This is a genomic window from Ochrobactrum quorumnocens, from assembly GCF_002278035.1.
GTDB classification, from domain to species: Bacteria; Pseudomonadota; Alphaproteobacteria; order Rhizobiales; family Rhizobiaceae; genus Brucella; species Brucella quorumnocens.
This window is the reverse complement of the sequence record NZ_CP022604.1, coordinates 346,030-804,354: the sequence shown is the minus strand read 5'-3', so window position 1 is coordinate 804,354 and position 458,325 is coordinate 346,030. Positions and strand designations below refer to the sequence as shown.

Genomic DNA, 458,325 nt, shown 5'->3' with positions numbered 1-458,325 from the left:
CGGAGCGCTACGATCCAGAGCAGGTATTCTACATTCGTGGCTTACCAACCGATGCCGATGGCAAGACCCATCAGATGATGCAGTTAGCCGATGGCGACGGCTTTGCGATCTCCTATCCGGATGAGGCTTTCCCAAAAACTGTGCGGTGGATTCTCGTCAACGGTGATGCGCAGGTTGCAGCCTTTGCCCTGCCATCCACTTGCGAGCCGGAAGGCTATCTCGCCGAAAAAGCCAAGAACAATGTGCGGATACTGGCGTCGGGTGAACGCGCCATCTTCCCCGTGCGCGTTGGCTATCTCGATCAGCCTGCCGCTGAACAGTTTGAAGCCAAGATCAGGGCACTCTGAAATTTCAAAGGAACTTCTCATGACCAGAAAGATCGGAGTGGTCGGCTCCAACATGGTGGATCTCATCACCTACGTGAACCGTATGCCCGGCCCCGGCGAAACACTTGAAGCACCGACTTTCGAGATTGGTTGCGGCGGCAAGGGGGCAAATCAGGCTGTTGCAGCTGCACGTCTCGGTGCCGACGTGATGATGGTAACGCGCGTTGGTGACGACGTCTTTGCCGATAACACGATCCGCAATCTCAACAGCTTTGGCGTCGATACGCGACACGTTCTCAAAGTATCGGGCAAGTCGAGCGGTGTAGCCCCCATCTTCGTCGAACCTTCAGGCGAAAACTCGATCCTGATCGTCAAAGGTGCAAATGCAGACCTCTTGCCCGCCGAAGTCGACAAGGCTGCCGATGATCTGAAGGAATGCGGCCTGATCCTCATGCAGATGGAAGTGCCGGTCGAGACCGTCTACCACACAATCGCTTTTGCGGCTGAAAATGGCATAGAAACCATATTGAACCCCGCGCCTGCGGCGGCAGATCTTGATCCGGAACGCATCCGGCAAGTGACCTTCCTCGTGCCCAACGAGAGCGAGCTTGCTCTTTTGTCTGGCCTTCCGACCAGCACGGATGATGAGATTGTCGTTGCCGCTCGCTCGCTGATTGCGCATGGCATCCGCACGGTCATCGTGACGCTGGGCGGACGTGGCGCACGCATGATTACCGCAACTGAAATCGTCAATATCCCGCCGGTCAAAGTCACACCGAAAGACACGACAGGCGCAGGCGATGCATTTATCGGCTCGTTTGCCCACTTTTATGCAGAGAGGGGCGATGTGGAAGCAGCGCTTCGCAAAGCCTCCCTTTATGCCGCTCATTCCATCACCCGACCCGGCACGCAAAAGGCTTATGCCAGTGCCGATGAATTTGAAACGTTCTGCCGTGAACACGCGCCTTTGATCGAACGCGCCTAAGTGCTCTTGAACGTCAACAAACCTCACAGACGGACAATACAATGACCGAAGCCCTTCCCCGCAATAATGGCACACCGCTCAAGCCTGAATGGTTTGAAGATGTTGTCGTGAACCGCAGTGCCTCGGAACGTCGTGCTGCAACGCTGCCTGCACGTCGTTCGATCAAGAAAGAATATCAGGCAGCATGGCTCATCCGTGCAATCCAGTGCATCGACCTGACCACACTTGCTGGTGACGACACTGCCGGGCGTGTGCGCAGACTTTGCGCTAAAGCGCGCCGTCCTGTGCGTGATGATATTCTGGAAGCCCTCGGCCTTCTCGATGCAGGCATAACCACCGGCGCAGTCTGTGTTTATCCGACCATGGTATCCCATGCAGTCAAAGCACTGGAAGGCTCCGGCATTCCCGTAGCCTCTGTGGCAACAGGTTTTCCGGCAGGCCTGACACCTTTGCCATTGCGCCTTGCAGAAATCACCTATGCGGTTGAGCAGGGTGCCCACGAAATCGACATCGTCATTACCCGCGAGCATGTGCTGACACAAAACTGGTCCGCGCTTTATGACGAAATTGCCGCCATGCGCGAAGCCTGTGGCGAGGCGCATATGAAGGCCATTCTCGCAACCGGTGATCTCAACACGCTAACCAATGTTTATCGCGCCTCAATGGTGGCGATGCAGGCGGGTTCTGATTTCATCAAGACCTCGACCGGCAAGGAAGATGTCAACGCGACGCTGCCCGTCAGCCTGACGATGGTACGGGCGCTGCGCGATTATGGCGAATTGTCCGGCCAGATCGTCGGCTTCAAGCCAGCCGGTGGCCTCAAGACCGCCAAGGACGCTCTCGCGTGGCTCACGCTCATGAAAGAAGAACTCGGTAATCGTTGGCTCGAACCAGATCTCTTCCGCTTAGGCGCCTCATCCATGCTTGGCGATATCGAACGGCAATTAGAGCACTTCGTGACCGGACGCTATTCGAGCGCCAATCGTCACGCTGCTGCGTAAGGAAAATTTGAAATGCGACCCATCAAGGACATTCTGAAGACCATGGAATATGGACCTTCCCCCGAAGCAAACGGTGATGTGAAGCAGTGGCTGGAGCAGCATGGCCATTCTTTCGGCCATTATATCAACGGCACTTTCATCAAACCGGAAGGCCGTAAAACCATTGCCGTGGCTAACCCTGCTAATGGTGACAAGCTTGCCGAGATCACGCTTGGAACGCAGGAAGACGTTGATCAGGCGGTGAAAGCCGCGCGTGGTGCATTTGGCAAATGGTCGAAACTATCGGGCCATGAACGTGCTAAATACCTTTATGCAATTGCCCGCCATATCCAGAAGCGTGAACGCTTCCTCTCGGTTCTGGAAACTATGGATAATGGCAAACCTCTGCGTGAAACCCGCGACATCGATATTCCGCTGGCAGTTCGTCATTTCTACCATCATGCCGGTTGGGCGGAGATGGTTGAAGATGAGTTCAAGGGCTTTTCGCCGGTTGGCGTTTGTGGTCAGGTGATCCCTTGGAACTTCCCATTGTTGATGCTGGCGTGGAAGATCGCGCCGGCCTTGGCTGCGGGAAATACAGTTGTCTTGAAGCCTGCTGATCTCACACCACTGACCGCTATTGCCTTTGCAGAAATCTGCCACGAAGTTGGCCTGCCTGCCGGTGTAGTCAATATCGTACAGGGCGATGGCACAACTGGTGCGAGCGTCTGCGGTCATGACGGCGTCGACAAGGTTGCTTTTACCGGATCAACGCAAGTGGGTCGTATCATCCGCGAGCAAATTGCAGGTTCCGGCAAGAAGCTCTCTCTTGAACTTGGTGGCAAGTCGCCCTTCATCGTATTTGAAGATGCTGATCTCGATGCCGCTGTTGAAGGTGTCGTCGACGCCATCTGGTTTAACCAGGGCGAAGTCTGCTGCGCGGGTTCACGTCTTCTGGTGCAGGAAGGCATTGCAGATCGGTTCTATGCCAAGCTGAAAAAGCGGCTTGAAAGCCTGCGCGTCGGCGATCCGCTCGACAAATCCACCGATGTTGGTGCCATTGTCTCGCCTGCACAGGTGAAACGCATATCCGATCTGATCCAGAAAGGTATCGATGAAGGCGGACAACTCTGGCAGACGCCAAATCCACTGCCTGCCAAGGGCAATTACATTGCGCCCGGTTTTTTCACTGAGGTCGATCAGGCGGCAACGGTCTGCCAGGTGGAAATCTTCGGACCAATCGCCGCCGCCACAACATTCCGTACGCCGGATGAGGCTGTGGCACTCGCCAACAATACGCGTTACGGTCTTGCCGCATCCATTTGGTCAGAGAACATCAATGTTGCGCTTGACCTCGCAGCCCGCGTGAAAGCCGGTGTTGTCTGGATCAATTGCACCAATATGCTTGATGCGGGTGCAGGCTTTGGCGGCTATCGCGAAAGCGGCTACGGCCGCGAGGGTGCACGCGAAGGCTTGTATGAATATCTTTCAGCCGATTGGGAAAAAACCCTCGACGCTCCCAAGGCTAACGAAAACTTCGTACCTTCTGCCTCACCATCCGGCGACGACAAGATCGTCATCGATGGCATCGATCGCACGATGAAGAACTATATTGGCGGCAAGCAGGCTCGTCCTGATGGTGGTTATAGCTATTCGGTTACAGGCAAAGGCGGCGCAGTTATCGGTCAGGCTGGCATTGGCAACCGCAAAGATATCCGCAATGCGGTTGAAGCTGCGGCTAAAGCATCAAGCTGGGGCAGCGCCACCGCCCATAACCGGGCACAGGTGCTTTATTATCTGGGTGAAAACCTCGATGCACGCCGCGACGAATTTGTGGCTCACCTCGTTGAGAGCACTGGTGTCAGCGAAAAGAAAGCTACCGAAGAAGTCGAAGCATCACTGCGCCGCATTTTCTATTATGCTGCACAGGCAGACAAGTTCGACGGCGCGGTGCATTCGACCAAGTCGCGCCATGTGACGCTTGCCATGAACGAGCCATGGGGTGTGATGGGCATTGTCTGCCCGGATGAAGCTCCGCTTTTGTCGCTGGTCTCGCTTGTGCTGCCTGCAATTGCGATGGGCAATCGCGCAATTGTCGTGCCATCAAGCCGTCATCCGCTGATTGCTGGCGATTTCTATCAGGTGCTCGACACATCGGATGTGCCGGGTGGTGTAATCAACATTGTCACCGGCGAACGTGATGTCTTGGCCAAGACATTGGCTGAACATGATGAAGTGGCAGCCCTTTGGTACTTCAGTTCTAAGGAAGGCAGCGCGATGGTTGAAAAGGCTTCTGCCGGAAATCTCAAGGCCACATGGGTCACCAATGGCCGCTTACCCAACTGGCTCAACAATGCCGAAGCGCAGGGGCGCGATTACTTGCGCAGGGCTGTTCAGGTCAAAAATATCTGGGTGCCATACGGCGCATAAGAAAAAGGCCCGGTCATAGCGACCGGGCCTTTTAGCTTCCAACAATAACGACGCCGGCTTTAAAGCCGGATCACATATTCCTTGCGCGTGGTTTCGATCGCTTCCCAGGTGCCCTTGAAGCCGGGGCGAATTACAAAGCTATCGCCCGCTTTAAGCGTGCGCGCTTCACCACCCTCTTCCGTCAAGACCGAATGACCAGCGAGAATGTGACAAAACTCCCATTCGTCATATTCAACACGCCATTTTCCCGGCGAGCTTTCCCATATGCCTGCGAAGAGCTTGCCATCGGCAGTCTCTTCGAGGTTCCATGTGCGGGAGCGCGGATCACCCGACAGGACACGCTCTGGTAAAGGTGCGCCCTCCTCCGGCTCAACGTCAGTCAGTTCGAAATCAACAAGCAGGCTCATAACATCAGACCTTGGCAAGCGCCTGTTCGATATCAGCTATAATATCATCAGCATTTTCGATGCCGATGGACAGACGAACGACATCCGGGCCTGCACCCGCCGCAACCTTCTGCTCATCGGTCAGCTGACGATGCGTCGTCGATGCGGGGTGAATAACCAGCGAACGGGTATCGCCAATATTGGCCAACAGCGAGAACAGTTCGAGGCTATCGACAAACTTGACGCCCGCTTCATAGCCGCTTTTCAAGCCAAAGGTGAAAACAGAGCCTGCGCCCTTCGGCGAGTATTTCTGCTGAAGCGCATGATACTGGTCATGAGGAAGCCCGGCATAATTCACCCAGGATACTTTCTCATGTCCATGCAGCCATGAAGCGACCTTCAATGCGTTGTCCACATGGCGCTGCATACGCAGTGGCAGCGTTTCAACGCCTGTCAGAATCTGGAACGCATTGAATGGCGAAATGGCTGGGCCGAAATCGCGCAGGCCAAGCACGCGCGCAGCAATGGCAAAAGAAATGTTGCCGAATGTCTTGTGCAGTTCGAGACCGGCATAGTCTGGACGCGGTTCGGTCAGAAGCGGATAGTTTCCGGACTTGGCCCAATCGAATGTTCCAGCATCTATCAGAATACCACCCATCGAATTGCCATGCCCGCCGATGAATTTGGTCAGCGAATGCACAACAATATCCGCACCGTGCTCAATCGGACGTACGAGATAAGGCGATGCCAGCGTATTATCGACGATCAGCGGCAGACCGTATTTGTGAGCGATTTCGGCAATCGCCTCTATATCAACAACGATACCGCCCGGATTGGCAAAGCTCTCAATGAAGATTGCGCGTGTGCGATCATCAATCTGCTTAGCGAACTCCGCAGGATTGGTTGCATCCGCCCAACGAACCTGCCAACCGAAGGATTTGAAAGACTGGCCAAACTGGTTGATCGAACCGCCATAAAGCTGGCGTGCAGCAACAAAATTATCGCCCGGCTGCAGCAGCGCATGGAATACCAACAGCTGAGCGGCATGTCCCGAAGCGGTGGCAACTGCAGCCGTGCCTCCTTCGAGAGCAGCAATGCGCTCCTCTAAAACAGCGGTAGTCGGGTTGGTGATGCGCGTATAAATGTTGCCAAAAGCCTGCAAGCCAAACAGCGAGGCAGCGTGATCGGCATCATCGAACACGAAAGACGTTGTCTGATAGATCGGCGTCGCACGTGCACCCGTCGTCGGATCGGGTTTTGCGCCCGCATGGACTGCTAGTGTTTCGATGCCGGGTGAGCGTTTAGACATAAGTTCCTCCTGACAGTCTATGCCAATTAATTCGAGTGGACGTTAGGCTGTGCCACAAAGAAAGCAAAGGAGGAATTTGCGCCAAGCGATACAATTAAAGAAAATAATTCCGTGACTTACGATCGGCCAATCAGCCGCGGGTATTCGATAGCTGGGCAGCGATCCATTATCACTTTCAAACCAGCATCTGCAGCCTTCTTTGCTGCTTCTTCATGCACCACATCGAGCTGTGTCCAAAGAACCGCTGGCCGCTGCTTCATAGCGAGAATTTCATCTACAATGCCCGGAAGCGAATAAGATGCTCGGAAAACATCCACCATATCGATCAGCTCATCAATATCGGCGAGATTGGCCACTACTTGCTGTCCGTGGATACTTTTTCCCACCTGCCCCGGATTAACGGGAATGACATGGTATCCCCGATCAAGCAGAAACTTCATGACGCCGTTGCTTGGGCGCTCAGCTTTGGGCGACGCACCAAGCAACGCAATCGTTTTGACAGACTGAAGAATTTCGCGAATTTGATTGTCTGAAGGTGTCTGCATTTGGTTCCTCCTCCGCAAATTTCGACTTTATTGGTGGCATATCGCAACACATGCTTGCAAGATCGGCCTTACTCCCGTTAGTTCTTAAAGATAGGGAGAGGAAATGAATATCAACACTGCACACCATACGGCCTTGAGCCCAGTCATGAATATTGACGATTTACGCCTCTTCATGAAGCGCGAGTTTCCGCAACTTGACGACAGTTTTGAGATTGTCTCTATCGAGGACGGCGTCGCGACAATGCATCTTCGCGCCGATGCTCAGCACTTGCGACCCGGCGGCACTGTTTCGGGTCCTTCTCTTTTCGCACTTGCAGACGTGGCAGCTTATGCAGCAATTCTTGGTCATATAGGACCAGTCGCGCTTGCTGTGACTACAAATCTCAATATCAATTTCCTGCGCAAAGCCACGCCGGGGACGGTGAAGGCGTTGGCAAGGATTCTCAAGCTCGGAAAGCGTTTGGCCGTACTGGATATAAGTCTGACCAGTGATGAGCGAAACGAGCTGATCGCCCACGCAACAGCGACTTATTCCATTCCACCGCGTTAAAAAATACGGTATTATAATACCTCATTCATAAGTGATTGTTTTTATTGTATTTTTAAATAACAGTCGTAAAAACAGCGCTTGACGACCTTCTCGAGTTTGTGTATCGACCCGCCTAGTGCGTTAGGAAGCTCGCTTTCAAACGTCCTTAAGGTTGGCCGTCATTACAATTGGCGTGACTAACACAAGCAACAAGAAAAGCCTGGATCGTAAGATCTGGGATTAAGTCAAGGAAGACTTCAATGGCAACTTTTTCTCAGAAGCCAGCCGAAGTGGTGAAGAAGTGGATTCTGATCGACGCAGAAGGTCTCGTCGTCGGTCGTCTCGCATCCCTCGTCGCCAATCGCCTGCGCGGTAAGCACAAAGCAACCTTCACCCCGCACGTTGACGATGGCGACAATGTCATCATCATCAATGCCGATAAGGTTGTTCTGACCGGTAAGAAGTACACCGACAAGGTTTACTACTGGCACACTGGCCATCCAGGTGGCATCAAGGAGCGTACTGCTCGCCAGATTCTCGAAGGCCGTTTCCCAGAACGCGTTCTTGAAAAGGCTATCGAGCGTATGATCCCACGTGGCCCGCTTGGCCGTCGTCAGATGAAGAACCTGCGCGTTTATGCAGGTGCAGAACATCAGCATGAAGCTCAGCAGCCAGAAACTCTGGACGTTGGCGCGCTGAACCGCAAGAACAAAGGGAATGCATAATCATGGCTGAGCAGCTCAACTCGCTCGAAGAACTCGGCAGCGTAGCCGCTGAACAGGCCGCTCCGGTTCACGTTCAGAAGATCGACGCTCAGGGCCGCGCTTATGCGACCGGCAAGCGTAAAGACGCGATTGCTCGCGTTTGGGTCAAGCCAGGTTCCGGCAAGATCACCGTCAACGGCAAAGAATTCGCTGCGTATTTCGCACGTCCGGTTCTGCAGATGATCCTGCAGCAGCCAATCGTTGCGTCGAACCGCGCTGGTCAGTTCGATGTTGTCGCGACTGTTGTTGGCGGCGGTCTTTCCGGTCAGGCCGGTGCAGTTCGCCACGGCATCTCCAAGGCACTCACCTACTACGAACCAGGCCTTCGCACGGTTCTCAAGAAGGGTGGCTTCCTTACTCGCGATAGCCGCGTTGTTGAACGTAAGAAGTACGGTAAGGCAAAGGCTCGCCGTTCTTTCCAGTTCTCCAAGCGCTAATATTTATCGCTTTGGAATTACAGAAAAGCGGACCTTCGGGTCCGCTTTTTTGTTTTCGCAATGTCTGGACTATTTCAACCTGCCCAGGCACGAATGGCTTCCCGGCTGATCTGCAACTGTTTCTCTACAGACTGTTTGTAAAATTCCGGCGCCATGCCGGAAACCCAATCGCCATAGCTTGGATTTGGAAGCATGAAAAACTTGGTTCCAAAGGCCGCTTGATTGGCTGCAACGAAAGCGCGTCGCTGCTGGTTGTTCTTGTGATACGTGACACCTCCGAAATCATTGAGATTATCACCAACATAGACCACCGCATCAAAGCCGGCCGCTTTAATGGTATCAAAACGCGCCTGCTTGTTTGATTGGCCACTGTTCAGAAGCAGTGTCTTCGTTGATACACCGGGAAAGCCGAGCTTCCTGATGTTGGCCGCTGTATGTTCAAATGATTTGGCATCGCGGTTCGTGACATAGAACATGCTGCCTCCATGCGAATTCACATGACGTGCGAAATCGACAGCACCCGGAATAGATCGGGCCTGTTCGGCAGCCATCCAGCGCGCCCAAGTTTTCTCTGTGTAAGGCACATTATGCTGGATACGCCATCCGGCATAAGCCGAATTATCGATCATCGTTTCATCAAGATCGACGATCACCGCTTTACGGTATCCTTTGCGAACCTTCGCCGTGTCGAACGCTTTGCGCGCACTGTTAAAGGCCTGATAGGCAAGCGCCTCGTATTCGCCAGATTGTTGCATCCAGTTGAGCGCGCCCACATTCTGCTGCTCCAATTGATAGCGGGCCGCACGCTGGTCAGTCACACAGCCAGACAGCGCGGCAGAACAAACAAGCGCGATTGAAATTGGAAATATTACTTTTCTCATAAAACCCCTCTTTGAAAGAGAGGTATTTGCCAACACGCTCCGCGTTCTCACAATCGCGGTTTATCGCCCGCGCAATTTTGCACCCTGAGATGTTGAGCAGCGCTCTAGGCTATTGAAGCCACCCTTCGAGCTTTCCAAAAATAGATTCCGATTTTTGGGCTGATGCTGTAGTCGCAGTTGCAAGCCCCGTCGACAGCATTCATGAAGAGTGAAGTCCACGATTCTTCGAAGATGGAGCACGCCTATGTCTACGACTGAATGTTTTGCCAACACACCACACCCGCCCTACTTCGTAGTCACATTTTCATCGCAACGGTTTGGCGCTGATGATGGCTATGGCGAAATGGCACAAAGCATGGCGGAACTGGCCTCAAAACAACCCGGTTATATTGGGGTTGAAAGTGCACGCGATACGGAAGGCTTCGGCATCACCAATTCGTTCTGGGCAGACGAAGAGAGCATCCGGGCATGGAAGCGCGACGTTGATCATCTCGTCGCGCAAAAACTCGGTCGCCAGCAATGGTATGAAACTTATCGCGTTCGCATCGCCCGGGTAGAACGCGCTTATGGTTTTGACGCAAAAACCACATAAAGCAATCTCCCAATTTGCTTCGTGAAGCGCTATGAGAGTTGTGAAACTATTCGGGAGCCAGCCATGCCCTCAAAAACCATCGACCATGCTTTCACCGCCGGCAGCCTGACCAGCGCTGCCACCGACCCCACCCACGCGGGTGTGCTATCGTTCATGCGGCGTGTTTATACGAAGTCGCTGAAGGGTGCTGAAGCAGTCGTTTGGGGCATTCCGTTTGATGCGGCGGTTTCCAACCGGCCCGGCGCGCGCTTCGGCCCGCAGGCGATCCGTCGCGCATCGGCGATTTTCGACAACGATCCACAATATCCGTTTGAGCGCGATCTATTCGAAAACCTCGCCGTGATCGACTACGGCGACTGTCTTCTTGATTACGGCAATCATTATAAGACGCCCGCAACGATAGAGCGGGAAGCCGGAAAAATCCTCAAATCCGATGCGTTTTTGCTGACGCTTGGCGGGGACCATTTTGTGACATGGCCACTACTCAAAGCCCATGCCGCAAAATACGGCCCGCTTGCACTGGTTCAATTCGACGCGCATCAGGATACCTGGTTTGATGATGGCAAGCGCATTGACCACGGTTCTTTCGTAGCTCGAGCCGTGCGTGACGGAATTATCGATCCTGAACATTCTATCCAGATCGGCATTCGGACGCATGCGCCAGAAGATTGCGGAATCAAGATCATCTATGGTCACGAGGTTGAGGACATGTCGGCGCAGGCAATTGCCGACGTGATTCTGAAACGCACTGTTGGCAAGAAGACCTATCTGACCTTTGACATTGATTGTCTTGATCCGGCATTTGCACCAGGAACCGGCACGCCAGTTGCTGGCGGCCCGTCTTCGGCGAAGGTGCTGTCTGTGCTTCGCAAGCTCACACAACTTGATTTTGTGGGTGCAGATGTTGTTGAGGTTGCACCCGCTTACGATCATGCCGATATAACGGCAATAGCCGGAGCGACCATTGCGATGTATTATCTCGGACTTCTGGCCGAGCAAAAAGCGCGACGATAAAAACTAAGCCTTGCTGCAGCTCAGAAATTGATTCAAGCAGCTCGAAAATTGATTCCGAATAATGGCGTAACTTTCTGAAATCTAAAGGCAAAGCGCATGAAACCGAAAATCTTCATCGACGGCGAACACGGCACAACTGGTCTGCAAATTCGCGGTCGCCTTGCCGAGCGCGACGATCTTGAAGTGATTTCCATTCCAGAAGCCGAGCGTCGCAACAAGGATTTGCGTACCGACTATCTGCGTTCTGCCGATATTGCGATCTTGTGCCTGCCAGATGACGCTTCCAAGGAGGCTGTTTCGCTGCTCGAAGGTCACAACTCGACCCGGATAATCGATACGTCGACCGCTCATCGAGTGCACTCAGACTGGGCCTACGGCTTTGCGGAGCTCGCCAAAGGCCAGCGTGAGCGGATTGCTGAAGCACGCCTTGTTGCTAATCCCGGCTGCTATCCGACCGGCGCTATCGCCCTCGTTCGCCCCTTGCGCGATGCCGGGTTGTTGGCGGCTGATTATCCAATCAGCGTCAACGCGGTTTCCGGCTATACAGGCGGCGGCAAACAGATGATCGCGCAGATGGAAGATAAGAACCATCCGGAGCATCTAGCGGCCAACAACTTCCTCTATGGCCTGCCGCTGCGTCACAAGCATGTGGCTGAACTGCAATTGCATGGTCGTCTGGATCGCCGCCCACTCTTCAGCCCAAGCGTCGGCCGTTTCCCTCAAGGCATGATCGTTCAGGTTCCGCTCTTTGTGACCGAACTTGAAGGCTCGCCGTCGCTTAATGATATCCATAAGGTTTTGACCGAACATTATGCTGGGCAGAATAACGTTGAGGTTGTTTCGCTGGAGGAAAGCAGTCAACTGCCGCGCGTCGATGCTGAAGAGCTTGCTGGCAAGGATGGCATGAAGCTTTTCGTGTTTGGAACGGAAGGCGACAATCAGGTCAATCTCGTAGCGCTGCTCGACAATCTCGGCAAGGGCGCATCGGGTGCCGCTGTTCAGAATATGAATCTGATGCTCGGCAAAGCCTGATGACGGAAAGGCCGATATTCCCCGCCGAATGGAATGTCGGTTCTTATGTGCCGCTCGCGGACACACATTCAAGTCTGGTCTGGAAAGTCGAACGCAATGACTTTCCAGACGAAGTTTTTGTTGTCAAGCAGCTCAAGCCCGCTGGGATGGAGGAACTGCGAGGCACACATTATCTTTCATGGCGTGACGGTCATGGGGCTGCAAAGCTCTATGATCTCAAGGAAACATCGATGTTGCTCGAATATGCGGGCGGCTACCACCTCGATGAGCAACTCAAAAGTGGCAAAGACGAAGAATGTCTCGCTATTTTCGGGCAAGTGCTGACTGCATTGCATCAGCCTTCCGCCTCACCTGTTCCAGATGATTTGCAACCACTTAACAAGCATTTTTCCGGCCTCTTTGCAGTCGCAAGCCACAAACCAATTTATGCGGAGGCTACGGAACTTGCAAAGCGCCTTTTGGAAATGCCGCGTGAAGCAATTCCGCTGCACGGCGATATTCATCATGAGAATGTCATGCGAGGACCTCGCGGCTGGCTTGTGATCGATCCCCACGGGCTGATGGGGGATGCGGCATTTGATGCCGCCAACATCTTCTACAATCCGCTGGATCGCGATGATCTGTGCCTCAATCTCGAACGCGCTCAGCGCATGGCAGAGCATTTCGCGCCGATCCTCAGATGCGATCCTGCCTATGTCCTCGATTTCGCATTTTCCTATGGCTGTCTCTCAGCCGCTTGGCATCGCGAAGACCGCAATGATGCCGATGAAGCGCGGGAGCTGAAGATAGCTTCCGCGCTAAGGCATCTGCGTCAGACTGTTTATTCTTTGTAAGCGCCTTTTGTTGCGCGCCAGTGTGCAACGGCGAAAGCCAGCACCATCAACGCCACGAACTGGTGCGTCAGGCCGAGATCAAGAGGAACACTCATCAAAAGTGTGGCAATGCCGATCGCTGCCTGCACGAGTATCAGGCCGAGCAACACGATTGTACGGCGGGCATGGGTGGTTGCTGCCGCATTTTTCCAAACCTGCACGGCGTGAATGACCGCCAGAACCAGAACTGTGTAGGCGAACATGCGGTGTACGAACTGCACGGTCTTTGGATTTTCAAACAAATTGCGCCACCAAGGCGACTGGATGAACAAATCTGACGGGATGATCGCACCATCCATCAGCGGCCAGGTATTGTATGTAAGACCTGCATGGAGCCCGGCGACAAGACCGCCAAGATAGATCTGCACCAGCACAGCAAAGACCAACCAGCCTGCGAAACGCTGGATAGACCGTTTCGCCGGGCGCTCGGTATAAGTGACGAGCCCTCGCGCGATATAGAACACGGCCGTTATGATGACGCAGGCCGTCGTCAAATGGATGGCAAGACGATACTGGCTGACGCTGGTAAGCTCGCTCAGTCCCGACGCAACCATCCACCAGCCAATAGCGCCCTGAAAGCCGCCGAGTGCCAGAAGGCCAAGCATCCGGTATTTAAGGCTGCTGTTCAGACGTCCGGTCAGCCAGAAGAAGGCGAGTGGAATTGCAACCAGAAAGCCGACAAATCGCGCAAGCATGCGATGCGCCCACTCCCACCAGAAGATGGACTGGAACGCTTCGAGTGACATGCCCTTATTGATCTGCTGATATTGCGGAATCTGGCGATACTTATCGAATTCTTCCAGCCATTCGGCATGATTGAGCGGCGGAATGACGCCGTGGATCGGTTTCCATTCAGTAATCGACAAACCAGAGCCAGTCATGCGCGTTGCACCACCGACCATGACGATTGCGATCAGAACGACAAAAACTGCATAGAGCCAATAGCGGATCAGCCGACGATTTTTATCCTCGCCGGATCTCACTGCGCTCTGCCCTTCATGTCGAACGGATACTGCCGCCATGCCATTTTATCCCTGACTGTTCATCTGCCCGATACATGCCGCATAGGAGAAGCGGTTACAAGCCAAGTTCACGCGACATGCCGACGCGTTTTCACTTCCTTTGCGTGTTCTCACAAGCTAGTGAAGAGCAGGATAGAGGAGAAAGACATGCCCGTTCGGCTGAAAAAACTCATAGGCACATTTCTGCTGGTTGCTCTTGTGATCGTCTATGCAGTTTTTGCGACAATTATAGCTGTGGCCCAGCTTGGTAATTCACCTGCATGGGTGCATCTCCTTTATTTCTTCTTCACCGGTATTCTCTGGGTGTTGCCTGCTATGGGTATCATCTGGTGGATGGCTCAGCCTCCTCGCCCAAAACGTCGTTGAGTGATTTGCGGGGGCAACCGAAACGTGACTGATGAAGCCCAAGCCAATCTAACGCCACGCCTCATTGTTGATTACGCGCAACTGCGTGCTTTTTGGTCAAAGCCGGGCGCATTGCACGGCAACGCACAAACTTTCGACTGGATCGACTGCTGGCGCAGGCATGTCAATTCGGACACTCTGGTTGCTGGTCTGTTTGCTGACTATTCGCCGGTTATGTTGCTGCCACTTGAGACTGTCAGCGTAAACGGCACACGCGTGTTGCGTTATCCAGGCGGAAGCCATGCAAACTGTAACTTCCCCTGGCTTGGCGGTTCGGTCGAACACGCATCCGTCGGCCAGCTCGTGTCAACCATTCGGATCGCTAGGCCAGATATCGATGTGCTTTCGCTAACGCGGCAACTGCCCATTCTATCCGGCCAAGATAACCCTTTGTTGCAGCTGAAAAGTATTGAGAACCCCAATCCTGTGCTTGCCGCGTCTCTGATCAGCGGATTTGATGCAGTCCTTGAGCGAAGCAACGCCAAGCGAAAACTCAAAAAACATCGTCAGCATGGCCGTCGATATGAAGAGGCTGGCGGGTGGCGAATTTATGCCCCCCAGTCCCGTGAAGAAACGAACGAGATACTCAATGCTTTCTTTGCTCTCAAAGCACATAGATTCCGGCAAATGGGGATCGACGATCCTTTTGCCGATGCCCATATTCAAACGTTCTTCAAAGAGCTTTACGGAAACGCGACTGGGAGCCTGCACGCAGCATACGAACTGCAAGTCCTTGAAGTCGGCGGCAAAATCCGCTCGCTGATCGGCAAAACCCGTTCGAAACTCGGTCCGACTGTCGAATTCAGCGCGATAGCCGATGACGAGTTAATGACTGCCAGCCCTGGGGAGTTTCTGTTCTATGAAGACATCAAGAGAAGCTGTGACGCTGGCCTGACCATCTATAGCTTTGGGATCGGCGACGAGCCCTATAAGCGAGAATGGTGCGATATTGAATCGAGCATCTTCGACACCATTATCCCTCTAACGGCCAAAGGCAAAGCCTTCACCGCACTGCAATCAGTCCGTAACAAAGTCGTCGCGACAGTTAAAGGCAATCCCCACTTGTGGCAGTTCGCAAAAGCGCTACGCAGCAAACTGGCGAAACGCTAAGATTTCACGATAAGCGCTTCTCAATTTGATTCAGACGAGAGCGCTATCTCGTTGATCGTGAATCGAAATCAGGCGGTAGGTTGTGACGCATCAGGGTTAGCACCTGTCGCCTGCTGATTGTCCATCAGAATGATGACGTCTTCATAGCCGCCCTGATCCATATCAAGCGCTGCCATGACGACACTATTGTCGTCGGGATCGACAATATTCATGATCACGACAGCCGGACCGTCGGCGATACGGCGTATCTGCCGCGATGTGGAAGGGCCGCATTCGACCACCACGAAATCATAAACCGTTTCCAGCGCATCCAGAATATACGGCAGACGATCAGCCGAACGCATCGCGTTCTCCGGTGCTACCTTGCCTAGCGGCATCACATGCGCCTGAGAATAGTGGTCCGTATGAATGACATCGTTGAAGCGCCGCTCACCGGCCAGAAGCTCTGTAATACCGGCTCGGTTACTGCCATCGAGCATAACTAGCCCCAGCGTACCGTAGGCTGTCATATCGATCAGAATAGCGCGTTTGCCCCGATCCGCCAGCTCCCGCAGAAGACGCACAGTCGCAGCGGATGCACTATCGCCTTCCGGAGATATCGCGATGACCCGCTTTAAACTGCCTTCAATCAGGCCGTTAGCCACCGTCTTCACACCATTTGGATTTTCTGGCGCATCTTCCGCAGAGGCAATTTTTGAACCTGACATGAAAGGCGACGTCCAGCGCCGCACAGGGCGGCTATCGGCAGTTTTGAACTCGCTTGCGGAAGGCGGAGTGAAAGCCATGTCTGTTGCCGCTTCAATCACTGGCATTTCAATTTCTTCCACCGCTGCAATACGGCGCCCGTCCACTGTGACAAAGGCCCGTCCACTGAACAATTCACGCAGCAAGACGAAAATTGATAGGAGCAACAGTCCAGCAACAAAGGTCGCGCTGACAACCGGCAAGGTCTTTGGATAATATGGCAATCCCGGCGCATCAGCGCGAGAGAAAATCCGCGCATCGGCGGGGACATAATTGCGATCCGTGCGCGAGGCAGCTTCGCGATAACGCGTCAGATAGGTCTCAAGAAGCTGACGCTGCGCAGCCGCTTCACGCTCGAGCGCCCGCAGTTCGACTTCCTGCTCACCAGCCTGGGCGGCCTGTGCCTTGACACGATTTAACTCACGATTGAGTTCATCCTCGCGCAGTCTCGCAGCACTCACCTCATTGTTGAGGCTCGTCAAAAGCTTGCGCCCTTCCCCATTGATCTGTCGGTCGAGATCGGCGAGTTGCGAGCGCAACGATTTGATGCGCGGATGGCCTTCAAGCAACGTTACTGAAAGATCAGCGATTTGCGAATTGAGCTGAATGCGACGTTCGGAAAGGCGCTGCATCATACCGGATGCTACAACATCAGGCAGAGTATCAACCGGGACACGGGCTGCAAGCGCTCTGCGAATGCTTTCCGCTTTTGCTTCCGAGGTCGCGCGGCTTGAACGCAGTCGCGTCAATTCCGTCGAGACTTCGGATAGCTGCTGGGTGGCAATGGTGCTGTTTGTCTGTCCCGTCAGAAGGCCATTTGCTCCGCGATAGTCCGCAACTTTCTTTTCTGAATCCCGCACTTTGCCGCGCAGATCCTCGATTTCTGGTGCAAGCCAGCCGGTTGCATCATCGTTAGACTGGAGTTTTGCAGCGCCTTGTAGCGCGATATAGGCGTCAGCCACTGCGTTTGCGATATCCGCTGCTTCCTGCGGATTTGCAGACGTATATTGGACGACGATCACACGCGAACCGGTGACGTTGAAAACCTGCAAGTTCTGGCGCAACTTTTGCAGTACACGCTCTTCAGGTGTCAGACTGGTCGGATTGTTGCGCATACCAAGAAGAATCAAGATACGCGTCCAAGGCCTTACATTTGTTGAGGTAAATGCCTCGTTGTCGGTGAGCTTGAGCTTATCTGACACTTGCTTCAGAAGATCGCCCGAAGTCAGCACTTCGACCTGGCTTTTCACCCCTTCCGGGTCCATCAATGGCCGTTCAGCTGTGGCTTCACCATTTGGACGTGTGAAAACGGATTCACGGGATTCGATCAGAATGCGGGTCTCAGCGCTATAATCAGGCGTCAGAAGGAGACATATGATCCAGGCAAGCACTGCCATAATGAGTGCGCCGCTGACAATCAAAAGCCAATTGCGGCGCAAGCTCGAAAAGAGCGCACCAATATCAATATCTGCGTCTTTCGACAGCCTATCGACTTCAGACATTCTCATACTCCGCCCGATGTTCCGCCCAATATTCTGGATGTGCGGTTCCCGAGCCATCACCTCGCCCACTCAAAACGTGTCGAAGGCCAATTTTGTAAGAAAATGTAAACGAACAAGGTAACCAGAGGGTTAAACTGTCTATTTGTTCGGTTTCACTGGAAAGAGAGAAAGTTTTTCCGGAAGCGTATCACTTCTTTACCAGCCATTAACCTTAATCAATCGATAACGTCATGTATCAGCATTTGGATATCTCCTATCCGAATCTGCAAATGCGGCAATGCTTTTCGGAAGAGACCGAGGCGACAATGACGATGCAGAAAACTCATAAAAAGCGCACGAGCCGGTTGGTTCTTGTTGCGCTTGGCCTTGCGGCGATGACGCTTTCCGCATGCTCCAGCTATCGCCCTGCCCCACAGGCGTTTCATGCCGCGTTAAACGAACCCTATTTGCTCAATGCAGGTGACCGTGTGCGCGTTACCGTGTTTGAGCAGGCAAGCCTCACCAATAATTATAGCGTCGATCAGTCGGGCTATATCGCATTCCCGCTTATTGGCAGCGTTCCGGCAAGTGGAAAGACGGTAAAGCAGCTAGAAGGCACAATTGCCTCAAAACTGCGTGGCGGCTACCTGCGCGATCCTGACGTCAGCGTTGAGGTCGACCGTTATCGTCCGATCTTCATCATGGGTGAAGTGGGCGGTGCGGGCCAATATTCTTACGTGCCAGGTATGACTGTGCAAAAGGCAATCGCCGCAGCTGGAGGGTTTACTCCACGCGCCAATCAGGAAAGTGTCGATATTACACGCACGATCAATGGAGACGTGATGACAGGGCGCGTCCTGATCTCTGATCCGATCCTACCGGGCGACACCGTCTATGTGCGCGAACGTCTATTCTGATGACGATAAATGTCTGATGAAAAGCACAACACGCCCTTACGAATCGTCCATTGTTTTCGCGAACCTACGGGTGGCTTGTTCCGCCATGTCCGCGATCTCATCAGCATTCAGGCTTCAAACGGGCACCAAGTTGGCATTCTCTGCGATGCGACAACCGGTGGCGCGCGCGAAGATGAATTACTGGAAGAATTACGGCCCAAGCTTGCATTGGGCATCCATCGTATCGCCATGCAAAGACATATCGGCATTGGCGATATCAAAGCTGCATACAAAGCCTATCGCATTATCAAGAAATCGCAGCCGGACATCTTGCACGGACATGGCGCCAAAGGTGGCGTTTATGCACGTCTGTTCGGCTCAGCTCTACGGGTTTTTAAGTCTCGCGTAGCCCGTATCTACTCACCGCATGGCGGTAGCCTGCATTTTGACAGAAAGACGCGTCGTGGTGGCGCGGTCTTTCTGGTCGAAAGGTTGCTGGCTCCGCTCACCGACGCTGTTCTGTTCGTTTCAAACTTCGAGAAGCGGACATATGAAGAGAAGGTTGGCAGGCCATACGACCTTCATGCGGTTATTTATAACGGCTTGTCTGATGAAGAGTTTGTTCATACGACAACCGCAACTGACGCCACTGATTTCCTTTTCATAGGAACGATGCGTGAATTAAAGGGCCCCGATCTGTTGATCCGCGCCCTTGCTTCTCTTCGTGACAAATCCGGGAAGCGTTTTACCGCCACTATGGTCGGCGATGGCGCGGAGAAGTCCGATTTTCTCACGCTCGCAAATGGGCTCGGCATGGCTGACCAAATCCGCTTTTTGCCCGGCATGGCTGCGCGAGAAGCGTTTCCGCTTGGCAAAAGCATCGTGATTCCATCACGCGCGGAAGCATTTCCTTACATCGTGCTGGAGGCATTGGCTGCTGGAAAAGCTGTCATTGCGAGCAGTGTTGGCGGCATTCCGGAAATCTTCGGCCCCAACTCACCGGCTCTTGTTGAGCCCAACATCGAGCTGCTCGCAGCCAAGCTGCTCGTAGTTGCCAGCGCTGAGGCTGATTTCGTAAAATCGATGCCCGACAGAACACGCCTGCGCGAGCGGTTCAGCCTTCAGGCAATGGCACATTCTATAGAATTAGTTTACCGTGAAGCACGTTCCTGAAAATCTTGCACCAGCTAGGACCATTTGATCAGCAAATCCTTAGGATTTGCAGTTAAATATAGTCCGGCACGTTGATTAGCAGGGGTAAAATTGTGCGGGATAATGATGTGTCTTCTCCAATCGATCCTGAGGCAAGTAATGCCAAAGGCACGAGTGGTTCCAAACCGAGCGAACAGAACGGGTTGAACGCAATGGCGCGCCAGATGGCCGCGCAATATGAGCGTAACACCCTGTCGCCAACCATGCTCAGCGGTGTGATACGGCTCGTTGAATTCGGCATCGTCCTCACGACTGGCATTCTGAGCTTTGCCTATTATGTCAGTTTCAACACCTCACTCCTGATCTACTATCTCCTCATCATGCTCGCGGGCGGTGGCCTTTACGTTCTGATGATGGAAATAAACAACGGCTATCAGATCAATATTCTGCGCAGCCCCAGCCGCCACCTGAAACGCGTAATCATCAGCTGGGCAACTGTGCTGGGAGCCGTTGCCGTAGCAGGTTTTCTCTTCAAGGTTTCATCGGATTTTTCGCGCGCCTGGTTTCTGATCTGGGCTTTGAGCGGAATGATCGTACTCATCATCTGCCGCCTCTTTGTCTCATGGAGAATCCGTCGTTGGGCACGGAATGGTATTATGGAGAGGCGCGCTGTCATCGTCGGCGGTGGACCCAATGCCGAAGCCCTGATCCGCACACTTGAACAGCAGCCGGATAACGACATTCGCATCTGCGGCATCTTCGATGACCGTGATGACAAGCGTTCGCCGCCCATCGTGGCAGGCTACCCCAAACTCGGAAACGTAAAGGAGCTGATCGAATTTGCGCGTATTGCGCATATCGACATGCTGATCGTTTCGCTCCCTATCAGTGCCGAAGAACGCATTCTGATGATCCTTAACAAGCTGTGGGTGCTGCCGGTCGATATCCGTCTGTCGGCACTTAACAACCACCTGCGTTTCCGCCCCCGCGCCTATTCCTATATCGGCAGCGTGCCGATGCTCGACATCTTCGACAAGCCAATCAACGACTGGGACTCAGTTGCCAAGCGTATTTTCGACATTGTGTTCAGTCTGCTTGGCATCGTCTTTCTTTCGCCCATCATGCTGGCAACCGCGATTGCCATTAAGCTCGACAGCAAAGGCCCGGTAATCTTCAAGCAAAAGCGGCATGGCTTTAACAACGAAGTCATCAATGTTTGGAAGTTCCGCTCGATGTATGCGGAACAGAGCGACCCGACTGCACGCAACGCCGTCACAAAAAACGATCCCCGCGTGACCCGCGTCGGGCGCTTTATCCGCAAGACATCCATCGACGAACTGCCGCAGTTCTTCAATTCGCTGACAGGTTCACTGTCGCTTGTAGGCCCTCGCCCCCATGCGGTGGCCGCGCACTCTCACAACGTACTCTATAATGAAGTCGTTGATGGCTATTTCGCACGTCACCGCGTCAAGCCGGGCGTAACCGGCTGGGCGCAGATCAATGGCTGGCGCGGCGAAATCGACAATGAAGACAAGATCACCATGCGCACAGAATATGACCTGTTTTACATTGAAAACTGGTCGCTCTGGTTTGATCTCAAAATCCTGTTTCTGACCCCCGTCAGACTTCTCAACACGGAAAACGCTTATTGAGAACAGTCGCCAACGGTACCAGCAGTGTTTCGACACCTTACCGCGTTTTACCTGCAACCGAGGTTGCAGGTAAGCGCGCTTTAAACAGGCTCATCGCTAACTTTGCTATTGGACTTGGTGTTTTTCTACTTGGGTTCGTGATGAGCGAACCCGCTCCATACGAACTTTATATGGTCGCGCTCATAGCAATCGCCATGCTTTTTGGGATGCGGTTGACACGAACCAGCCTGGTGTTGCTCGCTTTGCTGACCGTGTTCAACTTCGGCGGTATGATTTCCGTCATGCAAATGGCTGACACTAAGGATGCGCCATTATATATCGCTGTTTCGCTGTTCCTTGCCTTTACGGCTGTCTTTTATGCCGCAATCATCGAAGCAGACTATCGTCGCCTGAAAACGATATTCAACGCCTATCTTCTGGTCGGTATCCTATCGTCGCTGCTGGGCATTGCGGGTTATCTAAACCTGTTTCCTGGCGCCGATGCCTTTACCCGTTATGGCCGTGCAATGGGTGGCTTTAAAGATCCGAATGTTTACGGGCCGTTTTTGGTGCTTCCCTTCACATGGAGCCTTTACCGCATCATGAAAGGCAATGGCCGAGATTTGCTCGTCTATATGCCGTTGTGCAGTGTACTGACACTCGGCATACTGGTTTCCTTCTCACGTGCTGCTTGGGCCATGGCGCCGCTCTCGTTCCTTTGTCTTTTTGCAGTGCTGCTGCTTCAGAGCCAGAGCAACAGGTTTCGCCTGCGCTTGATCACAATCGGCTTGCTTGCGGTCCTTGTCATTGCGCTGGCTATTCTACTACTCCTGCAAATTCCCGACGTAAGAGCGCTCTTTTTAGAGCGCGCGCGCCTTGAACAAAGTTACGACAGTGCGCGTCTGGGCCGGTTTGCCCGGCACTGGCTCGGCATGGTGCTTGCGACCGAACATCCACTGGGAATCGGACCATTGGAATTTGGTCCCATGTTCGGCGAAGACACCCATAATATCTGGCTGAAAGCAGTGCTTGATTATGGCTGGATCGGTTTCATCGCCTTCATGACTTTAACCTTCCTGACACTGGCCATCGGTTTCAAACTAATGTTCAGAAATCGACCATGGCAACCATTTCTGCTTTGCGCTTATGCGACCTATCTTGGTCATGTACTCATCGGCAATGTGATTGACACTGATCACTGGCGGCATTTTTATCTGCTTTTTGGCCTCGTATGGGGGTGTGCTGGGTTGGAGTATAAACACTACCGCAAAGCCGCTTCACACAATCAATTCCAAGGAAATCTGCTTTGCAATTCGTGATTTATGCCGCCGCAGCTATATTCGAAATAGCCGGATGCTTCTCGTTTTGGGCGTGGCTTAAACTGGACAAATCCCCCCTCTGGCTTGTTCCAGGTTTGGTTTGTCTCGCCCTTTTCGCCTATCTGTTGACACTGATTGAAAGCGATGCTGCGGGACGTGCCTATGCAGCCTATGGCGGGATTTATATTATTGTATCGATCGTATGGATATGGGCTGCAGAAGGCATGCGCCCAGATCGCTGGGACGTTATAGGCGCGACCGTAGCCTTTGTTGGCGCGTGCATTATTCTTTTCGTTCCACGCACTTAGTTCACATCCTGAAAAATGTGAAACGCTTCAGCTGATCTTACTGAACTCAATATAAAAATCGCGGATACCCGAGGCAAGAAACTGTACGGCCACACAGGTCAGCAAAAAGCCCATGATCTTTGTCACCGCCTGCATACCGTGTTCCCCGAGCACCTTCTCGATGAGCGATGCGGAGGACAGTGCAAGATAGGCAACACAGATCGTTATAGCGACTCCCAAAATAACAACCACATGGCCCACAACGGTATGCTCAGATGGTATCTGCGACGCAAAGCTCATAACAACCGCTATAGAACCCGGCCCTGCCAGGCTAGGCATTGCCAGTGGCGAGAAAGAGTAATCCAGTTCAGCCTTTTTGATATCGGCAGGTTCTGCATCCACTTCGGACGAAGAATCCTCACCAGAGAAAATCATCCGCAAGGCCAGGATCATGATAATCAGCCCGCCAGCCACACGAATACCGGGCATGGAGATACTAAACAACGAAATGATCCCATTTCCGAGCAGCAGAAAAGCCGTTAGGATCGAAAAGGCATATATGCAGGCTTTTCTTGCCTGAACGCGTTTGTTTTCCGCGCTCATGCGTTTGGTCAGCGACATATATAACGGGATTGTCGTCAAAGGATTCATAATAGGCAAAAGACCGATCACAACGATCGACACATATTTTGCAAAATCAATAATCAAACTCATCCCAACAGCCTCAAACATCAAGCATCTCTGATAACAATAGCGCAGAAAAACTTGAAAGAACGCACTTTAATACCGGCAGATAACCTATTCGCTCACCAATTAAAATTTGAAAAGTCGATCAAGTACCTAATCAATTTTGGCTATCATAACGCACATTAAATTATACCAAAAGGCCAAATTATTACACCAGGTAACTTTGCTATATAAAATAAACACCGCATTCACTCCGTATCATCAAAATTATTGTGAGCGAACAAGTGTGATTGTTAAAACAAAAAATGCTCATTAGATTAAAACATACTATAACGATAAAAATTTTATATTCACACATCATCAATAATCTAGATTAGTTATTTTACTAAACTTTATTAAATGAGGAGATCGCGCCTTACCCCCGTACGTGATCTTTGCGAGTAGCACATAAGGTTAAGATTGCCCCGGCCCTCAGCCGGGGTATTTTTTTGACCACAGAACTACAAATTTCTCTGGACGCACATAATCCCACGGGATTCACGGCATGCAAAATTGGATAGTTCATTTCTAAACTGCCAACCTTGCACATCATGCAGAAATAAATAGCGAATAACTACTTATGCAGCTTTGCGCCTTTAACCAGTTTGTCGACGATTTTCTTTTCTGCCCGAATGGCGATACCGACAACATTTGCAGATTCAGGTGCAAACTTTGAAAATACATCTCTATTCGCAACGTCATGCCCTGTGGAAAACATCTCTTCAATATAGAGAGAAGTTGTGATCCCTCTTTCCAGTGACTTTACGTGTATTTTGTGCATTTGAGCCGCATCCGCAGACATCACGACTACTGGCTGAATGGACAAAGCATTGTAAGTGTTGCCGGCCCCATCCTGATAAGGCTCGCCGATGATATCCGGGTGTTGACTGACAATCCCGCTAGCGAGAAAAGCGGTGACATTCAGCTCCTGCCAAGGTGCCAAATCATCACGCAAAACAATTGTGAACTTTGTATCGAACATGCAAAAATGATCCCATTATATTCGTGCTAAGCGGATAATAGGGAACGCAATATTTTGAGTATTGAACGTTTGTGCGAATCTGAGCGAATTCTGCATGCTCCAACAAAACGGGGCATTGATCGCATTGATGCGAGATTCCATGGCGTTGGATTTAGCCCTCATCGTCATGATACCTATGCGCTCGGAATAACCTTAGCCGGTGTACAGACATTTCGCTATCGTGGAGCCTCCCGCGTTAGCGTTCCTGGGAATACGATTGTCATTCACCCCGACGAACTTCATGACGGTGCCGCCGGTTCTGAAAACATGCTGCATTACAGGATGTTCTATTTTCCGCCGGAACTATTGCTGGAAGCGTCAAGTCGCACGCACATCTTACCTTTTGTCAAAGAACCAATATTGTCTGACAAATCGCTGCATCAATTGCTGGTGGAGGTTCTTATAGATCTCAGCAACGAACCCGATGAACTGCTACTCGACGACGTTATAATGCGCTTGCAGTCCAATCTATGGAAGCATGCAGATAGAGAAATTGCGCATCCAAAATTTATTGCGCGTGATGCGATCTTGAATATTCGTGAATATCTTAAGGAGAATATCGAAAGCACAGTATCATCTGTCGATCTTGAGAACATTTCCGGTCTCGACCGATATACATTGTCACGCCATTTCAGAGCACTTCATGGAACGAGCCCACACCGCTATCTAATTATGCGCAGGCTTGAAAAAGGTCGGCGCATGCTATCCGGCAGCAATGTAAGTCTGGCTGAAACTGCACTAGCCTGTGGTTTCTCAGATCAGAGTCATTTCACGCGGCATTTCAAATCAGCCTTTGGAATGACACCCGGCCGCTGGTTACGGTTTACGCAACGACCGTAACTATCCATCGTGCAGTTCCAAGCTAATTGCAGCGACGGAAAGACTGAAAAATGTATGTGACTGCAGGTTGAACCGAAAGTGGTTCACCAGCATCGTCAATGCATTGTTCTCATTGGGGAAAAATGGTCGGAGCGGCGGGATTCGAACCCACGACCCCTTGACCCCCAGTCAAGTGCGCTACCGGGCTGCGCTACGCTCCGAGCCGGAGAAAGCCCTAGAATATAACGACTTGTGGTGCAAGGTCTATTTTCTGAATTTGTGAAAATGGAGACGCCCGCACCACAAAGCTGTAAGAACTACGTGTTACGGATTTGGTAGGTTTCCGGGACGTAACGGTAGCCCTCGCCAGCACGCTGCAGATAAGCAAGCGAGGGAAATGGCATGTGATAGCCAATAAATGGCAAGCGATCCGTAGCCAGCATATCGAAGATTCGCTTTCTCGTCTCGGCAGCCATTTCCTTGTCTATATCGAACGAAACGTGCCAGTCGGGACGCTGCAAGGTGATAACCGAATGATTAGCTGTGTCTGAAATCAGCATAAGCGACTTGCCATCCGATTCCACTCGGAATGCCAAATGCCCTGGTGTGTGGCCAAAGGCGCCTATGGCATGGATACCCGAAACCACTTCGTTGCCATCATCAATGAAGATGGTCTTTTCTGCGAACGGCTTCACGTTCTTTTCGACCATTTGTGCGACGGTCTTTGCAGGGCTTTCAAGGCGGGCTGGATCGGTCCAAAAGTCAAACTCTTTCTGTCCTGCGGCATAGCGTGCATTTGCAAAGGCGGGCTTACCCTCTTCCATCAAGCCGCCGATGTGATCGGGATGGAAATGACTCAGAACAACCAGAGAAATGTCATCCGCCTTGTAGCCGGAAGCCTCCAGTGCACTGATCAGTTTACCCTGCCCGGCTTCACGAGCTCCTGCTCCCATACCCGTATCAAACAGAACGAGCTCTTTGCCGGTATTGATAAGAACAGGCGTGAAGCTGTTCACAAAACGGTCGGCAGGAAGTAGGTTTTCTTCCAGCAAGGCCGCAACATCTTTTGGATCCTGATTGATCGCATATGTCTTCTCTGGCGCTTCACCCGCCCGACGTCCATCAGAAAGAGTCGTGATTTCGAAGTCACCAAACTGAAAACGATGAAAGCCGGGATTTTCCGCCTTCGACACAGGTGTTTGCGCTGAGGCTTGCGAAGCTTCAAATGGTGACAAAGCTACTCCACCACCCGCAGCAGAAGCTGCAACAATAAAATTTCGCCGGGAAATAGCCATTGATCAGTCTCCAGAATTGATTGTGGTAATTAAGGATAGCTTAAAAAGCTCTTCGATCCAGCGCGAAACAATTAACTTTTCGTAAGGATCGGCTTGTTCACGGACTTGCAGCTCGCGAAAAAATTCTCTATTTGAGGGCTGCGCGGGACGACCCGTGCCTGTGTTCGCATAGGGGACGGCCCCATTGGAGGGTGCTCCATGGCTGGGCCTATAGAACAATTTGCGATCCGACCCATCGTCGAGCTTGGCACAGTGGGTGGCCAGCAGATTGTTTTCACGAATTCCGCACTTTACATGCTGCTGACAGTGACAGTTGCTGCAGGCTTCCTTTTTCTCGCCTCGCGCCGAGGTAAGGTCGTACCAGGTCGCTGGCAATCATCAGCTGAAATGCTTTACGAGTTTGTATCAAAGACAGTGCGTGAAAATGCAGGTGAACACGGAATGAAATTCTTCCCGTTGGTGTTCTCGCTTTTCATGTTTATTCTTGTGGCCAACCTCATCGGCATGTTTCCTTATGCCTTCACGGTAACAAGCCATATAATCGTCACGTTCGCGCTGGCTATGCTCGTATTTCTAACCGTCACTATTTACGGACTGCTACGCCACGGTTTCAAGTTCTTCCGCTTGTTCATGCCGGCAGGCGTCCCGGTGATGCTCGCGCCGATTATCGTTCCGATCGAACTCATGTCTTATATCTCACGTCCGATCAGCCATTCAGTACGTCTGTTTGCAGTCATGCTCGCCGGTCACATCACGCTGAAGGTATTTGCTGGATTTGTGGTTGGACTGGGCAGTTTGGGTTCGCTGGGATTAATATCGGCCATTATGCCTCTCGCCATGACTGTCGCATTGACAGCACTTGAATTGCTGATGGCAATAATTCAGGCATATGTCTTTACCATGCTGAGCTGCATGTATCTCAATGACGCTCTGCATCCTTCTCATTAGACCTATAGTATTGACGAAAGGACGGCCTTTCGTTCTCTTGAAAAATGGGACGGCCCATACCCAAGGAGCACTAAAATGGCATGGATTTATCTGGCACTCGCCGGTGGCCTCGAAATTATTTGGGCCTATTTCATGAAAAAGTCGGAAGGCTTTTCGCTTTTAACGCCCAGCGTCATCACGATTGTAACGATGATCGGCAGTTTCGCCCTACTTTCGATTGCAATGCGTACCCTGCCGCTGGGGACAGCCTATGCTATTTGGACCGGCATTGGCGCGGTTGGCGCATTCGTCGTCGGAATATTCATTCTGGGTGAAGCGGCAACATTCTTCCGCGTCGCCAGCGTGACACTTATTCTGGCCGGCATTATTGGCCTGAAGCTATCGTCGACGTAGGCCAAAAAAGAAAGGGAGGCACTGCCTCCCTTTTTCATTTTATTGTCTGAAAAACATGAACCCGTTTTTCAGCGAACCTGATCCAGCAGGCGCTTGCATTCAAGCAAGTCAAAAAGCGCTTCCTGAAGAAGCGAGCGATTATCCTTCGACGGGCGTTTCCCATCAGCACCAATAGGGCCTTCTTCCTCACCCTTCAGTAAGCCAAACAGCTTGCGTGCGGGTTGCGGTGCCTTGATGCCGCTTGGCAGCGCCATTTCATTATCGGCAGCGTTTTCCATCGCCTGCTTTTCAGCTGCAGCCTGCTTCTGGCGCGTGATGGCTTCGATGGCCTGAACATCGCCATTGCCAAGCGCGATAATGAATTGCGCATTGTTTTCGCGGAGAAGTCGCTGAACACCCTTGATGGTATAACCTTGATCATAAAGCAGGTGGCGAATGCCTTTGAGCAATTCAACATCAAGCGGACGATAATAGCGACGACCACCGCCTCGCTTCATCGGTTTTATCTGGGTAAAGCGTGTTTCCCAAAAACGCAGCACATGCTGCGGAAGATCGAGATCTTCTGCTACTTCGCTTATAGTCCTGAATGCATCAGGGCTTTTGTCCATCTGCTTGCCCTTTCCAGTGGTTTAGCCTCGCCGTGCAGCGAGTCCTGCCAGCCCAGATAGTTCAAATGGCAATCGACACGTCATTTTGTGCGAGCCATAATATCATGATAATCGAACGGCATTTAACATATAAATATCGAGCGAAAAGCCCCTACTTTTCGGCTTGTTATATTAGGGAACCGACTCGCTTTGTCCGTAGATTATATAATATCAGAACTTTATAAGCACCCCTTCATATATAACAGGAAGAAGCACAGATTTCAGGCTGCTGATGTCACTGGATATATAAGCAAGCAAAATACTTCGCCCCCGAGGGGGCGACGCAGTAAAATACAAAGAGATTAAAAACCTCTATCCATCTAAAAACTACGACTTGGCGCTTTTCGACCCGCGCTTCTGGTGTTCTTGAAGGATGCGTTGTTTGAGAACGTTAGACGCTTTGAACGTCATGACGCGACGTGGAAGAATTGGCACTTCCTCACCGGTCTTCGGGTTGCGGCCGATGCGCTCATTCTTGTCACGGACCTGAAATGTCGCGAATGACGACAATTTCACAGTTTCACCGTTTACGATAGCGTCACAGACTTCGTCGAGGATCATCTCGACCAGAGCCGCCGATTCTGTTCTGGACAGGCCTACCTTGCGGTAAACAGCCTCTGCCAGATCAGCGCGTGTGACCGTCTTACCTCCCATAACCGAACCTACCTGGTTAGCGTTTGAACAGATAATATCCTTAAGTGACAGGAGGTTACACAAATAAACGCGGTCCGGTCAAGCCGCGAGTTTCCTCGCGGCCCATCAATTTTCTAATTACCAGCGCAACAATACCGCGCCCCAGGTAAATCCGCCGCCCATCGCCTCCAAAAGCACGAGGTCGCCCTTCTTGATACGACCGTCTGCGGCGGCTGTTGCAAGCGCCAGCGGAACTGAGGCCGCTGACGTGTTGCCGTGTTTATCGACAGTGATAACCACCTTTTCCTCGGCAATATTCAGCTTTTTTGCTGAAGCGTCGATAATACGCTTGTTGGCCTGATGTGGCACGAACCAGTCGATATCGTCTGCAGTCAGACCTGTTTCGGCAAAAGAGGCTTCGATCACATCTGTGATCATGCCCACGGCATGTTTGAAGACTTCACGGCCTTCCATGCGCAAATGACCCACCGTTTGCGTGGTCGATGGGCCGCCATCCACAAAAAGCTTTTCCTTATGATTGCCGTCAGAACGAAGATTTGCAGCCAGAATACCACGATCCGACGTCAGGCCTTTCCCTTCGCCTGCTTCTAGTACCAGCGCGCCCGCACCGTCACCGAACAGCACGCAGGTCGTGCGATCATTCCAATCGAGAATACGCGAGAAGGTTTCCGCTCCGATGACCAGCACGCGCTGAGCCATGCCACCGCGAATATAAAGGTCCGCTGTTGTCACGGCATAGATGAAGCCACTGCAAACCGCCTGTAGATCGAACGCAAAGCCTGATGTAATACCCAACTCGCGCTGGATTTCGACCGCGCTTGCTGGAAATGTGTGATTTGGCGTCGATGTTGCGACGAGAACCAGATCGATATCGGAAGCTTGAAGACCAGCATTTTCAAGCGCTGCACGCGCAGCCGCTGCACCGAGCGAAACAGTCGTCTCGGTTTCATCTGCGATGTGACGCTGGCGAATACCGGTGCGCTGAACGATCCATTCGTCAGAGGTTTCAATCACGCCTTCAAAATCGGCATTCTTCATGATCCGCTTAGGCAGCGCCGAACCAATACCTCTTACGACAGATCTTATCATCTTTTTTCCTGTCCTCGAGCGGCTTCTATTTTCCTGAACCGGAATAGCCACTCTATCTTTTTGTTTTATAGCAGTTTCGGATGAAAACCCGATTCCATGAAACTGCTCTAGCCTGACCACACCGGGTGCACGCCTGCCGATGAACATTCATACCCGGTTAAGAGGGTTAATTATCACTTGGCTGCTTCGCTGCCGTCATTGGATGCAGCATGCGGATGACTGTGGTGGAAATGAGCCAGATCGGCTTCAATCTTCTCAAGAAGCTTGTTACGCACCATGTCATAGCCAACTTCAATTGCCGAGCAGAAGCCTTCCGCAGTAGCACCGCCATGGCTTTTGATCACAACGCCGCTCATACCAAGCAACACGCCACCATTCACTTTGTTCGGATCCATCTTTTCGCGGACGCGGTCAAATGCGCCCTTTGCAAAAATATACCCGATCTTCGCGAGCCATGTGCGGGTCATTGCCTGACGGAGCAGTGTGGCCATCTGACGTGCCGTACCTTCGGCAGTTTTCAGTGCGACATTGCCTGTGAAGCCTTCTGTCACGACGACATCGACGGTACCCTTGCCAATATCGTTGCCTTCAACAAAACCGGTATATTGCAATCCCGCAAGTGGTGTATCGCGTAGAATTTGCGCGGCTTCCTTGATCTCGTCGAGGCCTTTGACCTCTTCCGTACCAACATTGAGGAGCCCCACGGTCGGCTTGCGTATCTCAAAAAGCGCGCGCGCCATACCGGCGCCCATCACTGCATAATCTACGAGCTGCCGCGCATCAGCACCGATTGTAGCGCCTACGTCCAACACAACGCTTTCACCGCGCAAAGTCGGCCAGATGGCAGCTATAGCCGGACGCTCAACATCAGACAGCATGCGCAGGCAGAATTTTGACATGGCCATCAGTGCGCCGGTATTTCCAGCAGAAACACAGACATCGGCATCGCCCGTCTTTACTGCTTCAATCGCTTGCCACATGGAAGATTTGCCGCGACCAGAGCGAAGCGCCTGGCTAGGTTTGTCATCCATTTTAACGGCGACCTGGCTGGCGCGAAATTCGGACGCTGCCTGCAGTTTCGGGTAACGTGCCAACACAGGCTCGACCTGACCGGCCAGCCCAAAAAAAATGAACCGGATATCAGGATGGCGTTCAAGTGCCTTCGCCGCGCCGGGGATGACCACTTCTGGGCCAAAATCACCGCCCATGGCGTCAATCGAAATTTTTATCACTATTGATTATTCCTGTGCGATCCCTTCCCCAATCCTGCCTGTCTAAAAGCAGAGGGGTTTTCCGCGAAAATAGTGTTTTTCCGGTCGCGCACAACCAGATTCTCTCAAGCATCAGTTAAATCACGGCTTATTCTGCCATTCTGAAAGCTTGGCAAAAGGCGAATCAGGCTTTTCTTCCTCTTCCACGTCGCCGAAAACGGTTGGTTCCGCATCTGCTGGCAAGCCCGGCTTGCGTGGATATGGATCGAGTGCGAGTTCAAAAAATTCTTCGGCCACTGCACCAATGTCAATTTTATCGCCGACGAAAGTCTCCGGAATATCTGCACCGTCAGCATCCAGCAGCAACTCGCCACTTTCATCGAGCTGAATTTTAGCGAGGCGCGAATTTTCCGGTACGAAAATCGTATCCACTTCTTCGGCAATCGTGGCATCGATCGGTTCCAGCGTCACAACGCAAGACTGCACGATTTCTGCATTGATGGTGCCTCGTAGGCGGATGCCGTTCTTTTTCCACGGCGTCAGCAGAAACTCAGCCGCAAAGGAGTTCACAGCCTGAAGGTCATGTTCAGCTGCCAATGCTGCTCTTTCCCTGTCATTGGTCCCAATCTTCACCGTCAAGCCCTTGTGGGGCAGATGAAGAACCGGAACAGGATAGGTCAGCGCCGGTTTATCAGTCATTCTCGTTTGCCTCTTTTGTACTATCGATTGACGCAAGCATCATTTCGTCTGCATCCATAAAGGATATGTCGCCTGCTGCCAAAGCACTGTCTTCAATGTTTGCCAACCGATCACGGCACGCAAATACATATTCACTCAGATAGTGAGCATGTGGCCAGAATTCGAGATCGGGTCGAATGTTTCGCGTCAAAGCGGTCGCCAGCGCTTTTTTATCATCGGCGTCCAGTGCCGTGCCATACGAGCTGACGCGCCCGTAAAACATGCGTGCAAGCTTCTTCATGCGCTTGGGAACGCCTTGATCGCCGATTCCCAATTCTCGCAACGAATGATCAACATCCTTGAAAAATTCGTCTGCAATGTCCTGCGCAAGCGGCATCAGCACCGAATTTTCACCCTTCATGCGATGAAGAGATATGAAAATATGAACCGAAAGCATCTCATAACGACCTAAAGGCGTATCAGGCACCTGAAATTGTGCATAAAATCGCTTTTGCCGCGCCGCCGCCACGATCGTCTCGTAAACGCGAAGCACAACTGTCTCATTAGCTTTTGATTTGCGGCGAAAAAGTCGAAGAATCATTCCTGTACGACCGTACTTGTTGCATCCAGAAGCAAGGTGGTTTACCGAAGTTCTCTCGACGGCGAAAGTGCCGCGCTGATATAGAATGTATGGAGAGGTCTTTGTTGCAGCGAATTTTCCCAAGCGCACGCAAACAGCGTGCCCTTCTCGCAGGCACAGCAATTCTCTTTTCGGCGGCTCTCGTCGGATGCAACACTGCATCCACGCTAAACCCGTCGGAAACGCTTACAGAGGGTTACGTGCTCGATCAGGAGGCGCTTGATTCGGTTCCGGTTGGCTCCAGCCGTGAACAGGTGCTTCTCGCACTCGGTACACCGTCCACCACGGCAACCTTCGACAATGAAGTGTTCTATTACATTTCGCAGAAGCGCTACCGTGCGGCACAGTTCATGAAGCCGAAGATCATCGACCGTCATATCCTTGCGGTTTACTTCGACAAGGAAGGCAAGGTCAGCAATATTGCCAATTATGGCCTGCAGGACGGTAAATTGTTCGATTTCGTATCGCGCACGACCCCAACGGGCGGCAAGGATCAGACCTTTATCGGTCAGATCATCCAGGGCGTTGGCAAGGCTCCGACATCGCTGCCGGGTGCAGCAGGCGGCGCAAACAACTGATCTGTTGCGAATCTCAAAAAAAGCCCGCCAACTGGCGGGCTTTTATTTTGCGACTTACAGCGGTTCCAGTTAAGAGTGAACCGCTGTAACTATTTGTTTTTACGCATTTCCGAACGCAAAACCGGCTCCCACTTTTGCTGGAAATGCTTTAAATCAAACCATGTGGGCTAGTACCGCCAGCAACAAGAGTGCAACGATGTTGGTGATCTTGATTGCGGGGTTAACTGCCGGACCGGCCGTATCCTTGTAAGGATCGCCCACCGTATCGCCTGTTACAGAGGCTTTGTGCGCTTCCGACCCCTTCATGTGTTTCACACCATCGGCATCGGTAAAGCCGTCCTCGAAGCTCTTCTTGGCATTATCCCATGCACCACCACCCGACGTCATGGAAATAGCCACGAACAACCCGTTAATGATCACACCCAAGAGCGACGCACCCAGGGCCGCAAATGCTGCAGCTTTCGAACCCGAAATTAGCAGCACGCCGAAATAGACAACGAGCGGTGCCAGAACCGGCAGTAGCGACGGAATAATCATTTCGCGGATTGCTGCTTTGGTCAGAAGATCGACCGCTCGCGCGTAATCCGGGCGCTCCTGCCCTGTCATAATGCCGGGTTTTTCACGGAACTGACGCCGTACTTCTTGCACCACGGCACTCCCTGCCCGACCGACTGCCGTCATGGCCATGCCGCCGAAAAGATATGGAATGAGGCCACCGAAGATCAAACCGGCCACCACATATGGGTTAGACAGCTCAAAGGAAACCGGCCCCATATCTGCAAAATAAGGATAGGTTTGCCCATTCGCGGCAAAATAAGCCAAGTCGTTGGAGTAAGCTGCGAACAGCACCAAAGCGCCCAAACCCGCCGAACCAATTGCATAGCCCTTGGTGACGGCCTTGGTCGTGTTACCGACCGCATCGAGCGCATCGGTTGATTTGCGAACTTCCGGATCGAGCCCTGCCATTTCCGCAATACCACCGGCATTGTCGGTTACAGGGCCAAATGCATCCAGCGCCACAATCATACCGGCGATGCCCAGCATCGCCGTCACAGCGATTGCTGTGCCAAACAAGCCCGCCAACTGATAGGTGCCGATAATGCCGCCAACGATGACAATTGCAGGCAGAGCGGTCGATTCCAGCGAAACGGCCAGCCCCTGAATGACATTTGTGCCATGGCCGGTAACGGAAGCCTGCGCGATGGAATTGACCGGACGCTTGTTGGTGCCGGTGTAATATTCCGTAATCACTACGATCAAGCCCGTAACGACAAGACCAATCAAGCCACAGATAAAGAGATTGGTGCCTGTAATCGACATGCCTGCGACAGTGCCTATTTCACCCCAGCCAATTGTCAGCGTGTTGGCAACTGCCAAACCCACGATCGACAGAAGCCCGGTTGCAATGAGGCCTTTGTAAAGCGCACCCATGATGGAGCCGTTGACGCCTAGCTTGACAAAGAAGGTGCCTGCAATCGAGGTCAGCACGCATGCGCCGCAAATTGCCAGCGGATAGAGCATGACGCTTGAAAGTACATCGGAGCCGTTAAAGAAGATCGCACCCAGAACCATTGTCGCAACCACAGTGACTGCATAGGTCTCGAACAGATCCGCAGCCATGCCTGCACAGTCGCCGACATTATCACCCACATTATCGGCAATGGTTGCTGGATTACGTGGATCATCTTCGGGAATGCCGGCCTCGACCTTGCCAACCAGATCGCCACCGACGTCAGCGCCCTTGGTGAAGATGCCACCGCCCAGACGCGCAAAGATCGAAATCAGCGAAGCGCCAAAACCGAGCGCTACAAGCGCGTCGATCACGGTGCGGTCAGATGGCGAGTAGCCCATCCAGACCGTCAGAATAAAATAATAGACGGATACACCGAGCAGCGCGAGACCGGCGACAAGCATGCCGGTGATAGCACCAGATTTAAATGCGAGCTCCAGCCCGCCAGCAAGGCTAAGGGACGCGGCCTGCGCCGTCCGTACGTTTGCACGGACGGAAACATGCATGCCGATAAATCCGGTCAACCCGGAGAGAATAGCCCCTATGAGAAAGCCGATACCAGCAGTAATCGACAACAGATACCAGACTGCCAGAAAGACGACGACGCCAACAAGGGCGATCGTGGAATATTGTCGCGTGAGGTAGGCGGACGCGCCTTCACGGATAGCGCCGGCGATTTCCTGCATACGCGGCGTGCCCTGATCGGCCGCAAGCACTGAGCGGATCGCCCATGCGGCAAAAAGAACGGAAACGACACCGCAGGCAATGACGAGAAGAAGAACTCCAATTCCCATTTAGGCCAACTCCCATTGAGCTCGCGCCAGCCACAAGCAGATCGCTCGCAGTAGAGTAGCGATTACCTGCACACATCGGCGCAAAAAGACCCGGAAACCCCTCCCCGGGCCAGGACTGGCGGCATGGAAGTGCCTGAAGCCGACTATTCACCGGGCTTCATCGGCTAGTTCTTATTTGTTTTTAGTTTTCGAAACATCTGCCTGAAATCAAATAATTGGCACAAGTTCCTGCATTTCAGCATTCTCAATGCCGCTGGCTCAACATGCGGAAGCTGTCTGCAAAGGTCAAGCCGTAGTTTGTTGGTCGACAAATGAAAAAGACTGCGGTTTCTCGCAGCCTTTTTCAATTTTATATAACTATTGATTATTACTTGCCACGCGGCTTTGTACCACGGCTTTCGCCGCGAAGTTCAAAAGCAAGACGATCCAGCACAGCGTTGACCAGTTTAGGTTCGTCTTCCGTGTAGAAAGCCTTGGCAATATCCACATATTCCGAAACGATCACAGCTGTTGGCACATCCTTGCGGGTCTTCAATTCCCATGCACCCGCACGCAGAATTGCGCGCAACGTGGAATCAAGGCGTGAAAGCGGCCAGTCTTCGGTCAGCGCGTTATGGATCAGCGGGTCCAGCGTAAGCTGATTATCGACAACACCGGCAACAATGCCGCGGAACCATTGAGGATCAGCATCGAGATATTGCGTGCCGTCCACTTCCTTGCCGAGCCGATGAGCCTCGTACTCGGCAACGACTTCCATAACGCCCGTACCGGCGACATCCATCTGGTAAAGCGCCTGTACGGCAGCCAGACGGGCAACGCCGCGCTTGTTTGCAGGTCGTGGGGCGTTCGGTGCGGAACGGCCTTCAGAAGAAGAAGTCATCGTCTCAGGCTCCGAATTTCTTGCGCAGATCAATCATGGTAAGCGCTGCGCGGGCAGCAAAGCCGCCCTTGTCCTTGTCTTCACGACGCGCACGCACCCAAGCTTGCTCGTCATTTTCTACCGTGAGAATACCATTGCCGATTGCGAGGCCTTCCTCAACCGAAAGATCGGTCAGAGCGCGGCAGGATTCGTTGGCAACAATATCGAAATGATAGGTTTCGCCGCGAATGACTGTGCCAAGTGCAACAAAGCCATCATACTCGGTGCCACCATTTTCTGCGCCATCAAGGGCAAAAGAGATAGTCGCAGGCACTTCAAGTGCGCCAGGAACTGTCACAACATCATAAGTTGCACCAGCTGCATCGAGAGCCGCCTTTGCGCCATCGAGAAGCGCATCGGACAAATCCTCATAGAAACGCGCTTCGACAATGAGCAGGTGCGGCGCATGCGCCTCGTGCTTGGACATGAGAAACTCCATGACAGAAATCGCGGACCGCAAATCTGCGGTCAACGCTAAATTCAGAAAATAGCTTAGGGTTGTTAGGCTCTAAGCTTATTTCTGATATTGCGCAAGCCTTGCTGCGTAACGAGCAAGCTGATCGATCTCGATATTGATCTTGTCACCTGTCTGACGATCACCCCAAGTGGTCACTTCCAGTGAATGGCGAATGAGCAGAACATCGAACTCATTTCCGTTCACGCCGTTGACCGTCAGCGATGTTCCATCAAGGGCGACGGAACCCTTCTGGGCAATAAACGGCGCAAGCTCTTCTGGAGCGCGCAGAGTGAAGCGGACTGCATCGCCCTCGTCCTTGCGCTCAACAATTTCTGCCTGTCCGTCGACATGACCAGACACCAGATGTCCACCCATCTCATCGCCAAGCTTGAGGGAACGCTCAAGATTAATCCGCGTGCCATTCTCCCATTTTGAGATCGTGGTTAGGCGAAGGGCTTCCTCCCATGCTTCGACTTCAAACCAACGCGCATTGGTGCCTTTTTCTGGCAAAGCCACAACGGTCAGACAAACACCGGAGCAGGAAATGGACGCTCCAAGTTCAATCGTCTCCGGATCGTAAACCGTTTCGATACGCAACAGAATGCCTTCATTAAGAGGCTTGATACGATCCACTTTGCCGATATCTGTAACAATCCCAGTAAACATCACGCTTTCCTTACATACTCGATACAGACATCGTCGCCGTACTGCGCATGGCGCAAAATTGTAAATTCATTATCGATATGGGATTGCAGATCCGCGACGGCAACCCCATTCGTCGCGCCAATTTCCACAGGCGAGTAAAACAGGACAAGCCGGTCAACCAGCTTTTCCTGCAGAAAACTCTTGGCAACACTTGCCCCGCCTTCAACGAGAACGGAAGAAATTCCCTGAGCGGCAAGATCGTCCATTAGCTCCGGCAAGGCGATGCGGCCCTCATCGCTTTCCGCAGCGATAATGCGGCATCCTGCAAGCTGCATTTCGTATCGCCGTTCGGGCGCCACATTTTCACAACAGGAAAGCCACAATGGAACGGCTTCTGAACTGCGAACAAGCCGTGAATCGAGCGGTAACTTCAATCCACTGTCCAGTATAAGGCGAATTGGAGAGCGTTGTTCCAGTCCTGGAAGGCGGCAATTCAGGATGGGATCATCGGCAATTGCCGTATCAACCCCGATGAGGATCACATCGGTCTGTGAGCGCAGGATATGCGACTGCGCGCGCGCAATGGGACCAGTAATTGGAACCTGCCCCTCACCTTTTGTCCCGATGAAGCCATCGGCAGAAAGTGCAAGTTTTAGAATCACTTCCGGACGTTTTTTAGAAGATCGATTCAGATAGCCTGCCAGATCATCAGCCGCCATGTCCGACAAAACGCCTGGCACCACTTCAATGCCAGCCTCACGCAGAATGGCGAAGCCTTTTCCGCTCACTCTTTCATCAGGATCAGTCGCCGCAACGAATACCCGCGCAACACCTGCACGTACCAGTGCTTCCGCACAAGGCGGGGTGCGACCGTGATGGGCACAGGGTTCGAGCGACACGTAGGCTGTTGCGCCTTGCGCTGCTTCGCCGGCATCTGCCAAGGCTTGCGGCTCCGCATGAGGTCGTCCGCCAATCGCCGTTACGCCACGACCAACAATAACTCCGTCCTTGACGATTATTGTGCCAACAGAAGGATTTGTCCCCGTCAGGCCTTTGTTGCGGCGCGCATAACGGATTGTCGCTTCCATGAAACGGAGATCATCCGAAGTCACATTGGCATGCGGGAATTCCAAACGGTTCATATTATGCGTCCGAATCGCGTTCATTCTCGATCGTTGTCAGTTCATCGATGACATTGTGGAAATCAACGGCTTTGCTGAAATTGCGATAAACCGATGCGAAACGGATATAGGCAATATCGTCGACACCCTTGAGCGCATCCATTGCCAAGCGGCCAATTTCATCTGAGGTCACTTCCGCTTCGCCAGAGCTTTCAAGCTGTCGCACAATACCGGAGATGGCGCGTTCGATTCGCTCTTCATCAATCTCGCGCTTGCGCAGCGCCACATCGATGGAACGAGCAAGCTTTTCACGATCAAAAGGCACACGGCGACCGCTCTTTTTGACGACCATGAGGTCGCGGAGCTGCACGCGTTCAAACGTCGTAAACCGTCCACCACAAACCGAACAGACGCGACGCCTGCGAATAACCGCGCCGTCTTCCGCTGGACGAGAATCTTTCACTTGAGTGTCTTCAGATTGGCAATAGGGACAACGCATGGCACTCTCTCAACTTACTTTTACGCATGTCGTTGCCGCAAACCGCTTCACACTGAGGGCGCGAGACATGCCTTAGAGCGTTGAGCGCCCTCTTGGACGCAAAAAAGAACGCTCTAAATTATTGGATCTACGCATCGTGCTTTCTAAAAATCAAATCCGATTTTTGGGCCGGTACTGTAGACAGACTGATTCCTATTAATCATAGCGCATCCGAACAAAGCTGCATAATCGGGACCGAAACGAAAAAGCCCCGCTCAACAGGGTTGAGCGGGGCTTGAGCAATGCGTGAATAATTATCCCTGATAATCATACATTGGGAAACGACTGGTCAGCGAAATGACCTTGGTCTTTACCGCTTCTTCAACGGCTGCATTGCCTTCATCGGAATTTGCAACCTTGAGACCATCAAGCACTTCTGCGATCAGCGAGCCGATTTCCTTGAATTCGGCCTTACCGAAGCCGCGGGTCGTACCAGCAGGCGTGCCGAGACGAATACCCGAGGTTACAAATGGCTTTTCCGGGTCGAAAGGAATGCCGTTCTTGTTACAGGTCACATTTGCACGACCGAGAGCTGCTTCTGCGCGCTTGCCTGTTGCATTCTTCGGACGCAAGTCAACCAGCATGAGATGGTTGTCAGTGCCGCCAGAGACGATATCGAGGCCCTGCGACTTCAGTTCGTCCGAGAGTGCACGCGCATTATCGACGACGTTCTGAGCGTAGGTTTTGAATTCTGGCTTCAGCGCTTCTGCAAACGCAACGGCCTTACCAGCAATTACATGCATCAGTGGCCCGCCCTGCAGACCAGGGAAGACAGCTGAATTGAACTTCTTCGCCAGATCAGGGTCGTTGGTGAGAATCATGCCGCCGCGAGGGCCGCGAAGCGACTTGTGAGTCGTCGTGGTGCAGACATGGGCATGTGGAACAGGCGATGGGTGCACGCCACCGGCAACCAGACCAGCAATATGCGCCATGTCGACCATGAGATATGCGCCGACTTCATCAGCGATTTCGCGGAAGCGCTTCCAGTCCCAGATACGGGAATAGGCCGTACCACCAGCCAGAATCAGCTTTGGCTTGTTTTCACGTGCAAGACGGGCAACTTCATCCATGTCGAGAAGATGATCATCTTCGCGCACGCCGTAAGAAACTACGTTGAACCACTTGCCCGACATGTTGACAGGAGAGCCGTGCGTCAGATGGCCACCTGAATTAAGGTCAAGGCCCATGAAAGTGTCGCCCGGCTGCAGAAGCGCAAGGAATACAGCCTGATTCATCTGGCTGCCCGAGTTAGGCTGTACGTTGGCGAACTCTGCGCCAAACAGTTTCTTGGCGCGTTCGATTGCCAGTTCTTCAACAACGTCAACATACTGGCAACCGCCGTAATAGCGCTTGCCCGGATAACCTTCGGCATATTTGTTGGTAAGGATGGAGCCTTGAGCTTCAAGTACCGCACGGGAAACGATGTTTTCCGAGGCGATCAGCTCGATTTCATGACGCTGACGTCCGAGTTCGTTACGGATCGCACCGAAAATATCGGCATCGATTTCTTCAAGAGTTGCATTGAAAAAAGCGGTATTGGCTTGCGACATGTTTCACACCCTCCGGTTTAGCCGGTCAAAGCTATATGAGATGAGGCGCATTATCACACTTCGATTGGCAAGGCCAATGGCGCTTAAGCGAAAAGCATGTTCCAAAATGCGGCATGACGTAGCCATAGCGCCTATCGTGATTGAACCACACGTAATCGCTCACTCTATTTTCATTTTTAGCATGTCTTTCAAGGAAAACCGGTTCCCACTTTTCCGCGACATGCTTCAAACAAAAAAGCCGCCCGAAAAAGGATCGGACGGCTTTTTTGCAAGTGAATTCAAATCAGGTATCGGTGCCCAGCGCCAACGCGGTCGCACCATCCATCTTGTAGATATCATCGCGGAACTGCACAACACCATCGCCTGTCGACCATGCGGTGATGTAAACGAAATGCAGCGGCACAGGATCGGCCACCTGAATCGGCGTATTCACACCGGAAGCAATAGTGCCCTCAATATTTCGGCGATCCCAACCAGCGGTGTTCTTTAACAGCCAGACGTCAAGATCGCGAACATTCTGCACGCGAACACAACCCGACGAATCGAAACGCATGAGCTTGTTGAAGTAACTCTTCTGCGGCGTGTCGTGCATATAAACGGCGTGCTGATTGTGGAAGTTGATCTTCGTCGAGGACATGGCGTTGATCTTGCCTGGGTCCTGACGGAACATCAGCTTCACAGCGTCATCCGTATTCCAGTCAACGCTTTCCGGCGGAACTTCCTGACCCTGCGCATTGTAAAGGCGGATCTTGTTGTTTGCCAAATATTGCGGGTTTTTCCGCATCAGCGGAATAATATCCTTCTGGATGATCGACTTCGGCGCAGTCCAGTAAGGATTGAGAATGACTTCGTGAATTTTGGATTCCAGAATAGGCGTCTGACGATCGATCTTACCGACAACAGCCGTATGACGCTGCGCGACGTTGCCGCCTTCTACAGCCTCAATACGGGCAGCCGGAATGTTAACCATTACAAAACGCTGCTCCGACTGGCTTGCAGCAGCCATGCCAGAAAGTCGCTGAAGGTTGGTTTGCAGCTGCCCAAGACGCGTATTGGCGTCCACATTCATGGCCGCATACGTAAACTGGCCCATAACACCGTCAGCTGGAAGACCATGACGTGACTGGAAGCGCTTAACGGCTGCATCGACGTAGGTGTCGAACGCGCCAGAAACACCGGCTTCGCGTGGGAGGTCACCTGAAACGATAAGGCGCTGACGAAGAGCCTGTACTGTCGGTGCGTTCGCGCCAAGCTGCAGTTTCGCATTTCCGGGCACCTGTGGCCAGCCACCGCGACCTGCAATATCGGTATACTGAGCAATCGCGGACTGAAGATTACCAACCGTCTGCTGGCTTAGAACCGGCTGATTGGTAGCAACTTTCTGACCACCAGTCGCACGGGCATCGAACTGGTCATCCCAGTTGCCACGGCGTGGTGCAGCAAGAATGTCGTTCAAAGCTTGCTGCTGAGCAAAAGCTGCAGGAACCATTGCCGAGGCGGCGGCCGTAAGACCGGCAGTTGCTGCGCCACGCAGGAAGCTGCGACGACCTACATTGAAAGCTTGCGTCTTCTTGTCGGTTTTGGTCATAGATTTGGTCCCAAAGGCTAACCGGTTGCGCCCAGATGCATCGCATCTGCAGATAGCTCTAAATTATGCGCTGTATATATTCGCTTATGTCGATTTTTATGGCTTATTCATGTCGCGGAGCCCGGATTTCAAGCCGGGCCATGCTGAAATAGCTCGCAATCATGAAGTTCGGCGCACAAAGCATACCAATTGTGACCGTTCTGCAACAAACCTGTAGGTTGCTAAAGCGCGCCGAATTTTATTCCATGCATACGGTACGCTTCATTTTCTGTTTTCAAGCATGGTTTTATCCCAAAACCGGATCCCACTTTTGGGAGACGTACTTTACAGCCTGTAAGCGATGCTGTCGTTCCAGAAACGATCAAGACGCTGAAGCGAACGGTTCATTGCAGTGAACTCTTCCACCTGAATACCACCAACCTGCTCAACAGAAGCAATATGGCGCTGATACAGAGCCTGCACCTGATCAGCAATCTCATTGCCCTTGTCGGTCAGGCTCACACGGACCGAACGGCGGTCGGTGTTGGAGCGCTCATGATGGATAAAGCCCATCTCAACAAGCTTCTTGAGATTATAAGAGACGTTCGAGCCAAGGTAATAGCCACGCGAGCGCAACTCACCAGCTGTCAGTTCGGAATTGCCGATATTGAACAGGAGCAGCGCCTGCGTCGCGTTGATGTCGCTGCGGCCATTACGGTCGAATTCGTCCTTGATAACGTCGAGCAGTCGACGATGCAGGCGCTCAACCAGTTGCAAAGCTTCGAGATAAAGCGTGCGCAGGGCGGCTTCGGGATTCAAAAGCGGAGCAGATGCATCCATTCTGTGCTGTGCATTGATCATTTCTTTTGCCTCTCTGTCGGAGCAGCCTTTCATGAGGCCGCTCTCTTTGTCCTGTTTCATGCGGTGTATTTTCTCACCGTTCATGAGAGGACTTTAGGCGAGATGCATAAAATTCGAATTAAAAGTCAGCCTTAACAGTAGCTTACCAAGGGAAATGCAGTTTCAGGCTTAATGTTCTATTACTCGTGGATTGAATTTAACGTTCTAACCCCGGCCGAAATACAAGCTGTCTCCGATGTCAAATTCGAAAAATCCACTAGATTCATAAGCTTGCTAGTGGTCATTTAGATTCCTGCATTTTCTAAACACCTGTAATTAGGGATGCAAATGTCGGAATCAGGCCACTACAGCATAATTCCTTCAACTTGAATCAGTTTAAGGTAAAATTATGCTGTAAATATAGAGTGTTAGAGCGACCTTTGTGCGCCCAAGAGGGCGCACGGCGCTCTAGGCTATAATTTCAGCTGGGAATCCCCATGCGCGGTCCCATACGCGACTGCCGTCTTTTCTCAATGAAAAGCACCACGCGGAAAACGATATAGATGATGATGCAGACCGCATTAAACCCGACGGTAAATGGCTTATATTCAAAGTGGCGTGCAAAGACAGAATAGATGGCGATTTCGCCAATTGCCGCAACAAACCACAACACAGCCCCCCATGGCGCGCGCATCCAGAGGCCGGTCGCGGCAACGGGCATGAGAAGAGCGAGCGCAACCGATGCAGTCTGCCACTGCCACGGCATGAGATCAAAGCGCCACAGCAACCCCGGCTGAATACCGATCAATTTTATCCAGTAAAAAACGCCACCGGCGAGAGCCGCCAATGCGATCAGCCGCATGAACCAGACGAACGACCATTCGGCTCCACTTGGCTGTATATGCTGGTGCAGTTCATCGTGACGCATCAAAAGCTCAGTTCCCTCTCGCCAAGATTGGCAAAATACGCATTCACCATTTCCGGCTTCACATCTTCGATTGAAGCAGGATTCCAAGCGGGCGCACCATCCTTATCAATCAGGACAGCCCGCACGCCTTCGTAAAAATCATGTGCCTCAAGCATACGCGATGCGACGCGATATTCCATCCGCATGCAATCATCCAGATCAAGCGCTCGGCCATCGGCGATCTGGCGGAACGTAACCGCGACACTTGTCGGCGAACGCGTTGCAAGAACGGTCAGAATATCATTGGCAGGCTTGCTGCCATCAGTAGCCGACTTTTCCAGTGCTGCAGTACATTCGGCAAGTGTTGCATGGGCAAAACTTGCTTCAATCAACTGACGCGTTTCCACAGGCGTTTCATAATCCGGATACTGACAGCGCGCCAGTGCGGTATCGACATCTGCCGTAGCGATAAGATCGTCACGCAAATCGTCAAGGTCATTGACAGCAATGGCATGCGTGGCAATTCCACTTTGCAGACAATCACCCCAGCGAATGCGGTTGCCGGTGAGTGCAAGATAGTAGCCGAAATTATCATGGAGATGAGGCAGGAAGGCACTTCCCCCGACATCCGGAAAGAAGCCAATGCCAGTTTCAGGCATTGCGAAAAGTGTGTTCTCAGTCACGATACGGTGTGAGCCATGTACAGAAATGCCTGCACCGCCGCCCATAACAATACCATTCAACAACGAAATATATGGTTTGGGGAAACGTCCGATACGCGCATTGAGGCGATATTCGTCCCGGAAAAAATCATACGCGGGCGTGCCATCCTGCCCCGCCTTATAGGCTGCAACGACATCGCCACCAGCACAAAAGGCACGGCCTTCACCCTCAAGAATCACACAGGCGACGTCTGGATCGGTTTCCCATGCTTGAAGCGCGCGGTCGAGTGCAAGAATCATCTTATGCGTCAGCGCATTGAGCGCAGATGTACGCGTTAGCTTGACGAGCCCTGCCTTGCCCTTGCGTTCGAAGCCGATTTCACTGCCGCCACCGAAGTCAATCTGCATGTCATCTCTCCCGTTTGATTAGAGCGGTTTCAGTTAAGACTGAATCGTCGGAACCGCTCTAATCATTCTTTCTTGCGCATTATCCTGCGCAAAACCGCTTCGCACTTTTACTGGAAATGCTTTAAATGGGTAGAAATTGCGAAGCCCCGCGTCAATCCTGCGCAGGCCATTGTGCTTGGATTAGCCACTTTTCCCGTGATAAACCGTGCTCATCTGATAACAAGCTTCCGAACCGTTAGATTCCCAAGCTTTCTTCTCTCGGGAACATTTATATGACTGATCGTTTGTCCAACATTTCTTCTGCCAACATTTCAGGCCATGTCGATGACGTGACCGGAGGTCGTCGTCTGCGCCGAATGCGCAAGGCCGACTGGTCGCGCAGACTGGTTCAGGAAACACATCTCACGGTGGACGATCTTATCCTGCCATTCTTCCTTACCTATGGAACAGGCGTCAGCGAACCCGTGGAGGCTATGCCCGGCGTGGAGCGCTATTCCGTGGATATGGCCGTACGCATGGCCGAGAAAGCTGCGAAGCTTGGTATTCCGGCGATTGCGCCCTTCCCGCGCGAAAAGGCTGAAGTGAAGACCGAAGATGGTTCTTTTGTTGCAAGCCCAGACAATCTGATCAACCGCGCGGTCCGTGCCATTAAGAAAGAAGTGCCAGAGATCGGCATCATCACCGATGCCGCACTCGATCCATTCACGACCCATGGTCATGATGGCATTTTACGCAACGGCGAAATCATCAATGATGAATCCGTCGCCATGGTGGTTCGTGGGGCACTTGCTCAGGCTGAAGCGGGTGCGGATGTTATCGCGCCTTCCGACATGATGGATGGCCGCATTGGTGCAATCCGTCAGGCCCTGGATGCACATGGTTTCAACCATGTGCCTATCATGTCTTATGCGACGAAGTTTGCTTCCGCCTTCTATGGTCCTTATCGCGATGCGATCGGCACTGCTGGTTTGCTGAAGGGCGACAAGAAGACATATTACATCGACCCTGCAAACCCGGATGAAGCGGTGCGCGAAGCCGAACAGGACGTGGCCGAAGGTGCTGACATGCTGATGGTCAAGCCCGGCATGCCTTATCTCGACATCATCCATCGTCTGAAGAGCACTTTCCGACTGCCAACCTTCGCCTATCAGGTGTCGGGCGAATATTCGATGATCAAAGCCGCAGGCATGAATGGCTGGATCGACGAAGAAAAGGTGATGATGGAAAGCCTACTGGCTTTCAAGCGTGCTGGTTGTGACGGCATTCTGACTTATTTTGCAATGGAAGTGGCTGAAAAGCTTAAAAACCACGGCTGAGGGTTCAGAACCACTATTTCCTTGAAATAGTCTCTTTCATTCACCATTTTGGTAACTGTTCTGCACAATGCGGAGCAGCGGACGGCTTTATTTTTCCGTACGTTTCTCTTTTAAACGACTGGAAGGGACAATGTCCGACCATATTCTGCACGGCGAAATCATGGGGCCGCGTTACGAAAGCCGCGCATTTTTTGAAGGCGTCCGAACGCGCCGCATCATGGCTTTTCTTATCGATTACATGATTGTCTTTTTTCTCTGCATTCCAGTGGCAGTCGTGATTTTCATTCTGGGTATTATCACGCTCTCTTTGGGATGGGCGCTTTACGCGATCATGTTTCCAGTTGTGGCGTTGTTTTACGTCTCACGCACGTTGGGAGGCCCTCAGCAGGCCACCAAGGGCATGCAGATGATGAATATCAAGCTTGTGCGCCTTGAAGGCGGAACTGTCGATCCGATGCTGGCAATCGTGCACTCAGTTCTTTTCTGGGGCTTGAACGTCGTGCTTACGCCGCTGATCCTGCTGGCCACTCTGGTGACCGATCGCAAGCGTGCGGCTCATGATCTTTTGCTCGGAACTGCAGTGATCCGTTCGGATCGATAAACCAATCATCAAAAAAATTCAGGGCCGGCTGTGCAGAATGTCTATTGACGTTTTGTGCAGCCGGCTCAATCTTTAGGCTCAGGATATATCGTGATGGTTCCGGTATTGCCGTTTTGTGGATATTGAATGACCCATCAACCGCAACAGTCTCCGCAGTTCTTTCTAACGGCTCCCTCGCCCTGCCCTTATCTTGAGGGCCAGCTGGAGCGGAAAGTTTTCACGCATCTCGTTGGCGACAAAGCCAGCGAGATCAATGACCTGCTGACGCAGGGCGGTTTTCGTCGTTCCCAGAACATTGCCTATCGGCCAGCATGCGAGTTATGCCGTGCATGTGTTTCAGTCCGAATTCTGACCGGTGAATTTGAAATGAACCGGAGCATGCGACGGGTGTCACACCAAAATCGTGATTTGATTGGTCGCCAGCACAAGGCACAGCCAAGCACCGAACAATATGCACTCTTTCGCGATTATCTCGATGCTCGTCACCATTCCGGCGGCATGTCCGATATGACCGTTCTCGATTATGCGATGATGGTGGAAGATACGCACGTCAACACGCAGATTATCGAATATCGCAGACGTGGGCCAGATAGCTTCATCAGCGCAAAAGGCGATGGTGAACTTGTTGCGGTAGCATTGACCGACGTGATGGCCGATGGCCTATCGATGGTCTATTCGTTTTTCTCGCCCCATATGCATGAACGCTCGCTGGGTACGTTCATGATACTCGACCATATTCAACGCGCTCGCGCTGCTGGCCTGCCCCATGTCTATCTCGGCTATTGGGTCGAAGGCTCGCGGAAGATGCAGTACAAGGTCCGTTTCAAGCCGCAAGAGCACCTTGGTCCACGCGGCTGGCAACGGTTTGAAGGCTACAGCATAATTCCTTAAACTTGAATCAGTTTAAGGTAAAATTATGCTGTAAATATAGAGTGTTAGAGCGACCTTTGTGCGCCCAAGAGGGCGCACGGCGCTCTAGTGATCTGATTCCGACATTTTCCTCCCTCAGTTACAAACGTCGAACAATTCAGCCATAATCAAAACCGCGCTCAGTTCACCAACCGCTTTTCCATAGGATAAGATAACTGGCCAGCGCGCCAAAGCTTCGGCTCTCCAATCTGCACGTATCCCATACTCTGATAAAAGCGGCGCGCAGTGCCAGTGCTCACCAGTTGGGCAACAGCCACGCCAGTTTTGCGCAAATGTTCTTCCATAGCCAGCATCACTGCCTTGCTGACACCACGAAAGCGAAAATCGGGAGACACGTAATTGAGCAGAATTTTCCCATCGCTGGAGACTTGCCCCACCCCCGCAATATTGCCGTCAATCTCCACCACCACCGTTAGCTGAAGCGGCGCCGTGATCCAGTGGCGAATATTTTCTGGTGTCTTATTGGCAAGCCACGCTGAGAGAATATCGTTCCTCTCTTTGTGGTCCTCGACGCACAGCTCGGCAATCGATCGTCTTATCGCATCGCAGATAGGGTCGACATCCTCGGCTCGTGCTGATCTGATCTGCAAGCGTAGGCTCTCCTGCGTCACAACAGATATCCAGAAGAATAAGGCCTAACGCTGTCAGTATCGACCCCAATTTTAGAGCACCGATCCGACTGAATCAGACCGGCGCTCTAATCATTTGTTTTTACACATTATCCGGCACACAGCTGCTCCGTGCAGTTGCTGGAAATGCCTTAAAACTTACCCGAACGCGGGAAGCCTTTTGGCACAACTCGCCCTGCGGACGCGCGGGCCGCGATCCACTCGACCAGCTCTTCCTTGCTGCGATTGAAGGTGCGATCAGCCGAATCCTGCCATGACAGCCCTTCGGCAATTGCAAAGGTATGGACATCAGACACGCCGCCGTCCTTGTACTTCTGCAGACGTACGCCCTTGCCACGCGTCATTTCCGGGATTTCGGAAAGCGGGAAGACAACCATCTTGCGGTTCTCACCGACGACGGCAATGTGATCACCCGAGATGCGCTGACAAAGCTTTGTCTCGTCCGGCACCTTCACATTCATCACCTGCTTACCCTTACGGGTATTGGCGACTGCTTCATTTTCAGGAACGATGAAGCCATTGCCCTCATGAGAAACCAACAGCAGCTTGGCTGACGGGTCATGCACGAAAGCCGTAAGAATATCCTGATCGTTTTCCATATCGACAAGAATACGGATCGGCTCGCCATGACCGCGACCGCCCGGTAGCGTATTTGCACCAATCGTAAAGAACTTACCGCCCGTTGTGACCAGCAGAATTTTGTCTGTCGTTTCCGCATGGAAAGCGAGTTTGAGCTTGTCGCCTTCCTTGAAAGCCAGCGTGGAGAAGTCGGCCAGATGCCCCTTCATTGCACGAAGCCAACCTTTTTCAGACACGACAATGGTCACTGGCTCGCGTTCAATCATCGCCTGATGAATGTCTTCCAGATCATGGGTCGGCGCTTCGGCAAAGGTGCTGCGACGCTTGCCCAGTTTGGTAGCAGGGCCAAATTTCTCGCGCACTGCCTTGATCTCGGTGCTGATCTTCTTCCACTGGCGAGTGCCAGAGGCGAGCAGCCCCTCAATATCGGTCTTCTCAGATGTCAGACCATCGAATTCCTTGCGGATTTCAAACTCTTCAAGCTTGCGCAACGAACGCAGGCGCATATTGAGAATGGCTTCGGCCTGATTATCTGTCAAATCGAAGAACCGCATCAATTCCTGCTTCGGCTCGTCTTCCTCGCGAATGATCCGGATGACTTCGTCGAGATTAAGATACGCTTTGAGGAAACCACCAAGGATTTCAAGGCGCTTCTCAATCTCGGCCAAGCGGAATTCGGAGCGGCGAACCAGCACTTCCTTGCGGTGCTCCAGCCATTCCCGCAGCACACCGCCAAGCGACAGAACGTTCGGCACCTTGCCGTGCGAGAGCACGTTCATGTTGAGCGAAACGCGGTTTTCAAGCTCGGTCAGCTTGAACAGCGATTCCATCAGCAGTTCAGGATCGACTGTACGGTTCTTGGGTTCGAGAACGACGCGAATATCTTCCGCAGATTCGTCACGGATATCGTCGAGCAACGGCAGCTTCTTTGCCAGAAGCAGTTCAGCGATCTTCTCGATCAAGCGCGATTTCTGCACCTGATAAGGGATCTCGGTGACGACGATAACCCAAGTACCGCGATTGCCTTCTTCCTTGTGCCAGCGTGCACGCGCGCGGAACGAACCTCGCCCAGTGCGATAGGCTTCAACGATGTTGGCATGATCCTCAACCAGAATGCCGCCAGTCGGGAAATCCGGTCCGCGCACCTTACATTTCAGAAATGCAGCCGGATCGTTTTCCGCTTCTTTTTTCAATTCTTCCCATTGTTCGGGCGAAGTGATGAGTTCTTCAACGCTCGCCTCTGGGTGATTGATAAGATAAAGCGCCGACGAGCAAAGCTCCGCCACATTATGCGGCGGAATATTGGTGGCCATGCCGACCGCAATACCTGCCGAGCCATTGGCGAGAAGATTCGGGAAAGCACCCGGAAGAACAATCGGTTCTTCGTCTTCTTCGTTATAGGTCGGGCGGAAGTCGATGGCGTTTTCGGTGATGCCTTCAAGCAGCAGCGTTGCCACTTCAGTCATGCGCGCTTCGGTATAACGCATCGCAGCGGCATTATCGCCATCGATATTGCCGAAGTTGCCCTGCCCGTCCACAAGCGGATAGCGCACGGCAAAATCCTGCGCGAGACGCACCAGTGCATCATAGATCGAAGCATCGCCATGCGGATGGAACTTACCCATCACATCACCGACAATACGCGCGCATTTTGCATAAGCCTGATCGGGATTGAGCCGCAACAAGCGCATGGCGTGCATGATGCGCCGATGCACCGGCTTCAGACCGTCGCGCACGTCCGGCAGCGCACGATGCATGATCGTGGACAGCGCATAAGCGAGGTAGCGCTCCTCGAGGGCTGACTTGAGATCGACCCGTTCGATGTGTTCTTCGCCGTCGCCCGGCGGAATCAGACTTTTACCCATACTTCTCAGTACCAATTGCGCGATTCGTCAGCAAGTAGCGATGAGAACCAATCCAGTACATTCGTCGCAATGTTGCCGTCATTCAGCATCTATAGAGGAATTGTAGATGTTTTCTCCACAGCAATCATGGCGCGAACGAAACGGGCTGTATTTTCATTCGTAAAGGCTTATGAAGGCTGTCTAAATTTACCAAATGATCAGGAGCCAATAAATGAAGGTTTTCGTTGTTAGCAAGCAGGCTGCGCGCGTCTTCGCAGCAAGCACGGCACTCTCGCTTGTTCTTGGCAGTGCAGCAATGGCTGCAGATGCAAATGCAGTCGCAGTGCGCGTCAAGGCCCTCTATACAAAGCAGGGCGGAGAGCTGAACTTCGCCGAAGTTCAGGCTGACGGCGACAACATTTTGCTCAAAGGCACCACAATCAAGCTGCCTACCGTTTCTGACCGCGCGACGCCTGTAGGCGATATAACGCTCGAAAACGTGCAGGACACACCAGAAGGCGGCTATAGCATCGAAAAAGTTTCAGTTGCAGATTTGGACTTCGCTCCTGAAGGTGCGGACAAGAACGATAAAGCCACGATCAAAGGCATTTCGATGGAGAACGTTATTCTTCCATCCGAGAAAGCCGAAGGCCCGCTCGCCAAGATGGTCTTCTACGACAAGATGAAGATCGACGAATTTTCGGTTGGCACTCCGGGCAAAGATGGCGCTCAGATCAAGGGCATGGAAGTGACTCTCAATTCGGCCAACAAAGCCGAAAAAATCGACTACACTCTCACCATTGCCGATATTGATGCGGTTTTCGAGAAGGACGGCAAAAACCCGCTGGCACCGCTCGACATGAACGCACTCAAAGGCTCTGTCAATTCAAAGGGCACATGGCAGCCAAAGTCCGGCAACGCGACATTGGATCAGTTTGAAATCGACGCCAAGGACCTTGGCAAGATCAACCTGACGGGCGCCATCGACGGCTATGATCTGTCTTTTGTCGAGGCATTGCAGAAGACCCAGGAAAACATGGCTAAGGCCGATGCGGAAAAAGATGCAGCTGGTCTCGCACTTCTGGGCCTTGCAGAACAGCTGAGCCTTAAGAACCTGTCGATCCGCTTCGATAACGAAACACTGACGCAGAAGCTGCTCGACTACTATGGCAAGCAGCAGGGCGCTGATGGCAAGCAGCTTGGCGAACAGCTGAAGATGATGGTTCCGCTGATGGCAACACAGCTCAAGAACCCGGAATTTGCTCAGCAGCTCAAGGCCGCAGCTGAAAAGTATTTCGACGATCCAAAGTCGCTGACTATTTCCGCTTCGCCGGACCAGTCGGTTAGCTTCGCATCCATCGTTGCAACCGCGTCGCTCGACCCAACGAAGATTATCCAGCTTTTGAAAGTTGGCGTCGAAGCCAACAACTAATCAGATTCATGCTGATGAAACGGAGCCCGGTGAGTTCTGCTCACCGGGTTTTCTTTGTGCTCTTTCATTCCATCAAAGAAAAAGCCCGGTCTCGCGACCGGGCTTTTTGTTGTCAATTCTTAGACGAATTAGCTCTTCTGGGTTGGTGCCAGACGAATATGCAGATCACGCAGCTGCGCTGGTGTTACATCCGAAGGTGCATTCATCAGAAGATCAAGCGCCTGCTGGTTCATCGGGAAGAGCGAGATTTCACGCAGGTTCTTTGCACCGACGAGTAGCATGATCACGCGGTCAACACCGGCAGCCATGCCACCATGTGGAGGCGCGCCGTACTGGAACGCCCGGTAGAGGCCGCCGAAGCGCTCTTCGACATCCTGCTGGCTGAGGCCAACCTTTTCGAACGCCTTGACCATGACATCTGGCAGCTGGTTACGGATCGAACCGGAAGCGATTTCGAAGCCGTTACAAACCAGATCATACTGGTAAGCCTTAAGCGTAAGCGGGTCCTGCGTTTCCAGCGCTTCCATACCACCCTGTGGCATCGAGAAGGGGTTGTGCGCGAAGTCGAGTTTCTTGTTGTCTTCGTCCCATTCGTAGAACGGGAAGTCGATGATCCAAGCGAGTTCAAAACGTTCGCGATCAACAAGGTTCAGTTCTTCACCGGCGCGCGTTCGTGCATCACCTGCGAATTTATAGAACTTCGATGGCTGACCAGCTACGAAGAAGCAGGCATCGCCATCGCCGAGACCAAGCTGGTTGCGAAGGGCTTCGGTGCGTTCTTCACCAATGTTCTTGGCAATCGGGCCCGCGCCTTCGAGCTTGTCACCTTCCTTGCGCCAGAAGATGTAACCCAGACCGGGCTGACCTTCACCCTGTGCCCATGAGTTCATACGATCACAGAATGCGCGGCTGCCGCCCGTCTTGGCCGGGATTGCCCAGACTTCAACCTTGGGATCGTTGGCGATCATGTTCGCGAAGACCTTGAAGCCCGAACCAGCAAAATGCTCGGTCACCGCCTGCATTTCAATCGGGTTGCGCAGGTCCGGCTTGTCCGAACCATAGGTGCGGATCGCGTCATCATAAGCGATGCGGCGGAAATTCTGCGTGACCGGCTTACCTTCAGCAAATTCTTCGAAAATGCCGCGCATGACCGGTTCCATCGTTTCCCAGATTTCTTCCTGGGTTACGAAGCTCATTTCAAGATCGAGCTGATAGAATTCACCCGGCAGACGGTCTGCACGCGGATCTTCATCGCGGAAGCAAGGTGCGATCTGGAAGTAGCGGTCGAAACCAGCAACCATCAGAAGCTGCTTATACTGCTGTGGAGCCTGCGGTAGCGCGTAGAACTTACCTTCATGAATTCGGCTTGGCACGAGAAAGTCGCGCGCGCCTTCTGGCGAAGAAGCCGTCAGGATTGGCGTCGAGAACTCGTTGAAGCCGATTTCGGTCATGCGGCGACGCATCGCTGCAATGATCTTGGTGCGGCTCATGATGTTTTTGTGCAGCGTTTCACGACGCAGGTCGAGGAAACGATACTTCAGACGAATGTCTTCCGGATAATCCGGCTCACCAAAAACTGGCAGCGGTAATTCCTTGGCAGCAGCGAGAACTTCGATCTCGGTTGCGAAGATTTCGACTTCGCCGGTCGGCAGATTTGCGTTCACCGCTTCGTCTGCACGCGCTTTCACTTCACCGTCGACACGAATAACCCACTCGCCGCGAACCGTTTCAGCAATCTTGAACGCGGGCGAATCAGGATCAGCCACGACTTGCGTCAGACCGTAATGATCACGAATATCGATGAAGAGAATGCCGCCATGGTCACGGACGCGATGAACCCAGCCAGACAGACGGACTTTGGAACCAACATCCGATTTGCGAAGGGCTGCGCAGGTGTGGCTGCGATAACGGTGCATGATTTCTGCCTTTTGGAACTCAGTAATCTTGTGCAGGCAAAGCGCTGCAAATTCGGGCGGAAAAGCGCATTTTGCTCACGCTTTGTCAAGCCGACACTGTCTGTGTTAGACCAGCTTGACAGAATATGTCGACAAAAATCACTATTTCCGTGTTATTCCCTCGCAATATCATTCTTGCGGCGCGGCAAGCGGGCCGCCTTTTAATATTCTGTTTAAACGCGCATCTTTTCCGAAAACCGCTTCACACTTTTCGGGATGCGCTCTAAAAGAAAAATATGCAGCTCATCACGACCACAGAGGCCCTTGAAGAGGCCGTATCCGCCCTCGCCAAATCCGACTTCGTCACAGTCGATACCGAATTTATTCGGGAAACGACGTTCTGGCCGGAGCTCTGCCTCATTCAGATGGCTTCTCCTGACCACACTGCATTGGTGGATGCACTGGCTCCCGGCCTTGATCTGGCACCTTTCTTTCGGCTGATGGCCGATGAAAAAGTGGTCAAGGTTTTCCATGCCGCGCGTCAGGATATTGAAATTGTATTCCATCTTGGAGACCTCATCCCTGCCCCAATTTTCGACAGCCAGGTGGCTGCGATGGTTTGTGGGTTTGGCGATGCGATTTCCTATGATGCGCTGGTTCAAAAAGTAACAGGCAAACAGCTCGACAAGTCGTCCCGTTTTACCGACTGGCGTCGTCGTCCGCTTTCTGAAAAACAGCTCGATTATGCTTTGGCAGACGTAACTTATCTGCGCGACATCTATCTCTATCTCAAAGCAGAGCTGGAGAAAGAAGGTCGCAGCGAGTGGGTCAGCGAAGAAATGGCAGTACTCAGCGCACGCGAAACCTATGATCTGCATCCAGACGATGCTTGGAAACGGGTTAAAACCCGCATGCGCAAGCCTATTGAACTCGCAATCGTTCAGTCCGTTGCAGCATGGCGTGAACGTGAAGCACGCGAGCGTAATGTTCCACGTGGCCGCGTCATCAAGGACGACACAATAGCCGAAATTGCACAGCAGCAACCCAAAGATGCAGAAGCACTGGGGCGCCTGCGTTCTATTCCTAAAGGCTGGGAACGTTCCGCTCAGGCATCCGGACTGATTGCGGCTATCCAGTCGGCGCTGGCTATTCCAAAAGAAGATCTGCCGCGCCTACCCAAGCAATCGCATTCGCCCGAGGGTAGCGCAGCGGCAGCCGATATTCTCAAGGTTCTGCTCAAGCTTGTGACCGAAGAACACGGCGTTGCGGCAAAGATTGTCGCCAATTCGGATGATATCGACAAGATCGCAGCTGAAGGCGAAAATGCCAATGTGCCCGCACTGCACGGCTGGCGACGGGAAGTCTTCGGCCAAAAGGCACTAGACCTTATCGCTGGCAAAATTGGTATCAAATTTGAAAACCGTCGTATCCAGGCGGTGGAACTGAACTAACGCAGCAATGGAAACAATGAAAAGGCCGATTCGAAGAAATATCGGATCGGCCTTTTTTTGTTTGTTGGAAGCGCTGTAATTATTTGTTTTTACGCATTATCCGACGCAAAACCGCTTCGCACTTTTGCTGGAAATGCTTTAGAGCGCATCCCGAAAAGTGTGAAACGGTTTTCGGACAAAGATGCGCGTTAAAACAGATAATTAGAGCGCCGATCTGATCCAATCAGATCAAAACGCGCTCTAAGGGTGCTCTTTCGCCTCAATGGCGCTGTCGCCGACGGCAAAGTACAGGTTTTTCCCGGTAAGCTTGGCAAGTTGCTGCAATCGCCCTTCTGGACGATCGGAAATCAAATCAGCGAGATCCCCCGGCACGACCAGCGCAATGCCGTTATCCTCTTCACGCCAATAAAGGCGGGGAATCACGCCCGGCATGGACGCCGAAAGCAGATAGATAACGCGTAAGAGTGCGCCCAGCAGCCTGGCACGCTCACGCAATCGTGGCGTTGCAAGTTGCAAAATCTCCGGCGCAATCTCGTCCTCGACCAGCCCTTCGTGGCGATAATAATTTGCCAGTGCCATGAAAGAACGGCCCGGGTGATCAATACCACCAAACGAACCATGCGCGATGATGTTCAGTGCCTGCGAGCCGCGATAATCAGGATGCGCACGCCAACTTATGTCGGCAACCAGACAGGCCGCCTGTCGGTAACGACTTTCATCTTCAGTCTCGTCAAATCCGAGAACCGGCAAAGAAAGTGTGGTCCATGTTGCAAGTTCGCGCGCATGACGCGGTGAACGCGAGCGCAGGATTGCCAGTTCTTCCGCCGATGCCAGCAGAGGATCGAGCCTCTGCTCGTTCTTCGGCAGCAGCGAATAAAGATAACCCTCACGCACACCAAGAGCCGAAAATACGATCTTCGATGGTTTCATACGCCGAATAGTTTCAAGCAGAACGGTTGCGCCATAAGCAAGAAGCTGGCGACGGTTTTTCGACACCGCTTCGATGCCGCGCATCGTGTCGAGATTGCCTTTTGCAACACGCTTTAGGAAACTCTGCGCTTCCACCGGGTCCATCTCATATCCGTGCATGACATGAAGCGTATAGTGCTTGGCAGTCATGTGCAGCTTGGCGAGATTTCGCCACGTGCCGCCAACTGCGTAGAACACCTCCCCCTGATGCTGTTCAAGAAGCGTTGCGCGCGCAAGTTCCGTACGGGTGATCTTCGCAGCCTCGGGAAGCTGTTCGTTGGACATGTCCTGCAACCGAAGGCCACCGAGCGGAAGCGTAATGCCCTCGCCTACGTCATGATCGTTGACACCAACCAGCTCAAGACTGCCGCCGCCAAGGTCGCCCGTTACGCCTTGTGGCTTGTAGAATCCGGAAATAATGCCGAGTGCGGAATAATAGGCTTCTTCCTTGCCGGACAAGACTTCAATATGCCGACCGAGAATGGCTTCAGCCTGTGCGATAAAATCGGGACCATTCTTCGCTTCGCGCGCGGCTGCGGTTGCCAGCGCATGAATCGAAATCGCGCCAGCCTGTTCGGCCAGAACACGGAACCGCTTCAAAGCGCGCAATGCTATATCGACAGATTTTTCATTAAGCTTGCCGGTCTTGGCCAATCCCTTGCCAAGACCACAGAGAAGCTTTTCATTAAAAAGCACCGTCGGCGAACGAACGATGCCTTCATAAACCACGACACGAATCGAGTTGGACCCAATGTCGATGACCGCGACGGGCTTGAGGCCTTTCAAACGGCCTTGTGCGACTGCTGGACTCATGAAGTCGTGTTTCTTTCCGCCTGCGCACGTTTACGATGCGCAATCAGGCGGGGGGCAGATGACTTCAGCGACTTTCCGCGACCCGACAAGCTTGGATTTGTCATGAAATATTCCTGCGCGTTGAAAGCTTCTTCTCCAGCTTCTTTTTCTATCCGGCGAGAGGTACCATCCGCAAGTAGCTGATAGCTCTGCTGGTTATCAATTATGTTGGCAAACATGATCTGCGACAGGATTTGCTGATGCACGGTGGCATTGGTGATGGGCACCAAAGTCTCAACACGGCGGTCGAGATTGCGTGGCATCATATCGGCTGAACCGATATAGACGATTGCCTTGCCGGAAGGTAGGTCATGCCCGTTTCCAAAGCAAAATATGCGGCTGTGCTCAAGAAAACGTCCAACAATGGACTTTGCGCGGATGTTATCTGAGAGACCCGGAACACCCGGTCGCAGACAGCAAATGCCACGCACCACCAGATCGATGTGAACGCCTGCCTGACTTGCCTTATAGAGTGCATCAATAATCTGTGGATCGACGAGCGAATTCATCTTCATCCAGATCGCAGCAGGCTGTCCGGCCTTCGCATTGGTGATTTCGTCTTCGATGTGCTTGAGGATTCGCGTGCGAAGCGTCAGCGGTGAAATAGCGATTTTCATCTCTTCAGCCGGTTGCGCATAGCCCGTGATGAAATTGAAAATATGCGCTACATCGCGCGCAATATCGGGATCAGATGTAAAGAACGACAGATCGGTATAGATACGCGCCGTGATCGGATGATAATTGCCGGTACCCAGATGCACATATGTGCGCAGTCTCTGGTCTTCACGACGCACCACGAGCGACATCTTCGCATGTGTTTTCAGCTCAATGAAGCCGAACACAACCTGCACGCCAGCGCGTTCAAGATCACGTGCCCAGCGAATATTGGCTTCTTCATCGAAACGCGCCTTCAGTTCGACAAGCGCCGTAACCGACTTGCCTGCTTCAGCAGCATCAACCAGTGCGCGCACAATCGGGCTGTCATTGGAGGTGCGATAAAGCGTCTGCTTGATCGCCAGCACGTCCGGGTCTGCAGCGGCCTGACGCAGGAACTGTACTACAACGTCGAACGATTCATATGGATGGTGGACAACGATATCTTTCTCGCGAATCGCTGCGAAACAATCGCCGCCATGTTCGCGAATACGTTCTGGGAAGCGCGGATTGTAGGATATGAACTTGAGATCATCGCGTGGAATCGACACGATTTCCGAAATCATGTTGAGCGCAAGGAGGCCTTCCAGAACGCTAATCCTGTTTTCCGATACGCCAAGCTCGGTTGCAACGAAGACGCGCAGCGCCTCAGGGATTTCTGAGTCAAACTCAATACGGATGACCTGACCGCGCCGACGACGCTTCAACGCAGTTTCAAAAAGACGGACGAGATCTTCCGCCTCTTCTTCCACTTCGATATCGCTGTCACGAATGATGCGGAATGTTCCTGCGCCACGCACTTCATAGCCCGGGAAAAGGCGGCCAATGAACAGGCTGACTGCATCCTCAATCGTGATGAAACGGTAAGCATTCTGTTGCTCGGTCGGCAGCTGGATGAAACGCCTGAGCGCAACAGGAATACGCAGGAGTGCGGTCATCGGATGGCTGTCGAGGCGGCGCGCGAGTTGCAGCGCAATGGAAAAGCCGAGATTGGGAATAAACGGAAACGGATGAGCCGGGTCGATGGAAAGCGGAGTCAGAACCGGGAAAATCGTCTCAAGGAAATGATTCTCAAGCCAGTCCTTCTCCGTCTTCGACAAAGCCAACGGACGCACGATTTCGATACTCTCTTTTTCAAGCTCCTCACGCAGCGTGCGCAGACGCTCCTGCTGGCCTTCCTGGAGACGTCCTACCTCCTCCAGAACAAAATCGAGCTGCTCTTGGGGAGTGCGGCCATCAGCACTGCGCATGGCAACACCAGCGCGCACCTGTGCAGCGAGCCCCGCAATGCGGACCATGAAAAACTCATCGAGATTGGCTGCTGAAATGGACAGAAATCTTAGGCGCTCAAGCAAGGGCTGGGTTATATTCGCAGCTTCTTCAAGAACACGGCGATTGAACTGCAGCCAGGAAAACTCGCGATTGACGAAGCGCTCAGGGCTTTGCATCAGCGCCGAGGTCTGGTCATCGTTCAAAGCTTCGTGAGCGTTTTGAACTTTGCCGGTGTTCTTGCCCGCAGAAACATCAGTTGCTGCCTCTGTGGTCACATCGGAGGTCAAATCTGTGGTTTGGGGTGCCATAACGCTGTTTTCGTTCATTTTTCCTGTCCCGGCTTTTACCGGAAAATCCCGGCGCGACCATAAGCCTATGGCTGTCATATGACAGTTTGATAGCAAACCGCTTGAAATGTCTCCAGAATTGATGAAAACGCTTCCAGAAACAAGCCGTTCGCGGTAAACCCACCCCAAATAGCCATCCTATTCAGATGTCGCGATCCACAAGCACCGGAGCGTATCATGTCCGATCACATCATCCCACACTTCCAGAATGACGCTGGCCATAATGCCATTGAGATCGGCGTGAAGGAATTCATGTGCGTCGGCGCGAATCCTCCTTTCGATCATCCACATGTCTTCCTCGACATGGGTGATGAGAGCGAAGTCGTCTGCCCTTATTGCTCGACGCTCTATCGCTACAATGCGCAGCTTCATGCTGATGAAACTGTTCCAGCGGGCTGTGTCTACGAAGCCCCTGCCGACAAAGCTGCCTGAAAGTAGCTTGGGCAAAGGGCGCATATTGATTGCAGGAGCAGGCGTTGCAGGATTAAGTGCAGCGCTTGAGCTTGCAGCCAGAGGTTGGTCAGTAGAGCTTTTCGAAAAAGCCAATGCACTCTCTGAAGTTGGTGCGGGCCTGCAATTGGCCCCGAACGCCATGCGCCATCTGCAACGCCTTGGCATTGCCACCAGGCTTTCCACACAAGCTGTTACGCCTGACGCGCTTTTCCTGATTGATAGTCGCAGCGCACGCCCTCTTCTCGCAATGGAGCTTGGCGATAAAGCACTCAAGCGCTGGCATTACCCTTACCTTGTCTGCCACCGCGCCGACCTGCAATCAGCTCTACTTGCTGCTTGCGTGGAAAACCCGGCCATAGACATTAATCTCGGCTCGGAAATCATTCGACACGAAGTCATTGGCCAAGCGATACAGGCTGAGGTTCGTCGCGGAAACGTAACTGAGACCATTGAAGCGCATTATCTGCTCGGATGTGACGGTGTATGGTCTGCAGAACGGGCAAATGCTGCGCAAAGCAAAGCCCGCTTCAGCGGACATATCGCGTGGCGCAGCACGATCGCTACCAGTGATTTGCCCGCATCCTTCACAAATGTACTGCCGCTGAAAAAAGCTGTGTCGGCATGGCTTGGTAAACAGGTTCATTTCATCGCCTATCCGGTCAAAGGTGGGACACATTTCAATTTCGTCGCGATAACAGGCGGCGAAAATCCGGGCGAAGGCTGGTCAAAGGTCGGAGACCACGAGCAGCTCAAATTTATTTACAAGAAATGGCACCCAGCAGTTCGCGATGTGATCGCCACAGCGCCAGAATGGACCTATTGGCCATTGTTCGAGATGCCGGATGCGCAATACGTCTGCGATGGACGAACAATCCTGCTTGGTGATGCTTCTCACGCTGTTACGCCTTTCGGGGCGCAAGGTGCGGCCATGGCCATCGAAGACGCGGCAACACTGGCAGAAGCACTAGACGCTGCCGATCAACAAGCGGCACTTCAGCATTTCGACAAAGTGCGTAAGGAACGGATCGCAGCTGTCGCCAAACGTGGGCAGCTGAACCGGTTCGCCTATCACGCGACCGGTGTCTTTGCGCTCGGCCGCAACATGCTTTTTGCCATACGCAGTCCAGATTCTTTCCTGAAAGACCTGGACTGGCTGTATGGTTATGATGCCGTTGCGGTCGTGCAAAATTAACGGGCGTCTCGGGCAGCTTCCAACGTCGCGATATCAATCTTGACCATTGTCATCATGGCATTTGCGACACGCTGTCTGACGTCTGACGCACCGTCCTGCAAAATATCCAGCAGAAATTCCGGCACAATTTGCCAAGCGAAGCCATATTTATCCGTCAGCCAGCTACATTCCATGGCCGAGCCGCCTTCCAGCAACCTATCCCAAAAAGCATCAAGTTCCGCTTGATCCTTGCATTTCAGAATAAGCGACGTGGCCGGATTGAACTTGAACTGTGGTCCGCCATTCAAGGCCGTCATCGCCTGCCCATCGAGCGTGAAATTTGCAGTCACGACGTCGGTTCCTCCGGTTTGATGGCCATGTTCAAACCGAATGAAGCCATCTATTGATGCCGGTCTTCCCAAATCGCGGAAGAGCGACACGTAATAATTGGCTGCCTCTTCGGCCTTATTATCAAACCAGAGGCAGACTGTTAAACCAGACATGGATTTCTCCTCCCATATGTCTCAGCCCCTATGTCTTTGCGTTAGCCCATGGCTTTGGCAGCTGCTTCCATATCCATCCACATCAGTTCCCAGATATGGCCATCGAGATCTTCAAAGCTGCGGCCATACATGAAACCATAATCCTGCTTTGCAGCAGGATCCGCCCGACCGCCAGCCTTCACGGCCTTCTCAACCGTTTCATCCACTTCCGTCTTGCTGTCCGCTGACAAGCAGATCAACACTTCGCTTGTAGCATTCGCATCTGAAATCTTCTTTGGCGTGAACTGGCTGAATTTATCGTGACTGAGGACCATTGCGTGGATGGTGTCGGAAAACACCATGCAGGATCCTGTTTCATCCGAGAACATCGGGTTTTTGGTCGCGCCTATCGCTTCATAAAAACTGGTTGAGCGCGCAACATCTTTGACGGGCAGGTTCACGAAAATCAATTTAGGCATGTTATTCCTCCATTGGTGGGCTTGAAGCGCCCATTTTACATTTTGGTTTTCTATCGCCTGCCCGACCCCCTTGGCGATATAGTCGGGTTTAATGAATCGGCCAGCCCCAACCAACCTAAGTTCACTTGCACATAATGACAGGTAAGTTATAATTAGCAACTATGAAGTTAGAAAAAGTAACTAAATCCGACAATCCAACAGCAAGACGCAGCTATGATGATGCATGTGCTGCGGCTCATGCCCTTGATTTGATTGGTGAACGTTGGGCATTGCTCGTCATTCGTGAATTGATGTTTGGGCCTAAGCGCTTTAGCGATTTGCGCGCCGACCTACCCGGAATAAGTGCCAATGTCCTCACCCAGCGGCTAGAGGGATTGGAAGAAGCTGGCATTCTACGCAAATCGAAGCTCCCGCCTCCCGCCTCAGTAAAAGTCTATGAATTGACCAAGTGGGGCTACGAGGCCGAACCGATTCTACAGACGCTCGGCCGATGGGCGGCCCGTTCACCCAGCCATGACCCAAACTTACCTATCTCAACCACTTCGTTCCTGCTTTCGCTCAGAACCATGATCGATCCCAATCTTTCACAAGGCTTGACAGCTATTGTCGGACTGCGGCTGGATGGAGAAGACTTCATTGCACACTTGCAAGACAGCAAACTGGCGATTACGCGCGGCAAAGCGGAGCAGTACGATATCGCCTTTGAAAGCTCGCCTCGCATGATGGCCGCAACCATTTATGGCGGGCAACCTCTCGCGGCCCTTGAAGCTGCAAATGTGCTCACGCTCAAAGGCGACCGCGCTTTGGCAGAAAAATTTATTATGCTTTTTCCACTTCCAGCCAAGGCATCTCCACACGATTAATTATACGCAACCTTTTGGTTGCTTTTCTATTTAAGTCGTGTAAATTAGCAACCATACAGTTGCCAATTTGAAAGGATGTAGATCATGACAACGGCATTAGTAACGGACCGAATAGAAAAAACTGTAGACCTTCGCGCAGGCATTGATCGCGTATGGCGCGCACTCACTGACCATGAGGAATTCGGTGAATGGTTCAAGGTCAAAATTGATGGGCCATTTATCGTCGACACCCCTTCGACCGGTCACTTTACGTTCGACGGATGCGGCGACACCAAATGGACTTCCTTCATCAAGGATATGAAAGCTCCGCATTATTTTGCCTTCACATGGCATCCCTATGCAGTTGAAACAGATGCGGATTACTCTAAAGAACCACAGACTCTGGTAGAGTTTAAGCTCAAGGAAACAGAATCCGGTACAAGGCTTACCGTCATCGAAACAGGCTTCGACGCGCTACCGGCTGATCGCCAGCCAATAGCTCTTCGAATGAATACTGGCGGGTGGGAAGAGCAGATGCGGAATATAAAGGATTACCTCGAAAGCAAATGACCGAAGCCTCGTTCACGCCACCAGGAAATATATCTGCCATTTTTGCAGCGCTGGCCGATCCCACTCGGCTGGCGCTGATCGAGACCTTGAGTGACGGCGAAAGCCGCTCAATCGTCACGCTCTCTCAAAACGGCAGCATTAGCAGGCAGGGCATGACCAAGCATCTTTCGGTGCTTGAACAAGCCGGATTGGTTGAGCGCGATAAAGTAGGCAGAGAAAGCCGCTTCCGGCTTTGCCCTACCCCGCTTGTCGATGCCCGAGCTTATCTCACCACCGTTTCCTCGCAATGGGACGATGCACTGCAGCGTCTGCGCAACTTTGTCGAAGACTAATTCATCGTTGATAGGACAGCAGGGTCGAAGTGCCTTTTACAAAGCCGAGCTTTTCGTAAAAGGAGATGAGTCTTTCGGGACAATAAAGCTCAAAGCTTTTGACCCGCTGCAATTTTTCGTGGTTGAGAATGCGTTCAACGAGTGCTTGTCCAAGCCCTTGACCACGGCACTGTTCAGCTATGATCACATCAAAAATCATGGCTTTGAAAGTGAAATCGCTTAACACCCGCGCAAAGCCGATAATCGCTCCACTTGTATCGCGGCAGAACAGCGTAAGATCGCAATGCGTGAGCATATGGGACACATCTTCAAATGTGCGTGCTGAGGTCCACCATTCTTTGCTGTAAAAAGCATGGAACTCGCGATATTGCTTTGGCTCCAGATGTTCAGTCCAACGATATTCTGGCACGACCACCTCTTCTATCGGGATAGACATACCAGTTGCAAAGGCCAGCCAGAATGACAATCCATTTTGAACAGACGTGCCCAATCTTCCGCATTTTCGATATCGAAAAAGCCAAAGATTTCTATGTTGGCTTTCTAGGCTTCACGCTCGATTGGGAACATCGCTTTGCAAAGGGAATGCCGCTTTATATGCAGGTTTCGCGTGGGGATCTCGTGCTACATCTAAGCGAACATCACGGCGACGGCAGCCCTGGCGCGAATATCTTCGTGCGTATGCAGGGCGTCGAGGAATTCCAAAAGGAAGTCAATTCGCGCGGTTATCGCTACATGCGCCCAGGCATTGAAGATGCTCCATGGGGTCACGTGATGGCGGTGATTGATCCTTTCGGCAATCGCATTCAGTTTTGCCAAGGCCCACACGACGAATAATCCGCCACATTCACTCTATTGGCAGAACACCCGCCGGATATTATCCGGCGGGTGTTTTGGTATTTCAGCCAGTTTATCGCTTAGTGCAGGATCTGGCTCAGGAACAGCTTGGTGCGCTCATGCTGCGGATTGTCGAAGAATTCGGCTGGCGAATTCTGCTCAACGATCTGGCCCTGATCCATGAAGATCACGCGATTGGCAACCTGACGCGCAAAGCCCATTTCGTGCGTCACGCAAATCATCGTCATACCTTCCTCGGCAAGGCTCACCATCGTATCGAGCACTTCCTTAACCATTTCCGGGTCGAGTGCTGAGGTCGGCTCGTCAAACAGCATGACCTTCGGGTTCATGCAAAGCGCACGCGCAATCGCCACACGCTGCTGCTGACCGCCAGAAAGCTGGCCCGGATATTTGTTCGCCTGTTCCGGAATTTTCACGCGTGCCAGATAATGCATGGCGACTTCTTCCGCCTTCTTCTTTGGCATTTTACGCACCCAGATCGGCGCAAGCGTGCAGTTTTCCAGAATAGTCAGATGCGGGAAGAGATTAAAGTGCTGGAACACCATACCGACTTCACGGCGCACTTCATCGATCTTCTTGAGGTCATTGGTGAGTTCAATACCATCAACGATGATCTGGCCCTTCTGGTGCTCTTCCAGACGGTTGATGCAACGGATCATCGTTGACTTACCCGAGCCCGATGGGCCCGCAACAACGATACGTTCGCCGCGCATGACCTTCAGGTTGATATCACGCAGAACGTGAAACTCGCCATACCATTTGTGCATATTCTTAAGTTCGATGGCCACTTCGGTCTTCGAGACTTCATGTTTTTTACGGTCGATTTCGACACCGAGTTCGGATTGTGGGAGGGCGCTTTGTGCACTCATTTCCAATATTCCCTTGATTCTTATTGTTTATGACCCGTGTCGAGCCTTCGTTCCATGAATATAGAGTATCGCGACATGGCGAAACAGAAAATCCAGAAAACAAAGCCCGCAAAGATCAATCCTGTTGCAGGTGTCTGTGGAGAAGCCCAGTTTGCATCGGAGAAGTTCTGACGGACGATGCCGAGCAGATCAAACAATCCAATGATGTAGACAAGGCTCGTATCCTTGAAGAGACCAATGAAGGTGTTTACGATGCCTGCAATCGAGATCTTCAATGCCTGCGGCAATACAATGAGGCCGGTCTTCTGCCAGTAACTCAGCCCCAGAGCATCTGCTCCTTCATATTGTCCACGTGGGATTGCCTGAAGGCCGCCACGTATCACTTCAGCCATATAGGCAGATGCGAACAGCGCCACACCAATCAAAGCACGCATCAGCTTGTCGAAAGTCACGCCCGGTGGCAGGAACAATGGCAGCATCACGCTTGCCATGAACAAGACTGTCACTAACGGAACGCCGCGCACCATTTCGATAAATATGATGGAAAGCGTTTTGATCACAGGCAACTTTGAACGCCGCCCGAGCGCGAGCACAATACCAAGTGGCAGCGACACGGTGATACCGACGAAGGATAGCACCAACGTAACGAGAAGGCCGCCCCAAAGCGATGATTCTACATAACGCAAGCCGAACCAGCCGCCGACCAGCAGAAAAAATGCAACAACCGGGAACACCAGGAAAAACAGGATGGCGTTCATCGTCTTGTGCGGCACCTTCGGGATCATCAGCGGAACCAGCAGAACGACAAACAATGCTGCCGTCAAATTGACACGCCAACGCTCTTCAAGCGGATAGCGACCATAGATAAACTGCTGGTATTTTGCGTTCACAAAGGCCCAGCAGGCACCAGACCAGCCTTCCGGCTGCACACCGCCCTGAGCTACGGTCAAACATGCTGTGCGATCAGTACCCGTCCATGCTGCATTGATGAATAGCCATTGGATCATTGACGGCAGAAACCATGCAACAATCGCGAGGCCGAAGAGCGTCAGAGCAGCATCAGCTGGCGTTGCAAAAAGATTGACACGCAGCCAGTGGGAAAAGCCCTGAACCGAGCGAGGTGGCGTCTCACCCTCGACCATTTGCGTGCGAACATATTGGAGATTTGCGTTTTCCATTGTCATCTCTCCACCAGCGCCATTTTGGCATTGAACCAGTTCATGATGCCGGAGGTAACCAGACTAATGCCGAGATAGATAACCATCCATATTGCCACGACTTCCACAGCCTGACCGGTCTGGTTGAGGATCGTGCCGCCAACGGCCACAAGATCCGGATAACCGATTGCAATAGCGAGCGAGGAGTTCTTGATAAGATTGAGATACTGGCTCGACAGTGGTGGGATAATGATGCGCAATGCCTGCGGCACGATGATGAGACGCATCGTCTGCCCGGACCTCAGACCGACCGCATAGGCGGCTTCCGTCTGCCCCTTGTTGACTCCGAGAACGCCTGCGCGAACAGTTTCCGCAATGAACGATGCCGTATAGAACGACAAGGCCAGCAGGAGAGCGAGAAACTCCGGCTTAATCTGTGCGCCGCCAGTAAGATTGAATGTCCCTAGCTTCGGCAAATCGAAAGTAATCGGGAAACCTGTGGCGATCAGAGCGAGGATCGGCAAACCGATAATAAGTGCTGCACACACACGAACTGTATGAAACGGTTGACCCGTTGCCATCTGACGGCGCTTCGCCCAGCGAGCGACGAAAAACGAAGCCACTATGCCAAGCAGCAGTGCTACCGGCAATAACCAAGCGCCCTCGCCCCATACGGGCGCGGGCATGAAGAAGCCGCGATTGTTCAGGTAAGTTCCAAGCGGCAATGAAAGGCTTTCACGCGCTTGGGGCAGAACCGAGAGAACGCCGAAATACCAGAAGAAAATAACCAGCAGTGGCGGAATATTGCGGAACACTTCCACGTAGACCATGCAGATCTTGCGGATCAGCCAGTTACGCGAAAGCCGCCCAATACCGACCAGAAACCCGATCACCGACGCCAGAACCACACCGAGCGCCGCGACGTAAAGCGTGTTGATCAGACCGACAAGAACCGCCCGACCATAGGTTGAATCGCTTGAATAAGAGATCAGAGTCTGACTGACATCGAAGCCAGCGCGTCCGTTCAGAAAGCCGAAGCCGGAAGCGATGTTGGCACGTTGAAGATTGGTGATCGTGTTGCCCACGATCCAATAAATCGAAGCCACAACAGCGACGAACACCAGAACCTGATAGAAGATGCCGCGAACGCGCGGATCATACAGGAGAGACGTTCCACCGCCGCTGCGGCGTTGTTCGGTTACAGAATAGGAAGCCATATGTTTCCTGTTTTCTTTCGGCCTTCGCATCAGCTTTGAAAAAATAGCTGTAGCTCCCGACCCCCACCGGGATAATCAGTTCAAAGCAGATACGTTTAAATGCCGAGTCGTGCAGCCTTGCACAGTGAGCGCGAGGCGCGGATTAAATTGCTTGGTACGATGTGCCAGATTCTGATCTGCGAACTGATTGCTCAAAGGATACCTGAATTCGTTTCTCTCAGCACTATCCTAGAGCCGACAAATCCGGCGGGCGCATAGCTGCCCCCGCCTGATATCATCCAACAACAGCAATCCTTAGCGGATAGGCATACCGTATTGCACGCCACCCTTGGTCCACTGTGCGTTCAGACCGCGAGCAATCTTGAGCGGGCTACCGGCACCGAGATTGCGCTCGAACAATTCACCGTAATTGCCAACACCCTTGATGATGTTCACGACCCAATCATTGGTGAGACCGAGATCCGTTCCGATCTTTGTGTCAGCTTCAGAGCCAAGCAAGCGCTTGATTTCCGGATTGTCGGAGTTTTTCATCTCTTCGACATTTGCCTTGGTGATGCCGAACTCTTCAGCATTGAGCAACGCATAGTGGGTCCAGCGGATAACGTCGGCCCACTTTGAATCCCCCTGACGAACAGCCGGTCCAAGCGGCTCCTTGGAAATGATTTCTGGCAAAACGACATGATCGTCTGGATTGGCCAGTGTCAGGCGGGTCGAATAAAGGCCGGACTGGTCAGTTGTGTAAGCATCGCAACGACCAGAATCGTATGCTGCGTTGGCTTCTTCGAGCTTCTCAAAGACGACCGGATTGTAATCCATCTTATTGGCGCGGAAATAGTCGGCCATGTTCAATTCAGTGGTCGTACCAGCCTGAACGCAGATGGATGCACCGGAAAGCTGAAGCGCGGAATTGATGCCTGAAAGTTTCTTGGAATTGATCATGAAGCCCTGGCCGTCATAATAATTGACGCCCGGGAAATCGAGACCAAGCGATGTGTCGCGGCTGATGGTCCAAGTGGTGTTACGGATCAAAACGTCCACTTCACCGGACTGCAGTGCGGTAAATCGCTCTTTCGCGTTCAGTGGTGTAAACTTAACTTTGGTTGGATCGCCAAAAATGGCTGCGGCAACCGCACGGCAATAATCAACGTCAAAGCCCGACCATTCGCCCTTGTCATCTGGCGATGCGAAACCGAGCAAACCTGTATTGACGCCACACTGCAGGAATCCTTTCGCCTTCACATCAGAAAGCGTATCTGCCGATGCTCCCGAAGCCGCGCCAAACAACGCCGCTGCACCCAATACCCCTGTCAAAACAGTTTTTTTCATCTGGCCTGCAACCTTTTATGTTCCCTGGAGATCGATAAGCCGAACAGCCAATCGTCTCTGTTGCTTTATTTTTAGCATTAAGCTGAAGAGCCAGTCGTAAGACCTCCCCCAACCCCTGCATCACACAAGCTATCTCTCGCCCGGAGCCGTTATCGACCCTCATTGGTTTTTATGGGCGTAGGACACCTGTCGCCTTCACCGCTCTATCGAAGGCGATATTTTGGTTTTGGTCAAGCTCTTAACGTCCAGAGAAAAGCCTGTTTGCTCAAAAAAATGTCGCGATGCATGCAGAAATTTACATGATTTCCCTATTTCCGAGTAAATTTGTTCGGATTGCAGATTAGCAATTACTTAAAATGAAAAGAATTAAAATAACTAATTAAATACAAATACTTACTAGCGTTACGAGGTGAAACTCACTGTGAGAAACACCTCGTTTTTGTCAAGCTTATATACGTGGCATGATCTGATCTTCATCAAGAGAAAAAATAATATTTCGCGTCGCCATAAAGCGAGCAGCCCACCACGTCGCGATAAAGCCAATTACCAGCCCAGCCACGACATCAGTCGGGTAATGAGCACCGGCGGCAAGCCTGCTGATTACAAAAAGTATGCAGACCGGCACGGTCAGAAATCGCCAGCGCGGCAAGAAAATCCATAGTGATACCAGCATGATACCGGCCATCATGGAATGTCCTGACGGGAAGCTTTCGTAGGAGTGTTCACCGCGAAACGGTGAGAAATACGCAGACCCCAGTTCACCAAGCAAAAGCGGGCGTGCACGCCCTATAACAAGCTTCCCAATCTCAGTTGGAAAACTGCCCACTACAATCGAAGCAAGCACAAGCGTTGCCCAGCTGTGAAAGCGAACGAGTATCTGCTGCGCGTTAAGACGTATGGAAGGTGAAAGCAGGAGTGCTGTAACCATCCAAACGATCATACCTATGCCCAGCCAGACAATCGTACGAATCAGGTCGGTAGTCGTCCGAAGCACTTCCATGAGGATGAAATCGCTGTTCATTGCAGCCCGGACAATCTGCGCGTCCCAAATATGCAAAACCAGCAACACGAAAGGCAGAAGCACAACGAGTGCCGTCATCTCCATTGTCCAACTCGACGGCGCACCCGGATAAGCTGGCCTCAAAAGCGCTCTTATCAGCTCCGATGCTGCGCGAACCGGATAAAAGATAATGCTTGAGGCTTTACGCTTATTCAGATCGGGCATATCGAGATTACTCTTTCTCTGGTTTACATTATCACTGTTACAAAGCTCGATGTTGCATCCGCCCCATGCGCGCTTTATCCAATAAATTGGAAGTATCCACCGGAAGCGGACACAAACACATTCCGTTGCAAAATTGTTTCCGATGGACGCAAGTTTACAAAACTCTCCAAATGAGAGTCGGTAGATCAGCATGCAACACGGCCTGGAGGCAATTTCGTGACTAACAAGCAGGACAAGACAGAAAAGCTGGGCATAAACACGCGCTTGACCCGTGATGGGTACGAGCCTCGCGACTATCACGGGTTCGTTAATCCACCCGTCGTGCGCGCTTCCACGGTCCTGTTTCCTGATGCGCAAACCATGGCGACAGGCAATCAAAAATACACTTATGGCACCCGAGGAACGCCAACTAGTGAAGCATTGTGCAAGGCAATCGACGCGCTGGAAGGGTCTGCTGGGACTGTCTGCGTCCCGTCAGGACTGGCCGCTGTCACAATTCCCTTGCTGGCCTTCCTGTCGCCCGGCGACCACGTTCTGTTTGTCGACTCGATCTACAATCCGACCCGCCACTTCGCTGATACGATCTTGAAGCGTATGGGCATTGAGGTTGAATATTACGATCCGGAGATCGGCTCAGGCATTGCCAAGCTTTTGCGCCCCAACACCAAAGTGGTGTTCACGGAATCGCCTGCCTCCAACACGTTCGAAATACAGGACATTCCGGCTATCGTTGACGCGGCTCACAAGGCTGGCGCTATTGTCATGATGGACAATACATGGGCAACACCGCTCTATTTCAAACCGCTGGATTTTGGCGTCGATATCAGTATCCACGCATCCACAAAGTATCCGTCGGGCCATGCCGACATTTTGTTCGGAACTATTTCGGCCAACGAAAAATGCTGGCCGCAGTTGCTAGAAACCCATGGTACGCTTGGTCTGTGTGCGGCGCCTGATGACGCCTATCAGATTCTGCGCGGCTTGCGCACGATGGGCGTTCGTCTCGAACATCATCGCAAAAGCGCGCTAGAGGTTGCGCATTGGCTGGAAAGCCACCCAGCTGTCGATCGTGTGCTGCACCCAGCGCTTGAAAGCCATCCCGGCCATGAACTTTGGAAGCGCGATTTCAAAGGGTCGTCGGGTGTGTTTGCCTTCGTGCTCAAGAGCGGTGGACGCCAAGAGGCCCACGCATTCCTGAATGCGCTCGATATTTTTGGGCTGGGCTATTCGTGGGGCGGATATGAAAGCCTTGCAAATGAAGTCGGTCTGAAAGATCGCACAGTCGCCAAGGGCGATTACCCAGGTCCAGTCGTTCGCCTGCAAATAGGCCTAGAAGATGTTCCTGACCTGATCGCAGATCTTGAAAACGGCTTTGCCGCAATCTGAATAACAAAAGCGCGCCTTATTTGGCGCGCTACAAACGCCGCTGTTACAACGTCGATCTGAGTGCCTCAGATCGACGTTTTGCGTTATAAAGCACGATATCGAACGGGTTCACTTTAAATGCAATATAAGTTATATATAAATATCAAATAATAAAGCTAACAACACTATCCTTTTGCTTCCATTGCTTGCTGAAATATCTATACTCGCTGACTATCGGCAATAAAATTTCGGCTAGTGACAGTGTTATCGCAGAATTTGACTAAAAAACCGGCTATTTTCTTCGCACAGAGTCTAGTAGCACTCTTCTTTCTGACACTCTCTGTGTTCCCCACTGCGGCGCAGGACGCACCTTTACGTCAGGTGAAAGTCGGCGTTTACGTCAGCGAGCCTTTTGTCAGCAAACAGGGCGATACATTCACCGGAATGGCGGTCGACCTCTGGAGCAGTGTAAGCACGCGTCTGGGGTTAGCATCTCAGTTCATCGAATATCCGAACTATAATGCATTGGTGAAGGCTGTCTCGGAGAGCGAAGTTGATGCAGCTGTTACAAACATCACCATCACCGAAAAGCGCGCTGAAGTCGTCGATTTTACCCATCCATGGTTTGATGCAGGCCTGCGGATCATGGTGCATACGCAAGCCGGCAATGGCTGGGAGGATCTGATCGGCGATCTGGAAAATGCCGGCCACCTCGCAACCTATGCTTGGATCGGCATTGTCATTCTGATTGCCACTATTCTGCTAACGCTCTTTGACCGCCGGTTCGACCAAAACTTCCCACGCCGCTGGCTGGAAGGCTTGGCAGAAAGCTTCTATCACGTTGTTTCACTTGCCACTTCAGGCAAAAGCTCTCGTAAGAATCTCTTTGGATGGGCGGGTCGTATTTGGCAGGCGTTCTGGCTTGTATTCGGCATTGCCGTGGTGGCTTATGTAACGTCCTCCGTTACCAGCGTTATGACCGTTGCGCATATCTCCAACAACATCAACAACCTAGCTGATCTACAAAACAAGACTGTGGGTGTGCGTGCGGGCAGTATTGCGGAACAGATGATGGCCGCTCGCTCAATCTCGACAGTGACCTTCGACCACCTACCCGAAGCGGTGACCGCACTGACAAACGATGAAATTTCGGCAATTGTCGGCGACAGCCCGGTGCTAGAATACTATGCACACAAGCATCCAGACGAGCCGGTTGAAATGGTCGGGAATATCTTTAGTCCAGACAAATATGGCTTCGCCTTCCCGCGCCATAGCGACCTTGTAAAGTCCGCTTCCATTGCAATTATCAGCCTTCAGGAAAATGAAGAACTTGCTGCCATCAAGAACAAATACTTTGGTCGTGATGAATAGTTAACAAATAAAAAAGCGACACAACAGTCGCTTTTTTATTGATCTGTGCCATCATCGGCCAGAAACAATATTAGATATAATACCTGATGCTACACTTATCAGAAGATAATCATTATTAACCTTCACCCAGTGATACCCACGCGGTGGCTTGCTCAACTTATATTGCGAGTAATTCTTCACCTGATTACCACGATAGTTTGCAGGCAAGCGATTGCCCTTCTTCCAGCTTTGTTGCTTGCGAACTTCCTGTTTCGGACCACTTTTATGCTGTTGAACCTTCTGTGATTTGCTTTGAGACGAAGGCTGGTGTTGCGCCATCGCGACAGGTGCAGCAAGAAACGAGAATGCGGTTAGCGCGAGAACAATCGGCTTCATCATGGTTTCCTTCTTGAGTTTAAGATGCCAATAGTCCGCCCCGCCAGATGAACGAAACATGAATAGCTTGATTAAAAAAATGTAATGTTTCCGTAGCTGTAAGCTGGGAACAATACATACCCGTTTCACATGCCTAATAAATGCGGTAGGGAACCAGTCAGATTAGTTTCTTCCGATTTGAGGTGCTGAAAGCACCAAAAGGAAATGCCATGATGAACTGGGTTTTCGTGTTGCAGGGTGTTATCGCTATCGGCCTGGCGGGTTTAGCCATTGCCGTCATTCTGCGTCACCGTCGCTGAAGCGTGCGCGACAAACGGACCAACGGGAACTTCTTACCTACCTTCATCGTTTATTAACCAATGGAGTTGTTCAGGGAGAACCCCGATGAGACTTTCTTTCAAAGCAGCAATAGTTGCATTAGGCGTCTTTTCTGCGGGTGCAGCACAGGCTGCTAATGCAATCGTGACAACCAACCTTAATGTCCGCACAGGTCCGGGCACAGGCTATGCTGCACTTGGTAGCATCCCAAGCCGTGCGCCCGTCAACGTGCGAGGCTGCACGTCGGGTTATGGTTGGTGCCAGATCAGCTATGGCGGCTTGTCGGGCTGGGCCTCATCTCGCTATCTCGCAATGCGTGAAGGATCGAGCGGCGGCTATTCAGACGACTTTGGCCGAAACGCAGCACTGATTGGTATTCCACTGATTGCGGGCGTAGCCATTGGCGCCGCGCTCAATGATCGTAATGATCGGTGGGATCGTGACTATTATCGCGGTCGCGGATGGGATCGTGGACGTTGGCACCGTGATCGCAATTGGGACCGTGGACGCGGATGGGATCGGGGCGGTCGACATTGGGATGGTCCGCGTGATCGTGGTCCGAGATTCGTCCCGCGTTCCCGTAGCGGTGACGGACCACACGGCCAGTAAGCCATGAGCACATTCGCTTTGTGTTGTGACAGATCGGTTCAGGATAAATTAGTTTCTGGATCGACTGCAAGGCCTGTTGACTTACGTGCGAAATAAGAACATTTAAAGAACGTTCGCATTTAGAGCGGCTCCACTCAAGACCCTGTCGCCGGAACAGCTCTAATTATTTGTACTTACGCATTATCCTCACGCAAAACCACTTCGCAGTTTTCTGGAAATGCTTCAGAGGTAATATAAGAATTCCATGGCAATCAAATTTACGAGCTCACCCGACCGTCAACCTGAACCCAAAACAGGCAAGGGAAAGGCTTCTAAAAAGAAATCCGCAAATGATGCTGAAATAAATGCGGAGCTAGATCTCGACACCAAGGGAAAGTAAATTAAATGACGGCGGCACGACTTATTGTGGTTGCGGCCTTTGACCGGAACGATGACGGGGAATTAGTTCCTGCTTTTGACCCCATCGCGTTTGAGACCGAGGGCCGCGCTCTGCGCACAGCTCAAGCGCTAGAGGGGAAACATATCGGTATAGTGGCGTGGAGCAGAGAAGCCGATCCCGATATTGGCGAATATGGACCACCTGCCATCATATTTCAGTATGGCGATATTCCTGACATGGAATAAGTGCACTTGATGCTGCCCCTCCCGTCACCCAAGGCGACTTCGCTAGCCTTACCTCAGATACGCTTCACACCACGACCGGCGCCGAAGGCAGCTCAGCACAATAAGTCTTGCATAAGCGCGTCCGAGCATTCGCGGGAATGTGTATATTTGGATGAGTTTCTTTCGAATTGATACGTCGTTTATCAACATTGGTGATACTGTTGCTATCTTGAGCACAATGATCTGAACGGACACCTGTGCAGATCCGGAACCTTCCGCTCATAAGCAAGAAAGTGTTCATCATGGCAAAAGGCCAAGTACGTAGCAATCGTGAAGTGCGGAAACCAAAGAAAGACAAATCAGCGGCAACCGAAACCCCATCCAGCCCATTGGCTGGACGCTTCCCTACGCAAATTAAAGATACCGCAAAAACAAAGAAGTAATTAAAAGTCGCGGTTTGGCACACTGGTCTTTATTGATTTCAGCAGCCAGATACAAAGTTGAGGTAGGCGCTAACGCGCCTCCCCCATTAATCAAAGCCTTGCAAGATGCGCGCTACGTCGAGCCACCAGCAGCCCAACTACTGCGGGCTAGCTTTCCCATCGCTTTAATAATCGAAGCTTTTGATCCGAGCGCGCAGGATACTGACCTAGGCTTAAAAATTTTCTCGTGCCTGTAGCGGCGTGCAATCTCTCATCGCTAGCTTCTGCTCAGTTCTGACCTTAAGCGCTACAGAAAATTGGAACTTTGGGAAATCAATCCGACTAAATCTTTGATTTGATGGCGATCCCGACTGGATTCGAACCAGTGACCTACGGCTTAGAAGGCCGGTGCTCTATCCAGCTGAGCTACGGGACCTCACCATCAGAACCCGGCCTTAACACAATGTGTTGGGCCGGGAAAAGCTGCTACTTCATTATCCTCAAAATCACACTGGATTTAAGGCGAAACATGTAGCGGTTTTAAACTGTTAATGCGTCCAAGGCTGAACGCGGTAGAAGCTGAAATTATCCGAATAAGAAACCTTGCGGCGCTTTGCTTCGTGCGGCTCGATCACGCGATATGCAATGCCATTACGGGTCGCATATTCGATCGCATCTTCGCGGCTGTCAAATGACAGGCGAATCTGGCTCTTCATGTCGCCAGACGATGTGTAGCCCATCAAAGGCTCAACCTTGCGAGCGCTTTCCGGCTCATATTCCAGAAGCCAGTTTTCTGTTTTGGCTTTACCAGACTGCATTGCGGTCTTAGCTGGACGGTAAATACGTGCAACCATTTGAAGAACCTTGATCTATAGTCTTGTGCCCGAAGGCCGATAATTTCAACAAGGCAATAGTTTACACGCTGCACCATGTCAACGCGATAAAGGCACACGCCACAGCAACTCACTGCGACATACTCATCTTGTCAAATTATCTGTAAGAAAAATGGTCGGAGCGAGAGGATTCGAACCTCCGACCCTCTGGTCCCAAACCAGATGCGCTACCAGGCTGCGCTACGCTCCGTGCTTTGTAAGCGGCCTTTTCCTAGTTAATCGCCAGATATAAAGCAAGCGATAAAAACAGCTTTTTCGAATTTTATTCACAGCCTTACGCTTATTTGCAGTTTTCAACGTTAAGCAGAAGGTCAGGAACCAACGACGGGTTCAGGCGTTTCTTTTACATCCTCAAATTTCAGGAGTTTCAGAGTGAATCGCAACGGACTTTATCTGATCATCGGTGCTCTCATCGTCGTCGTGGCAGGTTTTGCTATTTATACCTATCAGGAAGAAACCAAACCATCCGGCATTGAAATGAAAATCGGTGAAGGTGGCGTTTCCATTCAAGAAAACTAATCTTTTAGGATGATTGAAACGGTCAGGCACACCAATAAGTAGGCGACTTAAAACGGTTATAAACATATAAACCGATTAAGATTTCAAACGCTTACCGTTTGTGATGCAACGATTCTGCTCTGCCCATGTTATTTGCGTTGCCACGACAACGGAGGATAGAAATGGATATCCAGACTTCAGATGCACTGTACCGTCGCCACGAAAATGAGTGGGCCGCATTTCGTGATGCAGTTCAGCAAAAAGAGGCCAGCCAGAAAAGCAATGAGCCTGTTTCCGGTGAAGCCTTTTCGGGCAACAAGTCATCCGGCCAGGAATAATCCATTCCATCTACTTTGATTAAACGCCGCTTTCGCGGCGTTTTTTATTGTCCGAACAACGCTATAAAATCTTAAAATCAAGAAAATTCACTTGGGATTTCAAACCCGTCCGCTACTTTCAGCGCATCGGAAAGTTTCATTACGTTAGGATCAGGAAATGTCGGCACAGAAAGTTGCAATCATCACAGCAGGCGGCAGTGGCATGGGGGCTGCATCCGCTTGCAAGCTCGCACAGGATGGCTTTGCCGTCGCAATTCTCTCATCATCAGGCAAAGGTGAAGCACTGGCCAAGGAATTGGGCGGCATCGGCGTGACCGGTTCAAACCAGTCAGCTGACGACCTCAAGAAGCTTGTCGATCTCACGATCGAAAAATGGGGCCGTATCGACACGCTGGTTAACAGTGCCGGCCATGGCCCTCGCGCACCGATTCTCGATATTACAGATGAGGACTGGCACAAGGGGCTCGACACCTATTTCCTGAACGTCGTTCGTCCGAGCCGTCTTGTTGTCCCTATCATGCAACAGCAAAAATCCGGCACGATCATCAATATCTCGACTGCATGGGCTTTTGAGCCAAGCGCGATGTTCCCGACTTCAGCAGTTTTCCGTGCTGGTTTGGCCTCGTTTACAAAAGTCTTCGCCGACACCTATGCGGCAGACAATATCCGTATGAACAATGTTTTGCCGGGCTGGATCGACAGTCTGCCAGCAACAGAAGAACGCCGGGATAGCGTGCCTATGCAGCGCTATGGCAAAAGCGAAGAAATCGCTGCGACGGTTTCATTCCTTGCCTCCGAAGGTGCTGCCTACATCACGGGCCAGAACCTGCGCGTGGATGGCGGCCTCACCCGCTCGGTCTGATAAAAACCCTGGTAACGAAATGCGAAGGAAGACTCGGTAGTGTCTTCCTGTCGCGATTCGGACAGGGGACATGAAAAATGGCGCCACGGAAACGGAGTTCCCGCCCGACAAAACGCTCAACCGGGCGTTCTACCGGGCGCAAGAACAGTTCAGGTTCATCAGCACCAATTCTGGCGCTTGGCGCTATTTTGGGATTGGGTGCGTTTAGCCTGTGGGCAACGGCTCAACATAAAAGCCCGCAAGCAGCATTGACCGCCTTGTTCCAGCGCACTGTCCCGACAACCACTTCGTCTGCTCCTGCCAAGGTTGAAGCCAGACAACCTGCCGAGAAGGCAGTGGTCGAAAAGAAGTCGCAAAGCAGAGATTATGCTGGCGCGGTGGGTCCTGTGCCACGCCCGGCCGCATTGGTAGCGCCGGCACCGGCCAAGCCTGTGCAGCAAGCCGCAATTGAGGTTTCAAAGCCCGCAATCGCGACGCAGAAAGTGGCTCCACCGCCGCCTCCCCCTGCATCCGCACGCGCATTGCCGATGCCACCGCGCGGCACCAATACGGCCGCTCATTCTCCATCGGTGATTTATGCCAAGGCAAAACTCACCATTCACAAGAATGCATGGGATCGCTCACCGGCTATCGGTACAGTCGAAAAGGGGCGCGAAATGCGCTCCTACGGTAAGACCGGCAAGTGGCATCGTGTGGTCGTGCCTTCAACCAACATCATTGGCTGGGTCCATGAAGATCAGTTGCTCGGTGGCCGTAACAAGCCCGACAGCGCACAGATGATGACCACCGGCTCGATTGCCAAGAAGACGCAAGCACCAACTCCAGCGGCACCTGTCGTGCAGAAGGCGCGCATTCAGCCGCCAATGGCCGTTGGACAGAAAAACTAGATTTTCTGTGCGGCTGTTGCCATGGCTGCGATTTGCGGATCACCCGGCAGATAGTCAAAGCCAATTGCGAGCAGCGACGAGGTATCGGCGACCATGTCGCCGAACAGCTGCTCATAAAGCGTCTGTCTGCCCACAAGCGTCAGCAAAACCTTCATAAGAAAGGCTGGCACCGGCAGCAACCGTGACGGACGGCCCATTGCTTTGCGGGCTTTTGAGACAAGTTCGCGGGTTGAGCGGGGTTCTGGCTCGGCAAGATGGAAAATTTGGCCTGAAACCTGATCTTTTTTTGCATTGACGAGAAACACCAATGCACGCGCCACATTTTCCAGCGAGACAAAACTGCGCCGGTTGTCGGCCAAACCAAAGGGAAGCGGTAGTCCTGTGTCGCAAAGCTTCATTAAAGCGCGCAGATTGGCCCGTGCATCTGGGCCATAAACGAGTACCGGACGCGCAATAACCACCTCAATGCCACGCATCGCAAGCAATGCTGCTTCGGCCGTTGCTTTGGCATGGCCGTAATCATCACGCGGTGAAAACGGCATATCCGGCATTAACGGCGATGGATTGCCTGCAATCGTGTAGATTGTTGAGACAAAGATAAAACGGCGTACACCGGCCTGTCTGGCTTGTTCCGCAAGCTCGACTGTCAGGCGATGATTGACAGTGTCAAACTCATCCGCCTGTGGTCGTTCAGCGCCTGTGCGATGCGCAAGTGCAGCGCAATGAATGACCGCATCAACGCCATCAAAGTGTGGCGCCAAAAGCGCATTGCGTGAAAGAGCGAGGGTTTCGTGTCCATTGCCGACCAGCTCGCGCAGAACAGCGCTTCCGATAAATCCGCTGGCTCCGGTGACGGCTATCTTCATCCCTCACCGTGGCCGGCTTCTGACAAGACCTGTGCCGCAAGCGTGCGGGTTATACGAGTCTTCTGTTCAAGAGCCGCGCGGTCAAGGCGATCCACAATCTGGATTGCAGACAAAAGTGAGCGTTCGATCCGACTCACCAAATAGCTGACCACATGTGGCTCAACGCTGATCTGTCGGTCGGCGAAAAGCTTGTGAATGACACCACCGAGCAGCATGTCGTCGGGTTCCGCAATCTCGACAACTGTTGCCGCCTTAAGGCGCGATGCCAGATCAGGGAGCTTGACCTTCCAGTTTGCAGGCAAGAGACGCGAGGTCATCAGAAGCGAAGGTCCGGGCCCAAGAGCGGCATTCTGACGAACACTGTTGATGAGATGAAACAGGCCCGTTTCGTCAAAACGCGCACCACCGATATTATCAATCAGCACAGGATATTCGGCGGCACCATGCACCACACTCTCGCTGATAGATTTAGGGTCAGCCAACAACGCGCCTGTTGCTGCGCGCCAGACTTCTGCGAGATGTGTTTTACCCGCACCCGTTGGTCCGGCAAGGATCACAACCGGGGCAACCCAGTTCGGCCAGCGATCAATCAAATCCACAGCCGCACGGTTTGACCCCGTGAGGATAATGTCTTCGCGGTGATAACCGGGCTGATGCTCAAGAGCGAGCGGAATCTGACGCGGCGCGTCACTCATCGCTGCCTCCAGAATGTCTGGCTCCTGAAAATCTGGCCCGGTTACGCATCAATTTCATTTCTCTTTGCCTGTATTCTCGCCAGCCTCGATCAGCGGCCCTGCATCGGAATGAGGGCGCTTATAGACCGGGTCGTACATCGGAGAATGGAGATAGCGATTCAGTGCAAACCGCACAAGCACCCCGACAGCCGCAGCAGCTGGCACTGCGACCAGCATCCCAGTGAAGCCAAACAGAGAACCGAAAGCGAACAGAGCAAACATCAGCCAGACAGGATGAAGGCCTACAGACGAGCCGACGAGCTTCGGCTGGAGGATATTTCCCTCGACAAACTGGCCCAGGAAAAACACCGCGGCAACAGCCACGATCATGACCCAATCAGGCCAGAACTGAACGAGCGCAACACCGATTGCGAGTGTCAGACCGACGAAGGACCCGATATAAGGAATGAAGCTGATAAGGCCTGCGAAAAAGCCAATAAGCAGGCCGAAATTAAGCCCCGTCAGGGTCAGGCCGATAGCATAATAGGTGCCGAGAATGAGGCACAACGTGCCCTGCCCGCGCACAAAGCCAGCCACTGCTGCATCCATGTCGCGCGCAATGCCGCGGACGGTGTAAAGTTGCCGACGCGGAACCCATGAATCGATGCGGTCAACCATGCGATCCCAGTCGAGCAGCATGTAGAATGCAACCACCGGCGTAACTATGAAAAGACCCGCAATATCAATGAGAGATTTCCCCGAATTCCACAGGGACTGGAGCAATGTGGAGAGGAAACCGGCGCCTTGTTGCAGCAACGTGCTGAGATTTTCTTGAATGACAGAGCTATCGATACCGATATAGCGCTTCAGCCAACCGGAATTTTCGTTGGCCATCAGAGCCTGAAGCTGCGAGATGTAATCCGGCAGTTTGGAGATGAAATCCGCGAGCTGTGTTGCCAGAATCGGGATGATAATCATCAGCCCTATGACCAGGATCATCAGAAAGATGAGCAGAATGACAATTGTTGCGGCCAGTCGTGATAACCCTAACCGCTCCAGCCTGTCGGCCACAGGATCAAGGAAGTAGGCCAGCGCCATACCCGCTACGAATGGCAGCAAAACTGGGCTGAAAACCACAAGAAACAGTAGGAATATCGCAACGGTACAGGTCCAGAACATGGCCTGACGGCGGACGACAGAACCGGTAAAGCCGCCCACTTCCACATTCACGTGAATATCGCCATCGCGTGCCACAGCCTCTGACTGCTGTATCGTCTTACTCGTCGTGTCACGCACAGGCGCTGGTTTCTTGGCCATATTGATCCATTCTCTGCAAAGATATTTCCCGCGTCTCAACTATAATATGACGATGTTACTATTCTCGTAAGCGCAGGCAGATAAAGATAGTTAGATCGTCGCAAAAAGATTGCAATGATTATGAGTGAGCCGCTCGCCGTGCATAGACAGGTTACACTAAATCCACACCACCCAAAATTTCGGCAGATTCCTACGCTGTTTTGCGCTTTTCCAGCCTCTCGGCCTTGCAGGACAAGCAATCTCATGTCATTGCGCCGGTAAATATTCCCCAAAAGGGGCACAGCCCCGTTTCAGGCCAGTTTCAGGAGCAGGTGATGACCACTGAGAATAACCCCGCCAAGAAAAATGGACTGACTTATGCGGAAGCTGGTGTCGATATCGATGCAGGCAACCTGATGGTCGACAAGATCAAGCCGCTTGTCCGCTCCACGCGCCGTCCGGGTGCTGATGGTGAAATTGGTGGTTTCGGTGGTCTGTTCGATCTCAAGGCTGCAGGCTTTACCGACCCTGTTCTTGTTGCGGCTAATGATGGCGTTGGCACCAAGCTCAAAATTGCTATCGATGCGGACAAGCATGACACGGTCGGCATCGACCTTGTGGCCATGTGCGTGAACGATCTCGTCGTTCAGGGTGCGGAGCCGCTTTTCTTCCTCGACTATTTCGCAACTGGCAAGCTGTCGCCTGATCAAGGTGTGGCTATCGTTTCCGGCATTGCGGAAGGTTGTCTTCAGGCTGGTTGCGCGTTGATCGGTGGTGAAACCGCTGAAATGCCCGGCATGTATCGCGATGGCGATTACGATCTGGCCGGTTTTGCGGTTGGTGCTGCAGAACGCAATCGTCTTCTGCCACGCGGCGATATCTCCGAGGGCGACGTCATTCTCGGCCTTTCCTCGTCAGGTGTCCATTCCAACGGCTTCTCGCTGGTGCGTCGCATTGTTGAAATGTCCGGCCTTGGCTGGAAATCCGATGCACCATTCCAGTCTGGAGCAACGCTTGGCGAAGCTCTGCTAGAGCCTACCCGCATCTATGTGAAGTCACTACTGGCTGCAATCCGCGCTTCGGATGGCATCAAGGCCCTGGCACACATCACTGGCGGTGGCTTCCCGGATAACATTCCACGTGTTCTGCCGGACGGTCTTGCTGCAGAAATCGATCTCAACGCAATCAAGATGCCAGCCGTGTTCTCCTGGCTTGCCAAGACCGGCGGTGTTGAGCCACTCGAAATGCTGCGCACTTTCAACTGCGGCGTCGGCATGATTGCGGTTGTCATGCCTGACAAGGTTGATGAAGTGGTAGCTAGCCTCGCCGCCGAAGGCGAAAACGTCGTTACGCTCGGCCGCATGGTTAAGCGCGAAGGTGAAGGCGTTGTCTATCAGGGTACACTGGCACTATGAGCCACAAGCGGGTCGTTATTTTCATCTCGGGCGGCGGCTCCAATATGGAGGCGCTGATTCGAGCTGCTCAAACACCCGATTTTCCGGCTGAAATTGTTTCAGTCTTTTCCGATAAGTCTGATGCTGGCGGCCTGGCGAAAGCACAAGCCGCTGGTATCGTAACGCAAGTTTTCGTCCGCAAGGAATATGCCTCGAAGGATGCACATGAAGATGCAATCCTTGAAGCTCTTGCGCTACTTAACCCGGATATCATTTGCCTTGCGGGCTATATGCGGCTTCTGTCCGGTAAATTCATTGCACCCTACGAGGGGCGTATCCTCAATATTCACCCTTCTCTGCTGCCGCTGTTTCCCGGCCTGCACACGCATCAGCGTGCGCTTGATGCTGGCATGAAACTAGCAGGCTGCACCGTGCATCTGGTAACGGAAGGTATGGATGAAGGGCCTATTCTGGCACAGGCTGCCGTTCCGATTATTGACGGCGATACTGAAGACAGCCTCGCCGCACGCGTGCTGAAAGCAGAACACAAAATATACGCAGATGCGCTCAAAAAGTTTGCTGGTGGCGAGCTGAAAACTGGATTGTCACTCGATGCAATGGTGATCAGCGCCTGAGCCTAAACAGATGATTAAGCGCGACAAATTCATCACACCCGAATTTTTTCGTTAACAAAACTTTAATTCTCGTGAAAATGCCCTAATTCCAGTGCGTAAGGGGATTTGCTTCGGCATCCCTTGAGAGTCGCATAAGCGTCTCTTTCTGTATTGTGTTTTATTAGAGGACAACATCATGTCTCTCCGTTTTTCGACTTCCTTCCTGTCGGCGATGGCCGTCGTTTCGGGCATCGCAATTACCGCACCTGCCCTTGCTGCTGACTTCGTAGCGCCTCCCGGCTCAGGTCGCACCCAGCCGCGTTCGGAAGTTGGCACCCTCACCTGCGATATTTCGCCTGCAATCGGTGTCATCATCGGTAGCCAGCAGGATGTGGATTGTGTGTTCAGCCCTGTTCACGGTCGTGGCCCAGTTGAACGTTACACCGGCAATATCACTAAGATCGGCGTTGATGTAGGCTTCATCAATGGCGGCACGATTGCATGGGCCGTCTGGGCACCAACCGTTCGCCCTGAAGGCGCATTGAAGGGCCGTTACGTCGGCGCTTCGGCAAATGCCGCGATTGGCATCGGCGCCGGCACCAACATTCTGACCGGTGGCTCGTGGAAGACGATCTCCCTGCAGCCTATCTCGCTTCAGGGTCAGAAAGGTCTCAACGCAGCCGTTGGCCTTTCCAAGCTCAAGCTGAACTACGCAGGCTAATCAACTTGATAAATACAAAAGCCCGCGCCGAGCATTTGTTCGGCGCGGGCTTTTATTATCCAGTGATTTTCTTGACCCAGATCTTGGTGTCGTGAACCGCCAGACCACCATAAGGGGCAGCTGGCTCGGCCCCAATCAGAGTATTAATTCCCTCACCGCGCTCAAATGTGGAATTCGGAAAAATACCCTCCGACACCACCACGCCGCGTTTTTGACCAGCGCGCAGTACGGCATGAAGCACGACTTCACCGCGATGATTGCCGATTTCAATCCGCTCACCATCAGTAATATTAAGATCAGCCGCGTCGTCCGGGTGGATGAGAAGCTCTGGCCTGATTTCCTTGGCAAGCGATGTGGGCGTTTCGGCAAATGTAGAATTTAGGAAATTATGCGCTGGCGATGTTGCAAGGCGGAATGGATGGTCTGCATCCACAGCCTCAATCACATTCCAATAATCTGGAAATTCCGGCATCGACTGATGCGGTCCTTGCAGACCCATGACTTCCGGCGGTTTGTTGGGCGATGGGCTTCCAGTCCAGTCGGGACGGAAGCGGTATTTGCCATCCGGCCAGTTAAAGCCGTTAATGTAATGCGCTTCCTCAAATGGCGGCTGCAAATCGACAAAGCGCTTTTCCTTCAGTTCATCGAAATGCGGGAGATCGCTATTGGCATTCATATTGTCGATCAGCGTGCGCTCATCAAGGTCGAAGCCGGGCAAATGCGCAACGCCTAACCGCTTTGCAAGTTCGTTGATCACAAAGATGTTCGGCTGCGCCTCCGCAAGCGGTTCAATCAACTTGGGCCCAAGCACCACATGCTGCTGACCGCCGCCACGATAAATATCGTCATGTTCAAGGAAGGTCGTAGCAGGCAGAACGACGTCGGCCATCTTGGCCGTATCTGTCATGAACTGCTCATGCACAGCGACAAAAAGGTCTTCGCGAGCAAAACCTTCACGCACCAGACGCTGCTCCGGCGTCACATTCATCGGATTGGTATTCTGGATCAGCATCGCGGTCACTGGTGGACCACCATAAAGCGCTTCGCTATCACCCGTCAGAATGCGCCCGATCTTGGACTGATCGAGGAATCGGATATTCATATCCTGCATCGCGCGACCTTCGATCTCGCGCTTGTCCATCTTGAATATGCCGGAATTGGAATGGAATGCGCCGCCGCCTTCATATAAAAATGCGCCGGTCACACAGGCAATTGATGCAGCTGCGTGCATGTTGACCGCACCATTACGCTGGCGTGTGAAACCATAGCCAAGGCGGAAATAAGTCCGCTTGGTCTTACCCACCAGATGCGCAAACGCCTCAATCTCTTCGACGCTAAGGCCGGTGATTTCAGCTGCCCACTCAGGTGTGCGGGGACCAAGATGTGCTTCCAGCCCCCTGGGGTCGTCGGTGTAGCGATTAAGATAATCCCAGTCGGCAAGACCATCACGGAACAGAACATGCATGACAGCGCAAGCGAAAGCACCGTCGGAACCGGGTTTGAGCACAATGCCCATATCCGCCTGTCGGACGGTGGCATTGGCGTAGATGTCGATGACGACGATCTTGGCACCGCGGTCTTTTCGAGCGCGCACTGCATGGGTCATCACATTGACCTGTGTGGCTGCAGCATTGGTGCCCCAGATGACAACCACATCGGCCTTTGCCATCTCGCGCGGGTCTGGGCCTGTCAGACTTCCGGTTCCGGCAAAATAGCCAGTCCATGCCATATTGGTGCAGAAACTGTCGAACTGGTTCGAGTAACGCTTGGCAAAACGCAGGCGATTGATGGAATCTCGTTGCACCAGCCCCATTGTACCCGCGTAATAATAGGGCCAGACGCTTTCACTGCCATATGTTTCTTCGGCTTTGAGAAAGCGTTCTGCAATCAGATCAAGCGCCGCATCCCATGAGGCCTGCTTCCATTCGCCCTCGCCTTTGCGGCCAGTACGAATGAGCGGATGCTTCAAGCGGTCAGGGTGATGAACACGTTCCGCGTAGCGTGCGACCTTGGCGCAAATCACACCCGCAGTGTAGCTATTATCCTTCGCGCCGCGTACACGGCCAATAGTGCGCTCATCCAGTAGCTCAATATCAAGCGCGCAAGTGGACGGGCAATCATGTGGACAAGCTGAATGTCCGATTTTGATGTTCGATCTGGATGATAGCTGGGTCATAAAGCTTTTTTAGCGCAAGCTCGCTTTGGCAGAAACGAATTTCTGATGGATTGAACCACCTGCGACGAAATAAATTTTCATGAAAGCCGTAAGGTGATAGCACCCAACACAATGAGACCGGCAGCCAGAAAACGTGGCAAGCCGACTTTCTCTTTGAGAATGAATGCAGAAATCAGCACACCAAACAGGATCGCTGTCTCTCGCAAAGCTGCGACTACTGCAATCGGCGCCATTGTCATCGCCCACAGGGCAAGGCCGTATGAGCCCAGTGTCCCTAGCCCTCCAACCAGCGATGGACGCCAGCGGTTACGCACATAGTTTAGAAACCGATCCGGCTCACGATAGAGCGCCCAGCCAGTGAGCGGGAAGGCATTTATCAGAAACAACCACAGCGTATAGGACAAGGTATGGCCCGACGCGCGCACCCCAACGCCATCAATGATGGTATAGGCTGCGATAAAGCCCGCATTGGCTAAAGCAATCAGAGCAGTTTTGCTGGAAGTGCCACCGTTACGACGCCTTGCTTCTAGCGCCATAGCCAGAACGCCCGAACAGATCAGGATTACGCCGATCCAGCTACGCCAGCCCATCACTTCGCCAATCAGTGGCGCGCTGACCAGCGCCACCAACAGGGGCGGCGTTCCGCGCATAATCGGATAGGCTTCGCTCATGTCGCCCGATTTGTAGGCGGCAGCAACCAGCGACATATAAAAGGCCTGCGTGATCGTGGATAGGCCAATAAATATCCAGCTCGACGGATGCGGCAGCGGCAAAAAGGGTAAGAAAAATACAGCGACTAATCCCGCTGCACCAGTAACACTGGCTGCTGCGAAAAACTTGTCGCCACTCCCCTTTACGATAGCATTCCAGCTTGCGTGAAGAAACGCGCCACAAAGGACTATCAGCAGAACACTACCAGACATGCAAAGCTCGACTCAGATGAGAGCGGATGATGACAGTTTTATGTCATATTTAACTGAGCTGGGATATTGCCGAAAGCGACGAGGCATGAAACAAGCGCGAACATGAATTACCGTCACGCCTATCACGCCGGGAACTTTGCTGACGTCGTCAAGCACGTCATCCTTTCCCGCATCGTTGAATATCTCAAGCGCAAGGATCAGGCCTTTCGTGTGATTGATACCCATGCGGGTATCGGTCTTTACGATCTGCGCGGCACTGAAGCTGAGAAAACCGGCGAGTGGACCGGCGGTATCAGTCGTGTGATGGATGCGGTCGAAAAAGGAGAAATTCCACAAGCGGCGATAGAACTGCTTGAGCCTTATCTCGACACAGTTCGTACGGTGAACAAAGGAAATAAGCTCAAGCATTATCCAGGCTCACCGCTCCTGACGAGACACCTGCTGCGCAAGCAGGATCGTCTTTCAGCGATTGAGCTGCACCCGCAAGATGCCAAAAAGCTGGCAAAGCTGTTTGATGGCGATTATCAGGCGCGCGTCATTGAACTTGATGGTTGGCTGTCGCTTGGTGCGCATATGCCGCCCAAGGAAAAGCGTGGGCTTGTGCTTGTTGATCCGCCGTTTGAAATAGAAGGCGAATTCGACCGTCTCGTGGATGGGCTCGTTAAGGCCTACAAGCGCTTCCCCGGTGGAACCTATGCGTTCTGGTATCCGGTGAAGGACCGCAAAGAGACGGAGCGGTTTTCGAAGCGTCTGCGCGAAACAGAGATTCCGAAAATCATGCGGATCGAACTTGCGATTCGCGCGCAGTCACTGGAACCTCGTCTTGATGGCACAGGAATGATTGTCGTGAACCCGCCCTTTACACTGGAAAGTGAGATGCAAATCCTGCTTCCCTGCCTTACCAAGTTGCTTAGCGAAGAAAAGGGGGGCAATTTCAGCATTCAATGGATACGCGGTGAGACGGATCGTACTTGACCGTTTCCAATTGCTGAATGAAACTGCGCCCAGACAAGTTTGGAAAAACGAGCTTCATGCTCGAATTGTGAGACAGGATAGAGACATGCAACGCAAGTTGGATCGCATCGGACAGTTTTCTCGGGCAGCCCTTCTGGCCGCTTCGGTTCTTCCCCTGACGTTCGCTTCCCTGCCCGCAAGCGCCGCTGATTACCTCACATCGGCTCCGGCATCCGTCGGCGATGCCGGTCTTTGCAGCCAGCAAGGCGTTTTGCGCAGTGTCGTTGCTGATTTTGGTTATCAGGTCCGCAATGTTCCGAACCTGCCGCAGGTTGGTATTTCGGCCATGAGCGATGTTCGCCTCACCCGTTATGAACCAAAGAACAATCCAGCTCAGATCGAACGCACCTATTGCAAGGCCACTGCGGTTCTCAGCGATGGTCAGTACCGTTCGGTTTGGTACATGGTAGAAGAAGGACAGGGGTTTGCCGGTGTAGGCCAGAATGTAGAATTCTGCGTTGACGGCTTCGACCGCTGGTTTGTCTACGACGCAAGCTGCCGCGTTCTGCGCTGATCGTGAACATCATGCTGCGCAAACTGGCGGTACTATCAGCCGCCCTTCTTGCCACTTCTTTTACAGCGCTACCCGTAATGGCGCAGGACCGGGGCAATAATCGCCCCGGTGATTTTGATTTTTACGTGCTGTCTCTTTCCTGGTCTCCTAGCTATTGTGCTCTAGAGGGTCCAAGAGCAAACAAGCAGCAATGCAGCACCAGGCGTCCGTTTGGCTTTGTGGTTCATGGCCTTTGGCCGCAAAACGAGTGGGGTTATCCAGCAAATTGTCAGTTTGACAATGTACGCAGCCGTGGCAGCTTTGTTCCCCGCCAGATTGTTTCAAGCGTTTCCGATATCATGCCGTCAACAGGGCTAGTTGCGCACCAGTGGCGCAAGCATGGAAGCTGCTCTGGCCTCTCCCAGAACGATTATTTCGCGACTGTTCGCCAAGCCTATCAGCACGTGAACATTCCGCCGAGCCTCCGGAGTATGGCTGGAAACCGGCGTGTTGATCCGTTACTTGTTGAAAAGGCATTTATTGCGGCAAATCCTGACATGAAGCCTGACGGCGTGTCCATATCCTGCAAGAGCAACTATCTTCAGGAAGTGCGCATCTGCATGACCAAAGACCTCAAATTCCGTGCCTGCGAGCAGGTCAATAACAATGCTTGTCGCAGCCGATCCGTTATGATGCCCGCGGCTCGTTGAAACCGCACTCGCTTTTGTTTCTGCGCATTATCCTGCGCAAAATTGCTTCGCAATTCTGCCAGAAATGCTCTCGATAATTTCTCACTCAGGAATGAATATGACACAGATTCTCTATTCACCCGCCTCGCCGTATAGCGCGAAGGTGCGTATGGCCGCCCATCATGCGGATATTCCATTTGAAAGTGTGGTGGTTACAACCTCTGCAGAACCGGAAACCCTCATCAACGCCAATCCGCTTGGCAAGATTCCGACATTGGTTACGGATGATGGCAAATCGGTTTTCGACAGCCGCGCGATCATGCAGTATTTGAACCGTGTTTCGGGCAGCAAGCTTTTCCCTCGCAATGCTGAAAAGCGCACCGACGCGGAACGTTTTGAAGCGATTGCGGATGGCTTGTCCGATGTTCTGCTCGCGCATGTTTATGAACGCCGTATGCGTCCGGAAGAAAAAGTGCACCAGCCATGGCTTGATCTGCAATGGCGTAAGGCGGAACGCGCACTCGATCTTTTGAATGAAGCTCCGCCTCGCCTTGCTGGCAAGCTTCATGGCGGACATCTGGCTGTGGCAGCCACGTTGGGTTACTTAAGCCTGCGCTTTGAAGGCAAATGGGAGCGTGGTCGCCCAAAACTTAAGCGCTGGATGAAGCGCTTTGAAGAACTGCATCCGGAACTTTCGAAGCTCCTGCCCCACGGTTAAAAATTCAGACAATAAAATTTGCGCAATAAAAAACCGGGCAGGAAACTGCCCGGTTTTTCTGTCCAATTACGAAGTAATTAGAACTTGTAGCCAACGCCAACGCGGATATCGTGGGTGTCGAGCTTGTTACGGACCGATTCAGTACCGAGATCGTATGTCTTGTTACCGAACTGAGTGTAACGGTATTCAACGCGACCAAGGATGTTTTCGGTCAGCTTAGCTTCCAGACCGGCACCAGCAGTCCAACCAACGCGGAACTTGCTTTCGTCTTCAATGCCGTTGTCGAGCTTAACCTGCGAACCAGCAACACCAGCGGTGATGTAAGGCATAACTGGGTTCAGGTCGTAACCAAGACGGCCACGGAGCGAGCCTTCAAAGCCCTGCTTGGCTTCCAGACCGTTCTTGGACTTCTTTGCCCAGGAATAACCTGCATCACCTTCAACACCGTATACGAACTGGTCCTGCTGGAAGTTCCAGCCGGCGTATGCGCCAGCCTTCATATCATCAGGCTTGATAGCGCCGTCAGTGTTGGTCTTTACCTTGTTCCAGCCGTAGCCGAGGTACAGACCGGTGTAACCACCAGCCCAGCTGGACTGTGGAGCCATTTCAACAGGAGCTGGAACAGGAGGTTGTTCCATGATGGCGTCAGCTGCGAAAGCAGTTGCAGAGAACGGCAGCAGCGCAGCCGAGGCGATTACAAGAGACTTAAGAGTGCGCATAGCATTCTCCTTACTTAAAATTACCTTTAGCGCGGTCCCTTATCGGGCGGACAGCATATTGGGGAGTGAACCGCCCATGCCGCGCTGACAGGACAGACATATCGAGGGTAAATGCGGCACGATCTGCCCCCTTCTGTGGAGAGAACCTGACGAGAAGGTGGCAAAATTGCGATGTTGCATTCTCGCAACGCTCCCACCGCACACCTATATAGGAACAAGCGGCATTTCATTTTATTGAACTGAAAGAGCTTGATCCAATTGAAGCCACTGAATTTGCTATGTTTTTGTCAGTAGTGAACAACACGCCTTTTAAATTTAGCTGTATTTTTTCCAACAAGATGGCATGAAATGAAGCGATGAATCACGATAAGAAAGTGTTTACCCTGTTGGAAAATCCGGAACCCAACCTGCTTGCAAATTGCCCTGTTCTGGTGACGGGCGGCGCTCGTCGCATAGGAAAGGCCATTGTCGAAGACTTGGCTGCCCATGGCTTTCCGGTGGCTATTCACTGCAACCGTTCTTTCGATGAAGGTGAGGTGCTTGCGGCCCAAATCGTTGAAAATGGCGGTGTAGCCTGTGTTTTACAGGCTGATCTGTCAGACGAAAACGACGTGCGTGGCTTGCTCCAGCAGGCAGCTGACCAGCTCGGACCGATTCGTTTGCTCATTAACAACGCCTCGCTGTTTGAAGATGATCGCGTTGGTGATCTGGATATGCAGCTTTGGGATCGTCATTTTGCGATTCATTTGAAAACGCCGGTGATTCTTGCCGAAGCAATGGCGAAAGCTCTGCCCGACGATGCAGAGGGCCTCATTATAAACATCATCGACCAGCGGGTCTGGAAACTGAACCCGCAGTTCTTTTCTTACACGCTTTCAAAGACCGCCCTATGGAATGCCACAAAGACACTTGCGCAAACGCTGGCACCGCGCATTCGGGTCAATGCTATTGCCCCTGGTCCTACTTTGCCGAGCGAGCGTCAGAATGCAGACGACTTTGAACTACAGGTTAGCCATTTGCCTTTGCAACGCGCGCCCGATCTGTCGGAATTTGGACGCACTGTTCGATATTTCTGGGAAAGCCGTTCAGTGACTGGCCAGATGATTGCCCTTGATGGTGGGCAGCATCTGGCATGGGAGACCCCAGATATTGCAGGAATTAAGGAATGACCGGACCACGCAAGACCAATGATGATGCCATTTCACACCTGCCGTCGGATGACGAGCAGGATGTGGCTGGCATTATTATGGGCGATGCAGAATCTGATGACGATGATGACGCAATCGAAGATGTGCCAGCCGTTGCCTCGGCTGCCGATTCCATTCAGTGGGATTCGTCAGATGGCTTGCCGGATACTAAAGGTCTGAGCGGCGCCGATATTATCAATGCCTTCGTCAAACGCTTGCCGAATAACCCGGGCGTCTATCGCATGTTCAACAGCGATGGCGACGTGCTTTATGTCGGCAAGGCACGCAGCCTGAAGAAGCGTGTATCCAATTATGCGCGCGGCGTTGGTCATTCGAACCGTATCACCCGGATGATCAGTGAGACGGCGACGATGGAATTTGTGGTCACGCGCACCGAAACCGAAGCGCTGCTGCTTGAGGCTAATCTTATCAAGCGTTTGCGGCCGCGTTTTAACGTGCTGTTGCGCGACGATAAATCGTTCCCCTATATTCTATTAAGCGGCAATCACCGTGCGCCCGGCATTTTCAAACATCGCGGCGCGCGTACGCGCAAAGGCGAATATTTTGGCCCATTTGCTTCCGCAGGCGCCGTTGGCCGCACGATCAACGCGCTTCAGCGCGCATTTCTGCTGCGCACCTGCACAGATTCGGTTTTCGAAACACGAACGCGCCCTTGCCTGCTTTATCAAATCAAACGTTGTTCAGGTCCATGCACCCATGAAGTCAGTGATGAGGATTATGCCGAGCTGGTAGCGGAAGCCAAAGCCTTCTTGTCTGGTAAAAGCCAAACCGTAAAGGATCATCTTGCGGCAGCAATGCAGGCGGCCTCTGCCGAGCTCGATTTCGAACATGCTGCGGTTTATCGTGACCGCCTCTCGGCTCTTTCCCATGTACAATCGCATCAGGGCATCAACCCTCAGACGGTTGAAGAGGCCGATGTCTTTGCTATCCATCAGGAAGGTGGCATGACCTGTATTCAGGTCTTCTTCTTCCGCACTGGACAGAACTGGGGTAACCGCGCTTATTTTCCAAAAGCCGACACTTCGCTCGGGCCTGCTGAAGTGCTTGGCGCGTTCCTTTCGCAGTTCTACGATGACAAACCCTGCCCGAAGCTGGTTCTACTCTCCGAAAGCGTTGAAGAACAATCGCTTATCGCTGAAGCGTTATCTTCGCGTGCGAGCCATCGCGTGCACGTCAATGTTCCGCAACGCGGAGAAAAGAAAGAACTGGTCGATCATGCTCTGACCAATGCGCGCGAAGCGCTGGGGCGGCGGCTTGCAGAAACCTCCTCGCAGGCACGCCTTCTGAAAGGCCTGGCGGAAACCTTTGGCCTTCCACATACACCGCGACGCATCGAGGTCTATGATAACTCGCATATCATGGGCACGAACGCGGTGGGTGGTATGATCGTTGCTGGGCCGGAAGGCTTCGTCAAGAATCAGTATCGTAAGTTCAATATCAAATCGACTGACATCACACCCGGCGATGACTTTGGCATGATGCGCGAAGTGATCGAGCGACGGTTTTCGCGGCTCGTCAAGGAACATGGTGAACCGGAGCCTGTCACGGGCACGGAAAACCTGGAAGCTGTCAACGATGCCTTCCCGGCATGGCCCGATGTTATTCTCATTGACGGTGGTCAAGGTCAGGTCGGAGCGGTCCGTCAGATACTTGGCGAGTTAGGCATAAGCCAGTTGGTGACTGCCATCGGCATTGCCAAGGGTGTGGACCGCGAAGCAGGACGCGAGCGCTTTTTTGTCGAAGGTAAACAAGCTTTTACGCTGCCGCCGCGTGATCCGGTTCTCTACTTCATCCAGCGTATGCGCGATGAAGCACATCGGTTCGCCATCGGCACGCATCGGGCACGACGCAAGAAGGAAATGGTTGCTAATCCGCTGGATGAAATTTCGGGAATCGGCCCAACGCGCAAGCGTGCACTTCTCCATCATTTCGGCACGGCAAAAGCCGTATCCAGAGCAGCAATTGAGGATCTGATGCAGATCGATGGTATATCGGAGGCCATGGCAAAGACCATTCACGACCATTTTCATGACCGATGACGTAATTTTGTCCGGGTTTGGGCAACTAATCCTGTAAGGGCGTCATTACGTCCCGGCAGAACAGACGCGCAGGTGTTGATTTTCTCTGTCATCCCTGATGATGTGCACCAACAACGAATGCGGCGGTACAATGCGGAAAAATCACACTCTCTCTTTACCCAACATTCTGACTTATGTGAGAATTCTTGCGGTGCCTCTGGTTGCTTTATGCTTCTTTGTTGAAGGCCGTCTTCATTCCAGTGATTTTGCTCGTTGGAGCGCGTTGGGAATTTTTGTTTTTGCGAGCATTACAGATTTTTTTGACGGATATTTAGCGCGTGCTTGGAAACAAACCTCCACGATAGGACGTATGCTCGATCCAATTGCTGACAAGCTCTTGGTTTCCACCTGTCTTCTGTTGCTCGCGGCCGATCCAGCAAAGACAATTGCTGGCTGGAGCCTTTGGGCTGCGATCATTATCCTTTGCCGCGAAATTCTTGTATCGGGCTTGCGTGAATATCTCGCCGAGTTGAAGGTCAGTGTTCCGGTTTCGCAACTTGCCAAGTGGAAAACCACAGCACAGATGGTTGCATTGGCGTTTCTGCTCGCTGGCCCTGCAGGGGAAAAAATCCTGCCTTACACAACCGAAATTGGCATTGGTCTGCTGTGGATTTCAGCCATCCTGACGCTTTACACCGGATGGGACTATTTTCGCGCAGGCCTCAAACACGTGATGGATTGATCGTCGTGCGCGTAAATCTAGTCTATTTCGCCTGGGTGCGTGAAAAAATCGGAAAGGGAGAGGAAGTAATCGAGCTTCCTTCCGAAAAGATCACTGTTGGTGAGCTTATCGCTCACCTCAAAAGCCTTGGCGATGAATATGAAGCGGCTTTTGAGCATGAGAGTGTCATTCGTGCCGCGATCAATCAGGAACATGCCGAACATGACGAACTCGTCAGAGACGGCAACGAAGTGGCGCTTTTTCCACCTATGACAGGTGGCTGATATGGCCTGTATATGACGAGCCAATCGACCTGTCCTCTTTTCATCAGCGTCAGCGATGCCGACTTCGACATCGCGGAAGAAATCCGCAAGCTTGGTGACGGTCGCAAGGATATTGGCGCCATCGTCAGCTTCACCGGTCTTTGCCGCGATGAAGGCGGCAAACTTTCCGCACTTGAGCTGGAACATTATCCCGGAATGGCAGAAGCCGAAGTTCTGCGTATAGCTCGTGACGCCATTAGCCGCTGGCCATTGTCTGGAGTTTCCATCATTCACCGTTTTGGGCTGATTAAACCAGGTGAAAATATCGTTCTCGTTGTCACTGCCTCAGCCCATCGTCAGGCCGCTTTTGAGGCCGCATCATTTCTGATGGACTTCATGAAAACGGGAGCCCCATTCTGGAAGCGCGAACATCTGGTTGATGGCGGAATCGGCGTCTGGGTAGAATCAAAAACCGAAGACGAGCAAAGCCGGGGACGCTGGTAGAAGACTTGAAACCCCTCACCTTTTGTGGGCAAGTTGTCGCAGGTAAAACTGTTTTTTACATGGAAAGAATTTCACTGACCCTGTTTAATCACGAATTAACTATTTAAGCCCCTAAAATATAGGGTATTTTGGATAGTGCGATGTCGCACCGCCACAATTTTCACATGAAGCAGCGTTTATTGTCTGCCTTATGAATCATGATGTTTACGGGCATAGGATCACTGACCCATTCGATGGATTGTCAGCACCACCGAAAACACAGAGTAAGAAATGCGGGGAACGGAAGTTTCGGATTTGGCAATGCTAAAAGGACTTACGAAAACTCTTTCAATCGTGGCAGCTCTCGCTGCGGGCATAGGCGTGCTCGGGGGAGCGGCCATGTTTTTCACAACGTCCATGCCAACTGCCAGTATCGCAGCTGACAAGACTATTAGTGGTAAGGTTGTTTACCGTGAGCGCATCGCTCTGCCGCCTGAAGCGCACCTCATCGTGCAGCTCAATGATGTTTCCCTCGCGGATGCGCCTTCCAAGACTATTGGAGAAACACGGATCGAGGCTCCACAGGGGTCACCTATCCCTTTTGCCATCAATTTCGATACAGACGGTATTGAGCCGCAGCACACCTATGCTTTGCAGGCGCGTATCGTTGCCGGTGACACGCTTTGGTTTGTGAGCGACGAACGTTACACTATCGACCCAAAGAACCCTGATGAGCCCGTTGAGCTGAAGGTCGTCATGGTTCGCAAGAGTGCCGATGAAGCCGTAACGATTGGCATCGAAGGCAAGGACTGGCTCGCTGAAGACATTCAGGGTGGCGGCGTCATTGATACCGCGCAAACAACGCTACTGGTGGACTCTGACGGCACTGTCAGCGGTTCGGGTGGTTGCAATCGCTTTATGAGCAAAGCAGTGATCTCAGGAAGCAGCATCTCGTTTGCCGAAATCGGCTCAACCTATATGCAGTGCCCACCTGCGCTGATGAATCAGGAACGCAAGTTCCTCGATGTTCTCGGCAAAACGCGCTCATACAAGATGGATGCGGGGAAACTCGTTCTGATCGATGAGGGCGGCGACGAGCTGGCAAGACTTGCCCAGAGTCTCTAATTCCTTCAAATTTAATAAGACGAACAAAAAAGCCCGGTCTCGCAACCGGGCTTTTTTATTTATCCTATCAGCAATTAGCCGACGATTTCGGTGCCGGAGAACCAGTAAGCGATTTCTTCAGCTGCAGTTTCAGGAGCGTCCGAACCGTGAACCGAGTTTTCGCCGATCGACAGAGCAAATTCCTTACGGATGGTGCCTGCGTCTGCGTTTGCTGGGTTGGTTGCACCCATAACTTCGCGATTCTTCAAGATGGCGTTTTCGCCTTCGAGAACCTGAACGATTGTTGGGCCAGACGACATGGATTCAACCAGCTCACCAAAGAAAGGACGTTCTTTATGAACAGCGTAGAAGCCTTCAGCTTCACGGGTGCTCATCCAAACGCGCTTAGAAGCAACAACACGCAGACCAGCTTCTTCGAGCTTGGAGGTGATAGCACCAGTCAGGTTGCGGCGGGTCGCATCAGGCTTGATCATGGAGAAGGTACGTTCGATTGCCATTATGACACCTTGTATGATGGAAATTAGAAAAGTGAGGCTCTATAGCGTTGATAGCCCCGATTGCCAAGGGGGAGCCCCTTCACCAACTCTCTTATCAGCTTGAGACGGCAGGAAATTGACTGCATAGATGTGTAAATTCGATTCAGATGCGGGGCAGTCATGGAACAGCACTTTCAAATGTTCGCCTATTACAATCGATGGGCGAATGAATTGCTCTATTCAGCAGCCGCTGATTTAAGCGATGCTGAATACCGGCTGGATCTGGGACTATTCTTCGGGTCAGTGCACCGCACCTTCAATCATTTGCTGGTCACGGATCGCATCTGGATGAAACGCTTTACCGGTGAAGGCGATCACCCAAACCTGCTCGATGCTATTATCACTGACGATTTCATCACGCTCCGCGACATGCGACGCGCAGAAGATGAGCGCATCTGCAAGTATGTTGAAGGTATGAATGCGGAACAGCTCGCCGGTCGTTTTACCTATATGACGGCAACCAATGTTCGTACGATCAGCCAACGGGTTGCACCAGCCCTTTCCCATCTCTTCAACCACCAGACACACCATCGCGGACAAATCCACGCGGCATTGACGCGGCTCAGCGCTGATGCACCTTCCTTGGATCTCATTCAGTTTCAGCGCACCGAAGCAGGCCGCCGCTTCGCCTGATAGTTGATAGTCGATACTTGCGGAAATTTCCGAAGCCGTGCAAAAGCCTTTCCACCATGCTTATTCTTGACGACATCTCCGTACGTATCGCCGGGCGCCTTTTGATCGACCACGCCAGTGTAACACTGCCAGCGGGATCGAAGACAGGTTTTGTCGGGCGTAACGGAACCGGAAAATCCACCCTGTTCCGCGTTATCACCGGCGACCTTGCGTCTGAAACCGGCAGCATTTCGCTGCCGAGAAACACGCGCATTGGCCAGGTGGCCCAGGAAGCCCCCGGCACCGAAGACGCGCTGATCGAAATCGTCATGAAAGCGGACAAGGAACGCGCAGCTCTTCTTGAAGAAGCTGAGACGGCAACTGATCCGCATCGCATTGCCGAAATCCATACACGCCTTGCCGATATTAACGCGCATTCCGCAGAAGCACGAGCAGGTGCAATCCTGTCAGGTCTCGGTTTCAATGCTGAGGCACAGCGCAGGCCCGCGTCGGCCTTCTCCGGCGGCTGGCGGATGCGTGTGGCTTTGGCCGCAGTGCTGTTTGCTGAACCTGATTTGCTGTTGCTCGATGAGCCTACCAATTATCTCGATCTGGAAGGTGTTCTGTGGCTTGTCGATTATGTGAAGCGTTATCCGCACACTGTCATCATCATCAGCCATGATCGTGACCTGCTGAACTCGGCCACATCATCGATCATGCATCTTGACCAGAAGAAGATCAGCTTCTGGCGCGGCAACTATGATCAGTTTGAGCGGCAACGCCATGAAATGCTGGAGCTTCAGCAAAAGGCACATGCCAAGCAGGAAGCGCATCGCAAGCATATGGAATCCTTCGTGGAGCGATTCCGGGCTAAGGCCACCAAGGCCCGTCAGGCGCAGTCGCGCATGAAGGCCTTGGAGAAGTTGAAACCCATTGAGCTTTACGTTGAAAGCAATGTGCAGCCGTTCCGCTTTCCCGACGCGGACAAAAAGACAGCATCGCCAGTCATCGCACTTGATAATGCAGATGTCGGTTATGTGCCGGGGAAACCAGTGCTGCGCAATGTCACGTTACGCATCGACAATGACGATCGCATTGCGCTGCTCGGCTCCAATGGCAACGGTAAGTCGACTCTTGCCAAACTGATTGCCGGACGTTTACAGCCAGAAAAAGGGAATTTGACCCTTTCTCCCAATCTAAAGGTCGCGTTCTTCGCACAGCATCAGATGGACGATTTGGTCCCTGAAGATAATGCGATTGAGCATGTGCGCAAACTCATGCCGGGCGAGTTGGAAGCCAAAGTACGTGCGCGCGTGGCTCAGATGGGGCTTTCAACCGAGAAAATGCTCACACCTGCCAGAGACCTATCCGGTGGCGAAAAGGCACGTCTTTTGATGGGCCTTGCGACTTTTCATGGTCCAAACCTGCTGATCCTCGACGAGCCGACCAACCACCTGGACATCGATAGCCGTGAAGAGCTTGTGCATGCGCTCAATGCGTTTAATGGCGCGGTGATCCTCATCGCCCACGACCGCCACCTGATCGAAGCAACCATGGACCGCCTGTGGCTTGTGCGCGAAGGTGGTGTAAAAGCATTCGATGGCGACCTTGACGAGTATCGTCAGATTGTTCTGGCCGATGCGAAGGGCGAACAGCTTTCTGAGCGTGACGAAGGTCCAAAAGTCAACAAGGCGGAGCAGCGTAAGCTCGCAGCCCAGAAGCGCGAAACATTGGCCCCCTTGCTCAAAAAGATCAAGGAAACCGAGAGCTTGATGCAGAAACTGCAGAAACAGATTCAGGGCTTCACTTCACAACTGGAAGATCCCGCTCTTTATGAAAAGGAACCGCAGAAAGCGATCCGGATCAACAAAGAGATGAGCGATGCAAAATCAGCTCTCGCAAATGCGGAAGACAAATGGCTGGAAATGTTTTCTGAATACGAAGAGGCAATGGCTGAGTAGAAATCCTATACATCGTGCTTTGTGCGCCAAAGAGGGCGCATGGAGTTCTAAAGCATGTCGCGCTCAAATGGATTCATTTGAGCGCCCGCGAACATGCGACAGCTAAAAGAATCTAGAGCGAGCGCTATGGGTGCGATCAAACGCGACACGCTCTAGGGTCCAGACTCAATTGAGCCACCATGTGACGATGGCAGCGATATAGCATGTGGCTGTAAAGTTCAGCATGAGCTTGTCATATCGTGTCGCGACCCTCCTCCAGTCCTTGAGGCGGCAAAAGGTGCGTTCGATGATGTTTCGGCGGCGGTAGGCAATTGGGTTGAAAGGTTTGATCCGCTTACGGGTCGGATTATTTGGAATGACCGGTTCAGTGCCGCGAGCTTTGAGAAAATCGCGTAACGCGTTGCTATCGTAAGCCGTATCGGCAGCGCACAGGTTGCTTGGCGGCAGTGGCTCAAGCAGTGGGATGGCAATGGGAGCGTCACCGCGCTGCCCAGGGGTTATTCTCAGTGCGACTGGGCGGCCACAACCATCGACAACAGCATGTATTTTTGTCGATCTGCCGCCTCGCGATCGACCGATGGCTTGAGCTTCCGCCCCCCTTTTCCGCCAGCAGCAGATCGGTGCGCCTTTGCGGTGGTGCTGTCGATCATGTGAATGTCGCGATTGGTCGTCTGCACCAGTGCTTCGAATAGTTGCCGCCATATGCCTTTGGCAGACCAACGATGGAAACGATTGTAGATGGTTGTCGAGGGACCGTAGACAGCGGGGCAATCCTGCCACCGACAGCCAGTGCGCAGCACATGGATGATGCCGCTAATCACCCGGCGGTCGTCAGTTCGATGCGCGCCGGGTTGGTTCGTTGGAAGCAAAGGAGCGATCACTGCCCATTGCCGATCATCAAGCCAGAATTCTCCTGCCATGCTCCAAAACTCCCGTTATCAGGAGAGTGAATCATGAAGAAGTAATTTGATCAAATGTTTAATTGGGTTTGGAGCCTAGAGGCTTCACAGCTAGAGCATTTCCTGTTTAAGATGAATCGTTAGAAATGCGTCTCACTATTTGTTTTTACGCATGTCTTTATCCCAAAACCGGTTCCCACTTTTGGGAGACATGCTCTAATCAACCCGCCGACGAATGCGTGTACGCATCAGCGCGTAGACGCCGAGCACACCGAGGATGAGACCAATCGTTGTATAGGTCTCATCCGCTTCTTCAGCGCCTCGCCTCAAAACAAGATCGATTTTCGACAGTTGCAGGCCGTCCGTGTTCCCCTGAACGGCTCGAAAGGCATAAGTGCCGGATAAAACAGGGTCTATATCGCCCGCACTCTGACGCAATACACTGCCATCCTGAGGACGATCCGTATTGATTGAACTGCTTGTGGATGCGAAATCGAGACCTTGCGACAGCACCGGCATGCCATTGCGGCTAACAGCAAGCGTTACAGCTGAACGACGCTCAGCTGGCACATAGCCCGGCAATGGCACAGCATCGAGAAAAATACGCACCGGCGCGTCGCTTGCCGAAAGCGGGATTTCCTGTGTGATAAATCCACTCTGGCGGCTTTCAAGGATCGGCCAGCGACCGATCTCATGACCCGTGAAATGGCGCACATACCAAGGATAACCAAGTGCGAGACCGAAGCCCGCAACAATCATTGCGACGAAAATGGCACGCATCAGGCTTTGCGCTCCCAACGACGATCTGTTGTCTGTTGCCAGTAAGTCAAATCGTGGTTCTCCGTCTTAAAGGCTTTCCACTGAGCCCGTGCATGGTCCAGCTGATCCTGATCATGCCCATCGAACATAACGACAAGACGCTCATAATCCCCTGCCTGCTCAAGTGCTGCACCTTCCACCAAAAAGCGAACCGTCGCTCCATTGGGATTGGCGTCAGACGTCGTCAGCAATACTGGCTGCTGCTCAGGATGCGGTTCCTTATCGGTGCCATGTGCGACGAAGGATGTGTCGGAAAAGGTCCACAGCAGGCTATCGAGAGCATCGCGCCGTTCATCACTTACCGCCTGTATAGTCACGCGCCAACCGCGCCCAAGCGAACGCTCGACGAGCCCCGGCAGAGCTTCATCCAGTGTCGATTCTGTGAGGTGGTAAAAGAGAATTTCAGCCATGCGCTCTCTTTAAAGCATTCGTTGGGGCGAAGAAAGTGATTCACTTTTTCGCCCCAACATGTTGTTCCTGAATCAGATTCAGTTTTCGAAGTTATCGCGAACGAGGCGGTCGAGAAGTCGAACGCCATAGCCCGAAGCCCATGACTGGCTATATTCGTTTGTTGGTGAACCCATGGCTGTACCAGCGACATCAAGATGCGCCCAAGGTGTGTCACCCACGAAGCGCTTAAGGAACTGCGCCGCCGTGATCGAACCTGCATAGCGACCCGAGCTGTTTTTCATGTCGGCAAATTTGGAATCGATCATCTTGTCGTATTCCTTGCCCAGCGGCATGCGCCACAACTTTTCACCCGTTGCCTGACCTGCGTCGTAAAGCTGGTCTGCAAGCTCGTCATCGTTCGAGAACAAACCTGCGTGATGTGTGCCGAGCGCCACCATGATAGCGCCAGTCAGGGTTGCAAGGTTGATCATGAACTTCGGTTTGAAGCGATCATTGGTGTAGTAGAGTGCATCGGCCAGCACGAGGCGGCCTTCGGCATCGGTGTTGATGACTTCAATAGTCTGGCCAGACATCGATGTCACGATATCACCCGGACGCTGTGCATTGCCATCAGGCATGTTTTCAACAAGACCGATCACGCCGATTGCGTTGACCTTGGCTTTACGGCCCGCAAGGGCGCGCATCAGACCTGTAACGGCTGCAGCGCCGCCCATGTCACCCTTCATTTCCTCCATGCCAGCAGCAGGCTTGATCGAGATACCGCCAGTATCGAACACCACGCCCTTACCGACAAAAGCGACAGGCTTTTCTTTGGCCTTGGCACCCTGCCACTCCATGATGACGAGACGCGGTGGACGAACGGACCCTTGCGAAACGCCCAGAAGCGAGCCCATGCCGAGCTTCTTCATTTCTTTTTCGCCGAGAACTTCGACTTTCACACCAAGTTTCTCTAGCTTTTCTGCCTCTTCAGCAAACTCGACAGGGCCGAGAATATTGGCTGGCTCATTAACAAGATCACGCGCCTTCAGCACGCCATCAGCCACAGCCTCAGCAGCTTCAAGAGCTCTTTTGGCACTGTGTACATCGGCAGTGTGAATATTGATCTTAGCTGCGTGTTTCGGCTCGCCGTTCTCTTCGTTCTTGCGCGTCTTGTAGCGATTGAACTCGTATGAACGCAGAATCATTCCCAGAGCCACGTCGCCTGCTTCGTCGCCAGCAATCGTGGTTTCAGGGAGAGCAAGTGTCACCGTTACGCGTTCGGACTTACCGATTCGCGAGAATGCCGCACCACCGATCTTGATCCAGTCGTCATTGCCAAGTTCTCCGGGCTCACCCACACCAACCAGTACGATCTTATCTACGCCACCGTTGGAAGTTTCAATTGCTTCTGCAGTTTTACCCAAAGCACCCGAAAAGCCCGAGATTTCGGCTATGCGCGCAATCTTTTCAGCTCCACCAACTGCCAGCCCCGCTTCTTCTGCAAAGCCTCCACCCTTGGTAACCAGAACGATGCTTACGCCTTTTTGAGGTGCTGAAAATTCACTGAAAGAAATAGAAGGACGTTTCGACATAACAACTCCAAACAGAGGCCAGACAATGAGATGACACGATTGTGTCGCGACTTTTCCTTACTCATGTGAGACGAATATGGCGAAACGGCAAGTCCGCCGCATCATGAAAATCAGTTTTGCGTTAACTTCGGTGACAACTTGCCAAGCTCCGTTTCCGTCCCCACCTATGTTCAGCAAAAACAGGTTGCAACAGTCGGCTCTCTCCATTTAGAGAAGCTTGCGCTAGCTTCGGCTGGAAATCTTTAGTAATCTGTTAACCAAATTTCTTCGGCTAATTTTAGCCAAGTGCAATTAGACTGAATATTCATTTACGAGCATTGTTTCTTTAGGGACAGGCTCCTTCAACGGAACCGGGATGTAAACTCCGCCTATGAAATTGATTGAGTTGTACATCCTGCGCCGCGTGGCGATCATGTTCTTTGCGGTGCTAGGCGCCGCAGTGGGCATCACGTGGACTGTGCAGGTGCTGCAACGTGTCGACTTCCTCACCACAAGCGGTCAGTCCATTCAGACTATTATCCAGTTCAGTTCCCTCCTGATCCCTTCTGCAATTCCTTTGGTCATGCCATTTGCGCTAATCATTGCAATTACGCAGACGCTCTCGACGATGAATCAGGATTCCGAGCTGGTGGTTATCAACGCATCTGGTGCGCCGCGTAGCGCAGTAATGCGTCCGATACTTATGCTTGCAGCCATTATCTCGGTGGTTTCCTTTCTGGTCGCCAACTATGTCGATCCATATGCCCGCATGAACATGCGTGCAATGATCGCCAATGCGAGTGCGGATTTGCTCAATGTCGTTGTGCAGGAAGGCAGCTTTCGCAAACTCGCGGATAATCTCTATATCCAGATCGCCGAGCGCCGTGCCGATGGCAGCATCGGCGGGTTATTCATAGCCGATTCCCGCGACCCTTCGCTTGACCTGATTTATTATGCAGCCGATGGCAACATCGCGAGCACGCCAGCGGGTGACATGCTGCTGATGAAAGACGGCGAAGTTCAGCGTCGCGATGTTTCAGACGGCACCGTTTCAATCATCAAGTTCAATTCCTATGCGTTCGATCTCAGCCAGTTTACCTCTGCTGGCGATGATTTTGTCATCTACGCTAAAGATCGACCGCTGAATTATCTGCTCAATCCAGACCCGAATGATCCGATTTTGCAAACGCGACCTTTGCGCTATAAGGCAGAATTGCATCGTCGCTTGACGGAATGGCTCTATCCGGTTGTTTTTGCGATGATTGCGCTAGCCTTTGCCGGCGATTCCCGGTCTCATCGTGAAGCGCGTGTCTCCGCATCATTCTCAGCAATCAGCACAGCGCTGCTCGTCTATTGGGCCGGTTATTTTTCTGCCGATCGCGCCGATAAGGACGAAACCTATATAGTCATCATGTATCTCATTCCGCTCAGTGTGATCCTGCTCGCTGGCTATGCCCTCGTCACAGGTCGACGCATCGGAATTCCCGACAAATGGAATGACCGCATTCTCGACGGCCTCGATCGTCTGAGGATTCGTGTGTCTGGCACATATAACCGTTTGCTTGGAAGATTCCGCGGAGATGCTGGAGGTCGCGCATGATCGGCTGGACGCTTGGGCGCTATTTCTTTGCACGCTATGTACAGATCACATTCTATTTTCTGTTCGGCATTTTTGCGCTGGCGCTCCTTCTCGATTTTACGGAAAACGCCAGTAAGCTCGCAAACCTGCCCGGCTATACCGTATGGGCCGCACTTGGCATTTCTGCCATGCGCGTTCCATTCATCATGCAGCAGATGATTCCCTTCGTCGCCTTGTTCTCGGCAATGGCGACACTCATTTCGCTCAATCGCAAGTATGAGCTGGTCGTTGCGCGCTCTGTCGGCGTTTCTGCGTGGCAATTCTTGTTGCCTGCTTGCTTCGGCGCATTGCTGTTCGGTCTGGCAACGATCTTTATTCTTAATCCTTTTGCCGCCTATGGCTTTTCTAAAGCCGACGAGATCGCTTCCAACTGGAAAAACGGTAAGGTGACAGATGTTTCTGCACTGCGTGATCCTTGGTTGCGCCAAAAAACCGATGAGGGCGAAACTATCATCGGGGCCAAAAGCATTCTTGATCGTGGCGCAACACTTGCTGATGCCACGTTCATCCAGTTCGATGACAAAAAGAAGATCAAGGACCGTTATGACGCTCGCACCGCGAAACTTATGGATGGTCATTGGGAACTAACTGACGTCACACGATTCTCGCGTGGTGAGGAACCGCGCAAACTGGAGAGCTTCAACATTCCAACGCAGTTGCGTCCGGAATATGTGGAAGAAAAGCTCGCCTCCCCTGATACAATTCCGTTCACGCAGCTCCGTCACAAGATCGAAGTTGCGCGTTCTTTTGGCTATTCGGCAAACGCATTTGATATGCAATACCAGTCACTTCTGGCATTGCCTGCATTGCTGATGGCCATGACTCTCATTGCTGCAACAGTGTCCCTGAAATTTGTGCGTTTTGGTCAGTCTGGCGCGATGATTCTGGGTGGTGTTGTTGCTGGCTTCATGCTTTATGTCGTTTCGGTGCTGGTGAAGGCATTCGGGAATGCGGGATTCGTTCCGCCATTCGTCGCTGCTTGGGTTCCAGTTATTATTGCAACATTCTTTGGTATCTCCTTTTTGTTGCATAAGGAGGATGGTTAGTGGGTTTGAGTAACGCCCGCATGGTGCTGCCCCATTTGTTCTCGCGTCTTGCTCGCGGGTCTGCCTTGGCGTGCGCCCTTGCTATACCTTTCATTTCAGTTGCAATTATCCCTACGCAGGTTCAGGCGCAGGATGCTCTTGGAGCTGATTACAAGAGTGATCCCAATGCGCGTATGCTTCTGCAGGCGGATGAGCTTGTCTATGATCGCGATGTGAACGTTGTTACCGCTCAAGGTAAAGTTCGTATCGAGTATGATGGCAATCGCCTCGTTGCGGATCAAGTGACATATAATCAACAGACCCGTCGCATGACCGCCACCGGGAATGTCGAAATTGTCGAACGCGACGGCAACAAGATTTACTCCGATCACCTTGATGTGACGGATAGTTTCCGCGACGGCTTTGTAAATGGTCTGCGCGTTGAGACGACGGACAACACGCGCTTTGCAGCGGAAAGTGCCGAGCGTAGCAATGGTGAGATCACCACCTTTAACAATGGTGTCTACACTGCTTGTCAGGCTTGCGAAAAAGATCCCGATAAGCCAGTTCTCTGGCAGATCAAGGCACGAAAGATCATCTGGAACAGTGCGACCAAAACCGTGCGTTTCGAGCGCGGTAAGTTTGAGCTTTTCGGTATGCCATTGGCCTATTTTCCAGCTTTCGAAATGGCTGACCCGACCGTCAAGCGCAAAAGCGGCTTCCTGTTTCCAGGCTTCGCCTACAAGGACGATCTTGGTTTTGGCATCAAGAATTCGTACTTCTGGGCTCTCGCTCCAAATTACGATCTGACGCTTTCAACGACTGCTTACACGAAGCAAGGCTTCCTGACGCAGGCTGAATGGCGCCATCGCCTTGAAAACGGCAGCTATAATCTGCAGATCGCTGGTATTCATCAGATGAAACCTGGCGAGTTCGACGCCGACACTCTTGATCGCGGCGAAGATAACCGGGGCATGGTGGCATCGAAGGGTGACTTTGATATCAATTCGCGCTGGAAATTCGGCTGGGACGTTATGGCTCAGACTGATCGCAATTTCAGCCGTACCTATAACCTCGAAGGCTATAATGCGCAGACGCAGGTTTCGAAGATCTATCTGACGGGCATCAATAACCGGAACTATTTCGATCTCAACTTCTATCGCTTCAATGTGCAGGAATCGTATCCGCTTACGAGCACATATAAAGATGCAGAAATGCATTCGAAGCAGCCTTGGGTTTTCCCAAGTCTCGATTACTCCTACACATTGCCTGATCCGGTCTATGGCGGTGAACTGAACATCACTACCAATGCGCAGGTTCTGTATCGTCAGAATGCGAATAGTACGAGCGCGTACATTAACGTTCTGGAAAACGGAAACTGGGTTCAAAAACCTAACCCTTACCCGCGAATTCCTGGCTTTAGCGGCACGAATGCTCGGTTCACAACTGAGGCTGAGTGGAAGCGCACATTTATCACGCCAGCAGGCTTGGTAATTACGCCGCTTTTGGCCCTGCGCGGCGATGCTATCAGCGCAAATTCCAACTTTGATCCTGCTGTCGCCGGTTATACGGATGCTGTGGTTCGGTCTGAAGCGTTGCGGGCAATGGCAACGGCAGGTCTTGAATTGCGTTGGCCGATCCTGTTTTCGACCACCAGCTCGACGCATATTCTTGAGCCAATTGCGCAGATCTATATGCGCAATAATGAACGTTATGCTGGCCAGCTTCCAAACGAAGACGCTCAGAGCTTCGTATTCGATGCGACCAACCTGTTCTCGCGCGACAAGTTTTCGGGGTATGACCGCGTCGAAGGCGGCACTCGCGCCAATCTCGGCCTGCGTTACTCCGGTAATTTCAGCAATAGTGACTGGGGCCTTTATGCGCTTGCTGGACAATCGTTCCAGCTCGGCGGCGTGAACTCCTTCGGTACAAGCGATTTTGTGAATGTCGGCGCTGATTCAGGCCTGCAGGACGCTCGTTCTGACTATGTTGCCATGATTGGCACATCCAATTCGACAGGTCTTGCACTTGCTGCACGTGGACGGTTTGACAAAGAAAGCCTAGATGTCCGCCGCGGTGAACTTGAAGTGCAACAGAGCTGGCAGAAGTTGTCCGTTTCGGCGCAATATGCCTATATTGCACCGCAGCCAGCCTATGGATATGCCGATCTCAGACAAGAAGTCACGGGTGCAGCTACTGCACGTCTTGATGCAAATTGGCGTGTTTTCGGCTCGGGAACTTATGATCTCGTATCAGATACACTAGTTCGGGCATCGTCTGGCCTTGCCTATGATGACGAGTGTTTCACTTACTCGATGGCTTACGTTCAGACCCGCAATCCGGGAGAGGATAAAGCATCGCATAGTGTAGGTTTCAATATATCGTTCCGAACGCTTGGCGACATCGGCAGCGGTGCTCAAACCTTCTAAACTTACAAAGAGCGGAAACAATTGACCTTGTTTCCGCTCTTTCCTTTTATGCGTCGACATTGCTGCTGATATTCAAATAACGCTTAGGTTTTTATCGATTTTATTCAGTTTAGTGCCTGCTATAACCTCGCAAAATGCTAAAGGGTCATTGTTTCGCCGCTTTGGCTCCTCTATACAGGCATCATAATATGATTGGCTTCTGATACGTCAGCTCACTTTGAAGGCGCTATTCGGACACCAACCTGAAGGAAATCGGGAAAGAAAGATGATGTTTGCAAGACCTCTATTCGCCTCCCTGCTAGGCGCTGCCGTATGTGTGACGGCGCTTGGAACGGCTGCGACCCTGAACCCGGCTTTTGCTGCCGGCGGAACGGAGGTCAAGGTCATTGTCTCCGGCAATGCAATCACGAATGGCGATATTCAGCGCCGTGCAGCTTTCTTGAAGCTGCAGCGTAAAGGTGGCAATCTCAATCAGGTTGCACGTGAAGAACTGACCGAGGAAATGCTGAAGCGCGTGGAAATGAAATCACGCGGCGTCAACATCTCTGATAAAGAAGTCGACGAAGCCTATGCAGGTTTTGCTACGCGCAACAAGATGAGTGTCGCGCAGTTGAATCAGGTCATGAATCAGGCCGGCATCACCCCTGATCACTTCAAGAAATACATCATGGTCCAGATGGGCTGGGGCCGCCTTGTAAGTGCACGTTTCCGCTCAACTGGTATGGTCAGCGAGCAGGATGCTGTGCAGCGCATGCTGAAAGATGGCGGCAAGAAGCCGGTTGCAACCGAATATCAGCTTCAGCAGGTGATTTTCGTTGTCCCTAGCTCGAAACGTTCGCCTGCCCTGCTGGCCAAGCGCCGTCAGGAAGCAAACGCATTGCGCTCACGCTTTCAGAGCTGCGATTCTACCCGTCAGCTGACCAAAGGAATGATCGACGTTACGGTTCGCGACCTTGGCCGCATCATCGAACAGCAGCTTCCCGGCGATTGGGCGAAGGATGTCAAAGCAACCAGTGCCAACCGCGCAACACCACCGCATGACACCGAAAAAGGCGTCGAATTTCTGGCAGTCTGCTCGACCCGACAGGTATCGGACGACCGTGTTGCTCAGCTCGTTTTCTCCATGGAAGGCACAGATTCTGAAGCCGGACAGGAAAAGAAGGCAGATGAAATGAGCAAGAAGTATCTGCAGGAACTCCGTGAGAAGGCAACAATCGTAAATCGTTGAGTTTACGTTTCAGTGCCTTGGCAGTAATAATCTGTCCGTATAATTTGAGGGGGCTTTTGCCCCCTTATTTCATTAGCCGAGAAAATAGCTATGCCTAATCAACCGGTTCCTCCGCTCGCCGTGAGCATTGGCGATCCTTCAGGCGTTGGAGCTGATGTTGCTCTTAGCGCCTGGCTAAGACGTACAGAGCTTTCTCTGCCTCCCTTCATGCTAATTGCTGACCCAAAGCAGTTGGCTGCCCGCGCGCAGCATCTCGGTCTGACTGTGCCGATTGCCACAATAGAGGCATCAGCAGAGGCCGCTGATATTTTCAACGATAAGCTACCTGTGTTGCCGCTCGTCAATGCGCACAAGGAAAGCCCCGGTAGGCCTCTTCCAGAGAATGCAGCCGGAGTTATAGAAGCAATTGAACGCGCCGTGGCCCTGACATTACGTGGTGAGACATCGGCCATTGTCACCTGCCCTATTGCAAAGAAACCGCTCTATGATGCTGGCTTTAAGCATCCCGGTCACACCGAATTTCTCGCAGAACTCGCGAGCCAGCATCTTGGGCGCACAGTCATCCCTGTAATGATGCTTGCTGGTCCAGAGCTGCGCGCGGTGCCTGTCACGATCCACATTCCACTCGTAGAAGTGCCGCGGGTATTGACGAAGGATGACATTCTGGAAGTAGCCTATATCACAGCGCAGGAGCTGACTGATCGCTTCGGCATCGCCGCGCCTCGAATTGCTATTTCCGGTCTCAATCCTCATGCGGGTGAAGGCGGTGCTCTTGGCAAGGAAGACGATGCCATCATCCGTCCAGCAGTAGAAAAATTGCAGCGCAAAGGCATCAATGCCTGGGGGCCACTACCCGCAGACACGATGTTTCATGCACCTGCAAGATCAACTTATGATGTTGCTATTTGCATGTATCACGATCAAGCGCTTATCCCTGCCAAGGCGCTCGCCTTTGACGAGACGGTCAATGTCACGCTGGGCCTCCCATTCATCCGAACATCGCCGGATCATGGTACAGCCTTCGATATCGCCGGAAAAGGCATCGCACGACCAGATAGCTTTATTGCTTCTATAAGACTGGCGCAGGAACTTGCAGAAAACCAAGCAAGGCGGAAATCATGAGCATCGACAATCTTCCGCCGCTGCGTGAGGTGATTGAACGGCACGACCTGATGCCGAAAAAGTCGCTTGGGCAAAACTTCTTGTTCGATCTAAATCTAACATCGAAGATTGCACGACAGGCTGGCAATCTGCAGGATCAGCCGGTTATCGAGGTCGGTCCCGGCCCGGGCGGGCTTACGCGTGCCCTTCTCGCCCAAGGTGCTTATGTGACGGCAATCGAACGCGATGAACGCTGCCTTGATGCGCTTGCAGAGATAGAGGCACATTATCCGGGACGTTTGCGTATTATTGCCGGCGATGCATTGGAGCAGGATTTCAAAACGCTGTTTCCAGATGGTCCAAAGCCGCGCATCGTTGCCAACTTGCCTTATAATGTCGGTACGCAGTTGTTACTCAACTGGCTTCTGACAGAGCCATGGCCACCATTTTATTCGTCCATGACACTGATGTTTCAGCGTGAAGTAGCAGAACGCATTGTAGCCGCTCCCGATAGTGATCATTACGGACGCCTCGGCGTTCTGGCAGGTTGGCGAACGCGTTCGAAGATTGCTTTCGATGTGCCGCCTCAAGCGTTTACACCGCCGCCCAAGGTGATGTCGTCGGTGGTGCATATTACACCAAGCGAGGAACCGCTTCCGTGCCGTGCCGACGCATTGGGTCAGATCACACAGGCAGCCTTCGGGCAGCGCCGCAAGATGCTGCGTCAGAGCTTGAAACCCGTTGGTGGTGCCACATTGCTGGAAAAGACCGGCATCGACGGTACGCGCCGTGCAGAAACCCTGAGCGTCGAAGAATTCGTCGCACTCGCGAATGCTTATCGCCCGGTATGATCTAAACTGGAGTTGGGAGCAGCTGTCATCGGCGTAAGGTTCATCTGTTTGAAAACCTTGTCCACGTGATCAATTTCCGAACGGAAACTCGACATGGATGAACCTGTAAGCTTTTCGCCCGCATTGAGCTGCGCTTTCAGCGGGTCGACATAATGATCACCGACTTTCAACTCGTAATAAAGGTGCGGACCCGTCGAATAACCGGTTGAGCCGACATAGGCGATAACCTCCCCCTGCTTCACATGCTGTCCGACTTTCAGGCCTTTAGCCTCAGCGGATAAGTGAGCATAGGTGGTGCTGTAGCCACCTTGGTGGCGAATACGGACATACTTGCCATAGCCCTTTTGCGATGAAATCAGCTCTACGGTTCCGTCGCCCGCCGCAACAATGGGAGAACCGATCGGGGCATCGTAGTCGACACCGTTATGATGTTTGCGAACATGCAGAACGGGATGAACACGCCAACCGAAGCCATCATTTAGGCGACCATTCGGCAATGGCTTGTGCATGAGATATTTGGTCATCGAGGAGCCGTCCTCGTTGAAGTAATCGGCGTTTCCTTCAACTTCATGTCTGTATAAGCGTTTGCTCTCGCCGTGCGACGTAAACTCGACGAAGACCAGTTCCGGATCAGTGTCTACGCTTTCACGAAACAAAAGATCTATTTTATCGGCCCCGTTGGCACCTTTCTGGAGAGACACATTATTTTCAGAAGCAAGCTTCTTCACATCGTCTGCAACCGCGCGTGGAGCCCCTGCTGCAATCAGTCGAGATTGAATGGAGCCATCAGTCCGAATCGCGACAGCGGGATATGATGCCGAGAGCATCGCATCATGAGAAAGCCGCGCAAAAAGCCGCTGATTATCATTGGCGCGGAAGACACCATCATCTGTGCGGCCATAAACCGAGTCCGACGCGCTGCCATGCCGAAACCGCGCCATGGTTATGTGCGCGGGTTTGTTGGGCAACTGATCCAGAAGCAGCACCAGATTGTCACCGGGAACAAGGTCTTTTCGCCCGAGTGCCTGTTCCAGATTTGCAGCATCTTCTGCAGCAACATCAGCCGCCTGCATGAGCACGCCCACCTTCTCACGCGATTGTGGAGCGAGAACGATTTCATGAGCTGCCTGATGGGCTATACCGGCAGGCTTCGCAAAACTTACATTTAGCGGCACGCCTTTCTGATTGGCGAGTGCTGATATTTCCGTATCATGAATAGAGGCGCTGCCCCCTCGCCGTTCAACTTTTAAAGGACTGTGACTTATCAGACCTTGCGGACTCCTCTCATTTTCCAGATCAAGAATGACATGCTGATAAGTAAAAAGCGTCGCCTCGCCATCGTCGGTGCCTTCCGCAATATCGATGCGCTTGGCAATCCGGCGGTTCTCGTCGAGATTATTCTGGGGAAGTAAGCGGGCTTCCTTCATTGCAGCGCGGCTATGAACGAATGTCGTGGGATCAACCATAACCGGCTGAGACGCATGCCCATGACGCACCAAGCCGCCCGTTAACAGAACCATGGCCCCACCTGCCAACAACGTTGCTGAGGCAAGCGCTATGCAGGCACGAATGTGGGTATGAAATGAAAAGCGAATACGTTCGAGGGGTTTGAGAGTACGCTGCGAAAGCGGTGCGAGTTTTGCATGCACAGCAGACAAAGCAGCATATGAAGCATCGGACCGGATCGCGAGATCCGGGGATACAACAACATGAATCTGCTTATCTCTGCGGGCAATGCGAAATAGCATGCAGTGAGCGTCTCCAAATTCCATCTGAAATAGAAGACGGACCAGAGGGCCAGAGCACGGCTAAATTATGGCTCCTGTGGCCATAATCCAACGGAAATAAAGCACGAATGCTCAAGTTAAATTTATCAAGCGCTCGCTCGCGCCTTGCGATGTGCGGAGAGAGAGGACCATGTATAGATTATCAAACCGACCCAGATCAGCACAAAAGCCACAAGCTGCGCATGCGAGAACGGCTCATGGAAGATGAAGATCGCGAAGACGAACAGCAATGTAGGTGTGAGATACTGCATTAAGCCGAGCGTCGTATAGCGCAGAAGCTTTGCACCGCCCGCATAAAGAATGAGCGGAATAGCCGTGAATGGGCCCGCCAGCAAAAGCAGCCAGATATTCGATACGGATTCCCCTGAGAAGAAGTGATCCTGACCATTTGCCGTCAACCACAGAACATAGCCAAGTGCAGGGACCGACAGAATGACGACTTCGAGCGTGAAGCCTTGCAAAGGTGGCATCGGCAGGGACTTACGGAAAAAGCCGTAGAGGCCGAAAGTCAGGGGCAAAACCAGCGAAACCCATGGCAGACCACCGGCATTGAATGTGAGAACAAGAACCGCCGCGAAAGCAAACCCGACAGCGATATATTGAACTTTGGTCAGACGTTCTCCAAGAAACAGTCCGCCAAGAACCACGTTAAACAACGGGTTGATATAATAGCCGAGTGCTGCGCCGATAATCTGATCATGTGCAACCGCCCAGACATAGACCGACCAGTTGATGGTAATCAGTGCGGCGGTCAGTGCGGCCATAGCGAGCATTCGCGGCTTGCGCAAAGCATCAAGGATTGTTCGGAATTGGCCGATGGCAAGGAGCAGAACTGCCGCCACAGGAACCGACCAAATAACGCGATGGGCGACGATTTCGAGCGCAGGCAGATGTGACAGCGCTTTAAGATAGAAAGGCAAGAGAGCCCAAAGACCATAAGCCCCCATAGCCATCATGAAGCCACGGCTTCCATCCGAAAGTTGGCCTCCGGATAAGGTTTGCTCGGCCATTTCTATCTCCGCAATAAGAAAAACCCCCAAAAGCCGAGGGCTATTTAGGGCTGGATATTTTGCTATGCGCCCATCGATCCATAAAATCTATTCAATTAAACTGATCAAAGCATCAATGATCGTGAAGAGCGACGGCTATTCCGCCGCCACCAAACCCGCGAGCGAACGGTTCTTCATCAGCTTATAATTGACCGAATCCATCAACGCCTGAAACGATGCATCAATGATGTTGTCGGAGACGCCGACCGTGCGCCAACGTGCGCCTGTTGCGTCACCCGATTCGATCAGAACGCGGGTGATAGCTGCGGTACCCCCATTGAGGATACGCACCTTGAAATCGACCAGTTCAAGGTCCACGATTTCGTCCTGATAGCGCCCAAGATCCTTGCGCAGCGCAATGTCTAGCGCGTTGACCGGACCATGGCCTTCGGCAACCGACATATGCATCTCGCCATCGACTTCGACTTTAACCACGGCCTCGGAAACCGTTTTCAGCATGCCGTTGGCATCAAAACGTCGTTCGACGAGGCAGCGAAAGGAATCTACCTTGAAGAATTCCGGCTGTGGCGTGAGCATGGCTCGCGCCAGAAGTTCGAAGCTCGCATCCGCACCTTCATAGGCGTAGCCTTCCGCTTCACGCTCCTTGACCAGCACGATCAACGTATCGAGCCGCACGTCATCCTTGGCGACGCGGATGCCACGACGCTCCAATTCCGCGATGAAATTCGACTTGCCGCCTTGATCCGACACCATGACACGTCGGCGATTGCCGACAGTTTCAGGCGGAACATGTTCATAAGTCTGCGGGTCTTTGAGTAGCGCCGACGCGTGAATGCCTGCCTTGGTAGCGAAGGCAGATGTGCCTGTATAAGGAGCCTGCTCTGTCGGTGCCCGGTTAAGAATATCATCGAAGGCGCGCGAGATACGGGTGATGGCTTTGAGAGCATCAGGCTTTACGCTGAGCTCAAAGCGATCAGCCCAATACGGCTTCAATACCAGCGTCGGGATGAGTGAAACAAGGTTGGCATTGCCGCAGCGCTCGCCGATCCCATTAAGCGTTCCCTGCACATGGCGCACGCCTGCATCGATTGCAGCAAGCGAAACCGCGACAGCCTGTTCGGTGTCGTTATGCGCGTGAATGCCAAGGCTTTCGCCCGGAACATGTGCTTTCACAGCATTGATAATCTCCGCCACTTCTGATGGCTGCGTTCCGCCATTGGTGTCGCAAAGAACGACCCAGCGCGCGCCAGCTTCATAGGCAGCCTTCGCGCACGCCAACGCGTATTCCGGATTGGCTTTGTAGCCATCGAAGAAATGTTCACAATCGACCAGCGCTTCACGGCCAGCCATACGAACGGCTGTAACCGAGGCTGTGATCGATTCCAGATTTTCCTCGTTGGTACAGCCGAGCGCGATCCTCACATGATAATCCCAGCTCTTCGCCACGAAACAGATTGCATCGCTTGAAGCTTGCAAAAGGGCCGTCAGACCCGGATCGTTGGAGGCAGAGACTCCGGCGCGCTTGGTCATGCCGAAAGCTGTAAATTTGGCGCGCGAAGTCTGACGCTTTTTGAAGAAAGCAGTATCGGTCGGGTTCGCCCCGGGATAGCCACCCTCAACATAATCCACGCCCAATTCTTCGAGCAGAATGACAATTGCTTTTTTGTCTTCGACAGAGAAATCAACGCCGGGAGTTTGCTGTCCGTCCCGCAAAGTCGTGTCGTAGATATAGATGCGCTCGCGTGCCATTTTGCCTGCCTGTCGGTGGGTATATGCCGTTAGAATGTATGGCTTTTTCAGTTGTCAGTGTCGTGGTCTGGGTGTTGGTAGGACACCATGGTTCTTACAAACTCGATACTTTCCGGATCACGCTCTGTTTCGTAACCGGGCAGTTTTGCGAGGTTATCGACATAGGGAAGCTTGACCTCGACGCCCCATTGAACCGTGGGTTCGATCTCTTCCGGCGCATCGAAAGCGCCGATGGAGAGCGCTACGCCATCCGGCGCCTCATAGGTGAGCGGGGTTCCACACTCAGGACAGAACCCGCGCTTGACGTGATTGGATGACTGGAAGCGCTTTGGCTCGTCGCGGGTCCATGTGAGGTTTGCTTCCCCAACTGAAACCAGTGGCGCATAGAAATTGCCAAACGCCTTCTGGCACATGCGGCAATGACAGATCGAAGCTGAGCCGAGTGCCCCTTCTACACGAAAGCGCACCGCACCGCACTGGCATCCCCCACTATAAAGCGGCTTGTTATCAAGCGTCATGGCATCCTCCCTCCAATTAAAAGGCAGTTAGCTTACCACATCCCAAGTCGTGATGCGTTCGCCGGTGGCAGGATCCTTGCCATCCTTCAACTGCACACCCTCTGCCAGCAATTCATCGCGAATACGATCAGCTTCGGCCCAGTTTTTGTCGACGATCACACGCAGACGCTCGGCAATCAATGCTTCAATTGCAGCCGTGTCGACATCAGCCTTTGCAAAGACCGGTACGTCCTGTGCTGTCACGAAATAAGGGTCGAGCAAGCCTAATAGCGTCATACCTTCGCCCAAAGCTGCAACGTCCCTGGCTTTGAATGCCTTGCGCAGCGCCGTGATTGCAGTCCAGGTATTCAGATCATCTGACAGTGCTTCCGCAACTTCACCAACCGATGAAAGCGAAGACGGCATTGCGAAATCTGCATCACGCAGCAATCCATACCAGCGATGCAGTTCTTCGGCGGATTCTGCCAGGCGCTGTGCCGTCCAGTTGATCGGTTCGCGATAATGCGTTTGCAGCATCGAAAGACGTGCAGCCAGACCGACCCATCGATCGCGTGCAGCCTTGCCATCCCACACACCAAGCTGCGGTAGACCATCATTCAACACATCGCGAATGGTGATGAAATTGCCGAGAGACTTCGACATCTTCTGTCCTTCGACCTGCAGGAAGCCGTTATGCATCCAGATGCTGGCCATGCGCTCAGTGCCGAATGCGCAGCATGACTGCGCAAGCTCATTTTCATGGTGCGGAAACACGAGATCGATACCGCCACCATGAATGTCGAACTGGTTCTTATACGGATCATCGCACTGCAGGCCGCCACCAAAAGGTGACAGCAACTTGGCCATGGACATGGCCGAGCACTCGATGTGCCAACCGGGACGGCCAAGCGTTTGAATGCCCGCAGGCGATGGCCAGCCGGGTTCCCCATTGCGCGATGGCTTCCAGAGTACGAAATCCATCTCGTCGCGCTTGTAAGATGCAACGTCAACACGGGCGCCAGCTAGCATTTCATCAAAAGGACGGTGCGAGAGCGCGCCATAACGTGCGCCGCCCAGCGTATTCATTGCAGACGGCGAGAAAAGTACATGGTCATCGGCAACATAGGCGACACCGCGCTCAACCAGCTTCTCAATCAGGTCACGCATATCATCCAGATGCTCAGTCGCACGTGGCTGGCTCGAAGGCTCTAAGTTTGCCAGCGCTTTGATATCCGCCTGAAACTGGTTGTTTGTGCCCTCTGTTACCCGACGGATTGCTTCATTGAGCGGGAGATCAGGATATTCGCTCGCCGCACGTGCGTTGATCTTGTCGTCAACGTCAGTGATGTTACGCGCATAAGTGACATGCGCCTCGCCATAGACATGACGAAGCAAACGGAACAGCACATCGAAGACAATGACCGGGCGCGCATTGCCGATATGGGCGAAGTCGTAAACAGTCGGTCCGCATACATACATGCGCACATTGTTTGCATCGATGGGGACAAAGTCCTCCTTCGCGCGAGTTGCGGTGTTGTACAGACGTAGTTGCGGCGCGTCAGCCATTTTATTTCCCCAGAAGGACCAGAAAATACGGGCACGAAGGACCGCAGCCGACTGGCCGGGGCGTTATCATCCTGTTTTATGGTAGGGGAGACGAAAACGGCCGGGCCAGCAAGCTGCTAGCCAATAATAATCGAACCAGTACAAATGATTGTGGTCGGCGTTTTCATGACGCTACTTATCTCTCTCGACTTTATCCCCGTCAAGAGCTTTTGGAAAAGTTCGAGCGAAATAAAGCATTTCCAAAAGAAGGATGAAGCGGTTTTGTTTGTTGGATACGCGAGAATAATGAGCTGAATTGGGGATAGCCGAGAATGCTGTGGTATTTCGGCAACCGTGTTAAACCTTCACAGCTGTTAACCGGAATTCCCCAAAACCGGCTCCAAACAGCCTTCATTCCGTCTCAATCAATCACAAAATAGTGAGTGTAATTGGAAGAGGAATGAACCAATGCCTAAAAATAAACCGCAACCACGACAAGACAAGCTGATTGATCAGTATCGTGAAATCGGCCCTGCCGTGCTCCTTGCAGCACTCATGAATAAGAAGAACCGTAAGGGCGAAGCCCGTAACGACAACATGCGCAGCTCAATTCTAGCTGTTAAAGAATCTGACTAGAAGGCTGATGCCGATTAGCGCCATCACAACACCGATGATGCAATCGAGCACCCGCCAGGCCGCAGGCTTCGCAAAGATGGGTTGCAACAGACGCGCCCCATATCCGAGCGAGAAAAACCAAACAAATGATGCGATTACCGCGCCTGCACCATAAGCGGCGCGGGCAGAACCTTCATAGCGGGCAGAAAGACTGCCTAATAATACCACCGTGTCGAGATAGACATGCGGATTGAGGAAAGTCAGCGCCAGACAGGTAGCAACTGCAGCTTTCAGGCTGACACTGCCGTTCGATCTCACCTGCATTGCTTCTGGATGAAACGCGCGGCGAAATGCGACCGACGCGTACCAGAACAGGAACGCAGCGCCTGCAAGCGTAACAAACGAGATTAGCTTTGGTGATTGAGCAATCAGCGTACCCAGCCCCGCAACACCGGCGGCGATCAGCAGCGCGTCTGAAAGTGCACAGATTAGACTCAGAATAAAGACATGCTGTCGCAGCAGGCCTTGCCGCAAGATGAACGCGTTTTGTGCACCGATAGCGATGATAAGTGACGCACCAAGAAAAAAGCCTGAAAAAGCTGCTGAGAACACGGATGACTTTCCTGAAATTATAGCATTTGAGCCAAAAGCGCGAAGCGGTTTTGCGTGAGGCAAATGCATAAAACAATGAGCTATGCGGCTCCAACTATTCAGTCTTAAGTGGAGCCGCTGTAAGTGATCAGAACATCGAAAGCTGGTCGCCCGAATCCTCCTCCGGCCCTGACTTTTTCTTTCTTTTTGGCAGAGACTGTTCTGACGTCAAGCTTTCTTCCACTCTTGTCTGCAGATCTGGTGAAGTATTGGCAACTTTGTTGACCTTGTCTGACACCGGAATGGCTTCAAAAAAGTCATCCTGAACTGGACGCATAATGTCGGCGACATCTTTTGGAAGCAAGGTTTTGCAGTTTAGCCAACGAGCGAAATCCTCTGGCTTCACCACCACCGGCATACGTTCGTGAATAGGCCGCAGCAATCCGTTTGCGTTTGTCGTCAAAATGCCCGCAGTATCGATTTGCGAGCCATCGGAACTGCTCCAGGTTTCGACCAGCGCGCCAAAAGCGACAATCCCGCCGTGGCGCGGCCTGATCCAATAGGCTTGCGCCTTATTCTTTCCCTCACGCCGCCATTCGTAAAAACCGGAAGCCGGAATCAAGGCCCGTCGATGATTTAAGGCCGCGCGAAACGAGTTCTTCTCTGCCGCAGTTTCAGAGCGAATGTTGAAAACCAGATTCCAGTCTTTGGGATCTTTCACCCATGACGGCACAAAGCCCCAACGAACCAGCATACCGCTCCGGCCGGGGCGATTGCTTCCCGGCGGTGGGGTTTCGCCTGCCAGAATAGAGAGTATTGGCTGGGTCGGCGCGATATTATAACGGGGAGGAAAATCCTCCTCGATCATCGCACCAAGCAATGCTTCAACTTCTTCGCGGCTTGCAGTCAGAGAAAAACGTCCACACATGGCGGCCATGTTCAGGCTTTTGTCGGAATGGTCAAGTGGGGTTTGCTGTTGCCAAAGCAGGCTGACCAGATCATAGCTTGAATATGGTTACAGTTCCCGTCATCCCTGCCCCTCTTCAAATCCACGGTGTCTCTCTCATCTGCCGTCGTGATGGCCGATTTTTGCTGGTTGAACGCGGCAAAGAGCCATGGAAGGGCTGGCTCGCCTTTCCCGGAGGCAGCATTGAGGCCGGTGAAACTCCTGAGGCAGCAGCAGTCCGTGAGCTGAAAGAAGAAACTGCACTCGATGCAGGCTCGCTCAGCCACGTCATCACGGTTGATTTGGCGCTCGAAGGCAAGGCCTATGAGAAGAGCTATTTTCTTTCCGTTTATCGAGCGTTTGATGTTTCGGGCATTGAACAGGCAGGCGACGACGCTGCAGCAATCCATTGGTTGACCGTGGAAGAAATGGCGAGCGCGAGTGTCACCGACAGCACACTGGATGTGGCACGCTCTGTGGCTGAAGCGGAAGACAATCGCACTTCCTGACCCACCTAGCGGTCTAATTCCGACATTTGCATCCCTTGATACAGACGTTAAACAAATATCGGAATTAAAAAGACCACTACCAAGTATATGAATCTATTTGATTTTTCGAATTCGACGTTGGAAACCGTGTGGACGTCAGTCGAGATTCAAACGTAAAATTCGATCCACTAGTCGCCTTGAAGTGGCCGCGATTTCGAGCGAAAAGGCAGCTCTAAAGGAGAGGTTACTTTTGAAAAGCAACTGGCTTTCCCTCTTGGTGGCCCTGTTGGTGGTAAGTTCGTGGCTGGGTATGGTTTCCCCGGCCCTTTCTGCGCAGGATGCTCCTTATGAGGGCAAAATGCTGCGCATTGCAGAAGTTCTCGGCTCCCTCCACTATTTGCGTAATCTTTGTGGAGAAACCAGCAGCGAGTGGCGAGACCGGATGGACGCCATTATTGCGGCTGAAAATCCCGGTGAAGCAGACCGGTTGCGCCTCGTTTCCAGTTTCAACCATGGATATCGTGCTTTCAGCGACAATTATGTCCGCTGTACGCCTTCTGCTCTTGCGGCGATTGACCGCTACATGAAAGAGGGAGAAAGCTTGTCGAACGAGATCATATCGCGTTATGGCAATTAACCAATTATTCAGTCTTGTGCGGATGGGCATAAATTGCCGCATTTAAATCCGCTGTAATCTGTTAACACTGTCTTAAAGCGACAGTCAGGCTGCATGCGTTTGCACTCCCGATAGTGGTGAGAAACCAGCGACTGCACAAATTAAACTGTTAGAGCGACCTTTGTGCGCCCATTCAGGCGCACGGTGTTCTAATGCAGAAAGAAGGGCGCAAGCCGGGATGAAATCGATGGAACACATGCCAGCAGATCTGGACGAGATGATTGCCCGCGAGAAGAAGCTCGTGGCAATCGAATACCAGAATGAAGCCTGGGCTGACGGCATTTCCGAAGGGATCGAGCCTGAAATTCTTGCTGAAGCTGCTTTCACCACAGCTTTGACCGAACTTATGCGTTCTGCGGGCGAAGACAGCGCTCTCGACCTCATCGAGAAAATGCGCGAACAGATTATCGCCGGCACCTTCCTGCCTGAACGTATTCTTCAGTAAGAATCAATAGCTGCGGCAAGCATTCGCATTCGGCTTGGTGGGGCATCGTAAATCCGCTCCCAGACTCTGCGAAACTGCCGCGTGGACGCAAAGCCAGCCCGCTGAGCGATGTTTTCCATATCGAGCGCAGAATTCAGCAGCATCTCGCGGGCCAGACTGACTTTCAGCCTATTTGCATAGTCCGTCACGCTCATATGTGCGTGCTCGTTGAACAGTCTAGAGAGATTGCGCGGGCTTGCGCCGCTGATGTCAGCCAGTTTTTCCACCGACCAACTGGCTGCGGGATTTTCCGCAATAGCATCCTGTGCACGATGCACCACTGGATGCATATGATTACGTCCTTCCAGCCAAGGCGAAAGCTGTGGATCTCCCCCACTGCGGCGCAAGTAGACGACCAGATAACGCGCAATTGATAATGCCAATGCATGACCTGCAATTTCTGCCACGATATGCAGCATGAGATCGATGCCCGAGGTGATACCCGCACTTGTCAGCCGATCCCGATCTTCCACAAACAACCGATTTTGCAAGACGCGTGATGTCGGGGCCAATCGGTTCAGTTCATCAATCGCCAAATGATGGGTTGTGCAAGCATAACCATCAAGCAAACCTGCGCGTGCCGCCAGAAGCGCGCCCGAACAGATTGAAACCAACCTGATGCCGGGACGGATAGCGCGCCGCATCCAACTTACAATCTGCGCTTCAAGAACATTGTCCTCTTCGCGACTGTTGCCGACACCTCCTAATGGGACATCCGCCGAGCCGGAGATGACGACCAACGCGCCGTCCGGTAGATTTTCTGGCAGAGGCTCGATATTGGCAATCGTGAGGCCAATTGAACTCAACACCGTCTGCGATGACCCGATAAATGTCACCTCAAACTGCACTTCGCTCTGCTCAAGATTGGCCTTACGCAAAACCTCTATCGGCCCCGCCACATCAAGCAAAAGCGTGCGTGGCGGGACAACGACAAAGACCCGGACAGTTTTGTGGCTGTCAACGGTTTGGTTCATGCAGCTTTCCGTTCTGCCCTGTCTGCAAGAGCTTGTTCAACCGTTGCAATCCGCGCGAAACGATCTGCGAGCACCAGCTCGGTACGGGCACGGATTTCGGCGGCACTCCACTCGCGACCATTCACATCGGTCATCAGAAATGTGAGGGTCGCCTCGCCGACGTAATCTACATCGAAACCCAGATCAGAAGCGTGTCGCGTCGTCGTCTCGCAGCATTGTTCAGTACGGATTCCGGAAACGATAACCCGTCTGATTCCGTTGGAAATAAGCCACACATCAAGCCCCGACCCAACGAGTGCGCTATGGCGACGCTTGCGGAAAACGGCATCCGGCTCGATCGTGATCGGTGCCAGCGCTTTCACGAAGCCCGAAGCTTCAGAAAACGGTCCTTCATTTTCAACATGAAAGATTTGCACAACGGGGATACCCTTGCGCTTCGCGCCGTCGATCAGAGCCTGCTGACGCTCGATGTAAGCAGCAACATGCTCATCACGATAATAAGGGCGATGGCGGAAGGATTCCTGAACATCGATAACCAGAAGTGCCGTATCAGTAGCGGACATTTTGTGCTCCTTGTGAATTTATACAAGAAGACAATAATCACTACAATCCAGCCCGAAAGAATGTCATCGGACAAAGATGGGACAATTCACGCCAATCAATCCACTATCAACGACGCGGCAAGGCTTCCAGAAACTCGACCGGCTCGCCCTTATTCGGGTTGACGATTTCCGCTTCCCACATGACCTTGATGCCACGCACGAAAGTGCCAACCGGCCAGCCCGTGACAGTCTTTCCGTGATAAGGCGTCCAGCCAGCCTTTGAGCCAGCCTGATCATGTGTGATGGTTTCGCGACGCTTCATATCGACGATGGTCAGGTCGGCATCATAACCCACGGCAATGCGGCCCTTACGTGCCATGCCGAAAATGCGGTTCGGGCCGTGGCTCGAAAGATCAACAAAGCGTTCCAGCGAAAGCTTACCGGAATTCACATGATCGAGCATGATTGGCACCAGTGTCTGAACGCCCGTCATGCCGGAAGGTGATGCCGGATATGGCTTCTGCTTTTCTTCCAGCGTATGCGGAGCATGGTCGGAGCCAAGCACATCGATAATGCCCTGATCAACGCCCTTCCAGACGCCGTCACGGTGGCGCTTGTCGCGTACCGGCGGGTTCATCTGAATGAGATTGCCGAGCGTCGCATATTCGTCAGCCGACAGTGTGAGATGATGCGGAGTGGCTTCGCAGGTCGCCACGTCCTTATGACCTTGCAGGAAGTCGATTTCTTCCGCCGTCGAAATATGCAGCACGTGAATGCGCGCGCCGGTTTCGCGTGCGATACGCACCAGACGTTCGGTGCATTGCAGTGCGGTAGTTTCATCGCGCCAAACAGGATGACTTGATGGATCGCCAGCAACCCGCAGACCTTCACGGTCTTTCAGACGGAATTCGTCCTCCGAATGGAACGCTGCGCGACGGCGCGTATTTTTCAGAATGGAACGAACACCGTCATCGTCCTCAACCAACAAGTTGCCGGTCGATGAGCCCATAAAAACCTTGATGCCAGCAGCGCCTGGTAAACGCTCAAGTTCTGCAACATCATTGGCATTCTCACGCGTTCCGCCGACCCAGAATGCAAAATCGCAATGCATACGATGACGGCCACGACGGATTTTGTCTTCCAGCGTTTCGGCAGAGGTTGTCAGCGGCTTGGTGTTCGGCATTTCGAAAACTGACGTAACGCCACCCAGAACGGCTGCAAGCGAACCCGTTTCCAGATCTTCCTTATGCTCAAGTCCCGGCTCACGGAAATGAACCTGACTATCAACGACGCCTGGCAGGATATGCAGGCCAGTGCAATCGATCACTTCGCCAGCGGAATTGGCCGAAAGCGACCCGATCGCCTCGATGCGTCCGTTACGAATGCCAATGTCGCGCCGACCTATACCGTCATGGTTGACGATGGTTGCACCTTTCAGGATCGTATCAAACGTTTGGACCATTGTTGTCTCCTGCTGGCTGAATGGGACTTGCGAGCCTTTTCAATGCGGCTTACGTAACGATGATTATAAAGGCAAGGAAGAAGCGATGGCGACGGTAGCGGAAACGATCAATCTTTCCAACAGAGCACTGGTTCATATCACAGGCGAAGACGCGGAAAAATTCGTACAGGCGGTGATTACGACCAATCTCGATAAGCTCGGTGCCAATGAACTGAAACCGGGCGCACTGCTCGCTCCGCAAGGCAAGATCATGTTCGACTTCCTCGTGTCGCGCATCAACAACGGGCTTCGGTTCGATATGCCAGCGGGCATCGCTGCCGATTTTGCCAAGCGGATGACGCTCTATCGTCTGCGCGCCAAAGCAGAAATTATCCAATCGCCAGAATCACTTGTCAGCGTTTGCTGGCAGACTGATTCCGCTTCTTCAGAAGATGATTCAATCTGGCAATCTGGAAAGCGCGATACCCGCTTTCCGAAAGAGCTGAACGTTATTCGCGTCTATGGAAAAGCTGGCGACATTAGCGACGAGAGCGCATGGATCGCGCTTCGTGCCGAGTATGGCATTGCCGAAGGCGAAGCTGACTTCGCCTATAATGACGTCTTCCCGCACGACATCAATTTCGACCAGACGGGGGGTGTGACCTTCCCGAAAGGTTGTTTCATCGGGCAGGAAGTCGTCTCACGCATGCATCATCGCGGTACGCCTCGCCGCCGTGTGCTCGTCGTAAAATCCGACACGCCGCTCCCCGCCATGGGTACGTCGATTACGGTCAATGGACGCGAAATCGGAACACTTGGCAGTTCTTCTGGCAAGATCGGCCTCGCCCTTGCAAGGATTGATCGGGTGAAAGATGCGCTCGATTCCAGCGCGGCCATTATGGCTGGTGAGATCGAAATCACGCTTCTCTTGCCACCGCATGTAGCTTTCACGTTCCCAACGACTGAAGCGGATAAAGCTTAATGGCAGCAGCAGACCGCACTTCGGGCAAAGATCGCGCATGGCAGCGTATGCTGTCTGGACGCAGGCTTGATCTGCTCGACCCGTCGCCACTTGATATAGAGATTGAAGATATCGCGCATGGGCTTGCACGCGTTGCGCGTTGGAACGGACAGACTGTTGGCGAGCACGCTTATTCGGTGGCACAGCATTCACTGCTGGTTGAGCAGATTTTCAACCGACTTGTTCCCGATGCCAGCATTGAATGGCAGATGCTCGCACTTCTACACGATGGTCCAGAATACGTCATTGGCGATATGATTTCGCCGTTCAAGGCGGTGATGGGCGGCAACTACAAACTGATTGAAGATCGACTGGAAAGTGCCATTCACTTACGTTTTTCCCTGCCAGCTTCCATATCCGCATCGCTCAAGAGGCTGATCAAGCGGGCTGATCAGGTGGCTGCCTATTTTGAGGCGACACGGCTTGCAGGATTTACGGAAGCTGAGGCTATCAAGTATTTTGGACGCCCACGAGGATTTGATCCAGCTGGGCTCGATATTACCCCGCGGCCGACGCAAAGCGTTCAGAACGACTTTCTCGCTCGATTTGCTACTTTAGACCAGGCCCGAAAGAAGTAGACCATGACTTATATCGTGGTCAGTCCGCTCTCAAAGTTCGAAGCCCAAATCGAATTGCATCAGCCGAGCCATATGGTAACGCTTAGCAGCGGTGATGTGCCTTCAACATCTGGCACCACGAAACGTCTCAGCCTTATCTTCAATGATATTGTTGAACCACGCGATGGGCTGGTGATGCCGAAAAGCGTTCATATCGAACAGTTTCTGGAGTTTACGTCCACTTGGGATAGGGCCAGGCCGTTGCTGATCCACTGTTATGCAGGAGTATCGCGTTCGACGGCGGCGGCCTATATCGCAGCACTGTCTTTTGACGCACAGCTTAATGAAGCTCAGCTCGCAAGAACATTGCGTGAGCGTTCACCGTCTGCCACGCCCAATATGCGCCTGATAGAATTGGCCGACGAGATACTCGCTCGCAAGGGACGTATGGTCGAGGCTATTCGCGCCATCGGACGCGGCAAAGATGCCTTCGAGGGCAACGTGTTCAGCCTGCCTGTTGCAAACTAATTGTGCGCGCTATCGCATTCAAAAACCCGCCGCGTGCATCGGGTGGGGTTTGCGCACGAGGTTCCCACACATGGCGCAGGAAGAAAAAACCTGTCATTCGGAAAGCATCGTTGAGATCGTCGTAGCAGGAGGGACGTACCGATGTGCTGTTAACGAAGGCGGGCAATGGTAACATCTTGTCAGCCCAAGGCGCTCCTGCATCACCACAGACCGCACGTCCTGATTTGGGCGACACATAAATCAGATTTTCGCGAACGCCGGTGGCTGCACATTCCTTGAGATCAAGACCGAACCCCAGCTCTTCAAGCATCATCACTTCAAATCGCAGAAGCAACTCACCAGATGCAAGAGGATCATCGAAATGCTCGATGATAAGGCGCAGCGTTTCATAGAGCGCGCCTTGCGGGTCGCGTTCTGGCAGAAGCCGCAAATGCGCAGCCGCAAGCTGGATACCATAAAGAGCAACAGGCGTTTCAATAAGGCGCGCTGCCGCAAAGCCAAGTGGCTCAATTGTAAAACTGCCCAGATGCTCGTCCAACCGTGCCCACCATGCCAAATCGACATGATTGCCGGGCTGGAGCAGCGGCTGCATGCGGCGGGAGCGCCCGCCGCGCACCATACCCATATGACGGCCATGTTCACGCGTCATCACTTCGACAATGGCGCTCGTTTCGCCATGTCGCCGTGTGCCGAGAACTATGCCTTCATCGCGCCATTCCATAGAGGTGTTTTACCAGATTCCTTTTTGCGCATAATTCTATACCAAAACCGAACGATTCTCTGAATTATGCGCGGCTATCACGCCATTCCAAGGATAAATGTTTACCCGATTCCTGTTGGGTTACTTCGGGAAATCGAGGCCCATTTCACGATAGCGTTCAGGATCATTGCCCCAGTTTTCCCGGACTTTCACAAACAGGAAGAGATGCGCATTCTGTTCCAGAATTTCGCTGATCTCTTTACGTGCTGACTGTCCGATCGCTTTGATCGTTTCGCCTTTGTGTCCGAGAACGATCTTCTTCTGACTTTCGCGCTCGACATAGATCACTTGCTCGATACGCACCGAGCCGTCCTTACGCTCTTCCCAGCGTTCAGTTTCTACCGTCGAGGAATAAGGCAATTCTTCATGCAGGCGCAGATAAAGCTTTTCGCGGGTAATTTCCGCCGCAAGCTGGCGCATCGGCATGTCCGAAATCTGGTCTTCAGGATAATACCATGGGCCGTTCGGAACGGTCTCCGCCAGGAACTTTGCGAGGTCCTTGCAGCCCGAACCATTGAGCGCCGAGATCATGAAGGTGCGGTCAAAGGCGACCTTTTCATTTGCCTTCTGCGCAAGTTCAAGCAGCTTTGGCGGCTCAACACGGTCTACCTTATTCAAAACCAGCACTTTCTTCTGGCGCACGTTGACCATGCTTTCGAGAAGCGCTTCGGCGTTCTCGTTCAGGCTACCCTGCGCGTCGAGGATAACGAGGATGATATCTGCATCCTTCGCGCCCCCCCAGGCCGTTGTGACCATCGCGCGGTCCAACCTGCGCTTAGGCCGGAAAATACCGGGCGTATCGACGAGCACGATCTGTGCGTTGTTCTCGATGAAAATGCCGCGTACCAGTGCACGCGTTGTCTGCACCTTATGCGTGACGATGGAAACCTTCGTACCCACGAGCTGGTTGACCAGCGTGGATTTTCCGGCATTTGGCGCACCAATCAGCGCAACAAAGCCTGAACGGGTCTGTCCGGTTTCAGTTTCGCCGGCTGACGGCGTCGTCGGAGTGTTCATTGCTTATCCTTTTGAGAGCGGACTTGTTCTTGAAAGAACAGGCATCGCCCTATCTTTTGTTTTGCGCAATTCCCGGCGTAAACCGGTCCCCACTTTCGCTGGAATTGCTCTATGTAATCTTGGCAGCAGGAAACGGTCCTCGCCCAAACCGCTCTGCCGATGCGACGGCCCACCACTGTCGCTGTTGATCCGATTATAGCCGAATTTCACTTACTGCATAATTCCTTAAACTCGGATCAGTTTAGGGTAAAATTATGCGGCAAAATTAACTGTTAGAGCGACCTTTGTGCACCCGGCAGAGCACAAGGCGCTCTAAAAGAATGCTGATTCACGCGTCACGCAGAACTGTCCCGCTTCCAGACAGTTTCCCTGTAAAGCATTGCTTCTGCGGCAGCCTGCTCAGCAATGCGCTTGGAACGCCCCTCGCCTGTTTCGGGCGCAAATCCCTTCACAGCCACTTCAACTGTAAAAAGCGGATCATGATCAGGGCCACTGCGGCTTAAAATTGCGTAGACAGGATGCACATTGCCTTGCTGATGCGCCCATTCCTGTAGTTCTGTTTTTGCGTCGCGACGTGCGGCTCCGGTCTCAAGAGACCGCTTCTGCCAATAGCGTTTGATGAAACCGCGTGCTGCTTCCAGTCCGCTGTCCATATAAATGGTCGCAATCAATGCTTCGACGACATCGGCACGAACATTAAGCAGACGCTTGTCATTGAGGGATTTGATGTCGGAGCCGGTATGGATCAAATCGGCAAGACCAATCTCATCGGCAATTGCGGCGCAAGTTTCGGCATTGACCAGCGCATTAAGGCGAACTGACAATTCCCCTTCCGGCGCATCTGGAAAGGCTTCGAAAAGCATCTCAGCAACCACGAGACCAAGCACGCGGTCGCCAAGAAATTCCAACCGTTCATAATTGGCACGTGAAGGTGCCTGGACGCTCGAATGGGTGAGCGCACGTTCCAACCGTTTCAGATTGAGAAAACGGTGTCCCGTGCGCTCCTCCAAAATTGCTGCTGTTTTATTCTCGGAGACCATTTCAGTTTCCGGTTACGGCAGTATGCGGCTCACCACTCACCCAAGAAATGAGGCGGCTAAAGCGAACATCAGATGGCCATTTCCAGATTTCGAGCGGGCTCGACTTGTCTGCAATCGAGAAGAAAATAATGTTTGCACGACCGACCAGATTTTCAAAAGGCACATAACCAACGCCAAAACGGCTATCGAGCGAGTTGTCGCGATTGTCGCCCATCATAAAATAATGACCGGCAGGCACTTCGAATACGCGCGTATCGTCACCGATAGAATTTGGTGCCAGATCAAGCGTATCGTAAGTCACACCATTCGGCAGTGTCTCGCGGTAGACTTCAACTGGACGATTGACTTCGGTCACATCAGGATTGTCGATTGTGCCAACCCGCTCGCGCTTAACAGCCACATCATTGATGTAGAGAACGCCGCCACGCATCTGCACGCGATCACCTGGAAGACCGATCACACGCTTGATGTAATCGACATTGGTGTCGCTGGGCAGCTTGAACACTACGACGTCACCACGCTTGGGCTCAGTTCCCCAAATACGACCGGAGAAGAGGTCAAGACCGAACGGCAGTGAATAGCGCGAATAGCCATAGGCATATTTCGATACGAACAGATAGTCGCCTTCCAGTAGCGTTGGGCGCATGGAGCCGGACGGAATACTGAAAGGTTGGAAAAGCAGGCTGCGAATAATCAGTGCCAGCAGGAGAGCTTGCACGATAACGCTGACGGTTTCGCCAAGGCCGCCTGATTTTTTAGTTTCACTTTTGCTGGACACGCTCATTGTATCTCCGCTTGCCGATGTGCGATCTAATAACGGCTAAGGTTGCTCGAAGCAATCCAATCACCGCTACCTCGCACGATTATGAGCAGGAGTTTACCTGCCACAATCGCAATTGTTTGGCGCATGCCGCTATCGGAAAGGCGTTTTCGCTTTTCCGCAGCATGCATTATTCGGTTTCTGGCAGCGCTTCGATAATGACAAAAGCCTGCGCAAGAGGAAAATCATCGGTAATTGTCAGATGTATGGCAGCGCGTTTGCCTTTTGGCAGCATGCGTTTCAGTTGCTCAGCCGCGCCGCCGGTGAGCTGCATGGTCGGCTTGCCCGAAGGTGTATTGACAACCCCCATATCACGCCAGAAAACGCCATTCGAAAGACCAGTGCCAAGCGCCTTGGAACAAGCTTCTTTTGCGGCAAAACGCTTTGCATAGGATGCAGCGCGCTGTTTGCGGCCATCTGATTTTGCTTGTTCTAGCTCGGTAAAAACACGTTGGGTGAAACGATCACCGTGCTTCTCAAGGGTCTTTTCGATGCGGCGGATATCAATCAGATCACTACCAATGCCGATGATCATATTTTCTGCGGCCCCCGGACATGGTGCTTGTTGTGCTTTTCAGCAAGTCGTTCGAGCCTGCGACGACGGAAAGCAGTGACCGCAAAGCGCGTCACAAAATAGGCGACCACCGCAAAAACTGCGCCCAATATGGTCGAGCCGAACAACATCGGCTTGAGTAGAGGTGTCCAGACTTCTCCGAACTTCATCGTCTGAAGAGCATGTCCTAGATGCAAAGGCGGCGCGCTTTCAATATCGCCGCTGATGACAAAGCGGCCAAGCTCATAAGTGCTGCCCCAGATGAACGGGAGCGTCAGCGGATTGGCAAGCGTGGTTCCCAGCGCTGCTGCAGCAATATTACCGGCCAGAAAATAAGCCAGAACAATTGCTATAATCAGATGAAAGCCAAAAAACGGCGTAAAAGCCGAGAAAACGCCAACAGCCAGACCTGCAGCCACCGCATGTGGAGACGCAGTAATGCGTAGCACGCGCTTGCCGCCATATTTAAACGAGCGAGCGAATGAACGGCGCGGCCAGACCAGCAGCCTTAGGCGCTCTTTGCGGGTCGGCGGATTTCGACGTTGGAATAACATAAACTTCTCATACTGGTCTCTACGCACCGAGACAATTGTTATTATTGTTCAAGAGATGCAGCAGAGATCCTATCGCTGCGCTCAAACGGCGCTCCATCAAGACGCGGCAAATAGAACTTCGGTGGTACACCCAGCATACGGCGAAACATTGTCGTAAAGGCAGAAACACTGTCATAGCCCAGATCAAGCGCCACGCTTGTGACCGCTTCGCCTTCCGTAAGGCGCGGAACTGCTGCAAAAAGGCAGGCCTGCTGGCGCCACACTGACAAGCTCACGCCTGTTTCGCGCTGAAAGTGGCGAGTGAATGAGCGTCGGCTCATCGCCATACGATCCGCCCATTCATCAATTGTCGCGCGTGCTGACGGCTTTTTCACGAATTGACGACAGAGATTTTGCAGACGCGGATCGGCCGGGAAAGGCAGTCCGAGCGGCCTTTGTGGCAAGGTGTGCAAGTCTCTGAGGATCAACTCAATCACCAAAGCATCCCGACTGCCCGGCTCAGGGATGCTGTCGACCGACGTCGCATCGATGATGAGGCAACGCATCAGGTCCGTCATGCCAACCACGTGCAAATAGTCGGGCACACCCGAAATGGCGTCGAGCGCAATATAGATTGAGCGCATAAAGACATCGCCGACAATTTCGACGGAATGTTTTACACCAGCAGGAATCCACATGGCATGATCCCCAGGGATCAACCAGCGACCGGCATCCGTCGTGACCAGAACCACTCCTTGTGAAGCACACAAGAGCTGCGCTCGACTGTGGCTGTGACGCGGTACAAAATAGCCATCCGGATATTTCGTCGGCAGCGCGATCACCGGTCCGCTCAAGTGTTCCAGCATCTCAATGCGCTGTTCATGGAACTTTTGCAGGTCCTCACTGCCCGGCAACAAGAGCCCCGGTGGCGATTTCAGCTTCATCTGCTTTGGCCCACTCTCGAAAGTAATGGACCAAATCACGAAAGCAGGCGCGAAACAATATAATTATGAAGGGGTCAGGTTAGAAATATTCGAAAACATTCGAATTGGGTTCCCTGCCCAACCAACGCAAATTATGAGGAAATTTCCCTCACGGATTATCTTCGGAGTAGGACTATGAGCATGAGTGCTGCCGAGCAGCCTTCAAACACTGGCGCAAACAATACGGTTCTCGCCATTATTCTGGCCACGAGTATGGGCCACTTCCTGAACGACATGATGCAGTCGCTCCTTCCGGCCATCTATCCGATGCTCAAGGACAATTACAGCCTGTCGTTCTGGCAGATCGGCTTGCTCACCTTCACCTTTCAGGTCACGGCTTCAATTTTGCAGCCAATCGTCGGCATCTATACCGACCGTCGTCCTATGCCCTATTCATTGCCATTCGGTATGGGCTGCACGCTGATCGGTTTGATCCTACTTGCGTCCGCGCATCACTATTCGGTTCTGCTTCTCGGTGCAGCCTTCATTGGCTTCGGTTCATCTGTGTTCCATCCGGAAGCCGCTCGCGTTGCACGTCTCGCATCCGGTGGTCGTCATGGTTTCGCACAATCGATGTTCCAGGTGGGCGGCAATTTCGGCTCGTCCATCGGCCCGTTGCTTGCAGCTTTTATCGTTCTGCCCTTTGGACAAGCCAGCGTGTCGTGGTTCTCGATCGCAGCACTGATTGGCATGGCGCTGCTCTGGTATGTCGGAAACTGGTACAACCAGCACAATCTCGCCAATAAGAGCAAGCCGAAGCCTGACAAGACACTGCCATTGCCGCGCAACAAGGTTATTGCGTCGATCTCTGTGCTCGCCATGCTGATCTTTACCAAGTATGTCTACATGGCCAGCCTCACGAGCTACTACACCTTTTATACGATCAGCCATTTCGGCGTGACCGTTCAGGCATCGCAGTTGCTGCTGTTCCTGTTCCTCGGTGCGGTTGCAGCGGGCACAATCGTCGGTGGTCCTATCGGCGACAAGATCGGTACGCGCACCGTGATCTGGGTTTCAATCCTCGGCATCGTTCCGTTCACGCTGGCATTGCCTTATGCGAACCTCGAAGTAACAGCCGTTCTCACTGTTATTATCGGTTTCGTGCTGGCTTCCGCCTTCCCTGCAATCATTGTTTTCGCACAAGAGTTGCTGCCGGGACGTGTGGGAATGGTGTCAGGACTGTTCTTCGGCCTTGCATTCGGCATCGCCGGCATTGCGGCAGCGGCGCTGGGTGTGGTGGCAGACCGGACGAGCATCGAGTTTGTCTATCAGATATGCTCTTATCTTCCCCTTCTCGGATTGCTGACTATCTTCCTGCCGAAGATCGAGAAAGCTCGATAAGGACGCATCGATAGTTTAAAAAAGTGGAGCACCGTTCATCCCCCAACGAACGGTGCTCCTGATGCCACTGACCTTTTGACGGCCCGGTGCAGCGGCAGCTCTGAATAGAGTGAAATGCACCCTACTTCTTTGTTCTGGCGCACATTGCGATGCCTTTGCCGCAAAGTGCGCAATCTCTCACACGGCGAAGCTGAAGCCGTGCATGCTCTCTCTGCGAAACTCATCAAATGTCGCTGCTACCAAGCGGATCAGCGGCTTTCCATCTTCTGTTGCGCTGATGACGCCGTTGCGCACTTCCACCAGACCGTCAGCCACCAGTGGGCGCAACAAGGCCAGCTCGTCGGAGAACTCGACGCCCGGTGCGGCTATGTTCAGATCAACGCGGAAGTTGCACATAAGCGCAGTGATAATACCTGCACGAAGTCTGTCAGTGTCGCGCATTGTATAGCCACGCACAGTTGCAAGATCCCCCGCCACGACGCGCTTGCTGTATTGCCCGACATCGGAAATATTCTGCGTGTAACCAGCTGGATATTGCGAAATCGATGAGGGGCCAAACCCAATCAACGTATGACAACGATCCGTCGTGTATCCCTGAAAGTTGCGATGCAACGTGCCGTTTTCTGCTGCAATTGCCAGGGTATCGTCCGGTAATGCAAAGTGGTCTATTCCAACCGGCTGATATCCGAAGCCAAGAAAGCTTTCAGCAACAGCACTTGCCTGTGCGAACCGTTCGTCGGCATCGGGCAGAATGCTTTCATCAATCAGTCGCTGATTGGCACGACGCTGTGGCAGATGCGCATAACCAAAGCAGGCAATGCGATCAGGTGTCATCGCCGCAACGCGCTCGCAGGTTTCGCGAAGACTTTTCACCGTCTGAAGCGGCAGACCATAGATCAAATCGAAGTTCAGTCTATCAATGCCCACTTCACGCAGCAGCGTCGCGGCTCTTATTACCGTTTCAATAGGCTGAATACGGCCAATAGCCTTTTGCACATCGGGATCGACATCCTGCACGCCAAGGCTGGCGCGGTTTACGCCTATCAACGCCAAGGTCTTCACCAGAATAGGATTGACCGTACGCGGATCGAGCTCAATCGCATGTTCCATATCTGGATCGAAATCGAACGCCAGACTCAAAGCCGCCATAATGCGCTTGAACTGCGTGGTATGCAGAATAGAAGGAGTGCCCCCACCCCAATGTAGATGCACAACCTTTGGGCGAGCTGTCAGGCTTGTGTTTACTGTTTCAATCTCGCTTAACAGCGCGACAACGAAATTCTCGATGACATCTTCGCGGACCGCCATTTTGGAATGACAGCCGCAATAGTGGCAAATCTCTTTGCAGTACGGCACGTGGATGTAAAGCGAGACGCTTTCTTCCGGGCCGATCTGGCGCAACCAACTGCGGGTGCTGTCCGGCGTGACTGGCGCGAAATCTGCAGCGGTCGGGAATGATGTATAGCGCGGAACAGCAAGTGCTGCATAACGTCTTATCGTGGCTTCATGCATGATGATTCCGCCCCGCGCGTTTTGCGTTCTGGTGATAACCTGTCGCTACAACGCGTACTGGACGAGGACGCAAACGGGCATTCTGCGGGGCAAGTCGGCATGATGCGGCAAGGAAGCCCACATACTTGACAGCCGATATTGTAATTGCCAGCCACAATGACACCTGTTCACCTCGTTAAGACAGAGCAGCATTTGACTGTGCTGCGTCAATTTCCACGATCAGGTGTAGTGGCGGTTCAAGAAACCTTCATTGATTTAAATCAACGAAATGAAAACAAATAAATGGCGATCAGAGCGGCTTGGTTTACGACTTAAGTTTTGGAACCGCTCTATCTATTCTTTTGAAACATTCTCCAAGTGGAGAAATGCTCAGATGGCTTCAATATCCATTCCGGCAACGGCTGCAAGTGAGCGACGCGATAATATCTCGACGGTGTTTGCATCAAGCAACTGAATCAGGCCCTGTGTCTTTAGCTTGGTAAAGCTGCGGCTGACAGTTTCAATCGTCAGTCCGAGATAATCGGCAATATCCGTACGGTTCATCGCCAAATGAACGAGATTGGGCTTATCGCCTCGCTTTTCAGCACGCGCGGCCAAAACCAAAAGAAAGCTCGCGAGCTTTTCCACCGGAGCAAGACGCCCCAGCACAAGCTGGTTGTCGCGCGCAGTGCGCAGCGCTTCACGCGTCATCTGGTGAAGACGTTCCCTGAGCTTCGGAAAGCTAACCATCAATGCTTCCATTTCCTTGGAAGAAAAGGCGCAAAGGACCGAAGGGACAACAGCCTCCGCCGATTGCGAATAGACATCATCGTCAGCCAGACCGAGATAGTCGCCAGGAACCAGAAAACCGGCAATCTGGCGGCGCCCATCAGGCAGCGACGTATAGATGCGCAACATGCCCGAAGTCAGGCTGAAAACTCGGCGTTTCGGATCGCCCTCTTCCACCAGCATTTCGTTTGCATCAAGCTTCTTGGAAGTCATGATAGCTTCAAGCGCGCCAAGATCGCCGTCATCGAGTGCAGAGCAAACCGCCATACGACGTACATCGCAATCAACGCACACACCGCATGGAGCCCGATATGGAGATTTTGGATCAAAAATTAGAGGCGCAACAGCCACGACATATTCCTAAACAGGGGGATGGGCATGGGCTTGCCCTTCCCCCTAAATTAAGGGTGCAAAACAAATACCGCAAAGCGCAATTTCGCCGCAGGGTGGAAATCGCGTCTAGTAAAATCAATACAATAGTAGGAGCCGCTTAAATATTGCGACTACCTGGCTTAATCGCAGGGATTGCAGCCAATTCTGGCGGCAAATTGTCTGGCGAATAGGCTGGCACTTCATATTCGGCAAGAGCGATGAGCTTTGTGCCGACATCCGCCTTACCCGCTGAACGATCCACGATACAAGCGGCGGCTACGACTTCGATGCCAACGTCCTTCATGCAATCAATGGTTTCGCGAATCGAAAGCCCCGTGGTGACGATGTCTTCCACGATCACGACGCGCGATCCTTTCGGCACATCGAAACGACGTAAACGGAATACACCATTCTCGCGTTCCACCCAGACCGACGGCACCCCAAGGTGCCGCGAGGTTTCGTAGGACGGAATAAGCCCGCCGATTGCAGGTCCGACGACATAGTCGATCTGTCCGAGGCCAGCCGCCTTGATCTTCTCGGCTAATGCCTTGCAGAGCTTTTCGGTCTTGTCGGCATGCATGAAAACGCGTGCCTTCTGCAAGAAGATAGGGCTGCGCAGGCCAGAGGTTAAAATAAAATGGCCTTCAAGGATCGCTCCCGCTTCGCGGAAGACAGCAAGGACGTCTTCGGTTTTCATTGTGCCTTATCCGTTTACGCGCCTTGCGCCACTGACGCTCGCGCTTTCTTTCAATTGAGAAATAATACGATTGAGGTGTTTAAGGTCCCACACTTCAACGTCAATAATCATTTCAGTAAAGTCGGGCGCTGTCCGCACCATTGAGAGATTATGAATATTGGCGTCGTTCGACGCCACGATCTGCGCGATTTCAGCCAAAGACCCGGGCGAATTGATTGCAGACACACTGATCCGTGCCGGGAAGCGTTCATGCATCCCCTCATCAATGTCCCAGCGCACATCAATCCAGCGCTCCGGCTGATCATCATAAGCGGTCAGTGCGGGTGACTGAATCGGATAGATCGTGATCCCTGCTCCCGGCTGCATGATACCAACGATACGGTCGCCCGGCACAGCGCCTTCCGGTGCAAAACGCACAGGCAAGTCGGAATTGGTGCCACGGATCGGCAAGGCCTTGCGCTTTGGCCTTTCGCCATCAGCCACAGCTTCTTGCGCACCTTCAGAACCTTCCGGCACCTTGAAGATCATGCCAGCGGCGTTCTGGATATTAAACCAGCCCTTTTCACCGGTCTTGGTAGGGTTGTTCTGCGAGGTAACACGCGTATCCTGATAGTCAGGATAAACTGCTTTCACAACGTCGGTAGATGGCAGTTCACCGCGACCAACTGCGGCCAGAACATCTTCAACTTCCTTGCGAGCCAGACGCGGCAGACCAGGTTTGAGAATATCCTTGCTGAAAGGTTTTCCTGCACGCTCGAAAGCGCGCTCAAGAATACGCATACCGAGGCCGGAATACTGTTTGCGAACCGCCGAGCGCGTTGCGCGACGGATTGCGGCGCGCGCTTTGCCCGTTGCAACAAGCGACTCCCATGCGGCAGGTGGGACCTGCGCTTTGGAACGAATGATGTCGACTTCGTCGCCATTCTTGAGCTCTGTCATCAACGGCATAATACGGCCATTGACCTTGGCACCAACGCAGCTGTCGCCAATATCGGTATGAACCGCATAGGCGAAATCGATTGGCGTCGCCCCGCGCGGAAGCGCAATGAGACGACCTTTGGGTGTGAAACAGAATACCTGATCCTGAAACAATTCCAACTTGGTATGTTCGAGAAACTCTTCAGGGTTATCGCCCTCGGAAAGCTGCTCGATAGTCTGGCGCAGCCAAGCATAGGCATTGGTTTCGGTCGATATCTGATGCGGATTACTGGCACTGCCGCGATCCTTATAGATCGAATGGGCCGCCACACCGAATTCTGCAATTTCATCCATGACGCGCGTGCGGATCTGCAGTTCGATACGCTGGCGTGATGGGCCAATGATCGTTGTATGGATGGAACGATAGTCGTTCTGCTTAGGTGTCGAAATATAGTCTTTGAACCGACCTGGAACCATCGACCAGGTGGTATGGATCAGACCGAGTGCGCGATAGCAATCCTGTGTCGATTCAACCATGACGCGGAAGCCGAAAATATCGGACAGTTGTTCAAACGACAGGCCCTTGGTTTCCATTTTACGGAAAACCGACCAAGGCTTCTTCTGACGGCTCTTAACGCTCGCCTTGATACCGTTCTTTTGGAAAATCTCAGACAAGTCTTCTTCGATCTTCTGTAGAAGACCACGGTTCTTTTCAAGAAGCTCTGCAAGCCGATCCGTTACCGCACGCCATGCATCCGGGTTGATATAGCGGAATGCAAGTTCTTCGAGCTCTTCACGCGTGTCCTGCATACCCATGCGGCCAGCGAGTGGCGCATAGATATCCATGGTTTCTTCAGCAATGCGCAGACGCTTGTCTTCGCGCATCACGCCAAGAGTACGCATATTGTGCAGTCGATCTGCAAGCTTCACCAGAAGCACGCGCACGTCTTCGGAAATAGCCAACAACAGCTTGCGCAAGTTTTCCGCCTGCACTGCCTTCTTGGAAACCAGATCGAGCTTCTTGAGTTTGGTCAGACCTTCAACGAGCTTACCAATCTCCGGGCCAAACAGCTGATCGATTTCCTGACGGGTAGCTGTGGTGTCTTCAATCGTGTCATGCAGGAGAGCAATCGCAATCGTTGCCTCATCCAAATGCATATCTGTGAGAATTGCTGCAACTTCGAGCGGGTGGGAAAAATATGGATCACCGGACGCACGCTTCTGGCTGCCATGCTTCTGCATAGCGTAAACATACGCCTTGTTGAGAAGCGCCTCATTGACGTCAGGCTTGTATCGCTGAACACGCTCTACAAGCTCATATTGGCGCATCATTTACAGAAACTCCCTACCAGTCACGTACGCAGCGGTCATTTTGAACGGAAATCACTAAAAAATATAACAATTTGCGAGTTTCCGGACCTGTTTTCTGCCAACAGGCTTAATTTCAGTCACAAACGTCTCAGTGGCAAGCCAAAAGCTAATCTCAATTCCCAGCCTGCCATGCACATAAAAACGTGCGCCACAGCCTGGAAGCCGAAGCGCACGCAAAAAACCAAGGCCTGTTTGTATTCAAGTATTCAATGAGGCAAAACTCATTTCGACGTTTGCCTGAAATACTTGATCAGCAGAGCGACGATTAGAAGTCGTCGTTCTTTTCTGGAGCAACGAGGCCTTCAATACCAGCAAGCAGTTCTTCTTCCGACATACGGTCGAAGGAAACGACATCGTCTTCACCAGCTTCGGCAATCCCTTCAGCCAACGCATCGGAAGCATCGGTGATCTGGGCAGGAGCAGCAGCTTCCGGTTCGTCAACTTCAACGTGCTTCTGCAGCGAATGGATCAGGTCTTCCTTCAGATCATCCGGTGAAAGTGTCTCGTCAGCGATTTCACGCAGCGCGACAACTGGGTTCTTGTCGTTGTCGCGGTCGATCGTGATCTGGGCGCCCTGAGAAATCTGGCGGGCACGGTGACCGGCCAGCAGAACCAGTTCAAAACGGTTCTCGACCTTATCTACGCAGTCCTCAACGGTGACGCGGGCCATAGGCGGTCCCTTTCATTTCTTAAACTTTAACGGAATTTTTCTTGCACATAACGCTTGTGAGCCGAAATTACAAGCAAAAGCGCAAAACACCAACGACAAGGCTCAGAAATCTAGGCTAAGATACAACTGTTCATTAATCTGTCTGACAAATACACGATCTGGATCAAATTGGAACAATAGATTTTGATCGATTATCGATTGCTATATCGAAATATCGCGTAAAAGTAATTAAGATTGATCAAATAACAACCATCAGTTGCTTGTTTTTCTATAATATCTCCGTAGAACGCAATAAACGTCATTGGTAAAAATGAATACCCCCGCCGTTTAAGAAACAAATCTGAATACGCGGTCGCAGGCCCACTCCCTACCGGCCGCAGAGTGGATATATTGCACGATGTTCGATTCTCGTGAAAAAATTGCGCTATTTATTGACGGCGCCAATTTATACGCAGCTTCAAAAACACTCGGTTTCGATATTGATTACCGTAAACTTTTGAAGGCATTCCAGAAACGCGGCTATTTGCTGCGCGCCTATTATTATACGGCTCTGGTTGAGGATCAGGAATATTCATCGATCCGTCCACTCATCGATTGGCTCGATTACAACGGCTATAAGGTTGTCACGAAGGCAGCCAAGGAATTTACCGACTCGACAGGCCGCCGCAAGGTAAAAGGCAACATGGATATCGAACTTACCGTCGATGCCATGCAGCTCACCGACACCGTCGATCATTTCGTAATCTTCTCTGGCGATGGTGATTTCCGTTCGCTTGCCGAAGCATTGCAGCGCAAGGGTCGTAAGGTATCCGTCGTTTCCACTCTGACGACACAGCCTGCGATGATATCCGATGAATTGCGCCGTCAGGCCGATCATTTTATCGATCTGGTTTCGCTGAAAGCTGAAATTGGACGCGATCCTTCTGAACGCCCACAGCAACAGCAGCGCCGTCAGGACGAAGATCTTGACGAAGACTACTGATATGCGCAATCGTCAGGTTCGTGCAGCTTCATAATTTCGAACTTCATGAACCCTTTTGCATCATTTATAAAAAGAGCGCCTTTCAGCGCTCTTTTTCTTTGAACAGTATTTTCGCCTCAGCCACGATCGCGCAGAAGACGTGATTTCTCGCGATTCCAGTCGCGCTGCTTCTCAGTCTCACGTTTGTCGTGATTCTTCTTACCGCGCGCCACGCCGATTTCCAGCTTAGCTCTACCACGATCATTGAAGTATAACTTCAACGGAACGACGGTCATGCCTTCGCGTGAAAGCGAATTGAAAATCCGTGCCATTTCGCGACGGCTAATCAACAGCTTACGCAAACGGCGCGGCTCGTGATTAAAGCGATTGCCCTGCGTATACTCCGGAATATAGGAATTGATCAGCCAGAACTCACCGTTCTCAAAGCTCGCATAGCTTTCAGCAATGTTGGCCTGATTGGCGCGCAAGGACTTAACCTCGGTGCCGGTCAGAACCAGACCAGCTTCGAGCGTATCAGAAATCTCAAAATTGTAGCGCGCTTTACGGTTTTCAGCGACCATTTTGCGGGCGGGAGAGTTTTTCGGCTTATTCATAATGGCACCATATAATGCTCATTGCCGGAAATGAAAACGCTCTCGCATGAGCAAGAGCGTAAAAATCACTCAACCGGGCAAAATTAGCAGCCTTAGAGCGTATTTTCTGCTGATGGATCGCATAGAAACACGCTCTGAAAGCTCGTTTAAACACATTATCCAACATCCAACGCAAAACCGCTTCGCACTTTGGCTGGAAATACTCTAATTCGTGAGACCGGCGTGCTTCATGGCCTGATCGATCTTCTCAGCGGTTGCTGCTTCGATTACAACCATTGGCGAGCGAAGAACATTTTCAACGCGACCAAGGCGCGACAGAGCATATTTCGGACCCGAAGGATTGGGCTCGATGAAGAGCGCCTTGTGCAATGGCATCAGGCGATCCTGTAGTTCCAGTGCCTTGGCATAGTCACCAGCCTGGCAGGCATCCTGAAACTCTGCGCAAAGACGTGGCGCAATATTGGACGTCACTGAAATACAGCCGACGCCGCCATGTGCATTGAAGCCGAGAGCGGTCGCATCTTCGCCGGACAGCTGGATGAAGTCTTTGCCACACGTGCCGCGCTGTTCGGAAACACGCTCAATCTTGCCTGTCGCATCTTTCACACCGATGATGTTCTTGTGATCACGCACAAGCGTGCCCATGGTTTCCGGTGTCATATCAATGACGGAGCGGCCCGGAATGTTATAGATAATGAGCGGTATCGAGATCGAACGTGCGACCCGTGAAAAATGCTCATAGAGGCCGCGCTGGTTCGGCTTGTTATAATAGGGAGTGACGACAAGAACTGCATCTGCGCCCGCTTTTTCGGCATGCTGAGCAAGTTCGATTGCTTCGACAGTATTATTGGAACCTGCACCCGCAATCACCGGCACGCGACCTGCTGCTACTTCAATGCAGGCCTCAATGACGCGCTTATGCTCATCATGGGACAAGGTCGGCGTTTCGCCCGTTGTGCCAACGGGTACAAGACCTTTAGTGCCTTCTTCAATCTGCCAATTCACGAAGTCACGAAAAGCTTTCTCGTCGAACGCTCCTTCACTATCGAATGGCGTGACAAGTGCAGTAATCGAGCCTTTCAGCATCAGTGAACTCCTGAGAAATAAAGACAGAACCTGACAATACCACACTGGCTTTTAACCGCGCCAGAATAGCTGCAAGGCGTTGCACCATAGTCTCGCAGTGCAAATCCGGCAAGCGGGGGGCTAGCCCAAATCAGCTTCCAAATGACAGTTTTGCGAAAAATTCCTCTGCTTTTTTGTCAATCTACTCGACCTGATCGCATAGCATTTGCTCAAAGGTCATGGAGCTCTTAGGTAAATGATCGAAAAGAAAAACATAACCATTTATTAACCAATGCTTCACGCATCGGCATCATAGTCTTATACAGAACAAACACCCTATCGATCAGGCTTAGAAAAGCCAGATTTGAACAATATTTTACCCGCAATCAGGCACTCTATTCTCGTTAGATCATGTGTAAGAAAAATATAGATATGCCAATAAAGCAAAGAGCGCTCTTTTCGAGTGGATTGATTATTGCTGCTTCGCTTCTTGCGGGACAGATGGGGGCTGCCTATGCCCAGTCATCTTTGCCAACGGATGTTCCCACACCGCTGGTACGTCCGTTTGCGCCTACTGCCACACATGAATCTCCGATCAATCTGGTTACGCCAAAAGCACGTCCCGCCACCCCCGATCCGGTTATCACGTCTTCCTTCAATCGTGTTGAGAACCCGGCGACAATCAGTGGAACATTGAAAAGCGGCCTTGATGCGCTCTATTCACGCGATATTCCGGGCGTGATCGCCTATCGCAACGGCATGACAAAAGGCTCGCTTGACCGTCAGATATTGACCTGGTCGATAGCGACATCTGGAATGGATGGCGTGCCGAGTGCTGAAATTGCAATGGCTGCCTCGGAACTGCCGGGCTGGCCGGGTATGGGCGCATTGCGTCGCAATTCGGAACGTGCACTTTTCAAGGAAAATGCGCCTGCTGCAACTGTAATTGCCACTTTCGGCACTACACGCCCGCAGACAACTGAGGGCATGATCGCGCTTGCACGGGCATACTTGGCCACAGGAAACAACACAAAAGCACATCAGCTTCTCGCCCCATGGTGGGCGACCGAACGCCTGTCGGCTGATGACGAGACGCGAGTGCTGAAAGAATTTGCGAGCGTTCTCACACGCGATGACCATCAACGCCGCCTTCTGCGCTCCCTTTATAACGATCGCATGCAATCGGCTAAACTTCTGGCAGGCCCCGCGCAAGCGCAGTCACTCTATAATGCTTATGCAGCATTGGCACAGAAGTCACCGAACACAGCAAAGGCTATCGCCGACGTAGATCGCTCGTGGCACTCGAATCCTGCATACATGTTCTTGCAGATTCGTTTTCTGCGCCGTGCAGATCGTTTCAGCGAAGCAACAGACTTGATGCTGAAAGCTCCGAAAGACTCCGCGTCACTGGTTGATCCAGACGCGTGGTGGGTGGAGCGTCGCATCCTGTCGCGCGAGCTTCTCGATATTAACAAGCCACAGCTCGCCTATAGGCTAGCGGCGGCACATGCCGCAGAATCACCGACAATGGCTGCTGAAGCGGAATTCCATGCCGGTTGGTATGCATTGCGTGCATTAAAGCAACCGAAGCTTGCAGCACCGCATTTTGCCAAGATAGCCGAGATTTCCTCACGTCCAATTTCCGCTTCGCGCGCCTATTACTGGCTCGGGCGAGCAGCGGAGGCGGGTGCTGGTGGTGATGCGAACGGTTATTATCGCCGCTCTGCACATTTTGGCACCACATTTTATGGACAGCTCTCTGCAGCCAAGCTCAGTGAGAAAGCGCCCGAGCTCGCCTATCCAAGACCATCCGATGCCGAACGTGTGCGTTTCTCCGGCCGCCCCGCAGTGCAAGCCATCAAGCGTCTTGAACAGATCGGCTACGGAAACCGCGCAACCGCTCTTTATACGCAGCTATCGCAAGAACTCAGCAGCGTGGGAGAATTGGCGCTCCTCGCTGTGATGGCGGAGAAGAACGAGAATCATTATCTCGCTCTTCGCGTCGGCAAGACCGCCGCCTTCCGTGGACTGGACGTTGGTGCGCTATCACACCCGATCGGCGCCATTCCGGCACATGCAAATATCAGTGGTTCCGGCAAGGCGCTTGCTTATGCAATTGCTCGCCAGGAAAGCGAATTCAATGTTGGCGCGGTTTCAAAAGCTGGTGCACGCGGGCTGTTGCAGCTAATGCCAGCCACCGCGAAGAGCGTCGCAACCCGCAATGGAATGGCCTATTCTGCGCCCAAACTCACAACCGATGCGGCCTATAATGCGACGCTTGGCGCACATTTTCTTGGCGAACAGCTCGACCGATTCAATGGATCTTACGTACTAACCTTTGCCGGTTATAATGCCGGGCCCCGCCGAGCTGCCGATTGGGTGGAAAAATATGGCGATCCGCGTGGCAAACCAATCGAAGAAGTTGTCGACTGGATTGAGCGCATTCCATTTTCTGAAACGCGGAACTACGTTCAGCGCGTGATGGAGAATTATGAAGTTTATAAAGCACGCCTTACAGGCAGTGCCGATATACGCACTGACCTGATCTATGGCCGACGTTAGAGCGCCGAACTGATTCAACCGACCCAAACGCGCTAGAATTCAACTTTTCATGTGGAAGTAGCAGTAGGCTTATTCTAAGCCTGCGTTTTTTTGGTGCGAGTTGGAGCCTTCGATTTCGAAGCAGCTTTCTTTGGCTTTGCGTTCTTCTTGGGCACTGCGCGCTGTGTGGCCTCGGTAAGTTTGCTTGCTTGAACAGTCCAGTTTTCGCGAGCAACACGTCCGGAAAATCCAATATGGCGTTCAATCCAAGCAGATTCTTCCATATTCCACTGGGCTATCTGCGCATAATGAAATACGCCGAGCTTTTGCAGCATTCCTTCCACTGCCTTGCCAATACCGTGGATTGCAGTCAGATCGTCCGGCTTTCCGCGCAAAGGCGTATCAAGCAGCTCTGGACGATCAGGATCTTGGAATTCCGCGACCGGCTCTTCAACCAGAACCTCTTCTATAGATTCTGGATCGGATTCGAGCTCTTCTGTTTTTGCCTGTGGCATAGGTTCTTCGACCGCTTCCGCCACTACTTTGAACTTATCTTTCAAAGGCTCTTCCGCCACGACGGCTTTGGTCGACGCGACCGGCTCTGGATTTTCGTCGACCGCGGGCTTTGAAAGCGCTGCCGCGATAATGGTGTTTTCCTTATCGGTGTCCGCAGCTTTCTTGCCTCTGATAAGGCGTCCCAAAACGCAGCCAATTACAAAAGCAACTGCAATAAGAATCGCCAGTTGAATGATCAACATCGGCATGTAGGTTCCCTCATACTCTACGCACTTGCGTGCGGCCACGATGGCCACAGCGGCAAATCAAAAACCCCGCACCCATTGGCAAGTCCCCCCAGGGACCACCAGAAATCTGTCCGTTCTTGTTCACTTGGCAGCGGTAAGCCAACCCACTGCCACACCAATCATCGCCGAAAGCAAAAGAACTGGCCAAAACATCTCCGCAAGATAAAGCATATGGAATCCGCCTGCTATTCAATCCGAAGCACCTGTCAATATATACAGGAAAGGCAGCGAAGCGCCCGGTGTCAATTGGATAAAGAGAAGAAACGGGGGATGAGGCCGCTTATTGGCAAAATGATATCAAGGCTTTGTAATATTGGAGCTCGATAATTGCAGCCCATGGGGTAAAGGCGCATTCAGAACAGCATTCAACTCACTATACGTCGCATCGTTGAGTGCAGCCCCCTTGACCGAGAATGTCGCTTCTGAGATTTCGATTTCAGCCTCGGAAAATTTCTTGGCTAGATCGATCACGAAGTGCACACGATCCTCGAACTCGGGCTGAGCGCCGCGTGCGAGCGCCATTTCATCGTCAACCAATCGGCCTTGTCCTGCCGTTTCAGCTGCACTCATGATCGAATCACGCATCGCATTGTCGGGAATGAACCCGGAGAGAACGATGCCCTCCCCGCTTTTGGTTAGTTTAAAAACGTATGGAGTTGCTGCCTGAAGAATGGTTGTCAGATCGGAAAAATCGCCGACGCCATTGACCTGTTGTACAGACTTAACCGCGACCTTCCGCGATTCTGGGTCTGGAGCCATGCCTTTTAAGATCACATCACGGCCATCGACATCAAAGGTAGTCCAGGCATAAGGCGCGAGCGCCTGCCCCGTGCGTTCAGCTATATCGGCTTCGACCCGGCCTGCACCAAACCATAGCGCCAATGAAGTTAGCGCCGCAGTCCATGTCACACCTGGCCAAAACCACTTCAACATAAGTCCGCTTCTCCAACTAAATAGATCCGTCTTTATCGATGCCACCAGAGAAACCGTCATGTCTCAAAAAGCAAGACTTATGCTGAATTTTGAGTAATTCCCACAAAAGTGGAAGCCGACTTTGCGTAGGATTATGGGTGGAAACAACTGATTGTTCCAACGTTTCCATCTTAGCGGAATCGTTTTGAAAATCGCAGACAACAAAAAACCCGGCAGCCATGCTGCCGGGTTTCCTGTAACCAATCCGTAAGGATTAGAACGAACGCTGGAAGCGAACCATACCCTGCCAAGCGTCCTGACCGTCGAGGACAGAATTCTTGTCGTCCCACTTGGTGTAGGAAACTTCTGGAGTAATGGTGAAGCCTGGAACCAGTTCGTAAGCTACGTTTGCAGTAGCTGCGAAGGTCTTTGCGTCTTCGTAAGCGAGCTGAAGGTTAAAGGTAGCCTTGTCGGTTGCCTTGAACTTCGCGCCACCCCAAACAGCCCAATCGCCACCCCAGGTGCCGTAGAAGCTGTCGATTGCACGAACGCCCTTAAAGCGACCGTTTGCATCGGTGTAAGCATAATAGTAGCTGTCGTCGTTCGACTTGTAGCCGCCCTGTACCCAAACCGAGAACTGGTCAGTTACGTTTACGTCCAAACGAACCTTACCGGCCCATTCTTCGTTAACTGCGTCGTATGCACCAACAGCTGCGATCGAGCCCCAGCCCTGAGCGTACTTCAGGCCACCAACAACGTGTGGTGTGTAGTCATCGATAACGCCGTTGAAATCAACGTCTTTGTCGTTACCCTGTTCAAGAGCGATTACAGCCGAGAAGCCGTTGCCGCCAGTGAAAGTGTAGCTGATTGCGTTGGTGCGGTAACCGCCAGCAAGGATCACGTCATCGTTGATGACGTCGCCGAGGTAACCAGTGAAGGTTACGAAGTTCGACTCATCGAGACCGAGGCGCAGGCCGCCGAGCTGGATGTATGCGTAACGAAGATCGCCCGAAGAACCGTTGTTGCCATCGTTCCAGTCGTAACGAGTTTCAGCAAAGGTCTTGAGGGTACCGAGTTCGGTTTCCGAAGCAGTCGAGAAACGAAGCGTGAAACGTGCCTTCTGAGCGTAGGTATCACGGTTCTTGCCGCCGAAAGTAAGCGAGTTGCCGTCTGCATCGCGTGCAATCCGGTCACTACGAGCGTAAACGTCATCGCCACCAGCAACGTCGTAACGAACATAGCCCGATACGCGCAGGCAGGTTTCGGTGCCTGGGATGTAGAAGTAGCCAGCGCCGTAAGCATCGCAAACGCGGACATATTCAACTGCTTCTGGCTCTGGTGCGACGATTGCGTCGGCAGCCTGAGCGCCGGAAGCTGCAACCAGAGCTGCAGCGGAGCCGAGGAGAAGGCTCTTGATGTTCATTTCTGACCTCCAGTCAAAGTTAAAAATGGGTCTGGGCATTCTGATTTGGCTGAAGGACAACCTGTCCCCATCCCCTGATGAAAAAGTCGCCCCGAAGCGCTCCTTCTTCTGGATGTGAAGATACTCGCCAACTTTTTCGTTTCAACATCGAATATCACTCCCAACCTTTCTGGAGCCTCTATGAGGGACGGTTGTTGCAGAAATGACACGAAATTGCCCCCTTTGGAGGGTGGATTTTAGGTTTTGTTAATGTTTGTAAACGCCAATTAACGGGTCTTAATGATTGAAAACATGTATTTTTTGACTCTTACGCACAGATTGGCGCCCGAATCCTGCTGCTACTGAGCCAAATATGGCATCCGTCCCCACTTAATAAGCGCGATAAATCCTGCGACAGCTAAAAATCATCCGAATCTCTTTCTGGACACGGAGTGTGCCCGTTGTTTCAGATGAGGGCAAAAGCCCGTAATTCCGGCTTATTCACACGCGCCTATATATAAAAGGTGAAATTATGCTGGGAATTTTACGGTAAGCTGCGCAAATCGCTTGAAATGATGAAGCGTACCGGCTATCTCGCCTTTACCGGAGAGGTGGCCGAGTGGTCGAAGGCGCTCCCCTGCTAAGGGAGTAGACCTCATAAGGGTCTCGTGGGTTCGAATCCCATCCTCTCCGCCATCGCCAAACCGGCGACCTTTGACCCTCCAGGCAGTGTTTTTCCCTTAGAATAGCTTACCATTGTCCGCCTAACAGCGCATGAAACCTCCGTTTTGAGGCTTGGCCGATTCTTGTCATTTTCTGATTCAGAAACCTGAAATCAATCAAGGTATTGTATTTATTTCCCTTTTTTGATCGCGGTCGATTCTTGACTGGAGGTCAGAAATGAACATCAAGAGCCTTCTTCTCGGCTCCGCTGCAGCTCTCGTTGCAGCTACCGGCGCTCAGGCCGCAGACGCAATCGTCGCGCCAGAGCCAGAAGCCGTTGAATATGTCCGCGTTTGCGATGCTTACGGCGCTGGCTACTTCTACATCCCAGGCACCGAAACCTGCCTGCGCATCCATGGTTATGTTCGTTACGACGCAGCTGCTGGCCGTGATCCTTACTCAAGCGTTGATGCAAAGACCTGGAGCAAGAACACACGCTTTACGCTCCGCACGTCGACTGCTTCGGAAACCGAACTCGGCACCCTTAAGACCTACACTGAAAACCGCTTCAACTTCACGAACGGCGATCAGGGCAGCCACACACTGAACTTTGCTTACATTCAGCTCGGTGGTCTGCGTCTCGGCCTCGATGAATCGGCATTCCACACCTTCACCGGCTACCTCGGCGACATCATCAACGATGACGTGGTTGCTGCTGGCGTCTACCGCACTAACCTGATCAGCTATACCTTCACCGGTGGCAACGGCTTCTCGGCAGTTCTGTCGCTCGAACAGGGCGGCGACGGCTACCAGACAGACGGTGATTTTGATGGTGACGGCATTATCGAAACTGCACTATTCGATAACCGTATTGAAGACTACATGCCGCACGTTGTCGGTGGTCTTAAGTATGCACAGGGTTGGGGTTCGATCGCAGCTGTTGCTGCCTATGATTCCAATCTCGAAGAATGGGCTGGTAAGGTTCGTTTGGACGTAAATGTAACTGACCAGTTCTCGGTCTGGGTACAGGGCGGCTACTCTTCTTACGAAGCTCCGATCGGCATGTACGGCAACTGGGGCGGTGATTGGGCTGTATGGGGCGGCGCGAAGTTCAAGGCTACCGATAAGGCAACCTTCAACCTTCAGGGCGCTTACGAAGATTGGGGCAAGACTGCAATCGCAGCAAACGTTGCTTACGAGCTGGTTCCTGGTTTCACCATCACGCCAGAAATCAATTACACCCGTTGGGATAGCGACCACCCACTCCGTCAGGTTGGCGTTATCGAAAACAAAGATGCGTTCGGCGGCATCATCCGCTTCCAGCGTTCGTTCTAATCAGAACTACGCATAAGCATCGGACGCCAACGGGAAGCCGTTGGCGTCAGTCATTTGGGGAAGCGTTCACGAAAGCGTGAACATAGGTTCTTTCGAGATGGGGATCTCGGCAGAACTTGAATTGAGGGAGTTGCGGGGACGAACAAATGGGGGGCACCGGGTTCTAATTAAGGATCGAAACATGTCTCCACATAAAGTTAGCTCACTTATCTTGTACTCGATGAATTATTTCTTTATGCATGCTTCCCATAAAAAAGTGGGGGACTTGCTATGATCGTCGTTGGGGGCACGAGGATCGATGGAGGCGAAGGTTATTCGCCGGTTATCGATTACAACCTTGAATATACATCCGTAAAAAGCCTGAAGCACCGGCTCGTAGAGCAGTTTTCTTTGGCAGAATTAGCCGGAAAGTATATCAACATCCTTTGGGATGATGGCTCACACAAGTATAATGTGAAATCGTTCCTTGGTGAGATCGACGAAATTTTGAAAGGCATTCGCTTTTCGGGTTTCGATCAAGAAATGCTCGACTCCGTCATAGGTTCGCTTCGTGAGCGCGGCAACAGCAATGCAACCATCAATAGAAAGATGGCTGCGCTGAGCAAGCTGCTGCGAAAGGCGCACAAAATGGGGGACGTTTACAGTCTGCCGGAGTTTGTCCGACAGAAAGAGCGGGCGGGACGCATCCGTTTTCTCGAACATGAAGAAGAGAAGCGCTTATTTGCTGCTGTCAAATCGCGTTGCGAGGATAGCTACCGCCTGTCGGTTTTCCTTGTCGACAGCGGCTGCCGTCTTGGCGAAGCAATTGGCCTCACCTGGAATGATATTCAGGAGCATCGCGTTACATTCTGGCTGACCAAGTCAAACCGCAGTCGCACTGTTCCACTGACTAAACGCGCACGAAAATCTACTGAAATTGCGCATGAGCGGCTGAAGGGGCCCTTCTCCATGCTCAATCAGGTGCGGTTCCGCCAAATATGGAATGATGCGAAAATCGAGGTAGGACTTGGCACTGATGACCAAGTCGTTCCACATATTCTGCGCCATACATGCGCGTCGCGTCTCGTTCGCGGCGGCATAGATATACGGCGTGTGCAGATGTGGCTCGGTCACCAGACTCTGCAGATGACAATGCGTTACGCCCACCTTGCCACACATGATCTCGATTCCTGCGTCAAGGTTCTGGAGATTCGCTAAGGTAAATCTCCCAAAGAGAGGGTTTCGCGACATATGCGCGAAATCAAGTAACGATGCTATGTTAAGTTATGTGTATTCATGTGCCATCGATACATGAATAATGGACTATGTCGGTTTGGTGGAAACCTCGATTGCTGACCTATGGAGCATCACGAGCAAAACATGAGCACGTTTTTCTCCGGGCACGAAGGCGTCGTTCGACTGGTGATTGACGATGAGAACTCGCACAGTTCTTGATGACAGGCAGTCGAGTAATTTCTGCGCAGAACAGCTGCGCGCCACCGACATTGAACCATTGCAACAGATACTCGCGCCGTAATATTTCGATACGACATACGTTCGGCTTGAGAACCGTCTCTAGCGTTAGAGATGTTCTTGAAAGCACTCACAGCAAAAAGTGTGAAGCGGCTTTCGCAAGGGTAATACGTAAAAACAAATATTTACAACGGTTCCGACCATTTAATCTTAACTGGAACCGCTTTAAACGATCAGCTAAACGCTAACTCCCTCCGCAAATTTTTACAAATGCTGCGATCTTGTCTTTGAGATGAATACAGGTGAGCCGTTTTTGCATTTGATGCAGATAGAGATCGTGCGACGCGTAATCATAAATTTCGAATAAGCGATGTGGCAAGGCTTGTCACAAGTTGCTATGCCTGTCTGATCCTTTATCGGGTGCCGGGGCACTGAACCAGTCGGTGAGATCGCATCGCTGTTACCATTCTGCTGCTCTGTCCCAACAGACCAAGTTGACCGGAAACACTATGGTATCGCCTCGTCTTACGCCGCTTGTTGAAAGCCTCCCCTCCACTGTCCCTTTTGTTGGCCCAGAAACGCTCGAACTTCAGCGTTGCAAGCCTTTTTCGGCTCGTATAGGCGCAAATGAAAGCAGCTTCGGCCCTGCTCCCTCTGTCATAGAAGCCATGCGACAAGAGGCTTCCGAAGTATGGAAGTATGGTGATCCGGAGAACTATGCACTGCGTCATGCAATTGCAGCTCATCACAATGTAAAAGCCGAAAATGTCATGCCAGGTGCAGGCGTCGACGCTTTACTTGGTCTTGTGGTGAGGCAATATGTTCAGCAAGGCGACAAAGTCATCAACTCGCTTGGCGGCTATCCGACATTCAACTATCACGTCGCAGGTTTCGGCGGAACATTGCTGACGGTCCCATATAATCAGGATAGGCCTGACCTAGACGCATTGATCGAAAAAGCGCGTAAGGAAAATCCGGCGCTGCTTTACATCGCCAACCCAGATAATCCCATGGGAACTTGGCACGACGGGTCGGATATTCAGACGTTTATTGAACGCATTCCAGAAACCACAATGCTTATTCTCGATGAGGCCTATTGCGAAACTGGCCCCGCATCTGCATTCCCAGCCTTTGAACTGGATCGCCCGAACATTCTGCGCATGCGCACTTTCTCAAAAGCATATGGACTTGCAGGGATTCGAGTTGGCTATGTTCTGGGCTGCGCCGATGCGATCAAGTCTTTCGACAAGGTTCGCGATCATTTTGCCGTTAATCGGATTGCCCAAGCTGCAGCAATCGCGGCGTTGAAAGATCAGAATTATTTGCGTGGTGTGGTCAATAAAATCCATGCTGGACGAGATCGAATCGCAATTGTTGCGACGCGTCACGGGTTGAAGCCCATCCCCTCAGCTACAAATTTCGTCACTATTGATTGCGGGCATGATGGAACTTTCGCAACTGCCATTCTCAATGGGCTAATTGAGCGCGATATTTTTGTCCGCAAACCCGGTGCTCCGGTGCTGGATCGTTGCATTCGTGTGAGCGTTGGCATCGATAAGCAGATGGACATATTTGAAGCAGCAGTGCCTGAAGCAATTGCTGACGCCCGAAAAGCCCTGAACATCGCCTAACTGCGGAGAACCCAATGTCTGATCAACACAATACCCAACCTCGCAATGTTCTGTTTGGTACACTTGCCGGCCTTTGTGGTGCTCTCGCAATAGCTGCGTATGCGGGTGCGGCGCATGGAGGTGAGAATCATTTAGGTGCGATAGCGCCGCTGCTTATCGGCCACGCTCCCGCCCTTCTGGTGTTGTCATTGATTGTTCCTAACAGCCGTATTGCGAATATTGGTGGTGCGTTATTAGTGGCTGGACTGGTGCTATTCTGCGGTGATCTGTTCATGCGAGACATGACAGGCAACCGACTTTTTCCAATGGCAGCCCCTACTGGGGGAAGTTTGATGATTTTGGGCTGGCTTGTGGTTGGCATCAGTAGCTGGTTCAAGAGAGCCTGAAACCGTCTCACTTCGCAGGAACACTGCTACTTAGTTTAAACGTTACGGCAACGGCGCTCTAAAAGAAGAAGGGGCCTTGCAGATCTGCAAGGCCCCTTCTCTCTAAAACGGTGTAAGTTCAAGCCGACTTATAAGCCGTCCCAGATTTAAAATTTTTAAGCAGAACGCGGTTTCCGTCATTTCATTTAACAGGAAACGCTCCGAAATTACGAGTTGCCCTTTAGCCGTGCGTTGCAAAGGCTGTAGTAACCGCCGCCCTTCTGAACCCACTTCAGACCGCCCAATGCATTTGCATCCTTGGCTGCATGATACTGCTCAAGGCAGGTATGCATGCGGGCCTTGCCTGGAGATTCGCTAGAAAACTTCGACGAAACTGCTGTCGGAAACTTCACGCCGCGTGGTGCGGCTGCGGTTGGTGCCGCAGGTTCCGAATTACCGTCGGTGGTCAGAGCAACTGGATCAGCGCCTGGGCCACATTCCGATTTGCGGAAATCATTCCATTTCGTGCCACCATCGGTACCGGCATCTTTAGCTGCCTGATACTTGGCGCTGCACTGCTTCATTGTGAGGCTCTTCGCCCCATCATCCGCTGCTGGTGCGGCTGCATTTTTAGCTGGTGCTGCCGCTTTCTTCGCTGGCGCTGCAGGTGCCGCTGGAGTGGCTGCGGCATCGTCACCGCATTGCGTCTTGCGGAAATCATTCCACTTAGCATCGCCCAGTGTTCCAGCATCTTTGGCCGCCTGATACTTCGCACTACATTCTTTCATAGTCAGCGCACTTGCCGGTGATGAAAAAACAAAGGCAGATGCGCTCAAAATGATTGCTGTGCCAGCCAAGGCTGTGATGGTACGAATAGACATCTCGTCGCTCCCTGTCGGATACGGACTATTGAATTCGTTGCTCTTGAGCGCATTTCGATCTGATTTTTCAGATCTGCGCGCCTCAACTCTTTGCTTCAATGCGCATCTTATCCGAAAACCGTTTCACACTTTTCGGGATGCACTCCAGAACGGCTCAGTTAAGATTGAAACGTCCTAACCGTTCCGTCTCTACGCATTATCCTTACGCAAAATTGCCGCGCAGTTTTGCCGGAAATGCTTTTTTGGTTCATTCGCAGATCGCTTATCGCGACAATCAAAACATCAGTCTGCTTTGCCGGTCTTTATACCTTTTAAAGTTTCGCATCCACCGACTAGCTTGATGCCAGGCAAGTTGACTGTCAATCAGTTGCTTAATATTACCACTGTCTACAATACAAAATTTCTAACTGTCATTCTTTAGACGTTACGTAAATTTGAATGACACAAAGTAAATATATAGTAGTTCCAAACTCTTGTCCTGTCTTTATTGGAACAGAGTTAAAATGCGGGGACATCCAAGTGACACAACGGATCATGATCATTGGCGGCGCTGGCTCGGGGAAGTCTACCCTTGCAAGCATGCTCGGAAAAATCAGTGGTCTACCTGTGATTCACATCGACACCATTTACTGGGAAGCCAACTGGGTTATGCGCCCGCGCAACGAGATCGGCCGTCTTACGAACGAGGTTGCTGATCGCGATGAATGGATATTCGAAGGCAATCACAGCGAAACAATGGCGCACCGCGCATCACGTGCCGATATGCTCATATTTCTCGATATTTCGACGCCGCGACGGCTCTGGCGAATCATAAGGCGAACGTTTGGCCATTACGGCCGGTCGCGTCCGGATATGGCTGAAGGCTGTGCAGAACGCTTTGATTGGGAATTTTTCAAGTTTGTCGCCAATTATCGTAAAAATGGCCGTATTCGGGCGCTTTCGTTTGTTGAAGAGGCTTCTTCCCACCTGCAAAAATATCATTTGCGCACGCCGGGCGATGTGAAGCGTTTTCTTGTTAAAGCACAACACGAAATATTCTTAAAAAATTGACGCTTAGGAATTGCGTGAAATCAACAAAGCCCCACCTAAAATAACAATATTTCAAGCAGTGCGGGCATGTTCTCTGAATGCTATATCTGCGATGTCTCCCAAGACTTGACGCTGGCGCGTGGAGCACTCGCCCATCAGTACAGCGCGAATTTACATGCACTCAGATGGCGGAACTTTAGTTCGAGCCATTTGTGCAATCTTGTCCGGATTACCGGTTTTCGCAGCTCTGGAGTTAAACGTGGCCGATATCGCAGATAGCGCCTCCCCGCTTGCTGATGTTACCAGCGCAATGGGTTTCGATCGTCACCGTCTTTACGAAGACGCGATCGCCATGCTGATTGGCACTTCCTTCATTGCGCTGGGCATTACGCTCTATAGTCAAGCGACGCTGATGACGGGTAGCACCGCTGGCATCGCCCTTTTGATCCAGTATGCCACCGGCATCGGATTTGGCCTGCTTTATTTTCTGATTAATTTGCCATTTTATTATTTTGCAGCAAAGCGTATGGGCTGGCCATTCACGATCAGGACATTCATCGCAGTCGCGCTGATGTCGTTCTTCGCAAAAGTCATTCCGTTATGTGTCGATTTCAGTTCGATCAACCCGCTCTTCGCAGCACTAATGGGGGGAACCTTGATGGGAATGGGGGTATTGGCATTGTTCCGTCACCGCTCCGGTGTTGGTGGCGTCAACATTCTCGCCCTTTATCTGCAGGATGCCTACGGCATTCGTGCTGGCTGGTTTCAGCTTGAACTCGATGTCCTCATCATGTTTGGATCGCTGTTTTTCATCCCTCTTGAAAACATGCTGCTTTCACTGGTGGGTGCGATAGCGATGAACGCCATCATCGCGATTAACCATAAGCCGGGGCGTTATCTCGGTATTAGCTAATAAAAAAGCCGCCTGATGAGGCGGCTTTTTTGTCAGTAATCAAGCAATCTTAGTGCGCAGTCATCCATTCGCGCGCACCGCGAAGAGCTGCAGCAAGCTCTGTCTTGCTCATAGTCGCCGCCACCTGATTGCGCATGCGCTCAGCTTTCTGATTACCACGAATGGCTGCGATGTTGAGCCACTTATGCGCTTCGACCACATCGATTTCACAGTCACGACCGATAGCGTATTTCAAACCCATCTCCAGCAGAATGCGATCCTGGGAACCTGCTTTGTCGTGCTGCGTAACGCTCTGAAACTGTGTCATTTTTCTTTGTCCCTGTTAAATCCCGAGAACCGTCCGCTCTTTGTTTCCGAGACTGGCTTTCACCGTCTTGGAACTGTCGGATCTGTCGTTCCGTTCATGGTCTTTAAGATAAGCGACAGGATTAAAATGCGCGTTAAAACAGATGCTTAACAAGGGGACAACGAAATCCCAACAAGGAGTAAACTTGGGAATTCGTTAAACATCCAAACCATCTGAATTACAGCGTTTTTCGGAAATAGGGATGTTTTTCACCTTCTCGCTTGGAAACCAGATGATAACCATGGTGCAGATTGATGGGCCAAAGCGTGTTCAGAACTGAATGAATGAGATCGATGTTCTAGCTTTTATTTACCCCGTATTTGGCTTCAAAGCCGCTTCACACTTTTGGCGATGCATTCTGGAAACATTGCTATCAGCGAATTCGAGCACGCAAATTATCCCTCTTCCGCTCCGACCAAAACTCGATTACGTTTACGTTTGCGTAAGTATTCTGCAAGGCCTGAAACCTTGTGGCATTTTGGGAGGAATGCATGATCCGCAATTTTATTATGGGAATGACTGCAGCTGTTGCATTGACGGCGGGTCTGTCTGCTCCAGCATTTGCCGATGAGGCAATTGTAGGCACATGGAAGCGTCCAAACGGCACGATCATCAGCTACGCTGCATGTGGTGGCGGCAAATACTGCGGCACCGTGCAGACCGGTGAGTATAAGGGCAAGTCAATCGGCTCGATGTCCGGTAAAGACGGCACCTATAAGGGCGAAGTCAACAAGCTTGATGAAGGCAAGACCTATACCGGCAAGGCCAGCGTTAAAGGCAACACGCTATCGCTATCCGGATGCGTTATGGGCGGATTGATCTGCAAGAGCGAAAGCCTGACACGCCAATAAGCAATGCATGAGAGCAGCAATTAAAGCACCGATCTGACAGAAGCAGATCGGTGCTTTATTATTTTTCCGCGCATCTGAACCGAGAGGCCGTTCGGGATGCGCTGTAGAAACCGCTATTTAGCGAGCCTTCTGGCCGAACAGGATTTTCTGAGCTTCCTTGTCATTTGCCAGATTAGACTTTTCTCGCTCTTCTTTGCCGACCACAAGGCCACGCTGCACAGCCGGACGCGTGTTCATCGTTTCATGCCAGCGCTTGAGGTTTGGGAAATCTTCCAGATTCTGATCATAATTCTTGTAAGCATTGATCCAGCCGATACTCGCCATGTCAGCAATAGAATATTCGCCTGTAATATATTCCTTACCTTCAAGCTGACGGTTCAGGACGCCATAGAGGCGATTAACCTCATTGGTGTAGCGATCAATACCGTACTGCACCTTTTCCGGCGCATAGACACGGAAATGTCCGGCCTGCCCCGACATCGGCCCCAGTCCGCCCATCTGCCACATCAGCCATTCATCGACGGCCACACGCTTGCGTTCATCGGTCGGATAAAACTTGCCGAACTTTCGACCGAGATATTGCAGAATGGCACCCGATTCAAACACCGAAATTGGCTCGCCGCCCGGGCCTTCAGGATCAATTATGGCTGGCATACGATTATTCGGCGCAATTTTGAGAAAATCCGGCTGAAACTGATCACCTTTGCCGATATTCACATATTTGACTTCATAAGGAACACCAAGCTCCTCCAGCATAATGCTAATCTTGAAGCCGTTCGGTGTAGGCCAATAGTAAAGCTCAATGGGTTTTGTCTGTTCAGCCATGGGTATCTGTCTCCCGCTTTCTTGGCTTTGTCCGCATTTCCGATGCGGGCTAACATAGGCTCCGTGTAGCCCGGCACAAGAGCGAAGCGATCAAGTTAATGAAACATCAATATTTTTGAACGCCGGATGAATGCGGCTCTCAGGAGCAGTTCAGGTGAGACCCGTAAACTCAAACCCGTAGAACGAACAATTTCGATAGTCGGGGGAACCATGCTGCTGTGGCGCGTTACAATAGTCTGTCTGATGATCGCGGGGATTGCGATCATTGCTGGCCTTTTTGTTGATCGAAAATATGACGTTTATCGTGATCAGCCAGTCGTTGCCCCCATTACAGCGATGCAACTCAAGCATATGAGCGGAGGCCAACAATTATGATGTCCCGCTTTCGTATCTCCGTAAGAATTGCATTTCGCGTTCTGCTGTTCACTGCCGTATTCACTGGGCCTGCTGCAACATTCGCTTATACGCAAATCGGCCAGAAAGCACATATGAGCGGGGCCGGCCTCGTGCTTTATGTAAGCCTGCAAAGAAGTGCGTAAACAGGGACATGCGACTGTCATGGAGTTTGCTATACTAAGCCATGACACAGCGAATCGAACAAACTTTCATCCCTGATATCAAAACCCCTCCCTTTGTGGAGCCGGAAGTTTTTACCGATGCAGGCGCGGCGGTTGCCGCGCTGCGCAAGCTTTATGACCGCAATACCGAATTTCTGCGCAAGGCTTTTGAGCAACTTGCACGGGGTGAAGTTCGCCCGCAACGCTATCGCGCATTTTATCCTGAAATCTGCCTATCTACTTCCAGCTTTGCCCACGTGGATACGCGTCTCGCTTTCGGTCATGTGACCACACCGGGAGACTATTCGGCCACGATCACGCGGCCAGATCTCTTCGATCATTATCTCAACGAACAAATCCGCCTTCTGATGCGCAATCATGGCGTAGCAGTCACGGTTCGGGAATCGGCCACTCCAATTCCTATTCATTTTGCTTTCATTGAAGGTACTTATGTCGAGGCATCGGTTGCCAATGCCTTCACGCATCCGTTGCGCGATCTGTTCGATGTACCGGATCTGGCGGCAACCGACGACAAGATCGTCAATGCAGATTTCGATCCGATTCCCGGTGAACCAATGCCGCTGGCACCTTTCACCGCGCAGCGCGTGGACTACTCGCTGCACCGCCTTGCGCACTACACGGCGACAAGCCCCAAGCATTTCCAGAATTTCGTCCTGTTCACCAACTACCAGTTCTACATGGATGAGTTTTGTGATTATGCCCGTAGGCTTATGGCAGAAGGCGGCGGTGGATATGAAAGCTTTGTCGAGCCCGGCAATGCGATAACGCGCGCAGGTGAATCGTCGCCCAGCAGCGGAATTCCACTACAACGCATGCCGCAGATGCCAGCTTATCATCTGCAACGCGCTGATCATTCCGGTATTACAATGGTCAATATTGGCGTCGGCCCTTCCAATGCCAAGACCATCACAGACCACATCGCGGTGCTGCGTCCACACGCATGGCTAATGCTGGGTCATTGCGCAGGTCTGCGCAACAGTCAGCAGCTTGGTGATTATGTGCTGGCGCATGCTTATATGCGCGAAGATCACGTCCTTGACGACGACCTTCCTGCATGGGTTCCTCTGCCAGCGCTTGCCGAAATTCAGGTAGCACTTGAAGAAGCTGTCGAAGAAATCACCGGTCTTGAAGGCTATGATCTCAAGCGCATTATGCGCACCGGCACGGTCGCGACAATCGATAACCGGAATTGGGAACTTCGCGATCAGCGCGGTCCGGTTCAGCGTCTTTCGCAAGCGCGTGCGGTTGCGCTGGATATGGAATCGGCCACGATTGCCGCCAACGGCTTCCGCTTCCGCGTTCCTTACGGCACACTTCTCTGCGTTTCCGACAAACCGCTCCATGGCGAACTGAAACTGCCGGGCATGGCGACAGAATTCTATAAGCGTCAGGTCGCTCAGCATTTGCAGATCGGTATTCGCGCGATGGAAAAGATCGCGGCAATGCCGGATGAGAGACTGCATTCACGCAAGCTCAGAAGCTTCTACGAGACAGCCTTCCAATAAAAATAAGTCAGTAGGGCAATAGGTGAGTGGGGTAGTATGTTTTTCGCGAATACATACTACCCTCTCTCCATCATGGCGCCGTAATCAGCGACTAGACGCGTATCATGTCAAAACGCCGCGAAAACCTTTCACTTTTTCTGCTAATCACCGCTGTTCTCGTGTCAGTTCCACTTGTGCTTGGCTTTCTCGGATCAGCGCATCCCGCGCTTGATTCATTCGCTCATTTCCGTCCATATCTTGGAATTTTGATGGCATTGCTCGCAATCCCGCTTTTGTTCACAATGATGCGGCGCGAAGGTGCAATGATCCTGTTGTTTGCGATCCTTGCATTCAGCACGACACTTGGTGCGGCACGCAATTTGCTTGATGGATCAACCTCTGCACAGGCTAATGTTCCTGTGGCAGGTGCGCGCTATAGTCTGGTTCAGATCAATCTGCGCTACAATAATCCTGAGCCAAAGCGCGTGTTGCAAATGATCGCGCAGGAAAAGCCTGACGTCATCACCTATCAGGAAGCTGGTTCAGACTGGGCCACGTGGATCGACATTCTGAAGGGCACCTACCCTTATCATTTTGAATGTCACAAAGACGGAAGCAATATGGGTGTCGGCATTCTGTCACGCCGCCCCTTCAGCGAAGGTAGCGAGCAGACCTGTCTTGGCGATGACCGCCTTGCCATGACTTCCATCGATTTCAGCGGCACAAGGGTCAATGTCGCAGCTTATCACTCGGTCCTGCCATGGCCTTTTAGTCAGGCGACTGTCATCAATGCGCTGGTGCCGGAACTGCAAAAGATCACCGGTCCTTCAATCATTGCCGGTGATTTCAATGCTACGCCGTGGAGTAATGCAGTCTATCGCATCGAAAAAGCGTCGAGTACAAAAGCCATCACCGGTATTGGTGGCACATGGATGCCCCAAAGTCTGCCTGTAAAACTCGCATCTTTCATTGGCCTGCCAATTGATCAGATTTTGGTGAGTCCTGACATCGAAGCCCCTGTCGCCGCTTCACGCGAAGAAGCTGGTTCCGATCACCTGCCAGTAAGGCTAGAGTTTTCAGTTCCCTTGCCTCAACGACAAGATGAAGACGAACCAGAAACCCAATCAGTTATGCTCCAATAAAAAAGGCGGTTTAAAACCGCCTTTTGTTAACTCTGCTTTCCCGTGAACATTACATGTTTACGTAAACCGGTCCCTCGCCGCCTTGTGGCGGAACCCAGTTGATGTTCTGGTTCGGGTCCTTAATATCGCAAGTCTTGCAGTGGACGCAGTTCTGCGCGTTGATTACAAAACGAACATCCTTGGCCTGCGGATCAGCCGCTGAATTGCCATCAGCATCAACCCACTCATAAACACCTGCCGGGCAGTAGCGTGTCGATGGTCCTGCAAAGACGTCGTGTTCAGATATCTGCTGCAGCTTCACGTCCGCGACCTGCAGATGAACAGGCTCGTTTTCATCGTGATTGGTGTTCGACAGAAACACTGATGAGAGGCGGTCAAAAGTCAGCACACCATCCGGCTTTGGATAGGTGATCTTTTTGTGCTTCGCTGCCGGTTCCAGTGCCTGCGCGTCGGTCTTGCCATGCTTCAACGTACCGAAGAACGAAAATCCGAAAAGCTGGTTGGTCCACATATCGAGGCCACCGAGCGCCACACCCACGACCGTTCCGAACTTGGACCACAATGGCTTGACGTTGCGGACTCTTTTGAGGTCCTTGCCAATTGCACTGTCGCGCCAGCTGTTTTCGATCTCGATCGGCTCATCATTGGCTCGACCAGCGGCAAGAGCCTCTGCGATCTTATCGGCAGCAAGAATGCCCGAAAGGACTGCATTATGGCTCCCTTTGATGCGTGGTACGTTCACAAAACCGGCCGAACAGCCGATTAGTGCGCCGCCCGGGAAGGAAAGCTTTGGTACCGACTGGAAGCCACCTTCAGTAATGGCGCGAGCGCCATAGGACAACCGCTTGCCGCCCTCAAAAGTATCCCGGATCGCTGGATGTGTCTTGAAACGCTGAAACTCTTCGAACGGAGCCAGATACGGGTTCTTGTAGTTGAGATGCAGCACGAAGCCGACCGCAACCATATTGTCTTCGAGGTGATAGAGGAATGAGCCGCCACCGGTCTTCATATCGAGCGGCCAGCCAAACGAATGCTGCACCAGACCCGGCTTATGCTTGGATGGATCAACCTGCCAAAGTTCCTTGAGGCCGATACCAAATTTTGCTGGCTCGCGACCTTCATCAAGCTTGAACTTCGCTATCAGTTCCTTGGCAAGCGAACCGCGCGCACCTTCCCCGATCAGCACATATTTGCCGAGCAGAGCCATGCCGCGCGTATAGTTCGGACCGTGTGTGCCATCGCGTTCAATGCCCATGTCGCCAGTTGCGACACCAATCACAGCGCCTTCATCATTATAAAGCACTTCAGTCGCCGCAAAGCCCGGATAGATTTCAACGCCAAGTTCTTCAGCCTTGGTACCAAGCCAACGGCAGACATTGCCAAGAGACACAATGTAATTGCCATGATTGTTCATCAATGGCGGCATGGCGAAATTCGGTAGACGCACCGAGCCTGCAGGACCGAGCAGCAGAAAATGATCTGCGGTTACTGGTGTTTTGAACGGGTGTCCCTCTTCATCACGCCAGCCCGGCAGCAGTTGATCGATACCACTTGGATCGACGACTGCGCCTGACAGAATATGAGCGCCGACTTCCCCGCCCTTTTCAAGAACGACGACTGAAAATTCGGGATTGATTTGTTTGAAACGGATAGCCGCAGCAAGGCCAGCAGGGCCTGCGCCAACAATCACAATATCAAATTCCATGCTCTCGCGCTCGGGAAGCTCCTGGCTCGCGATTGCTGGGGCTTCGGACATTTGTGCCTCCGTCGGGTTTACATTTTCCCCTCACTATTTCAGCGCGGGCAATGCATCCAATTGTTTTTGCTCATGAACCTATCGCGAATGGGGATAAACCATATTCGGACAGGCCTTGTTTCCCCTTAAAACGCTTTCAATCCGAATACATCAGATCGCGCCCTAACGTTTTGTTCTAACGCGCATCATATCCGAAAACGCTTCTTACTATTCCGCATGCGCTCCAGTTGCTTTACCCTCTCGCAGAGTTAAAGACTGTCGCATATGCGTCCAATTGTCCAAAATCACTGCAAAAATTACCTTCATAGTATTGACCTTAACGTAAACGTCAATTCTTAAACGGCCAACCGTCTGGTTGTGGGCTATTGTGACGCAACGCATCGTCCCTTCATAAAAATATTAGCTCTCAGTTTTGGGAGACATGCAGGTTGGTTTCTACGCATGTCTTTATCCGAAAACCGGTTCCTACTTTGGGGAGACATGCTTTAATCACTCTATAAACCGGAATTATGCACTACGCTCTTGCAATCGACGTCAAAATTCGCCACCTCAATCTGTGAGGTAAAAACATGATCGATGACCGGGAAACACTGGATATGGAAGGTCTGCTTCGCTTTTACGCGGAAGCGGGCGTCGACATGCCACTTTCCGACACGCCAATCGATCGCTTTGCAGAACCACAGCGTCAGCTGGCACGGTCGGCACCAGCGCAGGAAGACAGATCTACGGCGCAAACAGACCGCGCGCGTCCGCAACAACAGCAGCCGCGCCAAGCAGCAGTCCCCTCACCCACAAGCCGCCCTGTGCAGGCTGCAACTGACGTTCCAGACGGCGCGCAGATCGCGCTTGCCCGTGAAGCAGCTTCCCAAGCTGCAACGCTGGAAGAACTGCGCGAAAAGCTCGCAGCATTTGATGGCTGCAATCTAAAGTTCACTGCAAAAAACCTCTGTTTTGCAGACGGCGATCCATCGTCAGACATCATGTTTGTCGGTGAAGCGCCGGGGCGTGATGAGGACATAGAAGGACTACCGTTCGTCGGTAAATCCGGACAGCTGCTCAACCGAATGATCGAGGCCATTGGTCTCAAGCGCGAGAATGTCTATATCGCCAACACAATTCCATGGCGTCCGCCGGGCAATCGTACACCCACGCCGGTCGAAACTGAATTGTGCCGCCCATTTATTGAACGACAGATTGAACTTGCGGCACCGAAAATACTGGTCGCACTGGGCGGTCCTGCCGGTAAGGCGTTGACGGGGGCGGCTGAAGGTATTTTGCGCCTGCGCGGCAACTGGAAAGTGCATCGCACGCCTTCAGGCATTGAAATTCCTGTTATGCCAACACTGCATCCGGCTTATCTGCTGCGCACGCCCGCACAGAAGCGCTTTGCCTGGCGTGATTTTCTCGCTGTAAAAATGAAGCTCGCCGAATTAGGCGATTGATATTCCTTCATTTCGGTGGCATCGGCAGCAAGACTGTCACCAACATGCCGCAAACATGCAGTAGTTCGCATTTTGAACGGTGCCTGACGGTAACAGGTATTCTTTAAATATAGTCCGTGTGGACAATATAGCCCTTCGTGGAGTTCATCATGGCTGGACAGCTCCTGCCCATTGCCGCCTTGTTGGCAAGCACATTTCTCATGCTGCTTGCAGGTGGGCTTGCGGGTATTCTCCTGCCCATCCGTGGCGGGATCGAAGGCTGGTCGACCACGACTATAGGTTGGATGGGAACTTCCTATTCACTGGCTTTCACAATGGGCTGCATCCTGATCCCACATCTGGTGCGACGCGTCGGGCATGTGCGCGTGTTTTCAGCCTTGCTGACACTCCTCTCCATTGCACTGCTCCTGCATTCACTGATCATAAGCCCTTATGCCTGGATGATCTTTCGCGGCATCGCAGGCTTCTCGCTTGCCGGCTCCTACATGATTATCGAAAGCTGGCTGAATGAACGCGTTACAAATGAAACGCGTGGCAAGATTTTCTCGTTCTATATGATCATCACCATGCTTGGTCTGATGTGTGGACAATATATCCTGCCATTTGGCGATGCGACGACCGTTACGCTCTTCATCGTCTGCGCCATCATCTATGCAAGCGCCCTGCTGCCAACCACACTTTCAAGTGCGCAATCGCCAAACCCGCTTACTCAGGCTTCACTCGATTTGAAAGGCCTCTATCGCCGCTCTCCGGCTGCCGCCATTGGCTCTTTCATTGCTGGTATTGTGGCTAGCACATGGAGCTTTCTCGCTGCGATCTATGGCGAAATGAATGGGCTTACAACCTTTGGCATCGCGACCATGCTTGCCTGCGCCATGATCGGTGGCGCAATTTTTCAGTACCCAATCGGTCGTGCCTCTGACCTCGTAGACCGTCGAATTGTGATGGTCATAGCCGGTGTTATCGGGTTTGTCCTGTCGGCTGTCATGCTGTTGATTCATCCAACATCGCCTTACGCGCTTTACATCATGATGTTTCTTTTCGGCTCTGTGCTCTACCCGATCTACAGTCTTAATGTAGCGCACGCCAATGACTACGCCGATGCCAATGAATTTGTGAAAATCTCCGGCGGATTGCTGATAATCTATGGCTGCGGCAGTGTGCTTGGACCGGCAATTTCAGGCCCTATGATGGATCTCATCGGCGCGTCTGGCTTCTTCGTGACCATGGCCGTTGCCTATGCTATCTACGGATTACACGCCTTCTGGCGTATTCGGCGGTTCGAGCGTCCTGCAATCAGTGATCAGAAAACTGAATTCAAGTTCCATACGCCCGATGGTCAATCGACACCCGAAACAATGCAGCTTGATCCGCGCGCTGAGGGAACGCCGGGGCAAGCATGAGGTTACTGTGACTGTTGGGGGGTATTCGCCTTGTGTGGTTCAATCGCCAGCTGATGCTCGCGGTAGATGATATATCCGCCGGCTGCCATGACAATGGCACTGCCTACGAGCATTTCAAAAGTCGGAATATCACCAAAAAACAGAAAGCCTATCCCCAGGCCAAGCAGCATTGATGTGTATTCAAATGGTGCAATCGTGCTCATCGGTGCATGCCGATAGCATTCGGTCAGAAGGATTTGAGCGATACCACCAGCAATACCCGCACCAATCAGCATTGCGAGCTGTGGTCCGGTCGGCATGACCCAGCCGAACGGAACACTGACCAGCGCAATAACACTGGCGGAAATCGAGAAATAGATAACGATTGTCGAGGTGCGCTCTGTCTGCACAAGGCGACGCACCAGCATCATCGCAAAAGCAGCCATGACCGCCCCCCCAAGAGCCGCAAGCGCACCCATGGCTTCGTTATGTCCGACATTGCCTTCAGCAAATAAGGTCATGCGTGGCCAGATGATTATCATTACGCCTAAAAGGCCGATAATCACCGCACTCCAGCGATAAAGCCGGACGACTTCATGCAGGATTAGAGCGCCCAGCACCACAGCAATTAGGGGAGACGCGTAATTGATTGCAATTGCTTCAGGCAAAGGTAGCTTGGTCAGGGCATAAAAGCTCAGTGACATCGCACCCACACCAACCATCCCGCGCCAGAAGTGACTGAAGCCGTGACGGGTTTGAAGAATGCCGGAGAGTTGCCCGCGCAGAGCGAAATAGACAAGGATCGCCAGTACTGCGAAGAATGAACGGAAGAAGATCAATTGACCAAGTGGAATGCCCTCAGCAGCTTTGAGCAAGGTCGACATGCCCACAAAAACAGCGACAGAAGCGACTTTAAGGCTGATCCCCAACATCGGGTTGTTCTGAAGTAGATCAGGCTCGATAGTTTCGCTGACCTGAACATTTGCGGAGGCCGCGTCCGGAAGGGACTTCACAACGCAATTCCTTAATCGGGAGATATGGAGCATGGCGGGAAATTACAGTTATCGCGCTATCCATAGGCCTGTTCGTAATAAAGTTCCAGCCAAGCAGAGAGCGGCATGTAAAAAATATTGAGCAACTTCGCTTTTCTTGTCGTTTGCTAAAAAGCCGGATACGACTCTTGCATCGAAGTGCTTGGAGCGCCTTTCGATTTGATTGACCCCGATCGGCGCTCTCATGATTTATTTCAACGCGCATCTTGCCCGAAAACCGTTTCACACTTTTCGGGATGCGCTTCAAAGAAGAGTTTCGCAATGCGTACTGAAACTGGTCAGACATTCCGCCTCGAAGACTATCGCCCAACGCCTTACGCTATTCCAGAAACGAAACTCGACTTCATCCTTGAGCCGGAAAAGACAATCGTTCGCGCCCAACTGACCATCGAGCGCCGAGCGGGCACGCCTGCAGGAACGCCACTTATTTTGGACGGCGATGAGCTGAAGTTGATCAGCTTGAGCCTGAACGGAGCATCGCTTAGCGACAACGGCTATTCAGTGACGCCCGATCAGCTCGAAATCACCGACCTGCCCGATACAGACCGTTTTACGCTTGAGATCGTCACCGAAGTTAATCCGACGACAAATCGCCAGCTCTCAGGGCTTTATCGGTCGAGCGACGTCTATTGCACACAGTGCGAAGCGGAGGGTTTCCGTCGCATCACCTTTTACTATGACCGGCCGGACGTGCTTTCCGTTTATACGGTAAGCATTGACGCCAAGAAGACAGCCGCCCCAATTTTGCTCGCGAATGGCAATCCCGTTGAGCACGGTGTTGTGCCAAGCGATGCCGATCGGCATTTTGCCGTCTGGCATGACCCGCATCCGAAGCCGTCCTATCTCTTTGCCCTTGTCGCGGGTTCGCTCGATGTTGTGAAAGACCATTTCACCACGCAATCAGGACGCCCAGTCGATCTCGCTATTTATGTCGAGCATGGCAAACAGGATCGCGCGCTTTACGCCATGGATGCACTCAAGCGTTCCATGCGTTGGGACGAGGAAAAATTTGGTCGCGAATACGATCTGGACGTCTTCAATATCGTTGCAGTTTCCGACTTCAATATGGGAGCAATGGAAAACAAAGGCCTCAATGTCTTCAACGATAAATACGTGCTGGCTGATTCCGATACAGCAACGGACGTTGATTATGCAGGCATTGAAGCGGTTATTGCGCATGAGTATTTTCATAACTGGACCGGCAATCGCATCACGTGTCGCGACTGGTTCCAGCTGTGCCTCAAGGAAGGCCTGACGGTTTATCGCGATCACGAGTTTTCTGCGGATGAGCGCTCGCGCCCTGTGAAACGCATCGCGGAAGTGAAAATCCTCAAAGCCCAACAATTTCCCGAAGATAGCGGCCCACTCTCGCATCCGGTTCGCCCGCGCGAATATAGCGAGATCAATAATTTCTACACGGCGACCGTCTATGAAAAAGGTTCTGAAGTGGTGCGCATGATCCGCACCATCATCGGCGCTGATCTGTTCCGCAAAGGCATGGACCTCTATTTCGAACGCCATGACGGAGAAGCGGCGACCATTGAAGACTTCATCAAAGTTTTTGCTGACGTTTCTGGACAGGATTTCTCACAATTCTCGCTTTGGTACGATCAGTCTGGAACACCCAAAGTCGAAGCGAGTTTCGACTTTAATGCTGAAAAAGAAACCTTCACCATAGAGTTTGCGCAATCGCTCGCACCGACTCCTGGGCAGCCAACAAAGAAGCCAATGCATATTCCGATCGCCTTTGGCCTTCTGGGATCAAACGGCAAAGATATTCTGCCCTCATCAGTCGAGGGCGGAGATGCTCATGATGGTGTTATCCATCTGCATCGGGCGTCGGAAACCATCGTCTTTCATGGCATCAAAGAGCGCCCCGTCCCGTCATTACTACGTGGCTTCTCCGCGCCAATCAATCTGATCTCCCCGCTTGATGCGGACGACCGTATATTCCTGGCATTGAACGACAGCGATCCTGTCGCCCGTTGGCAGGCCCTGACTGGCATTTTCACGCAAGCCCTGCTCGACGGTGCCAAACGTGTGCGGGGCAGCCATGAACCGGAAATTGACAACAGGATCATTGAACTTGCAGGGCGCGTTGCCTCCGACGAAACGCTTGATGCGGCCTTCCGAGCACTTTGTCTGACCTTACCGACTGAAAGCGATATAGCGCGTGAGATGGGTCACAATGTTGACCCTGATGCAATTCGCGCAAGCCGCGATCACCTCATCACGGCAATCGTATCCGCTTATGCGGGCAATTTCGCATCGCTTTATGCAAGCTTGCAGCAGGAAGGAACGTTCTCGCCAGATGCCGTGTCAGCTGGCAAGCGCGCATTGCGCAACGTGCTTCTCGACTATCTCAGCCGACACGAAAACACCCCTGCCCGCGCTGCCCAGCAGTTTGCTGACGGCGATAACATGACCGATCGCGCAGCCGCTCTCAGCGTATTGGTGCATCGCTTTGGTGACAGCCATGAAGCTCAGGGCGCTCTTGCATCATTTGAAAAGCGGTTTGGTGACGACGGGTTAGTAATGGACAAGTGGTTTATCGTGCAAGCAACACGCCCCGGCGAAAAAGCGCTTGATGCCGTTCGTGCGCTTACTAAACACAAGCTCCTTTCGTTCGACAATCCAAACCGGGTACGTGCACTGATCGGGGCTTTTTCTGCAAGCAACCCAACCGGGTTCAATCGCAAGGATGGTGCGGCTTATAGTTTCTTCGCCGATATCATTCTCGCGATCGATCCGGAGAACCCGCAGCTTGCAGCGCGTCTTCTCACTGCTTTGCGCTCATGGCGCTCACTCGAAGATACGCGTCGTGAACATGCGCGTGCTGCACTGGCTCGCATCGCCGGAACTCCTAAGCTGTCGACCGATCTTCGCGACATCGTGGACCGAACCCTCGCCTGATTCGCGAATCATATATTGCTACTTGCTGATTCGTTACGCTCGGCCCCAAAATGGGCCGGGCGCAACCGTTCTGCCGTCATCCAAGCAAAACCGCATAAAACCTGCAAAGACTTACGGCTTTAATGAGTCTTTTCATGATGTTAGATGAGCACTCTCTCAAACTGATTCCGCTTAACAGGTTGAGATTCAACAGAAAAACCAAGTGCGGCGGCGGTGTTTTTTACATCTCGTTAACGAATTCACTGGACAGCGCGAATCACTTTTGATTCATTGAAGCTGTTCGGAGATGGCGTATTCCGAAACATTTTGAGTAGAGATTTCAGTTCAAGCAGTTTCGGGCGGACAGCGCTTCCGGCGCATCTTGGGAACTGTCACGGCAAATCAAGAGGGGCCAACAGATGGCAAGCACCGACGCGTACGACGCGACGGCGGGGAAGCATCGCGACTCCGGACGGAAGCGGAAGAAAGGCAGGCTCTCGGGGCATGCCAAGCTTCTTGCGGGTCCTGCCTACGGTAAGTTCGTGGCGGTTGAGCCCGTATTGCGTCGTCTTGTTCCGGCCCTCATCATCATCTTTCTCATCATACTTGGCGTGGCGCGCGTGTTCTCGATGTTATCGTGGCGCGAAGACATCGAATTGCAGCACAAGGCAGCCTTGTCCGCCGCGACTGCCAATCTGGCGCAGATGATCGAGCGTGCAGCGAATGGCACGCAGGCTGGTGCGCAAATGGCGCCCAAAGATCTTGATAATACCATTGCGGAATTTCGCTCCCGCGGTCTTTCTTCGAGCGGCATGACGATTGCTCTGGTCAATGACGATTCAGTCATCGTCACAGCCTCCGGCCCCGCAACCAACATCGTCGGCAAACAGGCCGATGATGTGTTTAGCGACATCCAGCCCCTGTTTATGTTTGCGGAACGTGCTGGCGTTTTGACAGTCGTCATGAACGGAGAAGCTGCCTACGGCACAGTGTCAAAACCAATGACTGTTCCTTACGCTATCATTGCAGCGGAACCGGAAAGCACGATATTTGCTGAATGGAAACGCGCCGTATCGCTTAACGTGACGCTCTTTGCAGGCACGACCGGAGTGATGTTTGCAATTCTCTATGCCTATTTCAGTCAGGCAGCGCGTGCCCGCGAAGCCGACGATCTTTCCGGCCAGATCCAGCGTCGTATCGATATGGCGCTTGCGCGTGGTCGTGGTGGTCTGTGGGATTGGGATATGGCACGCGGACGCATCTACTGGTCGCGCTCCATGTATGAGATGCTCGGCTATGAGGCGCAGGATGCTGTGCTTGCCTTTGGCGACGTGTCTGCAATCATCAATCCAGAAGACGGCGATCTTTATTCGATTGCGGAACAGGCAGCGGCTGGTGACATTTCGCATGTGGATCGCGTTTTCCGTATGCGCCATGCGGATGGTTCTTGGGTCTGGATGCGGGTTCGTGCCGAGATCGCGTCCGAAAATGATCTGCACCTCGTCGGCATTGCATTCGACGTCAGTGAACAGCATCGCTTTGCGCAGCAGACGGCAGAAGCCGATATGCGTATCCGGGAAGCCATCGAGAATATTTCCGAGGCATTCGTTCTCTGGGATTCCAATAACCGTCTGGTGATGGCCAATTCCAAGTTCAGCGAATACGCAGGTCTTCCGGTCTGGACACTCAAGCCCGGCGTGCCGCGCAACGAAGTTGATGCGCATACGCGTCCATTCAGCTTTGAACGTCGCATGGCGAACGAGCATAATCGCGCTGGTGGCCAGACTTTCGAACGTCAACTGAGCGATGGGCGCTGGCTACAGGTCAATGAACGCCGTACACAGGACGGTGGTTTGGTTTCCATCGGCACCGACATTACCCAGATCAAGCAGCATCAGGAACGTCTGGTGGATAGCGAACGACGCCTGATGGCGACCATTCACGACCTGTCCATTGCCCGTAAAGGTGAGCGCGACCGCGTACGTGAACTATCAGAGCTGGCTCGCAAATACGGTCAGGAAAAGGAACGCGCGGAAGCTGCAAACCGCGCCAAGTCCGAATTCCTTGCCAATATGTCTCACGAGTTGCGCACCCCGCTCAATGCAATCATCGGCTTCTCCGAAATGATTCAGGCTGGCACTTTCGGGCCACTCGGCTCCGACCGCTATGAGGAATATATCAACGACATTCACACCAGCGGTAATTTCCTACTCAACGTGATCAATGACATTCTCGATATGTCGAAGATCGAAGCGGGCCACTTTTCGCTTGATCGTGAGGAGATCGACCTCTGTCCGCTGATCAATGAAACTGTGCGCATGATTTCTTTGCAAGCAGATGAAAAAAACATCACAGTTGAGACGCGTATTGAAGAAGCCATGCAGCTCAATGCGGATCGCCGTGCCGTCAAGCAAGTGCTGATCAACCTTCTATCCAATGCGGTGAAGTTCACGTCTCACAATGGACGCATCACTGTTCGCGCACGGAAGACTGGATCAGCTCTGTTCATGACTATTCAGGACACTGGCGTCGGTATCCCGAAATCCGCTCTGCGGAAAATCGGTCAGCCGTTCGAGCAGGTCGAGAACCAGTTCACAAAATCGCATACTGGCTCAGGTCTAGGCCTTGCGATCACCAGATCTCTTGCTGAACTCCATGGCGGCTGGCTGCGCATCCGCTCAACTGAAGGCATTGGAACCGTGGTCTCGGTATGCATACCTGACCGGAGACAGGCCATTGCCTCCAGCCAACATACTGAAACCCACGCAGCATAATCAGTTTATCAGCTTGTCAAAAACGGTTCGAACATTCGAGGCCAGTTCCGTCAGGTGATGCTCCACGCGTTTAATGTCCGGCAGCTCGGCAGCGCGACAGAGAATATCAATCATTCCAGGAATGAACTCTTCACGCGTGGCGTCACTGCCAAGGCAGAGACGTATTGTTTGGCTGAGATTGGTATAGAAGCGATGCGCTTCAACCAGAGCATCAATTGTTGCTGGATCGGCGAATGAGGGATCAAGGCCAGCAAGCACTTCCTCAGTTGCAAGAGGACGCGGGGTCTTTGCGACCTTTCCAACGAGAACCGCGAACTGCGCTATGAATTCAAGATCGACAATACCGCCGGGTTTCAGCTTGAAATCCCAATCGTCACGCGGTGGCTTTTCCTGATAAATGAGGTCGCGCATTTCACGCACGTCCTTGGCTATTTTAGCCGTATCGCGCTTGGTGGATAGCACATCCTCTATTTCACCCTTGATGAAATCTATGAATGCAGCGTCGCCATGAATTGGGCGTGCGCGCGTCAGAGCCATGTGTTCCCATGTCCAAGCCTCTGTGCGCTGATATTTTCCGAATGACTCAATATGGGTTGCGACAGGGCCTTTGTTGCCCGATGGGCGCAATCGCATATCGACTTCGTAAAGCACACCTTCGGCAGTCGGAGCGGAGAGTGCAGCGATGAGGCGCTGTGTGAGCCGGATATAATATTGTGACGGAGCCAGCGGCTTCTCACCATCGGATTCTTCAGTATCCTTGTCATGTTCATAGAGCAGGATCAGATCGACATCAGAGCCTGCGGTCAGTTCGCGGCTACCGAGCTTGCCCATCGAAAGAAGCACTACCTTAGCACCCTTAACCTTACCATGACGCCGTTGCAGTTCGGCTTCAACAACCTCGAAGGCCTTACCGATCATCAGCTCAGCCAGATCGGAAAAGGCGCGCCCAGCACGGATGCCATCAATTGCACTTGTCAGCAGACGGATACCGATCAGAAAGCGATGTTCAGCCGCAAAAATACGCAGGCGATCCAAAACTTCTTCAAAATCGGTTGCAGCGCCCAGAAATGCTCGGAGCCTCTCTTCAAGATAGGTGCGGGTTGGCACTTCGGAAAAAATCGCCGGATCAAGCAAACCGTCGAAAACATGCGGCTTCCTTGTGATGATTTCGGCAAGTCGTGGCGCCGCACTCATGATCATCACGAGCAGATTGAGAAGACGCGGATTGGATTGCAGCAGACTGAAAAGCTGAATGCCCGCAGGCAAGCCTTGCAGAAACCCATCGAAACGCAAGAGCGATTCATCGGCGCGCTTGGTAGCAGCAAAGGCTTGTAATAAGGCTGGGGTCAGTTCAGTGAGGCGTTCGCGCGCTTCTGCTGATTGCGTGGCGCGATAGCGACCAAAGTGCCATGTGCGGATAACGCGGCAGATATCGCTGGGACGTTCATAGCCCATCGAGGCCAGCGTTTCCAAAGTACCCGGATCGTCTACATCGCCGGTGAAAACGAGATTGCCACTGGAGGAACCAAGCTCCGGCGCTTGTTCGAACAGCGCGGCATAGTGCTTTTCGACAACCTTGAGAGCTGACAGAAACACTTCGGAAAACTCTGCGGTATCAGCGTAACCCATCATATGAGAGACGCGAGCAAAGCCTTCATCGTCTTCCGGCAGAATATGGGTCTGTTCGTCGGCAATCATCTGAATGCGATGTTCTACATCGCGGAGAAAGTAATATTCTTTGGCGAGGCAATCGCGGGCTTTTTCGCTGATCCAGCCGCGCTCTGCGAGCTTTCCGAGCATCGGGACAGTTTGATTACCACGCAATTCAGGGAACCGTCCGCCTGCAATCAACTGCTGTGTTTGCACAAAGAATTCGATCTCGCGGATGCCACCACGACCGAGCTTCACATTATGGCCGCGAATGGCAATATCGCCGTGCCCCTTATGGGCGTGGATCTGCCGCTTGATGGAATGGACGTCGGCGATTGCCGCGTAGTCGAGATATTTGCGCCAAACGTAAGGGGCCAGCTCGGCCAACACCTGTTTGCCGGACTCACGATCCCCGGCAATAGGGCGCGCTTTGATCATCGCCGCACGTTCCCAATTCTGCCCGCGCCCTTCATAATAATGAAGGGCTGCACCAACTGGGATCGCTAAAGGCGTCGAACCTGGATCAGGGCGCAAACGCAGATCGACGCGGAAAACATAGCCGTCTGCCGTGCGATCCTGAAGAATGCGAACCAGACGCCGTGTCATCCGCGAAAACGTATCAACGCATTCGTAGGGATCACCGATAGCAGGACGCGTTTCGTCAACAAAGACGATAAGATCGATATCAGAGGAATAGTTGAGTTCACGCGCGCCGAATTTGCCCATGCCAAGCACAATCCAACCGCATTCCTTATCAGGGTTCTCACGGTCGGGCAGTTTGATTTTGCCCGCACTGTCCGCGTCTCGAAGCAGAAAGCGGATGGCGGCGCCCGTGCAAGCTTCGGCCAGATCGGTGAGCCAGCCCGTTGTCGTTTCTGTATTGAAGATTTGCGCCAGATCACAAAGCGCGATCAGCACATGCACCTCACGTTTTCGCTGGCGCAGACTGCTCATCAAAGAAGCTTCTGTGACGCCCTCTTCCGTGCCGGATGCGGTAATCTCGGAAAGAATATCGGCGAGTGCCTCTTCGGGCGCGGCTGTTGCAATTCTATCAAGAATGCGCGGCTTACGGATCAAGGATTCACGAATAAACGGCGACAGATCAAGAACGGCTGCAAGAAAGCTCCTGGCTTTCTCATTGTTCAGCAGTGCGGTGACGCGACCAAGCTCGTCTTCCTTTGCCCGTTCTTCAAGATCAGTCAGAAAGGATTGTGCTCGTTCAGAATCAAGCGGTGCCAGCCCACAAAGGTTACGGTCGAAAAGCAGTTCCTTTGAATTTTCAGCCGCCATGATCCCCTCTAGCATGTCACTTTATAGCTGTCCCAACGATTCAGTCTTAGTTGGAACCGCTATAACTATTTGTTTTAACGCTTTATCCTACGCAAAACCGGCTCCCACTTTTGCCGAAAATGCTTTAAGATTGTGCGTCCTTCGGCAAGGGAAACTCAAGTACTGCACGCAGGCCGGGTCCATTATCTTCCAGACGCAGAGCACCACCGTGCAATTTCATAACCGCCTTGGCAAGGCTTAAACCAAGCCCCGATCCCGGCTGTGTACGGCTTTCCTCAAGCCGTACGAACCGTTCAGTCGCTTGCTCGCGTTTGTCTTCTGGAATGCCTGGGCCGTTATCAGCGACCACGATGCGCACCCATTGTGAATCACGCTCCATGGAAAGTGTAACCACAGCAGGGTTCTCGCCTGAGAGCGCATATTTGATCGCATTATCAACGAGGTTGGAGACGGTCTGGCCCACAAGCTCACGGTTGATATGCAGCGGCGCATCATCAAGCGTGCTAAGTGTCAAAGTGGCACCCGCATCTTCGGCAACCGGCTCGTACATTTCAGCCACATCACTGACGATAGATGCGACCGACATGTTTTCCAAATTCTCAGCCGAATAGCCTGCTTCAAGACGTGAGATCATCAAAATCGCATTGAACGTGCGGATCAGCTGATCAGATTCACCGATGATATCTTCCAGCGCCTCACGATACTCAGGACCAGCCTTCTTCCCTGATAACGCCTCTTCAGCGCGGTTGCGCAGACGTGTGAGTGGTGTCTTGAGGTCATGCGCAATATTATCGGAAACTTGCTTCAAGCCTTCATTCAGTTCAAGAATGCGCCCAAGCATGACATTGAGATTGCTGGAGAGACGGTCAAACTCATCCCCGGAACCATTAACCGGCAATCGCCCTGTCAAGTCGCCATCCATAATGCGCTGCGAAGCACGCGAAACTTCGTCGATGCGCTTAAGTGCACGCCGCCCAACGAAGAACCAGATCAGAAGCGCACCGACACCCATAATGCCGAGAGCCAACATAAGCGAACTGCGTACAAGATCGCGGAAACGCTCCGGCTCACCCAAATCGCGACCTACCAGCAAGCGCATGCCATTAGGCAATGCAATCACAACTGCAATCGCACGGTGTTCAGTCTCAGTTCCCTGCTCACCATAACGGCGATATTTGAAGGCGCGCTCGACAATGCCATCCGTATCCAGCACGCCCGGCTCAACCCCTTCAACATTGCCGGATAGAATACGACCAGACGGGTCTGCGACCAGATAGAGGTAGGCGCCGGGTTGACGTGAACGGTAATCAATCGTGCGCACAAGTTGCGGAATACCACCCCGCGCATAGGCCTTACCGATGCTTGCGACTTCTTCGCCCAGCGCTTCCTGAGTCTGACTGTTGATAATGGAGGCAGAAAGATTGGTCATATAAAAGACCAGTGCTACCGCTCCTACGGCAAACAAAAGGAGATAAAGCGTCGATAGGCGCGCTGCCGTCGTGCGCATAAGCGCAGAGAAACGACCCATCATTCCACCTTGGCACTCGCAGTAGAGGCTTTAGTGCGCCCGGCTTTGAGCATATAGCCCGCACCACGAACGGTATGCAGCAATGGACCATCAAAGCCTTTTTCGATTTTGCTGCGAAGTCGTGAGATGTGCACATCAATCACATTGGTCTGAGGATCGAAATGATAATCCCAGACATTTTCAAGCAGCATCGTGCGCGTTACCACCTGTCCTGCATGGCGCATCAGATATTCAAGCAAACGAAATTCTCGTGGCTGGAGGGTAATATCCACGTCCTGCCTGCGCGCTGTGTGGGCAAGCCTATCGAGTTCCAGATCGCCAACGCGGTAGATTGTATCTGCTTCGCGTGGGCTTGAGCGGCGTTGCAGAACTTCAACACGTGCAAGCAGTTCAGAAAATGCATAGGGCTTGGTCAGGTAGTCATCACCGCCTGCGCGCAAACCAGTTACGCGGTCATCCACTTCGCCGAGGGCGGAAAGAATGAGTACCGGCGTTTCCATGCCTTTGGCACGTAATCCGGCGACTACAGAAAGACCGTCACGCTTGGGCAACATGCGATCAACGACCAGCACATCATAATTGCCGTTTTCAGCCAGCGCATAACCGATTTCGCCATCGCCGGCGATGTCGGCAGAATGTCCGGCCTCAGTAAAGGCCTTCTCAAGATAGCGGGCCGCTTCGCGGTCGTCTTCAATAACGAGAATCTTCATGGCGATACTATAAACCGGATCGTTGGAGAAAATGAAGCAATGCCAGGCGGGTTCTCCGCCTGGCATTTTATTTTCAGATACTTTGCCTCACGCAACCATTATCCCTGATCGATCGGAAGGGCTACGAAACGACTCTGGTCGTTGCTCTGAAGCTGCAACAGCACAGCCTTACGACCAGCCTTTGAGGCTTCAGCAATTGCGTTGTCTATATCCTTGGCGCTCTTAACAATCTGATTGTTAACCGAAACAATGATGTCACCGGAACGAATGCCACGGTCAGACGCATCGCTATCGGGATCGACATTTGTGACAACAACGCCGTCACCGTCTTCCGACGGCGTGACCGTCAAACCATACGAGTCGAGCGTTTCGCCTTGCTCCGTATCACTCCCGCCAGACTGGCTGTCCGCCTTGCCGAGATCCTGTGGCATAGCGGCAATCGTAATGTCGATTTCTTCAGCCTTGTTCTTGCGCCAGACCGTCAAAGCAGCCTTTTCACCCGGAACGATATTGGCAACCTTACGGGCCAGATCACGTGGATCCTGAACCGGTTCACCATTAACCGCCGTGATTACATCGCCAGACTTAATGCCTGCCTTTGCCGCAGGACCATCCGCCTGAGGAGAGGCTACCAACGCACCCTTTTCTTCTGCAAGACCAAGTGAAGCAGCAATATCCTTGTTGACTGGCTGGATCTGCACGCCAATCCAACCACGCTCAACAGAGCCCTTCTTGATCAGTTGGTCGACGACCTGCTTGGCAGTCGATGCAGGAATTGCGAAGGCGATACCTACGCTGCCGCCTGAAGGCGAGAAGATTGCAGTGTTGATGCCAATGACTTCACCTGAAAGATCGAAAGCTGGGCCACCGGAGTTGCCCTTGTTAACAGCAGCATCAATCTGGATGAAATCATCGTAAGGACCTGCACCGATGTCACGACCGCGGGCCGAAACGATACCGGATGTGACCGTACCACCAAGACCAAACGGATTGCCAACAGCAACGACCCAATCACCGACTCGGATCTTGCTGTCATCGCCGAGCTTTACATATGTGAACTTGCGCTTGGCATCATCGATCTTCAGCACAGCAAGATCGGTACGCGCATCAGTGCCGATCAGCTTCGCATCGAGTTCGGTGCCATCATCAAGAACGACGCTGTAGGCATCACCGTCAGAAACAACGTGGTTGTTGGTAATGAGGTAACCGTCTTCGGAGATGAAGAAGCCGGAACCCTGTGCCACAGGACGTTCGTGACCCGGACGCGGCTTGCCACGATTGCCCGGACGGCGGTTATCTGGACGTGCGTCACCGCGCGGCTCCACTCCAAAATCACGGAAGAAGCGCTTCAGCGGATGGCCATCTGGCAACTGATCGAAACCGGGAGGTGTCCCGAACTGCTGGCCACGGCTATCCGCTTCCTGCACATCCTTCTTGACGCGAACGCTAACGACTGCCGGGCGCACTTTTTCAACCAGATCGGCAAAGCCTGCCTGCTGAGGCGGAGTGACACTGACTGCTTCGGCGCGGGCGTTGTTCATCACGCCCATTGGGCCAGTTGCGACGAACGCACCGGCAAGCGCGGCTGACAGCGCTACCGCTGCAACACCCTTGCGATACTTTGAAGTTATAATCTTCGACATCTGTCTCTCCTTACGAGCAGCAATCTCGGACGTAGAATTCCCACCAAGGCAAATCCGGTCCTATAATCCTTTATAGAGCTCAAGATAGTTCGGGCTACCTTACCGCTCAATTTCCGGAAGATGAAAGTTTTGTAAGGTTTGAGAAAAAAATCAGAATAGAATATTAGCTCACTTATCGTCGAGAAGCCTGGAAAGCTCGGCTTTTTCTCGCGCTGATAGCGGCTTTTGGACTTCGGTTGTAGTGTTGCGCCGACGGAACGCAATGGTCAAAGCAATCCCGCCAATCAAAAGAATCAGCACCGGGAAGCCCCACAGAAGCGCTGTCTGTGCATTTAAGCGAGGTTTAAGCAGAACGAATTCGCCATAACGATCGACGACAAAGTCCATCACCTGTTTATCAGAATCGCCAGAAGTCAGGCGTTCACGCACGAGAACACGCAGGTCGCGCGCCAGTTCGGCATTTGAATCGTCAATCGATTCGTTCTGACAGACCATGCAGCGAAGTTCCGCCGATATCTCTCGCGCTCGTTTTTCAAGCTGAGGGTCGCCGAGCACTTCATCTGGATTGACTGCCAGAGCGGCTGATCCGCTAAATACCAGCGACAATCCCAGAAGAAGCAAGGAAAGACGTTTGCATATCCTCATGCTGTCGCCTCTGCTTCCTTTGATGCGGACTTGCGCGCCTTTGATGGAGCGCCGACACGCAGGCGACGGTCAGCGAGCGAGAACATCGCCCCCACCATCATGATGAGCGCACCGTACCAGATCAGCGTTACATCCGGCTTCCACCAAACGCGCACCACGATGGAGCCATTGCCAGGTTCATCGCCTAAAGCCACGTAAACCTGACTGAACCATAAAGTACGGATGCCTGATTCAGTGGTTGGCATCTGACGGGCCGGGAAAAACCTCTTAGACGGTTCGATCAGACCCAGGTCACGATTTGATGAATCCAGCAGTGTAAACGTGCCGCGGTTTTCTGTGAAGTTTGAACCGGTCAAAGGACGTAGACCTTCAAAGCGTAGCGAATAATCCGCAACCTTTGTCGTATCCCCCGGGCGCATCAACAGTACACTTTCGGTACCATACGTCGTGACGCTTATAATACCGAGCAAAGTCACGCCAAGGCCAATATGCGCAAGAGCTGTCCCGAATACCGAACGTGGCAGTCCTTTAAAGCGCAACAGCGCTTTGCTCGCGGAAACCTTGCCGATACCGGCCTTCAACCAGAGATCAGTCAAGCTACCAAGGATCAGCCATACAGCAAGACCGATGCCGAGCGCTGCGAGCACGGAATGAGCCTCGCTGCGCCAAATCACAATACCGACCGTAATGAGTGACAATGCGAATGCAGTCATCAGCCGTTGCGCAACGCCGTATAGGTCTCCTCGCTTCCAGGCAAGCAGCGGACCAAAAGGCACAGCGAACAGCAGTGGGATCATCAATGGTCCGAAGGTCATGTTGAAGAAGGGAGCGCCGACCGAAATCTTGTCACCAGTCAACACTTCCAGCAAGAGTGGATAGAGCGTACCGATAAGAACGGTTGCGGCAGCGGTTGTGAGAAAGAGATTATTGAAGACCAAGGCGCCTTCGCGCGAGATCGGTTGGAACAATCCGCCCGAAGACAGGCTCTGAACGCGAAGAGCGAAAAGCGACAGAGAACCACCGATGAAGATGGCAAGAATAGCGAGAATGAACAGGCCTCGTCCCGGATCGGTCGCAAAACTATGCACTGACGTCAATACGCCGGAACGCACAAGGAAGGTTCCCAAAAGCGACAGTGAGAAAGTCAGGATCGCGAGCAGCACTGTCCAGATTTTGAGGGCCGAGCGTTTTTCCATGACAATCGCTGAATGCAGCAGTGCCGTTCCAACCAGCCATGGCATGAAGGACGCATTTTCGACCGGATCCCAGAACCACCAGCCGCCCCAGCCGAGCTCGTAATAGGCCCAGTAAGAGCCCATTGCAATGCCGCCCGTCAGGAACATCCACGCGACCAGCGCCCAAGGGCGAACCCAACGCGCCCATGCCGCATCAATACGACCTTCGATGAGGGCAGCGACAGCAAAGGAAAAGCATACAGAAAAGCCAACATAGCCGAGATAGAGCAACGGAGGATGGATCGCGAGACCTATATCCTGAAGGATCGGGTTCAAATCGCCACCTTCAATCGGTGCTGGAATAATGCGCGTAAATGGATTGGAAGTGAAAATGATGAAGGCCAGAAAGGCAGTTCCAATCCAGCCCTGAACGCCAAGAACGTTCGCACGCAGGGTTTCTGGCAAATTGCCGGAAAAGGCTGCAACCAGCGCACTGAAGAAACTAAGAATCAGCACCCACAGCAACATAGAGCCTTCATGATTGCCCCAAACGCCGGTAATTTTATAAAGCATCGGTTTTTGCGAATGGGAGTTTTCGACCACGTTAAGGACCGAAAAGTCAGAGACGACATAGGCGAATGTCAGAACCATGAAAGAGAACGCAATCAACGCAAAGACGGCCAGTGCAGTTGGTACTGCAACCCCCATCAACTGCATGTCTCTACGCTGCGCACCTACGACCGGCGCGATAGACTGAACCACTGACAAAGCCAGTGCCAGAACAAGCGCGAAATGGCCAATCTCGACATTCATAAGCTTTGTCCAATTCCGATTACTGGTCCGTTTCCCATTATTGACCTTCCCAAACGCCCTTTTTCTTCAGGCTGTCGGCGAGGTCCTTCGGGACATAATTTTCATCGTGTTTGGCGAGCACATTATCAGCTCGAAATACACCGTCAGAACCGAAGCGGCCTTCCGCGACGACGCCCTGTCCCTCACGGAAAAGATCAGGAGCAATTCCTTCGAAGACGACTTTAACGGTCTTGATTGTGTCTGTGACGGTAAAGCGCAATTCGCTGCCTTCTCGCATCACGGAGCCTTCTTCAACAAGGCCTCCCAAACGGAACCGGGCACCCGAAGTGATTTCCTGTTCAGTCAAATCGGCAGGTGTTCGGAAAAATCGAATGTCCTGATTAAAAGCCATAAGCATCAGGCCAACCGCGACAGCGAGAACAGCCAAAGCACCACCGATCAATATCAGGCGCTTGCGCTTTCTCTGGCCCACTGTACGGGTTAAACTACCCTTTGGCTTTGTGTTACGTCCACTGCTTTCTGCGGTCGCACTCATTGTGTTGCGCTCCCTGCTTCCAAACCCAGTCCTGCGGCAAAGCCTGTTAGCTCATCCCGCTTTTCACCATCCAACGCCGCAACTCCACGTTTCAGCGCATCAAGTGCATCATCCCGGCGATTAAGGATCATATATGAGCGCACAAGTCGCTTCCAGCCATCGATATCCCCGCCATTTTCGCGAAGACTTTCGTCCAAACGTTGAACCATACCTTCAACCATAGCCTGACGATCTTCAGGGCTCATTGAGGCCGCAGCGTCAACATCCTCGGTTGTAGGACCGTTTGCAGGCGCTTGCGGAGCAATTCCGCGGATACGCGCAATGGTCTGCTCAACCTGTGCACGCCAAGGCGCATCTGCCGGTGCTTTATCAAGGAACGTCTGTAGCCTTTTTACCGCGCCATCTGCATTACCATCCTGCATCTCGCCTTGCGCGAGGTAATATTGAGGCCGGATGTCATCAGGCTCAAGCGCAGCCGCTTTTTCAAACAGACCTTCTGCCTCGGCGGTAATTGGCCCACCGGATACTGCGATCAAAGCTTCGCCAAGACCAAGAATTCGTTGGAAGTTTTCACCTTCAAGGCGAATTGCGGAACGGTAGGCATTGACTGCATCAGCTCCGCGACCAATCCGCAGATAAATCGGTGCCAATACATCCCATCCGCGTGCATCGCCGGGGTTTTGCGCAAGATGCGCTTCGGCACGAGCAATAAGTTCATCAACCGAGCTATTTTGCGGGCTATTCGCCAGACGTGCCGCCAATGGCATCGAGGGCGTGTCAGGCGTTCCGAAAAGCGGGTAAATGCCCCAGGCGATCAAAGGAACGGCCAGAACCGCTGCGAGAGCCAGCACCCGACCGGATCGAGCTTTCTGCATATTGGCAGCCGATTCCGCACTGGCCTTTTCGGCATTCAAGATGCGTCGGGAGATTTCGATACGAGCCTGTTCGGCACTGGGAGCGTCGATCATGCCACGCGCAGCGTCGGCCTCAACCTCGCGCAACTGGTCGCGATACACTTCTAGGTCGTTCTTTTCAGGGGGCAAAAATTCCTGCTTGTTCCGTGTCAACGGCAACAAAACAGTCAATGTAGCTGCAAGAGTCAGCAGTGCGGCAGTCAACCAGAATTCCATGGCTGAGACTTAATCTCAGCCGAGGGAAAAACCAACACTAACCTGCCTGAAGTTGCAGACTAGGGCAATTCGCCGCAAAGGCTTAGAGCGCCGCGCGTCCTTTCGGACGCACAAAGGACGCTCTAACTCTTTGATTTTACGCATCGTGCTTTAGAGCGATCAGTTGAGCGGTGTCCAGCTGCCATCGGCGTTACGGCACGCTGTACCACGCGCGGTTTGCAGTTGGTCTGCAACTGTAAAAGTATGGGTATATTGGCGGCAGTTTTGCGAACCGACCTGGTAAGGCTGTGCCGCCGTTACATCCCCAGATGTCGATCCACTGCCACTCCATGAAACCGCTTTACCAGCAGGCGAATATTCAAGGGCCCGATATTCTGCTTCAAGTGCCTTCTTGCGGTCACTTGCGGTCAACTGCCCTGCCGAACCACCCAAAAGCCCATTCCCGAGCGGTGCCAGCAAGTTCGGACGCGTTTCTACCGAGGAAGACGACCCACCAAGCGAAGTCAGTCCCAAACCTTTTCCACCACCGGATGTTCCGCAGGCAGCAAGCATGAACGCCATCGAAGCGATCAGAAGAGGAGCAGAAAACCTTGATACCATTATCATAACAAACCGGCCTTCATAAAAAGTGAGCATGCATACTATCGTAGGATGCAGCTAATAAGTCTAACCTTCTAGTTCGCCTCGTGGCAAAAACAACTATCAATCTTCAGTTAGCGGCAACACAACGCGAACTTGTAGTCCGCCCAAGTTGCTTTTGTCCAAATGCAAGGTGCCACCATATTCCCGCACAGTGTCCTGAACGATTGCCAATCCAAGCCCCGTGCCCGGTTTGGTCTCATCGACACGATTGCCACGTTTGAGTGCTTGTTCGATCTTGTCAGGAGCTAGGCCCGGACCGTCATCCTCTATCAAAATCTCAAACTGCCGTTGCGCATCTGCGGCCGGTCGCAAAATAATCTTAATCTGTCTGCGGCCCCATTTACCTGCATTCTCCAGCAGATTACCGACAATCTCTTCCAGATCTTCTTTTTCGCCAGCAAAAACGGCGTCCGGCAACACATTTCTGAATATGATTTTGAACGCCGGGTTGAGCTTTGCAGTCACCCGTTCCATCCGCTCAAGCACTGGAGTGACTTGAGTTCTGAATACGACGCTATCTCTTTGTGCCGCTATACGAGCGCGTTGCAGATAATGCTGTATCTGCACCTGCATAGCTTCGCTCTGCTCAAGAACAACCCGCCCCTGTTCGCCCCCCATCGCCCGCGCCTCATTGGTCAAGACCGAAAGAGGCGTCTTCAGCGAATGCGCAAGATTGCCGACCTGTGTGCGCGAACGTTCAACAATGCGCCGGTTGTTTTCAATCAGCGCATTCATCTCATTTGCGAGCGGTGCAATTTCAATCGGAAGCGATGTATCGAGCTTCGCTGATCGACCTTCACGAATGTCGGTCAATGCCTGACGGACCTTATCGAGTGGCCGCAAGCCGAATAGAATAATGCCAGCATTGATAAAGACGCTGCCAAGTCCGAAAATCGCCAGATAAAAAGCAAGCTTGCTGCGAAAATCAGAGATTTCGTTCATGACTTCACTCAAGTTACCCATCACGCGGAAGCGCGCAACGCGGTTTTCATTGTCAAGAACGACTTCCGTTTCGACGATATAGAGCTCTTCACCATTTAAGCCCGGCAGCGTATAGCTGCGCATAAACGAGCTATCAAACGGTGCCTGATTTACTGGTAATTCAGGCACAATACGCCCTACTGAGGATAGTGATTGCAACTTGCCATTAATGTTTGAAGTAACGGGATCAACAGACCAATACCAGCCGGACAGCGGGCTGGAATAACGCAGTTCACCAAGCTCGGGCCGACCTTGAAGCGTACCGTCCGGCGATATACTGACCGCACCAACAAGACTGAACAGATGCGCTGTCAGAAGTCGTTCGAAATTGTTGCGTGCAGCATCGCCGTAAAGGGTACTGATGAGCGTGGCCACAACGACGAGTGCCAGAATGACCCAGAGCGTCGAAAGGGTGACGACGCGTATCGCAAGTGAACGCAAAGGGGGGAAAACGCTTAAAAGCTTCAGTTCCCGTTCCCCTTCGTGTCATTTTGCCCGTCCGAGCGGATGCGATAGCCCATGCCGCGGACTGTCTCGATCAGATCGACGCCCATCTTTTTACGCAGGCGGCCAACAAAAACTTCGATCGTGTTGGAATCGCGGTCAAAGTCCTGATCGTAAAGATGCTCGACCAGTTCCGTCCGCGAAACAACCTCATCCATATGATGCATGAGATAGGAAAGCAGACGATATTCATGAGAAGTCAGCTTCAACGCCACGCCGTCCACACTGGCTTTTGAAGTCTTTGTATCTAGGTGCAGAGAACCGCAGACCAATTCCGATGACGCGTGGCCGGCAGCGCGACGGATCAATGCACGCAATCGAGCCAGAACCTCTTCCATATGAAAAGGCTTGGCGACATAATCGTCGGCACCAGCATCAATACCGGCAACCTTATCACTCCAGCGATCACGCGCTGTCAGCATCAGAACCGGCATGGTCCGACCACTGCGGCGCCAACGTTCCACAACACTGATGCCATCCATCTGCGGAAGGCCAATATCGAGGATCACAGCATCGTAAGGTTCGGTGTCGCCCAGATGATGGCCTTCTTCGCCATCAAAAGCACTATCAACAACATAACCTGTGGCAACCATCGCATCCGAGAGCTGCCTGTTCAGGTCCTTGTCGTCTTCAACGATCAGGATACGCAAGTTTGAGGCTCCTCGCAGGGACGCATTAAAGCATTTCCAGCAAAAGAGCGAAGCGGTTTTGCGTAGGAGAATGCGCAAGAACAAACAGTGAGACGCGGTTTCAACAATTCGATCGTAACTGGAACTGCTCTACTGTGCGGGTACGGCTACTTCTACACGGCGCGGGCGTTCGCCATCGCGACCAGGTACGAGTACCACAATCACACACATGGCGCGGCCATTCTGTGTGGTCGGGGTTGCCTTGGCCAACTGGCCACCCTGTGAGGCAGCCACTTGTTCGCCCACTGCCGCACAATCCGCAGCCGCGGCGACCAGAAGATTAGACTTCTGTGGCGTAGCGATTGGCAAAGCACCGGCATCAACCGGCAACAGACCAATGCTAACGGCCAGAAGCGCGAAAATTTTGAGAGCAGGGTTCTGTTTCATCATGTCCCTTATATAGCGCCTCTCAGCTGAACGATGCATGAACGATCACCCTGCTTATAGACCCAAAGGAATTTTGGTCTGTAGAACAGCATCAACCAGATACCCTCGGCTGACGCCATTCTAAACTGTTGTTTTTATGCATAATATTATCCGGAGCATTCGTCAACATTCCGGAACTATGCCACTTTTCAAAACTTTGCTATCACGCTTTGTAAAATTATGAAATGCGCGAAGTTGCCCCTAAGCGGCCAAAGACAGCAATAAGGCTGGCGATACCGGTCGCAAGTTGCAGCAATATATCGGTCAAAGCACCCTGATCGACCGTATCGCTGATAAGGCCGAAAGCGCCTGCCAACGATAAAAACAGAGCGACCAATCCAGCCCAAACAGTACGAGACAGATACCAAGGCTTATCTTCAATCATGCAATTTCCTTTTTCATTTTAACAGAATGTTTGAAGTATCGAGCGTAGTGAAATCACCGGCTCCTGTTTTGGAACTCACCATTGCTACGCGAATCTGGAATTCATTCGTGCCGAGTTCAGCAAAGCGCTCTGGATTCGGATAGATCCAGGACGTGGTCTGCACCTGTGCGCTTCGCACCAGCTTATCGGACTGCCAGACTTCCACCTGATAGACTTCACGCTCTTCACCAAGCGGGATATCCGCGCCCATCCAACTATCAGCATCGATCCGCCCTCGCCTGACCCACTGAAAGGATAAGTCACCATTCTCGAGTTGTTCAGTCTTGAGATGTACCGGGCTTAGAGGCTCCAGGGCTTGCAAGCCGCCGATCGCTTTCGCTGTATCAAAAAATTCATCCGAGAATGATTTGCCTGCTGCCCCTATACGCCAGTTAAGCTCAAGCCCTATTTCAGAAGCTTGCAGTCCTATGCCCTGCACTCCACCATCAAACAATACAAACGGGGTCCCGACTGGCTTCTCAATAAGGCTTTCTGTTTCCGTACCAAGCTGCCCGCGTAAAAGTCTGCTCAATCGCCAGCGGTTTTGTCCGATTTCCTCTGCTTCGAGAAACTGAAAAGCTTCCCATTTTCCATTGGGAGATTTTAAAAACGCCGTATTGGCCCCGTTCAGAATCTGAGCAAGCGGCTTTGATCCCAGTTCACCTGAATAAAGCACAAGTTCTATCGCATTCCCGTCGATCAAACGTCCGCTTGGAGCTCCCTTAATTGGCTTTGTCAGTTCACCCATCACAGCGCGCTCGCTGATCAGGCTGCGTTCGGCAAAGCCATCATCAGACGGTGAGGCGTAAACCGCGACGCCACGCCATGGTTTCGCATGACAAGCGATGCGGAACTGACCCGCGGGATCTTCCGCGCTCGGCCAAAGCGGCAGGTCGATGAGATGGAAAATCGGCTTCATATCGGAGACCGGTTTTCCCGGCGGAAGCTTGGGAGTTTCACCTTTGTCTGCAAACACAATATTCGGTGCAAGTGCGACGGCTTTGACAGCCCGTACTTCTCCGTCTTCCAACGCCGTTACGACATAGTCGCGCCCGCCGCCCAAGACATCAAGCCGGACACGGTCGCCGACGTGAAGCGCTGCTTCAGACCACGGCAAAGAGAAACTCGCGGTCCGCCGTTCAGCATAGCGGCGCGCCATCCAGCTTTCGGCGAGAGCCGTTGCCTGCCCAGTTTCCATCGAACCAGACAGGCTAAGGCTTTCCGTGCCCTGCCCTGTATCCCGACGCACAGAGGCCCCAAGCACCTGAAAGTCACGCATCGGATCGTTGCAGTATAGTTCGGCAATAGAAGGCAGATCGCCCTGATCGTCGAGAACAGAACTCAATGCTTCGCCATCCTGTGGCTCGACCAACATATGCACTACATCAAGCGTCGGTGCCGCACGAGCGACGCTCCGAAATACGAACCGCCCGGCCTGCTCAAAACCATGGACGCCAAACACGTTCATCAGCGGCTCCAGAACACCACGTGCTGTTGACGGTTCCGAAATCACAAAACCAGTGAGGTGCCCATCGGCCGCGGCACAATCGGCCTCTGGCAATCCAAAGTCCGCCAGTATGGCAGCTATCAGTTCATCAAGCGAAACTCCACTGATACGCCCGTTAAGCCAATGACCGAGGCGCCAGTTCGGCGTATCTCCCCATACGTCACCTTTCAGCGGAAACTCCGGAAATGGTCGCGTATCCCAAGACCACAAATAAACGCGATCCATGTCCAGCATCGAACCGCCATACACCGACGATACCGGGTTGTTTTCAGGCCAGTGTCTGAAATGTGCGCGCAGGAAACGATCCATACCGATATCGGCGCGTGAACCGTTTGAGAAATAAGGCGTCGCATTTTCCGATGATTTGGGATCAGGAAAGACATTGGGTTGGTTCGGCCCTTTGTCGACTGCCGGGCATCCGAGTTCTGTAAACCAGATCGGCTTGGATTGCGGCACCCAAGCTGTCGGTGTGGCAGCCTCCGCGCCATCAATGCGATTATAATGGGGATTGCTCCACCACGCGCGAATGTCCTTGTAGCGATAGACCCAAGGTTTACCAGCAAGCCCATCACTGATTGGAGTACGAATACGCGCAACACGATCTTCGCTGCTCCCATAATACCAGTCGAAGCCCTCACCCGTTTCTATGCTGGTTGTCAGACCATTGAGATCATAAGGGCCTTCGAAGCTATCAGGATTTCCCCCATCAAAATCGTCATCCCGCCAATCGGCAAGCGGCATATAATTGTCGATGCCAATTGCATCCAACGCAGGATGTGACCACAGCGGATCGAGATTGAAAAACAGATCGCCGGTTTCATCCTGCGCCTGATAACCAAAATATTCGGTCCAATCCGCGCCATAGGTAATGCGGCAGCTTTGTCCAAGCTTTGTGCGCATCTCAGTGGCGAGTGTGCAAAGGTGTGTGACAAACGGAAAGCTTTCACGACTGTCGCGGATGCTGGTGAGCCCGCGCAATTCTGAGCCAAGCAAAAAGGCATCGACGCCACCGGCCTGCAACGCCAGATTTGCACAGTGATTCAGGAAACGCCTGTAACCCCATGTTCCGTTGACGAAAGCTGTGACCTGATTTCCTGCCTCGGCTGTCTTATCAAGTGAGCCAGCTACACCGATTGCAGGATGGCAAGTGATACGCCCGCGCCATGGATAGGCTGATTGGCCGACACCGCCATATGGTGATGGCAATTGATTATCGGCTGGCACGTCCATCATGATGAACGGATAAAGCGTTACCTTCAGGCCGCGCGCTTTCGCATCACGGATTGCATCGATTACGCTCTGATCTGAAGGTGTGCCGCCATAAGCAGCACCCTCACCACTGGTCGAAATAAGGTGCGCATCAGCACGCGTGATATTTTCTACCTTCCAGGCCCGGCTCGACGAGAATGAACTCTGATGCGTGACGCCCGGGCGAATGGTGCACGCACCAGCCCTCAGATCATTGCCAAACCACGGCAGAACAATCGCCACATGCCGCAGGTTCGGGCAGAGCATCTGCAACTCATCCATAGCGACAGTCCAATCGCTATGCCCGCGCTTCGCATTGCGGTTGAGCGTGCGGCTTTCACCAGGGAAAGGCCTGTCACTGACCGGACTTGGCGAGAGGCCAAACTCGGTAGACCCGGGAATGAGCGCGACAGCACGAATATCGCGCGCCACCTTACCAACCGGCCGCATGACCTCGAACTGAAATTGCGGTAGACGATTTCCAAACACATCGAGCGGAATACGCTCAAACACCACGTAAGCAGTGCCACGATAGGCAGGCGCATTGCCTGCACCCTGCTTGGCCTCAATCAAAGGATCGGGCTGTTGTTCCTGCGTGCCCAGATAGATACGCATATCGACTTCAGTGAGATCAAGTTCCTGACCATCAGCCCAGACACGACGGATGCCAGCAATTTCGCCTTCCGCAACAGCATAGGCTGCGTTACCGAAATAGCTATAGCTGGTCACTTTCGGACCACCTTTGCCGCCTTGGCGTTCGGTGGTTTTCTTTTCCTCAAACCGTGTCGCCCAGATCAATGTACCTGAAAGTCGTGCCGTGCCGTAGACCAAGGGTAGTGCTGCACCTTCTTCTGCTGTTGCTACGCGGCCACCATTGAGACGTGCACCCTCCATATGGCGGGTCGAGTTGATGATCGCGGTATCAACGGCATAGCCCCCCATAGCGCCCAAACCAGCACCGATCACGGCCCCAACGGGGCCAAAAATGCCGCCAACAGCAGCACCGACCGCTTGCAGAACGATTGTTGCCATTACTCACACTTTCGCTTCAGGGAAGATAAAAGTTCCGGCGATACGCTTTCGCCATTGCGGCACCAGTGCAGACGCCATCACGCAATGCCCCTCATAGGCGTGGATAAAACGGTTTTCCCGTATCATGATGCCGAGATGCTTCGCCGCGACATCGGGGCGCCAGCGGAAGATGAGCAAGTCCCCCGGTTGGGGAGCACTGCTGACACGCACTCTCATATGCCTGTGCGCCGCTTCCATGAGCGGATCGCCCGATGCAGCCTCTGCCCAGTCAGGGGCGTAGATCCCCGGATGTTCTGGCTCAACGCCGTAAAGCGTCCGCCAAATACCACGGACCAGCCCAAGACAGTCACAGCTTACACCGCGCATTGATGCGCCGTGGCGATAGGGCGTCCCTATCCAGTTTCCGGCCTCGGCCAAAACTTTCTCGACAACCATCATGGCACCAATGCACTTCCGTCATATTCGTTACCGCCGCTCACATAGGCAAAGGCTGCATCATTCCCGGGAAGGTGCGGAAAGCCTTGAAAATTGGTGCCATTTGAAAATTTTGCTTTGCAGGTGGCAAAGCTCTTGTCGCAGCCGGCAACAATGCGAAACGTGTCACCAACTTTCACTGGCAAAACCGACGACTCGATCAGGCGCAGACTGCTGCCATTCTGCCCCAGAACACGAATTGCTTTCCCCGCGTTCTTGCCGCTCGTCCAGGTCAGCAGTCCCTCCGCAAACCAGCCGCTTGCAAATCCTTGAAGTCCACTCACCATCAGCACAGCACCCTCGGCAACATTGACCGAACCAAAAGCAGAGAACCGTGGATCGATTTGGTTCACACCACAGCGTTCATCGCCTAAAACAGCGTTGCATTGACGTAGTATCCGGCGGCCACAAACGGCATCGAAAGCCGCCGCAGCGCCTTTCAGTTCCATGACAAATCGGCCACCCGATCGGCTGATCGTTCCAACTGTCCAGCGTCGCAAAAGCATGTGCTGTTCAGAACTTGACCAGTTGACCAGATAGCTTTCTATGACCGCCCCATCATAGCGCCCCTGCTCGATATCAACATCGCTGATGCGTGTTGACGACAGAGCGCCTTCGACCTCGCCGCCCGCAACAGAAAGCCCGAGCGTTGTCGTGGCTTCGCTACTGTTCAGACCGGTCAAAGGCTCGCAGGCAATTCCATCCAGAAACAAGTCACGATCATGGTCTGTAAAACCGAGCACGGCACTATCCGAACGTCTTATAAGCCAGGCAAAGCAATGGGTTGTGACTTCACCCTTCAAGTGTGATTCAAGCGCTGCCGGAACAGGAATCATGCTTTAACCTCAATGATCGGAATGGAGGGGATTTCGCCTGCCTGGAACGACGCAATGCTGGCCATCAGCAGGTCAGTATCGAAACGCACTGGTACATCGAACAGAAAACCAGCCGTCACGGTGGCTCCCTCTCCGGGCAGATAATCAGGCATGAAAATCACGTTACCTGTCACATTATCGATTGTGAAAGCCTCGCCTTCCGCGAGCCGCACTCCGTCGACGCCAATCTGCACCGATCCACTAACGGGCCGTGTAATCGGACGGTCATAAGTTTCATAGCGTTTGATGAGCTGGTATTTCGCACGTATTCCGTTGCCAACGCCAATCTGTTGATCGAACGGCGACGGTGCCACACTCCCGGCAGCAGATGAAAAGTCGAACGGATCGCGGAAACGAAAAGTATGGAGCGAACCGTGCCGGGCCTCGAAGAAGGCAAGCACTGCTTTCAGATCATCAAGCGAACGCAATCCTGTGCCTGCATCAAAATGGCGACGGGAATGTGCCCAGCGTGCGTTGCGCTTTTCCATACCGGATGTGAGTGTAATGATTTCATTACGCCATTCCGGGCCACCGGTTGCGCCAAAAGAGACTCCGAGTGGAAATCGGACATCATGAAAGGCTTCCATCTCACAATCTCCGGGCACCGCGACGGACCGCACCCGCCAGCATGGTTGAAAGCTGCGCTTCAGATTTGCGGAAAGAGGATGCATCAGGCGAAGACATATTGAAGACGACCTGCACAGGTTTTCCAGAATTGCCGCCGGTGGCGACTCCAAGTCGTCCATCAGCACCACGCGCGAGCGGCAGAATGGCTTCTGCGCCAGCTTCTCCGGTCAGGCCCAGAGAACCATTGCCCATGCCAAAGTAAGTCGGACTGGAAACCACACCGCCTTTGGCAAACGGCATGATGCCACGAATACCAGTCATCATGCCCGACATCATCGACGAGCCTAAATTTTGTAGCGGCTGAAGGCCGGCGGAAAGTGCCGAGCCGGCCAAGTTGCTTGCGAGGCCGCGCAGCACATCTTCCAGTCCCTTACCGGAAACGATAGCGCTTTTGAGTGCCGTCGTGAGGTTGGAGCCGAAGCTTGACGAGCGCTTTTCAAGATCGGTCAACGCATGATCGAACGCGCTCGTATCTGCCTCAACGGAAACGGTTACAGTTTCGTCTGTCATTTAAATTACCTGTCGGGAAAAGTGTGCATGAGCGCATCAAGCGCCGCACGCGAGGGGGCATTTGTGTTGCGCGATACGGGCCCCAAGGCCGCTGAAAATTCACGCGGGGTCATTGCCCAGAAGTCTTTTGAGGAAAGCCGCAGCAAACCAAATCCTGCCCGCATCACCTCAGCCCATGGGAAAGGTTTATGTGAAGGGCTTGATTCAACTGCGGCACTCAAGGGTTTGACGCGGAATCGCTTTCCGGCTTTTCAGCACTTCCGAATGTGGCTGTCAGAAGTGATGAAACGATATATGCGAACCCGGCTGCACCGCCTTCAGCTCGCATTTCCGAAACGTCGTCATAGCTCACATTATGACCACCACCGTGGAGGCCCGCGCAAATGATGCGCTGCATATCATGGGCTGCAAGTCGGCCTGTCGAAAAGCGTGCAATGAGGTCTGAGAGATTATCTGCTTCAAATGCCGCTTCCAACTCCGCAAGCGCGCCAAGTGTAAGGCAGAGTGTCCAGTCGCGGCCATCGAGTTTTGCCGCGACCTCGCCACGATGGCGATTGACCATCATAGAACCTCTCCAAAGGTAATCAGCCCCGCCGATTCCAACGCTATCTCGAAAGTCACTTCAGCGTCGTGATTGCCGCCATACTCAAGCGCTACGATCTGAAACGGCCCGGTAATGGTGCCGAAATCTGGCAGCACGATCTGCCAGTTGCGGATATCTCCATGAAAGAACAGACTACGGATTAATGCATCTGAAGCCGCGTCTTTGAAAATACCTGATCCACTAACTGAAGCGCGCTGCACACCGCTTCCAGCCAGTAGCTGCCGCCAGCGACCAGCCGCATCGGCGTCCGTTACGTCAACTGTTTCGGCATTGAAAGCGATGCGCTTGGTGCGCAAGCCTGCGCAAGTTTCATACGCACTTTCGCCGGTCGCGATTTTCAGCAAGATGTCCTTGCCGCGTTGAGCTGCCATTTATTGATCCTTGATTTGAGCATTTCCAGCTAAATGAAAATAGGCTTTGCATCCGGAAACGCGTAATATCTCACGACTAGAACGGGTCCGCTCTAAGTATTTGTTTTTGAGTGCATTTCGTCCGAAAATAGCTTCACACTTTTCGGGATGCGCTCTAATCAGCAGGTTCGGTCACGGCGCGATAACGCATGGTGCCAAGATAACTGCCGAAACCGTCGGTGTTACGTGCCAAAACTTCGGTCAGCATGAGATTGATCACCCGATGACCATTCACTTCGAGCGGTTCCTCGTCGAGCCGCGTGGCAATGCGCCCGGCAATATCAAGCACGCGTTTGCGCCCTGCCTCGCGCGCCCATATCTGGATATTGAGAAAATGCTCGCCCCCCGGCTCACTTGCTGTACTCCAGTCTTTACTGAGTGTTTCACCCAACGTGACATAGGGAAAAGGTGTTTTAGGTGGCACGTGATCGTAAACGTGTTCACCACCAAGAGTTTCAATAAGTTCGTCGTCGTTCTTCAAGACCTCATAAAGTGCTTTCTGCAATGCGCTCGCGCCATTCTTCATTTTGATCCCCGCTCGATTTTTGCTTGTCACCTCGGGTGTCCCTACGCCCGACGGCAATATCCTCTCGCACAGCTACCTGCCTGAAACGCAGCGCTCGTATGAGACCTTCAAAGGTCAGCGTCATGGTGAGATTCAACGTCCCTCCTCCACAGCAAGACAAACGAGGTAGCGTCCGCTTTCATCCGGATCGTGTACTGAACGCAGCACAAATATGCGTCCGCCTTTGCGTAAACGCTGATCGGATGAAATATCCGCGCGATAACGCACCAGAATGCGATGCGTTATCTCTGGACGTGGGCGAATTCCAAAATCTCTCTGGTTGCTCGATATGGGTTCGATGCGCCCCCATACGGACGCAATTTCCGACCATGTTTCACGATAACCACCCATGCCATCTGCAGCCGGATGCATGGCTTCCAAGGCCAGCTCAGCTGTGAGCTGGCCTGGGTCAATAAACAGCACGTTGTTCATAGGGATATGCGTCGCCAGCTATCCACCATCTGACCGACCATCGGCGGAAGTTCCGCCTGCTTGCTGTCGAGGCCAGCACGGTTTTCGTATAGGTGCGCAGTCAGAGTGAGTATCGCCTGTTTGATCGCATCTGGCACTTCGACGCCAGTTTCGCCAAACCCGGCAATGAAGTCCACCTCAAGACCGCAGAATGACTGCGCTTCAGGATATTGTGCCATGTAAACGCGTTGCGGCCGGCGGCCATGCTGAAGCATGAACTCTTCCGGTTCCATGCTGATGGCACTTCCATCCGGTTGATAAGCAACCACAGCCGTCACCGCCTTCGCCGGATACTTGAACAGCGCCAGACGCCCTGAACGCGGCCAGCGGTCCACTCGCAAACGCCATGTCTGGTCGATGAGTGCCAACCCTGTTTCGGCTTCAACAAGTTCACGGGCCGTTTTGACAAGACGCCGCAAAATGTAGTCTTCGCTCTCGGTAGAAATTCGTAAAAACGCGCGCGCGTCAGCGACCGTCACCGGCTCGAGCGCCGGTGGCGTGACAAGAAACATTGTCATTTATTTTCCCCTTAAAATAACTCTCAAATCAGACAGTTACGCATGACACCCCAGAAAAAGATTCAACGTGTTCGCGAACTGAATCTAGCTGCCAAAATCGGCAGGGTTTCCCCAAAAAGGACTGTAAAAAATGACAGCAAAACCGCTGTCGCGCGTCTTTAAGCTACAAACTTCAGAAGCTTGATCGCATCAAAATCCTGGACGCCACCGCCCACACGCTTGGTGGTATAGAACAGCACATACGGCTTGGCAGAATACGGATCGCGCAAAACACGCAAACCAATACGATCTACAACCAGATAGCCACGCTCGAAATCGCCGAAAGCAATTGGAGTATTGCCAGCAGCAATGTCCGGCATATGCTCAGCCTCAACAAGGCCAAAGCCCATCAGTGAAGCTTTTTCACCAACGGCTGCAGGTGGCTGCCAGAGATAATTGCCGTCCGCATCTTTCAGCTTCCGCAACACGCTCTGGGTCTTACGATTCATGACAAAATTTGCGTTCTGTCGATAACCGGCTTTCAGCGCATAGATGAGCTCGATGAGCTTATCGGACGGATCCGAAGCAGGCAGCGCACCATCAACACCAGTTGCGATGTGTCCGATCTTACCCCAGGTCCAGCTTGCATCCTCGACCGTATCGTAGCTCAGGAAGCCCATCGGCTTGTTCACACCGTTGCCGGTGATGAACGCAGCGCCCTCCTGTTCAGCAAAAGCTGCTTCCACTTCCTCAGCAATCCACTGTTCCACATTGACTGCGGCATCGTCGAACAGTGATGAGGTCGCCGCTGGCATGGCGTAGATTTCCATGGTCGGGAACTGGAGTTCCGCAAGCTTTGCCGAAGCCGTCTGCGGACGCGCATCCGTTTCGCCGACCCACCCCGTAGCAGGACCACTAACCGAGAACGGCTTTTTCAGGATGGCGCCTGAGACCTGGCGTATGCTGGAGATGCCGCGGATCGGGGAAAGCACCGCCAGCCTGCGGCCGATTTCCATTTCGAGCTCTGCCGGCACAAGATAACCACCATCCGGGCCTGACGCATAAGAATGCGCCTTCAACTCGATACCACGCAGCGCCTGTTCATCGCCACGACGAACATAACCATCGAAAGCCTGTTTATGTTCGACATTGGCGACAGGCATATTCTTGCCCATTGGCGGGCGCGCAGTTTTTAGCACATATTGATCAAGCGCCTGTTTCTGCTCGTCAAGAGCGCGGTTGATGCGATCAACCTTATCGCGCAAAAGCACATCAACATCGGCACTTTTTTCAACCTTCTTCAGGCGTTCATCATTGGCCTCGCGAAAAGCCGAGAAGGCTGTCATGAATTCATCGAAGGCTTCCGACACATCGCCGTCATTACCAAGATTGGGGCCAAGATTCGAGCCAAGCGCCTTCGTTTCCACGCTCTTGGTTTCGAGCGGGATTGCATTGATATTTTTCATATTGATCCTGATTATTTAAAAGACATCATGTTGCAGGCGGCGCGCATACGCTGTGCGAGACCTGCGTTGTCTGACTGGATGGCTTCCCGCCCGTTCCTGTCGTGAAAAGCTGCAAGTGCTGCATAGCCTTTTGCTATAACCGTACGTGCAGAGGAACGGCTCAGCCCCGCATCCCGCGTGAGCCAGCGTTCAAACTGTCTGACTGTTGGCAAATCAGCCTTCAGGTTATTAATCCGCGCCTGTGGCAGCATCGGAAACGTGACCACCGAGATTTCCCATAGATCCGCTTCAACAATGTGACGTAAGCCGGTACGCCCATCCTTGCGGGCCTTGACCGTTCGGAAGCCGATGGACAGCCCATCAAGTCCACCCGCGCGCATCAGCTCCAGCGCTTCGCGTGCCCGCGCGACACCTTTGGCAAGCCTGCCTTCGACATAAAGCCCGCTTGCATCTTCCCTGATATCTGTCCAGACACCTATCGGTTCGGCAGCGTCGTGCTGCCACAGCATACGTACACCAGATGACTTTCGCGATGAAAGCGACTTCGCAAATGCGCCCTTTTCGATAACGTCATTACCAAGGTCAGGCAGACCAAAGACACTGGCGTAGCCTGAGAAGCTGCCGTCAATTTCAACCTCTTCCAGAGCAAGAGAGGCACGCTTGGTTTCAAGCCTGAATTCAGGACTTTTCATTCCCGTTCCTCTCAGAAAATGGAAATCCGGGAAGCGGCGCCTGCTTTACTCGTTCAGCAAGTCGCTTGAGAACGCCGAGAGCGGACCATGCGGCAAGGCTTGCAGCAGTCGATCCCATCAGCATCAGTTCCGCGCGTCCAAGAAGGGCCTGTAGCGACAGCGTTTCTGCGATCTTCACCCCTGCTGCGCCGCCAAAAACCATCCCGCATATGATACCGACTGCGAAACGTATCGCTGCCTCGCGTTTGCCGTTCGGCAACATATAGGCGAGCGAGACTGCGGAACCTGCCACGGCTCCAGCAATTTTTGCGAACCACACCAATGTCGCATCAGAAGTTAGGACGGTTTCGCTCAGATTGCTCATGGCGTTCTCCTTTCTGCACGCGACTGATAACCAACTGCATCGCGTTTTTCATCGTCACTCAGGAACGAAGCCTCCGAGACACGCCGCCACAAGGACTCGCGCTCAAGGGACAATCCCTCAATCCGGTCTGAATCATGCTCAAGTCTCAGATCATCACCAAATAGTGGCCCCAGCCAGCAGCCCAGCGCTTTGGCCGTGCGGTTGATCAGTGGCAAAACAGTCAGGCGATAGAAGGCGCGATTGGCTTCTGCATAATTGGCGTAAGTATTGTCGCCCGGAATACCGAGCAGCATCGGCGGCACGCCAAAAGCCAGTGTGATGTCACGTGCAGCACCGTTCTTTGCCTCGATGAAATCCATATCCTGCGGGCTGTAGCCCATGGCCTTCCAGTCAAGCCCACCTTCGAGAAGCAACGGACGCCCCGCGCCTGATGCTCCCGTGTATCCTTCCTCCAGCTCCACCTTAAGCCGCTCAAACTGCTCTTCCGTCAGATTGCCACCGTCTTTTGGTGCATAAACCAGCGCACCGGATGGACGAGCAGAATTATCCAGCAAAGCTTTGTTCCAGGCACCAGCCGCATTGTGAATATCGAGCGCCATAAGGGCTGCTTCCAGCGGCGGAAATCCATAATGATCGTCCAGCGGGTGGAACAATTTAAGATGCAGTCCAGAAGCGGTCGATCCAGAAAGCGATACGGCTCTGCTTGTGTTGCCAGAACGATAGATCAGCGATTGCGGCCAGCCATCGCTCGATGTTTCAAGTGTTACCCGCTCAGGCCGCAAAAGATGCAATTCCATGCGACCACTCGGCAAATCGACACGCTCCACATAGGCATTACCGGAAATCAGCAGATGTCCGTAAAGCCTCTCGAAGAAACTGCTACCATCCAATCCACCCTGCGGCTTTTCAATGAGATCAAGCAATGGGTGTATCTCATGTTCGGTGGTCCCTTCATAAAGCAGCAAGGGTACATTGCTCGCCGCTTCTGCAATCAGGCGCACACAGCGGTGCGCCACCGGATTGCGCATAAACCCTTCGCGGGCGAGCGATATATAATCCCGCGCGATCCACGAAGGCCCACGTTCCATATGCAAGGCCACAAAGCCGTTCGCCATCTTGGTCTGCCGTCCGTCATAAGAATGCAAGGGTGCATTCGCGGCACTTCTGCGCCACGGCCAGTTCCACGCCATATATTGGCTCTCCAATTTCTCTGAATTTTCACCCGAAGCGGCGGATACGCGGCTTTCGATCTGCATTAAGCATTAGCTCACCCAAGGCCCAAACCAGCGCATCGAGCCGATCCGGCGAACGTCCGCTTGATAGTCCTTCGGGCGCAAAATCACACATTTCATCCTCAAGCGCCGGAAAGCGTCCGGTATGTCGAACCCGGTCTTGTTCGTAGAGTGCTGCCACCGGCTCCGCGCGCAACCACTTGCCACGCGATGCCCTCCGCATCAGAACAGGCACAGAGACGTCTTCTGCCGAAAGAACTGCCGCAACCATCTCGCCCCCCTGATTGACTTCGGCCAAAATCGCATCCGCCTCAAAGCTGTGATAGAGCGCAATCGCGCGTCGTGCCCACTGATGCGGTTTGGCCATGGACATGCTTGCATCAGCAAGCACATGGCCCACGCCATTTTCATCAAGACCGGCAACGACTATCCCACAGGCGTCCGATGACTTGCCCGAGGAAGCGGGTGGATCAACGGCCACCAGAATACGCACAAGCTGTGGCGCTTCCCGTTCGAAACATTGTTCGATCCGCTCCCGCGACCACAAAGCACCCGCACGTTCTTCAATCAGCTCTCCATCCAGTTCCTGCCGTCCAAGCCGCGTGCCGGCATAATGCTGATTGATGGTCTGCATGAAGCCTTCGGCCAGATTGCTGGCATTTTCTGATGTCCGCATATCTGTCATGGACACTGAATTGTCGGTCATCAGCGTTTTCAGCAATGGCACTGCACGTGGCGTCGTTGTCACAACCTGGCGGGGAAAATCACCCAGTCTGAGCCCAAATTGCAGCATGTCCCATGTGGCTTGCGGGTTCTTCCACTTCGCCAACTCATCGCACCATGCGGCATCAAATTGTGGACCACGCAAGCTATCCGGGTCTTCGGAGGAATAGAGCGATGCCACAGCACCATTATCCCAGAGGAGCCGCCGACGTGTTGTCTCATAACGTGGGCGACTGGCACGTGAGACAGACAGAATACCCGATGGACCGTCCACCATCACCTCGCGCGCATCGGCAAAAGTCTCACCGACAAGTGCAATATGTCCACAGGCCCGCACTGCGAAAGGTTTGAGCCCGAGCGCCATACCAGACACCCATTCGGCGCCTGCCCTTGTTTTTCCGGAACCGCGCCCACCAAGAATTAGCCAGATCCGCCAGTCACCCGATGGCGGCAATTGCGCGTCACGCGCCTTGATCAGCCATTCGCATTCCGCCGCCATTATCTGTTGTCGCGTCAAGTCCGCGCCCCAGAATTTCTTGCGCGCGCCTTTGTGCAAGTTCGTCAATTCTTCTGTCAATGAGCGCCAAAGCCCGATTAATTTCGCTCAAGCTCACCACCGCGCCGGTGTCGTGATCTTGTCCGGACGGAGCCGTTTCGGAAGCGAGCTCACCGACAGTCTTAACAGCCTTGGCCAGCGCCATCAGGGCTTCGGCCTTGCTCTTATCCGGCAGTTCATCGCCATCGATCAGTTTGTTGAGTTCCGATTGCAACCGTTGCAGGGCACTTTCCGTACCGGATGGCTTGGTGAATATCTGCTCATCCAGACCAAGACATTTTAACCAGTAAAGATATTGTCTTTCAGAACAGCCCATCACCTGTGCGATCTCATTGACGGCAACGGCGTGTTTCATTTGCAGGCGAAAAGCCAGCCTGACCCGAGCCTCACGGCACTCGTCAATTTTCCGCGTTTTCAAAGAGCTTTGCCCAATATGCTTTGTAGTAAGTTTGAACCTCTTTTTTACGCAAAACCCCGAAAGCAATTTGCTTCCGGGGTTTTGGGTGCTGATAAAGCCGGGGGTATCGAGGCTGTATCAGCATCAGTCACACTTTCTTGACTGTATCTGATTGATAGCAAACCACCGTTACGCCGTCAAGGACTATTTTCCTATTTCTGATTTTTTCCCAAAAGTTTTATGGATTTCGTTTACTAATTAACGTGAGTTCTCGCTTATTAATCTGTTATGATTGACGGGCAGGTTTTGCTCGTCTCCCAATTTTCTCGGTGCCGAAGTAGAGTTTATGCGTAAAACGGCGAAAAAAGATCCTGAAGAGCAAAAGCGCAAACCATTCCGGGTTTCGCGTTTGATTGGCCTTGATGCCTGGATCGATTCTGGTCTCTACAATCTTCGTTTTTACGCCGGGGAGTGGTGGGAAAATATCACCATCTTCTCTCGTCGCTTTCGTGTACGCGGCTTCCGGCGCCTTGTCGTGGAAGTTCTGGATGAGAGTTTCACCCTCGGCGTCATAGGTTCTGTCGTTATGCTGGGGCTTGCCATGCCCGCATTCGAAGAAACCAAGAAAGACTGGCGCGCGCAGGACGATTATGCCGTTACATTTCTCGACCGCTACGGCAACGAGCTTGGCCAGCGCGGTATCTTGCATCGCCAGGCTGTGCCGATTGATGAACTTCCCGATCATGTCATCAAGGCCGTCCTCGGCACAGAGGACCGACGCTTTTTCGATCATTACGGCATCGATTTCTGGGGCCTTAGTCGTGCACTGAGCCAGAACCTCCGTGCCAATGGTGTTGTTCAGGGGGGCTCAACGCTCACGCAACAGTTGGCCAAAAACCTGTTTCTTTCCAACGAACGCACCCTCGAGCGAAAGATCAAAGAAGCGTTTCTCGCTCTCTGGCTTGAAAGCAATCTCACCAAGAAAGAGATCCTCCAGCTTTACCTCGACCGTGCCTATATGGGCGGCGGCACCTTTGGGATAGCGGCGGCATCCGAGTTTTATTTCGGTAAGAATATCAAGGATGTGAACCTTGCCGAAGCTGCAATGCTGGCAGGCCTGTTCAAAGCGCCCGCCAAATTTGCACCGCATGTCAATCTTCCGGCCGCACGTGCACGCGCAAACGTCGTTCTTTCCAACATGGTGGAAAGCGGCTTCATGAGCGATGGTCAGGTCGCAGTTGCGCGCCGCAATCCAGCAAGTGTGATCGATCGCGCCAAGAATGAAAGTCCAGATTATTTCCTCGACTGGGCTTTTGAAGAAGTGAAAAAGGTTGCGGGGAAACTACCGCAACATACGCTGACCGTGCGCACGACACTCGACCGCAACCTTCAAAAAGCTGCCGAAGAATCGCTCGAATTTCATCTCCGCCAGCACGGCAAGGAATATAATGTTTCCGAAGCTGCAACCGTTGTTATCGCAAATGATGGGTCGGTGCGCGCGCTTGTCGGTGGACGTGATTACGGCGAAAGCCAGTTCAATCGCGCGACAAAGGCACTCCGCCAAGCTGGGTCATCGTTTAAGCCCTACGTTTATGCGGCAGCAATGGAAAAGGGCATGACGCCTAGCACAATTGTTTCCGACGCACCGATTAGTTGGGGCAATTGGTCTCCCCGCAATTATGGTCGCAGTTTCGCGGGTCGTGTTGATTTGACAACTGCACTGGTGCGATCACTGAACTCTGTTCCAGTGCGACTAGCCCGCGATCATCTAACCACAGCTCCTATTGTGGCGTTGACCAAAGCCATGGGTGTGGAATCGCCGATCTCTTCGCACAAGACGATGGTGCTTGGCACATCCGAAATGACCGTGATGGATCAGGCAACAGGCTTCAACGTGTTCCCGAATGGCGGCATGGCTGGCAATCGTCACGCATTCACGCAAATCGTTTCGTCGGAGGGCAAGGTACTCTGGGATTTCACCCGCGATGCACCCAAGCCTCATCGCGCTTTGTCCGAGAAAGCAGCTTTCGAGATGAACTCCATGCTGGTGCAGGTTCCTGAACGCGGCACGGCTCGCCGTGCGGCATTGCCGATGACACGCGTCGGCGGCAAAACCGGAACGACGCAGAATTATCGCGATGCATGGTTTGTAGGTTTTACGGGCAACTTCACTGCCGCAGTCTGGTTTGGCAATGACAACTTTACTCCAATGAAAGATCTGACCGGCGGCGTTCTGCCTGCCATGGCCTGGCAGCGGATGATGAGCTATGCCCATCAGAATATCGATCTGAAGCCGATACCGGGTATTACGCCCGCCTTCCCGGTACCAGTAAAGACGACTGCACCCAAAATTGCCTCGACAGATAAGCCGGACGAAATGATGGTGGCGCCACCACGTGTCCTCTCGCCAGTAGCCACGAAAGCGCTCAAGGAGCTTAACGACAAATTCCGCAACGCACCGCCTGTTCCGGCTCTTGCCGGACGCACCAAAGTATCGGTACTTTGAGCATAGAGCACATCCCGAAAAGTGGGAACCGGCTTTCCGAATAAGATGTGCGCAAAAACAAAGAGATAGAGCATTTCTAATGACCAAAACTAAACCAAAAACGCTCTAGAATGCTGAAAACAATTCTCAAAGTCTTGACGGTATTGGCTATTGCGCTTGGCGGCGGCATATGGGCAACCGATTACACACTCGACCATTTTGACGGCTTCGGCGAATTGCAGCTTGGGGCATGGAATGCCTATCCGGCGTCTGGCACAACCGATGCTGACCCTTATTCCAAGGCACGTGCCGCGCGCAAAGCCTATCTCGCACTGGGAACTGCGGAAGGGCTTCCCTTTTATGCGCGCCGCGATAGCAACGGACGTGAGCTTAAAAGCGGATGCAGCTACCGTCTGAGCGGTTTCACACCGTCCGCGCGTTTCTGGACCCTCTATCCGGCCAATTCCAATCTGGAACCGATAAAACCCCGCGCTGGCCTCCAGCCAGCACTCCACTCACGCGAAGTGCTTTACGACAACGACGGTAGCGTAAAAGTCACCATCGGGCCGAATGCCAGCCCCGACAACTGGCTTCCGGTCGAAGGAAGCGGCAATTTTGTGCTGGTCATGACGCTCTACGACACACCCGCTGCAAGCTCTTCCGGACTGGTTGATCTTGTCATGCCGCGTATTGTGCCTGTTGCAAATGTGGAGGCGTGCCGTGGCTAAACTCCTCCGTCTGTTGCTTCTTGGTCTGGTAGGTGCCGCTATCGTACACATCGCCGTTCTGTTGCTCGTCCCGCTATACTCCAGCAAAAATGCCTGGTCGCATTTAGAAGCTTTGGGCGATGCCTATCGCTTTCATCATTTATCTGAGAAATCAGGACTGGTAAGTGATCAGGACCCGCTGATGGAACAGGCAGCATGCCGCTTCGATCTCACGGATGGGCCGGTACATATCACCGCGGAGGGCAATCTGCCTTTCTGGTCGCTGTCTGTTTATGCACCCAATGGCGATAATCTTTACAGCCTCAACGACAATGTATCGACAGACCGCGAGCTTGATCTGATCATCGCTGATCCGATCGGCATTGCGGCTCTTCGCGCCGAGGGCGTGCAGAATGATGGTCGCTCCATCATTATCGAACAGGATGTTAGCGAGGCAGCAGTTGTCCTGCGGAGTTTCATTCCAGATGCAAGCTGGCAGCAACAGGTGAAGAACTTCTTCACCCAAGCCAGTTGTCTACCATATGAAGCGGGTTAAAGCATTTTAGCCAAAAGCGGGACTGAAACCGCTCTAACTACCTGCAAAACAGACGCTTTCTCACTCACGGTTAATGAGTTGCTAAGGCTTCGTACCTATTATCCAATCTGCCGACATGCGGCAGGCCGCGTTAATAGTTTTAGCCTACCGGAGTACCTTGCGTGACAAACGATCAGTTCCGCGTCCTGGAAGAGATTTCAGGTAATCGGAACCAATCAAAATCAAGAGCTGATGGCAGCAAAGTAGACGACCTTCTGGTCGCTGCAATAGCTGCGTTTGCCTCGATCACGCGCCCCGGACGCCAGGAAGCTCATCAGCTCGAAGACCTGACATTTCCGCTTCTTGAACGCGCTACCATGCGCGGCAAACGGCAAGCAGCACATGCGCTCGCGCATATCGAAGACGCACCGCGCCGTCTTGTCCTGTCGCTGGCAAACGAACCTGTTGAGATATCCGCACCTATCCTTTTGCGTTCTCTAGTTCTCCGGTCAGAAGATCTCGTCGAGATCATCGGTAAGAATGGCCTTGCCCATGCCCGTGCCATCGCGCGCAGGCAATCTGATGACCCAATTCTAAAAGGTGTCCTGCGAAGCTTCGCTGATCCGGCGATTGATCGCTTGTTGGCGTTGCAGGAAAACCTTGCCGGCCTTGAAACCGATAGGCCAAGCACTTCGGTCGGTTTAAGCATCAATGAAAAAGCAAATGACGGTTCATCCCAACAGCCGTCCTTTTTTGGCACGAGTGCGCTTTCAGGACCTGAACATCTTATAGACACCGCGCTGCTGATTGATGATCAGATTTTCCGCACGGCATTGGCCGATTCATTGGACGTATCGTTTGAACGTGCGGATCGCATTATCGGTCAGTGGCCGGAATCACACCTGCCTATAGCTTTGCGTGCACTCGGGCTTTCAGCTGCCGAATGCTTCATGACGATGTCAGCAATCCTGGGTCCAGTTGCGGCGGACCGCCATAGTCTGCGCGAATTCATTCAGATCTACCGTTCCATTGACCGCGAGAAAGCGATGATGCTTGTCCGTCGCTGGAAGGCCGATGATATGTCGAAACTGCTACGCAGTAAGTTACGCGAGATGGCAACCGCTGCCGACGAAAGCCCGGCAACAATACGCACGAGCCTATAAATTATCTGGCGAAATCGAAAATAGGCTCGCCGGGTCGGCCACATCTTCTAACTCAATCAGCCACAGATCAGGATCAAAGCGAACTTCGCGCTCCATGCGCTCGCTTGCTCTGATGTCGTCAACATCATGGAGAATGCGCAAAAACATGCGTTCTCCATCAGTATTCTCTTCATAGGACGTTTGCGGAGCTGGCGAGTAGAGGTCGCAGGTGCCGAAGCGTGAACTGAGTTTGATGAAGATAGCGCCCGCTTCTTTCGAACCTCGGCGGGCGAGATACGCAAAACCGCCCTCACCCTGTACTTTGCGTATCAATGCTGAGACCCAGAAATCCGATGTCAGACGCATGTGTCACCCGGCATAGGGTTTGTTGAAAACTAGAGCATGTCCCCCAAAAGTGAGAACCGGTTTTGGGAAAAAGACATGCGCAAAAACAAAAAGATAAAGCATTTCTAACGATTCATCTTAAACAGGAAATGCTCTGGGTTTCCAGCGTCGCACGCGCGCATTTTGTTGCAGAACTGACGAAACGGCCGAAGTGGTGTAAACACCATGAGGGCCTGTTCGACGCATTCTGCAGTGAAATTCGCCGCGTCCGAAGGATATGGTGAAAATCGCCCATTTTTGCATCGCAAAGCCTTGATGGAGATATGCTCCACCATCGGCTTTGCTGTTGAAGCTGAACGATTTTCTCTCATACCGGGCTCCAAATCCTAATTCTCAACAGACCCTAACTTATGAGACCAATTTCACGCATTTTAGAGATCAACGCGGCATCAACTTCGCCGGTTACACGCAAGTTGAACAGCTTCTGGAATTCGCGAATAGCATCCTGTGTGGATTTACCGGGCACACCGTCAACGCTCACCATTTCATTACCAAAGGCTTTCAGACCGGCCTGCACGCGAACGATGTCCTGTGAGGAAATCTTAGCTTGCTGTTGCACAGCCGGCGTGACCGCCATCTGCTTCTTTTCTTGTGCTGGCTTGCGTTCCAGCGAAGCAAGATCCGGCGCGCGTTTGGCGGTTGCATCGACTTTCATAACTGCAGGCTCAGGACGGGGTGACGGTACGGCCAGGTCGATAACCTTGGCCACATCATCCTCATTTGCCATCTGCGTTGCACTATTTTGCGCCGGAACACCCACCTTCTTCTGGAGAGCTTGCCAACGATCGATAGCCTCGCGCGTCTGCGGCCCAGTGAAGCCATCAACTGCGCCTTGGTAGATACCGAGCGTCAGCAATCTTTGCTGCAGCCGTGCGATCTCAATATCGGCATTAGGCGCAAGTGCAGGCAGCATATCATCGATAGAGCCAGTCACTTGCAGGCGATCCGGAGACAGTTCTGCGGCTTCGGTCTGTGGTTGCGACGGGGTCGACTCAGGCGTGTCTTCACCTACAGTATTCGTTGGTGTCTCTTCGGTTTTAGTTACAGCAGCCGTTCCGGGCAGAACTGCACGCGGTGTCGCCTTGAAGACGAAGTCCGCCCGCGTTTTAAAGAAGACGGCATTATGTGCTTCGGGCTGATACCAGAGCGCATTGGCCGAAACAAAGCCCAATACTACGGCAAACGCAGTTGCGCCGCCGGTTAAGACGGGATTACGTACAATGAAATCGCCAGCGAAAATCGCCAGCGCGGAAGCCGAGCTGAAAAAGAATTTGAGCAGGCGGCGACCGAGACTATGCTGTTTTGCGGGTTTGCGCATCGATCCGCTCTGGGCTTTGTTCCCGGACTTCGTCTTTCTGCCACTCATTATTCCGTTCTCCCTGGTGACGGTGCATATCAATCACCGTGCCAAGTTGCTGTTGATCTTCTGCTCCCAAAGATTCCTGTTCGTACAGTTTTTGCGGACCGGCCACTGGCAAGTGAACGGTTACGACCGTTCCTTCGCCGACACAGCTTTTAATTTGCATTGTGCCCTGGTGCAGTTCCACCAGGCCCTTGACCACTGACAGACCAAGACCAGTTCCCTCTTGCGCGCGTGTATAATTATTGTCGGCCCGCACGAATGGCGATCCAATGCGCTGCATATCTTCTGGCTCGATGCCAATACCAGTATCGGAAACGATGATTTCGAGTTGAGGCCGGCCACCGACCATCACACGGGACGCATCGATTGTAACGCAACCGCCTGGTTCCGTGAATTTTACCGCATTGGCTGTGAGATTGAGCAAAACCTGCTGCACTGCACGACGGTCCGCGACCACTTCTCCCGTAGTCGCATTTACGCGATGGCAAAGAGCGAGGCCCTTCTTTTCAGCCTGTGGGAGCATGACCGCGGCACACATTTCAGCCGCATCGCGGAAATTGAAGCTCTGCGGTTCAATGCAATAAGTGCCAGTTTCAAGCCGCGAGTTATCAAGAACCGAGTTCACCAGTTCGAGCAGATAATGGCCCGACTTATGAATAAGACCTGCATATTCGCGCTGCTTTTCATTCTGCAGCTGACAGCCCATTTCATGCGACAACATATCTGAGAATCCGATGATCGAGTTCAGCGGCGTGCGCAGTTCATGACTTACCGTTGCCAGTAAACGGCCTTTGCCGATGCGTTCGGCTTCAAGTTGCGCCTTCAGCGTATTGATTTCGTCGATGAGCTTCTGTTCACCCTCAAGCGAGCGCCCAACGAGTACAATGACGCCATTGCTCGCTACGCCTTCCATGCGGAAAGTGAGGAAAACCGGATTGCCATTTTCAAGCGTACGCAGGCGGATATCCGCCGGGCACGCAGAACGCCCCGAACGCAAGTCTGCAAGAAGTGAAAGATATTCTACCCGATCAGCGACATGAACGCGGTCGATGAATGCCACGCCTTCACACGTCTTAGGTTCAACGCCGAGAAGTGCAGCCGACTGTGCGTCAATTTCGGAAATGACACCCTCAAAATCCATTGAGAGCTGAACATCGCCTTTTGACACCACTGGCTTTTGCTGATTGAGCGGCTTCGAGACAACAGCACTTTTGATTGTGAAGCTGCGAGCAACGAGGCTCGCCATATAAAGCATCACGACGATCAGCGAGGCCAATGATCCACCCGCAACTGCAATACTGCTTGTCAGTGCTAAAACGCTGAGAACCAAGCCTGCAGCCGCAACAGCTGCGGACGTTGCCAAAGGCTTGCGGCTTACAAACCAGACCTCAAGAGGCAATGCTGCTGCCATCACCCAAAGAGCAATATTGCTGGTATTCGCAAACGCACCTATCGCGGCAAGAGCCGCTCCATAGATTGCAAAGTTCAGTGTACCAAGAACACCGGCGCTTACGCCCATAAGGCTCACCGCACAGAAAATCATCGCCGCACCGGCAAAACTGGCGGCGAGCACAGCAAGCGCTGCAAAATCAGTCGTAACGCCCGACGCAAGCACTGCTGCAAACAGGAGAACAGGAACGAGCATAAACGAACCGACGACACGAATCGCCAAAGCATCTGACTGCTCGGTCCAGCGCTGGCAAAAACGTTCGTGAAAACGTGCAAGCGCCTGCACCTGCGTGCCTACGGTCTGTGCTACGTTTAAAAGAATGGCGTTCAACTTGCCTTACTCACTCAATATTCGCGTGGCATGTCCATCAGGGATCTGCCTGTTGACGCTAGAATTGCAGGTGAGGCTTTAAAGAAACGATAAAGCGAGAGCATGTTGAGCGTCTCTATGCAGAATCTGACAGATCAGAGCCCGAGTTTTTCCGCTATGGTAAACAGATGGTGGATATCGACACATTGAGAGGTGCCAACAAAACACCTCGAACAGGCTCTAGAGCGCCGTGCGCCCATTTGGGCGCACAAAGGTCGCTCTAACACTTTAAAATGAGAGCATAATTTTACCTTAAACTGATCCAAGTTTAAGGAATTATGCTCTAACGACTTGGTTACGGAATCTTTTCAAATTGAGAAGACAATGATCCCACCAATCCCGGCCAACAACCCTCGAGCGTAATGATCCGTTTTCTCATCAAATCCGTAATCTGGCTGTCGCTGGCATTCATGGTAATGCCGCACTTCTTTCCTGCGGACGAAGAAACACCACCTCAAAAGGCTCCAGTTCAGGCCAAAGGCGAGCCCGACTCTGTTGATCAGCTATTGGCCAATGGCAAAACAGCATTGGAAATCGGCAAGCTCTGCGTAAACAACCCATCATTCTGTGAAAACGGAACATCAATCCTTTCGAACGCCGCAAGCGGAATGCTCGAACGTAGTGGCGGCATACTCGAATATCTGAGTGATCGTTTCGGCGCGAAACAACAAGCGCCTCTACCGGATGAGCCTATTATCGCAAAGAACGAGCTGCCAGCGGAGCCGACACAAAGCCCATCACACGTTGTTCCGATTCCCACGCCGCGTTCAGTGGCACTGCGCACGCTTAAAGCGGTTCCAGCTAAGATCGAATCGTCGGAACCGCTCTAACTATCTATTCTTACGCATTATCCAACCGGCGCAATTCCCACAAAGACCAACGGTTTTCCGTGACGTTTGCGGCTTTTATCACTATATAGGCCGCATATACCAAATGGATTTCGGGCAAGTATCATGACTACCACCATCGACAGCATCATCTCCGACTTCGAATTTCTCGACGATTGGGAAGACCGCTATCGTTATGTGATTGATCTGGGTAAGGAATTACCAGCCTATCCAGACGACGCCCGCGATGCAGCGCACAAAGTGCAGGGCTGCGTCAGCCAGGTGTGGCTCAAAACCATTCCGCATGAAGGCAACGATCCGGTTATCGAATTTCTTGGTGATTCCGATGCACATATCGTGCGGGGTCTGGTCGCTATCGTGCTGGCTTTCTATTCGGGCCGTAAGGCCTCAGAAATCGTTTCGTCTGATGCAGAAGAAGTGCTCAAAAAACTCGGGCTTGATGAGCACCTCACACCGCAGCGCTCAAATGGTCTGCGTTCCATGGTTGCGCGTATCCGTCGTGATGCCGAAGCGCTGAAAGTTTCAGCCTAGAGCGCCGTGCGCGCCCTTGGGCACACAAAGATCGCTCTAACACTTTATATTTACAGCATAATTTTACCTTAAACTGATTCAAGTTTAAGGAATTATTCTGTAGAGTATGTCGCGCTCAAATGGGTTCATTTAACTGCGACATGCTTTAGCAACTGCTCTACTAAAAGTGCTGCGGACAACAACTGCCTGTCGGTTCCATTGCGTGCTGTCATCATCAGACCGACCGGCATTCCCGTAACTGGTAGGGGTAGTGTTATGCTACAAAGATCGAACTGATTGGCAATTTGCGTATTTCGCAACAAAAGCCCCTCAACGCGATCATATTCCGCAGCATCCTCGCTGACCGATGCAATTGTGGGCGCGACAATCGGCGTTGTCGGCGTCACAAAAAAATCGATACCAGCGAGCCGCTGATCCACTTCAGATACGAGCCTTGTTCTCGTATGCATCAACGCCGTGAAGTCCTCATCGGAGACGTTCAACCGCTTTGCAAGCGTATGCTTTACCCTGTCATCGACATTCGCATCTGGGTCTTTGAGCCATGTTTCGGCATGAATACGACTGGCCGCGATGCCAACGATCGAACCGATGCGCGTCGCATCGCGTAGTTGAAGAATGAGATCATCCAATTCCAGTTCAACAATCGGCAGACCAGCTGCAACCAGAACTGAAATTGCGGAATCGAACGCAGCCGCCACCTCCGGCACCAACTCTGACAAAAGTAGCCCTTTTGGCAATCCTATAGTCAGACCGCTTAATGATGCTGCCTCTGGCAGATTGGGCGCTTCACCAGCCATTACAGCATCTGCAAGAATGCAGTCGGCAACAGTCTTTGCCAAAGGTCCGATTGAATCAAGAGCGGGCGTGAGCGGAAAAGCACCATCCAAGGGAATGCGGCGCGCGGTCGGCTTAAAACCGACCAAGCCGTTCAGAGCCGCAGGGATGCGAATGGAGCCTCCTGTATCGGAACCGATGGCAATCTCGCTGGTGCCTTCAGCTCCAGAAACCGCAGCTCCTGAGGAGGAGCCGCCGGGGACTCTATTTGAATCAATCGCATTACCCGGCACGCCGTAATGCGGGTTTAATCCAACCGCGGTAAATGCAAATTCGGTCATATGCGTTTTGCCGACAATGACGGCGCCAGCATCTTTCAATCTCTGCACGACGACTGCATCGCACTGCGCATGCAAAGCCGATTTGCGAATGACGGAACCCGCTAATGTCGGCTCCCCTTTCACATCGAACAAATCTTTGATCGAAACAATTCGACCATCGAGTGGACCGCGCAAGCACCCTTCTTGCAGGCGTTTGTCTGAAGCATCGGCCTCAGCACGTGCTTCATTCGCATAGACCGTGCCGAACACCTGTTCGTCGCCCGCACGCGCCTCCAGCTTTGACAGAACTCGTTCCAGATTTTGCCGACTGCTTTGCATTCTCACCCCCGTACTTGACTGCTTTTTATTTAAACTTTCGGTCAGGTCAATGCAGTCAATCCGCGCATCTTATCCGAAAACCGTTTCACACTTTTCGGGATGCGTTCCGATTCAACCCTGGCCAGGATGGGCAGTTGGTCGATAATCACTCGCTCCCCAATGCAGAACCGTGGGAGATGGACGCTCTTTTCCTTGCGGATTGTAATGTCTATTCAGCATTGCAAGCCCCATCTTGAGCAGCATTTTTCCTGACCTCACCGGCCATTGACGTTCGCGCTCGACAGTCTCAAGACCTTTGAGAAAACAACACACATCGATCAGAACGCCGCTTAATTCAGGTCCAACTGCTTCCAATGCGCGCTCTACCCGCATCCGACTTGCAAGCGCAATATCGGTGAGTTCGGCCATTCCGCCTGAGCCCGACCGCGTTGAGTTGCTAATGCCGACATCCCATCGAGCCGAAATCGATGGCATCATGGAGCCGCGGGTAAAATCGGAGCGCAACCGTTCGCCTGCCCGAAACTCATCGTCAGAAATGAAAGTCTCGCCATCGCTATTGCGGAGACGATAGAGCTTAGCCAAAGGGGATTCAGACGGATTGATTTCAATCCTCTCCCCATGTTCAAATTCGACGGTCTCTGTCTTGCGCGCAGTTTTTAAGCTTTTACTCGCTGTCCTACGGGTAGCCCCAGAGATCACCAAGCGTTGCCCTTCGCACTTTAGGATGCCACGCTTCTGCATCGCCTCGAGTTCCACACGCGTTGCAGCGATCGTACCCTGTTCTCCCACAAGCAGGACGTGCGTATCACGTACAGAGTCCTGAACATCACATCCGCCTTGCTTCAAAAAGCGAAGGATTCTTGCTTCGGAGGTTGAAAACACTTCACTCATGCCGCCATTCTCCAAGCCGAGAATCCCAAACTGACTACCTTTTCCAGCGTGGAAACAATAGCATTGTAACCTTCATCATCGCGCCTGTCCTCGACCAGATGGCAGGCATACATGACTGTGGTACGATCCCGTGCAAACCCGACCGCAACTTCGCTCATCACCATTCCGAACGACGTGTGTGCGAGATACATCCCCAACTGCCTGACTTGTGCGACTTCCCGTCTGCATCGCAAGGGCGAGCGCAGTTCTGCACCGCTAACAGAAAAATATGCGGACAACAGATCAATCAGTGCATCACAAAGTTCCACGCTTTTTTCCTGTCGCCTCCGCCCCAACGCACGACCAGAATTATCGATCTTGAGCGCTCGTCCGTGTCGCGTTGCGATCACGTTTAGAACCTCAAGAGCCTCAGCCCGGGTATGGATGATATCTGTTAGTTCCAAAGACATTCATCTTTCCTCACCGTAATAGGAATATCTTCTTATAATGAGAAAATTGCAAGCGTGGATAAGTTTTTTACAACGCGCAAATGAACGCATATCCACTGAAAACAAATAAAATAGGAATCTTATCCAACAGAACCAAATATGAGTGATCCTGTCACCCGAACCAGAAACAAACTGATGAGGGTCAAAATGATGGAAGTTGCACTGAAAGAAGCGAGCATGAATTTTCTAACTGCTCGAAAAGAAGAACGCATGTGCGCAATGCAGCGTGTAGCACTTCAAATGATTGCTGGGATTGATATGGATAAGCTGCTAGGCGCACCGGACGCAGAGCGGGCGCAGGCACAAACCAAGCTCAGTCGGCTGATTGAACGTGAACGTCTAAGAGGCGTCAACAGTCACTGGAGCTATGATCTCAACCGCCACATCGCCTTAAAGCAGGCATTTGATCGTCTTGGCGGGAGACATATACGGCGAATACCGGCAAAATAACCAAACTTAAAATAATGGCCCGAAACGCATGTAGAAAATTCCATGCTTTCCGGGCCACTATTAAAGCGTTCCCAACAAAGTGCGATGCGGGTTTGCTCAGGATAATACGTAACAACAAATACATAGAGCGGTTCCAACGATTCAGTCTCAATTGGAGCCGCTCTAAAATATGATCACTGCGATATCGAAAGCGAAGCTTCACACTTCAGCAAGATTCTTATTACGCGTCCTTAGGCTTACGGCCCAAGCCCATCTTCTTAGCAAGACGCGAACGGGCTGCTGCGTAGTTAGGGGCAACCATTGGGTAGTTAGGATCAAGGTCCCACTTTTCACGGTACTGTTCAGGAGTCATGCTATAGTGGGTCATCAAGTGACGCTTAAGCGACTTGAACTTCTTACCGTCTTCCAGGCAGATAATGTAATCGTCAGTAACCGACTTCTTCGGATTAACGGCTGGCTTCGGCTTTTCCACAACGACCGGAGCTTCTTCACGCTCAACGTGACGCTTGAAAGCAGAATGCACTTCCGAAATCAGGAGAGGCAGTTCGCTTGCACGAATGGAGTTGTTTCCGACATAAGCAGCAACAACATCAGCAGTAAGGCTGAGAAGCAACTCTGCGCTTTCGTCGAAGATTTCAGGGTTTTCCATTATTTTTCCTTTTTTTGTCTTTGCTTTGGCTCAAGCAGACTGCGACTCTCAGAACCGATTGCCGTCTACACGAAATTCTTATGCCCTGCCCAACTCATTCCGCGATGCAAATAACAATGAATAGTGCCATTTGCAATAGAATTGTCAAACCACATTACATTAACAGAATTGAATTCTTCTTGGATGTGTAAATACAGTGTACTTAAACACAAAACGTCAAGCGCTATTCAAACTAGCCAAACGCATTCGGCGCTGTTGTCAGCTCTGTCGTATATTCTCGAAGATGGGGGGATTAGCATCTCTTTTCCGCCGCTTCCTTAATTTGTAGCTCACACATAAGCAATAGATTTTTTCCGCCAAGTCTATTTACCACTGCCACTGCAAACACAATTTATTGATTACGACCTTGAATAAGGAGTCGGGCAGCAAAAAGGCATAACTAAAATATATTTCACTCAGATCAGCTCGCATTTGGCTTATCCACCAACTATATAATTGCCACGAACCACAGAGCACATGCCGGCATTCAGATGCACAAGCAATTTAGTAGTGTGTTGAAGAGTTTATGCCCAATTTGCACTGTGCGTCTGTCCAATCCATACGGCTTCGCACAAGAGAGGAGATATAAATGTCTAACTCTGCCGATCAATCCCGCACACTGAGGGTCATAAAGACTGATGCGGAATGGCGCGAGCAGCTTACGCCGATCCAGTACCAGATCACCCGTCAGCACGGCACTGAACGTGCGTTCTCCAGTCCGAACTTCGACAGTTCCCTACACGGTACTTATCGCTGCGTTTGCTGTGATCGCCCGCTGTATAAATCGGAAGCGAAATACGAATCCGGGACCGGCTGGCCGAGCTTCTATCAGCCAATCGAGCCAGGTGCCGTGGCGGCCTTTGAAGATCATTCCTATGGTATGAACCGCACCGAAATTCGCTGCTCCGACTGCGACGCCCATCTGGGGCATGTTTTCCCGGACGGCCCAGCGCCAACGGGTCTTCGCTATTGCATGAACGGAAACGCACTGATCTTCGATCAAGAATAATAACTTAGCTCTTACAGTCCGAACCTTCGCACAGTTCGGACTGATTTCATTTGCTTCTTACTGGATTTTACATGCCACACGACACCAATTCTCATCAGCCACCCAAAGCACCAAAGCATCCAGCGAAGGATAACCGTCACGGCATCTCCCGCACCGATGACTATGCATGGCTCCGCGCTGACAACTGGCAGGAAGTCTTCAAAGACCCTTCTGTTCTGGCGCCCGAAATTCGCGATCATCTGGACGCAGAAAATGCCTATCAGACTGCTTTGATGCAGGACACGGATGCGCTTCAGAAAGAACTTTTCGCCGAGATGCGCGGACGCATCAAGGAAGACGATTCATCCATTCCGTCAAAGGATGGCCCTTTCGCTTACGGCGTCTCTTATCGGACTGGCGGCGAACAGCCCTATTTCATTCGGACACCACGCGATGGCGGCGATGAAACCATTCTGCTTGATGGCGACAAGGAAGCAGAAGACAAAGCCTATTTCCGCCTCGCATCTGCGGACCATTCTCCCGATCACAATCGTTTGATCTGGGGATATGACGACAAGGGGTCAGAGTTCTACAAGCTCAAGGTACGTGATCTCGACAGCATGTCGGATCTTGAAGACATTCTTACTGATACCAATGGCGGAGGCAGTTGGGATGCTGGCAGCAAAGGTTTCTTCTATACTTTGCTGGATGAAAATCACAGACCGTCAAAGGTCTTCTACCATGAGATCGGGACGGCACAGACGCAGGACAAGCTGATCTTTGAGGAAAAGGATCCCGGTTTCTTCCTTGGCGTCGGAGGCTCTGCGCTCGATGACTTCATCTTCATCGATATTCATGATCACGAGACTTCGGAATGCTGGTCGTTGCCTGCCAACGATCCATCTGCAAAACCGCAGCTGATCATGGCCCGCAAAACGGGCGTCGAATACGATATCGCGCCCGGTGGCGATGAGTTTTTCATTCTGACCAATATCGATGGCGCCAAAGATTTCAAAATCATGCGCGCACCTGCATCGGCACCACAGCAGGAAAACTGGGAAGAAGTCGTCGCCGAAGTACCAGGACGGCTGATCCTTTCGCATTCTGCCTATAAGCGACATCTGGTCTGGATGGAGCGTGACAATGGCCTGCCACGCATCGTTATCCGTGATCGTGAAACCGGCGAGCAACACGCCATAGCATTCGATGAAGAAGCCTATTCGCTCGGCCTGCACGGCAGTGCGGAATACGATACGGATGTCATTCGTTTCTCCTATTCTTCGATGACAACGCCTGAACAGCTGTTTGATTACAATATGGACACGCGTGAACGCGCGTTGCTCAAAACGCAGGAAGTGCCTTCCGGCCACAATATCGAAGACTATGTAACGCGGCGTATCCTTGCGCCTGCGGTTGACGGCGAACTGGTTCCCGTTTCGTTGATTTATCATAAGGACACACAGCTTGACGGCTCTGCACCATGCCTGCTCTATGGCTACGGTTCTTACGGCATCACCATTCCGGCGAGCTTCAGCACATCACGGCTTTCACTTGTTGATCGTGGCTTCATTTATGCCATTGCGCATATTCGCGGCGGCAAAGACAAAGGTTTTGCGTGGTACGAAAACGGCAAGCGTGAAAAGAAGACCAACACGTTCACAGATTTCATCGCCGCAGCAGAGCATCTCGTCAAAGAAGGCTTCACCAGCCATGATCGCATCGTTGCTCATGGCGGCTCGGCGGGTGGGATGCTGATGGGCGCAATCGCCAACATGGCACCGGAAGCCTTTGGCGGCATCATCGCGGAAGTTCCATTCGTGGATGTGCTCAACACCATGCTCGATGATACGCTGCCGCTGACGCCGCCAGAATGGCCGGAATGGGGCAATCCGATCACCGCTGAGGCCGATTATCGTAACATTGCAGCCTATTCGCCTTACGATAATGTCAGCGCGCAGGCCTATCCACGCATTTTGGCAGTAGCTGGTCTGACCGATCCGCGCGTTACCTATTGGGAGCCAGCGAAATGGGTTGCCAAGCTGCGTGAACTCAAAACCGATGATCATCCGGTTCTCTTCCGCATCAATATGGATGCAGGACATGCCGGTGCATCAGGCCGCTTCTCTCGACTGGAAGAAGTCGCCTACACCTATGCATTTGCGCTGAAGGCAGTCGGAAAAGCTTAGCCTCTTATTATTAAGCTTCATGAAACTAAAAACTCCCGCCTGATGAAGATCCGGCGGGAGTTTTAGTTTTTATGTTCGACCAACAACTACGCTATGGGCGATAAGCCCAGCCCGCCGGCAGGCGTTCGCTTTTTAAGAGCACTGATCATAACCGCAAAAGCTATAACCGCGATCATGCAATCTGCCAGTGGGAAGGCGAACCAAATCGCTTTTCCACCCCAAAACGCTGTGAGTGTTGTGACAAAAGCAGGGAGCAGCACAAACGGTTTACTCAGTGTCAAAATCGCTGCCCGCGTAGGCTGACCAATTGCCTGAAAATAGAGCGCGAAAACCAAAACCGGCCCAATGAAGAGATAAACATAGGTCATCGGACGAATGATCTCTCCAACGGCATGGCTTACGGCAAGATCATCGACAAAGATCAGGCCTATGGAATTGCTTACCGTCAGAACAACAATCTGGATGATGAGGCAATAAATGAATACCGTGGTAAGCGCGATGCGCAGCACAGTATCCGAACGTTTATAAAGCCCCGCGCCAACATTATTACCAACAATGCTTTGCATGGCGAGCGCCACCGCCATCAAAGGCAGATAAGTGAAGCCAAAAATCCGCATCACAATGCCATAGGCCGCGACGTTCAAAGCGTAATCCATGCCTTCAGAAAGCCGGAGCGCGCAGATCACGAAGGCTGTGCTCAATGCAATGCCGATGAAGCTCAAGCTTAATGGGGCGCCTAGTCCGGCAATACGTGCCCAGCCCTCGACCCAAGAATTACGCCACAAAACATCCAGCGATATTGCACCTCGCCTGAATTGCCTGAAACCGAGCAGTAACAGCAAGCCGAGCGCCTGCGCAAAAGCCGTACCCAGCGCCGATCCCGCTATACCAAGTCCCATTTCCGCAATAAGGATATAGTTCAGCACAATGTTTGCGAGCGTCACCCCGACAGACATCACAGCGATCAGGCCAGCCCTACCCTCATTGCGCCATGCATCGGCATGAAGCCCAAGTATGAATTGCAGAGGCAAGGTAAGCATGGTGATCAGCAGAAAAAGATAAGCCATTTCTGCAAGCTGCACGTCTCCGTCCGCCATGCCATTGATCAACGGTCGTCCGACAAGAAAAAAGAGCACAATCAAAGCCAGAGCAATAACAAGTGCCAGACCATGAGCGCGGGCAAACGTTGCTGAAGCCTCTGCAATCCTGCTCCCACCCAATTGTCTTGCTATTTGGCTCGACATGCCTCCACTCACAAGCGTGGACATCGCGATTGTGAGCATAACGGCAGGAAACACCAGACTGACCGCAGCCATCGCACGAGCGCCAACAAAATGACCTAGAAAAACGGCATCAACAACGCTCAGCAAGCCGTTCATAACCATGATGAGTGTCATGGGCAGCACATTGGCCAAGAATACGCGCGCCGGAGAAGCATGCAAAAAACGATTATCGAGTGATTGTCCCGAAGGCATCACAGACTCCTCAAATCACATTTCAATTGCGATGGATGCCTGCGTTACCACCAACGAAATGCTTCGAGGGTGAAACAATCAAATCGCCGAACTTCACCGAGACATCAGTCTGCAGGCGGCAGGTGCCGGAACCTGCCGTTGTCTAGTGACAAATATCCCCTTCTGTCAACAAATATGCCACGCAAAGAAAGATCAAGAATAGTTCGAGATACTAGAGCATAATTCCTTAAACTTGGATCAGTTTAAGGTAAAATTATGCTCTCATTTGAAAGTGTTAGAGCGACCTTTGTGCACCCAAATGGGTGCACGGCGCTCTAATTCAGCGAACAATCATCTGAACTTGCACGAAAACTTGGGCTTAGAAAACTTCCCCAGATGCCGTATAATCACTTCAGTTACAGCGGTTCCAGTTAATATTGAATCGTCGGAACCGCTGTAACTATTTGTTTTTACGCATTTTCGAACGCAAAACCGGTTCCCACTTTTGCTGGAAATGCTTTAAATAGCTTTGGATCAAGGGAGAACCCGATGTTGCGTCCCGGTATCGCCATTTCAATAGCTTTAATCAGTTTGATCGTCTCTGCCTTTGTTGCGTTGTCTTTCGTTACTACCGCAAATGCTCAGGTTCGCAAAAACGTTAGTGAATTTGCGGGTCAGCGTTGCAATACGCCGCCGCGCGGCAGTGGCGTTATCATCGGCCAGTTCAGCGGTGTGGATGATTCCCCTTTTGTGAGTGACGGTGACGGGTTGGTGCCCATCGACCGCTTCCGCTGCTTCAAAACCATGTCGGAATGCAAAGGCTGGCTCTATACAATGCAGAGCAAATACACCAACGCCGGACTGCCAACCGTAGTGCGCTGCACGAAACGATAACGACAAAACTGTGATTTTGCGCCCTCCATCTTAATGTCATGCTGCCCGAGAGGCGCATAGCTTATCGATTGGGAGTATTGGATATATGCAGCAAGCAAGCTACGTCCACGGTGCGAACGAAACAGCTCTCATCGGCGACACCATCGGCAACCACCTCGACCTGATAGCAGAGAAATACCCCAATCATCCGGCAGTTGTGGTTCGTCACCAGAATATCCGACTGACCTATGCCGAATTGAAGAGCCGTACCGATGCACTGGCCGAAGGATTGCTTGCCATCGGCCTTCAACCCGGCGAGCGCATCGGTATCTGGTCACCCAACAATTTGGAATGGCTGTTCACGCAGTTTGCCAGTGCGAAGGCCGGTCTCATTCTGGTCAATATCAATCCGGCCTATCGCGCACATGAACTCAAGCATGTTCTGGCAAAGGTGGAATGTGCAGCGCTTATCCTCGCGCCTTCGCTCAAAACCAGCGACTACATTGAAATCCTGCGCTCCATCGTTCCAGAGGTTGACGATGCTCGACCAGGATATCTGAGCGCGGAACAACTACCGGCTCTGCGTTGTGTTATTCGCCTAGGCGAGGAACGAACGTCTGGTATGTTTAATTTCGATAAAGTCGCAATCTCCGGCAACACTACCACGATTAAACAGCGACTACAGCTTGCAGACGAGCTGCAATTTGACGATCCCATCAATATCCAGTTCACCAGTGGCACCACAGGCAGCCCAAAAGGTGCGACGCTCACTCATCACAACATCCTCAATAATGGTTTCTTCGTTGGCGAGGCGATGCGGCTCAGTGAACAGGACCGGCTGTGTATTCCGGTTCCTTTCTATCACTGCTTCGGCATGGTTCTGGGCAATCTGGCCTGTGTGACGCACGGCGCGTGTATGGTGATCCCCAATGACAGCTTCGATCCGCTGCTGACACTGCAAACAGTCGAAGACGAGAAATGTACCGGCCTGCATGGGGTGCCGACCATGTTCATTTCGATGCTCGACCATCCGGAATTTGCGCGTTTTGATCTCACCAGTCTGCGCACTGGCATCATGGCTGGTTCGCCGTGCCCGATTGAAATCATGCGCCGGGGGGTCAGCGAAATGCATCAAAGCGAAATCACGATTGCCTATGGCATGACCGAAACAAGCCCGGTCAGTTTTCAGAGTGCAACGACCGACCCGCTGGAAAAGCGCGTATCGACAGTGGGTCGCATCCATCCGCATCTTGAAGTGAAGATCATCAATGTAGATGGCACGATCGCACCACGCGGCGAGAAAGGCGAATTGCTGACCCGCGGTTATAGTGTCATGCGCGGCTACTGGGCCGACGCAGCCGCGTCTGCCGAGGCAATTGATGATGCGGGATGGATGCATACAGGTGATCTCGCGACCATTGATGCGGAAGGTTATTGCAACATTGTCGGGCGCATTAAGGATCTCATTATTCGCGGAGATGAAAATATCTACCCGCGGGAGATTGAAGAGTTTCTATTCACCCATCCGGCCATCAGCGATGCCCAGGTTTTCGGTGTTCCAGACAATAAGTTCGGTGAGATAATTTGCGTTTGGGTCAAACTACATCGAGACCATGAACTCGGTGAAGAAGAACTGCTGGCATTCTGCAAGCAGCGCATCTCACATTACAAAATCCCGGCGCATGTCCGTTTCGTAGACGAGTTTCCGATGACTGTAACAGGCAAGATTCAGAAATTCGTCATGCGGCAAGTGATGATAAAGGAGCTTGAACTCGAAGAGATCAGAACAGCCTAATCTCCCGATGAAAGTGGTCTCACTTTTGGCTCGAATGCTTTATACCAAAGTTCATTGAGTAAGACTCATCGGACTTTGGTTAAGCCCGTGTGGCGATTGAACATTTTCAAGGCGTGATGCGTCAGCATCTTGAGCCGCCTTGGTATTAACGTGCTGGATAGCCATTCTTATGCGCTGGAATAGCCTTGAGATATGCTGCAATTGCGGCACGATCCGCATCCGTCAAATGCGCCATGTTGGCCACTACATCTGCCATTGAACCACCAAGCGAATCAAAATCCGGTGTGAAGCCGCTTTGCAATGCATAAGCAATATCATTCTCACCCCATTCACCAATGCCGCCTTCACCAGACGTTATATTGGGAACGATACCCTTGCGGCCGTCGCCACCTGTTTCAGCCGACAGGGCACCGGCCATCCACTGTTTATTATCAAGCCCGCCAATGACATTGCGCGGCGTATGGCACTCGCCGCAATGGCCAAGAGCTTCCGTCAAATATTGCCCACGCTTCACCTGATCGGATGCGCTTGCAAGTTCGACGACAGGTTTGTCCGAAAGATAGAGCTGTTTCCAAAGCCCCAATCCACGACGGATCGTGAAGGGAAAGTCGAGCTTATGCGGCGCTGCCACATTATCAGAAACAGGCAGGGCCTTCATGTAAGCAAAGAGGTCCGCAACGTCCTGCGGCTGCATCTTTGCGTAAGATGTATAAGGGAAAGACGGATAGAGGTGCTCCCCTGCCCGCCCTGTGCCTTTCAACATTGCATTTGCAAAGTCATGCAGGGTCCAGTTACCGATCCCCTGCTCTGAAGGAGAAATATTGGGCGCAATGAATGTGCCAAAATCAGAAACCAGCTCATGCCCACCCGCAAGCACCTTGCGGTCATCACCCGATGCGCCGGGCGCAGCATGGCAGGAAGCACAGCCCCCTGCCCAGAACACCTGCTCACCTTTTGTTGCATCACCCGGCTGCATGGATGCGATTACCGACTGGTCCACCGTCTGAGGCGTTGTCAGCACCCAGAAGGTAGCAGCACCCATGATGACTATAGCGCCTGCGGCATATGCGAGTTTACGGACCATGGTTTTCTGAATTAATTCTTCTTCACGCGATAAGCTTGATGGCATGAACCGCAATTGGCAGCGACTTGCTGGAACGCTGGTTTCAACGCATCAAGATCCTGTGGCTTTGCGGCAAGCGCAGCAGCGGCATCTGAGCGGAACTTTTCGACATGCTTGACGAAATCTTCCTTGTTTTCCCAAATCTTGGGTGAAGCTTCTGTGTCCCCTTGATCGGAACCAGCGGGGAACAGCGTGTCGACGTCTAGTTTCTTTGCGTCAGCATCAAGTTTCTCAAGTGCAGCCAAAGCCGCAGCAGCATCGAAAGGCTTCTCACCTTTGACCATCGGTGCAAGCTGTCCAACTGAACGCCCCATATCCTTCATGATCGCCTGGCGGTCGGCAATCACATCGGCATGAGCCACACCAGCGGCCAAAGTCGCAACTGAACTGACAACAAGGAAAAATGAACGCATGCGATCCTCCGCATCTAAAAACTGAACAAAATTCGCCTCTTGGTACAAATATCCGATACAATCGTCACCTTTGCAACAAAGGCACCGAATAAATTCCAACAATCAAAAGTAACATGATGAACTTATATCGATTATTACAGATAATTCACGAGAACGTGAAAAACATGATAAAAATACTATTGTTTAACAGTTTCGATATTCTGCCGTACCCACAATTTAAACAGGCATAATTCTTGATTTTAATAATCATGTTTTCGATTATTCATAAATTCTGAAAAAGAAAAACCCCGCTTTCGCGGGGCTTTCCATATCTCATACTGACGCGGCAGATTATGCCTTTTCGTACAGCTCAAGCACGTAATCCCAGTTGATGAGGCTATCGACAAAAGCTTCAAGATACTTCGGACGCGCATTACGGTAGTCGATGTAATAGGAATGCTCCCATACGTCGACGCCAAGAATTGGTGTTGCGCCGTGAACGAGTGGGCTTTCACCGTTTGCAGTCTTCGAGATTTCGAGCTTGCCATTCTTGACCGAAAGCCATGCCCAGCCCGAACCGAACTGACCAACACCGGCAGCAATGAAGTCTTCGCGGAACTTGTCGTAGCCGCCAAGATCAGATTCAATCGCCTTTTCCAGCTTGCCTGGCAGCTTCTTGCCGCCGCCGTCCTTCTTCAGCCACTTCCAGAAATGGAGATGGTTGTAGTGCTGGCCAGCATTGTTGAAGAGCGCCTGGTTCTTGCCAAAGCTTTCCTTGACGATTTCTTCGAGGCTCTTGCCTTCAAGACCTGAACCTTCAAGCAGTTTATTACCGTTGGTAACGTAAGCCTGATGGTGTTTGTCGTGGTGGAATTCGAGCGTTTCGCGCGACATGAACGGGGCAAGTGCGTCATAATCGTACGGAAGGGCGGGCAGTTCAAAAGCCATTGGAACTCTCCTCTTTGTCTTTCAGCTTGCGGCGGGCAGAGCGGATACATACCCGAAAACTTGCGTGCGCAACTTACATAGGCCGCAACGCTTCGGGCGGCAATGGCGCATATTCTAAATTTGCTGCTCAACGCAATGAATTTTTATTGAAATTGCATAAGGATAAGGTCCACTTTACTTTTTTTAAGATTGATGCACGAAAGGAGAAAATCGGTGTCTTATAGTTCCTATGTTTTCGACGCTTATGGCACATTGTTTGATGTGCACTCAGCCGTGCGTAAACATGAGGATAAAGCAGGACCTGATGGACGTTTATTCTCGGAACTTTGGCGCGCCAAGCAACTGGAATATTCGTGGATTTTAAGCCTGATGGGAGCCTACAAAGATTTCTGGACACTGACGGAACACGCTCTGGATTTTGCTTTTGCAAGATACCCTTCCGTAGACCCGACCCTTCGCACCGATCTTCTTGATGCTTACTGGAAACTCGATTGCTATCCTGAAGTGCCAGCAGCACTCAAAAACCTCAAGAGCCGCGGCGCGCGGTTAGCCATTCTCTCCAATGGCTCTCCAGCCATGTTGGAGGCTGCGGTTAAATCAGCGGCGCTTGATGCCCTGCTCGACGATGTGATCTCTGTAGACACTGTGCAGCGCTACAAAACCGCACCTGCGGTCTATGAACTGGTTACTACGCAGTGGCGGCTTTACCCGTCTGCAATTTCGTTTCAATCTTCCAATAGATGGGATGTTGCAGGGGCCGCGCGATTCGGCATGCGCTCGGTCTGGATCAATCGATCCAACCAGCCCGACGAATACAAGCAGTATCCGCCCACTTTGATTTTGCCGAGCCTTCAGCTCCTTGATTGAATCTCACTAAAACTTGAACGGGCAACTTTGTGCAACAACCGTCTGTTGTGACCAAAATTGTGTCGCAACGGCAACACGAGGCCTATCCCGGGCTTTTAGCCACGTTTAGGCCTTATTACGAACGGCTGGTAGCCATAATTATGGGGCGTTTTGCTCCCACAAATCGCCGAACAATAGCGTTTGGCATCCCTATAACACCGCAACTTGTGATCAAAACAACGGGTTGGTCGCACTTCATTAACCCTAACCGTTGTATCTGTAGCTCCTCCCGTCACTAATCTGGTTTTCATATGCACACCACCCTTACCCGCCGTTCTTTTCTTACGGCCATGACAGCAACAGCGGCGGCCGGCCTCGCCGGTTGTGCTCAGTTGGGGCAGAATGTTCCAATTGTCGATGTGGATGCTTCAGGCAATCCTATTAACAGGACCCCGCAGGCGAATGTAGACGCCTCGTACGGCAGCTGGGCATCAATGTATGCCGCAGTGGAAGACAATGGCTATCAGCTGCCTGCTATTCCGATCCAGAAAATGGATAAGCGCTATTTGCGTCAGGTCGTTCAGGATCCGACAGGCGAAATGCCGGGAACGATCGTTGTCGATACCACCAATCGCTTCCTCTATCTGGTACTGGGCAATGGCCAGGCAATGCGTTACGGCGTCGGCATTGGTCGCGACGGCTTTGCATGGTCGGGCCGCGCCGTTATTCAGTACAAGCGCGAATGGCCACGTTGGACACCACCGGATGAGATGGTCGCCCGTCAGCCGGAACTCGAGCCATATAGCTCACGCAATGGCGGCATGGCCCCAGGTCTCAAAAACCCGCTCGGTGCACGCGCTCTTTACATCTTCAAGGATGGCAAGGACACGATTTATCGTCTGCACGGCAATCCTGAATGGTGGTCGATTGGTAAAGCCGTTTCTTCGGGCTGCGTACGCTTGATGAACCAGGACATCATCGACCTTTATAATCGCGTACCAGCTAAGTCGCCTATTTTGGTTATGTAATCTGGAACTCGCGAAATGCATTAAAAAAGCCCTGGATTTCCGGGGCTTTTTTCATTTCAAACCAGCATAAATCAGCGCTTGAAACTACCCAGAATACCGCGAACCAGCGCACGGCCGAGTGAGTTGCTGACCGAGCGAACCACAGACTTCATTGCTGTTTCGGCAACGGTCTGACGCCCTGAACGGCGGCCAGTTCCGAGTGCGGTTCCCACCAGATCACCAAGAATGCTGCCACCTTGCCCGGATTCTTCTTCCTTGGCTTTCTGCTGTGCCACAGCTGCGGCCTGTGCCTTTCTGGCCAGCATTTCAAATGCTGAATCGCGATCGACGGTCTGATCGTACTGACCAGAAACAGGGCTCGCTGCTATAATCTTTGCGCGCTCTTCTGGCGTCAACGGACCAATCTGCGACGATGGCGGGCGGATCAACGTGCGCTGCACCATTGAAGGTACACCCTTGGCCTGCAATGTTGAAATCAGTGCTTCACCGGTCGAAAGATTGGTGATTGCCTCAAAAGTCTTGAAATCAGGATTTGGACGGAACGTATCGGCTGCCGTCTTCACTGCATTTGTTTCGCGCGGCGTATAGGCACGCAGCGCGTGCTGCACACGATTACCAAGCTGGGCAAGAACAGTTTCCGGCACATCAAGCGGGTTCTGCGTCACGAAATAAACGCCGACGCCCTTAGAGCGGATCAGACGCACCACTTGCTCCACACGATCGACCAGCGCCTTTGGCGCTTCATCAAACAGCAAATGCGCTTCATCGAAGAAGAATACGAGCTTCGGCTTGTCCGGATCGCCGACTTCCGGCAGTTCCTCGAACAATTCCGACATAAGCCACAACAAGAATGTCGAATAAAGACGTGGGCTCATCATCAGCTTATCAGCCGCAAGCACGCTTATCACGCCACGTCCGTCGGTCGTGGTGCGCATCAGATCAGCAATGCGCAGCGCCGGTTCGCCGAAGAACTTGGAACCGCCCTGCTGATCAAGCACAAGCAATGAACGCTGGATTGCACCGACAGACGCCTTGTTGACGTTGCCGTATTTTGCAGAGAGTTCAGCGGAGCGCTCTGCCATTTCTGTAAGCATTGCCTGCAGATCTTTCAAATCCAGCAGAAGCAGGCCTTCTTCGTCAGCGAGACGGAAAGCAACATTAAGCACGCCTTCCTGCGCATCCGTGAGGTTCATCAGGCGCGAAAGCAGCAGTGGTCCCATTTCGGAAATGGTCGCGCGAACCGGATGGCCCTGCTCACCGAAAATATCCCAGAAAATAACCGGAGAAGCCCGCATTTCATAAGGGTCAAGGTGAATCTCTGTTGCGCGCTTGGTCAGGTTATCATTAACGATACCTTTCGCCGCGATCCCCGAAAGATCACCCTTGATGTCGGCGCAAAAAACCGGAACACCGACTGCTGAAAAGCTCTCAGCCAGAACCTGCAATGTCACCGTCTTACCGGTACCCGTTGCACCGGTTACAAGCCCGTGCCTGTTCCCGTATTTCAGTGCCAGATATTCCGGCTGCTGGTAGGAATCATCTGGTTTGCGGCTTGCACCAAGGAAAATTGCATCGTCGGCGGTCATTAGGCAGGTCGCTCCGTAAAAGGTTTGCTTCCTTTACGATATACTAGCACCACCGTCGCGCAACAACGATAAAGCCGAATTCTGGCTTGGATACTTTATTTGCCGTCATAGGAATGCAGAAATTTCCCAATATTTTGAATTAGGAAAGCTTGCAAAGCGCTAACGAGAATGCATATTACGTAAACGTAAGAAATTTGGGAGACTCTCATGGATGAACTGATCGCGCGCATCACCTCGAATGTCGGCATCGATGCGGCAACAGCACAGAAAGCTGTTGGCATGATTTTGGCGTTTCTGCAGAAGGAAGGGCCAGCTGACAAAGTACAGCAGCTGCTCGCAGCATTTCCGGGTGCCGATGAAGCCATTTCACAAGTGAAGGGTGGTGGTCTGCTTTCCGGACTTATGGGTGGCGTGATGGGCCTTGGTACTCAGTTGATGGGTGCAGGTCTTGGCATGGGTGAAATCTCTGGCGTTGCCAAAGAAACCATCCGCTTTGCCAAGGAAAAGGCTGGCGACGAACCCGTCGATGCAGTGGTCGGCTCGATCCCAGGCCTCGGACAGTTTATCTGAGTTCACATTAACAAGAAAAGCCCCGGAGAACCGGGGCTTTTCTTATGCTTCTTTTATAACTTTCACGCCAACATGCTGCGCCCGTCCAGCACCCCAGCCATTGATTGCAGCGCCCACGCCCAGCAGTGCGAAGAAGATACCACAAGCTTCGAAACTGCCTGTAGCACCGTGGATCATTCCCACGACCAGTGGCCCGATGGAGGCCAGCGTATAACCTACGCATTGCGCCATGCCTGAGAGGTGCGCGGCTGTATGGGAATCTGGCGAACGCAGCACAATCACCATCATCGCAGCGGCAATCAGACCGCCCTGCCCAATTCCTTGAATGGCTGCAAGTATCCAGAAACTCCATTGCGGCAGATAAAGAAAGCCTATCAGCGGAAGGGCCGCGCTGATGCAAAGCACTGCATTGAGCAGGCTTTGGCTTTTCTGTCGAACAGCAATCGACGGGATAGCAAGACAGGTAACGACCTGCACCATGATTGAGAACGAGACCAGGCCTCCGGCTGCGGTCGCGCTCAAGCCCTGCTCGCGTAAGATCGGAGCAAGCCAGCCGAAAACCACGTAGGCCATGGAGGATTGCAACCCCATAAAGAGTGTGACCTGCCAGGCAAGCTTATCTTTCCACAGCCCGATGACTTTAAATCCGGAATGCGCAACATTGTGCTTTGCCCGCAGCGCCTGCGGCAACCACAGAGCAAGCACGAGAGCTGCCGGAATAGCCCAGAAGGCCAGCGCCAAGTTCCATGAACCGCCGAGCATATGTTCAATCGGAATGGTAAAGCCCGCAGCTGCAGCAGCGCCACCACACAGCGCCATCGTATAAAAGCCAGTCATAATCGCAGCCGTTTTCGGGAAGTCACGCTTCACCACGCCGGGCAGCAAAACATTGCCGGTCGCAATAGCAGCGCCAGCTAATATTGCGCCAATATAGAGGGAAGCCGAATTGCCGATGCCGCGGATTGCGGTGCCTATGGTCAAAACAATCAGCACAAAAAGCAATACACGCTCAGCACCGAACCGCTGTGCGAGACGAGGTGCAAAAGGTGCAAATACACCGAGACAGACAACCGGCAAGGTCGTCAAAAGACCTGCAGCAGTTGCCGACATGCCGGTGGCTTCTATGATTTCGGGCAGAAGGACGGAAACACTTGAAAAGACAGGGCGCAAGTTAGCTGCAATCAGCACGAGGCTCAGACCAAGCAGCACACGCAAAGCAGGACTTGGCAGGCGCTGTGCGGCAGGCTGCGGCACACTATCGGCTTCCGCATCGACAAATGGCTCTGCATGTTGCGCCAGTTCTTCCTCCGTCACGGGACGCGACGGAACTTCATTTGTGTGGCTCATGATGCCAACAGCCTTTCAAGTTCTTCAATCAGAGGCGTCATAAATCGACGCACCGCAGCGCCCGCCAAATCGGGATTGCCGGTTGCTATGGCTTCTATAATGGCGCGATGTTCTTCATGACCTGGTTCCGGCAACTCTCCGTCGAGTGTGGCTTCTATCGATTCCCGGATGGACTGGGAAAAGAACGCATAGACCGCAACCAGCGCGCTATTGCCCGATGCTGCAACAATGGCTTCATGAAAGGCAAAATCCCGCAAAACAAAATCGGTTCTGTTCTCGTCAGCGCGTTTATTGCGCTGCTCCAGCTTCAGTTCAAGATGGCGGATCGTTTCCGATGTTGCGCGTTGCGCGGCAAGACGCGCCGCTTCAACTTCAAGGGCAGCCCGCGTTTCAAAACGATCACGCAGACTGGTATGGCGAATGCGATCAAAGCTGCGGCTCGTGTCGGATGCGGATAACACATAGGTTCCAGACCCCTGTCGTGTTTCCAGCATGCCTTGAGCGACCAGCGCTCGCACAGCTTCACGTACAGTTCCACGGCTGACACCAAGTCTGGCAGAGAGGCTCGCTTCATTGGGCAATTGCTCGCCCACGCGCCAATTGCCGGCTGTAATTTCAGACCGAATGGATTGCTCGGCTGCTTCCGCCAGGCTTTTTCTCGATAATGCTTCCATAATTCACCAAAGTCATCAGATGATTTGATCATTTATATGTCACAATCTCTCATGTCAATGTGGATTACATGGGCGCATAACGCGTATCCCGAAAACCGTTTCACACTTTTCGCGATGCGCCCAATCTGCTTTAACCGTGCTTGCCGCATTCCGTTAACAATTATCGCGCAATGTAGCAGGCTAAAATTGAGACTGTTTGACCGGGTGCCGCATGATTACGCTTTACTGCCTTAACGGAGATCATCTCGAAAGCGTCGAGGTGGAACCGGGGAACCCCTTGCCCGACAATGTCATATGGATCGACCTGCTCGCGCCGGGCGTCAATGAAGATCACATCGTCGAAGCATGGACAGGCATCTCCATTCCTACACGCGAAGATATGACGGAAATTGAAGAATCGAGCCGCTTCTACATGGAAAGCGGTGCACAATATCTGACCGTTCCGATTCTACATGCTGTTGATCTCGATCACCGCGAACTGGCGCCGGTCACCTTCATCCTGCACGGCTCGCGGCTCGTCACCGTGCGTTACGCGAATCCCAAATCCGTCAGCATCTACATTGCGCGCGCAATAAAGCCAGGTAACGGATTGATCCCGGCCAAGTGCTCTGGCCTGTCCATCATGCTGGGCATTATCGAGGCCACCACCAATAGGCTCGCGGATATTCTGGAAGGTGTGGCTGGTAAGATCGATGCAGCTTCGCATTCCATCTATCGCCGCCAGCCGAAGGCGAGACCAATGACGACTGAGGATTTCCGGCACATCCTCACACAGATCGGTGGACAAGGAACATTCCTGTCCAGAATGCGTGAAAGCCTGGCTGGTGTCAGCCGCATGCTGGTTTATCTTTCTGCGATCAACAGTCCTGTCGCCACCAAGAAAGACACCCGATCATGGATCAAGTCGCTCGAACGCGACGCGCAATCACTCGTCGCTTACGTGGACTTTTTATCCAATAAGGTCACATTCCTACTCGATACAATTGTTGGACTCATCTCCGTCGAGCAGAACGCCATCATCAAGATTTTCTCCGTTGCGGCTGTGGGCTTCATGCCGCCGACACTGGTTGCGTCCATTTACGGCATGAACTTCTCTTTCATGCCGGAATTGAATTCGCCGTGGGGATATCCAATGGCGCTTGGCCTGATGGTTGCCTCTGCCCTGCTTCCGCTTTTCTATTTCCGCAGGAAGGGGTGGTTGTAGTTCAACCACTAACAGCCACGATCTCCCACTCCTTGCCGTTGATCATGACGACGTCACCTACCGGTTTACCAAAAAGCATGATGGCGACCGGGGCCATGTGAGATATTTTACCCTTGGCCGGATCAGCTTCGTCTTCGCCGACGATGGTCCATGTGCGGGCCGTTCCGTCGAGATCTTCGAGTTCGACCGTCATTCCAAAACGCACAACGTTGCTATCGCGCTCCGACACGGACAGCTCAGCCGTTTCGCGGCGCGCTGTCCAGTAGCGTAAATCGCGTGAAAGACGCGCAATTGTGGAGCGTTCTCCCGCGACATTGGCCTCAGCCAATTCGCGGTGCAGCCGCGCAAGTTCGTCCTCAATCAGCTTCATGCCATCCGGCGTGACGAGATTACGATGCGGGCTAATGGGACGCTCACCGAGATCAGTCGGAGCGTCATCCTGTTCCTTGGTAAAAGCTCTGCTCATCTCTCAAATGTATGCAGAGCGGACAATACGCGCAAGCCCGCAACCTTATTCGCGGACGTTTCCATTGCCACAAACTCTGACCTTCATTTGTCAGAGTTTTTATTGATTGATCAGTCAATCAAATATAAAATAGAGATCAAAGGCCTCAAAACGGAACAACGATTATGCCCAAGATCGGGATGGAACCTTTACGGCGGCGCGAACTGATCGATGCTGCCATCCGCACAATCGGCCAGCGCGGTTCACTGGACGTAACTGTTGCGCAGATTGCTCATGAAGCAGGTGTATCGCCTGCGCTCGCGCATCATTATTTTGGCGGCAAGGACAAACTCATCCTCGCCACCATGCGTCATCTGCTTCGCGAGCTTGGAAGTGACTTGAACGCCGCAATGAAGCTTGCTGAAACCCCACAAGAACGCATTGCAGCGATTATTGCGGTGAACTTTTCCGCTTCGCAGTTCGCACAGGAAACGATTGCCGCCTGGCTGACCTTCTATGTCCACGCGCAGCAGTCGGAAGACACCAAACGGCTCTTACGCATTTATGCGCGCCGCCTGCATTCAAATTTCGTCTTTGCACTTGAACAACTGACCAGCCGCGACCGTGCAAATCGCATTGCCGAAGGTGCAGGTGCGCTGATTGACGGACTTTATATCCGGCATGCGTTGGGTGCCGACGCACCAAATGCAGCATCTGCGATCGCTCTCGTGGAAGATTACATTGCCGTTCAGCTGTCGGTGGAGAAATGAGCATGGAAGCGGACTTCGTTATCATCGGCTCCGGCTCTGCCGGTTCAGCTATGGCCTACCGCCTCTCCGAAGACGGCAGACATTCGGTTATCGTGATCGAATTTGGCGGACCGGACATCGGACCGCTGATCCAGATGCCTGCCGCCCTCTCCTTCCCCATGAATATGGAAACGTACGACTGGGGGTTTTCTACCGAACCTGAACCACATATTGGTGGACGCAGCCTGGTCACGCCGCGTGGCAAAGTGGTTGGCGGCTCCTCTTCGATCAACGGCATGGTTTACGTGCGTGGTCATGCCCGCGATTACGACCATTGGTCAGAAAGTGGCGCGCGGGGCTGGTCCTATGCCGATGTGTTGCCCTATTTCAAGCGGATGGAAAATTCGCATGGCGGACAAGACGGATGGCGCGGTACGGATGGTCCGTTGCATATTCAGCGTGGCAGACGCGATAATCCACTATTCAAGGCCTTTGTGGATGCGGGACATCAAGCGGGTTTTGAAGTCACGGAAGACTATAATGGCCAAAAGCAGGAAGGCTTCGGCCCGATGGAGCAGACGATCCATAATGGACGCCGCTGGTCTGCGGCTAATGCCTATCTGAAACCGGCTTTAAAGCGCCCGAATGTCAAACTCGTCAAAGGCCTCGCACGCAAGATCGTGCTTGAGGGCAAACGCGCCGTGGGCGTCGAAATCGAAGCAGGTCGCACCTTCTCAACCATTCGTGCACGACGCGAAGTCATTATAGCGGCTTCGTCTATCAACTCACCAAAGCTTCTGATGCTGTCGGGCATTGGCCCTGCGGTGCAGCTGAAAGAGCATGGAATTGATGTAGTGGCAGACCGCCCCGGTGTAGGCCAAAATCTGCAAGATCATCTTGAAGTCTATATCCAGCAGGAATGCACGCAGCCCATCACGCTCTACTCCAAGCTCAACCTTTTCTCGAAAGCGATGATCGGCGCGCAATGGCTGTTCTTCAAATCAGGAGATGGCGCCACCAACCATTTTGAATCTGCCGCTTTCGTGCGCTCGAAAGCAGGGGTGGAATATCCCGATATTCAATATCACTTCCTCCCAGTCGCCATTCGTTATGACGGCAAGGCAGCAGCAGAGTCTCACGGATTTCAGGCACATGTCGGGCCAATGCGATCCAAATCGCGCGGCAGTGTGACGCTTCGCTCGGCCAACCCACGAGACAAGCCACGGATTCAGTTCAACTATATGTCGCACGAGGATGACTGGGCAGACTTCCGCCATTGCGTGCGGCTAACCCGAGAAATATTCGGCCAGAATGCCTTCGCGCCCTTTAGTGGCGCCGAAATTCAGCCCGGCGCAAATGTGCAATCGGATGATGAGATCGACAACTTCCTCCGCGAACATGTGGAAAGTGCATTCCATCCTTGCGGAACCTGTAAGATGGGTGCAGTTGACGATCCGATGGCCGTCGTTGACCCTGAATGTCGTGTTATCGGCATTGATGGCCTGCGTGTTGCAGATTCGTCTATTTTCCCGCGTATAACCAACGGCAATCTCAATGGGCCGTCGATTATGACCGGTGAAAAGGCTTCCGATCACATTCTTGGCCGCACGCCCCTAGCACGCTCCAATCAGGAACCCTGGATTAACCCACGTTGGCAAGTTTCCGATCGTTAAAGCGACTCTGTTGAAGCCGGATTACCGAAGCTACTCTAACTATTTGTTTTTACGTATTATCCCACGCAAAACCGCCTTATAATTTTGGCTCAAATGCAAGGATGAAACCCGAGGAGAATAAAATGAAAGTACAACCCAAAGCCTCGCATTTCATCGGCGGCGCATTCGTCGAAGACAAAGCGGGAAAGCCGCTTCCCGTTTTCTATCCAGCAACTGGTGAAGAAATCGCCAAGCTCTATTCGGCAACGCCTGATGTGATTGAGGCCGCCTATGCGGCAGCCCTCAAAGCACAGGTCGAATGGGCGGCACTCAAGCCTGTCGAGCGCGGCCGCATTCTGCGCCGCACGGCGGAAATTTTACGCGAGAAAAACAAGAAACTGTCAAAGCTTGAGACACTCGACACCGGCAAGGCGCTTCAGGAAACGCTTGTTGCAGATGCAGCGTCCGCCGCAGATGCTCTCGAATTCTTCGGCGGCATCATCTCCGGTTTCAATGGCGAGTTCGTGGAGCTTGGTGGATCGTTTGCCTATACGCGTCGTGAAGCGCTCGGCATCTGCGTCGGTATTGGCGCATGGAATTATCCGATTCAGATCGCCGCATGGAAATCTGCCCCGGCGCTCGCCATGGGCAATGCATTCATCTTCAAGCCATCAGAAAACACGCCCCTCTCCGCGCTCGCGCTGGCTGAAGCCTATAAGGAAGCGGGCCTGCCGGATGGTCTGTTCAACGTCGTTCAGGGCTTTGGTGATGTGGGTGCTGCACTCGTCAATCACCGCCTGACTGCCAAGGTTTCCCTGACCGGATCGGTTCCGACAGGCAAGCGGATCATGTCGCAGGCTGGCGAGCATTTGAAGCATGTCACGATGGAACTTGGTGGCAAATCGCCAATTATCGTTTTCGACGATGCAGATCTTGAAAGTGCCATTGGCGGCGCGATGCTCGGCAACTTCTATTCAACCGGTCAGGTCTGTTCAAACGGCACCCGCGTGTTCGTTCATAGGAATGTACGTGAACGATTTGTTGAACGTCTCGTCGAACGTACGCGCAAGATTCGTATTGGCGATCCGCTTGATGAAGCGACCCAGATGGGACCGCTCGTCAATGGTGCGCAGCGCGACAAGGTTCTCTCCTATATCGGAAAAGGCAAAGCCGAAGGCGCGACCCTCGCCTATGGTGGCGGCGTTCCAAAGCTGCAGGGATTCGATAAGGGCTGTTTCATCGAGCCGACCATCTTCACAGACGTAACCGACAACATGATGATCGCCCGTGAAGAAATCTTTGGCCCTGTCATGAGCGTTCTGGAGTTCACAGACGAAGATGAGGTGATTGCACGCGCCAACGATACTGAATTTGGTTTGGCCGCTGGTGTGTTTACGGCTGACATCGCACGTGGCCATCGCGTGATCAGCCAAATCAAGGCCGGGACTTGCTGGATCAATGCCTATAATCTGACACCTGTGGAAGTGCCATTCGGTGGCTACAAGCAATCCGGCATAGGGCGTGAAAACGGCATCGCAGCCCTGACGCATTACAGCCAGATCAAGACCGTCTATGTAGAAATGGGCAAGGTCGACAGCCCTTACTAAAAGTTCATTTTAGTTGAAACTGCAAAGTCCTGACAATATTAGCAATCACTAATATTGTCAGGACTTTTGTATCTGTCGTCTTACATTATATTTACGACACAATATTGGCAGATAAACTTCGGCTTCTCGAAATATTGATCACTATTTTTCTTATTATATTGAATTTTAACGACTAATTGATTGCTTTTATCGAATACCCTTGCGCGGGAAACATGATAATAGCTTCCCGCGACGGGGTAGGAATGACAAAAGAGCTGTTTTTATCGACAGATATGGTCGATGCCGAAATTCGTGACGACTTCTGGCGTGACGCCGTAAAGCTGTTTTACGAAGTGTCGTCGCTCGATGATGAAAATAAAAGAGGCTTTATAGGAACATTACGTTCTTACCCCTTCGGCAATATGTTGGTCGGTTCTACAACGTTCAACAGTCAACATTATGAGCGCACAACGAGTATCATCGCCCAGAGTGGTCTTGATCATTATGTCCTTCAGGTCATGCTGGCTGGCACTTTGAGCGGCGACTTCAATGGTGTTGCTGTCTCTGCGAAGCCCGGTGATATTTTCATTCTCGACATGGCCCAAGTCATATCCAGTCAAGCTGAAGCAGGCGCGCGTCTGACCGTCATCATGCCTCGTCAAGAACTTGAGAAGCTTGTTGGCTGGCGCAATCTGCATGGGATGATTCTTAAAGCCGAGGCTCCCACGACACAGCTTTTGTTTGAATATCTGCGTGGCTTGAATGATGTTGTTCAGGAGCTTTCGGCGATGGAATCTATTGCCGCCAAGGATGCTTTGTTGGTGCTGCTTGCTTCATGCATCAAGGGTGCCGACAAAGGTTCAGTTGAGAATGTCCCGATCAACCTGCCCATACGCAACCGTATCCTTGCTTACATCGACAAGAACATCACAAATCCGCTGCTGGGACCACATTCGATACAGCAGCATTTCCGCATGTCACGGTCGCATCTTTATCGCGCCTTTGAGCCGGATGAAGGCGTGGCAAAGGTTATTCGCGATAAAAGATTGGATCTCGCGTACCGGATTGTTATCGACAAGAAGGGCAAGGCAATTTCCTTGAAGGAGGTCGCTTATCGTTGCGGATTTCACGATGGAACGCAGCTCACGAAGGCTTTCAAAGCCCGTTTCGGGCTTACACCGAAGGAAGCGCGCGAAGCTCAGGATCCCATACCGCTACAGGGAGACGGTGGAACTCTGACTATTCATGAGCATCTGTCCTTACAGGCCAAAAAGGCCGGTATTCTCCAAAATTAAAGCATTTCCAGCAAAAGTGGGAACCGGCTTTGCGTTCGGAAATGCGTAAAAAAAATTAGTTAAAGCGGCTCCAACGATTCAATATTAACTGGAACCGCTGTAAATGCGGCAGATTGCGATCAGAGGACGCAGCTAAACCGTTGCGTCCAATCGATAGTGCGTCAGGTGATTGCTGCGCCCGTTCGCATGCTGAGCCAGCCAGAACCGTTTGAATAGACCATTTGGGGGCCGGTACTTGCATTATTGACAAAAACCATCGCCCCTGCCCCATGCGCTGCTGCCGATGGCAAATCTGCTATCGCAAAAGATGCAGGACGTATCGGGCCGTCGACATGCAGGCGAGTTTCCGGCCATATGGAGCCGACTGCGACATTGCCGGTTGCTCGATCAACCTTAACAGCTTCGCGCCAATTGCCCACATCGTCGCCAACCTTGATGCTGAAATTATTATCGCCATTCAGGCCCATCTCTGCATGGCCCGTCCAGTTTGATTGGAACAACAGGCTTGCTGTATTTGTTGCCGCCTGTTTGTTCACTTTGATCTGATGGCCGGCACCCGCATTGTTAAAGAGGCTTGCTTCCGACGAGATTGCAAAACGGTTGATTGCATCCGCTGTGGCCTGCACACCAAGCATCGAGAGCGACAGGCTATCGGGCACCGAGCCTGTGACCTCCCACTCAGTGCCGTTGAACACCAGCAATCTGCCTTCATCCTCGACATAGGCAAGCCAGCCTTTTGCGACCGTAACAAAAGACCAGCCGTCATCGATGAAGAAGGCAATCATTCCGTCTTTTCCAACCCACAAGCCGGTTGCAGGGCTTGCAACTATATGCCGCTCACCTGAGAGCGGTCCGATGGGCGCGCCAGTTTGTATGCGCGATTTCACACTGAGATGCACGACGGCATCAAGCAATCGCAGCGCCTCATTATGCGTGACATGCTTCTGCGCCTGACTGGGCATGATATAGGGAAGTTTCAGATTTGGTGTTTGATCCATAAAAAGCTCCTCGCGTTGGTAATGCGGGGAGCTTAATGGCTCTCAGGTAGAGGGGGATAAGTCAGCTTCCGCGATAGGTCGAATAAGACCAGGGGCTGACCAGAAGTGGCACATGGTAATTGCCGTCTTCATCCGCGATCGCGAAACGGATTGGGATGAGATCAAGGAACGGAGGATTGGCAACGTCTGCGCCGCGTGCTTCAAAATATTCAGCGACATGAAATTGCAGCTCATAAGTGCCTTCCTGCATTTCACTCCCGCTCAGCAGCGGCTCATCTGTGCGACCATCGAGATTGGTGACAGTACGCTTAATCAGCTCCGTTTTTCCCAAGGCTCCAAGCCTATAAAGCTCAATCCGCATCGCTGCCGCCGGACTACCATGCGCAGTGTCGAGAACATGTGTAGATAGCTTGCCCATTTTGATCCTCAGATTTGCGTTTCAAAAGCCGGGATTGTCTCGATGCGATAGGCGACATCCGGAAGGAAATACTCCTCCAGATTATCCTCGTTGCCTGCGCGGTCAACAATAAGAAAATCTGACGTCTGCTCAAGGGATACAAGCGGATGATGCCAGACATTGCGCCAATAGTTGACGCCCTGATCACCTCGCGCCAAAAACGCTCTCGGTCGCGCGGGTTTGCCTTCAGCATCTTCTGCCACCACCATCAGAAACGGCCTGCCGTTTAAGGGTATGAAGGCCTGAGATCCGAAAGGATGGCGCTCCATCATCACGATGTCGATTGGTGCTGAGAAAGACTGTCCGCGAAAAATATTGATCAGAACACGTGCGTCAGTGCCAACGGCCTCGACGCGGGCAAGATCGTGGAAGCGTTCCGTCGTGCCATTGTTGATGAGACGTCGCTCAGCACCGTTCACCTCGATAACATCCCCAAAAGGGGCAAAAGCCGCCTTTGTCAGCGGCTCAACTTCCAGCACTTCAAACTTCACGCTTTTCTCCCCGACAAACCTGATTTTATGCAGTCTAACAAAGCTTTGCCGCCGACTAATTGTCAATCGCAAAGCAGTTTCAACAAAGTCATGAAAAAGGCCGCGCAACGAACTCGGACCTTGAGATTTATCAATGGATTGTGCTGATCAACGCTTGAATAGTGCCAACATTGCCGGGACACTACAGGCCGCAAGTGCAAGCTTGACCAGATCGGCGATGATGAAGGCACCAAAGCCAAAGGCGATACCTTTTTCAATGCCATACAAATAAGCCATCCAGCCCGCGCCCATGACGAGCACGACGGCTTCTGCAAGCAGCATGACACCGCCAAGCGCAAGCGGCTTGTGTGCGAGCCCCTTATCCGCAGCTCGACCAATCATCCATGCGGCAACGAGATAAGAAAGCAGATAGCCACCAGTAGGCCCCATCATATAGGCAAGGCCCACGCCCTTTTCGGGTGTTCCTGTGAAAACAGGCATGCCGAGCACACCCTCAAGCAGATAAAGCGCGACAGTGGCAACAGCCAGACGTGAACCATAAAGCGCAGAAATTGCAAACAGTGCTGCAGTCTGCATCGTCACATTGACGTAGAGAAGATCAACCTTGATATTTGCTGAGAGCGTGAGAACCGCGCTACCAAGAATTGCCAGCACAACAAACCGGAAAGCCCGTGTCAGTTGCTTGGTTTGCAAGTAGCCAGCGGGAAGAGACGCCACGGCAATTTTTGATTTATTTCTCTGACGCATCTTTGTCTCACTCCTATAATCGGCGCTGTGAGTATCGCTTCACCAGATAATCATTTGAAACCGGACTATATTCGTCCTAAGCCGTTCGAAGAATTGCAACAATACAAACCGACAAACCAAAACGAGTTGGATTATTCAATGGCGCTTGATTTCGACGGCAGCTTCTCCCCGGAATATGGGGCGCCGGTTGCCTTGCGTAAAGACCTGCTCCGCCTGACTGCGAATAATCCGAGCGCTTTTACATTTCATGGCACAAACAGCTATATCATAGGGACAGATACGCTCGCCGTTATCGATCCAGGTCCAGAGAACGAAGAGCATTTTCAGGCTCTTCTCGCTGCAATCGCCAAGCGCCCTGTGAGTCATATTTTTGTAAGCCATACCCATCGCGACCATTCCCCCCTCGCAAGGCAGCTGAAGGAACAGACTGGTGCGCTTGTTGTTGCCGAGGGTCCACATCGCCCCGCCCGTCCTTATTATAGCGGCGAAGTGAACTTTCTTGAGGCAAGTGCCGATACCGATTTCGCGCCCGATCTGGTCCTGTCCGATGGTGCAAAGATCGACGGCGACGGTTGGGCGCTGCGCGGGATACACACCCCCGGCCATGCAGCCAACCACATGGCCTTCGGCCTCGAAGGCACAGGCATCCTGTTTTCTGCCGATCATGTGATGGCATGGGCGACGTCTATCGTTGCGCCACCAGACGGTTCAATGAGCGATTACATGGCTTCGCTTGAGAAGCTGCTTGAACGCGATGATGATATCTATCTGCCTGGCCATGGAGGTGCAGTCACAAAGCCGGCGGCGTTTGTGCGGGGATTGCGTGCACATCGTAAAATGCGAGAACGCGCAATACTGGAGCGGATCGTTCAAGGCGATCGCACGATCCCGGATATGGTCAAAGCGATCTATCGCGAAACCGACCCACGTCTGCATGGTGCTGCAGCACTCTCGGTACTGGCGCATCTCGAAGATCTCGTCGGACGCGGGGAAATCATCACTGATGGCTATCCATCCCTGAATGGGATCTATCAGCCGCGCTGATCATTCAACATCGGCTGGAGCCTTGTTGACCTCGCCTTCGAGTGCCGACAAAAACTCGGTTATAAAGGCGGCATTCAGCCCCATGTCCCGTTTGCCGTAACGCGACAAGGATCGCATATCGACATAGGTGGTTTCGCCTTCATCAAGCAGACGGATAACCACATCGCTCTTCAAGCCAAGAAAAGTGCTGTGGGCCGTCGCAGCAAAACGCGTAGCATTCTGCTCTGGCAAAGGAATGTCGCGACTAATCTGCGTCCAGCCAAAGGCCTTGAGGGTATTTTCTACCCCTTGCGCAACCCGATCTGGAGCTGCGGGATAACGGCGCCCCATTACATCCGGATAGGCTGACATTTGCCCTATCATATCCGCGGCAACATCAACTGAGAGCGCGTTCATGCCCGGCAAGCGGGCTGGCATTGTCGATGGAAACTGTGGCGGCGTCTCAAAATCAGTTGTCAGATCATAAAGCTGTGGCGAGCCATACCATAGAGAGCCTACAAAACAGAGCGGCAGCAGAACTGCAAAAGCCAGAAAGCTGCCGCAGAAAGAGCGTGCTCCACCCTTGTCGCCATTGACCCACAAATTACGTAGTCCTTTTGCGGCACATAACAGCGCGAGTATCGCAAGCCCACCACCGAGGATAGCGACCAGAACAAAATCCGGCGTTTCCAGCTTGCCGAACCTGTGCAGGATAAGACCCAGCGCTGAAAGCACGGCCGCAAATACGCCAAAACGCAAAGCCCAAATGGCTGAACGAGACTGTCGGCGTTGATAGCGAAGTTTTCTCATGCAGGATCCCAACCGCGTTTCAGAGCGCTTCCATGCATAACAGAGAGAGCTCGGACGCAAAAGGAAAAGGCAAGGCACGCACTGTCAATTCATCCAGTTACAAAGAATGAGCGGGAAAAATAGAGTGAAATCAATATAAAAGCTATTGCAGCAACTTCTAACGAAGGGCATGATCGCGTATATGGGGGCTTTTTTCGGATTCGTCGGAGAGGACGACATGGATCGCACCCTTCATAATGGCCATGAGCCAGCTACATCCAGCGCTGCTGAAGCCGATCAGGATGTAATGACGCTGGAAGCAGTCGAGCTTGAATTTGCGCTCGGAGCCATCGACGTTCTGATCGAAGGATTTGACACTGCCCTTGCCAAGGCAGCAGAACGTGTGGGCGGAGAAGTTCTGTTCAACATGCCTGCGCTCGACACCAGTGAAACACAACGTATTGGCGCTATTGCTATTGCAGGCCAACCACAAGATCAGGTTGTTTTTGTCACGTTGGGCAATGACGGCACAACGCTTTCCGTTGCCCCATTGACTGGCGAGAATGCTTTGTTTGAAAGCCTTGGACGCAATTACGCAGCAGTCATGAAAAGCCTGTCCCCAAAGGACAAGACAAACGGTAGCTAAAGCATGTCGTGCTCAAATAGATTCATTCGAGCTCCCGCGAACATGCGACAATTAAAAGAATCTAGAGCGTGCGTCATAGGTGCTATTAAGCGCGACACGCTCTAGAACTTAAAACCATCACTTGTTTGCGGGCGGCTTTGCAAGTGTCGCAGGTGCGCCTGCGTGCAGATTATGGTCCGGCACCGGGTTGAGCGTCATGGACGTCTCAACGTCTCTTAGCTTCACAAACTTCATGCCCTTGGCCTGAAGTGCCAGAATGCCCTTGGCCACGCCCTCACCTGCCGAGCGCGTTGGCTGATTGATATGCGAAATGATGACATCACCATCGCGTGCAGCCGAAATGCGCCTTGCAACGACAGGCGCAAGCAGCGATGCACCCTGATCGCCGTTCAATGAATAACCGCCGATTTTGTAGCCCATGCTCGTCGCGAGTTTAACCGCATCGGTCGAATAGCGGGCGGTTGCATCACGATACCATTGCGGCTTTGAAGCGCCTGACTTGGCGATTGCATCGGCACCACCATCAATTTCCGAACGAACGGCATCCAGTGAACCCGCTGTTTTGATATTATACATGGTCTGCACATTGGTTATGGCTGGCACATGCATATTGCCGTGGTTCTCAATGTCGAAGAGGTCAGGATGCGCCTTCATCAGCGCAAAGGCTTCCGCATTCTGCTTCAGCCAGCGTCCAGTAACAAAAATCGTCGCCGGAATGCGTTTCTGCACCAATACATCGAGAATACGGTGATCCGTTTTCCCCATGCAGGCATCGAGCGTCAGCGCCACTTGCGGCGCAGCCGCCCCACCCTTTGCAATACGCAATTGTGGTTCAACAATTCTGATTTTTTCGTTGTTTTCCGGCTGCGGAAGCGCATCATATGCGCTGGCCACAGTGTTCAAACAAATGAGCGCGACCCCCGCCGCAAGTAACTGACGCAACATATCTGCCCCGATAAACAAAGTTCTGGCATTAAGACTCACAGTTTACAGCGCCAGAACCAAAGCCGAATTATGGCACATAATTTTATGGCCCATCTGATTCAATCAGATGGGCCTTCTCAAGTCTTGAATTGACGCGCATCTTGTCCGAAAACGGCTTCACACTTTTCGGAACGCGCTATTTCGTGCTGAGGCCTGCGCTGCCGCCAGACGTGCAATCGGCACACGGAAAGGCGAGCAGGACACGTAATCAAGCCCGGTCTTCTCGCAGAAAGCTATCGACGTCGGATCGCCGCCATGTTCGCCACAGATACCAAGCTTGAGATTGTCGCGCGTTTTACGTCCACGTTCGGCGGCGATCTGGATCAGTTCACCCACGCCCTCTAAATCAAGCGAGACGAACGGGTCCTGTTCGATCAAACCACGGCTCTGGTAAGTCGAAAGAAACGGAGCAGCATCATCACGCGAAATACCAAATGTCGTCTGCGTGAGATCGTTCGTACCAAATGAGAAGAACTCTGCGGTCTCTGCAATCTCGGCAGCACGCAAAGCCGCACGTGGCAGCTCGATCATAGTGCCAACCATATAATCGATCTGAACGCCAGCTTCGCTGATAACCTCTTTTGCCACAGCATCAATGCGCGCTTTGACAAAATCGAGCTCTGCCTTGAGACCAACCAGCGGCACCATGACTTCCGGCACCACCGGTTCGCCGGTCTTTTTGCCAGCTTCGACTGCGGCCTCAAAGATCGCTCGCGCCTGCATTTCAGCAATCTCTGGATAAGACACGGCCAAACGGCATCCGCGATGGCCCAACATCGGATTGAATTCGTGTAAGCTCTCGGAACGTTCGCGCAGCTTATCAGCATCGACACCCATAGCACTTGCAACTTCCGCGACTTCTTCGTCCGTGCGCGGCAGGAATTCGTGGAGCGGCGGATCGAGCAAGCGGATTGTAACCGGCAGCCCCTTCATGATCTCGAACAGTTCGACAAAGTCCGAACGCTGCATCGGCAGAAGCTTGTCCAAAGCCGTGCGACGACCTTCCTCTTTGTCGGCAAGGATCATTTCGCGCATTGCTATAATGCGTTCGCCTTCGAAAAACATATGCTCAGTACGGCAGAGCCCAATGCCTTCCGCGCCGAATGAACGTGCTGTTCGGGCATCTGCAGGTGTTTCCGCATTGGCCCGCACTTTCATGCGACGTGTCTTATCCGCCCATTGCATCAGCTGACCAAAGTCGCCGGAAAGCTCCGGCTGCAACATGGCAACCGCCCCCTTCAGTACCTGACCGCTGCCGCCATCAACGGTGATAATATCGCCTTTTTTGAACGTCTGACCTGCGGCCAGCATCGTGCCGTTGCGGTAATCGACACGCAGCGATCCTGCGCCAGACACACAAGGCTTACCCATACCGCGTGCAACAACTGCGGCATGACTGGTCATGCCGCCGCGTGTTGTCAGAATGCCTTCAGCCGCGTGCATGCCGTGAATATCTTCCGGGCTCGTTTCAACGCGCACGAGGATAACATTGCGGCCTTCAGACTTGGCCTGTTCAGCATCTTCCGACGAAAACACGATCTCACCTGTCGCAGCCCCCGGCGAAGCTGGCAGTCCCTGGCCGATAACGATGCGCTCGGCACGAGGATCGATGGTCGGATGCAAAAGCTGGTCAAGCGCTGCCGGATCAATACGCAGCACGGCTTCTTCTTCAGTAATCAATCCTTCGGCGGCCATCTCGACAGCCATTTTCAACGCTGCTTTGGCCGTGCGCTTGCCCGAGCGCGTTTGCAGCATCCAGAGCTTGCCACGTTCGATGGTAAATTCGAGATCCTGCATGTCGCGATAATGCCGCTCAAGTCGGCTAGCCACTTTCAGAAACTCGCCAAATGCTTCCGGCATTACCTTTTCAAGCGACGGTTTGTCGGAACCAGCGGCAATTCGCGCTTCCTCGGTAATGTTCTGCGGCGTGCGAATGCCTGCAACCACATCTTCGCCCTGTGCATTGACCAGAAACTCGCCGTAGAGTTTCTTTTCGCCGGTGGAAGGATTACGGGTAAAGGCAACGCCCGTTGCAGAGGTTTCGCCCATATTGCCGAAAACCATCGCCTGAACATTGACGGCGGTTCCCCATTGCGCTGGGATATTATGCAGACGACGATAGGTGATAGCGCGCGCATTCATCCAGCTTGAGAAGACTGCGCTGATCGCACCCCAAAGCTGCTCACGCGGGTCTTGCGGAAATGGCGCGCCCAGTTCTTCTTCGACCTTGGCCTTGTAAAGCCCGATGACTTCCTTCCAGTCATCAGCGCTCAACGCTGTATCGACTTCGACACCAAGATCGGCCTTCTTGTCTTCCAGAATTTCTTCAAAGAAACCGTGATCGACACCCAACACCACATCTGAATACATCTGGATGAAGCGGCGATAGCTGTCGTAAGCAAAACGCTCGTCACCAGCCTCTCGCGCGATAGCCTGAACGGTCTCATCATTGAGGCCAAGGTTCAGAACCGTATCCATCATGCCTGGCATGGAGGCGCGCGCGCCAGAACGCACCGAAACCAGCAACGGCTTTTCCGTGCCGCCAAATGCGCGGCCGGTCAGATCTGCAACATGGTTCAGTGCCTTTTGCACCTGCCCATCGAGTTCGTCAGGATAGGTGCGTTCATGGTCGTAATAGGAGGTGCACACTTCGGTCGTTATTGTAAAACCGGGCGGCACTGGCAGACCAAGGCTGCTCATTTCAGCCAGGTTCGCTCCTTTGCCACCGAGAAGGTTGCGATCGCTCGCAGCGCCCTCTGCCTTACCATCACCGAATGCGTACACCCACTTCGCCATGCTGGCCTCCCTTGCGCAGGTAACGGTCCGCAATGCCTGTGCTTTTTCCACAGGCCTGCAGAAATTATCTTCGTGCTTATGCGATCAAGTCGTTGCCTGCCAATCAAAAAAGACAAAGCACCGTAATAGAATCGATTAGACCGCTAAGGCTAAAGCATGTCGTGCTCAAATGGATTCATTTGAGTTCCCGCGAACATGCGGCAATTAAAAGAATCTAGAGCGAGCGTTGTGGGTGCGATTAAGCGCAACACGCTCTATAGCGCCGTACGTCCCTTCGGAGCACAAAGGCCGCTCTAACTCATTGAATCTACGCATTGTGCTTTCCAAAAATCGCACTCGATTTTGGGTCGATGCGGTAGTCATGATGCGCAAATTTAATGAGGAAGCCAGACAAACAGGGATAGGTTTCTTGCAATGGCTGGCTGCCTGTTGAGCGGTTAGGCTTCGGAACTGTGTTTACCGGAGGCTCCATGATTTTAGCACCAGATGCACTCACGTATCGCGCTCCAAACGTAGAGGATGCGGAAGAAATATGTGCAATGACCAACATGCCCAAGTTTCGAGCGGGAACATCCCGTTTGCCGTTTACGCGCGTTGCAAACACGCGCCAATGGCTTTCAAACCTCAAAGATAAACACATCGTCATAGTAGCCACACTTGACGGAAAGATTGTTGGAAGCTGCGATATTCGTCGCGCAGATGGCCGGCGAATACACGCAGGGACTATCGGTATTGGCGTGCATGATGACTACCACGGCCAAGGCATCGGCACTGGCCTTATGCGCGAAATTATTGACGTGGCAGACAACTGGCTCAACCTTCAGCGACTGGATCTGACAGTGTTTGCTGACAATCTTCACGCCATTCAGCTATATGAAAACTTCGGCTTCGAACGCGAAGGCGTTCTGCGATCCGATGCCTTCAGAGACGGACAGTTTGTCGACTGCATCTTGATGGGCCGACTTCACTTTTAATAATCAAAACGGCCTGTTAATCGAAATCCAATATCACTTGACAAATTGGCGGGCCTACCTCCAATATAAGAACAAATATAGAACATTTGGAGTTGGACATGCGTATCACCGGCAAGCTCGATTATCTTGAAATGCCTGCGGCCAATGGGTCGCTCGACACCGCTAAAAGTTTCTATGCGCGTGCGTTTGGCTGGTCATTCGTTGATTACGGCCCGACCTATTCTGCTTTTGCCGAAGGGCTGGATGGTGGTTTTGATGCCGATCCGCAAGCCACCGCCAAACCTTTGCCCGTACTTTATTCGGCAAAAATTGAAGAAACGCTGGCCTCCGTGACCGAGGCTGGTGGAACGATTGTGAAACCTATCTTTGCCTTCCCTGGTGGGCGTCGCTTTCATTTCACCGACCCTGCAGGCAACGAGCTTGCGGTCTGGAGCGACAAGTAGCAACTTTCATTGTCACTGGTTGACAGCAGCGACCATATGGAAATGATGCGGCGTATCTTATTTGGTTCAACATAGAATTCGGTGACATGCGCTTCATCCTTCCAACCGTCCTGCTCTCCCTCGCCGCCACGTCAGCATTAGCGCAAGCAACCGCGCCTGCACCTGACAACGCATCGCTTAGCCGGTGCGAAGAATTTCTCAAGGGCATGAGTATTCTCAAGCCCGGCAAAGATTATATGGTCAGAGATATTCCCGATGGCTGCGTTGTTTCGAACGGCATTTATCAAGCCATGAGCATTATGGGGTGGACAGTCGAAAGAGCCGTTTTGGAAGTTGATCGCCTGCAGGACTATCTTTCTGAAGCCCCTGATTTGAGCAAAACTGCACCGCAGTGGGGGCGTTTGGCGGTGGATGGCGTACGCATGACGCTGCAAAGCGGCAACAAAGTATCGGATTACATTACTTCAATTCAGCAATGGCCGATGGATTTCGCTGCTTCTTATCGCTTCAATCCGGAAAGCGGATATCTCCACATTCAGAACGCAGAAATCAGCAGCATAAAGATGGGTAAGGCTTCAGTTTCTGCGGAAATCAACCTGCCCGTCGATTCATCGGTTGCGAGCCTTACGGTTAATCCAACCGCAACGCTTTCGCATCTGCGCTTACGGCTTGATAATCAGGGGCTGTGGGAGAGTGTTGCCCTGCCCGTTCTTGCAAATTACGCCGCACTGCCATCTGAAACCGGTGAAAGCGACCCGGAAATCGATATTGCTCGTCTACGTGATATCGTGAGTAAATCTGTCGAAGCGATGCCTGACAAGCAGATTGATGCGACCTCTCGACAAGCACTTCTGCGTTTTGTTCAGGATATGCCACATCCGACCGGTTTCTTCACAATGGATGTGCATTTCGACAAGCCAATGCCGATCGGCGTCAATGACTTGGAGCCGGGCAAACTTGCACAACACGCGCTGACAGGCGCAAAAATGAGCGTGACCTATAAGGCTCGCTGATCAAGAATGACGCAAAACGAGAGCATTTCCAGTTCAGATTGAACCGTTGGAAATGCTCTATCTATTTATGTTTACGAGAACTTTATCCCGAAAGCCGCTTCGCACTTTTCGGGATGCAGCCTCTTAAGCCAACGCGCATCTTATCCAAAAACCGCTTCGCACTTTTCGGGATGCAGCCTCTTACGCCAACGCGCATCTTATCCGAAAACCGCTTCGCACTTTTCGGGATGCGCTATAGCATTTCACCAAACAAAACAGTATCAACAGCAATGTCCAGTTCATTATCATCACTTGAATCCGCCGCCAAATATCTGTCGCAATCTGACAAGGACCAATTCTTCAAAATCAAGCGTGAGATGGAAGCATCAGGCGCTTCCAGAGCAAGCATTGAAGAACGTCTTCACGCATTTATCTGGCAAGTAATTGAAGCCGATGATGAAGACGAAAGTGAAAATGAAGAGTGATACTATCATTCAGCAATGAAAATCAGACCGCTTCGCGCAACCGCTCTGCAGTTTGCAGATCAACAGAGACAAGCTGGCTCACGCCCTGCTCGCCCATCGTCACGCCAAACAGACGGCTCATACGGGCCATGGTGATCGGATTATGCGTGATGACGACGAAACGCGTTTCGGTTGAAGCCGCCATTTCATCCATCAGATTGCAGTAGCGCTCGACATTATGATCATCGAGCGGTGCATCCACTTCGTCCAACACACAGATTGGCGCTGGGTTGGTGAGGAATACTGCAAAGATCAGCGCCATTGCTGTCAGTGCCTGCTCGCCACCCGATAGAAGGGTCATCGTCTGCGGCTTCTTGCCCGGAGGACGAGCAAGGATTTCCAGACCGGCATCCAGCGGGTCATCGCTTTCAATCAGCTGAAGCTCTGCCGTACCGCCACCAAAAAGATGCGTGAACAGACGCTGGAACTGCGCATTCACCACATCGAAAGCAGCCAACAGACGTTCGCGGCCTTCGCGATTGAGGCTCTGGATGGCCTGACGCAGTTTCTTGATCGCCTCGATGACGTCTTCGCGCTCGGAGATAATCGCCTCAAGACGAGCAGAAAGCTCCTGACTTTCCTCTTCCGCGCGCAGGTTGACCGCACCAAGACGCTCGCGTTCGATACGCAACCGCTCAAGCTGGCGTTCGAGCTGATCCGGATCAGGCATACGATCTTCGGGCTTGAGGCCCGTATGACGAATGGCCTCATGCGGCGCGCAGTTAAGCGCTTCTGCAATGCGTAATTCCGTATCCTTGCGGCGCTCTTCGGCAGCAGTCAGGCGCTCTTCCGCGCGCGCGCGTTGCTCACGACTGGTTGCAAGCTGCTGTATCGCCAGTGTCGCAGCCTTGTCGAGTTCGGCCTGCACCGCTTCGGCTTCAGCCAAAATGTCGGCAGCCTGTTTGCGACGATCATCTGCTTCCGAAAGTTCATTCAAAAGCGCACGGCGGCGGCTCTCGATTTCTTCCGGGGCTTCCGCCAGAACTTCTGCTTCATCCGCAGTTTCGGCTCGGCGGTCATTCAGAGCTGCAATTTGTTGCTCTGCATTTTGCGCTCGTGACGCCCAGTTGCGCCGTTCCATGCCAATCATCGCCAACCGTCGCGCACGGTTGTCCGCTTCACGTCGCTGACCTTCATAAGCCGCGCGCGCTTCTGCAAGTGTTACACGATCCGATTGCACTTCTGAATTCAAAGCCGAATGACGCTCGCCGATTGCGTCCATATCCGGCATTTCGTTGAGCCGATCTTCGGCTTCAACCACACGGATTTGTGCTTCTTCGAGATTTTCCTCAAGGCGCGATTTGGCTTCTTCGAGGCCCGCGCGCTTAGTAGCCAGTTGCCCGGCGGCTCGTTCAACGGCAGCCAGAGCCTCACGCGCTTCATCCAGCTTATGCTGATTTGCGCGCCATGAATCCCGCGCCACACGCTCATGCTCGACTGCTTCACGCACGGCGATTTCAAGACGCTGTACGGCTTGCTCAACGTCGTGCACGCGGCGAGCGGCCGCGATTGCTTCCTGCTCCAGCTCGGCTAGCCGGTTCTTCTGCGCAAGTCGCTGTGCAGCAGGCGTTGGCGCGTCAGCACTAGCGGTATATCCATCCCAGCGCCACAGAGCGCCAGCCTTGCTTACAAGGCGCTGGCCGGGACGCAAGGATGCCTGCAAACGCTGGCCATCACTCTCCGAAACAACACCCACCTGCGCGAGCCTGCGGCGCAATTGTTGTGGGCCTTCCACCAAACGATCAAGAGGCACGCTACCTTCAGGCAGTGCAGGATCAGTTTCGGGTGCGGGGTTATAGGCCCAGAAGACCGGTGCGCTGGAATCGCTTGCAGCATCAAGGTCTTCGCCAAGCGCCGCACCAAGGGCTATTTCATAACCCTTCTCGACCCGCAATTCCTCAACAACAGGCGGATACTGCCCTGCCTCACCAGCATTGAGAATGCGCGCCAGCGTGTGTGCTTCGGTTTCAATACGATTGAGTTCCGTGCGAGCCTCGTTCAGCGGCTGACGACTGGCAGTTTCCTGCTCGCGAGCGGAACTCACGAGTTCTTCGACAGCGATCACAGCCTCTTCGGCGGCAGCCAGCGCATCAGTCGCTCCTTCAACGAGAAGACGCTTTTCAGACGGATCAAACAGACCACCGATCTGCTCAGCAACTGATGCGATATCGCGCTCAATCGTTTCCATCTGGTTTGCCAGACGATCACGGCGGCTTTGCGTTTCCTGCAACGCGCGCTCAATCTGCGTACGTTCTGCAGAAGCTTCCGCCCGTTCCGCAGTCACGCGAGCCAGCGCGTTTTCGCTATCCTGCAGGCGGATTTCCGCCTCCTCGAAGATCGCGCGCAATTCTTCATCGCGCTCACCAGATGCTTCGTTCGAAGCAAGCAACTCTTGCTCTTCCTCATCAAGACGCGCCAGAATATCGGCATTCTCACGCACCATTTGCTCTTCACGGGCGATATCAGCCGTCAGCTGTTCGAGCCGCTTCATAAGTTCGGCGCGGCGGGCCCGAATACGACCGTCTTCTTCATCAAGCTGCGTGCGAGCGATGGAAAGGCGTTGCAGAGCAGCAGCAGCCTTTGCTTCTGCCTCACGCATTTCGGGTAATTTATGAGCGCCAACGGCCTGTTCACGCGCAGCATTCATCTGCGCTTGTGCCATGTCCCCAACCACAGAAGTTGCCTGCGCGAGCGCACTTTGCGCTTCGCCTTCCTGCGCTTTGGCTTGTGACCAGCGCAAATGCATAAGAGATGCTTCGGCACGGCGTATATCAGCAGAAAGCGCCTTGAACCGATTGGCCTGTCGCGCCTGTCGCTTCAGGCTTTCGATCTGGCTACCCAGCTCACCCACGACATCTTCGAGGCGCTCAAGATTGCCTTCGGCAGCGCGCAGACGCAGTTCGGCCTCATGTCGACGCGTATGGAGGCCGGAAATACCCGCAGCTTCTTCCAAAAGCGCGCGGCGCGCCTGTGGCTTGGCCTGAATGAGTTCACCAATGCGCCCCTGTCCAACCATAGACGGCGAACGAGCGCCGGTCGACTGATCGGCGAAGAGAAGTTGCACATCTTTGGCGCGCGCTTCCTTGCCATTGATCCGATAGACGGAACCGGCCTCACGCTCAATGCGGCGCGAAACCTGCAACTCGTCCTGATCATTATAAGCAGCCGGTGCGGTGCGATCAGAATTGTCGAGGAAGAGCGTCACTTCTGCCGTATTGCGCGCGGGACGCGTAGCTGAACCAGAAAAGATTACATCATCCATGCCGGAAGCGCGCATATTCTTGTATGAGTTTTCACCCATCACCCAGCGCAGCGCTTCGACGAGATTGGACTTGCCGCAACCATTTGGCCCGACGACGCCTGTCAATCCGCCTTCAATGACGAACTCCATAGGTTCGACAAAGGACTTGAAACCAACAAGTCGCAGCTTGGAGAAGCGCATCAGCGTGCCCTCCCCTCAGAAACACAAAAAGCGGACGCAATGAAGCGCCCGCTTTTCTTGCCGAAAGGCGACTTAGAGCAGCTTGTCAATGATTGCCGACATCTCGTCAACCGAAAGGGCTCCAGCGTATTTCTGACCGTTGATGAAGAATGTTGGCGTAGCGTTCACACCAAATTCAGTCGATCCACGTTCCATGGTTGCTCTCACATCATCGAGAACTTGCTGGTTCGTCAAGCAAGCCTTGAACGACTCCTGTGTAAAACCTGCAAGTTTCGCAATTTGAAGCAGTGCAGCTTCGCCATCAGCAGCGCCAGCCCACTGCTGTTGTTGTTTGAAGAAGACTTCAACCATCGGGAAATAACGGTCTTCAGGCGCGCAACGAGCCAGCATGAAGGCTGCAGTCGCACGTGGATCGAACGGGAATTCGCGGAAAATCAAACGCGCTTTACCCGTATCGATGTACTTTTCTTTGATGGTCGGGAATGTGTTGACCGCAAAATCAGCACAATGCGAACAGGTTAGTGATGCATATTCGACAATCGTAACAGGCGCATCGGCCTTGCCATAAACCATGTCCTTGAGCTTGCCGGCTTCAGCAACCTTCGCGGCGTCAACAGTCGCCTCGGCGCTGCGTGACTGTGCACTCGCATTGCCAGCAAAAGCGAGCCCGGCGGCGGCGGCACCCGCTAGGGAAATAACATGTCTGCGGTTAAGCGGTGCAGGCATACGAATCATCCAGTCCTGTTTCAATGTTGACACTTAAAGCGTTTCGCATTCTATCATATTCAAACAACACGCTTTATTCTTAGTTTTTCGCATATCGTTAACGGAAAACCGATTCCCACTTTTTCGCGACATGCTTTAGGCACAATTTAGGGTGGTGGATCACTAATCACCAGCCCTGTTGTGATCAAATGAAGTTCAGCAACAATCTTGAATCAAATTTAAGGCAGAGCGCTCATTTCTTCGTTGATCGTTTCTCGGCAAGAATATTTTTGCCGAGCCGAGCAAGAGCGGCGCGGAGCGCATCGTCCTCAATACCGTCGGTTGCCTTATCGATGCGCCGTTCATCCGAGGGTGCCAGAGGGGCTAATCGCTTTGGTTTACGCCTGAAGTCGAGCGCGGGCGGCTTCTGCTCAATCTTAATGCGACCTATAGCGGAGAAACCGAGAAACCCGTTCACACGGCTGATAATTTCGCCCGTCTCGTGTTGTATTTGCAGGGCCGCAAAACCTTCACAGGCGATAATCAAGGTGGCGGGACTGAAAGGATCGTCTTCGCGTAATCGTCGAGGCCAATTTATTCGCAACGGCCGCGATGATGCGCCGATTCCCGGTCCGACGATATCCTCCCAAGATTGCAGCAGCGAAAGATTAATACCCGCGCGCTTCTGCAACATCGGGTCCATCAGACGCGACGTCATATCTGCCAGCGGGCGAAAGCCCCGTTTTGGTTTTGGTTCGCTCATCGCGTCCCATTATAGCCCCGAAACCACTCAACAAACAAAGGGATACCTTCATCGAGCGTGGTTTGAGGACTGAAACCGAGATCGCGCGCTGCAAGTGTTATATCCGCATAGGTGCGCGGAACATCCGCTGCGGGCATGGGCTCCAGCTTGCGGATCGCCTCTTTACCGCATGCTTTTTCAATGGCTGCGATGAAATCGTTGAGCATCACAGGGCGATTATTGCCAAGGTTATAGACTGGCGCGGTTTCTTCCGGGTGTTCAAGAATGCGCTTTATCGCACCCAATACACCGCTCACGATATCGTAGACGAAAGTGAAGTCGCGCTGCATTTCGCCATTATTGAAAACGCGGATCGGCTCGCCCTTCAAAATGGCTGATGTAAACAGCCATGGCGCCATATCCGGGCGACCAAATGGCCCATAGACGGTGAAAAATCGAAGACCTGTAGAATGAAGGCCGTGAACATGTTTATAGGAGGCGGCTAGAAGTTCGCCTGAACGCTTGGTCGCCGCATAAACCGAAACGGGATGATCCACAGGATCACTTTCGGAAAACGGGATTTTCTCATTTGCACCATAAACCGATGACGAGCTGGCATAAACCACTGGCGGTCGCTTTGCGAGCTTAAGCGCGGTCTCGAAAACCGTTACCTGCCCCATGACATTGGCTGATACATAGGCCGCTGGATTTTCGATCGAATAACGAACGCCTGCCTGTGCCGCAAGATGCACAATCACATCCGCATCGCGGTCCGTTCCAATGGCCGCAGCGAAAGCGTCCGCGTCCGAAATATCGGCCTGTGCGAACCGGAAACCATGACACGAATGCAGCTTTGCGAGACGTGTTTCTTTGAGATCCACCTGGTAATAATCGTTGAGATTATCGACCCCGAGAACTTCCCAGCCCTCATCGAGAAGACGCACAGCCGTGTGAAAGCCGATGAAGCCAGCGGCACCTGTGACGATAGCTTTCATAAACCCTAGTTCCCGCGAATATAGTTTGAGAGGCCTGCTCGACGCAAAGCCATGATACGCCGCGATGAAGCTGCGTTGAGTGCTGCAATGAAGAACATGACCGAAGAAATGGTCACTTCATGCAAGAGCGGATTATGCAACATGCCGTAGCTTCCGCACACCACAGCGAAGTAAACCAAGGCGCGCCGCATACCCCAGCTATCAGCATTCCGCCAAAGATGCACAAAGATCGAAAGAAAGGCAGCCATCATGAAAAACAACCCGATGATGCCATCGTTCAATAGTTCATCAAGGATCGTATTGTGGACGTGACGGAAGCCTTCGAGCATCGACGCCTGCTCACCTGCTTGCGCCTTAACCGCATCCATTTTTGAATAAGAGCCAACGCCCGCTATGGGATTGTGTTCGATGACTTTAGCAGCGCTCTTCCACATGACCTCGCGGATATCTGCCGAAATCTTATCTTCCCACTTAGAACTATCGCCGCTGTCATAATATTCGGCCATCCCAGAAAACCGCTTGGAAAGAATATCGCCAACAGGTCCTACAATAATGAGCGCTGCGAGTGCCGCAGCGAGCGCGGCATAGACGGCTCCTTGGTGCTTAACGCTCAGACGACGGAGGAAAAATATAATCTCCACAGCCGCAAATATCGGTAAGACAACAATCACCGCGCGTGTTTCCGACGCCAGCACCGCAGCGAGTCCCAGCACGAGCCAGTGGGGGCCATTTGGAAGATAACGTGGCGCTTTAAGAATAGGGATTCCTGCAGATATTGCCGAAACGCCCGCAACAAATGCGAAAACTGCCTCATTTCCACCGACACCAATACGACCACCTTGTGTCAATACAAGATAAAGCACAGCGAGCACTGCCATCACAACACCGGCGCGCGCTCCCAATACATAGGCGCGCAGTGGATTGCGAACCAACAACATACCTGGACCCGCAAAGGCAAACACTGCGATCAGCAGCGTATAACCAATTTGGCGGTTATCGTTGAACGGTTCACCACGGAAAAGAATAAGGCCGAGTGACCAAACTGCGTAAAGCAGAATGAAAATGTAAAATTTCTTAGCAAAAAGACGCGTAGTCGCATGACGTGCCGCGCTGAGATAAATACCAATACATGCGAATATAAAAAGGATGAGCGGACCCAACCCCAGGCGAATAGGCATCGAAGCTGAAGCGATCCCTAATGCCCAATGGTCCACTCGACGGCGAACAAGAAATGATTTTTTTAGAAAACCCACTTACACCTCTTCCACACCATTTCGCCCAAGAGCGTATGCGATTCTCCTGACATAGTCAGTCGCTCGAAAGAAAAGTGTGCTTAGTCTTTTGTATGTCGGCAGACGCGTTTTGGCGTACCCTTTCCTACCTTGTGCAATGGTGGAGATTGCCACATTGGAAAGAGCTACTACAGGTTTGTCGGTGGTGAAAATTTCATAATCACCCGCCCAACCGCGCTCTAACGCGACATCGTATGGAAGGCTCATCGGTTTGATCGCGGATAGAAGGCGTCTCGCACCGTCCAATGTAACAATATACGCGGCAGAGCTTCCGGATGGCCCGTGTAGGCAACGCCCGATGGAAAAGCACTTATCTATAGAACGAAAGCCTCGGAAAGCAGCCGTACGGTGGTTGACGAGCTTAATGACGTCCCATCCTTTCAGTTTGCACGCCTCTGAAAGAAATGGCGTGAACTCAGGTGTAAATTCGACATCGTCTTCTACAATTACTGCGAAAGGCTCATCCGCAGCGATGATTGCTGCAAGTGCCCTGATGTGACTGAAATAACAGCCAATCTCGGCAGGCATCGCAATTTTTCCATGTCTGCGACGAAAGCCAGCGTCGTCAAAACCCACCAACTCGTCATCGGTCAGCAACTTACCTTCGACTGCCTCAACGCGATGAACATCAACTGAAAACTTATTGGCACTCGCTCGCAAAGCATCCCATCTGTCCTGAGAGCGTGCGAGATTTATGACATATACCGGGACAGAACTAGCCACGGACTCTCCTTATTTCACATCGGCTTCCCGCCTCACTGCCGTGAGATCTATCGCATGCCATAAAAGCACAAGAAAGCGATGCTACGCATTAATTTCTATCAATTCTAAACAAAGGTCTTTAATCAGAGTAGCGAGAGTTTCCCAACGTTTAAATCATACCGATCAAATGCTCCACACACCCGATAGTACTAGAACTGGACAAATTCTTGACTGGTATGACCGACACCATCGCATCCTACCTTGGCGTGTAACACCAGTTGAGCAATCGCGCGGCATTAAGTCGGACCCATATCGGGTGTGGCTTTCAGAGATAATGCTGCAACAGACGACAGTTGAAGCGGTCAAATCCTATTTCACAAAATTTGTTGAGCGTTGGCCGAATGTTGCGGCTATGTCTGCGGCGAGCGAAGACGATATTCTGCGCGCATGGGCAGGCCTTGGTTATTATTCACGTGCGCGCAATCTCAAGAAATGCGCAGACCTTATTGCGGCAAATTATGGCGGAAAGTTTCCCTCTACCGCGGCTGATCTAAAAGATCTTCCGGGTATCGGTGATTACACTTCAGCAGCCATCGCAGCTATCGCTTTCGGCGAACCTGCAGCGGTCGTCGACGGCAATGTTGAACGCGTAATTTCAAGATTATTTGCGATCGACACACCTCTACCCGCTGCCAAGACTGAGATTCGTGCCCGCATGGGCGCAATGACACCCGCCGACAGGCCAGGCGATTTTGCACAAGCCATGATGGATCTCGGCGCAACTATTTGTACGCCGCGTCGTCCCGCCTGCGCAATTTGCCCGGTGAATGACAATTGTGAAGCGCTCGCTACCCGTGACCCGGAAGAGTTTCCCGTCAAGGCACCGAAAGTCCAGAAGCCAGTACGGACGGGTGCCGCCTTTATCGCAGTCGCAAATGACGGTTCAGTTCTGTTACGTAAACGGCAACGCGAAGGCCTGCTTGCCGGAATGACGGAAGTACCGGGAAGCAGCTGGACCGCGCGCATAGATGGCGATTCCAGCATAGATGCCGCACCCTTTGTTGCGGATTGGATGTCATCTGGCAGCATCACACATGTGTTTACACATTTCGAGTTGCGTCTTTCTGTCTACGCCGCCAACGATATTGCCAAACACACAACCAACGATGGTTGGTGGTCTTCTCCTTCAGAATTAGAGGACGAAGCTCTGCCAACTGTCATGAAAAAGGCCATCACGGCCGCCATTCCAGATGCTTTCAAACGGGGGAGGAAAAGCCGTTGACCAGTCCAGTTAAACACGTCGTTTTCGATATTGGCAGAGTGCTGCTGCATTATGATCCGGAGCTCGCTTATCTTGACGCGATCCCTGATGCCACCGAACGTCGTTGGTTTCTGGAAAACATCTGCACGGGTGCCTGGAATATCGAACAAGATCGCGGTCGCAGTTGGGAAGATGCGGAAGCCCTGCTGATCGAAGCCCATCCTGACCGCAGCGATCATATCCGCACGTTTCGCCAAAACTGGAACCTGATGGTACCGCATTCCTATGATGACAGCCTTGCGATACTACGCGGACTTATTGCTGAGGGTAACGACGTGACCATGCTGACAAATTTTGCTTCTGACACGCTGCGCGAAGCGCAAGGCCGTTTTCCGTTTCTCACCGAAAGCCGAGGCGTAACCGTTTCCGGCGATATTCACATGTTGAAACCGGACCGCGAAATTTACGATCATCACGTCGCGAGCTTTGATCTCGACCCAGCAGCAACGCTTTTCATCGACGACAGTCCAGCCAATGTCGAAGGTGCGAAGGCCGCTGGTTGGCAAGCCGTGCATTTCACCGGCGCACCAAAACTTGCAAGCGATCTCAAAGGTCTCGGCCTCTCGTTCTGATTAGAGCGCCGTGCGCCCACTTGGGCGCACAAAGGTCGCTCTAACACTTTAAAATGAGAGCATAATTTTACCTTAAACTGATCCAAGTTTAAGGAATTACGCTCTAGAACATCTCAATTACGAAAAAGACCCCCGAAGCAATCCACTTCGGGGGTCTTTTCATCAGACTTTGTTGGAGGTCGTCCGATAGTAGTAAGCTATTGATATTTGAATTTAAGCGCCAGCCGCTGCCATCTGATCACGAATAATCGTGCGCAATTCATCAATCGGCTTCAAAGCACCGTTTTCTTCAAAGTGCCAGAACGTCCAGCCATTGCAGGCATCAAAGCCCTGCACCTTGGCACCCATGCGATGAATGGAACCAGCTTCGCCGTTGGCAGCCAGAGTACCGTCAGCACGGACGATAGCAGCATGGCGGCGGCGCGCATCAGAAAGAACTGTGCCCGGACGCAAAAGGCCTGCTTCCATGATCGAGGTGAAAGCCACGCGTGGTTCGGCGCGCTTGCCTGTCATGACAGTAAGTTCAGCCTTACCAAGTGGTTCAACTGCATCAATGCGGGCAGTCGCCGCATCGATATAGGCCTGCTCACGTTCAATGCCGACGAAATGACGGCCAAGACGCTTTGCAACAGCACCGGTCGTACCTGATCCAAAGAACGGATCAAGAATGACATCGCCTGGCTTGCTTGAAGCCATCATGATGCGCGCAAGCAACGCTTCCGGCTTTTGGGTTGGATGAACCTTGTCGCCGTTTTCATCTTTCAAACGTTCCGAGCCGGTGCAGATAGGGAACAGCCAATCGGAGCGCATCTGCACATCGTCATTGGCCGCTTTCATGGCATCGTAATTGAAGGTGTAGCCTTTGCCCTTTGCATCACGTGAAGCCCAGATCAGTGTTTCATGCGCGTTCTGGAAACGACGACCACGGAAGTTTGGCATCGGATTGGTCTTGCGCCATACGATGTCGTTCAGAAGCCAGAAGCCAATGTCCTGAAGCTGTGTGCCAACGCGGAAAATATTGTGGTAAGAACCAATAACCCAGATAGTGCCATTTGGCTTCAGCACGCGACGGCAGGCCAGAAGCCATGCGCGGGTGAAGGCATCATAGGCCTGAAAGCTTTCAAACTGATCCCAATGATCGTCAACAGCGCTAACCATCGTCTGATCAGGGCGGTGAAGATCGCCACCCAGCTGGAGATTGTAAGGAGGATCGGCAAAAATGACGTCCACCGAGTGATCCGGAAGGCGTTCCAATGCGGAAACGCAATCACCCTTGATGATAGAGTCGAGCCAAGCGGTACGCGGGGCCTCAATAGGCAACTCATGTGCAAGACGTACTAGGGACATGGGATACTCGATTACCTGTGAACGCTAAAAACTTGTCCTTATGGTTACTGAGTAGGGTAAATATGCGGTTAACGCCAAGTGATTGAAATTGTAAACCTTTTCTTAATTTGCTCGTAAAAGCCCGTATTTCCGGCACTTTGCATAACCAAGTGGCTTTGACAGTTTTGTTCCAGCCATATTAAAGCCGTCAACAAATTGCAGTTCGAAGCTCTCAAATGGCGCAATCAATAAGGCTTGGTTATTCGTTTACCCCTATGATCGCGCTAACGACCTCAACTGATTTGCGTGCCCCTTTATGTGTCAGACATGAATATCAATGAACTGCGTCACAACCGGTATTTGCGGGTTCTTTTCGTACCCTTCCGCATGCGCGCCTTGGTGCGCGGCAGTGAAATCGGCCTCGCCATTGCTGGCGCAGTCATCGGGATCATTTCGGCTCTTGCAGTCGCGGCCATTGGTGGCATTTCGCAATGGATGCATCAGGCTCTCTTCGGGCTTGCAGAAGGTGAGAGGCTTAGTTCTGCGTCGCAACTCAATCCAAGCGCCTATATTGCACCACTGGCGGGCGGTATTCTTATGGGTATTGTCATTTGGGTGCTGGCGCGCTGGCGCAAAAAACCCATCGTCGACCCCATCGAGGCCAATGCGCTTCACGGCGGACATCTGTCGCTGACAGACAGCTTCATTCTTGTGGGGCAGAACCTTATCTCCAACGGTTTTGGCGCTTCAGTTGGACTTGAGGCAGCTTATACACAGCTTGCCAGTGGCTTTGCATCACGCATTGGTCGCGCACTGAAACTGCGTCGTGCCGACTTACGCACTTTGGTTGGATGTGGTGCAGCCGCAGCCATTGCCAGCGCGTTCAATGCACCACTTACGGGTGCATTTTATGCTTTCGAGCTGATCATCGGCGTTTATTCCATCGCAACACTGGCACCGGTCGTGGTCGCAGCCATTGTCGGCATGCTGGTTACACAGGCGATCGGTGGGGCTCCGTTCGTTATCCAAATCGGACCACTGGATGGCATTGCGGCACGCGATTATGTGCCAGCGCTGGTGCTTGGTTTTCTGGCAGCAGGCATTGCCATTCTCATCATGCGTGGTGTTACCACGGTCGAACGTATTGCACGAAAAAGTATCATACCAACCGTAATGGCTCCGGCTATCGGCGGTGCAATTGTCGGCATGATTGCTTTTGTTTCACCGCAGGTTCTGGCTTCCGGCCACGGGGCCTTGCACCTTGATCTGAATGCCAACCTAACCATTCCAGTGCTGTTGCTCCTAATTTTCTGCAAATCTCTTGCCTCAGCCATCTCCATCGGTTCAGGCTTTCGTGGCGGACTGTTTTTTGCGTCGCTGTTTCTGGGCGCTCTGACGGGCAAGCTTTTTGCAGCTGTGACCGGCATGGTATTACCACTTTCGCTAGAGCCTGAAGTCTATGCCGTCATCGGCATGAGTTCGATGGCTGTGGCCATTGTCGGCGGCCCACTCACTATGGCCTTTCTCGCGCTCGAACTGACTGGCGATTTCCCGATTGCAATGCTGGTTCTCGGAGCGGTCGTCTCATCATCGCTTATGGTCAGAAAGACTTTCGGCTACTCGTTTGCTACCTGGCGCTTCCATCTGCGTGGCGAAGCCATTCGCTCTGCGCACGATATTGGCTGGGTTCGCAATCTCACCGTCAACCGCATGATGCGCCACGACGTGCGCACTGTGCCCATCGACACGGACATCGAGACGTTCCGTCACGACTTCCCTCTCGGCTCAACCCAGCGCGTTATCGCAGTGGATAGTGAGGGGCACTATGTTGGTATGATCCCTGTCCCGGAAGCCTATTCGGAAAGTTTCGATACGTCTGACGGTACGCGCAGCATAAGCGACTTGCTGCGTTATCAGGACCAGTTCCTACTGCCGCAGATGAATGCCAAGGAAGCTGTTGCGCGTTTCGACCGAGCAGAGGCCGAAGCGCTTGCAGTCATCAACAATGCGCAGGAGCGTATGGTGCTTGGGCTTTTAAGTGAAGCGCACACGCTGCGCCGCTATAGCGAAGAACTGGATCGCCGCAGACGTGAGGTTTCAGGGGAAGTGTAAGCCTTATATTTGGGCGGCTTTTTAGACCCGTTTCCAACATGTCGGAAGATGCAAATTCTTTAGTAAGATTTGTCAGCCACCGGCGCAGTTCCGCGGTTCTCCGGCGTCACACTGTAATAATACGGGGTCGCAAGAATGAACGCCAGAACAACGACGATTGCGAGAATGAACAGCACAACGGACTTTCGCATAAACTTCTCCTTCACTGGAGGAAGGAAACGGTCAGCCCAGCATATCGTTCCGACAAATACGGCAAGTTGAACGGCCTTAATTTGACGCGCAAGTCATAAAAGTGTAGCTCATCGGCGGTGTTTCGGCGGATAATATCCCCCTCGTCCCTCATTAGTGCGTGGTTTGATCCGAGCGGACAAAATCAGCGTTCTAACATTCTAATGTAATGCGCATCCTACCCGAAAATCGTTTCACATGTTCGGTATGCGCTCTAAAAGGCTTGTAACATGGCGGCTCCTTCCCTGATTATTTTTGACTGCGATGGTGTATTGGTGGATTCGGAAGTCATCGCGGCGCAAGTAGATGCCGTTCTTCTGACAGAAGCTGGATATCCGATTGAAGCAGAAGAAGTAGGCGAGCGCTTCGCTGGCCTTACCTGGCAGGACATTCTTCTGACCGTCGAACGTGAAGCAGGCATTCCGATATCCGCGTCGCTACTCGACAAGTCGGAAAAGCTGCTCGATGAACGCCTTAAAAATGAAGTGCAGGCGATTGAAGATATCGTCGAGGTCGTTTCTGCACTTGGGCTACCAAAGTGCATCTGTTCCAACTCGACCAATGCGCGCCTTGAACTCATGTTGAAGCGCGTTGGTCTCTATGATCTTTTTGCGCCAAATATCTTCTCATCGCGCGAAGTCGGCACAAAAAAGCCGAAGCCTGCGCCAGACGTTTTCCTCTACGCCGCCAAGCAATTTGGTGTCGATCCAGCGGATGTCATCGTGATTGAAGATTCAGCCCATGGCATTCATGGCGCACGCGCAGCCGGAATGCGTGTCATCGGCTTTACTGGTGGCGCACATACCTATCCAGGCCATGCCGACAAGCTGACGGATGCAGGTGCTGAAACAGTGATCCATCGCCATAAGGATCTGCCGGGCGTGATCGAGGCCTTATCAATCTGGACTGACGCCTGAGGCTTGCGACGTCTCCCGAAACACATGCTTTCGGGAGAACTATTAGAGCGCGTTTCGATCTGATTGGATCAGATCGAAACGCGCTCTAATTATCTGTTTTAACGCGCATCTTTGTCCGAAAACCGTTTCACACTTTTCGGGATGCGCTCTAAATCAAAAGCGCTGGTTCAGCATTCGTCCTGCTGGACTGGCAATGCAGTGTTAAGCAGCACTGCGTTTATTCTTGCTCTTCACGGATGCATTCAGCGTGGCGAGCAGTTCTTCGGATTCGCTTTTACTCAGACCAATCATCAGTCTGTCGCCGATTGATGCGGGCTCGTCCGTCGTGACGTCGAAGATCGCCCAGGTGTCTGTCGGCTCAAGAACGCGTTCATATTTTGGTTTCATGGGCATAGACCAGAGCGGTTTCTATAATCCGCCCTATCCTCTTGGTTCGTTGCAGTTTCAATCGGAGACGACCAGCCCTTCATCAGACACAATCATCCCTGCTGAAATTGTTGTAATGCAAACCTCTTGCTTTTCACTTCACAGAAGCAGTCGAATTTAATTAGAATCTTATAGATTTGTTCTATAGTTAAATATCTATTTCGCCGCCGGAGCCTTGCTACGCCCGCGTCTTTTGGATGGGGTAGCATTCCCCACAAGCGCTTGTGCCGCTGTTGCTTCAACAGGCCTTCCGAAGAACCAGCCCTGCCCGAACAGAGTATCGCAAATACCGCGAAAATAGTTAGCCTGAGCTTCTGTCTCGATGCCTTCGACGACAATATCCAGACCGTGCTCATGCGCCATCGAAATAATCTGTGGCACGATTGAAACTGTACCGCGTTCATCACCGACTGTACGTGTGAAAGCCTTGTCTATCTTGATGGCATCGACCTGCAGCTCGCCCAAATAGGCAAGATTGGAATAGCCTGTGCCGAAGTCATCGATATAAATCCGATGCCCCCGCTCACGCAGTTGTTTGATACCTTCGGTGGCCTTGGAAAAATCGACAGCTGTACGCTCCGTCAACTCCAGTCCGATTTGTTGGGGCTTGATATCAAATGCGCCGAGGCGCTGGTCAAGTGCAGCCATAAATGCCGGGTTCTGCAGGTCACCTGCCGTCATGTTCACATTGATGCGCAAAGAACGTTGCTGACGCAAAAGCTCGCCCATCTCCAAAATCACCTGATCGACAACATACAAGGTGATGCGATCTGCTATACCCGCTGCTTCCGCACGCGCAATAAACAGATCAGGCGGCACGAAATCACCCTTTGTTATCTCCCAGCGGATCAGCGCCTCAAAACCCGTAACCTTGCCGTCCCCTATGTTGACGACAGGCTGATAAACCAGTGCGAGGCTCTTCGCCGCCAGCGCCTTTTTCAAGAGTGAAATCAAGGATCGGTCGCGATTTCGATAATAGATCCAGGCCGCGCCAAGACCGCCGCCAACAAACATTCCAAGAGCAGTAAAAACAAAAGGCAGGAGTCGGTCCGACTCAGCATACCAACTCTGCGATGTCACGACCGAAATACAGATTCCCGTAACAGGGTCACAAGCTTTTTCACGCAGAATATCGTCCGAAATGCCAAACAACCGACCGCTGCCTGTCGGAACAAAACTGTTTTGGATATTGCCGGGAAACGCCTCGGGAAAACTGTATAGACGCGCAAACTGCGTTCTGTCCGCGCTTGTCAGAAAAACAACGAAATTATACTGGGAAACGTGCAAAGCATCAAAAGCAACCGAGCTTAAAACAACATTGGCTTCGTCACGTCCAATGACGGGGCCGTGGCTGCCAGGCGTAATCAAATCATGATCGCCATAGACATAAGTGCCGTCCTGTAACTTCACCTCTTCAGTGGAACGCACCTCGTTAGTGTCAACGTCATTCAGAAGAGTGGAACATTGAAGTCGTTCATTAACGAGACGGCCGATATCTTTGATGTGATAGCCAGCAAACAGCAGCTCACGTAAATAACGTTTATCCTCGTCAGAGCAAATTGCATAAGGAGAACGGTTGGCCTGCTCCAACGTTTTCTGTGCGGACGTTATGATGCGATTGGCCTGTGACATGAGCACAGACATATAGGCATCCATGTTCCGTTCTTCGTCGTGAAGCTGAAACCAATTGCCAGCCCATTTTCCAGCAATCGCACCGAGCAGCAGCATAACGGCGATCAGGACATAAACAGGCGATAAAAAAGACCTGCGCTGAAGCACCATCAGAAAACCTGCCGTTCCAATATCGACAATAGGGAATCCAGTCTAAAACATCTTTCTCATGCCACTATGGCGCATAAAATCAAATAAAGGAAATAACTATTATTTCCAGTATTCTTTATAAAAAGATCGAACTTATCTTTTAGTAGCCTTATCTAAATAATATACAATATAAAACTGTAAAATTCATCAGATCTATAAATGACAAACGTAAACAAATCGCAAGTTAAAAAAGAGGTGCGCGCAATATCAGCGTGCACCTCACATGATCTCGGCTAGAGCATTTCCTGTTAAAGATGAATCGTAGAAAATGCTCTTAAGGCTCACTAGTTACTTCGTGTTGTACGGACCTTCATCAAAGCCCACATAAATCTGGACACTACGAGCGCTATCCGACGGAATTGAAATTCCCTTGTCGTTGAACACAAATTGCGTCGCACCGCCGCCACTGGTCACATTCACAGTCTGCTTGTGCAGCTTGGAATAAATCACCTTGTCGCCCTGAAGTACTGCAACGCGCACTGGCATGGTGATGTTGCCGCTCTTGTATTTCGGGCCGGGCACGACCTTACCTGCCGCAGCAACATCAAGATTGATTGTTCCATCAGTGTATTGGCAAGCACGAGTAGTATCGGTCAAAGCCGCCTGATAAATGACGCGGCTCGCATCCTTGTCGCCACCCTTTTCATAGGTGTTGAAATAGGCAGTGCCATCACGCAGTGAAACAGTTGGGCAGAAAGCGCGCAACTCTGATTCCTTGATGCGTGTCTGGCCGGCATCGGTGAGTGAGCCATCCGCAGACTTCTGCGTGCCACTTGTCGTGCAGCCTGCGAGCGCTGCAAGCAAAACCGTTGCAAAGACTGGAAACAACGATGAACGATTCTGTATTGGTTTCTGCATAAACCGGGCTTCCCTGCACTGATCGACCTGTTCTATACCACTACAGCATCGGCCTAAAAATCGATATCGATTTTTGGAAAGCGCGGTGCGTAGTTTTTAACACGTTAGAGCATTCTTTTGCGTCCATTCGGACACAAGGCGCTCTAAACGATGCGTAGCGTGAGGGTGTTTTCCTGTTTTTTGTCGCCAAGAGCAACCCCCATCCCTACAAGGATGCTTTAATTCTTGCGGCTTTTTTAGGGACGCTCTATTGCATTGTGCGGCTAAAATCCGCATCGACCCGAAATGAAGGCCTTTGAGATGAAATATATCAGCACGCGCGGCGAAGCACCTGTTCTGGGGTTCAGCGACGCTTTGCTCGCCGGACTTGCCCGCGATGGCGGCCTCTATCTTCCACAAGAATACCCACAATTCACTCCAGAACAAATTCGCGATTTGCGCGGAAAATCCTATGTGGATATCGCGCTGGCTGTGCTGACACCTTTCATCAACGGTGAGATTCCCCAGGCGGATTTCGAGCGCATGGTGCGTGAAGCCTACGGTTCATTCCGTCACGACGCGGTCTGCCCACTGGTTCAGACGGGCTCAAACGAGTTCATTCTTGAACTGTTCCATGGGCCGACACTTGCGTTCAAAGATGTCGCCATGCAGCTTCTCGCTCGCATGATGGATTATGTACTAGCCCAACGCGGTGAGCGCGCCACAATTGTCGGCGCCACCTCCGGCGACACAGGCGGCGCCGCTATCGAGGCTTTTGGCGGCCGTGACAATACCGATATTTTCATCCTGTTTCCGAATGGTCGTGTATCGCCGGTGCAGCAGCGCCAGATGACTAGCTCCGGTTTTTCCAATGTTCATGCTCTTTCTATCGAAGGTAATTTCGATGACTGCCAGAACCTGGTCAAAGGCATGTTCAACGATCTCGAATTCCGTGACGCGATTTCGCTGTCTGGTGTAAACTCGATCAACTGGGCACGCATTATGCCGCAGGTGGTCTACTATTTCACAGCAGCACTGAGTCTTGGCGCGCCCGACCGTGCCGTGTCCTTCACAGTGCCGACCGGCAATTTCGGCGATATTTTTGCAGGTTTCGTTGCCAAGAAAATGGGCCTTCCAATCGATCAGCTCATTATCGCTACAAACGACAACGATATTCTCTCGCGTACGCTGGATAGCGGTGCCTACGAAATGCGCGGTGTCGAACAAACCACATCACCTTCGATGGACATCCAGATTTCGTCCAATTTCGAGCGTTTGCTGTTTGAAGCTCATGGCCGTGATGCGGCTGCGATACGTGGTCTGATGCAGAGCCTGAGGCAATCGGGTGGTTTTACTATCTCCGAAAAGCCGCTTTCTGCCATTCGAGGTCAGTTTTCAGCAGGCCGTTCTACGGTTGCGGAAACTGCGCAAACTATAAAATCCGTGCTGGAAACAGATGGTTATCTGCTTGATCCGCACTCGGCCATTGCTGTTAAGGTCGCTCGCGAAAAAGTGTCCGGGAGTGCACCAATGGTGGTTCTGGCGACAGCCCACCCGGCAAAATTCCCCGATGCCGTAAAGGCTGCGTGCGGTATTAACCCGGAACTTCCGGCATGGCTTTCGGACTTGATGCAACGAAAAGAAAGTTTCACAGTTCTTCACAACGAGCTGAAAATCGTGGAAGAATACGTTCGCCGTCATTCTCGGGCATAAAATACGAGTGCTCTAACAGAGAATAAGAACGGGAACCCGAATGGGACTATGGGAGCATTTTGCTTATGGGTGTTGAAGTAACGCGTCTTTCCAATGGCTTGACCATTGCTACAGATAACATGCCGCATGTGGAAAGCGTCGCGTTGGGTATCTGGGTCAAGGCAGGCGCACGAAACGAAGCTCCGGATCGGCATGGTATTGCCCATCTGCTTGAGCACATGGCTTTCAAGGGCACTGAGAAGCGGACGGCCTGGCAGATCGCCTCGGACATCGAAAATGTTGGCGGCGAGATCAATGCTGCGACGAGTGTTGAAACCACGTCTTATTATGCGCGTGTCCTACGCAACGACATGCCTCTGGCGATCGATATCCTCTCAGATATTCTGACCGCTTCGAAGTTCGATGAAGCGGAGCTTGAGCGCGAAAAGCAGGTCATCATGCAGGAGATCGGTGCTGCGCACGATACGCCTGATGATATCGTCTTTGACCGCTTTACCGAAACCGCCTATCGCCATCAGCCAATCGGACGCGCCATCCTTGGTGAACCTGACACGGTTATGTCTTTCACTTCGGACGACCTGCGCCAGTATATCGATGAACAATACAGCGCCGACCGCATGGTGGTAACGGCCGCGGGCGGCATCGATCACGATCAATTCGTGAAAGAAGTTGAAAAGCGTCTTGGCGGTTTCCGCGCCCACAACACTGCGCCAACGCTTGATCTCGCCACCTATGTTGGCGGTGATTTCCGCGAAAATCGCGAATTGATGGACGCGCAGGTACTGATCGGCTTTGAAGGCCGTGCCTATCACGTTCGCGACTTTTATGCCTCGCAGCTTCTCTCGATGATCCTCGGCGGCGGCATGTCCTCGCGGTTGTTTCAGGAAGTGCGTGAAAAGCGCGGCCTTTGTTATTCGGTCTATGCTTTTCATTGGGGCTTTTCCGATACGGGTCTGTTCGGTATTCATGCCGCGACGGGCCGCGATGAGCTCGTTGAGCTACTTCCGGTCATTATCGATGAATTGCACAAGGCGGCGGATTCCATCAGCCTTGAGGAAGTCAATCGTGCCCGTGCGCAGTACAGCGCAAGCCTGCTCATGTCGCAGGAAAGCGCTGCAAGTCGTGCAGGGCAGATTGCACGTCAGTTCCTGCTCTATGGTCGTCCGGTCGCAAACAGTGAACTGATGGATCGGCTCTCACTGATCACTCCAGAACGACTGAGCGACCTTGCCGGACGTCTGTTCCTTGACAGCAAGCCGACGATTGCTGGTGTTGGTCCTGTTGGTCGTCTGATGAGCTTTGAAGGGCTCACCGATGCTCTCTCGACCAGCGCGCATACAAGGAAGATTGCCGTTTAGAATATCAAGGAAGCAAGGATTTTGGGTTGCCCCGGATAAATTGGGCGAGACTGTTGGGTTTTTAAATTTTAAACAACATACTCGCTCATCCCATGTTTCCTGACTTCCGTTTATCAACACGAGAACCCGCATGATCGGCCTGCCATTCCGGCGCAGCAATCCGACAATCCTCCGTGGGAAGCGCATTTACTTGCGCGAGCCATTGATGACCGACTTTGCAAGTTGGGCCAATGTACGCGAGCAAAGCCGCGCCTTTCTCACTCCATGGGAACCGACCTGGGCCGATGACGACCTGACCAAAAGCGCTTTCCGTCATCGATTGCGGCGTGTGCAGGAAGAAATGTCCGATGGTACGGGTTATCCGTTCTTCATTTTCCGCAATGGTGACAACAGGCTTTTGGGAGGCATTACGCTTGGCAACATCAAGCGTGGTGTGGGCCAGAGCGGCATGATTGGCTATTGGAGCAGCGTATCGGTTGCCGGCCAGGGCTATATGACCGAAGGCTTATCAATGGTTATCCCCTTTGCATTCGGGGAACTGAGGTTGCACCGGATTGAAGCTGCCTGTATTCCCCATAATGTACGTTCGATACGGCTTCTCGAAAAAGCCGGATTTCAGAGAGAAGGACTGTTGCGCTCCTATCTCAAAATAAACGGCTTCTGGCAGGATCACCTGTTATTCGCCCTTTTAGAAAGCGACATACGCATGACCAATGGCAAGGTTGAACGCTCGTGAACGGTCTTACAGACAGGTTTTTTTCAGCCTTCACGCGTCTTCTCGCGCTGATTGTGCCCGCGTTTGTTGCCATTGCGATCTTTTCTACAGTTCACGCCTTTGCCGTTGAACCGATAAAAATCTCGAAAGAGGACACCGCCCTTGATCTTTCGCGCGCTGTTGAACTGCTGCGCAATCAGGGTGAGAGTGTACAGGTTTCCACGGCCCCCGGTGCGGATGGTATTGTGCGTCGTATTGAGGTGCAGGCCGATCCTAATTCTAACGCATCTGGTGACTGGGCCGCTTTTTCCATCGCCAATCCAACAGCCGAGCAGATTGACCGCCTGATCGTAGCTCCACACTTCCGCCTCGTCGGTTCAGGCGTGATCTGGCCTGATCTCGGGTCGCAACGTATTTCATCCATCACACCAAGCGAGGGCTTTGCGCTCGATCGGCAGCCCAGTGCCGATGCTGATGTTTTTCGCATTACGATCAATCCGGGGACGGTCATAACGTTTGTTGCCGAGCTCTCATCGCATAATCTTCCCCAGCTCTATCTATGGGAACCTGAAGCGTACAAGGATGCGGTCAACTCCTACACGCTTTATCGCGGTATTCTGCTAGGCATTTCCGGCCTTCTAGCGCTGTTTTTAACGATTCTCTTCGTTGTTAAGGGAACCTCGCTGTTCCCGGCGACTGCTGCACTCGCATGGGCAGTGCTGGCTTACATCTGTGTCGACTTCGGCTTCTGGAACAAGCTGATGGAGATCACGCCCGGCAATGAGCAGGTCTGGCGAGCGGGTACCGAAGTGGCACTTGCCGCCTCTCTGGTGATATTTCTGTTCACCTACCTCAATCTCAATCGATGGCATGATCATTTCAGCTATGGGGCGGTGACATGGGTGCTGGGGCTGATCGCGCTTGCAGGCGTCGCCGTATTTGATCCGCCAGTTGCATCTGGTATTGCGCGCATGTCGCTGGCGCTGACTGTTGCCTCCGGCATCTTCATAATCGGTTATCTGGCGGTCAAAGGCTACGACCGAGCGGTGATGCTCATTCCCGCCTGGTTGCTCACGCTTATATGGTTGCTCGGCGCATGGATGGCTGTCTCTGGCCAGCTCGACAACGATATTGTTCAGCCTGCTCTCGGCGGTGGTCTGGTCCTCATTGTGCTTCTCATCGGCTTTACTGTCATGCAGCACGCTTTTTCTGGCGGTGCACTTCAACAGGGCCTGCTTTCAGATATGGAACGGCAGGCACTGGCTGTCATTGGTGCCGGAGACATTGTTTGGGACTGGGACGTGCCGCGTGATCGTGTTGTGACAACGCCTGATATTGCGAATTACCTTGGCAGTACCGCAAGTTCGCTGCAAGGACCGGTGCGCAACTGGCTGCCCGCCATGCATGCCGATGATCGTGATCGCTTCCGTTCCACGCTTGATGCCATTCTCGAAAACCGGCGCGGACGCATCGGACAAATTTTCCGTCTGCGCGCCAATGATGGCCATTATCACTGGTATGCACTGCGCGCCCGTCCCGTTATCGGTTCGGATGGCGAAATCGTTCGCTGTGTCGGCACATTGGTGAATGTAACTGAGCAGAAAAAAGCTGAAGAACGCCTCCTGCACGATGCTGTGCACGACAATCTAACCGGCCTGCCAAATCGTGAGCTGTTTCTGGATCGTCTCAGTAACGTGATGAACATGGCGCGCGGCGAAAGCAGACTGCACCCGACCGTTTTCATCATCGACATCGACCGTTTCAAGCAGGTCAACGACAGTCTCGGCATGTCAGCCGGGGATACGATCCTGCTGACCATCTCACGCCGCCTGTCGCGCCTAATGAAGCCACAGGATACGCTTTCGCGTTTGTCATCCGATCAATTCGGCCTGTTGCTCGCATCTGAAAGCGATCCGGGGCGCATCGCATCTTTTGCAGAAGCGCTACGTCAGGCGGTCCGTTCACCGATTGCCTATGCCAAGCGAGAAATCGTGTTAACGGCATCGGTCGGCCTGATTACCTGGACGAAAACCGCAGCCTCTGCGGAAGATTTTGTCAAAGACGCGGAACTGGCCATGCATCAGGCCAAACGCTTTGGCGGTGACCGCATTGAGCCGTTCCGCCCTGCGTTCCGTGCAATCGGCAGTGACAAATTGCAGCTGGAATCCGATTTGCGCCGTGCCCTTGAGCGCGATGAAATCAGTCTGGTCTATCAACCGATTGTCCGGCTTGATGATGGCACCATTGCGGGCTTTGAAGCACTGATGCGCTGGGAACATCCGCGCCGGGGTGGAATTTCTCCGTCCGAGTTTATTCCGATTGCCGAAAGCTCTGGCCTCATCGTGCAACTTGGACTGTTCGCCATTCAGCGTGCGGCAGAAGACCTGTTTGCATGGCAGGAACAGTTCCCAAAACTCGATCTCTTTGTATCGGTTAATCTGTCGAGCACCCAGCTGATCCGGCAGGATTTGATCAATGATGTGCGCTCGGTTCTCTCGCGCATTCATCTCACGCCCGGCAGTCTCAAGCTTGAACTGACGGAATCCGTGCTGATGGAAAATCCGGAACAGTCGGCACATGTTCTTGCACGTCTGAAAACCATGGGTGTGGGTCTGTCGCTTGATGATTTTGGAACCGGCTATTCTTCTCTGGCCTATCTGACGCGCTTTCCGTTCGATATCATCAAGATTGACCGCTCGTTCGTCAAAGGCGATCAACCGCAAAAGACCACCCTCCTGCGCTCCATCGTCAGCATGGCGCATGATCTCGGTCTTGCCGTTGTGACTGAAGGCGTCGACAGTGAAAGTGACGCTCTTCAATTGCGTCAGATGGGCTGCGAATATGTGCAGAGCTTCATGTTTGGTGAGCCATCGAGCCGAGAAGATGCGACGCGCATGATCCGGGAACAGCTGGACGCAGCTGCGGCTTAAAGCATTCCCAGCATAAAGTGCGAAGCGCTTTTGCGTAGGATAATGCGTACAAACAAATAGTTAGAGCGGCTCCAACTATTCAGTCTTAACTGAAGCCGCTTTAAGTCCTACTTTTACACGATAATTATTCAGGCATGACCAGCTTCGGAAACGAGCCGTGCCATGTCGATACCCATTCGGTTCATCAGTCGGTCGTATTTTCCGGCAATGTCACTGTCAAACAGCATATCCGTCGGCGCCGGGCAGGTAAGCCAGCCATTTTCTGCAAATTCCAGATCAAGCTGTCCGGGGGCCCAGCCGGAATAACCCAGCGTCATCAGGGCTTGTATTGGCCCGCTGCCGCTATAGATTGCGCGCAGAATATCGACCGTTGCCGTGAGACACACGTCTTCTGTAACCGGCATCGTGGAATCGACCATGTAATCGTCGCTATGCAACACGAAACCGCGAGTCCGGTCGACAGGCCCGCCATCGCGGACAACCATATGCTGCGCCCGCGGCGGTAGCATGATCAGATCTTCATCGTCGATGACACCAATCTGACGAAGAAGGTCGGGGAAACCAACCGGCTGGACCTGATTAATGATGAAACCCATCGCGCCTTCTTCTGAATGGGCACAGATATAGACCACAGCGCGGGCGAAGCGCTCGTCATTCATTCCGGGCATTGCGAGCAGGAATTGCCCGTTCAAGAAACCCTGCTCCTGGTTTGGCTTCCTGAGAATGGTCATGTCTATGAAGGTAGCAAGACTGCGGCAAATGACAATGAAATTCGTGCGATCTTTCTCTAAACGTCAAATACACTTGATTTCGGATTGCCTAGTGAAGCAAACTGACCTCTAAAAACACAATTAAAGATTGAAAGAACTGCCACAGTGCTCACGTATTTAGTTGTATTTTGGGTGATTATTTTTTGTCTCTATTCGATTTATGCGCAGATCAAACTCTCTCCACTGATTGATTTCATCAGACAAAGCCCGTCAATGACAAAGGCGATTGGTGATGTGTCAGATCTCTATTATATTTTTACGATGACCCGCGGCAATTACAGCTTCGCCCGCTATCTTTTGCGAACCCGCGTACCACCGCCTGAAATCGCAACACAATTTACCGACTACAGCCAGTTACGCACCACATCCAACATTGCACTCTTTTTACATGTTGCGATGGGCGTAATCATTGGCCTGAGTGTGATAATCAACCTGATCCTGAAACTCTGAACAACAATCAGCAGGCACAAACTCAGCCTTGATAGAAACATGATTTTCCATCAATCTCGACGCATGAAATTACGCGTTTTTCTGATCATGACTATTGTTTTGACCGCAGCCTTCCCCGTGCTGGCAGCAACGTCCGACTGGGCGGAGACGCCGGGCGGCAAAGTCCGTGTCGTTCTCGAAGGGACCAAACAAGACGATGAACTGCGCGGAGCATTGCAGATTGATCTGAACCCTGGATGGAAAACCTATTGGCGCAACCCGGGTGACGCAGGTGTGCCGCCGCAACTCAATCTTGAGGGCAACAACTCCGCACGGATCGATTTCCCCGCGCCCGTTAATTTTGGTGCCGGTGACGAAGGCGGTATCGGTTATACGCACCCTGTCACGCTGCCACTGACATTTACCGTCAAACCGGATGAAGAGCGGCTCAAAGGACATGTATTTCTCGGTGTCTGCCAAAAAATATGTATTCCGGTGCAAGCCCAGTTCGATTTTCCGCTGACTGCGAAAGATACAGCACAGTCACCACAAACCATTGCTGCGCGCACAATCGTCGAAACAGCCTTTGACCGCCTTCCCGCGCCTGCCACGGCTGCTTTCGGGGTGAGCGGTGCAAAGCGGCATGCGGATAAGGCCCTGTTCGACATTGCCCTGCCGGATGACCGAGCATCCGCAACGCTTTTTGTGGGAAGTGATCAGGTCAGCCTTTCGGAGGCAGTAGCCGATAAAAATTCAAACAAGCCGCGTTTCACAGCGACGATCTATAGCAAAGCCAGCAAAGGCGCTTTGATCGATTATACGCTGGTGCAAAACGGCAAGGCTGTTTCAGGACAGATACGGCTCGATTAGACCGATTTAACCTTGGTAATCAGCAATTTGAAATTGTCGAGCGAACCATTATCGGCTTAAGTGTCGTCGCCATGTTTCATGCACTGGCAATCGAGTTCAGACATTCATACAGGTGGGCAATGACGGCACGAGCTCACCTTCAGGAGAAAAACGATGACGATCAAAGTTGGTGAAAAGCTGCCCGCAGCAACCTTCAAGGTAAAGACCGCAGACGGCGTCAAGGAAGTGACTACTGACGAAGTGTTTGCTGGCAAAAAGGTCGTTCTGTTCGCGGTTCCCGGTGCTTTCACGCCGACCTGCAGCCTCAATCACCTGCCGGGTTATCTTGACAATCGCGACACCATTCTTGCGAAAGGCGTCGATCAGATCGCAGTCGTTGCAGTGAATGACGCTTTCGTTATGGGAGCATGGGCACAGAGCACCGGCGGCGAAGGCAAGATCCTATATCTCGCAGATGGTTCAGCCCTTTTCACCAAAGCTCTTGGTCTGGAACTGGACGCAACTGCAGGCGGCCTTGGCATTCGCTCGAAGCGTTATTCGGCAATCGTTGAAGACGGCGTCGTCAAGACCCTCAACATCGAAGAACAGGCTGGTCAGGCCGCTACTTCAAGTGCTGCAACCTTGATTGAACAACTCTAGCGCGCTTTGAAGAACGTCTTTACGCGCCTTGCTTTTCCGGCAGGGCGCGCATTTCGCGCGTCAGCCACTTTTCGAGTGCCAGCGTGTCCGGTTGCCCTGCCCTGTGAGGTGCAATCCAAAGCAGCATTCGACGCGGTCCCGGACGAAACCCAAATGGCGCTACAAGGCGTCCCGATGCGATGTGCTCGGCAACCAGCATATGCGGCACGACGGCTACACCCAGCCCACACAGTACCGCCTGTATCAACAGATAGAAATGATGGAACGTGGATTTTGGCTCAGGTGCCGGGAAATCAGCATTCGCAGCCTTCTGCCAGTCTGCAAATGCTTCCAGACGCGTTTGCGTGGCAAGTACCGTTGCTTGAGCCAGATCGGCAGGTGTTATGAGCGGACACTGCGCCAAGTAGGATGGTGCGCAGACCAGACCGATCTCCTCACGCCCCATGTCGCGGATTACCGCATCCGCCGGCGGCTCAATGACGCTTGATCTAATGGCGATGCCGATTTTATCCCGCATAAAATCGATGCGATCATAGTTCATGTTGAATTGCAGTTCGATGTTGGGATAGCGCTCATGGAAGCGTCCGATGCGCGGAATGATCCACTCCATCATGATTGAAGACGAGCAAGACAGCGTCAGAGGTCCCGGCTTCACGCGCTCGATACTTGCCTCAATTATAGAAAAGGCGCTCGCCAGACCTTCTGCCAGCCGCGCGCCCTCCGGCGTGGGATCGCTCTGTCGCGCGTTGCGTGTAAGCAGCAGTACACCGAGTGAGTCCTCCAGTGATCTTATCTGACGACTAACCGCACCGTGCGTCACACATAGCTCCTCTGCGGCCTTTGTCATTGAATGATGGCGCGCGACAGCCTCAAACGCTTTCAGCGCATTCAAAGACGGCAATGGGCGCATAGTAACTCCTGTTCGCATCTGAGCATACCTGTGAGATTATATCACAAATGACAGACAATAAATCGATTGCGGCGGCATGTCGCATTCTTTAGCTATCCACCCTATTTAGGGGCTAAAGCAACGCTGGAATCCATTATATCGTTCGATATGTATTCACGCAGTCTCTTTAGCTTCTCTTAATACGCAAGCAGGGAGGAACTGCAATGCAGCAAAAATCTCACGAAATGACGGCAGTTGAAAAGTCGGCGATATCGAAAATTTCGATCCGGCTGGTTCCGTTCATCGCGCTGATGTTCTTCATCAACTTCCTGGATCGTACCGCAATTTCCTTTGCTGGTCCGAACGGGATGACCACCGATCTTGCGCTCACAGCAGCCCAGTTCGGTTTTGCCGCCGGCATCTTCTTTGTCGGATATATCATTCTCGAAGTCCCGAGCAATCTTGCGTTGCACAAGTTTGGCGCACGCAAATGGCTTGCCCGTATCATGGTCACATGGGGCATTGTCGCGATCCTGTTCACATGGGTTTCAAGCGCAACCGAGCTTTACGTCCTACGCTTCCTGCTTGGTATTGCTGAAGCAGGCTTCTTTCCCGGCGCAATCCTGTTCCTGTCGACCTGGGTGCCTTCGCGTCATCGTAACAAGATCCTCGCGCTGTTCTATCTCGCACAGCCGTTGACGACTGTGATCGGCGCACCGCTTGCCGCACAGCTGATCGGCATGCACGGTGCTTTCGGCCTTGAAGGCTGGCGCATTATGTTCTTCGGTGTTGCGGCTCCGGCTATCATCGTGGGTATCATCACCTGGTTCTACCTGCCTGATACGCCAAACGACGCCAAGTGGCTGAACAAGGATGAACGCGACTGGCTTAATGGTGCGCTTGCTCAGGAAGAGAAGATCAAGGAAAAGGTGCATGGCAGCCATAAGACGGGTCTTGCTCTCGCAGACAAGCGCGTATGGCTCCTGTCCATCGTCTATTTCGGCCTGATTTACGGCCTTTATGCGCTGGCGTTCTTCCTGCCGACCATCATTGGTGGCTTTGAGCAGCAATTCAATGCGAAGTTTGACGTATTCGATAAGGGCCTGATCACCGCAATTCCATATCTGCCCGCAGCATTCGCTCTTTATTTCTGGAGCCGCGATGCAGCCAAACGCGGCGTACGCCCATGGCATATTGGCATCCCAGCACTTGTGGGTGCGATTGCAATCCCGGCCGCTCTCTTCATGCCAACGCCTGCAACCACGATCCTTATGATCACCGTGACTGCCTGTGCGATCTTCTCGGCTCTGCCGAACTTCTGGGCTATTCCATCTCGCTTCCTAAGCGGCACAGCAGCTGCCGCAGGTATCGCGCTCATTAACACAATCGGTAACATTGCGGGCTTTGCGGCGCCCTATATTACGGGTCTCGTCAAGGATTGGACCGGCCTTTATGAGATGCCGATGTTCATCGTTGGAGCTGTAATGCTAGTATCATCATTGCTGGCCTTCTCTCTGACCGGTCGCCTCAAAGATCCAACAGAGCTGCAGCAGAACAAATAATCAGCATCAAAGTAAAAAGCCGCGCTGTGTTCCAGCGCGGCTTTTCAATGGCCCTAAACCCTGTAGTCACTACTTCACCTGAAGCGACTTGTATCCGTTATATTTGAACGGCTCCATGCCTTCACGAGCTAGCTCGTCAGCGCGCTCATTCTCAGGATGACCCGCATGACCTTTGACCCAGTGCCACGTCACCTTATGCGGCTTGCGCGCCTCATCCAGCGCCTGCCACAGCTCCGCGTTCTTCACCGGCTTCTTGGCTGCGGTTTTCCAGCCATTGCGCTTCCAACCCTCAATCCAGCCGGAAATACCGTCACGCACATAGACACTGTCTGTGTAAACATCGACTTCACATGGCTCTTTCAACGCCGATAGCGCTGAAATTGCTGCCATTAGTTCCATGCGATTGTTGGTAGTGTCTGCCTCGCCACCCTTCAGCTCTTTCACATGGCCATTCCAGCGCACGATAGCGCCCCATCCACCAGGGCCGGGATTGCCCGAGCAGGCACCATCTGTGAAAGCCTCGATATGCTTCACGCGGCAGCTCCTGCCAATTCAAGCCCGTATTCGGTTGCCGATGTAACCTGACGGTGGAAGCGCATACGACGCACATATTCCATCGGGTCTTTTTTCATCACGAAGCTACCATCTGGGACGGTCAACCAATCATAGAGACGGGTCAGCATGAAGCGGACCGCCGCGCCGCGAGCCAGAACTGGTAGAGCATCAATCTCAGCAGCAGACAGCGGGCGCACTGAATTATAACCGCGCAGGAATGCAGCGCCCTTGGTGAGATTGAAGGAGAAATCCTTCTCAAAGCACCAAGCGTTGAGGCAGACTGCCACGTCATAGGCGAGAATATCCGTGCAGGCGAAATAGAAGTCGATGAAACCCGACAGCCTGTCCCCGAGGAAAAACACATTGTCCGGGAAGAGATCGGCATGAATGACGCCTTCCGGCAATCCCACCGGCCAATTCTTTTCCAGATAATCGAGATCGCCCTCTGCCTCAGCAACCAGTCCCTGCTCGACACTGTCGGCACGTTCTTTCGAAAGATCCCACAACGGACGCCAGTCAGGCAATGTCAGCCCATTCCGGCGGCGCATAGTGAAATCTTCACCAGCCAGATGCATTTCAGCCAGTCCACGACCAACTTCTTCACAATGTGCGACAGTGGGTTTGCGCATCCACATGCCTTCAAGAAACGTCACGATTGCTGCTGGACGGCCTGCAAGTTCACCGATCGTCACACCATCGCGGCGCACTACAGGCTGCGGGCATTCCAGACCGCGCTTTGACAGATGCTGCATCAAATTCAGGAAAAATGGCAGCTCATCGCGATTAACGCGCTTCTCATAAAGGGTAAGAATGAAAGAGCCTATCGTCGTGTGCAGAAGGTAATTGGTATTCTCTACCCCTTCTGCAATGCCCTTATACGAAGTTAGGGCACCGATGTCATATTGTTCAAGAAAAGAACCGAGCTCGATTTCATTGATATCTGTATAGACGGCCATGCCGTTTATTTCCCCATATTCACTACACTCATATTACCCAAAAACCGCCGCACACCTTTCGGGATGCGCTTGTTTCTATCGCGCATCTTATTCGAAAACCGTTACACACTTTTCGGGATACGCTCCAACTTAGGAATGCCGACAACCCGGTTTTCACCGTTGACGAATGCCATATCCTGCACCGTCAGCTCAACATCGCGGATTTCACGATTGACGAGGAAATTCTCGGTTTCAATTGTCGTTTCTGCCAGTTCTATTTTGACAGTGAAACGGGCCTTGAAGGCATCCATAATCTCATCGACGATGATTTCGGGCGCAGACGCGCCAGCGGAAAGACCAACCACCGAAATATCGCCGACTTTGTCCCATTCGATGTCGCTTGCGCGCTGCACGAGCATCGACATGCCCGCGCCAGCCTTTTCGGCCACTTCGACAAGGCGCTTGGAGTTAGAGGAGTTCGGAGCACCCACGATGAGGAAGAGATCGCAACCGGGAGCGGCTGCACGCACGGCATCCTGGCGGTTTGTCGTGGCGTAGCAAATGGATTCCGCAGCTGGTGCGGTCAGATTTGGAAAGCGCTGCTGCAATTCTTGGATAATACCTGCAGTGTCATCAACCGAAAGCGTGGTCTGCGTGACGAAACCGAGGTTGTCTGGATCGGCAAACTCTATCTTGCGCGCGTCTTCAACTGTCTCGATGAGAGTAACCGTTCCATCCGGTAATTGCCCCATCGTGCCAATCACTTCGGGATGACCGGAGTGGCCAATCAGGATAACGTGGCGACCAAGGCGCTGATGGCGCATTGCCTGCTTGTGAACCTTGGAAACCAATGGACAAGTCGCATCGAGATAAAAAAGGTTCTTGGCTTCAGCATCAGCCGGCACCGATTTTGGCACGCCATGGGCAGAAAAGACGACCGGCTGATCGCGATGTTCCGCAGGAATTTCATCGAGCTCTTCAACAAAAATTGCGCCCCGTGACTGCAAGCCTTCAACCACATAGCGGTTGTGCACGATCTCGTGGCGCACATAGACCGGGGCGCCATATTTCTTCAGTGCCAGCACGACGATCTGGATCGCCCTGTCAACGCCTGCGCAAAAGCCGCGCGGGCCGCAAAGGCGGATTTCCAGAGGGGGGCGTGTATCAGTCATGAATCGTGCTCGCTGGGTTCGGCGTGAGGCGCGAATAGATATATAGGGCGGGAGTTGGGCTGCAACGAGGCCTTTGTCAACCCTTATCCACCTTCCGATACCGCCAGAACCACGTTCCGGCAACCCCTAACAGAGCCAAAGCAAGCCCATACCACGTAACTGCATATTGCAGATGGTTGTTGGGAAAATCGATGATCGTGACCCCGCCAATCGGCAAGCCACCAAAGTTTGGCTTGTTATCCGCATCGATAAAGAACGGCACCGCATCGTCAAGCGAAGGGATATCAGCGCTTTCTGCCATCGCCGACCAATCCTTCCAATAGAAGATATTCTTGGCGACATCGTTGTCTGGAACGAAATAGCCGGGCTTGGCGTTTAACGGATCGCGGGCCAGTCCTGTCACCGTCACTGGGCCATCCAATTGTCCGTCGAGGCGAGTTTCGGCATCCTTTTTCTCGTAAGGCACGAACCCACGATTAACGAGCACAAACCGACCATCTTCGAGCATTAGCGGCGTGTAGACATTGAAGCCCGGCTTGCCATCATAGGTCGAAAGAAAATGCCGCTCGCCCTGATGCATGAAGGTGCCCGAAACTGTCACAGGCCGGTATTCAACCGTTCCCTCTTGGCCATAGATTTTTTCCATCTCGGCCAAAGGAAGCGGGGCTTCATGGACCCGCTCTTGCGTGGTAGCAAGCAGCGCTTCTTTCCATTGCAGCCGCTCAACCTGCCATGTTCCCAACGCCAGCAGGATCACAAACGCGATAACGGATGCAATAAGTATCCCCCATGGAAACCGTTGCGGCTTTTGTGTTTGGGTCATTTACCATCGTCCAGACGCCCCTGAGACGCCTTGTTGCGATATTGCATATTAATCAGAATACCCTTGATGCAGCGCATGGCAACCAAGCTTAGGATAATGGCCAGCGGCACCCACAAGATGAAATGAACCCAGAGCGGCGGTCCGTAATTGACTTCCATCCACAAGGCCCCGCCAACCACGATAAAACCGATGAGGAGAATAACGAAAGCGGCCGGACCATCGCCTGAATCCGCAAAGGAGTAATCAAGCCCACAGGCCCGACATTTGGGGGCGACTGTGAGAAAGCCGTCAAACAGCTTCCCCTCACCGCAGCGAGGACAATGTCCCCTGATCCCGCTTTTGACCGGATCGACCGGCGGATAAAGATTATGATCCGACATCACACCCTCCAAAACGCACCAGAAAAGAAAAAGCGGCCGTGTTTCCAGGGCCGCTCTGCAATCTTACCAGCTGATAAATCAGCCGCCGTGCATCGGTGCGCCCCAACCGCCCCACACATAGATCGTGAAGAACAGGAACAACCAGACAACGTCCACGAAGTGCCAATACCATGCAGCCGCTTCAAAACCGAAATGGCGTTCAGGTGTGAAATCACCACCCATCGCACGGAAGAGGATAACCAAAAGGAAGATCGTTCCGATGATGACGTGAAAGCCGTGAAAGCCTGTTGCCATGAAGAAGGTCGCACCATAGATCGAGTCTTTGAACTCGAACGGTGCGTGAATATATTCATACGCTTGCACGAATGAAAACAGCACGCCCAACACAACCGTCAGCGCGAGGCCTGTGATCATGCCTTTGCGATCTTTGTGCAGCAATGCATGATGCGCCCAGGTCAGTGTCGTGCCCGAGAGCAGCAGGATCACTGTGTTGTAGAGCGGCAGATGCAGCGGATCGAGCACCTCGATGCCCTTCGGAGGCCACTGACCACCCGTGAATTCAGCGCGCGCAACCTGATGCACTTCGTTCGGGAAAAGGCTCGCATCGAAGAATGCCCAGAACCATGCCGCGAAGAACATGACTTCCGACGCAATGAACATGATCATGCCATAGCGCAGATGCAGCGAGACGACGCGCGTGTGATGTCCTTCGTGACCTTCCTTGATAGTGTCTGCCCACCAAGCGTACATGCAGTAAAGAACGATTGCGAGGCCGATGAAGAAAATCCATGGCGTAACAATGTTCAAACCGAAGAACTTGAGTTCGCCGGAGTTGATATAACGCATCCACGCGATACCGCCGATGGCAAGCACAAATGCACCTACCGAACTCAGGAACGGCCAGGGGCTCGGCGCTATGATGTGATAATCGTGATTCTTCTCGTGAACGTCGGCCATGTCTCTCCCCAAGGCTCCTCTCTGTGCCTTCATACCTGAGTTCATTGAGAACATCAGGTAATTCCCTTTTCATTACAACAATAGAGCGGCTTAGCTCTTTTGTCTTTGCGGCATTGTGTGCCGCGTTATTCTCTATGTTCAGCTTCCGTTATTGCCCGTTGGCGCAACCTTTGCGTTTGCAACAGGCTTTGGCTTATCGATCGGGAAGAACGTGTAGGACAGCGTGATCGTCTTCACGTCCTTCAGATCGGGATCGTTGACGATCTCTGGATCAACGAAAAAAACAACGGGCATTTCCATGTCTTCGCCCGGTTGCAAAGTCGTATCGGTGAAGCAGAAACATTCGACCTTGTTAAAATAAGCGCCGGCACGACCTGGAGCAACATTGAAACTCGCACGGCCATAAGTTGGCTCATCAAAGAGGTTGCGCGCTTCGTACTTGATCATGGTGGTTTCGCCGATGCGCACGGTTACTTCGCGCTCAACAGGCTTGAAATCCCAAGGCAGGCCATTGGCCGTATTGGCGTCGAAACGCACCTTCATCGTCTTATCAAGAATGGTATCGGAATATTGCTCGACGCGTTGTGTCGTGCCGCCATAACCAGTCACCTGACAAAAAATTCGATAGAGCGGCACAGAGGCGTAAGCTGCGCCAATCATGCAGACAAAGAAAGACAGGCACGCGATCGCAACCGTACGATTGGAGCGATTGAGGCGTTTCTGTTTTTCGTCAACCTTCTGCTGATCTGCCATTCTACCCTCCCAGATCGAACCCTTTATCAGTTCACTTAAAAATTAGAACGGACGTACCAGAGCGTTTGCTCCGAGCTTGGCCATTGTTCCCACGTAAACGAGAACAACGAACAGAGCCAAAGCGATAGCAAGCCCCCAGGAACGGTTACGCTGGGCTTTTCGCTGCTGCGCCGTTGGTGTAACCAGCTCTAGCTCCTCGCTATGCGGCTTCTGTACGGAATTATCCATAAATCACTCCAAAGGCTGTCAGCAGCCTGATTGCCAGTGCTTCCACGAGCAGAACCGCAAATACCGCCGACAAATAAATCAGCGAGAAGCGGAACAGTTTGCGCGCTGCAAGCAGCATTTGCGTATGGCTTTCCGCAACCCACATGCGCCATGCATAGTAGACGAATGCCACACCGAGCAGCGTGGAAATCACACCATAAGTGATGCCAGCAAAGCCCAATAAGTAAGGCAGTACGCCAACCGGCGCCATGATCACGGCGTAGAACATCGCCTGTCGGCGGGTCGAAAGTTCGCCCTTCACATTCGGCATCATAGGAATGCGTGCGGCTTCGTAATCATTGCTCGAAAACAACGATAGTGCCCAGAAGTGCGGCGGCGTCCACAGGAAGATAATCATAAACAGAACGACACTGTCCCATGTGATCTCGCCCGTTGCAGCAGCCCAGCCGATCATCGGAGGAAAAGCACCAGCCGCACCACCAATAACAATGTTCTGCGGTGTCGAGCGCTTGAGCCACATAGTATAGATGACAGCATAGAAGAAAATGGTGAAGGCAAGCAGAGCAGCGGAGAGCCAGTTGACCATCAGTCCGAGCGTGATAACCGAAAAGACCGACAGCGTTAGGCCAAAAGCCAGAACCTGATTGGGCGCGATCACGCCAGCAGGGATCGGACGATTGCGCGTGCGCTTCATCACCGCATCGATATCGGCATCGTACCACATATTGAGTGCGCCAGATGCGCCAGCACCAACCGCGATGCAGAGGATGCTGATCGCAGCCAGAACCGGATTCATATGGCCGGGCGCAAGCACCAGACCGACAAGTCCGGTGAACACCACCAGCGACATGACACGCGGCTTCAGCAGGACGAGATAATCCCGTGCAGTCGCCTCTGAAAGAGCGAATGCATCGTCGGAAACCGTGTTTTTTTCCACCAGAGACATTAACTTCAACAACCTCGAATTCACCGGGCCGATGCTGCACTCTGCCCTGAGTGCACACCAGCAATCCAAAACGACTTTACCTCCCGGAGATGCATTCACTCCGATCGGAAGCGTCGTTCTTGAACGTCAACCGGCTACGGACGGATCTAAATGCCGCCCGCACATATCACAGTTTTGTTCAAGGGCGAACCCCTTTCCGGTGCTCGCCCTTTGCACAATTACTTTATACGCGGCAGTTGTTCCCACTGGTGGAACGGCGGAGGCGAAGAAAGCTGCCATTCCAGCGTCGTTGCACCTTCACCCCATGGGTTTGCACCCGCTTCACGCTTCTTCGCGAATGCCTCGAAGACATTGTAGAGGAAGATCAGCACGGCAAAGCCCGAAATGTAGGAACCGTAAGACGACACCATATTCCAGCCCGCATAAGCATCCGGATAGTCGATGTAACGACGTGGCATACCGGCAAGACCGAGGAAGTGCTGCGGGAAGAAGACGAGATTAACGCCAACGAAAGTGACCCAGAAGTGCAGCTTCGCGGTGAATTCGTCGTACATATAACCGCTCATCTTCGGGAACCAGTAATACCAGCCTGCGAAGATCGCGAACACTGCGCCCAGCGACAGCACGTAATGGAAGTGTGCCACAACGTAATAGGTGTCATGCAGTGCGCGGTCGAGACCGGCATTGGCGAGCTGAACGCCGGTAACACCACCAACAGTGAACAGGAAGATGAAGCCAATCGCCCACAGCATCGGTGCACGGAAGGTTAGAGACCCACCCCACATCGTCGCGATCCAGGAGAAGATCTTGATACCCGTCGGAACCGCAATAACCATCGTCGCGAAGACGAAGTAGCGCTGCGTATCGAGCGACAGACCGACCGTGTACATGTGGTGCGCCCAGACGACGAATCCGACAACGCCGATCGCAACCATGGCATATGCCATGCCGAGATAACCAAATACCGGCTTGCGCGAGAAGGTTGAAATGATGTGGCTGACAATGCCGAAGCCCGGCAGGATCAGAATATACACTTCAGGGTGACCAAAGAACCAGAACAGGTGCTGGTAAAGGATCGGATCACCGCCACCATCTGGCGAGAAGAACGTCGTTCCGAAGTTACGATCGGTAAGCAGCATGGTGATGCCACCAGCCAGAACCGGAAGCGACAGCAGAAGCAGAAACGCCGTTACAAGCACAGCCCATGCGAAGAGCGGCATCTTATGCAGCGTCATGCCCGGAGCACGCATGTTGAGGATCGTTGTGATGAAGTTGATCGCACCGAGAATCGACGACGCACCTGAAATATGCAGCGCTAGAATAGCGAAATCCACTGCAGGTCCGGGCTGGCCGGATGTCGAAAGTGGCGGATAAAGCGTCCAGCCACCACCCGGCCCCCAACCGCCTGCCGGACCTGGCATGAACAGCGAGATCAGGAGAAGCGTGAGTGCAGGCGGAAGAAGCCAGAACGAAATATTGTTCATACGCGGAAACGCCATATCAGGCGCACCGATCATCAGCGGGATCATCCAGTTGGCGAAACCACCAATCAGCGCTGGCATGACCATGAAGAAGATCATGACCAGAGCGTGCGCCGAGGTGAACACGTTGAACATATGCTTGCCAGCATCGAGAGCAGCATCGCCCTCAACGCCATAAACCATTTGCGCCAGACCATGGAAAATCTGGATGCCCGGCTCCTGAAGCTCAGCGCGCATCGCGATAGACAGCGCGCCGCCAATAATGCCGGCAATGATTGCGAAGATCAGGTACAGAGTACCGATATCTTTATGATTAGTCGAGTAAACCCAGCGCACCCAGCCTTTTGGCTTGTGGTCGTCATGGGCTCCATGCTCGTGAGCTGCTGTGCCAGCCATGGAATTCGCTCCCGTTTTTCAACAGTCTTGCGTATCGAAGTCTTTAAAGACCCGCCGCAGCCACTTTATCGTTTGCATCGCCTTCAAGATCGGCTTGAAGCGCCTTGTTCGCGCCCGGGACATCCGAGGCCGCAGCCGTCAACCAAGTGTCATAACGCTCTTTCGAGACGACACGAACGGCGATCGGCATAAAGGCATGGTCCTTGCCACAAAGCTCGGAGCACTGGCCGTAATACAGGCCTTCCTTGTCAGCTTTGAACCAAGCCTCATTGATACGGCCCGGTACAGCGTCCATCTTCACGCCGAAAGCCGGAATAGTCCAGGAATGGATCACGTCGGCAGCTGTTACCAGAAGACGCACCGTCTCGCCAATTGGCACGACGACTTCATTATCGACAGCCAAAAGGCGCGGATAACGAGCGTGATCTTCCTTGCCGGCAGCAGCACGGTCGGCATCCTTGAGAATGAGCGAATCAAAGCTGACCGGCGTTTCGGTCTGATATTCATAACCCCAGTACCACTGATAGCCGGTCGCCTTAACCGTCAGTGTCGGATCCTCTGGTGAATATTGCGCTGTCAAAAGCTGAAATGACGGCACTGCCAAGAAAAGCAGAATGATCACCGGACCCACGGTCCAGACCACTTCGACCGCCGTATTGTGGCTGGTCTTGGATGGGTTTGGATTTGCGCTCGCGCGGAACTTAATCACGCACCAAATAAGCAAAGCCAGAACCAGCAATGTGATCGGAATGATAAACCAGAGCGTATAGCGCTCAAACCAATGAATCTGCTCGGCAATACCCGTCGCAGCTTCCTGAAATCTTATCTCCCATGGACGCGGCTGATCCGCAAAAGCGGCACCGCTCGTCCACAGCAATGCGAAAGCACCAACGACGGCACCCCTCGTTGTGGCAACAATTTTATCCACCAGAACTCTCTCCCTTTTCGCCCTTTCAGGCTGGACGCCGGACGTTTAGACGGCCGTATCCCCCGTCAGCGTTCAAATCACACCTTAACGCACACCGCAAGGAAGGCGAATATGTTCCTGTGCGGCATTTTTGCGCGCAACCCTGCGTCAGAGCCACGCATCCCGCTCATTCAACAAAGCATCACAAGCCCTAGCTAAACTTGGGAAAACTTGGGAAAAGCCACAGAAACACATAATGAAGCCATGATTTAGCAAGAGGTTTCCTCTAACGTGCCGCGTGATAATGGATGCAACTGCCGGGGACGCATCTGGGATGCAATGCCGGTATCACCTTTGCGATTATGGCTCGGAAGCGACAATAGCTTTTCACCGCCTGTTTCGGAGGGTAACGTCCCGGTGATTCGATCTGGAGATTTCATGATTTTCCGTACATCCGCCCGCCGCTCGATTTTCCAGCGTCTTGCCATCCTCGCAACGGGTACCGCTGTGGTACTCGCAGCTGCAGCAATGCCGTCTGTCGCGCAGGAAACTCCGACGCAGCTTCCAGCACCAACACAGGCCCCGTCGCAATCGCAATCTGCGACACCGCAGCAAAGCGGCACACTCAAGTCGCAGCATGGCGCGTGGGCGATCCTTTGCGACACGCCTGCAGGTGCCAAGACCGAGCAATGTGCGCTCATTCAGAATGTGGTTGCTGCCAAGCGTCCTGAACTTGGGCTTTCGGTCGTTGTCCTCAAGACCGCTGACAACAAGGCCCGGATTTTGCGTGTTCTTGCACCACTCGGCGTCTTGCTGCCAAATGGTCTCGGCCTCAATGTCGACGGCAAGGATATCGGCCGCGCCTATTTCGTGCGTTGCTTTGAAGACGGCTGCTATGCAGAAGTTATCCTTGAAGACGAGTTGCTCAATACCTTCCGCAACGGCAAGTCTGCGACCTTCATCGTCTTCCAGACACCGGAAGAAGGCGTTGGCATTCCTGTAGATCTCAAAGGTTTTGGTGAGGGCTTCGACGCCTTGCCTTGATAGGATTCCGGCGCCGACGGGCTGCAAACCGCATTCCGTTGTGCTTCCGGTGCTCGTGTACCTTTACTGCGGTTCCCGTTGATATTGAATCGTTGGAACCGCTGTAACTATTTGTTTTTGCGCATTTCCGAGCGCAAAACCGGTTCCCACTTTTGCTGGAAATGCTTTAAGTACATTGCGTTCCGGTTCTCGCGGCCAACGATTTTCGCCTCGCCATCCCCAGAATCGCGACACTTCTTAATCTCAAGGTTGTTCTCAACCGATTTAGCGCTTACATCCTGTGGCAAACACATGCCGCAGGATTATTTTTATGAAGAGCCTGATCGATAGCTTCGACGCCAACCGTGACGATATTGAACGCCTTGTTTCGCAGAGCCTGAAAGGCAGCGATGATGGCGAACTCTTCATGGAGTATCGCGAAGCGGAGGCGCTTGTCTTCGATAATGGACGGCTGAAGACCGGCTCTTTCAATCAGGATCAGGGTTTCGGCCTGCGCGCCGTTGCAGGCGAAGCCATCGGCTATGCGCATGCAGGTGATTTGTCGCTTGCAGCCCTCAAGCGTGCGTCTGATGCGGTTTCCGCAACACTGACCGGTCATAGCGGTACCTATGCGGCAGCTCCGTCCGGCACCAACCGCCATCTTTATACCGACGAGAACCCTATCGGCTCGCCGACCTTCGACGCTAAGGTCCAGCTTCTGCAGAAGATCGATGCTTATCTGCGCGCGAAAGACCCGAAGGTGCGGCAGGTATCTGTCTCAATTGCAGGCTCATGGCAGCATGTTGAGATTCTTCGCGCTGACGGGCATTTCGTTCGCGATATACGTCCAATGGTTCGGCTCAGCGTTTCCGTCGTTGCAGGCAATGGCGATCGTCAGGAATCGGGCTCGCATACGCTTGGCGGACGCAAGGGCTTTGGCGACTTCATCACCACCGAAAGCTGGCAGCATGTGGCCGATGAAGCGCTGCGTCAGGCGCTCGTCAATCTTGAAGCCGTCCCTGCCCCTGCTGGCACTTACGACATCGTTCTCGGCAACGGCTGGCCGGGTGTGATGTTGCATGAAGCTGTCGGCCACGGCCTTGAGGGTGATTTCAACCGCAAGAAGACTTCGGCCTTTGCGGGGCTGCTCGGACAACAGGTAGCGTCGAAGGGGGTCACCGTTGTTGATGATGGTACTATTTCAGAGCGCCGCGGTTCGCTGACCATCGATGATGAAGGCACGCCCACCAATCGCACTGTGCTCATCGAAGACGGCAAGCTCGTCAATTACATGCAGGACCGGCAGAATGCACGTCTGATGGGCATGGAAGCAACCGGCAATGGTCGCCGCGAATCTTATGCACATGCGCCAATGCCACGCATGACCAACACCTATATGCTTTCAGGAGACAAGACGCCGGACGAGATCATCGCCTCCATGAAGAAGGGCATTTATGCCGTTTCCTTTGGCGGTGGGCAGGTGGATATAACGTCTGGGAAGTTCGTATTTGGCTGCACGGAAGCCTATATGATCGAGGACGGCAAGGTCGGGGCACCGATCAAGGGGGCCATGCTAATCGGCAACGGCCCGGACGCCATGCAACGCATTTCGATGATCGGCAACGACATGAAGCTCGATACCGGCAGCGGTAATTGCGGCAAGGGTGGACAATGGGTGCCAGTAGGCGTGGGTCAACCGCATCTGCGTATGGATCAGGTTACGGTCGGCGGCACTGCGGTTTAAAATTCCGCCATGCAGCTGATCGATAAGTATCTACCGAATTATCGCTTCAACGAAATCCATGGCTGCGATGTGAACGCCTCGCCCGAGGTAGTCTTGCAGGCAGCCATAGCTTATCGACCTGAGACGGACTTGTTTTTCCGCAGCATGATTGGCCTGCGCGAATTACCCATGCGAGCAATCGCACGCTTGCGCGGACGTGAAAGCTCAGTCGCACAACCCTTCGGCCTGCATGAGTTTACCTTGCTTGAACATGAACCGGGCCAGGCAGTGGTCTATGGGCTTATAGGACAATTCTGGAAGGCTAATTTCGGCCTCTTCAAAATCGAAAGCGTAGAGGCCTATCTGGCTTTCCGCACACCGGGCGTTGCAAAGCTGGCGCTTACCTTCACCGTAACCGAACGAGGTGAGAAAGCGCGTCTTGTCACCGAAACGCGGGTATTTTGCCCCGACCGTGCCAGCCATCTTCGTTTTCTGCCATATTGGTATCTGATACGCCCCATCAGCGGCCTGATCCGCAACCGAATTCTCGGTTCCATCAAAAAGGCTAGTGGATTGAATTTGACGTTTGAATCCCAACTGACACATACGCTGCTTCAAACGTCAAATTCGAAAAATCCACTAGATTCATAAACTTGCTAGTGGTCTTCTTGATTCCGACATTTGTCCAATGCCTGTATCCGAGAGATGCAAATGTCGGAATCAGACCACTAGTGAGAAGGGACTGCTGCAACCGGGAGAACGTGCATGAATATAATCGCCCATGTCGAAATTCCGGTCACAGATATAGACCGTGCTATCGCGTTTTATTCCGATGTATTTCGTGTTGGTTTTGGCAAGATTGCCGAAATCCACGGTAACCGCATGGCCTATTTCCCTTTTGAGGAAGGCAAGGAAGGCGCAAGCTGCGCGCTGGCCGAAGGCGAAGTCTATGTGCCGACCGTCAACGGGGCGATCATCTATTTCAGCGTGACCGACATTGATGCGGTCATTGCCCGTGCAACCGCGATTGGCAGTGATTTGCTGTTCCCAAAGACTGCTCTTCCAGATGGTGGTTTTGTTGCCGAAATTCTCGATAGCGAAGGCAACCGCATCGCCATTCAGCAGCTATAGACTTAAAGGAACTGGCCATATCACTGAAAATCCGAACAGGCGGTGTCTATAAAGATGCACGCGGATATGAAGTGCTCATCGTCATGAAATACCCCGACGGCAAATTTTATGGTGCTCAGGGCACAGTTTATCTTGCAGACGGGCGCAGTGATGTGCACGTTTACAAAGATCAGGATCCATGGAGACTGGTCGAAGCGATAAATTAGAGCACATTACGATGGTTCAACTTGATCCAGAAATGCTCTGAGCCGGAGGAGATAATGCCTGAAACGCCATATGACTGGAGCGGAAAGCAGCCTGAAAAGCGCTCCCGGCAAAAGCGCATGATGGTAATTGCAGCAGCAAGCATGATCGCCCTGCTCTTCACACTCGCCGTCGTAGACGCGATCCTCATTCTGATCGATTGATGCTGCCGGTCTATGAAATAGACTGCGTTGGCGTAAGTTCTCCTAAAGAACTCTGGCAACGCTATCTCGATACGGTGCTTGTTCTCGACCCGGAATCCTTCGGTTACACACTCGATTCATTCTGGGATGGTGTGCAATGGGGTGGCCCCGGCTGGCCCGGCGAGTGCGAACTGGTGTTCAAGAATGTCGAAGCTTTGAGCAAGCTAAAGACACTCGGTGGCAAACCATTTCTGGAAGCTTTTCGGCAGTTAGTGGCCGATACGGACCGGTTGAAAATCAGACTGGAATGAAGAGGAAACTCTATTCTCCAGTTGCATCATATTGGGCTGAAGCCGCAACAAGCGCATCAATGTCATCGGCACAGAGAAACGCTCTCAATGTTTCAAATTTTTGTTGATCCCAAGCATATATTCCGAGGCTCAGAAGGGTATCAACAATCGATGCCGCAAAACGAGACCGAATAGGAACGGCTGGATTGCCCGCCACTATGGCATAAGGTGCAACATCTTTGGTGACGATTGCGCCGGACGCGATGATGGCACCTTCTCCAATAGTGATCCCCGGCATGATCATCGCGCGCATTCCGATCCATGCGCCATCGCCAATATTGGTGTCACCCTTGCCTTGATATGCATCCAGAATGACTTCAGGGAATGGATATAGACTGAACCAATCCGTGCGATGTGTGTGATTTCCACCCATCAGAATGACTGCTTCTGCACCAATGCAAACGTAGTCGCCAATATAAAGCTGATCGACCGGCCATTGGGATTCCCAAGCCTTCAGGCTGTATTCGTCACCGTACAAGTAACGAACGACGCTCTCCTCAAATGAGCCAGTCCAAGCATTGCTGTAATAGCTGTGTGTTCCTCGCACATGGATATTCGGGTTTTTGACCGTTTCATGCAGAAGTTCGACAACAGACCAGTGCTTGGTGGGAGGACTTATGAAAGACACGGCTTCTACAACTTTCCAGAAACTTATGGGGCAGTTCTATTCGAGATGCTCCAAAACTATTCCAGTCGCGACCGGAAACCCCAGCGACAACATCAACGATATTATCAGCCAAATTAAACGCTTAAGCCACCCGCAACCGTAATGACAGTTCCGGTAACGAATCCTGATTTATCAGAAGCCAGCCAGAGAGCCGTTTGCGCGATATCTTCCGGCTCGGCAATTCGACCCATGGGTGTCATTGCGGCAATCTTTGCTGGTCGATCCGGGTTTCCGCTCAACATATGAATAGAGGTATTGGTTGTACCTACCCGAATGGCATTCACACGGATACCTTCAGGTGCCAGCTCTTTTCCCGCCCCTATCGAGATGGTTTCTACCGCACCTTTGGATGCAGCATAATGCACGTACTCGCCCGGGCTTCCCAAAACCGCTGCCACAGACGAGATATTGATAATCGTGCCACCTGTACCACCATTGGCCGAGGACATGCGGCGTGTCGCTTCCTGTGTGCAATACAACAACCCAAAGACATTAGTTCTGAAGGTTTGCTCGAGCGCATCGTCCTGAAGCCCCTGGATTCGGGTGTTCTGTCCGATGACTCCCGCATTGTTAACGAGGCAAGAAACGACGCCGAGCGCCTTGTCGCAGGCAAGAAACAAGGCTTCGACGTCTTGGCGGTTCGCCACATCACTCTGAACAGCAATTGCTTTTGCACCAAAACCCTCGCAGGCTTCGACTGTGCCAAGTGCTGCGTCTGCATCGCTTAGATAACTGATGCAAACGTCATAACCTTCGCGGGCAAAGAGACGTGCGGTAGCGGCGCCAATACCTCTGCTGCCGCCTGTCACGATAACGACTGGCCTCAAATGCTCGTCCTCCCCGCTTTGATAGCGGCTATGTAGAGCGGCTTCAGTTAAAACTGAACGGCTGGAATTGCTCTATCTGTTTTTTACGCATTTACCTCACGCAAAACCGCTTCGCACTTTAGTTCAAATGCTTTAAGCCGCCGGATCTTCTTCCAGAAGTCCTGTGACGAAATCAAACAGTCCTGGACGACGGTCGCGGCGCAGGCGCTCGGCAACAATGATCCCCTTTATGCCCGAATAGGACCGCTCAAGGTCTTCATTGATGACGATGTAATCGTATTTTACCCATTTTTGGATTTCAAAACGAGCATTCTGCAACCGTGTTTCAATCACGTCCGCCGTATCTTCGGCACGGCGGTTCAGGCGGTTCTGCAATTCGCGCATGGTGGGCGGCAGAATGAAAATCGATACCACGTCAGCAGGCATTTTGGCCTGCAACTGTTCAGCGCCCTGCCAGTCGATGTCGAACAGCATATCCTGACCATCGGCCAGTGCTTCCTCAGCCGTCTGGCGCAGCGTACCATAGAAGTTGCCGTGTACTTCCGCCCATTCAATCAGCTGGTCATTGTCGCGCAGTCGCTCGAATTCCCGCTTGGTGATGAAGTGATAATGCACACCATTGATTTCGCTTTGACGGCGTTCGCGCGTCGTAACGGAAATTGACAGCGAAAGCTTCATGTCCGGATCGTTGAGCAGCTGCCGCGCAATCGTGGATTTCCCCGCACCTGAGGGCGAAGAAATCACCACCATGAGGCCTCTGCGTGCAATGCCATGTTCAACCGAAGAGATGGCCATTTTCCGTTACTCCAGATTCTGTACCTGTTCGCGAAACTGATCAACGACCGCTTTCAGCTCAAGACCGATTGCCGTAATCGATGCTGCGTTCGATTTTGAACACAATGTATTCGCTTCGCGATTAAATTCCTGTGAAAGAAAATCAAGCTTGCGCCCGATGGGACCGCCATCTGCAAGCAACTTGCGCGCAGATGCGACATGCGTTTCAAGCCGATCCAGCTCTTCCTGAATGTCCGCTTTGGTCGCGAGAAATGCAGCTTCCTGATAAAGGCGCGTTTCATCGAGATCGCGCCCAGTATCCATTAATAACGATACCTGCCCTGCCAATCGGGTTCGGATAGCTTCTACGCTACGCGACGGGTCGTTACGTGCCGCCGATGTGAGGTGCTCGATTGTATCAACATGACCTGAAAGAATGGTCAAAAGTGACTGCCCCTCATGGGTACGCGCCTCGGCAATTGACTTGAGTGCAGCTTCAAAAGCCGCAATGACTGCAGCCTCAAGGCCAGCGCGCGCATTGTCGTCTTCCGACACCTGTGCCTGATCGATAATGCCGCGCAGCGAGAGAACGCCGTCAACACTTGCCGGAGCAAGTCCATGTCTCGCTTGCAATTCTGCACCGAGCTTCAGTACTTCATCAAGCATTGCCTGATTGATGACAAAGCCACCCTGAGCTTCCGCGCGCTCCACATTAAGGCTCGCTTGAAAATTGCCGCGCGAAAAGTAGCGTGCCAGAAGCGAACGGACAGCGTGTTCAGCACCTTCCAGCCCTTGCGGCAGGCGCAGGCGCAAATCCAGCCCTTTGCCGTTCACAGAGCGCACTTCCCACACAATGCGCGCTTCATTATCGGCTGCGCCATACTGCATCGCGTGGCGCGCAAACCCTGTCATGCTCTGGAGCGCCATGCTTACATTCCTTTTTTCGGCATTCACAAAGTGATAAACCGCCCAATTACTGGGCGGTGTTTTGCTGCTGTAATTGATTTTTTTCCTGCTCAACCGCGCGCCACTTGCGCACATTGGCATTGTGTTCAGCCAAGGTCTTAGCGAAAACGTGACCGCCTGTACCATCCGCTACGAAGTAGAGGTCTTCGGTGTCGAGCGGGTTGGCCACGGCCTCAAGCGCTGCACGACCCGGATTGGCAATCGGTGTCGGCGGCAAACCGTTGATGACATAGGTGTTGTAAGGCGTCGGCTTTTCGATGTCCGACTTGAAGATCGGACGGTCGGAGGGCTTGCCCGCGCCACCGAACAGACCATAAATGATAGTCGGGTCGGATTGAATACGCATGCCCTTGTTGAGGCGATTCACGAAGACGGACGCCACATGCGGACGTTCCGACGCGATACCCGTTTCCTTCTCGACGATGGAAGCCAGCGTCACAAACTCGTTCTTGTCCTTGACCGGCAGATCAGCGCGGCGTTTTGCCCACGTGTCATCAATCAGCTTCTGCTGCGAGGCAATCATACGGTTGATGATTTCCTCACGCGTTGTGCCGCGCGTGAAGTTGAGCGTATCTGTAAACAGCCCACCTTCAGGCGGCATATCTTTTGGCATGTCGCCAGCCAGAATCGGATCTGTAGAAATACGATCGAATACCTGCTTGACGGTAAGACCTTCAGGAATTGTCAGCGGATACATGATCGACTTGCCGCTGATGAGAAGCTCCATCACATCGCGCATTGTCGCACCAGCCGGGATCGCATATTCGCCAGCTTTCAGATCGTTCTCATGCCCGTAAGCGCGCATACCGTAACGGAAAATACGTGCATCGCTGACGATTTCGCGGCCTTCAAGGCTGTTGGAGACTTCAGAAACACCAGCACCGCGTTTAACGAGGAACGTCGTTTCAGCGGTCAAAGGGCCTTTGGAATCAAACTGGAGCTTGCCGAAGTAAAACAGAGCCGAAGCTCCCAATAGCACCAGCACGATCAGCGATAACATGAAGTTCATGAAGACGACGATCTGGCTGCGCGCATGGCGCGAACGCTTGCGCGGCGGCGGCGTACCCGGTTCTGGACGCAGAGCTTCAGAGGCAGATTTTGGCACGAAGGGCTTGCTTGCCGCGGCTTGCTCGGGCGTCACTGCAGCTTGCGGCTGCTGCTCAGCAGGATTGGTTCCGGGCTTTTCTTCTGAACTCACACCATCACCTCGTCCTGAAACCCGTGCGAAAGGGCATACAAATCAAACAAATTCTGTCTGATCACACTAAACGCAATTAGCAAGTTTAAACATTGCATCAGGTTATATTTTGGCAAAAACGCGGAGAAATCCCCGCGTTTTTGAATAGTTTAGTTTTTTAAAGCTCGCTCGCTCAAGAATAGCGACGCAGAACCAGCGAAGCATTGGTGCCGCCGAATCCGAAAGAATTCGACAGCGCAATGTCAATCTTACGTTCGCGCGCTTTGTGCGGCACGAGATCGATCTTTGTTTCAATCGCTGGATTGTCGAGATTAAGCGTTGCAGGCGCGATGTTGTCACGGATCGCGAGCGTCGAGAAGATCGCTTCCGCAGCACCGGCGGCACCAAGCAGGTGACCAATCGACGACTTGGTCGAAGACATGGATACCTTCGAGGCTGCATCGCCAACAACACGCTCAACGGCACCGAGCTCGATCGTATCGGCCATGGTCGATGTGCCATGCGCGTTGATGTAATCGATCTGGTCAGGCGTAATTTCTGCGCGCTTGATTGCAGCAATCATGCAGCGTTCCGCGCCCTCACCGCTCTCAGTCGGTGCTGTGATGTGGTAAGCATCACCCGAAAGACCGTAGCCGATGACTTCAGCGTAGATCTTGGCGCCACGCGCCAAAGCATGTTCCAGCTCTTCGAGAACCACAACGCCAGCGCCTTCGCCCATGACAAAGCCATCGCGGTCGCTGTCATATGGACGGGAGGCTGCAGTCGGATCGTCGTTACGCTTGGTGGAGAGCGCCTTGCAGGCAGCAAAGCCCGCCAGCGAAATGCGGCTAACCGGCGATTCCGTACCACCAGCAACCATAACATCAGCATCGCCGAATGCGATCAGACGCGCAGCGTCGCCAATGGCGTGCGTGCCAGTCGCGCAAGCGGTTACGACCGAATGGTTGGGGCCGCGCAGCTTGTGCTTGATTGAAACATGGCCGGACGCCAAATTGATCAGACGACCTGGAATGAAGAATGGTGAAATGCGGCGTGGGCCTTTGTCACGCAACGTAAGGCCCGCATCAACGATACCTTCGATGCCGCCGATGCCCGAACCGATCAGAACGCCAGTGCGGATCTGGTCTTCATCGCTTTCAGGATGCCAATTGGCATCGTCCAATGCCTGATCAGCAGCGCCGACAGCATAAACAATGAACGGATCTACCTTACGCTGTTCCTTTGGCTCCATATGGAGGTCGGGATTGAAGGTGCCATTGGTGCCATCACCAAGGGGGATGCGGCAAGCGATCTGGCAAGGCAGATCATCGACTTCAAATTCCGTGACGCGGCGAGCACCGCTGTCACCGGCAATAAGACGCTTCCAGGTCTCTTCGACACCGCTAGCAAGCGGCGACACCAGACCAAGACCGGTGATGACGACACGCCTCATATCCACCCCTTAAATTTGATAAACTTCGTTGGAGACATCCCGCAGGCGAAAAATGCCTCATACGGACGATGCTCAATCTTGATTACCGGCACGGTACCGGGCTGCAATTTGCAGCAGCCACAACCGGCTATTGGTAGTTGATGTTTTCCGGACAGGCTGCTTGCAGACGCTGACCAGAAGACAAGCAGGGCCGGGATTCGAAAGAATCCCAGCCCCGAAAGCTCAGATTAGGCAGAAGCCTTATCGATGAACTTCACAGCGTCGCCGACCGTGAGGATCGTTTCTGCAGCGTCGTCAGGAATTTCAACGCCAAATTCTTCTTCGAAAGCCATGACGAGCTCGACGGTGTCGAGGCTGTCTGCACCAAGATCATCAATGAAGCTTGCGCCTTCGGTGACCTTGTCTGCATCTACACCCAGATGCTCAACAACGATTTTCTTGACGCGCTCTGCGGTATCGCTCATGTCGGAACCTCGACCTGTTGTTAACTTGCTCTGCCTTGGTTAGCGGCATGCATGATTGTAATCAAGTTATAAGATGTCTGCCAAGTTTTGAGTTTACTCACCCTGACAGTCACCCTGTGGATATTCCTTGCGGAACAGGAAAACGGCATCTCGCAACCGAAATGCCGAAACTCTCGTCGGGCGCATTACCATGCTTCTTGAGCAAGGCAAAGCGCATTTTGCTTTTCAGAGCCCGACTTTAAGACTTTATATACCGTAAAATGCCGATTCAAGAGCCTTTAAAAGGCTTTTAAATCATAGCCATACCGCCATTGATGTGCAAAGTCTGACCTGTGACGTATGCGGCTTCGTCGCTTGCCAGATAAAGCACGGCAGCAGCAATATCACCACCAACGCCCATGCGCTTCATGGGGATGCTACCCATGATCGCTTCCTTCTGCTTTTCGTTCAGCTTGTCCGTCATTGCCGATTCGATGAAGCCAGGTGCTACGCAGTTAACCGTGACATTACGGCTTGCGATTTCCTGTGCAAGAGACTTCGAGAAGCCGATGAGACCCGCCTTGGAAGCGCAATAATTGGCCTGACCTGGATTGCCGGTCACGCCAACAATCGACGTGATATTGATGATACGGCCCTTGCGGCGGCGCATCATTGGATGGGTCAGTTCACGCGTCAGATTGAACACAGATGTCAGATTGACATTGAGAACCGCATCCCAGTCCTCATCGCTCATGCGCACAAAAAGACCGTCGCGGGTGATACCCGCATTGTTGACGAGAATGTCGACGCCACCCATTTCCTCCTCTGCCTTCTGGCCGAGAGCCTTTACGGCTTCGCGATCAGACAGGTTGGCAGGGAAGATGAAAGTACGGTCGCCGAGTTCAGCAGCCAGTTCTTTTAGTTTTTCTTCGCGTGTGCCGTGCAGACCGACGATAGCGCCCTGCGCATGAAGCGCGCGGGCAATCGCCTCGCCAAGACCGCCGGTTGCACCTGTGACGAGAGCCTTGCGGCCAGTCAGATCAAACATCTCAGATCCTCTTAAGCATTAAGTGCAGCAACCGCCGCATCGATTTCTTCGGCCGAGCCAACGGTTGCGCCAGTCACATCCTTGGAGATGCGGCGTGCAAGACCAGTCAGAACTTTTCCGGAGCCTACTTCATAAAGCGTCGTCACGCCATTAGCAGCAAACCATTCGATGGTTTCGCGCCAGCGAACCTGACCCGTGACCTGTTCAACGAGCAGATCAGCAATTTCATTGGCATCCGTCACAGGTGCCGCACGCACGTTAGCAATCAGCGGCACAATAGGATTGTGCTTTTCAACGGAGGCCAGCGCCTCCCGCATTGCGTCAGCAGCGGGGCCCATAAGCGTCGAATGGAAAGGTGCCGATACCGGTAGCATGATTGCGCGCTTGGCACCCTTTTCGGAAGCAAGCGATGCCGCCAATTCCACTGCAGCCTTGGAACCTGAGATAACCAGCTGACCGCCGCCATTGTCGTTGGCGATTTGTACCGAGCCAGAAGCCCTCGCTTCCGAGCAAATAGCTTCAACATCGCTATGCTCAAGACCGATTATCGCAGCCATTGCGCCTTCGCCGACTGGAACTGCCTTCTGCATTGCATTGCCGCGAATGCGCAGGAGACGGGCCGTATCCGCCAGTGAGAATGTTCCTGATGCACAAAGTGCGGAATATTCGCCGAGCGAATGACCCGCTACATAGGCAACCTTTTCTTTCAGCGAAAACCCGCGCGCTTCCATGACACGCAATGTGGCGATGGAGACCGCCATAAGTGCGGGCTGCGCATTAGCGGTCAGTGTGAGTACATCTTCAGGACCTTCGAACATCGTGGCAGAGAGTTTCTCGCCCAGTGCTGCGTCCACTTCCTCGAAAACAACGCGCGCCTCAGCGAACTGTTCGGCCAGAGCCTTGCCCATGCCTACTGCCTGGCTACCCTGTCCTGGAAAGGTGAATGCTACTGCCATGAATGCCTCACTTGATCTGACAATTTTGCGCGATGTGCCCCAGCATAGGTTGAAAAGTCAAGTAATTGTCGGTTTTTCGAGGTTATGCGGCTTGCAAACCCGGGGAAAAACACGTATTAGCCGCCCGTTCGTTGCTGGCATTAGCTGGGGGCTGAACGGAGGAGCGGTCGGTTCTTCAACTATTTGTTGGACTGTCCGTGGAAGTCTAAAGTGCTTCTGCCTCCCGTGTCTCCGCTCTCGATTGTCTTTACCCAGCGTCCTTTCTTCTCCGGTTTTCCGGTATAAGAGAAGTCGCAGAGGCTTAGCCGTTAGTGTCAGCATGATGTAACAGAAGAAAGGCAAAGCCAATGGCTCTTTATGAACATGTGCTTCTTGCCCGCCAGGACATTTCCCAGCAGCAGGTCGACGCTCTCGTCGAACAGTACAAGGGTGTCCTCGAAGCTAATGGCGGCAAGGTCGGTAAGGTAGAAAACTGGGGTCTTCGTCCCCTCACCTACCGTATCAAAAAGAATCGCAAGGCGTATTACACGCTCGTAAACATTGACGCTCCGGCAGCTGCCGTTGCTGAAATGGAACGCCAGATGCGCATCAACGAAGACGTTCTGCGCTTCCTCACTGTTCGCGTTGAAGAACACGAAGAAGGCCAGTCGGCTATGCTTTCGCGCCGCGACGACCGTCGTGAACGCGATGGTGACGACCGCGGCCCACGCCGTCCACGCGAAGGCGGTTTCGACCGTGGTGATCGCGGCGACCGCGGTGATCGTGGCCCACGCCGTCCACGTGACAACGAAGCTGGTGAAGGAGCATAATCATGGTTGACATCAATCAGATCCCGACCCGTCGTCCTTTCCATCGTCGTCGCAAGACGTGCCCGTTCTCCGGCGCAAACGCACCGAAGATCGACTACAAGGACATTAAGCTCCTGCAGCGTTACATTTCGGAACGCGGCAAGATCGTTCCTTCCCGTATTACAGCTGTCAGCCAGAAGAAGCAGCGCGAACTCGCCAAGGCGATCAAGCGCGCTCGTTTCCTCGGCCTGCTTCCATACGTTGTGAAGTAAGATCTGAGTGAACTAAGACTTTTTGTGAGGCGGCAGTTTATGCCGTCTCACAATATTCCCCGGATGCGATGGGCGCGACCGGTGTACTAAAATCCCAAGTTGGGGTGAACGCGACTTTGTCCGCACCTCTAACTGCAAAACCGGCAATCCGGAGCAGGACAGCGAGTTTATGAAATTCAACGGAACCATCATTGGTGTCGGCATATTGGCGGGGCTTGCCTCGGCATTGATGTCGTCCGGCGTCATTGCCCAATCGGGAATGGCGGTGGTTCTCTATTTCCTGACACCGCTGCCTATTTTTGTTGCCGCTCTTGGCTGGGGTTCGAGCGCAGGGCTTGTTGCTGCTGCTGCCGCCACCATTGCTGTCGGCATTTTTGCGGCTCCAATGGCCGCATTGCTTATGGCGCTCACCAGTTACGCGCCTGCTGCAATCGGTGCATATCTTTCAGGCCTAGCCCGTCCTGCCTCCGAACTCGGCGGTCCAAAAGACGTCATGGTCTGGTATCCGCTTTCGGATATCGTCTTCCGTCTGGCTTTGATGGTTGCTGCAAGTTTTATCGTCATCGGTTTCATTCTGGGTTTCGGGCCGGATATGGCACGAGAACTCGCAAACACGCTGATCGACCGCCTTGCCGAAGCCGACCCACAATTCACTGCGACCGATGAAATGCGCCAAAGCGTCAGCGCGCTTCTGATGGTGGCACTGCCAGCAATCCAGCCAGCGACATGCCTCGCTATTCTGGTCGGCAATCTCTATTTGGCCCTGCGTCTGACTGCCCTTTCGGGTCGTCTGCGCCGTCCACGTGATGATTGGCCTGCAACAATGCGTATGCCACGTCAGGCACTGCTTGTTTTTGCCGTGGCTCTCGCAGTTGCGTTTTTGCCCGGCGCCGCCGGCCTCATTGCCACGGTAGTTGTTGGGGCACTGAGCTTCGGCTTTATGATCGCAGGCCTTGCGACTTTCCATCACCGCTCACGCGGAAAAGCATGGCGACCAGTCGTGCTGTGGTTCGTCTATGTGGCGATCATCCTGTTCGCATTTCTGCTTTTCGTCTTCATGGTTTTCGGTCTTTTCGATACATCGCGCGGCGCGCCAATCTCGAAAATCCCGAATACTGATAACCAATAAACTCATTGAGACACTCGAAAGGAAACTCAAATGGACGTTATTCTTCTGGAACGTATCAGCCGCCTCGGTCAGATGGGCGACACTGTTAAGGTCAAGGACGGCTTTGCCCGTAACTTCCTGCTGCCACAGGGCAAGGCTCTTCGTGCCAACGAAGCCAACCGCAAGAAGTTCGAAGGCCAGCGCGCGCAGCTCGAAGCTCAGAACCTTGAGCGCAAGAGCGAAGCTGAAGCAGTTGCAACCAAGCTCAACGGCGAATCGTTCATCGTTGTTCGTTCGGCTGGTGAAACCGGTCAGCTGTACGGTTCGGTTTCGACCCGCGACATCGCTGACATCATCACTGCAAATGGCTTCAACCTGCACCGCAACCAGGTTGAACTGAAGCAGCCAATCAAGGCAATCGGCGTGCATGACATCGTCATCTCGCTGCATCCTGAAGTCGAAGTTACGGTTTCCGTAAACATCGCTCGTTCGACTGAGGAAGCCGAACGTCAGGCAAAGGGTGAAGACCTGACCTCAATCGAAGCCATCTACGGCATCGAAGAAGCACCTCTCGCTGAAGAAGTCTTCGACGAAGACGAAGAAGGCGAAGATCAGGCTTAATCTGCCCTGCTCTTTCCTCCAAGGAAGCAATGCTCCTTAGCCATGTTTCCAATGGTGGTAAACTTTATATGATCATGCCCGGCGGTCTCCGTCGGGCATTTTCTCTTTTCAGATCGGAAATTTTGCCTATTCTCTTCATTAGTATTGGATTGGAGAGGTGCTGACGGAAACGTCCGCGTTTGCTCAGGCGAATAGCCAGAAGCCAGCCAGGAATCGACTGACCGAAGGGAATAGCCTGAAAATCTGATGACAGAGCGGCTTGAATTCAGGCAACAAGCCGCCTGCCATGCAACCGCATGGATGTTTGCACTTGCTCCAATCTCAACAAGGAGATGGGGCCAATGTATGGAATGCTGCGTACTGTTCTTTCGCATATGATCAAAATCGGCGACCTGACGGTTACTGATTCTGGTGGAGCTGCTAATCAGTATGGAGACAAGACCGGTAACCCGGTTCATATCCGTTTTAATACACGTCATGCCGAGCGCGCCGTAGCGCTCGACCCTGAACTGAAGCTCGCAGAATGCTTCATGGATGGCGAAATCGATTTTGTTGAAGGCGATATCTATACAGTGCTCAAAATCGTCTTTGAGAACACTGGCCCAACGGCTGCCACCGAACCTTGGATGAAGGCAGCGGGCAAATTCCGCGTATTGTTTCGCCGCTTCCAGCAAATGAACACGATTGCTCGATCATCGAGCAATATCAAAAGCCATTATGATCTTTCAGGTGCGCTTTACGATCTGTTTCTGGACCCCGACAAGCAGTACTCCTGCGCATATTTCGATCCACCCAATGCGACACTTGCCGAAGCACAGTTGGCCAAGAAGCGGCACATTGCAGCAAAGCTTCTCGTCAAGGACGAGCATAAGGTGCTCGACATCGGCTGCGGCTGGGGTGGCATGGGTCTTTATCTTGCCCGTTTCCTCAAAGCCAATGTGACGGGTGTCACGCTCTCGGAAGAACAACACGCCATCGCCAATAAACGGGCCATCGAAGAAGACCTTGCAGACCGTGCAAATTTTCAGCTCACCGATTATCGCAATATCGATGATCAGTTCGACCGACTTGTTTCAGTCGGTATGTTTGAGCATGTCGGCGTTGGACACTTCGCCGAGTATTTTCAACATGCGGCACGCTTGTTGAAAAAAGACGGCGTTTTCCTGCTTCATGCGATTGGCCGCGCCGATGGACCCGGCGCGACCAACCCATTCATCCGCAAGTATATCTTCCCAGGCGGCTACATTCCGGCTCTTTCAGAAGTATTGCCACACATTGAGAAAGCCGGGCTTTACGTTACCGACATTGAAATCCTGCGGCTTCATTATGCAGAAACACTGAAAAAATGGCGGCTTGCTTTTATGGAGCATCGCGAGGAGGCAAAAGCACTTTATGACGAACGCTTCTGCCGCATGTGGGAGTTTTATCTGGCAGCCTCCGAAAGCGCCTTCCGCTGGCAAAACATGATGGTCTTTCACATCCAGATTGCCCACAAGCAGGAAGCTGTGCCACTAACGCGAAATTACATCGAGGCGGAAGAAAAGCGATTAAAACGGCTAGACAGCGCGCCGAAAGGGGCCAACAGCGAAACGCAAGCACCCAAAAAACGGGCCAAAGCTCAATAATGCTGAGATACAAAAAAGGGCTGTGTGAACATTCACACAGCCCTTCATGCTTATTCAGCGTTAGGAACACCAGCTTCCCATTTATCCCAATGGGTCGTGATTTCATCGACGACGGGAGCGCCGACGAGGTAGATATTCTTGACCGTTTCCGCAAAACCGCCAGCGGTTTCGCCCGGTGCTGGATCAAGATGCTGCAACGTCGTTTCGCTTGGATTGCCCTGATCGAAGTTCACGGCTCCACGCAAGCTGAGAATACGATCCGTGCCGAACTGGCGCTTGATAACGAGTGTGATCGAAGCTGCTTCCATTTCGGTGATCAGATAGTCATCCGCGCCATAGAGCTTTGAAATATACTGTGCTTCTTTTGACAATCCCGGGCCGTGAAAGAAAGTATCACCCGTCATATGGGTGCCTTCCTTCAAAGACGGTGCTGATTGTGCAGCTTTGTCCGGATAACGCATCCGGTAGGCTTGCGCCTCTGTCGAATCCTCAAGCTTCACGTCTTTGCCAAGACGCATGGCGGCAGCAACAAGATCGGGGTTGAGCTTGAAGACGCGATAGTCCTCATAGCCCTTGCGTGGCATGAATACCGGCTCGCCCGGCTTCCCTTCTTCGGGTGCCCAACGATGTCCGAGGTCATAATCGACAAGCCAGGTCGCCCAGCTCACATCGCCGATGGTTCCGCGCGAAGGCGGTGTACCTGCAACGCCCGACAGAACATAATAGCTCTTCGAGAAGTTAAAAGCCGGATCAAGCAGAATGGCCTGCATGCTGGCGGATGAGTTGACCTTGCCCATGCCAAGAACCGCACCGCAAACACCCTCGTCATTGCAATAGACCGGCTTCAAAGCGCCCTTTACCTCAATAGGCTTCGCGTCTTTCCAATAACGTTCATACCAGTTTTGAAACTCACCGGCGCGATCACCACTGTTCTCGCCAATTTCAAACATGGCAGCGATGAAAACCTTGACCTTGATGGGCTCGGATGCTGCCGCCGGAAAAGACAGGAACGATAAAGCGGCGATAGCTGCCAGCCATATCGATAAGAAACGAGAACGCATGAAAGACTCCCTCTGAACACGATATCGGGTTTCGTATCAGCAGCCATTCTGCATCACAACGTTCGTCAAGTCCCGGTGCAAAAGTTTAAACCCCAAACTGTGGATGCCTGTGAATCATGGTATAGCTTATCTCTCCAGGCAGGAATCACCTTGAGGCTGCGTTGCGTTTAGCTTCACTTCAGGTCTAGCTGGGAAGATCAGAGACAGGATCAGAGAATCATGGCGGAAGCGGCGGTACGCAAACTTGATGATGCGCGCGAGCAAAAAGATGCGCTTTATCGTGAAGCACCCCACAATATTGAAGCGGAACAGGCACTCCTCGGTGCTATTCTGATCAACAATGACGCTTTTTACCGGGTTTCGGACTTTCTGAAGCCAACCCATTTCTTCGAGCCTTTGCATCGTCGTATCTACGAAATTTCCACCGACCTTATCCGTGTCGGCAAGATGGCCAATCCGGTTACGATGAAGACCTTCCTGCCCAATGAGGGCAAGATCGGTGATCTGACCGTATTCCAGTATGTGGCACGCCTGGCGACCGAAGCTGTGACCATCATCAACGCCGAGGATTATGGCCGCGCGATCTATGATCTTGCGACACGCCGCGCGCTCATTGGCATTGGCGAAGACATGGTCAACGTCGCCTATGATGCGCCAGTCGACAACGCCCCACAGGAGCAAATCGAGGACGCGGAACGGCGCCTGTTCGAGCTTGCAGAAACCGGGCGGTATGACGGTGGCTTTCAGCCGTTCAAAGATGCGGTCACTACCGCGGTCGACATGGCGAATGCTGCTTTCATGCGCGATGGTCATCTCTCCGGTGTCTCTACCGGCATTCATACGCTTGATGGCAAGATGGGCGGCTTGCAGCCTTCCGACTTGATCATCCTCGCCGGTCGTCCGGGTATGGGTAAGACTTCGCTTGCCACCAACATCGCTTTCAACATCGCCAATGCTTATGAAGCCGAACAGCAGGCTGATGGCACGATGAAAGCCAAGAATGGTGGCGTTGTTGGCTTCTTCTCGCTCGAAATGTCGGCGGAACAGCTCGCAACACGTATCATTTCCGAGCAGACGGAAGTTTCATCGTCAAAAATCCGTCGCGGCGACATTACCGAGACCGATTTTGAGAAGCTTGTTGCCTGTTCGCAGGTCATGCAGAAGATACCGCTTTATATCGACCAAACGGGTGGTATCTCGATTGCACAGCTTGCAGCGCGTGCGCGCCGCTTGAAGCGCCAGCGCGGCCTTGATGTTCTGGTTATCGATTACGTCCAGCTGATGACCGGTTCGTCCAAGGCTTCAGCACAAAACCGCGTGCAGGAAATCACAGAAATCACCACCGGCTTGAAGGCGCTCGGCAAAGAGCTCAATGTTCCGATCATTGCGCTGTCACAGCTCTCCCGTCAGGTAGAAAGCCGCGAAGACAAGCGCCCGCAGCTCTCTGATCTTCGTGAATCAGGTTCTATCGAGCAGGACGCCGACGTGGTGCTGTTCGTGTTCCGCGAAGAATATTACGTCAAGAATCTCGAACCGCGTGACGAATTCGATCCTAAATACGAAGAATGGAAGCAGCACTTCGAAAAGGTGCGCGGCACGGCCGACGTTATTGTGGCCAAGCAGCGTCATGGACCGACCGGCACCGTTAAGCTCGCCTTCCAGGCTGAATTCACGCGATTTGCAGATTTGGCCGAGGGGTCTTATATCCCGGAGCAGTATGAATAAAATTACGATTAAGACGGAGCGTGCCTGATGGCCAAGGCACGTGTTCAGTTCATCTGCCAGAATTGCGGCGCGGTTCACACGCGCTGGGCGGGTAAGTGCGACTCTTGCGGCGAGTGGAACACGCTTGTCGAAGAAGGCACCAATAGCGGCATCGGCTCCGGTCCCGGCTCCATGCTTTCCAAACGCAAGGGCCGAGCTGTTGCTCTCACCTCGCTTTCAGGCGACATCGAAGACGCGCCACGCATCATCTCCGGTATCAGCGAGCTTGACCGTGTAACGGGCGGCGGGTTCGTGCGCGGTTCCGCAGTCTTGATTGGTGGCGATCCGGGTATCGGCAAATCAACACTGCTGACTCAAGCAGCTGCAGCTCTTGCAAACCACGGCCATCGCATCGTCTATGTGTCGGGTGAAGAAGCAGTCGCGCAGATACGTCTGCGCGCACAAAGACTTGGCGTGGCGTCCAGCGCAGTCGAACTTGCAGCGGAAACCAACGTCGAAGACATTCTTGCCACCGTTTCCGACGGCAAACGGCCTGATCTGGTCATTATCGATTCCATCCAGACATTGTGGACCGACATGGCCGACTCAGCCCCCGGAACCGTTACTCAGGTTCGGTCGTCCGCTCAGGCAATGATCCGCTATGCCAAGCAAACGGGCGCTGCAGTGGTTCTCGTTGGTCACGTGACCAAAGAAGGGCAAATAGCCGGTCCGCGCGTTGTCGAACACATGGTCGATGGCGTTCTCTATTTTGAAGGCGAAGGCGGGCACCAGTATCGGATCTTGCGCACCGTCAAAAACCGCTTCGGCCCAACCGATGAAATCGGCGTGTTTGAAATGTCTGATGGCGGTTTGCGAGAAGTCTCGAACCCGTCCGAGTTGTTCCTCGGCGAGCGTAACGCGAAATCTCCGGGTGCAGCTGTCTTTGCTGGAATGGAAGGCACTCGCCCTGTTCTTGTTGAGATACAGGCACTTGTTTCCCCCTCATCGCTTGGCACGCCGCGCCGCGCTGTTGTCGGGTGGGATGGAAGCCGCCTCGCCATGATTTTGGCCGTGCTCGAATCACATTGCGGCGTGCGTTTTGGCCAACACGATGTCTATCTCAACGTCGCTGGCGGCTACCGCATCAGCGAACCTGCAGCCGATATTGCTGTGGCTGCTGCACTTGTTTCGTCCATTGCCGGTATTGCCCTCCCGGCAGATAGTGTTTATTTCGGCGAAATCAGCCTTTCTGGCGCTGTTCGTGCGGTGTCACATGCAGTACAGAGGCTAAAGGAAGCTGAAAAACTCGGCTTCCGGCAAGCAGTTGTGCCCGGCGGAAGTAGCGAGCTTTGGAAAGAGCGCAACTTTGGGCTTATGGAAACAACTGCCCTGTCGGACCTTGTTGTGCGCATTGCCGCATCGGGTCCGGGCAAGAAATAACCCTCGCCTGCAAACATCAGGTTGCAGATCATTGAATTTAATGGGATTTAACGGCGGAAGATTTCGTCAACTTTCCGGTGTTATGCTCCCGCAAGTTTGACTGCCCCGCAGGTGCTCGAATGCAAAAAGCCACGCTGCGTATAAATTAAGGACAGGCCAGAATGCCGATTACGTTACTTGATGGAATTCTACTCGGAATAACGCTGGTTTCGGCCGTTCTTGCGATGGTCCGCGGTTTTTCTCGCGAAGTGCTTTCGCTGGTTTCCTGGGCTGCAGCGGCTGCGGCGGCATATTTGTTCTATATACCCGTGCTGCCATTCCTTCAGCCCTATATCAACAACGAGACCATCGCAAAGATCGCAGCCGCAGGTGCAGTTTTCCTCGTGGTTCTGATCGTTGTTTCGCTGATCACCATGAAGATCGCCGACTTCATCATCGACAGCCGCATCGGTGCGCTTGACCGCACGCTCGGCTTTTTGTTCGGTGCAGCACGCGGTGTTCTTTTGGTTGTTGTCGCTATGCTGTTCTTCAACTGGTTGGTTCCAACCAACCAGCCTGCTTGGGTGAACAATGCGAAATCCAAGCCAATGCTTGATTCCTTCGGCCAGCAGTTGATCGATCTCCTGCCAGCCGATCCAGAATCGGCAATCAAAAAGTTCAAGCCTGGGCAGGAAACTCCGGCACCAGCTGGTGGCCAGCCAGGTGATCAGACCGAGACGCCTGTACCGGACGATACACCGGCTGCAAACTGATCTCGAATACACCTTTTTGAAACCGGCAGCATAAAGCTGTCGGTTTCATCTGTTTTTAGTCAAAGTCTTACACTATATCAGCGGCTGAAACGCACAGCATGCAAGGGATCGCTTTTAAAACGCGGCCTTTTCCTGTAAATGTTGCTTTTAGTAACCGCAATCGAAAGGCCTTGCGGACAATGTTCCAACAATCGCATGACGAAAACTCCTTTATGCTAGACGATGATACGTTGCATGAAGAGTGCGGTGTATTTGGCATTCTTGGCCATGAGGACGCCGCAGCGCTGACCGCTCTGGGCCTGCATGCCCTTCAGCATCGCGGACAGGAAGCAGCGGGTATTGTGTCCTACCACAACCGTCGCTTTCATTCTGAACGGCATATGGGGCTGGTGGGCGACCACTTCACCGATGCCTCGACGCTGAACCGCTTGCCCGGCGATCGGGCCATCGGTCATGTACGCTATTCAACAACTGGCGAAACGATACTGCGCAATGTGCAGCCATTGTTCGCAGAGCTGGAAGTTGGCGGCATCGCGATTGCGCATAACGGCAACTTTACCAACGGCATTACGCTGCGTAAGCAGCTCATCGCCTCCGGCGCAATCTTTCAGGCGACGTCCGACACCGAAGTTGTGTTGCACATGATTGCGCGCTCGCGTCAGGTCTCATCAAGCGCACGCTTCGTCGATGCTATCCGTCAGGTCGAAGGCGGCTATGCCATGCTGGCGCTGACCCGCACCAAGCTGATTGCTGCTCGTGATGCAGTTGGGATTCGCCCTCTCGTTATGGGCGAACTCGACGGCAAGCCAATCTTCTGTTCTGAAACCTGTGCACTCGATATCATCGGCGCGAAATATATTCGCGACGTCGAAAACGGCGAAGTCATCATCTGTGAAATTCAGAAAGATGGCTCCATCACCACTGAATGCATCAAGGCAGACAATCCACAGCCTGAACGGCTTTGCTTGTTTGAATATGTCTATTTCGCACGTCCGGACTCGGTTGTCGGCGGACGCAGTGTCTATGTCGCCCGCAAAAACATGGGCATTAACCTGGCCGCCGAAGCCAGCGTCGAGGCCGATGTGGTCGTGCCAGTGCCCGATGGCGGAACGCCTGCGGCACTCGGCTTTGCACAGGCCAGTGGCATTCCGTTCGAATATGGCATCATTCGCAATCACTATGTTGGCCGTACCTTTATCGAGCCAACGCAGCAAATTCGTGCCCTTGGTGTGAAGCTCAAGCATTCGGCCAACCGTGCGATGATCGAAGGCAAGCGCGTCGTTCTGGTGGATGATTCCATCGTGCGCGGCACCACCTCGGTCAAGATTGTGCAGATGATCCGCGATGCAGGTGCGAAGGAAGTGCATATCCGCGTCGCAAGCCCGATGATCTTTCATCCGGACTTTTACGGCATTGATACGCCGGACCGTGAAAAGCTGCTCGCAAACCAGCATGACAGCCTTGAGTCCATGTGCCGTTATATCGGTGCGGATTCACTGGCTTTCCTTTCGATTGATGGTCTTTACAAGGCTGTTGGCGGTGAAGCACGGAATCCGAAGGCACCCGCCTTCACCGATCACTATTTCACGGGTGAATACCCAACCCGCCTCCTGGATCAGGCAGGCGAAAGCAACGTTCATACGTTGTCCTTGCTCGCCAGCAACGGCTGATCATTCATCTTCACGCAGGCGGCCCCAAAGGCCGCCTCGCTTTTATTGTAAATCTCATGACTGAAATTGGGGACTGGAATGAGCATCGACCTTACAGGCCGTCTGGCTTTGGTAACGGGCGCATCGCGCGGCATTGGCTATTTTCTTTCACTTGAACTGGCAAAACGCGGTGCGCATGTGATCGCTGTTGCGCGTACCGTTGGGGGACTGGAAGAACTCGACGATGATATTCGCAAGCTTGGCGGCAGCTCTACGCTCGTGCCGCTCGACATTACCGACATGGAAGCAATTGACCGTCTCGGCGGCTCTATTCATGAGCGCTGGGGCAAACTCGATATCATGGTTGCGAATGCTGGCGTTCTTGGTACGATTTCCCCCATCGGCCATGTTGAAGCCAAGACTTTCGACAAGGTCATGAACGTCAATGTTACCAGCGTATGGCGTCTGATCCGCACCACTGACCCGCTGCTGCGAGCGTCCGATGCAGGACGTGCAATCCTGCTTTCATCGGGTGTCGCCCATTCCTGCCGCGCATTCTGGGGCCCTTATGCGGCTTCCAAGGCTGCTGTCGAAGTTATGGCGCGGAGCTGGGCTGAAGAAACCAAGCAGATGAAACTCAACGTCAACTCGGTCAATCCGGGCGCAACCCGCACGGCCATGCGTGCACAGGCAATGCCGGGGGAAGACCCAGACACTCTGCCAACACCGCAGTCTGTGGCTGAGAAAATCGTCAAACTCGCCGATCCGGCGCTTGATGTAACAGGTAAGCTGTTTGACGTCCGTCAGGACCGCTTCCTCGACTATCATATGCCGTCCTGATTTTTACTTTTCCGGCCTTGCATAAAACCAGGGCCGGATTTAATTTATATGCGTCACAGCGGCTCCAGTTAAAAATAAACCGCTGTAACTATTTATTTTTACGCATTATCCTATGCAAAATCGCTTCGCACTTTTGCTGGAAATGCTTTATTCCGCTCTCGCCGCATCTTTGGGCCTATTTTTAAAGCGGACTTTCCCCCCCTCGCCTGACCAACGTGTTTCGCTGCGTGCATTTGCGCGCGCTTTTCCCAATTTGATTGGATGAACAATGTCTCACGACTATCAACATCTCATTGTTATCAGCGGTGGACCCGGATCGGGTAAAAGCACGCTGATTGATGCACTCGGACAACAAGGCTTTTCCCGCACGTTGGAAGCAGGCCGTGCCATTATCCAGGATCAGGTCGCAATCGGTGGTACGGCGCTGCCATGGGCTGACCGCGCACTCTTTGCAGAGCTGATGCTATCATGGGAAATGCGGTCTCACAAAGCCGCGCAAGCCTTTGCAGGTCCGGTCTTTTTTGACCGTGGCGTGCCGGATGTGATCGGCTATTTGCGGCTTTGCGAATTGCCTGTACCACCGCATATGTATGAAGCTGCTAAAGTGATTCAATATAACAGAACAGTGTTTCTGGCTCCGCCGTGGTCGGAAATTTTCGGACAGGACGCCGAGCGCAAACAGGACTTCGAAGAAGCCTTGCGCACGTTCGATGCCATGGAGCAAACCTATAGGGAGCTTGGATATGAAATCGCGCTCCTGCCGAAATCATCAGTTCAGGAGCGCGTGAATTTCATCGGCAAATACCTGCCGTCAGACTTCCTCTGACGGCTGACTTTCAAGAGCAGCCTTGCGATCAGCTGCTTCACGACGATTCCATGCGACCAGACTAAGTGGCAGGAAAGCCACATAGCCCAGAGCAGTCAGCGTCAGCGTGTGCCATGTGAAGCTCATCAGGAAGGCCACATAAATGACGACCGCCAGAATAAGCGGCATGACGATATCGCGGCGCACCAGACTGCCCGCAGACTTGCCATTGTAAACCGGAAGACGGCTGACCAGCAGGAATGCAATCGCCACCGTATAAATTGCAACGCCGAACGCCAGACCCTTGCTCGGTGTAAGACCAAGAAAGCCCAGATAAACCGGCAGGAGCACCAACATGGCACCGGCGGGTGCCGGAACACCAATAAAGTAATTGCTCTGCCAAGGGGGACGATTAGGGTCCTCCAGCATCACATTGAAGCGCGCTAGACGCAGGCAACAGGCAATCGCATAGAGAAGTGCTGCGATCCAACCGAAAGACCGGGCCTGATCAAGCACATAGACATAGAGGACCAATGCCGGTGCAACGCCGAAATTGACGATGTCAGCCAGTGAGTCCATCTGTTCGCCGAACTTGGACGAGCCCTTCATCATGCGGGCAACGCGGCCATCAATGCCGTCAAGAAAGGCGGCAATCAGCACCATTGTCACAGCAAGCTCGAAGCGGTGCTCAAAGGCCAGACGAATGCCGGTCAGGCCTGCGCAAATGGCAAGCACCGTAATGACATTCGGAATTACTATACGCAGAGGGATCTGCGAAAGTCTTGGGCCGCGGGATGAATCCACGCGGCCATTAGGCTCGAAGGGTGGGAACGGTGTTTCCATCGGCTCAGGCGATCCGCACCACAGGTTCAACGCGCTCGCTTCCGAATTCAGCAAGAACTGTTTCGCCAGCCACAGCCGTCTGACCAACAGCGATGCGGACCGATGCACCTGCAGGCAGATAAACATCTACACGTGAGCCAAAGCGGATCAAGCCGAAACGCTCACCCACCGACAGATTGTCGCTTTCACGCGACCAGCAGACGATACGGCGTGCGACCAGACCTGCGATCTGCACAACGCCGACCTTGCCATTGGCACTATCGATCAAAACGGAATTACGTTCATTCTCGGTGCTGGCTTTGTCGAGTTCAGCGTTCAGAAACTTGCCCGGACGGTGAAAAATCTTCTCGATGCGGCCACGGACAGGGGCGCGATTGATGTGCACCGAAAACACATTCATGAAAACTGAAACGCGCATAAGCGGTTCTGCGCCGAGATCAAGTTCTGCAGGCGGGATAGCCGGACCTACAAAGGACACCTTGCCGTCAGCGGGACTGATGACGAGATCGTCAGCAATCGGCGTAACGCGCTCCGGGTCACGGTAGAAATAGATGCACCAGATAGTGAGAACGAGACCGATCCAGAACAGCGGGTTCCACAGCCAGCCCAGAATGAGCGAAACCACGAAAAAGCCCGCAATAAACGGATAACCTTCACGATGGATCGGCACGAAAGTGTTGCGAATTGTATCAGACAGGCTCATCGGTTTTCCTTCTGGAGCGCGGCATGCTGCAGTGGCACGCCATGCGCTCTAGTGAATTATGTGCGCACCGCTTTGCCGAAAATCTCCCCTGATCAACGGCACGATGCGACAGCTTGGCCCGGTTTTAACTCATCCTGCTGGAAATCGAAACGTATTTCGCAATTTATTCACGACTGTCAGGGTTCGTGAAGACACCCTGACAGTCGTCTGGTTATTCAGCCGCAGGAGCGCCGCGTATGACCACGCCCATATCGTCACTTTCGCGAACCTGACGCAGGCGTTCCTCTGCCTCGTCGGCTTCACGCTGACGGTTCCACATCGAAGCATAGAGGCCATCTTGCTTGAGCAATGCCCGATGCGTGCCACGCTCGGCAATCAGGCCATCTTTAAGTACGATGATTTCGTCTGCACCGATTACCGTGGAAAGGCGGTGAGCGATGACAAGCGTTGTGCGGCCACGGCTGACGATATCGAGCGCCGACTGGATTTCCTGTTCTGTCGCAGTATCGAGTGCCGACGTGGCTTCATCGAGAATGAGGATCGGCGGAGCTTTAAGGATTGTGCGGGCAATCGCCACGCGCTGCTTTTCGCCGCCCGAAAGCTTCAGACCGCGCTCGCCAACCATAGCCTGATAGCCATCCGGAAGATGCTTGATGAAGCCAGAAATCTGCGCCATTTCGGCAGCTTTTTCCACTTCCTCGTCTGTCGCATCCGTGCGTCCGTAGCGAATGTTATATGCAATCGTGTCGTTGAACAGCACCGTGTCCTGCGGCACCATGCCGATTACTTTACGCAAGCTTTCCTGCGTCACATCACGCACATCCTGCCCGTCGATTGTAACGGAACCGGACTGCACATCGTAAAAGCGGAACAGCAGTCGCGAGATTGTAGACTTGCCTGCACCCGATGGGCCGACAATCGCCACCGTCTTACCCGCTGGTACTTCAAAGCTGATGCCTTTGAGGATTGGGCGGTTGGAGTCATAGGCAAAATGCACATCGTTAAAACGGATCGCGGCCTTGTCCACATTCAGAGGTCGCGCATCAGGCTTATCCTGCACTTCCTGCTGCACGTCGAGAAGATCGAACATCTGCTCAATATCGGTCAACCCCTGACGGATTTCACGATAGATAAAGCCGATAAAATTGAGAGGGATGGACAGCTGCATCAACATCGCATTGATGAAGACGAAGTCACCCAGCGACTGTGTGCCTGCCTGCACTTCGCGCGCCGACATCACCATGACAATCGCCATACCAACACCGAAAATCACGGCCTGACCGAAGTTCAGCCAGCCAAGCGACGTCCAGGTCTTGGTTGCCGCATCTTCATAACGTGCCATGGACGCATCGAAGCGTTTGGCTTCCATCGTCTCATTGCCGAAATATTTGACGGTCTCAAAGTTGAGCAGCGAGTCGATAGCCTTGGTGTTGGCATCAGTGTCGGAATCGTTCATCTCGCGGCGAATATTGATGCGCCAGTCACTCGCCTTGATTGTGAACCAAGTATAAGCGCAGACGGTCGCAGCCACGACCAAAAGATAAGAAAATCCGTAGGCAAAGGCGAAAATCACCGCGGTCAGCGCAAATTCCAGAATGGTCGGCAACGTGTTGAGAATGGTGAAGCGGACAATCGTTTCAATGCCCTTGGTGCCACGTTCAATCACACGCGAGAGGCCGCCCGTGCGCCGCTCCAAATGGAAGCGCAACGAAAGCTGATGCATATGCACGAAGGTTTTATAGGCAAGCTGACGCACGGCATATTGGCCGACGCTGGCAAACAGCGCATCACGAAGCTGGTTCAAACCTGCCTGAATGATCTTGGCCGCATTATAGGCCAGCACGAGCATAACCGCGCCAGTTAGTATAAGCGGAATGTAATTTGGTGCATCAAGCTGACCGTTCAGCGCATTCGTTACCCACTTGAAGAAATAGGGTACGAGGATCAGCACAATCTTCGAAATCACCAGATAGAACGTTGCCCAGACCACCCGCATACGCAGGTCCGGCCGTTCGGTTGGCCACATATAGGGCCAGAGATTTCGCAATGTTTTGAATGTCTCGCCGGAATCGGCAGAAACAGTTTTGGGGGAGCTCATGGTGTTTCTTTCAAATCAGACAGTTTTTTCGCAGCAGCCATTACGAAAGGCTGCGAGATGCGAACGAATGATGGTCAGCTGCTGCCAGTTGACGCTGTAGCGCGAGGTCTGGCGATCGGGCCGGTAGTCGATGAGGCCCGCTTGTACGAGAACTTTGAGATGTTGCGATACGGTGGACTGGGCAAGGTCGAGACGCCCGACAATGTCCTTACAACAGCAGGCATCCTCAAGGATCAGTTGCCTAAGTATGTGAATACGAACGGGATGCCCGAGCGCAGCATATATGCGCGCCGCAAGATCATCATCCACGCCCGGAAAAATATCGGACATCGTTTCAATAGAAATCTTCATCGTAAATCGACGATATACGATTATACTCAAAAAATCAATATAACGCAGCGCCCATACTAATGGACGCTGCGTTCATAAAATGAAGATAACGAATTTATATCAGTTCGAGGAATCCTGCAGGCGGCGCTGCACTTCGTCATCGCCCAGCGGCTGCTGTGGCATGACAAAGACTTGCCCAGGCAGAATCAAATCCGGATTACGTATCTGGTCGCGATTGGCAAGGTAGATCGTGGTGTAGCGTGTACCTTTACCGTAAGTGCGCTTCGAAATAGTCCAGAGATTATCACCTTTGCGGATAATTACCGAGCCTTCCACCTTCTGTAATGGCGCACTGGTAGCAGGATCCTCTGTACCACCATTTTGGCCACTCGTTTCGGATGCGATCGCAGAAACATTCTCGCCAGCTTCGCGACGGAAAGGTACGCGCGCCGTTGCGATCACCCGTCCGCTGCTATCCACCAGATCAGCTCGGATGATATAATCCCCAACCGCAAGCGGCTTCTGGCTTTGCACCAGAAAGCGACCTTCAGGCGAAATCGCGCTTGAGCCAAGCATGATATCGTTAGCGTTCACAACAACGGTGGCACCTTCTTTGGAACCCTTGGCATTGCCTGCAACGAAAACCTTGTCGCCTTCAATTTCTACGGCCTCGATAGCAATCGGCGCATCCGGATCGGCTTTCACCTGCGGCACTTGTTCAGTCGTCGTTGTGCCAGCTTCTGGTGAAGATGTTGTCTGCTGTGCTGGCGCTTCTGGCTTGGTGATCAGGCGGCTTGCCTGACCCGGCTCTTCAACGAGGGCCAGAACCTGACCAGTACTGCTATCCGGCACCGAAACGATAGCTGTTTGCGCCGAAGTGGCAACATTACCACCTGCACCACCTGCCCGCAGTACCAACTGGTGATCGCCCGGCTCAAGCGGTTCATCAAGAACAATGGCAAAATCGCCATTCTCACCCGCTTTGGTCGTTCCTAATACCTTTGAACCAGAGATGACCTCGACGGCGACATTGGCTGTAGCCCGACCTGCAATTACGACAGAGCCATCTGGTTCGACGCGCAGAATGTCGAATGCCGGGACGTTTGCCTCTTTCGGAGCTTCTTGAGGCGTTTCGGGGGCAGCCTGTTCAGTGGTCTGCTCCGACTTCACTTCGGCAGGGTTTTGCTGCTCTTGAACAGCCGCAGGCACTTCAGCTGGCTTTGCTGCGCTGCTCGCTTCAGGAGTCGTCGCCACCACGTTTGAATCAGACGTTGCGCCCTGCTCTTTAACAGAATTCCAATAATATGCGCCCCCGCCTAGAACGAGGACGAGAAGAACACCGATAACCCCATATCTGTAGTTTTGCATTTCGGCCCGGAACCCACATGAGACAATTTAATCACTGGGTTTACCGCCTTTTGCTTTGACCTACAAGAAATCCGAGCAGAATTGCGCAAGTTATGAGGTGTTTATTGCAGAAAAATTACTGTTCAACACAGCTGATTGGCTTTTCCTGCTCTGGATCGTCCATCAGGTTATACAAATCCGCGGTTTCGCCCTTGGTCCACCAGATGTAAATGCCGCCGGCATATTTAGCACCAGAGCCTGAAATGACGTTCGCAGCCACCACCGTGTGGTCTTCCATTTCCAGTTCGGCCAAAGAAACATCACCAGCATTATAGTAAGTGGCCGAGACATTCTTATCGCCGCAAGTGTAGAGGACGGAGTTGGTCGTCACCTCGATATCGTCGGGCAACGTGATGTTGATTTCACCTGCCGACGCGCTGGAAGCCGCCAGCGAAAGACCAAGCAATAAAATCCCTTTGCGCATGAACAGTTCAGCTCCCTGTCAAAATTCAACCTCTTCAGAGATATAGTTATGCTCGAAAATGTCCAGCTAAACCGACCAATACACTCACACCAAAGCTTGACGCTGAAACGGCAAAAGAGCACAAGAAATCATGTCTGAGATTCGATCCATTTGTGTTTATTGCGGCTCTTCAACGGGCCTGAACCCCATCTATCGCGAGGCGGGCCTGACGCTTGGCCGTTCGCTCGCAGAACATGGCATTCGCCTTGTTTATGGCGGCGGCACGCGCGGCATCATGGGCGCGGTTGCGCAAGGCGTAATGGAAGCTGGCGGCGAAGTCACCGGCATCATTCCGACCTTCCTACTCGACAAGGAAGCAAGCCTCGAAAAGGCACAGGAGCTGACCGAACTCATCATCGTCGGCGATATGCACGAGCGCAAGCATCTGATGTTCCAGAAGTCTGACGCTTTCGTCACCCTTCCCGGCGGCATCGGTACGGTTGAAGAAATCGTGGAAATGATGACCTGGGCGCAGCTCGGCAAGCATCGCAAGCCAATGGTCTTTGCTAACATCAACAATTTTTGGCAGCCGATGCTCACACTTCTTGAGCATATGACAAATGAAGGCTTCCTGCATACTGCGCATCAGGTGAAGCCACTGGTTATCGATCAGGCGGAAGACATCGTTCCCGCAATCCTCGCTGCCAATGGCAAAGCGCATGAAGGCGACCCGAAGATTATCGAAAAGATGTAAGTGCGGCTTTAGCCCACAATTCGTGATTAATTGACAAGGGCGGAGCAATCCGCCCTTAACTGTATCCGGGAGGTATTGATGAAGACAATCGGTCTAATAGGAGGGATGAGCTGGGAGAGCTCGCAGGAATATTATCGCATCATCAATCAGGAAATGCGCGCCCGGCTTGGCGGTGCACATTCAGCTAAAAGCCTGATGTGGTCGATGGATTTCGGCGAGATCGAGCAGCTACAGCATGAAGGCGAATGGGAGGAGCTGACGAAGCTGATGATCGAGGCCGCGCAGAACCTTGAAAAAGGCGGCGCGGATTTCATCCTGATCTGCACCAATACCATGCATAAAATGGCTGCTGACGTTGAAAGCGCCACATCGATCCCGCTCATTCATATTGCCGATCCGACTGCTGAAAAGATCAAAGCCGCTGGCCTCACGAAGGTTGGACTTTTAGGCACTGCCTTCACAATGGAACAGGATTTTTATAAAGGACGCCTCGTTTCAAAACACGGCCTTGAAGTCCTTGTGCCTGATGACGCTGACCGTAAGACTGTGCATGACATCATTTATCATGAGCTGGTAGTCGGCGAAGTGCGCAACGTTTCGCGCGAAAAGTATCGCGCGATTATCAACAGCCTCGCAGAACGCGGCGCTGAAGCCATTATCCTTGGCTGCACGGAAATCATGCTGCTCATAGGCCAAGAGGACAGCCCCGCGCCTGTGTTCGACACGACACGGTTGCATGCGGAAGCAGCGGTGGATCTCGCCCTTTCTGCTCAGTGATAAAATTGACCGCGGATATTCGCCATATCAGCAAGCTCGGATTGCTTCCGGCGCGTAGCTATGGCAAAGATTCACAATATTCAACCATGCGGTTGACTAATAGTCTGAATAATATATATTCAACCTTACGGGTGAATAATGAACGATGATGCTCTGTCACATATTCTCAAGGCCGTCGGAGACGTTACACGTCGGCATATCTTGACGCTTCTGGTTCAGGAAGGCGCCTCAAGAGTGACTGCGCTCGCCGCTCATTTCGACATGTCGCTCAACTCAGTCTCCAAGCACATCAAGGTGTTGGAAGAGGCAGGATTGGTCACCCGCAAGACTTTGGGCCGCGAGCATTTCATCGCTGCCGAACTTGAACCGGTGCGAGAGGTGGAAGCCTGGTTTGCGGAGCTGAAGTCTGTCTGGGAAATGCGCCTTAAGGCGCTTGAGGATGTACTCGTTTCGAAGGAATAAGAAAATGAGTGAGCTTGAACTGACAGTCAATCGCAGGATCGCCGCCCCCCGGGAGAAGGTCTTCAATGCATGGCTCTCGCCATCTACCCTTGCCCAATTCATGCGGGTACCAACCGACAGCGCCAAACCGTCGGATGTGCAGACGGATGCGGTAAAAGGCGGGCGTTTTTCTATTCTGATGCACACGGTCGACCGCGACGTGATGCATTCAGGTACATATCTGGAGATTGATCCTCATTCGCGGCTATCGTTTACCTGGGGTTCTCCCCATTCGCTGGATGATAGTGTGGTAACGGTCGATTTGACGGAAGTTGACCCGAATACAACAGAAATCACACTGAAACAGGTCAAGTTCCGCAACCCTGATTCACGCGATGGCCACATCAAGGGCTGGAAGGCTATTCTCGCCAATTTTGACGAATTAGCAGGCTGATTTTATAAAAAAGCCGGGCTGAAAAGCCCGGCATTTTCATTGAAAATTACTTCTTTACCAACGTTACAACCGCTTCGACATGAGATGACCAGAGAAACTGGTCAATCGGCGTGACGCGGGTGATGCGATAGCCGCCCTTCACCAGAATGGCGAGGTCGCGGGCGAGCGTTACAGGATTGCACGATATCGCGACAACCTTCTCAACCTTCGATTTTGCCAGTTCCTGTGCTTGTTCTTCTGCGCCTGCGCGTGGCGGATCAAAGACCACGGCATTGTAAGGCAGCAATTCCTTTGGCATCAGCGGACGGCGGAACAGATCACGCCGTTCGATCGAAACAGGCTTCAGTCCCTGCACGTGGCGCACGCCGCGATCAAGGGCGGCAAGAGCCGGTGCATCGTTTTCAATCGCGTGGACCGCAATCTTTTCAGCAATGCGCAATGCAAATGTTCCGACACCACAGAAAAGATCTGCAACACGCTTTGCTTTGCCTAGATGCGAAAGGACCAGCGACACCATCACTTCTTCCGCCTCAACCGTTGCCTGCAGGAAGCAGCCAGGCGGAACAGGAACCGGAACCTTGCCAAAATGAATGACCGGCTTTTTTGGCTCTACGATGATTTCGCCCTCGTGCGAAAGTCGCGCGAAGTCCTTTTTCATCATAAGTGCGGTGAGTGCACGGCGCTGCTCATCGCTCAGCTTGCCACATCCACTTGCTGCAAGATCAAGTCCGGATTCGGTTACAGTAGCAGCGAGCTTGAACGGCTTTGAGCCGGGAGCAATCAGTGCGCCCACTTCGCGCAGATCATCAAGCCGGGCAATGATTTCCGGCACCGTGACAGCACATTCAACAATATCGATAATCTCATGGCTCTGGTGGCGATTGAAGCCGAGCAGCACGCCTTTTTCCGTTTTGCGGGCGGCAAAGGTCGCACGGCGACGTGAGCGCGGCTGACAGGCGACCAGTGGGTCCACTTCAATATCGAGCCCTTTGCCTCTAAGCGCCGAGACGACCAGCTCACGCTTCCAAGCGCGATAAGGCTCATCCTGCCAATGTTGCAGGGCGCAGCCGCCGCAATCCTCAAAATGCTGGCAAGCGGGGTCCTGTCGCTCGTCTGAGGTTTCGAGCAGGGCCATAACCGTCGCGCGGTTCTTGTCACGCGCAACATTGGCCACTTCGCCCGGCAGTGTGAAAGGCACAAAGAGTTGGCCATCGGGAAGATTGGCGACGCCATCGCCGCCCGCACCTATCGAGCGGATTGTAATTTGCGTCGTCATTAGTCCTTCTTTCCTGCCAATAGATATTCACGATTGCCGTCACCGCCCTCGATGGGCGATGGGCAAAGACCGAGCGCGCGCCAACCGGGTTGCGTCTCAAGCCATGATCTCAGTTCTTCTGCTATGCGTTCGCCATCTGTCGGGTCACGCAAAATGCCGCCCTTACCGATCGCCTCGCGGCCAGCTTCAAATTGCGGCTTTACGAGAAGCGCGCAGATAGCACCTTTTTGCGCAAAGGCCAATGCCGGGGGCAAAGCGAGTTTCAGCGAAATGAAGCTTACGTCCGATACGACACAACCGATATCACGTCCATCAAGGTGGCTGAAGTCCAGCGCACGCGCATTGACGCCTTCCTTGTTGGTGACGCGGGCGTCATCGCGCAAGCGCTCATGCAGTTGGTCGTGGCCAACATCAATGGCAAGCACGTGATCAGCGCCGCGCTCCAGCAGCACTTGCGTAAAACCACCGGTCGACGCGCCGATATCGAGTGCAGTCAGGCCCTTCACATCAAGATCGAAGTAATCAAGCGCTGCTATGAGTTTTAGTGCGCCGCGAGAAACATAGCCGCTGGCCGGATCATCGACTGCGATTTTCGCCGTACGGGCGACGTTCTGGCCCGGCTTGGTGACGGGCTTGCCGTCCACCGAGACTGTACCTCGCTGGATCGCGTCGCGCGCACGTGAGCGCGTCGCAAACAACCCAAGCTCGACCAGCAACTGGTCAAGCCGCAAGCTTTTATCAGACGAGATATCAGGCACGGAACGACGCGGTCAGCTCTTCGCGACCGAGTGCTGCAAAAACCGTATTCACAATGCCTGCCCGGTCGAGACCAGCATTGGCATACATGACTTCCGGCTTGGCATGATCCTGATAAACATCAGGCAGCGTCAGGACACGAACTTTGAGGCCGCGATCCAGCAGACCATCGGTTGCAAGGAATTGCAGGACATGCGCCGCGAACCCACCAGCAGCCCCTTCCTCAACAGTCACCAGCACTTCATGTTCGCGCGCAAGACGGCGGATCAGATCATGATCCAGCGGCTTGGCAAAACGCGCATCAGCAACAGTGGTCGAAAGACCAGCAGCGCCCAATTCATCAGCGGCGCTCAGGCACTCCTGCAAACGCGTGCCAAAGGAAAGAAGTGCAACCTTCGAGCCTTCACGCACAATGCGGCCTTTGCCGATTTCAAGAGGAGAGCCGCGCTCCGGCAGTTCGACGCCGACGCCATCGCCACGCGGATAACGGAAAGAGATTGGGCCTTCGTCGTAATCAGCAGCCGTGCGCACCATATGACGCAATTCCGCCTCGTCAGATGCAGCCATCACCACGAAGCCCGGAAGGGCTGCGAGGAAGCCAGTATCGAAGGAACCGGCATGGGTTGGACCATCGGCACCGACCAGCCCAGCGCGGTCAATCGGGAAGCGCACAGGCAGGTTCTGGATCGACACATCGTGCACGACCTGATCATAGCCGCGCTGAAGGAAGGTCGAATAGATCGCGCAGAACGGCTTATAACCTTCTGAGGCCAGGCCAGCGGCAAACGTTACAGCATGCTGTTCAGCAATACCCACATCGAAAGTGCGCTTTGGAAACACTTCGCCGAAAAGGTCCAGCCCCGTGCCGGTTGGCATCGCAGCCGTGACCGCGACGATCTTGTCGTCGTGACGCGCTTCTTCGATCAGGCTGGTGCCGAAAATCTTGGTATAGCTTGGCGCATTTGCAGGCGGCTTCGACTGCTTGCCGGTGATGACGTCGAACTTGTTGACGCCGTGATATTTATCGGCAGCAGCCTCTGCAGGCGCATAGCCCTTACCCTTTTGCGTGACCACATGGATCAGCACAGGGCCTTCCTGCGCATCACGAACATTTTTCAGGATCGGCAGCAGGTGATCGAGATTATGCCCGTCGATGGGACCGACATAATAAAAGCCCAGTTCTTCAAACATCGTACCGCCGGTAAAGAAGGCACGCGTGAATTCTTCCGATTTACGGGCTTTGTCCTGCAAAAATTTCGGTAGCTTCTTAGCAATCTGCTTGGCGGCTTCACGCACGCTGCGATAGGTTTTTCCAGAAACAAGGCGCGCCAGATAAGCGCTCATCGCACCGGTTGGCGGCGCAATCGACATATCGTTGTCGTTGAGGATGACGATAAGGCGCGCATCGAGCGCACCGGCATTGTTCATCGCTTCGTAAGCCATACCAGCCGACATGGAACCGTCGCCGATTACCGCAATCACATTGCGCTTTTCGCCAGAAAGATCGGCGGCAACGGCCATGCCAAGGCCCGCAGAAATAGACGTGGAAGAGTGTGCCGCGCCAAACGGATCGTATTCACTCTCGGCGCGTTTGGTGAAGCCGGAAAGCCCGCCTTCCTGACGCAATGTGCGAATACGGTCCCGGCGGCCCGTCAGAATCTTATGCGGATAGGTCTGATGACCGACGTCCCAGATGATACGATCATGCGGCGTGTCGAAGACATGATGCAACGCTACAGTAAGTTCAACCACACCCAAACCTGCGCCCAGATGCCCGCCTGTTGTGGAAACGGCATCGATCATCTCGGCGCGCAATTCCTGCGCAAGCTGCGGCAGGTCCGCTTCCGGCAATGCACGCAAAGCATCCGGCGTGGGTGCCTTGTCGAGCAACGGGGTTATGGGTCGGGACATTACTTACCCTATCTATCCGGTTAGGTGTTTAAAGCGCGTTTTGATCTGGTTTAATCTGATCGGCGCTCCAAGCGTGGTCGGTATAACAGTATCGAGCCTCAGATCAAGCAGGGCGGGACATCGTGTCCTATGCAACGGGATGCAAAATCATTCAGGCAAAGGTACGAATTCGTCTTCGTCACCGGGCACTATATCGAAGCGGCCCGTGCGCCATTCTTCTTTTGCCTGTTCAATGCGTTCTTTGGAAGACGACACGAAATTCCACCAGATATAACGCTTGGAGCCGAGGGCCGCACCGCCAAAAAGCATGAAATGTGCGCCTTCCGGCCCGGCTCGCACGATAATATCATCGCCCGGTCGAAATGCCAGCAGACGGTCAGGCGGAAACACCTCGCCACCAATGCCAACATTGCCACGCAGTGTATAAATTGCGCGTTCTTCTGTGGTGGGTGGAATATGGAACCGCCCACCCGGTAGCACTTCAATATCCGCATAGAGCGTTTCAGCGTGTTGGATCACCGGCGAGTTAACGCCATGTATCGAACCAATGATTAGACGCCCTTTGAACTCACGATCCTCCATCAGCGGCAAATCCGGCGCGTTGGTGTGGAAGAATTCCGGGTTGATTTCTTCAAACTGCTCCGGCAGGGCAAGCCATGTCTGCACACCCGAAATCGATAGCGGACCGCTACGCTCTTCTTCAGGCGAGCGTTCAGAATGGACAATCCCCCTCCCCGCCGTCATCAGGTTCACATCACCGGGCTGGATCACCATTTCGGTGCCAAGGCTATCACGATGCCGGATATGGCCATCAAAAAGATAAGTCACGGTCGAAAGGCCGATATGTGGATGTGGACGAACATCAAGTGCATCGCCATCCCGCAGAACCGCCGGTCCCATTCGGTCAAAAAAGATGAACGGCCCGACAAGACGACGGCGAACCGTGGGAAGCGCACGCCGCACCTCCAGCCCGCCAATATCGCTCGTCCGCGGGATAACCAGCGTTTCGATGGCATCCACGGTGGTCTTGTCGCAAAGAACCGGATCAGGGCATGGAAAGAAACTCATGAAGCCGCTACCAAATAAAAATGCACCAGCGGAGAGCGCCGGTGCTGCCGTCATGTCGAATATGATAGCCCTTAGAGCGGTTCCAGTTAAGATTGAATCATTGAAACCGCTCTAATTATTTGCTTTGGCGCATTTCCATACGCAATGCCGGTTCCCGCTTTTGCGGGAAATGCTTTAACGATTGTGCAATAGTCGCGACAATTCGTTCGTATCAGGCACCTGACCGTTGGTCGTCAGCTTGTCCACTAGTCCCGGAAGAACCTGCGAGAGCTGATTGAGCAGTTCCTGCTGGTCAATGCCGGCGTGGGCCGCGATTTCGCTCAGTGTCTTCTGACCAAGTGCATCGCCTAGCTGGCCCGGCTCAATCTGGTGATTGTTACCCTGCCCTACCCAGGAATCCACTTTTTCCCCAAGACCTGCCTGTTTCAGCTGGTCGAGCAAGCCACCAAGACCACCACCGAGCGGACCGGGTGCCGCAGGCGCAGAGGATGCCCCGCCACTTGCAAGCGTTCCACCAAGCAAGCCACCAAGGCCACCTAGAATACCGCCGAGTAGACCACCGCCGCTATCTGCCTGCTGGGGTGCGGACTGGTCTGGGATGGACGCAGGTTGTTCAGGCTCCTCGCTGTGCCCTTTCAGCATCTTGCCGACCAGAAGCGCACCGAGTGCAATCAGAACCGGCTTGGCAAGGCTGCCGCCGGGGATCGGCGAATTCTTGGAATTGTCGTCATAGCTTCCCATCACGCGATACTCCCTGTTGGACGCTGTGATTTTCTCACATGCGATAAGTTAAGGTGAAATAAGTTTCTGCTTTTGACAAGCATTATACCTTGCCAAATCGAAACTATTGTGAAAATTTTCTAACTGCCTGATGCAAAAACTTATTTGCGCAATAGGAGATATTAGATGTCTGTTATAAGCTGGATTATTCTAGGTCTGATCGCCGGCTTCATCGGCAGCAAGATTGTCAATAAAAGCGGCCAGGGACTGTTCTTCGACATTGCGCTAGGCATTGTCGGGGCAATCGTTGGCGGCGTTCTTTCTTCATCTCTTTTCGGTCGCGGCGTCACTGGCGCCTTCGATCCAATCAGTCTGATTATCGCCATTATCGGTTCAATTATAGTTTTGTGGGCTTACCACAAGATCACCGGCAAGCGTTCCATCGGCTGAAAAAACCATTTATATATGCTGGCTCCGGTTCGCGCCGGAGCCTTTTCATATCTTGTCTTCTGAAAGTGCCACCTTTTAATGATGAGCTTCATCGAGCCCTACATCACCGCCTACGGCGCGCTGGCACTTTTTATTATTGTCTATTTTGAATCTTTCGGCGCACCGCTTCCCGGCGAAAGCGCTCTTATCGCTAGTTCTCTTCTGGCTCTTCATGGCACGCTGAATATCGAAATCGTTATTCTGGCCGTATTTGTTGGCGCAGTCTTAGGCGACTGCACCGGCTATGCCATTGGACGCTTTGGTGGAAGAGCGCTCATCCTTCGCTACGGAAATTATGTGAAGCTTACGCCCGAACGGTTCGACAAGTTCGAGAAGATGTTTGAGAGCAAAGGTATCTACGTGGTCGCAACGGCGCGCTTCGTCGTACTTCTAAGGCAATTAAACGGCATTGTTGCAGGGTCCGTGAAAATGAATCCGCTGCATTTTTTATGCGCCAATGTGGTGGGTGCTGCCGGGTGGACGCTTGTGTGGGGACTTGGCCCCTATCTTCTGAGCGGCGTGCTTGCGCCCTACGCCGCTCAACTCAAGGCAATGTTTTAATTATTCAGCGTCCAGCGGTTCAGTGCCAGCAGGCTGACCATCGCGACCGATGCGGATTTTCTCGACCTTGTCTTCAGCTGATTTCAGTAGCGTGTCGCAATGCTTCTTCAACGCTTCGCCGCGCTCATAGATGCGGATAGATTCTTCCAGCGGCACGTCGCCCCGCTCCAGATCATCGACGATCTTCTCAAGCTGCTTCAAGGCGTCCTCGAAGCTCATAACTGCAATGTCGGTGTTGGACGGTTCGGTTACCATTGTTTATCCTTTCAACAGCCGCGTAATATGAGAAGACGCGGACTGCGACAAGCCCTCAAGATCATATCCACCTTCAAGCACGCTCACCAGTCGGTGATTGCAGAACCGTTCTGCACGTTCCATGAGCTTGCCCGTCGCCCAATCGAAATCCGCCTCATCGAGATTGATCTCGGCCAGCGGATCGCGGAAATGCGCGTCGAAGCCAGCTGAAATAAGGACCAAATCAGGCCGGAAGTTGTCCAAAGCTGGCAATACACGACTATTAAATGCCTCACGAAATTCGCGACTGCCGGTATTGGGCGAAAGTGGTGCATTGACTATGTTGCCTACCCCAACCTCATCTTTCCTGCCCGTGCCTGGAAAAAGAGGAAACTGATGCGTCGAGCAGTAGAGAACGCTTGGATCGTCTTTGAAAATATCCTGTGTACCATTGCCGTGATGCACGTCCCAATCGATGATTGCGACGCGCTCGGCACCGTGATTGCGCTGCGCATGACGGGCAGCGATAGCAACATTGTTGAAAAGGCAAAAGCCCATTGCTGTTGAAAGTTCGGCATGATGACCGGGAGGACGCGACGCGACAAAAACATTGTCCGCCTGCCCGGAAAAAACATCATCGACAGCAGCGTTCGCGGCACCAATCGCCAGAAGGGCAGCTTCCCAGCTTTTCGGGCTCACATAGGTATCCACACCAAGTTTATTGATTGGCTGCGGTGCTTCTTCGTCGTCAATCGGGTCCGGTATCTCATTCCGGACCGTTTCGACATAACTCCCGGGATGCGCGAGCAAAATGGCATCTTCCGAGGCCATTTGCGCTTCCACACGATCAAGACGATAAAAATCCGGCCCTTCCAGCTCGCTCATCAATGCACGAATGCGATCGGGCCGCTCGGGATGACCGGGCGGCACGTTATGTTCAAGATAGATTGGATGCCAGTAAAGCCGTGTGGTCATGTACTCACTTTAGAGAGCCGTGCGCCCTTCTGGGCGCTACACAAGATCGCTCTATGCTATTGATGCTACAGCATCGCGACATTCAGATGATTTCAGTGCGCGCGATGTTGATACCGAAACCTTCGAGCCCGACATAGTGACGCTCACGCGATGCCAACAGCACGATCGAAGTGATACCGAGATCCTTCAAAATCTGGGCTCCCAAACCGATCTGACGCCACTCTTCCTCGCGGGCTACGGCCTCGGCATGGGCTTCATGTTCACCGAGCAGAGCTTCGCGTGCACGCGCATCACGATGATCACGACGCACACCAACCGAGCCTTCACGCAGATAAACCATAACGCCGCGGCCTTCCTTGCCCATACGTTTCATGATCTCGTCGAGATTGTTGCCACCTTTTCCAAACACATCGCTCAGCACATCTTCGCGATGCAGGCGGACGGGCACATTTTCGCCATCACGAATGTCACCAAAGACCACCGCCACATGCTGCATAGGCTCCCATGGGAGTTCGTAAGTATAAGCATGTGCCTCACCAGCACAGGTGTCTATTTTAGCGTCACCAATCCGCTTGACGAGTGTTTCCTTACGCTGACGATAGGCGATTAGGTCAGCAACCGTCACGCGATGCAGCTTGTGCTGTTCAGCAAAAGCCGTCACATCAGGCCCACGCATGACAGTTCCATCATCATTAATCAGTTCGCAAATGACGCCGATGGGTGGCAGATTTGCGAGCTTGCAGAGATCGACAGCCGCTTCGGTATGGCCGGAGCGCATCAGCACTCCACCTTCACGCGCAATGAGCGGGAAAATATGGCCTGGGCGTACAAAATCAGCAGCACCAGCATTGGGATTTGCCAGATTACGCACCGTGAGCGTGCGGTCATCAGCCGAAATGCCGGTCGTCGTGCCATGGCGATAATCAACCGTGACAGTGAATGCAGTTGTATGAGCGGATTCGTTTTCAGCGACCATTGGCGCAAGATTGAGGCGCTTGGCTTCTTCACGTGGCATAGGCGTGCACACGATGCCAGACGTATAGCGCACGATGAAGGCCATCTTTTCCGGCGTGCAATGCACTGCTGCAACGATCAGATCGCCCTCGTTCTCACGACCGTCATCATCCATGACCACAACGATTTCGCCACGCTCGAAAGCCCGCAGCGCATCAACGACCTGTTTCTGATTATAGCTCATTTCAGCCTCAATGGTTGTACCACAGCTTCAGTCGAAAACCGGCCCTCAGTTCCTGAAACTATTCTCTTTATACCAAGGCGCTAAGATGCTGACGCATCACGCCTCGAAAATGTTCAGTCGCCATAAAGGCTTAATCAATACCCAATGAGTTGCACCCTGGGGTATTGGTCTTACCCGTCACACGCGGCCTGTCTGACCACGGTGGCGCAAATAATGATCAGCAATTGCGCAGGCGACCATAGCTTCGCCAATTGGCACCGCACGGATACCCACGCAAGGATCATGACGGCCCTTGGTCATTACATCAACTTCCCTGCCGTCCTTATCGATGGACTTGCGCGGAGTGAGGATCGATGAAGTCGGCTTGACCGCAAAACGCGCAACAACTGGCGCGCCCGTCGCGATACCGCCCAGAACGCCGCCCGCATGATTGGACAGGAACATCGGCTGTCCGTCATTGCCGATACGCATTTCGTCAGCATTTTCTTCACCGGTCAGGCGTGCGGCCTCAAAACCATTACCGATTTCAACGCCCTTGACGGCATTGATCGACATTAGCAGGCTTGCGATATCCTGATCGAGCTTGCCATAGATCGGCGCGCCGATGCCGGCTGGCACGCCTTCAGCCACGATTTCAATAATCGCGCCAATGGAAGAGCCATTCTTGCGAATGCCGTCCAGATAATCGGCGAAAACCTCAACCGAACCGGCATCAGGCGTGAAGAACGGATTGTTATCGACTTCATCCCAGTTCCAGCGCGTGCGGTCGATATCGTGAATGCCCATCGAGACCAGCGCGCCGCGCACCTCAAGACCTGGAACAACTTTTCGAGCAATCGCCCCAGCAGCAACACGTGCTGCCGTTTCACGCGCAGAGGAACGTCCACCACCGCGAAAGTCGCGAATGCCATATTTGACGTCATAGGCGTAGTCGGCATGGCCCGGACGATACTGCCGCGCGATATCGCCATAATCCTTGGAACGCTGATCAGTGTTTTCGATCATCATCGAAATCGGCGTGCCGGTGGTAGTCATGGTCACGCCATCATCGCCAAGCAGAACGCCAGACAACACGCGTACCTGATCCGGTTCGCGGCGCTGGGTTGTATACTTCGACTGGCCGGGCTTACGTTTGTCGAGATAGGCTTGGATTTCGGCTTCCGTGAAGGTGATGCCGGGAGGGCAGCCATCCACCACACAACCAAGCGCCAGACCATGGCTTTCGCCCCAGGTTGTTACGCAGAAGAGATGACCAAAACTGTTATGAGACATTGCTAAGCCCGATTAAGGAATGCGCCTTTTCAGGCAGGATACGCGCTGGTTTTATTGGCCTTTTCAGCCATGGTCAAATTATAGCTCGGAATAGGTTCATCGAGATCGCAAAATTTCCTTCGGATCATCCACATACCGCATTCTTTTTGACACATTCCGCCCACTAAAATGGGGTCGATAATCACATTGCGCTGCCCATTTTCTATCCGTACAGTCAGACTATACAACCAGAGGGAAAGTGATTGCGCAAAATGCAATTCGTGTCGAATCAGTCAAAGGACAGACTGGCACACAAAAGGAGGATGACAGCCATGCAGTATGTGGTGGGACTGATCTTCATCATTGCCTCGCTTTTCTCGACCGTCGCCATGGCGGATGATGTCGAGGGCAAGATCACTGGTATCAATCAAGACAAAGAAACTATCACGCTGGATGATGGCAAAACCTATAAATTGCCCGGTGAGTTTGACTATTCCGCGATTTCCAAAGGTATGAAGGTCATCATTCTCTATGATGAAGCTGATGATACCCGCTTCATTACCGACATTCAGGAAGCGCCGTAAATATCATTTCACCTCAAGCACAATACCCGTGTCGTGTTGGCGAACAAAATCGACGCGGGTTCCGTTCCAGTGATAGCTGTAATGCCTCCCCTGGACGGGAATCGTTATAACATTCGGCCAGAAAATCCCGATGCAAAAGCCACCGCGCATCCGCACGCTCGGCCAGAGAAGTCCCTGACTTCCCTGAGCGCGCAGTTCTCGCCCCTCGACATGCGAAGCCGTATAATCGACCGGATCAAGCACGTCCGGCACCTTGCTCACATCATCGAGTTCCCGATCGACACTCCCAATCAGCGCCCGAAAGTCTGAAGTCCATCCGGGCTCTTCATTTGTTGCGCGCATGAATTTTTCATGATGGTGGATGGTTTCAGCAACCGCCACATTTTCACGGTCCGCAGCATAATAAATACCGTAGCTTCCGTCGCTAAAGCGACCGGGTCGCTGCGTGGAGCAATGCACGAACGGCGCCATCACGTAAGATGCGCCGTGGCCCGCTACTCGCCGGTCGGCAGGCACTTTTCCAAGATCGCCAATCTCGAAACGAATACGCGGATTGGTCTTTTCTTCAACTGAAGCCAGAGCCTCCCAATCGCGGGGATCGGCGATATCTTCAAACAGATCAATGGGGGGATGGATGGAGCGGATGATGCGATAAGTCTGCGGCCAGTGAACTTGGCGCTTTACAGCCAGCTCACTTACCATGCGCCGCGCTCCGCATTTAGCCAGTCGCGAAGGGCAGCAAGATCGGAAATTTCACCACGCAGCATGAGATCAAGCGCCGAAAGCCCGCCAAAAGCGGCATTGGGCTTTCTGATCCAGGCGTAGCCGCGCGCAGCATCACGAAACAGATAACGCAGGCCTTTGTGAATGCCCATAAGATGCGCCATCCGCATCCGCAAATCGCGATCAATGCGACCGATAGTACCTTCTTTCCAACGAGCCCATGTGCGCGCTGACATATCGCCCAAGAGCGTACAGGCTTCCGTGTCCGACAGCTTCCAAGCTTTGAGCAAGTTGACCGTGGTGCGTGCAAGTGCGCCCGCTTCCTCGTCAGTGATCACGCTTGTCAGACCGCCTGCGGGCGTTATGCTGATTGGTTGAAGTTCCATCGCTCACCTTCCTTATGGCGGAAAGATAGCATATTTTTGCCAAATGGCAATAAAGGCGTTTTATGACCTACGACCCTATGCCTTCCGAATCCACCCGCTGCGGATGACCTGTGCCCATTCCTCCCTATTCGCTTGCTCGGCAAGCGTGATCATACGTGTGGTATCATAAGGAATACTACGGAACGTGACCTGCCATCCCAGAGCACCATCTTCGATAATGGCATAGGAGGCATTCGGTGTTCCTGTCTCGACAATATGCGGCACCGGTTGATCATCAAAATAGCCGGGACACCCCACACTTCCTGGATTGACGATCTGGCGACCGTCACTCAAACGCACCACGCGCGGCGTATGCGTATGACCGCAGAGGATAAGCGAAGCGGCAACATCTTCTGCCTCCGCTTCGATTTCATCACGACCACGCAGAACGACATCGCCGGTTCGTTTGACCGTTTCTAGCCAATAAGTCATGTCGCTCGTCGGCGTACCATGACAGATAAAAATTCGCCCGTCCGCGAGTGTTAGGGTTGCGGGCAAATTGCGCAGCCAAGCAAGATGCGGCTCTTCGAGTTGCTCAAAAGCAACGCGATCCGATGGCCCCATCTCGGCGATAGACTTTTCGACCAACCAGCGGTCATGATTGCCACGAATGGAGATCATCGCGCGCGCCATCAGCATATCCGCCGTCTCACGGGCTGCGAGCGGCCCGCTCAGATGGTCACCTAGATTGATAATGGTTTCGATACGCAACGCATCGATATCAGCGAGTACAGCTGCCAGCGCATCGCTGTTGCCGTGAATATCAGCAATAACTGCAAAGCGTTTGAAGAGCATACTATTCTCGCAAGGTGAGCTTTCAGCGCGGGTATTACAACGCCTCTTCACAGACCTAAAAAGTTACCCGGCTTTTTAAACCCACTCAAGCTTGCCGTTTTCAAACTTCAGAATCTTATCCTGCGGAATGGAGAGATTTGCGGCGGCGTGACCATCCATATCGCCATAGAGATAGAACAAGGTGCGGATACAGCCGCCGTGCGTCACGCAAACGGTTGGCCATTCCACGGCCTCAACCCAGCGACCAATCCGCTGTGAAAGCCGCATGTAGCTTTCGGCAGTATCTCCCGGTGGGATGAAATTCCATTTATCGCGGGCACGGGCTTCAACGAGATCGACGCTTTCCTTGGCAATGTCTTCCATCATGAAGCCTTGCCAGTCGCCGAAATTCACTTCCATCAGTTGTGGATCGGTGCGGAAGTCGTATGGGTCGAGCCCCATGCGCAAACGAATACGCTCCATAGTTTCGCGCGTACGGCGCAGCGGGCTTGCCACGAAATCGTAACCTGCCCCATTGCCGATAAGCGATTTCAGCACATCGCCGTTGCGATCAGCCTGCGTACGGCCATGGGCGTTGATATCAATATCGAGCTGCCCCTGTATGCGCTGCGAAACATTCCAGTCGGTTTCACCGTGACGCGAAAAGTAGATGATCTCCCGAGCCAAAACCCTACCTCTATCTGCCGCTTGATTTCATCGTTTGATGCGCAGTGTTGCGCATGTGCTCTTTCTCGATAGCCTTCCCGCACGGGAAAGACATAAGAAAAATCCCGAAAAGTCGGTCAACTTTTCGGGATTTGGTATTATCTGGCTCAGTCCTTGACGACCGAGATATCCGGCGCATCGACCGCCTTCATGCCAATGACGTGATAACCACTGTCGGCATGATGTACTTCGCCGGTAACCGAGCGAGACAGGTCGGAGAGGAAGTAGAGACCAACGTCGCCTACTTCATCGATGGTCACGGTACGGCGCAGCGGCGCATTATATTCATTCCACTTGAGAATATAACGGAAGTCACCAATGCCGGATGCAGCCAGCGTCTTGATCGGGCCAGCAGAAATCGCGTTGACGCGAATGTTCTGTGGTCCAAGATCGACTGCGAGATACTTTACGCTTGCTTCAAGTGCTGCCTTTGCAACGCCCATGACGTTGTAGTTCGGCATAACTTTTTCAGCACCGTAATAGGTCAACGTCAGAATAGAACCGCCCTCAGCCATCAGCTTTTCTGCACGGCGCGAAATTGCCGTAAGCGAATAGACTGAAATCAGCATCGTGTTCTGGAAATTGGCTTCGCTTGTGTCGACGTAACGGCCAGTCAGTTCATCCTTGTCGGAGAAACCAATCGCGTGCACGACGAAGTCGAGCTTGCCCCACTTCTTTTCAAGTGCTTCAAAAACAGCATCAATGCTTGCACCGTCAGAGACATCGCAATGTCCAGCGACGAAAGCGTCCAATTCTTCAGCCAGTGGCTCGACGCGTTTCTTCAACGCATCACCCTGATAGGTGAATGCAAGTTCCGCTCCAGCTTCACGAGCGGCCTTGGCAATACCCCAGGCGATGGAACGGTTGTTGGCTACGCCCAGAATCAATCCGCGCTTGCCCTGCAACAAACCAGACTTTGCGGTCATTAAGGGTCCTCATTGAAATATAATCAACTAGATGCCCTATCGCACAGGCTTGCACAGGCTTCAAGCAATTGCGCGTAAAAAGCCGGGTATTGTGATTTTATCGCACAGCACAGTTGTGCTCGTGCATCGGCTGCGGGTGGGAAATGTGCCAGCATAGATGGTTTCCGGGGCTGAATGCAGTAACCGCTTCCAGCCCCGGTGCCGTTTAGTCAGTCTTGCGCTTGCGCAAAAACTCTTCCAGCTCCGTGTCACCGCCTTCCGGCAGCATAATACGGACGTGAACATAAAGATCGCCATGGCCACCGGCCTTGAGCGGCAAACCTTTGCCTTTCAGCCGCAGTACCTTGTCGGAACTGGACCATGCAGGAACCTTGACGGCTATGCGGCCATTGAGCGTATCCACTTCCGCTTTGCCTCCAAGAACCGCATCGGCAAGCTCGACAGGAAGATCAACGTGCACATCGCGGCCTTCAAGTTTGAAGCGCGTGCTCGGCTTGAAGTGGATCGTCACCAAAGCATCGCCCGGCGTGCCGCCCACAATGTGTTCGCCTTGCCCTTTAAGCCGGATGGTCTGACCATCCTCAACAAACTGCGGCAGCTTGATCTTCAGATGTTTACCGTTCGGAAATACGGCTTCAACCTTGTCGGCACCAGCTGCCTGTTCAAGCGTGATGTTGATAGACGCAGCAAGATCACTGCCCTTGACGGGTCCGCGCTGCTGACGTGCACCACCGCGAGCACCGCCGCCAAAAGCACCGCCGAACAGATCGTTCAATATGTCTTCCGCACCGCCAAAGCCGCCTTGCTGACCACCACCGGCACCACGAAATTCAAAATTGCCGCTCCCGCCACGCTGGCGAAAACCGGCGAACGGATCGCCACCGGCACCACCAAAACCGCCCTGCCCGCCGAAACCCTGCCCACCGAACCCCTGAAAGGCTGGCTTGCCTTCGGCATCAATTTCGCCTCGATCAAATTGGCCACGCTTGTCTTTGTCGCCAACAATCTCGTAAGCCTGATTAATCTCCGAAAAACGCTCCTGCGCCTTTGGGTCATCCTGGTTCTGATCCGGATGGTGTTTTTTGGCCAGCTTGCGAAAAGCCGATTTTATTTCTTCGGGCTTCGCCGTTTTGGCGACGCCCAATACGCTATAGGGATCGCGCATAAAAGTCCTCATTCAGGAAAAATGACTGTAATCTCAGTCTTTAGACTCAGTTTGCCATAATATGCGCACTAAGCTCAGAAACTTCCAGAGTTATAGAGGACTGTTTCCCAGAAAGCTTAAATTGGTGCAAAAGAAGTCAGGGTCCACTGGCCGCCGCGCTGCATGCACGTCTCACCACGATAAATGGAAACGCCGTCAAATGCTTCGCGCGAAGTTTCAAACTTCCGACATAGGCCATCATCGGATTTTGTCTCGGCAATCGTAGTGATCGTTCCCTGACTGCCGGTATCGGGATTGGCCCAAGGCACCGGCTTTTTACCCCATTGGGTGAAATCAAGCGCAGAGACGACACTCTTAATCGTAGACTGATCCGAAAGCTTGCCGGTATCTGTTTCAACCTTTTGGGCTGGCTTTACTGAACCGGTGATCGTCGAAGAATCAGGCACCGCTTTTTCGATACTGAACCCGCCCATGGCGCAACCAGCCAATGACATCACAACCATAGCAAGAGCTGCATGGCGTAGAAGCGCCACGCTTAAAACTGCAGAGTCGTCATATTTTTCGCGGCGAGCGGATAAAGCAGCCAACGGTCTTCCCTTAAATACACCCTAAAGATGTAGCGAATATGGGGGATATGGAGTTAACAAGCGGTTCGCGGGCAAGGTAAACAAATCAATACCAAAGGACAACGGTATAAAACTGGCGGGCACAGCTTCCTTCGTTCAAGCTGTTTCCCGGCATGCAAACAACTGAAATGCGATTTGATCTAATGGTGTTTAACGGGCATCGAAGCCGAACCCGTTTCACACTTTTCGGGATACGCTTTAAATCTGCCATGTTTGGATTTTCAGATTGCACGAATATCGAACCGGGGAGGAATATGTGATTTCCCGTCGTGGGTTACTGATTGGTGGTGCAGTTTTGGCCACCGCGCTAAACATGCCTGTTTTGTCCGCAAGGGCACAAAGCACCCGGATTCCGCTCTGGCCAGCCTTCCCGCCCGGTGGTGGCGGCCCCAGTGGTTCTCAGCAAATCAGTGCAAAAGGCGCAATCACTAACATTGCCGCGCCAAGTCTTGAGGTTTTGGCGCCCAAACGTCCAAACGGTGCAGCGATGATCCTTGCAGGGGGCGGCGGATATAAGCGCATCGAGGAAGGCAAAGAGTCCGATCCTGCCGCTCGCTGGCTTGCAGAAAGAGGCATCTATGCTTTTCTGCTGACCTATCGCTTGCCGATTGAGGGCTGGACGAATGGACCGCTTGCATCACTACAAGATGCGCAACGTGCTTTTCGTGTTGTACGTGCGCAAGCTTCAAACTGGAGTATCGATCCAAACAAGATCGGCGCGCTTGGCTTTTCAGCAGGTGGCCATCTGATGGGCCTCAACGCCACGCGCTCGGCTTTTCCGTCTTACCAGCCCATCGACAGCATCGATGTACAATCCGCACGGCCAGATGTTGCGGCACTCATTTATCCCGTCATCACGCTCGCAGTGCCCTATGACCACACCTCAACACGACGCTCACTCGTGGGGAAACACCCCACAGATGAAGCAGTGAAGCAATGGTCGGTCGAGAGCCATGTGGGCAAAGATTGCCCTCCGATCTTTCTCACACAGGCCGATGACGACCCCATTTCAAATCCGGCCAACAGTCGCATCATGCAGCAGGCTTGTGAGCAAGCAGGCGTAGCGGTGGAATTTCACGCAATCGCATCAGGTGGCCACGGTTTTGGCATGGGTCGCCCTGGCACTCCGACGGCAGAGTGGCCGATCTGGTTTGAAAACTGGCTCCGCGCGCAAAACATGCTTGTGTAATCTGCCGCAACAAGCGGGCATGGACAAAGCTTACGAATTGGACGAGGTTCCTAACCGCAAACAAGCGAACATGCCTTCCATCAGAACTGCGAAACAAACAAATGACCAGCGCCACCGACGACTTCACCCAAAGCTCAGAACCGTTCAACCTCTTCGCTGAATGGCTCAATGATGCAACCAAGAGCGAACCGAACGATCCGAACGCACTGGCTCTGGCCACTGTCGATCCAGATGGGCTGCCCAATGTGCGCATGGTGTTGCTCAAGGATTTCGATGAGCACGGCTTCGTCTTTTACACCAATTATGAGAGCGCAAAGGGACAGGAAATCCTGTCTGCCGAAAAAGCTGCAATGTGCTTTCATTGGAAGTCGCTGCGCCGTCAGGTGCGAGTGCGCGGCCCTGTAGAAAAGGTTAGCGACGCAGAAGCCGATATTTATTATGCCTCACGCCCGCGTGGTAGCCGCATCGGTGCCTGGGCATCCAAGCAGTCGCGTCCGCTTGAAAGCCGCTTTGCACTGGAAAAGGCTGTTGCTGAATATACGGCCCGATATGCAATTGGCGAAATCCCTCGCCCTGCTCATTGGTCTGGTTTCCGCATTCGCCCAACTTCCATTGAGTTCTGGCATGACCGTCCATTCCGTCTGCATGATCGCGTGTTGTTCACGCGACCCACGCCGGAAGGCGACTGGAACAAGGACAGGCTCTATCCATAGTCGAACAACAAAAAGGCCACCGTTTCGGTGGCCTTTTTGACCTTCTAGACCAGCGGCTTGACCGCGACCCAGAGGCTTCCAAGTACAAGACCTAAGAAAATAATAAGCCCGACGATGTTGTTCGATTTGAACAATCTCAGGCACTGGTCCGGATTATCGATATCGAGCACGATGATCTGGCGATAAAGATGTGCACCTGCGGCAAGCAGACCTGCCAGCGCGGGCATTGGTACCTGAGCCACTGCAAAAGCTGCCGCGAAAAACCCGATCGCACCACCATAAAGCACCATGAGCGCCGTCTTGGTATGCTTTCCGAAAAGGCGCGCAGTCGAGCCAACACCGACCAACGCATCATCTTCCTTGTCCTGATGTGCATAAATGGTGTCATAGCCGATCACCCACAGAATCGCGCCGATATAAAGCAGCACAGGTGGAAGCGCGAGCGAACCTTCGACTGCCGCCCAGCCCATCAGCGCACCCCATGAGAAGGCAAGCCCAAGTACCAGTTGTGGCCAATTGGTAAAACGCTTCATGAAGGGATAGGCCGCGACGATCAGCAGCGAGCCAACTCCAAGCCCGATAGAGAACCAGTTGAACTGCAACACAACGACCAGACCAACCAGAGCCTGCAAGACCAGAAACAGCTTGGCCTGTTTGCGCGTCACTTGCCCTGACGGCAGTGGCCGCGACCGGGTGCGGTCGACCTTATCGTCGATGTCCTGATCGGCAAGGTCATTATAGGTGCAGCCAGCACCGCGCATAGCCACAGCTCCAATAAAGAACAGTACCAGATGCCACGGCGACGGCATAACTGCCCATGCGCCATCGCCCGGTTGTGCGCCGGCCCCTGCAACAAGTGCTGCCGACCACCAACATGGCCACAACAGAAGCTGCCAGCCGATTGGCCGGTCCCAACGCGCAAGCTGTGCATAAGGCCAGAGCCAGGGTGGCAAAATACGATAAACCCAATGGCCTGATGGCGCGTCCTTTACCCGTCCGCGGTTTTCCCGCGACTGGACATCCGACTTTGCCTCTAAATGCTGCATGACTGCCTGCTTTCCTGAAACTGCGACGGTCTAGGGATTTGAATTTGGCGCTTGAATTCCGGCTGATTGGAACACAGTTTCAAACGTCAAATTCGAAAAATCCACTAGATATATAAACTCGCTACTGGTCCTTTGATTCCGATATTTGCCCAATGCTTGTAACCGAGGGATACAAATGTCGAAAACAGACCACCAGTCCGCTTTTTATCGAAAAATTGCGGCACTGCCCTTGCTCGCACGCGCGATGGGCAATAGAGACGCGAAGTAACTACAGCATCGGCCCAAAAATCGGAATGGATTTTTGGAAAGCACGATGCGTAGATTCATTAGTTTAGAGTGTCCTTTGTGCGCCCAAGAGGACGCACGGCGCTCTAAGTGGCTATTTACTTATCTCACGCGCAGGGAGCAAGGCATGAAAGTTCTGTTGATCGGTTCTGGTGGCCGCGAGCACGCACTGGCATGGAAACTTGCCGCTTCTGCGAAGCTCGAAAAGCTCTATTGCGCGCCTGGCAATCCTGGCATTGCCGAATATGCAGAACTTGCAGCACTTGATGTAACCGACCACGCAGCAGTCATCGCCTTTGCCAAGGAAAAAGCTATTGATCTTGTCGTCGTGGGACCTGAAGCGCCGCTCGTAGCGGGCCTTGCCGACGATTTGACTACGGCGGGCATTCGCGTCTTCGGACCATCGAAGCTTGCAGCTCAGCTTGAAGGCTCCAAGGGCTTTACCAAAGACCTCTGCGCGCGCTTTGATATCCCGACCGGTGCCTATGGTCGCTTCAACAATGCGCCAAAAGCCAAAGCCTATATCCGAGAAATGGGCGCACCTATCGTTGTCAAAGCGGACGGCTTGGCTGCCGGCAAGGGCGTAGTTGTTGCCATGACACTCGATGAAGCGCTCGACGCAGTCGACGCCTGCTTTGAAGGCGCGTTTGGTTCAGCCGGTGCCGAAGTCGTCGTTGAAGAGTTCCTCGATGGCGAGGAAGCAAGCTTCTTCTGCATTTGCGATGGCAAGACGGCACTGTCACTCGGCTCAGCACAAGATCACAAGCGCGTCGGCGACGGCGATACGGGCGTAAACACCGGCGGCATGGGAGCCTATGCTCCTGCCCCTGTAATGACGCCCGAAATCGTTGAGCGTACCATGCGCGAGCTCATCGAGCCGACCATGCGCGGCATGGCAGAAATCGGAGCGCCATTCTCCGGCGTACTCTTCTTGGGGCTGATGATTTGCAAAGATGGCCCCAAGCTCATTGAGTACAACACCCGCTTCGGTGATCCTGAATGTCAGGTACTGATGATGCGCCTTGAAAGTGACCTGCTCGACCTCATCAATGCTGCCGTTGACGGCAGGCTTGATCAAGTGTCGCTTGAATGGAAAGACCAGCCCGCGCTTACAATCGTCATGGCTGCAGAAGGCTATCCGACCAACGTGAAAAAGGGCAGCACCATTCGCGGCCTTGACAAGCTCGAGGGCATTGAGGGCCTAAAGGTTTTCCATGCAGGCACTGCAGAAAAAGACGGCGAACTCATTGCGAATGGCGGGCGCGTACTCAACGTTACAGCGATTGCCGAAACTGTCGCGAAAGCACAGGCCAATGCCTATGATGCCGTGAAGAAGATCGACTGGCCGGAGGGGTTCTACCGCTCAGACATCGGCTGGAGAGCCGTCGAGCGCGAACGCTCGGGCAAGTAGTTCAGGCTATATGAACACGGTTGCGTCCTGCCTTTTTGGCTTGGTAGAGCGCGGCATCGGCGCGACGCATTGTTTCATAAAGACCTTCGTCCTCGACCTGCTCTGCCACACCAAAGCTCGCAGTTGGACCCCAATCAGGGGATTTTCCTTCGAAGCGCAGTTCACATAATGCCTGGCGCAGGCTTTGCGCCAGGGCTTCAGCAACTGTCATATCACTATCCGGAATGAAGACCACAAACTCTTCTCCACCCATGCGTGCTGCCACGGCTGATCGGGGCAATTGTGATTTGAGCAATTTGCCAAAGGCTGCGATAACCCGGTCGCCACCATCGTGCCCATAGGTATCATTGACGCGTTTAAAGAAATCCAGATCGCTCATGATCACCGAATAGCGAATACGCGCGCCCTTGCGCACCAGCACCCGCGAAACATGGCGATCAAAGCCGCGGCGATTATAAATCTGCGATAATTCATCGACTTCTGACTGCTCGCTCGCCTCCCCCACCATATGCGAAACCGTGCTTAGCAGCAGAAGCAGTCCCCGCGCGACCTGAACGAACACGCCTATCGAGAGCGAGACAAGCACATGGAGCGTATTAACCTCATCCTCGGGGCGCATGTCAGAGCCTGGCGAGGCAATGAGCAAGGCTTTCGACAGATAATGGAGGCAACTGAAGATCGCGAGCGCTATCATCAGTTTATCAACCAGCCGCAGCATTCCAGAGCGATAGATCACCCGGATCATCAGAAGCTGAACGAGGCAAAGTGGTAGCTGATAGAGAAAACGATGCAGGAAAGATGTCCGCGGCAGATCGTAGATCAAAACATTACACACAATGGCAGCGACGAAGAACCCACCAATGAGCTTCCAATCAATCTTCTGCCTGTAGATGCTTTGCAAGCCAATAATTATCGCGAGAAAGGTAGCCATCAGAAGCGCAAATGAAACGGGCACGAGCACCCGTGGATTGGCAGCAAGCGGAATCCAGTAACCGGAGATTGCGACAAGCGCTGCAGATATCGACGCAAGCGTGAACCAGCGCGGGGCAGAGTAATTCCGTTCCTGAATGGCAACGAAAGCGAATGTCAGGATAAAAACGCACGAAACCGTCAGATTAACAGTCAGAAAATACGGTACGAGCGTCATATAACGGTCCCTTTGAACATGCTTATATTCTAAATGAAGACCAAGAAAATTTCGTTAAACGGCGGAATTCCCATATGCCATTGTTCTGGTTGCGGTTTACGGATCGTCATCCGTTAGGCTCGAAAATTATATAGTTGCAACGTTCTTTCGTAATATTCAGTTCGCACTATTTTATATTGATAATAGTATTTTTATGATTTTTGGAAAAGTGTCTTGTAAATGCCACGAATGCCGCATATATATCGGGCATCGATTTTGTTTTCGAATGTTGCGGCGCGATTTCGCCACCCGGTATTTCTTTCAAACTCGTGAAATTCGGCGATGGATTTCGATCCATTATATATTAACCGTGCGATTTGAAAGGAATTCAACATGGCAAACGGAACAGTAAAATTCTTTAATTCAACCAAGGGCTTCGGCTTCATTCAGCCTGATGACGGCGGCGTAGACGTGTTCGTACACATCTCTGCTGTTGAGCGTTCGGGCATGCATTCGCTGAACGAAGGCCAGAAGGTTAGCTTCGACGTGGTCGCAGACCGTCGTTCGGGCAAGAATGCAGCTGAAAACCTGCAGGCTCTCTAATATTTTTTGGGCGAGGTTCTAAACAGCTTCGCCCAGATAATAGAGCCAAGAGATTTGTCTCCGACCTTTGACCACGGATGTACTGGCACTGATCGTTGAGACAATATGAAGGTCGGGTATTGCCCGGCCTTTTTTATTTTTTACTGCTGTATTTGTTAGGCGCCTTGCGCCCTAGCGGGCGTACAAAGGTCGCTCTAACAGCTCAAATTTGCCGCTTAGCATCACCTTCGATCCGATATGATGTAAGGCGTTGAGCAACGGAAAGTGGCGCAGTCAAATATAGAGAAGCTGTGATACAGCAACTATTGGAGAACCGTCCATGTCAGATAACGAAAAAGAACAACTGACCAAAGATACGCTCTTCAAGTCCAATCCTTCGAGAATGGAAGCGAAGAACGCGACGACCGACAAGGCCGCTAAAGCCATTCTACAGGGCGAACGCGATGCCGTAGATGCAAAGACAGCGCGGCTACGTGCGGCGCGCCTCAACCGCGACCAAGCTGAATAACATCACAGCCACTCTTGAAACTATCAATAACTTCATCGTGTGAATATTGACGTTTACGTAATAAGCCGATAGCTCTTACTCATGACCAGCCATCAGGCTGAACGGATTGCCAGAGATTTACGGGCAATTCGGAGCCTTTTGAGGAAAAGGTTTTTAGGAGGAAAGATGTATCGCGCGCCGGTTTCTGAAATTTCCCATACGCTTATGAAGGTCGCAGGCCTCGAAAAAGCTATAGAGGATAGTCGTTTTCCTGAATTTTCTGCCGATTTGGCGGAAGCTATTCTGGAAGAGGCTGGCAAGTTTGCCGCCGAGCGCGTCGAGCCGCTTCGTATCCCTGGCGACAAACATGGCGCCACGTTGAAAGATGGCGTTGTCACCACTGCTCCAGGCTGGAAAGAGCTTTATGCCGACTGGATTGCAGGAGGTTGGAACTCGCTAACTGGCACGCCGGAATATGGCGGTCAGGGCCTGCCGACAATGATGTCGGTGGCGGTCAGCGAAATGTGGAACTCCGGCACACTGGCTTTTGCCATCGCTCCCACACTCACCATGGGTGCGGTTGAAGCGCTGGAGAAGCACGCATCAAAAGAGCTCAAAGACATCTATCTCGAAAAGCTCATCACCGGCGAGTGGATGGGCACAATGAACCTGACCGAGCCGCAAGCTGGCTCTGATCTCGGTGCTTTGCGCGCGCGCGCAGAGCGGAGCGATGATGGCAGCTATCGCATCTTTGGCCAAAAGATTTTCATCACTTACGGTGAGCATGACCTGACCGACAATATCGTGCATCTGATGCTGGCACGCCTGCCCGATGCCCCTGCTGGCACGAAGGGCATTTCGCTGTTTCTTGTGCCGAAGTTCCTCGTCAATGAAGATGGTTCGCTTGGCCGCCGTAATGATCTTTTCTGCTCAGGCCTTGAACACAAAATGGGGATTCACGCCTCCCCTACCTGCACTATGATCTATGGTGACGGCTTTGCGAAGGGGGAAGAACCCGGAGCAGTTGGCTATCTGATTGGCGAAGAAAATCGCGGTCTCGCCTGCATGTTCACTATGATGAACAATGCGCGTCTCCTGGTTGGTATTCAGGGCGTTGGCGTAGCGGAAGCTGCCTATCAGCAAGCATTGAACTACGCCAAGGAACGCAAACAAGGCCGTGCTGTTGGTGCTGATCCCAAGCAGGGCATGAGCCCGATCATCAAGCACCCCGATGTGCAGCGCATGCTGCTCACCATGAAGGCGTTGACGCAAGTTGCCCGCTCCATCACTTATTCCTGCGCTCACGCAATTGACATGAGTCATGCGACCGAGGGGGCAGTCGCGCAATTCTGGTCGGACCGTGCTGGCCTTCTCACGCCTTTGGCCAAAAGCTTTGCAACCGATGTCGGTGTTGATGTGGCCTCGCTTGGTGTGCAAATCCATGGCGGTATGGGCTTCATTGAAGAAACGGGTGCGGCGCAGCTACTGCGCGATGCCCGCATTACTCCAATCTATGAAGGCACAAACGGCATTCAAGCTATCGACCTCGTGCTACGCAAATTGCCAATTGGCAATGGCGAACATATCACGGGCTTCTTTGCCGAATTGCAGGATGAGGCTGACAAGGCCAAGGCATCAAACCGTCCTGAACTTGGTGAAACAGGCACGCGCCTGTCCGTTGCTATTGACGAAGCCCGCGTAGCCACCGACTGGCTGCAAAAGGCAGCAAGCGAAGGCCGGACAGAGGAAGCGCTCGCTGGAGCCACACCGTATCAGCGTCTGTTGTCGCTAACCGTTGGCGGTGCGTATCTCGCACGTGCAGCTCTGACCAGCGATGATGACGGCCGGGCAGCTCTTTGTCGGTTCTTTGCTGAAAACATGTTGGCGGAAGTTAGTTCCTTGAAAGACACCGTCATCACCGGCGCATCGAGTCTCGCCGCCGCCAAATCTGCACTGGAGGCGTGAGCATGAGCGAGCATATTCTGATTGAGCGTCAAGGTTCCGTGCAGATCATCCGGCTTAACCGGGCTGACAAGAAGAACGCCATCACGCGTGCGATGTATGCCGCGATGGCCAAGGCGCTTGTTGATGGCGATGCAGACGACGCCGTGCGCGTGCACGTGTTTCTCGGCGTTCCGGGCGCTTTTTCATCCGGCAACGACATGCAGGATTTCATGGCTGCCGCCTCTGGCGGCAATATGGGTAATGATATCATGGATTTTCTCGCAGCCCTTTCGGGTGCGAAGAAGCCGATTGTCTCAGGCGTTGATGGCTTAGCCATCGGGATCGGCACGACTATTCATCTGCATTGCGACCTAACATTTGCCACCAATCACGCCTTGTTCCGGACGCCCTTTGTCGACCTTGGGTTTGTGCCGGAAGCAGCTTCCAGCCTACTTGCACCGCCATTGATGGGCCACCAGAAGGCATTCGCACTATTGGCGCTGGGACATGGCTTTGATGCACAGGCAGCCCTTGAAGCCGGCATTGTCTTTAAGGTTGTCGAAAGCGGAGAGCTGGAAACGGAAGTGTTAAAGGCTGCTGAAGAAATAGCCGCCAAACCTCCACAGGCCATGCAGATTGCACGTAGACTGATGCGAATGCCTGCTGAACCCGTCGCTGATCGCATAGCACGGGAAGCCAGGCACTTTGCCGAGCGGCTCACCTCGAACGAGGCGCGCGAAGCCGTAATGGCGTTTCTCAGTCGTAAGAAATAATCCGAACAAAAAATTACCCGGATGGGGTTACCATCCGGGTGGCTTGCTGGAGGTCAGCCAAGTTGGTTGCTCCGGCATCGGCGGTTTTTGATATCTGGAAAGGTCCTTCGTCTTTCCAGACGACCACCGAGCGGGGCGTTATTCCTTAGATAGTGTAGAAATCTGACGAGAACGTGTTCACACGCGAATGTGATGAATTCTGGGTTTCATTTCAGTTTCTGGCAATAATCTCACGGCCTTCAATCACCATGCGAACACCCAGCGAACCGGTCTTGCGACGAGCAAGGAAGCGCGGGCGACGGCGACGTGGTTCCTGCCCCTGACGACGAGCCTGCGGCTCAGAGGTGCGCACAGGTCCAGTGCTTTCATAAAGCGGACGAGCAATACCATCTTCTTCGACCAGCATCATCGGCAGATTGAAAGTTGCTGCCCATGCGCGCCAGTCAGCAGCAACATCGGTCAGGTCATGAGCAACGAGCAGTGGCACTGAAAGCTGCGGATCTTCATGCATCAGTTCAAGCGTTACGGTGATTTCACCGAACTCATCTTCCACAGCGCGGGCAGCCACACCAACAAACGCATTGATCGGCAGCGCGATCGACATTGGCAGGCCGCTCGAAGGCAAAACCTGCCGGATGACAGCACCACGTTCGCTGATGGTGAAGGTTACGTCTGCATCGCAATCTTCTGCCGCATAAGTCACTACCTGCGGAAGGTGAAACGGATCGAGCCGAAGTTCCTGACCTGCCCATTCTGGCTTCTTAAGTCCGCTGCTCATCATTTTCGACGCCTCTGTCTATCTCTGCCTGTTTTTTGAGAGCCAGTTATTCCGGCTTCTCTTATGAGCGATGTTCGCTCTTGTTGATTTGGAGAATAGACCGCGTTTATTACCGATGCGCTTAACGCGTTAGGTTAACTTTTCCCTGCTTTTTCATTTGGTTACCGCTTTACAACCAGGTGTAAGAAGTCAGTAATTCTTGCTAATTTACGTTTACATAAATGAAAAGGCGGACAGTTTCCTGCCCGCCTCGGTTTTGTCATATTTGCTGAAATTACAGCACTTTACCCGGGTTCATGATGCCCAGCGGGTCGAATGATTTCTTAATACGACGCATCAATTCGAGTGCGACATCTTGTTTGAAGAAGGCCAGTTCTTCGCGCTTCAACTGGCCAATGCCATGCTCGGCGGAGATCGATCCGGTATAAGACGCAACAATTGTGTGAATGCGGTGATTGAGATCGTGCCAGCGATCAAGGAAAGCCTGCTTGTCGGCACCCACTGGCTGCGACACGTTATAATGCAGATTACCATCGCCTATATGACCGAAGCAAACGATACGCGAGCCGGGGATCATTTCCAGTGTTGCTGCGTTGGCTTCATGGATGAAAGCCGGGATTTTTGCGACAGGCACCGAAATATCGTGCTTGATCGAACCGCCTTCCGGCTTCTGCGCCCAGGACATTTCCTCACGCATTTTCCAGAACATCTGTGCCTGCGCAACGCTTTCAGCAATGGCCGCATCCTGAATGATGTCGTTCTCAAACGCTTCTGTCAGAATGGTTTCAAGCGTCGTGCGGGCATCATCTTCCGAACGGGTCGAGGAAATATCAACCAGCACATACCAGTCGTGTGGGCTTTCGAGCGGATCGCGTACGCCGTCCACATGGGCAACGGTAAACTCAACGCCGACGCGCGGCATCAGTTCAAAACCGGTGAGCGACGGGCCTGCGTGTTCGGTCGCAAGCTGGAACAGGCGCAGCACGTCTTCCGGGCTGCGTAAGCCCGCATAGGCGACGCCCTTGCCCTTTGGCTGCGGGAAAATCTTGAGCACTGCCGCCGTGATAACGCCAAGCGTGCCTTCAGAACCGACGAACAGATCCTTCAGGTCATAGCCGGTATTGTCTTTCTTCACATAGCGCAAGTCGTTGAGGATTTCGCCGCTTGGCAGAACCACTTCAAGACCGAGGCAAAGCTCGCGCATATTGCCATAGGCCAAAACGGCAGTGCCGCCTGCATTGGAACCGAGATTGCCGCCAACCTGACAGGAACCTTCGGCACCAAGCGACAGCGGGAACAGACGGCCCACTTTCTGCGCTTCATCCTGAAGGTTTTTGAGAATCACACCGGCTTCCACTGTCACCAGATTGCCAACCGGATCAACTGAGCGCACCTTGTTCATGCGGCCAAGCGACAGAACAACCGTGGTGTTGCTTCCATCCGGCGTCTGACCGCCGACAAGACCGGTATTGCCGCCCTGCGGCACCACTGGCGTTTTGGTCTCGGTCGCAAGCTTCATGATCGCGGAAACTTCTTCGGTTGAGGCTGGACGCAGCACCAGCGGCGAACGGCCCTGATAGAGATCACGCTGTTCGATCATGAATGGCGCAATATCTTCCGGCGCGGTTAGCGCATTCTTTTCGCCAACAATGGCTGCAAAACGTTCGATCAGGGCGGTGTCGAGCATGTGCTTCTCTTAAGTCTTGGGGGAATTAGCGCGGGGCAGCCGCGCGTTTAAGACGATCATTGATGGCCTCACCGAGACCATCAAAGGGAATGGGTTCAACGGCGATGATCCGGGCGGCGCTTGCATCAAGCTTGCGCATGAAATCAAACAGATTGCTGGCCGCTTCGCGCAAATTGCCCGATGGGCTTAGGTTCAGGACGGCTAGCGCTTTATCAGCATCGGCCACGCGCTGAGGCCCAAAAGCCAAAAGCGCCTCGCCTTTATCAACACTTGCAGCATTCAGCCGAACGGCAGCATTGGGCGCGTAATGGGATTCCATCATACCAGGCGCCTGAATTGCGGCCTTATGCTCAGCACGTTCAAGCTTCACACCAATCAGCGCTTCGATCTCCTCAGCAGCCAAACCGCCGGGGCGCAGCAGACGCACGCGCTCGCCTTCAACTTTGATGATGGTCGACTCTACACCCACGCCACATGGACCGGCATCAAGGATCATATCGATCTTGCCACCGAGATCATCAGCCACGGCCTTAGCCGAAGTCGGGCTGATGCGACCTGAAGTATTGGCACTTGGCGCAGCAACAGGGCTATCGAGTTGTTTGATAACATCGCGCACTTGGCCGGTGGGCATACGGATGGCGAGGGTATCAAGCCCCGCCGTCACCAGCGGATGGATGGGGCGCTGCGTATCCTGCTTTGCTTTGAGCGGTAGAACGATGGTGAGCGGCCCCGGCCAGAAGGCTTCGGCGACTTTGCGCGAGATCGGGTCGAAAGTCACATAGCGCTCGGCCATGGCAATGCTGTCGACATGGGCAATGAGCGGATTGAACTGCGGGCGTCCTTTGGCGGCAAAAATGCCCGCCACACCTTCGCCGTGTGCTGCATCGGCAGCAAGGCCATAGACCGTTTCCGTCGGGATTGCGACAAGCCCGCCGCGCGCGAGCACTTCGACTGCACGCGAAACAGCATTGTCATCAAATGTCACGATCTTGGCCAAAGGCTTCAGCCCTTATTCATTGTTGCTGCGCGTTTTCGCGCATGTCGTAGCTACACAAACCGTCGCTTTTGAGCAAGAGACTCCAAAGAGCACTTCATGCAAGATCGGAATGAGTTACAAAAAGAAAGGACGCTTCAAAGCGCCCTTTTGTTATTTATCCGGCGATTTTCGAGAAATCAGCCACCTTGCTGGTGGCAGTGCGGATTTGTTCAAGCAGTGCAAGGCGGTTGGCGCGGACGTTTTCGTCCTCGTCATTGACCAGCACTTTTTCAAAGAACGTGTCCACGGGACCGCGCAGCTTGGCCAGCGCCAGCATTGCGCCGCCGAAATCTTCGCGGGCAATGGCTTCTTCGGCTTCTGTCGCCGCGAGGTTTACAGCCGCATAAAGCGCCTTTTCCTCATCAAGCTTCAACAGCGCAGCATCGACGCTTGGAGCGACCTTGGTGCCCTTTTTCTCTTCCGCTGCCAGGATATTGGCGGCGCGCTTGGTGCCAGCCAGCAGGTTCTTGCCGTCTTCTTCATTGATGAAGACGATCAAGGCTTCCAGACGACGTGCAACCAGCAGAAGATTGTCGGCATCAGCGGTCAAAACTGCATCAATGGCGTCGTGGCGTGCGCCATCTTCCTTCAAGTGAACCTTGAAACGTTCATGCAGGAACGAGAGAAGATCAGCCAGAACCGGCTCAGCATTGGCCTCAATTTTCGCACGCGCTTGCGCTTCGAGATTGCGCAATGCGTTGTCGACATCCTGTTCGCCATCAACATCGCCGGACTTTTCCGAAGCCAGCTTTGCTTCAAACTCACGCAGTTTACGCTGAACCTGTCCTTCTTTGAGCGAGGCATAGGCCGTGTGCAGAAGCGGCAGGAGCGGGAACTTCCAATCTTGCGAGAGCACCAGACGGATCACACCAAGCGCTGCACGGCGCAGAGCAAACGGGTCTTTCGAGCCGGTTGGCTTTTCGTCAATCGCCCAGAAACCGACCAGTGTGTCGAGCTTATCAGCCAAAGCGACAGCAACGGCAACCGGGTTCCTCGGTACAAAATCCGATGGGCCTTGTGGCTTGTAGTGTTCTTCAAGAGCCGTAGCGACGGATTCGTCTTCACCCTGAAGAAGCGCATATTTGCGGCCCATGGCGCCCTGAAGTTCAGGGAACTCGCCAACAACTTCCGTGGTCAAATCGGCCTTGGCGAGAACTGCCGCACGTGCTGCGAGCTTCGGATCGGCACCGACCAGCGGTGCAATCTGGCTTGCCAGTTCGCGGATGCGCTCAACGCGCGCGCCTTGCGTGCCGAGCTTGGCATGGAAAGTTACGTTAAGCGCATCCAGACGCGCCATGCGCTGATCGAGCGGCTTTTTCAGATCAAGGCCGAATTTCTCACCCCAAGCCACAAGCTTGTCGAGATCAGGCAGATCGTGCTGATCGGTGTGCCAGAAATAGAGCGCATCGGACAGGCGTGCGCGCACGACTTTGCCATTGCCGTAAGCGATTTCCGTGCCGCCATCGCGGGCCGCGATGTTCGAGATCAGAATGAACTTGTTCGACAGCGCTTCCGTTTCGCCTTGCTTGCGGGTGACGAAGCATTTCTGGTTGGCGCGGATGGTGAGGCGGATGACTTCCGGCGGGATTGCGAGGAATTCTTCCTCAAACTCGCCCATCAGCACGACCGGCCATTCAACCAGACCGGACACTTCTTCAAGCAGGCCTTCGTCTTCAACCAGATCGAGGCCCGATGCAAAGGTAAGATTGCGGGCGTCCTGCAGGATGATTTCCTTGCGGCGCTCGGCGTCGAGCACAACGAAAGCCTTTTCAAGCTTTTCAACATAGTCGTCAAAACGGCGCACCTTGATCGCCTGACCATCGCTTAAGAAACGATGACCATAGGTCAGGTTGCCGGATTTCAGGCCGTCAATGTCAAACTCCACCACAACCGTTTCTTCGGTTTCAGGGCCGAATGTGCAGAGGATCGATTGCAGCGGACGCACCCAGCGAAGCGCACCCGGCTTTGATGAAGCCGCACCCCAACGCATGGACTTTGGCCAAGGGAAATTGCGGATCACCTGCGGTACGAGTTCCGCGATGATTTCTTCCGCGGCGCGGCCCGGCTTGGTCAGATGAGCAACGTAGAAGTCGCCCTTCTTTGGATCGGAATGCACATGCGCCTGAGAAACATCGCTGAGGCCAGCCTTGCGCAGAAAGCCCTGAATGGCTTGTTCTGGAGCCGTGACGGATGGGCCCTTCACGTCTTCATGCACGTCTTTCGAGCGCACGGTCAGACCGCGAACATCGAGCGTCAAGCGACGCGGGGTCCAATAAGCGGTCGTGGCCTCATAGGTCAGGCCTGCTTCCACCAGACCGTCGGTGATCATCTTCTTGAAATCACCCGCAGCCTTGCGCTGCATACGAGCCGGGATTTCTTCGGAAAAGAGTTCGAGCAACAAATCAGGCATAATAATTACTCGCCCTCACGCTTGAGATTAAAACCACCGGCATCCGTCAACAGGAACGCTTCGCCGCACTGACGCGCGAGATTACGCACGCGCAGGATATAGCTCTGACGTTCAGTGACCGAGATCACGCCACGCGCATCCATCAGGTTGAAGACGTGGGATGCCTTGATGCACTGGTCATAGGCCGGGAAAACGCATTTATGCAGCGAGCCTTCGCCCGTGCTGCCTGCCTTCAAGATCGCAGCGCATTCGTGCTCTGCATCGATGAAATGCTGATGCAGGATTTCCGCATTGGCCATTTCGAAATTGTAGCGGGAATATTCCTGCTCGGCCTGCAAGAAAACATCACCATAGGTAAGTTTTTCTTCGCCTTCGAGGCCGTTGAAGTTGAGGTCATAGACATTGTCCACGCCCTGCACATACATGGCGAGGCGCTCAAGACCATAGGTCAATTCGCCAGCAACCGGCGAGCATTCAATGCCGCAAACCTGCTGGAAATAAGTGAACTGCGACACTTCCATGCCGTCACACCAGCATTCCCAGCCAAGGCCCCATGCGCCAAGCGTAGGGCTTTCCCAGTCGTCTTCCACGAAGCGCACATCATGCAGCGTCGGATCAAGACCGATTGCGCGCAGCGAACCAAGATACAGATCCTGAAGGTTCGGCGGCGATGGCTTGATGATGACCTGATACTGGTAATAATGCTGCAAACGGTTTGGGTTTTCACCATAGCGGCCATCCTTTGGACGGCGCGATGGCTGCACATAGGCAGCTTTCCAAGGCTTTGGCCCGAGCGAACGCAGCGTTGTCGCCGGGTGGAACGTACCCGCCCCCACTTCCATGTCGTATGGCTGCAAAATAGCGCAACCGTGTTCCGCCCAATAGTTATGGAGCGTCAGGATCAGGCCCTGAAAGGAACGGGTGGGATGCATATGTGCTGGCAACGTACTGGACACAGGGTCAGGCCTTGTTATTGAAATGATGGCCCGGTCTAATTTGTCCGTCACGCAGGGTCAAGCATGCGAGCCATTGCGCGCGGTAAAATCAACGCGCAATGAATGATTTGGGGATGGTTTGAACCCTATCTGCGTTAGTTTGCAGCAGGTTTTTCCGTTTCAGGCTTTGCCGGTTCGGCTTTCGGTGCCTCTTCAGCCGGTTTTGGATCAACAGGCTTTGCTTCGGAAGGCTTAGCGTCAGCGGGCTTTGCTGCATCCGCCCGCGAAGGATTGGTTGGATCAGCAAGGCCAGACTTCAGTTTTTCTTCGATCTTGGCGAGTTCTTCCGGCTCCGGTTTACCGGCAATCGCGTGGTTCCACTGGAACGTCGCCTCAAGCTGACGATCCGCACGCCAGTACGCGTCACCAAGATGATCGTTGATGGTCGGATCTTCCGGGCGCAGCTTGACGGCCTTTTCAAGCTCAACGACTGCTTCCGGGTAACGACCAAGCTGATAATAAGCCCAGCCAAGTGAATCGACGATATAGCCATCCTGCGGGCGCAACTCGACGGCCTTCTTAATCATGAGCAACGCCTCATCGAGGTTCTCACCGCGATCAACCCAAGAATAGCCAAGATAGTTCAGCACTTGCGGCTGGTCAGGATAAAGCTCCAGCGCTTTCTTGAAATTCGGCTCTGCCTGATCCCATTCTTTCAAACGCTCATGCGCGATGCCACGCTGATAGAAGACCGGCCAGTCCTTGCGTTCAGGTGACTTGATCTGCTCAACGGCCGCATCATAGATTTTTGCAGCATCGGCAAAGTTCTTGTCCTGCGCATAAACGCCGCCCAGTGCCAGATAGGTGCGAATATCGGTCTTGTCGCGGTTGAGCAAGGTTTTCAACTGCTCAATCGCCTCGCTTGTCTTCTCGTTTTCGGCAAGATTAAGCGCTCGCTGCATTTCTGCATCGCGCCTATAGGGCGATTTTTCAGGAACGCGCGCATAATACTCGACAGCCCTTTCCGGCTGGCGCAGCTTCGCCGAAATATCGCCAAGCTGATAAAGCGTGGCATCGTTATCTGGGCGCAATGGCAGTGACATTTGCAGATAAAGCTTGGCAAAAGCTTCCGCGCCACCACGGTTGATCGCCGTACCAAGCGTATAAAGCACTTCGCCGACACCCTGCTGCGGCGTCTCGATCAGGCGAGGATATTTCTGTCCAGCCTCAATCTTTTCGCGCATCTCGGTGATGGTCATGCGTCCGTTCAGAAGCTCTTCAGCATCTTTCAGAATCTTGATTGCGCCGTCCTTGTCACCCTGACGCAACTTGAAGGAGGCATAAGCCATCACAATGCGTTCATAGGTATCAGGTGCGGCACTACCGCCCGGACGATCATCGATCGCCTGCTGGTAATAGTTACGCGCATCCTGCTTCTGACCCGCAATGTCGGCGATAAGTGCTGCATTATAAATGCGGAACAGGCCATACCACTCAGGGCCGTTGATCTTCACAACATCGGTGAGCGCACGCTTCGGATTGCCCTGACCGACCTTCACCCATGCACCCATAAGGCTTGTCGCGAGCTGATCCATATCGGACTGGATCGACAGCATCAGGAGTGGGCCAGTCTTGCGATATTGCTTTCTGGAAATAGCGTCGATTGCCAGAGCAACGCGCGAAAAGCGTTCAATCTCAGGCTGATTCTTCAGCTCTTCCGCAAGCGGTAGCGCATCTTTGAAACGGCCTTCCGTCAAAAGAGCAAGAAGCAGGTTTTGCTTGATAATATCGTTGCCGGGATCAAATGCCATAGCCTGACGATAGAAGTCGACGGCAGCACCAATATTGTTATCGGCTTCTGCCGTGCGAGCAGCAAGATAAGCGCCTGCAAACGAACCGGCACGCACTTGCGACACAGGATCGGGATTGGTTTTAGCCATTGCCGCATTTGCTGGCAGCGCTACTCCCGCTAGAGCCAAGAGAAGCAATCCGTAAAGCGGACGACGTTTCAATCCCTGCCGCATAAAGCCCAGTCCTCTTTCCAATTCCGTATAAGATCCCCTATTCAGAGGCACCTCAAGCATGGCCTTTTTGGGGTCCTTGCGCAAGAAAAGCATCCGTGATGGATGCTTTTCTTTTCATTCTTACCTTGCATGTCGTTCTCCCGAAACCGCTTCCCACTTTCGGGCAATATGCTCGAAAAAGCATCCGTGACGGATGCTTTTCTTGTTGATTTTGCTCATCATTTCGTCAAGTCGAAGCCTGTTCGAAATTTCAGATTGCGACCGAGTTCACTCTACGCCCTCATCTCAGCAGGCGCATAGCGCCTTGTTAAAGGGCGAGGCTCCAGCGTGTTCTCTCTCGCCTTGCAAGACGCCGCCTTTAGCGGCTCATCAAGATGAGGGAGAGAGAGACCGCTCGATCAAGAATCAATTCACGCGGCTGATGCAGAAATCGATCACTTCGATCAGCGCATCTTTCTCAGGTGTGGACTTCAAAGGCGCCAAGGCGTCACGGGCAATTTCACCAAAATGCCGTGCACGCTGCACTGTATCGGCAATCGCACCGTGCTTGGTCATCAGACCAATGGCCTTTTCAAGTGACGCGTCGTCGCTGGCACCTTCTTCGATTGCGTTCTTCCAGAATGCACGCTCTTCATCGCTACCCCGACGATAGCTTAGGATAACCGGCAAGGTGATCTTACCTTCACGGAAATCGTCGCCAGTGTTCTTGCCAAGATCGGCAGCCGAGCCACCATAATCCAGCGCATCATCAACGAGCTGAAAGGCGAGGCCGAGATTAAGACCGTAATCGCGAAGGGCTGCACGATCCGAACGCTGGGCCTGAGCAATGATTGGACCAACTTCAGCCGCAGCTGAGAAAAGAGCGGCAGTCTTGGCTTTGATCACAGCCAGATATTCGTCTTCGGTGGTTTCCATGTTCTTGGCTGCAGCAAGCTGCATCACTTCGCCTTCAGCGATAACCGAGGCGGAAGTTGCAAGAACATCGAGTGCATCGAGTGAGCCGACATCGACCATCATCTTGAAAGCCTGACCGAGCAGGAAATCTCCAACCAGAACACTGGCCTGATTGCCCCAGATCATGCGTGCCGTACTCTTGCCGCGACGCAAATCGCTTTCATCGACCACATCGTCATGCAGAAGCGTTGCCGTATGCATGAACTCGACAGAAGTCGCCAGACGGACATGGCCGTCGCCTTCATAGCCAAACATGCGGGCTGCTGCGAGCGTCATCATTGGGCGCAGGCGCTTGCCGCCAGATGAAATGAGGTGGTTAGCCACTTCCGGAATCATCTCGACATCGGAACCTGCACGGGACAGGATCATTTCGTTCACGCGGCCCATATCGGCCTTCGTGAGATCGACCAGAGGCTGGACCGATCCTTCCTGTTTCTTTTTCCCGTCGAGATTCAAAACCACACCCAATGTCGTTACTCCTAGCTGCTGACCACACTATGTGTGCGGATCAGAATGCTCAAGACGCTTAAAAGCCCCCTGCACGCCCAAGCTTTTCATTCAGAGCCTGTTCACCATTGAAGGAAGCAGTTGTCAATGCGGTCTATTGATTACACATTGTCGAAATGATCGAACTTATGCGCACAAATGATTCCGTATTGCTGTCCGTCGCCGAAGCGCTGATGAAAGAGGCGGGCATCGTCTATTTCATTGCCGACACGAATATGAGCATCCTCGAAGGTTCGCTTGGCATTATACCGAGGCGGTTTCTGGTCGAAGAAGACAGGCTGGACGAAGCCCGGCGTTATCTCATCGACGCTGGCTTGGAACACGAATTAAAAGACCATGGCAAATAACATTTCCGCGCATCAGCCTGACACGGTAGGTGAAACGCTCGATGTGTTCCATCGTGGTGCATTTCATCTCGTGCAACCCGCAATCAAAGGGCATCGTTCCGGCGTAGACGCAATGATTCTCGCAAGCAGCGTCCCGCAAAGTTTTTCAGGCCAACTCGCTGATCTTGGCAGTGGCGCAGGTGCTGCGGGGCTGGCTGTCGCCGCTCGCTGTAAAAACGCACGCGTCACGCTTATAGAGCGTTCCGGCTTCATGCTGAACTTTGCGCACAAAAGTGTCCGTCATCCACTCAATGCAGCCCTGTTGGATCGCGTCGATATTCTCGAAGCCGACGTTTCACTGACTGGAAAGGCACGCGCTGCCGCTGGCCTTATCGATGATAGTTTCGACTTTGTCATCATGAACCCGCCTTTCAACGAGGCAAGTGACCGTTCCACGCCCGATCCCGTAAAGGCCGAAGCGCATGTCATGCCAGAAGGCATGTTTGACCAATGGTTGCGCACGGCATCAGCAATCCTCCGCCCGGGAGGGTGTGTATCTATTATTGCGCGCCCGGGTTCGCTCGCACCAATACTGGAAGCGCTCACTGGTCGATTTGGCGGGGTTAAAATCATCCCGGTATTGCCGCGTCCCGACAGTGCGGCTATCCGCATTGTGATTATGGGCATTCGCGGTAGCCGCGCTGGCCTCTCGCTGATGCCAGCACTCATTCTTCATGGCGATGCAGGCAATGATTTCACAGAGCGCGCAACCGCTATCAATAACGGGCAGACTTCGCTGCTTTAAAAAACACTTACAGCGGTTCCAGTTGAGATTGAATCACTGGAACTGCCGTAACTAACTGTTTTACGCATTGTCCGACGCAAAACCGCTTCGCACTTTTGCGGGAAATTCTTTAAAGACGAGGCTTCTATGGAAATCAGACCAGTCAGAATTGATGATGCCGATGACATGAGCAAGGTGCTTAAAGAAATCATCGACGCGACCGGACGGCAGCGGCAATATGACCGTGATCATGTCATCGAACTCTATATTTCCGACCCGAACCGCATAGAATGTCATGTGGCGGTTGCCGATGGTGAAGTATTGGGGTTCCAGTCGCTGAAACATGCGACCGAAGGCAATCCATATGGCGTCGCTGTCGGCTGGGGCATTATCGGCACTCATGTCAGCCCGCGTGCAGCGCGCAAAGGTGTCGGATCGGCTTTGTTTGCCGCAACACGCCAAGCTGCAACAGTTGCAGGGATTATCGATATCGACGCGAGTATCGGCGACAACAATGACATGGGGCTCGCCTATTACGAAGCGATTGGTTTTCGTACATACCGAACCTCACCGGGCAGAATCTGTAAGCAATATAAAATGGAAAATTGAAGATATGCTGCTGATCGTTGGAACAGTGCGGGTATCGGCCGAAAACTTAGATGAAGCACGTCCTGTGATGCAGCGCATGATCCAAGCAAGTCGCGCGGAAAATGGCTGTATTGAATACGCCTATGCTCAGGACATTCTTGATCCCGGTCTCATCCATGTAAAAGAACTCTGGCTGGATCGGGTTTCACTGGACAAACATTTCACTTCTGGCCACATAGCAGACTGGCGTTCCGAATGGCCAAGACTGGGCATAGCGGATCGAAATCTCATGCTCTACGAAGTAGAAGCTCCGGAAATAACCTGAAAAGAAAATAATGACGTCCAATCCGAAGCCCGTTCGCCCCATTTCCATCATGCGTCGCTTTCTCGATAGTGAATCAGCCGGTGGCATAGCGCTTATGCTTTCCGCAGCACTTGCACTCATCGTCGCGAATTCGCCTTTCTCAAAGGCCTATTTCGACGCTTTGCATTTCTACATTGGGCCACTCAGCATTGCGCATTGGATCAATGATGCGCTGATGGCCGTCTTCTTCCTGCTGGTCGGGCTTGAGATCAAGCGTGAGTTTCTCGATGGTCAGCTTGCAAGCTGGCCCAATCGCATGTTGCCAGGGATTGCCGCTGCGGGTGGTGTTATTCTCCCCGCTCTGATTTTTGTCGCATTCAACTATGGCGACCCGGAGAAAGTACGTGGCTGGGCTGTACCATCTGCCACCGACATTGCTTTTGCACTCGGCGTTTTATCGCTGCTGGGTTCACGCGTGCCTTCGAGCCTCAAGGTATTTCTGGCAACGCTTGCGATCCTTGATGATCTGGCGGCTGTTGTCATCATCGCAATTTTCTACACTGCCGAAATTTCCATGCCCTATCTTGGCGCAGCTTTCGCAACGGCTGCGGTGATGTTTGCCATGAACCGCCTCGGCGTAGCCAAATTGCTGCCTTATCTTATCGGTGCGGCCGTGTTGTGGTTCTTTGTGCTCAATTCCGGTGTCCATGCGACTGTCGCAGGGGTCGTGGCGGCGCTGATGATCCCGCTCAAGCCTGCCAAGGCCAAGCCAGACGATATGAGCTCGCCGCTCCATATCCTCGAACATGCATTGGCGAAGCCAGTTGCGTTCTTCATCGTTCCCGTGTTCGGCTTTGCCAATGCAGGTATTTCCTTTGCGGGGATGAGCCCTTCCATCATCTTTGATACGCTGCCGCTCGGCATCATGCTTGGTCTGTTTATCGGTAAGCAGATAGGCGTGTTTGGCGCAGCTTGGCTTGCGATCAAATCAGGGCTGGCACAAAAACCAATGGGCGCAAGCTGGGCTCAGCTTTATGGCGTTGCGGTTCTGTGCGGTATTGGCTTCACAATGAGCATCTTCATCGGCCTCTTGTCGTTCCCGTCGGAACTGTTGCAAGCCGAAACGAAAATCGGGGTTCTCACCGGCTCCGCCTTGTCGGCAATATGCGGCTACGTAATGCTGAGAATGCTGGCAAAGCCGAAAAAGTGATACGCAATGAATGCCCGGAACAATTTTCCGGGCATTTCTCTTTGTATTTCCGAGATTGATTTCTACATTTGAGTGAAGAAGCTTTTTCAACTGGAGTTTGATTTGTCTGGAATATTGACCCGTTTCATTCCGCGTCGTTTTCGCAAAAAAGAAATTGAGATTCCTGTTGTGCGCCTGCATGGCGCCATCATGACTGGCGGCTCTTCTTTCCGGCCAGCACTCTCGCTTGCCACCGCAGCAGGCGTTCTGGAAAAGGCGTTCACCGACAAGGAGACACCGGCTGTTGCCATTTCTGTCAATTCGCCCGGAGGCTCACCGGTTCAGTCGCGTCTTATTTATCGCCGCATCCGCGATTTGGCCGATGAGCATCAGAAACGTGTCTTCATTTTCGTTGAGGATGCTGCCGCATCAGGCGGTTATATGATTGCGCTTGCAGGTGACGAAATTATTGCCGACCCCTCTTCTATCGTTGGTTCTATTGGTGTCGTTTCGGCATCTTTCGGCTTCCCGGAATTGCTCAAAAAGATCGGTGTTGAGCGTCGTGTCTATACCGCCGGCCAGAACAAAGCCGTGCTCGACCCTTTCCAGCCAGAGAAAAAGACAGATATTGATCGCTTGAAAAAGCTTCAGCTTGAAATCCACGAGACCTTTATCGACATGGTGAAGGAACGTCGCGGAAGCAAGCTTGCAAATGACCCCGATCTATTCACGGGTATGTTCTGGACCGGCATAAAGGCCAAGGAAATCGGTCTTATCGACGGGATTGGCGATATGCGCAGTTTTTTGCGCAAGACTTACGGGGACAAGGTGAAGCTCAAACTCATAGAGCCAAAGCGCGGATTGCTTGGACGCAAGGCACCAAGCGTCGAAATGAGCCTAGGTCTGGGTCTAGATCCAGCCAGTATTGCAGCCAATCTTGGTGAGGGCTTAGTGTCGGTTGCCGAAGAAAAAGCACTCTGGGCACGATATGGGCTTTGAATTCCATCGTTTCACCATGATATGATGCATAAAAGGGCGGATCAGTGTTATGCTATTCGCCAAGACTTTTCCCTGCGTGATCCCGAAATGGCATTTTCGAGATCTTGTGCAAGCCTGAGGACTAGAGGCCATGCCCCAGCTTATCTTTCTGCTGTTGATCATCGCTGCCGCCTGGTACGGCTATCGTTCGTTCAAACGCGAAGCGGTACGCGTTACCCAGCGCGTGCGCCGGGCAGAAAAAGAAGCGCAGAACCGCGCTCACGGCACGCTCGTTCAGGATCCTAAGACCGGCGAATATTACGTCAAAAAAGATTAAGGCGTCGTGCGCCGTAATGGGCGCACAAGGGCTGTTCTAACGGCTTAAATTACTGCTTTTCTGAATGCATCATTTTGTTGAGGCCGCCACTCTGGTTCGTCATCCTGTTCATCGTGTGGCACCGGCCAAGATTAATCTCGCGCTGCATGTAACAGGGCGCAGGGATGACGGTTATCATCTGCTCGACATGCTGGTAGTGTTCGCCGATTATGGCGACCGCATAAGCATTGAAGAAGCGCATCATGACAGTTTCAGCATCGATGGGCGCTTTGCGCATGGCATACCGCTTGATAGCGGCAATCTGGTCATCAGGGCACGCGATGCATTGAAGCAATATGCGGGTCGCGATCTCACGCCCGTTGCCATTCATCTTGAAAAGAACCTGCCAGTGGCTTCAGGCATTGGTGGTGGCTCAAGCGACGCAGCAGCAACACTTCTTGCGCTCAATGAAATCTGGCAACTCGGCCTCGACTTAGACACACTGACTGAACTTAGCCTCAAGCTCGGTGCTGACCTTCCTATGTGTTTGCATGGCGCGGCTATTGGCACTCCACTTGTTGCGCGCGGCATTGGTGAACACCTGACTACGGTCGCGCAAATGCCGCCTCTTCCCTTGCTGCTTGTTAATGACGGCACTGCTGTTGCAACACCCGATGTCTTCGGAGCGTTGACAAAGCGCGACAACTCTTCCCTCCCGTCGCCTTCAGAAAGCGACATAGAAACCATCTGTGCCTATCTCGGCTCAACCCGCAACGATCTTCTGCCCGCCGCGCTGACACTTGCTCCACAAATCGAGAATAAGCTTGATCTGTTGCGTATGCGAGGCGCACTTTTTGCACAGATGTCGGGCTCGGGTGCGACGTGCTTTGCCATCTTCAACGACCAGCAAAGCGCGGATGATGCGGCTTCCAAAATTCGGGCGCAAGAGCCTGACTGGTTTGTGGTTTCCACCCAAACAACTGCATCGTCGTTCTGACGTCAGATAGCCACTTTTCTACCTCATACTGTTCACATATACTTGAATAAATTGCGCCTCATTGGTCGATTGAGCCAATTTCAAGGCTTATTGTCTACTTATATGAATACAATGCGTGAACCATTTGCGATCTAGGCGCAGCCCTTTGAAAGGCCTATCTCTCAATCATCGAAACGACGAACACACCGTCGCTTCCCAAATTCTAGGAGATAGAAAATGAAAAAGTTTGCTCTTGCTGCCGTAGCCGTTGCTCTTAGCGCCGGTGCTGCTTTCGCTGAAAATCCACGTGTTGGCGAACCTGCCGATCTTTATGCAAATGACCGTACACCCGTTGCAACCCAGCAGGTTGATAACACGGCAACCGCTTCGATTGGTCAGACGACTACCTATCAGGACGGCTCCGCTCATCGCTTTGGTGATGCATCGCCTTCAAGCTATCAAAACTAAGACCGGCGCAAGCAGGTCAGATACAAAAAGGCGAAGCCTCTTCAGGCTCCGCCTTTTGTTGTTTGTGGGGGCATAATGATTTGCGGCAACCTCACAGGCTTCAACTGGCGCGGCAAGTCTGCCAGTTCGAGCCAACTCGATGGCAACGGCTTGAATGCATCGAGCCTCATGAGCAAACCAGAGTCCAAGGATGACTTGCGCGCAAAGAGCTTACCAAGCAATACCAAGCGCGCCTCTTGCGGTAAAGTAAACCGTGCCGGAGCCCGACTTGCACCCATATGGCGACGCACAGCTTCTTCCCAGCCATCCGACAATGTTGCCCCAGGTTGCAAAGCCAGCAGCCACTCCGTTCGCAACGCACCAAGCGCCTCGCTCAACTCATTTTCGCTATAAAGGGCACAGCCTGCACCTTCTGCCACCAGCCTTGTCTCATCGGTCGAGCCTCGATCGACAACGACAACGCGACGCAAAAGCCCCTCGACGACTGCGGGCACCAATGCCGACAACGTGTTCGCCAAAAGCTTTTCAGAATTTTGAGTGACGATAAGAACAGAAAGCATGATCCGTTCTATATCAAGACCCTGTGGTCGAAAAGCTGCCTTCTTATATGTTCTTGCTTTGTTCCGATCTTTGCGATAGGAATAGATTCATCAACAAGAGAGTCGGTTATGGAAATCATCCAGCAGGCAGATAAAGCAGCATTCGGAATAGGGCGCGCGGAACATGCCAATGCGCTTGTGAGCGAAGCAGGCCTGCGCATTGATCATTCACGACGCCGCGGACGCGGTGCAGGCATCAATCCCACCGGACGATTTGAACCCACCACACGACATGAATTTGACGATGGCTGGGAGACGCTTGAAGACCTTCCACCTTTCAAGACAGATGTTCAGGTTGAAAAGCCGCGTACCATCATCACACGCAATGATTCACCTGACATAAGTTTCGATCGGTCCATCAATCCCTATCGCGGTTGTGAGCATGGCTGCATCTACTGCTTTGCACGGCCAACGCATAGCTATATGGGACTCTCAGCGGGCCTTGATTTCGAAGCCCGGCTATTTGCCAAGCCCGATGCACCACGCTTGCTTGAACGGGAACTGGCAAAGCCCGGTTATCAGCCAAAGACCATAGCCATCGGCACCAATACCGATCCTTATCAGCCCATTGAGAAAAAATGGCGCGTCATGCGCGAGATTCTCGAGGTGTTGGAAGCTGCCAATCATCCCGTTGGCATTGTTACCAAATCGGCATTGGTCGTGCGCGACATCGATATATTGAGCCGCATGGCAGAGAAAGGCCTCGCCAAGGTTGCACTTTCAGTGACCACACTTGATGCCAATCTTGCCCGCACAATGGAGCCGCGCGCCTCGACGCCGACATTGCGCTTGCTGGCCATTCGCAAGCTCACCGATGCTGGCATTCCCACAAATGCAATGATGGGCCCTATCATTCCCGGCATCAACGATCATGAAATTGAGCGTATTCTGGATGCGGCTTACGCACAAGGCGCACGCGAAGCAGGCTATGTCCTCTTGCGTCTGCCGTTGGAAGTGGCGCCTTTGTTCAAGGATTGGCTCTTGCGCAATTACCCTGATCGTTATCGCCATGTGATGTCGCTGGTGCGTTCCATGCGTGATGGCAAGGATTATGATGCCGAATGGGGCAAACGGATGCGTGGCACTGGGCCTTATGCCTGGCAGATCGGACGCCGCTTTGAGATCGCTGCCCGCAAGCTCGGTTTCAATTCTAAACGGCTTCATCTTCGGACAGATCTGTTTGAGCCGGTCGAAAAAGGTGGCAAGCAGCTTTCGCTTTTTTAAGCTTGCGCGCTCACCGTCTCGATCGTGAGCAGTTTGCATGAGTTACGCGCTGCGTATTTAATCCCCGTCTGATGTCCATTTCAGACGGAAGGTCCCTGCTTTTACGCCACCTTCCTCGGCAGGGACCTTGCGGAGAACCAGAAGCAATGCGAGCATTGCCGCCAAATGAAACGCTTGTCTTCTGATTCTCCGCTCCTTTTCGACATCCCGCTTGCACCAGACTTCTCGGAAGAGAAGAAACATCTGGCAAGCGGCCTTCTTCATATTGCTGGCATCGATGAGGCGGGACGCGGACCTTTGGCCGGCCCAGTGGTTGCAGCGGCTGTGGTGCTTGATCCCAATGATTTGCCTGACGGACTGGATGATTCCAAGCGGCTTAAGGCTGCCAAGCGCGACGCGCTATATGAGATCATTCTTGCCAAGGCATTGACGGTCTCAGTCGCAAGCTTAAGTGCGCGCAGCATTGACGCCAGCGATATTCGCAAAGCGGCGCTCGAGGCGATGCGCCGTTCATTTCTAGGCCTTACTCTCAAGCCTTGTCATGCGTTGATTGATGGACGCGACGTGCCGCCAGGCTTGACTTGCCCCGGATCCGCCTTGGTGAAAGGCGATCAACGCTCCATTTCCATTGCTGCTGCCTCCATCGTGGCAAAGGTTACACGAGATCGTATGATGGCTCGCAGCGGTGCTGTTCACACACCCTATGGATTTGAGGTCCACGCCGGTTACGGCACGGTCAAACATCGCTCAGCCATTGAAGCAGTGGGGCCGGTTCCGGGAATTCACCGCTATACATTTGCACCTATCAAGGGGCGCTATTCCTGCTGACAGTTCGGTGTGCACCGAAACGTGTGAGGCGACAAGCTGCTAAGAAGCAATGAGGCCGTTCTTACATGCAGGACCAGAATGATCCAGAAAACCAATATCGCCGTCGAACTCGGATTGCTGCTTTTGCTGGCAACTCTATGGGGAGCGTCCTACAGCTTCATCAAGATCGGCGTAGAGACAATCCCGCCAATTACACTAATCGCTACCAGAACACTGATTGCAGGCCTTATACTCATCGTCATAATCCGGTTGCGCGGTTTGAAGCTGCCGACTGATGCCCTCACCTGGAAGCGCTTTCTGTTTCAGGCCTGCCTTAACAGCGTCGTACCCTTTACCGCGATCGCATGGGCGGAGCAGACGACTGATGCAGGTCTTGCGGCGATCCTTAACTCAACGACGCCGATCTTTACATTTCTCATCACGCTCCTGATCACACGACACGAGGCTGTAACCAGCCGCAGGCTGTTCGGCGTTGCGGCAGGTCTTGCAGGCACCAGTCTCATTATCGGCGTGCAGGCGCTTGCTGGACTGGGCAACGAATTGTGGGCACAGCTTGCAATTGTCGCTGCGACTATCTGCTATGCAGGTGCCGCCATCTTTGGCAGAAATTTTAAGGGCCTTGATCCGATGTTGCCTGCAGCAGGGTCTCTCATCAGCGGCGCGATCATTCTGATCCCGTTGAGCCTCGTCATCGACCGACCATGGACCCTGACACCCAGCGCTAACTCGCTCTTCGCATTGCTCGCCCTTGCTGTGTTTTCGACCGCGGCGGCTTTCACTATATATTTCCGGCTTATTCAGACGTTGGGCTCGGTCGGCACCACAGCGCAAGCCTATCTCCGCGTCCCCATCGGTGTCGGTATTGGCGTAACCTTTCTGGGAGAAAGGTTGACATCAACCGCATGGTTGGGATTGGCATTCGTGATTGCAGGCGTCGTCGCGATGACATTACCAGCGAGGCGAATACCGTAAAAACTTGGCTGGTCTCTCAATCGGACAAACAAAAACGCCGCCCCTTTCGAGGCGGCGTTTTCTAAATTTCAGTAAGTCACTGAGCTTAGTTCAGGTTGGTCTTAACCTGACCGAGCGCATCCTTGAACAAGGTGCCTGCTACCTTCGTATCAACCTTGTCGGCAACGATCTTGCCGGCAGCAGCGATCGCCAGATCAACAGCCGAAGCGCGGACTGCATTGATTGCATCGGTTTCAGCGGTTGCAATCTTCTGCTCTGCGAGCTTGTTGCGACGAACAACAAATTCCTCAGTCGAGCGCTTTGCGTCTTCAAGAAGCGCCTTTGCTTCGCGTTCAGCAGCGGCGACAATGTCACCAGCTTCTTTCTCCGCTTCCTTGCGCTTGCGATGATATTCAGCAAGAAGCTGCTGAGCTTCTTCGCGCAGAGTGCGGGCTTCTTCCAGTTCCTTCTTGATATTCTCGGCGCGCTCATCGAGCGAGCGTCCGATCATGCCTGGAACCTTCAGGTAAACAATCAGTGCAATGAAGAGGAGGAGGGCAATAAACGCCCAAAATGTTGAATCCATTGTCGTCTCCTCAGGCGTTTGCGGATTTGACTGCTGCGGTCACGTCGGCCTTATCGGTCTTGGTTCCCAGAAGCTGTTCAACGATCGCAGACGTGGTTTCTTCGGCGATAGTACCGACATCGCTCATGGCCTTGGCCTTGATTGCGGCGATACGTTCTTCCGCTTCAGCAAGCTTGCTCTCAAGAGCGGCTTCCGCAGTGGCGCGTTCGGCCGCTGCTTCGCCCTTGCCCTTTTCGCGAGCAGCTTCGGCAATCGAAGCGGCCTTGGTGCGGGCAGCGGCCAATTCCTGCTCGTAAGCAGCAATGGCGTTGTCTGCATCCTGCTTGAGGCGGGCAGCCTGCTCCAGATCCTGTGCGATACGGTCACGACGATTTTCAATCACGCCGCCGATACGTGGCAGAACCACGCGAGACAGAAACAGATAGAAAAGACCGAAAGTGATCGCCAGCCACAGAAGCTGTGATGCGTAATGGGTGGAATCGAACGGCGGGAATACGCCGCTGCCGTGTCCGGCATCGTGCGCGACCCCGGTTTCGGTGTGCACAGCATCGGCTGCGCCGTGCTCACCAGCAGCTGGTGCCGGTTGCGATTCGGTGGCGGTTTGGGCAAACGCCGTGGACACGAACATCCAGATTTCCCCTTCAATCCAGCATGTTCTTTCCCGGAAAGAAGTCCCGGATTTATAGAAACATGCTCACTTAGACGTCATATGCAAAGGCCAGCCGCGCTGCATTTCAAGATACAGATCGCGGCAGGCCAGTTTCTTGCGACTGTTTATTAAACAGCGAAGAGGAGCAGAAGCGCGATGAGCAGCGAGAAGATGCCCAGAGCTTCCGTCACAGCGAAACCGAACACGAGACGGCCGAACTGGCTGTCAGCAGCGGATGGGTTACGCAGAGCGCCCGAGAGATAGCTACCGAAAATGTTGCCGAGGCCGAGAGCCGTACCGGCCATACCGAAACAGGCGAGACCGGCGCCGATGTACTTTGCTGCTTCCGCTTCCATGTTAAAGCTCCTTCTGGATTGCAAATTAGTGCGGATTTCTGTTCTGGCGGAAACCCGCCGGCGAGAACCTCAAAGCGCTTCGTTTTTTATTTTACCAATACGAGGCGCTTTAAATATTTTCATTACGCATGTTGTTGTCGGAAAACCGGTAACCCACTTTTCCGCAACATGCTTTAGTGACCCGGATGTACTGCGTCGTTGATGTACATGCAGGTAAGAACGGTGAAGACGTAGGCCTGGAGGAATGCAACCAGGAACTCAAGCGCGGTGATCGCGACCGTCATGATAAGAGGCAGGATCGCGCCACCAACACCAAGCGCACCAAGCGAACTCAGCGAGACAACGAAGCCTGCGAAAACCTTGAGCGTAATGTGGCCTGCCAGCATGTTCGCAAAAAGACGAACCGAGAGGCTGATTGGACGCGAGAGGAACGAGATGATTTCAATGGCGACGACCAGTGGCACGATAATGCCCGGCACACCGCTTGGCACGAACAGCTTGAGGAAGCCAATGCCATGCTTGTAGAAACCGTAGATAATCACAGTGCCGATGACGAGCAGCGACAGAGCAAACGTCACGATGATCTGGCTGGTGACCGTATAGAAATAAGGAAACAGGCCGATAAAGTTCGCAACCAGAATGAACATGAACAGAGAGAAAACGAATGGGAAGAACTTCATGCCCTTCGACCCGGCCGAATCTCTCAGGCTCGACGCCACAAATTCATAAGCCATTTCCGAAACCGACTGAAGGCGGCTTGGGATCAGTCCACGGCTCGACGACGTGAAGTACAGAAAGCCTGACGCAAGCACCACCGTTGCGACCATGAAGGCCGAAACATTGGTGAACGACAGGTCCAAACCACCGACGTCGATCGGAATCAACCGGGAAACCTGGAACTGATGGATCGGATCGTTGGCCACCTTTACCTCGTCTGTCGTTCCTGCCCTAAGGCGTTTAATTCTCGGGCGAGAGGCCCGCATGTCTTACGTGTCTATACGCGAACATTTTCGTGATGTCCGCGAAGACTTATTCCTTATCGCTCTTTTCCACGCTAGACTTAATATTGCCTTGATCGGCAACATAACCTGCGGAACGGAGCACGTTGAGGGTGCCAGCACCGAAGCCCAGAAGGAGAAAGATAATTAACCCCCATGGCGACGTGCCTGCGTAACGATCAAGAAACCAACCGATCAACGCACCGACCACAATACCAGCAATAAACTCGCTGGAGAGTTTCATGGCTTGCGCGACGGAACTGGATGTTTCCGACCGTTCATCCTCGGAAGCCGGTGGCTTAAACATCCCCTTTTTGGCCAGTTCGGCCTCAAGGCGGTTCAAACGCTGATCCAGCCCCCCGGAAACAGTTTTGCGTTCCACATCCCTGCCTACACCGGATGATTTTCCGGGCTCAGTGCCGCTCGTCATTGGCAGCTCCTTTTTGCAAGAAATGCGGGCCGTAAAAGCCCATTTCCAAGTTGCGCGCAACATATTGACACACCGCGCGCTAGTCAAGGCGGTCAAGCAGTTGCTTCAAAAGGTTTTTTATCTAGGAAATGCAATGATTTAGCCGATGGTGCGACTCATTTTCCGCCCAAAGCCGGAGTTCATGCAGCAATTCGGCCTCAAAATTGGAATCGAATTGAGCGAACCTCGGCACATAGATTCATCAATGTGCATCCGTTTCAAGCGACGTTCGAGACAAATAAATGTGTCCGAAAGTGATTTCTTAGCCAACTACCTGAACAAACGGCAACAATCAGCTCCAGCCACCGCCATAGGTGCGGTAAAACACATGAAGACCAATCTTAGTCATCTTCTTCATTGTAGGTGCCCAGAACGGGCTGACATAGGTCGCGTGATAATGGGTAGAGGAACCAACTTCCGGTAGCCAAATCTGACCAGCCGTCACCGTCTTGGCGACCTGCTGTGCCATACGCCATTGTGGCATCTCGGTTACGCGATGCTTTTGACCGTCGCAGGCAAATGAGAACTGGCATGCATTGAGCCAGTTACGATTCTGATAAACCACATCGCAAATGGTTCCCGGATAAGCCGGGTTGCGCACGCGGTTGAGTACGACCTGCGCTACGGCGACCTGCCCTTTTACGTTTTCGCCACGCGCTTCATAATAGACAGCTTCCGCAAGACATTTCTGCTCTTTCGAGCCAAACGATTCTGCGGGCAAAGGCGTTGCCGCCCATGCGTGATCCTGATCACTGATCGGCGGCACAAAACGACCCGCGTCGGCTTCTGGCGTCAGAATGCTTTCGAAGGGCGATGTCTTGCCGTAGTCCGGCTTAGAAGGCGCATAGCCCAACGCGAGAACGTCGGGCTCATTGTTGTTGATCAGCTTTGCCAGTTGCACAGGCATGTCCTGTTTGGGTTTAGGTGGTTTGACCGCGTGGAACGCCATTGCGATCTCAACCTCCTTCCCTTCGATGCTGGATTTTGAGAAGGCCATACGCGCATCAATCTTTTCACGCGGCGCTGTGATCATGCTGATTTTCTCAAACATGCTGCCAGCATTGAAAGCCCGCGCCGGAGCCTTAGGCTTCACCGAAACGATACGGTCGGTCTTGTCCGCACGATTGATGCGGTTTTCATCCGGATTGGGATCATCGACGCCAAGTTTTGCTGTCTTCTGTCCGCCGGAAAGCGCGACACGGCCAATGCCCGGCACCTGAATGCCGGTGGTGGCGATGCTGCCTGTGACTGTTGTTGCATCCACAAAAGGCATTTCTGCCTGATGCAGCGAACCAACCGGAGCTTTGGCGACAAAGGCTGTCCAGCGATGACCAGCGACATCTGCGGTCGGCACAAGGCTTGCCATGTCCTGAAAAGCGATTGCATTGGAGTTGAACAGGTAGGTGATCGCTGCCAGCATGAGCGGCACGAAGCGATGTGGCTTGCGCGCAACCTGACGTGGCTTTGCACGCACAGCGTAATAGCGACCATCCTCGGGGCAATAGCCCGTTACCGGATAATGCCATACCGGCTCGGCAACGGCCTTAGACCGGCCAAACAGCGCTCGTATGGAACCAAGACGCACCGCAAACTCCACTCGCAACGATTACTTAACTATAGCGAATAATGGAGTATTAACCTTGATGGATGGTTAACGCGTTTTTGTTTACCCTTTGAAAATATTGATTAATTTTGAATTAACACAGCTCGGGAAGGTTTGTTTTCATTTGCTTTTTTAGCCGTCCCAATAGCAAATGCATTTGGGCAGGAGCGTGCTGGATTTATCTGGAATGCAAAAGGAATTTAAAATGATTGGCAAAAAGACATTGAATGCAGCGGCGGCAGCACTAATTGCCCTCCCCTTTCTGCTTTCAAGTCCTAATGCTGAAACCTTAGATCGCGTCGTGATCCTTACCGACACACCCAAAATTACCCGTTGGGCCGTCATTCATCAGGAGCCCGATCCGGCTCATAACGATCCATATTATCACTTGGAAGCGTTCGAGCATAAGAAGGGCGCTCAGCCTTGGGAGTTCAAACGGCTTGCACATCATATAGTGATCACTGGCGAAGCGCTGGAGAAAAGTCGCAACAATAAACGTGCCGGAACATATGCCTACAAGGATGTCGAGTTTTGGGTCACATACAAAATGTGGCGTGACAATCCAGAAATCCGTGCGCAAACGCCCGTTTGTGAAACGGGCATCAAAGACTGCCTTGAACGCGCCACAGACCAAAAATAAGCGACCGATATGATCAAGAAAATCCTTTTCGCCGTAGTTCTCATCGCTGTCGGCTTGTTCGGCTACACCAAGGTCATGGTACGCATCGGTTCAGGTGAGCCGCCACAACTTCTGCCCGCAGAACAACAGGCGGATGCCATCAAGGTCTATAAAGGCGAGCGTCGGATGACGTTGCTACGCAATGGTACTGTGATTGGCACCTATCGAATCGCACTCGGCGGCAATGGCGACGGTGGACATAAGAGCCGTGAGGGAGATCAGAAAACGCCTGAGGGCGCATACATCATTGACTGGCGCAATCCACGCTCGATGGCCCATCTAAGCCTGCATATTTCGTATCCGAACAGTGTAGACCAGAGTGTCGCCGATACAGCCGGCTATGCACCCGGCGGCAATATCATGATCCATGGCCTGCCCAATGGCTGGGGCGTGCTTGCTCCTATGCACCATCTTTGGGACTGGACAGACGGCTGCATCGGCGTGAGCAACACGGAAATGCGTGAAATCTGGTCGAAGGTACCAAACGGCACGCCAATCAATATCTTACCCTAAGAAATATGTGTTAAGCTCATAGCTACACATAGTCATGGAGGGTATTGGTGACCGGGATGATTAAGACGGCATCCATTTTGGGACTCATGTTAAGTGCATTGCTTACGTCAGCCCATGCCGCATCAGCGAAATCGGCTTGCGACGGCGTGACGACAACAATCAGCACACAGCAGAAAGCGGATTATGCAGCGCTAATTGCCAAAAGCTTTGGCAAGAAGGTCAAGCCAGCCTCGGTTAAAATCAATTCGTTCATGCAATATGACAAGTGGTCGATTGTTTATGCAGACGTGGCAGTTGCCGATCCCGGTTACTTCTTCTTCGATATTTCACCGAATGTCCCAAAATTCAAAGATGTTTGGGGCGGTATCGCTGACGAAAGTGAAATGCCGGAGATTGTGAAATGGGCCAAGGGCATTGGCGCTAACGAAAAGATCGCAGAATGTTTTGCAAGAACTGTCGCCGATGCCTGAGTTGAGGCTCGACCAGATCAAACCGGCCGCTTAACCGCCCAACGTTCAATATCGGCGCTCTGACCAATCAACGCCAGACCATTGGCAATCGAATCAAACTGGTTCGAGCTTGTGACCATGGCGTCGGGGAAACGCTTTTCGAAAGCCTCACGGATGGCAGGCACGAAGGATGTGCCGCCTGTCAGGAAGACCCGATCAATGCCATCGAAGGTAAGTCCGGCCTTTTCAACAGCCTGCTCTACTGATTGCTCGATATTGGCCACGTCATCTGCAATCCAGCTATCAAAATCGTTGCGCGTGATATCGGACCTAATTTCGAAATCATCTGCCTTGAAATGAAGCTCGGATATTCTTTCCGAAGATAGCCGCACTTTGAGGTTTGAGACAGCGCGATAAATCTCATAGCCATAGTCGTTCTCGATCAGGTTGATGAAATGTTCGAGCGGTTCAGGATCGACAGCATTCTTGGCAAGATCGGTCAGTGAGCGAATAGTTGAAGGCGAGTTCATAAGGAACAGCGTGTTCCACCGTGCGAAATTCGCATAATAATGACGGGGTATCGGCAGGCGCTTGCCGAAAGATTTATATTCGCCATTTTTTCCCAGGAGCGGTGAAACCGCATTGTCGATGATGCGATAATCGAATGTGTCACCAGCAATGCCTAGACCCGTCTGGCTCAACGGCGTGAAGCTCAAGCCCTGCGCGCCCACTTCAAATCGTACGATGGAAAAGTCGCTCGTACCGCCGCCAAAGTCAGCTACGAGAACCGTCGATTCGGCTTTGAGTTCCTGCGCATAGAAATATGCCGCTGCAACAGGTTCATACACATAATGGATATCGGTGAACCCAAAGGCACGGAACGCTTTTTCATAGCGCTGCATGGCCAGTTCTTCATCAGGAGACGCTCCCGCAAAAATAACCGGACGACCAACGACGACACGATTGCCTCTGGGCGGAAGCTTGTCGCCAAGGCGGGTTGCGACTGATTCTAGAAAAGTCTCTAGAATATCTTCGAACTTGAAGCGTTTGCCATAAACGGGTGTGTCGGTGAAGGACTTCTGCGCGGCAAACGTCTTGAAGGACTGAAGCATGCGTGTCGAATGGGGTGCATTGACGAAGGCATCCATTGCCCACGGACCGCTTTCTGAAGTGCGCTGTCCTGTTTCGCGATCCTGCCAGAAGCAAAGAATCGAACGATAGCCGGTGATGTCGACGCCATCTTTCGGCACACTTAGCACTGCAGTCGTACCATCAGGGGATGCCAGAGACAGCACCGTATTGGTGGTGCCGAAATCGATGCCCAAGGTCACGCCATTAAACTGGCTTTCGCTCTGGCCTTGTTCAGCTTTCGTCATGGTCTGCCTCTGATATGTGGGAAATTTCAGGAGGCGGCGGATTAGCAGACGAATATGAGTTTCTCAAGCCACGAAAGGCGAATAAGACACTGTCGCAACTTATGCCGCAAAGGAAAAGCCATGTCCCGCTTTGAAGGAACCACCGCAATTGTCACGGGTGCAGCACGCGGTCTGGGTGCAGCACTGGCATTTTCCCTCGCGGAAGCCGGATGCGATGTCGTGCTTTGCGGACGAAATCTGAACGCGCTTCAAGAAACAGCAAAAAGTATTGCGGACAAAAGCGGACGCAGCGTGAAAACCGTTCAAGTCGATCTTGCTGACATGAAAAGCGTTGCAGCGGCCATCGAAACCATCAAATCAGATCATGCGGCAGTCGATATTCTCATCAACAATGGCGCGATGTGGCTCGAAGACCGGAAAGAAGACTATTCGATCGCGGAAGTCGCGGGCGTGGTTAATGCGGCCGTGACCGGAACATTTCTGTTTACACAGGGGCTACTTCCCCTTCTCAATCAATCATCCGGTCCGGATATCGTGATGATTGGATCGATTAGCGGCCTGTCAAATGCGCCGCTTCAAACAGTCTCCGTGCCGTTCTATGCAGCAAAGCGCGCCCAGGCAGCATTGGCAGATGGTTTGCGGCAAAAACTCGCTAACACGCCCGTTCGCTCAATCGTCGTACATCCGCCTTATCTCGAAGACGCCTCGCCGCTTGATGAAAGTTGGGAAGCTTCATCCAAACGGCACAAGGGTGAAGCAGCCACCAGTCGCGATATTGTCGAATCCGTTCTGTTTGCGCTAACGCGTCCGCGTCATGTGTCGCTATCGATCACGGTCGATGCCGATGAGGGTGGCGTGTTTGCCTGAAACGGGATTATCGATCCCGCACAAATTCCCCGACGAATTCGCGCACCGTCGCGAGAATTTCATCCGACAGTTCCGCATCATCAACGATGCGGGCTGTTCCAACAGCGCCCGTCATCAGACACGAAAGAATAATCGCCTTGCGACGCGCCTCTGCATCGCGCGTATCATCAAGCCGAGCGATCATGGTGTCGAGGTTGGTTTTAATCCGTGCGGTTGCCGCCGCGCGACACTTGTCGCCACTGCGTGCCATATCTGCGGTGAGTGCGGCGAATGGGCACCCGCTTGCTACATCGTCTCTATGCTCTGAGCTGAGATAGGTTTCCACATATTCGCCGATAGGGACCGTCGCAGGGTCTTTCCCCTTGGCCCTCGCGCTTGCTTCCCATGCATTGAATGCCAGCTCCATAGCTTCGACAACCATGTCCTCACGAGAGGCAAAGTGTTTGTAGAAACCGCCAACCGTCAGCCCTGCCTCTTTCATGAGGTCGGCCACACCGATGCCTTCCAACCCTTTTTCGCGCAGACGACGCGCTGCGACTTCTACGATACGATCGTGGGTCTTCTGTTTGTCGAGCTGGGAATGGCCCATAAAAATTCTCCCAATTTCGTGACTTGACGTTCTGGATTACATACATAATCTTTATGGATGTCAATCATAATCCACATTGGATAAAACCCAGGAGACTGAAATGCGCCTGAACAACAAGGTTGCCGTGATCACCGGCGGTAATAGCGGTATTGGATTTGCCACCGCCAAGGTATTTCTCGATGAGGGCGCAAAGGTCATTATCACCGGCAGAAATCCGGAAACACTTGCCGCAGCTCAAAACGAACTGGGCAACAACGCTTTTGCACTAAAACTCGATGTCACCGATGCTGCGGCAACCGAAGCCGCTTTTACGGAAGCTGCGCAAAAGTTCGGTCGTTTTGATGTGGTTTTCGCCAATGCTGGTATTGGTGGTGCAACACCGCTCGGTCAGACAAGTTTTGAGCAGTTCAATCAAATTATCAGCACCAATCTGACGGCAGTCTTCTTCACAGTACAGTCTGCCCTGCCTCATCTTAATGACAATGCATCCGTCATCCTGAACGGTTCGGTCCACGCTGTGCTTGGCGTTCCGGGATGGGGTGCTTATGCGGCATCCAAAGGTGCGGTGCGCGCATTCACGCGCAATTTCGCAGCAGAACTTGCGCCGCGGGGCATCCGTGTAAATCAGGTGACGCCGGGCGCAACCAAAACACCGATCTGGCATTCTTCTGCGCCGACACCAGATGCAATGACAGTTCTTGAGGCTCAGCTTGGCAGCAGAAGCGTTACGGGCAGGATGAGCGAACCGGAAGAAATCGCCCGAGCTGCGCTCTATCTCGCTTCCGACGAATCCACCAACGTGACCGGCATAGAAATCACCGTGGACGGTGGCATGACCGGAGCGCCTGCAGGTGCCAAGGCATCTCGCGGCGATTAAAACTTAAAGCAAAAGCCCGGGATCGTGTCCCGGGCTTTTGCTTTGTTCTGCTGCATTTCTTAATCAGCGAAAGCAGCAGTAGCTCTCGTCAGAAATGCTTTTAGCGCTTCTTTTTCGCACGGCCCGCGAACGGATTTTCCGATGTCTTGAGCGACAGGCGGATCGGCACGCCCGGCATTTCAAATGTCTCACGCAAACCGTTGATGAGGTAACGCACATAGGATTGCGGCATCGCATCAGGACGCGAGCAGGAGACCACAAAGCCTGGCGGGCGGGTCTTGATCTGCGTCATGTACTTGACCTTGAGACGGCGTCCCGAAACTGCCGGTGGCGGCTGATGCGCAATAACCCCTTCCAGCCAACGGTTCAGGCGACCGGTCGAGATACGACGGTTCCAGATTTCATGGGTCTTGACCACATTCTCCATGAGCTTGTCCAGCCCCTGGCCGCGCTCACCGGAAATCGGCACAGCGCGAAGACCACGTACCTGTGGCAGAAGCCGTGCGGTCTTTTCGTAAAGATCTTCCAGAACCATCTGGCGATCTTCGATCAGATCCCATTTATTGAACGCGATAACCGGCGCACGACCTTCGCGAATAATCAGATCGGCAATCTGCAAGTCCTGCTTTTCAAACGGGATTGTTGCATCGAGCACGATGATCACAACTTCAGCAAAGCGAATAGCACGCAGACCATCGGCTACGGAAAGCTTTTCAAGCTTTTCCTGCACACGCGATTTGCGGCGCAGACCAGCGGTGTCGAACAGCTTGATGTTGCGTCCACGCCATTCCCAGTCAACGGAAATCGAATCGCGCGTGATACCGGCTTCGGGGCCCGTCAGCAGACGGTCTTCGCCGAGCATGGTGTTGATCATTGTGGACTTGCCTGCATTCGGGCGTCCAACAATGGCAATGCGCAGTGGCTTGGTCGTATCGTATTCCGGAATGATTTCTTCATCCGGGTCTTCGATATCATCACCGATCAGCTCACCAACCGCTTTAGGTGTGAAGGCCTCTTCCGCAGCTTCTTCTGCACGCTGATCTGCAAATGCACGTTCTTCGCCCAGAAGCTCGACAATCGCGTCGCGCAGATCAGGCATGCCCTGACCATGTTCAGCAGAAATCGCGCATGGTTCGCCCAAGCCGAGCTGGAAAGCATCGTACATGCCGGTTTGCGCGCCGCGTGCTTCCGCCTTGTTGGCAACCAACACAACGGGACGACCGGAACGACGCACCAGTTCAGCAAAAGTGCTGTCAGCAGGCGTCAGGCCGGCTTTGGCATCAATCACAAACAGAATTGCATCGGCTTCAGAGATAGCAGCCTCAGTCTGGGCGCGCATGCGTGCTTCCAGGCTGTCATTGGCTGCATCTTCGAGACCCGCAGTATCGATGACCTGAAACTTCAGATCGTAAAGCTTGGCATCATGGATGCGCCGGTCGCGCGTAACGCCCGGCAAGTCATCGACCAGCGCCAGCTTGCGGCCGACGAGGCGATTAAACAGTGTGGACTTGCCGACATTGGGACGCCCGACGATGGCGAGAGTGAAACCCATGGGTTCGTATTACTCCGGAGGTAAGCGCGGTTTAGCCTTGGGCTTCCGGCAAATTGATACCGGCGCCGCGCATGAGATCTAGCATTGTATTGGCCCGCTGGCGGATATTCGCCGGAGCCAGAGTGTCATTGGCAATCTGCTGATAAAGCTTGGCAGCATCATCGAAACGCTCCGCCTTCCATGCTGCCAGACCAAGAGCCTCGCGCGCGCTGGAGCGCATTGGATTGCCATCTGCCGAAAGCGTTTCAACGCGCTTTGCGACATCATCATAAGAACCAGAATCAACGAGCAGATAAGCTGCACGCAGACGGGCCACATCACGCATTGGCGCAGGTACGGCATTGTCGGCAGAAACAGCATCAAAGGCTGCAACAGCTGCTGTCACATCGCCCTTTTCTGCCTGAACGGAGGCAGCGCGCAGACGAGCCAGCACTGGATAAGAGCCGTAACCGGTCTTTTCCAGATCATCGAGTGCCGCAATAGCTTCATCGTTCTTGCCGGAAGAGGCCAGATCGAGTGCTGCCAGGAACTTGTCACCGGAAGCAGAGGCTTTGCTGTCAGTCCAATGCTGATAGCCAACCCAGGCGGCCGTACCAATGACAACCGCAACCGCAGCACCGATCACGACCGGGCCGAAGTTTTTCCAAACCTGCTTTGCCCGTTCTGAACGGAGTTCCTCGTTTACCTCGCGAATGAAACTGTCGTCTGCCATGGACCTGCCATCTTTAGTGGAGTGCGACACTTGTGGAGCCGCGCTCTAAAAACCGTTGATCTTAATTTATCTATTCTGGCGCTTTTAGTCGGAATTCGCGCCATATGTAAGACCTGTCGGCGAAATAAGCTGTAAGCGCAAGAAACAATGTGCATTTGCGTCGGAGCTTCGCCATATTTTGTGACTAACAGGCAACTTTTCCAGCCAGATTGCGTTCATTCCCCCATGCGTCTCATCACTCCCGCCGTCATCATCGCTTCCGCACTCGCTGCAAGTTCCGTCGTCGCTGAGACGACGAAGCCGCAATATGTGCTGATTTCGTTTGACGGAGCGCATGACAACAAGCTTTGGACGCGCTCGCGGGAGCTGGCAAAAAACAACAACGCACATTTCACCTATTTCCTGTCCTGCGTCTTTCTGATGACCAAGAAGGACCGTCGTGATTATCAGCCACCGCATAAGCGTGCTGGTTCATCCAATGTTGGTTTTGCATTAAGCGACGATGAGGTTGTGACCCGCCTCGATAATATCTGGCAGGCACATCTGGAAGGCAACGAAATCGCAAGCCATGGCTGTGGCCATTTTGATGGCACCAACTGGTCAACCGCAGACTGGGACAAGGAAATCAGGGAATTCCGTCGCATCACGGCAGATGCCTACAAAAACAATGGTATCGAAGGCGAACCCGACGGCTGGCAGGAGCTGGCCCGTAAAGGCATCAACGGCTTCCGCGCGCCTTATCTCGCAGCCTCCAAGCCCGTGCAGGATGCGTTGAAAGCCAATGGCTTCCGCTATCAGGCATCGTCCATCACACGCGGACCGGAATTACCGCAGATAAATAGCCGGTTTGCATCGTTTGGCCTGCCGCTTATTCCTGAAGGTCCCTCCCAGCGCGTTATCGTCGGCATGGATTATAATCTCTATGTTCGTCACTCAAAGGGCAAGGAAGCACCAGCCCAATCAGCCGAATTTGAGGAACGCGCCTACAAGGCGTTTCGCGCCGCTTTTGACAAGCAATATGAAGGCGAGCGCATTCCGTTGCAGCTCGGTTTTCATTTTGTGCTGATGAATGACGGGGCCTATTGGCGCGCCATGGAACGACTGGTGTCGGAAGTCTGCAGTAAGCCAGATGTTAAGTGCACGACCTATAATGATTATCTCAACAGCACCGACTCCCCGAGCGGCCATGCCACGCAGAATCGATCATAACACTAGGCTCCAAACCCAATTAAACATTTGATCAAATTACTTCTTCATGATTCACTCTCCTGATAACGGGAGTTTTGGAGCATGGCAGGAGAATTCTGGCTTGATGATCGGCAATGGGCAGTGATCGCTCCTTTGCTTCCAACGAACCAACCCGGCGCGCATCGAACTGACGACCGCCGGGTGATTAGCGGCATCATCCATGTGCTGCGCACTGGCTGTCGGTGGCAGGATTGCCCCGCTGTCTACGGTCCCTCGACAACCATCTACAATCGTTTCCATCGTTGGTCTGCCAAAGGCATATGGCGGCAACTATTCGAAGCACTGGTGCAGACGACCAATCGCGACATTCACATGATCGACAGCACCACCGCAAAGGCGCACCGATCTGCTGCTGGCGGAAAAGGGGGGCGGAAGCTCAAGCCATCGGTCGATCGCGAGGCGGCAGATCGACAAAAATACATGCTGTTGTCGATGGTTGTGGCCGCCCAGTCGCACTGAGAATAACCCCTGGGCAGCGCGGTGACGCTCCCATTGCCATCCCACTGCTTGAGCCACTGCCGCCAAGCAACCTGTGCGCTGCCGATACGGCTTACGATAGCAACGCGTTACGCGATTTTCTCAAAGCTCGCGGCACTGAACCGGTCATTCCAAATAATCCGACCCGTAAGCGGATCAAACCTTTCAACCCAATTGCCTACCGCCGCCGAAACATCATCGAACGCACCTTTTGCCGCCTCAAGGACTGGAGGAGGGTCGCGACACGATATGACAAGCTCATGCTGAACTTTACAGCCACATGCTATATCGCTGCCATCGTCACATGGTGGCTCAATTGAGTCTGGACCCTAGAGCTTGGTGTGCAGTTTATGCCGACAGACCGAGATTTTCCTGATCCAGTGCAGGCACTAGCGGCCCATCAATCGCTGCCTCAAAACCGCGCAAGCGCTTGTAGATTGAAAGCAGTTCAATAATCGTCGTCCATGAGTTGACGAGATATTGGAACGAGGTTCGCACTTGCTCGAAAACGTTGGAAATCTGGCTCATTAGACCCAGCGTCAGCTTACCCGCGACAATAGAAGGAATGAGGATCAGCAGCGGAAAGATATTATCCGCCTGCAGATAGAAAATGCGCGCGACGTTGAAATACACATAGTGAAAGTAGAGTCGGAAATAGTTGTGGCGCACATTTGAAAACAGCTCGCCCATGGTTATCGGTTCAGCGCGGTTCGCATGGTCTTCGCCATAAACAAGCTCCTTACGATATGCTGCTTCCACCCGCTGATTGTTAAATTCGAGACCCGGCAGCTTGATACCGACGAGCGCCAGAAAGGCGGTCCCGAAGATCGCCCACACAATAGCGGCCCAAACCAGCGCATGCGGAATAGTGCCAATAATCGGAAGTTCGCTGACCTTTTCCGAGAACGTAAAAAGCACCGGCAGAAAGGCGATCAGTGTCATGACGGACTTTACGAGGCTGACACCAAGCTGTTCCAGCGTCGTGGAAAAGCGCATCGTATCCTCTTGCACGCGCTGGGCGGCACCTTCGATATGGCGCAGTTTCTGCCAGTGCAGCATGTAATAATTGTTCATGGCCGTGCGCCAGCGAAAGATATAATGGCTGACGAAGAACATGCTCAGGACGCCAATCGTGATCGCCAGAAAAGCGATGCCCGCGAAGTCCAGTGCGCCCCAGTAAAAATCGGCGGCCGAAACGGCACCCGGCGTACTCAAAGCTTTTTGCACCATGTCATAGAACGGCCCGTACCAGGCATTGACCGCAACGCTGACCTGAACGCTGAAGTAAGTCGTAAACAGGATGAGAGCCGAGCCAAGGATCGACCAGCGCTGCCATGGATGCGGTGAGAACCAAGCCCATAAAGTGTAGAATGCCAGCGCCACCACCGCGAAATAAACATAGAACCACAGGAATGGTGCCGACCAGAAGATGCTCGCACCGATGATGGGGGCTGCATCAGCTGCTGCAGGTGGCAATCCGACCATGCCGCCCAGTTTAGCGCCCCCTTCATACCAGCCGAGCACAGCAAGGATGGTCCAGAGAAGTGCGGACGAAAAGAAGAGCTTGGGACGCGGGAAAAACGATACAAACATCAGGAAATCCAAAAATGCAATTCTGCATTTATGAAATGCCTGTCCCGCATCCTTTACCAGTTAAATTTTTGTAAGGTTTCCCATCACTTGGCGGTTCTCACAGCAGCAAGCCTAAAGCAGCAGACGATTATGTCTTACGAACAGGCACGCTGTCGGGCTGGGCCGAATGCAGGAAGTGCAGCAGCGTCTCATTGACCGACTGCAGGCGAAAAGCCGTATCACGCCAGCTGAAATCGATATCCTGTGGCACTGGTGTCAAACGCTCCGGTGTGTCGCCTTCATCCAAATTGCAATTGTGGATTACCGATTGCAGCGACCGTGCGATCCATTCAGGTGGTGAGGCTTCTTTCTTGCGCAGCGCATTGCCAAGCGCCTCGCCAAACAGCAAAGCAGATGCATAAAGACGAATGCCGCGGCGATCATAGCGGCCTGCCATTTCACTGACTTCGCGCGCGACGAGCCGTCCACGCAAGGACCAGCGCGCATTCGACCGCGCTAAAGCGATACCGTCGCCCAGAGCATTCAGCGCGCGCTGCGCCTGCGTGAACTGGTTTATGGCGCTTTGGGCATGGACAACGTCCTGCTTTTCAAGCGCTACCGCTGACTGTTTCAAGCCTTTCAGGATGTTATCGACAAGCCCACGCACGGCCCTGTCAATCAGCCGTACCGGATCAGGTGTCACCAATATCTGGCTGAACAGTAGACCAATGCCAGCGCCCACCAGCACATCGATGAGGCGTGTCATGCCCGCGACCTGCGGGCCCATCGCCAGCACAAGAATGGCGGAAACGCCGGATTGGATGGCTATTGCCGGCGCCAAGCCGAAGGTCGTTGCAAGCACCATCGCGATGCAAGTGACAACGCTCATATGCAGGACCGGAATTGTTTCCGGCAAAAGCAACGAGAGTTCGCCGACCACAACCCCCGTTGTGACACCGGTAATGACACCCACTGCCTGTTTTCCGTGATTGGGCAGATTAGGTGCCAAACAGATAACTGCCGTCACCATTGCAAAGACGGGTCGCGGCTGGCCGAGCATCCACTGACAAACCAGCCATGCAACCGCACCGGCAACGGAGGCAATCAGCGCATCGCGCCAACTGACCGACCATTGCTGGAAAACTCTGTCTAACCGCTTATGCATGATTTGGCCTGCCCGCTATCGTCATGTGAAGACATATTATCTAAGGCAAACCTTGAGATGCTCAAGCTTTGAAGAACATCTCGTATTGATCGGGCTTGAAGCCGACAGTCAGCTTGCCAGCCTTATCCAGTACCGGCCGCTTGACCATAGAAGGCTGCGCCAGCATCAGCTCGCGTGCCTTCGCAGCATCGACATTCTGACGCTCGCCATCTGGCAGTTTGCGAAAGGTTGTGCCTGCACGATTGAGCAGTTTTTCCCACTCAATGTCTTTTAGAAAGCGGTCGAGTGTCGCAGCATCGAGGCCTTCCTTCTTATAATCGTGGAAGGTGTAATCGATGCCATGATCTTCAAGCCATGTACGCGCCTTCTTCATGGTGTCACAGTTTTTGATACCGTAAATGGTCACGCTCATTTCCGACTCCTTTGATCTCGTGCCGCGATCAAAAGCCATCAACCGAAACGTTGCAACCCTTTATCGTGCATCGTGAAATATAATGCCCAGCGTATGACGCTTGCCTGAGCGCAGACGACTGACGCCGTGCCGCATTTTCGCCTTATAATCGCCACGTGTGCCACGAATTGGCCTGTCGTTTACCGCAAAAATCACGGCATCTCCCTGCCTTAAAGGCACGACTTCCGCCCTGCTTTGCATACGCGGGCGCTGCTCGGTCAGCACAAACTCGCCGCCGGTGAAATCCTCGCCCGGCTGTGACAGCAGAACCGCCACCTGAAGCGAGAAAGCCAGATCGCCGTAGAGATCCTGATGCAGGCAATTATAATCACCCTCGACATATTGCAGGATAAGTGGTGTCGGACGCGTCTGCCCTGCCGCATGACAGATTGCGAGATACGCATCATGGCTTGTGGGATATTGTACTCCGCTCCCAAGACGCTCGCTCCAACGATTGGCGATGGGACTTAGCCGCGCATATAGCTCTTGCCGTAAGCCTTGAATGATATCCGGGAGCGGGTTGGAAAAATACTTGTATTCACCACGCCCGAAGCCATGTCTTGCCATCGTGATTGTCGAGCGGAATGCATCGGGTGCATCATAGAGCCCGACAAGCTGATTGCATTGATGTGAGGACAAGATTTTTGCAAGCGTTGCAGTGCCAAACTGATCCAGCTCATCGGCGATTTTTCCCCAGTCATAAGAGGCCAGTTTATCCTTCATGACTGGCGCTCTCTTTCAAGCAGATCACGCTTGCGCTCCACACCCCAGCGATAGCCGGAAAGGCCGCCATCATGACGCACGACCCGATGGCAAGGAACCGCAACAGCAATCTTGTTGGCACCACAGGCTTGGGCCACGGCCCGCGTTGATTTGGGCAGACCGATTGTCTGGGCAAGTTCGCTATAGCTTACGGTCTTGCCCAGTGGAATTTCCCGCAAAGCTTGCCACACGCGCTGCTGAAAAGCTGTGCCTCTCAAATCAAGTGGCAGATCAAACCCAATACCGGGATTTTCGACAAAGCCAATCACCTGCGCGATATGATCCTCGAAATCGCGGTCTGCTCCGACAAGCTGCGCTTTCGGAAAGCGCTTTTCCAGATCGATAATCAGCTCCTGCGGATCATCGCCCATCAGAATGGCACAGACCCCCTTCTCACTTTCGGCCACCAGAACAGCACCAAGTGCCGACTGTCCGATCGCAAAGCGGATGGTCTCATTTTCGCCGCCGGACTTGTAGACCTTCGGTTTCATGCCGAGAATCTTGTCCGAAGCCTCATAGAAGCGGCTGGAGGAATTATAGCCTGCCTCATAGATCGCGTCCGTTACGCGGCTGCCATTGGCCTTGAGTGCTGCTCGCATTCTGCCTGCACGATGTGCATCGGCATAAGCCTTTGGTGTCAGGCCAGTAAAGCTTTTAAAGATGCGATGGAAATGTGCGGAACTTGCCCCTGCTGCACGCGCAATGTCTTCGAGTGCCGGAACTTCTTCGGCACTTTCAATGAAGCGGCAGGCTGCAGATACCATATCGGCATAACGCGCGTTGTTTTGTGCGTCGAGCGTCGCATCAATGTGTGGCTTGCACCGCATACAAGGGCGAAAGCCTGCATGCTCTGCATCTTCGCAAGCAACAAAAAACTGCACATTTTCGCGTTTTCCCCGCCGCGATGGGCATGAAGGGCGGCAATAGACGCCCGTCGTGCGTACAGCGTAAACGAATTGGCCATCTGATGCCTTGTCGCGCGCCAGCACTTGTCTCCAGCGGCTTTCATCAGTGTCGTTGCTGTTCGTTTGCGTGAGTGTCATCAGGTTCATGTCCGTTGTCCTTCCTAATATGAAGGAAATCTAACCCCAGACAAGACCGACAACACTCCGCTGCTTGCTTTCAAATTTCCGAAACGTTTTTAAGCCTTGCGCGCTTCCTTGATCGCTTCGATCAGGTCCTGCTCTTTCATCACGCCGCCATAAAGTCTGGTGCCAATGACGAAGGACGGAGTGCCACCAAAATTGAAGGCTTCACCCTGATCCATATTGCGTTCAAGAATGCCGTTGATCCGTGCAGCATCTGCTTTGTAAGCGGCTTCAAGCTTTTTCGGATCAAGACCAGCTTTCTTGAGTGCTGCATCCGTCTGATCTTTGGTCAGACGGCCCGGTGTTACCATCATGGCTTCCATCGCCTTGACGTAGTCACCAGACTTTTCGGCCGCCAGCACCAGCCGCGCCGGATAAGCCGAGTTGTCGCCAAAGATAATCCAGTCTTTCAACACCAACCGCACCTTGCCGTCATTTTCGACAACGCGCATGAGTTCGGCATGGCCCTTTTTGCAGTAAGGGCACTGATAGTCGAAATATTCAACGATGGTGACATCGCCATTTGGATTGCCGAGAACCGGGATGTCTTTGTCATAGAGGACATCGGCGACAGTCGGCACACGCTGGGCGAAGCTCTCGCCGCCAGAAATGGCAATTGTTGCGGCACCGGCTGCAGTTGCTGCCAGCATCTGACGACGATTGATCATTAGCTTTCTCCTTCAGAAGATTGGGCCCTTGATTGAGACTTATCCAGAACGACGACACGGCTTCCGCTGGAAACACGCTTATGAAGGTCGAGAATGTCCTGATTGAAAAGACGGATGCAGCCTGAAGATGCGGCTTTGCCGACCGACCATGGCTCATTCGTACCGTGGATGCGATAGAGCGTATCTTTGCCATCGCGATAGAGATAGAGGGCTCGCGCGCCGAGTGGATTGCGGATACCACCTTCCAGACCCTTGGCATATTTCGCGTAATGATCCGGATTGCGCTTAATCATATTCTGCGTCGGCGTCCAACGCGGCCATTGCGCCTTATACGCAACCTTTGCCTCACCGCTGAAAGTCAGGCCTGCACGACCGACACCTACGGAATAACGCATGGCTTTGCCGCCGGGCTGCACGAGATAAAGATAGCGCGCATAGGGATCGACAATGATAGTTCCGACCGGATGGCTGGTCTTGTAATTGACCTGCTTACGCAGATTACGCTCGGCGATTTTGCTCAGATCAAGTGCTGCAATCTGATTACCGCCATCATTGACTGCACCATACATGACTTCATATTCGCTCTTTGCCGTCTGCACTTCAGGTTCTGGCAAAGGCTCAACAACAGGTGCTGCAGCCACGGGCTGAGGAGCGACAGCAACCGTTTCTGGCATCGTCACTGCGATCGGGCTATCTGACGACGTCGTCGTACAAGCCGCAACGACTAGCGGCAGCAGGCTGATCAACAACAGCCGCGCTACGGACGCTGCTGTGCGCCCCTTTTGATTTTGAGTAGTCAATGCCCAATACCCCAAATGTCCCCGAGCCATGTTCAATTTAGAGCGCGTTTTGATCTGATTGCACCAGATCAGCGCTCCAACCTTTCGTTTTAACGCGCATCTTGTTCCGAAAACCGGTTTCCACTTTTCGGATGCGCTCTCATAAGCCTTGCTTCTGGTCGGTCCTCAGAAGCCCGACAGAGCGTTCAATGGTTGCCGACGATACATCGCCGACCAATCTTGTTCCTTCAGGCTCTTTGCTGGCATTGTTGAAGAAAACCATGGTTGGCGGACCTGCCACTTTGAGCTTTGCCATGAGATCGGCATTGCCCGCATTGAGGTCCGAGACATCCGCCTTGATAAGCTGATATCCGCCAAGCGCTTTCTTCACGCCTGCATCCGGCAGGACGCGCCGCTCCACAGTAGAGCAGCTTACGCACCAATCTGCCGTGAAATAGACCAGCGTCGGCTTGTCGCCGTGCGCCGCGTCCAGCTTTTCCTGAAGGGCAGAAACCGTATCGACCGGCGCGAATCGCAGCTCGGCCAAATTATGGTTAACGTCACGATTAACCAATGCCGCCAGCGGTTGCAATGGATCGCGGCCACCCGATGCCACGCCGAGCATCAAAATAACGCCATAAACGAAGGCCGTCGTGCCGATGGTGCGGGCGACAACACTGCGCCCCGGTATATTGAGAAAGGCAAAGCGCGCAACGCCAAACAGCAGCAAGGCCCAAAGCACCATATCCACGCCCGAGGGCAACAAAGGTGCCGCCATAAAGATAGCAGTTGCCAGAAAACCAAAGCCAAATACCTGCTTGAACAGTTCCATCCAGGCTCCGGCACGTGGCAAGGTGCCTGCACCAAGCGTAGCAAACGCAATCAAAGGCAGACCTTTGCCGATGCCAAGTGCGAAGAGAGCGCTGGCTCCGAGTGCTACGTTGGCGGTCTGCGCGATATAAAGTAGCGCGCCTGCCAAGGGTGCCGTAACGCAGGGGCCAACGATCAACACCGACGAAAAGCCGAGAATTGCAGCAGAGCGTTTTGAACCGGTTCGTTGACCAGTCTTGGCAGAAATTGCACTCACCCACGATGATGGCAACTGGATTTGGAACAGGCCGAACATCGACAGGGCCAGCAGTGTGAATATTCCGGCAAGTGCCAAGGCCATCCATTTGGATTGCAGCACCATTTGCAGGTTTTGGCCGGACCAGCCTGCAATAGCGCCAATGACTGCAAACCCAAGCGCAAGGCTGACAACATAGGTACTCGACAGAACAAAACCACGTCGCGCAGTCAGTTTTTCACCTTCTCGCGCCAGAGTTCCGGCAACAATCGGATAGATCGGGAACACGCAAGGCGTAAAGGCCAGTAGCACGCCGAAAGCAAGAAAAGCCGCAATCACCAGCACTGAACCACCCTGATCAAGCAGGTTCTCAATCATGCCCTTTTCAGGAGCGAGTGCGAAAGCTTTGCCTTGGTCATTCGGTGTTGGCGCGGCCGTAAATGCCGAGCCTTGTGAAAAGGCCTTACCCATCTGACTGCTGACTGCAAGCGTTACCGGATCGATGGTACGGGTTTCAGGTCGATAGCAGATGCCGTCTTCCTGACAGCCCTGATAAGTCAGTTGAATGGGTTCATTGCCTGCCGGAATACCGGCGCTTGCACGGGTATAATAGACTTCAAGGCGTCCGAAGTTCGGATCATCTTTTGCGATGCCTGGCTGGGTATCGACGGCCAGCGCCTGACCTTTTGTATCTTTTGCTTCGATATGATCGCGATAAAGATAGTAGCCGTCTGAAATCTGCCAATTGAAAATCAGTCGGTTATCGCCGTCCTTCACCACGCTTAGACGAAATGCATCATTGACCGGCAGCGGGCTTGCAGCCACTGCGGACGAAAGAACCATCATAAAAAAAGCGACGAGTATCGCAAAAAAGCGCATTCGAATTATTCCGGGTAATTTGATTCGTGCAAAATAGATTAGGTTGTAAAAAGCAAATGCTGCCGTCACCTTAAGGCAGCCTTAAGCTGGCAAAGCGAGAAGCCGCTTACAGTTGAAACAAGGCGGAAACAGGAAGACACATGCGCATTCTGGTGGTTGAAGACGATGCAATCCTGCTCGACGGGCTTTCCGTGGGACTGGGGTTGGCCGGCTTTACCGTGGACGCTGTCGCAAGTTGTGGCGATGCAGAGGCAGCCCTTGCTGCCCAGAATTACAATGCGATCGTGCTCGATCTGATGCTTCCCGACGGTTCCGGCCTCGACCTATTGAAAGCCATGCGACAAGCACGCGATGAAACACCAGTTCTGTTATTGACCGCTCGCGATCAGGTGCCCGAACGCATTGCAGGTCTTGATGCGGGTGCAGATGATTATGTCGGCAAGCCGTTTGATCTGCATGAGCTTGCGGCGCGTGTGCGCGCCATAGCACGGCGTGGCTCAGGTCGCGCCAGTGCTACACTTGAATGGCAAGGCGTAGAACTTGATCCGGCTGAAATGACGGTGCAATTCAAGGGCACCCCCCTGCGTCTGACGCGACGTGAGTTTTCGATATTGCGCACCTTGATGGAGCGCCCGACGGCTACCGTTTCCAAGTCATCGCTCGAAGAAGCCCTTTATGGCTGGCAAGAGGAAGTCGAAAGCAACGCAGTGGAAGTACATATCCATCACCTTCGCGCCAAGCTCGGCTCCGGCTTTATCGAAACTGTTCGCGGTGTCGGCTACAGGCTCGCGGGAGCCCATACATGAACTCCATTCGCAGTCGCCTCACCGGCATATTGATCGGCATCACCTGCCTCGTCTGGCTGTTTGCCGTGATCTGGATTCATGTCAGCACGCAGTCGCGCCTCGAAAAAGTGCTCGATGCGCGCTTGATGGAAGCCGCTCGCATGGTCAACTCGTTGCTGACTGAGCATCGCGTCGAAGTCGGCCCTGATGGGGATGGCGGGCAGCTTTCGCTGAAGCCCATGCCAGATTTCCCAATGTATGACCGCCAGCTTTTTTGCCAGATATGGGCGATCGACGGCAAGCTTGTGGGACGATCCGAAAGCGCGCCTGGCGAACGACTGACCGATGTAGCCAATGGATTCTCTGATACAGTTGTCGCGGGCGATCGCTGGCGCGTCTTTGCGGTCGAGAATACGCAACTGGGCTTGCGCGTGATGGTTGGCGACAGCCTTTCAGTTCGCGAGCGGTTGGTGCAAAGTGTGGTTACGGGCGTCGTACTACCGGCACTGCTTCTGCTTCCGATCCTCGCTATCCTGATCTGGCTATGCGTGCGGCGTGGCCTCAACCCACTAAGCAACCTTGCAGCAATCTTATCCAAACGGGATGCGAGAGACTTACGGCCACTGCGTGAAGAGAAGCTTCCGTCAGAAATTGCCCCGGCTGTTTCGGCGCTCAACGGGCTTTTCCATCGTGTGGAAGAAGCGCGGGAGCGCGAGCGTAATTTTGCAATCTTTGCGGCACATGAATTGAAGACCCCGCTTGCAGGTCTCAAAACACAGGCCCAAATTGCAGAGGGCGCAAAAGACGACGCCATGCGTATCAACGCCGTTCGTCAGATTGCCGCTGGAGTCGATCGCACCAGCCGTCTGGTCAATCAGTTGCTTGATCTGGCAGCGCTTGAAACAGGCGATGAAATGGAGCCTCCAGCCCCCGAGCCCGCTTGCCAGCTGCTCGTTTCAATCTCAACGGATATGCGGATGCTTGCGGCGCATCGCGGCGTCAAAATCGAGCTACCGGGCAATCTGCCACTGGTTACGATGCAATACCCGCACCTCTTCACGTTAGCCATGCGCAATCTGATCGAGAACGCCGTCAACCATTCGCCGGAAGGTGGTTCGGTACGATGCAGCCTTCATCAGGATGGCGAGCGTTTGGTCTTCACTGTTGAGGATGATGGCCTCGGAATACCGCCCGAGGAAATGATCCATGTGACTGAACGCTTCTATCGCGGTGCGAACAGAAGTGAAAACGGCAGCGGTCTTGGCCTTCCAATCGTCCAGATGGCAGCAACACGCATGGGCGGTGAAGTGCAATTGCACAACCGCATCGAAGGCGGCCTGCGCGCCCTTCTTATCATTCCGGCACAAACTGCGACATAAATTCCTGCCTGTTTAAGTTGAACATTAGGTCTCTTACTATATTAATGCAATTGCAAATCATTTGCATTAAGATTCGTATATTCGTTCGAGTTCAGATATCGCTTCTGAGAAAAGAAACCGAGACTGTTCATGCTGTTCAATCCTAGATCGGGGCCTAAATCAGAGCCCGACGCTTCACAGCTCTTGTCAAAGCACGTTCCTCGTTCTGGCAAAGAATGGAGACGGCAGCAGGCATCAACAGTCAAAGCGATTTTAAGACGGGCCGGGTTGCGCCCGACCCGTCAGCGCATAGCTCTCGGGTGCTTACTGTTCACTGACAAGCATCGGCATGCAACCCCAGATATGTTGAACGAAGAAGCCTTGTTGCACGGGGAAAAACTTTCGGTCGCAACAGTCTACAACGCACTTAATCAGTTCGCCGGTGCAGGTCTCATCCGCAAGATCAGCTTACATAGTGAGCGGACCTATTTCGATACGGATACGGGTGATCATACGCATTTCTACATTCATGACGAAGACAGGATCATCGACATTGCATCCAATGATGTAAGTGTTGGTCCCCTGCCTCCGCCACCTGCGGGTTACAAGGTCAGCAAGGTTGATATTCTCATCCATCTGACGCCCATCACTGACAGCAACTGATTTCCCAAAAAACTCCCAATTCGTCGCAGGCGCTCTAATCTTTTGTTTTGGCACGCATCTTGTCCGAAAACCGTTTCACACTTTTCGGGATGCGCTTAAGCGCTCGTTGATTTAGATCAATGACACCCTCTCGTAGAGAGCCGATAGAGAACTATCGCTATAGCTGTCTTCACTTCGACAGCTTCTGACTTGCGCTGCGAGGGGATTAGATGAACTACGCCGCTGGAACAGTCCTTTCTGGTCTGGGAGCACTTTTTGCCGTGCTTCTGGCCGGATTTTCTCATGATGAGTTGTTCAGAACCCATATGTGGATTCTGTTCGCTACACTTGCCATCTTCACCATTTTGCTGATGCGGAATGCCGATTACGGCCTGACGCCAAAGAAGGTTGACCAGTCCACCTATATGGATGGACCGATCCGCTATGGTGTCATCGCAACCGTATTCTGGGGCGTTGTTGGCTTTCTGGTCGGTGTGCTTATCGCAGCCCAGCTCGCTTTTCCGGATCTCAATCTGGAACCTTATCTGAACTTTGGCCGTCTGCGTCCGCTGCACACATCAGCAGTTGTTTTTGCGTTTGGCGGCAACATACTCATCGCCTCATCCTTCTATGTCGTGCAGCGTACCTGTCGCGCACGCCTCGTTGGTGGCGATTTGGCCTGGTTCGTATTCTGGGGCTATCAGCTCTTTATCGTAATGGCTGCAACCGGCTACCTGCTCGGTATCACACAGAGCCGCGAATATGCTGAACCGGAATGGTATGTCGATATCTGGCTCACCATCGTCTGGGTCGCCTATCTCGTTGTCTTCCTCGGCACCGTGTTGAAGCGCAAAGAGCCGCATATCTATGTGGCAAACTGGTTCTACCTGTCGTTCATCATCACCATTGCCATGTTGCATATCATCAACAATCTGGCGATCCCGGTATCGTTCTTAGGCGTCAAGAGCTATTCGGCCTTCGCAGGCGTTCAGGATGCCGTGACCCAATGGTGGTACGGCCATAACGCGGTTGCGTTCTTCCTGACCGTGCCATTCCTTGCGATGATGTACTATTTCGTACCAAAGCAGGCGAACCGTCCGGTCTATTCCTATCGCCTGTCGATCGTTCACTTCTGGTCTATCATCTTCCTCTATATCTGGGCTGGCCCTCACCATCTACATTACACGGCTGTTCCCGATTGGGCGCAGACGCTCGGCATGGTGTTCTCGATCATGCTGTGGATGCCTTCATGGGGTGGCATGATCAACGGTCTGATGACGCTTTCGGGTGCATGGGACAAGGTTCGTACCGATCCGATCATCCGTCTGATGGTTGCAGCTATCGCCTTCTATGGCATGGCGACCTTTGAAGGTCCGATGCTGTCGATCAAGGCAGTCAACTCGCTGTCCCACTACACCGACTGGACCATTGGTCACGTTCATGCGGGTGCGCTGGGCTGGAATGGCATGATCACATTTGCTGCCGTTTACTACCTCACACCCAAGCTGTGGGACCGTGAACGCCTCTATTCGATCCGCATGGTCAACTGGCACTTCTGGCTCGCAACACTCGGCATCGTGCTCTACGCCGCTGCCATGTGGGTTGCCGGTATCCAGCAGGGTCTGATGTGGCGCGAATACGACGATCAGGGTTTCCTCGTCTATTCCTTCGCCGAAACCGTGCTCGCAATGTTCCCATACTACGTCATCCGTACGGCAGGCGGTCTGCTCTACCTCGCCGGTGGATTGGTCATGGCATGGAATGTCTACCAGACCATTCGCGGCAACCTGCGCAAAGAAGTGCCAATGGGCGGTGCCCGGCCTGCTGCTGGCGCCCCAATGCAGCCAGCCGAATAAGGAGTGTGATTTATGTCTATTCTGAAAAAACACTCCAAGCTGGAGAGAAACGCGACCTTGCTGCTGATTGCCTCGCTTGCCGTGGTAACGGTCGGTGGCATCGTTGAGATCGCGCCGCTGTTCTATCTCGAAAATACCATCGAGAAGGTGGAGGGCATGCGTCCCTATTCGCCGCTGGAACTCGCGGGCCGTGACATCTATGTGCGTGAAGGTTGTTATCTCTGCCACAGCCAGATGATCCGCCCGTTCCGTGACGAAGTGGAGCGCTACGGCCATTACAGTCTGGCTGCGGAATCCATGTATGACCATTCATTCCAGTGGGGCTCTAAGCGTACAGGTCCCGACCTTGCGCGCGTCGGTGGCCGTTACTCCAACGAATGGCACGTGCAGCACCTCATCCGTCCGCGTGACGTGGTGCCGGAATCGGTCATGCCAAGCTACGCCTTCCTCAAAGATCGTCCGCTCGATGCCAACAACATCGCTGCGAACCTGAAGGCCAATGTGGCAGTCGGTGTGCCTTACACCCCCGAGATGGTCGACAATGCACTCGCCGACCTGAAGGCTCAAGCCGATCCGAACGCCGATACTTCTGGTGTCGAAGGGCGTTATCCCAAGGCACGTGTTGGTGATTTTGACGGTAATCCGCAGGTCATCTCCGAAATGGACGCGCTCATCGCCTATCTCCAGATGCTCGGCACGCTCGTTGATTTCTCGACCTACGACCAGTCCCCCAAAGCGCGATAAAGCGGAGATTTAGCGATGGATTACAATACCCTACGCACTTTCGCCGATAGCTGGGGCCTGCTCGCCATGGCGCTCTTCTTCGTCTTTGTCATTCTCTTTGCCTTCCGCCCCGGAAGCAAAAAGAAAGCCGATGAAGCGAAGGAAATTCCATTCAAGGACGACAAAAATGACTGACAAACAGATCGATGAAGTCAGTGGCGTAGAGACCACCGGCCACGAATGGGATGGCATTCGGGAACTCGACAATCCAATGCCACGCTGGTGGCTCTGGACCTTTTACGCAACGATTGTCTGGGCACTTGCCTATGTCATTGCCTATCCCGCATGGCCGCTGATTTCCAATTCAACCGCGGGCCTGATCGGCTGGTCGAGCCGCGGCGATTTCTGGAAAGAGAACGCAGAGATTGCGGCTGGTCGTCAGGGCATTATCGACCAGATCAAAGCCAAGGATGTGCATGAGATTCTGGCCGATGAAAACCTGCGCCAATATGCGATTGCGGGCGGTGCGGCTGCTTTCCGCGTCAATTGCGTGCAGTGCCACGGCTCAGGCGCACAGGGCGCACCCGGCTATCCAAACCTCAATGATGATGACTGGCTGTGGGGTGGTTCGGTCGACGACATCCTGACGACCATTCGTCATGGAGTGCGCTCGCCTGACGATAGTGAAACACGCGTTTCGGAAATGCCGGGCTTTGCGGATGTCCTCGAGCCCGCTCAGATACGCGATGTCGCAGCTTACGTGGTCAGCCTTTCCGGCACGCCACATGATCCGGCCATGGTTCCGGAAGGCCAAAAGGTATTTGCTGAAAACTGTGCCGTCTGTCACGGCGCGGATGCAAAGGGCCTGCGTGAATTTGGTGCACCAAATCTCACCGACGCCATCTGGTTCTACGGCTCGGGCGAAGACGCTATTGCGCGTCAGGTCGCGCGTCCAAAACATGGCGTGATGCCTGCTTGGGAAACGCGCCTCGGCGATGCAACCGTCAAGCAGCTCGCAATTTTCGTCCACTCGCTCGGTGGTGGTGAATAAAGCATTTCCAGCAAAAGTGCTTAGCAGTTTTACGTAGGATAATGCGTAAAAACAAATAGTTAGAGCGGCTCCAACGATTCAATCTTAATTGGAGCCGCTCTAACGACCACTGGCCCCGAAAAGGGGCCAGTGAAAACAAGGGCAGCTCCAATTGAACGGCAAATCGGGGCTGCGCTCATGTCACTGCATTGGAACGGACGGCGAATAACCACCCCGCTCTCAATTGTTGCAAGTACGATCTACCGGCAAGCCAGCTTCTGTCTGTCCGGCATCGCGCTTCAGGAGCAAGGCAAATGTCAGACGATGTCGAACGCATAGACGTTCAGGCAGTCAACTCCCCCAAGACCCGCCTCCCTAAAAGTGGGAAGTCGCTTTATGCGGCGCGGGTGAAGATATTTCCGAAGCGTGTGCAGGGTGAGTTCCGCCGCTTCAAATGGATCATCATGTTCATTACGTTGGGGATCTATTACCTGACGCCGTGGCTGCGCTGGGATCGCGGCCCCTATGCGCCCGATCAGGCGGTGCTGATTGATCTTGCCAATCGCCGCTTCTATTTCTTCTTCATCGAAATCTGGCCGCAGGAATTCTATTACGTCGCGGGCCTGCTCATCATGGCGGGCCTCGGTCTGTTTCTGGTGACATCTGCGGCTGGGCGCGCTTGGTGTGGCTACACCTGTCCGCAGACTGTCTGGGTCGATCTCTATCTTGTTGTTGAGCGCGCGATCGAAGGCGACCGCAATGCCCGCATGAAACTCGATAAGGCTCCATGGACCTTTGACAAGGTCTGGAAGCGAGTAACCAAGCACGGCATCTGGATATTGATCGGTATTCTGACCGGTGGCGCATGGATTTTCTATTTCGCCGACGCCCCCACTCTGCTTATGGATTTCGTCACGGCTAAAGCGGCACCCGTCGCCTATTTCACCGTCGCCATTCTCACCGCCACGACCTATGTTTTCGGCGGCCTGATGCGTGAGCAGGTCTGCACTTATATGTGTCCTTGGCCACGCATCCAGGCGGCCATGCTCGATGAGAACTCTCTCACCGTCACCTATAATGACTGGCGCGGCGAACCACGTTCACGTCACTCCAAAAAAGCAATTACTACGGGCGAAACCGTTGGCGATTGCGTCGATTGTAATGCCTGCGTTGCCGCCTGCCCTATGGGTATCGACATTCGCGACGGGCAGCAGCTTGAATGTATTACCTGCGCACTCTGCATTGATGCCTGCAACTCTGTGATGGACAAGGTCGGCAAGGAACGCGGACTGATCTCCTATGCAACACTTGCCGACTACAATTCGAATATGGACCTCGCCACCAATAACGGCACGGCTCCTATCGATCCCACGCGTGTCTATGAAGCGCCAAACAAGTTTTCCAGTGCGGTTGAACATCTGTCGCTGAAAAAAGTTCTGCGTCCGCGCATCCTGTTTTACTTCATCGTCTGGGCGCTGATCGGCCTCACGCTCGTTATCTCGCTTTCGATGCGTCAGCGCATCGGCATTAACGTGTTGCATGACCGCACGCCGCAATATGTGTTGCTGTCCGATGGCTCAATCCGCAACGGTTATACCGTCAAGCTGCTCAACATGATCCCCGTTCCACGCACTTTCCGTCTGTCGATAGAAGGGTTGCCGGGTGCAACGCTGACTGTTCAGGATGAAAACATCGATGCGGAAGGCAATTACGATGTGCCGGTAGAACCCGACCGGCTGAAGACGCTGCGCGTTTTCGTGACCCTGCCGCATGATGCAATTACGGAGCCACGCTCCGACTATGAAATCGAAGTGCGCGACGCGGACGGCTCCGAAAGCGCACGCTACAAAGCAACTTTCATGGCACCGGAGAAGAAATGATGTCAGTAAAATCAAAAACGTCAGGCACTTTTACCGGTTGGCACATGCTGGGCATCATGATTGCCTTTTTTGGCGTCATCATCGCTGTCAATATGACCATGGCTTACAAGGCAGTCAGTAGCTGGAGCGGGCTTGTGGTGAAAAACACCTATGTCGCAAGCCAGGAGTTCAACGACAAAGCCGAAACCGGCAAGGAACAAGCTGCACTCGGTTGGCAGTCCCAGCCATCTTACGCAGAAGGTGTGTTCAGCTGGAAACTCGCGGATCGCGACGGCAAAGCCATTACCTTGGCCGGTGGCACGGTTGAATTCAAGCGCCCGGTCGGCGATGTGCACGACACCAAAGTCACCCTCAGCACGGGTGACGAGGGTGTGCTGACCGCGCCGCTTGAGCTTGGTGAAGGCGCATGGATCATGGAAGTCAATGCCGATGCCAATGAAAAGTATGGCCTTGAAGATCCCTATCGCCATATCATCCGCGTTCTTGTGAAGGACGGGAGGATCTTATGAGTTGTTGCGTTGAAAATGCTCAGATAGCCACCGTCATTCAGACCGTTTCGCCCGATGAAATGCTGGTTGCAAGTCGTGCGCTGGGCGACGGCCTGCGCCAGCTTGATCTGTCGGTTCCCGGCGTTCATTGCGGCCTTTGCATCAAGACCATTGAAGAGGTGCTCGGTAAGCTGCCGGGCGTCGCATATGTTCGCGTTAATCTCACAGCGCGCCGCGTCACCATTCGCTGGAAGGATGGCGAAACACCGCCTGATGTCGTCGATCCGCTACGCCGCCTTGGCTACGAGGCGCATATTTTCGATATGGTTCAGGATAAGGACCCGGCCTTCACACGGCTGTTGATAGCGCTTGGGGTTGCAGCCTTCGCATCCAGCAATGTGATGCTGTTGTCTGTTGCAGTCTGGTCGGGAGCAGATGCCGCAACGCGCGATATGTTTCACTGGATTTCCGGTCTTATCGCCCTGCCGACATTGATTTATTCGGGTCGGATTTTCTATGTTTCCGCATGGAATGCGCTTCGCGCCCATCGCGTGAACATGGATGTGCCGATTGCACTCGCCATTTCGCTTGCCTTCGGCATGAGCGTTTATGAGACCATGAACCATGGGCAACACGCCTACTTCGATGCCTCGGTTTCACTGCTGTTTTTCCTGTTGATCGGTCGCACGCTCGATTATCTCATGCGCGCACGCGCACGCTCCGCTGTGCGAGGTCTTGCACAGTTAAGCCCGCGTGGTGCCGTGGTTATCGGCGAAAATGACGAGCGTAACTATCTGCCGGTCAATGAAGTCCGCCCCGGAATGCGGATCATCCTTGCAGCAGGAGAGCGCGTTCCCGTTGACGCGAAAGTGGAAGATGGACACTCGGAACTCGATTGCGCCATTGCATCGGGCGAAAGCGATGCAGTGCCTGTCGGTCCCGGCTCGGATATTCGTGCGGGCACCATGAACCTCTCCGCTCCACTCGTCATTCGCGCAACTGCCGAAGCCAAGGATTCGTTCCTTGCCGAGATGGTGCGCCTGATGGATGTCGCAGAAGGAGGCCGCGCCTATTATCGTCGTCTCGCTGATCGTGCCTCGGAGCTTTATGTGCCGATGGTGCATACGATAGCCTTTGCGGCATTTGTCGGCTGGATGATCTATACCGGCGGCGACTGGTATCGCTCTATCTATATTGCGATCTGCACGCTCATTATCACTTGCCCCTGTGCGTTGGCACTTGCCGTGCCAATCGTTCAGGTGGTTGCCGCGCGACGCCTGTTTGAAAATGGCATCATGATCAAGGACGGTTCCGCAATGGAGCGGATGGCTGAGATCGATACAGCCATATTCGACAAGACCGGAACGCTGACACTTGGTCAGCCGCGCCTCATTAACCGCGATATGATCAACCCGAACCACCTCGAAATTGCAGCTGAACTGTCGCTTTATTCGCGTCATCCATTGTCGCGAGCGCTGGCGTTGTTCTCTGGCGCAAAGCCAATGACTGCTTTCACACGCATTGAGGAAGTTCCCGGTTCGGGCATTGATGCAGCGTTGAATGGCACGGTTTACCGGCTCGGAAAGCGCGAATGGACTGACAGCAATGCGCATGCTGATACTGCCGACGGCCCAGAGACCTGCCTTTCCATCGACGGCAAGCTGGTTGAAACATTCCGCTTTGAAGACCAACCGCGCGAAGATGCAGCGAGCGCCATCGGCACTCTAAAACGCAATGGTTTGAAGCTGGAAATAATTTCCGGCGACAAACAGCCCGCCGTGCAAAAGCTTGCCGGTTATCTTGGTGTCGATACCTATCGCGGCGAAGTTCTGCCTGCTGACAAGTCACAACTTGTGCAGGAACTCACCGCCGATGGTCGCAAAGTTCTGATGGTCGGTGACGGGCTTAATGATGCTCCAGCCCTTGTTGCAGCCCATGTTTCCATGGCTCCCGCAACCGCTGCCGATATCGGCCGGAATGCTGCCGATTTCGTATTCCTGCGCGAAAGCCTCTCCGCCGTACCGCTGGCTTTTGCTGTATCGAAGGAAGCTGGCAAGCTGATCAGCCAAAACTTTGCGCTGTCCATAGGCTATAATATCATTGCTGTGCCGATTGCGATTTTCGGCTATGTGACGCCATTGGTAGCAGCATTATCGATGTCGCTATCGTCCATCGTGGTCGTCAGCAACGCCATGCGATTGCGGGCTGGAAAGCAAAAGCAGCCGGTGCAAACCACTGTCGCACCTGCTGCCATTTTGAAGGAAGCGCACAAATGAGCGGACTTCTTTTCCTTATTCCCATCGCGCTGGGCCTTGGTGTTCTGGGCCTTGCCGGTTTTTTATGGTCATTGAAAAATGGCCAGTATGAAGACTTAGACGGAGCTGCAACCCGGATACTTATCGACGACGAAACTAAGCCAATATCAAAATCGCTCTCAGATCATTGACGTTCGTTCCGGTGGGACCGGGCATGAACAGATCATCAATCGCATCAAATGCCGTCCATGCGTCATTGACGTTAAGCCGCGCAGCCCCGTCTTCACCCGCCTTTTGCAGCCGCGAAACCGTTGTGCCATCGGCAAAAGCTCCAGCATTATCTTCCGAACCGTCGATGCCATCGGTATCCGCTGCCAGCGCGTGAATATTCGTATAGCTATCTATATCAAGCGCGAAGGACAGTAGAAACTCGCTGTTGCGCCCGCCTTTGCCGCCTTTCGCACGAATAGTCACGGTCGTTTCACCACCTGACAGGATCACCACCGGCTTTTTAAACGGACGATCACGATCAGCCACTTCACGCGCAATCGCCGCATGAACATGAGCAACTTCGCGTGCCTCACCTTCCATTGAATCGGACAGGATCACCGCCTCAACGCCATGGCGCTCCGCTTCCTTGACTGCGGCCTCCAGAGAAACGGCTGCTGACGCAATCACACGTACTTCATTGTCGGCAAAGATTTTGTCGTCGGGTTTTGGCGCATGAGCCTTCTCGCTTTTGATATGCGCGAGCACAGCATCTGGCAGTTCAAGCTTATAGCGTTCGATGATTTTCAGCGCTTCGTCGCGGCTGGTTTTATCCGGCACAGTTGGGCCTGACGCAACAAAGGCAGGATTGTCACCGGGAATATCAGAAACGACCAGCGAAAAGACTTTTGCCGGATGGGCGCAAGCAGCTAATCTTCCACCCTTGATGGTCGAAAGATGTTTTCTCACGGCATTCATTGCCGAAATCGGCGCACCAGATGCCAGCAACGACTTATTGACGGCGATCTCATCTTCCAAGGTCAGGCCTTCAGGCGGCGATGGCAACAATGCCGAACCGCCACCGGAAATGAGCGCGACGACAAGATCATCCTCGGTGAGACCCGACACCGCGTCAAACAGTCGTTTTGAAGCAGCAAGCCCGGCATCATCGGGAATCGGATGCGACGCCTCAATGATCTCAATAGTTTTGCAGGGCGTGCCATAGCCGTAACGCGTGACTACAACACCTTCCAGCGGCGCTTCCTCATTCTCATGCCGCTCTGCCCATGCCCGCTCGAATGCAGCCGCCATCTGCGCCGAGCCTTTGCCTGCACCAATCACAATCGTTCGGCCTTTGGGCTTTGCAGGCAGATTGGCGCGGATCACCAGTTCAGGGTCAGCAGCAGCAACCGCTGCATCAAAGAGACTGGTCAAAAACTTCTTCGGATCGGTGATGGCGGTCATGAGATTCCCGATATTATTGTTGTTTGGCCGACTATTTCTGAACGAACTTATAAAATCAATGGAGCCGGCCATCTCCTCCAGACAGCCAGCTCCATGTTCTCCCCTCCAGAGAAATCAGGCGCTTGAATTAGGCAACGTCGTGATTTGCCATCCGTTCCAATGCGCGCACCAGCCCAGAATGATCCAGACCGTCATCGCCATGGGCTGCACAGGAGTTGAACAATTCCTGCGCCATTGCCGTATTCGGCAGCGACACGCCTAGAGCTTTCGCGCCCTGCAATGCCAGGTTCAAATCCTTCTGGTGCAGCGAAATGCGGAAACCCGGATCAAATGTGCGCTTGATCATGCGTTCGCCATGCACTTCCAGAATGCGCGACGAGGCAAATCCACCCATCAGAGCCTCGCGAACCTTTGCCGGATCAGCACCCGCTTTGGAGGCAAACACCAGCGCTTCGGCAACGGCCTCTATATTGAGCGCGACGATGATCTGATTAGCGACTTTGGTTGTCTGACCATCACCGCAATCGCCGACCAGCGTGATGTTTTTGCCCATCAATTTGAGCAGAGGTAGTGCTGCATCAAAACTTGCCTGTGCGCCGCCTGCCATGATGGAAAGGCTGGCGTTTTTCGCTCCAACTTCGCCGCCTGACACTGGTGCATCGATATATTCGGCACCAGTTGCGCGGACTTTCTTTGCGAATTCCTTGGTTTCGATAGGCGAAATCGAGCTCATATCGATGAGCGTCTTGCCCTTGCCCAAGCCTTCCGCAACACCATCCTCACTAAACAGAACGTCGGCGACCTGCGGCGTATCCGGTAGCATGAGGATAATTGTCTCACATTCCGCAGCCACTGCCTTGGGCGTATCGAGAACAGTCAGTCCTGCATCCAGCAAGTCTTTATGTGGAGGCTGCGTGTGCTTTGAGGTAAAAAGCTGGTGGCCTGCATTTTGCAAATGCTGCGCCATTGGCTTGCCCATGATCCCCAGTCCGATGAAGCCGATTTTGGCCATTTCGCTTACTCCCTATTCTAACTTATGCACTTAACCGTTCAGCTTCATATTGTTTGAACCAGCCCAAGCCCTCTTCCGTGGTGGTCTTTGGCTTGTATTCGCAACCGATCCAGCCTTTGTAACCAGCGGCTTTCAGCGCTTCGAACACATATGGATAGTTAATTTCGCCTGTGCCCGGCTCGTTACGGCCCGGATTATCGGCAAGCTGAACATGCGCAATCAGCGGCTTGTAGCGTTCATAGGTGGCAATCAGTTCACCACGCGTGCGCTGCTGATGGTAGAGATCATACTGGATGAACAGGTTGTTGCTGCCGACCTCGTCGATGATCGAAACTGCCTGCTCGACCGTGTTGAGGTAAAATCCCGGAATATCATAGTGATTGATCGGTTCGATCAGCAGGCGAATACCATGCTTGCCGAGTTCCTTTGCGGCAAGCCGCAAATTGCTGACGAAAGTTGCGCGTAGCACATCAGGGTCGGCGCCCTGTGGTGCAATACCCGCGAGGCAATTCACCTGCGAACAGTTAAGCGTTGACGCGTAATCAATCGCGTCCGCCACACCACGGCGAAATTCGTCAATTCGGTCAGGCAGAACTGCGATCCCACGTTCGCCACCGCCCCAGTTGCCGGCTGGCAAATTGTGCAACACCTGTGCCAGATTGTGCTTAGTAAGTGCTGCTTTCAATTCATGCCGGTTGAAGTCATAGGGGAAGAGATATTCGACCCCCGTGAAACCAGCTTGAGCCGCCAGCGCAAAGCGCTCCATAAACGGCACTTCATTAAAAAGCATGGTGAGATTGGCTGCAAATCTTGGCATAATCCATTCCTTCGAAATTAATCTAGCAGCGCTGCAATCGCGGTTGGCGCATCCTCGCCACGTTCGGCGAGTTCTTCAAACTCGACGACCTGATCGATATCCGCCCCCATGGAAATATTGGTGACGCGCTCGAGGATGAATTCGAGTACCACTGGCACCTGATGCTCGCTCATCAGCGCTTTTGCCTGCTCAAAACTTTCGGCAAACTGGTTCGGACTGCGCACCCGGATCGCCTTGCAGCCGAGGCCTTCGGCAACCGCCACATGATCGACGCCGTAACCCTTTTCTGCGTCACCCGATGCGTTGATGTTGTCGAAGGCGAGACTGACTTCGAAATCCATATTGAAGCCGCGCTGCGCCTGACGGATAAGGCCGAGATAGGAATTGTTCACGACCACATGAATGTACGGCAGCTTGTGTTGCGCACCGACCGCCAGTTCCTCAATCATAAACTGGAAATCATAGTCGCCTGAAAGCGCAACGATCGGACGATCAGGATCAGCAGCACGGACGCCGAGAGCAGCAGGCAATGTCCAGCCCAATGGGCCAGCCTGACCACAGTTGATCCAGTTGCGCGGACGATAAACATGCAGAAACTGTGCGCCAGCAATCTGACTGAGACCAATGGTTGTGACGTAACAGGTGTCGCGGCCAAAGGCCTTGTTCATCTCTTCATAAACACGCTGCGGCTTGAGCGGTGTCTGATCGAAATGTGTTTTACGCAGCATGGTCCGTTTGCGTGTCGCACATTCCTCTGCCCAACCCGACCAGTCACGCAGCTTGCCGGCGGATTTCCACTCGGTCGCCACATCAAGCAACTGCTTCAAAGCTTTGCCAGCATCTGAAACTATACCGAAATCCGGCGCAAAAACACGACCGATCTGGGTCGGTTCGATATCGACATGGATAAACTTACGATCCTTCTTATAGGTCTCGACATTGCCGGTATGACGGTTTGCCCAGCGGTTTCCGATGCCAATGACGGTATCGGACGCAAGCAGGCTCGCATTGCCGTAACGGTGCGACGTCTGAAGACCGCACATGCCCGCCATCAGACGGTGGTCGTCCGGAATAACACCCCAACCCATCAGGGTTGGGATGACCGGAATGCCGGTGATTTCAGCAAATTCGACCAGAAGATCGGAAGCATCGGCATTGATGATGCCGCCGCCAGCAACGATCAGCGGGCGCTCCGCTTCGTTGAGCATGGCAATCGCCTTTTCTGCCTGTGCCCGCGTTGCTGCTGGCTTATAAGCTTCCATCGGCTGATAGGTATCGATGTCAAACTCGATTTCAGCGAGCTGGACATCGATCGGCAGATCGATCAGCACCGGTCCGGGACGACCCGACTTCATAATATGAAATGCCTTCTGGAAAACAAAAGGCACCAGTGCTGGCTCCATAACCGTAACCGCCCATTTGGTAACGGGAGCTGCGATCTTGGCAATATCGACTGCCTGGAAGTCCTCTTTGTCGAGGCGTGCGCGGGGTGCTTGGCCTGTAACGCAGAGGATTGGAATTGAATCGGCGGATGCCGAGTAGAGGCCGGTGATCATGTCCGTACCAGCTGGGCCGGATGTGCCGATGCACAGGCCGATATTGCCGTGCTTCGCACGGGTATAGCCTTCAGCCATGTGTGAAGCGCCTTCAACGTGGCGCGCAAGAATATGGCGGATAGAACCCCGCGCCTTCATGGCCGAATAAAATGGGTTGATCGCAGCGCCTGGCACACCAAAAGCGCAATTGATCCCTTCCTTCTCCAGCACAAGTACGGCTGCATCGACTGCACGCATTCTGGCCATGACGGCTTCCTCCTACGGAAAATATATCCATTTACAAAAGCTACAGTCAATATATGGAAATGCATACCATTATATGGAAATAAAGATTTTCAACGAAATGGAGATAATCCCCACGCCCTTTCCGATGTCATGGGGATAAGGTAGTGATAGAAGAACACGGAATCGGAGGCGGCTCATGGAACAGGTAAAAGCAAAGCGGGGCCGCAAGGCAGCGGAAAACGCAGCACCTTCATCCGTTCAGGTTCTGGATCGCAGCCTCAAGCTTCTGGCACTGATTGCCGAGAATGACGGTTCGACATTGACCGATCTGTCTGATGCAAGCCACATGGCGCCTTCCACGGTGCATCGGCTTCTGTCTTCACTCGCGAACCACGGCATGGTTTCGCATGATGCGGAAAGCGGCGACTGGACCATCGGCGTCAAGGCATTTGAAATCGGCAATGCCTTTCGCCGCTTCCGCAAGCTTGGCACTTTGGCGCGGCCTTATCTCAAGCAATTGATGGAATCGAGTGGGGAAACCGCCAATATCGGGGTCGAAGACGATGGCGACGTCGTGTTCATTTCGCAGATCGAAAGTCATGCCCCGATGCGTGCTTTCTTCCGTCCGGGGCGCCGGGGGCCGATCCATGCGTCCGGCATCGGCAAGGCTGTTCTTTCGACATGGTCGGATACAGAGATTGCGCGAACGCTTTCGGGCAGAACGCTTGAGCACTTCACGCAGCGCACGCTCGACACACTCCCCGCCCTGCTAAAAGACATTCAGGCAACCCGCACGCGCGGCTGGTCGATTGATGATGAAGAACACACGCTCGGTATGTGCTGCATCGCAGCGCCTATTTTCAACGAGTATGGAGAAGCAATTGCGGGTATTTCCGTTTCTGGGCCTGCTGTGCGTTTGCCTAAGAAAAAGCTGGAAGAACTTGGGCCGATGATCCGCACGACAGCCGATGAACTGACCCGGACCATGGGCGGTAAGCGGCCAGAAGAGCTTTAGGCTCCAAACCCAATTAAACATTTGATCAAATTACTTCTTCATGATTCACTCTCCTGATAACGGGAGTTTTGGAGCATGGCAGGAGAATTCTGGCTTGATGATCGGCAATGGGCAGTGATCGCTCCTTTGCTTCCAACGAACCAACCCGGCGCGCATCGAACTGACGACCGCCGGGTGATTAGCGGCATCATCCATGTGCTGCGCACTGGCTGTCGGTGGCAGGATTGCCCCGCTGTCTACGGTCCCTCGACAACCATCTACAATCGTTTCCATCGTTGGTCTGCCAAAGGCATATGGCGGCAACTATTCGAAGCACTGGTGCAGACGACCAATCGCGACATTCACATGATCGACAGCACCACCGCAAAGGCGCACCGATCTGCTGCTGGCGGAAAAGGGGGGCGGAAGCTCAAGCCATCGGTCGATCGCGAGGCGGCAGATCGACAAAAATACATGCTGTTGTCGATGGTTGTGGCCGCCCAGTCGCACTGAGAATAACCCCTGGGCAGCGCGGTGACGCTCCCATTGCCATCCCACTGCTTGAGCCACTGCCGCCAAGCAACCTGTGCGCTGCCGATACGGCTTACGATAGCAACGCGTTACGCGATTTTCTCAAAGCTCGCGGCACTGAACCGGTCATTCCAAATAATCCGACCCGTAAGCGGATCAAACCTTTCAACCCAATTGCCTACCGCCGCCGAAACATCATCGAACGCACCTTTTGCCGCCTCAAGGACTGGAGGAGGGTCGCGACACGATATGACAAGCTCATGCTGAACTTTACAGCCACATGCTATATCGCTGCCATCGTCACATGGTGGCTCAATTGAGTCTGGACCCTAGAGCACGCATCTTTTCCGAAAACCGTTTCATACTTTTCGGGATAGAGCGCCGTGCGCCCTCTTGGGCGCACAGAGGTCGCTCTAACACTTTATATTTACAGCATAATTCCTTAAACTGATTCAAGTTTAAGGAATTATGCTGTAGGCTTTAAAAACAGAAAAACCCGCAGCAGATTGCTCCGCTACGGGTCCTCCCTCTCCCTCCTCCAGAGATTTCTTAGGCGAGTTCGGCCTTCAGCGGCTTTCCCGCGATATAGGTCTCGACAATCGCACGGTCATCACCGACCGTTTGCAGCAGGAACAACTCCTGCTCAAGCGTTGCACCGGCTGCCATGCGAAGACGCATAGGCGATGTCGCTGCTGAATCCAGTACCACAATATCTGCTTCCGTACCCTCATCGAGCGTACCGATTTTATCTTCCATCGACAGCGCGCGGGCATTGCCGAGCGTCATCATGTAAAAAGACTGGAACGGATTGAGGCGCTGCTCGCGTAATTGCAGAATCTTGTAGCCCTCGTCCATGGTGCGCAGCATCGAAAAGCTGGTGCCGCCGCCGACATCGGTCGCGACCGCCATGCGCACGCCCGATGCTTTCAGGCGGTCGCGGTCGAAAAGGCCGGAGCCGAGAAACAGGTTCGAGGTTGGGCAGAAAACCGCAATCGCACCGGTTTCCGCCATCACCTGCACCTCACGTTCTTCAAGATGGATGGAATGGCCGAGCAGCGTCTTGCTGCCGAGCAAGCCATAATGCTCATAGATGCCGAGATAATCCGGCGAATCCGGATAGAGCGACTTGGTGAATGCTATCTCGTCATGGTTTTCCGACAAATGCGTCTGAATAAAACATTCGGGATGTTCGCGGGCAAGCGCCCCGCTCAATTCGAGCTGTTCAGGTGTAGAGGTGATCGCAAAACGCGGCGTAATTACATAATCAAGGCGATCCTTGCCATGCCAGCGCGCGATCAGCTGCTTGCTCTCGTCATAACCTGATTGTGCTGTATCGCAAAGTGCGGGTGGTGCATTGCGGTCCATCATCACCTTGCCGCCTAGCATACGCATATTGCGATGCTGCGATGCACGGAAATAGGCGTCAACGCTCTGCGGATGCACCGAGCAATAGGCAACAGCCGTCGTTGTGCCGTGACGGATCAGTTCGTCCAGAAAGCGCTCTGCGATAAATTCCGCGTGCTGCTCATCGGCAAATTTCTGCTCTGCCACGAATGTATAGGTGTTGAGCCATTCGAGAAGATTGGCGGCATAGGACGCAACAACCTGCGTCTGCGGATAATGGATATGCGTATCGATGAAGCCGGGCAGGATGAGATGTGGCCGATGATCGGCAACCTTTACGTCGCTGCCTGCTTCAGCGCTTATCTCGGCATAATCTCCGAGGCGCGCGATGCGGCCATTTTCGACAAGCACAGCACCATCTTCGATATAGCGATAGGATTGACTGTCATCCAGACTTTGCGGTTCGTCACGAAAGGTCAGCACGCGGCCACGGATGAGAAGTTTGCTCATTATTATTTTGCTCCAGCAGTAGCGGATTCATACCAGGAAGCGAGCAGCTTGCGCTCCTCATTGCTCACGCCGGTAACATTGGCAGGCGGCATGGCATGGGATCGACCAGCCTGCAAATAGATTTCGCGGGCGTGGGCTGCGATATCCCTATCTGTTTCAAGAACTACACCTTTTGGTGGCACGATGATGCCTTCCCAACCCGGTTCCTTGGCATGGCACATCGCACAACGTCCCAGAACGGTATCCCGCACTTTTCCAAAGTGCGGGTCCGAGATGAAAGTCTGCTGCAGCGATGAAACCTTCTGTTCTTCTGGTTCACCCGTCAGAATCTTCGGTACAGTCGACAGCCACATGATGATGATGAACAGGATAACCGTCACCAGCCATGTCCATGTCGGGCTACCCTTGCGGGCGTGCTGCGTGTTGAACCAATGGCGGATTGTCACGCCCATCAGGAACACCAGCGAGGCGATGATCCAGTTGAACTCGGTGCCAAATGCCAGCGGATAATGGTTCGACAGCATCAGGAACAGAACCGGCAGCGTCAGATAGTTGTTATGCGTTGAACGCTGCTTGGCGATCTTGCCATATTTCGGATCGGGCTTACGACCGGCGATCAGATCCGCGACCACGATTTTCTGGTTCGGAATGATGACCATGAAAACGTTGGCCGACATGATCGTCGCTGTGAATGCACCCAGATGCAGGAAGGCTGCACGACCGGTGAACAAATGCGTATAACCCCAGGCCATCACCACCAGAATACAGTAGAGAATGACCATCAGGAGCGTATCGCTCTTGCCGAGCATCAGCTTGCAGATGGTGTTATAGGCGATCCAGCCGAAAGCCAGCGAGGCGATCGAAATAGCGATTGCCACCGGTGCTGAGACATCGAGCACATTCGGATCGACCAAATAAAGATCGGCGCCCGCATAATAGACGATGCAGAGCAAAGTGAAGCCTGACAGCCATGTGGCGTAGGATTCCCATTTGAACCATGTCAGATGCTCAGGCATCTCGGCAGGTGCAACCAGATATTTCTGGATGTGATAGAAACCGCCACCATGGACCTGCCATTCTTCGCCATAAGCGCCGACCGGTAAGCCCGGACGCTGGCGCAAGCCAAGGTCCAGCGCGATGAAATAGAAAGACGAGCCGATCCACGCAATCGCGGTGATGACGTGTAGCCACCGCACTGCGAAGCCCAGCCAGTCCCAGGCCACGGCAAGATCATACATCCGGCACTCCCATTACTCGTTTTACTTTTTTGCGTTAACGCGCATCTTTTCCGAAACCCGCTTCACACTTTTCGGGATGCGCTTTTCTCTCTACGCGCATCTTTGCCGAAAACCGTCTTACACTTTTCGGGATGCGCTTTAGTTCCCTGCTTTATTATTTGCCAAAGCTTTGCGCCTGTGTGAACGTCGCATCAAGACCATCACTTTCAAAAAAATATATACAATGGTGGAACGTACGCATGTCTTACCTTGATAATCTGCGTGTTTTTGTGCGCGTTGTCGAATTGGGAAATTTGTCGGCGGCAGGTCGCGACCAGCGCGCCTCGCCAGCCGTTGCAAGTAATCGAATCAAGGAGTTGGAGAAGCATCTTGGTGTTCGGCTCTTCAACAGAACCACACGAAAACTGACCCCGACAGAGCATGGCCGCATATTTTATGACGGCGCGATGAAGATACTCGAAGCGGTGGATGAAGCCGAAGCAGCAGTCGCTGAACTGGCAAAAAATCCAAAGGGTTCGATTCGCATTACTGCACCTTTGGGGCTCGGTCGAAGGCTCATTGCTTCCGGAATTCCCGAGTTTCACGACAAATATCCGGACATTGAAGTGCGCCTGCGACTATCTGACCATGAGATCGACATCATGAGCGAAAGCGTTGATGTTGCTTTCAAATTGGGTGTTTTGGAAAATTCAAATCTGCGGATGCGCGGCATTCTGAACTGCGAACGCGTGATTTGCGCAGCCCCTGACTATCTGGAAAAGCACGGCACTCCACAATCACCCGAAGAGCTTCTGGGCGACCAACACGATTGCCTTCTCCTGCGCTTTCCCGGCTCCAAGGAATTTTATTGGTCGTTGCAAACACCCGAAGGTCTTCGGAAGTTCGAAGTCACTGGCCCATACGACTCCGACGATGGCGACGTATTGACGCAATGGGCGCTTGGCGGACGCGGAATTATCAACAAGCCACTGTTCGAAGTGAAAGAATATCTCCGCGATGGTCGGCTGATTCCTATTCTTGCAAGCACACCACCAGCGTCTATCCAGCTGGCCGCAATCTATCCGCATAAGCGTTTTCAGGACCCGAAGGTGCGTCTGATCATTGATTTCATGACAGAGCGTTGCCAGCGTCTGATCCGCGAGGCATTGGCCTAAAAGAAAGCCCGCCTGATTATAGTAATTCCAGCATAATGCGCGAAGCGGTTTTGCGTGAGATAATACCAAAGTTCATTGAGTAAGACTCATCGGACTTTGGTTAAGCCCGTGTGGCGATTGAACATTTTCAAGGCGTGATGCGTCAGCATCTTGAGCCGCCTTGGTATAATGCGTAAAACCAAACAGTTGCAGCGGTTCCAACGATTCAGTCTTAACTGGAACCGCTGTAATTGAATTAGGCGGGCTGCAAGACTTTGCTGGAAACCAGAACTGCGGTCAGAATTTCCGCAGCGGCTAAAGCAGCAATGACTTCCGGTCGTTTGTCTTTCACGACTGTTCCGCCGACCGGGCAAATAAGATTATTAAATAAATCGTCGCGACCAATTTCACGTTTCAACCAAGTTTTGAAAGTGGCTTTCTTGGTCTTTGAGCCAATCATGCCGACATAAACGGCATCGCCACGCTGCAAAGCCTCGGCCACGATCAGGAAATCAAGCGCATGGTCATGAGTAAGCACGATAAAGGCGCTGCCGGGCGGTGCTGAACGCACCACCTGCTCAGGCAAGGCGGCAAGACATGTCTCGACCCCTGGCGCATCGACGGCCATGAGTTCCGCTTCGCGCGTATCCACCAGAATGACCCGCACCGGCGTCAGCGACAATGAATAGGCTAAGGCGTCACCTACATGGCCGGCACCAAAGACATAGACATGCGGACGGGTGGAGATTTCGGCATCGACCTTAGCAATAAGCTCTTCAGCCAGTCCGCGATTGACGCGCCGGAAGCTTAAACCGACACGACCGCCACAGCATTGGCCGATTTCGGGACCAAGTGGAACGTCCATCGATGAATCCCGCCCACCCAGCAAGATTTTACGCGCATGGTCGATCGCCATATATTCGAGCTGCCCGCCACCGATGGTGCGGAAGATCATGTCACGGGCGACAAGCATCCATGCACCCGCATCACGTGGTGCGGAACCTCTGACATCGGTGACTTCGATCAGCACGCTGTCGGATCGCTTGTTGAGAAACGCTCTTATGTCATCCCTCGCGCCCGGCATCGCATTAGCCCTTCTGACTGCGCAGCCGTTCGATGGCCATCAGCACACGCTCCGGCGTGGCAGGCGCATCGAGGCGCGGACTGATTTTGTGATCGGCAACGCTGGCAACAGCATCCGAGAGTGCATAGAGCACCGACATGCCATGCGGCAGCGGCGGCTCACCCACAGCTTTGGAGCGATGGATAGTTGGTTCGTAAGCTTCCGACCAGTCCGTCAGCGCAACATTGAAAATCTTTGGACGGTCTGATGCCAATGGGATCTTGTAGGTCGATGGCGCATGTGTGCGCAACCGCCCTTTATTGTCCCAGACAAGCTCTTCCGTGGTCAGCCAGCCCATGCCCTGCACGAAGCCGCCTTCCACCTGACCAATATCAATGACACGGTTCAGCGAACGGCCCGTATCGTGAAGAATATCGGTGCGCTCCACCACATATTCGCCAGTCAGTGTATCGACAGAAACTTCCGAACAGGCTGCACCATAAGCGTAATAATAGAAGGCGTGGCCTTTACCCTTTGCGCGATCCCAATGGATTTTCGGCGTTTTGTAATGACCCGATGCTGATAACTGAACGCGGCCGATATAAGCTTGCTTCACGAGATCATTGAAGCTGATTTCCTGATTACCAACGCGGATGCGGTTGGGAAGGAAAACGACCTGATCTTCCGGTACCTGATGTTGCTGCGCTGCAAAATGAATGAGCCGCTTCTTGATCTGACGCGCCGCATCCTGCGCGGCCATACCGTTCAAATCAGCACCGGACGATGCTGCCGTGGGAGCTGTGTTCGGCACTTTCGCAGTCGTCGTTGCAGTGATCTTTACACGATCAAGGTCAATCTGGAATTCTTCTGCCACCACTTGGGCTACTTTGAGATGAAGCCCCTGCCCCATCTCGGTGCCACCGTGGTTCATATGCACCGAGCCGTCATTATAGACATGCACCAGCGCGCCAGCCTGATTAGATTCCGTCTTGGTGAAGGAAATACCGAATTTCACCGGCGTCAGCGACATGCCACGTTTCACATAGCGGCTTTTCGCATTGAACTCGCGGATTGCTTCACGACGTTGCGCGTAATCAGCGCTTTCCTCAAGCTCGGCAACGATGCGCTGAATGATGCAGTCTTCCACCTTCTGGTGATAGGGCGTCACATTGCGCGCACCGTCGGTTCCCATGGCATCGTAGAAATTGAGCTTGCGGATTTCGAGAGGGTCTTTGCCAACAGCAAACGCCACTTCCTCAATAACGCGCTCGGCACCCACCATGCCCTGCGGGCCACCGAAGCCACGGAATGCCGTGTTGGATACGGTATTGGTATAAAGCGGTGCCGACTGCGCATGAACGGCCGGGAAGAAATAGGCATTGTCGCAATGAAACAGCGCACGGTCCCCAACAGGGCCAGATAGATCGGCAGAGAAACCCGCATTCAGAGCAAAAAGATAATCGACACCGAGAATGTTGCCTTCATCGTCGAAACCGACTTCATAATCGATCATAAAATCATGCCGCTTGCCGGTTGAGGTCATATCCTCATCACGATCAAGACGAACTTTAACGGCGCGTTTATGTTTCTTGGCAGCAATTGCAGCAATGGCTGCCCATTGATTGGCTTGCGTTTCCTTACCGCCGAAACCGCCGCCCATACGGCGTACTTCGACCGTCACCGAATGGCTCGGCACACCCAGCGCATGTGCAACCAGATGCTGCGTTTCGCTTGGCCCCTGCGTTGAGCAATAGATCGTTACATCGTCATCCTCGCCGGGGATGGCGAGTGAAGCCTGACCTTCGAGATAGAAGTGATCCTGCCCACCAACAAGCATACGCGCTTTGACTTTACGCGGCGCGTCGTCAATGGCCTTGCGGGCATCACCCCGATTAAGCGTCAGTGGTGTGAAGACCAACTTGTCCTTGTAACCGTCAAGACCAGAAATCGAAAACAGGCCCGGCATTTCTTCATATTCGACCTTGGCAAGACGGGCTGCGCGGCGCGCCTGATCGCGCGTGCGGGCAACAACCGCAAAGATCGGCTGACCGTGGAACTGAATGTTATCAACCGCGAAGATCGGATCGTCATGCATCCCCGATGGCGAGACATCGTTTTCGCCCGGCACATCCTTATAAGTCAGCACGTCGACCACACCGGGTGCCGCACGCACTGCGGACAAATCAACAGCATTGATTTTAGCGTGCGCAACAGTCGAGAAGCCGACGCCGATATGCAGCGTCCCTTCAGGCTCTGGAATATCGTCGATATAGACCGCTTCACCCGTCACATGCTTATGCGCGGAATCATGGCGCTGATCGGTCGCGACGCCGCCTTTAATACGGGCAGCTTTAAGAGCGTTTGCAGGATGCTTGTTCATGTCATCCTCCCTATGCAGCTTCAACGCTTGGCACGCGCAAAGGTTCGGCTTGCCCTTGCGTTTCAGCATAAAAGCGGCGGAGTAAATTCTTGGCGACCAGCAAGCGATAATCAGCCGTCGCGCGCATATCGCTTAGAGGCTGATAGTCGAGGCTATAGGATTCAAGCGCTGCTTCAACGCTCTCCTCGTCCCATAGTTTACCCGTCAGTGCTGCTTCCACATTGAATGCCCGCTTTGGTGTTGCCGCCATACCACCATAGGCGATGCGGATGGATGCAACCTTGCCCTCATTATCGAGTGTCAGATGGAAGGCACCCAGCGTTGCCGTGATGTCTTCCTCAAAACGCTTGGAAATCTTGTGAATGGCAAACTGGCTGCCTTCGAGCGGCACCGGCACATGCACGGCTTCCACAAACTCGCCGGGCTGGCGATCCTGCTTGCCATAGGCGATAAAAAACTCTTCCAAAGGAATCGTCCGGCGTTCCGTACCCTTGCGCAGAGTGAGCTTCGCGTTCAGCGCAATCAATGGCGGTGGCGTATCGCCAATCGGCGAACCATTGGCAATATTGCCGCCGATGGTACCCATATTGCGCACCTGCTCGCCGCCGATGCGATTAATGAGGCTTCCCAAAGCCGGAATGCGCTTTGCAAGGAAGGAGAAAGCTTCCGTATAGGTTACGCCCGCACCAATAGTGATGACGCCGTCTTCCTCGCTGATGGTGCGCAGTTCAGTGAGATGACCGATAAAGATGACCGGCGAAATATCGCGCATCATTTTCGTGACCCAAAGGCCGACATCGGTAGAACCGGCAACAATTGTTGCCTTGGCTTCGGCTGCATAAACAGTGGCAAAATCATCGAGACTGGCAGGCACGACCAGACGATCTTTACCACTACCCACTTCAACCCGCGCGCCGTCGCGCAAGGCCGTCAACTGGCTGATAACATGCGCACGTTCAGCCGCAAGCGGATCGTCGATCAGTGTGCCGTATTCGGAGATTGCGCGGGCTGCACGCATGATGGCTTCATAGCCGGTGCAACGACAGAGATTGCCCTGCAACGCCTTTTCGATCTGCGCGTCTGCGGGTTTTGGATTGCGCATCCAGAGGCCATAAAGCGACATGACGAAGCCCGGCGTGCAGAAGCCGCATTGTGAGCCGTGAAAATCGATCATCGCCTTTTGCACGGGATGCAGGCCACCATCCGACCCGCGCAAATGTTCGATAGTCACGACATGACAGCTATCGAGCGATCCGACAAACCGGATGCAGGCATTCACGCTTTCATAGATCAGCTCGTCATCCACAATCTTGCCGACAAGCACTGTGCATGCACCGCAATCGCCTTCGCCACAGCCTTCCTTGCTCCCACGTAGTTTGCAAGAAAGACGCAGATAATCGAGCAAGGTTTCGGTTGGCGAAACGCGGTCGAGTTCAACCGTCTCGCCATTCAGCAGAAAGCGGATACTATGTCTGACGGCTTGACCCATATCGCTTAGCTCCCGCGATAGGTTGAATAGGAAAATGGCGAAACCAGAAGCGGCACATGATAATGCGCCTTTTCATCCGAAATGCCAAAGCGCAGCGGCACGACATCCAGAAATGGCACGACGTCATCGCTCTTTCCAAAATATTCACCAACATGGAAAAGCAACTCATATGAACCAGTATGTAACGCATCGCCTGCCAGCAGTGGCTCGTTGCAGCGACCATCCGCATTGGTGCGGATTTCGCGCACAGTTTCAGCCTGCTGATTCTCGATGCGGCGTAATTCAATGCGGAGATTTGCTGCTGGTTTGCCGCTCACCGTATCAAGGACATGCGTCGTCAATCGGCCCTGACCGCTTATTTGCCTACCCATTTGTACTCCTGCCGCTTGTACGATTCTCTCGATCCCACGATTGGAACCGTTGCAAGCACTTGATTTAGTGCGGCTTATTCTGGTCAAACCATAGAAGTTTGCAAACCGCACTCGTTCCCTATTTTGAGTATTTACCGACTTCGTGTCTTGGGAAAGATGATAATCGTTGGATGTCTTTCAAAATTTTGAGGGGGAATGGTCCGCGTAAATCTTTATTATCATGGGCAAAACAGACAAAAACTGAGGGAATTCCATATGAGTTATCCGCGCAATCTGGTTGGCTATGGCCGCAACACACCAGACCCATGCTGGCCGGGTGGAGCCAATATCGCCGTGCAGTTCGTCGTAAACTACGAAGAAGGCGGCGAAAGCTGCATTCTCGATGGCGACCCGGCATCTGAATGCCTGCTTTCCGAGATCGTTGGCGCACAGGCATGGAAAGCCCAGCGCAATCTCAATATGGAATCCATCTACGAATATGGATCGCGCTCCGGCTTCTGGCGCTTGTGGCGCGCATTCACGCGACGCAATATGCCGGTCACGGTCTATGGTGTGACGCTCGCCATGGAGCGGAACCCCGAAGCCATAGCCGCCATGAAGGAAGCCGATTGGGAAATAGCCAGCCACGGCCTGCGTTGGTGGGAATATAAGGATGTTCCCGAGGAAGTGGAACGTGAACACATCCGCGAAGCTGTGCGCTTGCACACGGAAATTACCGGTTCACGTCCGCTTGGCATTTATCAGGGCAAACCGTCCGATAACACGCTCAAGCTTGTGATGGAGGAAGGCGGCTTTCTCTATTCCGCCGATTCCTATGCCGATGAACTGCCTTATTGGGTCAAGGGACCGAAAGGTCCGCATCTCATTGTGCCTTATACGCTCGACACCAATGATATGCGCTTTGCAACACCACAAGGCTTTAACTCCGGCGATCAGTTCTACACCTACCTCAAAGATACGTTCGACGTGCTTTACCGTGAGGGTGCAGAAGGTGCGCCGAAGATGATGTCGATTGGCCTTCACTGCCGTCTGGTTGGTCGTCCGGGACGCGCGGCAGCACTGGAGCGTTTCCTCGATTACGTACAGAGCCACGACAAAGTCTGGATCGCCAAACGCGTCGACATTGCACGCCACTGGCATGAACATCACAAGCCAAAATCGACCGATGTTATGCCATCCAAGGCCAGCAAGGCAGATTTTGTCGCCCGTTTCGGCGGCATCTTTGAGCACTCTCCGTGGATTGCCGAACGTGCCTATGACACGCGCCTGACTGAATTGGCCGATTCAGCCTCCGGCCTTCACACAGCTTTGGTTCGCGCTTTCCGTGCGGCATCCGACGACGAAAAGCTCGGTGTGTTGCGCGCGCACCCCGATCTTGCGGGTAAACTTGCGGCAGCCAAACGCCTGACGCCGGAATCCACCGCCGAGCAGGCTTCTGCCGGTCTTGATGCATTGACAGACGACGAGCGGAAGACATTCACCGAACTCAACGACGCTTACACGCAGAAATTCGGGTTTCCTTTCATCATTGCGGTTAAAGGCCGTAACAAAAAGGAAATTCTCGACGCTTTCAAACGGCGCGTCGAGAATACGAAAGCTGCCGAGCAGGAAACTGCGTCCGAACAGGTCGAGCGCATCGCGCTGCTACGGCTCAAAGACATTCTTCCAGAGACACTTTACTGATTAGGAAAAGACCGATGAGCCGAAATTATTATGCACCGACGGGTGGCTTGCCGCCACAGACGCAGCTGCTGACAGACCGCGCGATGTTCACCGAAGCCTATGCGGTCATTCCCAAAGGCACGTTCAGCGATATTGTCACAAGCTTCCTGCCCTTCTGGGAAAAGACGCGGTTGTGGATCATCGCCCGCCCGCTGTCAGGTTTTGCCGAGACATTCTCGCAATATATCATGGAAGTGCAGCCGGGCGGCGGCAGCGACCGCACTGAGCTGGACGATGGCGCACAGGGCGTGCTGTTTGTTGTCGAAGGCGAAGTAACAGTCACGCTCGCAGGTAAAGACCATGTGCTGACCGAAGGTGGATATGCCTATCTGCCGCCGAAAAGTGGCTGGCGACTTCGCAACAACAGCAATGCCGTCTCCCGTTTCCATTGGGTACGCAAGGCTTATGAGCATGTCGACGGCCTTGATGTGCCAGAACCTCTCTTCCTTAACGAGAAGAACATCGCACCCACGCCGATGCCGGACACCAATGGTGCTTGGGCCACAACACGCTTTGTCGATCCGAACGACCTGCGTCACGACATGCACGTGACCGTCGTCACATTCGAGCCGGGAGGCGTAATTCCGTTTGCAGAAACCCACGTGATGGAACACGGGCTTTATGTGCTCGAAGGCAAGGCCGTATATCGACTCAACCAGGATTGGGTGGAAGTGGAAGCAGGCGACTTCATGTGGCTGCGCGCTTTCTGTCCACAGGCTTGCTACGCAGGTGGACCAGGCAAGTTCCGCTATTTGCTTTACAAGGACGTCAATCGTCACATGAAGCTGTCGCGCTAAGCGTCATTCTCACAGAAAAAGGCCGATCTTGATCCGGCCTTTTCTTTTGATCACCGCTTTAGAGCGCGTTTCGATCTGATTGGTCCAGATCAGCGCTCTAACATTTTGTTCTAGCGTGCACCTTTGTCCAAAAACCGTTTCACACTTTTCGGGATGTGCTCTAATTAAATTTCGTCAATAAAAAAAAGACGGCGGACCGAAGTCCGCCGCCACCATTCTTCTGACTGGAGATCAGATTGAATTAACAAATCAGTCCTTCTACTTCGTCGAATGGTATTTCAATATATCTAGATTTCTAATCGCGTATAATACCAATATATATTGATAATATTTGTATTAAATTTAGTGACTTGGAATTTAATTATTATGAAATTTCGTATATTGGCCGCTACGCAATGTAACGGCCAACATATTTATTAGAAAGAACGCTGGAAGCGAACCATGCCCTGCCATGCGTCCTTACCCTTGAGGTAAGACTTGTCGTCCTGCCACTTGGTGTAAGAAACTTCTGGAGTAACGGTGAAGCCCGGTACCAGTTCGTAGGCCACGTTAGCGGTTGCTGCGAACGTGCTGCTACCATCGTAGGCAACCTGTGCATTGAAGGTAGCCTGATCGGTTGCTTTGAACGCTGCTCCACCCCAGACAGCCCAATCGCCACCCCAAGTGCCATAAAAGCTGCTGATGGCACGGACCTGGCCAACAACGTTGCCGGAGCCGTCTTTCACGTCGAAGTACTTGTCCTTATTCGACTTGTAACCGCCCATGACCCAGAGCGAGAAGCGATCGGTGATATTCACGTCGCCGCGCAGCTTGCCTGCCCATTCTTCATTACGTGCATCATAAGCTGCAACGGCTGCGATCTTGCCCCAGCCCTGTTCGTATTTCACGCCGCCAACGACATGCGGGGTGTAATCCTTGATTACGCCCTCATAACCGTATGCATTATCGGTATCGACGTTGTTACCCTGTTCAAGCGATAGAATAGCGGACAGTCCATTATCACCATTGAAGGTATAGCTAATGAGGCCGGTGCGATAACCGCCTGCAAGGATCACGTCATCGTTGATGACATTGCCAAGATATCCAGGGAAGGTCACGAATGCCGATTCATCAAGACCAACGCGCAGACCACCGAGCTGGATATAGCCATAACGCAGTGAGCCGGATGCACCTTCTTCGCCATTACCCCAGTCATAGCGGGTTTCAGCATAGGTCTTGAGGGTGCCGAGTTCAGTTTCCGAAGCCGTGCTGAAGCGGAGTGTGAAACGAGCCTTGTTGTCCCAGGTCTTGCGCTTGTATCCGTCGCTGGCAACAGCAGCACCGTCGCGATCAGTAAATCCGCGGCCATATACATCGTTGCCGCCAGTCACATCATAGCGAACATAGCCGGAAACGCGCAGGCAAGTCTCTGTTCCAGGGATGTAGAAGTAACCTGCACCATATGCATCGCAAACGCGTACGTATTCAACGGCCTCTGGTTCTGGTGCAACAATCGCATCAGCGGCTTGAGCAACGCCAGTTCCCGCTGCAATGACTGCTGCTGAACCCAGAAGAAAACCCTTAATAGTCATTTTGATATGCCTCCAGCAAATCTGAATAATTAACACTGCCGACTGATAGAATGAATCTGTCGTAAATCTCAATTACAACTTATAGAGAATGACTATTATAAATAACTATGTGACAAATCTGGCACTATTTAATAGTATATTATATTCACCCAACTAAATATTACTTTATTTACATGCAATTTATATTTCGCTGTATTTTGCCAACAATTAATTGGCTGTCATTTTATAGATATTTAGAACACGGTTATTTAAATTTTCTATTGCACCATTGATTATGCTGAATGCCCAAAGCCCGCGTTTGACGGCGCATCATCCGACAAGGCCACACCATGCGAAGGTGCCTGAAACCTGCCTTCTCTCAAGTGTTTCATATGCGTATTCTATTCGAATATTTAATATTAGAGCGGATATATTTTAGAAAACATTTATATTGTTGATAGATGTCAATATATTACATATTGTATTCAATTACGTTTATGACTATGAGTATCGTTGGGCTCGCAGTTTGTTTAACGACCTTTCTCATTACCGCTTAAAAGAGAATGTATTTATGAAAACCTATACACCAATCGGTCTTGCAATTGGCTTTGCTGTGATTTCGAGTGTTCCAGCGTTTGCTGCCCCTCTCCCGGGCGGTGCAAGTACACTGCAGGAAACGTATCAGGACTGGACAGTTTCCTGTCAGTCCGAAAAAGAAACAACTGTCTGCGCTGTACGGCAGGATCAAAGCAGCACGCAGACGGGTCAGCGCGTTCTGACTGCCGAGTTGCGCAATACAGCTGGCGGTAAGGTTGAAGGCGTCATTCTAATGCCGTTTGGCCTTGATATCGCTAAGGGCGTAACGCTCAAGATTGATGAAGCTGACGGACCACAGCTGGCTTTTTCGACCTGTCTGCCACAGGGTTGTCTGGCACCAGTGAGTTTTGATGCCAAGCAAGTGGCCGCTTTGAAGGCCGGTACTAATTTGAACGTGAATGCGACTGCGCTTAGCCCAAGTCAGGCCGTGGCTTTTAAAATTTCATTGAAAGGCTACGGCGCAGCGCTCGACCGTATTATTGCACTCACGAAATAATTTGGGGGCACTTGATTTTAGCGGGTACAAAACGATATCCGCAGCATCGCAGATCATGCCGTATGGTTTCTACCGTGCGGCATTTTTTTGCGATCCGCGCTGATTGAAAATCTTATGCTTGTCCAGCCTGAAAAAGCCCTTCAAACTTAGAGCGGCTCAGGTGGATACATAACCCTTGTACCCGCTCCAAATGTTTGTCTTTATGCAATATACCACGTAAAACTGCATCGCGTTTGTGGTTCAAATGCTCCAAGTTATTTTGATACGACACTGGAGCGCGTTTCGATCTGATTGAATTGGATCGGCGCTCTAACTTATTATATTTAAAGCATAATCTTATCGACCCTCGTTTTACTCCGGTCGGATTATGCTCTAATGCGCATGAGAGAACGTCGCCAGCGCATGGTCATCAGCACCGAAACTATCGCAAGCCCTGCGGCCAGACCAAGCCAGACGCCTGAACCACCAAAGCCAAACTGGAACGCAAGCAGCGCGCCGAACGGCAACCCTACACCCCAGTAGCCGACCAATGCCAGATACATAGGGACGCGCGTATCTCTGAGGCCACGTAGCATGCCTGCGGCTACTGCCTGTGCCCCATCGACAATCTGGAAAAGTGCCGCAAGCGCAAGGAATGTGACCGCAAGTTCGATAACGGCGAAGTTTTCCGGGTCCTTCAGGTTAAGAAACACACCGATAAACAAACGCGGAATCAGGATCATCAGCAGTCCCATGATCGCCATGAAACCAACGCCAAGTGCATAAGCGCTCCATCCCGCATAGGCCACAGCTTGAGTATCGCCGCGTCCATAGGCACGCCCCACCCGTACCGTGGCAACCTGCCCGAAACCAAGCGGCACCATGAAACTCAGAGAAGCGACCTGTATCGCAACCGCATGGGCTGCCATTGCAGTAGGGCCTATATAGCCCATCATGACAACGGCCGCATAAAAGATCGACGTTTCAAACACAAAGGTCAGCGCCATCGGAAAACCAATGCGCCATAGCTCTATGAAACGCGGCCAGTCCGGACGCCAAAAACGTCCGAACAGCCGATAACGGCGAAAGCGGCGGTGGCGCATGGTAATGAATGCCATGCCCAAGAACATCATCGTGCTCGACAGAGTGGTGGCGATACCCGCCCCATGGAGCTCCATTCTTGGAAAACCGAAGTGGCCGAAAATCAGTGTCCAGCCAGCCAGCGCATTAAACCCGATAGCAACCGCCGCAACAATCAGCGTCCACATCGGCTTTTCCATCGCCGCGAAGAATGAGCGCAGCACGATATAAAACAGATACGGCAACAGCGCCCATTGCAGCGTATGCATGAAATCGGTCGAGCGCGCGGCAATATCCGGTTGCTGGCCAAGGAAGAGGAATATTTCCTCGCAATGCCAGAGTACGATCCAGATCGGAATCGAGATGATGATCGCCGACCACATGCCCTGACGCACGGTACGGCGCACATCGCGCACTGAATGACGGTTCCTGCCCAGTGCAATAGCGATCATTGGCATCACAGCCGAAACCAGACCCATCGAGAAGATCATCAGCGTGTGATAAAAACTCGTGGTCAATAGCGCCGAGGCCAGTGTGTCCTTGCCAAGACGGCCAATGAAGATCACGTCGGTTGCCGTCAATGCAGCTTGCGAAAGATTGGTCAGAATCAGCGGCCAGCCCAATTTGAGAGCCGTCGCCATTTCCCGGGTCCAGCGCCGAACGCTGCTCATATGTGGCTCGTGAAAGCCCGCATCAAATGTATTGGTCACAGTTCACTCCCCCGAACCATCCGGGGCCGTCAACCCACCGGACAATCCATAGCTAAAACACGCGCCGAGACATCAAAGGCTCAGAGACCATGTCGATCTGAGGAGAATGGCGTGTGATACGAATATCGATCGTCCCATGCCGGCTAAGAGTGTTCATCGCTTCAACAGCGATAACACCCCCACTTTTCGGGTTGTTCAATTTCTAACGGGAACGTTGTGGATGTTCCAGAAATTGATCCGGAGCCAAGCGGGCTGCGCATCGATTTGCACAAATTAAGAGCACAATGGATATCAGACTTGCTTAAAGAAGCAACACACCCTGGGAAGTAAATTCTTACCTCCTGACATGTGAGGAAATCAATTTCCAGACATGTCGCAAAAATGCACTTTCTGGTCTGCAGAACAGTTGACCGTTACATCTGATTATCTAGGAATATCGCAAATGCAATTTTGCGAGGGAAATCATGCGCAGCACCAAAGTCATCCATATTGTCGGCTGTCACGCAGAAGGCGAAGTCGGTGATGTCATCGTCGGTGGCGTGGCCCCTCCTCCGGGCAATACAGTGTGGGAGCAGTCGCGCTTCATCGCCAGTGACGAGACCTTGCGCAACTTCGTGTTGAACGAGCCGCGTGGCGGCGTGTTCCGCCATGTCAATCTGCTGGTTCCACCAAAAGATCCGCGCGCGCAGATGGGTTTCATCATCATGGAACCCGCCGACACCCCACCAATGTCTGGCTCCAATTCGATCTGTGTCTCCACGGTTTTGCTGGATAGCGGCATCATTCCGATGCAGGAACCTGTGACACGCATGGTTCTTGAAGCACCGGGCGGTATTATTGAGGTGGAAGCTGAATGCCGGAACGGCAAGGCCGAGCGCATCAGTGTCCGCAACGTGCCGTCCTTTGCAGATCGTCTGGATGCTACATTGGAAATCGAAGGGCTTGGCACAATTACCGTCGATACTGCTTATGGCGGCGACAGTTTCGTCATTGTCGATGCGACGCATATAGGCATGAAGATCGAGCCGGGTCAGGCGCGTGAACTGGCCGAAATCGGCGTAAAGATCACCAAAGCCGCCAATGAACAACTCGGTTTCCGCCATCCTGAGAAAGACTGGAACCACATTTCATTCTGCCAGATCACTGAACCGGTGACACGCGATGGCGATGTACTCACCGGCGTCAACACCGTGGCGATCCGCCCGGCCAAGCTTGATCGCTCACCAACCGGTACCGGTTGTTCGGCGCGTATGGCAGTGCTGCACGCAAAAGGCCAAATGCAGGTCGGTGAAAGATTTATCGGCAAATCCGTACTTGGCACCGAATTTCATTGCCGGCTGGACAAGGCTCTGGAATTGGGCGGGAAACCCGCTATCAGCCCTATCATTTCCGGTCGCGCATGGGTGACAGGCACTTCGCAGCTCATGCTCGATCCAAGCGACCCGTTTCCGAGTGGATATCGCCTGTCAGACACTTGGCCGAATATGCCGGAATAAACTCACACCTCATCCTGAAGTGCGGCGCGTAGCGCAGCCTCGAAGGACGAGGTCCAGTGAGCACCTGAAACACAATGACCGCGCCTCTCGCAGCCAACCCCTCGCCCTCAACCCTTCGAGACGCCCCTACGGGCCTCCTCAGGATGAGGATCGAGGGGAGAACAACAAGACACACAACAAAAAACCCCGCTCAAAGCCATGGCATTGGGCGGGGTTTATTTTAAATATTCAGGCCAAGATTACGCAAAATCGAGAGCGCGGTCGCCATCTTCATCCTTGATGCGCGATGACAGGCCGATATGGTTGAGGATGTTGAGGAAAGGCTTTGGATTAAGCTCTTCCACATTGACCATCTTCTTCACATCCCATTCGCCCGAAGCGATCAGGATCGCGGCTGCAACCGGTGGTACGCCTGCCGTGTAGGAAATGCCCTGCGAACCAACTTCGTTATAGGCTTCCTTGTGGTCGGCAACGTTATAGATGAAGACTTCCTTCTCCTTGCCGTCCTTGGTTCCCTTGACGAAATCGCCAATGCATGTCTTGCCGGTATAGTCTGGTGCCAGCGACGATGGATCAGGCAGAACGGCCTTGACCACCTTGAGCGGCACAACTTCCAGACCTTCAGCTGTCTTGACCGGCTGTTCGGACAGGAGGCCCAAATTGTTCAGCACCGTGAAGACATTGATGTAGTGATCACCAAAGCCCATCCAGAAACGCACATCAGCGTTCGGATAGTTCTTTGCAAGCGAATGCACTTCATCATGGCCGGTCATATAGGCCTTGCTCGGGCCAACGACAGGCAGGTCAAAGGTGTGGCCGACTTCGAACATCTTGTTCGACTGCCAATCGCCATTCTGCCAGGAATAAACCGTGCCGGTAAATTCGCGGAAATTGATTTCCGGGTCGAAATTAGTCGAGAACCAACGGCCATGTGAACCGGCATTGATGTCAACGATATCGATGGATTTGACTTCATCGAGATAATCGTCAGCAGCCAGACGCGCATAGGCATTGACCACGCCCGGATCAAAACCAATGCCAAGAATGGCAGTGATGCCCTTCTCTTCGCATTCCTTCAGGTGTTTCCATTCGTAGTTGCCATACCACGGTGGAGTCTCGCAGATCTTTTTTGGGTCTTCATGGATCGCAGTGTCCATGTAAGCCACGCCCGTATCGATACAGGCGCGGAGGACCGACATATTGAGGAAGGCCGAGCCGACATTGATGACGATCTGAACGCCTGTCTTCTGGATCAGAGCCTTGGTGGCTTCCACATCCAGAGCGTCCAGCGCATGCGCTTCCAGCTTCACCTCAGTCTTGAGGCTCTTCTTTTCATGCACGCTATCGATAATCTTGCGGCATTTCTCAACCGTGCGGGACGCAATATGGATATCGCCCAAAATGTCAGAGTTTTGCGCACATTTATGTGCAACAACCTGTGCCACGCCCCCGGCGCCGATAATGAGAACGTTCTTCTTCATTTTCTGTCGATGCTTCCTCTTCCAGCGGTTACCCGCCATCTGTTTCTCGTCCCGATCACTTTCCCGTCGGAACACATGAGTTCATTGCAGTCTGAACCGCTGCAACAGGATCTTTATGAAAGCGACCCTTCAAAATCCGCATAATCAAATTCGCGGACAACTGTGACCGTTCCATCAAGTTCGCGCACGGCAATGGCTGGCATTTTCACGCCATTAAACCAGTTCTTCTTGACCATCGTATAACCAGCCGCATCTTCAAATGAGAGGCGGTCGCCGATTTGCAAAGGCTTGTCGAAATTGAACTCGCCGAAAATATCACCGGCAAGGCAGGACTTACCGCAGATCATGTAGCTATGATCGCCGTCGTTTGGCGCCATCTTCGCCTTTTCGCGATAGATGAGCAGGTCGAGCATATGCGCTTCAATCGAGCTATCGACGATGGCGAGGTTTTTGCCATTATAAAGCGTATCGAGAACCGTCACTTCCAGTGTCGTGGTCTTGGTGATCGAAGCTTCGCCTGGCTCCAGATAAACCTGTACGCCGAACTTTTCCGAAAACGACTTCAGGCGTGCGCAGAAATCATCGACCGGATAATCATCGCCTGTGAAGTGGATGCCGCCGCCAAGGCTCACCCATTCAACGCGATGCAGGAGCGAGCCGAACTTTTCTTCAATATCGGTCAGCATCTTGTCGAAAAGACCAAAATCAGAATTTTCGCAATTGTTATGGATCATGAAGCCGGTAACGCGGTCCATGACCTTCTCGACCTTCGCGACATCCCATTCGCCAAGACGGCTGAACGGACGCGCCGGATCGGCAAGATCAAAGGTCGACGAGGAAATGCCGGGATTAAGACGCAAGCCGCGCTTGATATGCGACGCTTTATCGGCAAAACGCTCGAACTGGCCAATGGAATTGAAGATGATCTTGTCAGCATGGCTGATGACTTCATCAATCTCATGATCAGCATAGGCCACGCTATAGGCATGGGTTTCGCCGCCAAATCTCTCATGACCAAGACGCACTTCATTAAGCGAAGACGACGTCGTGCCGTCCATATATTCGCTCATCAGATCAAACACCGACCATGTGGCAAAGCACTTCAGCGCCAAAAGGGCCTTTGCGCCGGATTTCTCGCGCACGTAGGCAACCTTTTCCATGTTGCGCTTCAGCTTGGTCTTGTCGATCAGATAGTAGGGCGTCTGGATCATGAGCGTTCCGGGTCGTCAGTTGGGAAAATATGGCCTGTCCAGCTAGGCTGGCGAGCGCGTTGTTAGCTACAGGAGCTGTTACTGGACAGGCTTATAGGAAGCTTGTGACAGAAACACAAATCCGCCACAGACGTTTAGAGAAAAAATTCTCTGACGCGGCAGCGGATTCTGTAATTCTCAGCTCCATATAGAGTTTTTCCGCCGAATTTGAACCCCTTTGAATTTTTATTGATGCCGTTTTACTTCATCCCCCATTCCGAAGATCGAAAAAGCATTTTATAAGGTCGGCCATCGCGTGCGGTCAGCGGGCATCAACCCGCCACTGAAATGCGGGATAGGACCAGGGAAGAAATGCAGAATGATAATCCAGCCGCCACTGCAACAGCAGGGGCTACCGCAGGCTGGGGAGAATTGTTCGCGGGCAAGAATGCGATCCGTTCGCTGACGCTCGTGGGCGGCGTAGCACTCCACGCCATCAATGTTTTCATTGCCACAACCATATTACCAACTGTCGTCGCCGATATTGGCGGCATGGACTATTACGCCTGGAACACAGCGCTGTTTGTGACAGCCTCCATTCTTGGTTCGGCCCTTGTGCCAAAACTTCTTTCGCAGACCGGTCCACGTAACGCCTATCTTGTGGCAGCCATCATCTTTGCAGCCGGAACACTTGCCTGTGGTCTGGCACCGTCCATGCCAGCTATGCTTGCAGGCCGTGTCGTGCAGGGGGTTGGCGGCGGCATGATGCTGGCGCTGTCCTATGCCATGATCCGCATCGTCTTTGATGAATCGCTCTGGCCACGTGCCATAGCGCTCGTGTCCGGCATGTGGGGTGTGGCAACACTTGTTGGCCCGGCCATAGGCGGCATTTTTGCTGAACTTGGCGTGTGGCGCGCCGCCTTCTGGTCGCTCGTGCCGGTGATTGGTATCTTCGCCGTCATGGCAACATTGATCCTGCCAAAGCGCACGGGCGATGACGAAGCCAAAGACAAGCTTGCATGGCCGCAGCTTATTCTGCTGACTGCCGCTGTTCTGATCGTTTCGGCTGCGAGTATTTCGGCAAGCACATTCTGGAATGTCGCTGGCGTTTCAATTGCTTTTGCTGTGCTGATGCTGCTTGTCTGGGTAGAGCACAGATCCACAAAGCGCATCCTGCCAAAAGGCACATTCAGCATGAGCCGCCTTGGTGCACTTTATCTCACCATGGGTTTCCTTGGCGGGTCAGTCACGAGTTCTGAAGTGTTCGTACCGCTGTTCTTTCAGGTACTGCATAACCAGTCGCCACTGGTGGCCGGTTATCTTGCAGCGCTCATGGGCGGCAGCTGGACACTTGGCTCCATCGGCTCATCCGGCGTGACAGGCAAAAGCGTAAACCGGGTTATCCTTGCCGCACCCATTATGGGCATCGTCGGCATGATAACACTCGCAATTCTGGTGCCTCCGGGTAGTGAAGGGCATTGGTATAACCTGCTGCCAATCTGTCTTGCCATGGCAATTATCGGCTTTGGTGTGGGCATGACATGGCCGCACCTGCTTACCCGCGTGTTCAAACGTGCAGAAGCAACGGACCAGAATCTGGCTTCGGCATCTCTGACTACGGTGCAGCTTTTTACTACGGCTATGGGTGCAGCACTTGCAGGAATGATTGCAAATCTGGCAGGCCTCAGCAATCCCGGCGGCTTTGCTGGAATATCAAATGCGGCCCTCTGGCTGTTCATTGGTTTTGCCGTCATGTCGAGCATTGCACTCTTTGCAGCGATAGCACTCGTTCGCAGCTCTCGCTGAGACAGGAAATATAGCCTCCTGAGCATATCATGCTTCGGAGGTGATCGTGATTAGAACAGAATTCCTTGAGACTGCATTTGGATTCGATTTAATTGCGCGGAGAATACCAATCGATGAACTCTTGATGTCGGGACGCAGAAGCATTATTCCAACTTCCGTAATCGCTAGAACGCCGTGCGCCTAATTGGGCGCAAAAAGGTCGCTCTAGAATTTTATGTTTGCTGCAAACTCCTTAAAATTTTTCAAGTTTAAGGAGTTTGCAGCGGCCGACTATGGTGCAGCATACCGGCAAATCACGACCTCGCGGAAGCCACCCTGAAGGCAGCCAGACGCGATCCCCTATGATTGCGATAAAAGTCGCTCACTTCCCACGAAGCGAGCACCGTGAAAAGCGAAACAGAGACAGTTCCGACAATGAGCAGCAATTTTAATCAGGAAACCGTTCTTGACGTTCACCACTGGACCGACAGGCTGTTTTCCTTCCACACCACGCGTGACCAGGGCTTTCGCTTCCAGAGCGGCCAGTTCATCATGATCGGCCTTGAAGTGAACGGAAAACCGCTGTTGCGCGCTTATTCGATTGCTTCCAGCGTCTACGACGAACAGCTCGAATTTTTCTCGATCAAGGTGCAGGACGGCCCGCTGACTTCACGCCTGCAGCATTTGAAAGAGGGGGACAAGATTCTCGTCGGTAAAAAGCCGGTCGGAACGTTGCTCTATGACAACCTTATTCCGGGCGACAATCTGTGGCTGCTTTCGACCGGTACCGGCCTTGCGCCGTTCCTGTCGATCATCCGCGATCTGGAAGCCTATGAGCGCTATAAGAAAATCATTCTGGTCCATGGCGTGCGCGAAGTGAACGAGTTGGCCTATGCCGATCTCATCACCAAGCAACTGCCGGAAGACGAGTTCCTGGGCGAAATGGTGCGCGAAAAGCTCATCTATTACCCGACCGTGACGCGTGAAGAATTCCGCAACAAGGGTCGCCTCACCGACCTCATCAGCTCCGGCAAGATTTTTGAAGATCTCGGCCTTCCGAAATTCTCCGAGCAGGACGATCGCATGATGCTTTGCGGCAGTCCAGAAATGCTCGCCGACATGCGCCAGATTCTGGAAGGCCTCGGCCTTGAAGAAGGCAGCCAGAGCGAAGCCGGTCACTTCGTGATCGAAAAGGCTTTCGTCGAGAAGTAAAACACGAAGCATAGAGATGAAAAGGGAGGCACATGCCTCCCTTTTGTTTTTTGAGTGCTTTATGCAGGTCTCAACGTACCTGTTTATAGGATCGCCTTGAAATGTTTCTGAGATTATTTGCTTTCGTTATCGCTGTTCTTTTGCTCGCGCCTGTAGCGAATGCCGGGGATTTTGCTGGCAGCGGCCTCAAGAAACTCGCCGTTGTCGATCCAGTCGATAGCCGCCCGATGGAAGCAGTCGTCTTCTTTCCCAGCCCAGCAAATACAGACGAGACTCAGATCGGGCCTTATCGACTTGTCGCATCACCAACGGCCCCAATTGCAGAAGGCCACTTTCCTGTGATCCTGTTGTCGCACGGCACAATGGGCAGCATGTGGGGGCATCATGATCTGGCCGAGGGCCTTGCCCGAAATGGCAATATCGTTGTGACCGTGACCCATCCCGGCGACAATTTCAAAGACCCAAGCCGACTGGGGACCACAAGCTCAACATACGGTCGTCCGATGCAGATTTCGGCAGCGCTAAATTCAGCGCTCGAAGATACGACCCTTGCTCCTCATATAGACAAGGATCGTATCGGTTTTGTGGGCTTCTCGGCGGGCGGCACGACGGGCCTTATCCTTGCAGGCGCAAAGCCCGATCTTTCGGGGCTTGAACATTACTGCGCCCAACGTCCGGATGATCACAGTGTCTGCGAGGCTAAGGGTAAAATCAGAATTGATCGTCCTAATCTAACGCCAAAGGCTGACCCGCGCATTGGTGCTTATGTCTTTCTGGCACCGCTCAGCGTTATCTTTGCACCTGACAGTCTGAAGGCAGTGAAAGCGCCGACCCTGATCTATGTCGGCGATCGGGACGAAGAATTGTCGTCAAAAGAGAATGCTGTGGTTCTTGCTTCTGAGCTACCCAAAGCACAATTGCAGATAATCGAACAAGCCGGACACTTTACGTTTCTCGCGCCTTGCTCAACGGAACTTGCTGAAGCGGCGCCAGTGCTATGCACCGATAATCCCGGTTTAGATAGAACCGCGCTTCATGAGCGTATCAATATTGAAATCGCTGCATTTTTCGACAAAACTCTGGGGAAGCCAAACTAGAGCGTATCAGGTTTAATCGCACCCATGGTGCTCGCTCTAGATTCTTTTAATTGTCGCATGTTGCGAACGTTAAATGAATCCATTTAACTGAGACATGCTTTAGAGCGTCGTGCACCCACTTAGGCGCACAAAGGTCGCTCTAACACGTTAAAATTATGCTCTAGTACGTTCCTGCTTGGCTTTCGGCATTGTGGGCATTATGCTCGCGATCATGATAAAGTGTTCGAGTACCCCCTGCATCGCGCTCCTGTGATTACATCACAAGTTTCATCACTGGGAGCATGAACGCATGCAACCTTCCGGTTTCTTGCGGGTCTTTCGTTTGCATATATGTAGGCGAATAAATGCCGATTTGATCGGCGATTGTGCATTATCCCGTACAAAGCTGCTTCGTCACTTTTGCGGGATATGCTTGATGCAGTGAGCATTATCATGAAAAATTACTTCGAAAGCCCATTCAAGGGCATCACGCTCGACAACCAGGTCACAAATCCGAACATCGTCGTTGGGCGCTACAGCTATTATTCTGGCTATTATCATAGCCATAGTTTTGACGACTGCGCCCGCTTTCTCCTGCCCGATGAAGGTGCCGATAAGCTTATCATCGGCAGCTTTTGCTCGATCGGATCGGGTACCGCTTTCATCATGGCGGGTAATCAGGGCCATCGACACGACTGGATCAGCACCTTCCCGTTCTTCTTCATGCCAGAAGTGGACATATTTGCGGGTGCTGAAAACGGCTACGCCCCATCAGGCGATACAATCATCGGCAATGATGTCTGGATCGGCTCAGAGGCTATTATCATGCCCGGCGTGAAGATCGGCCATGGCGCGATTATCGGCACACGTGCATTGGTCACGCGCGACGTCGAACCCTACGCAATTGTCGGCGGCAACCCTGCCCGCACCATCCGTTCGCGTTTCGACGAAGCAAGCGTAAAAATGCTCCTGGAAATGCAGTGGTGGGATTGGTCTGACGATCAGTTGAAGGGGGCCATGGCCATTTTAACGAGCGGTGATACTGCAGCGCTTTATCACTATTGGCAGAGCGCCGTTCACGGCAAGTGACCTATTACAGTGGTTCCAGTTAATATTGAATCGTTGGAGCCGCTTTAACTATTTGTTTTTACGCATTTCCGAACGCAAAACCGGTTCCCACTTTTGCTGGAAATGCTTTAAACCGAGGCCTGTTCGCAAACTGCGAACAGGCTATCAGCGTGATGCGGCAACGAAGTCTGATCTTCGCACAATGTAACGCCAGTTCGTATTTCACAAATGAAAAAACATGATTGCAATATTCATATTTACATGGCAATTATAACTGACTGACTATCAGTCAGTGTAAGCGACAATCTGGAGGGCTGGCTAAAGTGTGCGTGCAGGTCTTTCAGGTTGTCGCCTCAAGAATGAACCAAAGATGGTACTGCGGTTCGGTTCGATCTGACTGTTTGTTCCTAAAACGTGAAATCCCGGACCTGTTTTAAACTGTTCGGGATGCACGCGATCCTTATTAACGCGCATCTTCACCGAAAACCGCTTCGCACTTTTCGGGATGCGCTCCAAGACTGCTGCGGCAGAAGCGAGATCCTATGTTCCACGATACAGAACAATGGCCTTACATAGTTACCCTTGCCAAAGGCCCATCCACGATTGAAGATGTGCGCGCATTTTTCGACAGCTGGAACGCATGGCTGGACGAAGGAAAGCCGTTCATTGCCATCCGTCGCTTTGTTGACGAGGCAGCTCTCGTTCATCCAGACGGTGCTCCACGCGAAATCAAACAATGGTTTCAGCAAAATGCCGAACGTATCCGCAATCAGGTTATGGCGATGATTAGCATCGTGCCAGAATCCGTGTATGAGGAAGCAAGCCGTATGGATGCGGAAAAGCTGTTTCGCGTGCCAGCAGGCACATTTTCTAATGTCGATGCGGCGCTGCATTGGCTCGAAGACAGAGTTGTGCGTCCCAATCAACTTGCCTTTGACAGGGTAGCGATCCGCGCAAAACTGGAGACATAGATTGCCTACAGCCAAGACCAAGCCCCGCACGAAACCGGCTGAAATACGCCGCAGTGAGTTGATGGCGGCTGCTGAAGCAATCTTTCTGGAAAAAGGCTTTGCGGCCACAAGCGTCGATGAAATAGTACGCAAAGCCGATGTGGCCAAGGGCACATTCTATCTGCATTTTCGCAGCAAAGATGAGATTCTGGTCGCGTTACGTGAGCGGTTTGTTCATTCTTATTGCGATGCCCTCGACAGGGAATTGGACGCAGTGCCGATGGGTGATTGGAACGGGCGTCTTGCGGCCTGGGCAGCAACCGGTGTCGCAGGTTATCTTGATAATTACCGCCTACACGATCTTGTTTTCTATGATTTTCACCCACCCATGAGACATGTGAAGCAGGAAAATCCGGCTATCCTTCGCCTTGAGAAACTCTTAAGCGAAGGCAAAGCCTCCGGGGTGTGGAAAATCGAGAATACGCGCCTGTTGGCAACGCTCCTCTTCCATGCCTTGCATGGCGCGGTTGACGACTTTATCATCCGCTCAGACGCGATTGAGCGCACCGAAATGGTTCTTGGCGTACAAGATCTTTTTCTCAAGTCAGTGAGGGTTTAGACCTCAAAGACTATTACTTTTTGGCACCGAACACGTGTTCGGGCCCCGGGAAAGACCGGGCGCGCACTTCTTCCGCGTAGGCTTTTGCGGCGTCTGAAACCTGCGGTGCAAGTTCAGCAAAGCGTTTCACAAAACGCGGCGTGAAATCCTGAAACAGTCCGAGCATATCGTCAGAAACGAGAATCTGGCCATCACAAGCGGATGACGCACCAATCCCAATTGTGGGAACTGTCAGCGTCGCGGTGATCTCGCGAGCCAATGGCTCGAAAGTACCTTCGATCACCAGCGCAAAAGCACCCGCATCTGCAATTACCTCTGCATCGCGGCGAATCTGATTGGCTTCTTCATCATCGCGCCCCAGCGAGCGAAAACCGCCGACCGTATTGACCTGTTGTGGCATCAGCCCAACATGGCCAAAGACCGGAATGCCGCGCTTGACGAGAAACTCCACCGTCTCCGCCATCTCCTCGCCACCCTCAAGCTTCACGCCGTCGCAGCCAGTTTCCTGCATGATGCGCGCTGCGTTGCGGAAAGCCTGTTCCTTCGATTCCTGATAAGAACCGAACGGCATATCAACGATAACGCACGCATGCTCAACGCCACGCATGACTGCCTGTCCATGCGCAATCATCATGTCGAGCGTAACGCCGAGGGTCGAATCCATCCCGTAAAGCACCATGCCGAGCGAGTCACCCACCAGCAGCAGATCGCAATGTGGATCGAGCAGGCGCGCGATTGGCGTCGTGTAGGCTGTGAGGCTGACAATCGGGCGCTCGCCCTTCATCGCCTCTATGGCTTTGGGCGAAAGACGTTTCTTTTTAACGGTCGCGCTCATTTCAGGCGGCCTTTTCCTGCGCCAAATGCGCAATCACCCGGTTATCAAGAAGGCGTGTGGAGCCCAGCCGTACAAACAGCGCCACAAGTACTGGCCTTCCCTGCACCGAGGTCAGACGCTCAAGTGTTTCAGGATCGCGTAATGCCACCACTTCAGGAACAGCCAGCGGTTCCGCTTCAATGAACGCACGGATTGCAGCCTCAAATGTTTCCGGATCATCAATACCAGAGCGATAAAGTCGCTCCGCTTCATCGAGTGCTTTTGGCACAATAATCGCAGCGGCACGCTGTTCTGCTGTCAGATAGACGTTGCGTGATGAACAGGCGAGCCCATCATCTTCACGCACGGTTTCAACACCAACCACGCGCACGGGAATAGCCATATCCTCGACCATGCGACGGATGATAACGAGCTGCTGGAAATCTTTTTCGCCAAAATAGGCGGCATCGGAACCTACAATATTAAAAAGCTTGCTGACCACGGTAGCAACACCAGCAAAGTGTCCCGGACGCGCCTCGCCTTCCATCTGTTTGCCAAGTGTTGGCACATCGACCACGGTCTGCATCGGGCGCGGATACATGTCGGAAACGGCAGGCGCAAAGAGAAAATCCACATTTGCATCGCGGAGCAGATTCGCATCGCGTTCAAGATCACGCGGATATTTATCGAGATCTTCATTGGCACCGAACTGCAGCGGATTGACGAAAATCGACACGACCGTCGCGTCGTTTTCTCCGCGCGAGCGGCGAACAAGTTCGAGATGCCCTTTGTGAAGATAGCCCATCGTTGGCACGAGGCCGATGGATTTACCGCTCTTGCGCGCCACGCCAAGCGCCTGCCGCAAATCTTCAATCGTATGGATGATCTGCATAACGGTCTCCCTGCCAGCAACCAGATTTGGTCGCCAGTCCTACAGCGCGCCCTCAGATATGACAACAGCGCTTTTGCTAATGAATATCTGAGGGATGCGATGCGCCTCAGTTGCCGACCGTGCCACTCACCGTGTTGCCAACTGTTCTGCCAAACCTATCGATCTGCTCATTATAGGTTCGACGAGTATTCGGGTCGAAGACTGCGATCGGCGCGCTGACGACGAGCGAAGCAGCACTGCCCACGCCCTGCGCAGTGCCAAGTGCAACAGCACCCAGCCGCTCGCCCAGCCCAATATCCGAATCGGTAATAGTCTGCCCTGTTACGAGACGTTGACCGATCAGCTGAACAACTTCAGGACTTGAAGCGAACTTGCCGTGGTTGAGGCTGTCACCCGCTTTGAGCTGCGTGAGATCAATCACCGTGATTCCCGCTTTTTCAAGCTGCGAACGGTAGGGCTCAACCGAAGGATCGATTTGCCCCAGTCGATCAACATTGCCGGAGATAAAGCGGGATGCCCGGAGCGCGCGATCATCGCGTGAAGTAAACAATGTGAAACGCGGATGATCTTTGCCCATGGCGCGGAACTGCTGATTGAATACATCCACATCCAGATCGGGCGACGCGAGAATGACGTCGGTAATCTTCGGATTAACGCGCTTATCGCGGATCGCCATCTGGCGCAGTGCTTCAACCGTCAGCCAGCTGCCCATGGAATGGGCCATGACGGTGATGTCTTTTACACGCGGGTCTTCGGCGATCTTGCGCAAGGTCATTTCCAGCGCGTCCCGCGAATAATTCGTGCTTTCCTTGTCGTAATTATAATCGAACACACTACCGCGCGATGGCCAGGTAAAGATCACCGGTGCGACATCGGCTCCAGAATCATGCACAATCTGCGCAAAACGATACACCGAATCCTCATAGGTATTATTGAAGCCATGGACGAAGACCATGACCCGGCGGGATTTCGGCAGGCTGTGATTGAGCCATTGGCGGGCGCCGGATTCTGTGCTGATCGCTTTAACTTCAACGGTCGTGAAATCCTTCAGCGGATTTGCCGGGAGCTTTTTGGGCCACTGAACTTCACCAACCTTGCGGTTCTTTTCCGGCGGGATGGAGACCATGATCTCTGTCAGGCTAATTTCCTGATCACGTTCGCCGGAAAACAGCGTTCCGGGATTACCGGAAGGCGCACGGGTTGTCGCCACCAGAAGATCAACCTTGGAGGCACCGGGAACGCTTTCCGCAACGGGAATAAGAACACCGTCAGGACGGCTGGCGCAGCCCGCGATTAGGGTCAGGCAGACAAGTAATGCCGGGGCAGTACGACGAAAAATGCTCCGCAAAACCTAGATCTCCCCAAAAGACACACAACCGCACGCCTCTCCTACACGGATTAGCGCCCGGTTAATATATTCTTTACCTGACGAGAGAAGCCAAGCCCCAATTATTCAAGACTGTGGAAAGATACCGTCGCTGCGGCTTCTCGGTTACACACTGTTTCATTAACCGACACTTTCCCACACGCCTCTTGCGCCCAATATTGAAGCCAACAGCGCAGACAATTCCGCTTTTTGCGCAGGAGGACACAAAATGACTTCAGACCTTACCCCGCAACTCACAGGGTTGCATCATTTGACAGCAATCACCGCAGACGCACCCGGCAACAGGCGCTTCTATACCGACACGCTCGGCCTTCGCCTCGTCAAGAAGACCGTCAATCAGGACGACACCAGTGCCTACCATCTGTTTTACGCTGATGGGCTGGCCTCGCCCGGCACCGATATCACCTTCTTCGACTGGCCAGTGCAGCGAGAACGGCGCGGCACGCATAGCGTTTCCCGCACCGGATTGCGTGTAAATGGCGTTGAAAGCCTCGACTGGTGGCGCAACCACCTCAAGGAGAAAGGCATCGAAACTGGTGATATATTCGAGATTGCTGGTCGCGCAGTGCTTGATTTCGAGGACCCTGAGGGTCAGCGCCTGCGTTTGACCGATGATGGAGGCATCGGTGCGGCACATAGCTGGGAGAAAAGTCCTGTTCCTGCCGAGCGGCAGATACGTGGCCTTGGCCCCATTACGCTGAGCGTTCCTGATTTGGCACCGACAAAAATCGTGCTGGAAAAGGTAATGAACATGCGTGAAGCCGGTGACTATGCTTCGCCCGATGGCGAAGGACATGTCCACGTGTTTGAAATGGGATCAGGCGGTGCCGGCGCAGAACTCCATATCGCTGTGCAGCCGAACCTGTCACCGGCTGGTCAGGGCGCAGGTGCCGTGCATCACGTTGCGTTCCGCACACCGGATCAGGAAACCATGCAGGAATGGGTGGATCGTCTGCGCGCACTGCGCATTCCATCCAGCGGCGAGGTCGAGCGTTATTACTTCCGCTCGCTCTACTTCCGCGAACCCAATGGTGTGTTGTTTGAGATTGCAACAGATGGTCCCGGCTTTGCAGTCGATGAACCTCTCGAAAGCCTTGGAGAAAGCCTGTCACTGCCACCCTTTCTGGAAGGAAAAAGGCAGGCGATTGAAAAGGGCCTGAAGCCACTGGATTAAACCAACAAAAAGGGCCGCCGGATTTATCCGGCGGCCCTTTTCTTTATCTAACACAATCGTGTCACAGCTTTTGCTGTAGCCACTCACCTGCCATACGGACATCTTCAGCAGTCACACCATGGCCACCTTTAGCGGAACGGATATCGAGTTCAGCTCCATCGGTTCGCAATGCCTGTGCGAGTTTGCCCGACGCATCGCCAAACGGATCGCCTATTCCATTGAGCAACAGTATCTTGGCATCCGAAAGATCAGCAATCGGCTGCTCTTCCAAAACGTCCATAGCACGCAGCAACACGGCTTTGCGTATGACATGCGGATGCAGCCGCATGAAGGCCGCGAGCATATTGGCGCCATTGGAGTTGCCAATGAACGCAGTCCGCTCGGGGTCGATACGGTAAGCCGCAATTGCACCTTGAACGAAAGCCTCGAAAGCCTCTGCCTCAGACCTAATGTCCTCCTGATCGAACCGTTTCAGGTCGAAACGGCGAAACCAGCGCTGAATACCCTCTTCCGTGCTGCGTCCGCGAACGCCGAGAAGCGTTGCACGTGGTGCAACCAGACGAGCAAGCGGCATGAGGTCGTTTTCATTACCGCCTGTGCCGTGCAACAGAATAAGCGTAGTCCCATCTGGATTTTCCGGCTGGTGGATACGGTGCACAAAAGGCAAGTCGCGATAGATCACCCGCTCCTCACCCGGCAAGCCAAATTGCGGCATGCGAGCTCGGATCGCATCCGCCTGATGCTCGTTGCCCGGCGGTACGAACAGAACCTGACCCAGCGTTTCCACCGGTTCATCCAACGTGAACCCGGGAGTATCGGTGGCAAATTCAAACAGGGTTCCGCCCGGCTCGCGAACATAGAGCGACGTGAAGTATTTGCGATCATGCACGTTCACTTCACTGGAATTGAGTTTTGAAAGCTCCTTTTCCAGTGTTGTCACATCCTGCGTTGTAGCCGCACGAAATGCCACGTGGTCGGCAATGCCCGTTCCGGGAATACCCGGCCAAAAGCCACTTGCGTCGCGCACGTCAATCACATCGCCTGAATCGGAAACCAGACGATCGATTGTGCCTTCCCTGGCCTGAGCGCGAAAACCAAAATAGCGTTCAATGAAGCCAATTGTCTGTTCTGGTGTCTCCGACAAAATGGTCGCCGAGCGTATCCGGCGGACCGCATGTTCCGCAGGAATATCGCCTGAAACCCATGCATCATTGGCTGCAAGATCGCTGCCGACCAGCTTGACGATAACACCATCAGGATCGCGCAGACGCAGTACCGGTTCGCCAAATTCCTGCACAGGACCTTCAGACTGCACGTGATAGCGTAGTGCCCGCTCCAGCCAAAAGCCGACCGAGGTGCGGTCAATAGCAAGAGCGATTTCGCTCACTTGACCATGCCCGACTCGGCCCTTTGCGCCATCTTCCCAAACAAGGAAAGTGATCAGGGAGCCCGGCGTGCCGGAATGATCGCCATAGAACAGATGCAGCTGCTCCGCATCTTCAAATCCACCTGTCTGTTTGACAATGCGCAGGCCAAGAAAGCCAGCATAGAAATCGACATTGGCCTGAACCTTGCGCGTAATCAGCGTGAGGTGATGGATACCGCTGGTCATGATTGCAATCTCCCGCGTTTCGTAGCGGCAAGTCTCTCAGACGGAGACAATCACCGCAAATGTGAAGTTGCACGAGAGATAGTTTACATCACCACGCTTGCCCATATGGCGATGCGGCGACGCACCGTTAACAGATCAGGATATTGGGGGATCAGAAAAAGAAAAAGGCCGCGCGGGAGGAGGATGCGCGGCCTGATCTTGAATACGGCTGGGAGGAGGAGTGCCGTATCCGTCATCGGGTTCTGGGAGGAGGAGTGAACCCGATGACCAATGAATACCCGCAGCCTCTTTATTCAACAACGGCCAATAACGCATATCAGTTATGCAAATACGCCGATGCTTAAGATTATTGCAGAAACAGAAGCGGGATGAATATGCTTATATAATGAGCATATTATAAAAAATATGCTGAAAAATCAGCAACTCAGAGAAGCTGGGCGATGAATGGTGCAGCCAGAACATTGACCAATCCGACCAGAACCATGACGAGTCCGGCAATCGAGCCTTCCTCGCTGCCGATTTGATGCGCCTTGGCTACACCTGCGCCATGTGCGCCCATACCGAACAGCGCGCCGCGCGCAAGAGCTGAACGAAGTGGCAGCCAGTTGAGCATGACTTCGCCGAGCGCCGCGCCAAATACGCCGGTCAGCACCACGAAAATGGCTGTCAAATCGGGTGTACCGCCAATATCACCGGAAACCGTCATGGCGAAAGGCGTACTCATGGAGCGCGGCATAAGGCTGAGGCTTATTGCATCGTTCAGACCAAGAAGCTGCGCAAGACCCCAGGCTGAAAACATCGCGGACGAACTGCCGACCACAACACCAACCAACAAAACCGGCCAATAGCGACGAATGGTTGCGCGCTGCTGATAGATCGGAATGGCGAAAGCCACCGTCGCAGGCCCAAGCAGTGCGACCAGCCAATGCGTTGCACTGAAATAGCCGCGATAGTTTTCATTGAGACCAATGAGAAGAGCCATAAGCAACAGCGGCGTAATGGCAAGCGGCGTCAACCACCACATGGGAAAGCGGCGATAAACGCGCTTTGCAGCAAGATAGAGAAGGATTGTGGCAGCAGACCAGAACAGTGTCGCCACATAAGGATTACTTAGTGGCATAGCGTGCGCTCAGCCGGTAGCAGAAGTCTACTGTCAGTGCAGTCACAGTCATAACGGTCAGAGTGCCAACCAGAATGACGGCCATAATCTTAACGCCCAGCATACCAAGCAACTCCTGATGCTCCAGAACTGCCAGAACGGCAGGCACAAAGAACAGCAGCATCTCTGCCAGAAACCATTCTGCACCGCGCTTCATGCTGAAAAGGCTTACACGGCCACTCAAAAGCAGGGCCAAAACCAGTGCCATACCAACAATGCCACCCGGCAGCGGCAGACCGCTTAAACGAACAAATGCTTCACCCGCCAACCAGAAGCCGACCAGCGTCGCAATCTGCATCAAGCGGCTGTTGTGCAGCGCATAGCGAAAGCGGATCATCAGGTTATGGGCATTCATGATTGTGTTCCAATGCTGGTATTTGTGAAAACACTATAGGCGCTGAATTGATATTCCAGAAATGAATTGATTTCATTGCAGCTATTCCATTATAGAATAGCTTATGAACTTACGTGGCTTTCAGGCATTCGTGGAAGTGGTGCGGCAGGGCGGCTTTTCCGCTGCGGCCCGCACGATCAATGCCACGCAATCCACCGTCAGCAAGACGGTGCGTCAGCTCGAAGATGAACTTGAGATCATCTTGCTCGATCGCGAAGCCACCCCTCCCCGCCTGACAAGTGCAGGTGAAATCGTTTATCGACGTGCACTGGCCATACTGACAGAAAAAGACGACATGCTGACTGAGCTTGGCGAGTTGCGCGGGTTGAAGCGCGGTCTTTTGCGCCTCGGATTGCCACCCATCGGCTCCAGCGTTCTGTTCGCCCCAGTCTTTGCCACCTTTACCAAGCTCTATCCTGACATCGACATTCAGCTCGTCGAGCATGGCAGCAGGCGACTGGAAGAATTGCTGCTTGCAGGTGATATCGAGCTTGCCGCTTCGCTTCTGTCCGTCGAAAGCAGCTTCGAGTGGCAGGCCGTTCGTTGTGAGCCCGTGGTGGCCCTGCTTCCCGCCAACCACAGCTTCACCGACAATGACGGCATCCCTCTGCACGACATTGCCAGCCAGCCCTTCATTCTTTTCGAAAGCGGCTTTGCCCTCAATCACATCATTCTCGATGCATGTCATTCGCAAGGACTGTCCCCACACATTGCCATGCGTTCCAGCCAGATTGATTTTATCGTGGAGCTGGTTGCAGCAGGTATGGGTATCGGCTTTCTGCCACAGATGATCGCCGAACAGCGCAAGCATCGCGATGTCCGCATCCATAAAATCAAAGACGCAGAACTGAACTGGGACATGGCCCTGATCTGGCGAAAAGGCGCATTTTTATCCCATGCGGCACGGGCCTGGCTCACACTGTGCAAGAGCGAAAACAGCAGCAACAAGGCTTGAAACCTGGGCTTTTTCGCCTATCTCAATTGAATACACCGACATAAAGGGAGCTATAGGCTCTCATCACCCATACGGCTTTAAGAGGAGGCCATCATGGAAGGTCAGGTTATATTCTACAAAGACGACAGGATCATTTACCGACACCACGTTGAAGTGCAGGAAGACGATTATTCAAAAGGCGTCAATGATGCCCTCATCGCCTTCCAGCGCAACTATGCGGGCTTTGATCTTGCGGATGATAATATCCACATCCGTTTTAAGCGGCCAGGTGAGGTTTGAAACCAGCAGACTGCGTGGAGAAAGTTTCGCCTGAGAAATCAGGCGAAAGCAGCCTCGTGTGCAACGCGGCGGATATCTGTGCGTGACAGGCCGAGATCATAAAGCTCGCGGTCGCTGCAGCCGCTGAGTTCGCGCAGGTTTTCGCGATACTGCATCCAACGGGAAAACTGGGTACGAAGGTGGTTCATGGTGGTATCCCCTTATGTGCCGCGCTGTGAAAGCGCTAAGCTTTTGCCTTCCTCCCGATATGAAGCTTCCGCCTTTTTAATCGTTTTGAGAAGTGCATAAACTGCATGGCTGCAATGCCAAACCTGCGACCTTACGAGGATATATAAGTAACGCAGTTCGCTAGCCTGCGCGACAAAAGTGATCGTCAAAACTGGCCTCACAGCTGTTGGGAGAGGCTTAGAAACTTGTAATCTTCGAATTTTAATTAAATCTATTTAATTGGCTTAACAGGATAAGATTCCCCAACGTATGAACAAAACGATATTTATTGTCGGCAATGGTCCGCTGGACCGTGATTTGTCCGCCGAAATTGACGCCGCCGATCTTGTCCTTCGTTTCAATGAACCACGCGTCTCTCTTGGAATGAGTGGCAAAAAGACTGACATGCTCATGCTCGCCACGTCGAGCAAACAGATGGAGCAATGGATCAAGGATCCAACCTTCATCAATTCGGAAATTGTCCGAAATACGCCGGAAGTGCTGTTTGCCTTCCACCCGAGCATCATCAAGCGGTTCCATCACCACCCAAACATTCTATCACGGCTCAAGGGTCGTCGCGCTGACTGGACCAATGAGGCGATTGACTATTTCGGCCGTGCTGGCAAGAAAATCCGCATCATGCCTTCGCAGGATTATTTTGCCGTTTGCGACGAGCTTGGCATTGGTGCCGATCGGATGAAAGAAGTCTTCCCCAGCACCGGTTTTTTTGGCATCTGGCTCGTCTTGCGCAAATATTCCTTACCTGACTGGGATATCAAAATTTGCGGCTTTAGCTGGGAAGGCTGGAAGCGCCACGACTGGAATGCCGAACGAAAGTGGATTGAAGAAAAAATCGCCGCAGGACGTCTACATAAAGTAGGCTAATAAGTGTGACTTGCGAAAATCATGCGCATAGCAGATATAGAACGCCGCTTCGGCTGAAATTACTTTTCGCGCGCTTAGGTTTTACATGAACATCAAGGCTTTCATCATTCATTTAGCGCGCGCGACTGATCGCAAGCCGCAAGTGGAAAAGCTCATTCACGAATTGCCGGTAAAAACGGAAGTAATCGACGCTGTGGATAGCCACGTCCTCACAGGCGCCGAGATAAGCCGCGTTTACAAGCGGCAACTTCATGCGCCCCGTTATCCGTTTGAGCTTAGCAAAAACGAAATTGCCTGCTTCTTGTCCCATCGCAAAGCATGGCAGGCGATCGTCGACCAGCAGCTCGACGCGGGCTTCATCATCGAAGACGATATTGAACTCACTGATGTTTTCAATGCTGCCTTCCACGCGGCCGGCAATCATTTCGAGCCGGGCGGCTTCGTACGTTTTACCTTCCGCGATGACCGTGAGGTTGGGCGCGAAGTTTTCCGTAACAATCAGGTGCGTATTATCATTCCAAACCCGATTGGGCTCGGTATGGTCGCACAGCTTGTAAGCTTCGATGCTGCAAAAAAGCTGCTTGCGATCACCGAACAGTTTGATCGCCCTGTCGACACAACAATCCAGATGCGATGGGTTACTGATTTGCAGCCGCTCGCAGTCATTCCCGGTGGCGTGAAAGAAATTTCTGCGCAGCTTGGCGGCACGACCATTCAGCACAAGAAATCCTTTTCCGATAAGCTTAAAAGGGAAATCCTCCGTCCCATCTACCGGATGCGCGTGCGCGGGTTCTCCTCAAGATCGAAGTGAGACAAATGGCGGTCCCTGTTCTTCTTTATCACCAGATTGCCCCTCTGCCGCACAAGAAGATCCCGTTTCGCGGACTTTGGGTTCATCCGGACAAGTTTCGCAGCCAGATGGCATGGCTGAAGCGGCTCGGCTATCAGGGCCTCTCGCTGCGAAATGCCATGCCCTATATCAAGGGCGAGAAAACAGGGAAGGTTGCAGTCATCACCTTTGATGACGGGTTTCTCAATAATTATGAGAATGCCCTGCCAGTCCTTGCGGAATTCGGCTTCACCGCAACGAATTACTTTGTCGCCAATCAGATTGGCGGCAGCAATATCTGGGATCAGTCCATGGGTGTTCCCTTAACACCCTGCATGTCTGTGACACAGATGCGCGAATGGGCCGCCTTGGGCCATGAAGTTGGCGCGCATACGGTCGACCATGTTAATCTGGAAAACACCCCGGAAGAGGAAGCTCGCCGACAGATCGTGCAGTCCAAGACCATGCTTGAAGACATATTGGGATCGGAAGTGACAAACTTCGCTTATCCCTATGGCGGGAACCACCAGATTCACCGCGACATGTGCCGCGACGCCGGTTTTGAAACTGCGACAACGACCGTTCATGCACGGGCGCGTGCAAGCGATGACCCCTTTGGCATGCCGCGCGTTTATGTCCGCCGCAGAGATTTGGCGCCAAAATTCATTTTCCGCCTGATGACGAAATAACCAACTTTTTCGCCCACTGCCTGAAAACCCGCTATTTGTTTGATTTTGATCAATGCAGTTTCACGAAAGCGTGGCAAATTGCCCGTCATTGCGCCATGGACGCAATCACGCAAAAGCGGTACTAGAGCAGTAACAAGGAGCGTATAATGGACTATCGCCGGTTTTTTGAAGAAGCGATCGACCAGCTGCACGCCGAGAAGCGTTACCGCGTTTTTGCCGATCTTGAGCGCATTGTTGGACGTTTCCCCCGAGCTACCTGGCGCAACAATGGTATTGCACGTGAGATCACCGTCTGGTGCTCTAACGACTATCTGGGCATGGGGCACCATCCTGACGTCATCCAGGCGATGTGCGATACCGCCAACAGCACCGGCTCCGGCGCAGGCGGCACTCGCAATATTTCGGGCAACAATCACCCACTTGTAGAACTTGAAGCCGAACTTGCTGACCTGCATGGCAAGGAAGCTGGCCTCGTCTTCACGTCCGGTTTTGTGTCCAACGAAGCATCGATTTCGACCATTGCACGTTTGCTTCCAAACTGCCTGATCCTTTCTGACGAACTCAACCACGCTTCGATGATCGAAGGTGTGCGTCGTTCGGGTGCAGAAAAGAAGATTTTCCGTCACAATGACGTCGAGCACCTGGAACAACTTCTCAAGGCTGCGGACCATTCCCGCGCCAAGCTGATCGTGTTCGAATCTGTCTATTCGATGGATGGCGACATCGCGCCAATCGAGAAGATTGCCGATCTGGCCGACAAGTATAATGCCATGACCTATATCGATGAAGTTCATGCAGTTGGCATGTATGGCGTGCGCGGCGGTGGAATCACGGAACGCGACGGCCTTGCACACCGCATGGACATTATCGAAGGCACGCTTGCAAAAGCATTCGGCGCATTGGGCGGTTACATTACCGGTTCACGCGCTATCATCGACGCCGTTCGCTCCTATGCACCGGGCTTCATCTTCACAACTTCTCTGCCGCCGGCAGTAGCAGCTTCCGCGACCGCTGCGATCCGCCACCTGAAAGTCTCGCAAGTTGAGCGCGATGGTCAGCAGCGTCAGTCGCAGCGCGCCAAGGATGTTCTTTTGGCTGCCGGTTTTCCGGTCATGCCGTCTGAAACCCACATCGTACCAATTCTGGTTGGCGATCCGGAACTGTGCAAGAAAGCCAGCGACCGTCTGCTCGACGTGCATGGCATCTATATCCAGCCGATCAACTATCCAACTGTGCCACGCGGCACAGAGCGTCTTCGCATCACACCGTCGCCATTGCATGACGACCTGCTGATCGACGGCCTCAAAGATGCGTTGCTGGAAGTATGGAATACGCTCGGCATTCCATTTGCCGAACCGGATGCGCCGAAGGCTGCAAACTCCGACCGCGTTATTCCGCTGATGGTTTCAAAAGCAGGCGGCTGATAAACGCAGTCGTAGGAAATTGAAAAAGGCCGGTTTCACCGGCCTTTTTTATTTTGGACACGCATCTTGCGCGAAAATCGTTTCACACTTTGCGGGATGCGCTTCAGAGATTGTTGATCCAGCGAACCAGCCTTGCCGCGGCCTCATCCACCTGCTGCGGATCACGGCAGAAGCAGAGGCGGAAGAAGCCCTCGCCGCCAAGCCCGAATGCACTACCCGGTGCGAGGCCCACATTAGCATTGTCGACCATGTCGATTGCAGCTTTGACCGAATCCTTCACACCATCCACACCGAAGAACAGATAAAATGCGCCCTGCGGCGGTGTCAGACGTACTTTTCCTGTGCTTTGCAAACTAGCACACAGGTGATCTCGCGTTGAGCGCGCGCGTTCCACCTGCATGGCAATGAAATCATCGCCATGATCGAGTGCTGCAACCGCACCACGCTGCATGAACTGCGCGACACCCGAATTGGAATACTGGATCATGTTTTCAACGACGGGGCCAATCGAAGGATGCACGGTCATCCAGCCCACGCGCCAGCCAGTCATCGCCCAGTTCTTTGAGAACGAGTTGACGAAGATGATGCGGTCGTCGGGTTCCATGATATCCATGAAAGACGGAGCACGCCCCCCACCGTAATAGAAGTGAGTGTAAATCTCGTCGGCTATGATCCAGAGGCCCTTCTCACGCGCCAGATCGAGAATAAAGCGCAGCGTTTCGCGATCCGCAGTCCAACCCGTCGGGTTGGATGGCGTATTGATGAACATTGCGCGCGTGCGTGGCGTGATGGCGCTCGCAATCTTTTCAGGATCAAGCAGCCAGCCATTGGCTCCGAACTCGAGTTCCACCGGCACTGGAACCGCGCCGGCAAGTCCAGCTGCGCCGACAAAATTCGGCCAGGCTGGAGACAGATAAATCGCTTCTTCGCCAGCACCCGTTGTTGCCTTCAGCGCCATTTCAATGGCGTGCATGCCCGAACCAGTTACATAGAAATTTTCTGGTTTGAAGGACTGCGCAAAATGGCGCGCATGGTAGCGAGCAAGTGCTTCACGCAGATCAGGAATACCAGCCTGCCATGTGTAGAAGGTTTCGCCGTCGGCAATTCCCTTCTGCGCCGCCTCCCGAATGAAATCAGGCGTACACAGATCACCCTCCCCGACCCACAACGGAATCAGGCCCTCTTTGCCACGACCGTGATTGGCTACGGCAACGATGCCGCTTTCAGGTGATTGAGCTGCTTCACGGCGGAGATTGGCGATAAGCGTCATTTGTTCCCACATAAAATTCGAATTTGATTACACCTGCTTAGCAAGGCGCAATCATGAAATCACGCGGCATTTTGTGATGATCCGATCAACCGCATTGATGGGTCTAACCAACTATCGTCTTTGGGAATGAGCGCACAAAAAAACGGAGCCATAAAGGCTCCGTCCTTTGTCGACTGTTCTGGAAAAATCAGGCTTTGCTCTGCTTTGCGAGAAGATCGCGGATTTCAGCCAGCAACACTTCGTCGCGTGGCAGTTCTGCAGCGGCTTCCGGCTTGGCTTCTTCCTTTTTCTTGAGCCTGTTCATGCCTTTGACGACGAGGAACAAAACCCATGCAATGATAAGGAAGTTGATAAGCAGCGTGACAAAGTTGCCGTAAGCGATGGTCGCACCGGCTTCACGGGCTGCAGCAAGCGTTCCCTTCGGATCGCCAGCAAGCTGGATATACATGTTGGAGAAATCGATACCGCCCGTCAGCAAACCGATGATCGGCATGATGATGTCATTGACGATAGAATTGACGAGGCCACCGAACGCCCCGCCAATGATAACACCGATGGCCAGATCGACCATGTTGCCCTTGAGAGCAAATTCTCTGAATTCTTTCAACATTAGCCTGTATCCCTCTCGAACACGAACTTAAACCGGGCCGTCTTTGCTGCGGATAAGGTTCGCCAGATAAAATCTATACGATGAACCGATGGGATCGGGGAGGATCACAAATGTTCACTCCCTAGTTTGTAGGCTAAAATACCCAAAGAAAAGATGAACTATGCAAAATGCACCGTTTAGAGGTGTATTTTTCTGAGTTTGCTGATGTTTTGGAGCTGGAGGCGCAAAAGATGCGCCTCCTTAAGAAGCTTAAGCAGCAAAACGCTTGGTTGCTTCAATCAATTCATGCGTAATACCGGGTTCGGTCACCGCATGACCGCTGTCTTCAACGATTTTGAGATCAGCCTCCGGCCACATCTTCTTGAGCTGCCATGCATTGATAAATGGCGTGCAGATATCATAGCGGCCATGGACAATTACGCCCGGAATCTGCCGGATGTGTTCAACATTCCGCAGAAGCTGATCGTCGCTGTCAAGGAAACCACGGTTCTGGAAGTAGTGGCATTCGATACGCGCAAAAGCGATGGCGTGATGATCTTCGCCAAAGGCTTCAACGCGAGCGGGATCGGGCTGCACCGAAAGCACCGAACCTTCCCACCGCGCCCACAAGCGAGCGGCTGCAAGCTGCACCTGCGGATCTCGGTCGGTCAGACGCTTGTAGTAAGCTGCGATCATATCGCCGCGCTCTTCTTCAGGGATATGCTCTTGATAGGTCTCGAAGTGATCGGGGAAAATGATGCTCGCACCATTGGAATACATCCAGTCAACTTCAAACCGGCGCACCATGAAAATGCCGCGCAGAATGATTTCCGACACGCGTTCTGGATGGGTTTCAGCATAGGCAAGGCCCAGCGTCGAACCCCATGAACCACCGAAAACCTGCCACTTCTCTATGCCCAGATGCGCGCGAATATGCTCCATATCGGCCACCAAGTCCCAGGTGGTATTCTCGCGCAGTTCTGCATGTGGCGTCGAGCGACCGCAGCCGCGCTGATCGAAAAGAATGATACGGTATTTCTCTGGATCATGCAGGCGTCGCATTGCGGGCGTGATGCCGCCGCCCGGCCCACCGTGGATCATGACAACAGGTTTACCATCAGGATTGCCGCACTGCTCGACATGGATGCGGTGCAATGACGAAACCTGCAGCATCTCTTCCTTGAAGGGCTGAATTTCCGGATAAAGCGTATTGCGCGTCATATAGTGCCTTTTCGTTCCCGCTAGAGCATTCTTAGTTTTACTGGGAATGCTCTCGTTCATAATTAAAATTAGCACATAATGCGGCCAGAAGGCGGCAATGCGACATATGAATCCAGCTAAGCAACGCTATTTTTGGTTGCCCGGAACGAAAAACGGCATAAAACGGAAGAGCTGCATGTAAAGTGCAGCACATGGGGAGGACTTTCAGAATGGCGTGCGAGGCTTATGCAATTCATCATCGCTGACGACCATCCGCTTTTCAGAGGTGCGTTGCGACAGGTTCTGTCGAGCCTTCCTGAAGAAGCAGAAATCCTCGAAGTCGGCGATTTCGATGCAGCGAAAAAGCTGGTCGTAGAACGCGACGATATCGATTTGCTTTTGCTTGATTTGACCATGCCCGGCGGGACTGGCCTTTCTGGCCTGGTCACGTTGAAAGCACTTCAGCCTGCATTACCGATCATTATCGTCTCGGCCACTGATGACACTGCAACCATCAGGCACGCCGTCGAGCTTGGTGCATCTGGCTTCATCTCGAAATCCGCAAGCATGGAAACTATCGGCGAAGCAGTACACGCAGTTATTGCAGGCGATATCTGGACACCATCCGATATCGACCTCGATCAGGCGCACGACCCTGAAATCGAAGCGCTCATCAACAAGATAAGAACACTTACCCCCCAGCAGACACGCGTACTGACCATGCTTGCCGAAGGCCTGCTCAACAAGCAGATCGCCTACGAACTGAATGTATCAGAAGCGACGGTCAAAGCACATGTCTCTGCTGTTCTGCAAAAACTCGGCGTTGATAGTCGCACACAGGCGGTCATTCTTTTATCGCGGATTGGCAACGACGCACTGACTTCAGAAGCCAGCTGAAACTAAAGCGTGCCGCGTTTTACAATATCCATGTGACACGCTTTAATTCTTTGTTTTTAAGCATGTCTTTCTCCCAAAACCGATTCCCACTTTTGGGAAACATGCTTTATTTGTCTTTACTCATTATCCTACGCACACCGCTTCGCGCTTTTACGGGAAAAGCTATAAAGTCATTCTGCAGCTGTTGGGCGGCTGGAAGCACCTTCACGTTGATGTAGCGCGCTCGATAGTAGCGAACGCAGAGCTGCCGGACGCAATGGCTTGTGCAAGACAATGACATTTTCGTCGTCAGCCCGTTTGCGAACTTCTTTGGAGCGGTCGGCTGTCAGCAGAATAGCCGAAATTTCTTGTTTGAAGCTTTCCCGCGCAAAACCGATCATGTCCAGCCCGTTTTCATTGTCGAGATGATAATCTGCCACGATAACATCGGGGGCGACTTCGCGCTCGATGCAAAATACCTTCAACTCAGCTCCTCTGCGCAAAGTGGTGACATTGCACCCCCAACCAAGCAGAAGCGTTTCCATCCCAGCCAGAATATTGGCGTCATTGTCGATACAAAGCACATCAAGGCCAGTGAGGCTTGATGCGCGCTTTATGCCCTTACGACTTGCAACCTCTTCGATGGGAGCAGGTGCTGCGCTGATCGGAATGCGCAGCGAGAAAACGCTGCCCTTTCCAGGCGTTGAGGATAGCGTCAAGGGCAGCGACAGAACACGGGCAATACGATCAACGATGGAAAGGCCCAACCCAAGTCCTTCCGCCTCACGCATGCCTTCATCAAGACGTGTAAACTCACGGAAAACCAGTTTCAGCTTCGGCTGCGGGATACCGATACCGGTATCAAGCACTTGCAGCTCAATGAAATTGCCACGTCGGCGAACACCAAACAGAATGCCACCCTTGCGGCTATATTTGATTGCGTTTGAAACCAGATTCTGGATGAGGCGTCGCAGCATGTTGCGGTCTGTCTTCACCACAATGCTCGAAGGCACAACGCGCAGTTTAAGGCCTTTTTTCCGAGCCATTGGTGTGAAGTCCGTCGCAATTTGGCTTAAAAGCTTATCGAGACGGAACACCGAGACTTCTGGCTTGAGCGCACCCGTATCGAGCCGCGATATATCGAGCACCATTCCCAGAATGGCCTCAACCGATTCAAGTGAAGAATCGATGTTGCGGGCGAGCTGGCTGGTTTCCGCACGTCCAAGCTTTTCTGTTAGCGCCGTACTGTAAAGCCGTGCTGCATTGAGTGGCTGCAGAATGTCGTGGCCAGCTGCTGCCAGAAACCGTGTCTTGCCAAGGTTTGCTTCTTCGGCTGCGGATTGTGCCTTTGCAAGCTTCTGGTTCACATGCGTTAGTTCGGCAGTGCGGTCAGCGACGCGCTGTTCAAGCACCTCAGCCGCCTTCTGGCGCATCAGATCGGCCTCAACTTCGGCAGTAATGTCTGTATAGGTCGCGACAAGTCCGCCATCCGGCATGGGGTTGGAGTTGATCTCCAGCACCTTTCCGGTCGATTTTAAAGTCATCCGCCATGGCTGTCTGAGAGTTGCAAGGGATCGTATGGCCGAGTTTTGCGCATTGACGGCAAGATCGCCGCTGCTGGCCAGATGTTCGACAATCTCGGACACCGGAATCCCAACCTGCATCACTTCATCCGGCAGATCAAAATGGGCACGGAACTGACGGTTCCAGCATGTCAACCGCAGATCCTTGTCGAGTACCGTTATGCCCTGATCCATCTGATCGAGCGCAATTTGCAGGAGGTCACGATTTTGTTGCAGGGCGACGGAAGCATCGTCAAGCAATTGCCTTGCGTCACGCGCAGAAGCATCGTTGCGTTGAAGTAGCAAAGACAGGACGAGGCGGGCCGACGAGGAACCAACTGCCGTTCCCAGCAATTGCTCGGCGTAACGGATCAACGGCGTGTCCACCGTCATGCCGGGATCGAGCCTGCGTTGCTCTCGTCCTTCAAAACGCAGGAAAGCACGCTCAACACGTTCGCCCCCCAGATAGCGAGCCATAGTCGCTTTGAGTTCTGCGACCGTAACCGTTGTCCGAAAACGCTTGAGGGTCGGTGTACCAATGAAATAGCGCGGCAGGAAAATGCTCGCCTGAATGCGTTCAAGCGGTGTTGAAGCACGTGAAAGCGACCCAAGAATGTAGAACAAGGTGTTAGCCGCAAGGCTCCACATGACGCCATTGGTCAGAGGCAAAGCATCTGTGCCAAACAAGGCTTCAGGTCTTAATGCGGTAAAGCCAAGAAAGCCTTCGCGCAATATCTCCGCATCTTCTGGAGCCATGGTTGGCAGAAGCAACGTATAGGCCCAGATGAGAAACCCTGCCGACAAGCCGAGCATTGCGCCACGTCCATTGGCGTTGCGCCAGAACAACCCACCGATGAACGAGGGCATGAACTGTGCAATAGCTGCAAAAGATATAAGGCCGATGGACGCGAGGTGGATATTATTAGACGCCATGCGGTAATAGACGAATGCCAACGCCAGAATGCCGATAATCGTCAGTCGCCGCGTATTGAGAATGATCATCGTCAGATCACGCTGTTCCGTCGGATGACGAACAGCGAGCCTGCGAATTATAAGCGGCAGCACAAGGTGATTGGAGATCATAATCGCCAGCGCCACGCAAGCGACGATGACCATCGCTGTCGCCGCCGAAAGCCCGCCGAGAAAGGCTATCAGCGCAAGCCAGTGCGCACCAGCTGACAGTGGCAGTGCCAACACATAGAGATCACCACTGACTGTATTGCCAAGCGTCATGACGCCGATGAGTGCAATCGGGAAAACGAAAATATTGATCAGGATCAGATAAAGCGGAAACAGCCAGGAGGCGGTGCGCAATTCTTTTTCACTGCGGCTTTCGACAACCGTCACATGAAACTGGCGCGGCAGCATGATGATAGCGGCAGCACTCAGCGTTGTGTGCACGATCCACGTACCGATTGAGGTTTCATAATGAAAGGCCTCAAGGGCCGCAGGAGATTGCGAAATCTTCTCGATCAATTCTCCCGGTGAGCCGAAAACAAAGAACGTGCAGGCAAAACCAACTGCAAGAAATGCGGAAAGCTTGATCACCGATTCAAGTGCAACAGCCAGAATCAGGCCGTTCTGATGTTCGGTCGCATCTGTGTGGCGTGTGCCGAACAGAATGGCAAAGACAGCCAGAACAGCCGCCACCGGCAAAGAAATATCGCCAAAAACAAAAGAGGCTGGGTCAAAAGCCGAGCCGTAATGCTCCATCACCAACCCGACGCTGCCAGAAACGGCTTTGAGTTGCAG

Annotated in this window: 449 protein-coding genes, 4 tRNA genes and 3 pseudogenes (2 of these 456 cut by a window edge); 207 read left to right on the top strand and 249 right to left on the bottom strand. The window is 53.0% G+C overall.

The window, feature by feature from the left end; genetic code table 11:
- The 4 genes in view from CES85_RS13355 to CES85_RS13340 are tightly spaced (at most 41 nt apart) and all read left to right on the top strand, a layout consistent with a single transcriptional unit that may run on beyond the window.
- Positions 1-347, top strand: the 3' end of a protein-coding gene (locus CES85_RS13355; protein ID WP_095446425.1) for an aldose 1-epimerase family protein. The gene continues 736 nt to the left of window position 1, outside the view; the window shows 347 of its 1,083 coding nt (coding positions 737-1,083); its start codon lies off the left edge, out of view; its stop codon occupies positions 345-347.
- A gap of 19 nt (positions 348-366) precedes the next feature.
- Positions 367-1,311, top strand: a complete 945-nt coding sequence (gene rbsK / locus CES85_RS13350; protein ID WP_095446424.1) for a ribokinase — start codon at positions 367-369, stop codon at positions 1,309-1,311.
- Positions 1,312-1,352: 41 nt separating this feature from the next.
- Positions 1,353-2,312 carry a deoxyribose-phosphate aldolase gene (deoC, locus tag CES85_RS13345; protein WP_095446423.1) on the top strand — a complete coding sequence of 320 codons (960 nt, stop codon included), beginning with the start codon at positions 1,353-1,355 and terminating at the stop codon, positions 2,310-2,312.
- Positions 2,313-2,324: 12 nt separating this feature from the next.
- On the top strand, positions 2,325-4,721 hold the full coding sequence (locus tag CES85_RS13340) for an aldehyde dehydrogenase family protein (RefSeq protein ID WP_167388293.1): 2,397 nt from the start codon (positions 2,325-2,327) through the stop codon (positions 4,719-4,721).
- Positions 4,722-4,780: 59 nt separating this feature from the next.
- Here CES85_RS13340 and CES85_RS13335 read toward each other — a convergent pair whose 3' ends face one another.
- From CES85_RS13335 to CES85_RS13325, 3 genes are all read right to left on the bottom strand, one after another.
- Positions 4,781-5,128 (bottom strand): cupin domain-containing protein, encoded by a 348-nt coding sequence (locus CES85_RS13335; RefSeq protein WP_095446422.1) that lies wholly within the window; start codon positions 5,126-5,128, stop codon positions 4,781-4,783.
- 4 nt (positions 5,129-5,132) lie between these two features.
- Positions 5,133-6,416, bottom strand: a complete 1,284-nt coding sequence (locus tag CES85_RS13330) for an O-acetylhomoserine aminocarboxypropyltransferase (RefSeq protein ID WP_095446421.1) — start codon at positions 6,414-6,416, stop codon at positions 5,133-5,135.
- 116 nt (positions 6,417-6,532) lie between these two features.
- Complete coding sequence (locus CES85_RS13325) at positions 6,533-6,961, bottom strand: CoA-binding protein (RefSeq protein ID WP_095446420.1); 429 nt, start codon at positions 6,959-6,961, stop codon at positions 6,533-6,535.
- A 103-nt stretch (positions 6,962-7,064) separates the two neighbouring features.
- On the opposite strand from CES85_RS13325, the gene CES85_RS13320 reads away from it, so the two are divergent.
- From CES85_RS13320 to rpsI, 3 genes are all read left to right on the top strand, one after another.
- Positions 7,065-7,511: a PaaI family thioesterase gene (locus CES85_RS13320; RefSeq protein WP_095446419.1), complete on the top strand. Its 447-nt coding sequence runs from the start codon at positions 7,065-7,067 to the stop codon at positions 7,509-7,511.
- 239 nt (positions 7,512-7,750) lie between these two features.
- The gene (rplM, locus tag CES85_RS13315) at positions 7,751-8,215 is read left to right on the top strand and encodes a 50S ribosomal protein L13 (protein WP_095446418.1); all 465 of its coding nucleotides are present in this window, start codon (positions 7,751-7,753) and stop codon (positions 8,213-8,215) included.
- Positions 8,216-8,217: 2 nt separating this feature from the next.
- Entirely contained in the window at positions 8,218-8,691 is a 474-nt protein-coding gene (gene rpsI / locus CES85_RS13310) for a 30S ribosomal protein S9 (RefSeq protein ID WP_064320455.1), read from the top strand.
- Between the two features lie 74 nt (positions 8,692-8,765).
- Here rpsI and CES85_RS13305 read toward each other — a convergent pair whose 3' ends face one another.
- Positions 8,766-9,572 (bottom strand): 5'-nucleotidase, lipoprotein e(P4) family, encoded by an 807-nt coding sequence (locus CES85_RS13305; protein ID WP_095446417.1) that lies wholly within the window; start codon positions 9,570-9,572, stop codon positions 8,766-8,768.
- A gap of 244 nt (positions 9,573-9,816) precedes the next feature.
- Between CES85_RS13305 and CES85_RS13300 the strand changes: the two genes are divergently transcribed.
- The 4 genes from CES85_RS13300 (at position 9,817) to CES85_RS13285 (ending at position 13,043) form a co-directional block, all read left to right on the top strand.
- Complete coding sequence (locus tag CES85_RS13300) at positions 9,817-10,164, top strand: antibiotic biosynthesis monooxygenase family protein (RefSeq protein ID WP_095446416.1); 348 nt, start codon at positions 9,817-9,819, stop codon at positions 10,162-10,164.
- A gap of 63 nt (positions 10,165-10,227) precedes the next feature.
- A complete protein-coding gene (gene speB, locus CES85_RS13295; protein WP_095446415.1) occupies positions 10,228-11,178 on the top strand; it encodes an agmatinase in 951 nt (316 codons plus the stop codon).
- Positions 11,179-11,274: 96 nt separating this feature from the next.
- Positions 11,275-12,210: an N-acetyl-gamma-glutamyl-phosphate reductase gene (gene argC, locus CES85_RS13290; RefSeq protein ID WP_095446414.1), complete on the top strand. Its 936-nt coding sequence runs from the start codon at positions 11,275-11,277 to the stop codon at positions 12,208-12,210.
- The gene (locus CES85_RS13285; RefSeq protein ID WP_095446413.1) at positions 12,210-13,043 is read left to right on the top strand and encodes an aminoglycoside phosphotransferase family protein; all 834 of its coding nucleotides are present in this window, start codon (positions 12,210-12,212) and stop codon (positions 13,041-13,043) included. Before argC ends, CES85_RS13285 begins: the two co-directional genes overlap by 1 nt.
- Here CES85_RS13285 and CES85_RS13280 read toward each other — a convergent pair.
- Positions 13,031-14,104, bottom strand: coding sequence for a COX15/CtaA family protein (locus CES85_RS13280; RefSeq protein WP_095446412.1), 1,074 nt, complete (start codon positions 14,102-14,104; stop codon positions 13,031-13,033). The two genes, CES85_RS13285 and CES85_RS13280, sit on opposite strands and share 13 nt — an antisense overlap.
- 147 nt (positions 14,105-14,251) lie before the next feature.
- Here CES85_RS13280 and CES85_RS13275 point away from each other — a divergent pair, with 147 nt between their 5' ends.
- Both CES85_RS13275 and CES85_RS13270 read left to right on the top strand, forming a co-directional pair.
- The gene (locus CES85_RS13275; protein WP_024897446.1) at positions 14,252-14,470 is read left to right on the top strand and encodes a DUF2842 domain-containing protein; all 219 of its coding nucleotides are present in this window, start codon (positions 14,252-14,254) and stop codon (positions 14,468-14,470) included.
- A 24-nt stretch (positions 14,471-14,494) separates the two neighbouring features.
- Positions 14,495-15,619 carry a GNAT family N-acetyltransferase gene (locus CES85_RS13270; RefSeq protein WP_095446411.1) on the top strand — a complete coding sequence of 375 codons (1,125 nt, stop codon included), beginning with the start codon at positions 14,495-14,497 and terminating at the stop codon, positions 15,617-15,619.
- Positions 15,620-15,687: 68 nt separating this feature from the next.
- Here CES85_RS13270 and CES85_RS13265 read toward each other — a convergent pair whose 3' ends face one another.
- The gene (locus CES85_RS13265; RefSeq protein ID WP_095446410.1) at positions 15,688-17,865 is read right to left on the bottom strand and encodes a GumC family protein; all 2,178 of its coding nucleotides are present in this window, start codon (positions 17,863-17,865) and stop codon (positions 15,688-15,690) included.
- A gap of 311 nt (positions 17,866-18,176) precedes the next feature.
- On the opposite strand from CES85_RS13265, the gene CES85_RS13260 reads away from it, so the two are divergent.
- The 5 genes from CES85_RS13260 to CES85_RS13240 all read left to right on the top strand — a co-directional run bounded on the left by CES85_RS13260 (position 18,177) and on the right by CES85_RS13240 (position 23,150).
- Positions 18,177-18,761, top strand: coding sequence for a polysaccharide biosynthesis/export family protein (locus CES85_RS13260; protein ID WP_208636310.1), 585 nt, complete (start codon positions 18,177-18,179; stop codon positions 18,759-18,761).
- A gap of 9 nt (positions 18,762-18,770) precedes the next feature.
- The gene (locus CES85_RS13255) at positions 18,771-19,913 is read left to right on the top strand and encodes a glycosyltransferase (protein ID WP_095446409.1); all 1,143 of its coding nucleotides are present in this window, start codon (positions 18,771-18,773) and stop codon (positions 19,911-19,913) included.
- 107 nt (positions 19,914-20,020) lie between these two features.
- Positions 20,021-21,544: an undecaprenyl-phosphate glucose phosphotransferase gene (locus CES85_RS13250; RefSeq protein WP_404900930.1), complete on the top strand. Its 1,524-nt coding sequence runs from the start codon at positions 20,021-20,023 to the stop codon at positions 21,542-21,544.
- Positions 21,541-22,842: an O-antigen ligase family protein gene (locus CES85_RS13245; RefSeq protein WP_095446407.1), complete on the top strand. Its 1,302-nt coding sequence runs from the start codon at positions 21,541-21,543 to the stop codon at positions 22,840-22,842. Before CES85_RS13250 ends, CES85_RS13245 begins: the two co-directional genes overlap by 4 nt.
- Positions 22,830-23,150, top strand: a complete 321-nt coding sequence (locus tag CES85_RS13240; protein WP_095446406.1) for a YnfA family protein — start codon at positions 22,830-22,832, stop codon at positions 23,148-23,150. Before CES85_RS13245 ends, CES85_RS13240 begins: the two co-directional genes overlap by 13 nt.
- Before the next feature lie 27 nt (positions 23,151-23,177).
- On the opposite strand, the gene CES85_RS13235 is transcribed toward CES85_RS13240, so the two are convergent.
- Together CES85_RS13235 and CES85_RS13230 are read right to left on the bottom strand one after the other, a co-directional pair.
- A complete protein-coding gene (locus CES85_RS13235) occupies positions 23,178-23,861 on the bottom strand; it encodes a MarC family NAAT transporter (RefSeq protein WP_244923283.1) in 684 nt (227 codons plus the stop codon).
- 568 nt (positions 23,862-24,429) lie between these two features.
- Entirely contained in the window at positions 24,430-24,837 is a 408-nt protein-coding gene (locus CES85_RS13230; protein WP_095446405.1) for a DUF2000 family protein, read from the bottom strand.
- A 54-nt stretch (positions 24,838-24,891) separates the two neighbouring features.
- On the opposite strand from CES85_RS13230, the gene CES85_RS13225 reads away from it, so the two are divergent.
- Positions 24,892-25,716 carry an AraC family transcriptional regulator gene (locus CES85_RS13225; RefSeq protein WP_342352144.1) on the top strand — a complete coding sequence of 275 codons (825 nt, stop codon included), beginning with the start codon at positions 24,892-24,894 and terminating at the stop codon, positions 25,714-25,716.
- 123 nt (positions 25,717-25,839) lie between these two features.
- Here CES85_RS13225 and CES85_RS13220 read toward each other — a convergent pair.
- Positions 25,840-25,916, bottom strand: a tRNA-Pro gene (locus tag CES85_RS13220).
- A gap of 96 nt (positions 25,917-26,012) precedes the next feature.
- On the bottom strand, positions 26,013-26,990 hold the full coding sequence (locus tag CES85_RS13215) for an MBL fold metallo-hydrolase (RefSeq protein ID WP_095446404.1): 978 nt from the start codon (positions 26,988-26,990) through the stop codon (positions 26,013-26,015).
- Positions 26,991-27,188: 198 nt separating this feature from the next.
- On the opposite strand from CES85_RS13215, the gene CES85_RS13210 reads away from it, so the two are divergent.
- Both CES85_RS13210 and sugE read left to right on the top strand, forming a co-directional pair.
- Entirely contained in the window at positions 27,189-27,938 is a 750-nt protein-coding gene (locus CES85_RS13210) for a F0F1 ATP synthase subunit A (RefSeq protein WP_095446403.1), read from the top strand.
- A gap of 75 nt (positions 27,939-28,013) precedes the next feature.
- Positions 28,014-28,331 carry a quaternary ammonium compound efflux SMR transporter SugE gene (sugE, locus tag CES85_RS13205; protein WP_095446402.1) on the top strand — a complete coding sequence of 106 codons (318 nt, stop codon included), beginning with the start codon at positions 28,014-28,016 and terminating at the stop codon, positions 28,329-28,331.
- 68 nt (positions 28,332-28,399) lie between these two features.
- Here sugE and CES85_RS13200 read toward each other — a convergent pair whose 3' ends face one another.
- The 6 genes from CES85_RS13200 to CES85_RS13175 form a co-directional block, all read right to left on the bottom strand.
- Positions 28,400-28,939 (bottom strand): MerR family transcriptional regulator, encoded by a 540-nt coding sequence (locus CES85_RS13200; protein ID WP_095446401.1) that lies wholly within the window; start codon positions 28,937-28,939, stop codon positions 28,400-28,402.
- Positions 28,940-29,305: 366 nt separating this feature from the next.
- Positions 29,306-29,632, bottom strand: coding sequence for an integration host factor subunit alpha (locus tag CES85_RS13195; RefSeq protein WP_024897430.1), 327 nt, complete (start codon positions 29,630-29,632; stop codon positions 29,306-29,308).
- Between the two features lie 117 nt (positions 29,633-29,749).
- The gene (locus CES85_RS13190) at positions 29,750-30,721 is read right to left on the bottom strand and encodes a beta-ketoacyl-ACP synthase III (RefSeq protein ID WP_024897429.1); all 972 of its coding nucleotides are present in this window, start codon (positions 30,719-30,721) and stop codon (positions 29,750-29,752) included.
- A gap of 173 nt (positions 30,722-30,894) precedes the next feature.
- Positions 30,895-31,953, bottom strand: a complete 1,059-nt coding sequence (plsX, locus tag CES85_RS13185; protein WP_095446400.1) for a phosphate acyltransferase PlsX — start codon at positions 31,951-31,953, stop codon at positions 30,895-30,897.
- Between the two features lie 120 nt (positions 31,954-32,073).
- The gene (locus tag CES85_RS13180; RefSeq protein ID WP_095446399.1) at positions 32,074-32,631 is read right to left on the bottom strand and encodes a YceD family protein; all 558 of its coding nucleotides are present in this window, start codon (positions 32,629-32,631) and stop codon (positions 32,074-32,076) included.
- Positions 32,624-33,211: a ubiquinol-cytochrome C chaperone family protein gene (locus CES85_RS13175; RefSeq protein ID WP_095446398.1), complete on the bottom strand. Its 588-nt coding sequence runs from the start codon at positions 33,209-33,211 to the stop codon at positions 32,624-32,626. Before CES85_RS13175 ends, CES85_RS13180 begins: the two co-directional genes overlap by 8 nt.
- A 101-nt stretch (positions 33,212-33,312) precedes the next feature.
- Here CES85_RS13175 and CES85_RS13170 point away from each other — a divergent pair, with 101 nt between their 5' ends.
- On the top strand, positions 33,313-33,828 hold the full coding sequence (locus CES85_RS13170) for an outer membrane protein assembly factor BamE (protein ID WP_095446397.1): 516 nt from the start codon (positions 33,313-33,315) through the stop codon (positions 33,826-33,828).
- Positions 33,829-33,981: 153 nt separating this feature from the next.
- On the opposite strand, the gene CES85_RS13165 is transcribed toward CES85_RS13170, so the two are convergent.
- The 11 genes from CES85_RS13165 to CES85_RS13110 all read right to left on the bottom strand — a co-directional run bounded on the left by CES85_RS13165 (position 33,982) and on the right by CES85_RS13110 (position 45,746).
- On the bottom strand, positions 33,982-36,132 hold the full coding sequence (locus tag CES85_RS13165) for a sodium-translocating pyrophosphatase (protein ID WP_095446396.1): 2,151 nt from the start codon (positions 36,130-36,132) through the stop codon (positions 33,982-33,984).
- A 367-nt stretch (positions 36,133-36,499) separates the two neighbouring features.
- Positions 36,500-37,012, bottom strand: coding sequence for a transcription antitermination factor NusB (nusB, locus tag CES85_RS13160; RefSeq protein WP_095446395.1), 513 nt, complete (start codon positions 37,010-37,012; stop codon positions 36,500-36,502).
- A gap of 4 nt (positions 37,013-37,016) precedes the next feature.
- Positions 37,017-37,478 carry a 6,7-dimethyl-8-ribityllumazine synthase gene (locus tag CES85_RS13155; RefSeq protein WP_024897422.1) on the bottom strand — a complete coding sequence of 154 codons (462 nt, stop codon included), beginning with the start codon at positions 37,476-37,478 and terminating at the stop codon, positions 37,017-37,019.
- A gap of 87 nt (positions 37,479-37,565) precedes the next feature.
- Positions 37,566-38,174 (bottom strand): riboflavin synthase, encoded by a 609-nt coding sequence (locus CES85_RS13150; protein WP_095446394.1) that lies wholly within the window; start codon positions 38,172-38,174, stop codon positions 37,566-37,568.
- A complete protein-coding gene (ribD, locus tag CES85_RS13145; protein ID WP_095446393.1) occupies positions 38,174-39,295 on the bottom strand; it encodes a bifunctional diaminohydroxyphosphoribosylaminopyrimidine deaminase/5-amino-6-(5-phosphoribosylamino)uracil reductase RibD in 1,122 nt (373 codons plus the stop codon). The genes CES85_RS13150 and ribD overlap by 1 nt, the downstream gene beginning before the upstream one ends.
- Before the next feature lies 1 nt (position 39,296).
- Positions 39,297-39,773 carry a transcriptional regulator NrdR gene (gene nrdR / locus CES85_RS13140; RefSeq protein WP_095446392.1) on the bottom strand — a complete coding sequence of 159 codons (477 nt, stop codon included), beginning with the start codon at positions 39,771-39,773 and terminating at the stop codon, positions 39,297-39,299.
- Positions 39,774-40,066: 293 nt separating this feature from the next.
- Positions 40,067-41,362 carry a serine hydroxymethyltransferase gene (gene glyA, locus CES85_RS13135; protein WP_095446391.1) on the bottom strand — a complete coding sequence of 432 codons (1,296 nt, stop codon included), beginning with the start codon at positions 41,360-41,362 and terminating at the stop codon, positions 40,067-40,069.
- A 283-nt stretch (positions 41,363-41,645) separates the two neighbouring features.
- Complete coding sequence (locus CES85_RS13130; RefSeq protein ID WP_095446390.1) at positions 41,646-42,950, bottom strand: L,D-transpeptidase family protein; 1,305 nt, start codon at positions 42,948-42,950, stop codon at positions 41,646-41,648.
- A gap of 324 nt (positions 42,951-43,274) precedes the next feature.
- Positions 43,275-43,790 carry a transcriptional regulator LdtR gene (gene ldtR, locus CES85_RS13120; protein ID WP_095447871.1) on the bottom strand — a complete coding sequence of 172 codons (516 nt, stop codon included), beginning with the start codon at positions 43,788-43,790 and terminating at the stop codon, positions 43,275-43,277.
- A gap of 460 nt (positions 43,791-44,250) precedes the next feature.
- Complete coding sequence (locus tag CES85_RS13115) at positions 44,251-44,697, bottom strand: DUF6163 family protein (RefSeq protein ID WP_095446388.1); 447 nt, start codon at positions 44,695-44,697, stop codon at positions 44,251-44,253.
- Positions 44,697-45,746 (bottom strand): enoyl-CoA hydratase/isomerase family protein, encoded by a 1,050-nt coding sequence (locus CES85_RS13110; protein ID WP_095446387.1) that lies wholly within the window; start codon positions 45,744-45,746, stop codon positions 44,697-44,699. The genes CES85_RS13115 and CES85_RS13110 overlap by 1 nt, the downstream gene beginning before the upstream one ends.
- A gap of 272 nt (positions 45,747-46,018) precedes the next feature.
- On the opposite strand from CES85_RS13110, the gene hemB reads away from it, so the two are divergent.
- The 3 genes from hemB (at position 46,019) to CES85_RS13095 (ending at position 48,554) form a co-directional block, all read left to right on the top strand.
- Positions 46,019-47,062 carry a porphobilinogen synthase gene (hemB, locus tag CES85_RS13105; RefSeq protein ID WP_095446386.1) on the top strand — a complete coding sequence of 348 codons (1,044 nt, stop codon included), beginning with the start codon at positions 46,019-46,021 and terminating at the stop codon, positions 47,060-47,062.
- A gap of 130 nt (positions 47,063-47,192) precedes the next feature.
- Positions 47,193-47,663: an RDD family protein gene (locus tag CES85_RS13100; RefSeq protein WP_095446385.1), complete on the top strand. Its 471-nt coding sequence runs from the start codon at positions 47,193-47,195 to the stop codon at positions 47,661-47,663.
- A 126-nt stretch (positions 47,664-47,789) separates the two neighbouring features.
- The gene (locus tag CES85_RS13095) at positions 47,790-48,554 is read left to right on the top strand and encodes an arginyltransferase (protein ID WP_095446384.1); all 765 of its coding nucleotides are present in this window, start codon (positions 47,790-47,792) and stop codon (positions 48,552-48,554) included.
- 158 nt (positions 48,555-48,712) lie between these two features.
- Here CES85_RS13095 and CES85_RS13090 read toward each other — a convergent pair whose 3' ends face one another.
- Entirely contained in the window at positions 48,713-49,183 is a 471-nt protein-coding gene (locus CES85_RS13090) for a GNAT family N-acetyltransferase (protein WP_157743456.1), read from the bottom strand.
- Positions 49,184-49,353: 170 nt separating this feature from the next.
- Complete coding sequence (locus CES85_RS13085) at positions 49,354-51,666, bottom strand: DNA topoisomerase IV subunit A (RefSeq protein ID WP_095446382.1); 2,313 nt, start codon at positions 51,664-51,666, stop codon at positions 49,354-49,356.
- A 211-nt stretch (positions 51,667-51,877) separates the two neighbouring features.
- Here CES85_RS13085 and CES85_RS13080 point away from each other — a divergent pair, with 211 nt between their 5' ends.
- Positions 51,878-53,077 carry an aq_1923 C-terminal domain gene (locus CES85_RS13080; protein ID WP_095446381.1) on the top strand — a complete coding sequence of 400 codons (1,200 nt, stop codon included), beginning with the start codon at positions 51,878-51,880 and terminating at the stop codon, positions 53,075-53,077.
- Positions 53,078-53,205: 128 nt separating this feature from the next.
- Here the strand turns inward: CES85_RS13080 and aspS are convergent, their stop codons facing one another.
- A complete protein-coding gene (gene aspS, locus CES85_RS13075; protein WP_024897408.1) occupies positions 53,206-54,993 on the bottom strand; it encodes an aspartate--tRNA ligase in 1,788 nt (595 codons plus the stop codon).
- 275 nt (positions 54,994-55,268) lie between these two features.
- Between aspS and rnd the strand changes: the two genes are divergently transcribed.
- Positions 55,269-56,423, top strand: a complete 1,155-nt coding sequence (gene rnd / locus CES85_RS13070) for a ribonuclease D (protein ID WP_095446380.1) — start codon at positions 55,269-55,271, stop codon at positions 56,421-56,423.
- A 240-nt stretch (positions 56,424-56,663) separates the two neighbouring features.
- Here the strand turns inward: rnd and ppx are convergent, their stop codons facing one another.
- Together ppx and CES85_RS13060 are read right to left on the bottom strand one after the other, a co-directional pair.
- Positions 56,664-58,205, bottom strand: a complete 1,542-nt coding sequence (gene ppx, locus CES85_RS13065) for an exopolyphosphatase (RefSeq protein ID WP_095446379.1) — start codon at positions 58,203-58,205, stop codon at positions 56,664-56,666.
- On the bottom strand, positions 58,202-60,346 hold the full coding sequence (locus CES85_RS13060; RefSeq protein WP_244923303.1) for an RNA degradosome polyphosphate kinase: 2,145 nt from the start codon (positions 60,344-60,346) through the stop codon (positions 58,202-58,204). The genes ppx and CES85_RS13060 overlap by 4 nt, the downstream gene beginning before the upstream one ends.
- Positions 60,347-60,694: 348 nt before the next feature.
- Between CES85_RS13060 and CES85_RS13055 the strand changes: the two genes are divergently transcribed.
- Together CES85_RS13055 and CES85_RS13050 are read left to right on the top strand one after the other, a co-directional pair.
- On the top strand, positions 60,695-60,949 hold the full coding sequence (locus CES85_RS13055) for a zinc-finger domain-containing protein (protein WP_024897404.1): 255 nt from the start codon (positions 60,695-60,697) through the stop codon (positions 60,947-60,949).
- A gap of 7 nt (positions 60,950-60,956) precedes the next feature.
- The gene (locus tag CES85_RS13050; RefSeq protein ID WP_244923302.1) at positions 60,957-62,162 is read left to right on the top strand and encodes an FAD-binding protein; all 1,206 of its coding nucleotides are present in this window, start codon (positions 60,957-60,959) and stop codon (positions 62,160-62,162) included.
- On the opposite strand, the gene CES85_RS13045 is transcribed toward CES85_RS13050, so the two are convergent.
- Together CES85_RS13045 and CES85_RS13040 are read right to left on the bottom strand one after the other, a co-directional pair.
- Positions 62,159-62,644 (bottom strand): VOC family protein, encoded by a 486-nt coding sequence (locus tag CES85_RS13045; protein WP_095446377.1) that lies wholly within the window; start codon positions 62,642-62,644, stop codon positions 62,159-62,161. The genes CES85_RS13050 and CES85_RS13045 overlap by 4 nt on opposite strands.
- Before the next feature lie 41 nt (positions 62,645-62,685).
- Positions 62,686-63,102 carry a VOC family protein gene (locus CES85_RS13040; protein ID WP_095446376.1) on the bottom strand — a complete coding sequence of 139 codons (417 nt, stop codon included), beginning with the start codon at positions 63,100-63,102 and terminating at the stop codon, positions 62,686-62,688.
- A 161-nt stretch (positions 63,103-63,263) separates the two neighbouring features.
- On the opposite strand from CES85_RS13040, the gene CES85_RS13035 reads away from it, so the two are divergent.
- The 3 genes from CES85_RS13035 (at position 63,264) to CES85_RS13025 (ending at position 64,846) form a co-directional block, all read left to right on the top strand.
- A complete protein-coding gene (locus CES85_RS13035) occupies positions 63,264-63,965 on the top strand; it encodes a winged helix-turn-helix transcriptional regulator (protein WP_095446375.1) in 702 nt (233 codons plus the stop codon).
- 84 nt (positions 63,966-64,049) lie between these two features.
- Positions 64,050-64,514: an SRPBCC family protein gene (locus CES85_RS13030; RefSeq protein WP_095446374.1), complete on the top strand. Its 465-nt coding sequence runs from the start codon at positions 64,050-64,052 to the stop codon at positions 64,512-64,514.
- A complete protein-coding gene (locus CES85_RS13025) occupies positions 64,511-64,846 on the top strand; it encodes an ArsR/SmtB family transcription factor (RefSeq protein WP_095446373.1) in 336 nt (111 codons plus the stop codon). Before CES85_RS13030 ends, CES85_RS13025 begins: the two co-directional genes overlap by 4 nt.
- 1 nt (position 64,847) lies before the next feature.
- Here the strand turns inward: CES85_RS13025 and CES85_RS13020 are convergent, their stop codons facing one another.
- The gene (locus CES85_RS13020) at positions 64,848-65,282 is read right to left on the bottom strand and encodes a GNAT family N-acetyltransferase (RefSeq protein WP_210318232.1); all 435 of its coding nucleotides are present in this window, start codon (positions 65,280-65,282) and stop codon (positions 64,848-64,850) included.
- Positions 65,283-65,305: 23 nt separating this feature from the next.
- On the opposite strand from CES85_RS13020, the gene CES85_RS13015 reads away from it, so the two are divergent.
- Positions 65,306-65,680, top strand: coding sequence for a glyoxalase superfamily protein (locus CES85_RS13015; protein ID WP_095446372.1), 375 nt, complete (start codon positions 65,306-65,308; stop codon positions 65,678-65,680).
- An 80-nt stretch (positions 65,681-65,760) separates the two neighbouring features.
- Here CES85_RS13015 and CES85_RS13010 read toward each other — a convergent pair whose 3' ends face one another.
- The 5 genes from CES85_RS13010 to lpxE form a co-directional block, all read right to left on the bottom strand.
- Positions 65,761-66,570, bottom strand: a complete 810-nt coding sequence (locus CES85_RS13010) for an amino acid ABC transporter ATP-binding protein (RefSeq protein ID WP_208636303.1) — start codon at positions 66,568-66,570, stop codon at positions 65,761-65,763.
- 20 nt (positions 66,571-66,590) lie between these two features.
- Positions 66,591-67,748 (bottom strand): amino acid ABC transporter permease, encoded by a 1,158-nt coding sequence (locus CES85_RS13005; protein WP_095446371.1) that lies wholly within the window; start codon positions 67,746-67,748, stop codon positions 66,591-66,593.
- Between the two features lie 2 nt (positions 67,749-67,750).
- Complete coding sequence (locus tag CES85_RS13000; protein WP_095446370.1) at positions 67,751-68,944, bottom strand: amino acid ABC transporter permease; 1,194 nt, start codon at positions 68,942-68,944, stop codon at positions 67,751-67,753.
- 294 nt (positions 68,945-69,238) lie between these two features.
- The gene (locus CES85_RS12995) at positions 69,239-70,270 is read right to left on the bottom strand and encodes an amino acid ABC transporter substrate-binding protein (protein WP_024897392.1); all 1,032 of its coding nucleotides are present in this window, start codon (positions 70,268-70,270) and stop codon (positions 69,239-69,241) included.
- 448 nt (positions 70,271-70,718) lie between these two features.
- Positions 70,719-71,495 carry a lipid A 1-phosphatase LpxE gene (lpxE, locus tag CES85_RS12990; protein WP_095446369.1) on the bottom strand — a complete coding sequence of 259 codons (777 nt, stop codon included), beginning with the start codon at positions 71,493-71,495 and terminating at the stop codon, positions 70,719-70,721.
- 216 nt (positions 71,496-71,711) lie between these two features.
- Between lpxE and CES85_RS12985 the strand changes: the two genes are divergently transcribed.
- Both CES85_RS12985 and CES85_RS12980 read left to right on the top strand, forming a co-directional pair.
- On the top strand, positions 71,712-72,881 hold the full coding sequence (locus tag CES85_RS12985) for a cystathionine beta-lyase (RefSeq protein ID WP_095446368.1): 1,170 nt from the start codon (positions 71,712-71,714) through the stop codon (positions 72,879-72,881).
- 255 nt (positions 72,882-73,136) lie between these two features.
- Positions 73,137-74,231: a transporter substrate-binding domain-containing protein gene (locus CES85_RS12980; RefSeq protein ID WP_095446367.1), complete on the top strand. Its 1,095-nt coding sequence runs from the start codon at positions 73,137-73,139 to the stop codon at positions 74,229-74,231.
- A 51-nt stretch (positions 74,232-74,282) separates the two neighbouring features.
- Here CES85_RS12980 and CES85_RS12975 read toward each other — a convergent pair whose 3' ends face one another.
- Positions 74,283-74,609 carry an RcnB family protein gene (locus CES85_RS12975; protein ID WP_244923282.1) on the bottom strand — a complete coding sequence of 109 codons (327 nt, stop codon included), beginning with the start codon at positions 74,607-74,609 and terminating at the stop codon, positions 74,283-74,285.
- 381 nt (positions 74,610-74,990) lie between these two features.
- On the opposite strand from CES85_RS12975, the gene CES85_RS12970 reads away from it, so the two are divergent.
- Together CES85_RS12970 and CES85_RS12965 are read left to right on the top strand one after the other, a co-directional pair.
- Positions 74,991-75,533 carry an SH3 domain-containing protein gene (locus CES85_RS12970; protein WP_095446366.1) on the top strand — a complete coding sequence of 181 codons (543 nt, stop codon included), beginning with the start codon at positions 74,991-74,993 and terminating at the stop codon, positions 75,531-75,533.
- A 384-nt stretch (positions 75,534-75,917) separates the two neighbouring features.
- Positions 75,918-76,157: a hypothetical protein gene (locus tag CES85_RS12965; protein ID WP_095446365.1), complete on the top strand. Its 240-nt coding sequence runs from the start codon at positions 75,918-75,920 to the stop codon at positions 76,155-76,157.
- A 760-nt stretch (positions 76,158-76,917) separates the two neighbouring features.
- Here the strand turns inward: CES85_RS12965 and CES85_RS12960 are convergent.
- The 3 genes from CES85_RS12960 to CES85_RS12950 all read right to left on the bottom strand — a co-directional run bounded on the left by CES85_RS12960 (position 76,918) and on the right by CES85_RS12950 (position 77,641).
- Positions 76,918-76,994: transfer RNA gene (locus CES85_RS12960), tRNA-Arg, on the bottom strand.
- A gap of 112 nt (positions 76,995-77,106) precedes the next feature.
- Positions 77,107-77,412 (bottom strand): ETC complex I subunit, encoded by a 306-nt coding sequence (locus CES85_RS12955; protein WP_024897387.1) that lies wholly within the window; start codon positions 77,410-77,412, stop codon positions 77,107-77,109.
- A gap of 152 nt (positions 77,413-77,564) precedes the next feature.
- Positions 77,565-77,641: transfer RNA gene (locus tag CES85_RS12950), tRNA-Pro, on the bottom strand.
- 182 nt (positions 77,642-77,823) lie between these two features.
- Between CES85_RS12950 and CES85_RS27435 the strand changes: the two genes are divergently transcribed.
- The 4 genes from CES85_RS27435 (at position 77,824) to CES85_RS12930 (ending at position 80,036) form a co-directional block, all read left to right on the top strand.
- Positions 77,824-77,970 (top strand): hypothetical protein, encoded by a 147-nt coding sequence (locus CES85_RS27435; protein ID WP_095446364.1) that lies wholly within the window; start codon positions 77,824-77,826, stop codon positions 77,968-77,970.
- 161 nt (positions 77,971-78,131) lie between these two features.
- Positions 78,132-78,287: a hypothetical protein gene (locus CES85_RS27430; protein WP_167388292.1), complete on the top strand. Its 156-nt coding sequence runs from the start codon at positions 78,132-78,134 to the stop codon at positions 78,285-78,287.
- 157 nt (positions 78,288-78,444) lie between these two features.
- Positions 78,445-79,149 carry an SDR family oxidoreductase gene (locus CES85_RS12940; RefSeq protein ID WP_095446363.1) on the top strand — a complete coding sequence of 235 codons (705 nt, stop codon included), beginning with the start codon at positions 78,445-78,447 and terminating at the stop codon, positions 79,147-79,149.
- A gap of 77 nt (positions 79,150-79,226) precedes the next feature.
- The gene (locus CES85_RS12930; RefSeq protein WP_095446362.1) at positions 79,227-80,036 is read left to right on the top strand and encodes a hypothetical protein; all 810 of its coding nucleotides are present in this window, start codon (positions 79,227-79,229) and stop codon (positions 80,034-80,036) included.
- Here CES85_RS12930 and CES85_RS12925 read toward each other — a convergent pair.
- From CES85_RS12925 to CES85_RS12915, 3 genes are read right to left on the bottom strand one after another with little or no spacing between them, the layout of a single operon-like run.
- The gene (locus CES85_RS12925) at positions 80,033-80,902 is read right to left on the bottom strand and encodes an NAD-dependent epimerase/dehydratase family protein (RefSeq protein WP_095446361.1); all 870 of its coding nucleotides are present in this window, start codon (positions 80,900-80,902) and stop codon (positions 80,033-80,035) included. The genes CES85_RS12930 and CES85_RS12925 overlap by 4 nt on opposite strands.
- Positions 80,899-81,609: a DnaA regulatory inactivator HdaA gene (hdaA, locus tag CES85_RS12920; protein ID WP_208636308.1), complete on the bottom strand. Its 711-nt coding sequence runs from the start codon at positions 81,607-81,609 to the stop codon at positions 80,899-80,901. The genes CES85_RS12925 and hdaA overlap by 4 nt, the downstream gene beginning before the upstream one ends.
- 42 nt (positions 81,610-81,651) lie before the next feature.
- A complete protein-coding gene (locus CES85_RS12915; RefSeq protein WP_191793040.1) occupies positions 81,652-82,893 on the bottom strand; it encodes an AI-2E family transporter in 1,242 nt (413 codons plus the stop codon).
- A 314-nt stretch (positions 82,894-83,207) separates the two neighbouring features.
- On the opposite strand from CES85_RS12915, the gene purM reads away from it, so the two are divergent.
- The 3 genes from purM to CES85_RS12900 all read left to right on the top strand — a co-directional run bounded on the left by purM (position 83,208) and on the right by CES85_RS12900 (position 85,601).
- The gene (gene purM, locus CES85_RS12910; protein ID WP_095446359.1) at positions 83,208-84,287 is read left to right on the top strand and encodes a phosphoribosylformylglycinamidine cyclo-ligase; all 1,080 of its coding nucleotides are present in this window, start codon (positions 83,208-83,210) and stop codon (positions 84,285-84,287) included.
- A complete protein-coding gene (gene purN / locus CES85_RS12905; RefSeq protein ID WP_095446358.1) occupies positions 84,284-84,901 on the top strand; it encodes a phosphoribosylglycinamide formyltransferase in 618 nt (205 codons plus the stop codon). The genes purM and purN overlap by 4 nt, the downstream gene beginning before the upstream one ends.
- A gap of 175 nt (positions 84,902-85,076) precedes the next feature.
- Positions 85,077-85,601 carry a DUF992 domain-containing protein gene (locus tag CES85_RS12900; protein ID WP_095446357.1) on the top strand — a complete coding sequence of 175 codons (525 nt, stop codon included), beginning with the start codon at positions 85,077-85,079 and terminating at the stop codon, positions 85,599-85,601.
- A 55-nt stretch (positions 85,602-85,656) separates the two neighbouring features.
- Here CES85_RS12900 and CES85_RS12895 read toward each other — a convergent pair whose 3' ends face one another.
- Both CES85_RS12895 and CES85_RS12890 read right to left on the bottom strand, forming a co-directional pair.
- Positions 85,657-87,777, bottom strand: coding sequence for a molybdopterin oxidoreductase family protein (locus CES85_RS12895; RefSeq protein WP_095446356.1), 2,121 nt, complete (start codon positions 87,775-87,777; stop codon positions 85,657-85,659).
- A 77-nt stretch (positions 87,778-87,854) separates the two neighbouring features.
- On the bottom strand, positions 87,855-88,700 hold the full coding sequence (locus CES85_RS12890) for a DMT family transporter (RefSeq protein WP_095446355.1): 846 nt from the start codon (positions 88,698-88,700) through the stop codon (positions 87,855-87,857).
- Positions 88,701-88,802: 102 nt separating this feature from the next.
- Here CES85_RS12890 and CES85_RS12885 point away from each other — a divergent pair, with 102 nt between their 5' ends.
- The 4 genes from CES85_RS12885 to CES85_RS12870 all read left to right on the top strand — a co-directional run bounded on the left by CES85_RS12885 (position 88,803) and on the right by CES85_RS12870 (position 91,614).
- The gene (locus CES85_RS12885; RefSeq protein WP_095446354.1) at positions 88,803-89,675 is read left to right on the top strand and encodes a 23S rRNA (adenine(2030)-N(6))-methyltransferase RlmJ; all 873 of its coding nucleotides are present in this window, start codon (positions 88,803-88,805) and stop codon (positions 89,673-89,675) included.
- An 85-nt stretch (positions 89,676-89,760) separates the two neighbouring features.
- Complete coding sequence (locus CES85_RS12880) at positions 89,761-90,228, top strand: hypothetical protein (RefSeq protein ID WP_095446353.1); 468 nt, start codon at positions 89,761-89,763, stop codon at positions 90,226-90,228.
- An 11-nt stretch (positions 90,229-90,239) separates the two neighbouring features.
- Entirely contained in the window at positions 90,240-90,917 is a 678-nt protein-coding gene (locus CES85_RS12875; protein WP_095446352.1) for a ribonuclease T2 family protein, read from the top strand.
- A gap of 97 nt (positions 90,918-91,014) precedes the next feature.
- Positions 91,015-91,614, top strand: a complete 600-nt coding sequence (locus tag CES85_RS12870) for a glutathione S-transferase (RefSeq protein ID WP_095446351.1) — start codon at positions 91,015-91,017, stop codon at positions 91,612-91,614.
- A gap of 77 nt (positions 91,615-91,691) precedes the next feature.
- On the opposite strand, the gene omp25 is transcribed toward CES85_RS12870, so the two are convergent.
- The gene (gene omp25 / locus CES85_RS12865) at positions 91,692-92,333 is read right to left on the bottom strand and encodes an outer membrane protein Omp25 (protein WP_095446350.1); all 642 of its coding nucleotides are present in this window, start codon (positions 92,331-92,333) and stop codon (positions 91,692-91,694) included.
- A 356-nt stretch (positions 92,334-92,689) separates the two neighbouring features.
- On the opposite strand from omp25, the gene CES85_RS12860 reads away from it, so the two are divergent.
- The 6 genes from CES85_RS12860 to CES85_RS12835 all read left to right on the top strand — a co-directional run bounded on the left by CES85_RS12860 (position 92,690) and on the right by CES85_RS12835 (position 98,151).
- Positions 92,690-93,502 carry an SDR family oxidoreductase gene (locus CES85_RS12860; protein ID WP_095446349.1) on the top strand — a complete coding sequence of 271 codons (813 nt, stop codon included), beginning with the start codon at positions 92,690-92,692 and terminating at the stop codon, positions 93,500-93,502.
- Positions 93,499-95,580, top strand: coding sequence for an excinuclease ABC subunit UvrC (gene uvrC / locus CES85_RS12855; protein WP_095446348.1), 2,082 nt, complete (start codon positions 93,499-93,501; stop codon positions 95,578-95,580). The genes CES85_RS12860 and uvrC overlap by 4 nt, the downstream gene beginning before the upstream one ends.
- Before the next feature lie 130 nt (positions 95,581-95,710).
- The gene (pgsA, locus tag CES85_RS12850) at positions 95,711-96,301 is read left to right on the top strand and encodes a CDP-diacylglycerol--glycerol-3-phosphate 3-phosphatidyltransferase (RefSeq protein ID WP_094577449.1); all 591 of its coding nucleotides are present in this window, start codon (positions 95,711-95,713) and stop codon (positions 96,299-96,301) included.
- 5 nt (positions 96,302-96,306) lie between these two features.
- Positions 96,307-96,564, top strand: coding sequence for a molybdopterin converting factor subunit 1 (moaD, locus tag CES85_RS12845; RefSeq protein ID WP_095447865.1), 258 nt, complete (start codon positions 96,307-96,309; stop codon positions 96,562-96,564).
- 12 nt (positions 96,565-96,576) lie between these two features.
- Positions 96,577-97,047, top strand: a complete 471-nt coding sequence (locus CES85_RS12840; protein WP_095446347.1) for a molybdenum cofactor biosynthesis protein MoaE — start codon at positions 96,577-96,579, stop codon at positions 97,045-97,047.
- 300 nt (positions 97,048-97,347) lie between these two features.
- Positions 97,348-98,151: a YbaY family lipoprotein gene (locus tag CES85_RS12835; protein WP_095446346.1), complete on the top strand. Its 804-nt coding sequence runs from the start codon at positions 97,348-97,350 to the stop codon at positions 98,149-98,151.
- 74 nt (positions 98,152-98,225) lie between these two features.
- Here CES85_RS12835 and ndk read toward each other — a convergent pair whose 3' ends face one another.
- Entirely contained in the window at positions 98,226-98,648 is a 423-nt protein-coding gene (gene ndk / locus CES85_RS12830) for a nucleoside-diphosphate kinase (RefSeq protein ID WP_095446345.1), read from the bottom strand.
- A 159-nt stretch (positions 98,649-98,807) separates the two neighbouring features.
- On the opposite strand from ndk, the gene CES85_RS12825 reads away from it, so the two are divergent.
- Together CES85_RS12825 and CES85_RS12820 are read left to right on the top strand one after the other, a co-directional pair.
- A complete protein-coding gene (locus tag CES85_RS12825) occupies positions 98,808-99,320 on the top strand; it encodes a DinB family protein (protein WP_095446344.1) in 513 nt (170 codons plus the stop codon).
- A gap of 56 nt (positions 99,321-99,376) precedes the next feature.
- Positions 99,377-101,260: an ABC-F family ATP-binding cassette domain-containing protein gene (locus tag CES85_RS12820; protein WP_095446343.1), complete on the top strand. Its 1,884-nt coding sequence runs from the start codon at positions 99,377-99,379 to the stop codon at positions 101,258-101,260.
- A gap of 234 nt (positions 101,261-101,494) precedes the next feature.
- Here the strand turns inward: CES85_RS12820 and CES85_RS12815 are convergent.
- The 4 genes and pseudogenes from CES85_RS12815 to CES85_RS12800 all read right to left on the bottom strand — a co-directional run.
- Positions 101,495-102,180 (bottom strand): annotated as a pseudogene (locus tag CES85_RS12815) (IS5 family transposase); the annotation flags it as partial.
- A gap of 195 nt (positions 102,181-102,375) precedes the next feature.
- On the bottom strand, positions 102,376-102,939 hold the full coding sequence (gene bspB, locus CES85_RS12810; protein ID WP_095446342.1) for a type IV secretion system effector BspB: 564 nt from the start codon (positions 102,937-102,939) through the stop codon (positions 102,376-102,378).
- Positions 102,939-103,388: a DNA polymerase III subunit chi gene (locus CES85_RS12805; RefSeq protein WP_095446341.1), complete on the bottom strand. Its 450-nt coding sequence runs from the start codon at positions 103,386-103,388 to the stop codon at positions 102,939-102,941. Before CES85_RS12805 ends, bspB begins: the two co-directional genes overlap by 1 nt.
- 78 nt (positions 103,389-103,466) lie before the next feature.
- Positions 103,467-104,960, bottom strand: coding sequence for a leucyl aminopeptidase (locus CES85_RS12800; RefSeq protein WP_095446340.1), 1,494 nt, complete (start codon positions 104,958-104,960; stop codon positions 103,467-103,469).
- 370 nt (positions 104,961-105,330) lie between these two features.
- On the opposite strand from CES85_RS12800, the gene lptF reads away from it, so the two are divergent.
- The 6 genes from lptF to rsmA all read left to right on the top strand — a co-directional run bounded on the left by lptF (position 105,331) and on the right by rsmA (position 113,212).
- On the top strand, positions 105,331-106,539 hold the full coding sequence (lptF, locus tag CES85_RS12795) for an LPS export ABC transporter permease LptF (protein WP_095446339.1): 1,209 nt from the start codon (positions 105,331-105,333) through the stop codon (positions 106,537-106,539).
- The gene (lptG, locus tag CES85_RS12790; protein WP_095446338.1) at positions 106,536-107,624 is read left to right on the top strand and encodes an LPS export ABC transporter permease LptG; all 1,089 of its coding nucleotides are present in this window, start codon (positions 106,536-106,538) and stop codon (positions 107,622-107,624) included. Before lptF ends, lptG begins: the two co-directional genes overlap by 4 nt.
- Positions 107,625-107,644: 20 nt before the next feature.
- Positions 107,645-110,032: an LPS-assembly protein LptD gene (locus CES85_RS12785; protein WP_095446337.1), complete on the top strand. Its 2,388-nt coding sequence runs from the start codon at positions 107,645-107,647 to the stop codon at positions 110,030-110,032.
- A 265-nt stretch (positions 110,033-110,297) separates the two neighbouring features.
- Positions 110,298-111,260, top strand: coding sequence for a SurA N-terminal domain-containing protein (locus CES85_RS12780; protein WP_095446336.1), 963 nt, complete (start codon positions 110,298-110,300; stop codon positions 111,258-111,260).
- A 90-nt stretch (positions 111,261-111,350) separates the two neighbouring features.
- The gene (pdxA, locus tag CES85_RS12775; protein WP_095446335.1) at positions 111,351-112,382 is read left to right on the top strand and encodes a 4-hydroxythreonine-4-phosphate dehydrogenase PdxA; all 1,032 of its coding nucleotides are present in this window, start codon (positions 111,351-111,353) and stop codon (positions 112,380-112,382) included.
- A complete protein-coding gene (gene rsmA, locus CES85_RS12770) occupies positions 112,379-113,212 on the top strand; it encodes a 16S rRNA (adenine(1518)-N(6)/adenine(1519)-N(6))-dimethyltransferase RsmA (protein ID WP_095446334.1) in 834 nt (277 codons plus the stop codon). Before pdxA ends, rsmA begins: the two co-directional genes overlap by 4 nt.
- On the opposite strand, the gene CES85_RS12765 is transcribed toward rsmA, so the two are convergent.
- The 5 genes from CES85_RS12765 to cysS all read right to left on the bottom strand — a co-directional run bounded on the left by CES85_RS12765 (position 113,197) and on the right by cysS (position 119,821).
- On the bottom strand, positions 113,197-114,984 hold the full coding sequence (locus CES85_RS12765) for a M23 family metallopeptidase (protein WP_434063360.1): 1,788 nt from the start codon (positions 114,982-114,984) through the stop codon (positions 113,197-113,199). The two genes, rsmA and CES85_RS12765, sit on opposite strands and share 16 nt — an antisense overlap.
- A gap of 101 nt (positions 114,985-115,085) precedes the next feature.
- Positions 115,086-116,009, bottom strand: coding sequence for an EamA family transporter RarD (gene rarD / locus CES85_RS12760; RefSeq protein WP_095446332.1), 924 nt, complete (start codon positions 116,007-116,009; stop codon positions 115,086-115,088).
- A 135-nt stretch (positions 116,010-116,144) separates the two neighbouring features.
- On the bottom strand, positions 116,145-117,758 hold the full coding sequence (gene cimA / locus CES85_RS12755) for a citramalate synthase (RefSeq protein ID WP_095446331.1): 1,614 nt from the start codon (positions 117,756-117,758) through the stop codon (positions 116,145-116,147).
- A gap of 47 nt (positions 117,759-117,805) precedes the next feature.
- On the bottom strand, positions 117,806-118,276 hold the full coding sequence (locus tag CES85_RS12750; protein WP_095446330.1) for a GFA family protein: 471 nt from the start codon (positions 118,274-118,276) through the stop codon (positions 117,806-117,808).
- A 27-nt stretch (positions 118,277-118,303) separates the two neighbouring features.
- Positions 118,304-119,821 carry a cysteine--tRNA ligase gene (cysS, locus tag CES85_RS12745; RefSeq protein WP_095446329.1) on the bottom strand — a complete coding sequence of 506 codons (1,518 nt, stop codon included), beginning with the start codon at positions 119,819-119,821 and terminating at the stop codon, positions 118,304-118,306.
- A gap of 447 nt (positions 119,822-120,268) precedes the next feature.
- Here cysS and CES85_RS12740 point away from each other — a divergent pair, with 447 nt between their 5' ends.
- Positions 120,269-120,436 (top strand): hydrolase, encoded by a 168-nt coding sequence (locus CES85_RS12740; RefSeq protein WP_095446328.1) that lies wholly within the window; start codon positions 120,269-120,271, stop codon positions 120,434-120,436.
- Here the strand turns inward: CES85_RS12740 and CES85_RS12735 are convergent.
- Both CES85_RS12735 and CES85_RS12730 read right to left on the bottom strand, forming a co-directional pair.
- Positions 120,413-121,027 carry a LysE/ArgO family amino acid transporter gene (locus tag CES85_RS12735; protein WP_095447864.1) on the bottom strand — a complete coding sequence of 205 codons (615 nt, stop codon included), beginning with the start codon at positions 121,025-121,027 and terminating at the stop codon, positions 120,413-120,415. The two genes, CES85_RS12740 and CES85_RS12735, sit on opposite strands and share 24 nt — an antisense overlap.
- A gap of 127 nt (positions 121,028-121,154) precedes the next feature.
- Positions 121,155-121,934, bottom strand: coding sequence for an SOS response-associated peptidase (locus CES85_RS12730; RefSeq protein ID WP_095446327.1), 780 nt, complete (start codon positions 121,932-121,934; stop codon positions 121,155-121,157).
- Between the two features lie 83 nt (positions 121,935-122,017).
- Here CES85_RS12730 and CES85_RS12725 point away from each other — a divergent pair, with 83 nt between their 5' ends.
- From CES85_RS12725 to CES85_RS12715, 3 genes are all read left to right on the top strand, one after another.
- Positions 122,018-122,461, top strand: coding sequence for an NUDIX hydrolase (locus tag CES85_RS12725; protein WP_095446326.1), 444 nt, complete (start codon positions 122,018-122,020; stop codon positions 122,459-122,461).
- Positions 122,462-122,750: 289 nt separating this feature from the next.
- A complete protein-coding gene (locus tag CES85_RS12720) occupies positions 122,751-123,077 on the top strand; it encodes a TIGR02301 family protein (protein ID WP_095447863.1) in 327 nt (108 codons plus the stop codon).
- A gap of 226 nt (positions 123,078-123,303) precedes the next feature.
- Complete coding sequence (locus CES85_RS12715; protein WP_191793042.1) at positions 123,304-123,561, top strand: hypothetical protein; 258 nt, start codon at positions 123,304-123,306, stop codon at positions 123,559-123,561.
- Here CES85_RS12715 and CES85_RS12710 read toward each other — a convergent pair.
- From CES85_RS12710 to CES85_RS12700, 3 genes are all read right to left on the bottom strand, one after another.
- Positions 123,555-124,574 (bottom strand): GlxA family transcriptional regulator, encoded by a 1,020-nt coding sequence (locus CES85_RS12710; RefSeq protein WP_095446325.1) that lies wholly within the window; start codon positions 124,572-124,574, stop codon positions 123,555-123,557. The two genes, CES85_RS12715 and CES85_RS12710, sit on opposite strands and share 7 nt — an antisense overlap.
- Positions 124,571-125,137, bottom strand: coding sequence for an isochorismatase family protein (locus CES85_RS12705; RefSeq protein ID WP_095446324.1), 567 nt, complete (start codon positions 125,135-125,137; stop codon positions 124,571-124,573). The genes CES85_RS12710 and CES85_RS12705 overlap by 4 nt, the downstream gene beginning before the upstream one ends.
- Positions 125,138-125,243: 106 nt before the next feature.
- A complete protein-coding gene (locus CES85_RS12700; protein WP_095446323.1) occupies positions 125,244-126,578 on the bottom strand; it encodes a dihydroorotase in 1,335 nt (444 codons plus the stop codon).
- An 85-nt stretch (positions 126,579-126,663) separates the two neighbouring features.
- On the opposite strand from CES85_RS12700, the gene ygfZ reads away from it, so the two are divergent.
- The 3 genes from ygfZ to CES85_RS12685 are packed head-to-tail and all read left to right on the top strand — an operon-like array spanning position 126,664 to position 128,663.
- Positions 126,664-127,539, top strand: coding sequence for a CAF17-like 4Fe-4S cluster assembly/insertion protein YgfZ (gene ygfZ, locus CES85_RS12695; RefSeq protein ID WP_095446322.1), 876 nt, complete (start codon positions 126,664-126,666; stop codon positions 127,537-127,539).
- On the top strand, positions 127,539-128,156 hold the full coding sequence (locus CES85_RS12690) for a YfbR-like 5'-deoxynucleotidase (protein ID WP_095446321.1): 618 nt from the start codon (positions 127,539-127,541) through the stop codon (positions 128,154-128,156). The genes ygfZ and CES85_RS12690 overlap by 1 nt, the downstream gene beginning before the upstream one ends.
- A gap of 3 nt (positions 128,157-128,159) precedes the next feature.
- On the top strand, positions 128,160-128,663 hold the full coding sequence (locus tag CES85_RS12685; protein WP_095446320.1) for a tyrosine phosphatase family protein: 504 nt from the start codon (positions 128,160-128,162) through the stop codon (positions 128,661-128,663).
- Here the strand turns inward: CES85_RS12685 and recO are convergent.
- The 7 genes from recO to CES85_RS12650 all read right to left on the bottom strand — a co-directional run bounded on the left by recO (position 128,641) and on the right by CES85_RS12650 (position 134,300).
- Positions 128,641-129,384 (bottom strand): DNA repair protein RecO, encoded by a 744-nt coding sequence (recO, locus tag CES85_RS12680; protein ID WP_095446319.1) that lies wholly within the window; start codon positions 129,382-129,384, stop codon positions 128,641-128,643. The genes CES85_RS12685 and recO overlap by 23 nt on opposite strands.
- 120 nt (positions 129,385-129,504) lie before the next feature.
- A complete protein-coding gene (gene era, locus CES85_RS12675; RefSeq protein ID WP_095446318.1) occupies positions 129,505-130,440 on the bottom strand; it encodes a GTPase Era in 936 nt (311 codons plus the stop codon).
- Positions 130,441-130,775: 335 nt separating this feature from the next.
- Positions 130,776-131,480 carry a ribonuclease III gene (gene rnc, locus CES85_RS12670; protein WP_095446317.1) on the bottom strand — a complete coding sequence of 235 codons (705 nt, stop codon included), beginning with the start codon at positions 131,478-131,480 and terminating at the stop codon, positions 130,776-130,778.
- Position 131,481: 1 nt separating this feature from the next.
- On the bottom strand, positions 131,482-132,264 hold the full coding sequence (gene lepB / locus CES85_RS12665) for a signal peptidase I (protein ID WP_095446316.1): 783 nt from the start codon (positions 132,262-132,264) through the stop codon (positions 131,482-131,484).
- A 166-nt stretch (positions 132,265-132,430) separates the two neighbouring features.
- Positions 132,431-132,835, bottom strand: a complete 405-nt coding sequence (gene acpS / locus CES85_RS12660) for a holo-ACP synthase (RefSeq protein ID WP_095446315.1) — start codon at positions 132,833-132,835, stop codon at positions 132,431-132,433.
- Positions 132,832-133,407 (bottom strand): type IV secretion system effector BspA, encoded by a 576-nt coding sequence (gene bspA / locus CES85_RS12655; protein ID WP_095446314.1) that lies wholly within the window; start codon positions 133,405-133,407, stop codon positions 132,832-132,834. Before bspA ends, acpS begins: the two co-directional genes overlap by 4 nt.
- Before the next feature lie 41 nt (positions 133,408-133,448).
- Positions 133,449-134,300, bottom strand: coding sequence for an AraC family transcriptional regulator (locus tag CES85_RS12650; protein ID WP_191793065.1), 852 nt, complete (start codon positions 134,298-134,300; stop codon positions 133,449-133,451).
- A gap of 204 nt (positions 134,301-134,504) precedes the next feature.
- Here CES85_RS12650 and CES85_RS12645 point away from each other — a divergent pair, with 204 nt between their 5' ends.
- Positions 134,505-135,710: an MFS transporter gene (locus CES85_RS12645; RefSeq protein WP_024897329.1), complete on the top strand. Its 1,206-nt coding sequence runs from the start codon at positions 134,505-134,507 to the stop codon at positions 135,708-135,710.
- Positions 135,711-135,887: 177 nt separating this feature from the next.
- Here the strand turns inward: CES85_RS12645 and hemN are convergent, their stop codons facing one another.
- Entirely contained in the window at positions 135,888-137,222 is a 1,335-nt protein-coding gene (gene hemN, locus CES85_RS12640) for an oxygen-independent coproporphyrinogen III oxidase (RefSeq protein WP_095446312.1), read from the bottom strand.
- Positions 137,223-137,591: 369 nt separating this feature from the next.
- Positions 137,592-138,257, bottom strand: coding sequence for a helix-turn-helix domain-containing protein (locus CES85_RS12635; protein ID WP_244923281.1), 666 nt, complete (start codon positions 138,255-138,257; stop codon positions 137,592-137,594).
- A 44-nt stretch (positions 138,258-138,301) separates the two neighbouring features.
- Between CES85_RS12635 and CES85_RS27425 the strand changes: the two genes are divergently transcribed.
- Positions 138,302-138,484 carry a hypothetical protein gene (locus tag CES85_RS27425; RefSeq protein WP_167388287.1) on the top strand — a complete coding sequence of 61 codons (183 nt, stop codon included), beginning with the start codon at positions 138,302-138,304 and terminating at the stop codon, positions 138,482-138,484.
- On the opposite strand, the gene pyrE is transcribed toward CES85_RS27425, so the two are convergent.
- From pyrE to rpoZ, 3 genes are all read right to left on the bottom strand, one after another.
- Positions 138,481-139,059, bottom strand: a complete 579-nt coding sequence (gene pyrE / locus CES85_RS12630; protein WP_095446310.1) for an orotate phosphoribosyltransferase — start codon at positions 139,057-139,059, stop codon at positions 138,481-138,483. The two genes, CES85_RS27425 and pyrE, sit on opposite strands and share 4 nt — an antisense overlap.
- A gap of 6 nt (positions 139,060-139,065) precedes the next feature.
- Positions 139,066-141,309: a RelA/SpoT family protein gene (locus tag CES85_RS12625; protein WP_095446309.1), complete on the bottom strand. Its 2,244-nt coding sequence runs from the start codon at positions 141,307-141,309 to the stop codon at positions 139,066-139,068.
- A 304-nt stretch (positions 141,310-141,613) separates the two neighbouring features.
- Positions 141,614-142,018 carry a DNA-directed RNA polymerase subunit omega gene (gene rpoZ / locus CES85_RS12620; RefSeq protein WP_024897324.1) on the bottom strand — a complete coding sequence of 135 codons (405 nt, stop codon included), beginning with the start codon at positions 142,016-142,018 and terminating at the stop codon, positions 141,614-141,616.
- A gap of 397 nt (positions 142,019-142,415) precedes the next feature.
- Between rpoZ and CES85_RS12615 the strand changes: the two genes are divergently transcribed.
- A complete protein-coding gene (locus tag CES85_RS12615) occupies positions 142,416-143,000 on the top strand; it encodes a LabA-like NYN domain-containing protein (protein WP_094576525.1) in 585 nt (194 codons plus the stop codon).
- A 116-nt stretch (positions 143,001-143,116) separates the two neighbouring features.
- Here the strand turns inward: CES85_RS12615 and smpB are convergent, their stop codons facing one another.
- Together smpB and dapA are read right to left on the bottom strand one after the other, a co-directional pair.
- Positions 143,117-143,593: an SsrA-binding protein SmpB gene (smpB, locus tag CES85_RS12610; protein ID WP_095446308.1), complete on the bottom strand. Its 477-nt coding sequence runs from the start codon at positions 143,591-143,593 to the stop codon at positions 143,117-143,119.
- Positions 143,594-143,797: 204 nt separating this feature from the next.
- Positions 143,798-144,679 (bottom strand): 4-hydroxy-tetrahydrodipicolinate synthase, encoded by an 882-nt coding sequence (gene dapA, locus CES85_RS12605; protein ID WP_095446307.1) that lies wholly within the window; start codon positions 144,677-144,679, stop codon positions 143,798-143,800.
- Positions 144,680-145,159: 480 nt separating this feature from the next.
- Here dapA and CES85_RS12600 point away from each other — a divergent pair, with 480 nt between their 5' ends.
- Positions 145,160-147,220 (top strand): lytic transglycosylase domain-containing protein, encoded by a 2,061-nt coding sequence (locus tag CES85_RS12600; protein ID WP_244923301.1) that lies wholly within the window; start codon positions 145,160-145,162, stop codon positions 147,218-147,220.
- A 74-nt stretch (positions 147,221-147,294) separates the two neighbouring features.
- Here the strand turns inward: CES85_RS12600 and CES85_RS12595 are convergent, their stop codons facing one another.
- The 3 genes from CES85_RS12595 to CES85_RS12585 form a co-directional block, all read right to left on the bottom strand.
- Complete coding sequence (locus CES85_RS12595; protein ID WP_095446305.1) at positions 147,295-147,963, bottom strand: helix-hairpin-helix domain-containing protein; 669 nt, start codon at positions 147,961-147,963, stop codon at positions 147,295-147,297.
- A 336-nt stretch (positions 147,964-148,299) separates the two neighbouring features.
- Entirely contained in the window at positions 148,300-148,935 is a 636-nt protein-coding gene (locus CES85_RS12590; RefSeq protein WP_095446304.1) for a BON domain-containing protein, read from the bottom strand.
- Positions 148,936-149,188: 253 nt separating this feature from the next.
- Complete coding sequence (locus CES85_RS12585; RefSeq protein WP_095446303.1) at positions 149,189-150,337, bottom strand: porin; 1,149 nt, start codon at positions 150,335-150,337, stop codon at positions 149,189-149,191.
- 584 nt (positions 150,338-150,921) lie between these two features.
- On the opposite strand from CES85_RS12585, the gene CES85_RS12580 reads away from it, so the two are divergent.
- The 5 genes from CES85_RS12580 to CES85_RS12560 all read left to right on the top strand — a co-directional run bounded on the left by CES85_RS12580 (position 150,922) and on the right by CES85_RS12560 (position 155,783).
- Positions 150,922-151,012: transfer RNA gene (locus CES85_RS12580), tRNA-Ser, on the top strand.
- A 204-nt stretch (positions 151,013-151,216) separates the two neighbouring features.
- Positions 151,217-152,314 (top strand): porin, encoded by a 1,098-nt coding sequence (locus CES85_RS12575; RefSeq protein ID WP_095446302.1) that lies wholly within the window; start codon positions 151,217-151,219, stop codon positions 152,312-152,314.
- A gap of 270 nt (positions 152,315-152,584) precedes the next feature.
- Positions 152,585-153,511 (top strand): tyrosine-type recombinase/integrase, encoded by a 927-nt coding sequence (locus CES85_RS12570; protein ID WP_095446301.1) that lies wholly within the window; start codon positions 152,585-152,587, stop codon positions 153,509-153,511.
- Between the two features lie 764 nt (positions 153,512-154,275).
- Complete coding sequence (locus CES85_RS12565; protein WP_095446300.1) at positions 154,276-155,397, top strand: pyridoxal phosphate-dependent aminotransferase; 1,122 nt, start codon at positions 154,276-154,278, stop codon at positions 155,395-155,397.
- Positions 155,398-155,411: 14 nt separating this feature from the next.
- On the top strand, positions 155,412-155,783 hold the full coding sequence (locus CES85_RS12560) for a DUF423 domain-containing protein (RefSeq protein ID WP_095446299.1): 372 nt from the start codon (positions 155,412-155,414) through the stop codon (positions 155,781-155,783).
- A gap of 206 nt (positions 155,784-155,989) precedes the next feature.
- On the opposite strand, the gene CES85_RS12555 is transcribed toward CES85_RS12560, so the two are convergent.
- Positions 155,990-156,643, bottom strand: a complete 654-nt coding sequence (locus CES85_RS12555; RefSeq protein WP_095446298.1) for an antifreeze protein — start codon at positions 156,641-156,643, stop codon at positions 155,990-155,992.
- A 438-nt stretch (positions 156,644-157,081) separates the two neighbouring features.
- Between CES85_RS12555 and CES85_RS12550 the strand changes: the two genes are divergently transcribed.
- Entirely contained in the window at positions 157,082-157,693 is a 612-nt protein-coding gene (locus tag CES85_RS12550) for a P-loop NTPase family protein (RefSeq protein WP_244923280.1), read from the top strand.
- A 238-nt stretch (positions 157,694-157,931) separates the two neighbouring features.
- A complete protein-coding gene (locus CES85_RS12545) occupies positions 157,932-158,585 on the top strand; it encodes a YitT family protein (RefSeq protein WP_095446296.1) in 654 nt (217 codons plus the stop codon).
- 49 nt (positions 158,586-158,634) lie between these two features.
- Here CES85_RS12545 and CES85_RS12540 read toward each other — a convergent pair whose 3' ends face one another.
- Positions 158,635-158,892 (bottom strand): sel1 repeat family protein, encoded by a 258-nt coding sequence (locus tag CES85_RS12540; protein ID WP_024897309.1) that lies wholly within the window; start codon positions 158,890-158,892, stop codon positions 158,635-158,637.
- A gap of 530 nt (positions 158,893-159,422) precedes the next feature.
- On the opposite strand from CES85_RS12540, the gene CES85_RS12535 reads away from it, so the two are divergent.
- Positions 159,423-159,782, top strand: a complete 360-nt coding sequence (locus CES85_RS12535) for a DUF2147 domain-containing protein (protein ID WP_095446295.1) — start codon at positions 159,423-159,425, stop codon at positions 159,780-159,782.
- Positions 159,783-159,899: 117 nt separating this feature from the next.
- Here CES85_RS12535 and CES85_RS12530 read toward each other — a convergent pair whose 3' ends face one another.
- On the bottom strand, positions 159,900-160,607 hold the full coding sequence (locus tag CES85_RS12530; RefSeq protein WP_095446294.1) for a glutathione S-transferase N-terminal domain-containing protein: 708 nt from the start codon (positions 160,605-160,607) through the stop codon (positions 159,900-159,902).
- A gap of 371 nt (positions 160,608-160,978) precedes the next feature.
- Here CES85_RS12530 and CES85_RS27420 point away from each other — a divergent pair, with 371 nt between their 5' ends.
- From CES85_RS27420 to CES85_RS12515, 3 genes are all read left to right on the top strand, one after another.
- A complete protein-coding gene (locus tag CES85_RS27420; RefSeq protein WP_167388290.1) occupies positions 160,979-161,146 on the top strand; it encodes a hypothetical protein in 168 nt (55 codons plus the stop codon).
- Positions 161,147-161,187: 41 nt separating this feature from the next.
- On the top strand, positions 161,188-162,690 hold the full coding sequence (locus CES85_RS12520; RefSeq protein ID WP_095446292.1) for an AMP nucleosidase: 1,503 nt from the start codon (positions 161,188-161,190) through the stop codon (positions 162,688-162,690).
- A 104-nt stretch (positions 162,691-162,794) separates the two neighbouring features.
- A complete protein-coding gene (locus CES85_RS12515; RefSeq protein ID WP_095446291.1) occupies positions 162,795-163,811 on the top strand; it encodes an endonuclease/exonuclease/phosphatase family protein in 1,017 nt (338 codons plus the stop codon).
- A gap of 49 nt (positions 163,812-163,860) precedes the next feature.
- Here the strand turns inward: CES85_RS12515 and CES85_RS12510 are convergent, their stop codons facing one another.
- Complete coding sequence (locus CES85_RS12510; protein WP_095446290.1) at positions 163,861-165,567, bottom strand: electron transfer flavoprotein-ubiquinone oxidoreductase; 1,707 nt, start codon at positions 165,565-165,567, stop codon at positions 163,861-163,863.
- A gap of 569 nt (positions 165,568-166,136) precedes the next feature.
- Here CES85_RS12510 and CES85_RS12505 point away from each other — a divergent pair.
- Together CES85_RS12505 and CES85_RS12500 are read left to right on the top strand one after the other, a co-directional pair.
- Entirely contained in the window at positions 166,137-167,009 is an 873-nt protein-coding gene (locus CES85_RS12505; protein WP_095446289.1) for a uracil-DNA glycosylase, read from the top strand.
- Between the two features lie 149 nt (positions 167,010-167,158).
- The gene (locus CES85_RS12500) at positions 167,159-168,412 is read left to right on the top strand and encodes an MFS transporter (RefSeq protein ID WP_095446288.1); all 1,254 of its coding nucleotides are present in this window, start codon (positions 167,159-167,161) and stop codon (positions 168,410-168,412) included.
- 2 nt (positions 168,413-168,414) lie between these two features.
- Here the strand turns inward: CES85_RS12500 and CES85_RS12495 are convergent, their stop codons facing one another.
- The gene (locus CES85_RS12495; protein ID WP_095447862.1) at positions 168,415-169,323 is read right to left on the bottom strand and encodes a DMT family transporter; all 909 of its coding nucleotides are present in this window, start codon (positions 169,321-169,323) and stop codon (positions 168,415-168,417) included.
- A 381-nt stretch (positions 169,324-169,704) separates the two neighbouring features.
- Here CES85_RS12495 and pepN point away from each other — a divergent pair, with 381 nt between their 5' ends.
- Together pepN and CES85_RS12485 are read left to right on the top strand one after the other, a co-directional pair.
- Complete coding sequence (gene pepN / locus CES85_RS12490; RefSeq protein ID WP_095446287.1) at positions 169,705-172,356, top strand: aminopeptidase N; 2,652 nt, start codon at positions 169,705-169,707, stop codon at positions 172,354-172,356.
- 398 nt (positions 172,357-172,754) lie between these two features.
- Positions 172,755-175,109: a PAS domain-containing sensor histidine kinase gene (locus CES85_RS12485; RefSeq protein ID WP_095446286.1), complete on the top strand. Its 2,355-nt coding sequence runs from the start codon at positions 172,755-172,757 to the stop codon at positions 175,107-175,109.
- Here CES85_RS12485 and CES85_RS12480 read toward each other — a convergent pair whose 3' ends face one another.
- The 30 genes from CES85_RS12480 to CES85_RS12335 all read right to left on the bottom strand — a co-directional run bounded on the left by CES85_RS12480 (position 175,110) and on the right by CES85_RS12335 (position 204,102).
- On the bottom strand, positions 175,110-178,049 hold the full coding sequence (locus CES85_RS12480; RefSeq protein WP_095446285.1) for a bifunctional [glutamine synthetase] adenylyltransferase/[glutamine synthetase]-adenylyl-L-tyrosine phosphorylase: 2,940 nt from the start codon (positions 178,047-178,049) through the stop codon (positions 175,110-175,112). It abuts the gene before it with no gap.
- 124 nt (positions 178,050-178,173) lie between these two features.
- Positions 178,174-179,580 (bottom strand): sensor histidine kinase, encoded by a 1,407-nt coding sequence (locus CES85_RS12475; RefSeq protein ID WP_095446284.1) that lies wholly within the window; start codon positions 179,578-179,580, stop codon positions 178,174-178,176.
- Complete coding sequence (locus tag CES85_RS12470; RefSeq protein ID WP_095447861.1) at positions 179,577-180,287, bottom strand: response regulator transcription factor; 711 nt, start codon at positions 180,285-180,287, stop codon at positions 179,577-179,579. Before CES85_RS12470 ends, CES85_RS12475 begins: the two co-directional genes overlap by 4 nt.
- 98 nt (positions 180,288-180,385) lie before the next feature.
- Positions 180,386-181,930 (bottom strand): Do family serine endopeptidase, encoded by a 1,545-nt coding sequence (locus CES85_RS12465; RefSeq protein WP_095446283.1) that lies wholly within the window; start codon positions 181,928-181,930, stop codon positions 180,386-180,388.
- A 168-nt stretch (positions 181,931-182,098) separates the two neighbouring features.
- On the bottom strand, positions 182,099-182,575 hold the full coding sequence (locus tag CES85_RS12460; RefSeq protein WP_095446282.1) for a cytochrome c-type biogenesis protein: 477 nt from the start codon (positions 182,573-182,575) through the stop codon (positions 182,099-182,101).
- Complete coding sequence (locus tag CES85_RS12455; RefSeq protein ID WP_095446281.1) at positions 182,572-184,563, bottom strand: heme lyase CcmF/NrfE family subunit; 1,992 nt, start codon at positions 184,561-184,563, stop codon at positions 182,572-182,574. The genes CES85_RS12460 and CES85_RS12455 overlap by 4 nt, the downstream gene beginning before the upstream one ends.
- 37 nt (positions 184,564-184,600) lie before the next feature.
- Positions 184,601-185,098, bottom strand: coding sequence for a cytochrome c maturation protein CcmE (gene ccmE, locus CES85_RS12450; protein WP_095446280.1), 498 nt, complete (start codon positions 185,096-185,098; stop codon positions 184,601-184,603).
- Positions 185,095-186,228, bottom strand: coding sequence for a c-type cytochrome biogenesis protein CcmI (gene ccmI, locus CES85_RS12445; RefSeq protein WP_095446279.1), 1,134 nt, complete (start codon positions 186,226-186,228; stop codon positions 185,095-185,097). The genes ccmE and ccmI overlap by 4 nt, the downstream gene beginning before the upstream one ends.
- A gap of 159 nt (positions 186,229-186,387) precedes the next feature.
- On the bottom strand, positions 186,388-186,834 hold the full coding sequence (locus CES85_RS12440) for an RT0821/Lpp0805 family surface protein (RefSeq protein ID WP_095446278.1): 447 nt from the start codon (positions 186,832-186,834) through the stop codon (positions 186,388-186,390).
- A 96-nt stretch (positions 186,835-186,930) separates the two neighbouring features.
- Complete coding sequence (locus CES85_RS12435; protein ID WP_095447860.1) at positions 186,931-188,241, bottom strand: ATP-binding protein; 1,311 nt, start codon at positions 188,239-188,241, stop codon at positions 186,931-186,933.
- A gap of 74 nt (positions 188,242-188,315) precedes the next feature.
- Positions 188,316-189,005: a response regulator transcription factor gene (locus CES85_RS12430; protein ID WP_095446277.1), complete on the bottom strand. Its 690-nt coding sequence runs from the start codon at positions 189,003-189,005 to the stop codon at positions 188,316-188,318.
- Between the two features lie 129 nt (positions 189,006-189,134).
- A complete protein-coding gene (locus CES85_RS12425; RefSeq protein WP_095447859.1) occupies positions 189,135-189,431 on the bottom strand; it encodes a hypothetical protein in 297 nt (98 codons plus the stop codon).
- Positions 189,432-189,648: 217 nt separating this feature from the next.
- Entirely contained in the window at positions 189,649-189,855 is a 207-nt protein-coding gene (locus CES85_RS12420; protein WP_095446276.1) for a hypothetical protein, read from the bottom strand.
- Between the two features lie 13 nt (positions 189,856-189,868).
- Positions 189,869-193,681: a baseplate multidomain protein megatron gene (locus CES85_RS12415; RefSeq protein ID WP_095446275.1), complete on the bottom strand. Its 3,813-nt coding sequence runs from the start codon at positions 193,679-193,681 to the stop codon at positions 189,869-189,871.
- Between the two features lie 3 nt (positions 193,682-193,684).
- Positions 193,685-194,119, bottom strand: a complete 435-nt coding sequence (locus CES85_RS12410) for a C40 family peptidase (RefSeq protein ID WP_095446274.1) — start codon at positions 194,117-194,119, stop codon at positions 193,685-193,687.
- Positions 194,116-194,991: a phage/gene transfer agent baseplate hub protein gene (locus tag CES85_RS12405; RefSeq protein ID WP_095446273.1), complete on the bottom strand. Its 876-nt coding sequence runs from the start codon at positions 194,989-194,991 to the stop codon at positions 194,116-194,118. Before CES85_RS12405 ends, CES85_RS12410 begins: the two co-directional genes overlap by 4 nt.
- A complete protein-coding gene (locus tag CES85_RS12400) occupies positions 194,988-195,617 on the bottom strand; it encodes a TIGR02217 family protein (RefSeq protein ID WP_095446272.1) in 630 nt (209 codons plus the stop codon). The genes CES85_RS12405 and CES85_RS12400 overlap by 4 nt, the downstream gene beginning before the upstream one ends.
- A 1-nt stretch (position 195,618) precedes the next feature.
- The gene (locus CES85_RS12395; RefSeq protein WP_095446271.1) at positions 195,619-196,167 is read right to left on the bottom strand and encodes a phage tail tape measure protein; all 549 of its coding nucleotides are present in this window, start codon (positions 196,165-196,167) and stop codon (positions 195,619-195,621) included.
- A 5-nt stretch (positions 196,168-196,172) separates the two neighbouring features.
- A complete protein-coding gene (locus CES85_RS12390) occupies positions 196,173-196,331 on the bottom strand; it encodes a rcc01693 family protein (protein ID WP_244923279.1) in 159 nt (52 codons plus the stop codon).
- A 53-nt stretch (positions 196,332-196,384) separates the two neighbouring features.
- The gene (locus tag CES85_RS12385; protein ID WP_244923278.1) at positions 196,385-196,732 is read right to left on the bottom strand and encodes a gene transfer agent family protein; all 348 of its coding nucleotides are present in this window, start codon (positions 196,730-196,732) and stop codon (positions 196,385-196,387) included.
- The gene (locus tag CES85_RS12380) at positions 196,729-197,142 is read right to left on the bottom strand and encodes a phage major tail protein, TP901-1 family (protein WP_095446269.1); all 414 of its coding nucleotides are present in this window, start codon (positions 197,140-197,142) and stop codon (positions 196,729-196,731) included. Before CES85_RS12380 ends, CES85_RS12385 begins: the two co-directional genes overlap by 4 nt.
- A 154-nt stretch (positions 197,143-197,296) precedes the next feature.
- Positions 197,297-197,707 (bottom strand): DUF3168 domain-containing protein, encoded by a 411-nt coding sequence (locus CES85_RS12375; protein ID WP_095446268.1) that lies wholly within the window; start codon positions 197,705-197,707, stop codon positions 197,297-197,299.
- A gap of 132 nt (positions 197,708-197,839) precedes the next feature.
- Positions 197,840-198,178 (bottom strand): phage head closure protein, encoded by a 339-nt coding sequence (locus CES85_RS12370; protein WP_095446267.1) that lies wholly within the window; start codon positions 198,176-198,178, stop codon positions 197,840-197,842.
- Positions 198,175-198,735, bottom strand: a complete 561-nt coding sequence (locus CES85_RS12365; protein WP_095446266.1) for a head-tail connector protein — start codon at positions 198,733-198,735, stop codon at positions 198,175-198,177. The genes CES85_RS12370 and CES85_RS12365 overlap by 4 nt, the downstream gene beginning before the upstream one ends.
- A gap of 158 nt (positions 198,736-198,893) precedes the next feature.
- Positions 198,894-200,180 (bottom strand): phage major capsid protein, encoded by a 1,287-nt coding sequence (locus CES85_RS12360; RefSeq protein WP_095446265.1) that lies wholly within the window; start codon positions 200,178-200,180, stop codon positions 198,894-198,896.
- A gap of 11 nt (positions 200,181-200,191) precedes the next feature.
- Entirely contained in the window at positions 200,192-200,872 is a 681-nt protein-coding gene (locus CES85_RS12355; protein ID WP_095446264.1) for an HK97 family phage prohead protease, read from the bottom strand.
- A complete protein-coding gene (locus CES85_RS12350; RefSeq protein ID WP_095446263.1) occupies positions 200,859-201,236 on the bottom strand; it encodes a DUF6107 family protein in 378 nt (125 codons plus the stop codon). Before CES85_RS12350 ends, CES85_RS12355 begins: the two co-directional genes overlap by 14 nt.
- The gene (locus tag CES85_RS12345; protein ID WP_095447857.1) at positions 201,233-202,426 is read right to left on the bottom strand and encodes a phage portal protein; all 1,194 of its coding nucleotides are present in this window, start codon (positions 202,424-202,426) and stop codon (positions 201,233-201,235) included. Before CES85_RS12345 ends, CES85_RS12350 begins: the two co-directional genes overlap by 4 nt.
- Positions 202,427-202,454: 28 nt before the next feature.
- Positions 202,455-203,690: a DNA-packaging protein gene (locus CES85_RS12340; protein ID WP_095446262.1), complete on the bottom strand. Its 1,236-nt coding sequence runs from the start codon at positions 203,688-203,690 to the stop codon at positions 202,455-202,457.
- Positions 203,653-204,102, bottom strand: coding sequence for a hypothetical protein (locus CES85_RS12335; RefSeq protein ID WP_244923277.1), 450 nt, complete (start codon positions 204,100-204,102; stop codon positions 203,653-203,655). Before CES85_RS12335 ends, CES85_RS12340 begins: the two co-directional genes overlap by 38 nt.
- Positions 204,103-204,490: 388 nt before the next feature.
- On the opposite strand from CES85_RS12335, the gene CES85_RS12330 reads away from it, so the two are divergent.
- The 4 genes from CES85_RS12330 (at position 204,491) to CES85_RS12315 (ending at position 209,034) form a co-directional block, all read left to right on the top strand.
- Complete coding sequence (locus CES85_RS12330) at positions 204,491-206,650, top strand: penicillin-binding protein 1A (RefSeq protein ID WP_095446260.1); 2,160 nt, start codon at positions 204,491-204,493, stop codon at positions 206,648-206,650.
- 110 nt (positions 206,651-206,760) lie between these two features.
- Complete coding sequence (locus tag CES85_RS12325; protein ID WP_095446259.1) at positions 206,761-207,357, top strand: DUF1214 domain-containing protein; 597 nt, start codon at positions 206,761-206,763, stop codon at positions 207,355-207,357.
- Positions 207,350-207,892, top strand: a complete 543-nt coding sequence (locus tag CES85_RS12320; RefSeq protein WP_095446258.1) for a DUF1254 domain-containing protein — start codon at positions 207,350-207,352, stop codon at positions 207,890-207,892. The genes CES85_RS12325 and CES85_RS12320 overlap by 8 nt, the downstream gene beginning before the upstream one ends.
- 161 nt (positions 207,893-208,053) lie before the next feature.
- Positions 208,054-209,034 carry a DUF2336 domain-containing protein gene (locus CES85_RS12315; RefSeq protein ID WP_095446257.1) on the top strand — a complete coding sequence of 327 codons (981 nt, stop codon included), beginning with the start codon at positions 208,054-208,056 and terminating at the stop codon, positions 209,032-209,034.
- Here the strand turns inward: CES85_RS12315 and CES85_RS12310 are convergent.
- The 4 genes from CES85_RS12310 to CES85_RS12295 all read right to left on the bottom strand — a co-directional run bounded on the left by CES85_RS12310 (position 209,029) and on the right by CES85_RS12295 (position 212,561).
- The gene (locus CES85_RS12310; RefSeq protein WP_095446256.1) at positions 209,029-209,379 is read right to left on the bottom strand and encodes a DUF1491 family protein; all 351 of its coding nucleotides are present in this window, start codon (positions 209,377-209,379) and stop codon (positions 209,029-209,031) included. The two genes, CES85_RS12315 and CES85_RS12310, sit on opposite strands and share 6 nt — an antisense overlap.
- A 104-nt stretch (positions 209,380-209,483) precedes the next feature.
- Positions 209,484-209,729: a hypothetical protein gene (locus CES85_RS12305; RefSeq protein ID WP_095446255.1), complete on the bottom strand. Its 246-nt coding sequence runs from the start codon at positions 209,727-209,729 to the stop codon at positions 209,484-209,486.
- 32 nt (positions 209,730-209,761) lie between these two features.
- Positions 209,762-210,736, bottom strand: coding sequence for a peptidoglycan-binding domain-containing protein (locus CES85_RS12300; RefSeq protein WP_095446254.1), 975 nt, complete (start codon positions 210,734-210,736; stop codon positions 209,762-209,764).
- On the bottom strand, positions 210,711-212,561 hold the full coding sequence (locus CES85_RS12295; protein WP_095446253.1) for a sensor histidine kinase: 1,851 nt from the start codon (positions 212,559-212,561) through the stop codon (positions 210,711-210,713). Before CES85_RS12295 ends, CES85_RS12300 begins: the two co-directional genes overlap by 26 nt.
- A gap of 401 nt (positions 212,562-212,962) precedes the next feature.
- Here CES85_RS12295 and CES85_RS12290 point away from each other — a divergent pair, with 401 nt between their 5' ends.
- Together CES85_RS12290 and CES85_RS12285 are read left to right on the top strand one after the other, a co-directional pair.
- The gene (locus CES85_RS12290) at positions 212,963-213,430 is read left to right on the top strand and encodes a hypothetical protein (RefSeq protein ID WP_095446252.1); all 468 of its coding nucleotides are present in this window, start codon (positions 212,963-212,965) and stop codon (positions 213,428-213,430) included.
- Positions 213,431-213,553: 123 nt separating this feature from the next.
- Entirely contained in the window at positions 213,554-213,979 is a 426-nt protein-coding gene (locus tag CES85_RS12285) for a SufE family protein (RefSeq protein WP_095446251.1), read from the top strand.
- A 125-nt stretch (positions 213,980-214,104) separates the two neighbouring features.
- Here CES85_RS12285 and CES85_RS12280 read toward each other — a convergent pair whose 3' ends face one another.
- From CES85_RS12280 to CES85_RS12270, 3 genes are all read right to left on the bottom strand, one after another.
- Entirely contained in the window at positions 214,105-215,412 is a 1,308-nt protein-coding gene (locus CES85_RS12280) for an amidase (RefSeq protein WP_095446250.1), read from the bottom strand.
- Positions 215,413-215,523: 111 nt separating this feature from the next.
- Entirely contained in the window at positions 215,524-216,303 is a 780-nt protein-coding gene (locus CES85_RS12275) for a DUF6456 domain-containing protein (protein ID WP_095446249.1), read from the bottom strand.
- Positions 216,300-216,746 (bottom strand): helix-turn-helix domain-containing protein, encoded by a 447-nt coding sequence (locus CES85_RS12270; protein ID WP_095447856.1) that lies wholly within the window; start codon positions 216,744-216,746, stop codon positions 216,300-216,302. Before CES85_RS12270 ends, CES85_RS12275 begins: the two co-directional genes overlap by 4 nt.
- Positions 216,747-216,938: 192 nt before the next feature.
- On the opposite strand from CES85_RS12270, the gene CES85_RS12265 reads away from it, so the two are divergent.
- A complete protein-coding gene (locus tag CES85_RS12265; protein WP_095446248.1) occupies positions 216,939-217,241 on the top strand; it encodes a cytoplasmic protein in 303 nt (100 codons plus the stop codon).
- Between the two features lie 220 nt (positions 217,242-217,461).
- Here the strand turns inward: CES85_RS12265 and CES85_RS12260 are convergent, their stop codons facing one another.
- Complete coding sequence (locus tag CES85_RS12260; protein WP_024897256.1) at positions 217,462-217,890, bottom strand: Ros/MucR family transcriptional regulator; 429 nt, start codon at positions 217,888-217,890, stop codon at positions 217,462-217,464.
- Between the two features lie 628 nt (positions 217,891-218,518).
- Between CES85_RS12260 and msrB the strand changes: the two genes are divergently transcribed.
- Positions 218,519-218,938: a peptide-methionine (R)-S-oxide reductase MsrB gene (gene msrB / locus CES85_RS12255; RefSeq protein WP_095446247.1), complete on the top strand. Its 420-nt coding sequence runs from the start codon at positions 218,519-218,521 to the stop codon at positions 218,936-218,938.
- A 71-nt stretch (positions 218,939-219,009) separates the two neighbouring features.
- The gene (locus CES85_RS12250; RefSeq protein ID WP_095446246.1) at positions 219,010-221,103 is read left to right on the top strand and encodes a S9 family peptidase; all 2,094 of its coding nucleotides are present in this window, start codon (positions 219,010-219,012) and stop codon (positions 221,101-221,103) included.
- Positions 221,104-221,189: 86 nt separating this feature from the next.
- On the opposite strand, the gene CES85_RS12245 is transcribed toward CES85_RS12250, so the two are convergent.
- On the bottom strand, positions 221,190-222,578 hold the full coding sequence (locus CES85_RS12245) for an MATE family efflux transporter (RefSeq protein ID WP_095446245.1): 1,389 nt from the start codon (positions 222,576-222,578) through the stop codon (positions 221,190-221,192).
- Positions 222,579-223,106: 528 nt separating this feature from the next.
- Here CES85_RS12245 and CES85_RS12240 point away from each other — a divergent pair.
- Complete coding sequence (locus tag CES85_RS12240) at positions 223,107-223,451, top strand: hypothetical protein (protein WP_095446244.1); 345 nt, start codon at positions 223,107-223,109, stop codon at positions 223,449-223,451.
- Between the two features lie 85 nt (positions 223,452-223,536).
- Positions 223,537-225,225, top strand: coding sequence for an AMP-binding protein (locus CES85_RS12235; protein WP_095446243.1), 1,689 nt, complete (start codon positions 223,537-223,539; stop codon positions 225,223-225,225).
- Between the two features lie 145 nt (positions 225,226-225,370).
- Here the strand turns inward: CES85_RS12235 and CES85_RS12230 are convergent, their stop codons facing one another.
- The 3 genes from CES85_RS12230 to CES85_RS12220 all read right to left on the bottom strand — a co-directional run bounded on the left by CES85_RS12230 (position 225,371) and on the right by CES85_RS12220 (position 227,688).
- A complete protein-coding gene (locus tag CES85_RS12230) occupies positions 225,371-226,309 on the bottom strand; it encodes a cytochrome c (RefSeq protein ID WP_095446242.1) in 939 nt (312 codons plus the stop codon).
- A gap of 11 nt (positions 226,310-226,320) precedes the next feature.
- Complete coding sequence (locus CES85_RS12225; RefSeq protein WP_095446241.1) at positions 226,321-226,761, bottom strand: c-type cytochrome; 441 nt, start codon at positions 226,759-226,761, stop codon at positions 226,321-226,323.
- A gap of 330 nt (positions 226,762-227,091) precedes the next feature.
- Positions 227,092-227,688 (bottom strand): superoxide dismutase, encoded by a 597-nt coding sequence (locus CES85_RS12220; RefSeq protein ID WP_095446240.1) that lies wholly within the window; start codon positions 227,686-227,688, stop codon positions 227,092-227,094.
- 213 nt (positions 227,689-227,901) lie between these two features.
- Here CES85_RS12220 and CES85_RS12210 point away from each other — a divergent pair, with 213 nt between their 5' ends.
- Together CES85_RS12210 and CES85_RS12205 are read left to right on the top strand one after the other, a co-directional pair.
- On the top strand, positions 227,902-228,555 hold the full coding sequence (locus CES85_RS12210; protein WP_095446238.1) for a haloacid dehalogenase type II: 654 nt from the start codon (positions 227,902-227,904) through the stop codon (positions 228,553-228,555).
- 290 nt (positions 228,556-228,845) lie between these two features.
- A complete protein-coding gene (locus tag CES85_RS12205; protein WP_095446237.1) occupies positions 228,846-229,562 on the top strand; it encodes a L,D-transpeptidase in 717 nt (238 codons plus the stop codon).
- 71 nt (positions 229,563-229,633) lie between these two features.
- Here the strand turns inward: CES85_RS12205 and CES85_RS12200 are convergent, their stop codons facing one another.
- Complete coding sequence (locus CES85_RS12200) at positions 229,634-231,148, bottom strand: helicase HerA-like C-terminal domain-containing protein (RefSeq protein WP_095446236.1); 1,515 nt, start codon at positions 231,146-231,148, stop codon at positions 229,634-229,636.
- Positions 231,149-231,355: 207 nt separating this feature from the next.
- On the opposite strand from CES85_RS12200, the gene CES85_RS12195 reads away from it, so the two are divergent.
- Positions 231,356-231,718 (top strand): hypothetical protein, encoded by a 363-nt coding sequence (locus tag CES85_RS12195; protein ID WP_095446235.1) that lies wholly within the window; start codon positions 231,356-231,358, stop codon positions 231,716-231,718.
- Positions 231,719-231,760: 42 nt separating this feature from the next.
- Here the strand turns inward: CES85_RS12195 and CES85_RS12190 are convergent, their stop codons facing one another.
- Both CES85_RS12190 and CES85_RS12185 read right to left on the bottom strand, forming a co-directional pair.
- Positions 231,761-233,065, bottom strand: a complete 1,305-nt coding sequence (locus CES85_RS12190) for a CynX/NimT family MFS transporter (RefSeq protein WP_095446234.1) — start codon at positions 233,063-233,065, stop codon at positions 231,761-231,763.
- The gene (locus CES85_RS12185; protein WP_095446233.1) at positions 233,062-233,739 is read right to left on the bottom strand and encodes a FadR/GntR family transcriptional regulator; all 678 of its coding nucleotides are present in this window, start codon (positions 233,737-233,739) and stop codon (positions 233,062-233,064) included. The genes CES85_RS12190 and CES85_RS12185 overlap by 4 nt, the downstream gene beginning before the upstream one ends.
- A 211-nt stretch (positions 233,740-233,950) precedes the next feature.
- Here CES85_RS12185 and CES85_RS12180 point away from each other — a divergent pair, with 211 nt between their 5' ends.
- Complete coding sequence (locus CES85_RS12180) at positions 233,951-234,943, top strand: magnesium transporter CorA family protein (protein ID WP_024897243.1); 993 nt, start codon at positions 233,951-233,953, stop codon at positions 234,941-234,943.
- Between the two features lies 1 nt (position 234,944).
- Here the strand turns inward: CES85_RS12180 and CES85_RS12175 are convergent, their stop codons facing one another.
- On the bottom strand, positions 234,945-235,409 hold the full coding sequence (locus CES85_RS12175; protein ID WP_095446232.1) for a GreA/GreB family elongation factor: 465 nt from the start codon (positions 235,407-235,409) through the stop codon (positions 234,945-234,947).
- A 164-nt stretch (positions 235,410-235,573) separates the two neighbouring features.
- Between CES85_RS12175 and betI the strand changes: the two genes are divergently transcribed.
- The 4 genes from betI to CES85_RS12155 all read left to right on the top strand — a co-directional run bounded on the left by betI (position 235,574) and on the right by CES85_RS12155 (position 240,670).
- Positions 235,574-236,158, top strand: a complete 585-nt coding sequence (gene betI / locus CES85_RS12170; protein ID WP_095446231.1) for a transcriptional regulator BetI — start codon at positions 235,574-235,576, stop codon at positions 236,156-236,158.
- 2 nt (positions 236,159-236,160) lie between these two features.
- A complete protein-coding gene (betA, locus tag CES85_RS12165; protein WP_095446230.1) occupies positions 236,161-237,810 on the top strand; it encodes a choline dehydrogenase in 1,650 nt (549 codons plus the stop codon).
- Positions 237,811-237,932: 122 nt separating this feature from the next.
- Complete coding sequence (betB, locus tag CES85_RS12160; RefSeq protein ID WP_095446229.1) at positions 237,933-239,396, top strand: betaine-aldehyde dehydrogenase; 1,464 nt, start codon at positions 237,933-237,935, stop codon at positions 239,394-239,396.
- A 242-nt stretch (positions 239,397-239,638) separates the two neighbouring features.
- A complete protein-coding gene (locus tag CES85_RS12155; RefSeq protein ID WP_095446228.1) occupies positions 239,639-240,670 on the top strand; it encodes a helix-turn-helix domain-containing protein in 1,032 nt (343 codons plus the stop codon).
- Between the two features lie 161 nt (positions 240,671-240,831).
- On the opposite strand, the gene CES85_RS12150 is transcribed toward CES85_RS12155, so the two are convergent.
- The 4 genes from CES85_RS12150 to CES85_RS12135 form a co-directional block, all read right to left on the bottom strand.
- Complete coding sequence (locus CES85_RS12150) at positions 240,832-241,668, bottom strand: DUF2793 domain-containing protein (RefSeq protein ID WP_095446227.1); 837 nt, start codon at positions 241,666-241,668, stop codon at positions 240,832-240,834.
- Between the two features lie 61 nt (positions 241,669-241,729).
- Positions 241,730-242,086 carry a hydroxyisourate hydrolase gene (uraH, locus tag CES85_RS12145; protein WP_095446226.1) on the bottom strand — a complete coding sequence of 119 codons (357 nt, stop codon included), beginning with the start codon at positions 242,084-242,086 and terminating at the stop codon, positions 241,730-241,732.
- Between the two features lie 8 nt (positions 242,087-242,094).
- Positions 242,095-242,616, bottom strand: a complete 522-nt coding sequence (locus tag CES85_RS12140) for an ureidoglycolate lyase (protein ID WP_095446225.1) — start codon at positions 242,614-242,616, stop codon at positions 242,095-242,097.
- Positions 242,617-242,763: 147 nt separating this feature from the next.
- Positions 242,764-243,363 carry a biotin transporter BioY gene (locus CES85_RS12135; RefSeq protein WP_095446224.1) on the bottom strand — a complete coding sequence of 200 codons (600 nt, stop codon included), beginning with the start codon at positions 243,361-243,363 and terminating at the stop codon, positions 242,764-242,766.
- Between the two features lie 138 nt (positions 243,364-243,501).
- On the opposite strand from CES85_RS12135, the gene CES85_RS12130 reads away from it, so the two are divergent.
- Positions 243,502-244,407: an MBL fold metallo-hydrolase gene (locus tag CES85_RS12130; RefSeq protein ID WP_095446223.1), complete on the top strand. Its 906-nt coding sequence runs from the start codon at positions 243,502-243,504 to the stop codon at positions 244,405-244,407.
- Here CES85_RS12130 and CES85_RS12125 read toward each other — a convergent pair whose 3' ends face one another.
- Entirely contained in the window at positions 244,408-245,196 is a 789-nt protein-coding gene (locus CES85_RS12125) for a DUF1499 domain-containing protein (protein ID WP_095446222.1), read from the bottom strand.
- A gap of 217 nt (positions 245,197-245,413) precedes the next feature.
- On the opposite strand from CES85_RS12125, the gene CES85_RS12120 reads away from it, so the two are divergent.
- Entirely contained in the window at positions 245,414-245,821 is a 408-nt protein-coding gene (locus tag CES85_RS12120) for a hypothetical protein (RefSeq protein WP_095446221.1), read from the top strand.
- A 117-nt stretch (positions 245,822-245,938) separates the two neighbouring features.
- Here the strand turns inward: CES85_RS12120 and CES85_RS12115 are convergent, their stop codons facing one another.
- Both CES85_RS12115 and ppdK read right to left on the bottom strand, forming a co-directional pair.
- Positions 245,939-246,766, bottom strand: a complete 828-nt coding sequence (locus CES85_RS12115) for a polysaccharide deacetylase family protein (protein ID WP_095446220.1) — start codon at positions 246,764-246,766, stop codon at positions 245,939-245,941.
- Positions 246,767-246,922: 156 nt separating this feature from the next.
- Positions 246,923-249,601 carry a pyruvate, phosphate dikinase gene (gene ppdK, locus CES85_RS12110; protein ID WP_095446219.1) on the bottom strand — a complete coding sequence of 893 codons (2,679 nt, stop codon included), beginning with the start codon at positions 249,599-249,601 and terminating at the stop codon, positions 246,923-246,925.
- Between the two features lie 470 nt (positions 249,602-250,071).
- On the opposite strand from ppdK, the gene CES85_RS12105 reads away from it, so the two are divergent.
- The 4 genes from CES85_RS12105 (at position 250,072) to CES85_RS27810 (ending at position 252,495) form a co-directional block, all read left to right on the top strand.
- Complete coding sequence (locus tag CES85_RS12105) at positions 250,072-250,575, top strand: GNAT family N-acetyltransferase (RefSeq protein ID WP_095446218.1); 504 nt, start codon at positions 250,072-250,074, stop codon at positions 250,573-250,575.
- Positions 250,576-250,673: 98 nt separating this feature from the next.
- Positions 250,674-251,018 (top strand): VOC family protein, encoded by a 345-nt coding sequence (locus CES85_RS12100; protein ID WP_094579059.1) that lies wholly within the window; start codon positions 250,674-250,676, stop codon positions 251,016-251,018.
- 86 nt (positions 251,019-251,104) lie between these two features.
- Entirely contained in the window at positions 251,105-252,031 is a 927-nt protein-coding gene (locus CES85_RS12095; RefSeq protein ID WP_095446217.1) for a hypothetical protein, read from the top strand.
- 113 nt (positions 252,032-252,144) lie between these two features.
- Complete coding sequence (locus tag CES85_RS27810; RefSeq protein WP_244923276.1) at positions 252,145-252,495, top strand: hypothetical protein; 351 nt, start codon at positions 252,145-252,147, stop codon at positions 252,493-252,495.
- A 22-nt stretch (positions 252,496-252,517) separates the two neighbouring features.
- Here the strand turns inward: CES85_RS27810 and CES85_RS12085 are convergent, their stop codons facing one another.
- From CES85_RS12085 to CES85_RS12060, 6 genes are all read right to left on the bottom strand, one after another.
- Positions 252,518-255,976 (bottom strand): chromosome segregation SMC family protein, encoded by a 3,459-nt coding sequence (locus tag CES85_RS12085; RefSeq protein ID WP_095446216.1) that lies wholly within the window; start codon positions 255,974-255,976, stop codon positions 252,518-252,520.
- Between the two features lie 72 nt (positions 255,977-256,048).
- Positions 256,049-256,702 (bottom strand): DsbA family protein, encoded by a 654-nt coding sequence (locus CES85_RS12080; RefSeq protein ID WP_095447854.1) that lies wholly within the window; start codon positions 256,700-256,702, stop codon positions 256,049-256,051.
- A 232-nt stretch (positions 256,703-256,934) separates the two neighbouring features.
- Positions 256,935-257,444: a DUF721 domain-containing protein gene (locus CES85_RS12075; RefSeq protein ID WP_095446215.1), complete on the bottom strand. Its 510-nt coding sequence runs from the start codon at positions 257,442-257,444 to the stop codon at positions 256,935-256,937.
- Positions 257,441-258,418 (bottom strand): NAD-dependent epimerase/dehydratase family protein, encoded by a 978-nt coding sequence (locus CES85_RS12070; RefSeq protein WP_095446214.1) that lies wholly within the window; start codon positions 258,416-258,418, stop codon positions 257,441-257,443. The genes CES85_RS12075 and CES85_RS12070 overlap by 4 nt, the downstream gene beginning before the upstream one ends.
- Before the next feature lie 5 nt (positions 258,419-258,423).
- On the bottom strand, positions 258,424-259,596 hold the full coding sequence (locus tag CES85_RS12065; RefSeq protein WP_210318237.1) for an O-antigen ligase family protein: 1,173 nt from the start codon (positions 259,594-259,596) through the stop codon (positions 258,424-258,426).
- A gap of 75 nt (positions 259,597-259,671) precedes the next feature.
- A complete protein-coding gene (locus tag CES85_RS12060; protein ID WP_095446212.1) occupies positions 259,672-260,433 on the bottom strand; it encodes a glycosyltransferase family 25 protein in 762 nt (253 codons plus the stop codon).
- 166 nt (positions 260,434-260,599) lie between these two features.
- Between CES85_RS12060 and mutY the strand changes: the two genes are divergently transcribed.
- Both mutY and CES85_RS12050 read left to right on the top strand, forming a co-directional pair.
- Positions 260,600-261,694, top strand: a complete 1,095-nt coding sequence (mutY, locus tag CES85_RS12055) for an A/G-specific adenine glycosylase (RefSeq protein ID WP_095446211.1) — start codon at positions 260,600-260,602, stop codon at positions 261,692-261,694.
- Positions 261,691-262,305 (top strand): HAD family hydrolase, encoded by a 615-nt coding sequence (locus CES85_RS12050; protein WP_095446210.1) that lies wholly within the window; start codon positions 261,691-261,693, stop codon positions 262,303-262,305. The genes mutY and CES85_RS12050 overlap by 4 nt, the downstream gene beginning before the upstream one ends.
- A 213-nt stretch (positions 262,306-262,518) precedes the next feature.
- Here the strand turns inward: CES85_RS12050 and CES85_RS12045 are convergent, their stop codons facing one another.
- Complete coding sequence (locus CES85_RS12045) at positions 262,519-263,652, bottom strand: site-specific DNA-methyltransferase (RefSeq protein ID WP_095446209.1); 1,134 nt, start codon at positions 263,650-263,652, stop codon at positions 262,519-262,521.
- A 306-nt stretch (positions 263,653-263,958) separates the two neighbouring features.
- Between CES85_RS12045 and CES85_RS12040 the strand changes: the two genes are divergently transcribed.
- Positions 263,959-265,743 (top strand): chloride channel protein, encoded by a 1,785-nt coding sequence (locus CES85_RS12040; protein ID WP_095446208.1) that lies wholly within the window; start codon positions 263,959-263,961, stop codon positions 265,741-265,743.
- Between the two features lie 59 nt (positions 265,744-265,802).
- On the opposite strand, the gene CES85_RS28120 is transcribed toward CES85_RS12040, so the two are convergent.
- Positions 265,803-265,934, bottom strand: a complete 132-nt coding sequence (locus CES85_RS28120) for a hypothetical protein (RefSeq protein ID WP_264232113.1) — start codon at positions 265,932-265,934, stop codon at positions 265,803-265,805.
- A 267-nt stretch (positions 265,935-266,201) separates the two neighbouring features.
- Between CES85_RS28120 and CES85_RS12035 the strand changes: the two genes are divergently transcribed.
- Complete coding sequence (locus CES85_RS12035; RefSeq protein ID WP_095446207.1) at positions 266,202-266,888, top strand: HAD family hydrolase; 687 nt, start codon at positions 266,202-266,204, stop codon at positions 266,886-266,888.
- A 201-nt stretch (positions 266,889-267,089) separates the two neighbouring features.
- Here CES85_RS12035 and CES85_RS12030 read toward each other — a convergent pair whose 3' ends face one another.
- The 3 genes from CES85_RS12030 to CES85_RS12020 all read right to left on the bottom strand — a co-directional run bounded on the left by CES85_RS12030 (position 267,090) and on the right by CES85_RS12020 (position 269,993).
- Positions 267,090-267,275: a hypothetical protein gene (locus tag CES85_RS12030; RefSeq protein WP_095446206.1), complete on the bottom strand. Its 186-nt coding sequence runs from the start codon at positions 267,273-267,275 to the stop codon at positions 267,090-267,092.
- Between the two features lie 195 nt (positions 267,276-267,470).
- Complete coding sequence (locus CES85_RS12025; protein WP_095446205.1) at positions 267,471-269,096, bottom strand: EAL domain-containing protein; 1,626 nt, start codon at positions 269,094-269,096, stop codon at positions 267,471-267,473.
- Between the two features lie 327 nt (positions 269,097-269,423).
- Positions 269,424-269,993: a hypothetical protein gene (locus CES85_RS12020; RefSeq protein ID WP_095446204.1), complete on the bottom strand. Its 570-nt coding sequence runs from the start codon at positions 269,991-269,993 to the stop codon at positions 269,424-269,426.
- A 300-nt stretch (positions 269,994-270,293) separates the two neighbouring features.
- Here CES85_RS12020 and thrC point away from each other — a divergent pair, with 300 nt between their 5' ends.
- From thrC to CES85_RS12000, 4 genes are all read left to right on the top strand, one after another.
- Entirely contained in the window at positions 270,294-271,685 is a 1,392-nt protein-coding gene (thrC, locus tag CES85_RS12015) for a threonine synthase (RefSeq protein WP_095447853.1), read from the top strand.
- Positions 271,686-271,750: 65 nt separating this feature from the next.
- Positions 271,751-273,043, top strand: coding sequence for a M16 family metallopeptidase (locus CES85_RS12010; protein WP_095446203.1), 1,293 nt, complete (start codon positions 271,751-271,753; stop codon positions 273,041-273,043).
- 130 nt (positions 273,044-273,173) lie between these two features.
- Positions 273,174-273,779, top strand: a complete 606-nt coding sequence (locus CES85_RS12005; RefSeq protein ID WP_095446202.1) for a GNAT family N-acetyltransferase — start codon at positions 273,174-273,176, stop codon at positions 273,777-273,779.
- Positions 273,776-276,688 (top strand): sensor domain-containing phosphodiesterase, encoded by a 2,913-nt coding sequence (locus CES85_RS12000; RefSeq protein ID WP_095446201.1) that lies wholly within the window; start codon positions 273,776-273,778, stop codon positions 276,686-276,688. The genes CES85_RS12005 and CES85_RS12000 overlap by 4 nt, the downstream gene beginning before the upstream one ends.
- A gap of 128 nt (positions 276,689-276,816) precedes the next feature.
- Here CES85_RS12000 and CES85_RS11995 read toward each other — a convergent pair whose 3' ends face one another.
- A complete protein-coding gene (locus tag CES85_RS11995; protein ID WP_095446200.1) occupies positions 276,817-277,419 on the bottom strand; it encodes a YqgE/AlgH family protein in 603 nt (200 codons plus the stop codon).
- A gap of 252 nt (positions 277,420-277,671) precedes the next feature.
- On the opposite strand from CES85_RS11995, the gene CES85_RS11990 reads away from it, so the two are divergent.
- The 3 genes from CES85_RS11990 (at position 277,672) to CES85_RS11980 (ending at position 279,396) form a co-directional block, all read left to right on the top strand.
- Positions 277,672-277,908 carry a hypothetical protein gene (locus CES85_RS11990; protein WP_157743455.1) on the top strand — a complete coding sequence of 79 codons (237 nt, stop codon included), beginning with the start codon at positions 277,672-277,674 and terminating at the stop codon, positions 277,906-277,908.
- 63 nt (positions 277,909-277,971) lie between these two features.
- Entirely contained in the window at positions 277,972-278,757 is a 786-nt protein-coding gene (locus CES85_RS11985; protein ID WP_095447852.1) for a protein-disulfide reductase DsbD domain-containing protein, read from the top strand.
- 153 nt (positions 278,758-278,910) lie between these two features.
- Complete coding sequence (locus CES85_RS11980) at positions 278,911-279,396, top strand: peroxiredoxin (protein ID WP_095446198.1); 486 nt, start codon at positions 278,911-278,913, stop codon at positions 279,394-279,396.
- 19 nt (positions 279,397-279,415) lie between these two features.
- On the opposite strand, the gene CES85_RS11975 is transcribed toward CES85_RS11980, so the two are convergent.
- Positions 279,416-280,306, bottom strand: a complete 891-nt coding sequence (locus CES85_RS11975; protein ID WP_191793055.1) for a LysR substrate-binding domain-containing protein — start codon at positions 280,304-280,306, stop codon at positions 279,416-279,418.
- A gap of 203 nt (positions 280,307-280,509) precedes the next feature.
- On the opposite strand from CES85_RS11975, the gene CES85_RS11970 reads away from it, so the two are divergent.
- Positions 280,510-281,847 (top strand): MFS transporter, encoded by a 1,338-nt coding sequence (locus CES85_RS11970; protein WP_095446196.1) that lies wholly within the window; start codon positions 280,510-280,512, stop codon positions 281,845-281,847.
- A gap of 69 nt (positions 281,848-281,916) precedes the next feature.
- Here the strand turns inward: CES85_RS11970 and rnhA are convergent, their stop codons facing one another.
- From rnhA to coxB, 11 genes are all read right to left on the bottom strand, one after another.
- Positions 281,917-282,381, bottom strand: coding sequence for a ribonuclease HI (gene rnhA / locus CES85_RS11965; RefSeq protein ID WP_095446195.1), 465 nt, complete (start codon positions 282,379-282,381; stop codon positions 281,917-281,919).
- Positions 282,378-283,358, bottom strand: a complete 981-nt coding sequence (locus CES85_RS11960; protein ID WP_095446194.1) for a homoserine kinase — start codon at positions 283,356-283,358, stop codon at positions 282,378-282,380. The genes rnhA and CES85_RS11960 overlap by 4 nt, the downstream gene beginning before the upstream one ends.
- 101 nt (positions 283,359-283,459) lie before the next feature.
- On the bottom strand, positions 283,460-284,509 hold the full coding sequence (ispH, locus tag CES85_RS11955) for a 4-hydroxy-3-methylbut-2-enyl diphosphate reductase (RefSeq protein ID WP_095446193.1): 1,050 nt from the start codon (positions 284,507-284,509) through the stop codon (positions 283,460-283,462).
- A 76-nt stretch (positions 284,510-284,585) separates the two neighbouring features.
- Entirely contained in the window at positions 284,586-285,332 is a 747-nt protein-coding gene (locus CES85_RS11950; RefSeq protein ID WP_095446192.1) for an SURF1 family protein, read from the bottom strand.
- Positions 285,329-285,712 carry a DUF983 domain-containing protein gene (locus CES85_RS11945; RefSeq protein ID WP_095446191.1) on the bottom strand — a complete coding sequence of 128 codons (384 nt, stop codon included), beginning with the start codon at positions 285,710-285,712 and terminating at the stop codon, positions 285,329-285,331. The genes CES85_RS11950 and CES85_RS11945 overlap by 4 nt, the downstream gene beginning before the upstream one ends.
- Before the next feature lie 78 nt (positions 285,713-285,790).
- Positions 285,791-286,669 (bottom strand): cytochrome c oxidase subunit 3, encoded by an 879-nt coding sequence (locus tag CES85_RS11940; RefSeq protein ID WP_024896200.1) that lies wholly within the window; start codon positions 286,667-286,669, stop codon positions 285,791-285,793.
- Positions 286,670-286,807: 138 nt separating this feature from the next.
- Positions 286,808-287,422 (bottom strand): cytochrome c oxidase assembly protein, encoded by a 615-nt coding sequence (locus tag CES85_RS11935; RefSeq protein ID WP_095446190.1) that lies wholly within the window; start codon positions 287,420-287,422, stop codon positions 286,808-286,810.
- A gap of 42 nt (positions 287,423-287,464) precedes the next feature.
- Positions 287,465-287,650, bottom strand: a complete 186-nt coding sequence (locus CES85_RS11930; RefSeq protein WP_095446189.1) for a cytochrome c oxidase system small membrane protein — start codon at positions 287,648-287,650, stop codon at positions 287,465-287,467.
- A complete protein-coding gene (gene cyoE / locus CES85_RS11925) occupies positions 287,643-288,596 on the bottom strand; it encodes a heme o synthase (RefSeq protein ID WP_095446188.1) in 954 nt (317 codons plus the stop codon). Before cyoE ends, CES85_RS11930 begins: the two co-directional genes overlap by 8 nt.
- A gap of 218 nt (positions 288,597-288,814) precedes the next feature.
- On the bottom strand, positions 288,815-290,473 hold the full coding sequence (gene ctaD, locus CES85_RS11920; RefSeq protein ID WP_095446187.1) for a cytochrome c oxidase subunit I: 1,659 nt from the start codon (positions 290,471-290,473) through the stop codon (positions 288,815-288,817).
- A 43-nt stretch (positions 290,474-290,516) separates the two neighbouring features.
- On the bottom strand, positions 290,517-291,401 hold the full coding sequence (gene coxB / locus CES85_RS11915; protein WP_095446186.1) for a cytochrome c oxidase subunit II: 885 nt from the start codon (positions 291,399-291,401) through the stop codon (positions 290,517-290,519).
- Between the two features lie 417 nt (positions 291,402-291,818).
- Between coxB and CES85_RS11910 the strand changes: the two genes are divergently transcribed.
- The 6 genes from CES85_RS11910 (at position 291,819) to CES85_RS11885 (ending at position 295,954) form a co-directional block, all read left to right on the top strand.
- Positions 291,819-292,424: an invasion associated locus B family protein gene (locus tag CES85_RS11910; protein ID WP_095446185.1), complete on the top strand. Its 606-nt coding sequence runs from the start codon at positions 291,819-291,821 to the stop codon at positions 292,422-292,424.
- A gap of 310 nt (positions 292,425-292,734) precedes the next feature.
- Positions 292,735-294,147: a metalloprotease TldD gene (tldD, locus tag CES85_RS11900; protein ID WP_095446183.1), complete on the top strand. Its 1,413-nt coding sequence runs from the start codon at positions 292,735-292,737 to the stop codon at positions 294,145-294,147.
- A gap of 9 nt (positions 294,148-294,156) precedes the next feature.
- Complete coding sequence (locus CES85_RS11895; RefSeq protein ID WP_235901697.1) at positions 294,157-294,777, top strand: hypothetical protein; 621 nt, start codon at positions 294,157-294,159, stop codon at positions 294,775-294,777.
- Between the two features lie 114 nt (positions 294,778-294,891).
- Positions 294,892-295,257 carry a VOC family protein gene (locus CES85_RS11890; RefSeq protein ID WP_095446182.1) on the top strand — a complete coding sequence of 122 codons (366 nt, stop codon included), beginning with the start codon at positions 294,892-294,894 and terminating at the stop codon, positions 295,255-295,257.
- Positions 295,258-295,517: 260 nt separating this feature from the next.
- Positions 295,518-295,664, top strand: coding sequence for a hypothetical protein (locus CES85_RS27150; protein WP_157743454.1), 147 nt, complete (start codon positions 295,518-295,520; stop codon positions 295,662-295,664).
- A complete protein-coding gene (locus tag CES85_RS11885; protein WP_095446181.1) occupies positions 295,664-295,954 on the top strand; it encodes a hypothetical protein in 291 nt (96 codons plus the stop codon). The genes CES85_RS27150 and CES85_RS11885 overlap by 1 nt, the downstream gene beginning before the upstream one ends.
- A gap of 10 nt (positions 295,955-295,964) precedes the next feature.
- On the opposite strand, the gene CES85_RS11880 is transcribed toward CES85_RS11885, so the two are convergent.
- The 9 genes from CES85_RS11880 to fabD form a co-directional block, all read right to left on the bottom strand.
- Positions 295,965-296,621 carry a CatB-related O-acetyltransferase gene (locus CES85_RS11880; protein WP_235901696.1) on the bottom strand — a complete coding sequence of 219 codons (657 nt, stop codon included), beginning with the start codon at positions 296,619-296,621 and terminating at the stop codon, positions 295,965-295,967.
- 113 nt (positions 296,622-296,734) lie between these two features.
- Positions 296,735-297,487: an SDR family oxidoreductase gene (locus tag CES85_RS11875; protein WP_095446180.1), complete on the bottom strand. Its 753-nt coding sequence runs from the start codon at positions 297,485-297,487 to the stop codon at positions 296,735-296,737.
- A gap of 132 nt (positions 297,488-297,619) precedes the next feature.
- Positions 297,620-298,282: a guanylate kinase gene (gmk, locus tag CES85_RS11870; RefSeq protein ID WP_095446179.1), complete on the bottom strand. Its 663-nt coding sequence runs from the start codon at positions 298,280-298,282 to the stop codon at positions 297,620-297,622.
- Between the two features lie 6 nt (positions 298,283-298,288).
- On the bottom strand, positions 298,289-299,188 hold the full coding sequence (locus CES85_RS11865; RefSeq protein ID WP_095446178.1) for a YicC/YloC family endoribonuclease: 900 nt from the start codon (positions 299,186-299,188) through the stop codon (positions 298,289-298,291).
- A gap of 46 nt (positions 299,189-299,234) precedes the next feature.
- On the bottom strand, positions 299,235-300,425 hold the full coding sequence (gene mltG, locus CES85_RS11860) for an endolytic transglycosylase MltG (RefSeq protein WP_095446177.1): 1,191 nt from the start codon (positions 300,423-300,425) through the stop codon (positions 299,235-299,237).
- A gap of 172 nt (positions 300,426-300,597) precedes the next feature.
- A complete protein-coding gene (gene fabF, locus CES85_RS11855; protein ID WP_095446176.1) occupies positions 300,598-301,857 on the bottom strand; it encodes a beta-ketoacyl-ACP synthase II in 1,260 nt (419 codons plus the stop codon).
- Positions 301,858-302,084: 227 nt separating this feature from the next.
- Positions 302,085-302,321, bottom strand: coding sequence for an acyl carrier protein (locus CES85_RS11850; RefSeq protein WP_002963616.1), 237 nt, complete (start codon positions 302,319-302,321; stop codon positions 302,085-302,087).
- A 289-nt stretch (positions 302,322-302,610) separates the two neighbouring features.
- Positions 302,611-303,348, bottom strand: a complete 738-nt coding sequence (gene fabG, locus CES85_RS11840; RefSeq protein WP_095446174.1) for a 3-oxoacyl-[acyl-carrier-protein] reductase — start codon at positions 303,346-303,348, stop codon at positions 302,611-302,613.
- Positions 303,349-303,359: 11 nt separating this feature from the next.
- Positions 303,360-304,304 (bottom strand): ACP S-malonyltransferase, encoded by a 945-nt coding sequence (fabD, locus tag CES85_RS11835; protein WP_095446173.1) that lies wholly within the window; start codon positions 304,302-304,304, stop codon positions 303,360-303,362.
- Between the two features lie 347 nt (positions 304,305-304,651).
- Between fabD and rpsF the strand changes: the two genes are divergently transcribed.
- The 5 genes from rpsF to CES85_RS11805 all read left to right on the top strand — a co-directional run bounded on the left by rpsF (position 304,652) and on the right by CES85_RS11805 (position 308,718).
- Positions 304,652-305,113, top strand: coding sequence for a 30S ribosomal protein S6 (gene rpsF / locus CES85_RS11825; protein ID WP_024896181.1), 462 nt, complete (start codon positions 304,652-304,654; stop codon positions 305,111-305,113).
- A gap of 2 nt (positions 305,114-305,115) precedes the next feature.
- Positions 305,116-305,364: a 30S ribosomal protein S18 gene (gene rpsR, locus CES85_RS11820; protein ID WP_006466219.1), complete on the top strand. Its 249-nt coding sequence runs from the start codon at positions 305,116-305,118 to the stop codon at positions 305,362-305,364.
- A gap of 169 nt (positions 305,365-305,533) precedes the next feature.
- Positions 305,534-306,493: a DUF2232 domain-containing protein gene (locus CES85_RS11815; protein WP_095446172.1), complete on the top strand. Its 960-nt coding sequence runs from the start codon at positions 305,534-305,536 to the stop codon at positions 306,491-306,493.
- A gap of 30 nt (positions 306,494-306,523) precedes the next feature.
- Positions 306,524-307,093 (top strand): 50S ribosomal protein L9, encoded by a 570-nt coding sequence (gene rplI / locus CES85_RS11810; protein WP_095446171.1) that lies wholly within the window; start codon positions 306,524-306,526, stop codon positions 307,091-307,093.
- A 341-nt stretch (positions 307,094-307,434) separates the two neighbouring features.
- Complete coding sequence (locus CES85_RS11805; RefSeq protein WP_095446170.1) at positions 307,435-308,718, top strand: cyclopropane fatty acid synthase; 1,284 nt, start codon at positions 307,435-307,437, stop codon at positions 308,716-308,718.
- Between the two features lie 50 nt (positions 308,719-308,768).
- Here CES85_RS11805 and CES85_RS11800 read toward each other — a convergent pair whose 3' ends face one another.
- The gene (locus tag CES85_RS11800; protein WP_095446169.1) at positions 308,769-309,779 is read right to left on the bottom strand and encodes a purine-nucleoside phosphorylase; all 1,011 of its coding nucleotides are present in this window, start codon (positions 309,777-309,779) and stop codon (positions 308,769-308,771) included.
- Between the two features lie 219 nt (positions 309,780-309,998).
- Between CES85_RS11800 and CES85_RS11795 the strand changes: the two genes are divergently transcribed.
- The 6 genes from CES85_RS11795 to CES85_RS11770 all read left to right on the top strand — a co-directional run bounded on the left by CES85_RS11795 (position 309,999) and on the right by CES85_RS11770 (position 316,990).
- Complete coding sequence (locus CES85_RS11795; RefSeq protein WP_095446168.1) at positions 309,999-311,504, top strand: replicative DNA helicase; 1,506 nt, start codon at positions 309,999-310,001, stop codon at positions 311,502-311,504.
- 27 nt (positions 311,505-311,531) lie between these two features.
- Positions 311,532-312,923 carry a DNA repair protein RadA gene (radA, locus tag CES85_RS11790; protein ID WP_095446167.1) on the top strand — a complete coding sequence of 464 codons (1,392 nt, stop codon included), beginning with the start codon at positions 311,532-311,534 and terminating at the stop codon, positions 312,921-312,923.
- 161 nt (positions 312,924-313,084) lie between these two features.
- Positions 313,085-313,675: a CvpA family protein gene (locus CES85_RS11785; RefSeq protein ID WP_095446166.1), complete on the top strand. Its 591-nt coding sequence runs from the start codon at positions 313,085-313,087 to the stop codon at positions 313,673-313,675.
- A 179-nt stretch (positions 313,676-313,854) separates the two neighbouring features.
- Positions 313,855-315,345: an amidophosphoribosyltransferase gene (purF, locus tag CES85_RS11780; RefSeq protein ID WP_095447850.1), complete on the top strand. Its 1,491-nt coding sequence runs from the start codon at positions 313,855-313,857 to the stop codon at positions 315,343-315,345.
- Between the two features lie 78 nt (positions 315,346-315,423).
- On the top strand, positions 315,424-316,164 hold the full coding sequence (locus tag CES85_RS11775; protein WP_095446165.1) for an SDR family NAD(P)-dependent oxidoreductase: 741 nt from the start codon (positions 315,424-315,426) through the stop codon (positions 316,162-316,164).
- Positions 316,165-316,432: 268 nt separating this feature from the next.
- Positions 316,433-316,990: an AAA family ATPase gene (locus tag CES85_RS11770; protein WP_095446164.1), complete on the top strand. Its 558-nt coding sequence runs from the start codon at positions 316,433-316,435 to the stop codon at positions 316,988-316,990.
- Here CES85_RS11770 and pssA read toward each other — a convergent pair.
- From pssA to CES85_RS11740, 6 genes are all read right to left on the bottom strand, one after another.
- Complete coding sequence (gene pssA / locus CES85_RS11765) at positions 316,976-317,812, bottom strand: CDP-diacylglycerol--serine O-phosphatidyltransferase (RefSeq protein ID WP_095446163.1); 837 nt, start codon at positions 317,810-317,812, stop codon at positions 316,976-316,978. The two genes, CES85_RS11770 and pssA, sit on opposite strands and share 15 nt — an antisense overlap.
- A 4-nt stretch (positions 317,813-317,816) precedes the next feature.
- Positions 317,817-318,515: a phosphatidylserine decarboxylase gene (locus CES85_RS11760; protein ID WP_095446162.1), complete on the bottom strand. Its 699-nt coding sequence runs from the start codon at positions 318,513-318,515 to the stop codon at positions 317,817-317,819.
- Positions 318,516-318,726: 211 nt separating this feature from the next.
- On the bottom strand, positions 318,727-320,613 hold the full coding sequence (locus tag CES85_RS11755; RefSeq protein WP_095446161.1) for an ABCB family ABC transporter ATP-binding protein/permease: 1,887 nt from the start codon (positions 320,611-320,613) through the stop codon (positions 318,727-318,729).
- 15 nt (positions 320,614-320,628) lie between these two features.
- Positions 320,629-320,964: an ArsR/SmtB family transcription factor gene (locus CES85_RS11750; protein ID WP_095446160.1), complete on the bottom strand. Its 336-nt coding sequence runs from the start codon at positions 320,962-320,964 to the stop codon at positions 320,629-320,631.
- A gap of 99 nt (positions 320,965-321,063) precedes the next feature.
- Complete coding sequence (locus tag CES85_RS11745) at positions 321,064-322,311, bottom strand: Ig-like domain-containing protein (RefSeq protein ID WP_095446159.1); 1,248 nt, start codon at positions 322,309-322,311, stop codon at positions 321,064-321,066.
- 115 nt (positions 322,312-322,426) lie between these two features.
- A complete protein-coding gene (locus tag CES85_RS11740; protein WP_095446158.1) occupies positions 322,427-322,774 on the bottom strand; it encodes an MliC family protein in 348 nt (115 codons plus the stop codon).
- Positions 322,775-322,904: 130 nt separating this feature from the next.
- On the opposite strand from CES85_RS11740, the gene CES85_RS11735 reads away from it, so the two are divergent.
- The 4 genes from CES85_RS11735 to CES85_RS11720 all read left to right on the top strand — a co-directional run bounded on the left by CES85_RS11735 (position 322,905) and on the right by CES85_RS11720 (position 325,179).
- Positions 322,905-323,507 carry an LOG family protein gene (locus tag CES85_RS11735; RefSeq protein WP_095446157.1) on the top strand — a complete coding sequence of 201 codons (603 nt, stop codon included), beginning with the start codon at positions 322,905-322,907 and terminating at the stop codon, positions 323,505-323,507.
- Between the two features lie 78 nt (positions 323,508-323,585).
- The gene (locus tag CES85_RS11730; RefSeq protein WP_095446156.1) at positions 323,586-324,284 is read left to right on the top strand and encodes an aspartate/glutamate racemase family protein; all 699 of its coding nucleotides are present in this window, start codon (positions 323,586-323,588) and stop codon (positions 324,282-324,284) included.
- 138 nt (positions 324,285-324,422) lie between these two features.
- Entirely contained in the window at positions 324,423-324,746 is a 324-nt protein-coding gene (locus CES85_RS11725; RefSeq protein WP_095446155.1) for an ArsR/SmtB family transcription factor, read from the top strand.
- A 4-nt stretch (positions 324,747-324,750) separates the two neighbouring features.
- Complete coding sequence (locus tag CES85_RS11720) at positions 324,751-325,179, top strand: SRPBCC family protein (RefSeq protein ID WP_095446154.1); 429 nt, start codon at positions 324,751-324,753, stop codon at positions 325,177-325,179.
- A gap of 46 nt (positions 325,180-325,225) precedes the next feature.
- Here CES85_RS11720 and CES85_RS11715 read toward each other — a convergent pair whose 3' ends face one another.
- From CES85_RS11715 to CES85_RS11695, 5 genes are all read right to left on the bottom strand, one after another.
- Positions 325,226-326,455 (bottom strand): class I SAM-dependent RNA methyltransferase, encoded by a 1,230-nt coding sequence (locus tag CES85_RS11715; protein ID WP_095446153.1) that lies wholly within the window; start codon positions 326,453-326,455, stop codon positions 325,226-325,228.
- Positions 326,455-327,213: a TlyA family RNA methyltransferase gene (locus CES85_RS11710; protein ID WP_095446152.1), complete on the bottom strand. Its 759-nt coding sequence runs from the start codon at positions 327,211-327,213 to the stop codon at positions 326,455-326,457. Before CES85_RS11710 ends, CES85_RS11715 begins: the two co-directional genes overlap by 1 nt.
- Positions 327,206-329,122: a 1-deoxy-D-xylulose-5-phosphate synthase gene (gene dxs / locus CES85_RS11705; RefSeq protein ID WP_095446151.1), complete on the bottom strand. Its 1,917-nt coding sequence runs from the start codon at positions 329,120-329,122 to the stop codon at positions 327,206-327,208. Before dxs ends, CES85_RS11710 begins: the two co-directional genes overlap by 8 nt.
- Before the next feature lie 147 nt (positions 329,123-329,269).
- Entirely contained in the window at positions 329,270-330,190 is a 921-nt protein-coding gene (locus CES85_RS11700) for a pirin family protein (protein WP_095447849.1), read from the bottom strand.
- Between the two features lie 174 nt (positions 330,191-330,364).
- On the bottom strand, positions 330,365-330,931 hold the full coding sequence (locus tag CES85_RS11695; RefSeq protein WP_095446150.1) for a YidB family protein: 567 nt from the start codon (positions 330,929-330,931) through the stop codon (positions 330,365-330,367).
- A 165-nt stretch (positions 330,932-331,096) separates the two neighbouring features.
- On the opposite strand from CES85_RS11695, the gene CES85_RS11690 reads away from it, so the two are divergent.
- Together CES85_RS11690 and CES85_RS11685 are read left to right on the top strand one after the other, a co-directional pair.
- Positions 331,097-331,360 carry a GlsB/YeaQ/YmgE family stress response membrane protein gene (locus CES85_RS11690; protein ID WP_024896155.1) on the top strand — a complete coding sequence of 88 codons (264 nt, stop codon included), beginning with the start codon at positions 331,097-331,099 and terminating at the stop codon, positions 331,358-331,360.
- An 81-nt stretch (positions 331,361-331,441) separates the two neighbouring features.
- Entirely contained in the window at positions 331,442-331,960 is a 519-nt protein-coding gene (locus tag CES85_RS11685) for a DedA family protein (RefSeq protein WP_095447848.1), read from the top strand.
- Here the strand turns inward: CES85_RS11685 and CES85_RS11680 are convergent, their stop codons facing one another.
- The 4 genes from CES85_RS11680 to aroC form a co-directional block, all read right to left on the bottom strand.
- Positions 331,961-332,215 (bottom strand): exodeoxyribonuclease VII small subunit, encoded by a 255-nt coding sequence (locus CES85_RS11680; RefSeq protein WP_007873761.1) that lies wholly within the window; start codon positions 332,213-332,215, stop codon positions 331,961-331,963.
- A 3-nt stretch (positions 332,216-332,218) separates the two neighbouring features.
- Entirely contained in the window at positions 332,219-333,169 is a 951-nt protein-coding gene (locus CES85_RS11675) for a histone deacetylase family protein (RefSeq protein ID WP_095446149.1), read from the bottom strand.
- Between the two features lie 82 nt (positions 333,170-333,251).
- Complete coding sequence (gene ribB / locus CES85_RS11670) at positions 333,252-334,367, bottom strand: 3,4-dihydroxy-2-butanone-4-phosphate synthase (protein ID WP_095446148.1); 1,116 nt, start codon at positions 334,365-334,367, stop codon at positions 333,252-333,254.
- Positions 334,368-334,544: 177 nt separating this feature from the next.
- The gene (gene aroC / locus CES85_RS11665; RefSeq protein WP_095446147.1) at positions 334,545-335,639 is read right to left on the bottom strand and encodes a chorismate synthase; all 1,095 of its coding nucleotides are present in this window, start codon (positions 335,637-335,639) and stop codon (positions 334,545-334,547) included.
- A 311-nt stretch (positions 335,640-335,950) separates the two neighbouring features.
- Here aroC and CES85_RS11660 point away from each other — a divergent pair, with 311 nt between their 5' ends.
- A complete protein-coding gene (locus tag CES85_RS11660) occupies positions 335,951-336,202 on the top strand; it encodes a DUF1344 domain-containing protein (RefSeq protein ID WP_095446146.1) in 252 nt (83 codons plus the stop codon).
- A 3-nt stretch (positions 336,203-336,205) separates the two neighbouring features.
- On the opposite strand, the gene CES85_RS11655 is transcribed toward CES85_RS11660, so the two are convergent.
- The 7 genes from CES85_RS11655 to CES85_RS11625 form a co-directional block, all read right to left on the bottom strand.
- Entirely contained in the window at positions 336,206-336,904 is a 699-nt protein-coding gene (locus CES85_RS11655) for an RES family NAD+ phosphorylase (RefSeq protein WP_095446145.1), read from the bottom strand.
- The gene (locus CES85_RS11650) at positions 336,898-337,311 is read right to left on the bottom strand and encodes an MbcA/ParS/Xre antitoxin family protein (RefSeq protein WP_095446144.1); all 414 of its coding nucleotides are present in this window, start codon (positions 337,309-337,311) and stop codon (positions 336,898-336,900) included. Before CES85_RS11650 ends, CES85_RS11655 begins: the two co-directional genes overlap by 7 nt.
- Before the next feature lie 75 nt (positions 337,312-337,386).
- Entirely contained in the window at positions 337,387-338,145 is a 759-nt protein-coding gene (locus CES85_RS11645) for a metallophosphoesterase family protein (protein WP_095446143.1), read from the bottom strand.
- Positions 338,146-338,220: 75 nt separating this feature from the next.
- The gene (locus CES85_RS11640) at positions 338,221-338,811 is read right to left on the bottom strand and encodes a histidine phosphatase family protein (protein WP_095446142.1); all 591 of its coding nucleotides are present in this window, start codon (positions 338,809-338,811) and stop codon (positions 338,221-338,223) included.
- A 146-nt stretch (positions 338,812-338,957) separates the two neighbouring features.
- Positions 338,958-339,776: an enoyl-ACP reductase FabI gene (fabI, locus tag CES85_RS11635; RefSeq protein ID WP_095446141.1), complete on the bottom strand. Its 819-nt coding sequence runs from the start codon at positions 339,774-339,776 to the stop codon at positions 338,958-338,960.
- A gap of 205 nt (positions 339,777-339,981) precedes the next feature.
- A complete protein-coding gene (locus tag CES85_RS11630) occupies positions 339,982-340,941 on the bottom strand; it encodes a DnaJ C-terminal domain-containing protein (protein ID WP_095446140.1) in 960 nt (319 codons plus the stop codon).
- 116 nt (positions 340,942-341,057) lie between these two features.
- Positions 341,058-341,528 (bottom strand): RT0821/Lpp0805 family surface protein, encoded by a 471-nt coding sequence (locus CES85_RS11625; protein ID WP_244923275.1) that lies wholly within the window; start codon positions 341,526-341,528, stop codon positions 341,058-341,060.
- Positions 341,529-341,823: 295 nt separating this feature from the next.
- Here CES85_RS11625 and CES85_RS11620 point away from each other — a divergent pair, with 295 nt between their 5' ends.
- Both CES85_RS11620 and pdxH read left to right on the top strand, forming a co-directional pair.
- The gene (locus CES85_RS11620; protein ID WP_095446139.1) at positions 341,824-342,756 is read left to right on the top strand and encodes an alpha/beta hydrolase; all 933 of its coding nucleotides are present in this window, start codon (positions 341,824-341,826) and stop codon (positions 342,754-342,756) included.
- A gap of 101 nt (positions 342,757-342,857) precedes the next feature.
- Positions 342,858-343,469 carry a pyridoxamine 5'-phosphate oxidase gene (gene pdxH / locus CES85_RS11615; protein WP_095446138.1) on the top strand — a complete coding sequence of 204 codons (612 nt, stop codon included), beginning with the start codon at positions 342,858-342,860 and terminating at the stop codon, positions 343,467-343,469.
- 44 nt (positions 343,470-343,513) lie between these two features.
- Here the strand turns inward: pdxH and ubiA are convergent, their stop codons facing one another.
- Positions 343,514-344,515 (bottom strand): 4-hydroxybenzoate octaprenyltransferase, encoded by a 1,002-nt coding sequence (gene ubiA / locus CES85_RS11610; protein ID WP_095446137.1) that lies wholly within the window; start codon positions 344,513-344,515, stop codon positions 343,514-343,516.
- A 412-nt stretch (positions 344,516-344,927) separates the two neighbouring features.
- Between ubiA and purD the strand changes: the two genes are divergently transcribed.
- On the top strand, positions 344,928-346,211 hold the full coding sequence (gene purD, locus CES85_RS11605) for a phosphoribosylamine--glycine ligase (protein ID WP_095446136.1): 1,284 nt from the start codon (positions 344,928-344,930) through the stop codon (positions 346,209-346,211).
- A gap of 1 nt (position 346,212) precedes the next feature.
- On the opposite strand, the gene CES85_RS11600 is transcribed toward purD, so the two are convergent.
- Positions 346,213-347,358, bottom strand: a complete 1,146-nt coding sequence (locus tag CES85_RS11600; RefSeq protein ID WP_095446135.1) for a GGDEF domain-containing protein — start codon at positions 347,356-347,358, stop codon at positions 346,213-346,215.
- A gap of 372 nt (positions 347,359-347,730) precedes the next feature.
- Between CES85_RS11600 and CES85_RS11595 the strand changes: the two genes are divergently transcribed.
- The 4 genes from CES85_RS11595 (at position 347,731) to CES85_RS11580 (ending at position 351,144) form a co-directional block, all read left to right on the top strand.
- Entirely contained in the window at positions 347,731-347,940 is a 210-nt protein-coding gene (locus CES85_RS11595; protein WP_024896137.1) for a cold-shock protein, read from the top strand.
- A gap of 319 nt (positions 347,941-348,259) precedes the next feature.
- On the top strand, positions 348,260-348,448 hold the full coding sequence (locus tag CES85_RS11590) for a hypothetical protein (RefSeq protein ID WP_095446134.1): 189 nt from the start codon (positions 348,260-348,262) through the stop codon (positions 348,446-348,448).
- A gap of 165 nt (positions 348,449-348,613) precedes the next feature.
- Positions 348,614-350,392, top strand: a complete 1,779-nt coding sequence (locus tag CES85_RS11585; protein ID WP_095446133.1) for an acyl-CoA dehydrogenase family protein — start codon at positions 348,614-348,616, stop codon at positions 350,390-350,392.
- 2 nt (positions 350,393-350,394) lie between these two features.
- A complete protein-coding gene (locus CES85_RS11580) occupies positions 350,395-351,144 on the top strand; it encodes a crotonase/enoyl-CoA hydratase family protein (protein WP_095446132.1) in 750 nt (249 codons plus the stop codon).
- A 211-nt stretch (positions 351,145-351,355) separates the two neighbouring features.
- Here CES85_RS11580 and CES85_RS11575 read toward each other — a convergent pair whose 3' ends face one another.
- From CES85_RS11575 to CES85_RS11540, 7 genes are all read right to left on the bottom strand, one after another.
- Positions 351,356-351,925 carry a DUF6101 family protein gene (locus tag CES85_RS11575; protein WP_095446131.1) on the bottom strand — a complete coding sequence of 190 codons (570 nt, stop codon included), beginning with the start codon at positions 351,923-351,925 and terminating at the stop codon, positions 351,356-351,358.
- A 271-nt stretch (positions 351,926-352,196) separates the two neighbouring features.
- Positions 352,197-353,609 carry an FAD-binding oxidoreductase gene (locus tag CES85_RS11570; protein WP_095446130.1) on the bottom strand — a complete coding sequence of 471 codons (1,413 nt, stop codon included), beginning with the start codon at positions 353,607-353,609 and terminating at the stop codon, positions 352,197-352,199.
- Positions 353,610-353,634: 25 nt separating this feature from the next.
- Positions 353,635-354,606, bottom strand: coding sequence for an L-threonylcarbamoyladenylate synthase (locus tag CES85_RS11565; protein ID WP_095446129.1), 972 nt, complete (start codon positions 354,604-354,606; stop codon positions 353,635-353,637).
- Positions 354,607-354,760: 154 nt separating this feature from the next.
- Complete coding sequence (gene glyS, locus CES85_RS11560) at positions 354,761-357,055, bottom strand: glycine--tRNA ligase subunit beta (protein WP_095446128.1); 2,295 nt, start codon at positions 357,053-357,055, stop codon at positions 354,761-354,763.
- Between the two features lie 5 nt (positions 357,056-357,060).
- Positions 357,061-357,987 carry a glycine--tRNA ligase subunit alpha gene (locus tag CES85_RS11555; RefSeq protein ID WP_095446127.1) on the bottom strand — a complete coding sequence of 309 codons (927 nt, stop codon included), beginning with the start codon at positions 357,985-357,987 and terminating at the stop codon, positions 357,061-357,063.
- A 158-nt stretch (positions 357,988-358,145) separates the two neighbouring features.
- Positions 358,146-360,014: a tetratricopeptide repeat protein gene (locus CES85_RS11550; protein WP_095447846.1), complete on the bottom strand. Its 1,869-nt coding sequence runs from the start codon at positions 360,012-360,014 to the stop codon at positions 358,146-358,148.
- A gap of 405 nt (positions 360,015-360,419) precedes the next feature.
- Complete coding sequence (locus tag CES85_RS11540) at positions 360,420-361,436, bottom strand: polyprenyl synthetase family protein (protein WP_095446125.1); 1,017 nt, start codon at positions 361,434-361,436, stop codon at positions 360,420-360,422.
- A 155-nt stretch (positions 361,437-361,591) separates the two neighbouring features.
- Between CES85_RS11540 and CES85_RS11535 the strand changes: the two genes are divergently transcribed.
- The 9 genes from CES85_RS11535 to CES85_RS11500 all read left to right on the top strand — a co-directional run bounded on the left by CES85_RS11535 (position 361,592) and on the right by CES85_RS11500 (position 367,404).
- Positions 361,592-361,822 carry a putative signal transducing protein gene (locus tag CES85_RS11535; protein ID WP_095446124.1) on the top strand — a complete coding sequence of 77 codons (231 nt, stop codon included), beginning with the start codon at positions 361,592-361,594 and terminating at the stop codon, positions 361,820-361,822.
- A complete protein-coding gene (locus CES85_RS11530) occupies positions 361,812-362,606 on the top strand; it encodes a tRNA1(Val) (adenine(37)-N6)-methyltransferase (protein ID WP_210318239.1) in 795 nt (264 codons plus the stop codon). Before CES85_RS11535 ends, CES85_RS11530 begins: the two co-directional genes overlap by 11 nt.
- A 126-nt stretch (positions 362,607-362,732) precedes the next feature.
- Positions 362,733-363,194: a GNAT family N-acetyltransferase gene (locus CES85_RS11525; RefSeq protein WP_095446123.1), complete on the top strand. Its 462-nt coding sequence runs from the start codon at positions 362,733-362,735 to the stop codon at positions 363,192-363,194.
- A 4-nt stretch (positions 363,195-363,198) separates the two neighbouring features.
- Complete coding sequence (locus CES85_RS11520) at positions 363,199-363,498, top strand: putative quinol monooxygenase (RefSeq protein WP_095446122.1); 300 nt, start codon at positions 363,199-363,201, stop codon at positions 363,496-363,498.
- 10 nt (positions 363,499-363,508) lie between these two features.
- A complete protein-coding gene (gene nhaA / locus CES85_RS27805; RefSeq protein ID WP_244923274.1) occupies positions 363,509-364,687 on the top strand; it encodes a Na+/H+ antiporter NhaA in 1,179 nt (392 codons plus the stop codon).
- Positions 364,688-364,789: 102 nt separating this feature from the next.
- Positions 364,790-365,665 (top strand): S49 family peptidase, encoded by an 876-nt coding sequence (locus CES85_RS27800; protein ID WP_191793062.1) that lies wholly within the window; start codon positions 364,790-364,792, stop codon positions 365,663-365,665.
- Positions 365,666-365,795: 130 nt separating this feature from the next.
- Positions 365,796-365,981, top strand: a complete 186-nt coding sequence (locus CES85_RS11510; RefSeq protein ID WP_024896122.1) for a membrane protein — start codon at positions 365,796-365,798, stop codon at positions 365,979-365,981.
- A gap of 64 nt (positions 365,982-366,045) precedes the next feature.
- Positions 366,046-366,957: a 4-(cytidine 5'-diphospho)-2-C-methyl-D-erythritol kinase gene (locus CES85_RS11505; protein WP_095446121.1), complete on the top strand. Its 912-nt coding sequence runs from the start codon at positions 366,046-366,048 to the stop codon at positions 366,955-366,957.
- Positions 366,958-367,173: 216 nt separating this feature from the next.
- Positions 367,174-367,404 carry a hypothetical protein gene (locus CES85_RS11500; protein ID WP_095446120.1) on the top strand — a complete coding sequence of 77 codons (231 nt, stop codon included), beginning with the start codon at positions 367,174-367,176 and terminating at the stop codon, positions 367,402-367,404.
- A 41-nt stretch (positions 367,405-367,445) separates the two neighbouring features.
- On the opposite strand, the gene CES85_RS11495 is transcribed toward CES85_RS11500, so the two are convergent.
- Positions 367,446-367,964: a glycosyltransferase gene (locus CES85_RS11495; protein WP_095446119.1), complete on the bottom strand. Its 519-nt coding sequence runs from the start codon at positions 367,962-367,964 to the stop codon at positions 367,446-367,448.
- Between the two features lie 108 nt (positions 367,965-368,072).
- Here CES85_RS11495 and CES85_RS11490 point away from each other — a divergent pair, with 108 nt between their 5' ends.
- The 3 genes from CES85_RS11490 to CES85_RS11480 all read left to right on the top strand — a co-directional run bounded on the left by CES85_RS11490 (position 368,073) and on the right by CES85_RS11480 (position 371,027).
- A complete protein-coding gene (locus CES85_RS11490; RefSeq protein ID WP_095446118.1) occupies positions 368,073-369,227 on the top strand; it encodes a PA0069 family radical SAM protein in 1,155 nt (384 codons plus the stop codon).
- 165 nt (positions 369,228-369,392) lie between these two features.
- Positions 369,393-370,055: a ribonuclease HII gene (rnhB, locus tag CES85_RS11485; protein ID WP_095446117.1), complete on the top strand. Its 663-nt coding sequence runs from the start codon at positions 369,393-369,395 to the stop codon at positions 370,053-370,055.
- Between the two features lie 78 nt (positions 370,056-370,133).
- Positions 370,134-371,027 carry a DMT family transporter gene (locus CES85_RS11480; RefSeq protein WP_095446116.1) on the top strand — a complete coding sequence of 298 codons (894 nt, stop codon included), beginning with the start codon at positions 370,134-370,136 and terminating at the stop codon, positions 371,025-371,027.
- Positions 371,028-371,112: 85 nt separating this feature from the next.
- Here CES85_RS11480 and CES85_RS11475 read toward each other — a convergent pair whose 3' ends face one another.
- The 6 genes from CES85_RS11475 to CES85_RS11450 all read right to left on the bottom strand — a co-directional run bounded on the left by CES85_RS11475 (position 371,113) and on the right by CES85_RS11450 (position 375,649).
- Positions 371,113-371,592, bottom strand: coding sequence for a F0F1 ATP synthase subunit B (locus tag CES85_RS11475; protein WP_095446115.1), 480 nt, complete (start codon positions 371,590-371,592; stop codon positions 371,113-371,115).
- A 10-nt stretch (positions 371,593-371,602) separates the two neighbouring features.
- Positions 371,603-372,220: a F0F1 ATP synthase subunit B gene (locus CES85_RS11470; RefSeq protein ID WP_095446114.1), complete on the bottom strand. Its 618-nt coding sequence runs from the start codon at positions 372,218-372,220 to the stop codon at positions 371,603-371,605.
- 149 nt (positions 372,221-372,369) lie between these two features.
- The gene (locus CES85_RS11465; RefSeq protein ID WP_007632966.1) at positions 372,370-372,597 is read right to left on the bottom strand and encodes a F0F1 ATP synthase subunit C; all 228 of its coding nucleotides are present in this window, start codon (positions 372,595-372,597) and stop codon (positions 372,370-372,372) included.
- Positions 372,598-372,770: 173 nt separating this feature from the next.
- A complete protein-coding gene (locus tag CES85_RS11460) occupies positions 372,771-373,520 on the bottom strand; it encodes a F0F1 ATP synthase subunit A (RefSeq protein ID WP_095446113.1) in 750 nt (249 codons plus the stop codon).
- Positions 373,521-373,626: 106 nt separating this feature from the next.
- Positions 373,627-374,025 (bottom strand): AtpZ/AtpI family protein, encoded by a 399-nt coding sequence (locus CES85_RS11455; RefSeq protein ID WP_095446112.1) that lies wholly within the window; start codon positions 374,023-374,025, stop codon positions 373,627-373,629.
- 331 nt (positions 374,026-374,356) lie between these two features.
- Positions 374,357-375,649, bottom strand: coding sequence for a cell wall hydrolase (locus CES85_RS11450; RefSeq protein WP_095446111.1), 1,293 nt, complete (start codon positions 375,647-375,649; stop codon positions 374,357-374,359).
- A 205-nt stretch (positions 375,650-375,854) separates the two neighbouring features.
- On the opposite strand from CES85_RS11450, the gene CES85_RS11445 reads away from it, so the two are divergent.
- From CES85_RS11445 to CES85_RS11435, 3 genes are read left to right on the top strand one after another with little or no spacing between them, the layout of a single operon-like run.
- Positions 375,855-376,307, top strand: coding sequence for a DUF5086 family protein (locus CES85_RS11445; protein ID WP_235901695.1), 453 nt, complete (start codon positions 375,855-375,857; stop codon positions 376,305-376,307).
- Positions 376,308-376,316: 9 nt separating this feature from the next.
- A complete protein-coding gene (locus tag CES85_RS11440) occupies positions 376,317-376,859 on the top strand; it encodes a L,D-transpeptidase family protein (protein ID WP_095446110.1) in 543 nt (180 codons plus the stop codon).
- A 56-nt stretch (positions 376,860-376,915) separates the two neighbouring features.
- Positions 376,916-377,329, top strand: coding sequence for a hypothetical protein (locus CES85_RS11435; RefSeq protein WP_095446109.1), 414 nt, complete (start codon positions 376,916-376,918; stop codon positions 377,327-377,329).
- A gap of 17 nt (positions 377,330-377,346) precedes the next feature.
- On the opposite strand, the gene CES85_RS11430 is transcribed toward CES85_RS11435, so the two are convergent.
- Entirely contained in the window at positions 377,347-378,684 is a 1,338-nt protein-coding gene (locus CES85_RS11430) for an Hsp70 family protein (RefSeq protein WP_095446108.1), read from the bottom strand.
- A 120-nt stretch (positions 378,685-378,804) separates the two neighbouring features.
- Between CES85_RS11430 and CES85_RS11425 the strand changes: the two genes are divergently transcribed.
- Positions 378,805-379,551 (top strand): SDR family oxidoreductase, encoded by a 747-nt coding sequence (locus tag CES85_RS11425; RefSeq protein ID WP_095446107.1) that lies wholly within the window; start codon positions 378,805-378,807, stop codon positions 379,549-379,551.
- A 7-nt stretch (positions 379,552-379,558) separates the two neighbouring features.
- Here the strand turns inward: CES85_RS11425 and CES85_RS11420 are convergent, their stop codons facing one another.
- Positions 379,559-380,140 carry a TetR/AcrR family transcriptional regulator gene (locus tag CES85_RS11420; RefSeq protein ID WP_095446106.1) on the bottom strand — a complete coding sequence of 194 codons (582 nt, stop codon included), beginning with the start codon at positions 380,138-380,140 and terminating at the stop codon, positions 379,559-379,561.
- Positions 380,141-380,240: 100 nt separating this feature from the next.
- Between CES85_RS11420 and CES85_RS11415 the strand changes: the two genes are divergently transcribed.
- Positions 380,241-381,017, top strand: coding sequence for an SDR family NAD(P)-dependent oxidoreductase (locus CES85_RS11415; protein WP_095446105.1), 777 nt, complete (start codon positions 380,241-380,243; stop codon positions 381,015-381,017).
- A gap of 100 nt (positions 381,018-381,117) precedes the next feature.
- Here the strand turns inward: CES85_RS11415 and der are convergent, their stop codons facing one another.
- Both der and CES85_RS11405 read right to left on the bottom strand, forming a co-directional pair.
- Entirely contained in the window at positions 381,118-382,569 is a 1,452-nt protein-coding gene (gene der, locus CES85_RS11410) for a ribosome biogenesis GTPase Der (protein ID WP_095446104.1), read from the bottom strand.
- Between the two features lie 31 nt (positions 382,570-382,600).
- Complete coding sequence (locus CES85_RS11405; RefSeq protein ID WP_095446103.1) at positions 382,601-383,281, bottom strand: tetratricopeptide repeat protein; 681 nt, start codon at positions 383,279-383,281, stop codon at positions 382,601-382,603.
- Positions 383,282-383,506: 225 nt separating this feature from the next.
- On the opposite strand from CES85_RS11405, the gene CES85_RS11400 reads away from it, so the two are divergent.
- Complete coding sequence (locus CES85_RS11400; protein WP_095446102.1) at positions 383,507-384,490, top strand: polysaccharide deacetylase family protein; 984 nt, start codon at positions 383,507-383,509, stop codon at positions 384,488-384,490.
- An 81-nt stretch (positions 384,491-384,571) separates the two neighbouring features.
- A pseudogene (locus CES85_RS11395) lies at positions 384,572-385,257 on the top strand (IS5 family transposase); the annotation flags it as partial.
- Positions 385,258-385,354: 97 nt separating this feature from the next.
- On the opposite strand, the gene sbmA reads toward CES85_RS11395, so the two are convergent.
- From sbmA to dsbD, 8 genes are all read right to left on the bottom strand, one after another.
- Positions 385,355-386,599: a peptide antibiotic transporter SbmA gene (gene sbmA / locus CES85_RS11390; protein ID WP_095446101.1), complete on the bottom strand. Its 1,245-nt coding sequence runs from the start codon at positions 386,597-386,599 to the stop codon at positions 385,355-385,357.
- A gap of 127 nt (positions 386,600-386,726) precedes the next feature.
- Entirely contained in the window at positions 386,727-387,743 is a 1,017-nt protein-coding gene (locus CES85_RS11385) for an FUSC family protein (RefSeq protein WP_095446100.1), read from the bottom strand.
- A gap of 61 nt (positions 387,744-387,804) precedes the next feature.
- Entirely contained in the window at positions 387,805-388,155 is a 351-nt protein-coding gene (locus CES85_RS11380) for an ArsC family reductase (protein ID WP_095447843.1), read from the bottom strand.
- A 60-nt stretch (positions 388,156-388,215) separates the two neighbouring features.
- On the bottom strand, positions 388,216-388,917 hold the full coding sequence (locus tag CES85_RS11375; protein WP_095446099.1) for a 2OG-Fe(II) oxygenase: 702 nt from the start codon (positions 388,915-388,917) through the stop codon (positions 388,216-388,218).
- Positions 388,914-390,008, bottom strand: coding sequence for a bifunctional DNA-binding transcriptional regulator/O6-methylguanine-DNA methyltransferase Ada (gene ada, locus CES85_RS11370; RefSeq protein WP_095446098.1), 1,095 nt, complete (start codon positions 390,006-390,008; stop codon positions 388,914-388,916). Before ada ends, CES85_RS11375 begins: the two co-directional genes overlap by 4 nt.
- Before the next feature lie 89 nt (positions 390,009-390,097).
- Positions 390,098-390,712: a DsbA family protein gene (locus CES85_RS11365; RefSeq protein WP_095446097.1), complete on the bottom strand. Its 615-nt coding sequence runs from the start codon at positions 390,710-390,712 to the stop codon at positions 390,098-390,100.
- On the bottom strand, positions 390,712-391,512 hold the full coding sequence (locus CES85_RS11360) for a L,D-transpeptidase (RefSeq protein ID WP_235902054.1): 801 nt from the start codon (positions 391,510-391,512) through the stop codon (positions 390,712-390,714). The genes CES85_RS11365 and CES85_RS11360 overlap by 1 nt, the downstream gene beginning before the upstream one ends.
- A gap of 139 nt (positions 391,513-391,651) precedes the next feature.
- On the bottom strand, positions 391,652-393,436 hold the full coding sequence (dsbD, locus tag CES85_RS11355; protein ID WP_095446095.1) for a protein-disulfide reductase DsbD: 1,785 nt from the start codon (positions 393,434-393,436) through the stop codon (positions 391,652-391,654).
- Positions 393,437-393,576: 140 nt separating this feature from the next.
- On the opposite strand from dsbD, the gene CES85_RS11350 reads away from it, so the two are divergent.
- The 11 genes from CES85_RS11350 to ccoS all read left to right on the top strand — a co-directional run bounded on the left by CES85_RS11350 (position 393,577) and on the right by ccoS (position 404,644).
- Complete coding sequence (locus tag CES85_RS11350; RefSeq protein WP_095446094.1) at positions 393,577-394,242, top strand: response regulator; 666 nt, start codon at positions 393,577-393,579, stop codon at positions 394,240-394,242.
- Positions 394,239-395,600 carry an ATP-binding protein gene (locus CES85_RS11345; protein ID WP_095446093.1) on the top strand — a complete coding sequence of 454 codons (1,362 nt, stop codon included), beginning with the start codon at positions 394,239-394,241 and terminating at the stop codon, positions 395,598-395,600. Before CES85_RS11350 ends, CES85_RS11345 begins: the two co-directional genes overlap by 4 nt.
- A 129-nt stretch (positions 395,601-395,729) precedes the next feature.
- Complete coding sequence (gene irrA, locus CES85_RS11340; RefSeq protein WP_095446092.1) at positions 395,730-396,242, top strand: iron response transcriptional regulator IrrA; 513 nt, start codon at positions 395,730-395,732, stop codon at positions 396,240-396,242.
- A gap of 209 nt (positions 396,243-396,451) precedes the next feature.
- Entirely contained in the window at positions 396,452-398,077 is a 1,626-nt protein-coding gene (ccoN, locus tag CES85_RS11335) for a cytochrome-c oxidase, cbb3-type subunit I (protein WP_095446091.1), read from the top strand.
- Between the two features lie 12 nt (positions 398,078-398,089).
- Positions 398,090-398,821 (top strand): cytochrome-c oxidase, cbb3-type subunit II, encoded by a 732-nt coding sequence (gene ccoO, locus CES85_RS11330; RefSeq protein WP_095446090.1) that lies wholly within the window; start codon positions 398,090-398,092, stop codon positions 398,819-398,821.
- A gap of 15 nt (positions 398,822-398,836) precedes the next feature.
- Positions 398,837-398,995, top strand: a complete 159-nt coding sequence (locus CES85_RS11325; RefSeq protein ID WP_024896091.1) for a CcoQ/FixQ family Cbb3-type cytochrome c oxidase assembly chaperone — start codon at positions 398,837-398,839, stop codon at positions 398,993-398,995.
- Positions 398,988-399,851 carry a cytochrome-c oxidase, cbb3-type subunit III gene (ccoP, locus tag CES85_RS11320; protein WP_095446089.1) on the top strand — a complete coding sequence of 288 codons (864 nt, stop codon included), beginning with the start codon at positions 398,988-398,990 and terminating at the stop codon, positions 399,849-399,851. Before CES85_RS11325 ends, ccoP begins: the two co-directional genes overlap by 8 nt.
- Positions 399,852-400,144: 293 nt before the next feature.
- Positions 400,145-401,710, top strand: coding sequence for a cytochrome c oxidase accessory protein CcoG (ccoG, locus tag CES85_RS11310; RefSeq protein ID WP_095446087.1), 1,566 nt, complete (start codon positions 400,145-400,147; stop codon positions 401,708-401,710).
- Positions 401,710-402,219: a FixH family protein gene (locus CES85_RS11305; RefSeq protein ID WP_095446086.1), complete on the top strand. Its 510-nt coding sequence runs from the start codon at positions 401,710-401,712 to the stop codon at positions 402,217-402,219. The genes ccoG and CES85_RS11305 overlap by 1 nt, the downstream gene beginning before the upstream one ends.
- The gene (locus CES85_RS11300) at positions 402,216-404,474 is read left to right on the top strand and encodes a cation-translocating P-type ATPase (RefSeq protein WP_095446085.1); all 2,259 of its coding nucleotides are present in this window, start codon (positions 402,216-402,218) and stop codon (positions 404,472-404,474) included. Before CES85_RS11305 ends, CES85_RS11300 begins: the two co-directional genes overlap by 4 nt.
- A complete protein-coding gene (gene ccoS / locus CES85_RS11295; RefSeq protein WP_095446084.1) occupies positions 404,471-404,644 on the top strand; it encodes a cbb3-type cytochrome oxidase assembly protein CcoS in 174 nt (57 codons plus the stop codon). Before CES85_RS11300 ends, ccoS begins: the two co-directional genes overlap by 4 nt.
- Here the strand turns inward: ccoS and CES85_RS11290 are convergent.
- From CES85_RS11290 to gcl, 4 genes are all read right to left on the bottom strand, one after another.
- Entirely contained in the window at positions 404,610-405,905 is a 1,296-nt protein-coding gene (locus CES85_RS11290; RefSeq protein ID WP_095447842.1) for a glycerate kinase type-2 family protein, read from the bottom strand. The genes ccoS and CES85_RS11290 overlap by 35 nt on opposite strands.
- A gap of 127 nt (positions 405,906-406,032) precedes the next feature.
- Positions 406,033-406,917 (bottom strand): 2-hydroxy-3-oxopropionate reductase, encoded by an 885-nt coding sequence (locus tag CES85_RS11285; RefSeq protein ID WP_095446083.1) that lies wholly within the window; start codon positions 406,915-406,917, stop codon positions 406,033-406,035.
- A gap of 22 nt (positions 406,918-406,939) precedes the next feature.
- The gene (gene hyi / locus CES85_RS11280) at positions 406,940-407,734 is read right to left on the bottom strand and encodes a hydroxypyruvate isomerase (protein ID WP_095446082.1); all 795 of its coding nucleotides are present in this window, start codon (positions 407,732-407,734) and stop codon (positions 406,940-406,942) included.
- Positions 407,735-407,751: 17 nt separating this feature from the next.
- Positions 407,752-409,536: a glyoxylate carboligase gene (gene gcl / locus CES85_RS11275; RefSeq protein WP_095446081.1), complete on the bottom strand. Its 1,785-nt coding sequence runs from the start codon at positions 409,534-409,536 to the stop codon at positions 407,752-407,754.
- A 175-nt stretch (positions 409,537-409,711) separates the two neighbouring features.
- On the opposite strand from gcl, the gene CES85_RS11270 reads away from it, so the two are divergent.
- Positions 409,712-410,530 (top strand): IclR family transcriptional regulator, encoded by an 819-nt coding sequence (locus CES85_RS11270; RefSeq protein ID WP_095446080.1) that lies wholly within the window; start codon positions 409,712-409,714, stop codon positions 410,528-410,530.
- Between the two features lie 75 nt (positions 410,531-410,605).
- A pseudogene (locus tag CES85_RS11265) lies at positions 410,606-411,291 on the top strand (IS5 family transposase); the annotation flags it as partial.
- A 298-nt stretch (positions 411,292-411,589) separates the two neighbouring features.
- Here the strand turns inward: CES85_RS11265 and guaD are convergent.
- Together guaD and CES85_RS11255 are read right to left on the bottom strand one after the other, a co-directional pair.
- The gene (gene guaD, locus CES85_RS11260) at positions 411,590-412,894 is read right to left on the bottom strand and encodes a guanine deaminase (protein ID WP_095446079.1); all 1,305 of its coding nucleotides are present in this window, start codon (positions 412,892-412,894) and stop codon (positions 411,590-411,592) included.
- Positions 412,895-412,896: 2 nt separating this feature from the next.
- A complete protein-coding gene (locus CES85_RS11255; RefSeq protein WP_095446078.1) occupies positions 412,897-414,132 on the bottom strand; it encodes a urate hydroxylase PuuD in 1,236 nt (411 codons plus the stop codon).
- A 239-nt stretch (positions 414,133-414,371) separates the two neighbouring features.
- Between CES85_RS11255 and CES85_RS11250 the strand changes: the two genes are divergently transcribed.
- Entirely contained in the window at positions 414,372-415,286 is a 915-nt protein-coding gene (locus CES85_RS11250; protein ID WP_095446077.1) for a LysR family transcriptional regulator, read from the top strand.
- A 235-nt stretch (positions 415,287-415,521) separates the two neighbouring features.
- Here the strand turns inward: CES85_RS11250 and xdhC are convergent, their stop codons facing one another.
- The 4 genes from xdhC to uraH (CES85_RS11230) are packed head-to-tail and all read right to left on the bottom strand — an operon-like array spanning position 415,522 to position 420,568.
- On the bottom strand, positions 415,522-416,349 hold the full coding sequence (xdhC, locus tag CES85_RS11245; RefSeq protein WP_095446076.1) for a xanthine dehydrogenase accessory protein XdhC: 828 nt from the start codon (positions 416,347-416,349) through the stop codon (positions 415,522-415,524).
- A 4-nt stretch (positions 416,350-416,353) separates the two neighbouring features.
- Complete coding sequence (gene xdhB, locus CES85_RS11240) at positions 416,354-418,708, bottom strand: xanthine dehydrogenase molybdopterin binding subunit (RefSeq protein ID WP_095446075.1); 2,355 nt, start codon at positions 418,706-418,708, stop codon at positions 416,354-416,356.
- A 10-nt stretch (positions 418,709-418,718) separates the two neighbouring features.
- Positions 418,719-420,197, bottom strand: a complete 1,479-nt coding sequence (xdhA, locus tag CES85_RS11235; protein ID WP_095446074.1) for a xanthine dehydrogenase small subunit — start codon at positions 420,195-420,197, stop codon at positions 418,719-418,721.
- A gap of 5 nt (positions 420,198-420,202) precedes the next feature.
- Positions 420,203-420,568, bottom strand: coding sequence for a hydroxyisourate hydrolase (gene uraH / locus CES85_RS11230; protein WP_095446073.1), 366 nt, complete (start codon positions 420,566-420,568; stop codon positions 420,203-420,205).
- A 255-nt stretch (positions 420,569-420,823) separates the two neighbouring features.
- Here uraH (CES85_RS11230) and puuE point away from each other — a divergent pair, with 255 nt between their 5' ends.
- On the top strand, positions 420,824-422,251 hold the full coding sequence (gene puuE / locus CES85_RS11225; protein WP_095446072.1) for an allantoinase PuuE: 1,428 nt from the start codon (positions 420,824-420,826) through the stop codon (positions 422,249-422,251).
- A gap of 14 nt (positions 422,252-422,265) precedes the next feature.
- The gene (locus CES85_RS11220; RefSeq protein WP_095446071.1) at positions 422,266-423,087 is read left to right on the top strand and encodes a bifunctional allantoicase/(S)-ureidoglycine aminohydrolase; all 822 of its coding nucleotides are present in this window, start codon (positions 422,266-422,268) and stop codon (positions 423,085-423,087) included.
- Between the two features lie 416 nt (positions 423,088-423,503).
- On the opposite strand, the gene CES85_RS11215 is transcribed toward CES85_RS11220, so the two are convergent.
- Positions 423,504-424,658 carry a porin gene (locus tag CES85_RS11215; RefSeq protein ID WP_095446070.1) on the bottom strand — a complete coding sequence of 385 codons (1,155 nt, stop codon included), beginning with the start codon at positions 424,656-424,658 and terminating at the stop codon, positions 423,504-423,506.
- A gap of 550 nt (positions 424,659-425,208) precedes the next feature.
- Between CES85_RS11215 and CES85_RS11210 the strand changes: the two genes are divergently transcribed.
- Positions 425,209-425,730: an invasion associated locus B family protein gene (locus CES85_RS11210; RefSeq protein ID WP_095446069.1), complete on the top strand. Its 522-nt coding sequence runs from the start codon at positions 425,209-425,211 to the stop codon at positions 425,728-425,730.
- A 365-nt stretch (positions 425,731-426,095) separates the two neighbouring features.
- Here the strand turns inward: CES85_RS11210 and CES85_RS11205 are convergent, their stop codons facing one another.
- The gene (locus CES85_RS11205; protein ID WP_095446068.1) at positions 426,096-427,499 is read right to left on the bottom strand and encodes an MATE family efflux transporter; all 1,404 of its coding nucleotides are present in this window, start codon (positions 427,497-427,499) and stop codon (positions 426,096-426,098) included.
- Between the two features lie 464 nt (positions 427,500-427,963).
- Between CES85_RS11205 and CES85_RS11200 the strand changes: the two genes are divergently transcribed.
- A complete protein-coding gene (locus CES85_RS11200) occupies positions 427,964-428,995 on the top strand; it encodes a trans-3-hydroxy-L-proline dehydratase (RefSeq protein WP_095446067.1) in 1,032 nt (343 codons plus the stop codon).
- 239 nt (positions 428,996-429,234) lie between these two features.
- Here CES85_RS11200 and CES85_RS11195 read toward each other — a convergent pair whose 3' ends face one another.
- On the bottom strand, positions 429,235-430,476 hold the full coding sequence (locus tag CES85_RS11195) for a saccharopine dehydrogenase family protein (RefSeq protein ID WP_095446066.1): 1,242 nt from the start codon (positions 430,474-430,476) through the stop codon (positions 429,235-429,237).
- A 113-nt stretch (positions 430,477-430,589) separates the two neighbouring features.
- Positions 430,590-431,687, bottom strand: a complete 1,098-nt coding sequence (nspC, locus tag CES85_RS11190; RefSeq protein ID WP_095446065.1) for a carboxynorspermidine decarboxylase — start codon at positions 431,685-431,687, stop codon at positions 430,590-430,592.
- Between the two features lie 351 nt (positions 431,688-432,038).
- On the opposite strand from nspC, the gene CES85_RS11185 reads away from it, so the two are divergent.
- From CES85_RS11185 to CES85_RS11160, 6 genes are all read left to right on the top strand, one after another.
- A complete protein-coding gene (locus tag CES85_RS11185) occupies positions 432,039-433,472 on the top strand; it encodes an MFS transporter (protein ID WP_095446064.1) in 1,434 nt (477 codons plus the stop codon).
- Between the two features lie 414 nt (positions 433,473-433,886).
- Complete coding sequence (locus CES85_RS11180) at positions 433,887-434,663, top strand: ferredoxin--NADP reductase (RefSeq protein ID WP_095446063.1); 777 nt, start codon at positions 433,887-433,889, stop codon at positions 434,661-434,663.
- A gap of 101 nt (positions 434,664-434,764) precedes the next feature.
- A complete protein-coding gene (locus tag CES85_RS11175; protein WP_095446062.1) occupies positions 434,765-435,760 on the top strand; it encodes an alpha/beta hydrolase family protein in 996 nt (331 codons plus the stop codon).
- Between the two features lie 432 nt (positions 435,761-436,192).
- Complete coding sequence (catB, locus tag CES85_RS11170) at positions 436,193-436,828, top strand: type B chloramphenicol O-acetyltransferase (RefSeq protein WP_095447841.1); 636 nt, start codon at positions 436,193-436,195, stop codon at positions 436,826-436,828.
- Positions 436,829-437,349: 521 nt separating this feature from the next.
- Positions 437,350-437,778 (top strand): hypothetical protein, encoded by a 429-nt coding sequence (locus CES85_RS11165; RefSeq protein WP_095446061.1) that lies wholly within the window; start codon positions 437,350-437,352, stop codon positions 437,776-437,778.
- Position 437,779: 1 nt separating this feature from the next.
- Positions 437,780-438,376: a TetR/AcrR family transcriptional regulator gene (locus tag CES85_RS11160; RefSeq protein WP_235901983.1), complete on the top strand. Its 597-nt coding sequence runs from the start codon at positions 437,780-437,782 to the stop codon at positions 438,374-438,376.
- Positions 438,377-438,389: 13 nt separating this feature from the next.
- Here the strand turns inward: CES85_RS11160 and panB are convergent, their stop codons facing one another.
- From panB to CES85_RS11145, 3 genes are all read right to left on the bottom strand, one after another.
- Positions 438,390-439,211, bottom strand: a complete 822-nt coding sequence (gene panB / locus CES85_RS11155; protein ID WP_095446060.1) for a 3-methyl-2-oxobutanoate hydroxymethyltransferase — start codon at positions 439,209-439,211, stop codon at positions 438,390-438,392.
- 1 nt (position 439,212) lies between these two features.
- The gene (panC, locus tag CES85_RS11150; RefSeq protein ID WP_095446059.1) at positions 439,213-440,082 is read right to left on the bottom strand and encodes a pantoate--beta-alanine ligase; all 870 of its coding nucleotides are present in this window, start codon (positions 440,080-440,082) and stop codon (positions 439,213-439,215) included.
- A gap of 106 nt (positions 440,083-440,188) precedes the next feature.
- Positions 440,189-441,430: an alpha/beta hydrolase gene (locus CES85_RS11145; RefSeq protein WP_095446058.1), complete on the bottom strand. Its 1,242-nt coding sequence runs from the start codon at positions 441,428-441,430 to the stop codon at positions 440,189-440,191.
- Between the two features lie 247 nt (positions 441,431-441,677).
- On the opposite strand from CES85_RS11145, the gene CES85_RS11140 reads away from it, so the two are divergent.
- A complete protein-coding gene (locus CES85_RS11140) occupies positions 441,678-442,643 on the top strand; it encodes a ring-cleaving dioxygenase (protein ID WP_095446057.1) in 966 nt (321 codons plus the stop codon).
- A 61-nt stretch (positions 442,644-442,704) separates the two neighbouring features.
- Here CES85_RS11140 and CES85_RS11135 read toward each other — a convergent pair whose 3' ends face one another.
- The 3 genes from CES85_RS11135 to CES85_RS11120 all read right to left on the bottom strand — a co-directional run bounded on the left by CES85_RS11135 (position 442,705) and on the right by CES85_RS11120 (position 445,769).
- Positions 442,705-444,255 (bottom strand): VOC family protein, encoded by a 1,551-nt coding sequence (locus CES85_RS11135; RefSeq protein ID WP_095446056.1) that lies wholly within the window; start codon positions 444,253-444,255, stop codon positions 442,705-442,707.
- A 424-nt stretch (positions 444,256-444,679) separates the two neighbouring features.
- The gene (locus tag CES85_RS11125; protein ID WP_095446054.1) at positions 444,680-445,375 is read right to left on the bottom strand and encodes an LrgB family protein; all 696 of its coding nucleotides are present in this window, start codon (positions 445,373-445,375) and stop codon (positions 444,680-444,682) included.
- Complete coding sequence (locus CES85_RS11120; RefSeq protein ID WP_036567364.1) at positions 445,362-445,769, bottom strand: CidA/LrgA family protein; 408 nt, start codon at positions 445,767-445,769, stop codon at positions 445,362-445,364. The genes CES85_RS11125 and CES85_RS11120 overlap by 14 nt, the downstream gene beginning before the upstream one ends.
- A 103-nt stretch (positions 445,770-445,872) precedes the next feature.
- On the opposite strand from CES85_RS11120, the gene CES85_RS11115 reads away from it, so the two are divergent.
- Together CES85_RS11115 and CES85_RS11110 are read left to right on the top strand one after the other, a co-directional pair.
- Positions 445,873-446,763 (top strand): LysR family transcriptional regulator, encoded by an 891-nt coding sequence (locus CES85_RS11115; RefSeq protein ID WP_095446053.1) that lies wholly within the window; start codon positions 445,873-445,875, stop codon positions 446,761-446,763.
- Between the two features lie 93 nt (positions 446,764-446,856).
- Positions 446,857-447,042 carry a hypothetical protein gene (locus CES85_RS11110; protein ID WP_094578894.1) on the top strand — a complete coding sequence of 62 codons (186 nt, stop codon included), beginning with the start codon at positions 446,857-446,859 and terminating at the stop codon, positions 447,040-447,042.
- A 38-nt stretch (positions 447,043-447,080) separates the two neighbouring features.
- Here CES85_RS11110 and CES85_RS27145 read toward each other — a convergent pair whose 3' ends face one another.
- Positions 447,081-447,230, bottom strand: a complete 150-nt coding sequence (locus CES85_RS27145) for a DUF1127 domain-containing protein (protein ID WP_151095100.1) — start codon at positions 447,228-447,230, stop codon at positions 447,081-447,083.
- Between the two features lie 289 nt (positions 447,231-447,519).
- Between CES85_RS27145 and CES85_RS11100 the strand changes: the two genes are divergently transcribed.
- The 4 genes from CES85_RS11100 to hemA all read left to right on the top strand — a co-directional run bounded on the left by CES85_RS11100 (position 447,520) and on the right by hemA (position 451,076).
- A complete protein-coding gene (locus CES85_RS11100; RefSeq protein ID WP_095446052.1) occupies positions 447,520-448,134 on the top strand; it encodes a glycosyltransferase family 29 protein in 615 nt (204 codons plus the stop codon).
- Between the two features lie 85 nt (positions 448,135-448,219).
- A complete protein-coding gene (locus CES85_RS11095; RefSeq protein WP_095446051.1) occupies positions 448,220-448,945 on the top strand; it encodes a glycosyltransferase family 25 protein in 726 nt (241 codons plus the stop codon).
- Between the two features lie 5 nt (positions 448,946-448,950).
- Positions 448,951-449,652 carry a polysaccharide deacetylase family protein gene (locus CES85_RS11090; protein WP_095446050.1) on the top strand — a complete coding sequence of 234 codons (702 nt, stop codon included), beginning with the start codon at positions 448,951-448,953 and terminating at the stop codon, positions 449,650-449,652.
- 146 nt (positions 449,653-449,798) lie between these two features.
- A complete protein-coding gene (gene hemA, locus CES85_RS11085) occupies positions 449,799-451,076 on the top strand; it encodes a 5-aminolevulinate synthase (protein WP_095446049.1) in 1,278 nt (425 codons plus the stop codon).
- 103 nt (positions 451,077-451,179) lie between these two features.
- On the opposite strand, the gene CES85_RS11080 is transcribed toward hemA, so the two are convergent.
- The 3 genes from CES85_RS11080 to pip all read right to left on the bottom strand — a co-directional run bounded on the left by CES85_RS11080 (position 451,180) and on the right by pip (position 454,156).
- Positions 451,180-452,346, bottom strand: a complete 1,167-nt coding sequence (locus CES85_RS11080) for a pyridoxal phosphate-dependent aminotransferase (protein WP_095446048.1) — start codon at positions 452,344-452,346, stop codon at positions 451,180-451,182.
- 187 nt (positions 452,347-452,533) lie between these two features.
- Positions 452,534-452,956 (bottom strand): large conductance mechanosensitive channel protein MscL, encoded by a 423-nt coding sequence (gene mscL, locus CES85_RS11075; RefSeq protein WP_095446047.1) that lies wholly within the window; start codon positions 452,954-452,956, stop codon positions 452,534-452,536.
- 249 nt (positions 452,957-453,205) lie between these two features.
- Positions 453,206-454,156: a prolyl aminopeptidase gene (gene pip, locus CES85_RS11070; protein ID WP_095446046.1), complete on the bottom strand. Its 951-nt coding sequence runs from the start codon at positions 454,154-454,156 to the stop codon at positions 453,206-453,208.
- A gap of 225 nt (positions 454,157-454,381) precedes the next feature.
- Between pip and CES85_RS11065 the strand changes: the two genes are divergently transcribed.
- Complete coding sequence (locus tag CES85_RS11065) at positions 454,382-455,032, top strand: response regulator transcription factor (RefSeq protein WP_095446045.1); 651 nt, start codon at positions 454,382-454,384, stop codon at positions 455,030-455,032.
- Positions 455,033-455,202: 170 nt separating this feature from the next.
- Here CES85_RS11065 and CES85_RS11060 read toward each other — a convergent pair whose 3' ends face one another.
- A protein-coding gene (locus CES85_RS11060) for a PAS domain-containing hybrid sensor histidine kinase/response regulator (protein ID WP_095446044.1) crosses the window boundary here: on the bottom strand, positions 455,203-458,325 show its 3' portion. 393 nt of this gene lie beyond the right edge of the window; 3,123 of the gene's 3,516 nt are visible here — the last part of the coding sequence; its start codon lies off the right edge, out of view; the stop codon is at positions 455,203-455,205.

Excerpts from the sequence above, each read along its gene's own strand:
- bspB (WP_095446342.1), bottom strand. The coding sequence starts at position 102,939 with ATGCGTGCCATTTTCGTCGCAATGATTGTTGCGGGCTTCGGTCTCGCA.
- CES85_RS12520 (WP_095446292.1), top strand. The coding sequence starts at position 161,188 with ATGACACAGCGAATCGAACAAACTTTCATCCCTGATATCAAAACCCCT.
- CES85_RS12365 (WP_095446266.1), bottom strand. The coding sequence starts at position 198,735 with ATGACAATGTTTCTTGTCACGCCACCGGCGCTCGAGCCGGTGACGGTC.
- CES85_RS13275 (WP_024897446.1), top strand. The coding sequence starts at position 14,252 with ATGCCCGTTCGGCTGAAAAAACTCATAGGCACATTTCTGCTGGTTGCT.
- CES85_RS12030 (WP_095446206.1), bottom strand. The coding sequence starts at position 267,275 with ATGAAACCAAAATATGAACGCGTTCTTGAGCCGACAGACACCTGGGCG.
- CES85_RS12095 (WP_095446217.1), top strand. The coding sequence starts at position 251,105 with ATGCGCTTCATCCTTCCAACCGTCCTGCTCTCCCTCGCCGCCACGTCA.
- CES85_RS13300 (WP_095446416.1), top strand. The coding sequence starts at position 9,817 with ATGTCTACGACTGAATGTTTTGCCAACACACCACACCCGCCCTACTTC.
- lptG (WP_095446338.1), top strand. The coding sequence starts at position 106,536 with ATGATCGGCTGGACGCTTGGGCGCTATTTCTTTGCACGCTATGTACAG.
- ribB (WP_095446148.1), bottom strand. The coding sequence starts at position 334,367 with ATGAGCTATAATCAGAAACAGGTCGTTGATGCGCTGCGGGCTTTCGAG.
- CES85_RS12440 (WP_095446278.1), bottom strand. The coding sequence starts at position 186,834 with ATGATAATGGTATCAAGGTTTTCTGCTCCTCTTCTGATCGCTTCGATG.
- CES85_RS12595 (WP_095446305.1), bottom strand. The coding sequence starts at position 147,963 with ATGCCGATGTTGATCATTCAACTGGCGATTCTTATTGCAGTTGCTTTT.
- CES85_RS13115 (WP_095446388.1), bottom strand. The coding sequence starts at position 44,697 with ATGCGTCACGATGAACTGCACCAGCATATACAGCCAAGTGGAGCCGAA.
- CES85_RS11595 (WP_024896137.1), top strand. The coding sequence starts at position 347,731 with ATGGCAAACGGAACAGTAAAATTCTTTAATTCAACCAAGGGCTTCGGC.
- CES85_RS12360 (WP_095446265.1), bottom strand. The coding sequence starts at position 200,180 with ATGAAAAATATCAATGCAATCCCGCTCGAAACCAAGAGCGTGGAAACG.
- CES85_RS12380 (WP_095446269.1), bottom strand. The coding sequence starts at position 197,142 with ATGGCAGCTCAACGCGGCAAGGACATCTTGCTGAAAATCGCGACCGGC.
- CES85_RS11995 (WP_095446200.1), bottom strand. The coding sequence starts at position 277,419 with ATGACCATTCTCAGGAAGCCAAACCAGGAGCAGGGTTTCTTGAACGGG.
- purD (WP_095446136.1), top strand. The coding sequence starts at position 344,928 with ATGAAAGTTCTGTTGATCGGTTCTGGTGGCCGCGAGCACGCACTGGCA.
- CES85_RS11960 (WP_095446194.1), bottom strand. The coding sequence starts at position 283,358 with ATGGCCGTCTATACAGATATCAATGAAATCGAGCTCGGTTCTTTTCTT.
- CES85_RS13230 (WP_095446405.1), bottom strand. The coding sequence starts at position 24,837 with ATGTTCGATACAAAGTTCACAATTGTTTTGCGTGATGATTTGGCACCT.
- uraH (WP_095446226.1), bottom strand. The coding sequence starts at position 242,086 with ATGGGCAAGCTATCTACACATGTTCTCGACACTGCGCATGGTAGTCCG.
- CES85_RS11590 (WP_095446134.1), top strand. The coding sequence starts at position 348,260 with ATGTCAGATAACGAAAAAGAACAACTGACCAAAGATACGCTCTTCAAG.
- CES85_RS12690 (WP_095446321.1), top strand. The coding sequence starts at position 127,539 with ATGGCAGCAGCAGACCGCACTTCGGGCAAAGATCGCGCATGGCAGCGT.
- CES85_RS12150 (WP_095446227.1), bottom strand. The coding sequence starts at position 241,668 with ATGGATCAAACACCAAATCTGAAACTTCCCTATATCATGCCCAGTCAG.
- dxs (WP_095446151.1), bottom strand. The coding sequence starts at position 329,122 with ATGTCCCGACCCATAACCCCGTTGCTCGACAAGGCACCCACGCCGGAT.
- CES85_RS12965 (WP_095446365.1), top strand. The coding sequence starts at position 75,918 with ATGACGGCGGCACGACTTATTGTGGTTGCGGCCTTTGACCGGAACGAT.
- ccoO (WP_095446090.1), top strand. The coding sequence starts at position 398,090 with ATGTCTATTCTGAAAAAACACTCCAAGCTGGAGAGAAACGCGACCTTG.
- CES85_RS11680 (WP_007873761.1), bottom strand. The coding sequence starts at position 332,215 with ATGGTAACCGAACCGTCCAACACCGACATTGCAGTTATGAGCTTCGAG.
- CES85_RS11645 (WP_095446143.1), bottom strand. The coding sequence starts at position 338,145 with ATGCTCTTCAAACGCTTTGCAGTTATTGCTGATATTCACGGCAACAGC.
- CES85_RS11570 (WP_095446130.1), bottom strand. The coding sequence starts at position 353,609 with ATGCTCGACACCGCCCTGATCGAACGTTTTGCAGCCATTGTTGGCGAA.
- CES85_RS12715 (WP_191793042.1), top strand. The coding sequence starts at position 123,304 with ATGGAACACATGCCAGCAGATCTGGACGAGATGATTGCCCGCGAGAAG.
- CES85_RS12555 (WP_095446298.1), bottom strand. The coding sequence starts at position 156,643 with ATGTCTATTCGTACCATCACAGCCTTGGCTGGCACAGCAATCATTTTG.
- ribD (WP_095446393.1), bottom strand. The coding sequence starts at position 39,295 with ATGAACCGTTTGGAATTCCCGCATGCCAATGTGACTTCGGATGATCTC.
- msrB (WP_095446247.1), top strand. The coding sequence starts at position 218,519 with ATGTCTAACTCTGCCGATCAATCCCGCACACTGAGGGTCATAAAGACT.
- CES85_RS11255 (WP_095446078.1), bottom strand. The coding sequence starts at position 414,132 with ATGTATGATCTTGCCGTGGCCTGGGACTGGCTGGGCTTCGCAGTGCGG.
- CES85_RS13055 (WP_024897404.1), top strand. The coding sequence starts at position 60,695 with ATGTCCGATCACATCATCCCACACTTCCAGAATGACGCTGGCCATAAT.
- CES85_RS12510 (WP_095446290.1), bottom strand. The coding sequence starts at position 165,567 with ATGTCCGAAGCCCCAGCAATCGCGAGCCAGGAGCTTCCCGAGCGCGAG.
- rarD (WP_095446332.1), bottom strand. The coding sequence starts at position 116,009 with ATGGCCGAGCAAACCTTATCCGGAGGCCAACTTTCGGATGGAAGCCGT.
- CES85_RS12425 (WP_095447859.1), bottom strand. The coding sequence starts at position 189,431 with ATGAAACAGAACCCTGCTCTCAAAATTTTCGCGCTTCTGGCCGTTAGC.
- CES85_RS12765 (WP_434063360.1), bottom strand. The coding sequence starts at position 114,984 with ATGGAATTTGGAGACGCTCACTGCATGCTATTTCGCATTGCCCGCAGA.
- CES85_RS11435 (WP_095446109.1), top strand. The coding sequence starts at position 376,916 with ATGATTAAGACGGCATCCATTTTGGGACTCATGTTAAGTGCATTGCTT.
- CES85_RS11700 (WP_095447849.1), bottom strand. The coding sequence starts at position 330,190 with ATGAGTTTCTTTCCATGCCCTGATCCGGTTCTTTGCGACAAGACCACC.
- CES85_RS12230 (WP_095446242.1), bottom strand. The coding sequence starts at position 226,309 with ATGGTCCGTAAACTCGCATATGCCGCAGGCGCTATAGTCATCATGGGT.
- CES85_RS11270 (WP_095446080.1), top strand. The coding sequence starts at position 409,712 with ATGGAACAGGTAAAAGCAAAGCGGGGCCGCAAGGCAGCGGAAAACGCA.
- xdhC (WP_095446076.1), bottom strand. The coding sequence starts at position 416,349 with ATGCCGGGCGCGAGGGATGACATAAGAGCGTTTCTCAACAAGCGATCC.
- CES85_RS11470 (WP_095446114.1), bottom strand. The coding sequence starts at position 372,220 with ATGTTCGTGTCCACGGCGTTTGCCCAAACCGCCACCGAATCGCAACCG.
- CES85_RS13195 (WP_024897430.1), bottom strand. The coding sequence starts at position 29,632 with ATGGGAGGTAAGACGGTCACACGCGCTGATCTGGCAGAGGCTGTTTAC.
- CES85_RS12480 (WP_095446285.1), bottom strand. The coding sequence starts at position 178,049 with ATGGCGGCTGAAAATTCAAAGGAACTGCTTTTCGACCGTAACCTTTGT.
- cysS (WP_095446329.1), bottom strand. The coding sequence starts at position 119,821 with ATGGCTGACGCGCCGCAACTACGTCTGTACAACACCGCAACTCGCGCG.
- hemN (WP_095446312.1), bottom strand. The coding sequence starts at position 137,222 with ATGCATGAAGCCACGATAAGACGTTATGCAGCACTTGCTGTTCCGCGC.
- CES85_RS11505 (WP_095446121.1), top strand. The coding sequence starts at position 366,046 with ATGCATCATTTTGTTGAGGCCGCCACTCTGGTTCGTCATCCTGTTCAT.
- CES85_RS12135 (WP_095446224.1), bottom strand. The coding sequence starts at position 243,363 with ATGCGTCAGAGAAATAAATCAAAAATTGCCGTGGCGTCTCTTCCCGCT.
- rbsK (WP_095446424.1), top strand. The coding sequence starts at position 367 with ATGACCAGAAAGATCGGAGTGGTCGGCTCCAACATGGTGGATCTCATC.
- CES85_RS13060 (WP_244923303.1), bottom strand. The coding sequence starts at position 60,346 with ATGCAAAGCCCTGAGCGCTTCGTCAATCGCGAGTTTTCCTGGCTGCAG.
- CES85_RS12350 (WP_095446263.1), bottom strand. The coding sequence starts at position 201,236 with ATGAGCAATCTGAGCGAAACCGTCCTAACTTCTGATGCGACATTGGTG.
- CES85_RS12465 (WP_095446283.1), bottom strand. The coding sequence starts at position 181,930 with ATGTCGAAGATTATAACTTCAAAGTATCGCAAGGGTGTTGCAGCGGTA.
- gmk (WP_095446179.1), bottom strand. The coding sequence starts at position 298,282 with ATGGCCATCTCTTCGGTTGAACATGGCATTGCACGCAGAGGCCTCATG.
- CES85_RS13085 (WP_095446382.1), bottom strand. The coding sequence starts at position 51,666 with ATGGGTAAAAGTCTGATTCCGCCGGGCGACGGCGAAGAACACATCGAA.
- CES85_RS12825 (WP_095446344.1), top strand. The coding sequence starts at position 98,808 with ATGGAACAGCACTTTCAAATGTTCGCCTATTACAATCGATGGGCGAAT.
- CES85_RS12325 (WP_095446259.1), top strand. The coding sequence starts at position 206,761 with ATGCTGAAAACAATTCTCAAAGTCTTGACGGTATTGGCTATTGCGCTT.
- CES85_RS11760 (WP_095446162.1), bottom strand. The coding sequence starts at position 318,515 with ATGAGCCTGTCTGATACAATTCGCAACACTTTCGTGCCGATCCATCGT.
- glyA (WP_095446391.1), bottom strand. The coding sequence starts at position 41,362 with ATGTCGCAAGCCAATACCGCTTTTTTCAATGCAACTCTTGAAGAAATC.
- CES85_RS13330 (WP_095446421.1), bottom strand. The coding sequence starts at position 6,416 with ATGTCTAAACGCTCACCCGGCATCGAAACACTAGCAGTCCATGCGGGC.
- recO (WP_095446319.1), bottom strand. The coding sequence starts at position 129,384 with ATGGAATGGCGCGATGAAGGCATAGTTCTCGGCACACGGCGACATGGC.
- CES85_RS12470 (WP_095447861.1), bottom strand. The coding sequence starts at position 180,287 with ATGAAGATTCTCGTTATTGAAGACGACCGCGAAGCGGCCCGCTATCTT.
- CES85_RS11305 (WP_095446086.1), top strand. The coding sequence starts at position 401,710 with ATGTCAGTAAAATCAAAAACGTCAGGCACTTTTACCGGTTGGCACATG.
- CES85_RS11520 (WP_095446122.1), top strand. The coding sequence starts at position 363,199 with ATGCTGCTGATCGTTGGAACAGTGCGGGTATCGGCCGAAAACTTAGAT.
- CES85_RS11220 (WP_095446071.1), top strand. The coding sequence starts at position 422,266 with ATGAGCCGAAATTATTATGCACCGACGGGTGGCTTGCCGCCACAGACG.
- CES85_RS12955 (WP_024897387.1), bottom strand. The coding sequence starts at position 77,412 with ATGGTTGCACGTATTTACCGTCCAGCTAAGACCGCAATGCAGTCTGGT.
- CES85_RS11115 (WP_095446053.1), top strand. The coding sequence starts at position 445,873 with ATGAACTTACGTGGCTTTCAGGCATTCGTGGAAGTGGTGCGGCAGGGC.
- CES85_RS12310 (WP_095446256.1), bottom strand. The coding sequence starts at position 209,379 with ATGCGTCTGACATCGGATTTCTGGGTCTCAGCATTGATACGCAAAGTA.
- CES85_RS11530 (WP_210318239.1), top strand. The coding sequence starts at position 361,812 with ATGGCAAATAACATTTCCGCGCATCAGCCTGACACGGTAGGTGAAACG.
- CES85_RS12915 (WP_191793040.1), bottom strand. The coding sequence starts at position 82,893 with ATGGCCAAGAAACCAGCGCCTGTGCGTGACACGACGAGTAAGACGATA.
- betI (WP_095446231.1), top strand. The coding sequence starts at position 235,574 with ATGCCCAAGATCGGGATGGAACCTTTACGGCGGCGCGAACTGATCGAT.
- CES85_RS12285 (WP_095446251.1), top strand. The coding sequence starts at position 213,554 with ATGACTACCACCATCGACAGCATCATCTCCGACTTCGAATTTCTCGAC.
- CES85_RS12870 (WP_095446351.1), top strand. The coding sequence starts at position 91,015 with ATGACACAGATTCTCTATTCACCCGCCTCGCCGTATAGCGCGAAGGTG.
- mscL (WP_095446047.1), bottom strand. The coding sequence starts at position 452,956 with ATGTTGAAAGAATTCAGAGAATTTGCTCTCAAGGGCAACATGGTCGAT.
- CES85_RS11895 (WP_235901697.1), top strand. The coding sequence starts at position 294,157 with ATGCAGCTGATCGATAAGTATCTACCGAATTATCGCTTCAACGAAATC.
- CES85_RS11630 (WP_095446140.1), bottom strand. The coding sequence starts at position 340,941 with ATGCGCGATCCCTATAGCGTATTGGGCGTCGCCAAAACGGCGAAGCCC.
- CES85_RS11430 (WP_095446108.1), bottom strand. The coding sequence starts at position 378,684 with ATGACGAAAGCTGAACAAGGCCAGAGCGAAAGCCAGTTTAATGGCGTG.
- CES85_RS11420 (WP_095446106.1), bottom strand. The coding sequence starts at position 380,140 with ATGGGCCATTCCCAGCTCGACAAACAGAAGACCCACGATCGTATCGTA.
- CES85_RS12400 (WP_095446272.1), bottom strand. The coding sequence starts at position 195,617 with ATGGAAGCCTTTCATGATGTCCGATTTCCACTCGGAGTCTCTTTTGGC.
- CES85_RS11165 (WP_095446061.1), top strand. The coding sequence starts at position 437,350 with ATGTTCCACGATACAGAACAATGGCCTTACATAGTTACCCTTGCCAAA.
- CES85_RS11800 (WP_095446169.1), bottom strand. The coding sequence starts at position 309,779 with ATGCGTTCTCGTTTCTTATCGATATGGCTGGCAGCTATCGCCGCTTTA.
- CES85_RS12455 (WP_095446281.1), bottom strand. The coding sequence starts at position 184,563 with ATGAATGTCGAGATTGGCCATTTCGCGCTTGTTCTGGCACTGGCTTTG.
- CES85_RS12485 (WP_095446286.1), top strand. The coding sequence starts at position 172,755 with ATGGCAAGCACCGACGCGTACGACGCGACGGCGGGGAAGCATCGCGAC.
- CES85_RS13305 (WP_095446417.1), bottom strand. The coding sequence starts at position 9,572 with ATGAGAAAAGTAATATTTCCAATTTCAATCGCGCTTGTTTGTTCTGCC.
- CES85_RS11210 (WP_095446069.1), top strand. The coding sequence starts at position 425,209 with ATGAAAACCTATACACCAATCGGTCTTGCAATTGGCTTTGCTGTGATT.
- CES85_RS11720 (WP_095446154.1), top strand. The coding sequence starts at position 324,751 with ATGAGTGAGCTTGAACTGACAGTCAATCGCAGGATCGCCGCCCCCCGG.
- CES85_RS12880 (WP_095446353.1), top strand. The coding sequence starts at position 89,761 with ATGCAACGCAAGTTGGATCGCATCGGACAGTTTTCTCGGGCAGCCCTT.
- CES85_RS13130 (WP_095446390.1), bottom strand. The coding sequence starts at position 42,950 with ATGACCAAAACCGACAAGAAGACGCAAGCTTTCAATGTAGGTCGTCGC.
- CES85_RS12860 (WP_095446349.1), top strand. The coding sequence starts at position 92,690 with ATGAATCACGATAAGAAAGTGTTTACCCTGTTGGAAAATCCGGAACCC.
- CES85_RS12265 (WP_095446248.1), top strand. The coding sequence starts at position 216,939 with ATGATGGAAGTTGCACTGAAAGAAGCGAGCATGAATTTTCTAACTGCT.
- rpsF (WP_024896181.1), top strand. The coding sequence starts at position 304,652 with ATGGCTCTTTATGAACATGTGCTTCTTGCCCGCCAGGACATTTCCCAG.
- CES85_RS13110 (WP_095446387.1), bottom strand. The coding sequence starts at position 45,746 with ATGCAGATTGACTTCGGTGGCGGCAGTGAAATCGGCTTCGAACGCAAG.
- dsbD (WP_095446095.1), bottom strand. The coding sequence starts at position 393,436 with ATGCGCTTTTTTGCGATACTCGTCGCTTTTTTTATGATGGTTCTTTCG.
- CES85_RS11350 (WP_095446094.1), top strand. The coding sequence starts at position 393,577 with ATGCGCATTCTGGTGGTTGAAGACGATGCAATCCTGCTCGACGGGCTT.
- CES85_RS12975 (WP_244923282.1), bottom strand. The coding sequence starts at position 74,609 with ATGATGAAGCCGATTGTTCTCGCGCTAACCGCATTCTCGTTTCTTGCT.
- nusB (WP_095446395.1), bottom strand. The coding sequence starts at position 37,012 with ATGACTTCTTCTTCTGAAGGCCGTTCCGCACCGAACGCCCCACGACCT.
- CES85_RS11215 (WP_095446070.1), bottom strand. The coding sequence starts at position 424,658 with ATGACTATTAAGGGTTTTCTTCTGGGTTCAGCAGCAGTCATTGCAGCG.
- CES85_RS11650 (WP_095446144.1), bottom strand. The coding sequence starts at position 337,311 with ATGGAACTTCAACCAATCAGCATAACGCCCGCAGGCGGTCTGACAAGC.
- CES85_RS11770 (WP_095446164.1), top strand. The coding sequence starts at position 316,433 with ATGTCTCACGACTATCAACATCTCATTGTTATCAGCGGTGGACCCGGA.
- ccoS (WP_095446084.1), top strand. The coding sequence starts at position 404,471 with ATGAGCGGACTTCTTTTCCTTATTCCCATCGCGCTGGGCCTTGGTGTT.
- CES85_RS13265 (WP_095446410.1), bottom strand. The coding sequence starts at position 17,865 with ATGTCTGAAGTCGATAGGCTGTCGAAAGACGCAGATATTGATATTGGT.
- guaD (WP_095446079.1), bottom strand. The coding sequence starts at position 412,894 with ATGAGCAAACTTCTCATCCGTGGCCGCGTGCTGACCTTTCGTGACGAA.
- rnhB (WP_095446117.1), top strand. The coding sequence starts at position 369,393 with ATGAAACGCTTGTCTTCTGATTCTCCGCTCCTTTTCGACATCCCGCTT.
- CES85_RS13235 (WP_244923283.1), bottom strand. The coding sequence starts at position 23,861 with ATGTTTGAGGCTGTTGGGATGAGTTTGATTATTGATTTTGCAAAATAT.
- CES85_RS13035 (WP_095446375.1), top strand. The coding sequence starts at position 63,264 with ATGAAGTTAGAAAAAGTAACTAAATCCGACAATCCAACAGCAAGACGC.
- CES85_RS12780 (WP_095446336.1), top strand. The coding sequence starts at position 110,298 with ATGATGTTTGCAAGACCTCTATTCGCCTCCCTGCTAGGCGCTGCCGTA.
- CES85_RS12020 (WP_095446204.1), bottom strand. The coding sequence starts at position 269,993 with ATGCAGAAACCAATACAGAATCGTTCATCGTTGTTTCCAGTCTTTGCA.
- CES85_RS11065 (WP_095446045.1), top strand. The coding sequence starts at position 454,382 with ATGCAATTCATCATCGCTGACGACCATCCGCTTTTCAGAGGTGCGTTG.
- ppx (WP_095446379.1), bottom strand. The coding sequence starts at position 58,205 with ATGAGTCCAGCAGTCGCACAAGGCCGTTTGAAAGGCCTCAAGCCCGTC.
- CES85_RS12075 (WP_095446215.1), bottom strand. The coding sequence starts at position 257,444 with ATGAGCGAACCAAAACCAAAACGGGGCTTTCGCCCGCTGGCAGATATG.
- irrA (WP_095446092.1), top strand. The coding sequence starts at position 395,730 with ATGCTGTTCAATCCTAGATCGGGGCCTAAATCAGAGCCCGACGCTTCA.
- xdhA (WP_095446074.1), bottom strand. The coding sequence starts at position 420,197 with ATGGGTCAAGCCGTCAGACATAGTATCCGCTTTCTGCTGAATGGCGAG.
- CES85_RS13010 (WP_208636303.1), bottom strand. The coding sequence starts at position 66,570 with ATGAGTGCACAAAGCGCCCTCCCACAATCCGAACTCGGTGTCGAAATC.
- CES85_RS11575 (WP_095446131.1), bottom strand. The coding sequence starts at position 351,925 with ATGATGAGCAGCGGACTTAAGAAGCCAGAATGGGCAGGTCAGGAACTT.
- CES85_RS13190 (WP_024897429.1), bottom strand. The coding sequence starts at position 30,721 with ATGATAAGATCTGTCGTAAGAGGTATTGGTTCGGCGCTGCCTAAGCGG.
- CES85_RS12130 (WP_095446223.1), top strand. The coding sequence starts at position 243,502 with ATGGCGCTTGATTTCGACGGCAGCTTCTCCCCGGAATATGGGGCGCCG.
- CES85_RS12260 (WP_024897256.1), bottom strand. The coding sequence starts at position 217,890 with ATGGAAAACCCTGAAATCTTCGACGAAAGCGCAGAGTTGCTTCTCAGC.
- ccmI (WP_095446279.1), bottom strand. The coding sequence starts at position 186,228 with ATGGAATTCTGGTTGACTGCCGCACTGCTGACTCTTGCAGCTACATTG.
- CES85_RS11455 (WP_095446112.1), bottom strand. The coding sequence starts at position 374,025 with ATGACGAGCGGCACTGAGCCCGGAAAATCATCCGGTGTAGGCAGGGAT.
- gcl (WP_095446081.1), bottom strand. The coding sequence starts at position 409,536 with ATGGCCAGAATGCGTGCAGTCGATGCAGCCGTACTTGTGCTGGAGAAG.
- CES85_RS11405 (WP_095446103.1), bottom strand. The coding sequence starts at position 383,281 with ATGGCAGACGACAGTTTCATTCGCGAGGTAAACGAGGAACTCCGTTCA.
- CES85_RS11100 (WP_095446052.1), top strand. The coding sequence starts at position 447,520 with ATGAACAAAACGATATTTATTGTCGGCAATGGTCCGCTGGACCGTGAT.
- ubiA (WP_095446137.1), bottom strand. The coding sequence starts at position 344,515 with ATGCAGCATTTAGAGGCAAAGTCGGATGTCCAGTCGCGGGAAAACCGC.
- der (WP_095446104.1), bottom strand. The coding sequence starts at position 382,569 with ATGGGTTTCACTCTCGCCATCGTCGGGCGTCCCAATGTCGGCAAGTCC.
- mutY (WP_095446211.1), top strand. The coding sequence starts at position 260,600 with ATGCTCCACACACCCGATAGTACTAGAACTGGACAAATTCTTGACTGG.
- CES85_RS11200 (WP_095446067.1), top strand. The coding sequence starts at position 427,964 with ATGCGCAGCACCAAAGTCATCCATATTGTCGGCTGTCACGCAGAAGGC.
- CES85_RS11970 (WP_095446196.1), top strand. The coding sequence starts at position 280,510 with ATGCAGCAAAAATCTCACGAAATGACGGCAGTTGAAAAGTCGGCGATA.
- CES85_RS11725 (WP_095446155.1), top strand. The coding sequence starts at position 324,423 with ATGAACGATGATGCTCTGTCACATATTCTCAAGGCCGTCGGAGACGTT.
- CES85_RS13340 (WP_167388293.1), top strand. The coding sequence starts at position 2,325 with ATGCGACCCATCAAGGACATTCTGAAGACCATGGAATATGGACCTTCC.
- CES85_RS12415 (WP_095446275.1), bottom strand. The coding sequence starts at position 193,681 with ATGGCAACAATCGTTCTGCAAGCGGTCGGTGCTGCTGTTGGCGGCATT.
- cyoE (WP_095446188.1), bottom strand. The coding sequence starts at position 288,596 with ATGTCTCTGGTGGAAAAAAACACGGTTTCCGACGATGCATTCGCTCTT.
- CES85_RS11325 (WP_024896091.1), top strand. The coding sequence starts at position 398,837 with ATGGATTACAATACCCTACGCACTTTCGCCGATAGCTGGGGCCTGCTC.
- CES85_RS11755 (WP_095446161.1), bottom strand. The coding sequence starts at position 320,613 with ATGAGCTCCCCCAAAACTGTTTCTGCCGATTCCGGCGAGACATTCAAA.
- pdxA (WP_095446335.1), top strand. The coding sequence starts at position 111,351 with ATGCCTAATCAACCGGTTCCTCCGCTCGCCGTGAGCATTGGCGATCCT.
- CES85_RS11080 (WP_095446048.1), bottom strand. The coding sequence starts at position 452,346 with ATGACGCTTATCGCCAATCTCCGCCGTGAAGCAGCTCAATCACCTGAA.
- speB (WP_095446415.1), top strand. The coding sequence starts at position 10,228 with ATGCCCTCAAAAACCATCGACCATGCTTTCACCGCCGGCAGCCTGACC.
- purF (WP_095447850.1), top strand. The coding sequence starts at position 313,855 with ATGTTCCAACAATCGCATGACGAAAACTCCTTTATGCTAGACGATGAT.
- ppdK (WP_095446219.1), bottom strand. The coding sequence starts at position 249,601 with ATGGCGAAGTGGGTGTACGCATTCGGTGATGGTAAGGCAGAGGGCGCT.
- pdxH (WP_095446138.1), top strand. The coding sequence starts at position 342,858 with ATGACCAGCGCCACCGACGACTTCACCCAAAGCTCAGAACCGTTCAAC.
- omp25 (WP_095446350.1), bottom strand. The coding sequence starts at position 92,333 with ATGCGCACTCTTAAGTCTCTTGTAATCGCCTCGGCTGCGCTGCTGCCG.
- CES85_RS11585 (WP_095446133.1), top strand. The coding sequence starts at position 348,614 with ATGTATCGCGCGCCGGTTTCTGAAATTTCCCATACGCTTATGAAGGTC.
- CES85_RS12085 (WP_095446216.1), bottom strand. The coding sequence starts at position 255,976 with ATGCGCTTCTCCAAGCTGCGACTTGTTGGTTTCAAGTCCTTTGTCGAA.
- CES85_RS12940 (WP_095446363.1), top strand. The coding sequence starts at position 78,445 with ATGTCGGCACAGAAAGTTGCAATCATCACAGCAGGCGGCAGTGGCATG.
- ctaD (WP_095446187.1), bottom strand. The coding sequence starts at position 290,473 with ATGGCTGGCACAGCAGCTCACGAGCATGGAGCCCATGACGACCACAAG.
- fabF (WP_095446176.1), bottom strand. The coding sequence starts at position 301,857 with ATGAGGCGTGTCGTCATCACCGGTCTTGGTCTGGTGTCGCCGCTTGCT.
- CES85_RS11730 (WP_095446156.1), top strand. The coding sequence starts at position 323,586 with ATGAAGACAATCGGTCTAATAGGAGGGATGAGCTGGGAGAGCTCGCAG.
- smpB (WP_095446308.1), bottom strand. The coding sequence starts at position 143,593 with ATGAATAAGCCGAAAAACTCTCCCGCCCGCAAAATGGTCGCTGAAAAC.
- glyS (WP_095446128.1), bottom strand. The coding sequence starts at position 357,055 with ATGCCTGATTTGTTGCTCGAACTCTTTTCCGAAGAAATCCCGGCTCGT.
- CES85_RS28120 (WP_264232113.1), bottom strand. The coding sequence starts at position 265,934 with ATGCGAAAGTCCGTTGTGCTGTTCATTCTCGCAATCGTCGTTGTTCTG.
- CES85_RS13255 (WP_095446409.1), top strand. The coding sequence starts at position 18,771 with ATGTCTGATGAAAAGCACAACACGCCCTTACGAATCGTCCATTGTTTT.
- hyi (WP_095446082.1), bottom strand. The coding sequence starts at position 407,734 with ATGCCAAGATTTGCAGCCAATCTCACCATGCTTTTTAATGAAGTGCCG.
- ndk (WP_095446345.1), bottom strand. The coding sequence starts at position 98,648 with ATGGCAATCGAACGTACCTTCTCCATGATCAAGCCTGATGCGACCCGC.
- hemB (WP_095446386.1), top strand. The coding sequence starts at position 46,019 with ATGACTGATCGTTTGTCCAACATTTCTTCTGCCAACATTTCAGGCCAT.
- CES85_RS12705 (WP_095446324.1), bottom strand. The coding sequence starts at position 125,137 with ATGTCCGCTACTGATACGGCACTTCTGGTTATCGATGTTCAGGAATCC.
- puuE (WP_095446072.1), top strand. The coding sequence starts at position 420,824 with ATGAGTTATCCGCGCAATCTGGTTGGCTATGGCCGCAACACACCAGAC.
- CES85_RS27150 (WP_157743454.1), top strand. The coding sequence starts at position 295,518 with ATGCCTGAAACGCCATATGACTGGAGCGGAAAGCAGCCTGAAAAGCGC.
- CES85_RS12550 (WP_244923280.1), top strand. The coding sequence starts at position 157,082 with ATGACACAAAGTAAATATATAGTAGTTCCAAACTCTTGTCCTGTCTTT.
- ccoG (WP_095446087.1), top strand. The coding sequence starts at position 400,145 with ATGTCAGACGATGTCGAACGCATAGACGTTCAGGCAGTCAACTCCCCC.
- acpS (WP_095446315.1), bottom strand. The coding sequence starts at position 132,835 with ATGATCATCGGCATTGGTAGTGATCTGATTGATATCCGCCGCATCGAA.
- CES85_RS12290 (WP_095446252.1), top strand. The coding sequence starts at position 212,963 with ATGATCCGTTTTCTCATCAAATCCGTAATCTGGCTGTCGCTGGCATTC.
- CES85_RS12800 (WP_095446340.1), bottom strand. The coding sequence starts at position 104,960 with ATGTCGAAACGTCCTTCTATTTCTTTCAGTGAATTTTCAGCACCTCAA.
- CES85_RS11535 (WP_095446124.1), top strand. The coding sequence starts at position 361,592 with ATGATCGAACTTATGCGCACAAATGATTCCGTATTGCTGTCCGTCGCC.
- CES85_RS11475 (WP_095446115.1), bottom strand. The coding sequence starts at position 371,592 with ATGGATTCAACATTTTGGGCGTTTATTGCCCTCCTCCTCTTCATTGCA.
- CES85_RS11935 (WP_095446190.1), bottom strand. The coding sequence starts at position 287,422 with ATGGCAGATCAGCAGAAGGTTGACGAAAAACAGAAACGCCTCAATCGC.
- CES85_RS11850 (WP_002963616.1), bottom strand. The coding sequence starts at position 302,321 with ATGAGCGATACCGCAGAGCGCGTCAAGAAAATCGTTGTTGAGCATCTG.
- CES85_RS12375 (WP_095446268.1), bottom strand. The coding sequence starts at position 197,707 with ATGAAGAATGGCGCGAGCGCATTGCAGAAAGCACTTTATGAGGTCTTG.
- CES85_RS13320 (WP_095446419.1), top strand. The coding sequence starts at position 7,065 with ATGAATATCAACACTGCACACCATACGGCCTTGAGCCCAGTCATGAAT.
- ccoP (WP_095446089.1), top strand. The coding sequence starts at position 398,988 with ATGACTGACAAACAGATCGATGAAGTCAGTGGCGTAGAGACCACCGGC.
- CES85_RS13150 (WP_095446394.1), bottom strand. The coding sequence starts at position 38,174 with ATGTTTACTGGGATTGTTACAGATATCGGCAAAGTGGATCGTATCAAG.
- CES85_RS12005 (WP_095446202.1), top strand. The coding sequence starts at position 273,174 with ATGATCGGCCTGCCATTCCGGCGCAGCAATCCGACAATCCTCCGTGGG.
- CES85_RS11740 (WP_095446158.1), bottom strand. The coding sequence starts at position 322,774 with ATGCGCAAAGGGATTTTATTGCTTGGTCTTTCGCTGGCGGCTTCCAGC.
- CES85_RS11445 (WP_235901695.1), top strand. The coding sequence starts at position 375,855 with ATGCAAAAGGAATTTAAAATGATTGGCAAAAAGACATTGAATGCAGCG.
- CES85_RS12185 (WP_095446233.1), bottom strand. The coding sequence starts at position 233,739 with ATGGAAGCATTATCGAGAAAAAGCCTGGCGGAAGCAGCCGAGCAATCC.
- lepB (WP_095446316.1), bottom strand. The coding sequence starts at position 132,264 with ATGAGCGTGTCCAGCAAAAGTGAAACTAAAAAATCAGGCGGCCTTGGC.
- CES85_RS12355 (WP_095446264.1), bottom strand. The coding sequence starts at position 200,872 with ATGAAAAGTCCTGAATTCAGGCTTGAAACCAAGCGTGCCTCTCTTGCT.
- CES85_RS12615 (WP_094576525.1), top strand. The coding sequence starts at position 142,416 with ATGTTCGATTCTCGTGAAAAAATTGCGCTATTTATTGACGGCGCCAAT.
- nspC (WP_095446065.1), bottom strand. The coding sequence starts at position 431,687 with ATGATCCAGACGCCCTACTATCTGATCGACAAGACCAAGCTGAAGCGC.
- purN (WP_095446358.1), top strand. The coding sequence starts at position 84,284 with ATGAGCCACAAGCGGGTCGTTATTTTCATCTCGGGCGGCGGCTCCAAT.
- CES85_RS12590 (WP_095446304.1), bottom strand. The coding sequence starts at position 148,935 with ATGTTGAAGTGGTTTTGGCCAGGTGTGACATGGACTGCGGCGCTAACT.
- CES85_RS11775 (WP_095446165.1), top strand. The coding sequence starts at position 315,424 with ATGAGCATCGACCTTACAGGCCGTCTGGCTTTGGTAACGGGCGCATCG.
- CES85_RS13100 (WP_095446385.1), top strand. The coding sequence starts at position 47,193 with ATGTCCGACCATATTCTGCACGGCGAAATCATGGGGCCGCGTTACGAA.
- rnd (WP_095446380.1), top strand. The coding sequence starts at position 55,269 with ATGCAGCTCATCACGACCACAGAGGCCCTTGAAGAGGCCGTATCCGCC.
- CES85_RS12885 (WP_095446354.1), top strand. The coding sequence starts at position 88,803 with ATGAATTACCGTCACGCCTATCACGCCGGGAACTTTGCTGACGTCGTC.
- CES85_RS11975 (WP_191793055.1), bottom strand. The coding sequence starts at position 280,306 with ATGCGCCCATTGCCGTCTTTGAATGCGCTGAAAGCGTTTGAGGCTGTC.
- CES85_RS12530 (WP_095446294.1), bottom strand. The coding sequence starts at position 160,607 with ATGGCTGAACAGACAAAACCCATTGAGCTTTACTATTGGCCTACACCG.
- rnc (WP_095446317.1), bottom strand. The coding sequence starts at position 131,480 with ATGGTCTCCGAGAATAAAACAGCAGCAATTTTGGAGGAGCGCACGGGA.
- CES85_RS12635 (WP_244923281.1), bottom strand. The coding sequence starts at position 138,257 with ATGGCGGTTTGCTCTGCACTCGATGACGGCGATCTTGGCGCGCTTGAA.
- xdhB (WP_095446075.1), bottom strand. The coding sequence starts at position 418,708 with ATGAACAAGCATCCTGCAAACGCTCTTAAAGCTGCCCGTATTAAAGGC.
- CES85_RS13080 (WP_095446381.1), top strand. The coding sequence starts at position 51,878 with ATGAAGGTTTTCGTTGTTAGCAAGCAGGCTGCGCGCGTCTTCGCAGCA.
- CES85_RS11525 (WP_095446123.1), top strand. The coding sequence starts at position 362,733 with ATGGAAATCAGACCAGTCAGAATTGATGATGCCGATGACATGAGCAAG.
- pssA (WP_095446163.1), bottom strand. The coding sequence starts at position 317,812 with ATGGAAACACCGTTCCCACCCTTCGAGCCTAATGGCCGCGTGGATTCA.
- CES85_RS12890 (WP_095446355.1), bottom strand. The coding sequence starts at position 88,700 with ATGTCTGGTAGTGTTCTGCTGATAGTCCTTTGTGGCGCGTTTCTTCAC.
- CES85_RS13005 (WP_095446371.1), bottom strand. The coding sequence starts at position 67,748 with ATGGAAAACGCAAATCTCCAATATGTTCGCACGCAAATGGTCGAGGGT.
- panC (WP_095446059.1), bottom strand. The coding sequence starts at position 440,082 with ATGCAGATCATCCATACGATTGAAGATTTGCGGCAGGCGCTTGGCGTG.
- CES85_RS12835 (WP_095446346.1), top strand. The coding sequence starts at position 97,348 with ATGCTAAAAGGACTTACGAAAACTCTTTCAATCGTGGCAGCTCTCGCT.
- CES85_RS12275 (WP_095446249.1), bottom strand. The coding sequence starts at position 216,303 with ATGAGTGAAGTGTTTTCAACCTCCGAAGCAAGAATCCTTCGCTTTTTG.
- dapA (WP_095446307.1), bottom strand. The coding sequence starts at position 144,679 with ATGCTGAAAGGCTCGATTACTGCACTTGTCACGCCATTCGATAGTGAA.
- CES85_RS13200 (WP_095446401.1), bottom strand. The coding sequence starts at position 28,939 with ATGGACAAAAGCCCTGATGCATTCAGGACTATAAGCGAAGTAGCAGAA.
- CES85_RS11985 (WP_095447852.1), top strand. The coding sequence starts at position 277,972 with ATGAAATTACGCGTTTTTCTGATCATGACTATTGTTTTGACCGCAGCC.
- CES85_RS12820 (WP_095446343.1), top strand. The coding sequence starts at position 99,377 with ATGCTTATTCTTGACGACATCTCCGTACGTATCGCCGGGCGCCTTTTG.
- CES85_RS12040 (WP_095446208.1), top strand. The coding sequence starts at position 263,959 with ATGAATATCAATGAACTGCGTCACAACCGGTATTTGCGGGTTCTTTTC.
- CES85_RS12540 (WP_024897309.1), bottom strand. The coding sequence starts at position 158,892 with ATGACACAGTTTCAGAGCGTTACGCAGCACGACAAAGCAGGTTCCCAG.
- CES85_RS12345 (WP_095447857.1), bottom strand. The coding sequence starts at position 202,426 with ATGGCGTGGAACTGGCCGTGGCGCAGAAGTGCCGCGAATGCACCCTTG.
- CES85_RS12010 (WP_095446203.1), top strand. The coding sequence starts at position 271,751 with ATGGGTGTTGAAGTAACGCGTCTTTCCAATGGCTTGACCATTGCTACA.
- CES85_RS11140 (WP_095446057.1), top strand. The coding sequence starts at position 441,678 with ATGACTTCAGACCTTACCCCGCAACTCACAGGGTTGCATCATTTGACA.
- sugE (WP_095446402.1), top strand. The coding sequence starts at position 28,014 with ATGGCATGGATTTATCTGGCACTCGCCGGTGGCCTCGAAATTATTTGG.
- CES85_RS12570 (WP_095446301.1), top strand. The coding sequence starts at position 152,585 with ATGATCGTCGTTGGGGGCACGAGGATCGATGGAGGCGAAGGTTATTCG.
- CES85_RS12515 (WP_095446291.1), top strand. The coding sequence starts at position 162,795 with ATGTCAAAACGCCGCGAAAACCTTTCACTTTTTCTGCTAATCACCGCT.
- CES85_RS11690 (WP_024896155.1), top strand. The coding sequence starts at position 331,097 with ATGTCTGTTATAAGCTGGATTATTCTAGGTCTGATCGCCGGCTTCATC.
- fabI (WP_095446141.1), bottom strand. The coding sequence starts at position 339,776 with ATGACCGCAAAGTCTGGTTTGTTGCAGGGCAAGCGCGGATTGATTCTG.
- CES85_RS13095 (WP_095446384.1), top strand. The coding sequence starts at position 47,790 with ATGACCCATCAACCGCAACAGTCTCCGCAGTTCTTTCTAACGGCTCCC.
- CES85_RS13030 (WP_095446374.1), top strand. The coding sequence starts at position 64,050 with ATGACAACGGCATTAGTAACGGACCGAATAGAAAAAACTGTAGACCTT.
- CES85_RS12500 (WP_095446288.1), top strand. The coding sequence starts at position 167,159 with ATGGCTGGACAGCTCCTGCCCATTGCCGCCTTGTTGGCAAGCACATTT.
- CES85_RS11500 (WP_095446120.1), top strand. The coding sequence starts at position 367,174 with ATGAAAAAGTTTGCTCTTGCTGCCGTAGCCGTTGCTCTTAGCGCCGGT.
- CES85_RS12700 (WP_095446323.1), bottom strand. The coding sequence starts at position 126,578 with ATGGTCCAAACGTTTGATACGATCCTGAAAGGTGCAACCATCGTCAAC.
- CES85_RS12080 (WP_095447854.1), bottom strand. The coding sequence starts at position 256,702 with ATGCCTGCACCGCTTAACCGCAGACATGTTATTTCCCTAGCGGGTGCC.
- tldD (WP_095446183.1), top strand. The coding sequence starts at position 292,735 with ATGAAGAGCCTGATCGATAGCTTCGACGCCAACCGTGACGATATTGAA.
- era (WP_095446318.1), bottom strand. The coding sequence starts at position 130,440 with ATGAACACTCCGACGACGCCGTCAGCCGGCGAAACTGAAACCGGACAG.
- CES85_RS11950 (WP_095446192.1), bottom strand. The coding sequence starts at position 285,332 with ATGACCCAAACACAAAAGCCGCAACGGTTTCCATGGGGGATACTTATT.
- CES85_RS11945 (WP_095446191.1), bottom strand. The coding sequence starts at position 285,712 with ATGTCGGATCATAATCTTTATCCGCCGGTCGATCCGGTCAAAAGCGGG.
- CES85_RS11175 (WP_095446062.1), top strand. The coding sequence starts at position 434,765 with ATGTTTCTGAGATTATTTGCTTTCGTTATCGCTGTTCTTTTGCTCGCG.
- CES85_RS11815 (WP_095446172.1), top strand. The coding sequence starts at position 305,534 with ATGAAATTCAACGGAACCATCATTGGTGTCGGCATATTGGCGGGGCTT.
- aspS (WP_024897408.1), bottom strand. The coding sequence starts at position 54,993 with ATGCACCGTTATCGCAGCCACACCTGCGCAGCCCTTCGCAAATCGGAT.
- CES85_RS13260 (WP_208636310.1), top strand. The coding sequence starts at position 18,177 with ATGCAGAAAACTCATAAAAAGCGCACGAGCCGGTTGGTTCTTGTTGCG.
- CES85_RS11185 (WP_095446064.1), top strand. The coding sequence starts at position 432,039 with ATGCAGAATGATAATCCAGCCGCCACTGCAACAGCAGGGGCTACCGCA.
- CES85_RS12560 (WP_095446299.1), top strand. The coding sequence starts at position 155,412 with ATGTCTGATCAACACAATACCCAACCTCGCAATGTTCTGTTTGGTACA.
- ygfZ (WP_095446322.1), top strand. The coding sequence starts at position 126,664 with ATGGCGACGGTAGCGGAAACGATCAATCTTTCCAACAGAGCACTGGTT.
- fabG (WP_095446174.1), bottom strand. The coding sequence starts at position 303,348 with ATGTTTGATCTGACTGGCCGCAAGGCTCTCGTCACAGGTGCAACCGGC.
- nhaA (WP_244923274.1), top strand. The coding sequence starts at position 363,509 with ATGACGTCCAATCCGAAGCCCGTTCGCCCCATTTCCATCATGCGTCGC.
- purM (WP_095446359.1), top strand. The coding sequence starts at position 83,208 with ATGACCACTGAGAATAACCCCGCCAAGAAAAATGGACTGACTTATGCG.
- uraH (WP_095446073.1), bottom strand. The coding sequence starts at position 420,568 with ATGGGTAGGCAAATAAGCGGTCAGGGCCGATTGACGACGCATGTCCTT.
- CES85_RS13025 (WP_095446373.1), top strand. The coding sequence starts at position 64,511 with ATGACCGAAGCCTCGTTCACGCCACCAGGAAATATATCTGCCATTTTT.
- CES85_RS13000 (WP_095446370.1), bottom strand. The coding sequence starts at position 68,944 with ATGGCTTCCTATTCTGTAACCGAACAACGCCGCAGCGGCGGTGGAACG.
- CES85_RS13280 (WP_095446412.1), bottom strand. The coding sequence starts at position 14,104 with ATGGCGGCAGTATCCGTTCGACATGAAGGGCAGAGCGCAGTGAGATCC.
- CES85_RS27420 (WP_167388290.1), top strand. The coding sequence starts at position 160,979 with ATGATGTCCCGCTTTCGTATCTCCGTAAGAATTGCATTTCGCGTTCTG.
- CES85_RS11745 (WP_095446159.1), bottom strand. The coding sequence starts at position 322,311 with ATGCAAAACTACAGATATGGGGTTATCGGTGTTCTTCTCGTCCTCGTT.
- CES85_RS11940 (WP_024896200.1), bottom strand. The coding sequence starts at position 286,669 with ATGGCCGACGTTCACGAGAAGAATCACGATTATCACATCATAGCGCCG.
- CES85_RS11135 (WP_095446056.1), bottom strand. The coding sequence starts at position 444,255 with ATGACCAGCGGTATCCATCACCTCACGCTGATTACGCGCAAGGTTCAG.
- CES85_RS11510 (WP_024896122.1), top strand. The coding sequence starts at position 365,796 with ATGCCCCAGCTTATCTTTCTGCTGTTGATCATCGCTGCCGCCTGGTAC.
- rpsR (WP_006466219.1), top strand. The coding sequence starts at position 305,116 with ATGGTTGACATCAATCAGATCCCGACCCGTCGTCCTTTCCATCGTCGT.
- CES85_RS11380 (WP_095447843.1), bottom strand. The coding sequence starts at position 388,155 with ATGAGCGTGACCATTTACGGTATCAAAAACTGTGACACCATGAAGAAG.
- ada (WP_095446098.1), bottom strand. The coding sequence starts at position 390,008 with ATGAACCTGATGACACTCACGCAAACGAACAGCAACGACACTGATGAA.
- CES85_RS11090 (WP_095446050.1), top strand. The coding sequence starts at position 448,951 with ATGGCGGTCCCTGTTCTTCTTTATCACCAGATTGCCCCTCTGCCGCAC.
- CES85_RS11300 (WP_095446085.1), top strand. The coding sequence starts at position 402,216 with ATGAGTTGTTGCGTTGAAAATGCTCAGATAGCCACCGTCATTCAGACC.
- CES85_RS12460 (WP_095446282.1), bottom strand. The coding sequence starts at position 182,575 with ATGAGGATATGCAAACGTCTTTCCTTGCTTCTTCTGGGATTGTCGCTG.
- CES85_RS12175 (WP_095446232.1), bottom strand. The coding sequence starts at position 235,409 with ATGAGCAGAGCTTTTACCAAGGAACAGGATGACGCTCCGACTGATCTC.
- lptF (WP_095446339.1), top strand. The coding sequence starts at position 105,331 with ATGAAATTGATTGAGTTGTACATCCTGCGCCGCGTGGCGATCATGTTC.
- CES85_RS11795 (WP_095446168.1), top strand. The coding sequence starts at position 309,999 with ATGGCGGAAGCGGCGGTACGCAAACTTGATGATGCGCGCGAGCAAAAA.
- fabD (WP_095446173.1), bottom strand. The coding sequence starts at position 304,304 with ATGGCAGTAGCATTCACCTTTCCAGGACAGGGTAGCCAGGCAGTAGGC.
- CES85_RS11495 (WP_095446119.1), bottom strand. The coding sequence starts at position 367,964 with ATGCTTTCTGTTCTTATCGTCACTCAAAATTCTGAAAAGCTTTTGGCG.
- CES85_RS11120 (WP_036567364.1), bottom strand. The coding sequence starts at position 445,769 with ATGAATGCCCATAACCTGATGATCCGCTTTCGCTATGCGCTGCACAAC.
- sbmA (WP_095446101.1), bottom strand. The coding sequence starts at position 386,599 with ATGTTTGTATCGTTTTTCCCGCGTCCCAAGCTCTTCTTTTCGTCCGCA.
- CES85_RS11400 (WP_095446102.1), top strand. The coding sequence starts at position 383,507 with ATGCGTCTCATCACTCCCGCCGTCATCATCGCTTCCGCACTCGCTGCA.
- CES85_RS13020 (WP_210318232.1), bottom strand. The coding sequence starts at position 65,282 with ATGTCTATCCCGATAGAAGAGGTGGTCGTGCCAGAATATCGTTGGACT.
- CES85_RS12240 (WP_095446244.1), top strand. The coding sequence starts at position 223,107 with ATGTTGCGTCCCGGTATCGCCATTTCAATAGCTTTAATCAGTTTGATC.
- CES85_RS12475 (WP_095446284.1), bottom strand. The coding sequence starts at position 179,580 with ATGATGGGTCGTTTCTCTGCGCTTATGCGCACGACGGCAGCGCGCCTA.
- uvrC (WP_095446348.1), top strand. The coding sequence starts at position 93,499 with ATGACCGGACCACGCAAGACCAATGATGATGCCATTTCACACCTGCCG.
- CES85_RS12105 (WP_095446218.1), top strand. The coding sequence starts at position 250,072 with ATGATTTTAGCACCAGATGCACTCACGTATCGCGCTCCAAACGTAGAG.
- CES85_RS11555 (WP_095446127.1), bottom strand. The coding sequence starts at position 357,987 with ATGCATCCCACCCGTTCCTTTCAGGGCCTGATCCTGACGCTCCATAAC.
- CES85_RS11930 (WP_095446189.1), bottom strand. The coding sequence starts at position 287,650 with ATGGATAATTCCGTACAGAAGCCGCATAGCGAGGAGCTAGAGCTGGTT.
- hemA (WP_095446049.1), top strand. The coding sequence starts at position 449,799 with ATGGACTATCGCCGGTTTTTTGAAGAAGCGATCGACCAGCTGCACGCC.
- CES85_RS12390 (WP_244923279.1), bottom strand. The coding sequence starts at position 196,331 with ATGCGGGCAGGATTTGGTTTGCTGCGGCTTTCCTCAAAAGACTTCTGG.
- CES85_RS11885 (WP_095446181.1), top strand. The coding sequence starts at position 295,664 with ATGCTGCCGGTCTATGAAATAGACTGCGTTGGCGTAAGTTCTCCTAAA.
- CES85_RS12035 (WP_095446207.1), top strand. The coding sequence starts at position 266,202 with ATGGCGGCTCCTTCCCTGATTATTTTTGACTGCGATGGTGTATTGGTG.
- CES85_RS12685 (WP_095446320.1), top strand. The coding sequence starts at position 128,160 with ATGACTTATATCGTGGTCAGTCCGCTCTCAAAGTTCGAAGCCCAAATC.
- CES85_RS13015 (WP_095446372.1), top strand. The coding sequence starts at position 65,306 with ATGACAATCCATTTTGAACAGACGTGCCCAATCTTCCGCATTTTCGAT.
- CES85_RS11735 (WP_095446157.1), top strand. The coding sequence starts at position 322,905 with ATGTCTGAGATTCGATCCATTTGTGTTTATTGCGGCTCTTCAACGGGC.
- CES85_RS11660 (WP_095446146.1), top strand. The coding sequence starts at position 335,951 with ATGCAGTATGTGGTGGGACTGATCTTCATCATTGCCTCGCTTTTCTCG.
- CES85_RS11490 (WP_095446118.1), top strand. The coding sequence starts at position 368,073 with ATGGAAATCATCCAGCAGGCAGATAAAGCAGCATTCGGAATAGGGCGC.
- CES85_RS12340 (WP_095446262.1), bottom strand. The coding sequence starts at position 203,690 with ATGGCGGCGGAATGCGAATGGCTGATCAAGGCGCGTGACGCGCAATTG.
- CES85_RS11285 (WP_095446083.1), bottom strand. The coding sequence starts at position 406,917 with ATGGCCAAAATCGGCTTCATCGGACTGGGGATCATGGGCAAGCCAATG.
- CES85_RS11250 (WP_095446077.1), top strand. The coding sequence starts at position 414,372 with ATGTCTTACCTTGATAATCTGCGTGTTTTTGTGCGCGTTGTCGAATTG.
- CES85_RS11685 (WP_095447848.1), top strand. The coding sequence starts at position 331,442 with ATGAGCTTCATCGAGCCCTACATCACCGCCTACGGCGCGCTGGCACTT.
- rpoZ (WP_024897324.1), bottom strand. The coding sequence starts at position 142,018 with ATGGCCCGCGTCACCGTTGAGGACTGCGTAGATAAGGTCGAGAACCGT.
- bspA (WP_095446314.1), bottom strand. The coding sequence starts at position 133,407 with ATGTTATTCCAACGTCGAAATCCGCCGACCCGCAAAGAGCGCCTAAGG.
- CES85_RS13040 (WP_095446376.1), bottom strand. The coding sequence starts at position 63,102 with ATGCCTAAATTGATTTTCGTGAACCTGCCCGTCAAAGATGTTGCGCGC.
- CES85_RS12335 (WP_244923277.1), bottom strand. The coding sequence starts at position 204,102 with ATGAAACACGCCGTTGCCGTCAATGAGATCGCACAGGTGATGGGCTGT.
- CES85_RS13175 (WP_095446398.1), bottom strand. The coding sequence starts at position 33,211 with ATGATTCTTCGACTTTTTCGCCGCAAATCAAAAGCTAATGAGACAGTT.
- CES85_RS12925 (WP_095446361.1), bottom strand. The coding sequence starts at position 80,902 with ATGAAGATAGCCGTCACCGGAGCCAGCGGATTTATCGGAAGCGCTGTT.
- CES85_RS11375 (WP_095446099.1), bottom strand. The coding sequence starts at position 388,917 with ATGAAGGATAAACTGGCCTCTTATGACTGGGGAAAAATCGCCGATGAG.
- cimA (WP_095446331.1), bottom strand. The coding sequence starts at position 117,758 with ATGGCACGCGAGCGCATCTATATCTACGACACGACTTTGCGGGACGGA.
- CES85_RS12190 (WP_095446234.1), bottom strand. The coding sequence starts at position 233,065 with ATGAGCCACACAAATGAAGTTCCGTCGCGTCCCGTGACGGAGGAAGAA.
- rpsI (WP_064320455.1), top strand. The coding sequence starts at position 8,218 with ATGGCTGAGCAGCTCAACTCGCTCGAAGAACTCGGCAGCGTAGCCGCT.
- CES85_RS12305 (WP_095446255.1), bottom strand. The coding sequence starts at position 209,729 with ATGAGAGAAAATCGTTCAGCTTCAACAGCAAAGCCGATGGTGGAGCAT.
- CES85_RS12895 (WP_095446356.1), bottom strand. The coding sequence starts at position 87,777 with ATGACCCAGCTATCATCCAGATCGAACATCAAAATCGGACATTCAGCT.
- CES85_RS12505 (WP_095446289.1), top strand. The coding sequence starts at position 166,137 with ATGATCGATGACCGGGAAACACTGGATATGGAAGGTCTGCTTCGCTTT.
- CES85_RS11095 (WP_095446051.1), top strand. The coding sequence starts at position 448,220 with ATGAACATCAAGGCTTTCATCATTCATTTAGCGCGCGCGACTGATCGC.
- CES85_RS13285 (WP_095446413.1), top strand. The coding sequence starts at position 12,210 with ATGACGGAAAGGCCGATATTCCCCGCCGAATGGAATGTCGGTTCTTAT.
- CES85_RS12900 (WP_095446357.1), top strand. The coding sequence starts at position 85,077 with ATGTCTCTCCGTTTTTCGACTTCCTTCCTGTCGGCGATGGCCGTCGTT.
- CES85_RS13335 (WP_095446422.1), bottom strand. The coding sequence starts at position 5,128 with ATGAGCCTGCTTGTTGATTTCGAACTGACTGACGTTGAGCCGGAGGAG.
- CES85_RS13325 (WP_095446420.1), bottom strand. The coding sequence starts at position 6,961 with ATGCAGACACCTTCAGACAATCAAATTCGCGAAATTCTTCAGTCTGTC.
- CES85_RS12875 (WP_095446352.1), top strand. The coding sequence starts at position 90,240 with ATGCTGCGCAAACTGGCGGTACTATCAGCCGCCCTTCTTGCCACTTCT.
- CES85_RS12725 (WP_095446326.1), top strand. The coding sequence starts at position 122,018 with ATGGTTACAGTTCCCGTCATCCCTGCCCCTCTTCAAATCCACGGTGTC.
- CES85_RS12720 (WP_095447863.1), top strand. The coding sequence starts at position 122,751 with ATGGTTTCCCCGGCCCTTTCTGCGCAGGATGCTCCTTATGAGGGCAAA.
- betA (WP_095446230.1), top strand. The coding sequence starts at position 236,161 with ATGGAAGCGGACTTCGTTATCATCGGCTCCGGCTCTGCCGGTTCAGCT.
- CES85_RS11480 (WP_095446116.1), top strand. The coding sequence starts at position 370,134 with ATGATCCAGAAAACCAATATCGCCGTCGAACTCGGATTGCTGCTTTTG.
- CES85_RS13155 (WP_024897422.1), bottom strand. The coding sequence starts at position 37,478 with ATGTCCAAGCACGAGGCGCATGCGCCGCACCTGCTCATTGTCGAAGCG.
- CES85_RS12600 (WP_244923301.1), top strand. The coding sequence starts at position 145,160 with ATGGGGGCTGCCTATGCCCAGTCATCTTTGCCAACGGATGTTCCCACA.
- CES85_RS12245 (WP_095446245.1), bottom strand. The coding sequence starts at position 222,578 with ATGCCTTCGGGACAATCACTCGATAATCGTTTTTTGCATGCTTCTCCG.
- CES85_RS11805 (WP_095446170.1), top strand. The coding sequence starts at position 307,435 with ATGTATGGAATGCTGCGTACTGTTCTTTCGCATATGATCAAAATCGGC.
- CES85_RS12225 (WP_095446241.1), bottom strand. The coding sequence starts at position 226,761 with ATGCGTTCATTTTTCCTTGTTGTCAGTTCAGTTGCGACTTTGGCCGCT.
- CES85_RS12205 (WP_095446237.1), top strand. The coding sequence starts at position 228,846 with ATGCACACCACCCTTACCCGCCGTTCTTTTCTTACGGCCATGACAGCA.
- CES85_RS12370 (WP_095446267.1), bottom strand. The coding sequence starts at position 198,178 with ATGAACAACGTGCTGTTTATTGACCCAGGCCAGCTCACAGCTGAGCTG.
- CES85_RS12840 (WP_095446347.1), top strand. The coding sequence starts at position 96,577 with ATGACGAGCCAATCGACCTGTCCTCTTTTCATCAGCGTCAGCGATGCC.
- CES85_RS27430 (WP_167388292.1), top strand. The coding sequence starts at position 78,132 with ATGGATATCCAGACTTCAGATGCACTGTACCGTCGCCACGAAAATGAG.
- pgsA (WP_094577449.1), top strand. The coding sequence starts at position 95,711 with ATGCGGAAAAATCACACTCTCTCTTTACCCAACATTCTGACTTATGTG.
- CES85_RS12385 (WP_244923278.1), bottom strand. The coding sequence starts at position 196,732 with ATGATGGTCAATCGCCATCGTGGCGAGGTCGCGGCAAAACTCGATGGC.
- CES85_RS12065 (WP_210318237.1), bottom strand. The coding sequence starts at position 259,596 with ATGCCTATTCGCCTGGGGTTGGGTCCGCTCATCCTTTTTATATTCGCA.
- CES85_RS11890 (WP_095446182.1), top strand. The coding sequence starts at position 294,892 with ATGAATATAATCGCCCATGTCGAAATTCCGGTCACAGATATAGACCGT.
- pyrE (WP_095446310.1), bottom strand. The coding sequence starts at position 139,059 with ATGAAAACCGAAGACGTCCTTGCTGTCTTCCGCGAAGCGGGAGCGATC.
- CES85_RS11440 (WP_095446110.1), top strand. The coding sequence starts at position 376,317 with ATGATCAAGAAAATCCTTTTCGCCGTAGTTCTCATCGCTGTCGGCTTG.
- CES85_RS12995 (WP_024897392.1), bottom strand. The coding sequence starts at position 70,270 with ATGAAAAAAACTGTTTTGACAGGGGTATTGGGTGCAGCGGCGTTGTTT.
- CES85_RS11290 (WP_095447842.1), bottom strand. The coding sequence starts at position 405,905 with ATGACCGCCATCACCGATCCGAAGAAGTTTTTGACCAGTCTCTTTGAT.
- CES85_RS11675 (WP_095446149.1), bottom strand. The coding sequence starts at position 333,169 with ATGACCACACGGCTTTACTGGCATCCAATCTATCTTGAACATAACGTG.
- CES85_RS12575 (WP_095446302.1), top strand. The coding sequence starts at position 151,217 with ATGAACATCAAGAGCCTTCTTCTCGGCTCCGCTGCAGCTCTCGTTGCA.
- CES85_RS12200 (WP_095446236.1), bottom strand. The coding sequence starts at position 231,148 with ATGACCGCCGACGATGCAATTTTCCTTGGTGCAAGCCGCAAACCAGAT.
- deoC (WP_095446423.1), top strand. The coding sequence starts at position 1,353 with ATGACCGAAGCCCTTCCCCGCAATAATGGCACACCGCTCAAGCCTGAA.
- CES85_RS12180 (WP_024897243.1), top strand. The coding sequence starts at position 233,951 with ATGATTACGCTTTACTGCCTTAACGGAGATCATCTCGAAAGCGTCGAG.
- CES85_RS11600 (WP_095446135.1), bottom strand. The coding sequence starts at position 347,358 with ATGACGCTCGTACCGTATTTTCTGACTGTTAATCTGACGGTTTCGTGC.
- catB (WP_095447841.1), top strand. The coding sequence starts at position 436,193 with ATGAAAAATTACTTCGAAAGCCCATTCAAGGGCATCACGCTCGACAAC.
- CES85_RS11750 (WP_095446160.1), bottom strand. The coding sequence starts at position 320,964 with ATGAAGATTTCTATTGAAACGATGTCCGATATTTTTCCGGGCGTGGAT.
- CES85_RS11715 (WP_095446153.1), bottom strand. The coding sequence starts at position 326,455 with ATGACGACGCAAATTACAATCCGCTCGATAGGTGCGGGCGGCGATGGC.
- panB (WP_095446060.1), bottom strand. The coding sequence starts at position 439,211 with ATGAGCGCGACCGTTAAAAAGAAACGTCTTTCGCCCAAAGCCATAGAG.
- CES85_RS11465 (WP_007632966.1), bottom strand. The coding sequence starts at position 372,597 with ATGGAAGCGGAAGCAGCAAAGTACATCGGCGCCGGTCTCGCCTGTTTC.
- CES85_RS13165 (WP_095446396.1), bottom strand. The coding sequence starts at position 36,132 with ATGGGAATTGGAGTTCTTCTTCTCGTCATTGCCTGCGGTGTCGTTTCC.
- CES85_RS11415 (WP_095446105.1), top strand. The coding sequence starts at position 380,241 with ATGCGCCTGAACAACAAGGTTGCCGTGATCACCGGCGGTAATAGCGGT.
- CES85_RS11695 (WP_095446150.1), bottom strand. The coding sequence starts at position 330,931 with ATGGGAAGCTATGACGACAATTCCAAGAATTCGCCGATCCCCGGCGGC.
- CES85_RS12970 (WP_095446366.1), top strand. The coding sequence starts at position 74,991 with ATGAGACTTTCTTTCAAAGCAGCAATAGTTGCATTAGGCGTCTTTTCT.
- CES85_RS12730 (WP_095446327.1), bottom strand. The coding sequence starts at position 121,934 with ATGTGTGGACGTTTTTCTCTGACTGCAAGCCGCGAAGAAGTTGAAGCA.
- CES85_RS11980 (WP_095446198.1), top strand. The coding sequence starts at position 278,911 with ATGACGATCAAAGTTGGTGAAAAGCTGCCCGCAGCAACCTTCAAGGTA.
- ldtR (WP_095447871.1), bottom strand. The coding sequence starts at position 43,790 with ATGATCAATGCACAGCACAGAATGGATGCATCTGCTCCGCTTTTGAAT.
- CES85_RS12805 (WP_095446341.1), bottom strand. The coding sequence starts at position 103,388 with ATGGCTGAAATTCTCTTTTACCACCTCACAGAATCGACACTGGATGAA.
- CES85_RS12585 (WP_095446303.1), bottom strand. The coding sequence starts at position 150,337 with ATGAACATCAAGAGCCTTCTCCTCGGCTCCGCTGCAGCTCTGGTTGCA.
- lpxE (WP_095446369.1), bottom strand. The coding sequence starts at position 71,495 with ATGCCCGATCTGAATAAGCGTAAAGCCTCAAGCATTATCTTTTATCCG.
- CES85_RS12025 (WP_095446205.1), bottom strand. The coding sequence starts at position 269,096 with ATGGTGCTTCAGCGCAGGTCTTTTTTATCGCCTGTTTATGTCCTGATC.
- CES85_RS11580 (WP_095446132.1), top strand. The coding sequence starts at position 350,395 with ATGAGCGAGCATATTCTGATTGAGCGTCAAGGTTCCGTGCAGATCATC.
- ispH (WP_095446193.1), bottom strand. The coding sequence starts at position 284,509 with ATGACTGATACACGCCCCCCTCTGGAAATCCGCCTTTGCGGCCCGCGC.
- CES85_RS12235 (WP_095446243.1), top strand. The coding sequence starts at position 223,537 with ATGCAGCAAGCAAGCTACGTCCACGGTGCGAACGAAACAGCTCTCATC.
- CES85_RS12930 (WP_095446362.1), top strand. The coding sequence starts at position 79,227 with ATGGCGCCACGGAAACGGAGTTCCCGCCCGACAAAACGCTCAACCGGG.
- CES85_RS27810 (WP_244923276.1), top strand. The coding sequence starts at position 252,145 with ATGCAGCCTCTTAAGCCAACGCGCATCTTATCCAAAAACCGCTTCGCA.
- CES85_RS12565 (WP_095446300.1), top strand. The coding sequence starts at position 154,276 with ATGGTATCGCCTCGTCTTACGCCGCTTGTTGAAAGCCTCCCCTCCACT.
- CES85_RS27145 (WP_151095100.1), bottom strand. The coding sequence starts at position 447,230 with ATGAACCACCTTCGTACCCAGTTTTCCCGTTGGATGCAGTATCGCGAA.
- CES85_RS12395 (WP_095446271.1), bottom strand. The coding sequence starts at position 196,167 with ATGACAGACGAAACTGTAACCGTTTCCGTTGAGGCAGATACGAGCGCG.
- CES85_RS12405 (WP_095446273.1), bottom strand. The coding sequence starts at position 194,991 with ATGATTCCTGTTCCGGCAGCGCTTGAATCACACTTGAAGGGTGAAGTC.
- CES85_RS13045 (WP_095446377.1), bottom strand. The coding sequence starts at position 62,644 with ATGTCTGGTTTAACAGTCTGCCTCTGGTTTGATAATAAGGCCGAAGAG.
- CES85_RS12645 (WP_024897329.1), top strand. The coding sequence starts at position 134,505 with ATGAGCATGAGTGCTGCCGAGCAGCCTTCAAACACTGGCGCAAACAAT.
- CES85_RS11385 (WP_095446100.1), bottom strand. The coding sequence starts at position 387,743 with ATGCATAAGCGGTTAGACAGAGTTTTCCAGCAATGGTCGGTCAGTTGG.
- CES85_RS12045 (WP_095446209.1), bottom strand. The coding sequence starts at position 263,652 with ATGTCCCTAGTACGTCTTGCACATGAGTTGCCTATTGAGGCCCCGCGT.
- CES85_RS11345 (WP_095446093.1), top strand. The coding sequence starts at position 394,239 with ATGAACTCCATTCGCAGTCGCCTCACCGGCATATTGATCGGCATCACC.
- CES85_RS12535 (WP_095446295.1), top strand. The coding sequence starts at position 159,423 with ATGATCCGCAATTTTATTATGGGAATGACTGCAGCTGTTGCATTGACG.
- CES85_RS27425 (WP_167388287.1), top strand. The coding sequence starts at position 138,302 with ATGGAGATTTTGGATCAAAAATTAGAGGCGCAACAGCCACGACATATT.
- CES85_RS12740 (WP_095446328.1), top strand. The coding sequence starts at position 120,269 with ATGCCTAAAAATAAACCGCAACCACGACAAGACAAGCTGATTGATCAG.
- CES85_RS12125 (WP_095446222.1), bottom strand. The coding sequence starts at position 245,196 with ATGAGAAAACTTCGCTATCAACGCCGACAGTCTCGTTCAGCCATTTGG.
- CES85_RS11990 (WP_157743455.1), top strand. The coding sequence starts at position 277,672 with ATGACAAAGGCGATTGGTGATGTGTCAGATCTCTATTATATTTTTACG.
- rplM (WP_095446418.1), top strand. The coding sequence starts at position 7,751 with ATGGCAACTTTTTCTCAGAAGCCAGCCGAAGTGGTGAAGAAGTGGATT.
- CES85_RS12250 (WP_095446246.1), top strand. The coding sequence starts at position 219,010 with ATGCCACACGACACCAATTCTCATCAGCCACCCAAAGCACCAAAGCAT.
- CES85_RS12100 (WP_094579059.1), top strand. The coding sequence starts at position 250,674 with ATGCGTATCACCGGCAAGCTCGATTATCTTGAAATGCCTGCGGCCAAT.
- CES85_RS12115 (WP_095446220.1), bottom strand. The coding sequence starts at position 246,766 with ATGTTGCGTCAGTTACTTGCGGCGGGGGTCGCGCTCATTTGTTTGAAC.
- CES85_RS11180 (WP_095446063.1), top strand. The coding sequence starts at position 433,887 with ATGAGCAGCAATTTTAATCAGGAAACCGTTCTTGACGTTCACCACTGG.
- rplI (WP_095446171.1), top strand. The coding sequence starts at position 306,524 with ATGGACGTTATTCTTCTGGAACGTATCAGCCGCCTCGGTCAGATGGGC.
- CES85_RS12625 (WP_095446309.1), bottom strand. The coding sequence starts at position 141,309 with ATGATGCGCCAATATGAGCTTGTAGAGCGTGTTCAGCGATACAAGCCT.
- pip (WP_095446046.1), bottom strand. The coding sequence starts at position 454,156 with ATGACGCGCAATACGCTTTATCCGGAAATTCAGCCCTTCAAGGAAGAG.
- CES85_RS11125 (WP_095446054.1), bottom strand. The coding sequence starts at position 445,375 with ATGCCACTAAGTAATCCTTATGTGGCGACACTGTTCTGGTCTGCTGCC.
- CES85_RS11550 (WP_095447846.1), bottom strand. The coding sequence starts at position 360,014 with ATGCGGCAGGGATTGAAACGTCGTCCGCTTTACGGATTGCTTCTCTTG.
- CES85_RS12300 (WP_095446254.1), bottom strand. The coding sequence starts at position 210,736 with ATGCGCAAACCCGCAAAACAGCATAGTCTCGGTCGCCGCCTGCTCAAA.
- thrC (WP_095447853.1), top strand. The coding sequence starts at position 270,294 with ATGAAATATATCAGCACGCGCGGCGAAGCACCTGTTCTGGGGTTCAGC.
- pepN (WP_095446287.1), top strand. The coding sequence starts at position 169,705 with ATGCGTACTGAAACTGGTCAGACATTCCGCCTCGAAGACTATCGCCCA.
- CES85_RS11865 (WP_095446178.1), bottom strand. The coding sequence starts at position 299,188 with ATGGCGCTCCAGAGCATGACAGGGTTTGCGCGCCACGCGATGCAGTAT.
- aroC (WP_095446147.1), bottom strand. The coding sequence starts at position 335,639 with ATGTCTCATAACAGTTTTGGTCATCTCTTCTGCGTAACAACCTGGGGC.
- CES85_RS11425 (WP_095446107.1), top strand. The coding sequence starts at position 378,805 with ATGTCCCGCTTTGAAGGAACCACCGCAATTGTCACGGGTGCAGCACGC.
- CES85_RS12785 (WP_095446337.1), top strand. The coding sequence starts at position 107,645 with ATGGTGCTGCCCCATTTGTTCTCGCGTCTTGCTCGCGGGTCTGCCTTG.
- CES85_RS12330 (WP_095446260.1), top strand. The coding sequence starts at position 204,491 with ATGCGTAAAACGGCGAAAAAAGATCCTGAAGAGCAAAAGCGCAAACCA.
- betB (WP_095446229.1), top strand. The coding sequence starts at position 237,933 with ATGAAAGTACAACCCAAAGCCTCGCATTTCATCGGCGGCGCATTCGTC.
- CES85_RS12280 (WP_095446250.1), bottom strand. The coding sequence starts at position 215,412 with ATGCAAAGCAGTCGGCAAAATCTGGAACGAGTTCTGTCAAAGCTGGAG.
- CES85_RS11195 (WP_095446066.1), bottom strand. The coding sequence starts at position 430,476 with ATGAAGAAGAACGTTCTCATTATCGGCGCCGGGGGCGTGGCACAGGTT.
- CES85_RS13210 (WP_095446403.1), top strand. The coding sequence starts at position 27,189 with ATGGCTGGGCCTATAGAACAATTTGCGATCCGACCCATCGTCGAGCTT.
- ccmE (WP_095446280.1), bottom strand. The coding sequence starts at position 185,098 with ATGAGTGCGACCGCAGAAAGCAGTGGACGTAACACAAAGCCAAAGGGT.
- CES85_RS12495 (WP_095447862.1), bottom strand. The coding sequence starts at position 169,323 with ATGTTGGGGATCAGCCTTAAAGTCGCTTCTGTCGCTGTTTTTGTGGGC.
- radA (WP_095446167.1), top strand. The coding sequence starts at position 311,532 with ATGGCCAAGGCACGTGTTCAGTTCATCTGCCAGAATTGCGGCGCGGTT.
- rsmA (WP_095446334.1), top strand. The coding sequence starts at position 112,379 with ATGAGCATCGACAATCTTCCGCCGCTGCGTGAGGTGATTGAACGGCAC.
- CES85_RS11110 (WP_094578894.1), top strand. The coding sequence starts at position 446,857 with ATGGAAGGTCAGGTTATATTCTACAAAGACGACAGGATCATTTACCGA.
- CES85_RS13180 (WP_095446399.1), bottom strand. The coding sequence starts at position 32,631 with ATGACTGATAAACCGGCGCTGACCTATCCTGTTCCGGTTCTTCATCTG.
- CES85_RS11365 (WP_095446097.1), bottom strand. The coding sequence starts at position 390,712 with ATGATCAATCGTCGTCAGATGCTGGCAGCAACTGCAGCCGGTGCCGCA.
- CES85_RS12120 (WP_095446221.1), top strand. The coding sequence starts at position 245,414 with ATGGATCGCACCCTTCATAATGGCCATGAGCCAGCTACATCCAGCGCT.
- CES85_RS12220 (WP_095446240.1), bottom strand. The coding sequence starts at position 227,688 with ATGGCTTTTGAACTGCCCGCCCTTCCGTACGATTATGACGCACTTGCC.
- CES85_RS11785 (WP_095446166.1), top strand. The coding sequence starts at position 313,085 with ATGCCGATTACGTTACTTGATGGAATTCTACTCGGAATAACGCTGGTT.
- nrdR (WP_095446392.1), bottom strand. The coding sequence starts at position 39,773 with ATGCGTTGTCCCTATTGCCAATCTGAAGACACTCAAGTGAAAGATTCT.
- CES85_RS12070 (WP_095446214.1), bottom strand. The coding sequence starts at position 258,418 with ATGAAAGCTATCGTCACAGGTGCCGCTGGCTTCATCGGCTTTCACACG.
- ccoN (WP_095446091.1), top strand. The coding sequence starts at position 396,452 with ATGAACTACGCCGCTGGAACAGTCCTTTCTGGTCTGGGAGCACTTTTT.
- CES85_RS13215 (WP_095446404.1), bottom strand. The coding sequence starts at position 26,990 with ATGGCTATTTCCCGGCGAAATTTTATTGTTGCAGCTTCTGCTGCGGGT.
- CES85_RS11655 (WP_095446145.1), bottom strand. The coding sequence starts at position 336,904 with ATGGTAAGTGAGCTGGCTGTAAAGCGCCAAGTTCACTGGCCGCAGACT.
- CES85_RS12420 (WP_095446276.1), bottom strand. The coding sequence starts at position 189,855 with ATGATTGAAGATAAGCCTTGGTATCTGTCTCGTACTGTTTGGGCTGGA.
- CES85_RS12410 (WP_095446274.1), bottom strand. The coding sequence starts at position 194,119 with ATGATGGTTGTCGAGAAAGTTTTGGCCGAGGCCGGAAACTGGATAGGG.
- CES85_RS12750 (WP_095446330.1), bottom strand. The coding sequence starts at position 118,276 with ATGACGCTTGATAACAAGCCGCTTTATAGTGGGGGATGCCAGTGCGGT.
- CES85_RS11910 (WP_095446185.1), top strand. The coding sequence starts at position 291,819 with ATGATTTTCCGTACATCCGCCCGCCGCTCGATTTTCCAGCGTCTTGCC.
- CES85_RS12195 (WP_095446235.1), top strand. The coding sequence starts at position 231,356 with ATGGATGAACTGATCGCGCGCATCACCTCGAATGTCGGCATCGATGCG.
- CES85_RS12155 (WP_095446228.1), top strand. The coding sequence starts at position 239,639 with ATGACAAAAGAGCTGTTTTTATCGACAGATATGGTCGATGCCGAAATT.
- CES85_RS12710 (WP_095446325.1), bottom strand. The coding sequence starts at position 124,574 with ATGAACCAAACCGTTGACAGCCACAAAACTGTCCGGGTCTTTGTCGTT.
- argC (WP_095446414.1), top strand. The coding sequence starts at position 11,275 with ATGAAACCGAAAATCTTCATCGACGGCGAACACGGCACAACTGGTCTG.